The organism is Bacillus cereus group sp. MS39, from assembly GCF_040448665.1.
Classification (GTDB): Bacteria; Bacillota; Bacilli; order Bacillales; family Bacillaceae_G; genus Bacillus_A; species Bacillus_A wiedmannii.
In genome coordinates, this window is record NZ_CP123058.1 from 2989046 (window position 1) to 3450418 (window position 461373).

The following is a 461373-nucleotide window of genomic DNA, read 5'->3' on the forward strand; positions in this document are numbered from 1 at the left end:
TACGTGCAATTATTCCATTCATACTATTTTTAATTCAATTGCAGTTGTTAAATCATATAAACCCCAATTAAATGAATCGGTATTTCAAATTCAATTAAGCGCCCTTTCCGGACGCATTTTCTTTTGTTTATATATTTCTAGAAGAAAGGATGCTTACAATGAACGTGATTAGCTTAGATGCTGCTCGAAAACGAAAACAGCATAAAAAATTAATGATTACTATACCGATTATTTCACGTATTTATGAAGAAGATGGGGAAATTAAATTTGAAGTAGCAGGCGAAAAAGATGTACCTCTTGAAATGTTAGAGAAATAAAAAAAAGACGCACTTCTAAAGAAATGCGTCTTTTTTTATACAGTTACATTTAAGTGCATAAGTTTTTCAGGATTAACCATCATATAAATATTTGAGATTTTCTCATTCTCAAATGTAAATGAAAGCACATAAGTCACTTTATTATTTACTTTAACAATAACACCTGGGGCACCATTTACCATCTTATAATTAACATTGTACTCTTCCGGGAACTTCTTCCCAATTCCAAAGAATAAACGTATAATTCTATCTGCAGAATAGATTGGATGGATTGCAGTTGTAGCTTTACCACCACCATCCGCTTTTAATATCGCATCTGTTTTTAATACTTCTAATATGCCTTGCGCATCCCCACACTGCAATGATGATACAAATTTCTCCACATAGGCAGCCATCTTCTTCGTACTTAATGTTGAGTGCTTCGGCTTATCCAAAATACTTTTTCGTGCACGTTGAAAGATTTTTCGGCAGTTCGCACTACTCTTATCTACAATTGAAGCGATTTCTTCGTATTCATAACTGAAAACCTCTCTTAATATGAAAACAACTCTCTCTACCTCAGACAATTGTTGTAAAAGTAATAAATATGCCGTAGAAATTGATTCTTTCATTACAAATGACTCTGATGGATCATCAACCTCTTCCACAAATGGCTCTGGCAACCACATTCCGACATATACGTTCCGTTTATGTGCTGCCGAACGTAATTTGTCAATTGAGCGATTTGTTACCATTTTACATAAATAGGCTCTCATATTTTCTATAGATTGAACGTCCTCCATATTATTAAGTGATATAAATACGTCATGGACGATATCTTCAGCATCCATAACACTCCCAAGGATTCTATATGCTAACGAAAATAATAATGATTGATACGTTTCATATAATTGCTCCGTTTCCATGATGAATTGCCTCACTTTCGGATTGCTTTAATATGTGTAACGCTGCACGTTTTCCACTTGCCACCGCAGCATCAGCTAATATTTCATCATGCCCAGCCCAATCTCCTGCAACGTAAACACCTGGCATTCCAGGTATGTTAGGGCCTGGTTTTTCAACACGGTCAATATGAGGAAAATCATATACTACCGTTATTTTCGGTAAATATTGCTGTGCAACAACTTCTCTTTTCCAATTTGGATGTAACAATTCCATTGCATTTTCTAACTGTTCTTTATCTTCTTGAATATGATTCAGCTCTAGTACAGGGTTATGGTATTTAATTAGACTCACTACAATTGATCCATCTTCACTTAATTTAGCTGCTCTCGATTGATTCGTGAAAAATAGAGGTTGATCTAATCCCAATGCAAAATGATGCAAAGGATTCGGTAATTGTTTTAAACCAATATCTAACGCTGCCACGGTCACTTGTATAGATTGTTCACACCATTTTTGCAAACTTGTTCCTTCTGCACCTTTTATAATTTTACAAGCCTCTTTCGGTGGAGTTGTTACAATGACTACACCTGCTTCAAATACTTCATCGTCAAAACATTGTATTCTTTGTTTCCCTTCACAATGCTCTATTTTCAAAACATGCTTTTTAGCCAGAAATTGCACACCACTAGTACTTGCTATATTCCTTAAATTTGTTATTATCGTCTCCCAACCACCATCTACATAAAGTACTCCTTCTTTCATAGAAAGCTGTATTTGCTTTAGTACGGAAGATGCTAATTGTATTGTAGGAGCATACGTATATGTTGTTGTTCGGCATAATGCATAAAATATATTTCGAACCATTGGATCTTTAATTTCATTTTCTGCCCATGTAGTTAGACTCATTTTTGGAACCTTTCCTACATCTAAGTTTCCTAAATGAATCATAAGACGAGCGAACTGAACTTTTGCAGACCATGAAAGTAACGGTGTTGATAAAATAGAGCGAAAATCTGTTGGAATGGTATAAATATTCCCTTTCCATATTCCATGTGCTTTTGTAGATGGGATTCCACCTGGAAGATTTACTCCTAGCTCATTAAAAGTTATAAACGCTTCTCCACCTCTATATAAAGCATGTGCACCAAGATTCATACAAATGCCGTTTTTATTTATAGTCCTCCCTCGACCACCGAAGTGACTGGACTTTTCTAATACAATAACTTTCCTTCCAGCTTTCGCTAAATATATAGATGCTGTTAATCCAGCAAGCCCACCACCAACAATTGCTACATCAAAATGTTTCATAATAAAATCCCTCCTTATCCGTTCTACATACAAGACGAACGATTAACGAGGGATGTGACATTCAGTGATACATAATTTATTTTCTAATCTATTACATGCTGGTGCCAAATTTCACTTTCTTCTTCACTCATCCCTCCTATTACTTTTGAAAAATCTATTTTCCTATCAAATGAGTCTTTTAACATAAAAAATTGTTCAAACGATCCTGTAAATATTTCTAATGATCGAGAACAACAAATCGTTTCAAGGTTATCAATTGTTGCGCCATCTAATTCTAATTCCTTTAGTCCTTTCATTTTACCTAATGCCGATACATCTTTTACCTTTGTATCTGTCAACTTTATATTTTGAATTGACGCATTGTGTCGAAAGCAATATAAATTAGCGATGTCGCTATTTTCAAATTCAATTGTGATTAACTTATTTAAATTTTGCAAAACAAGTAAATCCAATTCACTAACATTCTCTAAACCTAAAATATATAAATGCTTTAAATTATCTACTTTCGAAATCGCGTAGAGCTGCTCATGATTTGAAATATGTACAGAAAGCGATTCTAATTTTTGAAACTGCGGTAGCAACGAAAAATCTTGAATACTAGTATGTGTAATATTTAATTTTTTTAATGATGACATTTCTACAAGTTCCGATAAATTATTTATCTCCGTATTCTTTATATTCATTTCTTGTAAGTGTTTTAGATGTATGATTGGCGTTAAATCTTGAACCGGATTATTAACTAAATATAACTTCTTTAAAGAATTCATTCGTTCTAATCCTGCTAAATCTCGAATTTCATTTCCGGATAAAATTAGTTCTCTCACTTCCGTACACATCTGTAATGGACTAATATCTACTAACCCTTTTCCACCTAAATATAATCTCTTCTCTCTAATAAACCTGTCTGCTCGTTCAGATGCACCCACTATATATCTCCAATTCTCATCTAAACTATCGTACCAATCATTAACGTTATTTTCAGATTGAAATATAAATTGGGGCTGTAAAACAGGTAATTCAATATTAAATAAAGCGTCTAAAAAATGTATATTATCATTAGCACCATAACTCCAATATAAATAATCTTCCTCTTGATGAATGGTGAAATTTTTATTTTTTAGCGTTTGTAAAATAAATAGTAACAAATCTGAAATTCTATTTGCAATTACATATTTCACTTCTTCATCTCGTCCAAAATTAATAACTTGTCCCACTTTCCCCTTTTCATCCGGATCAACATCTATTCCTAAATTGTTACCGCCATAATCTTTACTAATAGGTATCCAATTGTGATTCACATATCTTTCCTTAATATATTCTGTTGGTATTGAAAATGCATCAAAATTAAAAAACGCATCATCTTCAATACTTTTCCATACTCTCCACTCATCCAAAACTTCATCTAACGAGAGAAATGGCAAACCAAAAAACAACCCTGGTCCTGATTTATCCTCACCGTTATGTGCAAGATAAAGATTACGTAATTCATCTGGAAACGCAATTCCCATTTCACTTTCGGCATATTGAATTTCTTCTATTGTTGCAGGTGCATTCAAAAACGGTTGAAAGTAATTTTTTAATTCAACTTCCAACTCTTTTAAAATAGTATGGTTCATTTTCTGCACTCCCCTTGTACTCCAAATTAAAAAAGCGCTATCTTTTACATTAATTGTAATTAATAGCGCCTTTTTTCGCAATGAAACTCTTGTAATTATAGTGCATTCAAACGAACATTTTTATCACTTTACAAACGAAGAGCAGCAACGCTTTCACATTTCAATAACTAGACTCATATCCTAAATTCAAATTGCATGAAAATATAAGAAAGGCGGGTAATACAAATGACTTCTAATATCGACTACACTTCCCCCTCAACTAATTTCACCCATGATTTAAATAAAAGTAATTTTTTTAAGAAAGATGCCCAAAATTATATAAACGTACTTGGCATAAAACAATTAAATACTTTAGAAAATACTTCTTTATTAGATATCTATTTAAGTACAGGAAATGTTGTAGAGCCACATATTCATCAAAATGCAGCTGAACTTGTTTACTGTATTTCAGGATCTGCTGTTGTTACTTTACTTAATCCTTTTACAAACCAAATATTAAACTTACCGATAAAACCAGGGCAAGTTGCCAACATTCCACAAGCGTGGTGGCATTATGAAATTGCTACAGCAGATGGTACTCATTTATTAGCTATTTTCGATGCCCCAACCCCAGAAGTTATTTTTGGTTCTGATATTTTAAGGTTAACCCCCGCTAATATGATGGCTCATACTTACTGTCTCGATGAACAACAATGGAAACAAGCGATATCCCCTATTCAATCCACTACAGTAATTGGTCCTCCAGCAAACTGTAATCAAAATCGAGGAATGATAAACACACCAACTCAACCTCCTAATCCACAACAAAATTTATATTACCAAGATTCATATTATTTCCCTCTTTACTGGGGATATTAATTTATATCATTAAAAGACAATTATTTATCTCCTCGGAAAATACGTAGGAGATTTTTTATTGTATATCCTCCATTCCTATTTTTTATCGTAACAATTAATAGAGTACATACATATAATATTTATATATTTAATTGGAGGTGATAGTACTATGAGTAATTATAACTATCGAAAAAACTACTCTAATAATAAAAATAGTAGTTCATCAGCATCCTCTCAGTCTTCGAATTCTCAATCTTCCAATTCCCAATCGCAAAGAGACTTAGCTGAGCAAGGCTATGTAAAGAAAAAAGGATGTAACTGTAATAAAAACAAATAGTTTATTACTAATTTGAACTATAACATTTCAACGTTCACGATAAATACCTTACTTTCCTTGTATACCATTTATGTAATGGATGAATTCTATTCTTAATAGAATTCATCTTTTTTTTATTTATAGGTAATTTTTTAAACTGCATAACTTATTCCATAAATAACAAAGTATAAATCATACATTTTGATTTTTCTCATATACCAACTTAACAATAAGAAATTTCTCAATTGATTTATCACCTATTTCCCCATAAAATATAGCCCTTCCTAAAAAATTAGGAAGGGCTATATACAGAATACATTACCACAAGTTATTCGATATTAATACCTGCACTTACAAATCCAGCAACTGCAGCTATTGGACTTGCTGCTGTTAATGAAACATATAACAGTATTTTATCTCCAGCAGCTACTGGAATAGCTTCAGGTATGATTCCCGATGCTGTAGCACCAATCGCTATTACAGCAAATGCTGGTGCTAATAATAGAGGTGCTCCCTGTACCGTAAACGTATTACTTGCTGCTGGTGCAGTTAATATTTGTATCTGCACTTGCACAGGTGATAATGGAGCTAATGCAGCTGTTGCACTAAAGAAACCTGCTAACGACGTAATAGTTCCTGCTCGTGGTGCTACAAATGCATAATCACCTATACCTAACGCTAAAGTGATACTAGTTCCACCCGTTAAAGCTATGCCGGGCTGACTAAATCCAAATCCAAGAAGAGTTCCTGTATTAGCTATTAATGCGTTAACTAACGCAGATGGTGTTGTACCTGAAGCGAATGGAATAATAGCTCCGCCACCTGTTGCTCCTGTTGCTCCCGTTGCTCCTGTTGGACCTGTGTCTCCCGTTGGACCCGTTGGACCTGTTGGACCTGTTGCTCCTGTCGGGCCTGTGTCTCCTGTTGGGCCTGTCGCTCCTGTTGCTCCTGTTGCTCCCGTTGGACCTGTTGGGCCTGCTACTCCTGTGTCTCCCGTTGGACCTGTTGGGCCTGTCGCTCCTGTTGCTCCTGTTGGACCTGTTACTCCTGCTCCTGTCGGGCCTGTTGCTCCTGTTGCCCCTGTTGCTCCTGTTGCTCCGCCTCCTGGACCTGTTGGACCTGTTGGGCCTGTTGGGCCACCTCCTGGAGTAGCACCAATTAGTTGAACTAATAAGTTTAATAGAAGTTGTAAGCTTGCAGGATCAATAATTAAAGAGAAGAAGAATGGTGCAAGAGCACTGAAGAATTGTTGTAATAAAGAAAGTAATTGACCTAGGTCTGGGTTAGGAGATTGTAGTAAGTTAATAATACTTTGAATTAATTGTTTTAAGAAATTCCCTTCTGGAGAAGGTGCTAATTCATTTAGTAAGTTCAATAGTTGAGTAAACAAATTGAGTAAAGCTAATCTGTTTGCATCACTTGGATTTGCAAAAAACGCTGCAATAGCCGCAATTAAAGAGTTTAGTAAAGTGATTAATCTTCCTAATTGTTCGCTAGTAATAGGAACCGTTTGTGGATTGTTACAACAATCTGGAGTGAAAACAATCGGATTATTGCAGTTGTTATGACCAAAACAATTGTTATGTGACATTTATTTCCTCCTTACTTATTTTATATTTGAGTGTTTTCCTATTATAAGAACTATAAAATTGTGTATAGGTTTCATTCACTTAAAATAGGAAACATGAATTATAATTAAACCGAAAAAACGATATTTAATTATGTTCATGACTCACATATTAATTATATGTTTTTAATAATTGACTGCTTAGATTAAACACCTAAACTTAAGAGTTTATTTTAATTTTCCACGTTTATCTCTTAGGTCCAAAAGCACATTTTAATTTAAATATTAAAACTAAGCATTTGCATATAACCAACAAGTAACAACACCATCTTTTCAGATAAGTAACAATATCTTTACTAAAATTATGTTCTCTCAATAATTAAGAAGCCGTTTCTATTATAGAAAACTCTCATACAATATATCGGACAAGTTATTCTATACTTCGTTCAAAAAATAATTTAGGAGGTGCGAATTAATTGCCAATCATCCAACCATTTATGGCATCTAGAAGATTTACATCTACACTAGGAGCTGGAACAGGAACAGGTGCAGCTTTTGCAATTGCTGCTACAGCGTGTTTAAACGATGCTGGTACTACTGCAACTGCTTTTCCGACTTTTACGTATTACAACTTTTATGTAAACGGCATTCTTCAACCTAGTGTGAACTCCAGTATTACTACTGGACCTACTGGTGCTATTACAATTCCTGGCGGAGATGCATTAGACGGCGGAATTCCAATTACAATCGAATTTATCGTCACTTAGTTTAACTACTTTAATGTAGAACAAAAAGACAGATTCTTTTTATTTAAGAATCTGTCTTTTTTAATTAATAATGATGAATTGCAAAATAATTGAAGAACCTTGCGTTGGTGGTTGATTATCCAATAAAGTTAGCTGACCATTACTAACCTGATATAATGGTTGCGGTTGAAGTATTCCATTAATAAACAAATTAATATAGGAAACCTCATCAGGAGGTAATATGTGTGTTGTACCATATTGAGCTATCCCATCTGAATCTGTATATATAAGTTTTTCTCCATCTGAAAAAGTGTAAAATAATAAATTAGTTGTTGTTATTGGTCCAATAACTCCAGTTGGACCTGTTGTTCCCGTTGGACCTGTTACTCCCGTTGAACCTGTTGCTCCTGTTGAACCCGTTGGACCTGTTGGACCTGTTGCTCCTGTTGCTCCTGTTGCTCCTGTTGCTCCTGTTGCTCCTGTTGCTCCTGTTGCTCCTGTTGCTCCTGTTGCTCCTGTTGCTCCTGTTGTTCCCGTTGAACCTGTTACTCCCGTTGAACCTGTTGCTCCTGTTGAACCCGTTGGACCTGTTGTTCCTGTTGACCCTGTTGCTCCCGTTGAACCTGTTACTCCCGTTGAACCTGTTGAACCCGTTGACCCTGTTGCTCCTGTTGCTCCTGTTGCTCCTGTTGCTCCTGTTGTTCCTGTTGCTCCTGTTGCTCCTGTTGCTCCTGTTGTTCCCGTTGGACCTGTTGCTCCTGTTGGACCTGTTACTCCCGTTAGACCTGTTGCTCCTGTTGGACCTGTTACTCCCGTTGTTCCTGTTGCTCCCGTTGCTCCCGTTGCTCCTGTTGCTCCTGTTGCTCCCGTTGCTCCTGTTGCTCCTGTTGCTCCCGTTGCTCCTGTTGCTCCCGTTGGAATATAAATTGGGGGAAGAACTGGAAACGTAGGTCCAATGTTTTCAGGTTCTATCATAGCTTTATTTATTGATAATTTATTATCTCGCTTCACTTTAATACCTCGTTCCACATTTTTGTTTACTACTCAACAAATTAATACATCTATCATTTTAGAAGAATTCCATAACTACTTTTTTTCATTCTCAAATAATTTTTACATATAGTAAACTTTTTACCGTTGCTATAACTAGCAGTATTAATATAATAAAATGATAGTTCCATTTCAAAATACTAAATCGGTTACGTTCTAATTTAAAAATGAGGTGATTTATATTCAAGATAAGAATAAAGAAATGAAAAAAGAACTATTATCACTGGCACTTGAAATTATTCTTCCATACAGACTTACAGGTCCTACTGGGCCCACAGGCTTTACTGGACCCACAGGTATTACTGGACCTACAGGCTTTACTGGACCCACAGGTATTACTGGACCCATTATTACAACAAACTCTATGTTCGCTAATAATACATTAGGTGGTCCCATCTCAGTCATATTAGGTGGAACTAATATTCCACTTTCTAATAACCAAAGTCTCGGTAATTTTACAGTGAACGCTACAAATGATATATATACAATTCCTGTTACTGGAAGATATTATTTAACCTATCAAATTAATACAACAACTTCTCTACTTGCTGGTACAAGGCTACTATTAAACTCTTCGACTCCACTTCCCGGATCTATTTTTTCACCCACAATATCAACTTCAAATTATAATAATAATTTAATAACCAATTTAATTGCTGGTAATACAATTTCCCTTCAACTATTCGGCGTATTATCCGTAGTTAATTTAGTTGGAGGTGGTTCAACAGGTGCCTCTTTAACAATTATACGAATCGATTAATAAATGATTCATTCTTTTTTATAATAAACATTCTTAGCTGCTAAAGTAGTAATTATTACGTCATTCTTAAAGCTAATAATATTTCAATAATTTCACGACAGTGATTAAGCAATAAAAACAATTTGTACTATATTCATAGTAGTAACCATCTATACTAAATTTTTCGTATATACATTATCAATTTACACTTCTCCCTGCCAATGTTACATTGAATAAGAAGACAGTTTCCCAAAATGCGAACCATCTCAATACGTTTTTGAGAAACATACTCCAATCCTATACGCGAGAGCAATACTATGTTGACACTCAAACGAGTGTCTTTTTTTTATGAATTAATAAAATAAAACCATCTCTTATAGATGGTTTATTAACACACATTTCTTTATACTCTTAAAATAATTATAAGTTTATGCAGCTGGATAATAAATGGTCATACTTAACCGAGTTAGCGTACTTCCGGAATTATGATAAGAGTGCGGTCTATCCGCCTTAAAGCGAATTGCATCTCCGCTATTTAATGTATATTGACAATCATTTATTTCAATTATCAATTTCCCTTCAAACACCGTTATAAATTCTTCGGTCCCTTCTTTATGGCCTTCCGAACTTAATTTTCCTTCTGTTTCAATTTCAACCGTATAGATTTCAAAGTTCCTATCATCTTGAAAAGGAAAGGAAGGATACACTTTATATCTCCCATTGTCTTCTGATAATACTTGTACATCATTTCGTAAAACAACTTTCGTATCTGGTTGCGGATTATTGATTAAAGAAGTAAAAGACACTTTCAAACCATTAGCGATTTTCCATATCGTTGTTAATGTTGGACTTGACTCTCCTCGTTCAATTTGTCCAATCATCGTTTTACTCACACCTGTTAATTGAGAGACCTTTTCTAAACTCATTTTCTCTTTTTCACGTATTGTTTTTAAATTTTTTGCTAAAATAAGTTGAATTTCTTCCATAAGAAACACCCCTACACTATATACAATATAACGACCGTTATGTATAATAAAAAGCACACGTTATATTGTTCTTTTCGGTCATTATAACACACACTAAATAATTAGGGGGGATTAAAATGCCTATATTTTCTTTTTTGTTATTTGTTTTTATAAGTAGCTTCACACCCGGACCTAACAATTTTTTAGCTATGACATACGCCAATCAACACGGTTTAAAAAGGAGTATGCAATTTTGTTTTGGAGTAGCTTTCGGGTTTTTCATCCTCACTTCCTTATGTAGCTTCTTTAATATTGTACTAATTAATATCCTACCCATAATAGAATTCCCTTTAAAAATTTTAGGTGTAGCATATATGCTATATTTAGCTTTTAAAATGCTCACTAGTAAAACTAGTACCGATCCCGATGAAAAACATAATAAAAACTTATTCACAGTGGGGATTTTTCTTCAATTTGTTAATCCTAAAGGGATACTATTCGGGCTGACGGTAGTGTCAACTTTTATTCTCCCTTACTATAATTCATATTCAAGTTTTCTACTTTTCTCATTATTTCTAGGTGTAGTCGGGTTAATGAGTACATTTAGTTGGAGCTTATTTGGTTCCATGTTCCAAAAGCTTTTATTAAAGCATACGAAATCATTTAACATCATTATGGCTGTTTTATTAGTTTTCAGTGCTATTTCAATTGTAATCAATTAAATTCAAGTTCTAAATTTCTTTTCTTTTTAAAAGTATGTTTTAAAAAATATTGCTAAGATGCCCAATGAATCTCCCCCTTACATGCATTACTTATTTAATTTTAAGGCGGTAATCTTCTATATCTACTCTTATTCATACGAGATAAAATAAAAAGAGGATTACTCATTATAAGTAATCCTCTTTTTTGACTATTGATTTTTAAATATTCTGTTCCACTAAACTAAAATCGTTACTTAACTTCATACCAACAGCCTTTACGATCAAGGTAATCCGTCATTCCTTTAAGTTGCGCATCTGAAGTTGGTTCAGAGATAAAATATGTTAGACCATCAGATTGTAAGATGAAGTTAGCTGTCATTTTTAGTGACGTTAATGCCCCCATTACATCGTCTTCTGTGTTATAAACACAGATCGTTCTTTCCTTGAACTCCATCCCTAACATTCCATCATCACCTAAAAGCTTTACGTTACCCTCCATTCTTTTAACCTCACTTTCTTTTCAAAGGATTATTTTGTTCAGTTCCTTATAAAGTGTTAATATTCTTCATAAAGGAGGTCTACTAATGAAAAATTCCTGGAAGAAAGTTTCTTTAATTGCTTTCATAGTAATTGTCCTTTTAATAATTTTATATTTTGGCGGTATGTCACTTTTTTGGAATCAGCCCTGAATAAAACTCAATATTCCGTCAATACTGTAGACAACCCATTAAGTTACTTTCTCCTTGTTCCCCCTTGGAGAACCAGCCGGGCAGTTAGCTTTTGCTAGCTGCTCTTTTATTCTGTAATCCTCCAAATAATGTTCCTTCTTCAATTTGCTTGAGAAATTCATCATCAACAGCATTTTCTACATCTCTCATAAGTTTAATTAACACCTTATCATCTTCTTTACGGGCTATTTTATCTAAAGTGTCCCAATAAGCACCTTTTATTGAGCTATACATCTTGTACCATCTCCGTTTCAACTTTCCGTTTACAATTCTCAATCACTTTCTCTCTTAAATGCTCCGGTATGTCTTCAATCAACACATTCACATAACATCTCTTTTTGTGGATTTCCAAACTCTTATACAATTTCTCAATATTTTTACGCACCATATATTGTGCTTTAAGAAATGCTCTATTTGAACTAACTGGTGAATGAGAAACGATTTTACCAGTTACCATTTCAGTGATGACAAACATTCTCTTTGAAACGCTGTATCGCGAGAACAGATAAACACCTTCAATATTTCCGCAATACTCTTGTATCTCCACAAACACACCATCAACTGCCCCGAAAACAGCTTTATTAATAATCACACCAACCTCATACTTTTCACCTACATTCAATGGTCCTTGAATTGCATTAAAGTAACGATCTTCCTCATTAAACATATTTGCTACTATTCCTATGAATCTCATATCCATTCCCCTTTTCTACAAAATGAAATTTTTATACAAAAAACACTCAATTAAACAAACGTAACTTCAGATGATATATTGCATTCTTTTTAGGGTGGATAGTCGCTACAGAAGGGCGCTTTCCGAAGCGCTCTTTTTAATATCCCCTGCACTGAATAATTGTTGAATCATATATTAATTTCGAGAACACTCACAAGTCATAGGTTTACAATAGGTCTTGGTCAGAAGAGCACTTATATATGGTGCTCTTTTTGGTATGGAATGTGAAATAGAGACTTGCTCTTAAAACCTTTCATGTGATTTTTATGGTTTTTCCTTACACCCGTATGTCTGCTTGCTCATAAGTTGTTAAAGTATAAATAAAAATTGGCTAGTTATTTATAACGGAGGTGTAAAAATGAGTAAATTTAAAAAGAAATGTCACATCCCATTTCCATGCGCCTTTCCTTTGCCTCAAATCGGGTCTACTGGACCTTCGGGACCTACTGGAGCTACTGGACCTTCAGGTGGACCTCGGGGGCCTACCGGACCTTCTGGAATTCAAGGTAACCCGGGACCTACTGGTCCTCAAGGGATTTCTGGACCTCAAGGGATTCCTGGGATTTCTGGACCTCAAGGGATTCCTGGGATTTCTGGATCTATTGGTCCAACTGGACCTTCTGGAATTCAAGGTATCCAAGGCATCCAAGGCATTCCTGGCATTCAAGGTCCTATTGGACCCACTGGAATAACAGGGGTCACTGGAATTCAAGGGATTCAAGGCATTCAAGGGATTCCTGGCATTCCTGGTTCTGTAGGTCCAACTGGACCTTCTGGAGCTATTGGACCTATCGGCCCTTCCGGGGGACCGCCAGGACCAACGGGCCCGACTGGACCAACTGGGCTTCAAGGTATCCAAGGCATTCCTGGGCCTACTGGATTACCAGGAACCGCTGGAGCTACCGGACCTACTGGGCCTGCCGGTCTTACAGTATCTGGTTTATCTCAGTATGCTTATGTTTTCAATACAGCAGCTCAAGTTGTTGCCTTAGAAGCACCTATTCTTTTTAATTCACACGGTAGAATCACATCCGGTTTTACTCATACTCTTGGAACTTCTCAGATGACAGTTATTAATGCTGGAGATTATAAAATTTCTTTTTCTGTATCAGGAGTTGAACCTAATCAATTTGCCCTCTTTTTAAATGGGGCTCCCGTTACCAACTCCATTTATGGATCAGGTGCGGGTACTCAACAAAACAATGGGCAAACAATTCTCACTTTAGCAGCAGGTGATATTCTTACCCTTAATAATCATACTTCCGCTGCTGCGGTTACTTTGCAGACTTTGGCAGGTGGAACACAAACAAATGTAAATGCTTCAATTGTAATTGAAAAGTTAGATTAATTTAATCATTTGTTTCCTGAAACTCTGTCAGTAAATAACTTGGGTTGGATTCTTTTTTCAACAAACAGTTAGCATTTGCTAGCTTCTTTTTGTATGGAGTGGAAAATAAATTTTAAGTCTTATTTCTTTTCTACGTCATATATTTTTAACCTAAACATCCAGCTCAAAGTGTTACCTCCTAATTTAAAGAGCACTTATGCATGGTGCTCTTTTTTATTTTGTTTTCTTTCATTTCTCAACACTTCAGTTATGGAAATCGATTACCTTTTATGGTAATATATTGGTAATTTTACAAACTTCTATTGTTCCATTAAAAGGACCCGCACCCCTAATCAGGTCCTTTTTAATGTTTTCTACTTAAATAGCGTTTTTATATTAAATCTCGAACATTCCTAAAAAACATACAGTATCATGAGGTATTCTTTTTTATTTTTATTAAGGAGCGCTTTAAAAAGCGCTCTTTAGTTTTTAAATAAAGATTTTGTTTTACTTTTGCTAGCTACCCTTCCCTTGTATAAATGCACCTTTTTTTACATACCATATTAAAATCTAAATAATTCTCTTTTAGGACGGTACAAATATGAACAAGGCAGTAAAATACATTTTAATCTTCTTTTGTACGGTGTTTTATATTGTAATTATTGGCGGTATTGTCTATCAAAACTTTGTTCAAGAGCATTTTATTCCTCCAAGCAAGAAATCTAAGATTGAACATAAACATTCATAATTAGCTATAAGAAGCGCTCTACAAGGCGCTCTTTAACTTTAAAATAAGAATTTTGTTTAATTACTATTAACATTTTAGATTTCTTTGAATACATTAATATCAAAAGAAATTCTATATGGTGCTCTGGTCCAGTTACCTTGAATTTCTTGCAGACCTTGTGTGAAGAATCCGTTTATAACAAACGGGTTCTTTTATTTTGGGTTATAAAATAACTATTTTGTATAAATTTATCTTAATTCACATCAGATTTTCTTAACATTCGAATTAACAACTATATAATATAATTAAACTATTTGTATGAGGGGTGATTATTATGAACTGGAAACAAAAATACAATCCAAAGTATCTCTTTTACCGCATGTATAGTTATATTTATAAAGCCCTTGATGATATATCATGGTCCTTAAAATAATTTAGATTGTTATGAGTACACATTTTTTGTGTGCTCTTTTCATATTCCTATAAAATAACGCTCTCATTTTAAAGTTATATTGTTATTAAATTATCTATTCTACTCCTCTTCTCTTGTTCATATGCCAGGTTCTTTATTCATGAACTAAAAATAATTGACATTACTGAATGGAGGTTAACTATGTCTTTTGCAAATATTATTAAATACGGACGCGTTCCTCACTTTAATTCTAACTTTCCTTTGATTTTATTTTGGAGTCAGAAAAGTGGCTGTACTTCTCTTGCACATTGGTTTTTTTATCAAATAAATTTATTTAAACAAGCCATAAAATACGATTCCTTCATCCATAATTATGAAAATGAAATATACAAAAACTCCTCGGACTACTTTATTGAACTAGCTGCGGCTTTATATACAAACGGAAAAGATACCTATAAATTAGTGAGAAACCCCTATACAAGAGCTGTAAGTTCATTCTTCTCACTAATTGCCCCGCCTCACATAGAAAATCCAGCATGGAATCCTATTCGGAATTTTTATTATGGTAATGAATTTTGTAATAAGCCTATTTCATTTAAAATCTTTCTCTACTATTTAAAAGCGCAAATGAAAGATTTAGAACAAGTAGATCCACATTTAATGCAGCAATATGAACCAGCTGAGGAAGAATTTGTTACAAAGTATATCTACCTTGAAAATTTCTCTACTGAAATTGCGCACTTAGAACAAACATATCAATTAAAAACTTCTCCTTTACACATACTAACCAAATCATGGCATCATCAGAAGGACAGAGCGATTTTTAGAGGTGATTTTGCAGATGCTGATATTACCGATCCTTTATTCCCACGCCTCCCAACATACGATAGTTTTTATGACCATGAAACTATCCAATTAGTACAGGATATTTTTAATAAAGATTTTAGCACGTACAATTACCCATTAACTCCTTTAAAAAATAAGTGATTTTCTAATTGTAGTCTCATATATTATAGAGAAACTTAAATTCACCTATTTAAGTTTCCTCATAAAACTCTCGTAGTAAGTTGGGGCACTGGAAACAGTGTCTTTTTTAATAAAATTCAAATTGTATTATTTATTAAATCATTAAAACGTATAAATATAACGTGAAACACTCATTAAGGTTGTCTTCGTTCGCTCTATTTGTTCCACTGCCGTTGTATAATCAAAGTTCAATTATTTCACTATTAAATACAAAAAATTCGATTTCATAGTTTACGTCATACTCATGCAACACTTTTTTGGAACAATTTGTACATCCAAAAATTACAAGTAAAAGATTGGGTCATAAAGTTTTTTTCATAACTTTACGCATGTTTTACCTTGGATGCAAGAATACGCAGTTAAAACATTTAGTAAACAACTATTTGAATAATAATGTTTATAAATATAAAAATGCGGTTTCTCCTCCCTGGAGAAACCGCACCATATTAAAGTTTTTATTAAATTTTAAACTGACTCGTATACAGATCAAAGTAAAACCCTCTATCTTCCATAAGAGATTCATGATTCCCTCTTTCCAAAATACTTCCATCTTTTATAACAAGGATTTGATCTGCTTTTTCAATCGTTTTCAGTCGATGAGCAATTACAAAACTTGTTCGACCTTTCATTAAATTATTTAGTCCTTTTTGAATTTGCAATTCTGTTCTCGTATCAATATTTGATGTTGCTTCGTCGAGAATTAATATATCTGCATCTGCTAAAATCGCCCGCGCAATCGCAAGAAGTTGTTTTTGTCCTTGACTTAAATTCGATCCTTCTGAAGCAATTTTTGTTTCATATTGATTCGGTAAATGTTTAATAAAAGAATGCGCAGATGCTGCCTTAGCTGCATTGATTACTTCATCATCACTAGCATCTAATCGACCATAACGAATATTATCCATAATCGTCCCAGCAAATAAGTACGTATCTTGTAAAACTACTCCTATTTTACTTCGTAACGAATTAATATCATAATCTTTTATATCTTTTCCATCGATATGAATTTGCCCTTGCTGTATATCGTAAAAGCGAGTTAGCAAATTAATGATTGTTGTTTTGCCCGATCCAGTTGGACCAACTAAAGCAATTGTCTCCCCTGGCTGTGCCTTAAGACTCACTTCTTTTAAAATCGTTTTATTTTCCTCATAACCAAATGAAACATTCTCGAGTGCAACATGCCCTTGTAAATTTTGTACAATGCATGCATCTTTTTTATTTTGAATTTCTGGTACTTCATCCATAATTTCAAAGACACGTTCTCCACCAGCAACTGCCGCTTGAATTGTATTCATTAAAGTTGCGAATTGACTTAGTGGTCTTGAGAATTGACGAGAATAATTAATAAAAGCCGCAATGACACCTACTGTTGTCATTCCATTTAAAACCATAACTGAACCTGTCCCAATTACAAGCCCCATACCTAAGTTATTTATAAAGTTCATACTTGGAAAAATAAAAGCTGAAAATGTATCCGCCTTCGTAGCAGACATTCTGAGTTGTTCATTAATTTTATTAAAATTTTGTACGGTTTCTTTTTCTTTCCCGTATAACGTTGTAACATCCGCTCCAGTTATAGCTTCTTCAATAAAACCATTTAATTCTCCTAAATCTTTTTGACGCTTTGCAAAGTTTTTACCACTATAAGTAACTAGTTTTTTTGTAACGAAAAACATAATAGGTACTGTAATTAAAGTAACAATCGCTAAAATCCAATCTAATGCGAACATCGCAATCGTTACACCTATAAAGGTTAATGCTGATGAAATAATTTGTACAACACTTTGCGTCAACGCTTGATTCAAATTATCTATATCATTTGTAACACGGCTCATTAAATCCCCTTGAGAACGTACATCAAAGAACCGTAAAGAAAGCGTTTGGATTTTCTCAAAAATATCTTGTCGTATTTTTTGTATTGTTTTTAATGCAACGTTAACCATGACAAATGTTTGTAGCCAAGTTAACAATACTGTTACACCGTAAATCGCGATAAGTAACAAACACATTCTCGCCGTACCGCTTAAATCTTTCGGTACAATATATTGATCGATAATTACTCCCATTAAATAAGGACCTAATAACCCAAGTAATGTCGTAACAAATACTAAAAATATAACGAACGTAAGAGCAACCTTTTGATACCCCATATAGTTCCATACTCGCAATACAGTTCCTTTAGTGTTTCTAGCTTCACCCATTTTAGGCGCGTTACGCCCACCTTTATTAGCAAATTGCCCTTGAAAATTACGCATGTTCTTTCCCACCTTCTTTATGTAAATTGCCACCTTGGGAAAGATAGATTTCTTGATATACCTCACATCGTTCTAACAATTCTTCATGTGTACCATCACCAACTAATTCACCGTTATCTAAAACAAGAATTTTATCAGCATCTATTATAGATGAGATTTTAGAGGCAATTAATAATGTTGTTGTTCCTTTATATTCTGTTCTTAATGCCGATTGAATGTTAGATTCTGATTTCGCATCAACTGCTGATGTAGAATCATCTAATATAAGAATGGATGGCCTTCTCACAAGTGCCCTTGCAATTGATACACGTTGTTTTTGTCCACCTGATAAATTCGTCGCACCTTGTGTTAAATGATATTGATATGAATCTTCCAACTTGTTAATAAACTCAGTCGCACAAGCTGATGAAGCCGCTACTTCCAGTTCGTCATTCGTTGCATCTTCTTTACCATAACGTAAGTTCTCTTCTATGCTACCTGAAAACAATAATGCCTTTTGAGGTACAAACCCGATTGAAGCACGAAGTTTTTGTAAATCGTATGCTCTAACATTTATTCCATCAATGCATACTTCCCCTTGATCAACATCGTATAAACGCGGTAACAGTTTTGCTAAAGTAGATTTACCACTTCCTGTAGAACCGATAATTCCTACTTTTTCACCTTTACATATGTTAAATGAAATATCTTTTAAAACATATTCATTATTTTTCGTGTAACTATAACTAACATTTTTAAAGTCAATTTGTCCCTCGATTTGCTTAGGTGCAACCGCATTTGTTTCCGTCGTAATATCAACTTCAGTATTTAAAACTTGCTGTACACGATCCGCAGATGGAAATGCTCGCGCGATTTGCATAAATACCATACTTATAGACATAAGTGACATTAAAATAATATTCAAATAGTTTATAAACGCTAAAATAGCTCCTACTTGAAGCGTTCCATCAAATACTTTTTCTCCACCAATCCATAATGTTGCGACAATCCCGCCGCTTACAACTAACATAATGATTGGCATCATTATGGAAATAAGCTGCACCGCTCGAATATTTATCTTTGTTAAATTTGTATTAACATTTCCAAACTGAGTAATTTCATATTTTTGTCTTACATACGCTTTAATAACACGTACTCCAGATAAATTTTCTTGTAGCTTTGTATTCACTTTATCTAATGCTTCTTGCACTTTTTTGAACGTTCCGCTCGCTTTACTTGCAATGAATATAATCGCAAGTAATAAAATTGGAACAACTACAAGTAATATAGGAAATAACTCGCGTGCTGTTACAAAAACAATTATTATACTTCCGATAAATAACAAAGGACCACGAACAAGTACACGTAATGTCATCGTCATCGCCGATTGAATAGAAGTAATATCATTTGTCACAATCGTTAATAATTTCCCAGTTCCAAATGAATCACGATTTTCACTAGAAAATGTTTCTACTTTCGCAAATACATCTTTTCGTATGTCTGTAGCGAAATTAACAGCTGCTTTTGTAGAATACATCATACACCCAAGTCCTCCAACTAAACCGAGTGCTGCAGCTCCTATCATAAGAAGCCCCATTTTTATTACATAATTCAAATCACGATTTGCTATCCCAACATCAATAATATGTTGCATAATAGTTGGTTGAATTAAGTCCATCGCAACCTCAAGTACCATAAATAGTGGTCCAATAATCGCGAAGAACATGTATGGTTTTAAATAATGTAATAATTTGCGAAATGATTTCATACTTAATCTCCTTTTTCCTATGAAATTACCATTTAATAATTCATACCCTCCTTACTTAAGCCATATAATTTTTGATTTTCCCAGTATTTCTATTATATTATGCAAATTAATATTTAACATTATTAAATGATAAGCATTAATGACTTTCCGGTCAATAAATGTGCTTTATATTACGCAAATAGAAAAACCGTATTCTTAAGTAGAAAGAATACGGTTTTTAATCTATATCTCTTCAATTGTAAAATCTAAAAACTCAGTCTCAAATCCATTGTTTTTAGAAGGACTACACGTATAAAAACCTATTTTAACAGGCGCATTCCCTATATCCTCCATCAAATGAGCAATTCTTATTTGTTCCCATTGACAGCTATTTTTTACATATATTATATAATTGCCACGTTTACGAACAATTCGAAAATGAAGTTGTTGGGTAGCTAATTCTGTTGGAAAGTCTTGTGTTGACCAATCAGAATATCCATTATTCGTTACGACAGCTCCTAAATGAGAAGGGCCATCTGGAATATACTCTAATGAAGTTTTCAACCAACATTTTTCCGAAATCATAACAAAAAGACCTGCTTGATCGTATTTTGAATTTGGATCCATACACAATTGAACTTCAGCTTGAAAGTCTGTCATCATTTCATTATAAAATACATGACCATTCATTACTTCAAAACCATAATGTGTTTTAAGCCAGAAATCTGTTTCTGCTTTCGAACGGACAATAAACGACCGGTTGTCATTAATTTTATAATATTCAGGGACATTCATTATAGTGAGCTGCTCAACATGTTTAGGTATATACGATATATTCATAGTTCCTCCATAATAAAGCCTTTATACAAACCTTTAAAACTCCGCTAATACAGGGAATTTATAACCTTTAAAATCTAACTCTTTATTACTTCGAACCATTAAATACTTATTAGACTGTAATTCTGTAAATTGTACATCCTCAATCCCTAATTGATCTGGTGAGAAGTAAAATTCGATTTCTGTAAATCTTTCAGCGATTTCTCCGCATATTTCATCTAAAACTGGAATTACTGGTGCAAATACTCCATATAATTTCAACTTTTCATTATCTACTTCATACACAATTAGAGCATCTATTTTCTCTGAATAATACAATTTCTCATTCCATCCCGAATCATACATATTCAAATAAAACGAAGGACTGAAGTTTAATGTTGAAAAATTATTTGAAAGTCTTTGGCTACTATCAATAGTTTCATGTATTAACTTTCTATCCTCTTCCATATAATAATCTAACTTTCTAAGTAAGGAGTCATTATTATTCTTTTTATCATATAGAATAGTCATCAAATACTCCTGCACAACTTTAAACCCAAATGATGCATATAGTTCAGGTTTTTCCGTAAATAATAATGTACATTCACATTTCTTATCAATTTCTTCTATCATTTTACTTATTAATTGTGTCATGAGTCCTTGTCTACGAAAATCAGGGTGAGTCATTACCGTTTGAATGCCGGCTGCATTTATTCTTTCACCATTTACTAGCAATGGTAGCGAAAATACCGCAACATTTGCAATCGCTTTATCGTCATGTAAAAATGATAAAGCTTTGTATGTATCATCCCAATAACCTCTTTCTGAAAAATCATTCAATGTTTGAATTGTAATTCCAAACACTTCTTCAAATAAAGGAAATAACTTCTCTCTTTTCGGTTCTTCTAAAAGAAATTTTTCAAAAATTTCAACATTCCCCATGTTGTCCCTCCATACGTTAATTCCATCAAATTAGATTTAGTTATATAACCTGCTCTTAATGTAATAGGTCTTACCAATCAATATACTATCATAAAATATAAAAAAAGAGTCTAATTAATTTTATGTTTTGACTATTCGAAAATAAGTCGAATAAAACGATATTAAGATTTTTGAATATTAATAAGTTTATTATATAAAAATAGTGCTTTCTACTTCGTTTTTACTCATAGAAATGCACCATTTATAAAAAAATATTTTTTATTATTTTTTTCCTTCTAGTCTCTCCCTCGTATTAATTTCTTCTCCTCTCATTCGCTTTTCAAATGTATTTCTCCAACTTGTAGAAAGTGCATGTACTTCTAAGATCCTTTTTAGCCCTTCCATATTTTGTTTTTCCTTATGCATAATACGATTAGCAAATGCTACTGTAACACCTTTTGGATCAGACTTTATTAACTTTAACGTATCAACAGGTGATACCCATCCTTCTTTTAATACACGAAAATAAAATCCTGTATATCCTGTTTCTTGAAAATAAAGTGGTAACTTTGGAATATTGTATTTCTTAGCTAATTTAAAACAAGGTTGTCTTGGCTGTGTTACTTGTACAATTGCTTCTCCAATTTGAAATGTATCACCAATACAAACATCCTCTTCACACAGACAATTAATTGTTATATTTTCTCCGAATGCTCCATATACAAGGGCCTGATTCAACTCTTTTTCCCAGTATCTATAATGTTCTCCAGAATACACACAAACTGCTTTATCTACTCCACCATGATGAACTAAGTCCGCTTGCCCATCTCCATTAAATTTTAAAAAGGATAAAAACACCGGTTCCCTTACTTGCTTCTTATTTATACCTGTATGAATTACCTTTCCGCCGTATGTAACCTCTTTTGGTAACCCTATATTTAAAGATAGTACCTCATATACTTTATTCATCTTAATCGCTCCTCTTACTTACCCCACAATTTTTCAATAGATTAATTTATACTTTCAAACTCTCTGTCTATTTTTCATTTAAAATGACAAAAGGTCAGCAAATGTAATAACCACTCAAATATCCTTGCTCCGATACTTATCTATCCTTACTTCAAAAACTTTTCAATCCCTCTCTAATAAAGTGATTATAAGCTCAACAAAATCATTGTTCAATCCAATTATTTATATAATAATGATAGGTATAACCTATCATTAAACTTGAGGTGATTCCAATCGAATTAAGACAACTTGAATATTTTTTAGCTGTTTCAAAAGAATTGCATTTCACAAAAGCAGCTGAGAAACTAAATATTTCACAACCTTCTCTAAGTCAGCAAATACGTGCATTAGAACATGAAGTAGGAATGCCGCTTTTCGATCGCATTGGTAAAAAAATATCTTTAACTGATGCAGGAAGGATTTTATTATTACATAGTAAAACCATTTTTCATGAAGTCGAACAAGCTCGTTCTGCAATTCAAGATCTAAACGGATTACAGCAAGGTTCCTTAACAATAGGCTCTTTGTTAACCGTCGTAAATTATTTACTACCACCAGCTATATTAAATTTTAATCATTCATATCCCAATATAGAGCTTTCTGTATTAGGGCTTCGTACAGGAAATATTCGTGAAAAATTATTACAAAACGAACTAGATATTGGCATTACATTTCTCCCGGTGCAAGATAAGGAGATTATTTCTATCCCTCTATACAAAAGTGAACTTACATTAGTCGTACCAACCGATCATCCATTAGCTGAACGTAATCATGTATCTATTGCTGAATTACAGAACTACCCTTTAATTCTTTTACCTAAAAATTTCTTTTTAACCGAACTAATTACATCTCATTGTCAAAAATTTAACTTTAAACCAAAACCAATTTTAGAAATTAGTACGATGGAATCTTTAATCCAAATGGTTTCAAAAGGAATGGGAATTACAGTGTTACCAAAACCGTATATAGACTTTTTACAAAATAAAAACATTCAAGCAATTAAAATAGAAAATCCTACCCCAACAATAGAAATTGGGCTTATTTATAGAAAAGATAAATATATGTGTGCTGCAACTCGAGAATTTATTGAACAACTAAAAAGAACAGTACGTTCTTTACAAAGCTAAACGAACAAAAGAGATTATCCTATAAAACCGTTTCACAACGCTCTAGTAGAATAATCTCTTTTCAAAACAAAATACAACATAACTTTTAAACTCAAATAAATTTCAATGTACCTTTTTAGATATTGGAATATATTTCGTAAAATATGCCCCCACTAGTAATAAAACAATTGAAATTAACCAAATAAAAATACCGCCAAAGTTAAACCAATATGCAAGCAAATTTAAGATTGCTAGTGTAAAGAAACAAATTGAAGTTAACGCACTCTTCAATCCTTTTACCCCTGCTTTTTTCTTTTTTCATAAGTAATATACATTGAAACGGCAACAAATAAGATAAGAACAATCGGTAACATTACTTTTAGCAATGGCAATCCCTCTCGTATATACACCTTACTATTACCATTTTATCTCATTTATTCTTCTTGAATCAATTAATAGCATTCTTCTCTCCAAAAGTCAGTATACGTTTTATTATTAAATTTCACATTTACCTGAGAAAATGAAAGACTTCCTCCAACTTTCAATGAGTACCAGTCGTTGAATAGTGGAGATCCGAAACAAATATTCATTGTACGATTATGCAAATCAAATAAGACAGAATGCAAAGTTCCAAACCATTCTTCATAATTATGTACTGTCAGCCCAGTAGGATACTCTCTTTCTACTAATTCTTTTAAAGAATCCATGCTCACTTGTTCATTTCGATTTAAATGTTCATACAATGTGTAATATCTGTTTGTAGATTGTTCTAATCTTCTATTATTCAATTTTTGAACAGATAAACTAATCGCATGATTTGTTGATACGATAAAATTTTGGTTTTCCTCATCAATTGTGGTTATTGATTTAAAACCGTCAAATATTTCAATACGTGCTGCGTCTAAAGGATCTGCTACAATTAGATTAATATTACTTGCAATTGGCATTTCATCAACTAGTGATATCGCCTCCTGCACATTTTTACATTTCTCCAATAATACTCGAATTACCGCAAAGCATTGTAAACCACTTAACACTGGCTTTCGTAAGCCTTCAATATTTCCTACTGGTTGACCACATGCTGAAAATGTAACAGATAACCCATGCTCGTTAACTCCTTCTGTTCGACCGAAATAAAAAGTAGAAAAGCCACTATGCACATATTCACCTTCAACATGTGTTGAGCAAAAACGCATATCATCTATTTTTGGTGACAAATCATAATTTCTTAAAACATATGTGTGCTTTGAATCTGTCTTTTTAGGTAATACGACACAATGACTACATCCTGCTTTTAATAGTGTTTGATAATAATACATCAGATTTCTAGCAGGAATTTTCAACACTTCACAAAACCCTTCAATTTCTTCATTAATTCCTGGACAATATTGATTTAATATATTTCTAGATTCTGTCCAATAATTATCTGATACTAAATGTTCTTGCTGTATAAATTGTGGAATGAGATACGGATGATTTTTCACAAACTCCCCTTGTTGCTTTCCAATATCATAATGACTTCCTTTTAATGATGAAAAGTACCCCTTTACTTGGTACATCTAAATCCCCCCTTACATCTAATTTATCCATATCATACCAAATAAATTTTATTCATTCTTGATGTTTTTTACTGTCTTTCAAATCAAATTTGGCTGGAATAAAGAAAACAATTATAAAATAAAAATTAGGAAACTGTAATCATTAACAGTTTCCTAATTTACCTATACTATATTATCCCCTCTTCCACCAACGTTTCTGCAATTTGAACCGAGTTCCAAGCGGCCCCTTTTAATAAATTATCGGAAACAATCCAAAGATGGAATCCTTTTGGTGTATCGGGGTCTTTTCTAATTCTCCCGACAAATGTATCTATTTTCCCTTCTGCATATAATGGCATTGGGTACAACTGTTCACTAGGATTATCTTGCAGTACAACACCTGGTGCATCCAGCAACACTTCTCTTATTTCTGCAACAGTCGCTTCTTTTTCAAGTTCTATATAAACCGATTCTGAGTGCCCGGATACGACCGGAACACGCACACAAGTAGCTGCCATTTTCAAGTTTTGGTCCTCCAAAATTTTCTTCGTTTCTTGAATCATTTTTACTTCTTCAAATGTAAAATCATTATCTGTGAATATATCTACTTGCGGAAGTACATTAAACGCAATTGGATAATGTTTTTTATCTTTTTTCGCTGGTAATATAGTACTCTTTACTTCTTCACCTGTAAGCATAGACTCAGCCTGTTCTTTTAATTCATGAATCGCGTGAATTCCAGATCCTGATACAGCTTGATACGTTGAAACTATAATTCGTTCTATACCAAATGATTTTCGTATTGGCTGAAGAGCCGTTACCATCTGTAATGCTGAACAATTCGGAACTGCTATGATACCGTTATGCTCCTTTAAAGTGTGCGCATTTACTTCTGGAACAACGAGCGGTACATCGTGCGCCATTCGGTATTCACTTGTGTTATCAATTACGATGGCACCACTAGTGACTGCGTGATTAACAAATTGTCTAGACACTTCTCCTCCAGCGCTAAAAAAGGCAATATCAACACCTTCAAAACTAGTTATTTTTGCCTCTTGTATAATTATCTCTCGTCCTTTAAATTGTACTACCTTACCAGCGGATCGTTTTGACGAAAGCAATGTAACTTCAACTATATTAAACTTCATTTCATTTTCTAACAGTTCAATAACTTTCTGCCCTACTGCACCTGTAGCCCCAACTACAGCTATATGATAGCCCTTTTTGATCATCTTTTCTCCTCCAATATCACTTAAATGAATATTCCTACAATTTCATTTTATAAAGGATTTAATCATTTGGAAAATTGAAATACGTGATATAATCATTCACAAATCATGATAATAAAAGAGGGATTGCTTATGGAAATGAGACATGTTAAAACATTTTGTGCGATTGTTAAGTATGGTGGTTTTTCTAGAGCTGCTCATGCGTTAGGTTATGCGCAATCTACTGTGACAGCGCATATAAAAGCATTAGAAAACGATTTACGTCTCCCTCTATTCGATCGATTAGGGAAAAAAGTACTTCTTACAAAAGCAGGTCATCAATTTCATCCTTATGCCCTAGAATTACTAGCTATTTATGAAAAAGCGCAAGAAATCCCTCAAAATAGTGATGATTTAGAGGGAACATTAACGATTACATCTAACGAATCATTAGCAGTGTACCGATTACCACAATTATTACGTATGTACAAACAGGAGAATCCGAAAGTAAATATCGTACTGGAAACAACTACAAACGAACAAGCAATGAATAAGCTACGTGAAGGAGAATCAGATGTTATTTTCATAATTGGAGAAAGTATGGAACATAATGATTTTATTACGCGTACTTTTTGTAATGAAGCATTTGGATGGATTTTACCTCCCCATTACTCTACACACTCTAATCCATTTTGTTTACTAAATGATACTCAATTTATCTTTACAGAACAAAGCTGCGGCTATAGACCGATGGTAGATCGGTTTTTACGTCAAAGCGGAAATATTCCAGCTAAAACATTTGAAACTTCCAACGTTGAAGTCATTAAACAATCTGTGATGTGTGAGTTAGGAATTTCAATTCTTCCTTACATTGTTGTACAAGAAAGTTGTCAAAAAGAACAACTCTGTTTTCAGCCTATCGAAACTTCAACAGTTATTCAAAGCCATGTAATCTATCATAAATCTAGATGGATTTCACCCGTTTTACAATCGTTTCTTTCCTTACTAGAGCGGGACTAAAAGGTGCACAAAAAAAGAGTAACTGCCTAATAAGCACTTACTCTCTTCCAATAGTATCTTATTTATTAGTCTGTCCCCCATCTGCAATTAATTTACTGCCTGAATAAGTACCTTTTTGCATAAACACTTGATTAATTAACTCTTTTTGTTCCGCTTCTGACATTAATCCTTTTCCTTCGCCTAAATTCCCGCTTTGTAATTTCCAAATCTTGTTGTGATCCGCATCCATCTTTTCATATTTTCCTTGTTTCCATCTCTCTAATATATCTGCATATGTATTTCCTTGTACTAGATCATTACTCTTTACAATATCAAGTAAACTTTCAATTCGTTCTTGTGTGATAAAAATATAGCCCCACTTTTGATCAGCCTTCGTTTTTTGATGTGCCATTTCATGTAATGCTGTCTGTATGTTTTCATCTGTCCACTTAAAATTTTTATTAAAACCACTATTCGGTAATGAATGATTACCATTTTCTAAAAGCTTTGCATCTTCAGCTTTTACATTACTATCAGCTAGTACTTCTGCTGCCGGAGCAGCTGGTGATGCCTTTTTCGCAGCTGGTTTACTATTATTTAGATAATACAGCATACCATATGTTACACCTACGCCAATTACCGCCATACCAGCTAAAATACCTATTATTTTAAAAAATGTTTTCATCTTGCTTGTTTCCTCCCACATATCCCATTTCGTATTTTCTATTTCTTGAACCATATATACATTTCCTTATATTATATTTCTTTTCTTTATAAATTGAAAGATTATTCCGTCAAAATACCCGTCTTTTTCAAATGCAGATCCATCTCTAAGCATTTCGTTTTAATTTTATAAAAATATATGCTAGCCTACATATAAAGGAGATGAATAAATATGAGTTTATTGTATAGCGGTTTAACTTTTTTAAACTTTGACGATACATATTTATTACAAAATAAACTTCATTCTTATTCACATGAAGATATTGATTTTAGTCATTTAGAGCACTCAAACCTGTATTGCGAGACTCCTTCTTTAAAGCGAATAAAACGGGAGTTATATCGTAGAAAGCAAAGAGGAATCACCTTTATCGGTTCTGGAAATTATCATTATGTATCTTATTTGCTACTAAAAGAAATAGATGAACCATTTAGCCTTATTTTATTTGATCATCACACTGACATGAACTTAAAAGAAGAAAATGAACATACTCTTATTTCTTGCGGTTCATGGGTATCATTCGCACTTCAAAATAACCCGAAATTAAAGAAAGTAATTATTATCGGACCTTCTTCTTTAACCATTCATTCTAATGATTATTCATGCGTAGAAGTATTCCCGATAGATACAACTTATGAAGTATCTACACATACGATACTTTCGCATATTCATACAGATACTATATATGTAAGCATTGATAAAGATGTTTTAGATTCAAAAGTAACTATTACAAATTGGGATCAAGGACATATGAAACTTTCTACACTATTAAAATGTTTACATTCTCTTATTAGGAATAAAAATGTTTATGGTATCGACATTTGTGGTGAACTACCGGTTTATCCTTCTCAGCTCTTTCTAGCTAAATATGCAAATGCTATTAAGAAAAATGAAAAAGCGAACTTACAAATTTTAAAATCAATATATAATACATAAAAAAAACAACGAGTACCTTATAAGGCACTCGTTGTTTTTATGCACGATGCTCTTTTAACCACTTCGTAATCGCATCTAACTTCGAAACATCAAAACGTCTCTCTTCACACACATTTAAACTGTTTAAACTTTTCACAATTTCTAATTCATTCGATTTTACACTTTTCGCATCAATCATTTTGCAATACCCATCTGTAACAGCATTTAAATTTTCATAATAACGTTGAAACGATTTTGATATATGTAAATGTTTTTCAAAGTTTCTTCTTCTTTTTGTCTCGTCAAATTCTTTCCGTTTTCTAAGTTCTTCATCATTCGTATATAAATAAAAATATTGATCAGGAAAACCAATTTCCTTATTGATCAGCTTTTCTTTATAAAAGTTTTCTATTAAAGATAATGGCTGATTAAATATATCAAAATGGAAACACCAATTATAACTAAGTGGCTGATAAATATCACCATCAAGTATTACTAATTCATATTGCTCTGACTTTTGCACTGCTATTTTCCAGCGCTCTACTTGTTTTTCAAAATACCATGTTCTATGTTCGTTTTTTGGTCTTTCAAATAAAAAATTCACTTCAGGTATAATGTATGCACCATAATTTTTTTCTAATTCATGACACGTGCTGCTCTTACCAACCGCACTCGCTCCCTCAAACGCTATAATCCCCATAGTTTCTCCCACTTTCATTAACTTAAATCTCGTTGTTTCTCTTTTCTACCCCATAACTGTCTCCATAAAACAATTGAAGCGATAGAAAGCATGATTGTCGTGATAATTATACTAAGGCTCAATTCAATATAAAGCAAACAAAAAGCCCGTTGTTGCGGCCTTTTCTCTATTTCAAGTTATTTCCTTCAATAAGCCTGTGCATATTATTGATTTCAATCATAGCATCATCAGTGTGTTTTACAAGGTCAGTCAGTAGTGTTGTGATTGTCCCGTGATTACGCTGAAATTCAAAGATTAAATCCTCATGCTCTTCAATTTTCTTCATTATGTCCAAGTAAGCATTTGGCCTTTTCAATTTTTTGAATCTGTTCTGTCATCGGTTCTCGCTTTCTTTACTATTAAATCCATTGTATAATAAAAAATTGTCTATACAAATCAATATGCAGATAAAGCTTATAAAAAAGAATTGAAAGATATTCGAGTGATTTTATTTTCTGAATTAAATCCTTGAATCTAAAACTCCTTTCTATTATTGGCACCGACTATTTTTTAAATTAAATCCTAATTGATTGAGAATAACGAGAAATCGACAGAAATAAAAATAATTTCAACGTAACTTCCAAATTTCAGGGAATCCCTTTTTTTGTTTTGCTATAATAATTTCTATGGGTGTACAGCTCGCTACTTTGAAACTCCTGATAAGTTTATAGAGTAAATACTGGAACAATTTCACAATTTTTTAAGCCCTATCAAGCGGTAGGAATGGCGTTTCTTTTCGCTTTTTGAGTGGGTTAGAAAGATTAAATAACAAAGACTACATTATAAGAAAAAGCTGTGTATGAATTTATTTAACTACATAGATTATAATAATTTTAGGAAAAATCACCAACAAAAAACTCAACAAATGTAAAATATATTCTACAAAACAACATAAAAAAACCACCCTTAAGGTGGCATAATGAACTCAGCTATTAGCTCAAAAATACTTATTCAAATATTTTATTCAATGAGCATTTTGAAACATCGACAAAATTCCCCTTTGAATCTAGCAACCTAACAATAATATGCGTCGGAAAATCATCTTTATTCAAATCAAAACTTATTTGATAATCAGATTCTTTAAATTGATTCCCATCAATTTCAATTCCTTCATTCTTTAATTCTTGCACAATAGCATCATTTACTATATATCCCCAAAAATTTAGGTTTGATGTTCTCTGCATTAACAAAAATGGTACGGTTGACGGATACCATTTTTTAACATATAAACCCTTATTTGCTGTGAAAGATTCATACATTTCATTAAAAAGATTATTTACTCCACTAGTATTTGAGAAGCGGATGCCAATTAAATCAAAAAGTTCTTTTGCAATATCGACCTTGTGGGAATTTATATAGTTTTCCAGTTTTTGATTTTTTAATACTCCTTTTTCTTGAGTGAAAATCTGTTGCCAACCTCCCGCGTTTCCTGAATATCCTATACAATTTTTATAATCAGGATCGAATGGAAGACCATCCTTCAGGGAAGTATGTTTAGCGTACATAGCGCGAGTGGCATTAGAGCAAGAATTATTATTTGCTCCATTTGTAATGCTCACAACACTTCCACAAAATTCACAACAAGCATATTTGCTTCCTTTTTGGTAATAAGGAAATTCTTTATTTGTTATATTTTCAAATTCAGTTACTGAATGTGGTTTATCATTGTTCTCTTTTGATTCATTTATCTTATAGAACTTCTTCATTAATCCGTTCCCTCCAGTATTTTTAATAAGTTAGTAAAATTATACAATGAATTTCCTCATAATACTTAAAATATGGCTCTTCGTTAGTTTCTGTGGAAGAAAAATTGAATAAAGGCAGCTACACCAACTAAAATTACATTAGATATTGAAAGAATTGTAATACCTGGATTTAGCAATTGAAGAAAACCAAATAAAAAGGACGTGACAAAAATCCCAAGAAAAATGTTCTCAGTTTAGCATAAACCTAAATTTGGAATAATATATAAATAAAAGAGATGACTTTGTGCGTTTTACTATTATCACCAAGATTATTCACTGGTATTACCAGCACTTGCTATTTCCCACCATTTGTTGTAAGATAGTAATTAAGGTCAATTTAACACCATATTTCCTTTGCATATTATCAAGTATCAATCAGGATTATTTTGTACTCCTTATGGGTGTTTGATAATATGTGAACTTTTATTTTTCATTCAAATAAGGCCGATCATATTGTAATCTTTTTAAATTTTAGGAGGCATTACCATGACATTAACAGGTAAAGTAAAATGGTTTAACAGCGAAAAAGGTTTCGGTTTCATCGAAGTTGCAGACGGTAACGACGTATTCGTTCACTTCTCAGCTATCACTGGCGACGGCTTCAAATCTCTTGACGAAGGTCAAGAAGTTAGCTTCGAAGTTGAAGACGGTAACCGTGGACCTCAAGCTAAAAACGTTGTAAAGCTATAATTTAAACAATAAAAAGGTTGTTACCAGCTCGGTTAACAACCTTTTTAATATATAACTAAAATTTTTTACATAAAAGGAGTGGTTATATGTATCGCAATCGAAAGAACGATGTAGCTGAAGTACCACCAGAACAAACCCCTGTCTGGGAATGTGAATCAGAGGATTGTTTAGGATGGATGAGAAAGAATTTTTCATTTGAAGAAGAGCCTAAATGCCCTTTATGTAAAAGTAGCATGAAAAGCGGAGAACGTTTATTACCTAAAATAGGTTAATTTTCACTTAACCCCTCTTTTATAAGAGGGTTTTTTTATTATAAATTTATCCCGCTTTAATGGGCAGTAAGACCCCCACCTCAAAATTCAGCGAAAGCAAAGAATTTAGGTGGGGGATCAACTGCCCATAAAAGTCCGATTGGTTCAACTAATAATCAGTGGGGGATGAAGAAAACCCCCACTGATTAAAGTTTCACTTTATATCCTCTACATCCGTTCGAACTATAGAATACAATAGTGCATCATGTTGCTTATTTCCTTGATGAATATATCCACGTAATAACCCTTCCTTATGAAAGCCTATTTTAGATAACATTTTACAAGAAGTAACATTTTCAGGGTATGTAATAGCTCCAATTCTAAATAAGCCTAAATCTCGAAATCCATAATGAATAATTTCTCGAGCCGCTTCTGACGCATAACCATTCCCCCAATAACGAGGATGTAAGTCATATCCAATTTCAGATCGTTTACTCCATAGTTGTAAATTATTTAATCCAATTGTACCCACTAAAGTATTTGTTTCTTTTAATACAATCCCCCATCGTATTGCCTTTTTCTCAAAGTAATTTTTTGAAAAAGATTCAATCATACGTGAAGCTTGTCCAAACTCCGTAAAAGAATTCATACCGTAATAACACGTTACTTCATCCAATGAAAAGATTTCATATATTTTTTGACAATAAGATTGTTCTATTTCAACTAAACGCAAACGTTCTGTTTCTAATATAGGAAACGCCACAGGATCACTCCTTTCTTTCTACTCATTTATTATAGCAGAAAAAGTATTTATAATTAGGAAAGTCCTCAATGTCCCATTTATCAAATATTTCTAGAGAAGCTTATCCTCTTAATTCAATACGAACTAAAAATAACCCTTCTTGCTTTTGCATGATTAGAAAAAATAAAGAGGTGATCAAAATACTATGATCATCTCTTTACACTCTAGTTTTAAAATTAATTGTATTATTTTCATTTCCATCACTCCGCTCGTAATAAGATGTCTTATACTTTCGATTCCTTGCTCACTTTTCCCCGCTAAAACAACACCCTCCCCCATACATTCATGGTAAAATATAGTTAAAATATGTTTTTTATGGAGGTGTATATTTTCTATGTATATATTCATCAGTTTATCCCTCTTACTCATATTACTCATATTTTTATTTGCAAAAAAGTTCGCCCCAAATTCATTCATGATGACTAGTTTTAAAGGTAATAGCTTTATGACATTTTCAATCGGCATGTTAATCGCTTCCACTCTTTCGCTTTCATATGGAATCTATCACGCAGCAACCTATCAACCTAAACATTTAGATATCACATTACAAAATCAAAACTTTACTGTTTTCGGTAATGTCGGAGAGCTTGGATATTTCTCAGAAGTATTACTAAAGAAAGATACAGAAGTTGAACTACATTTTGCCTCTTGGGAAGTAATGCAATTAAATAATCCAGAAATAATAGTTAACTATCCTTCGGGTAAACAGGAAACATGGAAACCGAACATAACATCACTTCCAGCCAATAAATTAAAAGAGAAACATGGCATAAAAGAGCTTTATCAACTCTCATCATATTCATTTAAAGAATCTGGGAACATAGCATTAACGATTACTGAGAATAATACAACTAATAAAAAAATTTCAATTCAAGTGAAATAAATAAAACGTCCCTCCAATATACTGGAGGGACATTTTATTTATTTATACTATGTTAGTTTGACGATTCATTTAATGTTGCAATTATTTCATTTGCAGTGTTCTTCCCATTTCCAATACACGCACCAATTCCGACACCGTAATATGAAGCTCCAGCTAAGTATACATTAGGATAAAGATCCGTCATTTTTTCTTGTAATATTTGAACAGCTTGATTATGTTCTAAATGATATTTCGGCATTAAATCTTTCCAATTTGTAACTTCAACTACTTCTGGTTTCCCTTTAACCCCCAGGCTCCTTTCAATATCATATAAAGCGACTTGTACCAATTCTTCTTCACTATAATTTTTAATCGTTGCATATACTGGATTTGTACTCTTATAAAACATTCTTACTAATAGCTTTTGTTTTCCCGATGTATGCTTCCACTTCCGGCTTGTCCATGTACACGCATCACAATGTAAATCACTGTTTTCCGTTACGATAAATCCTGTGCCGTCCGCCGGTAATTGTTCATCAAGTATATCAAATCCTAAGTAAATACTTATAAGAGATGAGTTTTTAAATGTATGAAACTGCTCGTTTAACTCATTAGACTGTAATAAAGTTTCTGCGATATCATGCGGAGCTGCTAAAACAACATAATCAGCTTGGATTGATTCATGATTTGCAAAGGAGATTTCATAGCGATCACCTTGTTTCCTTACAGCAGTCGTTACAGCGCCTTTCTTAACGACTGTCTCAGTCAGCATTTCTTCTAAACGATCAATAATCGTAGATAGTCCACCTTTAAATGATACGAACTTTTTGTTTCCTGCTGATTGAAACTGTTTTTTATTCTCTTCAAAACCTTTAATAATACTTCCATATTTATTTTTATAATCCAGTAAATACGGTAATGTCGATGCCATAGTAAGTTCATTCAATTTACCGGAATATACTCCTGAAAGCACCGGAGCAATTTGTCTTTCCACTAACTCTTTCCCTAAAAAGCTTTCTAAAAATACAGCAAGTGAAGTATCTTTTGTAAACTCTTTATTTTTCGTTATAAAATCTTTTAAAGCAACAATTTTCCCTTTCGTTGATACTAGCGTACTGCTAAACAAAGACTCCACACTCATCGGTATCCCAAATATAGTGTCAGATGGAATTGGGTGTAAAGTATTATCAGAATGTATGTAAGAAATACCCGTTTCGTTATATACCATTTCTTCTTCTAAATTCAAATCTTTTACAAGCGGCATAACATGTTCATTACGAGCAACGATAGAATCCGCTCCTGATTCCATAATAAAATCCTTTTCTTCTACACTATGGATTTTACCACCTAAGTACTCTTCTTTTTCTACAAGGATTAAATTTAAATCGATATTATTATCCTTTTTTAATTTTTCTAAATAAAACATAGTAGAAAGTCCCGTTATACCTCCACCGATAACAACAACTGTTTTCATATGTGCTGCGCTCCTAACCGATACAATTAATAATTCCTTTATTATTATACCCAAAAGTCCTTATATTCGACTAGCAGCTTGTGCATTCTGTAAGAAATTAGACAATATATTCGAATATATTTCTGGTTGATCGTTATGCACTAAATGACCAGCAAACGGAATAACAGCAATATAAATATTATCGTTTAATTGTTTGAACATTGTAGTAGCTGTAACTTCATCTTCTGCATCTCCCCCAGCAATACAAAGTGTAGGTATTTGAAGATTAGCTACATCACCTGTTTCATCAAATGGGTACCAATCTTTAACTTGCCACGATTCAAGTAATGCTTTCCAGTCACTTTTCTCATGAATTTCATTCATATACGTTACAACTTCTTTATTTTCCATCAATTCCTGATGACACTTTGCTTCATACTCCTGAGACTCTTCCCAATTTTCTCTCTTAACCGGAAAAATACCTGAAAAAGTTAATGTTCTCACTTTATCTGGATATTTTTTTGCAAATAATAAAGCGACTAATCCTCCTAGTGAAACACCAGCTATATGACATCTATCAATTTGTAAATGTACTAACGTATCATGTAAATCCTTTACAGATCGTAGGAAATAATTCTCCAACGTCCCCCCTGATCTTCCATGTCCTCTTAAATCAGGACGAATGATTTGATAGTTTCTTTCTCGAAAAAATGCTACCTGCTCTTCATACTCTACTAAACCTGTCATACCACCAGAGTGTAAAAGCATAATTGGTTCCCCTTCGCCTGAAATGTGCGTATGTAATATCATATATCTCCCTCCTTCAAAACAGAATATTCTATCTATTATCAGTATATAGAATATACATCTGAATTTCCAAATAAAAAAGAACTATAACATTTTCAAATCATGCCATAGTTCTTTTTATTTTAAAAACATAAAGTAATTAATCAATTTGTCTATTTCTTGACTTAATGCCAATACTTTTTCATGTTGAATTCCGTAATCCGATACTAAATATAAAAGTTCTTCTTTCTTTATTTCAATGACTTTTTCCAATTTCACTAATTCCATGTCGTTTTACTTCTCTCTCCAATACTAAAATATATGTATTTTAGTATAGCCTATTTACATAATTAGTAAAAGTAAAATAAGCATGTAAAATCTTACAAATAAAAAAATAATATACTATCAACAAAAAAATTTAAATTTAACCCTTTATACAGATCATTAGACTTCATTATGTATTAATAACAAATCGGAATTTCTCTAATGTAATATCTTTATATTCTGGAGCTCTCTTTATATGATCAAAATAACTATATGAGAATTTAAAAACATGCCCGAAATCCCAATCAAACGCACTATAGTCTTTTAGCCAAAATTGATTTTCTGTTGGTAATACATAAGCACGTTTTGATTCGATTAAAGGTAAACGATCTATAGGTGAGTGCAAGTTAATTTCAGTATTCGGCATAAGATATTGACTAGCACGTAACACGTATACTAGTTTTAACAGTGGACGTATCCCTCGTTGGAATATATCTCTATGCCCTAAATCATACATAATATTAATTGCATGAGAAAAAGTAAGCAAATGACCAATTAAATCATGATGCGCTTCCGCTCTATAAATAATATTAAATTGCGAGAGCTCCTTTAAAATAAACTTAGATAATTGTTTCGGATTTTTGAATTCACTTTCTATCTCATCGTTTATACTTAATTGTTTTACTTCCTTCGTCGTAAAACCAATCCACGATCTACCAGGAATTGTTTTTCGAAACGATAATATAAGGTTAGTAATCCCTTCAATTGCTTGATTATTCCCCCATTTTTGTAACTCTTTTATAGCTAATAAACTTAATGCAGCATAAATGACATTATGCCCCACCCAATGAAGTTCATCAATTGTATGCTCCAATGATTTTATAATCCGTTTTTCAGCACTTTGAAAATCAATTTCTTCTTTACTATCGATGATTTCACCTAAGTTTTGATTGTTCAACATCATTTTTGATTGGGAATACATACTATGAGTGATCTCTTCTTCCATATTGTTATCTTTCATGAAAAAATAACTAGCAATTGCAGCTGCTCCGAAATGCGCATGCCAAATATCATTTGTTTGTTTTTTACACTGAGAAATAATTGAAAGACCATCTCTTAAAACAGTTTTATTTTCCATCTATTTTTCCCCCGTAATAAAAATCACTTAATACTCATCCTAAAGATGGTGTCAATACAAATAAAATATGATTGGATTCATCACTTTTATTCAAAAAGCGATGTTTCACATTTGGCGGAATACGTACAACATCGCCTTCTTCTAAAAAATATTCTTTTCCTTCTAACTCCACATACACTTCTCCTTTCATAACAACAGCAATCTCTTCTTTATCTTCATGTGAATAGTGACTTTCCGTTGTGTTTGCTTGTTTATTTAAATCCATCATTAGCATTTCAATACGTGCTTTCATAAAATCCGGTGTTAATACATCATATACAATGTGATCATTATTTTCTCGATATACTTTTTTTCGATCTTTTTTCTTAGAAATGAGTGAATCTGTATCAATCTCATTAATAAAAAGTGTAAATAGCGGTACATTTAATGCTTTCGCAATTAATTCCAATACACTTAAAGAAGGATTCGCATATCCTCGTTCAATTTGACTAATTAGTGAAGTACTAATTCCTGCATAATTAGCAAATTCACGAATTGTCATATTATTTTTCTTACGATAACTTAATACAGTTTGTCCGAGTCTATCATGTATCATAGTAAAACCTTCCTTTCGTTCATCATATTGCATATTTCGTTGTCTTTGTGCTGACATAGTAAACAAAGGCAAATAATCCTTTCCTATCGCCTTAAGGACTTATATACTTACCTTTGTACATTATATCGTATTAATTTTATTATAATAAACATTGTATCGGAGGGACAAACTGTGAAATCGCCTATTCTTTCATATTGCATCTTATTTTTCGGCGTATTCGCCCTATCAACTTCAGCAATTTTCGTAAAATTGGCAGATGCTCCTGCGGCTATCATTGCTTTTTATCGATTATTCTTTGCTGCACTGATTCTATTACCGTTATTACTATTTAATAAAAATAATCGAAACGAGCTAAAAACAGTAACAAGAAGACAATGGGGATTCGGATTCATATCCGGGCTATTTTTAGCTGCACATTATGTACTATGGTTTGAATCATTACAATATACTTCTGTAGCGAGTTCTACAGTTATCGTAACGTTACAACCTTTATTTTCAATGATTGGTGGTTACTTTCTATTTAAAGAGAGATTTACGAAAGGAGCGGTTATTGGTTGCCTCATCGCTATTTCAGGAAGTATCGTCATCGGATGGCAAGACTTCCAAATTAGCGGAGAAGCATTATACGGAGATATTTTAGCCTTTATTGCGGCCGGAATTATTACCGCTTACTTTTTCATTAGCCAACATGTTCGTAAAGATTTATCACTTATACCGTATTCGGTAATTAGTTATGGAAGTAGCGCCTGTTTTCTCGGTATATTTGCCTACATGCAGCAAGAATCTTTCATCCATTACTCTACACAAACTTGGTTGTGCTTTATCGGCTTAGCTTTCATTGCTACGATTTTAGGTCAAACAATATTCAATTGGTTATTAAAATGGATGAGTGCTACAGTTATCTCTATGAGCATTTTAGGAGAAACGATTGGAACTTGTATACTAGCGTACTTTATATTAAATGAGACTATTTCTTTACAACAAGGACTAGGCATTACAGTTATTTTTATTGGCTTAGCATTATTTTTAGTGCAACCAAAACTGCCTAACAACAACTAACAAATAAAAAGCATGACAGTATTATAATGTCATGCTTTTCACTATGCATTATGTATGATTAAACCATCAGGTCTAAAACGACTCATCATAATTTCATTAATAAACTTTCCGTGAGCCTTCAAATTCCCTACTTTTATTCCCTCTTCTACAAATCCAAATTTTTCATATAGCGATTTCGCTTTCGGATTCGTTGCTAAAACACCAAGCTCTACTCGCTCTAACATTAACCAATTATCAGCCAAATCAAGCATTTTTGTAAGAAGTGCTTTCCCAATGCCTTTATTATGATATTCACTATCTACCCCCATAAACAAATCCCCCGAATGAGATCTACGTCCTGGGCTTTGGGTTAATCCAACAAATCCGACAACTTTTCCATCATACTCTGCAACAAATTCAAATTGATTTGGCGCTAAATTACGAATTCTATTTTCCATCGCATCTACACGCATACTAGGTAAGAAAACCATATAAGGTAAAACATCATCTTGTATGCATATACGATGAATTGCTCTAGCATCTTGTATTTCTACCGCTCTTAGTTTGATCTCCATATTTTCTCCCCTCCATATTCATAACAATACATATTCATTCTAGACCCCTGGGTGAAACCCCTTCTCTTCTATATTTCTTTATGTTATTTTTACATAATCATTTCAGTATAACATCCAATTTATGAACAGCTTATCTACATTAATGCAGGTTAACTTTTTACTTTATTATATAACTCCAGCAGCTTTTCAATTGGAACACCATCTATTGTCATACCGGTTATATCACAATTTTCTATTTCCATATTTTTTAGATTACTATTACATATCGTACTACCTTCCAAATCACATCTATTAAATGAAATAGGATGTTTACCTTCTCCAAGGTTTGTATCTTTAAAATGAACTCCACCTAAAGTCACAAAAGAAAATTTACTACCGGAAAGATTTAAATCGGCATATAAAGAACTTTTAAAATTTATATTTCTAAACTTTGATTGACTCACATTACAATTACTCATATTCATATGCATTATATTACTACCAACAAATGCACTATTTTTTAAATTTACTTGATAATATTCTGTATTTGTTAGATTACAGTTTTCATATTGGTTATTTTTCATATCATTATTTTTAATCAGGTTCTCTTTAGCTGACTCTACAGTTATTCTTTTTACATAACAATACTCATCTTCAGATTTGAAAATTATTTCATAGCCCATTTTTTTATAAAAATGATGATTATTAATTTGTCTACTAGATGTTTCGAGATCCCAAATCCTTATGTTCGGATATTCCGCCTCTATTAATTTAATAACATGTGATCCAATCCCTTTTCCTTGATAATTAGGATCAACAAAAATACGATCAATTCGACCGTATGACTTACCAGAGATCGTAACTATAATACCCCCGATTATTTCTTTATCCATTATCACATTAAAAGAATCGAGTTCTTCAATCGAATATTTCATCATTTCAACTGAAGAATAACCTGGTGGTTGAATGTTATAGTCAATTACATCACCTTGATCGCTTAGCCAATGTTTTGCTTCTTCATTAAATGTTCGTGTCATTATTTCTGTTAACTTTTCAGCATCTAAAATTGTAGCTTTTTCTATACAGATTATCGTCATTTTTGTTTTCCCCTTCATTGTTACAAAATAATAAGTTTTATGAACGGTATAGTTATAAAATAAAGAAAATTAAAATCAATTATCTTATTTACTATTAAACTACAAATCAACCTATATTTTCCACTGTAACTCAATATTAATGAATAAAATAGAGAACATGCAATATAAACATGTTCTCTTCTTTTATTTATTTTTAATTGTATATTATTAAAAATTAGATATTACTTTAGCCACTCGTTGCAACTATTACTTAACTCCTGTAAATCCTCTAGGAATCGACTCGCATGATACCCATCACAAACCGAATGATGGACTTGTAATGAAACTGGTAGTATAACCTTATTCTCTTCATTAAAATATTTCCCACAAGTTATTATCGGTAATAGAAAATCACCATCATTATTAATATTTAGATTAAATCCAGTAAAACTAGCCCAAGGTATACTAGAAATAGGAAAAGTATTTGGCGGAATATTCTCTTTCGTGAAGAGACCATGAACATTAGCATAGCATCTCATATCTTCTTCATAATTTTTATAGAAAATGTAGCAATCACTAGAATAATCCGTCCATATACTTGAAAAAGACTTATCATCTTTATGGAAGATTGTATAACTTGGTGTCATTTCCTCCCAATAACCTAAAACTCCTTCATCATTAAAACATGTTCGAAATTCTTTATGATTATTTACTAATTTAGAAATTAAATATATAAAAACGGGATAAAATTTTATTCCCTTTTGATGTAATTCCTTTAATAACCTCGTAATATCAACATTCACAGTCATACTAAACGTACATTTCAACTTTAAATAATGTTCAAAATACTGCTCTCTATTCCAATTTTCTCTGTCAATTATATGAAACCTCATTTTAATAGCCTCCTAAAATTTCATTTTATTTTATTTTAGAAGGCTAACTTTCTTGTTCTCACCACAACTTTTCACTCCTTACAATTTAAATTTATCCTCAAGTTTTTATTTAATTATATAACATCTGCAAAAATCCATTCACATATTTATTGGAATCCAACCACATACTATTAATAAATCAACTGACGTTTGGAGGATTCAAACATGAATAACAAAAATGTAAATAAAAAAGAAAATGCTATCGCAAACAATACACCTATTCAAAATAATAATACTGTAAACCTTAATGTAGAAGAACAAGCAATGAATGGCTTATATGGAATGCCAGAAACTGCTATTGAAGATGCTGATCATGCTGTAACTGATGATTTGACTTCAAAAAATTAATAAACTACATAGAAGAAAGCCAAGGAAAATATCCTTGGCTTTCTTAACTATGCATCCACCTTTTGTACTTCTTCACTCTTTCTTGAAAGCTTTCCTGGCCAAAAAGCAAAGCGACCTAGAACAACTGTAATTGCTGGTACAAGTAATGGTCTAACAATAAATGTATCTAGTAATACACCAATTGCAGTTACAATACCAAATTGAACAAGAACTTGAATTGGAAGTGTACCTAATACCGCAAAAGTTCCTGCTAAAATTAAACCTGCGGATGTAATAACACTACCTGTTTGTATAACGCCATTTTTTACTGCATCCAAATGATTTTGTGTCTTTCTGTTTTTCCATATTTCTGAAACCATAAAGATATTATAATCTTCACCTAAAGCAACTAGAAATACGAATGCATACAACGGTATCGCACCTTGAATGGCCGGCGCTCCCATACCATAATGAAGTAATAGCCACCCTGCCCCTAGTGCCGAGAAGAACGATAATACAACAGTTACAATTAAATAAATCATCGCAACAATTGATCGTAAGTAAACAAGTAATAATAAAGCTATAATACTAATCATTACTGGAATGATAACTGCTTCATCACGTTCTGTAATTTGCTTTGTATCATATAATGATGCTGTTTCTCCGCCAATCCATAGTTGATTTTCTGCATTACTAACCCCAGCATCTTTTAATACTTTTTCTACACTGTTTTTCAATTTAGGGATTTGATCTAACGCTTCAATTGAGTATGGATTTTCAGCTAAAGAAACTTCATACATTTGTATTTGCTTATTTTCTGTGCCCACTTTTGGATCTTTCACAGTTTTTACGAAAGAAAACTTCTCTAGTTCTTCTTTAATAGGAAGCTCTTTTCCTTTCGTATCAACAACAACTTTTACTGGCGCTAATTCACCAGCTGAGAAATGATCACTAATTAACGTAAACCCTTCGCGGGAAGGCATATCTTTTGGAAACGATTCTAATAAGTCATATGTGTATTGAATACGTGGTACAAATGAAGCCAATCCACCTAATACAAATACAGTGAGCATAATTATTGTCCACGGTCTTTGTACTACAACATCTCCAAGTTTTTTACTAAAGGCGCCTTTTGATTTTTTAACTTTTACTACTTTCTTTTTCTTTTTTGCAAATTCTTCATTCATTGAAGTTGTTCTCGGTATAAACGGGAAGAATGCAGCTCTACCGAAAATTAATAATAACGCTGGTAAAATTGTTAAAGCAGCAATTCCCATTATGAATACAGCAACACTAAATGGTACCGCAAATCGATGAAAGGCACCGTAATGAGCGAGTAATAATGTTCCTAATCCAAGTACAACAGTTAACGCACTCATTATAATTGCTCCGCCAGAAGCTTTAATTGCAAGTTGCAATGCTTTATATTTACTTTCTTCCTCTAGCAAGTACTCTCTATATCTCGAAATTAAAAATAGACAATAGTCCGTTCCAGCACCAAACAATAATACTGTCATAATTGATATCGCTTGGGCATCTACTTTAATCCATCCGTGATCAGCTAAAAAACCGAGTGTAGGACTAATAATACCGTATGCAAAGCCAACAACAAGTAAAGGTAAAATTGCTAAAATTGGTGAACGGTACAGTAAAATTAATAAAACTAATACGAGTAGTACAGTGGCAATTAATAATTTCACATCTGCTTGACTAAATAAACTAACTGCATCTGTTTGAATGCCTACAGGTCCAGATAATCGAACATGTAAACCAGAATCACTTATTTTTTGTTTAAATGGATCTTCATCGACCTTACTATTCACTATGTTTCTTAAATCATCAAGATTTCCTTTTAATATATCTGTTCCAGCAGCCTTGTTAAAGAATACTGGTGTAACAAATGATGTACCATCTTTTGATGCACTTTTTGATAATACTTGTTCCGGAATTGTATCAAATGGTGGTAACGTTGATTGTTCCTTTAAAGGACTGGCCTTTAATTCTTTATAAACGTCTTGTATGAGTTTATAATCCTGTGACTGTAATCCACCATCTCTATACCATACTACTAACAAAGGATTTCCTGCATTATTCGGAAACTCTTTTTTCATAAGTGCTTCCGCTTGCTGCGACATAGCTGTTTCAGGTAAATTTTTCGGATTCGGTTCTTTCGTACTGTTTACTTGTGGCAATGTAAATGAAAGTAATAATGTAATAAGAATCCAAACCGATAAAGTTATCCACTGTGTATGCTTCCCTGCTACAAGCCTCCCTAACATATGTAACGGGTGCTTTTTCATAAAAACCCACCTTCCTTTTTTCCTCTAACATTAATTATATATACTGGTTGGTTAATTAATCAAGAATGAATAAAACTTTGTGTTATAATTATCTCAACAATACATGTCAGGAGCGAATGGATTTGGAACAAAAACAACGTCCTCTCGGAAGGCCTCGTCAAAATAAAAATACAAAATCTACAAAAGAAACCATTTTGGAAGTTGCAACTCGACTATTTCTTACTCAAAATTATCAAGTCGTTTCCATGGATGAAGTTGCAAAAGTTTGTGGTGTTACGAAAGCAACCGTCTACTATTACTATTCAACAAAAGCAGATTTATTTACCGCTACTATGATTCAAATGATGGTACGTATACGCGAAAATATGTCTCAAATCCTTTCTACAAATAAGACTTTAAAAGAAAGATTATTGGACTTCGCTAAAGTCTACTTACACGCAACGATGGATATTGATATGAAGAATTTTATGAAAGATGCAAAACTATCATTATCTGAAGAACAATTGAAACAATTAAAAAATGCTGAAGACAACATGTATGAAGTATTAGAAAAAGCACTTGATAATGCAATGCAAATTGGAGAAATCCCAAGAGGAAACGCTACGTTTGCGGCTCATGCATTCGTATCTTTATTATCAATTGGGAATTTTAAAGATGAAAATCACAATCCTATTCTTACAAATATAGATGAATTAGCCCAAGAAATCGTTTCTTTTTATTGGAACGGGTTAGGCCGTTAATCTTAAATAGATTTCATTTAATAAAAGAGCATGTTTGAATTTTTTTCAAACATGCTCTTTTATTATTTATTAACTATTAATTAGATTATACTTCAGCACAGTTTAACAAAAAATTCCTCTTCAACTTTTACAAATTTTGAATTTGAATCTTTATATTCTCCTTACTTAATCCCCCATGATAACAAACTACCGATTCAATATCTAGATTTGAATACCTCTTTAAAGACTGCTGTGATTCCTTAACATTTAAAGTTGTTGGGGCATGAATTCCTCCTAACTTTCCATTCACACTATACATCGAGTCTCCTGCAATAAGGGTTTTACTTTGTTTCAAATATAAACTAATATGACCTGGAGTGTGTCCTGGGGTATGTAGAATTAGTATCCCACCGCAATACGGAAGTTCTTGCCCATCTATCACCGTATTACTAACTTTTCCTTTTGGTGGATTCTCTACATTTCCATCTTTCAATAAAGGTAACTCTCCCTCAATATATGGCTTATCTAGCTCGTGCGCATAAACTTTAATATCGCTTACACCATTCTTCAACAAATCAGGAAGGCTACCTATATGATCTATATCCTGATGCGTTAAAATCAAAACATTTAGCTTATCAACGGGTATCCCTACTCTTTCCATCTCTACTTGTATGTCTTCAAATTGTCCAGGGAAACCAGTATCTATTAACACTGCCATTTCATCATCCCATAAAAGAATTGGGTGAATAATAAATTCTTGAAACTCAAGTTGTAACATTTCTACCCCTTTAGCAATCTCCATATAGTCAGTCTCCTTTATTGAAAATATGCACAAGTACACTGAAAATATAAAGCCACACTATCTTTTAATATGTTTTGTCATCCCAATAGAGAATGTCTCAAACCCAATAGATTCGTAATAAGATTGCAATTTTTCCACACACATAAGTTGGGGAATAACCTTGTTTTGTTCACAGTGCTGGATTAATCGTTCTACGATTTCTTTTCCAATACCAATGGACTGAAACTTTGGCGATACACATACACCACAAATAACGCCTGTTATTACACCATCTGATATAATACGCCCCATCCCCACTAACTCTTTATCATCAAAAGCATAAATTACATACCAACTTTGTTTACACATTTGTTCCAATTCATTCAGCGTTAAATTAAGAGAATTCCATTCTAAAGATTCATATAAGCTTAATAATCCATTGAAATCTGATGGGTGTTTAATTGTGTAATTTATTCTATTATTCATGTAAATACCCCTTATTCCTTCGTTTGTTTGTATTTTATAAAATTACCCTTATTAATATGAAATTAATTTAAATAAACTTCCATAAAAATAATAAAATTCCTACTCAACATAAAATAAAAAGAAGTTAACCTCACCTCAGTTAACTTCTTTTATAAAAATCTATTATTATATTATCAACCAAAAATCATACAGCTACAGACGATAAGAACAAACAAAACTAATAAACCATTTGAGAAATAACCCATAGAACACTACCCCTTTATTTCATTATGTAAAAGATTTTATCATAAAATTATTTACAACATAATAACTGAAAAAGACATTGCATTCATTACTTATATATATTTAGTAATATTTTATTTTTGGCCATATTCGTCTTTTCTAAAATCACTTCTCATCCTCCTCTTCTTTAGTTCACATAATCTCAAAATAACAAATTAGTAAATGTTAATTTACTATAATAAGTTTAAACATTTGATTTATAGCTAAATTAGTAATAAAATAATGACTAAATCCAAAAAGGAAGCGAAAATAATGTCCCATAAAGAATTATTAAACGAATACATGAATTTATTATTAAATATGTCAGGTACTTTCAAATTACTATCAGAAAAATCCTCTGAATTTACACATTTAGAACAACACGTAGTAGAGTATATCGCCCAGCAAAAAGTACCTGTAAATTCAAAGATGATTGCTAGTTATTTAAACATTCCTAAGCAACAATTAAGTATAACTGTACGTAACTTAGAACAAAACGGATATATTGTAAAAAAGCAAGATACGGTAGATAAAAGAGCTGTATTAATTTCTCTGACAGAAAAAGCTGAAAAGGTACATTATGAGAGATGGAAACAAATTTATAAAAATTTCACAGTAAACCTCGAACAATTATCCGAAGAAGATAGGCGGGATTTAACTTACGGACTATATAAAACAAATACAATGCTCTCAAAAATGTTAAATAACGACTAAATATATTGTTTTATTATGCAACGGAGGATGTTTCATGGTTAAAGAGTTAGATTTACAATCAGTACAAGGTACGATGCTTATTCCCCTATGGGGACGAGCATATGGCAGTGAGAAAAATAAGGATATTTTAGATGATACAGAGGCTATTCGAATAATTAAAGAATGCGATTTTGACTTCTCAACAATAGCAAATACATTTGGCGAATACGGATGTATCACATACATTACTCGTGCACGAAAAATTGATGATACGATAAAACAATTTATAGGAAAACACCCGAACGCCACTATAGTAAATATCGGTTCAGGACTAGATACTACTTTTTCAAGAATTGATAACGGTACAATACATTGGTATAACCTTGATTTACCCGATGCAATCTCTTTTCGCAAGACTTTAATTGAAGATACACCAAGGAATATTAGTATCGCTAAATCATTTTTTGATACTTCTTGGTTTGACGATATAAGATATGATCCAAACGACGGTATTCTTTTTATATCAGCAGGTGTATTTTATTACTTTAAAGAAGAAGATTTAAAAGAGATCATAGTTGCTATGTCAAAACGTTTTCCTGGAGGAGAGCTATATTTTGATGCTGAATCAAAATTCGCACTGAACCTTTCGAATGCAACTGTAAAAAAATCTGGCAATAACGGCGCGATGATGTATTTTTATGTAAACAATCCAAAATCAATAGAAAAATGGTCTTCAAACATAAAAATATTAAGCTGCTCCCCTTTCTTTAAAGGTATACCTACAAATAAAGATTGGGATGGTAGTACACGTATTATGATGCGAGTTGTAAACGTAATAAAGATGTTGAAGTTTGTTCATTTGCGGTTTAAAAAATAATAAATAAAGAAGACCTCAATACATTTATATTTAGGTTATACATGTTAAACTTAAAAAAAGGCAGGAACATATTTGATATGTTCCTACCTTTTTCTTATGGGGTACCGATACATAGTCATCTAGCTATGAAAAGCAACTACCCCAAAATGAGAAATTTGGCATCTTAACACCCCTCAAGTGGCTTCTGTATATAATACAGTTTAAATTTAATTTTTCTTGATAAATCAAAGATTTCCTGGCATACTCTTAAAATTATTTATGCACGAATAAAATCTCTTCGTAAACGTCCAATTGCACTAAAATATACAAAAATTGAGAAATATGAAAAAGACACTCTTATGAGTGCCCTTCTTAGCAACTAAGTCCGCTGTAGCTTTTACCATAACCCATATGAATTTCGCCTGTAAGAGGAAATTTTAAGTTCATATTTAATTATTAAAATAAACCGCACCAAAGTTTTCATTAAATCTTTTACACCAAACAGAAACCGAACCATATTCACTTACATCTATCCCTTCAGGAATTTCGTAGTTTTGGTCTCCTTTATTTCCCTTTAATTTTCCTAATTCAATATACTGATAGTTTTTTACGTCTTCATTATTTTTCAAACGATTTGTAGGAACTAATACAACTCGTACATCTGGCCCATTTGATGTTGCAAAATTAGAAAGTCGTAAAACACGTTTTCCATCCGCTAATTGGTGAATTTTTGCCGTTCCAGTTGTTTCATGGACACCGTTTTGAAACTGACCTTCCCTTATTACTCGATCACTTTGTTGCCTTACTTCAGTTGATTGTATCTCTGCTTGTGGCAATGATTCATTTACACGCTTATCAATAAATAATTTCTCTGGTCGGAACAATGACCATAAAATCCCCAATACAATTATTAAACCACCTATAAGCCATACATATTTTCTTTTCATAAAGTAAAAAACCTCCTGTAACATACTGTGTAGTAGTATGTTAACAAGAAGGTCTTTCATTTTTCTAACGTAAATGTTACAAAAGTCTTTCAGCATCTTATTTTTTTACTGATGTGATGGGAAGAGTGAACCAAAATTCACTTCCCTGCTTACCATCTGCGCGATTCCTTACGCCAATTTCCCCTTTGTGCATTTCAATCAATGATTTTGCAATAGCTAATCCAAGTCCGGAACCTCCAGATTGTGAACTTCTTGATCGATCTGTTCTAAAAAAACGTTCAAATACACGTAATTGATCATTTGGAGAAATTCCCATTCCTTCATCCCGCATAGTGAATTGGACCTGTTGAGTTGGTTTATTTTCCACTACAGTCAATTCAATTGTTCCAGAGATAGGAGAATATCGAATTGCATTATGTAATAAATTACCTATGACCCTTTCAATTTTACAGGGCATAATCAAAAGCCGAGGTAATGTATCAGGGACATCCAATTGCACATGGATTTGTTTGTCTCCTAATAAGACAGAATGTGACTCTAATACATCTAATAGAACTTTATCTAAATGTGTGAAACTTGGGTGAAAATCTACTTGCTCAAACTCTAACTTTGAAAGATCAAATAAGTCGTTAATTAATCCATTTAATCTTTCTATTTCTTTTAAAACCGTTGCTAAGTATTGCTTTTTCATTTCAGGATCTTCAATCAGGTTATCTTGTAATGCTTCTATCATCATTTGCATACTAGCCATAGGTGTTCGTAAGTCGTGTGAGATATTGGTAATTAGCTCCTTACGAGAGTTTTCTTGTTCCTCTAACTTAGTAAACCCTTCTTCTAATTTTTTTGCCATCTGTTGAAAGGCTGTTGCCAATTCTTTAAACTCACGTGGTTCTTGCCCAATTATATACATCGTTTCAAAGTGTCTATCACTAAATTGTTTCGTCAATTTTATTAAATTTTGTATAGATCTCATGATAGGACGTGTCATTAACCAATAAATAAACGTTGAAATAATGAATGCCACAAATGCAATTACTGTTAATAACCGCGTTTGTTCCGGTTCAAGTAACATTTTGGTCTCACTATACCATATAGCAATTACCATAATACTGGTACTTAATAGATTCATGAGTAACAATTGAATACGTAATCTCATGTTTCATTTCCTCCATTTGGCTCAAAGCGATATCCTATACCCCAAACCGTATGAATCCAACGATTCTTTATCGTATGCTTTTCGAGCTTTTCACGTAAACGACTCACTAACACGGTAACTGTGTTTGATGCCCCTTCATGTCCAAAATCCCAAATTAATTCAAGAAGCTGCGAGCGAGAAAATACTTGTTTTGGATGCTTTGCCATGAGATAAAGTACCTCAAACTCTTTCACCGTTAACTCCACTTCCTTATCACAAACAAGTACATATCTTGTCTTTGGATATATTTTTAAATCTGGAAACTCTATCACTTCCAATAGAGACTCTTTCGCTTGTATTGGTACATGGCTTCCTCTTCTTAGTATAATTTGAACCCTTAATACTAATTCACGGGGGGAAAATGGCTTTGTTAAATAATCATCAGCCCCCATTGTTAAGCCTAAAATTCGATCCCTTTCCTCTCCCTTAGCAGTTAACATAATAATAGGGACATTTGACTGTTGACGAATTTCCTCGCATAATTCCCATCCATCTTTTTTTGGCATCATCAAATCTAATATAATTAAATCTGGTTGATGTGTAAGAAATAAATCCCAACCTTCTTTACCATTTACAGCGGTATAAACTTCATATTCTTCTCTTTCTAAATACCGTTTGCATACTTCTCGAATATTTTCTTCATCTTCTACGATTAAAATTCTTTTCTTCATATACTATCCTCGCTTCTTTTTCACCAATAACACAAAATTTATTTTTTCTATTATCCAATGAAAATTCAGAAAATAAATTTTGTAATACAGATAGTAATCTTAACATTTGATTACTTATATGACTAGATAGGTATTTAAAATAGTAGTTACTAAATTATATAAATTAAAAGGAATGAGTCCGATTCAACATCGAACTCATTCCTTATTAGTAACCTAAATTATTGTATCTAACTTTTCGGATTCAATTCATTTCCGGTCCTCTTTTCAAACTTAGTAACAGAACTGTTACCTATTACTGAACTCTTGATAGATTCCATGCTATAGTATCAGTCCCATTCTCTCCATTACCATATTTCATATAATCGATTAAATATCCTACCTTTAACTTGTTACCATTAGATAGTATGTTCCATTGCTTATGGTATCCAGTGAAATTCTTTGGATATGCATGATTAAATTTAAAAGTACTTGCGTTCTGTTTTTGATCTAAATGGATATAACTATCTTGAAGTTTTAAATATGCATAATCTGAATAAATAGGATTTCGAAATTTAATTAATACCTCTTCATCCTTTTTAATTGGTTTTCCAGGTTTAGGTTGACCTACTCTTTCAATAATTACATTCACTTTTTCATCGCTAGATTTTTCAGCCCAAAGATACTCCCATTTATTCCCGGCATGATGACTTCCCCAATAAGCTGTATTTCCATATGAAGCTACGGTATAAGGAACCCCTTCTGTAACAAATTCACCTGAATTATCTACTACATAATCTTCAAATTCTTTATTAGCTTTAATTTCAGTATCAATCTTTTGTGTAGGGGTTAGATTGTGTGCGTCATTGATTTCAAATGTAACTTTTCTGTGCGCAGCAATTTCAGATTTAATAGGGTGTATATTTTCTCTAGACTCATATGTAAATCCATTCTCACGTTTAACTAGTGTTACTGTTTGTGACGGAGCATTCCATTTCTTACTATAAATAGTAGGAATCTCTTTACTCACATCAAATAAACCAGGTAAAATTGTTGCCCTAATCTTTTGCGTCACAGAATCATAACTACCTTCTACTAATGTTGGTTGCTGTAGTTTTGCAAAAGCACCGTGTACAGAGTCTTTATATAAATAACCGCGATCTCCCTGTCCCGCTTTTAAATCGTTCAATGCATCAGTTCCATTATTAGCTGAAACCACTGATACGTTATTAGTACTTTTAGCCTTGTTTACAATATGATTTACTTTTTTCGTATCTATATTTACATGTTGAAAAACTTCGTTATAGGATAAAACTGGCTTATCAGCAATGGATTTGTCTTTAGGAGTATATACCCTAAACTTTGGTATATTTCCTATATCTGTTTCTAATTGTTCAGTAGCTGCATTTACTCTAGACTCATATCTCCCTGAATCCCCCAAATGCATAATTTCTTCACCTTTTTCAATAGATAAATCCATTGTACTTGTAGGTAAAACTTCAATCGAAAGAAGTTCCCCTTGTTCAACAGCTTTCAATTCATCCAAAGATAAGACAATATTCGCATCTGCTTGTCCTTCTAAACTGTCAATTACTACTTCTGTTTTATTCCGTCCACCTTTTTCTGTACTTAAATAGTTTGCTTTATAACGATCTTGTGTTGCCTTTACAGTATTAATAATTTTGTTTCCTAAACGAATATTAAAATGAGGCGAAACATTTTCAGCGGATGCTGTTCCTACATTCTTATATTCCAAATGTACCCGTAATTTTGCTGCGTTCGCTGTATCCACAGTTGTTGCAGTAGACCAATCAAAATTATTTGTATAACTCTCCGTTTCCGTAGTTGTTTTTGAATATCCGTATCCCACATTTGCTGAAACACTTCCGGAAGGAACAGGACCGGCTGCTGAGCCTTCTACACCACCTGAACCACTTAAACCTACATTAAATGAATGTTGTGTAGATACACTTTTTTCCCATCCTCTGCTAACTGATCCGCCATTATTATCCGTAATGGTTGCAATAGGAATTACTTCAATTCGTTTGACACCAATTTGCAAATTCGGCATGTTGGCAACTATCGGATTGAAATTAGTATCAGAATCGTTGTTATAATTCTCAACCTCATACATATCAGTAAAAGGATCACCATCCGTATTTGCATTCATAGGATTCGATATAAATTTTGGTTTCCCTTTATCCTTCTCGGGATCCCATGCTTTCGCTTCATTTTTTCCAGTTTGTGAATTGAATTCAATTTTATATCCATTCATCTCTAAGTCGTTAGAAATACCATCTTTATCCCAATCGTTGTTTGCCATTTCAATGTTTTGTGTAATGAGTGAACCTATTTCCCCATCAGATCCGAGCGTGAAATTCTTATCTTCTTTTTTTACATTTGCATTCTCTTTGAATATTTCAACTGTACCTCCTGGATTCGGTTGTTTTACATCTGCTAAAGCAGGAGATGCTAAAGTCAGTGCCATCGATACACTACCTAATACACTAATTGCTGGCTTCAATTGTTTCATTGTTATTTTTCCTCCTTGGTTTCTAGGTCAATTAGAACACCTACTAGTAAGATTAATTTCATCATATATAACAAATCTTTCTTTTCTCTCTCATAACTGTTAAAAAAGTCTCTCGTAAATGTTACAAAACACTTACAGAGTTTTTAAAATCTATATATGAAACATTAAAAAGCCGTAATATGAAGAATCGATTACAATATATACAAAAAAGCAGCTAGCCAAAGCTAACTGCTTACTAATTTATAAAATTTCAGTAAAAGAATATATTAATTTTGAAGTGTGCAAATTGGAAGAGTGACTTCAACTATAGTTCCCTTATTCACTTCACTCTCAATAAATACCTTCCCCTGGTGTGTTTCAATAATTTTATAACATACCATTAATCCTAAGCCGATTCCCTCTTCCTTAATACTGTAAAAAGGTTCTCCTAAATATGGTATACGTTCTTTTGGAATCCCACATCCTTGATCGATAAAGCGAATCCTTATTTGATTATTATCAAGTTTATCAAATTGAATCAAAATTTCTCCTCCTGTTGGCATGGATTCAATTGCATTTTTTATAATATTAACAAATACTTGTTCTAATTGATTTCCTTCACATGGAATCAATGGAATACCAGGTGTAAAATCAATTCTAATTTTTATATTATTCATCATTGCTTGAGGTTGCAGTAGCATTAAAACTTGATCCATTAGCACACTAATATCATTAGGTTGTATCTTTAACACCTGTGGTTTGGCTACCGCCATAAATTCATTAGTAATACTTTCTATACGCTCAATCTCTGATGATACTATATTTATATACCCCTGATTATTCTCAGTTTCCGTTGATTTTAGTAATTGCATAAACCCTTTCATTGCGGTTAATGGATTATTAATTTCATGAGCCATTGCAGTCGCTAATTGTCCTACGACAGCAAGTTTTTCAGATTTCCGTAGTAATTCTTCTGTTTTTAGCCGTTCAGTGATATCACGAGAAATACTCAGGAAAACCTTTTTACCATTTAAGTTAAAAACACGGACACTAAACTCAGTTGTTATTATTTTTCCTGTTGGAAAAGCATATTCATCTTGCAAAGTGAAGGAAGTTTGTCCCTCTCTAATTTTTTCTAACAACCTTACAATCATTTTAGAATCTTGTGGTACTACATTTGGAAATGGTAACGAGAGCAGCTCATCTCTACTATATCCAAATCTTTTACAACCAACAGGGTTTACCTCAATGAATCGACTGGGAACATAATTTTCATTCAGCTCTACTACATATACTGCATCAGTTGCTTGTTCGATTAGTGCACGGTACTTCATTTCACTATCTTTTAATTGTTGATGTAATCGATGTCGCTCTCTTTCTGCTTGTTTTCTTTCAGAGATGTCTCTACATATTGCAGATAAAGCTATCATATTTCCTCTTACGTCTAATATAGGAGAAACTGTCAGACTGACATCAAGAAGACTTCCATCGTTACGTCGTCTAACAGTTTCTAATCTAGTAACTACGGATTCTCCTGTTAGAATTTTCTGGATATTTTTGAGTGATTCTTCCATTAAGAAATCTGGTACACAGGGTAATCTCTTACCTATGATTTCTTCTAATGACCATCCAAATATCTTTTCATAAGCTTTATTTGCTTGTAAAATATGCCCTTCTCGATCAGAAATGGTAATAGCATCTACATTATGCTTTATAAATGATTCTAGTAATTCTTTGGTAGCTCTTAATTCTGATTCTACCTTTTTTCTTTCGGTTATATCGACTGTAGAACCAACAACTTCAATAACTTGTCCATTTCGTTTAATCGGCCTAAGTGCAATAAGAATAATTGTTTTATCATCTGGCCAGGGTAATTCGAATATAATTTCTTTCCCTTCCCATGCCTGAAGATAATACTTCATCAATTGTGAAACTAAATGTGGTGGAACAATAGAGGCATCAATAGTCCGTAAGCTTTTCCCTACCACCTGTTCAGAGTAAAATCCTTTTTGATAATAAAACTGTCCATCACATAAAGTGTGTATAAAGTGCTTACCCACTTTTTTAAATTTAAAAATCCCTCCTTGAAGCTCATGTACGGTATCTGTAAGTTCTTGCTTTGATTTTTTTAATTCCCGATTCATTTTAGATAAGTCCTGTGTTAAATAATATAATCTCTGGTAGGCTTCCATAAGAAATAGCCCAATTAAAAGTCCTAACGCTATATATAATAAACCTCCAGAGTAAAGTAACGTAGTATTAAAGAATACACCAACTAACCACTTTATTCCGACAAAAACAGAAAAATATAAAGATGCACTTTTAAAAGGCTGAAGGTTTTTAGAATATGTTTTAATAGTAGAAAATAGAACACTCATACTTAAATATGCAATCACAGGTGGCTCCCAATACCCACCAATGAAAAAGATACGCATTATAATTATGCTAATTAGTGTAATCAAGCCAGCAATGCGACCAAAGTAAATAAAAGATAGAATAAGAGGAACAACTCGAAGATCGTAGGAAAATCCCATGTATGGAAAAGAACAGAGCATCAAAGTAACTGCAATAATCCCTCCATAGAATTTTTCGAAATATCGCCTGGAATGAATCAAAAACACTTGAATAAATATCGCTGCGCTAACTAATAAAGAAAAAATAGAAAGATTGATGAAATAGTCTTTAATAATCATGTAATGTCCCTCCTTGCATTAAAGATATATTCGACAAAAAAACAGAAAATCCTACAATTATTACAAACAGTTTAGGTGCAAAAAATATAATTCCCTACATGACAGTACATGTAAATAGTATCATATTGATTCAAATCGAAAACCAGGAAATCTTCCATTAGAACCTTCAAATCCCCCAAAAATAAGGTGTTTTTTTAAATGTTATGTACAAAAAACGTAGGAATATTTTATTCCTACGTTTTTTATAAATTAATCAATTCCTTCACTATTACAATTCTTCTAATTCCTCAATTTCGGCTTTTCGCTTTAAAAATATTGCAATATCCTTATTCTCCCTTTCTATTAAACCAAGAGCATGTCTATAATTTAAAGCTAATTCTTTATAACCCCATATATATTCTATTGTTGTCGCTTTACTATGTTTATGATCCGCAAAATACCATTCTAAAGGTTGTAAAGGGTTCGATACTTCAAACAATTCTGCTGGCTACCATGAAGGCAAGTTTTCATTTTCACCCAGTCGCCTTCTTTGGGCCAACGAGGATCTGTCATTGGTATTCTCGTTAGAACTATACTTTATGGATTTGAATTAACTTTTTTATTACTTGTTGCTCTTTTAATGTATTTGCAGTGCTTCCACCTGCAGAGCCTCTTCCTAATATTTCAACTTCATATTTTGTATCCTTTGTAGCCTCTTCTAGTCCTTTTCTTTCTTTTCAAGTTCGCCTATATTTCATGTCAAATTACAAGAGTGAGTCAGGCCACTCTAAATCGTAGATTAGAAAAACATGAATAATATTCTTTTTTGAATTGTAATTAAACCTCAGAGTGGCACCTCATACTCAGAACCATTTCCTTACCCAACAGAAGTTAATAAAACATAGTTAATTATTGCTTCACCGCTTTAGCTACAAGTGCTGCGTATGCTTCTGCACCTACTTTGGTTAAATGCACACCGTCAGGTGCAAAGTAGTCTTTCTTTCCAGCACTTGCTGCATACCAATCAACTAGAGTTACATTCGGATATTCAGATGCCGTTACTTTCAGTCTCTCATTCACGATTGATTCCCACGGACGTGGTACTCTCGTATTAATAAATATGATTTTACGTTCGTTTCCAATTACTTTTATTAATGAAACAAGTTGCTCAGTAGTAAAGGCTCCATTTGTACCTAATCCAATAATGACATAGTTTCCTAAATTCCCTTCATATTTTAACTGTTCAACTACCGGAATCGCTTTTGACAGCTGGCGACCAATTTGCGCATCAATCCTAATATCAGAAAAAGTATTTTTTAAATACGGAGTAATATCAATCATAACGGAATCGCCTATCGCAGTAACTGTGAGTGAACTTTTAGGTTGCGCAGAATTTACTTCTCTTGATTCCCCTTGTTTTTGAGGCGTCTCTTGATTTGGATTTTCCCAAACTGCAACTGGATGTGGCGCCGGTTGTGTTTGTGCTACTTCCACCTTATCTTGTTGAGAATTCTCCTTAGCCTTACTAGCTTTTGATAATCCTACGACTGCTATCGACGAAACGAATAATGTACAAATTAAAGCTAACTTAACACCTAAAGTGACATTTTGAATTCTTAAATTCTTAAACTGAATGTTCCGGAGCGTTCCTTCTCGGATTGGTTTTTCAATAAACTTCCATGAAATTTGCGCAATCAATATAATCAAAAGAAATTGAAGGATTGCTCTTATTAGTGAAAAATCCCCAGCATTTACCTTTGGAGTCGTCAATGTAAGAATTGGATAATGCCAGAGGTATATGCCATACGATCTTATCCCTATCCAACGTAAAGGTCTAAATCGTAAAAATTGAGCAATACGACTAGCTGGATGAGCTAGATTTGCCACTAACAATGCTGTTGCAATTGATAAGAGAACCATTCCTCCCTTGTATAGAAATGGATCATATTGATTGGTTTTCCAAAACATAACCAAAATAATAATAAGGGCAATGCCCCCCACTACATCAAGAATGAAACGCGCCTTTGGGATAATTTTATTTGCAAGCCTATTGCTTGGCCAAACTAAGGCAAGTACCGCTCCGATAAGTAAGGAAAAGGCCCTCGTATCTGTACCATAATATATTCTGCTCGGATCAGCTCCAGGTTCATACAAAATTGCCATCGCTAAAGCTGAAGCAACGGCTGCCAGACAAATTAATAAAATCATACGGGATTGTTTTTTTATGTAGTAAAGCCCTAAACTAATAATAAACGGCCAAACAACGTAGAATTGTTCCTCAACTGCTAACGACCAAAAATGATTCAATGGAGAAAGCTGGTTAAAATTATCAAAGTACGATAATTTATGATAAATATACCACCAGTTACTAACATAAAATAATGCCGCTAATGAATCTCCGCGCATTTTTTCAAGTAAAGAGCTATGAAAAACCGTAATCCATGCCAACGTTATAACGAGCATAACAAGCATTCCTGGAAGCAATCTCCTTGCCCTACTAAGCCAGAATTTTTTTAAATCAATTCTCTTATTTCTCTTCCACTCTATGGCTAGAATATCTGTAATTAAATAACCTGAAAGTACAAAAAATACAGTAACTCCTAAAAATCCTCCAGGCATCCAATTAAAATTAATATGATACAAAATAACACCTAGTATAGCTAGGCCCCTTAGACTGTCCAATCCAACCATATAACGACTATTTTTTTTAAAAGGTTTAGTCATCCTACATTCACCTCTATTTCTTGGAAATTAGGTTAATAATAACGGCATAAAATGCTATTAATCCCCTAAAATCGTATAAGCTAAACTATTACAAACATCTTTTTGTAAGGCTCTTTTTTATCTTTACATGCACAGTAATTAATACTTTAACACGTTATCTGGCTCTGTTGTGAAAATTTTTAAGCTAGATGTTCTTGTTGCTCTTCCGAAAAAGAGGAATATGATTTATAACGTATATTTGAACATTTCCCTGCAAAATAACGTTATAAAGAAGGGCTACTGGTTATGAGCAGCCCCTCTTTTACCTTACTTCACATATACATATGTTTCTTTTGAAATCACATTTTATATCTTGCCCTTACTGTCGTGTATTTTATATTGCAGCGAACCTTGCATCAGAACAATATGTGTTCTGGTGCAAGGTTTTTTTAACTAGAATAAATTCTGGGAAAGCAAATAAGGAACATGACAGATGTGATATTTTAAAGAAAAATAATAGTAGCCATTTGCTACTATTATTTTTTTCTTTAAGTTATCGTAATATGCCTGAAATTCTAAAGGGACGTGGTATGTCAATTCATCTAACAACCATTATGTGCTGAGTTCGTGAATACGGAAATTTCATTCGTGATTTTTGAAAAATAAAACAAAAAAGAAAAACTATCTTTGAAAATGGATGAAACCTACATAAATGTCAACTAATCTATGTACGAATTCCTTTGCTTTAGCTAGGTGTTCTAGGAAATAAGGAGCCATATGCCGGTCAATTTTTCAATTAACTTGGTGTCTAGTTTAGTGTACCATCTCCAATTAATGCGTTTTTGGGGGTTCAGTTCATTATATTTTCTACTTTGTCTTTATACACAACATATTCTTTTCCATCCATTACTGCTACCACCGCAAATTCATCATTTGGATTGAATGAAAGCCAGTCAGCCCACATGCTTGTATTAGCCCCTCCACTCCACATATGATGAACAGTGTTTTTAGTTAAATTCATAACTTTATAAGACGCATTTGGTGCATTTGTTCCAGTCTTTATTTCAAAAGTGTATGCGTTATGGATTTTTTTATAAAAGTAAAAAACGTTTGATGGACGAAGTAGATTCATAAAATCTTGTTCTTTCTTCTCTGCAATTTTTATGCCTTCTAGTAATGTGACAACATCTGTTCTTAATGTTTTCCAACTGTCTTTAGCTGAATTCAAGTTAGGCTTTAAAAATTTATATCTATTTTGATCAGCTTTTTCATCAGCTTTATCAATATGCCCCAGTACGCCCGAATATTGAGAGTCTAAATCATCCCATTGTGTGGACATATAAGTAAGAGCAGTAATAGCACTATCAATCGTACTATGCATATCACTAATATTATGAAATGCAACTCCGACTACACGATTTAATGTAATTTTATAATCTACAGTTTTACGTAATTCTGCTAAAGCAGGCTCTAATCGACCTAAATTATCTCTAGCAGTACCTATCATTATGCCACCAGAAATAAGCGTGGGGATAAAAGGGACTTTCACCATTATTAACCCATCAGATTCTAATTTCTTATAATAGTTTACTTGTCCTAAAACTTCATCTAAACGCTTTTGATCAGTCTCTACATCAGCTCCTTGGTTTTTTAAAATCGATTGCAAGGTCTCTTTATGGCTTCCAAATACTCTAACATCTTCTCCAATAGCGTTTTTAAATTTAGTTAATTCTTCTATTAGTGCTTTTGCAGACTTTTGGTTTCGTTGAATCCCCACCCTTAAATCTGTAATCCCCTTTTTTAAAGTATCCCCATTTCCATTATTGATCGCCTCTACTAATGTTTCATAATAATTTTCAAACTTTGTATCGTATTCAATAATGCCGGTCAATGTATCTAAAAGCTGTTTTTTTACTTTTGTATTCCATGTAACAGCATGTGCTCTTGCATTCTTTTGATCCTGTACAATTTTACTAGGTAAATCTGCATACCCATTAATAGAAATTCCTTCAAAACTCACATCCGGATTATTAATTAGCAAATAAGAATATTCATTCATAGCCTTTGCAAATAACCCAGCATCTTGCACAGTTTTTTTCATCTTTTCTTCATTTGCTGAAAGAGACATATCTCCAGTGTTTGTTTGTTCAGTTTCAATTGCAAAGGTTGCTACTGGTGCGACTGCATAGGTAGTTGTCATAATTAAAAATGCTGATACAGCCAGTATTTTATAAGGTTTTTTTTTCATCTTTTCTTATTCCTCCTGTATAGAGTATGATTTCAAGTCCTATTCTTATTAAAAGACGATGTTGTTGCATAGATTCGATATTATTAAGCAAATCTATATAACCTGTCCCCTATTGATTAATTCTGTTACAAATTTTTAAAAACAAGTAAACTACATGACTAACTTTTTATTTGGATAAAACTCATATATAAGTGAAAGGCGAAGTCTTTAATGAGACTCCGCCTTTTTAATATATAAGGATTTGTTAATTATTGCTTTACTGTTTAACAGTGTAATCATAGACTCTCTATGTTACGGGTCACTTTGCAACAGAATAAATATTTCCCTATTTTTGTGGAGTAACAGTTTCCACTTTTAATTCCTTTATCCCCTCTTTTAATGTAACCGCATCTGTTCTTAATGTTTTCCAACTGTCTTTCGCTGCATTTAAATTAGGTTTTAAGAATTTAAATTTATTTTGATCTGCTTTTTGAGCTGCATTCTCAATATGCCCTAGAACGCCCGAATATTGAGAATCTAAATCATGCCACTGCGTTGACATATAAGTAAGAGCGTTAATAGCATCATCAAGCGCCTTATGCATTTCATTAATATTACTATAAGCAACTCCAACTACACGATTTAATGTTACTTTATAATCCACGGTCTGACGTAATTCTGCTAATAAAGGCTCTAACTTACCTAAGTTGTCTCTTGCTACTCCCACTATAATACCGCCAATTATTGGTAGACCCAAAATAGCACCCTTCATTACATTAAACCCATCAGATTCTAGTTGTTTATAATAGTTTACTGATCCTAATACTTCTTCTAGACGCTTTTGATCTGCATCAACATCTGCACCTTGGTTTTTTAGAATCGACTGCAAAAGATCTTTATTGCCTCCAAATGCTCTAACATCTTGTCCAATAGAGTCTCTTAATTTAGTTAATTCTTCTATTAATTGTTGTGCGTACTTTTGGTTTTGTTGAATTTCACCTCGTAAATCTGTAATTCCTTCTTTTAAAGTTTCTCCATCCCCTGTATTAATCGCCTCAACCAATGTTTCATAATAATTGTCGAACGTTGTATCATATTCAACAATACCAGTCAATGTATCTAAAAGCTGTTTTTTTACTTTCGTGTCCCAAGTAACAGCATGTGCTCTTGCATTCTTTTGATCTTGTACGATTCTACCAGGTAAATCTACATATCCATTAATAGTAATTCCTTCAAAATTTACATCAGGATTCTTAATTAGCATATAAGAATAGGCATTCATAGATTTTGCAAATAATCCAGCCTTTTGCAAGGTCTCTTTCATTCTCGCTTCATTTGCAGAAAGAGCCGTATCTCCATTGTTCGTTTGTTCAATTTCACTTGCAAAAGTTGCTACTGGTGAGACTACAGAAGTTGCTGTCATAGTTAATAGAGCAGATGCAACGATCAGTTTGTACGGGATATTTTTCATCATTTTATATTCCTCCAATATAATTTTTCATTTTCAGTTCTATTCGTGTTTAAAAGCGATGTCTTTTGAAATGAATTCTGCATCTTTATGAATATCATTCCAACTTTCTTTAGCAGCTTTTAAATCATCCGGTATTAAAGAGAATTTGTGGTCTTGCATAGAATCGATATTATCCAGTAAATCTGTATAATTTGCGCCCATTGTATTCCATTGCTTTTGAATATTTGTTAGAGACAATATCGCTTGATCTACAGTCTGGTATAGATATGCCAATGTTTCTTTCGCGTTAGTAAGCGAAAGAACTGCTTGATTAGCACGATCTGCTTTCATACTTAATTCTCCGATTTTGTTAGAAATTTCGTTATAGGAGTCCATATGCTTAGATGCCGTGACACCAGCTGCAGTTCCTAGACCGATACCAGCTGCTCCAAGAGCTGAAAGTCCACCAACAACAGCCGGTGTTGCTGTACCACCAGTTACAACAATTACAACTGCTCCTCCAATAGCTGCAATAACTAAAATAGCTGCTCCCAATCCACCACCAATTGACCATGCTAATACATCATCAAAATGTTTTTTCTGAGTAGAACGAAGTTGCTCAATTTCAGCTTGAAGTTGTGGAATCGTTGCCTGTTGACCTGCTAATATTGCAGTTAATCCACCTTTCCCATCTGGACCACCAACATTATTTTTAAAATCTGTAGAATTTTGATATAGTTTCCCTTTGAAGTCTTGTAGCATCTTAATTACATCTGTAACCTCTTTTGAATTTGTATTAATTGTTGTAATTAAATCATTTATGCCCTCTTTTAGACCTGCCTTATCTTTCTTTTGTACAGTATCTACTAATGTGTCGTAATAATTTTGAAATTGTTCATCGTAATTTACAATATTACGAGCTGTTTTTTGAATCTGTGGCTTCGCTGTATCTAACCAATAATTCGCATTGATTCGTGACAGTTCTTGATTAAGATGAATATTTTTGAGCAACTCTCCTCCTTCTGAACCTAAATCGATATTAGATAAATTTACATTCGGTTGCTTAATCATTGTTTTTGCGTACAAATCCATTACAAGAATATGAGACCCTGTTTCAGCCAATGCTTTCTTCAGTCCCTCGGGACCTAAAGCATAATTGCCTACTTTTTGTTCTTGAGCGGTCGTTTCTTGTGCAAATGCATGAATAGTGTTACCAGTAGTAGCAGTTATAACCGTTGCCAGAGTGGCTAAAGTTAGCACTTTGAATGGGAATTTTTTCATAACTATTCTCCTTCTTTCGCTAGATTCTTATAATCTTTATAGTTTTTTCAAAAACGTAATATCAAAATTTATATACCTGTTCTTCAAGGTAACTTATTACATTTTTTAATTGTCTTAATGTATCTTTTTGAGACTGCTCGTTAGTTGCATCAACATTAGTAGATAATTTTGTAATGTTATTTTTTATTAGATCCAAATCTTCTTTATAGCGCTTTAGTAGGTCAAGTTCTACATCTACTTGATTTGCAAACGTATGCAAATCATTTTGTGAAATAAGAAGCATTGATTTTTGTAAATCTGCTATTGATAGTTTCGTTGTTAAATCATATATTTTTTGGTTTTGTTTCTCTAAGTCATCTAAATATGCTCGCTGCTCTGCTGTTAGTTTATTTACTTCTGCGAAGACACCAAATGTTTTCTTAATCTTTTCAGTATCAATGGCTTTCATCAGGTCATATTCTTGCGTTTTTGCGGCTGCAGCTGCAGCTATTTCACCTTGTTTGCTTTTCTCAATTGCTTCACGAGCTGCTTTTTTGGCCGATTCAATCTCTAGAGCAGTTTTACCTTGCTCTGTCGCTTCTTGCGCCGCTTTTTTCTCCGCTTCTAGAATAGAGTTGTTAATTTCTTTTCCTTTGTTATACGCTGCCATCCCTGCTTGAGCAGCCGGTTCAATAATTTCTTTTGAAAGACTATAAACTTCTTTGAATATAGCAAATCCCTGCTCATTTAAAGCTCCTGGTATTAATGCAATTTGTTGTAAATCATTTTGAATTGCTTTTTTGGTATTTAATATTTCATTTTTTAACTGATCTATTTTTCCTGTTCCATCTGTACCTAATATGCCTTGCGCAGTTGCCACATTAGTATCGAAATCTTTTAATTTTTTATCAAGCTGTAATTTAAGATCTGTTAATTCATTAATTTGTCGTTGCGCATTTTCTTGATTCATCATAGCCATTTCTTGAAGAACTTCAAGTCTATCCGAAAACCCTTCTCTATCTTCTTTATTGTCTACATACGATTTTAATGTCGGGTAATAGCTATTAAATTTCGTTACAAATCCTTTACTTTTTGAATTTAATAGAATTAACTGTGGATAGAGTTCCGATGACCATTCCTTCATATCTTGTTTGATTAGGAATTGATTGTTATTTAAAGCTGGGACTTCCTCTAGCTGTACATTAGGACTCATTAAAGATTGATCAATATACGTTTGGATTAATTTAGATTGCGCACCTAATTTTCGTAATGATGAAGAAATATCCATGTTTTCCTGTTGAGTTTCTGCTTGAACGATTGGTGTTGCGAGAGTATTGATAGGAATATTCGCTCCAGTTACAATGGATGTTATTAAAAATCCTGTCATTATTTTATTCTTCATTCCGTACACTCCTTTACCATTTTTTTCTATAACTTGATTCATATAACTTGTACGACCTAGCGCTAGGCTCTCTCTTTGTACACGGATGAGGAAAGAGAAGTCTTTCAGTTAGGGTGTTATCCTTATTTTTTACTTCTAATAGGATGTAAGAATTTTACTCATCTCTCATTTAGATACTCTATTTTTCAAAAATAAACAATAAAAATTCATCAGCTATATTTGAATTAGACACCCAATGGGTAGTAAAATATTAATTCTCCCATAGAGTTGCGGTTTAACTTACAGAGCCGCGAGGATAGATAAACCAACGCTTACAGTTAATCCTGTTTTGACCTTGTTTAATATCAATTACATAATATGTCTCTTAGTTTTGTCAGCAAGAGCCTTACAAGACTACAAAAGATGAACTTATACTGTACATTGCTTATACTTTTATTGCGGAATAAATTCACTTTTGTTATGCAAAAACTTAGAACACTTTTATTACAAACTTGATCCTTTTGAGATTCTAGGTCTCTCATTAATTAACTGATTATTAGGAAAATTATTTTCGATATAATGTTACTTACAACTTCGCTATACTCCTATTAGCGTAATCTTCTCCTTTCTCTCTGGTCATACCAGTTATGTTGTTCATTAAAACATTAAATTTTTAATGCGTAAATAGCAAAATTTTGTCGATTGTACTCGATAATTTAACTGTTAAGTAAAAACACGAGTCAAAAACATTATACAAATATAATTAATTAAAAATTTCACCTCTGTAATTGTAATGATTACAAATTAATATATATATGGTTAAAAAATAACTATTTTAGCTTAACCAAGAAATTATATTTTAGAAAAAATACTTATAGAATAATTTAATAGGTTTTTTTATACTTTTTTACCTTTATTTAGTTATGTATAATTGCATAAAACATAGATATATCATGTGATATATGTTACATTATTAATTTTTACGAAATATACTCTAACATTAACATTAATAAATATTTAAAATGGAGATATTAATCTATAAACTTATCCATCGTTATAACCATAGATTTTAAAATATAAAATAGCTGCAAAGCTTTCTTAAAAATCCTTTGCAGCCTTCTGTTTTTTTGTTTTCTTTAGAAAAATAGTGTTTCAAGTTAACAATATGGTATAAACATTTCCATTGTGCTTTTGCTTGGATATATGTTTCATGGACTCTTCAAAAGCTATTTGTTTGAGCTGACGTCAGACTCGTTTGTCTAATTCAGAACTATACTGATAAATCCAGCGCATAATTATTATTTAAAAAATAGATAAGCTTCGTTTCTCCATTATTTTTGCCAACTCCTGAAAATTGAAACTGTTCCGCTAACAAGATAATATCAGGTTGATTATACGTCTATTTGAATACAAGTTCCTTATCTAAACAAATCACACACTTTTTCTAGAGTAATAAGCTCAGTATTTTCAAGTTTTAGAGATTACTTACACCTATGTTTAAGTTTTTACATTGAAACCAGATAACAAGCCTATATTATTGTATATTTTTCACGGTACTGTCTAGGGGTCATGCTAGTAATTTTTTTGAAAACCCTCGTAAAATAACTTTGGTCATTAAAGTTAAGCCAAGCACAGATATCTGATAACGAATAAGTAGTTAGAGTTAATAATTTTTTTGCTTCTTCCACTCGTTCCCTTTGAATATATTCGCTTAAAGTAATTCCCATTTCTTTTTTAAATAGTTTAGACAGATAAGTAGGGGTAATTTCCAAATGATTAGCAAGTTCATTGAGAGTTATTCCATCGTAAACATTTTTATTAATATGTTTCATACATGTAGTAACCGCGTATGAATACTTTTGTGCATTAAATTCTTTCACACGATCTGCAAAGGTACGTAAAGCGTCTCCTGACAATCGCTTTGCAGATTCTACGTTATCTAATTGTTCCAGAGTTTGTATATATAAAATACTATGAGCAAAAGCAATATCTGGTGGCAGGTTTCCTTCTATCGCATATCGAGTAGCTAAGGTAATCGCAATAATTCCAAGGTTTTTTTGGTTCCTGAGCGGGTCCTCTATTAACATCAGTTCAACATCCTCTTGTGAAACTGCATACATATACTGTATTAACTTTTTTTTATTTCCTTCTTTGATAGTCAAAAAGAAATCATTTACTAATGCCATGTTGTGAGTTTTAGGTTTGTTTTGTCGGCGTTTTAAAATATATAAATCAGGTTTCACAATTTTATTAGGAACTTTCTCTAGTACTTTATTTTTTTCTAAAACAATACCCACATCTAACTTTTCATTGAAAATCATGTAATGTAATAAAATTCCCATATCAATTAATGTAGTTTTTTTAATCTCAGATAAACACTGATAATAGGCTAGTCTTTCTTGAATTTTATCATTTGATTTAAATTCTTTTTGAAGTTTTATGGTCATATCATCTGAACCTTTTGGATGTATAGTGGGACCGATAATAATAGTCCCTTTAATGTGATCATGATTTTCTATATGTATTAGAACAAAATTTTCAAGATAGCTGTTACATCTGAAAAGTGGTAAGTTAAAGGGATCGTTTTCTTGATAAATATCACTAAGATGTTCTTCTTTTGAAGAATAAAAAGGACTATAAACATCATCAGATGTAGAATGATATAAAATTTTTTTGTCTGTAGATAAAATATGTACAGGGGCATTAAATGCTTTATGTGCAAGATCACACAAGTGTTGTATATCGATAGAAGTATTCATTACATTCTCCTTTTAAGTAAATTATTTGATAAATTTCCGCATTGTTTCTTTTATAGTTTCATAAAATATATTCTGCTAGGTATAATTCACGACAAATAATACTATAAAATATCAAATTAGTACAATTAACGACAAAATATTACTATATCTTTTTTATGAAAATCATATATTATTTAATTGTAATTAGCATCTAAATATCAGAGTAGAAAAGAAAAGAAAAGAAAATGAAATGAACGAAGGTCATTTCTTAATTCTACCAGATCTAATCATTACACTTGAGAAAACAGTGAAGAACATACAAAATACAGTGGTACTCAATGCGAGGACCAAGCTGGAAAAAAGATTCAAAATACAGCGAAAGTAACAGGAGATACTGTACCACCGCAAGAACCAACAATCAAAATTTCAATTCAATTACTTGTACAAATTGAATTCCAAAAATAGATAATGCTAATTTAAATGTAAATTTGAAAACCTACTGTTTTTCAAATTTTAGACAAAGATAACAAAAAGTCGGGAAATTAACAACAGAGGACAATGATAAGACTATTTATGAACCACTATGCTTCGGAAAGTACACGTTGGAAGAAATTCAAGCACCAAATAGGTCTACGTTATTTAAAGATCTAATTGAGAGAAGAATCTTATCATCAGTACAAAAATTTAAAAAGAAAACATAAAAAACGAATGGAATATTTAAAATTCTGGCGATATAGGGAGAACTATTTTTATCTAATCCCCACAAATATTACTGGTCCCAACATTAGTTTTATTTTCCACGAATGAGGAAGAAATATATAGATTTCAAATATACTAGGAATTGCAGAGGAGATAGAACATATGAATAAACTTTATTTATATGTTGTTCATCTTTGTATTATTAATCTTTATGCTACCTAGCTTTAATACCGAACCACATAAACATATTCTTAATTTTCCACTTTATTTTTAATTAAGAATCAAAATACCTTTAAATGAAGTTGTATTATAGTTTATTAAATACTATAAATAAAAACGAAATGCTATTTAAACACCCTCTGACTTATCATATGAGGTTTGTTATCTAATGATACCCATGGTATTAACTTCACTTTAAAGGATGATTTTAAAAGAATTTGAGAAGCTATTTTTCTAGTTCACCATCAAAAATCTTGAAATTTATGTAAAAAAGAAACCGTTTTATATATAGTTTCTTTTTTCATTTCTTTAACTTAGTCTAATCTATATTGGCTAGTTAATTGTTCCTCAGCCATTCGAGCTAAGTGTAATTATTCTAATCATTAACACCTTTCCCCTTTAAATTCTTTAGACCCTATCCTTGTTTATATGAATAGCTTTCTTACTCGAAAATAGATTTTTAAAAATTCCTACCCCTACAATTAATAGACCTATCCCAACTAATTTATTTATTTGGAATGGAATGCTCTCCATTCCAAATAATCCGAATGTATCAATACATAACGCAACAACTAATTGAGTAATAAGGCTAATTAACACCGTATACGCTGGACCTAAACTCTTTATTGCACCCATTATACAAATAATTAACCCGATGCCAAACAATCCACTTACATAAAACAAATATTTACATATTAAATACAACAATACCTATAATCATTACTATTGTTCCCACAATATGATATCTCTCCATCTGTATCTTTTTTATTTGAAATAATCCCTTCATTTCAATTAGAGTTGCTGTTAATAATTGAGTAACCATGAGTGTTCCAGCTGTTAATGTAACTCCCATTGCATGTATCGCTACTGTTTCTGCACAAATAATTAACCCGCCAAGTGCACCAGCTACTAAATATATTTTTTTCACATCCTTTAAATCCGCTACTTTCTCTTCTTTCTTTAACAAAAATATTGTTGTTGCAATAATGAATCCAATTAAATGCGTTATAATACTCGTTGACCATATACGGATATGTGAACTAAGTTTTGCATTAAATGTACCTTGAAGTGTAATAAATACGCCAGCAAATACAGCAAATACAATACCTTTCAAAAAATCATCTCCTAACCTTCTATTTCTGACTTAATTAAACGCTATAATCCTATAAAAGCAAAAGGACAAATGTCACATCAGTATGAAAATAGCTACAAATGAACAATAAAAAACACAACTCAAAATATTTGAGATGTGTTTTTCACTTTATCGTTATATAATATTTTAATAATTATAACTACGCTATATTAACAGGTTTATTCTTCATAACAAACTTTCCAAATAAGAAGCGCACAAGTGGCCCCATAATAATTAATTGTAATGGATACGCCAAAATGAAATTTTTAATGAAAATTGAAAAATACATCGATACAAATGAGTTTCCTTGTAATCCACCATGTAAATACATCATAGTCATTCCGTAAAAAGACATAAAGAAAACCATTCCGATTACCATAGCTGTCGCCATCGCAACTATAATATTTATTTTCTTCGATTTATCAAACGGTAACATGAATACAAGTTTTTTCGCACAAGGTCCAACGATACATATTTCAATTAATAATGCAATAATGAATCCAATTATTAGTTCTAATGCGATCTCCTTAATATGAATTGGCCCTCCTGCTCCATTCAGTAATAAATTATAAAACGTCATTACAATAACCATCCCAAGGCACATCATCATACCAAATTGGAGGTTTTCCTTTCTTGTTGTTGGCAATTTCTATCATCCTTTCTCTTTAAGTCTTTGTCATTATATCGATTATGGAAACCTCTTCGTAAGTGAACATTTTGTGAACAAATTTAAAGCGTTATCATATATTATCTTTACTTTCTGCTCAAATTCTTACTTTCATTTATAAAGGTTTTATATATCTCAATGTTGAATTATTAAATTTAACTTTGTAATACCTGATAGTTACTACTAGGAGGATAACCATGAATAAACAAGAGTTTTTCGCATATCACATCGTAACAAAGAAAAAAATGAATATTGGACAAATCATTCATTTCGATAAAAATCAAACGAATACCCTCTTTCATTTCTTTTTTGAAAGGGAACATTTGAATTCTAGCGGTGAAGATTCCATGCAAATTTTAAAAGAACATTATACAAATGAAGAATTACATATAAATAATGAAAATGCTAAAGTAGTTATGAATTATATGGATCAAACAATTAGAGCCGTTAGAGAAACGATTGTAGAAATGGTTAGACTACAAGAATTTCCTGAATACCCTTCAAGATTATCTTGTTTATATGCTGCAAAGAGCTATGAAGATGCTTTAAAATGGAAAGCATTATTTGATTCTTACAATCGGGAAGTTTTGCAGATTGTTAAACTACGAGTAATTGGACATTGTTTTGAAGGTGACGGAAATCTTTTACCGAAAGAAGATGGTATTCCTTTCTCTCAAAAAATTGAACAAGCTAGAGGTTATTGGAAAGGAAATGTAAATAATGAACTTCCTGAGTTACTGATCAATGGAAAAATTGAAGTGGTGGAAATCATTGATGATTTTTCCACAATTCATATTTAATTCCTAACTAAATTATATAGGATGGAGATTACAATGATGAAAAAAGTGTACTTCAATCATGATGGTGGTGTAGATGATTTAATTTCACTATTTTTATTACTCCAGATGGATAATGTCAAGCTTACAGGTGTTTCAGTTATCCCTGCAGATTGCTATTTAGAACCAGCAATGTCTGCAAGTCGCAAAATTATTGATCGCTTCGGCAAAGGAAATATTGAAGTAGCTGCATCAAATTCCCGTGCGAAAAATCCATTTCCAAAAGACTGGCGGATGCATGCATTTTATGTAGATGCTTTACCCATTTTAAATGAGTCTGGAAAAGTTGTAACACCCGTAGCAGAAAAACCTGCACATCATCATTTAATTGAAACCCTACTACAAACTGAAGAGAAAACAACTTTATTATTTACAGGGCCTCTTACCGATTTAGCCCGTGCACTATATGAAGCACCTGTAATCGAGGGGAAAATTGAGCGACTTGTTTGGATGGGAGGAACATTTCGTACTGCCGGCAATGTACATGAACCAGAACATGATGGAACAGCTGAGTGGAATTCGTTTTGGGATCCTGAAGCAGTAGCTCGTGTGTGGGAATCAAAAATTAAAATCGACTTAGTGACACTAGAAAGTACAAACCAAGTTCCGTTAACTATTAACATACGTGAACAGTGGGCAAAAGAGCGTAAATATATTGGTGTTGATTTCCTTGGTCAATGCTATGCAATGGTGCCTCCCCTCGTTCATTTCTCAACGAACTCTACTTACTATTTGTGGGATGTATTAACTGCTGCCTTTATCGGGAAATCTGACCTTGCAAAATTACAAACAATTAATAGTATTGTTCATACATATGGACCTAGCCAGGGGCGTACAGTGGAAACTGTTGACGGACGACCTGTAAATGTAGTATATGATGTAAACCACAATGGATTTTTTAACTATATAACTGAATTAGCGAAGAAAGCTTCCACTTGAACCACTATCTATAAGAAAAATAAATAGAATGGCATTATTTCAGACGATAAACCCCTATTTAGAATTTGTTTGAAACTACATATTTAACTATTGAAAAGAGTATTGAATTAAATTTCAATACTCTTTTCAATACTCTTTTTGTGCAATTTAATTATATTTGATTAATGTAGTGTCTTACTGATTATTCATTTCATAACCATTTACAAAAAACGTAATTGTTTCTAATTCATCTTCATTTAATTCTCTATCTACATCTCGTTTATACGCTTCCTTTATATTCTCTTCATCGCCTTTATGAATTTCTGTATAAGTTCCTACTGTTTTTAGTAAATGTATTTCTTGTAAAAACTCATCCCGACTTATAGCTGTCCCATGAGAAAGAATATAAGTTTCAGCATCAAATGACTCCAATTCTTCAATTAATTTAAACGTTCGTTTCGTCGTATAATTCCATTTTGAAGAAAATATATCTGCATATATACAGTCTCCTAAAAATATGATTTTTTCTTCTTTCACGTAAATAACAACTGAATCATGTGCATGATCTCCGCCGACATGTTTTAACACGCATGTAACTTCACCAAGGTCTAATTCAATTTGATCCTGGAATGTTAAGGCCGGAGGAATGATTTTAATATTTCTCGCTTTTTCTTCAAACTCTTTCTTGATACAATCCGCACAAAATGCAATTTCAGTACCCTCTTTTACACGTGCGTCCAACGCTTCATCTGTCCATTCATAAGATACTAGTGACTGCATTTCTTTTTTCGTTTCAGCATGCGCAATAGTTAATGCATCTTGTAGTACAGGCAATCCAAAAATATGATCCCAGTGCCAATGCGTTAATGCTACGAAGTCAGGTCTTGATACATTCTTTTCTTGTAGCATTTCTAGAAATAATTGTGCATGTTCTTCTGAATTCCCTGCATCAATCATTAAAGTTTTTTCTTGTCCAACAACCATTCCTAATATAGGTCTATCTGTTTCCGAAACAGGTGTCATATACCAAAATGAGTTTCCTATTTTTTTTATTTGCTGCATTACAAACCCCTCCATTTATTACTATTCTCTTCAATTATTATCTGTAAAACCTTCATCCAGCACATAGCATGAAATAATATATATCGCTTTCTTTAAAACAAAGTAACTTCATCTATCCATTTAAATAAGCATCCCAATCATAGTCTTCAATCTTATAGAACCTACCTTCATCATTTCTTTCATATGCACATAAAGGTGGTTCCTCAAGAAAGTTTAAAATAGAATCATCTATATTCAAAATGACTCCAATTGAAATAATTTGAAAGTTTTTAGGATTATTGACATAGTCATCACTTTCATAGCCACTCAATATTGACCAACCAGAGTCACCTTCTTCTCTTGAACCCTCTTTAAGCATAAAGTTAAATTCTCTTTTTTCAAGTACATCATCACTAACAATTACCTTCGTATCAAAATAAAAATCCCAATCTTTTGAAGCTGGATCATTATATTCCGTATCACATATATTTTCAATTCCAAATGAAATTTTATCACCTATTTTTAAATCTAAACGATATGGTTCATTGATCAGTTCCCCTACAAACTTTTTCTCATTTCTTTCAGTGATTTCCACCCACATTCGTTCACCATGAAACCCATCTTCGTCTTCGATTTTAGTTACAAAAATTAACTTTACCAAATCTCCAACCTTTAATTTCTCCAAAACTTCTGAGCTAGGAAGATAGAATGTATAGGGCGCTTCTTTATTTATTTCATAAACATTATCTAAGTACCAAGTCATCTTTTTCTCTCCTTAAAAGCTTTTCACACTCATATTTTAAAAATAACACTATTTTTTCTTCCGGCAAACTACTACCATAGAATAGCAATCTTCCCCTAACTCATTTCCTTTCCAATCATTATATACATGTAATAGTTCAAAGCCATTCGCTACTAATAATCTTTCTAACTCCTGCGGATACGTATAGCGAAGATCAATCGTTGTTTTCAGTTCTTCTACTCGCACATCACCCTCATAAAACCTTCTTGTTGTTATGTAGTGCTGTATTTGCTGAATTGAATCATATGTCATTTCAGTATATAAATCACATTTTCTTCCCTTTTCATCACTAATAGTTGTCCAATATTCTTCTGTAGATGGTTGTATTAATTCTTCTTTTGAAGGAAAACGTGTATCGAATATGAATATACCATTATCAGCTAACACATGATGAATAGATGTTAATAATTTATTTTGATCTGTATTCGTAAGAAAGTGTTGAAATCCATGACCAACCATAAATGCTAACGGAATTATTTCTTCAATCTTTAATTGTAAACAGTCTTGTTGTAGCCATTTTACTTTTTTACAATCCATAGATTTTCTCTTCGCTTCAGCAAGCATACCTTCATGTATATCTACACCAATCATTTGATATCCGTCCTCTATAAATGGAATTGTAATCCTTCCTGTTCCGCAGGCGATATCTAGAATCCATTCATTTTGTATACTTAGTTTTTGTGCCCATGATAGTAAGAACGGAAAATCTGACAAAGTTTTATTTTCTATATCATATCGTTTTGGATTTTCATATTCAGATAGACTCCATTTTGTTTGCAACTGTATTCCCCATTTCATATTTCCATTTAAATTTAATATATAAATTATAACGAATTATTAGTTTTTTCTCTATAATCAAACATAATTAATTGGACTAATCTAACTTTCCTTTTCGTAAGCTAAAAATAAGTGGAAGAATCGGAGTGTGATACTATGGAACGATTATGGATTCCAATGATTGTTACGTTTTTTTCATTTGGTGGATTACTATTAGGCGGTGCTGTTGGCATTGCTACGAACCAGCTAATTGAAGAAAAAATGCATCGTTTATACGCATTATGTGGAGGGATTTTGCTTGGGCTTTTATCCCTTGAAATAATTCCTGAAACATTTGCAAGCTATGAAATAATTGGGCCTATACTTGGTATAGCTATCGGTATTTTAGTTATGAGCTTATTAGATAACTATTGTCACCATCCAATGATACATAAAAAAGATCAACAAGCGTGGCAAACTTTCCTTTTTCTTTCTTTTGCTATATTTATTCATAATTTGCCGAGTGGATTTGCTTTAGGTACAGCTTTTATTAATCATGCTGAATCTGCAGTTCCTTTTTTAATAGCAATTGTCGTTCACCATATTCCAGAAGGATTAGCATTAATTATCCCCTTTCTCTTTACAAAGCATAAATATATTTCCTTTTTATTAACGACTTTATTACTTTCACTTATTCTCGGTACCGGTACTGTTTTCGGAATTTTGATGGAAGGAAAAGCCCTACATTTACAAGGGCTCATTATGGGAAGTGCAATCGGTTCACTTGGCTATGTTACAATTCATGAAATGCTTTGGAAAGCAAAGAGACAGCTCTCTTTCCTGACATTTTTAACATGGGCAACTAGTGGATTTTTACTAATAACAGTATTTACACTATTCGCTGGTCATCATTAAAGATAATAATATAATCATTTGTATATTTTTCCTTTTTCTCCAAAACATAATAGTATCTACCTAATTATAAGGAGGAAAAATTATGTTTGGGAAAACAGCGGGTGAAGCTCTAGTTGACCTTTTAATTGACTGGGGAGTAGAACATATATACGGAATGCCTGGAGATTCCATCAATTCTATAATTGAAGCTTTACGAAAAAAACAAGATAAAATCAAATTTATTCAAGTGCGCCATGAAGAAGCTGGTGCACTTGCAGCAGCTGCCTATGCGAAATTAACAGGGAAACTCGGCGTTTGTATGGCAATCGCAGGGCCCGGTGCTATTCATTTATTAAATGGTTTATATGATGCTAAACTCGATAAAGCCCCTGTTCTAGCAATTTCAGGTCAAGTAGAAACAGATTTACTCGGGACGGATTTTTTCCAAGAAGTAAACTTAGAAAGATTATTCGATGATGTTGCGGTATATAACCAGCGCATTATGTCAGCAGAACAGTTGCCTGCTGTCGTGAATCAAGCGATTCGAATGGCTTATACAAAAAAAGGTGTATCTGTTCTTACGATTCCAGATGATGTTCCGAAATTCGAAGTGAAAAGTGGTGCTCGTGTTACAAATACTTCTTTTACATTACCTGAATTATTTCCGCAAGAAGAAGATTTACATGCTGCCAAACTCGCAATAAATGAAGCGAAAAAGCCTGTAATTTTAGCTGGAAAAGGTGCGAAACACGCGAGAGAATCCTTACTTTCATTCGCAGAACATATTGGTGCTCCAATCGTACTTACATTGCCAGCTAAAGGAATTATTCCTGATGAACATCCACTTTGTATCGGTGGATTAGGATTAATTGGAACGAAACCTTCTTATGAAGCAATGAAACATGCGGATACTTTAATTATGATTGGTACATCCTATCCGTTCACAGGTTTCTTGCCCGAAAAAGCAAAAACAATTCACATCGATACTGATCCTGCCCAAATCGGAAAACGTTACGTAACAGATATTGGCTTAGCTGGTGATGCTGATAAAACATTAAAATGGTTAATTGAAAATGTAGAAAAACACGAGGACCATTCCTTCTTAGAGAATCACCAAGACATGATGAAAAAGTGGGAAGAAAAATTACACAATCAAGAAGAAGATTCTTCTACTCCAATTAAACCACAACGCGTTATGCATGCACTGCAACAAGTAGCTCATGATGATGCAATATTATCAGTCGATGTCGGAAATGTAACAGTATGGACAGCAAGGCACTTTCGTATGACAAATCAGCAATTTATTATTTCTAGCTGGCTCGCAACACTCGGCTGCGGTTTACCTGGTGCACTTGCTGGAAAAATTGCTTTCCCGGATAAACAAGTATTTGCGGTTTGTGGTGACGGTGGTTTTGGAATGACAATGAACGATTTCGTAACAGCTGTTAAATATAAACTACCAATCGTTGTCGTCGTTTTAAACAATAATAAAATCGCCATGATTAAATTCGAACAAGAAGTTATGGGGAATATCGAATTTGGTACAGACTTAACAAACCCTAATTTTGCAAAATACGCAGAGGCGTGCGGAGGTATTGGATACCGTGTTGAGAATGTAGATGAACTACTTCCTGCTTTCGAAAGTGCGGTAAAACAAAATAGTCCGTGTATTATTGATGTAGTTGTAGATGTAAATGAAGCACCAATGCCAGCAAAAATCACCTTTGGTCAAGCCGCTGGTTATACGAAGCATATGATAAAAGAATTATTTGAAGAAGGTAAGATTGATTTACCACCACTTTAAACGAAAAAAGATAGCTGAAAACGATTTGTCTTCAGCTATCTTTTTTATTTTTGTACCTCTCTATAGAAAGAAAAATCATTCACATTAGTTTGTACTCGTTTCTCTTCCTTTACTTCTTTATCCTTGCTCTTAGTTTTTTTTATATTTCCTAGTTTAATCGCATCTTGCATGCTATTACTGATTAGATTGCCTGACAAGATCGTCATACTATAGAAAGCAATTGGTATAAGTACTATCCAAGTATGTGTAGTTAAGTGCCGAAAATTTTGACCAATTAGACCAGTCCATTCTTTTGTTACACTATCTGCATCTAATCCAAATAATATCGTCCCGCCAAAAAATAACTTAAGTAATCCAAGATGCAAAAGAAGTAATAACACACTTACAAATTGTTGAGCTACTAATAAAAGAAATGATGGTAACATATGCGGCCATATATGGTGCTTCAACCTATGCCACTTACTTCCGCCGAGCACAGTAGCTGCCAACATAAATTCTTCTTTCTTAATATACTTTACTTCTTGCGCTACATACAACATAACTGTTGGTACAGCAAGGCATACAAGTACTATAATTTGAAATGCCACACGCAAATATAACGGCACAACTTCTGCTCCACTATCAAACGTTAAAACTTCATTTAACATAAAATAAGAAATCATAACCATCGGTACAATACTAAAAGGATCAAAAAAGGATGCAATAACTGGAAAAGAACGTTTGCCATACATACCAAGAAGTAAACCAATTCCCCCTCCAACTATAACTCGTAAAATCGCTATAATTATACTCGCTCCAACTGTCCATTTCGCGCCTTCTATTATTAATTGAACAAGGTCGCGGCCTTTCACATCACTTCCAAACCAAAATTTACCCGATGGTGAAAATGGAGCTGCCTCTAGTTCCCCTTTTTCGTTATACATCATCGTAAGTTCGCGAATATTCCCATCAAAAAACACCGTATATCCAATACTAACAATCATTAGTACACTCAAAAAAGTAATACCTATCCAAAATCTCACATCTCTTTTTACAACTTGCCACATATTACACACGCTCCTTTATAACATTTTGTAAAAGCGTATGTAATATACGAAATAGTATAAAAAGCGGCACGTATAATATAACTAGACTCACTGTAAATATTTCTAATTTAGAATTTTCTTTTACAAAAACAAACATTCCATATGTATTGAAAATCCATTCGATAATATATAAATTTGAAAGCATAAATAAAATATTTGTTTTCGCATAATAAATGTGAGCGTATTTACTAAAATACTCCCGTATATTCCAAAAGTCCAGTACACCATCGTTGCAATTCCTACACCAAACAAAGCATATAAACTATTTACCATTTGATTCACACCTGCTGCTGCACCGTATTGGTCTGATTCAACTACTCCTTGTATCATCGACTGTTCTGATGGAGAGAAAAATTGTATACATGCATTTTCCAAAAATAAAAATATAAAGACGAGTATAATCATCCCGTAATAAAGCGAAATTAGAATTCCGATATTACAGAGCGAACAACATATGTTACTTACCGTACAAATACGCTGTCTATCAAAACGATCCACTACTGTCCCTACCAATAGAAAAAAGATTAATGCAGGTAATGCCATCATAATTTGTGTCATCGTTGCGTAAAATGGTTGTTTTCCGTACTGGTCTAACAAATAAAACATTAAAGAAATTCCAGCAATCATAGAACCGAGTCGCTCTAAAATATTCGCTAGAAAAAATCGTGCATACACTTTGTTGCGAAATAACTGTAGCATTTCTTTCATACTTCTAACCCTTTCCCTCGACAAAATTTTATTTTTTCAGTCATTTCTTGGAAGTTATATTATATTTTCCGACCATTATCCAATCTTTTCCTTCTATATAGAGAACATTATAAAAAGACTCTTGTCTTTTATACAAGAGTCTTTTTATTTAACTTCGCTTCACGTAATGATATGTAGCTAAGATCTTTTTACTTCTAGCTAACTTTATTAATTCTCTAAAGCTTGGATACATTTTATTTATTTTAGAAATGTATCGGACATCCACTCATAAAACTTTTCCTTCTCTTCAAATTGCGGATAATGAGCTGATTTCTCAAAAGTAATAAATTCTTTTTGATCTGCTTCAATTGAATCAAAATATGTTTTTGCTGCATGAAATGAGGTGTTATAGTCGTATTTTCCCATTAGAAAATAAAACGGTAGCTTCAGCTTAGTTACTTTAGTAGGCAATGGATTCTTTAAATCTTTTTCTAATAAGACAGTTTGAGAGTTTGATACTCCAATGTTATAACGAATTACATCAAGTAAGTTATATTCATTACTAAATAACATCCCCACATTATCACCATCTGGATTTTCAATAAGTCTCGAAGTTCCACCATATTTTGCAACATAATTCCTCGGAGTGTATGTATCGCCATTTTTAATTTTTTCAGTCAGCTCATTTAAATAGGCAACCTCATCTGTATTCCCAGCACTTTGTGCCTGTTCAATCACATAGTTTAAACTATCCATTTCACTTTCTACTGTATCACTCATTTGCCCTATGCCAACATATGCTTCATATTTTTCAGGGGCTTTATTGGCAGCTTGCATTCCGATATATGTACCGTAAGAATGACCAACCAATATTACTTTTTCTTTACCAAGATGTTTTGAAACATAATCTGTCATAGCTAACAAATCTTCTACAAGAAGATCTGATGTAAGATTCGAATAGTCTTCAAAGAAATGATACGACTTCCCACTCGCTCTTTGATCGTAATTAACAACTGTGAATTTCTCTTCCAATAAGTTTTGGTATTTTTGCGCATATGGTATTTCTGAAGTACCTGGTCCACCATGTACAAAAATAATAACCGGATTGTTCTTATCTTTTCCGCGTATCATAATTTCATGATCACTTCCATTTATCTCTACTTGCTCTAATGTACTTATACTGTTTTTCCCTTTTATTTGCGAGGTCCATGTAGGAAATATTAGTGCTACGATTAATAATAGTAAAATGATGACTCCAATAAGTTTTATTAATTTTTTTATCTTCTTCATAAGTAGTTTCCTTTCTTTTAAATTTATAAAAACATCAATTTAGTTCAGTAAAACTACCTCAAAAAAATATAAATATACAACAATTTCACCTTGATCTTTTGCACATTCTTAATATCCCATACACTTCTTAACTTTCCGCTATATAAACTCTTAATATTTCCTTAATTTTCAATATAAAATTCATAGAATGACTCGATCACAATGTATTAGAAATAAAGAAAAAAGCCCTTGTTTTCAAAACAAAGACTTTTTCCTTTAACTATTTCGCTACCTCTTCTTTCGGCATTACCATACCTTTATAAAGTTGGACAGTAATCCAGTAATAGATGAAATAAATGACTAAGAAAATCCCTATCGGCACCCACACCTTTACAAACGGGTCAACTAATATAAAGCTAAATAAGTTAAGCCCTACTAACACATGGGAAATTCCAATGATTGCTGGGAAGATAAATAAATATGAAATTTCTTTATATATACTTTTTGTTAACATACTACGTCTCACACCGATTTTTCGTAACATTTCATAACGGCGTACATCACGAGAAGCACCTGTTAATATTTTGAACATTAGCGAACTTGCCATCATTGCTAAAAAGGCAATCCCGAGGAAAAACCCCATAAACATTGTTCCGCTCATGAAACTGTTCATAAACTGATAAATTGTCATTTTCGTAAATAAGTCTACTTTTGCACCTGTTGTTTTTTCAATTTGTTCTTTTTGTCTCTTGTCTATTTCAATTAACAACGGTTTATATTTTTTCATATCATCTACTTTTGCTAATGTTACACTATGTTCCGTTCCTTGAACTGCTTTGTAGTGTTCTTCATCAGCAATTCTTACAGGTTTTCCGTTAAATTGATTATGTGTAATTTGTATTTCTCTTACAACCGCATCTTCCCAATCCCTTGGCATACGAGGAAGTTTATTGGCTGCTTCGGGAGCTTCCAAAGCAGAATAAACAGGTTCAGTTAAAGGTTCAGCCACACGTTTACGAGCAGGCTCTTTTAAAGTTTTTGTATCAAAGTGATCGGAAACAAGTGGTGGTTTCGCAGTTAAGTCGTTACGTAAATAATAAACCGCTTCTCCATCTACTTTATACTTATACTTGCTTTCTTCCACAATTTCCATTTCTCTTAATGCCGCTTTATCTTGATCATTTGGATCATGAATTACAACATCATATACACGTGAGAAGTCTGTCATAATACCTACATTTTTTTGAAATGCCATACCTGCCGTCATTGCCCCTGCACCTAATGCAATTAACATCGCTACTGTACCTAATACTCTCGATAAACTATTTACTCTAAAGCGTAGCTGTGCATATGTAAAACTATTTAAGCCTGTTTCATTTCGTTTTTTATTCCCTTTAATTTTCATCACAAAAAATGGAAGCAATGAACTAAAGATAAAATATGTTCCAAGTGTTGTAACAATTGTCGCTATTATAAAACCGATTTCAGCAAACATTTTTATATTTACCATAAAATAGTATCCTGTACTTACTAGTAATACACCAAGTACAGTCATTATAATAATGCGAGTTTTACTTTTCTTCACTTCATCTAGTGTTTCATCTTCACGAATTAACTCCAATTCTGTTTTACGTAATAACCGGATGCTATTCATTAAACCAGTAATAAAAAATAGTATTAAGAAGAAAATAGCTGTAACTAAGATTGCTGGTGTATATACAGATGAATAACTACCTTTCGCTGAAATTTCCATACCATTCATTAAAAAGTTTCCTGCTACACTCGCAAGCAACATCCCTACTAAGATCCCGATAATAATACTGACAATCCCCATACCGAATGTTTCAATAAATAATAACTGTGCTACTTTTTTCTTTTTCGCACCGAGCATCATGTACATACCGAGTTCTTTTCTTCTTAATGTGAGTAAGAAAGAATTGGCATATATAATATAAAATACAGTAATGAACGATAATAGTATGGCACCTACCCAGAATACGAGTCTAATACTACTAATAAGACTATTATCTTTCGTAAATTCACTATTCATAGCCATCGTTTGGAACATGTAGAAAATACTAATACTAATAACGAGACCAATAAGTAAAACCATATAATCTTTTAACATCTTTTTCATACTATGACGTGATAATTTGAATAACATAGTCTCGCCCCCTACTTAGACTCAGCAGCTGAGCCCATATGAGCGAGCACACCTAAAATGTCTTGATAGAAATTTTCTCGTGTTCCTTGACGCTTTAACTCTTTATAAAGAAGACCGTCTTGAATAAATAAAATACGCTCACAATAACTCGCACTAAATGCATCGTGTGTAACCATCAAAATACTTACATTGTGATTTTCATGTAAATCTTGCATCGCTTCTAATAAGCTTTTTGCATTTTTACTATCAAGCGCACCAGTCGGTTCATCTGCTAATACGATTGCTGGATTATGTACTAAAGCTCGTGCTGCCGCCGTTCTTTGCTTTTGTCCACCAGAAACAGCAGTTGGATATTTCGTTAAAATTTCAGTAATCCCTAATTTCTTTGCAACCTCATTTACCTTCCCCGTAATCTCACTTGAAGGTACGCCTTGCAGAGAAAGTGGTAAAGCGATATTTTCATAAATTGATAAGTTTTCAAGTAAGTTAAAATCTTGAAAAATGAATCCTAATTTTTGAGATCGAAAATCAGATAATGCATTCCCCTTCATAGAAGTAATATTTGTACCAGCTATTGTCACGCTGCCACCTGTCGCTTGATCCAGCGTACTAATCACATTAAGTAGTGTCGTTTTGCCAGATCCAGAAGGACCCATAATCCCGACGAATTCTCCTTCTTTAATACTTAATGACACACCCCTTAACGCTTTTGACTGATTCTCATTTCTTTTCCCATACGTTTTTTCTACACTTTCTACAGTAACTACATTTGTTGACATCTCTTTCACTCCATCCCTTTTGTATAAAATTAATTTCTCACATATTTCTTATCTTTTTCTCATGTAAATCCTTAATAATTTTTAAATTTTTCAATCAGAAAGGTTTACACGAGTTACGTAAACCTTTTTCCTATTCCATATTCTCACTTTTCTAAAACTCGTTCCTTCGATTTCGCTTACATTTACCTTACATTTTTGTAAGGTAAAAAATATTACAGACCATTTCATAAGGCGGATTCCTTTGTAATGAGCAAGTTTTTTATTTTTTCAAAATTAATGGGATACATAAATAACAACAATAATAAATTAAAAAACAATATAATTTTATTTTAAAACGATAAATTATATGATAAAATCATGTTGTCATTAAATAAACGAGGTGCTTTTTATGAAACAAGTTACAACACTCTTTTTAAAACTAGCTATTGTTTTTATAGGTATAGTAGTACTTGCATTGTGCATATTTTTAGTTCCTAAAATCGGGAATTTCGCTGGAGAATTGTATCCAGCTATTGCTTATATGAAATCTCTCGTTTTAATCGATATGTACGTAGCGACGATCCCTTTTTACTTCGCTCTGTATCAAGTTTTTAAAATTTTAAGTTATATTGATAAGAACAAAGCGTTCTCGGTATTATCAGTAAAGGCTTTAAAAAATATAAAATACTGTGCCCTCACGATCGGCACTATATACATACTAGGTATGCCACTTTACTATCTTATGGCAAAAAAAATTGATCCTCCAAGTTTTATACCAATTGGATTGATCATTATTTTCTCCTCTATCGTGATTGCTGTTTTTGCTGCAGTTCTCCAAAAGCTCTTACAAGAAGCCATTCATATAAAATCAGAAAATGATTTAACAGTCTGAAGTGAAGTATATGGAAATAAATGATGAAGGGATAGCTTAATCGCTATCCCTTCATCATTTATTATGGTTCTTTCATTACTTTAAATTCCGTAATACATGTTAATGGTGTATTTTATTATCAATCTCTACTTCTTATTTTTCACTTCCTCTTTTATACTTTCTACAAACTCATCTAGTTCAATTACTTCTGACTGATCTTCACCATATTTACGTACATTTACAGCTTTTCTTTCCATTTCTTTATCACCAATAACAAGAATATAAGGAACTTTTTGCATTTGTGCCTCTCTTATTTTATATCCTAACTTTTCATCTCGCATATCTCTTTCAACACGAACACTAGCTTGTGCTAATTTATCTGCAACTTCATCTGCGTATTGTACATGGACTGCATTCGAAACTGGAATGACTTTCACTTGAACTGGTGCCACCCAGGCTGGGAACGCGCCTCCAAAGTGTTCAATTAATATAGCTAAGAAGCGGTCTAAAGATCCTAATACTGCTCGGTGAATGACAACTGGTCTTCTCTTTTCATTCTTCTCATCTATATAATTTAAATCAAACTTCTCTGGCATTTGGAAATCTAGCTGGATTGTTCCGCACTGGTGACTTCTATTTAAAGCGTCTTTTATATGGAAGTCGATTTTCGGTCCGTAAAATGCACCGTCACCTTCATTTAGTCTATATTTATAATTCAATGAATGTAATACATTTTCTAGTGCCGCCTCTGCTTGCTCCCATAACTGATCATCACCCATTGAATCTTCTGGACGAGTAGAAAGCTCTACTTCATATTCGAATCCAAAAGTTTTATAAACGTAATCAATTTGCGCCATTACGGATTTAATTTCATCTTCAATTTGTTCTGGTGTTACAAATAAATGAGCATCATCTTGGCAGAAAGTACGTACTCTTAATAATCCGTTTAACGCCCCGCTAAATTCATGTCGGTGTACTTGACCGAACTCACACATACGAATTGGCAATTCACGATAAGAGTGTAATTTATTTTTGAACATTAACATATGTCCTGGGCAGTTCATTGGTTTTAATGCGAAACTTTTATTGTCTACTTCAGAGAAATACATGTTGTCTTTGTAATGTCCCCAGTGTCCTGATTTCTCCCATAATTCTTGGTTCATCATAAACGGAGTACGTACTTCTTGATACTTATACTCTTTTTGAATTTCTCTTAAAAATGCTTCTAATTCATTACGAATAATTTGTCCTTTCGGTAAATAAAATGGCATTCCCGGAGCCTCTTCAGAAAACATAAATAACTCCAGCTCACTACCTAATTTACGATGATTTCTTTTTGCTGCTTCTTCAACGAAATGTAAATACTCTTCTAATTCTTTTTGAGAAGAGAACGCAACACCATATATACGCTGAAGCACTTGATTGTTACTATCACCTCGCCAATATGCACCAGAAACGTGAGTTAATTGGAATGCTTTCAAATATCCTGTTGATGGTACATGTGGTCCTCTACATAAGTCTACAAATTCACCTTGTTTATATAGTGTTACACTTTCCCCACTAGGAATTGCTTCTAACAATTCTAATTTCAGGTGATCATTCATTTCTTGAAACAGTTTTTTTGCTTCTTCTCGTGAGACCTCAACTCGTTCTATTTTTACATTTTCATTTATAATCTTTTTCATTTCTTTTTCGATTTCCGGTAAATCTTCCACGTTTACACTATTCGGAAGATCCATATCATAATAAAACCCATTTTCAATAACAGGCCCTACACCAAGGTTTACATTACTTTGCATTCTCTTTACAGCTTGCGCTAAAATATGTGCCGCAGAATGTCTTGCAATTTCTACACCTTCATTTGAATCTATAGCAATGATTTCTACTTCCGCATTTTCTTCAATATTTCGGCGTAAATCAAATAACTGATCATTTACTTTCCCTGCGACTGCTTTCCTTTTCAAGCTACTACTAATTGATCCAGCAATTTCTTCTAAAGTAATTCCTTTTACAAATTCTTTAACACTACCATCTGGAAATTTAATTTCAATCATCTGTTCTTTCATTTTTCATCTCTCCATTTCATAATAAAAAGCACACTCATCCCTAAAATAGGGACGAGCGTGCTTTTACCCGTGGTTCCACCCAGATTCCCATTGTAAACATACAATGGCTTCTTTTACGGTAACGTCGTTTACACGGCACTAGATACTTCATTTCCCCAGTGCAGCTCTAAGGTGGTAAGTTATTTTTCTGCGTTAGGAAGTTCTCAGCTTTCCTTCCTTCTCTGTATAACCGGGTAAAATAACTCGTGTCCTTTTCTTTGCTTATTATGAAATTGAATGCAAAAAAGCATATTCATCCCTAAAATAGGGACGAATATGCTTATATCCGTGGTTCCACCCAGATTCCCATCACAATATGCAATGGCTTCTTTTGCGATAACGTCGCATACACGGCACTAGATACTTCATTTCTCCAGTGCAGCTCTAAGGTGGTAAGTTATTTTTCTGCGTTAGGAAGTTCTCAGCTTTCCTTCCTTCTCTGTATAACCGGGTAAAATAACTCGTGTCCTTTTCTTTGCTTTTATAAAACATCCATTTATTGTTATTTAATATATCTTATTCATTTTATTTTTGCAAGTGTTAAATAATATTATTTATTTAATTTAAAAAAGTGAAACCAAAAAAAATTTGGTTTCACTTCTCAATTTTACCAATCTTGTGGTTCGTAATTTAAATCTGAAAATAGACGTCTTTTCTCTTTCTTCGATAAATCTCTCCACTGCCCAACTGGTAAATTATTCAATTCTATATTCATAATTCTCGTACGTTTTAACGTATATACTTGATAACCTAAAGCTTCACACATACGGCGAATTTGACGATTCAGCCCTTGTGTCAAAATAATTTGGAACTCATATTTTGATAACTGTGTAACCTCACAAGGAAGTGTTTTTGTACCTAAAATTTTAACTCCTGCTGCCATTTTTTCTAAGAAATCAGGTGTAATTGGCTTATCTACTGAAACGATATATTCTTTCTCATGCTTGTTTTCAGCACGTAAAATCTCATTAACGATATCGCCATCATTCGTTAACAAAATTAAACCGTCTGAGTCTTTATCTAGACGCCCAATATGACTAATACGTAAAGGGTGATTCACTAAATCAATAATATTACCTTTTACTGCTTTTTCACTTGTACATGTAATACCTACTGGTTTATTTAAAGCGATATACACATGGTCTCGAGCAATACGAAGTTGCTCTCCATTCACTCGTACATCATCACCTGGATTTACTTGGTCACCAATTTTTGCAACCTTACCGTTAATAATTACTCTTCTCTCATTAATTAATTTATCTGCTCCGCGTCGAGACGCTTTTCCAGCTTCACTAATAAATTTATTGATACGCAAGTTAGGCACATCCTTTTCATAAAAAATTTCAAGCTCACACTGCTTCTACCGTACAATACAAAAGGGTAAGCCTCCTATTTTAACTTAAATATATTAACATGAAAGGGTATATGACGTCTTCTATTAATTTCTTGTTTACAAGAAATTATCTTTATTATACATTCATTTATACACTTTTTCTGCACTTAATATACAAGCCATTCTTCCTTACATACAGCTTGTTTACCTCTTATCTCTTCTATATCTTCATGAATGTTAGCTAGTTTATACAACATAGGAAAACTCTCTTCCACATAATATTGATGCGCCATTTCATCTTCCCAATAAGTTAATACTATGTAACGAGTTTCATTTTTTAAAGACTTCGCAACTACTCCACCTAACATCCCTTTTGCATTCTCCATTCCTTTATTCCAAATTGTTTCTTGCTTATGTAAAAAATGATTTTCTTTTTCTCCCTTTACATCACATATGGCAACTCTTACGAATGATCCTTCTGTAACAACGTTTTGCAAAGGCTTAGCATTTATATCATACAACGTTTGAAATAGTTCAATTTCACATGAAAGAAACGTATCTTTTTGATTACTATTTAAATAAATTGTATCGTGAGTACCATTCATAAATGATTGATATGCACTTCTATCTTCCCATAAAGTAAATACACATGCCTCATCTTCATTCCATCCACCAAATTGCCCATGAAAACCATCTAAATGTTGTAAATCACGTCATTTTTCTTGAGCAGCCGAAAACATCTCCCTTTTCTTTTCTTCCACTCTGCAAAATATTGTTTTTAGTAACATTTCTAATTCCCCCTCATAATACAATCTCTCTTACAACAATCAGTTTACATAACAAAACTATGGTAACTACAAATTTCTACTTTTGTACAACTAATCATTTTTTTACACTATATCTATCAAACCATCTATCTATTTTCATTTCAAATAATTCGGAATATAAAAAAAATGTAGCTCTATACGAATTACATCGAAATCTTTTCTCCCTTGTATATCTATTGCTCAAATAAATAATACGTAATTTCTCTCGGATAATGTTATACATTTACCTTTCGTTCCACTTTTTTAAAACTAACTATGCTGGCTCCCATCCACTTGCCTTTATAATAAGCATTACACTTATATATGTATAAACCTCTTCATTATCATCATTAATATGGATTGCTGACATTGGTACTGGAAATTTTTCAATTTTAGATTCTTTGTCTACATAAATGAGTGCAAATAAAGTGAAACTTTAATCATTTTGGGATTCTTCATCCCCCACCTAACTTCTTTGCTTTCGCTGCATTTTGAAGTGGGGGTCTTACTGCCCGTTAATGCGAGATACACCAATTAATAACATACCCGTTACAATATTTAAAACTTGTTTTCTTTTATTTACTTTCACTAAAATTCCCCTTTCTTACATATTCCTTTCATCTTTTTACTAATTTTAATTAGTTACGTATAAAAAAGATGTAATTCAAATCACTTCTAACTTTATTTTCTCTATTTAAAACAACATTATTGTTATATATTATAATTATAAGTTTTTAAATTTTGGAGGCGTTACATATTGAAGAAAATTCTTTTTACTAAATGGACAGTAGTTATTTCTATTTTCATCATTTTCGGTACGATTTTCTACGTAACTAATGGTAAAAATAAAAATGATAATGAAAAAGCAACTGTAGAAACAGTGGATACAAAAACTTTCAAAACTAAATTACAACCTAAAATTAAGGAATTGACTACTAATTATAATGACATTATCGAAAAAGATTGGTTGCCTGCCTGGGAAGAGATGAACACGAACGGAGATTCAGTGGATAGAAATAAACTATTAGTTACAATGAGTGCTGTTTCCAAACAGTATGAAACACTTATGAACGAAATAGACACGATAAAAATCGAAGAAAGCATAACGGATATACATATACAAAAACAACTAATCCAATTCACAACTCAGTTTAAATCCGCATCAAATTACATGAAAAATGCAGCAGATTTAATTATTGATAAATACAATAATTCTACTCCGGCCAATGAAATAATTGAAAATACAAAACAGGCTTTAGGGCTTGCCGATCAACATATTGTCATCGCTTTATCTACTTTAAATGAAGTTAAAGATAAATTAGGAATTTCAAAAAAATAAAACTGTTTACTATTTTAAAATAAAAAAAAGATTGCAATTCACAGTTTGTCTGTCTATAATATTTTTATTGATTTACATTCAATGTGTATATTAATTTTATAATTCGGATGAACCATTCAGGAGAAGGTCAATTGATCTACCGACGGGGCAAAAAGTTGTAATACCAACTTTGAAACTCTCAGGTCTTGGTTACAAGTAGAACTGCATGGGGACGAATCTCTGGAGAGACTCCCTCTCGCTTTTAATAGCGCGGAGGAAAAAGAGCGCCGAAGGAGCAAATCCGCTATTTTAGCGGATAATCTCTCAGGTAAAAAGGACAGAGACAAGCGAAGGAAAATGCCGATTTGTATCGGTTTATTTTTCTATTCCTTGTTTCTCCAGAGACCATTTCATTTACTTGAAGTGGTTTTTATTTTTTCTAAAAAAGGAGAATAAAGATGGAGACAGTAAGTAAAGTATTAGAACAAATGAATCATTACGTGTGGGGATTACCAACTTTGTTGCTACTCGTTGGTACTGGTATCATTCTCACAGTGCGTTTGAAAGGTTTACAGTTTAGTAAACTATTATACGCTCACAAAATAGCATTTAAAAAGTCAGAAGATACGTCATCTTCTGGAGATATTAGCCACTTCCAAGCACTCATGACAGCTATGGCCGCAACGATTGGTATGGGAAATATCGCCGGTGTTGCAACAGCTGTTACAATTGGTGGTCCTGGTGCAATTTTTTGGATGTGGATTACCGCTTTATTCGGAATGGCAACAAAGTATGCCGAAGCAATTCTAGCAGTGAAATACCGTGTTAGTAATGAAAATGGTGAATATTCAGGTGGACCAATGTATTATTTAGAGCGTGGCTTAGGTAAGAAATGGCTTGCTGTTTTATTCGCTATATTCGGTACAACTGCTTCTTTCGGGATCGGTAATATGGTGCAATCTAACTCAGTTGCAGAGGCAATGCGAATTAATTTCTCTTTCCCCCCTGCTTTAACTGGTATATTAATGTCATTTTTAATCGCTATTGTTATTTTAGGCGGTGTAAAAAAAATCGGGAAAGTAACGGGATTTATCGTTCCTATTAAAGCTTTCTTTTATATAATTGCTGGTCTTATTATTATTTTCTATCACTTTGATCAAATTCCAGAAGCATTTTCACTTATTTTTTCTGGTGCATTTCAAGGTACAGCAGCCGCAGGTGGTTTTATTGGAGCAACAGTCGCATCAGCTATTCAAATCGGAATGGCGCGCGGTGTATTTGCAAACGAAGCTGGTTTAGGTAGTGCTCCTATTGCGGCCGCTGCAGCAAAAACAGATTCACCTGCAAAACAAGCTTTAGTTTCTATGACTGGTACTTTTCTTGATACATTTATCGTCTGTACAATTACAGGACTTGTATTAATTACAACTGGAGCATGGAAATCAGGTAAAACCGGTGTTGAAGCTACAACACTTGCATTCCAATCTGTATTCGGCACCGCTGGTAGTATGATCCTTGGTATTGCCATAATTTTATTCGCCTACTCTACTATTTTAGGCTGGTCATATTACGGTGAGAAATGTGTCGCTTATTTATTTGGAGAAGGTGCTGTTCGATATTATAAAGCAATCTTTATCGTGATGATTGCGATTGGTGCCAATTTAAAACTTGGTATCGTATGGACATTTGCTGATATTGCAAATGGACTTATGGCAATTCCAAACTTAATTGGCCTAATCGGATTAAGTGGTATCGTTGTCGCTGAAACGAATCGTTTTTTACAAGCAGAGAAATTGAAAGAAAACCATAAAAAACAGGCAAGTTAATCTATGAAAAAAGGAATGACTCACACATGATGAGCGTTCCTTTTTTCATCCCCTCTTTTACTTAATTACTATCATTAAAAATATATTTATATCAATATTTACTCCTTTTTATTCCTCCAAAAGTTTTTCACATAAATGTCATAAATCGTATGGTCTAACTATATAGTTGAAAAGGAATGCGATATTAAAGTGTCGCTGAAAAACTCATCCAAGAAAAGGGAGGAAAAATCTTTTGAAAAACAAATTCATTGTTTTCCTATCTATTTTATCATTTATTATTGGTGGTTTCTTCTTTAACACGAATACTTCAAGTGCTGAAACATCATCTACTGATTACGTTCCTAACCAATTAATCGTTAAGTTCAAGCAAAATGCAGCTTTAAATAATGTGCAATCTTTTCATAAATCTGTCGGAGCTAATGTCTTATCTAAAGATGATAAGTTAGGTTTTGAAGTCGTTCAATTTTCAAAAGGTACTGTAAAAGAAAAAATAAAGAGTTATAAAAATAATCCAGATGTGGAATATGCAGAACCGAATTATTACGTTCATGCCTTTTTGACTCCAAACGACCCATATTTTAAAAATCAATATGGATTACAAAAGATTCAAGCTCCACAAGCTTGGGATAGCCAACGAAGTGATCCTGGTGTAAAAGTAGCTATTATTGATACAGGAGTTCAAGGCTCACACCCTGATTTAGCTTCTAAAGTAATTTACGGGCATGATTATGTTGATAACGACAATACATCTGATGATGGTAATGGTCATGGTACACATTGCGCTGGAATTACTGGAGCACTTACGAATAACAGCGTCGGAATTGCTGGTGTTGCCCCGCAGACTTCAATTTATGCTGTCCGCGTATTAGATAATCAAGGAAGTGGTACTCTTGATGCTGTAGCGCAAGGTATTCGAGAAGCTGCTGATTCGGGTGCAAAAGTAATTAGTTTAAGTTTAGGAGCTCCAAATGGTGGTACTGCATTACAACAAGCCGTTCAATATGCATGGAATAAAGGCTCTGTTATAGTTGCAGCTGCTGGAAATGCTGGAAATACAAAAGCTAATTACCCTGCTTATTACAGCGAAGTAATTGCAGTTGCTTCTACAGATCAATCAGATAGAAAATCTTCATTTTCTACTTATGGTAGCTGGGTAGATGTTGCAGCTCCAGGTTCAAATATATATTCAACATATAAAGGGAGCACGTATCAATCATTAAGTGGTACATCTATGGCAACACCTCATGTTGCAGGAGTCGCTGCTCTTTTAGCAAATCAAGGATATAGCAATACACAAATCCGCCAAATTATTGAGTCAACTTCTGATAAAATTAGTGGTACAGGTACGTACTGGAAAAACGGTAGAGTCAATGCATATAAGGCTGTACAATATGCTAAGCAATTACAAGAAAATAAAGCTTCATAAGAAATACAGTGAAACTTTAATTATTGGGGGCTTTGTACATCCCAAATGATTATTTTCCCACACTAATCGGTACTTTATAGGCAGTTCATGCAGGATAAAATAGAAGGAGAGACTTTTACAATTAAAGTCTCTCCTTCTTACAAACTATATTACTCTCCCTCTTTCTGAATCATATGTAAATATAGTACAAAATCCATCATTGTCGATGAATGACCAAGTTGACGGATCATTGCTGTTATATTTCCTCTATGATATGTACCATGATTTACGACGTGTTGCACTAATTCTAAAATTGAAGTATGTAGTGTCCCTGCATATGGATTCTTAATAACAAATTCAGCATGTACATCTTGTTGTGTACTTAGAAATTCTTTATACTGATTAGCCATATTTAAAAACATTTCTTCTAATTCATTTAGCGATTTTGTATCGATTTGTTTTTTTAACTTTTCACGATCTTGTATTGCTTCACTCATACTTCTGCCATGTAATATGTGTAACCACACTTGATCTGTAATATAAATATGCGCAAAAGTATCCTGAATTGACGGAAATACACTCTGTATCTGTTCATTAAAAATTGTCTCATAGTTTGGTAACTCTTTTAGTCGATTGAATAATCTTGTATTCGCCCAAACATGATAATCAAACTGTTTTAACATATAATCTTTCAATTTAAATCTCCTCCTTATTGTATAAAACGAATGTTTTGCTCCTTCATTTCTGATTCTCTATCAGCTTTTACAATCCCTTTTTCTTCAATTTCATGTTTATTTATAGTTTTATATTTTACATACGTATGAAATTCCGTTTTAAATGGATACGGTGTAATTCGAATCGTTTCTTCATCAACCCATTCAGCTTGAATAAGTTTCTCCTCCTTACTATTAAACATTTCTGTTCCTTCAAAACCATCTTTAAATAAATCAATTTCATCTTTCTTTTTGACACCAGGCTTATTCATACATACGTATAAAGAAAGTTCATCACAAAACTTTAATAATCTATAATGTTTATCGAACATCGCAAACTGTTCCTTTGTTAACGTTTTCAAAATTCTTTTTTGTCGTTCTAATTCATGTTTATAAAATGACATCATCTCTTCATCTTCCTCGTTTAGTGGAAATGATAAAAAATGTTTACTACAAAGCAATGCCCCGTATGGATTAGAATTTTCAATTTCATTCAAACCAATCGTATAAAAAACAAAACGTAATGGGCTTGGACAATCCATAAATGTATACGGAATATTTTTAGCATCATTCAAAATTGGTACTTTATCAAGTTCTATCCATCCTCTATCATGTTCATATATTGCATCAATTGTCTCTTTTAAGTATGTTGTATCTTCAAAAAAACATTCTTTTATATGCCTAGCAATCTCTCCAGCCAAAAAACCATGATCATGTTGACGAATTAATATACTCTCTTTCTCACTCTTTTCACGAAAAATCATACGTATATTCCCCCTCATCCTCATACTATTGCTTTTTGTATGCATCAATTCTTAATTAATCCCCAATTATTAGCAGGGATTCAGTCTCTTGCAACGAAATTAACATAACTATATAGTATTCTTTCCAACCATAAAACTAGCTTTATCTTTACTATCCATTATACTAAAACATTCATTCTAAAAAAATTTTTATGAGGTGAAAACATGAATAAAACAGAATTAATTAAAAATGTGGCACAAACAGCTGATATTTCTCAAAAGGATGCTTCTGCAGCTGTACAATCCGTATTTGACACAATTGCTAACGCATTACAATCTGGCGATAAAGTTCAATTAATCGGTTTTGGAACGTTTGAAGTGCGTGAAAGATCTGCTCGTACAGGGCGTAACCCACAAACTGGGGAAGAAATTCAAATTGCGGCTGGTAAAGTTCCAGCATTTAAAGCAGGTAAAGAATTAAAAGAAGCTGTTAAATAAACAAGAAACCAGCCATTTTATAGGCTGGTTTCTTGTTTATTTCTTATTTAAGCAATTCCTTTATATTTTCTGCATGATACACTTCACAAATATAAAATAAACATTTGCAGTTACTTACAATTTGATATTTTCTAGTTGGATACACATTCGCCGCAACAGAGCATCCATCAAACAATTCGATAATATTTCCAGATGGCTGATATCCTTCATATAATACGTTTCTTCTTACTTCCATTTTTTCTATCAGGTTTTCAACAGGAATAGTTCCACTTTCTAATTCACTTTTTATTGTATCCGGTAAAAAAGAAGTATCCGCAAAAATTAGATTTTCAGATAACACCTTACCTTTATAACTAACATTAGATACACGATAAAGAAATGTTCCGTTTTTATCAAAGAAATTTTTTGCTTCTTTCGGAATGTACTGTCTATCTATTACCTCTTGTTCTAGAACATCAAATTGAACTGTATCATTCAAAAGCTTTTCTAAAGCAAGAATAGATGATGTATCTCCAGAAAATAAAATATTTTTAATTGCTTGTACATTATAAGTGAATTCATTTGTTCTACTTTCCGCCACTAACATGTGGAACACCTCTTCTATAAAATATTTTATTAAACTTATTTATAATTTAATAGCGCTACCGCGTCTAACTGCGTAATTTCAGTTACTTCTTTACTAAATATTGCAATGGAAGCCATATAATCTAAACTAGGCCTTACATCTTCCATCCTTGTATTTTCTGCTAACTCTTGTCTATCCTTAAAAACCAACAATTTAGGAGGATCATTTGGAGCTGATACAGTAATTTCAACTGGTGGAATCAATAGTCCTTCACCTGTCGCTTTCAGCACAGCTTCTTTTCGAGTCCAATACGTTAAAAATCCTTCTAATCGCTGTTCATTAGGTAATTTCATAACTTGTGCTATTTCAATATCTGTTAATACGCCCTCTGCCATTTTCATCACATCTACATTTGGATTCATTTGTTCAACATCAACACCGACAGATGCAGATTTTGTAAATGCAACGACAACCCACTCACCCGAATGTGAAACTGATAATTGTGGCATACCTTCTGGTAATTGCGGCCTACCATGTTGTAACTTACATACTGGGCACAATCGATCAATCGGCACTTGAACTGGCGACATAGAAAGTATCTTTCCAAGAACTAACCTACTAATTACGCAACCTATTATAAAACGTGCACGATCTGCCGAATGATGATATGAATTTGCTTTCTCTTGCTCTACATCATTTAGTAAATTGTAATGCCATGATTGTAAATCTGAAATTCTTGCCCACCATATTTGACAATCATTCTCATTCAAAGTTGGTATAGAATCTACAACTTTACTTTCTATCATGTAAAATCTCCTTTTTCTACTAATATCAATTTCAATTAAAGTAGCATACATATATTGCTATTCATTGACGAGTTCTTTCTCTTTTTGTGATACTGATAACATTTTTTCTTTCTTCTTTGACATTACCTCTTTATCAGAAATACGTAAAGAAAATAGTAATGCTATAAGTAAAAATAGTGCTGATCCAATTAATGCCGCTTGATATGGCAAGAAATCTGATTGTGCGTTATTCTGTACGTTATTACTTCCAAAACTAGACAGTATACTAGCTAAAACAGCAACTCCTATTGCAGATCCTAATCGGTTTTGCACATTGAATATAGTAGTTGCTCTACCCATAGAATGTGGTGTGATATTGTTAAAAGCAGAAAATTGAACTGCACCGACAGACTGTCCTAAGAAAATACCTATGCCAAACAATAATGCCCGTATTTGCCATGGATTCGTATCATGATTTACAAAACTTAATAATACAAATATAACCGCGGTACTTATTAGTCCAATAGAGATTACCTTTCGAGCACCTAATTTCTTATACGTCCATGGTACAATTTGCGAAGAAATCATTAATCCAATCGCCTCTGGGAATGTCGTAAGACCTGATTCCAGCGCAGAAACTCCGATTACATTTTGATACATAAGCGGAAAAACAAATAGCATTCCAAGTAAACCAGCAGATGAAAACAAGGATATGAGACTCATTTTTCTAAAAACGGGTTCTTTTAATAAGCGTAAATCTAACATCGGTTGCTTTACTTTCAGTTCTACAATTATAAACAGTGAAATGAATACAATCCCAGCTATCCCAGTACTTATTATTTCTGGAGAAATCCATCCTTTTGACGGCCCTTGACTGAGTGCATAGATGAGCATCGCAAAACCTGGTGCTGAAAGAACAAAACCGAGAGAATCAAAACGACCAGCTGATTTTTCAATATGCTCTGCTAAAAATAGAAGTCCAAATAGCAACGCAATAATACCAAACGGCAAATTAATATAAAATGCCCAGCGCCAGGACATTTGATCTACAAAGAAACCACCAATAATTGGTCCAATCGCTGGTGCAACAGCAATTGGCAGTACAATAAATCGAGAAATTTTTGGTCTTTCCTCTGGTGAAAATGTTCGGAATAACATCGCCATCCCGACCGGTGTTAAAAGCCCGCCACCAGCACCTTGAATGATACGAAAAATATTTAATGAAGTAATATCATTCGCAATTCCACATAATGCAGATGCAATTGTAAAAACGAAAAGGGCAGTTAAAAATACTCTTTTCGTACCAAAACGATCGCCTAACCAACCAGAAATCGGAAGAAAAACAGCTAAGCTAACTAAATACCCAACATTTACTGTCCCCATTGCAGATGGGGGTACTTGCAGTTCTTTGCTTATCGTTTGCAATGCTACATTCACAATTGTTGCATCCATTGCAGCCATAAACATCGCTGTTATATATACGATACTTACAACTACTTTTGGATTTATTTTTGCCTTCATTATCGTTTTCCTACTAATATTTTTTCGCCAACTTGATTACTTTTTGGATTCAAATCTTTCCAATTATTTTCAACATATTGTAAACAATCATTCCTACTAGCCTCTTCATGTACGACATTCCAACCAATAGGTACATCAAGAAAGACAGGCCAGAGCGAATACTGGCCCTCCTCATTTTTTAGTACTTTATATGTGTAATTATCATTTTCAAATGGATTCGTCATACTGTACTTACCCCTTTCTTATTCTGCAAATATTTCGCTAACACTTGTCCAATTTCTGTAAGTGGTCCTGGTTGACATAAATCTTTATGTCTACAATCAATATTGTGTTGCACAATTTGCCCATCTAAATAATTTAGCCACGTATTTGGAGAGATAGGATCAAACCAGTCTGGTATAACAGTAGATCTAAAGAATAAAATATCTCCGTTATAAACTTTCGGTACATATTTCCCTAACAATCCTACCGAATTTACATATGTTTCTTTCAAGTTCAAAATAGTCTCTTCTTCAAGACTTGCTAATGCACTTCCATCTTTACGAAGTATTTCTACTGCACTTTCCATCGTAAGTGGTTTACCATCCATGTTATCTGGATCGTATCCGCCTAAAGCAAGTAATGCGATTAACGCTTCTTCTTCAGTAGGTGCTTCCGTATTTGGTAAGAAGTGACCTGGATAAGAATCCAGCATAACGAGTAATTCTACTTCTTCCCCTTCACTTTGTAGTTGCGCCGCCATTGCATGCACAACATTTCCTCCGAGCGACCAACCGAGTAACCGATATGGTCCGTGAGGCTGTACTTCACGAACGTGTTTTAAATAATCCGCTGCCATCTCCTCTAAACTTCTTGGAAGTTCTTCATTTTTAGCGATACCACATGCTTGGACACCGTAGATTGGATAATCTGTTCCTAAAGATTTCATAAGTCCTGCATAGCACCAACTTAATCCACCTGCTGGGTGTACACAAAATAGTGGTAATTGGTCTCCGCCTGCTCGTAATGGAAGCAACACATCAAGTGCACTTTGTCCATTTCCCACCTCAAGTCTTTCAGCAAGACCTGCAATAGTAGGCGCTGCAAATAAAGTTCCGATATTTAGTTCTACTCCAAGTGCTTCTTTAATACGACTCATAAGCTGCACTGCAAGAAGTGAATGGCCACCTAAATCAAAGAATCCGTCATCAATTCCAATTTGCGGCACACTTAAAACTTCTGTAAACAAGTCACATAACATTTCTTCTTGCGGTGTTCTTGGTCCACGACTAGAAGATGATGCGATAAATTCTGGAGCCGGCAATGCCTTTCTATCTAATTTACCGTTTGGAGTTAAAGGCAACTCATTTACTACTACAAAAGCGTATGGAACCATGTAATCTGGTAAACTACCTCCAGCATATTTACGCATTTCATTTGAATCAATCATTTCATTATTTGATGGGACGATATAAGAAACTAACCGTTTATCCCCTGGTTGATCTTCCCGTACAATAACGGCTACTTGCTCAACTTTAGGGTGTTTCATTATGACCGCTTCTATTTCCCCTAATTCAATTCGGAATCCACGAATTTTTATTTGGTGATCTGCACGCCCTATATAATCTAGCGTCCCATCTTGACGCCAACGAGCTAAGTCTCCTGTACGATACATTCTTGTACCTGGCTTACCAAATGGATCTGCGATAAAACGCTCAGCAGTTAAACCTGCTCTTCCTAAATAACCACGAGCAAGCCCTGCACCTGCAACATACATTTCTCCAACTACTCCAGGTGGCACTGGTTGTAAATAGTTGTCTAATACGTATACTTTAAGGTCAGGTATACTGCACCCAATTAAACTATTCGCTCGTAACGAAACGATATTCTCATCTAACTCAATATAACTAACATGTACTGTCGTCTCCGTTATACCGTACATATTAATAAGCTTTGGTGCGTTATGAAGATGTCGACTATACCAATCTTCTAATCGACTTAGCTCAAGTGCTTCTCCTCCAAAAACGACATATCGTAATGATAATTTTTGACCAATCTCTTCATTTTCACGATCTACTTGTATCAATTGATAGAACGCTGATGGAGTTTGATTTAAAACAGTAACCTTTTCCTTAACAAGAAGTTGTAAAAATTCTTTCGGCGATCGACTTACAGTATGTGGTACTACGACTAGACGCCCTCCATATAATAAAGGACCCCAAATTTCCCAAACCGAGAAATCAAAAGCATATGAATGGAACATCGTCCAAACATCTTCTGCGTCAAATTGGAACCAATGATCAGTTGCTCCTAAAAGTCTTACTACGTTTTGATGAGGTATCATAACGCCTTTCGGTCTACCTGTTGAGCCTGACGTATAAATAACGTAAGCAATATGTGAAGGAGATAATAGCTTCATGCGCTCCATTTCATCAATATTATCTTCACTATACTTCTCAATTTCTTTTATTGTCTTCACATCATCAACTAAAATTTTCAGTTCCTCATCACATTCAATTTCCACATCTGAATTTGTTAACACACATGATGGTTTCGCATCGTGGAGCATAAATGAAATACGATCTGACGGATAATCCGGATCTAATGGAAGATAACCTGCTCCCGCTTTCAGAACAGCTAGTAAGCTTACAACCATATTTAAAGATCTCGGCATTGCTAAAGCAACGAGTTGATCAGGACCAACTCCTTTTGCAATTAGCAATCGAGCTATTTTATTCGCTTTTTTATTCAACTCTTCATAAGTTAACTTTTCATCTTCAAAGACGACAGCAATAGAATTCGGATTTATATAAACCTGCTTTTCAAATAATTGTGATAATGTCATTTCTGGTACAATTTGAAAACCACCATTCCACTTTTCTAGCACTGTATTTCTCTCTGCTAATGTTAAAATTTCTAATGTGCCAATTGATTGATCCGGATGTTTCGCTGCATCATCCAATAACAGAATGAATCGTTCTACTAATTGTTGAACCGTTTCACGTTTATACAAATCGGTACTAAACTCTAGTAACCCCTGTAAGCCATCTGGCGTGCCATGAACTCCGTTACTCTCGCTAATTTCAAATGTTAGATCAAACTTCGCAGAGCCCACACTTTGGATTTCAAGGTCTGCTTTAATATCTGGAGCATCAAAGTTTGCTTCTGGCGTATTTTGGAAAGCTAACATAACTTGAAACAGCGGATGACTATTTCGAGTACGTACTGGGTTTAACACTTCAACGAGTCGTTCAAATGGAACATCTTGATTTTCATAAGCTGCAAGATTTGACTGCTTCACTCTATTCAATAATTCTTTAAAACTTGGATCTCCTGATGTATTTGTGCGTAACACTAATGTATTTACAAATAAACCAACTATGTCAGAGAGTGCATCATCGTTTCTTCCAGCAATCGGACTACCGATTGGTATATCAGTACCTGCACCTAATCTTGTAAATAGCGCACTAAGTCCTGCTTGCAACACCATAAACAAACTAACTCCGTTTTTCCGTGCAAGCTCTACTAACCTACTATGCATACCCGCATCTATTTGAAAATGAATTGTTTCTCCGCGATAACTCGTTTCAATTGGACGCTGGTAATCTGTAGGTAACTCCAGCTGATCTGGTAAACCTTCTAGCTCTTTCTTCCAAAACTCTAATTGTGTTGAAATAAGACTCTCTTCTGTAGTTTCATCACCAAGCAACTGTTGTTGCCAAAGTGCATAATCTGTGTATTGAACTGGAAGTGCCTCTAGCTGAACTCTGTTACCTTGACATCGTGCTTTATATGCCGCTGTAAAATCTCTCGTTAACGGTTGTAATGACCAGCCATCCCCTACAATATGGTGCAATAGAATTAGTAATACATGTTCGTTTTCATTCACTGTAAATAGTTGCAGACGGACTGCTGGTTCAACATCAAGGTTAAAACTATATTTTACCGCCTCTACAAGCACACTTTCTAATTCATCTTTACATATTTTTGTTATTATCATTTCTAGATTTAAATTTTCCATATCTAAAATTTTCTGATAGGAACTACCTAATACGTTAGGGAAAATCGTTCTAAGCGTTTCATGTTTCTCAACTACATCATAAAAGGCACCTTGCAATGCTTCCTCGTTCAACTTTCCAAAAATACGAACGACTAATGGAATATTATAAGTAGGACTTGGACCTTCTAAACAATTTAAGAACCATAACCTGCGCTGTGCAAATGAAAGTGGAACTTCATTTGGTCTACTTACTTTCTTAATAGCTGGTCTTGCAGTTTTTGCTTGATCCAATTGTTTCGCAAGTTCAGCAACAGTTGGCGATTCAAATAGTTTTCCTATTCCTAATTCCACACTTAACGTTTCACGAATTCTTGCCATTAAACGAGATGCGAGAAGTGAATGTCCACCCATTTCAAAGAAATTATCATCAATGTTAATTCGAGAAACACCAAGTACTTCTGCAAATAAATCACATAATATTTCTTCTTTCGGATTTCTAGCAACTCTCTCATTGTTCATTCCATTAAAATCAGGAGCAGGTAATTTCTTTCTGTCAACCTTACCATTTGGCGTTAATGGTAATTCTTCTAGCACAACAAATGCCGATGGTATCATATAATTCGCTAAACTTTCTGAAACATAAGAACGAATTTCTGAAAGATTAATCGGTTCCTTTTCTTCTGCAACGATATACGCAATGATGCGTTTATCATTTGGACGATCTTCTCGTACCATCACTACCGCTTGTTGAATATTTTCATGTCGTTGTAATACCGTTTCAATTTCAGCTAATTCAATTCGAAAACCACGAATTTTTATTTGATGATCTGCGCGACTCATGTACTCTAGCACACCGTCGTTACGCCATTTCACAAGATCACCTGTGCGGTACATAAGCTTCCCTGGTTCTCCATATGGATTTGCAACAAATCGTTCAGCCGTTAACGCAGGTTTTCCTAAATATCCGCTTGCGATTCCTTCTCCTGCAATATATAGTTCGCCAATTACTCCAGGTGGTACTGGTTGTAATCCTGCATCTAATACATACACATCTGTACTCCAAATCGGTTTTCCAATAGGGGGTATACCAATTTCATTTTCGTCGATGTTCTTGAAAGTAGACCAAATAGTCGTTTCAGTAGGTCCATATAAGTTTGTAATAGAGCAACCTAATTCTTTTAATATATTTGCTAAATGGGCCGGAAGCGCCTCACCACCAACGAGCACATTTAGCCCTTGTAGCCTTTCTGGATATTCAGTTACTAACGCCTGCCATAACGTCGGTGTAGCTTGCATAATTGTTACTCTTTCTTCTTGTAACAATGCCGTTAACGCAGAAGGTTCTTGGATTACCTCTTTTTGTGCGATTGTTATACTTGCACCACTAATAAGAGGTAAATAAATTTCTAGTGCAGAAATATCAAAAGCAAACGTTGTAACTGCTACTAAATGATCGTTTTCGTTTAGTGAAAACATATCGTCCATAGCCAATAAAAAGTTACTTAAAGCTTTCATAGGAACAATTACACCTTTTGGATTTCCGGTTGAGCCTGAAGTATAAATTGTATACGCAGGCTTTAAAAGTGATTCTTCATTTCTAAATGGTAGATTCCTATGAGAATATGCTTTTAATGCTAGTTCTGTTTCTTCTCGATCTAATTCGATTTTTTTTATATCATTTTCTATAACTAAAGTAGATGAAACAGATGAATGTGTGATGATATAAATTGGTTTTGCATCATTTACTATATAATTTATTCGCTCAGCTGGATATTCTGGATCTATCGGTAAATACGCTGCACCAGCCTTTAAAACTGCTAGCATACTAACTACCATTTCTATTGACCTTGGAAATACTAAAGCTACAAACTGATTTGGCCCTATTCCTTCTTCTACTAAATAGTGCGCTAGTTCATTCGCCCGTTCATTTAGCTCTTTATACGTAAGGTCTACTCCGTTACACGTAACCGCTATTTTATTTGGATTTTTTTGTACTTGTTTTTCAAATAATAAAGGTAGAGTGATTAAATCCTCAGCTTCCTTAGTTTCATTCCATTCGAATAAAACTTTATGATTTTCTTCAGGAAGAGTAATGTTTATATTTCCAATCGACACGTCTTTTTGATAATCATTTATCACTAATTCTAATACATTCATAAATCTCTCTTTATGCAATGCTAGTTCCGAATCACTATATACCTCCGGGTTCGCATCAAAATGAATCATTAACTCATTTTCATCGAAACGTTTATAAACATTTATCGATAAATCATCGACAGGTCCTGCTGATAAATTATGTGTAATACCACGATTCCCAGCAAAATTAAGCCCATAATCAAAAGGCATCACATTCACTAACGGCCCGAATAACCTTTGATTTTCACCTAGTAACTTTAAGTCTCTTCTTAATTCCTCATGACGGTATTTATGATGACGACGTACTTCTCGAATCTCTTTAGAAACTTGCTGTAATAATTCCGCAAGAGTTATATTTGGAGTTACAGTGAGACGAAGTGGTGCTAAATTCATTACCATACTCGGTGTATAAATAGATGCAGAACCTAGTCGCCCCATCATCGGTAAACCTAAAACAATATCATTTGCACCTGTTAATTTATGCATATAAATACTTGTTACAGCGACAATAAATTCCGGCCAATTTGTTAACGAAATATTAATATCTTCTAGTAAAGTTTTCGTACTCAAACTGGATAAATAAGCTGTTTCTCGTAAAAATCCATTTGATGTTCTTGGCGCTCGTTCTGCTAAACTTATGGCATCCGGTTCATCTGCAAACTTTTCTAACCAAAAAATACGATCTTCCTGAAATTGTTTAGACTCACGATACTCCATATCTTCTTGTACAATTTTTGCAAGAGAACCAAATGGCTTTTCATTCTTTCTTGTTTCTTCTATAAGTGATGTATACTCTTTCGCTACCTTTTGGCTAAGAAGTGAAAATCCATAGCCATCCATCACAATGTGATGGATGCGCTGATACCAAAAGAAACGATTATTTTCAACTTGAATAAGTGCTTCAGTAAATAATGTATCTGTTTTCAAATCGACTGGCATAGATAAATCATTTTTCATCCATATTTTAGCAGCTTCTTCAGAATCTTCTTCTTTACGAACGTCAATAAAATGCATATGAAAATTTGACGATTTCTCAATAACTTGCCACGGGCCAATTTCATCCTCTTCGAAACGAACATGTAGTGCTTCTGCTTCCATTACAACTTTACGTACTGCTAATTCGAAAATTTCTTGATTAATATTTCCGTTTATTTCAACATATTCCCCAGTATTATAAATCGGATTAAGCGGATCTAATTGTTGTGCAAACCACATACCAGTCTGCGCAGATGATAACGAATGACGAACCTTTTGACTATTAGGCATTCTTTACTACCCCTTTATTATGTAGTCTATTTGTTACAGCACCTGTGCTGTCTGTGAAGATAGTAAACTGTACCAATCGGAAACAGTTGGACGTTCTGCTAAATCTGCAAAAGTTATTTCTTTCCCTTCGCGACGCCACTTCTCTACTAAACTCATAATTCTGACCGAATCAAGTCCTCTATTTAGTAAGTCCTCATCAATATCAATACTCTCTACTGGCTCACGAAGTAGTTGTGCAACTAGTTCATGCACTTCCTGTAAAGTGATTCCTTCACTCTCATCACTTTTTACACTTTGTAAATCTTTTAACAGTAAGTTTGTTGATGTCGTTACTGCACATCTATTAGATGCATACTCCAATGCTTGTTTATGATGGTCTAATGAAAAATCAGCAACTGCATCTGCTACAAAAAATGGCTCTATACCATCCATAAATGCTTCGCAAGCTGTTAAAAGGCAGCCGATATGCGCATAAATACCGCAAATAATAAGTTGATCTCTTCCCTGTTCATTTAAAATTTCTAATAGATTTGTCTTTTTAAATGCACTATATCTCCATTTTGTTAAGAATATATCATCCTCATCAGGAGTAAGTTCACCGACAATTTTCTTTTTATCTGGTCCAGCAGGAATACCGTCCCCCCAGAAATCTTGTAATAACCCTCGTTGTTCTAACGTTTGTCCACCTGGTTGTGCTGTATAAACAACTGGTATACCAAGTTCCTTACATTTTTCTCTTATCACCTTAATATTTGAAATAAGTTCTACTTTTGGTGATTCTTTATCGCTATATGCATCAAGAAAATATTCTTGCATGTCATGGATTAGAAGAACCGCACGTTTCGGATCTGGTTTCCAGTTCACTTTATTTTTTGGTAGTTCTGATTCAACTGGCATTTTGTATACTGAAATAGATGGGATAGCCATCTAATCACTTCCTTCCAATTTTTATATTTATTATCGTTTTACCTTAATAAGTTTTTCCGCAATGACTTTACGTAACTCTTTTTTGCTTACCTTTCCAACACCTGTTTGCGGGAATGAATCAATAAATTCAATTCGATCTGGAATCTTATAAGCCGCTATACCCCGTTCTCTTAAAAACATTTTTAATTCACTTACTGTCGGAGCTTGTCCACGAGCTATTACAAATGCGCAAGTACGTTCTCCTAAATAATCATCAGGCATTGATACAATGGCTACATCATGTACTGCATCGTGTGCTAATAGATGATTTTCAACTTCTTCCGCAGCAACTTTCTCACCACCACGGTTAATTTGATCTTTATCCCTACCTTCTACAATGATGTAACCTTGTTCATTTACTTTTACAAGATCACCTGTGCGATAAAATCCATCCTTTGTAAATGATCGTGCATTATGCTCTTCTACTTTATAATAGCCACGAATTGTATATGGCCCTCTTGTTAACAAACTACCTACTTCACCAGGTTTTACATCGTTATCATTTTCATCAACGACCCTTACTTCATCGAATGTAGACATCGGTCTCCCTTGTGTATGAATGATGATTTCTTCAGGATCATTTAATCTTGTGTAATTTACTAACCCTTCTGCCATACCGAACACTTGCTGTAACGTACATCCAAATGTAGGGTGTATACGCTTTGCAACCTCAGCGCTAAACTTAGCACCACCTACTTGAATCACTTCTAAGCTCGATAAATCGTTATTACGAGAAGAAGCTGCATCAAGCCAAATCATTGCTAATGGTGGAACTAGAGCAGTAATCGTAACTTTTTCTTTTTCTATAAGAGCAAATGCCTCATCTGGGCTACCACCAGTTGCTAACACTACTTTTCCACCCGTATAGAAAGTTCCAAATGTCCCTGGAGAACTCATCGGGTAATTGTGCGCTACTGGAAGAACTGCCATATAGACGCTATCCGTATTCAAATTACAAATTTCAGCGCTAACACGTAAACTATAAATATAGTCATCATGTGTTCTAGGAATTAATTTAGAAAGCCCTGTTGTCCCTCCAGACAATTGGAGAAACGCAACATCACTTGGCTGAACTTCTGGTAATGGAACGGGATCTATATACAGATCACTTATGTTCACAAATTCTTCTTCTTCTCCCACTACAATTACATGTTGTAAAGTTGGCACTTTCACTTTTACTTCTCTTGCTAGTTTTCGATAATCAAAGCCGAGAGCCTTATCTGAAATAACGTAAGCACTCGCCTCACCAAACTCACAAAAATAACTAATTTCACTGCTTCGATGTGAAGGTAGTGCAAAAATAGGAAGTGCTCCAATTCGAAATAGCGCAAAGCATATTTCGAAAAACTCGATAATGTTGGGTAACTGTATTACAACTCGATCCTCTTGCTTTATTCCTAAATTCAGTAAACCTGAAGCTAAGCGATCTACTTTTTTATCAAGCTCACTATACGTCATATGCATATTACCACTTACAACTGCAATTTCATCTCCATACTTTTCAGCACGTTCTCTTAACAACGAACCAAATGTTTCTCCAAGCCAACATCCTTCTTCTCGATAACGATTTGCAAATTCTTCTGGCCATTCCGTGAAACCTGATAACATTATTTCTTCCCCCTATTTTTCATTCAGCGAATTATCTCTTAATCCTAAAGCCTTCAGCATTGTTTGGAACTTAGCTGATGTTTCTGCTAACTCATCTTCTGGTTTTGACTCAGCAACAACTCCTGCTCCTGCATATAAACGAAGTGTATTTTCTTGCACTTCAGCACAGCGAATTGTAACAATCCATTCACCATCTCCATTTAAATCGCTCCATCCTAGCATTCCTGTAAAGAATTCACGGTCAAATGGCTCAATTTTTTGAATCGCCTCTCTCGCTTCTTCCATCGGCGTTCCGCAAACTGCTGGCGTAGGATGAAGAGCAATTGCTAATTCCAAAGAAGTAGTATTCGGATCCTTTAGTTCACCTTTCACTTCAGTAGACAAATGCCACATCGCTTCACTATGAATAACGGATGGTTTTTCCGGAACATGTAATGTATGACAGTATGGACGAAGCGCAGCAGCAACAGCTTCAACTACTACCGCATGTTCATGTAAATCTTTGGGAGAAGAAAGTAATTCCTCTGCTCTTCTTTTATCTTCTACTGGATCATCACTACGCGGTCTTGAACCAGCTAATGGATTAGAAATAACTTGCATACCATTTCGTGAAACGAGTAATTCAGGACTTGCTCCAATTAATGTCTTATTATTCTCGTTTTCATCTTTTGGTAAATTCACAGCAAATGTATAACCATGCTTATTATGCTCTGCTAATTCTCGAAGAAGTTTTTGCTTATTAATCTTTTCGGAAGTTTTAACATCTAACGATCTGGATAGAACGATTTTCTTTAAATCTCCGTCTTGTATTTTTTCAATTCCTTGCTTTATACCATTCATATAAACTTCAGGATCTGGTACAGGCGTCATTTCAAATGCCAGTTTCTCATTTCGTTTTATCTCATTTGTTGTCTCTAACTGTAAACGCTCAGTAATTCTACTATGTTCTGGTACGATAAGTTGAACTTCTTTTCTACGATCAAAAGGCAAAGCACCAACAACGATAGGGTTCGGATTTCCAGCTTGTTTTGCATTGCTTAATACTGCCTTTACTAGTTCTGGAAAACTTTCAATTTCATGATGTTTTACTGTAGTAAACTCTCCTTCTGCCAATATCGTTCGAGTTGGTGAAGCAAAAAAGAACGAAGATTCAGTTTTATAATCTTCTAATAATTTTTCCGACAGTTCCTTTACGGCTATAAGTTCATTCATAGTATTAAAACCTCCTGAATTTTTTATTAAACTCCTAATGTAGCTCCGCCATCGACACATAAATTGTGCATTGTAATATGACTCGCTTTATCAGAGGCTAAAAACAATACTGCTTCAGCAATTTCTGAAGGTTGTGCAATTTTTTGTAACGGAATACCGAGTCTATATGTATTTTGAGAACCAGCAATTATATTTTCAGCTCCATTCTCATCAGCCCATAATAATCTTTGCATTTCAGTTTCAGTAGAACCTGGAGAAACTAAGTTACAGCGAATGTTATATGCTGCAAGTTCTAATCCTAAGCACTTCATAAACATCGTCGTTGCAGCTTTTGATGCAACATACGCAGCCATCTCCATTCTCGGAGTATTTGCCGCATTTGAGCCAACTGTAACAATTGCCCCTGACTTTCTTTGCATCATATATTTACTTACTGCTCGGCACATATAGAAAACTCCTGTAGAATTTACAGAGAATGTTTTATTCCAATCTTCATCACTTAAAGAGTGAATCGCTCCCATACGTAAAACCCCTGCAACATTTACTAATATATCTATCGGTGCTATATCATTTTCAATCCGTTCTACTACTTCTTCAACAGCGGCACTATCACTCACATCTAAACGAAACGTTTTCACACGTGTTTCATTTAATTCATTTTGATTTAAGAGTACGTTTAACCCCTCTTCAGTTTGATCAGCCCCAATAACTGTAGCTCCTCTTTCTAAAAACATGTTTGCTACAACACTACCTATACCTTGCGCTGCACCAGTTACTAAAACCGTTTTCCCATCAAATTCCCCTATGTTCATTTCCTCTATCCTTTCATATAAAAATTAATCCAGTTTAACATCATCATTGATAACGATTTTCATTATCAATGATGATGTTAAAAATAATACACTTACTAAACTAATTGGTCAAGTGTACTTTTCATCAAAATATTATTCATTGATAATGTTTTTCATTTAACATTCTTACATCGAAATGATAATCTTTCTCAATAAACTTGTCAACCTATTTTTATTTTTCAGATAAAATATCTTAGTGATTCTCAATACAATTACATCTAAAAGCATTAATAAGTACTTACATTACACATTTAATTCATACTCCTCTTTTTAAACTTGTAGAAGACTAACTGTAGATACCTTCATTTACAAAGCCTTATCAAAAACTCAAGTATATATTTTCTCAACATTTTTCTGAAAATACCGAGAAAATATATCTTGCAATTATTGATGTATGTCTTGTTTATATTTTAAGATTTAATACGTATTTCGGATATAATGTATCATTTTTCAATATTCCAATATAATCCAATTGGGTATTTCACTCGCTTTTTTGTCTCGAAAATCCCAAAGATTATATAACCTCCTTGCAATCATTCATAAAAAAAGCACCCTATTTAATAGGATGCTTTTTCGTATTTATAGTGTGATAGAAGATTTATATACTTATGCTACGCTGCGATACTCTTCTTCTTGTTCTTTTTTCTGCTTAGGTGCTTGAATTAAAATTGCGATAACAAATGATACGACACATAATACACCGATCACCATGAAGGTTGGTTTGAATCCACCTAGAAGTGCACCGATAAAGGAACCTGCAAGTGCTCCAAATCCAAATCCTTGATACACAATTCCGTAGTTCTTACTATGGTTTTTCATACCGTAGAAATCACCAACGATAGCTGGGAAAATAGTGATATTTCCACCAAAGCAAAACGCTACGCTTGCTACACATACGAAGTAGATACCATAATTTAAATCTACGAAACTTAAAACCAAGACTGAAGCTGCCATAACAACAAATGTACCAGTAACGATTTTTAAACGGCCGATTTTATCTGATAACGGTCCTAAAATAATACGACCTAATGTATTGAAGATTGCAACCATAGCCACCGCATTAGCTGCTGTCGCTGCGCTAAGCCCTACAAGTTGAACACCAATGTCTTTTACCATACCAATTAAGTATAAGCCACTCATACATGATGTAAATAACATAATAAATAATAAGTATACTTGTTTTGTGCCTAACATTTCTTTCGTTGTATATTCCTGAGTTTTTGTTTCATGAACTGCTCCTTGATCTGCAGCTTGATGGATTAAACAAGCGCCAATTACAATCATAGCTGTAACAATTAAACCCCAGTATATAAACGCTTGTGATACACCAACTGATTCAATTAACTGTGCGTTAACATATTTAAAGATTAAGCTACCTGAACCATATGCAGAGACAGAAATACCAGCAATTAAACCTTTACGCTTTGGAAACCACTTTATTAAATTGGATAGTGAAGTGATATATGCTGTACCATCTGCATAACCTACAACAACCCCTGCTAGTACATAAAGCAATATTAATGAGGAAGCTTGTGAACTAAGTATTAATCCTAGTCCTAATGCTAGTCCAGCTATCATAATAAGTTTACGAAGTCCCCATTTTTCTTGCAATTTACTCGCAAATAAAGTCGAAAACGCTAAGGAAAGACTAGTAATTGAGAAAGTTATAGCAACTGCGTTAAGACTCCAACCATATTTACTAACTAAAGGCTGATTGAATAAACTCCATGTATATATCGTCCCAAGTCCCATTTGTACTATGACTGTGCCAAGGACAACAAGCCATGGATTAACTTTTGATTTTTTCATATCATTCCGCCTCCTCTTTCTATTTTAATGCTATTCGCTAAATTTTCTTTTTTTATGTTCATATTGGCCACCTCATTTGATTTAACACCTTCATTGTATAAGATCTTTCTGTTTATGTAAGCACTTACAAGATAGAGCGTCAAAAATATGGAATCAGTTACAGAAAACGAAGGACGAAATACAAAAAACGAATTATTAAATACGTAAATAGTTATTATTATGTTTTGCATCCATACGACTTACAGCTGTTTTATCATCTTCTTTTATAAAAATTATGTCTCAAGTTATATGATGGCTAGATTACAAAAATTCGATTTTCCTATACAACAAAAAAACTATTTTTACACTATAGTGCACTTTATTTTTTATAAAATAAAAAATATTTTATTGATAAATAAAACTAAATATTCACTAATATATCTATACGTGGTTTAATATATATAATAAAAAATATTTCTGTCTTTAATGAGGAGGTACTATGAAAGCAAACGTAGGGGATACTATACTTTTTCAACGAAATAATTTAAAGATTACAGGATCTGTATTAAAACTTTATACTGAATCGGTCTTAGTTGAAATTACAAATGTAAGCGGTGGTACTTTTGAATTTGATCGAACGATTGTAAATCATAAAAACTATAAAATTTTAAATACGAATACATAAAACAACAAAAAATAGCCCCTGCTCACCAGCAGGGGCTATTTTATATGAAAATAATTCATTAGTTTATATATCCTAAAACACTTACAATCTTACTCGCTTTTAAATTATTAATATGATAATAAATTTCTAAACCTCTTCTCTCAGCTCGTAACACTTTACCTTTCATTTTTGATAAATGTTGCGAAACAGTCGATTGTGGAATATTTAGTAATTCTGTTAATTGTGTTACATTACAAGTTTTTCTCGTACTTAATTCATTTACAATTTGTAATCGGATTGGGTGCGCCATAATTTTCAAAATATCTACATCTTCTTCTGAAACTAAACTTTTTCTCATTTCACTCGTATATGTTGTCATAAGACATTCCCCTTTTATATGAATTCCTCTTATTTAGATCTATTTCCAAAATATTTAAAACTCCGATGTGAAACCTTTATATAAAAATAATAGAATTTTAAATTTTTAAAAACAGAACGAAATACAATTCACTTTATTTATTTGGTACATATACATAATACAATGTTAATATGTGCTCTATGTGAAGTTAGCATATATTTATAATGAAGATTTTTCAAACAATTCACATCTAACTATATACTCCCTCCTAACACTATCCAGTGATTTTAACATATTTTAGGCGTTTGTATATACTATCTACAAAATAAATGTTGTTTAGGGGGATTTCAAATGCCAACAATGTTACAAGAAGAAGTTGAAGAAGCTCGTGAAACATATGTCAGTCGTATCATATTAGTCAGTGGATCAGCTTTATTTTTAGTAGGTGGTGTTATATCGGCAATTTCGGCTTTTAAAGCTTATAATCGTTTGGAAAATACTCCGCCTTCTCCAGATAACTCGTAGGTGCATTGTCTAATTCTGAATAACAAACAAATGCCACCTCTATAAAGAGGCGGCATTTGTTTTATCATAATTTTTATACTAGAAACTCGCAAACAATGCTTTAAGTATGAATTACAATTGAACTTACTTCACCACAAACCGAGTCTGACTACACCCATCCTTCTGCTTCGTTACTTCTAATACAGCTGGCATTGCGTTTTTCAGCTCTTGAACGTGTGAAATGACACCGATAAATCGGCCTGACTTTTGTAAGTCGATTAAGGCGTCAACTGCTTTTGTTAATGACTCCTCATCTAATGAACCGAATCCTTCGTCGATAAACATCGTTTCGATGGAAATACCGCCTTCATATGCTTGAATGACGTCTGCCATTCCGAGCGCTAAGCAAAGCGATGCATTAAATTTCTCGCCGCCAGATAGTGTTTTTACATCACGTGTTTGGCCAGTGTATGCGTCGTATACATCTAATCCTAATCCACTTTGACGATTTCTCTTTTCAACTCGTTCACTTCGTTTTAAATAAAATTGTCCATTTGATAATTTACGTAATCGTTCGTTTGCAATTTGAACAATTTGTTCTAAATACTCAATTAAGATGTAGCGTTCAAATGATATACGGCTTTCGTTATCACCTTTCATTACTTCATATAAATCAACAAGTTCTTGGAAAGCTTTTTCTTCCTCATGAATTTGCTCATCAATACGTCTAATATTTTCATGTAAATCAAAAATATATGTTACCGCATTTTGCGCACGTTGACGCTTTTCTTTAATGATATCAAGATTTATTTCTAAATCTTTTATATGTTCACCTAACGCTGTAATATCCATATACTCTTTATCTTTTAATTCAGCATGTAACTCTTCAATTTGTTTTGCAAGTACTTCAAGAGATGAATAATAGCTTTGAATTTCTTTTTGTAACATATCCATCTCGGTATCACTTAATTTGGCCTCTTTATACGTAATTTGAGCTGTAAATCCGCTCTGTTCAAGCTCTTTCATAAAGCGCGCGAAAGTCTCTTCTTTCTTCAATTTTGCACCTTCAAATTGATTTGAAGCACCTTCTTGTTCTGCTTGAATACGTATATTTTCATTTTGCCAATGTTGATACGCTTCCTGCACTTTCCTCCATTCGTCTTCCATTAATTTGAGTTCATGCATAGCTTGGTCAAACTGAACTTTCCAAGCCTGTACTGTTTGTAAGCTTTCAGGAATATTCTTCTTATCATGTTCATATGACGTACGAAGCTGCATACACTCCATTTCTGTTCGGTGCTGCTCTGTTTCTACCTCACGCTTTTGTTTCTGAAGTGCATCTACTTTTCCTTCTACACTTTTTATATTCACAGCTGTTTGCTTACGCGTTTCTTCGCTTGCTTTTAACGTATTTACTTCAATTGCTAATTGTTTTCCTTTTTGAACAAGTGCACTGTATGTTTCAACTAATTCCTCTGAGCGATAGCCTCGCTTCTTAACCTCTTCTATTACCTGTTCATATTGTAGGTGATAGAAATTCCATTTCTCCTCTAGTTGAACATGTAATTTTTCAGCAACATTTTTCTTTTCTCTTAAATCATTTAACTCTTTTTCATCGATTACATCACTTTGCTCTGTAGCTTTTTTCGGATGGTTCGTACTACCACATACTGGACAAGATTCGCCATCATGTAGATGAAGAGCTAATATACCAGCTTGTTCACTTAACCAGCGACGTTCCATATTTTCATATGCGTTAACTGCCAATTGCATCTTATTATATGCCGCTTCTTTTTCTTTCTCGAATTTTTGCTTTTCTTGCCAAACATCATATGCTTGCTTTAAAACTTTTGCATCTTCTCGCATATTCGTTAGTTCTTCTACTTTAGCTACATATTGCTCAAGTGCTTGTTCTAGTTGTTGTAATTCACTAGACATTAACTGTTTTTGATTTGTATGCTCTTCTAATTGTCGATCTAAGTTTTGCATACTTTCTTTTAATTTTCCTATTTGAATTTCTGCATTTTGTAAATTCAACTGTTTCTCAGCTAACGATGCAATAATCGATTGTAACTCTTCTAATCTTTGAACAAGTTTTTTTGCATCTTCTCTCTCAGGTTCTTTATTCTTTACTGCTTCATATTTCCCCTGAGCAAGTTCAAAATTACTCATTATATTTTCTTTTTTGGCGATAATTTGTTTTAACAAACTTTCAGCTTTCTGCTCATTTTGCATCGCTTCTTCGTGCCATTGTTCAAATGGTAATAAGCGCTTCGCTTGTTCCCCACGTTTAAAAGATTTTTCTTTCACTTCAATAACTGTACGGTTTTCTTGTAAAGTGTTATATTTCTCATTCTTTTGTTGTAAATCTATAAACTTCTCATTTACAGACTTCGCTGCGTGAAAACGTGTTTCAGCATCCTTTAATTGCTTCGTTTGAACATCTTGTTCTACTTGTAATTGCTCAACTTCTGCCTTATACACAGCTGTTTCTTGTTCTAATGCTTCTACTACTTGATGCGTATTTACATGCTCTTGTTCCACTAATGTCTCTAATAATGCTCCATCTCGGATCGGTAATTTAAAAACATTACGAAAATGTAGCTCTCGCTCTTTTTGTTTTTCTTGTAAGACGTCTTTCCATTGTTTTCGTTTTTGATCAAGTAACTCTCGCATTAACTTATAACGATCTGTTTTAAAAATACGACGCAAAATTTCTTCTTTGTTTTCAGTCTCAGATGTTAATAGTTTTCGGAATTCCCCTTGCGGTAACATAACAATTTGGCTAAATTGATGTTTACTTAAACCGATTAAATCTTCCACTTTTTTATTTACATCCGTTACATGGAAACGATCAACAGCTGGAACCTTCTCTTCATCAATTACTTCATATAATTCTACTGCATGTCCCGTAATCGTCTTGTTCCCTTGTTTTTTATGTCCCAGTTGTCGTTTTATTTCATAACGTTTCCCTTTTAATTGAAAGGTTAGTTCTACACTTGTATACATATTATCATCAGCAAATTGACTGCGAAGCATGCTCGTATCACTACGTTCTTCTCCGCTTGCCTCACCATATAACACATAACAAATCGCATCAAAAATCGTCGTCTTTCCAGCTCCTGTATTCCCAGAAATGGCGAAAATACGATGATCTCCAAGATCGTTAAAATCGATTACTTCTTTCTGTTTATATGGCCCAAATGCTGTCATAATTAGCTGAATCGGTCTCATCCTCGTTCACCTTCCCGTTCTTGCACTGTTTGTAGTACTTCTACAAATAGACGTTCTTTCTCTTCTGATAAATCTAAGCCTTTCATTTCTTTATAAAAAGCCTTTAAAAGAGATAAATCATCCGTTTTATGTCTTGAAACAGTTACTTCATTTGACTCTGTGAACTCTCGTCTTTGAATAGATCTTTCAACATGCATTGCATTTGGATATACAGAGCGTATTTTTTCCATTGGCTGCAAGACAGGATTTTCATCTAATAATTTTACAAACACGTAATCTTCACTTACTGGATGTTGTAATAATTCATCTATTTTTGCTTCTACTGTTCGCATTTTACGGCGTGGTGCAAGTAACCTTTTTTCAATTGTTGCTTCACCTGTTTCGTTCAGTTCCACAATATAATAACCTTTTTTATGTTTTTCTTCAGAAATAGAATACGCAAGTGGCGAACCAGAATATCGAATGGTCTCATTACGTACGAAATGCGCTTGATGTAAATGTCCAAGCGCTGTGTAATGAAACTTATCAAAATAATGACTATTTACGTATTCAGCACCACCAATTGAAAGTGGTCGTTCTGCATCACTTGTATTCTCCTCCGCTTCTCCCGCAGAAGTTACAAATGCATGACCAACAAATACGTGTCTAGCTTCTTTATCCATCGTTTCAGAAAGCTCATTCATAAAAATACGCATCGCATCATCATGAGAACGTACATCTTCGTTTTTCAAAACATGTCTAACTATGCTTGGATCTGCATATGGAATGAGATGGAAGTGAACCTCGCCATATTCATCATTTAATATAATTGGCTCATATGGAAATTGAAATTGTCCCACAATAAATAATCCTTGTTTCTTCATTAAACTACTTCCAAAATGAATACGATCTGGACTATCATGGTTTCCTGCAACCGCAATAACTGGTGTTTGTAAATCAATCACTATTTTTTGTAAAACATCATTTAATAAGTCTACTGCTTCCGTAGGTGGAATTGCTCGGTCATATAAATCCCCTGCAATAATTACCGCATCTGGTTTTTCTTCTTCAACAGCTTGTACAAACTGATCTAATACAATCTTTTGATCTTCAGTCATATACACGCCATGAACGAGCTTTCCTAAATGCCAATCCGCTGTATGAAATAACTTCATAGTTTCCTGCTCCTTTTAATTTACTGATTTTAGTGATACGAGTTGATAGTTTATTGTAGTTTTTCCGTTTTCCCACTCTAACTTTTGTATCATTGCACTACCAATTCTTTCTTCATTTGATTTATATAAAGGCAATATTTCTTGAACTGTAAATAAGTGATAACCATCCAATGTTAATTGAAATATGTTTTCTTCTATATGTAATCTTACTTCTTTTTCATTTGAAATAATTTTTGTGTGCATCTCAAATTTCATGACAGATACAACCCCTTTTTCTAATCTCTACATTATTAATAGTATATTGGCTATGCAAGATTGACAAGTAAATACACGGCAAAGTACACACTTTTCTACTACTATATGTTTTTTATTTTTACATATAATACGGTATGTGAAATTTTATTTATTTTAAAAATAAAAATGTCTAATGTGACATCTTTATTTTTGTATAAAGTCTTTCATTACATAATATAAAACTGTAATGAAAACGATCGCTACAAAAAATGAAAATACTGCGATAATGTACCCATCCTTATTTAATAAAATGCAAAAAGAAATAGATATGATAAAAATCGGAAATACAAGTCGTACTTTATCCTTCACTTCCTCTGTCGTATCTGTATGATGAAAATACTGCGTTATCCCTATCATTAAAGAAGACAAAATAATCACCGACAATAGTAAAGGTACTGGCATTCCGATTTCTCCTTTCTCTATTTCTAATGAAAAGCAATTTTTCTTTCATCATAATCGCTTCAAATACTCTTTTTGAAGTCATTATATACAATTTACACATATATAATAGCGTGTTTATCATGATAATTTCAAATAATTACAATTACAGTAATGTTGTAATATTCATTTTCAACCTCAGAAATCCTGCAAATATATCTCGTCAAAATATGCGATATACAAATTAACACGTACCGTCAAGTTTAGACAAAATTTATAAAGGACATTTCAATACGTATCAAGAATTAAGAATAAGAAGATATGTAAGGGAGGATGAATTATGACTGAACACGTTTTATTTTCTGTTAGTGAAAACGGCGTTGCATCAATTACTTTAAACCGCCCAAAAGCGCTTAATTCTTTATCTTATGACATGTTGCAACCAATTGGGCAAAAACTGAAAGAGTGGGAAAATGATGAGCGAATTGCGCTTATCGTATTAAAAGGAGCTGGCACAAAAGGTTTTTGTGCAGGCGGCGACATTAAAACTCTTTATGAAGCGCGTTCAAACGAAACTGCATTGCAGCATGCGGAACGTTTTTTTGAAGAAGAGTATGAAATTGATACATATATTTATCAATATAAAAAACCGATCATCGCTTGTTTAGATGGAATTGTAATGGGCGGTGGTGTCGGTCTTACAAATGGTGCGAAATATCGAATTGTAACTGAGCGTACGAAATGGGCAATGCCAGAGATGAATATCGGCTTCTTCCCAGATGTCGGTGCTGCTTATTTCTTAAATAAAACTCCAGGGTTTGCTGGCCGCTATGTTGCTTTAACAGCATCTGTTTTAAAAGCTGCTGACGTATTATTTATAAACGCTGCTGATTACTTTATGACATCTGATTCATTACCAATTTTCCTTACTGAACTTGAAAGTGTAAATTGGCATAAAGAAGATGATGTACATACTAATTTAAAAGAAGTCATTCGTACATTTGCAACTGCTCCAAACTTAGAAAGCGAACTTGCTCCTTCATTAGAAGAAATGAATTCACATTTTGCATTCGATACAATTGAAGAGATCATCCATTCATTGGAGAAAGATCAAAGTTCCTTTGCTTTAAAAACGAAAGAAACGCTATTATCAAAATCTCCTATTTCGTTAAAAGTAACATTAAAACAGTTTATTGATGGAAAAGATAAGTCCGTTGAAGAATGTTTTGCTACCGACCTTGTACTTGCTAAAAATTTCATGAGACATGCGGATTTCTTCGAAGGAGTACGTTCTGTTGTCGTTGATAAAGATCAAAATCCGAATTATAAATATAAGCAGTTAAGTGATGTTTCAGAAGAAGATGTAAATCGATTCTTTAACTTACTTAATGCATAATAAGGTGAAACATTAATAAGTGGGGGTTCATTACCCGCTTATTATTAGCCCTCACCGATCGTCCGGTCATGCGGGATAAAATTGAGGCTATATAGTAGTGGAATTCAACTACTATATAGCCTCTTTCTCATTTAATAATTTTTAATAAAATTTAATTTTATTAAATTAAAATGTGTGCTACACTATTTTTAATCAAATATTCTAAAAATAAAAAAGGAGGAGCGACTATGATTGAAAATTATTTTCTTTTCATCATTATGTCTATTTGTCTTATTATTTTACCCGGTCCTGATACTGCAATGGCGACGAAAAATACATTGGTTGCCGGTAAGGTCGGTGGAGTGAAAACAGTGTTCGGTACATGTATTGCACTTTTAATTCATACTTTAGCAGCAGTAATCGGACTTTCCGCAATTATTGTAAAGTCAGCGCTTTTATTTTCTATTTTCAAGTACGTTGGAGCTCTATATTTAATTTATATTGGCATTAAAGCCCTTTTAGCGGTAAGAAACAAAGAAGGCTTTGATACGAACGATATATCTTTAAATAATGAAAATGAACACACTTCTTGCTTTCGCCAAGGGTTTCTTACGAATTTATTAAACCCTAAAGTTGCAGTCTTCTTTTTAACCTTTTTACCGCAATTTTTAAATCCAAATCATAATACGTTTATCCAACTTCTCGTAATGGGTCTTACTTACCTCGTTTTAACAGTTATTTGGTTCGCTTTTTATATATTTTTAATTGATAAAATTAGTGCTTTTATGAAAAAACCGAGGACGCAACGTTATATTCAAGGCTTAACAGGAATCGTCTTAATTGGTTTTGGTATTAAACTAGCTTTTGAAAAAAATAATTAACAAGACGAAAACCACCACTATTAATAGTGGTGGTTTTCATTTAACAACTGATTTGGCTGTTCACTCTATATTAAAACCAGCGCTCAGTTACAACTTTTTTACGTGTATAGAATTGAACGCCATCTGTACCATTTGTACCTAAATCACCAAAGAAGGAAGCTTTATTTCCTGCAAATGCGAAGAATGCCATTGGTGCTGGAACGTTTACGTTTACACCGATCATACCAGCATCGATATTATCACGGAACGTTTGTGCATGTTTACCATTTGACGTATAAATAACCGCGCCATTTGCAAATTTAGATTGATTTGTTAATTTAATACCTTCTTCTAAATCTTTAACTCGTACAATGCTTAATACTGGAGCAAAAATTTCATCTTGCCAAATTTTCATTTCTTGATTTACACCATCAAAGATTGTCGCACCTACAAAGTAACCTTCTCCAACTTCTTCCTTAACTTTACGGCCATCTACTAATAAAGTTGCTCCATCTGCTACACCGCTATTAATATAGCCTAATACGCGCTCTTTATGAGATTCACGAATTAATGGTCCAACATAATTATCTTCGTGGAAACCGTCACCTACTTTTAACTTCTTCGTCTCTGCTACTAGTACGTCGATGAATTCATCAGCGATTTCATCAACTACTGCTACTACTGAACATGCCATGCAGCGCTCTCCACTACTTGCGAATGCAGATCCAATTACACCTTGCACTGTTTTCTCAAGGTTGCAATCTGGCATTACAATCGCATGATTTTTTGCACCAGCTAACGCTTGTACACGTTTTCCGTGTTTCGTACCTGTTTCATACACGTAACGAGCTACCGGCTCAGAGCCAACGAACGAAACAGCTTGAATATCTTTACTTTCTAAAATGCTATTTACAACATCTTTTCCGCCTTGTACTAAATTTAATACCCCTTTTGGAAAACCAGCTTCATAGAATAACTCTACAAGTCGCTCTGCTAAAAGTGGCGTTCTTTCAGATGTTTTTAATACGAACGTATTACCGCAAGCAATTGCAAGTGGGAACATCCATAATGGAATCATCATTGGGAAGTTAAACGGTGTAATACCAGCAACAACTCCAATTGGATAGCGCCAAATCGATCCATCAATGCCGCTAGCAATATTCGGAAGAGCTTGTCCCATCATTAAATTTGGTGCTGATGTTGCAAGTTCTACCGCTTCAATCCCGCGCTGCACCTCACCAGTTGCATCCGTTAATGTTTTACCATTTTCTAGCGTAATGATTTTAGCAAGCTCTTCTTTGTTTTCTTGTAAAAGCTGTAAATATTTATATAATTGTCTTGAACGATTCGGAACTGGTACTTTAGACCATGTTTCGTATGCTACTTTTGCCGCTTCAACAGCTTTTTCAACATCTTCTTTCGGAGATAGCGGAACGTAAGCGATAATTTTTCCAGTCGCCGGATTTGGAACTGCTTCTACTTCTGTACCAGTAGATTCTACCCACTCACCATTAATATGATTTTTTACTCGTTTAATTTCAGTTGTAATCATTATATTCTCTCCTTTTTTATGATGTACATAAGTCTATTATTTTTGATTAGAAATTAACTGTTCACTAACTTTCTTATATAAAGCAGCCATATCGTTTTCACCATACCCTGCCTCACTTGCTTCTTCATATACGTTTAATAGCATTTCGCTTACTGGTAAGTGAAGTTCGCTTTCTTTCGCTAAATCTACTGCAAATCCTAAATCTTTCTTTAATAAATTCACAGTAAAGCCTGGATCGTAGTTTTCAGTTGCAATGAAACTTTTATAATTACGCTCATAAATTCTACTTTGACCGTAACTTACATTTAAAATATCAAACATTTTATCTAAATCCATATTATTCTTTTTCGCTAATGTTAAAGCTTCACTCACACCAGCTGTATAAAAACCAATTAATAGGTTATTAATTAATTTAACTGTTGTGCCACTATCAATCTGCTCACTAACATGGAAAACATTCGCGCCTAGTACGCCCATGATAGATTCCGTTTTCTCATACACTTCTTTCGATCCACCAACCATAAACGTTAATGTACGGTTTTCAGCTCCAATTACCCCACCACTAACAGGCGCTGCTAAAAAGTCTACTTTCTTTTCCTTTGCAGCTTCCTCTAACTGTTTGTTTAATTGTGGAGATACAGTACTGGTATCAATTAAAACTACATTCGAGTGGCTATTTTCAAATAATCCTTCTTCCCCAAAATACACCGCTTCAACAGCGCGAGGTGAAGGTAAACTTGTAAAAATCACATCGCATGTTTCTGCTAGTTTCGAGATTGATAAGCCAATAATTCCTCCTTCATTTTCAAAGGAAGCTTCGGCCTCTTTATTTAAATCCACACCGTATACTGTGTAACTTGATTTAACTAAATTTTTAGACATTGGAAGACCCATGTTACCTAAACCGATAAAGCCAATCTTTTTCATATCGCTTTCCTCCTATTTACACAATATACTTTCCGCGATTTATAATAGCTTTCGCAATTTCTCTCTTTTTCGTAAACACGTTCGTGTATAAAGGCACTAATAATTGACGAATTTCAGCTAAAATTACGTGTCTATCTTGTTCTTCTGTGACAGCCGCTGAAAGTATAGAAATCGCTGCTTCTTCTACTTTACGATAGCCTTCTTCACAAATAACGTCAGTTATCATTTGTTTCGTACGCTCTTTCTCTTCACCATTTTTACTAATTGCTTTCCTCGTACGTAAAAATGCTGATTCCATGACGTACACGTCCGTTAACATATTTGATAATACACGTGAATATTCTTGTTCTTGGTCAATTTTTAACCCTGAAGTTTTAGAGAGCGTTTTCAAAGATTGTTTCAACAATTTTTTCGATAATAAAATGTAACGATGGTTTCTTTCAACATTTGCTACATCAACTTCTACTACAGTATCTTCAATTTGTTCCATTTGCTTCATTAACATTTTAGCAACTGTTAATCTATTAATTTCGTTCGTTCCTTCAAAAATACGACTAATTCTAGCATCACGATATAATCGTTCTACCTCGTACTCTTGCATATAACCGTAACCACCATGAATTTGTACAGCTTCATCTACGATATGACCAAGTGTTTCAGAAGCATTTACTTTATTAAGTGCACATTCAATTGCAAATTGAGACATTTTCTTCATAAGATCTTCATCACTCTCATGAATTGCTTCATCAATGACACCTGCTGTACGGTAGGCTGCACTTTCTGCTCCATATGTAGCAATGATCATATTTGCAATTTTCTCTTGAATCATCGTAAAATCTACTAATTCCGTTTGGAACTGTTTTCGCTCTTTTCCATATTGAACCGACAAACCAATTGCTTGTTTTGCTGTTCCAATATTTCCAAAAGCCAGCTTTAGTCTAGCGAAGTTAAGAATATTAAGAGCTACGTGATGCCCTTTTCCAACTTCCCCTAAAACATTTTGAGCAGGGATGACAACATCTTCTAAAATTAGGGTAGCCGTTGAAGAACCTTTAATCCCCATTTTCTTTTCTTCTAATCCAATGGATACACCTTCACATGTTCTTTCGACAATAAACGCTGTCATTCCTTTATTTGTCTTCGCAAAAACAACGTATACATCTGCCATATGAGCATTTGTAATCCACTGCTTCTCACCATTTAACTTCCAAGCAGTACCATCTTCATTTAATACTGCACTTGTTTTTGCACTTAAAGCATCAGAACCAGCATTTGGCTCAGTTAAAGCATAGGCCCCAATCCATTCTCCAGACGCAATTTTCGGCAAATATTTTTCTTTTTGTTCTTTCGTTCCGTAATATATGTAAGGCAATGTACCTACACCAGCGTGTATATTAAAGGAAACACTAAATGCACCAGCGTATCCCATTTTTTCTGCTACAAGCCCTGAAACTGCCTTTCCTAACTCAAATCCGCCGTACTCTTCTGGGACTTCGATACTTAATAATCCAAGTTCTCCAGCTTTCTCAAATAATTGACGAGAAATTTTATAGTTATGTTGTTCTATATTCTCCATTTGTGGAACAATTTCTTGTTTAACGAATTGTTCTGTCGTTTTTGCGATTAAATCTTCATCTCCTGAAAAATCTTCTGGCGTAAAGAAAGTATAATTCACATCTTTATTAAGTGAAAAAAATTCATCCCACGGTAACTTTGTTTTCTCCATCTGAATCCCCCTATCATTTCGGCCTTACTTGCTACTACGTATGCTCGTCTACGATGAGTGGAATTTCTTATTTTTGAAAACAGAAGGCGATGAATTGTCACATCAAGCAGTTCGTTTTGCCAAAGATGTATTCTCATCGCCTTAGTTGTTTTATCTATTGATCCTCTGATAATACTGTTTTTGCAATTCCAGTATCTAGTTCTTCAAAGTCATGATATGAAATTGTTTCATATAACTCACTTCTCGTTTGCATACTTGAAAGTGCAGCTTTTTGAGAACCTGTTTCCTTAATTAAAGTAAACACATTCTCATATGCTTTCGCTGCAACACGAAGTGAAGTTACAGGATAAATAACCATTTGGAAGCCCATATTTGCAAATTCCTCTGCACTATAATACGGCGTTTTCCCGAACTCAGTCATATTCGCAAGTAAAGGCGCATTTACTTTACTATTAAATAGACGGAACTCTTCTTCTGATTGAAGCGCTTCAGGGAATATTGCATCTGCACCTGCTTTTACATAAGCGTTCGCTCTTTCGATTGCTTCATCTAAGCCTTCTACACCGCGAGCATCTGTACGTGCCACAATATATAAGCTTGGTGCAACTTCTTTAATCGCTTTAATCTTTTGAACTAACTCTTCTGTAGTAACGAGTTTCTTACCATTTAAATGTCCACATTTCTTCGGTAATTGTTGATCTTCAATTTGAACAGCTGCTACTTTCGCTTCCACCATTTCTACTGCTGTTCTCGCTACGTTTAATACACCGCCAAATCCTGTATCAATATCAACAAGAACCGGTAAATCTGTAGCTCTTACTAGATCTCTTGCTCTCTCTGCTACTTCAGTAGACGTCACGATTCCTAAATCTGGTAGCCCTTTACTTGCAGTGTAAGCAGCTCCCGATAAATATAAAGCTGAAAAACCTGTATTTTTCGCAACAAGAGCAGCCATTGCATCATGAGCACCTGGAATTTGCAAAATTTCATTTGCTTCTACTAAAGCTCGGAAGCGATTCGCAAGCTCCTCTTGTGTTGACTGTTTATTCACAACCCAAGCCATTCTAAATTCCCCCTATTATTAATTTAAGAATAGATCTACAAATTCGTTTACATTCATATTTTCTAGTTTTTCTTCATTTAGACAAACTTCATGAATTTGTTCTTGTTGCTTACTAGAATAATGACCTGCCATATTTGCAGTGAATTTTTGAACAACTTTTGGAATTGCTTCGTCTCTACGGAAACGGTGACCAAGTGGATATTCACATTCCACATTTTCTGTTACAGTGCCATCCTTGAAATGAACTTGAACAGCGTTGGCGATTGAGCGCTTGTTCGGGTCAAGGTAATCTAAACTGTACTGTTTGTTTTCAACAACAACCATCTTATTACGTAATTCATCTACACGTGGATCATTTGCTACTACATCCTCATAATCATCCGCAACAATATCTCCTTTTAATAAACCAATTGCCGTAATGTATTGTAAGCAATGATCACGATCAGCTGGGTTATTTAATGGACCTTCTTTATCGATAATACGAATTGCTGATTCATGAGTTGTAATCGTAATACGATCAATTTCATCTAATCTTTCTTTAATTTCTGGATGTAATTTCACAGCACACTCTGCAGCTGTTTGTGCATGGAACTCTGCTGGATATGAAACTTTAAATAATACATTTTCCATTACATAAGACTCTAATGGTCTTGCTAACTTTAATTCTTGTTTATTGAATAATACATCTTGGAATCCCCAGCCTGGTGCAGATAATGCTGTTGGATATCCCATTTCACCTTTTAGAGCAGTCATTGCAAGATGAACACCTCGGCTTGTTGCATCACCTGCTGCCCATGATTTACGTGAGCCTGTATTTGGTGCATGACGATATGTACGAAGACTAGAATTATCAATCCATGCATGTGATAATGCATTAAAGATTTCTTCACGTGTTCCGCCGAGCATTTTTGCAACTACAGCAGTTGTTGCTACTTTTACGTATAATACATGGTCAAGACCAACACGATTCAAACTATTTTCTAAAGCTAGTACACCTTGAATTTCATGTGCTTTAATCATCATTTCTAATACTTCACGTACTTTTAATGGTTCTTTTCCTTCTGAAATACGAACACGGCTAATATAATCTGCAACTGCTAAAATACCGCCTAAGTTATCAGATGGATGTCCCCACTCTGCTGCAAGCCAAGTATCGTTATAGTCTAACCAACGGATCATACATCCGATATTAAATGCACCTTTCACTGGATCAAGCACATATGACGTACCTGGTACACGTGTACCATTCGGCACGATCGTTCCTGGTACAACTGGTCCTAGTAATTTCGTACACTCTGGATATTGTAGTGCTAAAATTCCGCATCCAAGTGTATCAAGTAATACGTAACGAGCAGTACTGAATGCTTCTGCGCTATTTACCTCTTTATTTAATACATAATCCGCAATTTCTTCTAATAATGCATCTTTTTGTTTAATTTCATTTGTTTTAATCATACTATTCTTCCCTTTCTGTCGAAAATTCGTTATTATTAATGATGGGTGTCGGTCAAACACCCATCTAGCGGGCGGCGCTAACAACTCCCCAGTTGTTCTTATTTACTAAGTACATGTCGCTCGCCAACATAATTTACACGTGGACGGAACAATCGATTGTTCGCATGTTGCTCAATTACGTGCGCACATAGTCCTACTGTTCTAGAGCTAAAGAAGATTGGTGTGTAAAGTTGAATTGGAATACCAAGCATCCAATATACTGGAGCTGCATAATAATCAAGGTTCGGATAAATTCCTTTTTCCTTCTCCATAATCTTTTCTCCAGCTTCACACATTTCATATAGTGTATAATCACCTTTTACATCACATAACTGCTTTAAAGCTTCCTTCATCATCAGTGCTCTTGGATCCATCTTCTTCATATACACACGATGTCCAAAGCCCATAATTTTTTCTTTGTTATATAGTTTCTTCTGTAACAACTCTTCAAACTTCTCAACATTACCAGCTTCTAAAAGCATGTACATAACCGCTTCGTTTGCACCACCGTGTAAGCTACCTTTTAAAGATGCAACTGCACCTGTTAAAGCACCATATAAGTCCGATTGCGTTGATGCAATAACGCGCGCTGTAAATGTAGAGTTTGGCATTTCATGTTCACTATATAAAACAAGGGAACGATCAAAGATCTTCTCCTCAAGTTCAGTTGGTTTTTTACCTGTTAACATATAGAAGAAATTCGCGCTATATGATAATTCTTGAAGAGGCTGAATTGGCTCTTCATTATTTAAAATATGATAGCTATTCGCTACAATGTTTGGTACTTTGCTCAATAATTTGTACCCGCGGCTTTTGTTTACTTCTAACGAGCGGTTTTCGATATCATTATCGTAACCAGCTAATGCGGACACACCTGTACGCAATCCATCCATCGGGTGCGTTTCTTTCGGTAATGCCTTTAATACGTTGAATACACCTTCTGGTACCGCGTATTCTTCTTTTAATTTCTTTTCGAGTTTTGCTTTTTCATCCTCATTTGGTAGATGTTCTTCCAATAAAAGGTGCACAATGTCTAAATACTCTTTTGTTTTTGAGAGTTCGATTAAATCATACCCTTGAATTACAATTTCACCTTTCACTGTGTCAAGAAACGAAATTTTCGTCTCCGCTGCCACTATACCATCTAATCCCGGGGAAAATTTTTCTTCAGCTTTCATCATTATTTCCTCCAATCCTAATAGATCTTCGTGCACATAACTGTAAGCCTTTACAAAATCGTGAAACTACATTTCTATTTCAATGTATCAGAGTTTTTAGAAGATTTCAATTTATTTTATAATGATAAGTTTCCTATACTTTTACCGATGTAGCAATACAATTTTCTAAAAATAATTTTCACATTTTATAAAGAAAGGACTGACTTCTTTATGCGTCTTATTAAAACAAAATATAAGGATGGCTCAGAAAATCCCACAGAATATATCATTCAACCAATTTTTTTAAGAAAATAAAAAAAACGAGCTGTACACATATACAACTCGTTTCTACATGATATCTATTTCACTATCTCATCAATATAATTCTTATATAAAACTTATTTATTTTTAAAAAAGTTATTATTTCACATAATTAAATTGAATTTCTTCCGTTTCCTCATAGTAACATTTAACTAAATGATAGTTTTTAAAGTACCAAAGATTATAAACATCTCCCAAAATAGAATGACTTTTTTCTCAACTGACACGATTTCCCCATCTGATTTCTCAGAAACTATCCCTAAAGAAATAGTCCGGCTGAATTGAACTATTATTATGTTATCCTTTAACCATTGTAAATCGTTAAGTTCAATTGAAATTTTCATCTTTGTTACTCCCGTTTACGCAAATTCTTTTTTACCTAATCGCTGTTTTACAAAAATGACAAAAATAATGAAAGCGATTAGTCCTGAAATTGCACTACCTGCAAATAAAATACGGTAACCAAACATTTGCGAAACAACTCCAAGTAAAATCGCACCAAGTCCAATCCCTAAATCAAATGCAGTAAAGAATGAAGCGTTAGCAACTCCTCTCTTACTCGGGTCAACAATTGTAAGCATCGCTGCTTGTAATGCGGGCTGTGCTGAACCGAATCCAACACCGTATAATGCAGCTGCGATAACTACCCCTATTAAACTATTTGAAATCATTAATACAACTATCGCGATAACAGTAATACATAATGCCGGGAGTATGATAAATACTTCTCCATACTTATCTAATAGTTTTCCTGAAATTGGTCTTACAATCGTTAAAGCAACTGCATATACAAGAAAGAATGTCCCAGGATTCACATCGATTGAAGATGCAAATAGCGGTAAAAACGTCGTAATCCCTCCATATGCAAATGATAAAAAGAAAACTACAATTGTAATGGATAGAACCGATTTTTCAAACAACTGCATTTTCCCTTTTTCTTTTTGTGGTGTGAATGGCGTTTTCGTCATGGACGATAATAGGACTGCCATAAAGGATAAAAGGGTTGCCAACAAGAATAGGCCGTGAAATGAATAATTTTGTACAACCGATAATCCAATCATTGGGCCGATTGCCATTGCAATTGTCATAGCCATCCCGTACCAACCCATACCTTCACCACGGCGTGAATCTGGAATAATATCAGTTATCGCTGTTCCAACAGCTGTTGTAGAAACAGCCCATGTCACCCCATGAATAACCCGTAAAACAGCTAAAAGAACAATAGTCGATGCTAAATTATAAGAATACATCGTTATCCCAAAAAAGACGAGTCCGAAAATAATAAAAGATCTTCTCCCATATTGATCTAACATTCCTCCGATAATCGGTCGTATTATAACTGCTGATATAGTAAACATTCCCATCATAAGTCCAACTTGTGATTCATTGCCGCCTATCTCTTTAATAAAGAGCGGGAGCGTTGGTACAAGTAAATAAAATCCTGTAAATAAAAATAACATTGCGAAAGTCATTTGAATAAATGATTTCGTCCATAATCGTTCCATTAAAATTCCTCCATAAACACGTATATTCTTGCAATTAACACCTCCATTTTACATTTTCTTAGTCCCTTTTCCCTCCGTAAATAGACGTAACTTTTTATAATAATGGTCCACCATCAATATAAATTGGTCTTACAACTTTATAAGTATACATTAGCCTAAAGTCCTATCTATATGTACCTTTATACGCGTGAAAAGAATATACTACTTTATTATCACAACTTAGGAGTGATTATGTTATGTGGGTATCTTCAAGAGTAACAGCCGTCGTTCCTTCGACTCCTGGGATACACGTTCCAGCCGTTCATACAGCTAGTTCCGATGTAGGAATTGAACTTCCTGCAACTTGGCAACAATATCAAATTCCAGGTCAAGTTACTCCCTCATTTTGGCATCATGGCGCACATCCAAGTAGTACCACCTTTCAAAGCCAAAGTTATCCTCCATTACCTCAGGCTCAAGTTTTTTATCATTTCCCTTCCGTTTATTTCCAAAATTTCTATGGTACTTTTAACATTTAAACGAAAAAAGCACTTAAGATTTGTAATGTTTACAAATCTTAAGTGCTTTTTAATATTATTCATAAAATTTTCTTATTGCCCATTATTAGCAGGAGCCTCTCCTGTATTCCCACCAGTATCTGGTTGTGTGGTCGCTGGTGGCGTTGTATTTCCTTGACCCCCTCCATTATTTGCTGGAGGTGTCGTATTATTTCCTTGGCCTCCTCCATTATTCGCTGGAGGTGTTGTATTTCCTTGGCCTCCTCCGTTATTCGCTGGAGGTGGTGTTCCTTGGCCTCCTCCATTATTTGCTGGAGGTGTTGTATTTCCTTGGCCTCCTCCGTTATTCGCTGGAGGTGTCGTTCCTTGGCCATTTCCATTATTTTGTTCATTTTGTTTCTTTTCTTCCTCTTGTTTCTTTTGCTCTTCTAGTTTCTTTTGCTCTTCTAGTTTCTTTTGTTCTTCTTGCTTCTTAAGATCCTCTTGTTTCTTTTCTTCTTCTTGTTTCTTTAATTCTTCTTGCTTTTTCTCTTCTTCAGTTTTTTGCTGTTGATCTTGTTTTGGTTGTTCCGTTGTATCCGGTACGCTCGTATTTGGAGAAGAATCACGTTTTTCCCCTTTTATACGTAGCTCACTACCTTCTTGAATTACACTACTTGGCATTTTAAATCTTGATTTATCTGTAGCCATCTCGCTCATCATTTCTTTAAAGATCAACTGTGCAATTTTCGTATTTTTACTACTAATATACTCGTCTTTACCATCTTTCATATACCCAGTCCATACTGCCATCGTATATTGCGGCGTATAACCTGCAAACCAACTATCACGAGTTGCACTTTCTGGAATTTTATATTGAGCTAATTGTTTTGAAGCATAGTTTGTTGTACCTGTTTTTCCAGCTACATCTAAAGAACTTATATTTGCCGCTGTACCAGTACCTGATGTCACTACTGAACGAAGCATATCAGTAATCATATATGCTGTAGAGTCAGCTATAACTTGTTTTGGTTTTTGCTCAAAACTTTGTGACTTGCCGTCTGGATAAACTATTTTCTTAACAAAATGCGGTTTTGCATACTTTCCACCATTTCCAAATGTCGCATAAGCACCCGCCATTTCAGTTGGTGATACTTCGTTTGTACCAATAGCTGTAGATTCTGCCAGCGGTTTATTAAATGTAATACCTAATTTCTCAGAGAATTCCTTTGATTTATTAAGTCCTACTTCTTTTGCAGTTTTAACTGCTGGAACGTTACGTGACATTTTTAACGCTTCACGCATAGTAATTGGGCCTAAATGACTTCTGTCCGCATTTCGAAGTTCTTGTCCAGTTGAATATTTAAATGGAGAATCATCAATTTGATGATACGTAGCCCATTTTAAGTATTCAATTGCAGGACCGTAATCAAAGATTGGCTTCATCGTCGAACCAGCTGCACGATCTAATTCAATTGCCATATTATGCCCTTTAAATACTGCTTTATTTTCACCGCGTCCACTACCTATAGCACGAACCTCACCTGTTTTCGTATCCATAAATGTGAAAGCACCTTGGAATTTATCATTTGGATAATCGATAATATTTGTATTTAAAATATTATCAGCTAATTTCTGTGCTTTTGGATCCAAAGTTGTATGAATTTCTAAACCATCTGAGCCAATATTAGCATCGGGCAATTCTTTTTCTACTTCTTTCACAACTGCATCCATAAATGCAGGATATGGCATTGCTTGAAGTTCAGTTGCAGGTTTAAGACCATCCGTTACTGAAACTTTCGATGCTTCTTCCATTTCTGCTTTTGTAATATAACCATGTCGATTCATTAATCCTAGTACAACATTTCTTCTTTCTGTTGCCCTTTGAACATTTTCTGTTTTCGTTGGATCATAGTTATTCGGCGCTTTTGGTAAACCTGCAAGCATCGCAACTTCTGGTAATGTTAACTCCTTTAAATCTTTATCATAATAGTTTCGTGCTGCTGTTGCGATACCATATGAACGGTTTCCTAAATTAATTTTATTTAAATACATTTCTAAAATTTCATGTTTTGAATACTGTTGTTCTAGCTTATACGCTAAATATATTTCCTGAACTTTACGTTTTGATGTTTTTTCCATCGATAAGAAGTAGTTTTTAATAACCTGCTGCGTTATTGTACTTCCACCTTGTGAACCGTAATCTCCTTTAAGACTCACCAAAACAGCACGGGCAGTACCTTTAAAGTCTACTCCACTATGCTCATAAAAACGTGCATCTTCAGTTGCTAAAAATGCATTTTCTACTAATTTAGGAATTTGATCATACGTAACATTCGTCCGTTTTTCTTTCCCGTATTCATATACCAAATCGCCATTTTTATCATAAATTTTTGAGGATAACGGATTAACAAGTTTTGCTTTCTCAAGTTTTGGTGCATCCTTAATCATTACGAAGAAGGTAGCAACCCCCGCCACTAAACCAACAATACCAAGTAATAAACAAGTAATCAAAAACTTACGAAAGAATGATGTTTTACCTTTTGGTTTTTGTGTTTTAGACGCTGGCTGTTTTTTCTTTTTAACTTGTCGTCGCTCCTCTCGAGAACGATAATTTTCTGACATGTTACTTTCTCCTGCCTTTCAATTCTCCCGTTGATTTACTTAAAAATATTGAGGTCACTTTCTAAAATGAATTTAATTAAGAAAGTATATTGACCTGGAGCATTCAATATTTTCCTAATTCACAGATTATAAATTTTAGAATTCTTCTTATACAAACTATTTTCACTTCTATTTTCCTAATAATGCTGCCCCTTGAAGCATAGAATGTAAAAAGTGAATTTTTCATACCTCGTATAAATAATATACCTTTTTTTCAAATGGTCAATATTTTCTTATTTATAAATCAAAGGTGAAATAAAAATAGCACAATGATATGTACTTCGTGTGAACTTCCTTATCATTACGTATAACGAACATTTAATATATTGTATATAAGTATAATACCCCTTTAATTATAAGGATTTCAACACCACAACCACAACATCTACAAGAAATTATTAAAAATGAAAAGTGAGGAGTTGCATAATGATGAAGCTATCTCCCGTGAGTTCCAAAAATATTGTTGCTGTTGGCTATAATCCTTTTTCTATGATTTTACGCATTCAATTAAAGAATGGAATGTATGATTTCTTTAACGTGCCTGAAAACATTTACACCGGTTTATTAAGCGCACAGTCTAAAACTAATTATCACAATACTTATATTAAAAATTCTTACCGCTATACTAAAATTTAAACTTAGACAGAATGAAAAAAAGAAAGGAGGTAGTCCCCCTTTCTTTTTACAATCATTTCACGACTTAGCTATCTTCTATTCCTCTTATTCATTTCATCATATGCTTGAATTTGTTTTTTTAATCTCCGGTCTGCTTTTTTATCATGTACAACTAATATCGCATGTATAACTCCTGGAACCCAAAATATTAATGTTAATAGGAAGTTAATTATCGCTTGAAATGGTTTTCCGCAAAATAATACGGCTACTGGTGGTAGTAGAATTGCCAGTAAATACATCATCTCTTGAAAACTCCTTGTTTTGTATTTTTTATCTCTCTTCTTATCATACGCTCACAAAACCAATTATTTTTATATTTCATACATTCCAATTAAGCATAAAAAACTTTTCTACTCTTATATATTCTATTCCAATGCCTAAAAACCTACTACTTTAATCTTACCACGTATGTAAAATTGAAATCCCCCTTCCTTTATCAAATGTGTATTTTCATATTTTTATTTTTTCTAATCTTTCTTCTTTCTCTATTATAGTTAATCCAATCGCAGAAATAATAGTTCCTATTGCTTGTATCCAAATACCAATGAGTGCTATTCTCTTCTCATCTTTCTTATCAACCATACTGCCCTCATTTTCTATTTCATTCTTTGATACATTAATAATACCTTGATACGCTTGAAGTCCCGCACCTAAACTTTGCAAAGAATTACCTAGTATTATAATTCTCTGTATTGCTTTCATCTGAAGCAAAGCTGCTTCTACTCCTAAAAAAGCACCAATCGATTGTAAACTGTTCCCGACAATTATGAGATAATCATTCTCTTTCAATTGTTTATTTATATTAAAATATGTTCCTATTACATTTGATATATTCCCTAATGCTAATAATTCAATGCCCATTTTATCAAGCATTTCACTTTTATTCTCCAAACACATATTTTGATTTTCTCTTTCAGCTTCATCTCCGGTATCATTACTCGCTATTATTTGTAATATATAACCGAGGGCTTGTAATGAGCTTCCTACAATTACAATCTTCGATTCAACTTTCTCTTCTCCAAGAAATCCTCTTGTCGCCCCAATAGCCGCAGTAAGATTTCCTCCTACTTGAAACCATGCTCCTGTCACTTTTAAACCGCTTGGATTCATTTTTATCACCTATTTAGAAATTTTCTAGTGCTTTTTTTCGCCATACACAAACGGCATCCTTTATCTCATATTTATTTTCTATATGTAATTTTGTGCATTCTAAAACGTGTTAATCATACAAAAAAGCACCTTTAAGGTACTTTTTTTAGACAAAGCGTATATCACTGAAAATATGCTAATTAAAAGATACGTATACAATTCAAAATATATTTACATACATTCTGGGCATGTCAATGAAGCTCCATTTTTATCTATTGTTATATTTAATATATATTGAATCGCGTGATGTGACCACATTTCAGGTGTGGGTGATTCATTTACATACTCTGGTGCACATGAATACAGCATTGGGGTCCTGATACTTCCGCCCGGATCTAAAGCAACAACAGCCATACCATAGGGTAATTCAAGTGCCATAGATTTCGTGATACCTTCAATTGCAAACTTTGAGGCACAATATGGCGCCAGCTCAGCTTCTCCCTCTCGGCCCCAACTAGAACTCATATTAATAATCATTCCTTCTTTCCTAGCTACCATCGCTGGGACAAATGCCCTAATTACATTTACTACACCATTTACGTTTACATTCATTACATTTTCGAATTCTTGAGCTGTTACTTTCCACAGTGGCGCATTTTTATTAACAATCGATGCATTATTTATTAACAAATCAGGTGCTCTATATCTATGAAGTATATAATTCGCCCAATTACTTACTTGCTGGGAGTCTGAAACATCGATTATTTGAAAATCATGTATATTACCGTAATATTTTTTCAATTCTTCAATTTTATCTTTTGAACGTCCACAGCCATATATATTCCATCCCAATTCATCAAATCGATCAACCATTGCACGACCTAATCCTTGCGTCACTCCTGTAATCATTACAATTTTTCCAGTTTCGTTTCGCTGCATATACCTCTCCTCCTTTATAAAATTTTACACTCTCCCTTTTCATTCAGCCATTTACTAAAGTATCAACTCATTTCATACTTTAGTAGGAGTTTTTATGTAAGCAAAAAGAGTAACCATAACAGTTACTCTTGCTTATATATCAAAAAAGTCATTATTTATTTCGTTATTGCTTTTATATTTCAGCTTCTCTTTCCCGCATTTCTCACACCGATACATAAAAGCTACACCAAGATTACTTCTTTTCAAATCTTCATTATCCTGCATCTTAATAAAACCATTTTTATGCTTACAGTGAGATTCATCTGAAAAAATTTCAAACTAATTTTTCATCATAGAACAGTTCACCTCTATGAAAGAATCTTCATCTAGTCTGATTACCTATTTTTATTTAAATTCTCAATCTCATTTTGCAACTTTTTGAATTGTTCAAAATGCATAGTGATAGATTGACTATTTCCATAATCAACACTATGCTTCACAAATAAAACACCAGTGTCATGAAAAATTGCTTCCAGTTCTTTTCTGATGGATACTTTCATTATATGTGCTGTTTTAATAGCCGATAAAATTGCAATTTCATTAAACTTTAATTTTATTTCATTTGGACAAAATGCTTCTTCAACCAATATAACTTCATTGCTATAAATAAGTGCAACAAGATTACTTGATTTTGCATCTGTTAAATCTACTTTTTTTATAACATTATTCATTACATTTTGCCTCCTTTGATTTCGCATATATTAATTATACAATTATTTTTCATAAAAATTACTCAACCTTACATTAATTTTAACATACTTTTATTGTAGGATTAAGCTACACTTCAAACGTTTTACTATTCCACAATTTTTGTTACATGAACCATTTGGACTATAACACCATATAGTAGTATTAACAAATGATTGTAAAGCGGGTGAAAACTATGCCCTCAGTTGTAGGGAATTTAGTTGTACAAAATAGTAACGGTTCATTTAATTTAGGCGATTTCTACAATGTTTCTCCGAAAGAAAATACGAAGGCTTATAATGGATCTGGTGCTTCAAATGTTGGTTTTGTTGTTAATACTTTTAATGGTGTGAGCGCGACTAATACTTTTGATTCTGACCTTGCAGATCAAAACCAAGTAGGTACAGCTTAGTCCTATTTTTTCATCGTACTGTTTAGGAATAATAAATTTGTCTATACTATAATCAGGCTGTTACACAGCTATTATTGATTTTTGGAGTACCCTATCTTTTTCTCCCTTTCCCTGGGGCTTAGCAGCTAGTATGAAGCTAGCTGCTTTTTCTTTTCATTATTTATATCCCTCATCTAACATAACGTAAAGGAAGCTAAAATTGAAATTCCAGCTTCCTTTACGTTATTTCAATAATATCAGAAGTATTAAATACGTAAGTTTTATAAAATGCGTCAGTACATATTACAATGCACTTTAGCGGGTTTATATGCACTACTGTCATATAACTTGTAAGGATGTAACCATCTTCAAAATATGTCACCAATATTTCTTTCTCAGACAATAATGACGTTAATAATTTATCAGAAATTCTCTCTTTTGCTTCGTTTGTTAAGAACGGTTTTTGTACTTTAAACTTCTCTCCAACAATCTTTCGCATACTTAATAACTGTTCCGACATTACTGTAAATGGAACCCATTCTCTTTCTATTTTCTGCACCTTTACATCATTCATTTATTTATCTCCTTGATCATTTATCCATTTTATTTCACACATATTGTTCCTCGATTATTCGTTAATAATTGCTAGGCTCATATTTATCCCGCATTAACAGGTAGTGAAGCTCCTACCTCAAAATCCGCTATATGCGAGGAGGTAAGACGAAAATCAACTGCCCGTAAACGCTTAATTGGTGAAAGCTAATAAATAACGGACGATGAACACCCCGCTAATTAAAGTTTCACTTTATTTCTTATTCGTATACTATCTGCACACACAAGAACATCCGTTCTAATTATACACGAACCTACGTTCTTTTGGAATGATTTAAATTATATTTTTATCCATCATTTATTTTTTCTTCATCAAATGAGCTTTTCACTTCTTATATAAAAGTTTTAATTTTTCAAGTTTATTAACCAACTATAAATGAAAGCATATATTATAAAGAACGAACTCACAAAATTTCTATAGAAAAGAGAGCAATGTAAACACTCTCTTTTCGTACATACTGTTTAAGAATACATATTCTCCCCTTACTACATATATTTTGGTTGTACTATTATATGTAATTCCCTCTCCGTTACTGCTTTTTTTGGGTTACGAAAATACTCTAATTCGTATTTTAATACTTCATACTCAACCATCCCAATCTTAATCCCTTTCGTTTCCTTTAAAATAGCTAATAAGTTACTTATATCTTCATCATACGATTCAAAAACCTTCCCTCCATCTTCTCTTTGAAAAATTACTTTCATATTTTCTCCTCCTACGTAATATATTTATCTATTAAATAATTTGTTTAAAAGCATTCTTTCTTTATCCTAAAAGTTTCATACTAAAAAGAACATCCTTTTTAGTAGAATGCTCTGCTTTTCACTTCATTTCACATCAATATTTTTTCAATACTATTGTATGTTTCATTCTGCAAATTATGTTTATCCACTTCAATAAAGAAAAACTTAAATCAATTCAGGTTTTAATTAGCCCACGCCAATCAGACTACATGCAAATAGTGGGATGAAATTAATAAATCCACTTTATATTTAATAAAATTAAGCAAACGAAACATTATAATATCAACATTCTATGAAGCATTGATCATTCCAATTTAAAACAATTACATAAATTCCCATTGTAATTCTTAATATTTAAATGTAATATTATATTGTCTTACTATCTATTTATAACTCACACACTAACTAGAAAAGGGAACCTATAAAGGTTCCCTTTTCTAATTACAGTCATTATTTCTTTTCTAGAAATTCAAATGTATTTTTAAAGTCTTTATCGTTCACTTTAATATCAACATCTTTCAGTAAATCATTGACTACTTGTTGTTTCCATTTTCCAGTCGTATCTTGTAGTCTTTGCTGTTCTAAATCTTTACGAATTTGATCTTTTACTTCATCAAATGGCTTCAATTCTTTTTTATCTGTCACTTTAATAATATGGTACCCGTAAGTTGTTTTTACCGGCTCACTTACTTGTCCTGCATTTAATTTATATGCAGCTTCCTCAAATTCTTTCACCGTTTGTCCTGGAGCAAAACCAGTTATTTCTCCGCCTTGTTCTTTTGAACCAGTATCCTCTGAGTATTGCTTGGCTAAAGCTGTAAAATCTTCACCATTATTTACTTTCTCTTTCACTTCTTTAGCAGTCTTTTCATCTTTCACTAAAATATGACTTACCTTCATTTCTGGTTTATAGTTATCTTTTACATCTTTTTCTGTGACAGTCGCTTTAATCGCTTTCTCAAATGCAATTTCTGGCTTCATTTTTTCTTTTAATTCATCTTCATTCTTCAAGCCAACTTGCTCTAAAGTCGATTTGAAGTTATCACCCATCTTTTCTTTTGCTTCTTCTACTTGTTTTTTTGCTTCCTCATCTGAAACTTTATATTTATCTAACAACGCCTTACTTAACACCATTTGGTATAAAGTACTTTCCCCATATTTTTGTCTTAATTCTTTACTTAACTCTTTTTCTGTAACATTGCCTACTTTTGATGTTACTACGTTGTCTGAGGAACCACATGCCGATAATGCCAGTACTACGCATGAAATAATTGTTCCTAAAAATAGCTTTTTCTTTTTCAATTCAAAATACCTCACTTTTATTATTATATAAGAATAACTATACAATGTACTTGTGTTAACAATGTGTTTTCCACATGTAATTCATTTCATTTGAATAAACTATGTATCTTGTTCTTTTTTGTTCAAATATTAAAGGTCATCTTACTATGTATCAGTAAAATGACCCTTTACGTATTCCTATAGACTCTTAATATTTACATGTTCTTCCAGTATCCAATTATTTTGCCCGATATCTACCGCATTTTTGGCTCTGCCCCACACACGAAAAGATTTTGATCCATCAATATTTCCTTTATAATTTATACATTCAGGCTCTGCATAGTAATTAACTCCATACCCAACGGGATATTTTGAAGATGCATAAAACCATTTCACATCAAAATGTTTTACATATACCCACTGTTTATCATTGCCTAAGCAAATCATATCTTTATTTGCGCCTCCCCAATAACCATGTAAGACTAAATATGGAGTTTTTTGAGTGATTGTACCTGTAAACTGAGGATTCGCAGGATTTTCATATAGATTTATGCCATATCCATCAGAATATTTCGAAACCGCAATACCAATACCAGTTGATTGTTGTGTATCCTCTTTGCCGGATTGAACAGATTGATTTACTTGATCCGATCCTATAAACCAAGAAAGCGACTTTTTTCCTATTAATTGATTTAAATCACATTTCCCAATACCAGGAACATTTCCCGAATCAGTATATTGCCAAATATCACACGGATATGCTGGCTTATTTCCTCCATAACGAGGAATCCATACAAAATCAACTTCAATATTACGTGCTCCAAATGATACATACGTGTGATGCCCCACGTATAGCCCTACTTTTTTCGCACCTAAACGGCGTAATTCATCTATAAACGCTTGTGTCCCCCCTTGCATATCCATCATCGTTTGAATTTCTACGTCCACCACCCAAAACTTAGCAGATTTATCGCCACGACTCCAAAAATCTTGTGCCTCTTTCCTTGCATCAGCAATAGATATAAAACGACAAAATGCATAATTACCAAATGGAATACTGCGTTTCTTCATTTCATTCACATAATTTTGATACATAAAATCTACCGTATTCGAACCATCTTGAACTCTAGCAATAACTAAATCTAGCTGAGATGCTGCAATATCCCAATCAATAGTGCCATTCCATTTTGAAATATCGATAATATACCCCAATACAATTCATCCCCTTTTTAATATCATATTCAAAGCTTGTCTTATTAAAAGCCCCTTATGCCTAATACTAGCTATCTATACTATAAATAAAGAAAATCTATATTTTTTTCAAAATATACGATCTTTTAATTAAGTTTCTACTAATTTTTCATAATCTAATCACACCATTAAACTCCATATCATTATCAACTCAACTAAAAATTTCATATTATATATTAATCTAAACAAAAAACGCAGTATACAATACTGCGTCTTAGGAGCTGATTTTATGAAAAAAAAACCTATCGTGGTCAAAGTTCCACCAAACTCAAAACTAAAAATCACATTTTTCGGTCCTTTTAACGAGGTAATTACAAATGTTTCTATAATTAATCAACTTTCCACACCTAAGTGTCAAACTATTACGCAATATCCAAACTATAAGAAATACGAAACTGAAGTACGATCATTATCCAATTGTTAATCATATTTTGATTAGCTAAACGACTTCAGTAAAAGACTAAAATTACTCATTTCATGATATTCTATTGATAATCTATTGATTTTTCACACATTTTTGTTAACCGAGCATATATTATCGTATGGAGATTATCCACTCATAAAACCTATCTTTCTTTAGAGCGTACTGTTTATGTATGCTCTTTTTTTATTTATCCCTCATCCTGTATATATAAACCTGTTTACTTTTATATTTCACAGGCGATCCCCCATCCTGCTTACTTATAAACAATTTAATCAATGTGAACTCAATAATACTCCTTTATTTATTATACTTTCACTCCTCTGTTACATTATTGTATTCACTCAAACATTATATTCATCTAATATATATCCCTTCTAAATTGACCATAGATGTATTAAAATCTTTATATACTCAAGGAGGTCAAATATGTTCAAATTGCATCCAATACTTCTCATCTTAGGATTTATTTTATTTTTATATAGTGTAATCGCCTTAATGTTATTCCTTTCCATACAATAGCAATACCTACACAAACCTTTGTTAAATATGTAATTTCTATATAGTAAAGAAAAAACGTAATTATACGGACATAAATCAAGATATCTTTTCTATTACGTTAGACAGCTAGCAAATGTAATACCAAAGAACTTTTACAACCATGTTACTCGTTTCGTTGTACGCTTTTTATTACCTGCAGAATATCTAATACTCATAATAAGCTAGCACTTTCAACCTTACTTCCTAGCATGTGAAATTCTCATGAAACAAACTATATTTAACCGATTTACTTATATATTTTAGAAAAACAATAATAATCCCCCACCATTTGGTGAAGGGGATTAACTAAACCTACTGAAAAGTGTTGTATTGTCTTCGTTATTCAGTTGGTGAAGGGAATCTTGCCGCTTCAAAGTGAACCGTATTCAAACCATTAACATTTTGTACAATTACTCCAGCAACACTACTCTCAGCAAAAACTTCAACTGAATCCCCTGCTTCTAATTGAAGAATAGACGTTACTGAAACATCATTGTTAAAAAATACACCGGTCCCAAAGAAATCATTATCAATTGCTATTGCTGGATTTCCATTCACACGAATCTCAACTCTAGCTCTGTAATTTACATTAAAATCATTTGGAGAAAATGTTATATTCCCTAATACACTATATACCCCTTTAGTCTTCGGAATAAAAATAGATGTTGCTGCATTATATTCATTCGCTAAATCAAACTGTTCATTTTGAAATAATACTTTAACTGAAGTATTTTCCGGAACAGATTGATTCATTGTATTAACAGCTCTAAATGCAGACGCCCTTACAAGCTTTTCTTTCTTATCATCACAACAATTCACTTTTACATACTTTCTATCACATTGACTATTTTTTCTAAAGCAATCATGACTTTTCTTTGTGTAATCTTTACAATACTTACAGTAATAATAAGACGTAGTAAGTCCCCCTTTAAATTTATTATTACATACTATGCAATATAGATTAGAATAGTTTGGACAAACTGTTACTATTTTCAATAGAATAAAATATCCCCACCATTTCGGTGAGGATTATTCTTTCTCTTTTGTTTACTCGACTTTATTTAATTGGAGAAGGGAATCTTGCAGCTTCAAAATGTGAGCCGTCTTCTGAAGGACTTAAAACTCCGTCTATGCTACTTTGTGCATAAACCTCAACTTGATCTCCTTCATTCAATTGAATAATCGTCGAAACACTTACTACATTTCCAAAACCTATTGGACCGAAAAAGTCATTATCTATAGCTATTGCTGCGTTTCCATTTACACGAATTTCTACACGAGCTCTATAATTTAAGCTAGGATCGTTTGGAAAGAAACCAATCGTTCCAATAATAGAGTAAACTCCCCTAGTCTTCGGAATAAAAATAGACGTTACTGGATTATACTCATTTGCTAAATCAAATTGTTCATTTTGGAACAATACCTTTACAAAAGTATTGGCAGGAACCGTTTGATTCACCGTATTTCTAGCTCTAAATGCAGATGCCCTAACAAGCTTCTCCTCGTTGTCATTACACTTACTCGTGCTCTTACAACAATCATGCTGTTTCTTTTTGTACTCTTTACAATACTTACAGTAGTAATAGCAAGACATACTAGTTCCCCTTTCATGCTTATTACTACATATTATGTAAGAGGGATTCGTAATGTTTGGACGAGCTATTGTTTTAGCACTATACTTGTCGCCTATTTATATACACTTGAGAGGAAAACATATTAATAAAAACACAACCTAGATGTATCGTGCAATCCATTCAAATTTAATGGATTGCACGATACATCTATTTTACGTTCCATACAAAAAAGAGCAAATCTACATTCGCTCTTTCCCACATATTTACGGCCCAAAACTTATCATCCAACCTAACATAAATCCAAATAAAGCAAACAACAGCATAAAAACAAATAAACTACATGCCCACAATGCATATTTTCGACTTTTGCTTTTTGTGATCATGCCTATGACTGAGCACACCACTCCAATACCAACTATTTGCAAAAAACCTTTACCTATAAATGTTTCTTGAATAAGCAATATAATGTTCAAATACAATAACGCTAGTAAAGCAATAATGAATGAAATAGTCCCCATCCACGATTCCTGTTTATAAATATGATTCTTTCTTTTTTTTAAGAATGCCAATTCCATAACCTCGCTTCACCTACTTTCAATTTTCTAACTTTTTCGTGGCTCATCAATTTTTCAACTTCTACTTTAGGCCCAGTTACAACTGCCCCGTATGTTTTCACCCCATTTTTTTCAAGGAAAGAAATACGCTTTGACAACTCTAATACTTTCGCTCTAGATAGCTTCACTGCTAAATCTTCATGCTTCTGTAATGACTTTAACACATCAATAAATTGTTCCTCATGAGGTGAATCACTTTCAAAAGCACCACTTGGCCTTGAAATCATATCTGCTGGAAAGCCAATCGGGGCTACATACATACCCTCTTCATTCGTTTGCTTCTCCTCTAATCCTGTATTAACGGCATACCACACAATATCAATAGTAGGAAACATATTCGTTACCTCTTGTACACTTAATAATTCTCTAAAAGATACAAATGCTTCTACAACAGATTCTTGCGGAAGACCCTTTAATACTTGCGCTTCTTCGCTACTATTATAGGACGCATTATAATTATTAGGATGAGACAACACCTCGTTATCTATATATGGGACTTCTGGAATTTTTTCATCTGTTGTATATTCACGGCTTACTTTCGTTGCTCTACTTAATACATAATCTGTTTTCTCTTCTCCTATTCGAATATCTTTCTTTCCTACCCTTTTATACAAATCAAAATGCAATTGCAAACTAAGCGGCAGCAATGTTTGCTCCATGTCCCTATCTTTCAAAAATACATTTGGTTCTGTTACACTTAACGTTTGATTTACTACATTCCGTATCTCCATTGCGTTTGTAGGTGCCACTGTATAATATAAGAGTGTAGATATATATATAATAGGTTGAATAAGTAGTAAAAAAGTAAATACAATCAAAACATTCGTAATACGCGCTCTTTTTTTACCTATTTTCAACACTTGCTCCTGTTTTCCATCAGGAAGTGAAGCCGGTCTTTGATGAAGAGCTTCTTGTAACAATTCTTTATAATCATCTTGTTCAGAATGAGGTTTATCATTTGTCATTTTGACTCTTTTCCTCCTTTAACAATTCTTTTAATCTCTTTCTCCCGCGAAATATGTGACTTTTATACGTGTTTACCTTTAAATCTAATACAGTAGCACCCTCTTCGTACGTTAATTGATGTACGTCACATAATAAAATAGATTGTGCCTCTACCACTGGTAAAGTATGAATAATCTGAATTAATTTTTCGTAACTATTTTTTGCGACTACATACTCTTCTGTAGATTCCCCTGCTTGTATTGTCTCTAATTCTTCCGTTCCTACAAAAGTTACTTTTTTCTCTTTCCTAACAAAATCAATAAACGTATGATATGCCACTTTAAATAGCCATGATTTTACCTTTTGGTTTTCATAGTCTTCTAGATAAAGATACGCCCGATAAAAAGTCTCCTGCATCAAGTCCTCCGCTACGTGATGGCTACGAGAAAGGGAAAATAAATACCGGTACACATCGTTTATATAAACCTTATATATTTCTTCAATCTCCATCCCCCTCCTCCTTTCATATATAACACGAATAAACAAATTAAAAAGTTGCATTATTTTCCCTTTTTTCTTTTTTATTATATAAAAGAAATATCATTTATACATTTTAATAACTATTTACAATTATAAATAAAATATGTGATGTTATGGCTGTAAATATCTTTCAAGATTAGAAAAAACGGGTCAAATCTTCTTTGTAGGTTAATAGTTATAAGACAATCGTCCTATTCGATATAACCACAAATAGGACTTCATTGCTACATCTCGATCTAATCCACGTAAATAAATGTTCATGTATCCTTTCATACAGAGCCACTAACCATCATTTTTCATGATAAAATAATCCCTATTTTTTCTTTAATCGGTATCATCTCATCAAAAAACACTTGTAATATGTACGGAGATTATCTCATCGACTATTTACAAATTGTAGTTGAGAACTATTTGACGCTTACATATCCCCCTCTCCATTTGCGGGTAATAAGACTCCCAAAAAATTTCGGAACATGCAAGAAAGATAGGTAGGAGCCGGATCGTCCGTATATGTCCAATTGGTGAGGACTAATAATCGGTTTGGGATACCTGCCCCTACTGATTAAACTTTCAATTTATAGATTAAATACAGTTCCATACGGGATAGTAAGAAAAGAACTTCCATACGGTGTGATTTGATGCACTGGGTAAAAATACTCCATAGATGAATAATACGGCTGGATACCTTGTTGCTGCATTTGCATTTGTTGTTGCATTTGTAACGCTTGTTGAACAGCTTGAACTGTACTTTGTGCTCCGCTAAACGTTATTGATGTACCATACGCTGGTCGCATACCTGCTTGGGTAGTAAAATATGAATAAAACATTATTTTCATCTCACTTCCGTAAAAGTAATTACAATTTATGTTATGATTTTTTATTTCAGTGGGTGTGGAGAATTAATCTATTAGCTTTGATTAAGTTTAAAGAATTTTTATTATCTGTTACACTTGCATATTTCATTTACAAGGTTCATCTACTAATACTAATTTAATTTTTGAAGGGGCATTTCATTAACAAGTTTCTGATAACTATTTTTTAAATTCGACCACTTTCAAAATTTTAGAAATGAATGTTCAAGATTACTAAAAATAGATTACTTATCTATACAACCTTCACAAAATAAAAACACCCTAAATGGATGCTTTATTTTTCACTACTTTTATTCATTAACAATAATTCAATTGTCCTCGTATTTCACCATTAGAATGTTGTACTGTATGAACATTAATATATATGTTTCCAGATATGATTTCATTTACAAGAGTACCTAATGTTTGACCCGCTAACGGCCCGACCAAATCTTCTTGAGTAATCATTCCCGTAAGAGTTGCACACTCTATTGAAACTGGATTTGTTATAGGTCCAAATAAAAAAGCTACAACAGGACCGTTCGTTCCTTTTGACCCAAGATGCAGATGGACAGCTACTACATCCTCTATATCGAATAAATCTAACTTGAATTTTAAGCTAAGCTTGTCCGGGCTTAATTTAAAGAAAGCCTCTCCTCGAGCATCTGTTTCTACTGGTGGAACTTCATTCCTGCCGCGTAACTTTGCAAAGAACATATTTACCACTCCTACGTTTTTATATACTCCTAATATATTCTTGTCCTTCATATATGGTGTTAATAAATCAGCTATTAGTCTACTTAATTTTTTTATACTATAGGTTAAATTATCAATTCTATTAAATCCACTAATTTGACTATTTCATATTACAATTTTATTCATATACTATATTAGATTACTCGAAAGGAGGCGAAAGTATGGAAAGCTGTGTTTTGTTCGTTAATGGACAACCTCTTTTAGTGGTCTCAGTCGCTGGAATCGAAATTGCTAGATTAGAACTTTCTCTTCAAGTAGCATTGACCTTAATAGCATTAGGAATTCCAATCTGTGCATAAACGTTAGGTATCTATTCAAAAGAGAGCTTAGGCTCTCTTTTTTATTTATATCTTTCCTTCACAACAAAAAAGACACCACTAAAAGCATGGCATCGCGTAAAATAACTGCTATTTGTTTAATCATTTCTTCACTAGCAACCCTAATTCATGTAGAATTTCTGAGAACGAATAGCCATATGCAAAACCTACAATACGAATCCCTGGAATCCATCTATGTTCTAAATTTTCATTGTATGTTTTCTTATAATACTTTAATTTAGAATCTATACTATATTTGTCGTCAATAATTACTTCATCGCTATGAAATCCATCCATTTCAATCTGAACAGCTACGTACTCTGCTCCCTTAATAAAGGCTTTATTATAACACTTTTCTAATTCTTCTAATGTCACTCCCATTATTAACCTCCTTTCCAAATGGGTGTTTTGTTCAATAAAAAAGAGCATCTAGATCAGTAGATGCGAAGATATATAAAAGGTAAGCTCTTTGAGTATTTAATAGATTATAAACTGGTTGCTTGTCCTACAATATATTATATGATTTTCATATAAAAATGGTTCATCAAAAAACAAGGTGAAAATTACTCATTGTCATTTTAGAAAATAGTTACATTTTAATTTTTTAAACTAGTCTATCAATCGCTCCCTTCCAACTCCTCATTTTCTTCACGTATTTGTCCAATTAATGAAATTACAGAACCTATGGCTTGTACCCAACTTCCTGCTATTTCTATCAGCTGTCTTCCTTTATTTTTTCATTCGGTTCACTATTCACTTGAGTGTTTGAATTTTTTCCATTTATATTACTTTTCCTATAAAACAAAGTAGTTTTTGCAAATAGATGATTTCTTCACTAGAACACTTAATAAATTACTCTTTTATGTTTTAAGTTAAGAAAAATATATTTCCATTTTGTTTTCTAGCCTTACTTACACTTCCTGTTAATAACCAAGTATTGATTATACGTCCCATAAGAACGTCTCGATTTTCTAAACATGTACTTAGAAGAAAAATATTCCTGAACATTACACAAATACTCCAATCGTCATTACAAGCGTTAAATGATTTAATCATTGCAGTACAACCAAATACTCCAAATAAAAATTTAGTTATACGAACTATCACTCAATTAATCAATTCTTTGCCTACTACATCTCTTACTCAAATCTCTGCGTTATTCCAATTTCTATTCCAAAATTTATCTTCGCTCATTAGTTGTTCAAATCTATCCGACCCATTTCTGCAACAAACATTCAGCTTAATTTTACAAGGAACCTTGAACAGTTCACTCTTAAATAATACTGGACCTAAATGAAATCAAGGGCCTAAAGGAGCAACTGGAACTGTTTTTTTGCGTTCCTTAAAAACTTCATATTCATAGCCCCCCTTGTATGAAATGAAGTAACTGATTAACTTTACGAACTTGAAAAACAGTCACAAATTATCTATATCACTCTCTAATCATATTTTCTAATCTTCTAAAATTCTTTTACAAAATAAAAAAGCAGCTGTTAAGCTACTTTACATTCGTTTTATCCCCAAGTGAAATGATATATATATTCTCCCGTTACCCTTTGATTAATCCCATTAATTCTAGCAAACCTCATTAAGTCCGCCCCTTGAAGAAAATACATCGCAAGCATTACTGGCACTTGTGACCACATAAACTGATAAAGCTCCTCGACTCTCAAGTTTGTCGAAACAATTAAATCATTTACAGGTCCTTGATTCCATACAGAAGTTCTAACTGAAATAAACGGAAGATCCTTCCCATTAACCACTATTCTTGCCATGCTTTGAGTTATGTCCACATCAATTCCCTCCATCATTACAAAAATCGGACCTGTGTATTTACTCCTATGGTTATAAATATTCTCGACTTTTATAAATGACTAAGGCAAACCTCTATTTTTCACTTCTATTCAAATGAATTTATTTATTACAGTAAAAAACAAATGAAATTTTAATATTACTCTCCCTCAACTTCCATGTGTATGAACATCGGTTTTTCTAGCATCTAGTTCACCTCCTTAAAAATGCAGGATTTCCCTTTCCAATATTGAATTAGTAACATTTGGAAAGGAGGTGTAACATGGCGGAAATTAAAGTGGGACTTACACAATTTTTAGACTTCACACTGAAAAGTAGTGCAGCTAAAACAAATTTTGTAAAGAATTTAAAATCTCAACCTGAATATCACCCGGTTTTTGATTACTGGAAACAATTACGAGAAACTGTTATTAAATTTCATAAAAACGAACTACCTTTTGACTGTTTTGAAACTTTAGTACAAACTGTTGACCAGAAGAAAAAGCAAAACTACATTGATGTTATAAAGCAGTACAAAAAATTTATTAAAAACAAAGACGTCTCTTGGTTTGATCCAGGTAAATCACATTGGTTATCAGATAATTTAATCGTCCGCTCATCGCCTGAACTCGGTTTGCTCATTAATGATGAGCCGCATCTTATTAAACTATTTTTCAAAGGAAAAAAAGAGCGAATTGATAAATATAACATCAACTCAACACTGACATTATTAAATGAATCAACATTTTCAAATGAATATAACGATGTGAATTATACTGTCCTTAACATCCAAAAGAACAGAATGTATACGAATAACTCTATTAATAATGATCATTTAATAGCTCTTGAATCAGAAGCCCACCAGCTTTCTTATTTATGGAATAAGGTGTAAAAGGGTATAGGTATCTCTTTCAATACCTTGTTCATGCGTAATTTGGGCACAATTTTCACAAATCCAATTCGTTTCTTTTAATTGAAGCTCACCTTCTTGTTTCTCACAAACAATGCAAGGTGGGCGTTTTTGTTTCTTCACCCATTTCAACATCCTAATTCCCCTGACTTCTTAACCGCTAAATAATTCCTAAGATGTTCTTATGATCCCTTTCGCGTTCCACATCATGTTTTTTCTTTCACTCTATACAGTGCAGCAATTTCCCCTCTTGTTAGTCACGCTTCTTTCACTCATATTACTTTTTTGGGTTGTGATTATTGCTGAAACTCATATAACGCCGCCCTAATCTCTTCTCTCACAACTTCACGAATACGTTCTTATAACGATTCCTCTAAATTCATACATGCATCCCCTACATCTTTTTTTGAATTTCCTGCTTGTTGTTTCATTCACTCATAAAATTTATGAGTAATGATTATCCACCGTTTACCTTCTCTAAGTACCAGAAAGAGATTGCTTGTTTTATCCGACATTACATTTCAGTCGCTTCATAAACATCTCATAAAAATATGTGAGGAAAAGAACGTTATAGCAATGGCTATCATGAATACAATTTAAATTATCCTACTTATAATAGTAACCTTACAATTCAGAAGTTTGACACAACCCTAGAAAAAGCTTATAAAGAAAAGTGAGGTTCCAACCTAAAATATTAATAGTGAAAAAGGAGAAACAAAACATGAAAGAAATCAAATCTGAACAGGAATTCAAAGACATTATCGCAAGTGAGGAGCCAGTAGTTGTTAAGTTCTTTACTACATGGTGCCCAGATTGTGTGCGTATGGACAACTTTATCGGAGATGTAATGGAAGAGTTCAATAAGTTTGAATGGTATTCTATTAACAAAGATGAATTCCCAAGTATCGCTGAAGAGTATCAAGTAATGGGTATTCCAAGTTTACTTGTATATCAAAATGGTGAGAAACTAGGCCACTTACATAGTGCTAACGCAAAAACTGAAGAGCAAGTTACTGAGTTTTTAGAAGCATACTAAGATTAAAACCCTCTGAAAAATAATTTCTAGAGGGTTTTAATCTTTTTTCACAATTATCTTTCGTAGTTGTTTCGTCATTTCTTCAGAAGTGTAGTATACAGTTTCTTCATGACCAATGTACATAATTACACTCCTTTCCCCTTCATCTCCGAGGTATAAATGGATACCCTTCGTATCACTATTTTCATATGTAATTAGTATATCGTATTGTGGTGTTTCGCCTCTTTTCTTTTGTTTTTTCATGCCATTAAACATATTATTAATTCCATTGATTATTTGTTTGTCTTCCATGTTTAGAAAATAATTTTCATTTAATCCACCGTATCCATTAAAAGTAGATATGGATACTTTAGAAATATTATGTTCCTTCACATTTTCGTTATTTGATGAATTACACCCAATCATTATAAGAACAATACATAGTAAGAAAAATATTAGTTTTTTCATCCTCTTACCCTCCTACCCTTTAATTGTAAAACAATCCCAATTAATTTCACACCCTAACTTTGCACTTTACAACATATTTTTCCTTCACGAAACTTTGTTATCCCCTTCTTAAAAACCTAAAAAACGTCAACAATGTTTGTATAGACCCACACGAGTTTCGTTTGGTACTCTATTTATAGAAAGAAATTCCTTGTAGAAAGGTGAGTGATTAAAATGGATACTCTTTCTCATAAAGAAGCTGATAAAGGTGCGATTGTCAGCATTATGGCCTACATATTTTTATCCTCTATGAAAATCATCATCAGTTATATTACCCTCTCTAGCGCATTACGTGCTGACGGTTTAAATAACTTAACGGATATCGGTGCTTCTTTAGCGATATTAATTGGTCTAAAAATCTCTCGTAAACCTCGTGATCCAGATCATCCTTATGGGCATTCGCGCGCAGAACAAATTGCATCACTTGTTGCTTCTTTTATTATGGCAACGGTCGGTTTAGAAGTTGTTATTAGCGCCATTCAATCTTTTTTTAATCCGAAACAAGCAGCGCCTAATGTACTTGCTGCATGGGTAGCCTTATTTTCTGCTGTCGTTATGTACTTTGTATATTTATATACGAAAAAGATTGCAGCACGAACAAAAAGTAAATCATTAGAAGCCGCTGCAAAGGATAATTTATCAGATGCTCTCGTAAGTATCGGTACAGTAGTAGGTATTGTCGGTTCGCAATTCCAAATGCCTATTTTAGATCCTATTGCCGCTTTAATTGTCGGCCTTATTATTTGTAAAACTGCATGGGAGATTTTCGTAGAAGCTTCTCATATGTTAACGGATGGAATCGATCCAGATAAGATGGAAGAGTATGCTGGTGCTATTGAACATATTGGTGGCGTGGAAAACATCGTAGACATTCGCGCTCGTATGTACGGGAATCAAACGTACGTTGATATTACAATCGAAGTAGATGCTCGTATGGATGTTGGTGAAAGTCATTGTATTACTGATAACATCGAGGCTATGCTCCGGAAAAAGTTTGGCATTTACCATGCACACATTCATGTTGAACCAATGGAAAAAGAACCTATTATGACATAGGTTCTTTTTTAATGAACGCTTTATGAAATATAACACATAAAACGAGCCAGCTACCGCCAGCTGCCCATCCTGCTAATATGTCAGATGGATAGTGAACGCCAAGATATATTCGGCTAACTGAAATAGATAATACAACAAAGCTCGCTATAAAAATAATCAACAATTTTTTATGCAATGTAATACGTTCTTCTGTAATTGTGACGTATGCAATAAATCCTAAAAAAGCAGTAGCATTCATCGTATGACCGCTCGGAAAACTATATCCAGTTGCAGTAACAAGCTGCGTTACATCAGGTCTTGCTCGTTCGTACCATAGTTTAAGCATACTGTTTAAATAACGAGATCCATAATAATTAATTGTTAGAAGTAATGCACTAAGCAACTTTTTTCTAACGAGAAAATACATTACAAGAATGATGAGTAACGGAAAATATATTCTTTTGGAACCGATAAAAGACACCCAAGTAAAGTAGGCTGTCAAGTAATCGTTTCGAAAGCTTTGAATAAAATGCGCGACTATATTGTCAAATTTCTCAATACAAGCGGTATGATACGAAAGTGATAATACGACAAAACAAATGAGTAGCGTAAAACTTAACAAGTATAAATGTCGATATCGTTTCACATACATAACCTCACTATGCAAAAAAATGGAGCGGTTGTTTTAGTTTTCCTCTCCATCTCTTTTTTATGCATAGTTTATTAAAAAATATAATTGTTAATTTTTTCTTGCATTGTTGGAATATCTTCGTTCGTTACTGTAAAGCGAACCACTTTCTCGTCAAGATCAAGCGCTTCCGCAAATAAACCTGCTAATCCGCGAGATTTTCTGTCTACTTCCATAATAATTTCTAAGCGATCGTAAGCGCTTGGTAAGATTAATAATTCTAGTTCATCTAATTTCCCATAATACTCTCCGGAAACAGGAACAAACTCAAATTCTTGTGCAAACGGAACTTGCTTACGTAATCGATACGGTAATTCTTCACATTCTATATGGCGCGCTTTAAAACCTAATTGATTTACACTCTCTAACACACTATTTAATAGTGCATTAGGCAACACTTGAATGTAATCACGATCACTTGGATCTATACTGCGTTTAATATCAAGACCTGTATGCACCCAAACGGTTTTCATTCCAAGTGTAAGCGGCGTTTCAACTGGCATTATAAATGAAAATGGAATTTCTTTTTTTTCATTCGGCTCAACAGAAAAAGGTTCTGTTAAACGAACTCGCTCTAAATCATATGTTGCTGTTACTTTTTTATCATCCACTTCTCGTACATACGACGTCGATAACGTTAAGTAAATGCTTTCAATTTGTTGGCTAACTGAACCACCAGTTATATGAACCTTCCCTAGTATTTCTTCTCCAACAATATACTCATCTTTTTCAAGAACTGTATCTACTTTTGCATTACCAATACCAACACTTGCTAAAAACTTTTGAAACATGGAACCTCCATCCTTTCTAAAGCAAAAGCTATATCTTTTTTTAAATCTTGTACATTCTCATAGTACGGCGTTTTTATTTGTAACATTCGCATAAGCATCTCACGGTTATAATTTTCCAAAGTTAATTCGTCATACCATGGTTTTTCATGTTTTTCATTAGATTCATAGCCTGCATATAATAAAAATAACGAGAAATGACCAAGCGCATAAAAATCGCTACGAAAGTGAACTTCTCGCATCATAGCTTGTTCACCTTCATAAGTTGTAGCTCGTTCATCACCCTCACCCTTCAATTTAGCCAAACCAAAATCAATAATACTAATTCGATTTTCTTTCATTAATATATTCGGAATACGTAAATCTCGGTGAATAATACCTTTACTATGAAACACCGATACAATTTCTAATATTTCATATAAAATTTTAAAAACTTCACGTTCTGTATATGCATGCCCATCTAAGAAAATATAATCTTCGAAATTTTTACCAGGCATATATTCCATCACGAAAAAGCTTTTTTTCTCCCATACGAAATGATCATATAAACTAGGAATTGCATGATGATTTAATGTTTGTAAAATCATTTTCTCTTGTTCAAATGATTTTCTACCAGACTCATATCTTTGTTTACTCTGTCTTAATTGTTTTAAGACTTTATATCTATTTATTTGTAAGTCATTAACGACATATGTAACCCCATAACTGCCCATTCCAATTACTGATTCAATTTTATAACGTTCTGCAACGATTGTATTTTTTCGCAGTGGTCTATCAAATAAAGCTAGTATACGACGCCATTTCATCAGCTACTTGAAAAGAAGCTACGACTTTTACGTTTTCTTTTATAATGCTGATGCCCATAACCAGATGAACGTCGTTTATAATCGCTACTTGAATAAGAGCGACCTCTATGGCGATAATCACTACTAGAATACGAACGATTTTTTTTCCTACCTAATAAAGAATCAATAATTTTTTTGAACATCCCTTCACCTCTTGAGTAAAATTTTCTTTTAATTATACCAATAATTTCTGACTTTATTTGTGACAAGTTTGTAAAGAGTAAAAAACGACGAGTTAAGCCCGCCGTTACTTTCACTCATCCTCTTCATCAAAAACTTCATCAATCATACATTTCTCTAATAAATACTCGAATGTAATATCTGCGAGATCTTCAATTTCTTCTCGTTTTGGGACGTACCCTCTTTCAATTAGTTGCTCATAAAAAAACTCCGCAATCTCTTCCGTATCAATTACGACCTCAATTTCCTTCATGAGCATCACTCCTTTATTTCTGTTTTATGAAAAAATCTCAAAATTATGTATATGAGATTAGAAAAATAGTTTTTCTTTTTTTATAGGTCATATCCTTTGGACGAGATGCATACGATGGTAGTACAAGCTATCAAAAAGGGGGATTTAATTATGGAATACCAATATGAGGTAGAACAAGAAGTAGGGCAAACAAAAGAAGAGTTCATGCATGAAGATCAATGGGCAGACTCTCTTATTAAATGGCTTTTTATTTTTTTAATAATTGTAGGCATACCTTATACTGCATATGTTGTTGTTCAATTCATTCTCTCTTTCTAGTTAACTATTTTTTCTCTGTCAATTTAACTAAATAATTATGAACAACATCCATAACAATTTTGTATTCTTCATCTTTAAATGTATCGAATAACAATTGATAATCGTTATAAATATCAAGTAATCCATCAATGATCTCTTGACGATTTGTCTTAACACTCACTTTTTTTGAGTTGTTAATTGACTTTAATTTCCCTAAATCTAATTTATTCATACCAGCTTTATCTTGTTTCATTTTCTTCAAAATTGCATTTGCCGTTTGAGCATTAGCAAGTAACGTTAAATCTGATTCATCCGCTTCTAACCATTCACCATCCGTAATTCGTGACAATTCGTATATAGTATCTTCCCATGCGTCATTTTTATATCTCCATACTTCTGTACGAAAACCAACAATACGAAACACATCTTTATCATATCCTGTTACTTGCACGAGATCACCAAATGTGAAATTATAGTTTAATTCAATCCACTCAGTTTCACCTTTTTTCATATCTTGCTCTGAAACGTGCTGCAACGTTTGCTCTACGTAAAACCCATCGTGATTATTGACTTCGTAAACGTAAACTCCATCTAAAACCTTCATATTTGTGATTTTACCAACGGTTCCATATAGCGTAATCACGACTATGTCCCCTACGTTATATTTAGGTTGCTTTTTTCTCGCCATCTATATCTCTCCTTTTTTTGACGTCGTGATTTTGATAACAGTATATGCAACCTACATAAAAACGCTTATCACAGAAGCGTATATTCATAAATTTTTTCAATAAAAAATATCACCGTATAAAAAAATTATTTACAACGTAAAAAAAAGCTAGCAAATAGACTAGCTTCACGTCAAAAAATTCATATAGTTCTTATCTCTCTTGTATGTATAAATCCCAAGCTTCATCAAATATAGACATACTTTCTAGCAATCCACTTAACTCTAAGTATGAACTAATTTCATCATAATCTTCAGATTGCTTTGGAAAGCTTAAATCATCATACATTGCTTCTGCTAAATTCGATACTTCATTACTAAATAAAGCTGCACGATGCTTCATCATATAGTGGTAAAATGTCTTTTTCAAAAATATTCCCTGCCTTTCTAACTTGGATACATTATACAAGGCAAAAAAGAAAAAAACCAGCATAAAAGCTGGTTAAAAGTCGAAATAATTTCTTTTTAATAGACGTGGTCTTCCCATTAATTCTTCATATGTTAGTTGTTTTGGTAAATCTTTCGTATAAATTAGAAACAATTGATCTTCTATTTCTTTCACTGTTTGATCTGCTTGATAGTCCATACCACATGAGGAACAAGAAATGCATGGTGTCTCTTGGATTTCAATGGCTTTCGTACCATCTGGTAATTCCCAATATACAGTATTCAAGCTTTCTTTCGCTTCTGTACTGTCACACCACATACAATTCATACTGCATCACCCTCATTTTTTTTGTCGTTTTCTTCTAATTTAGCCATTTGCGATTGATACTTTTTATCTTTAAGTTGATCACGCTTATCACGTTTATCTTTTAGTGATGCATGAGTGTCATTATCTTCATAGTCTTTACGACGGCTCATACGCTGTAAGTCGTCTGGAACAAGGTTAAATTTCTTATCACTCATAAGACCTGCGATACCAACATCTGAACGTTTTTCTTCGTAGTTTGGATAGATTTCCTTAAAGTACCCTTCTGCTCTTCCTGGGATATAGCTCTCTGGCTCTGGATACGTTGTAATAACACCTTCAAAGTTACGAAGCACAACTTTATCTGCACTTTGCGAAATTAAATAGTTTGGTTGAAGCGCAATTTTTCCGCCGCCTCCTGGTGCATCTACAACGAATGTTGGAACCGCATAACCAGATGTATGACCGCGTAAACCTTCAATAATTTCAAGACCTTTAGATACTGGTGCACGGAAATGACCAATACCTTCAGATAAGTCACATTGATAAATGTAGTATGGGCGTACACGGATTTTTACTAAGTCATGCATAAGTTTTTTCATAATTGGAACGCTGTCGTTAATACCAGCTAAAATTACTGCTTGGTTTCCGATTGGAACACCAGCATTTGCTAGCATTTCACATGCTTTTTTCGATTCCTCTGTAATTTCAATAGAAGTATTGAAATGTGTATTTAACCATACTGGATGGTATTTTTTAATAATGTTACATAAGTTTTCTGTAATACGCTGCGGGAATACTACCGGCGCTCTCGTTCCGATACGAATAATCTCGACATGCGGAATCTCTCGTAAATTTTTTAATACATATTCTAAAATTTTATCGTTAATAAGAAGACCGTCACCACCAGAAATTAATACATCTCGTACTTGTGGTGTATCACGAATGTAACCAATTGCATCATCTAATTGTTTCTTCGGCACACCCATTCCAATTTGTCCACTAAAACGACGGCGCGTACAATAACGACAATACATAGAACATTGATTCGTTACTAAGAACAATACGCGGTCTGGATAACGATGTGTTAGCCCTGGAACTGGTGAATCTTCATCTTCATGAAGCGGATCTTCTAAATCATATTTTGTTTTATATAACTCTTCCGAGATCGGTACAGATTGCATCCGAATCGGACAGCGTGGGTCATCAGGATTCATTAACCAAGCATAGTACGGTGTAATATTTAACGGGATCGTTTTTGTTGAAATTTTAACGCCTTCTTCTTCTTCAGGTATTAAATTAATCACTTTCTTTAAGTCATCCAAAGTTTTGATCGTATTCGTTAATTGCCAAACCCAGTCATTCCATTGCTCTTCAGTAACATCCTTCCACAACTCGATATCCTTCCAGTGACGATTTGGTTTGTATACATCATGTAACATTGCTATTCCCCCTTTTTATACGCTCATCCTTTATATAAGCAATAGTTATGCCAACTCTACATTATTGATAAGTAAATGTACGGAGAACGCTATTACATAAACAAAAAAATATTTGTAAGCACTGTATATGAAATCCATACATACTATCATATTCATTACTTTTTATATATGTAAACACGCTTTTATTGGTGCAAACACACAAAAACCGCCAATTATTCGGCGGTTTTGTCGTACTTACTCAATTTATATTGAAGCGTTTGGCGAGGGATACCTAACATTTTTGCAGCTTGTAATATATTGCCTTCCGTTTCAAGTAACGCTTGATCTATTAATTCCTTTTCCGTTTGATGAAGTGCTTCTCTAAGTGGCAATATGCTCTTCTTCTTTGGCAGATTCTCTTTCCGAAATGTACGCGGTAAACAATTGGCTGTTAGTGTATCCCTTTCTGCAATAATGACAGCATGTTCAATTGTATGTTTTAGCTCACGAACATTGCCAGGCCATTGATAAGCTTGTAGTCTTTCTTTCGCTTCCTTATCCATTTGAAGTACACCTTTTTTATAACTTTTATTATATTCGTTCAAAAAATAAGACGCTAATAATAATACATCCTCAGTTCTTTCACGTAGCGGCGGAATATATAATGAAAAGACATTTAATCGATAATATAAATCCGTACGAATTTTATTCTCTCTTAAACATACTTCTGGTGGCTGATTCATTGCGGTAATAACGCGAACATCTACTTTTCTCGTCTTATTATCACCAATTCGACGAATTACACCATCTTCTAATACACGTAGCATTTTCGCTTGTAAATCGAGAGGCATTGAATTCAGTTCGTCTAAAAACAATGTCCCACCATCTACAAGTTCAAATAATCCCGCTCGTTCAATTGCCCCAGTATAGCTACCTTTCGTCGTTCCGAATAATAAACTTTCTAATAACGACTCTGGCAAAGCTGCGCAGTTTTGTGCAATAAATGGCTTGTTCTTCCGTTTAGAAGCTTCATGAATCGCTTGTACAAATAACTCTTTCCCTGTTCCTGTTTCCCCATATATTAAAACATTTGCATCAGTTGGCGCTACTTTTTGTGCTAATTCTTTCGTCTGTTTAAATCGAGCATCATCCGTCACGATCGTCTCAAATGCAACATGCTTTTTAATTGCTTTTTTTCTAGATGACCGCTTTATTTTTGACTGCAAATCTACAATTGTATCCGTAAGTTTTTGAACTGTAGAATAGTCCTTTGCAATTTCAACAGCTCCAGCAATATTTCCATCTATAAAAATAGGTAACGTCGTATTTACTGTACAAATGTCTTCCCCATTTAAATTTTGATAATGCTGAACTTGATGAACAATTGGTTTTTTTGTATCTAACACTTTCATTAACGTACTTGTTTCCCTAGATAAAGAAGGAAACGCTTCTAACAAATGTTTACCTAACACTTTTTCAATTTTTGATCCATCGTGTTTCGCAGCTACAGTATTATAAAAAATTGTAATACCATTTTCATCTACTGCGTGTATAGCCTCATCAATACTGCCCAAAATCGCTTCAATGACTTCTTGTGTCGAAACTGCTAGCAATGTCATCCCCCCTTTTGCCGAAAATCCAGCAATCACACGCCGAATTTCCGGCATACCTATATGCGATTATAAGCATGACGATTCCGTTCTATTTTTTATACCGTACTATTTAGACAAATCTTTCACCCATATATTCATATCTTCCAGCTTATCGAAAATGTAGCAATTGTTCGCCAATCTTCCTGTATACGTATAACCTAACTGATGAAAGGCCGCATTCATTCCGAAAGAAAGCGATCGAGCAATTGTATAGGAGCAGAAAATCGATTTTTCTTGCAGTTCTTCTTCTAACTTAATTAGTAAACTTTTCATAAACCCATGCTTACGATATTCGGGTAAAGTAGCACAATTTGTTAATTCTGCATTTCCTTCTTTTATATTCATTTCTGCAGATGCTGTACTAATTATTTTCCCCTCGAATTCGTACACATAGTATATTGTATCGTCTTCCTTCATCGTTTGTTTTACATAACTCGCTTCGTTTAAAGGCGTCGGATAAACTTCAAATACTTTTCCAAAGACAGCTGCTAATTCTTCCGCATCCACTTCTGTCGCTTTTCTTAATAAAAATTTCTCTGGGACTATTTTTTCCTTTACTTCTTTTGCTTTAACACCGCTTAAAATGGTATCTTCCTCAGCCCAATGAATACTATTTCGTCTTTCATCACTAATAAATTTCACGAAGAAATATGCATCGTGACCTTGAAAATAATGCGGTATTGTTGCTTCCAATAAAAAACCGAAAGAGAGCCATGTAGAAACATGCTCTCCCTTTCCTTTAATAATACATTTAGTGAAAGAATGCTTCTCTGCTAATTCGTCAATTGTTTGGATAATCCTCTCAATATTTCCTGTGTAGTGGTCTACTCGAATACGTTTATTAAAATAGTCTAAAACACCTTCAACTGTATAGCCATTCGTCTGTTCTCTAAAAGATTCATAGTATTTCATTTTTTCACCTCACACCAATCTAGTAATGTACATGCAATTATTTTTGCGGCAGCTATCATTTTATCAACTTCTATATATTCGTTTGGATAATGTGCTACTTTCGTCTCTCCTGGACCAAATACTATCGTTGGTACGTTAGCGATTTGTGTAAATAAACCTCCATCAGTCCCCCACGGAGATGCTTCAATAATTGGTTTATTCCCTTCGATTTCAACAAAGTTATGCTCTAGTGTCGTAATTAACTCATGATTTTCTTCTAGTTCACCAGGAACCCATCTCGCTCCAAACCACTCTACTTCTACAGGATTTTCAACAAACCAATTGTCCACATCATTTAATTCAGCGATCCAATTCTCAAACTCTTCTTTTGCTGCCTCTATAGTCTCATTCGGCGCAATACCACATCTTCCTTCTAAATTTAATGAATCAGGAACAGAACTTGGCCAGCTCCCTCCTTCAATTTTCCCAATATTAATTGGAATTGGAATCGGGATTCCTTTAAATAACGGGTCTGTAATTCGGGTATTTCTCTTCTCCTCCAATTTTCTCAAATGATCTACAACAAACATACTTTTTTCAATTGCACTTACTCCTTCATAACGTGTACCACCGTGTGCTGCTTTGCCTTTCACATGTAGACGAAACCACATGGACCCTTGTTGTTTCGGGAAAAACTTCATATTTGTCGGTTCTGGAATAATGACACCATCTGCTTTATATCCTCGTAATATAGTCGCTAATGTTCCTGCCCCGCCGCTCTCTTCTTCTATTACACTTTGAAAATAAATATCTCCTTTTAATTCGATACCAGATTCAATAATGGCTTCCATCGCAAGCATCAGTGCGACATTGCCGCCTTTCATATCCGTTGTTCCACGACCATATATACGATTCCCTATTTGCTCACCACTATAAGGGTGATGGTCCCACTGATTCACATCTCCTTCTGGTACGACATCAATATGTCCATTTAATATCATAGATTTCCCGTCGCCACTTCCTTTTAAAGTTGCCACTATGTTCGGGCTATCTGAAAAACTTGTACGCGGTGATACAAAATAAGGATGATCTTTCATTTTAGAAAATGAAGGTTCCCAAATATCAAGATCTAAACCTAGCTCACGTAATTTTTCAATCACAATCGCCTGCGCACCACTTTCATCACCAGATACGCTTTTTTCTTGAATTAATCGTTTTAAAAATTTTACACTTTCCTCTTCATGACTCTCGATATAATCACAAATTTTCTTTTTTAATTGCTCCATATATTACATCTCCCCTCATTCGATTACTAGTAAGTTAGAGCCAATTTTAAAATCAGCTTCTGTATGTTGTTTTATATCTTCCACTGTGTATGGACTCATTAATTCTTGTAAAATGAGTCCACCCTGCGTCACTTCCATAACTGCCATATCCGTAATAATTAAATCTACACATTTCTTTGAAGTTAATGGTAATGTACACTCCGAAACAATCTTTGCATTTCCGTATTTATCGACATGATTCATCACAACAACGACCCGCTTCGCTTTTTGTGCCAAATCCATCGCTCCCCCAATACCTGGAACGCGTTTTCCTGGTACAATCCAGTTCGCTAAATCACCATTCTCACTTACTTGTAATGAACCAAGAATCGTTATGTCTAATAAACCTTTTCGAATCATCCCAAACGCTGTGCAACTATCAAAATAACTCGCTCCTGTAATAAGAGAAGTCGGTAAACCTGCTGCGTTACATAAATTTTCGTCTTCATTCCCTTTTCTTGGCGTAGGTCCCATACCTACAATTCCATTTTCCGCATGAAACATAACATTTATATCGTCAGGAAGATGATTCGGTACAAGCGATGGTATACCAATACCTAAATTTACAATCATACCATTTTGTATTTCTTTCGCCGCGCGCCTAGCAATCTTATCTCTCACTTCTACGCCCATACCCATTTCCAATTCACTCCTTCCGACGGTACGATATAATTTACAAATACTCCTGGGACAACAATTTCTTCTGGATCTAAACTTCCAAGTGGAACGATTTCTTCTGCTTCTACAATCGTTATATCCCCTGCCATAGCTACGTGAGGATTCATATTACGAGCACTTTTATCAAACACAAGATTACCAAACGGATCCGCTTTTTTCGCATATACAATTGCAACCTCAGCAGTTAATGCTGTTTCAACTAAATATGTCTTGCCATTCATTTCAACTGTACGTTTTCCCTCTTCTACAATCGTATCAACACCTACATCAACTAATACCCCTCCAAGTCCTACACCACCAGCGCGAATACGCTCTGCTAATGTTCCTTGAGGAGAAAACTCGATTTGTAACCTTCCTTCGTTTAGCTGTCTTCCTGCATTTGGATTTGAACCAATATGTGAAGTAATTAATGATTTTACTCTTTCATTCGTAACAAGACGACCAATTCCTACATCAGGAAATCCCGTGTCATTTCCTATTAAATTTAAATTTGTAACTCCTTTTTCTAAAATCGCCTGTATTAAAGATGGAGGGGATCCAATCCCCCCAAATCCTCCAAACATTAATGTCATATCATCGTGGAACAAAGAAATTACTTCCTCTATCTCTTTTAATTTATCGAATGTATTCGTAATAGTTGTCATGCGATACTATGCCCTCCTTTTTGCATCATTTCTTCTACACTTTTTGCAAAAATTGAAAGTAATTCATCTAACTCGGAATATGTAGTTGTCATCGGCGGTGCTACAAGCAGTGCACTATCTTCTTTTCCTGCTTGCCCTGACACAGCTTGGTATAATAGAAGACCATTTTTAGCTGCAACCGAAATAAGTTCCGACGCTTTTGTAAACGGTTGCAATTCTACTCCAATCAGCAACCCTTTTCCGCGCACATCAGCAATGATTGTCGATTGTTGCTGAACTTTCTGTAGTCCTTTTATTAAATACTCTCCCTTTTCTGCTGTTTTTTCAGGTAGATTATGTTTCTCCATATATTCAATAACAGCTAGAGCTGTTGCTGCAGATAATGGATTTGCACTTAACGTATGCCCACTCATTACAGAACGCGATCCACGTAAAATTGGCTCCATAACACGGTCACTTACAATCGTCGCTGCCATCGGTGTATATCCAGCTCCTAAACCTTTACCAAGAGTCATAATATCCGGTTCTACACCCCAATGCTCCATCGCAAACCATGCGCCAGTACGACCAAGCCCTGTCATTACTTCATCAGCAATAAATAAAATATCGTAATGACTACAAATATCTTTAATGACTTTATAATATTCTTTCGGCGGAACGACTGCTCCTCCAGCTGCTCCGATAATTGGTTCAGCGATAAAAGCTGCGATATGTTCTGCACCAATTCTTTCAATTGATCTTTCTAGTTCAGTCGCACAAGCAAGCTGACAAGTTGGATATACCTTTTGCACCGGACATCTAAAACAATATGGAGCTGGAATAGTTGGATAATCTTCTAAAATTGACACGAAACGTTGTCTGCGCAGTGGATGCCCAGACATTGATAAGGCTCCCATCGTAATACCGTGATAACTCATCCATCGTGACAAAATTTTATGCTTCCCTTGAATACCTCGCTCTTGAAAATGCTGGATTGCAATTTTCATAGCTGTTTCATTTGCTTCCGTACCACTATTCACAAAAAAGCTCCAGTTCAAATCTCCTACACTTAAATCGCTTAATTTCTTCGCTAATTTTTCAGCTGGTTCACTCGTGAACTGTGATCTATAAACGAAAGCAATCTCCTCTGCTTGCTTTTTTATAACATCTGCAATCTCCTTTACGCCATGCCCAATACCTGCCGTAATTGCCCCTGACGAGCCATCAAAATATTTATTTCCGTTTTGATCATACAAATACACACCTTTTCCATGTGAAATCATTGGATACGGCTGACCAACAAGTGGTTTAATTAAGTAATCGCGCATAGCGCTCCCCCATTTCTCCAATTTGTATATATATATGAAGAAAATTGACGTTTCTTTCATAAAAAAGAACCCTCTGCGAAAGCAGTGATTTTATCAAAAAACTATTATAAAATATACAAATGAGTGCTAAATATTAATTTCGAAAACAGAAAATTCAGAACTTAAAATGAAGACCAACCCTTATCTATACGCTCCAATAACCCTCCTTTATATAAAATAAACGCTTCACTACATATTTTCTTAACATAATATCAGCTTCCCTCAATTGCCGACATTGTGTAAACTTCGACGAAACTCCCTTTAAACTCCTTCCTATTCTCCTACTTTATATTGCATATTTTCAAACAAATATCGACAATTAATCCTACTAAATGCATAGCAATTATTTTTATAGAAACCTATATTTCACATACATTCTCCTCCGTTTTATACAATAAAAAAAGAACCGATTAACCACATTAATCAGTTCGGCACGACGCTCTTTTATCGGTTAATACTGCCACTTGCTAACGTAAATAGAAAAAATAATGTTACAAATTCAAGATTCATCCTACATCGTAAAGCACAAAACCTTCCATAACTCCATTCACAATTCCTTTTTGGATATCCCCATCCCAATATTTTATTCCTTTCCTTATATTTAAACTACCTTTCCTTTATAATTTATGTAGGACAATTATCACTTTGTATGTGTATTTGCCCATTATTAAAAAAATCCCTAGTTTCCTAAGGATTTTTGGACATGTTTTCGATATGTTACTTCATACGCTCTTAAGGTTTTTTATTTCGAAATATACATTGTAATCGGTACATCATCATCCAACATAGATGATATATTGCTGTATACTCTAGAAAATTATAAGGCTCTTTCGCCTAAAAAACACTTATCCATAAGCAATACTCTTTATTAATTTTCAACTTTTCTCCTTCAAAAAACAATTTTTTCGCATAACCTCTTTCTTGTTAAGCATATAGTTTTAATGATGACAAAGGAGGAATATTCATGTCTCAATCTGAAATCGAAAAATATGGACAAGAAGCTGCACGTTACGAACAGCTCGCTCGTTACTATCAATTTAAAAATCCGAAAAAATATGTAGAACTATATATGAAATATTACGATGCGCTTACGAAACTGGTACAGGCGTATGAAAAAAGAGATTCACAAGAAGCTGCTTTACCGTCACACATACGTTTTTTTCACTCTGCTTCAAATACACCTGCGGTTGACATTTTAGTAAACGGGCAAAAGGTTATTAAAAATATTTCATTTAAACAATTTAGTCCCTATTTAACATTAGTGCAAGGTAAATACCGTATAGATATTGTCCCTGTTGGAAATGAAACTCCCATCTTTTCAGCTTTAGTACCAATAATGGGGAATCACACTTATACTTTTTCCGCAATAAATAGTGATAATCATCTACAATTACAACCTATGCTTGATAATACACATTTACCAGCTGGTCAAGCAAAAATACGCTTTGCACATTTTTCTCCAGATACCCCTGTTGTAAATGTAGATTTAAAAGGTGGAGATCATTTATTTGAAAATGTACTCTTTAAACAAATAACAGATTTTTTGGAAGTTAGTCCTGGTACAGCAGATATTGAAGTTTCACTCGCCGATAATCCCAGCGTCTTACTAACTATACCGAATTTCAAAGTCGAACCGAACATCATATATACAATTTCACTTTTAGGTTATTCAACTAAAGATCCTAAATTAGAAGCCGTTATACTTACGAATTAAAACAGTCTACACCATTCATTTGGTGTAGACTGTTTATTTTTGAAATACAATTTGAAATTCTGTCCATTCGTTATCTGAACGGCACATGATAGACCCATTATGTTTTTCTACAATTTGTTTACATACAAATAATCCAATACCAGTTCCTAACTTTTTAGTAGTTACAAATGGTTCGAAAATCATTTCTACACTTTCAGCTGGAATCATTGGCCCATTATTTTTTATCACAATTCGAATCGATTGATCTTCTTCAAATACATCAATGATAATTTTCCGTTCTTCTTTCATTGATTCTAGAGCGTCAATTGAGTTCATTAATATATTTAAAAATACTTGTCTCACTTCACTCCGATAGCCAACAAGTGGAATTGGATACGGTAAATTCTTTTCAATCGAAACATTTGCATTGACCAAACTCGGATATAAGAACTGTATAATATCTTGAAACAAATCATTAAGCCAAAATTGTTCTGATTCATTCCACATTTCTTTTTTCGATACGAGTAAAAATTGCGAAATACGAAAATTTAATTGGTCTAATTCATGAGAAATAATATCTAAATAAGATAAACTTGGATGGTCTGCCTTTAATAATTTAACAAATCCCATAATTGAAGTGAGTGGGTTACGGAATTCATGTACAAAACTTGCTGACATTTGCCCTAAAATCGTCAGCCTTTCTTTATGTGTTTCGTTAATATATTGCTGTTTTTCCTCTAAATTTTTTGATATAATTTCCGAGTATTTTAAAACAGTATAATAAATTAATTTATCAAAACAAGTATGTATTTGGGCCATAATCGGTTTCAATTCACGTGCGCTAACATCTAATTCACACATCGCTTCGAAAAGTTCATTTCTTCCCACATTTGCATTATAAACAAAATCTCCAATATTCGCATCTGCCCCTGCACGTTCAATAGCAATTTTCTCGCATAATGGCTGAAGATAATCTATATCTTTCTCTTCCATAGTAAGTTCGATAATTAACTCTAATAAATCCTCTCCATTTTGAACTGCTTCTAGTTTAAATGGATCTTTATCGGAAATTATCATTTTGTTTTTCCAGTTCTCAACGAATTGGTGCCTGTTGTTTTTCAAGTGCGAACAAAATACTTCTTTAATATCCTTATCGATTGGAAAAACCCCCATTCCCTCCATTTCCATGCGACGAACACCCTTTATATTTTGAATATTAACACAAAAAATGCGATTAGTTAATAGATTATTGTCACATTTTGTTAATATGTGTTGATAAAATTTTTTAATGTCTTTATTAATTGTTTAGATTGATACATTCCATTTCCCTTCCTTTCATTCAAAGTTTTTTACATTCAATGCGACTTTTTTTTGCATCCTGCTTCATTCTTTCGTACAATAGAAAATGAAAGGTGTGAAAAATATGGTAAATAAAAATGTGGAAGATTATCTCCAAGAAGGCATTTACGGCCAAAAGCAGAACAAACCAGAAGAACGTAATATGTATTTAACTACATTACGTGAGCGTGTAGAAATCGCTTTAACTATCGGTCAAGTAATGCAAAGTAATGTATATTCTGAAGTAGCTAGTAGCATGCGCTCTTCTCAATCATTACAAATATTCCTAAATGGTGGCATTGCTTACCCACATTTATCAAAATACATTAAATTAGCAAATGAAAAAAATGTTCCTTTTACAATTGTTCAAAATAAAGGCATAGAAACACCAATCGGTTTAGTATTATCTCATAGCACTGCTGTTGACAAAGAACAAATTTATGTAGAAGATGCTATTTTCAAACAAGAAATGAAGTAAAAGGTACACTTGGTTAAATTAAATCGTTCCGAGAAACGTAAAACAAACAATAAAAAAACGAGTATGGAATCGTAAACATTTCCTACTCGTTTTTTATTAGGATGTTTAAGCTCGATCTACTTTATTTTTTAATACACACTAATTTCATTTCTGTCATTTCTTCTATTGCATATTTAATTCCTTCACGCCCCGTACCACTTTCCTTAACACCACCGTAAGGCATATGGTCTACCCTAAACGTTGGAATATCATTAATCATGACACCACCAACCTCTAGCTCATCAATTGCACGCATTGCTTTAAACAAATTATTTGTAAACACACCTGCTTGTAGACCGTAACGTGAATGATTTACTTGCTCAATTGCCTCATCAAATTCTTTAAATGTATTTACTGTCATGAGTGGACCAAATACTTCTTGGCACTGAACAGATACATACTCTGGAACATTTGTTAATACAGTTGGTTCAAAAATCCTTGCATCACGTTTCTTACCACCGTATAAAACAGTTGCACCTTCCTTAATAGCTTCTTGCACCCACATTTCTATTCGCTCTACATCTTTTTTCGAAATTAAAGCCGATACGTCCGTTTCTTCCAGCAATGGATCACCTACAACAACTGTTTCCATCGCTTTCTTTAGCTTTGAAAGAAATTCATCCATTCTCTTTTCATGTACAAAAACACGTTGTACCGAAATACAAACTTGTCCATTGTTTACAAATGCTCCCCATTTTACACGTTCAATTACTTCATCTGTTAATTCTACATCTTCATCAATAATAACAGCAGCATTTGATCCCAGTTCCAACGTAACTCGCTTTAACCCAGCCTTTGCCTTAATTCCAATTCCAACTTTCGGACTTCCCGTAAAAGTAATGGAAGCAACATCATCATTTGTAACTATCGCCTCACCTACAGTTGAACCGGGACCAGAAATAATATTTAAAGCTCCTTTTGGCAATCCTGCCTCTTCAAATAATTCAACTAATGCGTAAGACGATAATGGCGTTTGATCAGCTGGTTTTAGCACAACTGTATTTCCGGCAGCAATTGCAGGGCCGACTTTATGTGCCACTAAATTTAATGGGAAATTAAATGGTGTAATAGCTCCTATAACCCCTATCGGTTTTCGTATTGTGTATGCAATACGCCCATCTGCACCAGGTGCTGCATCAAGTGGCAGTGTCTCGCCGTATATACGCTTCGCTTCTTCCGCTGCAAATTTGTATGTCTGAACGGTACGATCTACTTCTCCCCTCGCAGCACGAATTGGTTTTGCAGCCTCTTTTGCAATAATCTCTGCAAATTCTTCTCTTCTTTCATCCATTTTTTGTGCAACCTTCTCTAAAATAGTCGCACGATCATATGCAGATAATGTATTCATTTTTTTCATTGCATTTTTTGCAGCAGTAACAGCCTCTTGTACATCTTCTTCGGTTCCTTGTGCAATTTCCGCTAACGTTTCTTCAGAATATGGTGCGTATAATGGTTTATAAGTGTTTACAGACTTCCAATCTCCATTTATATATAAATGCTTTTTCATAACTCTTCCCCTTCCAAATATATGTATACAACAATATTTCACCTAGTGAAAGGTCTGACTTATGCCATTGTATCATAGCCCTTATTCTGCCAAAAACATTATGCTCAAAAAAACCCTGCCATATAGCAGAGTCTACGAACTAATTTGTTCTTGAAATGGAATTTGTTTTTCATCTTCTAAAATAACAATTGATTCTACAGTTTTTGTAACTTCTAATCTCTTTATATAGTGTCCATCTAATTCTTTTACACAAAACTTATAATTTTCAATTTCAATGAAATCCTCTTCAGCAATTTCTATATTCTTCGTTAAAATCCAACCACCGATTGTATCAACACCATTATCATCAATTGTTAAACCTAATAACGTATTCACTTCACTAACAAGCACTTTTCCCTCTAGTATTGTTTTCGTTTCACTAACTTGTTGAATTTCTGGCTGTTCATCCGTATCAAACTCATCTTGAATATCTCCCACTATTTCTTCTAAAATGTCTTCAACTGTAACAAGTCCAGACGTACCACCGTATTCATCTATCAATATAGCAATATGCGTTCTTTCTTTTTGCATTTTTAAAAATAAGTCGTGTATTGGGATAGAGTCGATAACTAAAATGATTGGCCTAATATATTGCTCTACTTTCTTATTACTTACTGCATTATGCTGCACAAAATCTGTGAAAATATCTTTAAAGTTTACAAAGCCTATTACGTGATCTTTGTCCCCATCTACAACTGGATATCTCGTATATTTTTCCCGAGACATTTTTTGCAAGGCTTCTTCAGCAGGCATTTCTTTACTTATAATATGCATCTCAGTTCGGGGTACCATTATTTCTTTCGCTATACGATCATCAAATTCAAAAATTTTATTTACATATTTATATTCAGATTGATTAATCTCTCCATTTTTGTAACTTTCTGAAACTAACAACCGTAATTCTTCTTCTGAATGAACCTCATCGTGCCCTTTCGGTGGTTTCAGCCCTAACAACTTCGTAATAATTCGGGCTGATCCATTTAGGATCCAAATAAATGGAAACGCCATACGATAAAAGAAAATTAACGGTTTAGCAACAAACAAACTCACTTGTTCAGCTTTTTGAATCGCGAATGTTTTTGGGGCCAATTCCCCTATTACAACATGTAAAAATGTAATAAACAAAAACACTAAAATTACAGCAAAAATGTCTGCTAGTTGAGTAGAAATGTTCAAATTTACAAAAAGCGTGTCAAACATTTGCTTTAACGCCGGTTTACCAAACCACCCAATCCCCAGAGCTGTAACTGTTATTCCTAGCTGACAAGCAGATAAATATTCGTCTAAGTTTGTAATGACTGTTTTGACAGATGTTGCGCGATTATTTCCTTCTGCAATTAAATAGTCAATTCGTGAACTTCGCACTTTAACAATTGCAAATTCTGCTGCGACGAAAAATGCCGTTAAGGCAATTAAAACAATCACTATACTTATACTATATATGTCCAAATACTTCTCCTTACTTACATTGTAAGCAAGGAAGCCACCTCCTACTTAATTTTATTCAAGTGAAGTAAGCATTCTAATACTCTAAAAAAATTCTACATTAGCAACCACCTTTTTATATATTATATGCATACATAAAAAAGATATTTATCATTATGATAATCTAATTCATTTCCCTTAGTCAAATAGTTCTAAATCTTAAGATAAAACATTTTATATAAACGATATATTCTTCACAGCTTCATTTCGTGAAAAAACACTTTCTTTGCCGATTCCACACTTCTTTTGTCACACTAGAAGGGAACTTCCTTCATAGATCGAAATCATTCAACAGGATATATATAGGAGGGATTATTTTGGAATATAAAACACCATTTATCGCAAAAAAATTAGGTGTTAGCCCAAAGGCTGTTGTCCGGATTGCACAACAATTAAATCTTACGATAGAAAAAAATAAATATGGTCACTTTATTTTCACACAAGAAGATTTAGATCAAATGTTAGAATTCCATCTTTCACAAATAGAGCAGTCTCAAAACTCTCACCCTACTCAAAAAACATCATCAAATGATGTTGAAGAATTAAAAACTCAAGTAAATACAATTGTTCAAGACAAATCATCACATGAATTTGAGCAATTAGCAGCTCAATTAAACACTATTACGAGAAGGCTAGATCGAATGGAAGAACAAATGCAAGATAAGGCAAATGATGTTGTTACGTACCAACTTTTACAACATCGCCGTGAAATGGAGGAAATGTTAGAGCGAATTCAAAAGCTAGAAGCTTCCCTGAAGAAAGAAGAACCAATATATATTACTCCCGATTCAAAACCAACATATGAACGAGAAAAGAAGCCGAAGCGCCGCAAAATGATTTTTAGTATATTTGGATTATAATTTTTAGACCCTTATTAAAATAATAAGGGTCTTTTTTCATGAAGAATGACTTCATATTAAAATAGCATTCTCTTTATTATATATATTCATTTCGCTTTATTTTGTTAACATAATATTTTTACTGTATTCTGCGATTAATGCCTGTGCATGAGCATTCCCTTGAATCACATCTCGAAATTCTTTTAAAGAATACAAATGCGTAGCCCCTTTTCGGGCATGAATTCGCACTGGTACACCTTGTAAAGTATCATGAAACTGAAATGGCTTATCTACCGGTTCAATTGGGAAACCGAGTGTTAATAAATACATATACATTCTTTTTGTCACTGCTGCAATATACCATTCCGCTTTCGTTTCTAATGCATGCATAAATAAAATAGCTGTTAGTCTTTTGAAGTGTCCTCTCCCACGAGACGTTTTCGCAATACTCAACTTGCCTATTTCATACACATTTTTCAAATCTTTCACTAAATCATTTTTAGAAAACGGATAGAAAAACTCAGAATTCGATTGCTCTGGTTCCGTATACTTAATACATTCTACTGTACCAATATGATGTTCATCTTCTATTAATAAAAATCGTGATGGATTTAAATTACGTTCTACGAACATTAAGTTTCTTTCTTCACAAAAATCTCCCCATAGTTGCTCGAACCAAAAATGTTCTTCTTTTGTTTGAACACGCTGGAACATATTTACCCGCCTTTCCCATCGCCGCTCTGTTTTTGATAACGCTTTCACTATCTATCATATAAGAACAAATCTTCGTATGCAACTAAAAATATTTATGACTTATTATATTCTGTAAAACGAATTAAATTCCATCTTAATCGTCTTTTATCCCTCATGTACCGTTCTTCTAACAACATACTTATATTACTTTCAAATTCAAATCGTATAAAGTTGTCTTCCATACAGCATATATTTCTTCTTAATCTAAAAAAATCCTTTATAAAAAAGGATTTTTTTACTTCTTCATGCTTTTTAACCACTTCTCAAAAATTTGTACCATTCCATGTTTTCCGGCTAATTTCTCTTCCCCTTGTTTCGTTTTATATGGATATAATTGCAAAAACACACCACATCCAGACTCAATTTTTTTACTATGCATATGACTTCCTGGATATACACAAATAACTTCATAAATGGCCCTTCGATAATAGACTCTCTTTCCATCCTGTTCTTCTACATATTTTATAGACCAGTACTTATACATTTGCTCAGTTGCCTTCGTATTTCCAACGTGCTGAAAAATGTTGTACATTGGGCTATACTTCACTTCAATAATAATAGAAGATTGATATACGTATTTCCCTTCTTCCTTTACATAACAGTCTAAGCGAATGTCTGGCTTCTTCGTATCTTCTCCATTATAAAAATTACTCCCTTTACTTAATGCAATAAGGGGATGAGTTTCAATTAAATCATTAAATGCGACATGTACTCTAATATCATCTCGGTGTAAAACTACTGTCGTTCCATCCTGTAATCCATCTACATAAAAATGTTCTTGAATTTGTTCACGAATGGAATTTCTAGCCTCAAAACCAATTTGCTCTAACATGGAAATAACGATAAAAAAAGCGTAATATTCATACACTAAAAATGTTGGTTTATAAACAAATAATAAAGATGGAGATTGTTCTGTATATTGTGGAAGTACATCTAAATGCTGCAGTAGTTGTTGATGTGGTATCGGTAAATTATGTGAGTACATGTTACCTGTTTCGGAAACTTCTCTCCAAAATGGAGAATGCATTAAAGTTTGAAAGTATTGTACACTTTCATGTACAAAGTGCGCTAATATTTTATATTCTTGTATCTTCATAGAGCTTTTTCGCAAATCCGCCTCTTTTAGTAAATGAATATTTTTATACTTTTGTTTCTCTCTATCGGTCACTGATCCATTACGCTCAATTGTTTGTATAATCGTTTTTACAGCTTGAAATTCTTCTGATTTCTTTCTTTTTGCTCTTTCTAATATTTCAATTGTTTGGCTCAAAAAACTTTCAGCTTCAAGTAAATAGAAATAAAATTGCATCGCTTTAAATTTAAGAAATGCATTTTCCTTACTATTTTTTTGTTCTATAAACTTACGATTATAATATTTTGCATACGGTTTTCTTTCCGTCACTATGGCTCCTTTTCTCGTTGCTTTCCGCTCTTTTTCTTCCCATTTATATTCATGTATAAATTTTGAACTCGATTCTATTTTCTTAAAAATTTGCTTTATCTTTTTCATTTTTTGCGGCAACTTTCTAAGTAACACTAAATAAGAAGAATCTTCAATATCACTAAGTGCAGAGAAAGTCTTTTTATAATAACCTCTATCTAAAATCAACTCATTCAAAATTGACTTTACATAGTTTTGAATCATTTCAAATTGATCATCAAAAAAATTTTTGGGAACGATTTGAAATGCGCCATAATACGTTCTATTTTCTATATTCACTTCAAAATGATATAATCCACAACGCCACGGATAAAAGAATTCCGTTTTTCCATGTTCATATATTAATACTTTTTGTTTTTTTTCATTTATTTCATATTTTGATTCTTTTATATTTTTCTGTCCCTCATATACTTTATTCCATATAAAAGTAATATTCATTGGACTTTCATAATGGTAATGCAATCTAATTGGTTTTAATTCTTGTACTTTATAAATACATTGAACTAATGCTGTAGTAGATGTACAAAGACGATTTAATAAAATATATTCCCCCTTTGCCTCAGTTCCAATGATTAACTTTAATACAAAAGGGAGTGTTTCTTTCGTATCAACGATTTCTGTTTCATATCGCCCTTCATTTTGCATAGCCATACAGCTCCAGTTCTCTACGCTTTTCTCTTATATATGCTAAAGAGTGTTCAAATGTAGATACTCTGTTTGCAAGTGGCGATTGCAAAAGAGGTAGTAATGTCGCCCCCCTTTTTACGTCTTCAGAAAGTAAAGACCCAACCATCATTTCAGTACCTCTTATTTTCGTCAATACACGTTGCTTGATTTGTAAATCAAATCCCTCTTCTCTACTGATCATATAGGAATGATTATTTTGGAACGGTATATTTTGCAAGTAAGTAGCGATTGCGTTTGCACATCGAAATGAAATTCCCTTTGACATATCATGTGATGACAATACAACATGTAACTTATCTAATAGTTCTAACTCTTCTTCAGAAAACACCTCAATCATCGCTTTATTCCTGACCCAGCTTATACGAAATTCTCCTGCAGTTACTTTCAGAGGTGGTTGTAATACAATTTTCTCTTGTTCCATACACATCTCACAAAACGGAATCTTTTGTAACGTTATTAAATTCGTCCGATCTAATAATCGATCTGAGAGTTCTTTCGTTGTTTCATCAAAATTTACTGTACCTACAAATATAATATTTTCACCAATTTCAATTGTTGATGGAATTGGATTTTCTTTTTCTTGTACACCTTCATACAAATTTAGAATACGGTTTTGCTTTTCAAGTTGAAGAACAGATAGAAATGGAGTAAACCAATGCTCAATATGTGACATATTCATTTCATCAAAAACGATTATATATAGTTGATTTTGATTTTCTTTTGCCTTCATTAACGCCCTAACTAATTTTGTTTCACTTTCAATAAAAGTACCATTTGGGTGAAGGTAACCAAGTAAATCATGTGGTTCTTGATACGATGGTGAAATCGGAATCCAAACCAATTCTTCCCCATACTGTAATCCAAGTGCTTCTGCATAAGCTTGCACAAATCGAGATTTCCCAGCGCCTGGTATACCACCTAGAATCGTCAACATATTTGTTTTCGCACTTATATGGAAATTATAAATGTCCGTTTCATCCAAATATAGCCCTTTGTTACGTACAAAACTTTTTACATACTGTAAAAAGACGGATTCACGCTCATCCCATTCCCATTCATCCTTGTGCACTTTTATTTCCTCTACTTCTACATGCTTACCTTCTTCAGTCATTCGTTTTTTTAATTGCTCATACATGTGATTGCTTACAAAATACAATTGATCTTCTACCGCTATTTCCACATACTTCATCCAGTCATTTAAGTCTATATACTTACATTCCCGCTGCTGTTCAAAATATGCGATTGAACTAATTGATGATGACTTTAAAGATATATTTCCATATAACCTTCCATCGTGCCACAATAATTCGGGAGGCTCAAAGTCTTTCGGATATTTTGGCATTAGAAATGACAAATAGCCATTTCCAAGTTTTCTTTCTAAAGACTCTCCTTTTTTATATTCGGAAACTTTAGGTACTGGAATCATTTTATAGCCATTGGCCATTTCTCGTGGTTCTTCTGCACAAATTAACTCCACGTATATATGTCCTCTTTCATAATAGAGACGAAACATAACCAATTGCTTTTCTAATTTTCTTTTCTTTAATTCCGAAAAGACTTTTTCATTCTTTTTATTGCTACATAAACCTTCAAATACGTATGGTTCATTTTTCAATTGCTCTTGTAACGTGAATGGTATTGGCGATAGGCATTGTACAAAGAAGTTCTCTCCATTCTTCTCTCTCTCTGCTTTTGTAAACTTTCCGATAAACCTCATATAGTACATTCTTTTTATAAAACTTGGCTGAAGAGCTTTATGTAATCTCACCTTCGTCACCTTCTTTTTTTCATACTATTCTTAGTGTATGAAAGAAACGAAAAACTAGAAACAAAAAACCTGACGTTATCCGCCAGGTTCAAAATTAAAACGTATATTAATGAGATGGAAATGTTTTTTTCTCTTGTAAAATGGCATTATGAGCAATTTTCATTTTAGCAAGTACATATCGTAATCGATCTTCAGCGTTTTCATCTGTATTTTGCTGTAATTCCGCCAAATTCTCTACAGCACTCGCTAAATTTTCAATCACTCCTCGTAGTTCAGGATGATGATTAAAAAAGGATTCTTGCACTAATACTTTCCTTACTTCACTCGCTAAATCAACAATTCTGGTTAACTGTTCTTTTTCTTCCATTTTCATCCCTCCTGAATATCTTATGTATTAAATATTCTCTAGACAAAGAAAAAAGCCCTTTATTTAAAAGGACTTTTACATTTTTATATTTCCAGTTAATAACATATAAAGTGATGTGATAGCTGCGATAACAATTGCCCACATTACATATCTCTCAATACCTTTAAAACAACGATTTCCTTTTTCTTTTCTTGCATACATGTAAACAATAATCCCAATTCCATACACGATTGAAACAAGTAATAAATTTTTCAAACCTGCTGCATATAGAAGCCATACAGAATAAGTAGAAGCAATTAAAGCTAACGAACCGTTTTTTACTTTTGCATCTTTTAGTTCGTTTGTAATAACTAATTTAAATTGGAATAACGCTGATAATAAATATGGTACTAAAATTGATGTTGAAGCAATAAAATACATAATTTGATATGTTGATTCTGAAAACAGAACGATTATAAATATAATTTGGGCAACGCCATTTGAGATCCATAATGCCATATGTGGCGTTTGTTTTTTATTTGTTTTCGTAAACACTTTCGGAAACACGCCATCTTTTCCTGCTACGTGGGAAATTTCAGAAACAAGTAAAAACCAGCCTATTAATGTACCTACAAGTGAAGCAACTAACCCGATGTTAATCGCAACGGCGCCCCATGTCCCAACAACATGTTCTAATACATGTCCCATTGACGGGGTTTCTAACACGGAAAGCTCTCCTCTTGTCATCGCTCCCATAGACAAGACAGAAATTAAAATATAAATAGACATTACTAAAATAAGTCCAAGTACTGTCGCTTTACCAACATCTCGGCTATTTTTCGCTCTACCAGATAATACAACCGCTCCTTCAACCCCAATGAAAACCCAAAGAGTTACAAGCATTGTATTTTTCACCTGACCAAGTATAGAGGAAACTGATATAGTTCCTTCTCCCCAAAAATCATGTGTAAATGTATCCCAGCGAAACGCTGTTACCATTACAACAATAAATAATACGATTGGAACTAATTTCCCTATCGTTGCAATAACATTCATAATAGATGCTTCGCGAATTCCAAATAAAATTAGAAAATGAAGCGTCCATAATAAAAGTGATGCACCAACGATAGACGCAACATTATTTCCACCTTTAAAAATGGGGAAGAAATAACCTAATGTACTAAACAGTAACATGATTGTTGCAACGTTTCCTAAAATTCCTGCTAGCCAATATCCCCAAGCACTGTTAAATCCGATATACTCTCCGAAACCAGCACGTGCATAACTATAAATTCCGCCCTCAAGCTCCGGTTTTTGTCTTGCTAACGTTTGATATACGAGCGCGAGTGGAATCATTCCCATCGCTGTAATACACCAACCAATTATTATAGAGCCGCTATTTGCTCCTACTGCTAAATCATGCGGTAAACTAAAAACACCGCCACCAACCATCGTTCCGACTACTAATGCAATTAATGGAAAAAAACCTAACTTCTTTTCTATTTGTACCACCCCATCTGTCATTCTAGGTGTTATGTTCGTTCAACTATTAAAGTCACCTTTTTCTCTAATAGACGTTTCTCTTATATTTTTTCAGGAAAACATTACTTATTCTAAAAGAAAATGAAGAAAAATGGAATACTTTTTTGAAAAAATGTATAAGTATGCACAAAAAAACCGTTCATTTTGTAATGAACGGTCATTTCATACATATAAATTTGTATATTTCTTGTAAAATTAACGAAGTAAATTCTCTTTTTGTAAAAATTGTTTCGCTACTTCTTCACTACTTTTTCCATTCACATTTACTTCATAATTCATTTTTCGCATTTCTTCATCTGTAATCTTCCCAGATAATGTATTTAATACTTTTTCAAGTTCAGGATATTTCTGTAACGTCTCTTTTCTTAATAATGGTGCACCTTGGTACGGTGGGAATAACCCTTTATCATCTTTTAGCACTTTCAGTCCATACTGCTCAAGTTCACTATCAGTTGAATATGCATCGATTACGTTAACATCCCCTGATTGAATTGCACTATAACGTAGTTTCGGTTCCATCGTTTTCACATTTAAAAACTTATAGTTATATAATTTTTGCATTCCTTTATAACCGTCTTCACGATCAGCAAATTCTAATGTGAATCCTACTTTAGCATCCTGTGCCATTTTTCCTAAATCAGAAATTGTATTTATATTATTTTGATCTGCTATTTTTTTCGGCATAGCTAGTGCATATGTATTGTTATACTCCATCGGCTTCAACATAACCATATTATATTTCTTTTCCATTCCAATGCGAGCCTGCTCATATACTTCATCCCGATTTGTGCTTTTTGGCTCTTCTTTCACAAAAGTAGATAAAGCCGTTCCCGAAAACTCAGGGTATATATCTACTTCTCCTGATTTCAATGCTTCAAATACAAATGCTGTTTTTCCAAGACCTGGTTTTAATTCTACGTGTAAATCGGTATCCTGTTCAATAAGCTGCTTATACATTTGAATTAAAATTTCAGGTTCTGATCCAAGTTTTCCGGCAATAACAATATCTTTCTTTTGTGTGTTCCAAAGAAAGGGAGAAGCAATCATTATACAAGTAATACATATCGTCAATATAATACGCTTAGAAGAGCGTTTTGGACTCTCAAGCACTCGAAGTACTACATCAAAGAATAAAGCGAGTAACGCGGCTGGTACGGCCCCTAAAATGATAAGCGCATGATCATTTCGATCGATACCAAGTAATATGAGTTTTCCGAGCCCACCAGCACCTATAAGAGCTGCTAATGTAGCTGTTCCAACAATTAATACCATCGCCGTACGAATACCGGCCATAATAATTGGTAATGCAAGAGGAAGCTCTACCTTCCACAGTCTTCTCCAGCTATTCATCCCCATAGCTCTCGCTGCTTCGATTAAAGATTCATCTAACTCCCTTATTCCTGTATATGTGTTTCGTAAAATAGGTAATAGTGCATACACAACTAATGCAATAATGGCTGGGAGTTTTCCAATTCCTACTAACGGAATTAAAAGTCCGAGTAATGCAAGTGATGGCACTGTCTGCATAACCGCAGAAGTTCCTATTATAAATTCAGCCATTCGTTGTTTTCTCGTTAATAAAATGCCAAGTGGCACCGCAATAATTACTGCAAAAAATAGTGAAATAAGCGATATTTGTAAATGCTCACTTAATGCAGTTAGTAATTCTATTTTTCGCTCTTGGAACGTTTGTATAAAATCAGTCACTGTTTAGCCTCTTTCCTTCATTTGTTCAACAATGTAATTAACAATATGACGACTTGTTAAAACTCCAACATATTGACCATTTTCTTCAACTGGAACGACTTCGTCAGCTCGTACACGAACTAATGCTTCTTGTAAAGAAGAATGCAATGATAATGCATCCCCTTCTACCCGTATACTTTCATCAAGTGGCAATACATCTTCTATACTTTTCCCCTCATACCAAGGTTGTCCACGATTTCCAATGAACTCTTCTACAAACTCATTTTTCGGATTATGTATAATACCTTCTGGTGTATCTAATTGAACTACTTTTCCTTCTTTCATAATACAAATACGATCTCCAAGTGATAATGCTTCTTGCATATCATGTGTTACGAATACAATTGTTTTTTGAATCTTCTTTTGCAATTGTACAATATCCTTCTGAAGCTGTTCCCTACTTAATGGATCTAACGCACTAAACGGTTCATCCATAAGAACGATTTTCGGGTTTGCGGCTAATGCCCTTACGACACCAACGCGCTGCTTTTGCCCTCCTGACAATTCATCAGGCATGCGATCGCGATATACGTCTGGATCTAGCCCGACCATCTGTAGCAACTCATCGACACGAGCTTTTATTTTTTCTTTGCTCCATTTTCTCATTTCAGGAACCACTGCAATATTTTCTGCAATTGTCATATGCGGGAACAAAGCAATTTGTTGCAACACATAGCCTATATCCCAGCGTAATTCGTTTATATTATATTGTTGAATATCTTTTCCATCGATTAAAATAGATCCTTCAGTCGTTTCAATTAAACGGTTAATCATTTTCATTGTCGTTGTTTTCCCGCAACCACTCGGACCAATGAGAACAAAAAATTCTCCCTTTTTAATTTCTAAATGCAATGAATCCACTGCTTTCATGCCATCTTCATACGCTTTTGACACATGATTAAATTGAATCACAAATACAACTCCTTTAATGTTGTTTCCTTTATTTTGATGGAATACGGCATTCATTTCAAATGATACGCTTTATAATTAAAAAAGAGCTCAAATTTGAGCTCTAACGGTCGAACAATATCGTTTTCATTATTGCAGCATATTCACGTACATACATTTTTTTCTTAGAACGCATTGGTGTTTCAGCAGCTAGTGCCTCCATCTTCATGCCTAAACGCTTTGCAATTATTTTAGTTCTATATAAATGATACGTATTACTTACAACTACCGCATGCTTCACATCATATAAATCCATACTAAACTTGACATTCTCATACGTATTTGTAGATTGATCTTCTATTAAAATACGACTCTCATCTATACCATGTACCATTAAATAGTTTCTCATACTATGAGCTTCCGGTATATCTTCATCTTCCCCTTGACCACCTGAAACAATTACTTTCGCTTCAGGGTGGGAATATAAATATTCCAACGCTACATCCAAACGGTTTTGAAGTGATAAAGACGGTCTATCTCCAAATAACTTTGCGCCTAATATAAGAACGTACGGAGAGTGATTACTCAATTTTTCACGAGCAACATTTTTCATTCGAAACGTCATATAAAGAATGTATAGTGGTGGTAATAATAAGATTATAAGCAAGATCCATTTGTTCATAAATAAGTTTGCACTCCCTTTCTTTTTATTATATAGAAAAAGATAGGAAGGCAGAAGTACTTTTTATACGATTGATTTATCACTCCACTCCTAGTTGTTTTTTCACCTCTTTATATACGCTCATATATGCTTTTAATTCTTTAACTAAATCATGAATTAATGGTTTTGCATCTTCTCCCAGTTCACCGTCTTGTACATGAAGTCCATCAAGCACAACTTGTTTTGGGATGGCATTTGCGTATACCCCTCTAGCAACAGTACGCATACTGTTTAATGCGTTAATTCCACCTTTACCGCCTCCTGCAACTGCAAGTAATGCGACAGGTTTATGAACAAATTCACTACTACTTAAGTAATCTAACGAATTTTTCAACGCACCACTCATTGCATTATGATATTCAGGTGTACATAGTACTACACCGTCTGCAGTTTTCACTAACGCCTTTAATTTTTTTACCGCTTCTAATTCACGTTGTGATTCTTCCCCATTATATAAAGGCAGTTCCTCTGCTGCTAAATCGTATAGCTCCCCTTCAAATTGATCGGCAATATATTTTGCCACCACACGCGTTCTACCGAATTTTCTTGGTGTACCATTAATAACGACTAGTTTCATAATTATTTCTCCCCTTTGTTTTCAAGTTATACTTATATATTATCAGAAATTTCTATACAAAACACAATATAAAGAGGGAACTAGCTTGATAAAATAGTATGATAGGCAAAAAAAAGAACTCATACGCAAGTATGAGTTCTTCACAATTACGATTCTCCACCATTATGACTCAGTATACCTCTGCTTCCATTCGCTTCAAAATGGGTATACGCTTGTTCTGCTAATTTATTACGTTCTTCTGGTAAAGATATATATTTCAAAATATTTTCTATTATTTTTTCGTACGAAATAAACACAATTCCTGGCCACTCCATCTCGTCCTCTGGATTACTATTTTCCGAAATAATAAACTTTTTATTTGCCACTGCATAAGATACCCGAGGTGTTTCAAGAATACCTGACAAGTAAAAATGAATATTTAATATAATTTTAGACCTAGCAATCAATTCATTTCTAGCAATTCCCCACGCATTATTTTTAAAAACTATATTTAAATTTGGAGCAACTGCTTTTAATTGATCTAAAATAGCTTGCCGCCTCGAATTAAGAGCACCTATAAACAGTATATCAATGTCTTCAGTGATCTCATCATCAAATGCATCTTTTTTTATTTCCAAAGTTGGAGCATAGTTCATTCCTACATGTTTTATTTCTTTTCCTATCCCTTTTTGTTTTAACCATTCTATATTTTGTTTACTATAATCCCAAATCTCCTTATCTTTTAATAATATTAAATAAAATGGATGTGCATAAGGGCTTCCTTCATATAGCTGTTCTAAATTATAAATAATTGCATTTTTCGGTAGTAGATTCGGGTTATGCGCATACGTATGTGCTCCAAACACAATTGTATTTTTCACATTTTCTAGTATTGTTTCTGATATAATTGCTGTATTTCCCTCTTGCTCCAATCGCCATTTCAAAGCTCGCGCGACATCTATAAAACTACCATACGTCTTTGGGCATATAAAAAGACAATAATCATATTCTTTATTCAAATATGCTTCCATTAGTCTTAAATTATTTTTATATAAATCCACATCCGGATATTTCAGTAAAAGCTCATTTGCATGTTTTTTTGCTACTTTATACATTCCAGCATAATAAGCAGCAATGCACCTTCTTAATTCGATTTTTTCCCGATGCTCTTCTGCTACGTCCATGTCTATAAGAAGATTTGCGATACAATACGCTTTTAAATGATCGCGATCATAATAATAATCTAGTAGTGGCATCAATTCTTCATACGTATTTCCATGCACAGATTCCCCTAATTCTAGCGCCCATCGTATTAATTCCATGATTACTCCACTACTCCTTTAACCGAAAATGTATTTAATAAAATTTCGCATTACTTTCTACCATATTTGCTATATGCAACGGTAACTCTTCTTTTTTCGATTCCAAATATTTTTGTGATACTGCACCTAAATGTTTTTTATGCGGTATATAAAAAGCACTTATAGAAATCTCATAGTCAAATAAGTAATCATACACATGATAATCTACAAATAGAAGATCATTTTTCGGAAAAGGAATTTCCTTCCCTTGCAGGGCATACATCAAAGCAATATTATTTTGAGATTTTAATCGATACATTCTTGCAAGTTGGTATAATGGTTCAGCCCGAGTTGGTCTATATTCCCACGCTCTTTGAAAATAAAGAATAGCTAATGCTGTATTTTGCTCTTCTTGATTCTTTGCATTTTCTATTTCATCAGCTTCTGTTACTTCATATTGTTTATTTGCTGAACGGTTTGCTAATTGTTCATAACAAAATCCTATTCGCAATAACGAATAGAACACCTCTTCAACCCATCCACCTGCTTCCACCCGTTTTTTATACCATTTAATCGAATCTTCAAATTGACTTAAATGAAAATAAGTTTGGGCTAAATAAAATAAATATCTTATATGCAAATCTGGCGTTGTTTCTGGATCATTTAATCCTTGTAACAACAACCTCTCATCTCTCTCAAATTTATCAGCTTTACTCCCACCATCTCCTGGATCGTTAACGACAAGCGTCTCTAACCTAGCTACCCTCGTATTGTAATCCGCACCAACTTTGGAACGATCTATATCCCAATACTCATGAGTAACACCAACAGATTTCCATGGTAAAGAAGCTTTAAGAAGGCGTGTAAGCCAATACTTAATATGAATATCATATTGCAATGTAAGATAATGGTCTTCCGTTAAACTAGTCTTATCAAAATCAGGATCAACTTCTAATATCATATCCGCATCTAATATTAATAAATAATCTGCTTCTGGATATGTTTTTTGTGCCAATGACACTGCTAAACTTCTGTTATAACCAAAGTTTTTAAATGGTTCATGATGAACTGTTCCAGGGATTTCATTTTCTTTACACCAATTTTCAATAATTTCAGGTGTATGATCTGTTGATCCCGTATCACAAATAGAAACAAAATCTACAATTGATTTTGTAGCATTTAAACATCTTTCCATAATTCTAGACTCGTTTTTAACAATCATACAAAGACATAACTTTTTTTCTTCCCCTGCATTCTTCACTTGCTCATTTCCCATTTAACCACCTCATATTTTATTAACACGCTCTTTTCATATGTAACACCATTTCATAGCTACATTGATGACATAATCATCCTTTTACTATTTATGAAAACTTCATTTTATTTATTCTTACTTTTATGTTAGGACATCTTTCATGCTTCACTATATATTTGATACAATCAGTACAAATAAACAGTGATTGACGGTGTTTTTAAAGTAGAGATGTCTTACACTATAAAAAAGAAACTTGCGCCTTTGCACAAGTTTCTTTTCGAAAATCATTTCCTATTTTTTCACAACTTCATGTCCACCGAACTGATTACGAAGAGCTGAAACTACTTTTCCGTGGAATGTATCATCTTCTTGAGAACGGTAGCGCATAAATAATGACATTGCGATTACTGGTGCTGCCGCTTGAAGTTCAAGTGCTGTTTCCACAGTCCATTTCCCTTCTCCTGAAGAGTTCATCACACCTTTAATACCATCTAGTTTTGGATCATCTGCAAATGCCTTTTCAGTTAAGTCCATTAACCAACCACGGATAACCGATCCGTTTGCCCATACTTTTGCAACATCTTCATAATTGAAATCAAAATCACTTTTATCTAACACTTCAAATCCTTCAGCAATTGCCTGCATCATTCCGTATTCAATACCGTTATGAACCATCTTTAAGAAATGACCACTTCCGACGCGGCCTGCATAAGAATACCCATTCTCTACTGCTAAATCTTTAAATAAAGGTTCTAATTGATCATAAATTTCTTTTTCTCCACCAACCATTAAGCAAGCGCCGTATCTAGCTCCTTCTACACCACCTGATGTACCGATATCAACGTAATGTAAACCAAAGCTTTTCGCTTCTTCAGCACGGCGTAACGTATCTTTATAGAATGAATTTCCGCCTTCAATAACGATATCGCCTTCTTCTAATAATGGATATACATCTTTTAATACTGACTCAACAACTTCTCCCGCAGGTACCATTACCCAAATTGTACGAGGGGCTTCTAATTCAGCAATCATTTCTTTTAATGTATGACGAGCAGTAATTCCTAAAGCCCCAGCCTTTTCAACAAGCTCTTTATTTACGTCATATACAACAACTTCATGTTTGTCTTCATATAAATGTTCCGCTAATGGGAATCCCATTTTTCCTAATCCAATTAAACCTAGTTTCATATTAATCAATCTCCCATTCTATACAAATATATTTAATAACGAAATGAGTCCAAGTGCTACAACAGATAATATTGTCTCCATTGCAGTCCATGTTAATAATGTTTCCTTCACAGTCATTCCGAAATACTCTTTAATCATCCAAAATCCAGAATCATTTACATGTGATAAAATTAATGATCCTGCACCTGTTGCAAGTGCTAATAGTTCAACGTTTACACCTGGTGTACTTGCTGCAATCGGTGCTACAATTCCAGCTGCTGTCATCATAGAAACCGTTGCCGATCCAGTTGCGATTCGGATAAGTGCCGCAATTCCCCAACCTAATAATATCGGTGAAATATGAGATTCTTTCGCCATTTCTGCGATTGTCGTTCCAATTCCAGAATCTAATAATACTTTATTAAACGCGCCGCCTGCACCGATAACTAACAGTATGTTCGCAATAGGCCCTAAGCAATCATTTGTAAATTGTAATACTTTATCTTTTGAGAAACCTTTTGCATAACCAAGACTAAAGAAAGAATATATCGTTGCAATTAATAATGCAACGATTGGATCTCCAATAAAGTGCAATACTTGTGCAAGTTGACTTGTTTTGTTTAGCGCGACTTCCGCAATCGATGCACCTAGCATTAGAAATACTGGAAGTAAAATTGTAAACAATGTATTTCCGAAACTAGGAAGCTCCTTCTTCTTATCTCTTTCAATAAATTGCTCCGCTATATCTAATGGTACTTCTTTATGTATACGAGCACCAATCCATTTCCCGTAAAGCGGACCTGAAATGATTGCAGTTGGAAGTCCGACGATTAAAGCATATAAAATTGTCTTCCCTACATCTGCTTTAAAAATACCTACTGCTGCCATCGCTGCTGGATGTGGCGGAACGAGTCCGTGTACAACAGATAAACCTGCTACTAGTGGTATACCGATTGTAATAAGTGATACCCCTGTTTCTACCGCAATTGTAAATACTAATGGAATTAACAGTACAAATCCAACTTGGAAAAACACTGGAATCCCTACTAAAAATGCAACGAACATCATTGCCCAGTGAACACGTTTCTTCCCAAAACGATCAATTAATGTGTTAGCAATTCGTTCAGCACCGCCAGATTCGGCCATCATTTTTCCAAGCATCGTTCCTAATGCTAATACTATCGCTAAAAACCCTAACGTATTACCAAGCCCTAGTTTAATAGAATCGATAATCCCTGGATCTTTTGGTGAAGTTCCAATCAATGGCATTCCCATTGCTAGCCCTACACCAATTGCTGTTAAAATTAACGCGACAAATGGATGCCATTTTACTACCGTAATAAGTAAAAGTAGTATGACAACTGCCGCTAGTACGATCCCAACTACCATTTCTCCCAATCCCCCTATTGTTTACGTTGGAAAGCAGCTATACAATCAAATTCTTCTTTCAAGCGATTGTAAAGTCGTTCATACATATAAAACATTTCTAAATATATAGCCGTATTTTCTTTATTCGGTACATGGTGATGTACAATATCAATCCAATCCTTTACCTCTTCAAGAGAATCAATTTTTCCTACAGCATATAAAGCAACTGCCGCTGCCCCAAGCGCAGATGCTTCATGACTTTCAGGAACAAGCAATTCTTTTCCCATCATATCGGATAGCATTTGTCTCCAAAATGCAGATTTCGCAAACCCTCCTGAAACGCGTATTTCAGTAAGTGGACCTGTACAATCTCTAATTGCGAGTGCCACAGAATATACGCTCATACACACACCTTCCATGACTGCTCGTATAAAATGTTCTCGTTTATGCTGAAGGTTTATTCCAAAGAATGTACCACGCGCATTTGCATTCCAGTAAGGTGCACGTTCTCCAGATAGAAACGGTAAAAATAGCAATCCACCTGCTCCAGCTGGTACACTTTCCGCATATTTAATTAATAAATCATATGGATCAATGCCAAGCTTCCTTGCAACTTCTTGTTCTGGGCTACCAAATTCATCACGTAACCATCTCAGTAATATTCCGCCGTTATTCGTTGGTCCGCCTATCACCCAGTGCTCGTCTGTTAATGCATAACAAAACGTTCTTCCTTTTTCATCTGTATTAACACTTGATGAAATTGTTCGAACCGCACCACTTGTTCCAATCGTAATTGCAGCTGATCCAGGCGATATTGCCCCAACGCCTACATTCGCAAGAACACCATCACTTGCACCAATAACAACTGGAGTATCTTCACGAATGCCCATCTTTTGTGCTAATTCAGGTTTCATACCCGATAAAATATATGTAGTTGGCACAGGTGTTGATAATTGTTCTGATGACATATGTAACATCGTTAAAACATCTTCATCCCAGTTTAATGTTTCTAAATTAAATAACCCAGTAGCAGATGCTATTGAATAATCCACTACGTAACGTGAAAACAATTGATAAATAACATACTCTTTTATGGAAATAAATTTAGAAGCGCTCGCATATAATTCTGGCTCTTCCTCTTTCATCCACAATAATTTAGAAAGCGGCGACATCGGATGAATTGGTGTGCCTGTTCGTCTATAAATGTCATGCCCATTCATATGTTGTAATAATTTTTCCGATTGTTTCGTACTTCTATTATCTGCCCAAATGATAGAACGCGTTAATGGTGCACCGTTTTTATCTACTGCAATTAATGCGTGCATTGCTGTACTAATACCGATTGAAGAAATATCCTCTGGTAACACGTTACCCTTTCCGATGGCAACGCTTACAGTTTTATATACAGCAGCACATATTACATCAGGATCTTGCTCAGCCCATCCGACCTTTGGTTGAATAATTGGATAATCAACTGCATGTGACGCAACGACTTTTCCTTTTTCTGTAAACACAACCGTTTTTGTACTTGTGGTACCGATATCAATCCCGATTACTCTCCCCCTTGTTTCCATGCGAATCTTCCCTTCGTTTCTAGCAAAATATGATCTAGTAAACCGTTTACATGAATTAGTATATAAAATATTTTTTCATTAATCAAGTTTTAAAAAGAAAATTTTTTTCACGATAAAAAATTTATCCCCCTCATTCCATTTCACTTACATACTAAATTTAGATTTTCCCCGCGGTAAAGTTGCGATATATTCGTTACGCAACACACTCTCTTTTTCTTTCATTAACAACACATACATAGTCCTTCCTTACGTTCTACTCATTTGCATGAAAAAGGAGTTGTACAGCAACTACCTCCGCAATGGAAATTTTGTGCACTTTGCTCGTTTTTATTGTATTAAGTTCACTCGTCCTTTTATCTTAATAGTCTTAGAGTGCGGATCCTACTATCACTTTATTAACTTGTAAATATATGTTCCATACTATAAAACCTAATAACATTTATATTTTTCAGAAAAATAAAACAATATTTTAGACTTTATTGTATAATGTTGTAAAAAGATGTCGGAGGGATTTAATGTTACATAAAATATCTCAATTCACAATTAAGTTTTCATCAATTCTTTTATCACTGTTACTATTATTAAATTTACCTTATTTATTTATCACTCAACAAGGATTCACCTTTCAACCAATTTATTTTTTTAACCAGATCGTTACTATGTTAAAACAGGTTTTCTCACCTGAATCATTGTTGGTTATAGGATCAGACCCAAAGTTTGGTCATTTAAAAACAACACCATTATTTCCAACTGTTTTAGAACCTTACCTATATTCGTTTATTGTATTATTTGTGGCCTTTTTGCTTGCGCTCTTTATCTCATCTAGCATGGCATTTTTTTATTTTTTAGCAAAAGATTATATAAAAAAATGGATAAACCGAATTGTGTTCATATTAGAAGCTGTCCCTGATATGATGATGATGATTTGTTTGCAAATATTTTTCATTTGGGTACTTAAGAAATTTGGGGAAGCTCCTTTCACCATTATTTCTTTTAATGAAAATCGCGCTTATTTACTCCCTATTTTATCTTTAGCGGTCTTACCTACATTACAAATGTTTCGGATGATGGTGTTATACATACAAGAAGAACATGGAAAACATTACGTAGAGGTTGCATATGGAAAAGGTCTTTCATCCAGTTATATACTACGCATTCATTTATTCAAAAATATATCTATCCACTTCTTCTACCATTTAAAAACGATTTTTGTTTTCTTACTTTCTAACTTATTCATTTTAGAATTTGTTTTTAATATGCAAGGTATTATTCAATTTTTATTTAAGAAGGCGTTTATTTCACCTCCCGCTGCATTTATTATACTTGTCATGATTATTTTACCGTTTTATGCCATTTTTCAAATAATCTCTCTCATGATGAATAGATGGCAAAAACAATTGAAAGGAGTAGCTTTATGAAATCTATTTGGAAATCAAAACGCTTTTTAATCGGCTTTACTTATTTATTCATACTTGTTTCAGCTAGTTTTATTTATAGTTGGTTCTTTAAAGATAACATCCCAAAACCTCCTCAGTTACTTTACAATGACAATAACGAATTACTTGGAAAGGCTCCCTTTCCACCATCGTTAATACCACCTTTTGGATCTGATCGTTTTGGAGAGTCTGTTTTCTTACAAATTATAGAAGGAGCAAAATTCACTATCTTATTAGCTGTGGCAATTAGCTTCTTTCGAATTTTATTCGGAACATGTATAGGAATCCTCTTAAGTTTATATGCTCCAAAATTCAAGAGATTTTTCCAGGCATGCTCAGAAGTTTTTTACTATATTCCTACTTTATTTATCGCATTTATACTCATCACGCCCGTTAATATTGTAATCATATCAAATGCTGATAGATTAGATCCAAATATTTCATTTGCGTTTTATCAAGTACTCGTACTTATTTTCGTCGCTCTGCCTACACTTTCTTTATATATATCCTCAGAGGTTGATGAATTTATGAAACAAGATTATATTTTAAGTTCACAATTATTGGGTGCTAGCCGTTTTCATATTATCAAAAAACACTTACGAGTCTTATTACTTGACCGCTTATTTGTGTTATTTATGGAACATATCGTCCAAACTCTCATACTCGTTATCCATTTAGCGTTGCTTGATATTGTAATTGGTGGGATACAAATGCGTGAACTCTATGACGGAGTACTCAAACCTGTTTCTCTATCGAATGATTGGGCAGGCCTTATTGGATTAAATCGTAATGAAATGAATCTTTCATGGTGGATTATTTTTTATACTCTCGTTTCATTCTTTATTACGATTCTATTTATTAAGCTTATGACAATCGGGATTCAAGATGCACTGAAAGCAAGAGATTCGCAAGTTGTAGCAATTCAAACCGTTCCAAATCATAAAAAATTTGTTAAAAGTAAAGATTCTTTTTCGTTTGTAGATAAAGTGAACCTTTAATCCTTTCTCGTTAGTCGACATTGATAGTAGTGGAATGCAAAGAAGATGATTCCTGTTGAATGCAGGGATCATCTTCTTTCTGCTGTCTAACTTTTTTACATGTCTTTAGCTAGACTCATGCTTTTTATATTTAAAATGAATTATTTGCAATCACAATTATGCTGTTTAAAATCGATTACCATACGTCCTTGAATTCTACCTTGTTCCATTTCTTCGAATACATTTTGTACTTTATCTAGAGAACAAGTTTGAACAACCGGCACTACTTTTCCTTCTGCACCGAACATGAATGCCTCTTCTAAGTCTTTACGAGTACCGACTAGAGAACCAACTACTTCAATTCCATCTAGTACAAGTCGCGGAATGTTTAAATCCATAGTTTCTACTGGTAAACCTACTGCAACGACTTTACCACAAGCACGTACTGCATCAACTGCTGAGTTGAATGCTACTTTAGAAACGGCTGTTACTACAGCAGCATAAGCACCACCAAACTCATCTTGAACAATCTTATCAGCAGGGCCTTGAGAAATTGGATTGATAGTCATATCCGCACCAACCTCTTTTGCTAACGCTAATTTATCGTCATTAATATCTACTGCAATTACCTTTGCACCAAATACGTTTTTAGCATATTGGATAGCTAGGTTACCTAATCCACCACAACCATAGATGACGATAGGTTGACCAGGTTTAATGTCTGATACTTTTATTGCTTTATATGTAGTTACGCCCGCACATGTGATTGATGATGCTTGAGCAGGATCTAATCCTTCTGGTACTTTCACCGCATAATCAGCTGTAACAATACATTGTTCTGCCATACCACCATCTACTGAATAACCAGCGTTCTTAACTTCACGGCAAAATGTTTCTCTACCTGTTACGCAATATTCACAACGTCCACAAGATTGGAACATCCATGCAATACTTACACGGTCACCTACCTTTAGTGAAGTTACATCATCAGCAATTTTCGTAACAATACCTACACCCTCATGACCAAGAATACGGCCATCTGTGTTTCCAAAATCATGATTTGCAACGTGTAAATCAGTATGACAAACCCCACAATACTCTACATCTACTAGCGCTTCACCTGAGTGTAACGGACGTAATTTCTTTTCAATAACTTCAATGTTTGCTTTACTATTTTTATTTACCACTACTGCTTTCATATGTGATCTCCCCTTTAGTGTTTTAGAATTTTAATGAGTTCATCTCACAACTTCTGTCTTCACTGGTTTGGCTAATTATTATGCCAAATTTAAATGTTCAATCATCATTACACGTTCATCATAACATGTAATTTTAAAAGCCTATTGTTAAATATTGAACAATATTTGAATTATTAACCAAATGTTTATTTGAAGGGAAAACCGAAATTGCATCTATGTATAGTTTATTAGAACTCTACGCGGGAGTAAAAAACTCAATTAATAAAGATTTTTTAAAACAGGAAATTATAATCATCAAATTTTCACAAAAAACTATTGGCCAATATAAAAAGCCCTTCAATTGAAGGACTTTTTATATTCGTTTCATCGAAATTGTTTCACGTATACTTTGTAAATTTTGCAACGTCTCTTCTTGGCGTTGTAACGATAACCCAACGTACAAAGTATCTAATAAACTTAACTGTGCTAATCTTGATGAACTTGCTTCTGTGCGGAATTCCGTCTCACGTGTTGAAGTATACAAAGTAATATCAGCAAGTTGACTTAATGCTGATTTCTGATAGCTCGTAATTGCAATAATGTGAGCTCCTCTTGCTTTTGCTACTTCTAACGCTTCCAGTAACCCTTTATTGCTACCAGAATGAGAAATTGCAATTACCACTGCTTCTTTAGTAAGTAAACCCGCACCCATAATTTGAAAATGTGAATCTGTATGAGCAATACAAGAAATACCCGTTCTCATAAATTTATGATATGCATCCATCGCAATAATACCAGAACCACCATTTCCATAAAACTCAATACGACTTGCATCTTGCAATACCTTTACGGCTTGCTCTAGCGCTGTATCATTTAACAAATGCAATGTATCTTGCAGTCCTGTAATATGCGAATGAAAAACTTTTTTAGCAACAGTGACCATACTATCTTCTGCCGATACTTCTTCATGAATATTTTGCATAGGAGTATGTACAATTTCACGAGCTAATGTAATCTTTAAATCTTGAAACCCTTGAAAACCGAGATGCTTACATAAGCGGAATATCGTAGCTTCAGAACTATTCGTAACTTCAGCTAATTCTGTAATAGATTTATGTACAACATCTTGTGGATGTTTCAATATATGTTCGGCAATACTTCGCAATTTCGGTGATAAACCGTTTAACGAAGCTTGAATTTTTCCAATCCCACTTCTTGTACCTGGCATAGCATATCTTCCCCTTCCATCGTAGTTTTATTGTACCTAATTATAGAAAGAAGAAAAACCTTTATTTAGCACTACTATAAATTGAAACTTTAATCAGTGAGAGTATTGTACATCTACCACTAATTATAAGCCCGCAAATAGCGGGATAAATTTTAAATACTCATATGTATTCTGTCGTAACAAGGGACATAATTATTCATACTTATTATTTCCCCCGTGCTTCACCGCATATAATGCAGCTTGCGTACGATCATCTACTTCCAATTTAGCTAAAACATTTGAAACGTGTGTTTTCACAGTCTGTTCTGTAATATGAAGCTCTGCTGCAATTTCTTTATTACTTCGCCCTTTCGCAATTTCACGAAGTACTTCTTGCTCTCTTTTCGTTAACATGGAAAAAGGGTTTTCTTTTTCTTTTTCTTTTTCTTTCTTGACTGCTGACCGTCCGAATAGTGCTGGTGTTACTTTCGGATGAAAATTCGCATTTCCTTCATGTACTGCAATGATAGAAGCAACAAGTTGCTCTGGTTGTACTTCTTTTAATTGATAACCATCTGCTCCAGCTTCCAGTGCTGGTAAAACATAATCTTGCTCTGAAAAACTGCTTAATATAAGTATCTTTATTGTTTCATCATATTGTTTTATCCGTTTTGTTGCTTCTATACCATCCATCTTCGGCATTGATAGATCCATCAATACTACATCTGGTCTTTCCGTTTGAATGAATGTTAATGCCTCTTCACCATTTTCTGCTTCCCCAACTATTTCAAATTCTTCTCTCGTTTTTAAAAAGAATACAAGTCCTCTTCGAACGATATGATGATCCTCAACTAGTAGTAATTTAATCTTCAATCTTCTTCTCCCCTTTAAACCGGCAATTGAATTTCAATTTTTGTACCCTTTTTCAGCTCAGTTTTTATTTGAAATGATCCCCTCATTAACTGAATACGTTCCTTCATACTTTTTAAACCGAGCGCTGACTCTCTTACGTGATCTTGTATAAATCCTATTCCGTTATCCTCTATGTAAAAATACAACTGGTTATTTTCTATTTTTAAAAGAACATTTACCTTTTCACATGAAGCATGTTTTTTACAATTATGTATTGCTTCTTGACTAATACGCCATAAAACTTCTTCTATTTCATCTCCAATTGAAACCATACCATCAATTCGAACTTCCACCTGAATCCCTAACAACTTTCCGTAATTTTTAATTGCTTCTGCTAAACCTTTCTCTAATCCTTCCGGTCTTAATTGCCAAATTAAAAGTGTCATTTCTTGTAATGCTTCCTGTGATAATTCTCCAATATAGCTCAACATCTCTTGCAAGTCTCTATCTTGCGTCATATTTAAAGTACCTTTTGCTGTTAGCATAATAGAAAATAACAATTGTTTTACTGAATCATGTAAATCACGTGCAAGTCGATTTCTTTCAGCTACCACTACGTATTTACGTTCTTTCTCTACTAACTGAATACGTTGTATTGTCGTTCCTATTTGAAATGCAATTGATTCTAGTAATGCTAATTCTTCCTCTGAAAAATGTGTTTTTTGAGGTGAGGCCACATTTAATAGACCAAACTTCTCCGATCCAGACCTAAGGGGAATTGTCGCATGATGCGTAACATCTTCGGTCTCTCCCCAATTACATTCAATCGCATCCTCTATCCGCTTACATTCAATAATATTTGTTGCTTTTTCTAATCTCCCATTCACAAAACGCTCTACACACCAGCAATCTCCTTCACACATCGGCTTCTTCTCTTTCCATGTAAGAGCCGGTGGTAAGTTTTCATCTACAAGCATACGGTGCTTTCCACTTTCATCGATAAAGAATATCCACCCTGTTTGTAAATTCATAACTTGTAACAATGTATGTAACACTTTTTCTAACATGTCCTGTAAGTCTGTTGCTTCATTTAATAATTCAGCAATTGCTTTTAATGCTTCTAAACGATGCATCTCTTTTTCTTCAAAGTTCATTTTCATCACCAACTACCATTATAACATTAAGAAATTTCTAAATTCTACAAATAAAGAAAGAACCGAATTCCTTCAGTTCTTTCTTTAAATTAATCATTTTATTATTGTTTTTCTATCCAATATTAAAAACAGAATTTTGTTAACAAACTGTTCTTGTTCTTCTTTAGCTGTCCGATAAAGATTGTCCACCATGGTTATGCTGTAAACTTTCAGTAGTAACGACCATATTTGCTGCTGGCATTTGCACTTGATTCTTATGGAACATAGACATTAATTCAAACCTTACTTGTCTAGAAGTTTCAAAATAATCTTCTGGCTTTATTAAACCTGTAATACAAAATTCATATCCAACATATTTAAGATTCGGGTTTAAATCTGTGACACCAACATATTTAAACGGTTCAACAGCTTCATCCTCTACTTTATAAAGACTCGAAGCCAATTTTTCATTACAATTAACACAAACTTCTTCTAACAATTCCTTAACTCTTATAGGATCTTCCTGATAACTTACCGTAATCCGTTCAATTACGCGCATCCATCCTTTATTAAAATTTTGTATCGTCCTAATCTCTCCGTGTGGTATCGTAAGAAGTTTTCCTGACCATTCACGAATTTGCATAAAACGAATACTAATTTCCTCAATCGTTCCTGAATTTGTTCCGTTAAAAGTAACAAAATCGCCAACACGAAACTCTTTGTCCGCTAATCTCGCAAAGCCTAATATAACATCTTTTAACATCTGTTGTGCAGCAAAACCGATAACAACACCCGCTATCCCTGCACCTGCAATGATACTTTTTATATCTACAAATTGGCTAATTAAATATATGATTAGACTGATGATGATGATATATCTAAAAATAGATCGAATCACACTTTGAATTGTTTGCTCTACCTCTTCATCAAAAAAGCTTGATTTCCTAAAAAACCAATCAATAATGCGGTTAATTACAAAAGAGATAATGATTAGTACTAAAGCAAATAGTAAAAATCTTAAAAGTAAAAACTCTCTTACATAATTAAAAAATTCTTCAGTATACGTTAATAAACTCATCCATACACACCCTTAACTAATGAAAATTTTATGAAAAACTAATTTATTGTCATACCTTTTGATTTCCTTAAAACTTGTTACACTTTCTTCTATAAATATACCCTTTTTTATTATCTAAAGGGAGATAACAATAGAATTTTTTATAAATGACTTTATGTTAAGACCTCAATACTTACCTAAACAAAAAGGGGAATATTAACACAACGCCGAATAGTTCATTTGAAAATATTTTGACTCGCGGAGGTTAACTAACAATGGGCTATATCGAAGAACTAAGAGAAGTTATTGGATCAAGACCACTCAATCTAGCTGGCGTTGCTGTAGCTGTTTTCAATGAACAAGGACAAATATTACTACAACAAAGGCGAAATGGTGTTTGGGGTGTTCCCGGTGGATTTGTTGAACTTGGCGAATCAACAGAAGAAGCCGGAAGACGTGAAGTTCTTGAAGAAACAGGGATTGAAATAGGAACTTTGCAGTTAATACATGTATTTTCCGGAAAAGAATTTTTTGTGAAATTACCGAACGGAGATGAATTTTACCCTATAACAATCGCATACCTTTGCAAAAACATTACAGGTGGTACGTTAAAAGCTGATGGGTTTGAATCATTGCATGTACAATTTTTTGATTTAAATGGATTACCAGAAAAAATTAGTCCATTTATAAAAAAACTAATCAAGCAAAACGTCGTCACAATTCAAACGAAAAAAGAGACCTTTTTTAAAGGCCTCTTTTTTCACTTCACTTCTGCATGTAAGCATGACTTAAAATGTCCAAGTGCAAATTCATGTCCTTGCGCATTAAAAGATGCAACCGCCTTTTCATAAACTACAATTTTAAATCCTTTATTATAAGCATCTACTGCTGTGTGAAGAACACAAATATCAGTACAAACACCTACAAGATGTACTTCTTCTATTCCTCTTTCTCGTAACTTCATCTCTAAACCTGTTCCTGCAAATGCACTATATCGTGTTTTATCCATATAATATACATTCTCTGCATTTTTATATGTTTCGTATACCTCTTGTAATTCACCAAACAAATCTCTTCCATTTGTGCCAGCTATATTATGAGGCGGGAATAACTTTGATTCTGGATGATATACATCATTTTTTTCATGTTTATCAATCGCAAAGACAACGTAATCTCCATTTTCAATATATTGCGTCGTTATATGTACAATTTCCTTCTCAATTTCTTGACCTGGTTTTCCGCAAGTTAAAGCACCTTTTTCCGCTACAAAATCATATGTATAATCAATATTAATAAGAGCTCGTTTCATAACTACTATCTCTCCTTCTTCTGTTTCACAGTAAACAATAGAAAATTTGTTATTACGACATCGTATATACTATTCGACATTTCAAATGAAATACCTACATTTTTCTTGTAAAACTTACCTTAATCTGAGTTTATCATATGATAGATAAACAATGGTAAAACAAATAGCTCCTATTAACAAATCATGAATTTGTTAATTGAGCGTAATTTGAATTACTTCTTGTATCGTAAACCAAATTACTGCCATCATTATACTAATCAAGACGATACGAATACACCGATTCACATCTTCAACCTCTTTCTCTGTCATAGTAGTAACAAGTGATTTCTTCCTATTTAATCGTATTAGAAAACGAAACAAGTTATTCACTCTTGCACACTCTAGTCCAAATAAAAAAGCACACTACTTTTTTGAGTAATGTACTTTTTATTCTTCTTAAGACGCAGGCTTTGTCTCAAATGTTGCTTGATTAAAACTAATAACCTTTCCTTTCGGGTCATTGTTTTCATACTGAACTGCAGTAACCGTATGATTACCTGTCTCAAGCGTCTTTTCTTTTAATTGTACTGTTGTCTGTGTTGTACTAGTGACTTGATGTTTATCTGCATATACTTGATCTACAAATATAAATGTTTCTTTATCGTTTTGAAAATTAGAAAGCTCTAATTCAACTTGCTGAATTAAAGTATCCTTTTTGATGAATACAGCCGGTATATTACCATTTTCAGAAGTACCGTCTGGTGTAATGACTTTTACTTTTCCTTCTCCAACTGGCACTGCTCCTTCAGGAAATACAACTATATTCTCATTACTTGCATTTACAACTTTTTCTTCCTGCTTTGATTGCGCATCCTCTTTTTCCTGCGGAGCACCGCAACCGGCTAATAACAATACAGACAATCCAGTGATTATGAATTTTTTCAAAATTCATCCCCCCTGTCATTTCATTATAATTTATTATACAAAAATAACTTTTAAATTTTAAAACTAATTTTAAAACTTTCATGAACAAATAGAATCTTGCTCACGATTAATGTATCATATTTTCCTTAATAGAACATTAATTTTTTTTATGAAATAAATAGTAATTCCCTCTTCTCTATCATTTTAGCCCAACAGATGAATTACATACCTGTCCAAAATAAAAAGACATTGTTCATTCAATGTCTTTTTATTTTAGGCTTTAAAAAACAAATGTTGTAATCTCATCTACTTCTTTTCTTGGAAGTTTCTTAGGCTTATCTTTTGGAAAACCGAGTGAAATAACCATATTTATTTGTTTTTCAGGCTCAATTTGTAAATATTGTCGTAGTTCATCTTGAGCTAACAATACCGGCCCTGTCATCGGGCAAGTACCAAGCCCCTTCGCATGTGCAGCCAACATTAAGTTTTGTGCCGCTAAACAGCTACTCTTAATTCCTTCTTCTTCCCAAACTGAATCTGGAACAAAAGCAATTGGATCAAAAATCTTTTCACGAAACTTTGATTCATATGGTGTGGCCAAACATACGATTAATACTGGCGCCTCCGAGAAAGCTGTTGCATATGGTCCGAAAGAACGTGTAAGTAATTTCCCTGCTTTCTCTTCTCCGTTTTCTGCCGCTTTTGCCGCAAGTTTATGTAATGCATCCCATGTCATTTGTTCAATTTCTTTAATTTTCTCTCGGTTCATAATAACCAAGAATTCCCACGTTTGTGAGTTCGTATCACTCGGTGCATAACGAGCACAATCAATAATTTCTTTTATATCACTAGTGGATACTTCTTGTTCTGTAAACTTTCTAACACTTCTTCTACCGTGAATTACTTCTTTAAAATCTTCATAATTCATACATTAAATCCCCTTTTTACAGCGTTTTCAAAACTTGTCCTATGCTTGAATTATATCATGAAAAAAAGCTGGGGGAGTACCAGCTTTTTTCCTCAATATTAATTCGTAACTTTAAACAAACTAATACTTTCTTCATACGCAACTTGGAGTTTTTTTGTAATTGGTCCTCTTTCGCCGGTTCCAAACTGTTCATCACCAATTTGAACGACTGGGAATATTTCAAGTGGTGTCGCTGTAAAGAAACACTCCTCAGCCTCATATACTTCTTGTAGCGAAAATTCTCGTTCTTCTACTTCAATATGTAACTCTTTCGCTAATGTAATAACGTAGTGACGTGTAATGCCGTGTAGAATGAAATTATCAGTAGGATGTGTAATCAATCTATTATTTTTCACCATAAAGAAATTCGAATGACACCCTTCAGTTACAATTCCATCTCGTACTAATATCGCTTCTTGATAGCCTTGTTCGTTTATTTTATTTTTAATCATAATATTAGGGAGCAGATTTAAAGATTTTATATGACAGAACTTCCACCGTATATCCTCTTCTACAGTAACTTTTATTCCTCGTTCCATAGCAGCAATTGGTCTTGGAAATGAAACAATATTTGCAAAATATGTTGGTTGCATATTTGACTCATATACATGATTACGTGCTTGAGCACCTCTTGATATTTGCAAATATACATTCCCGTCTTCTTGAAATCGATTTTTTTCAATCATTTGATGCAACTCTTCCACTAACTCTTCCTTAGTAAACGGTGGAATTAGTTTTATTTCTTCCATAGAATTAAAGAATCGTTCTAAATGTAAATCTAATAAATGTGGCTTCCCATCATATAGTCTAAATACCTCGTATATACCATCACCAAATTGAAAGCCTCTCTCCTCTAATGAAATCATCGGCTGTTCTTCCTTCGTATTTACAATTCTTCCGTTAAACAAAATCCAATCTTTATGAGTAGCTTTCATTCATTCCCACTCCTTTATTCCATAATTGGTTTAATTGTACAACTTATCCACACTCAAAAGAAGGAATTTTCTGTATTTTCACAAATAAAAAAGTACATCACCCATTTAAAGTGATGTACTCGACCATTCATTTACTTTAGAAAATATTTTTCAATATCATCTAACATAAGGTTTGCAGCTACAATACCACCTGCTGTATTCCAAATCACTTCATCTACTTCGAATACTTTATTATCTTTAGAAGCCTGTAACTGCTTAAAGAGCGGATCTTCTGTCCATTCTTTCGCTAACGTGTTTCCTTCATTATTCTTATCCGCATCTTTATCAGATGTGAAATAGAATAAGTAGTCCCCGTCCATATTTGGAATTTGTTCTTTTGTAATTCCTTTTATCGCAAATTCATCTTTATCTTGTAGTGGTGGTCGTTTAAATCCAATATCATTTAATACAACGCCTGAGAATGAATTTTTTTGATAAATACGAACATCACCTGGGACGAAGCGAATAATTGAAACTTTAGAGTTAATTTTATCACCTAATTGTTCTTTTATTCCTGCAATACGCTTTTTATAATCATTAAGAGCATTTTGCCCTTCTTTTTCTTTATTTACAGCTTTTGTATAAAGCGTAAAGTTTTCTTTCCAATCACCGCGCAATGTTTCAGCATATACTGTTGGCGCGATTTCTTTTAACTGCTCGTATATTTTTTCGTGACGCATTTTATTACCAATAATTAAATCCGGCTGAAGCTTCATTACTGCCTCTAAATTAATGTCACGCTCAGTTCCTACTACTTTCGTATCTTTTAACTCATTCGCTAAATGAGGATACCATTCATCCCCAGTTCGTGGTTTTGTCGTTCCAACTGGCGTTACTCCAACAGTTAAAAGTGCCTCAGCACCCTCATTCGTTAAAACAACAACTCTTTTTGGTGTACCATTTACTGTCGTTTCGCCCATTGCATGCTTTACCGTATATGAATCTTTTGCTTTCGCTGATATATCATTTTCCTTTTTCTCTTCTTTACTACATCCTGCAATTACAACCATGAGTATCATAATGCAGAACATAATTAGTTTTTTAGTATGTATCATATGTCCTCCCTAGATGAAATCGATTATCATTAACAATTAAAGATTAATGTATCCTACATATATTGTCAATGTATATCAGAAAACTTTTTTAATATATACTATTTAGATTCTATCCGCTTTTCTAATGTTTCTTTTTAAAACATAGTGCATAAGTATGAAAATAAATGTTGTTATTAAAATGCGTACCCTTGTTATACATAACAAAGATACGCATCCATATTGCATTATCATTTTAATTCCTAATATTGAGTATATTTAATATACGATGGATCATTATATACCCACTGATTTCCACCAAGGTTTAACCAACCATTTTCATTTATATATACTAAATAAGATTCTGGAGAATTTAATTGGCGGATAACTGCAGATGTAGTTGATGGACCACTTCTTAAATTTACATTCATCCCTTGTATATATGCAACCCCAATCGGACTTCCATCACTATTACTTGTCTTTACAAAATTAATGTAAGAAGGATCATTATACACCCATTGTCCATTCCCCAAATCTAACCATCCGTTACTTTCCTGATATACAACGTAAGATTCTGGAGAATTTAATTGACGAATAACTGAGGAAGAAGTTGATGGACCATTTCTTAAATTTACATTTTTCCCAAGGATATAAGCGATTCCCTTCGTTTGAGGTGTCGGTTGTGGGTTAGGAGGTTGTGGATTTGGAGCTACTCCAAAAATAGCCGCTATTCCATTCGCATACGCTTGACTTAGATCTTCAATAAATTGTGGATTTTTTAATAAATTTGCATCAAACGTTGTATCAATAAAGGCAGTCTCAGTTAAAATTGCATCCATTGCGGTTTCTCTTAATACCGCATAATTTTCTTTTTTTGCTCCTCGATCACGAAGACCGTATTTTGTTAATACAGGATTTACTGCTGTATGCATCTTTTGTTGCTTTGCATATGCAGTGCTGCTGTTGGATAACGCATTATAAATATAGCTTTCAAAACCTGTACCCCCGCCGCTATTAATATGAAATGAAATAAAATAATCCGCACCAAAAGCATTGGCAATATTAGCACGTTCCGATAAAGAAATAAACACATCACTATCACGTGTCATTTTAATTGTAATTGGGTAATTTACCGTTAAAATGTCTCGAACGCGTCTAGCAATTTGAAGTGTTAAGTTTTTTTCTACTAAACCATTACCAACAGCACCAGAATCATATCCACCGTGCCCTGCGTCTATAACAAGTTTCATTTTATTGCCCGCCCCTTTCTTGTAATATGTTTGCATTGCTACTCGTCCTATTTTATGTGAAATGTACAAGTTCTGTTACAATTACAAATAAAAAAACCGCCTTATGTAAGGCGGTTTCTATCATCTTGCTTTAACCAATTTAAAATAAATATATACGATTGATAGTGAACATAACGTATGCAAAATAAAATAAATAAAAGTGTTATTCCAGCACCACTATAAAGTAAACCGAACTTTAAAAAAACATTCACAAGTGGTGGAAAGTTCATTAGATTTTGTAATGTACTTAGCATACAAAACATAATGAAAAAGACAGGGACGTATTGTAATTCATACGGCTTTTTTTTCTTACTCATTCTTTTCCGAATGAGTATATGACATAATTCTGCTACTATAAAGCACCCTCCAATTAATACAAGACCAGAAGTCATCGTCATACATCCACCTGCCTTATATTTATTTTATCGCATAAGTAATCATCGTTATATTTTCTTTACATACTCTTCATCTTCTGAAGTAAAACCAAAACTCTCTATGAAAGACTTCGCCTTTTCTGTTAATTCCTCTTGTAGCACTTTTATTTCTTTCACATTTCTTTGTTTCATCATTTCTTCAAATGTAAAATACGTATTTGCACCATAACCGTAACCTTGGTAATCAAAATGAATAATTAGCTGTGATAAAACAGCTCGTTCCTCTTGAACACTATAATCTATTACACCAATATATGTATCATCAACTTTCACACAGTACTTTACCTTTTTCTCACCTAAACTATGCGATTTAAACATTTCTTTAACAACGCTTTCATTTTCTACAGTAACTTTCTCAAACGTAATCATATGTTGTCCATCCTTTTACTATTATTGTATCAATAATACTTCCTATTTATGAAAAAAACCTTAAGACCGTATGCGATCTTAAGGTTTTTCTAATTAAACTAAGCTATACGCACGTTTTGTTTCTTCATGGAACTTATTCGTATCGTATTTATGCTCAACATAAATTTGGTGCCATACCATAAACGCAAGTACAGTCCAAATTTTACGGCTATAATCGCCTTTATCTGCACAATGTGCTTCCAGTAAGTTTAATACATACTGTTTGTCGATTAAATGCTCTGTTTTACTCTCGTTTATAATATTGATAGCCCAATCATGCATTTCGTCTTTTAACCAGTGACGAATTGGTACTGGGAATCCAAGTTTTTTACGATCTAATACGTGATCTGGAACGATTCCGCGTGCCGCTTCACGTAAAATAGCTTTCGTAGTTCCGTTAGCAATCTTAAATTCAGTTGGAATTTTAGATGCAACATCAAATACTTCTTTATCTAAGAACGGTACACGAAGTTCTAATGAGTTTGCCATTGTCATTTTATCAGCTTTTAATAAAATGTCACCGCGTAACCATGTGAACATGTCAATGTACTGCATTTTGCTTACATCATCATAATCTTTAATCTCGTTATACAATGGTTTCGTGATATCCATATAGTTAACACTTTCATTGTAATACTTCATTAATTCAACTTTCTCTTCTTCACGGAAGATTTTCGCGTTTCCATAGTAACGCTCTTCAATTGGCGTACATCCACGCTCTAGGAAGCTCTTTCCTTTAAATCCTTCTTTAAGAGCACCACTTAATGCTTTTAGAACGCTCTTACCTGGGCTAGGAATGTAAGAGAACATTTTTAGTGAGTTTGGCTCACGATAAATGTTATAACCACCAAATAGCTCGTCTGCACCTTCACCTGAAAGAACAACTGTTACATGCTTACGTGCTTCTTTTGCAACGAAGTACAATGGTACAGCTGCTGGATCTGCTAAAGGATCATCCATATGCCAAATGATTTTTGGGAACTCATCCATAAACTCTTTCGCTGAAATGAATACGTTATGGTTTTTAACGCCTAATTTCTCAGCAGTTTCTTTTGCAACATCAACTTCACTGAAACCACGTTGTTCAAAACCAATAGAGAATGTTAAAAGATTTGGATTCATTTCTCTTGCGATAGAAGCGATAATAGATGAATCAATACCACCAGATAAGAATGAACCTACTGGTACATCACTGCGCATATGCACTTTTACTGAATCATATAACACATCACGAATTGCTTGGATATGCTCCTCTTTCGTTGCGCTTGAAGCATTGAAATAAGGTTTCCAGTAGCGATGGATTTCCATCTCTTTACCGATTTCTTTTACGAAATAATGACCAGGCTCGATTTTATTAACATCAATTGTTAATGTTTCTGGCTCTGGACCATATTGGTACGTAAAGTAATGTTGTAGTGACGTTGGATTAACGCCTTTATCTTCCATCACATGCATAATACTTTTCTTCTCAGATGCGAAGAATGTAGTATCACCTTGTTGTGCGACGTATAAAGGTTTAATACCGAAGTGGTCACGTGCACCGAAAAGTTTCTTCTCTTCACGATCCCAAATCATAAATGCAAACATACCACGAAGATAGTCTACACATTTTTCTTTCATATGTGCATACAATGCAATGATAACTTCTGTATCAGATTGTGTTGCAAACGTTGCACCTTTTTCAAGTAACATTTCACGTAATTCTACATAGTTGTAAATTTCACCATTAAAAATAATTACATATCGATCATTTTCATAAGTTAGCGGCTGATGTCCTGCCTCTAAGTCAATGATGCTTAAACGGCGGAAGCCAAATTGTACATGTTCATCACGAAAATATCCTTCGTCATCTGGACCGCGGTGGAAAATCATCGTGTTCATATTTTCAAATTGATGTTTTTCTGTTTCTGAAAACTCTCTAGGGTTTTCACATAAACATCCTACAAAACCACACATACTTCTTACCCTCTTTCAGTTTTCATTCTGTCTATATACTACTATATCAACCCTATTTATACTAGCATAATCAATTGAATATGGCGACCAAAAACTATAAAAAAATCACTCCATTTCACATTTTTAACAATTTTTTATGAAAACATGAAAACTAGGCAATCACCTTTCTCCGCTTTTGTCATATGATATTGCAAATTGATTTCTAGGAGGGAATACCATGAGTGAAGAAAAAAAAGACTCTTCTCGCCCACCGGTTCGCAATTATTTAAAGCAAATTGATGATTTCTTCGAGCAAACACCACTTCGCAATGTAATCGCTGATTTAAATCATTTTTTCCAAAAAGGAAACCGTTTATTAACATTCCCTGTAGATTTATATGAAGTTGGTGAAGAGCTTGTAGTTACAGCTGAACTGCCGGGTATCCAAAAAGAACAAATTCAAATTGAAATACAAACTGAATACTTAAAGGTCTCTGTAAAAGAAGAGATACTAGAAGAAGCAGATGAAGAAACATCTCATAACTATTATCGCCGAGAACGTTCCATTTCAGAAGCATCAAGATTGATTAAATTACCGTACTCAATTAATAAAAAAGCAGCGAAAGCTTCGTATCAAAACGGCGTGTTAGAAATTCGGGCACCAAAACTTCCACAACAACATGACATTTTATCCATAGACTAATGCAAAAAAATAAGGGTGCTATGCACCCTTATTTTCAATCCACTAATCGCTTCATATCACGTATAATGTCTTCGTATGGCGTATTACTAATGCCACTATACTTTTTCATTACTTTTCCGTTTTGATCAATTAAATAAAATGATGTACCATGCATGACCTGACCATTCTCCGGCTTATCTACAAGTGATTGGAAATTATCTTTTGAAAACTTCGTAATATCTTCTAACGAATATCCCGTTAATAAATTCCAGTTACTAGTATCCTCTGTAAACTTTTGAATAAAAGCTTTCAGATTTTCCGGCTTATCAAGGTCTGGATCTACACTAAATGAAACAAACTGAACGTCTATCTTCTCTTCTTTTGCCATCTTTTGCAGCTTGGCCATATTTGCAGTCATTGGTGGACAAACTGTTTGACAATTTGTGAACATAAAATCTGCAACCCAAACTTTCCCTTTTAAATCTTTTGTACCAAATGACTTTCCATCTTGATTTGTAAATTGGAAAGTTTCTAAATCCCAATTCAATGGTTTACGAAGCTTTGAACCCGATCCACTACATCCAGCAAGTACAAAGAGACAAAATACAACCATAAGACCAATTATTTTTTGATAACGCTTCATTTATAAACCTCTTTTCTCTATCCTAAATTTAAATAGGTTATGTTTATCATAACAAAAGTTAACACTACGAGAAAATTGTTTACTACATTTGTTCACGAAATCGTACGAATTTACGTATGTTACTTCTTTATTTCAAGCCAATTACTAGACAAAATTTATTTTTTTACTATTATTTCTCTAAATAGAAGTTGCAAAACTAATTTTATTGTTACTTTTGTAAACGCATCCCCCTATTTTTTAACAATTCCTTAAACATTCATCCATGTTATACACTGTATTCCTTAACAACATTTCGGTACAATACAATTACAACGATTTTAAATGAGGTGATGTTCATGACAAAACGTTATGAAAACATGGATAATGTGAGTACAAAAAAATCAATTCGTTCCTTTATACGTTGGCGAAAAGAACGAAAACAAAATAAAAAGGATTTTTCTTTTTTAGTAGAACAATCACCTGTTAAACAAAGTAAATTCCTACAAAACAACTTTGAAAAGACGTCTGTAACTTGGATTGGTCATTCCACATTCCTTATCCAAACGAATGGGCTGAATATATTAACAGATCCAGTATGGGCTACTAAATTAAAATTAGTTCCAAGACTTACTGAACCTGGTCTTTCTATACAAGAACTACCTAAAATTGATATTGTCCTCATTTCACACGGTCATTATGATCATTTAGATTTTTCATCGCTTCGCCAGCTAAATGATGATGTTTTATACCTTGTACCTATTGGACTGAAAAAACTATTTACTCGCAAAAAATTTACTCGTGTAGAAGAGTATAATTGGTGGGAAAATACAATCATTAATGATGTTTCCTTTCACTTCGTACCTGCTCAGCACTGGACGAGAAGATCCTTATTTGATATGAATACATCACATTGGGGTGGATGGATTATTAATAATGAACCAACGAAAGAAACCGTTTATTTTTGTGGTGACAGTGGCTATTTCCAAGGTTTCAAAGAAATTGGCAGACGCTTTTCAATTGATATTGCCCTTATGCCAATTGGCGCTTATGAACCAGAGTGGTTTATGAAAGCATCTCATGTTTCACCTGAAGAGGCAGTGCAAGCTTATTTAGATTTAAACGCTACACACTTTATACCGATGCATTACGGAGCTTTTGCCCTCGCCGATGAAACACCCCGCGAGGCAGTAACAAGGCTTCGAAATAATTGGAATTTACGTATGTTACCGTGGGAACAACTGCATGTACTCTTTTTAGGCCAAACCTTTACTTATAATAACGCAACAAACGGTAAGCAAGTAAATGAAAAAATTGAAACATTACACGTATAACGTAACTACTTATTTTCTATATCCAACATATACTATAGAAAATCATAAAGTAAAACTTTAATCAGTGGGTGTTTTCTATGAATGAATATTTACAGACTCGCTATATCATTAGCGGGAGTGCCTGTATAACCCTTCTTATTTCTTACTTTCTATTCACATAAAAAAAAGCTACTTGAAAATTCATTTCAAGTAGCTTTTTATTACTCTGCTAAATACATAAATCCAATTGCACCTGGACCTGTATGAGTACTAATAATAGGCGTTGTAAAGAAAATTTCTGATTGAGCAAATCCACTCACTTTTTCAACAGCCGCTTTTACATTTTCAGCTAAAGGAATTGCTTTCGCATGCGGAATTGCAACAGCTTTTACAACTTTTCCAGCTGTATCTTCCTCAAATAACTTAGCTAACGTTTTTACAATTTGACCTTGGCTACGCACTTTCGTTACAGGGTTATAAACACCATCTTCAAGGCTAGCAATTGGCTTTATATTAAGTAGCGAACCGATAAACGCTTTTCCTTTACCGATACGCCCACCCTTCACTAAATTTTCTAATGTATCTACTACTACATATAAACGAGTATTCTTTCTCACTTCATCTACACGTTTTAAAATTTCTTCTAGTGAGCGTCCTTCATTTGCCATTTTTGCAGCTTCTATTACTTGATATGCTAAAGCATGTGTAATAAATTGAGAATCAACAACTGTTACTTTTGTGTCGGTCATTGATGCAGCACTATTGGCAGTTGCCACAGTACCACTCATTCCACTTGTCATATGAATGGAAAGTACTTCACTTCCATCTTCACCTAACTTGTCATACATTTCTACAAATGTACCCATTGCCGGTTGTGATGTTTTTGGTAATTCCTCTGATTTGATCATTTCTTCAATAAATTCATCAGGTTGTAAATCAACGCGATCTAAATACGTTTGTCCATTTACAGAGATTGATAATGGTAGCACATGAATGCCATACTTTTCGATTACATCCTGCGTTAAATCTGCAGTTGAATCTGTTACAATTTTAATTTTTTGCATATTATATTCTTCCCTTTCCAATACGCTCTCCTTGTTATTATACTAGCATTCCCTGTGCTTTCAACAATTTCGAACAAATTTCACCAAATTAATTATATTTTTATATCTAAAATGAAAAAGACAGAGTTTACTAACCCTGTCCATACTCTGTATCATGCATTTTTTTCAAGGGTATTTGTTTTATATACATTTAAATAATCATTCCACTTCAAACAATTTTGCAAATATTCACGGAAAGAATACGAAAATCTTGGGTGCTTTTGTTTTTGAATTTTTGCAATAAATAATTGAAGACGAGACTGAATTAGAAACGATAATGGATGCTGTGCCTGTAGGACAGGGATTTCGAATATTTTAATACAATCCCCTGTTGAATGAGTGAAATAAAAACTTTTCGTAATCACAATATCAATCCTCTTTTTCATTGGATTTTTGAACTTCCTCTACTTTACGCTATAACACGTTGTTTAAAGTGGAGACTTCTATGAATACAAAAGTATCCTTAGTCAATCCCTGTAGTCCTTTTGGTTAGAAGATTTACACTCTATTTATCCTCCGTCCTAAATATCGATCAGACAGGAATCCCGTTATCCGTATATTGCTTAATAATTTTAGTATAAACTTAGCAAAGCGCAAAGTTTGTCTAAATTTTGGAGATTCTATAATTTTTTTCTTCTATATATTGTATACGTTTATGTCTAAAGTATAACAAATAAATAAAAAAAGTGCCTTTATAACGAGGCACTTTTCGACTGTATTTCTTCTTCTCTTTTCTTTTTCCGCTTACTGACAATCTTTGATAAAGCGATACTAATTTCATAAATACAAATAAGTGGTACCGCTACTAAACTATGTGATAAAAAATCCGGCGGTGATATACACGATGCAATGATAATCAATGCTACGTAAGCATACCTTCTTATTTTTATTAGCAATTCCGCCGTTAACAGTCCAATACTCGTTAAAAACATGACAACTACAGGTAATTCAAAAATTACAGCAAATGGAACTGTTAAATTAAGAACAAAATGAAAATACTTTTCTGTCGTAAACATCGTATTAAACATTTCATTACCTATCGTAGTTAAAAAATGAAATAAAAACGGCATTACAACGAAATATCCAAAACATAAACCTGCAATAAATAATATAGACAATACCGGTATATACATTACTGTCATTTTTTGTTCATTTGGATGTAAACCCGGTTTTACAAATAACCAAATTTGTATAGCAGCAAAAGGAATTGTACAAACGATAGCAAATACTGTAGCAATCGAGAAAAAAATCCATAATACATCACTTGGACCGAGAACAGTTAATTTCATTGGTAAATCTTTTACTAGCCAAAAATAAATATCCTTCGTAAAAGTAAATCCGATAATTAAAAATAGGACAAAGGATAGTACTGTATATATTACTCGTTTGCGAAGCTCAACAATATGTTCTACTACGCTCATTTCCCGATCTTCCATCTCGTTCACCACACTTTATTTATCCATTTCGAGGAAAATTCATTACATTTTTTCTTTCTTTTCCTTCTCTTGAAATGCATCATCAGTCAATTCTTTCGTTGATTTTTTGAATTCTTTTAACGTTTCCCCTAAAGCCTTTCCGATTTCTGGCAATTTTTTCGGCCCAAACAAAATGAGTACAGCTACTAAAATTAAAATTAATCCTGGAAAGCCAATATTTGAAAACATTTCTCCATCCCCTTTATTAGTAGATTCCTTGTCCTACTATTGCATAATTTTATTTTGTCAAAAAAGTTTGAAAACGTCAACAAATCCATTGCCTTTTGTCAAAAAAATTCAAAAATATAATCAATTATACAAATTTCATTTTCTATTGCCCTTGTGTATGATATGGTAAGGGAAATGACATATTATTTTATGATAGTAGAAAGGATTTGCATTATGACTGAAAAAATGACACGAATGACGCATTTTGTGAAAGAAGAAATTGCAAATGCAATTACACATGGTATCGGTGCCATTTTAAGCATCCCTGCCTTAATTATATTAATTATTCATGCCTCTAAGCATGGTACCGCATCTGCTGTAGTTGCATTTACGGTTTATGGTGTAAGCATGTTTTTACTGTACTTGTTTTCGACCTTGTTACATAGCATTCATCATCCAAAAGTAGAAAAATTATTTACTATACTAGATCACTCAGCCATTTATTTATTAATCGCTGGCACATATACTCCTTTTTTACTTATTACGCTTCGCGGACCATTAGGCTGGACGTTACTCGCTATTATATGGACACTAGCACTCGGAGGTATCATCTTCAAAATTTTCTTTGTACGTCGCTTTATTAAGGCATCAACATTATGCTATATCATAATGGGATGGCTCATAATCGTTGCTATTAAACCACTTTATGAAAATCTAACTGGACATGGTTTTTCACTACTTTTAGCAGGTGGAATTTTATATTCTGTAGGGGCTATATTCTTCCTTTGGGAAAAGTTACCTTTCAATCATGCCATTTGGCATCTTTTCGTTTTAGGTGGTAGTGCGATGATGTTCTTCTGCGTACTCTTTTATGTCTTACCTACAGCATAAAAAAGGTTTCAGCTTATATTAAGCTGAAACCTTTTTTATTACTTATGTAATTGTGATGCGATAACATCCTGTGTATGCTTCGTTAATTCTTTAATATCCATATTCGCATACTCTTCAGGTGTAATCGGCTTAGAAATTGTTACTGTTGCATGAGCTGGTTTCATACGGTTTCCATTCGCTTCAAACATTTTATATGTCCCATCTAACGTTACAGGTAAGATTGCTACACCTGACTTTACTGCAAGGTGAAAACTCCCAGCCTTAAACTCTCCAATTTCGCCACCCTTACTTCTCGTCCCTTCTGGGAAGATTACGATAGAATGCCCGTTCTTTAACAGCTCAATTCCATCTTTAATCGCTTGAAGAGATTGACGACGATCATTACGAACCATAAATACACAATTCATAAGTTCCATCCAAGTTGGTACAACTGGAAACTTCTTAATCTCTGCTTTTGAAACAAATCCAATTGGTTTATTTAAGTAACCTAGTAAAACAGGAATATCCATATTACTCTGATGATTACTTACAACTAGTACCGGCTTATCTTTTGGAACATTTTCCAGACCATTTACTTCAATTGCCCCACCAGCTACACGTACCATTTTCTTACCAAACCAATTTGTCGTTTTATACACAACATTATCTTTTTCTTGTGGCGACATCGTATTTACTTGTCTTTTCAGACGCCACATTCTCGGTGTAATCGCAATTACGATTAAAATTAAATAAAAGATTTTAAAAAACGTTTGAATCATACAGAACCCCCACCTATTATCATTCCGACCTTCATTATACTAGACAAACGAAGGAAAAAGAAGAAAAAATGTCCAAACAGCAAGTGCTTGGACATTTTTAAGTATTCTATATTAGAAACGTTTTGCTAATTCACGAGCATTAGCAATTGCTGCTTCTTTAATTTCTGGTGCTTTTTCAGGGTTTGCATTCATACCTTCAACTGCAATGTATTCAGTTTCATTTACACCGATGAATCCTAATACTGTTTTTAAGTGATTGCGGCCGAAGTCTACAGCTGCGTATGCTCCTTCAGAATAAACGCCACCTGTTGCTTGAATATGAAGTGCTTTTTTGCCTTCTAATAAGCCAACTGGACCATTTTCAGTATACTTGAATGTTTTACCTGCGATTGCTAAGTTATCTAAGTATGCTTTTACTACTGGTGGATAGCTAAAGTTCCACATTGGAGTTACGAATACATAACGATCTGCATGCATAAATGTTTCTAAGTTTGTGTTCATTGCTGCAACTTTTTGTTGTTGAACTTCAGTTAAAGTTTCAAAACCTTCACCTGCTGCAAATTTACCCCAAGCAGCGAATACATCTGCATCGATTACTGGGACTGTAGTGTTGAATAAATCAATTGTTACAACTTCGTCTTGTGGATGTTCGTTTTTATAAGCCTCGATGAAAGCTTCCCCTACTGCCACTCCGAAAGAACCTTCTGCTGAATTTGGATTTGCTGTAATAAATAGTACTTTTGTCATTGTATTCTCTCCCTTTTACACATTTTATCTTTAATTTGAGATTTATATTTCGAAAGTAAATAACTTACCTTATGTAAGTATAATACAAAAAGTCATGTTCAATGTCAATAAAAAATAGCTACTTTTTTTTCGTAAGTTAATAAACACTATCTTTTCAATACGTTTTGGTGAAACAAAAAACTACCTCCACATTCCATGGAGGTAGTCTTCATCATTTTCTATTTTTGAAACACATGTTTCACTTTTTCAGCTGGAATATTACTTCCGCCTCTACCTTTTACATCTTCAATCATCATTGTAATGACCATATCTGGTGAATTCAAATCAAATGCAGCGAACCAGCCTAGTTCTTTTCCTTCGGCCTCTTTCGATACTTTTAATTCCGCTGTCCCTGTTTTTCCAGCAAGAGTCATTCCATCAATTTTAGCAATTTTCCCTGTACCGTCTGGATCATTAATTACTTTCGTCATAGCAGTTTTTAATATATCCTGATTTCCTTTAGAAATTACATTTTCTTTCCAAGCTTTTGGTTGTTTATCTGTTTTAATAATATACGGTGATGGAATCGTTCCATCATTTACAATTGGCGCATACGTTAAAGCTAAATGAAGAGGAGTCATTAATACTTGTCCTTGTCCATATCCTGTATCTGCCATTTGAATATCATTTTTAATACCATCATTTGCGATTTTAGAAGCTGGGAATCCATATTCAATTGGTAATTTCTCATCGAATCCGAATTTTTTCGCTTCACTCATAAACTTGTCTTTTCCGATTTTCAAAGCTTCTTGTGCGAAATAAATATTATCCGAGTATTTCATCGCCTTATCCAAATCAATCGGATTTGCATCTTTCACACGTGTTACATAATAATTACCCCAAGAAGAATCTTTTGTCCATTTTAATCCTTCAATTTTCAACTCTTCTTTTGGATCAATCGTTTTCGTTTCAAGACCAATTGCAGCTGTAATAGGCTTAAATACAGATCCTGGAACTGATAATTGTGTAAATCGATTCGTCATCGGTTTTTTCGGATCATTATTCCATGCTTCGCGTTGTGCCTTCGATGTCCCTCGTGCAATTATATTAGGATCATATGCTGGACTACTTACTAGTGCAATTGTTTCTCCACTTTTCGGATTAATTGCTGCACTTGAACCAGCTTCGCCCTTCATTTCATTATACGTTTTTTCTTGAACAGCACTATCAATAGTTAAAGTTACATTTTCTCCATCAACGGCATCTGTTTTTGCTAAATTTTTAATTTCTTTTCCTTGCGCATCTTCTACAAAGACACGGCCACCTTTTTTACCGCGTAGCTTTTCCTCTAATACTTGCTCTAAACCGGCTTTACCAACTGGATCATCAGCTTGATAGCCTTTCTTTTGTAGCGTTTTTAAATCTTCAGCATTTACCTTTCCAATATAACCAGTCAGATGAGCTGCCGCTTCCCCTAACGGATATGTACGAACATTTACAGGTTTTGTTGAAACACCTGGTAAATCAATGTACGTATTTTGCGTTGCCCCCTCAGGCAAAATTCCAATTGGTACGAGATACCCTGGTTTTACCCATTTAGCAGCTAGTTTTTGATCAATTTCTTCTACAGACATATTTAATAACTTCGCTACTGTCTCTTTCGTTTGCGGAGCAGTATCGTCTAATTTTTCTGGAACTATTCCAATTTCAGAAGCTTTCCCATTCGTTGCAAGACCTTTTCCATTACGATCGTATATTTCACCACGTTTTGGCTCTGTCGTTTGCATACGCACTTTACTATCTTTTGTCATACCTGGGAATATAAAATCAGGAGTCCAATCTATTTTCCAAGATTCTTTATCTCCATCTTTTTCTTTCACCATTTTTGCTTCATGGGCAAAATTGATTTTACCACCGACTGTATCCATACTTACTTTAAAAGGAACAGGACCTTCATCTTTTTTATCTTCTTTTACTTCTCCTGCTTCTACTTTTAAGTTTTTCACTTCAATGCCAGAATAAATTTTTTCATATTTCTCAGTGAACTCTTTCTTCGAAATATCTTTTTTTGCCTTTTCTGATAATTGATCATACATTTCTGCAAATTTTTGTTTATTCCATGCTTTTGTATATGTATCAAACGCTTCTTGTGGTTTTTCTTCTTTACCGCATCCAACTAACATGAACGTTAAGCAAAGAAAAAGAATCCCCCATATCTTTCTCAATCAATTCTCCTCCTCTTTCTATATGAATACTTTTGAAAATTTTAGCATTTTTACATGCTAGATTTCATTATAGCACTATTGAATATCATCTATAAACTTATATTAACGAATACAAATAAAAAGATTGATGTGAATTTCACATCAATCCTTATTATTATTGTTGTTTCTCATATACATGATAATAGTACGTATACGGATTCTTTTCATCCGTTAAACCTTTTTCAACAAAAACTTCTTTCCAATTTGTCATATCCATTTCTGGAAAGAATGTATCACCTTCAAATGCGTAGTGGATTTTTGTTATATATAACTTGTCTACGTAAGGTAAAAAGAGATCATAAATTTGCGCTCCACCAAAAATAAAAATCTCCTCTTCATTTTTGCATAGTTCAAACACTTCTTCTACAGAATGTGCTACTTCACAACCTTCAACATGATACCCTTCATTACGAGTTACAATAATATTACGTCTTCCAGGCAGTGGTCTACCAATCGCTTCGTAGTTCTTTCTGCCCATAATAAGTGAATGGCCCATCGTTGTTTTCTTTACATACTGCAATTCACTTGGTAAACGCCAAGGTAAATTATTATCTTTGCCAATTACTCTATTCTCGTCCATTGCGACCATAAATGAAACAATCATTTTTTCATCTCCTCTACAATTATACTGCAACCGGTGCTTTAATTGCTGGGTGTGGATCATATCCTTCAATTGTTAAATCTTCCATTTCAAAATCGAATACAGATTTCACATCTGGATTTAATGTAAGTTTCGGGAATGGACGTGGTTCACGTGCCAATTGCTTTTCTACTTGTTCAAAATGATTCGTATAAATGTGTGCATCTCCAATTGTATGAACAAATTCTCCCACTTCAAGATCACATTCATGTGCAATTAAATGTGTTAGCAGTGAATAACTTGCAATGTTAAATGGAATTCCAAGGAATATGTCACCACTTCTTTGATATAGCTGACAAGAAAGTTTGCCATCTGCTACATAAAATTGGAATAACGTATGACAAGGTGGTAATGCCATACTTGGTACATCTTCAGGATTCCAAGCAGAAACAATTAAACGACGTGAGTCCGGCGTTTTTTTGATCATTTCAATTACATCTTTTAATTGATCAAGTGTCTCACCAGCTGTCGTTTTCCAAGCACGCCACTGCTTACCGTATACGTCTCCTAAATAACCAAATTTATTTGAGAAATCATCATCTTCTAAAACGTTCTTTTTAAACAATTCCATTTGCTCATCGTATTGCACTTTAAATTCTTCATCTTGTTGTGAGCGAAGACCGAAATCAGTCATATCAGGACCAGTATACTCATCGCTTTCTACCCAGCTCTTAAATGCCCATTCATTCCAAATATTATTATTATGCTGCAATAAATAACGAATATTTGTATCACCTTTCATAAACCAAAGCAGTTCACTTGCTACAAGGCGAAATGGCACTCTCTTTGTCGTTAATAAAGGAAAACCTTTACTTAGATCAAAACGCATTTGATATCCAAATACAGATACAGTGCCTGTCCCTGTACGATCTTCTTTCTTCGTACCATGCTCCATTACATGGCGGCATAAATTTAAGTATTCATATTCAGCATGTTTCATATGTAGTAAAACCTTCTTTCAATCTTATATGAAATTTATCATAACATGAAAAACAGTGAATTTAATAATCTTGATTAATAAAATTTCATTTCAATAATTCTTACAAAATTATTAACTTTCCATAATTAAAAAGGTTTTCATTTTCTATTACCGAAAGTATAGTGCGGTAGGATAAAATTTATATTTGGAGGTTAGAAGTATGTCTAAAATTGAAACTCCTGTTATGACTTCTTTACAAACAACGGTTGAAAAAATGATGAAGGATTTAAACGTTCCTGGAGCTGCTGTGGCTGTTATAAAAGACGGTGAAGTTATTATTTCAGAAGGATTTGGCTATCGAAATCTAGAGACAAAAGACACTGTTACACCGAGTACTCGGTTCGCAATCGGTTCCTCAACGAAAGCTTTTGGCACACTTTCATTAAGCTTATTAGCACAACAAAAAAAGTTTAATTGGGATACTCCTATCCAGTCTTATATACCTAACTTCTCTTTATCTGAACTACTTGCTAGCTCACAAGTTACCGGACGAGATTTAGCTTCTCATCGAACTGGTGTAAGCCGTCATGAGGCTCTTTGGTATAGCTCTTCCTTATCTCGAAAAGATCTCGTTGAAAAAATAAAACATTTACCACTTGATGCTCCGTTTCGTACAGCATTTCTTTATAACAACTTAATGTATGCGACAATTAGTTATATTGTAGAAAACATTACGAATCAAACATGGGAACAATATGTTGCAGAACATATTTTAGAGCCTTTAAATATGGATCAAACAAACTTCTCTGTTACAGACTCACAAAATACAGATGATTATGCATTACCTTACGTTGAAAATGACGGTAAAATAAAAGAAGTTCCATTCCATAACATCGATACGGTCGGCGCTGCCGGGTGTATTAATTCTACAATTGAAGATATGGCAAATTGGGTCCTTCTTCACTTAAACGAAGGGAAATTTGGAGATCATGAATTAATCTCCTCTGAATTATTACAACAAATGTATACACCACATAATTCCATTCCAGATCAACCAGTTTTATCACTTCCGGAATCTCCATTAAATAGTTATGGTCTTGGTTGGTTTATTAGCGCTTACCGTGGTAATAAGGTAATTCATCATGGCGGTAATATTGATGGGTTTTCAGCACTTGTTTCATTCATACCAACAGAAAACATAGGCCTTGTTATTTTAACGAATGCTGGAGACACATTACTACCTACTTATCTCGCTAATCAAATTTATGACGAACTACTTGAATTAGAATTCATTGATTGGCATAAACGTGCTGTAGAAGATACTGAAAAAATGAAGGAAATGATGAAAGAAGCAACTGAATCCATTCCTGAACAAATTAAAGGGACTACACCTTCTCACAAGTTAGAAGATTATACCGGTATTTTCGATCATCCTGCATACGGAACATTACGAGTATACAAACGAGATGATTCGTTATTTGTACAATTTATGGGGATGGATATTCAATTAGCTCATCATCATTACGACATCTTCTCTGCAAAAGTTGATTTATTCCAAATGAAAATGAGTTTATTATTCGCTTATGAAATGAATGTAAGTGGTGAATTCCCATCCCTTCAGTTACATGTACCAGCTATGTTAAGTACGCAGCCGCTTGTATTTAAGAAAATCAAATAAATATTTTAATAGAGGGAAGATAACACTTCCCTCTATTCCCCTTTTCTCTATGCAAAAAAAAGGATAATACGTAAAGGATACAGAATTCTATTATTCAACTAATTAAATTATTAGGAGGAAAAGCTGTGTACACAGAAATTTTCAAAGAAATTGTTTCGATTACTCATCACGATTATTCAGGTTGTATAGATAAGAAAGGATGGGACGATCCTACTACATATTTACAGACAGTCGAGAAACTAGAGAAACAAGGAGAACTAACACCAGTACAATTTACTGAAATTGTACGTGATTACTTACTAGATTTTAAAGATAATCATATGTTTTTTAAAGTGCACTCTAACAATCAACCTCTTAACAGTATTGGCTTCCAGGTGAAAAGATACGAAGACCGCCTATATATTACATCCACTTCACATGAAGTAAGAGTGAAAAAAGGACAGTCAATTTTAGCATTAGATAATATGAAAATTCCTGAGCTATTAATAAAATATAAGAAATATTTAAATGAGAATACATATGAACGCGAAAAATGGGATTATGTTTTATTACAATCATCAACTTGTACACTTATAAATGAAGATGGCGTAATCGAAACCATTACTTTACAAAAGTATAAACAAAATGAATACACGCCTATTTATTCATTTAAACAGCATAATAAAGACACACTCTTAATTACTTTGACTGATTTCGCAAATACTGAAGCGATTAATAAATTATTAGACTCACACAAAAATGAGCTTAATTCTTTTCCGAACTTAATTATTGATGTGCGTTTGAATCGTGGTGGAAGTGATGATGCATTTTTTAAATTACTTCCTTACTTATTCGAAGACAAAGAGATCTCCCTTTTAGATTCTTCAGATACAATGCAATTAAATCATACAGAACGAAACTATCAATTACGTATGAAAGACATCGAAATGGAAGATTATGATTCTTTAGACGAACTTTCCAAATTATTCACAGATATATTTATTCAAGATTTAAAAAGGAATTATAAAAAAGGATTCGTTACATTTGATACTTCTGAGTTACCAAAAGAACTTCAATCATTAAAAATACACGGACGAAAATCACCTTGTAGAGTAGTTATATTAACAGATGTTACATGTGGAAGTTCTGGTGATTCTTTTGTAAAAGTTGCAAAAAAATCATTGAAAGTAAAAGTAATAGGTCGTCCTACTGCTGGTTTAAATGATTATTCTAATTTAGCGGTAATGGAATGGGCTGATACATTCGCACTTTACTACCCTACTTCACGGCTCTCTATTATAGATAAAGGCGAAGGAATGTCCGGAATTGGTATACAACCGCATATACATATCCCCTGGACTCCGGAACATATACAGGAAGATGTAGATTTAAAGTTAGCATTACAACTGCTTCAAAATGAAGAATGGTAAAAAAATAAAGGTAGATGTGAATCACACCTACCTTTCCTATTTCATAGCAATCTTTTCTGGCTGAAACCAGATTGGCTTTAATAACTCAAAGTTTTTATGATCCTCTAAAACGATAGTAAGGCGTTCTAACGTATCCTCTAACATATGCGGTGCTGCTCGTAAGGACCACACAACTGATGAGAAAACTGTCATGCCAACGTACACCGCATATAAGTTCCAGAACTCCTCTGGTATTCCCCCATTAAAGTAGCCTTCTATTTGTCCGATTGAATACGGAATACTAATGTCTCTTGCAAATAGTGCAATTTTTACGAAATCATGAAGTGGGTCACCCCAATCATAGCCATTAAAATCAACAACACCTACATATTTCGCATCACGTACAATTATATTTTCTAAATGAAAATCATCGTGTTGAAATCGATTTGGGCGGTTCTTTAAATATATTTCATTTTCATCTATAAACTTTATGATTTTATCATCATTTTTTATTTTTATTCCACATGTTTTATATGCCTCTACATATTTTCGATGTTTTTCCATTGCTCTTTCATACCATGGAAGGATATCCTTAGGAGCTTCATATGTATGCATTTTTGCTAAATCTTTTCCTGCTTCTATACCAATATCATATTGTTCTTTTTGTTTATATGTAGGCAATAGCTTCTTCGCATCTTCCCCTTCTAAATATGAAAAAATGCCATAGCATACACCTTCTTCTGCCAACAAACCCATTTCAATTGGTTTTTGTGCTTGCACACTACGGTTTTGCATTTCATTTAAAATTTGAAACTCTATTTTCTTTCTTTCATACTCTTTTATATCGCCTGTCCGTAATAAATATTTTTCGTTATTCGCACTCGTAATTATATATTTCTTATCCGGTGAGAAACCTTTGGAGATTTCTTCAATATTAACTGCATCTTTTACTATTTGTATATTGTTTTGCCACGCTGTAATTGTTTTCATTTTTATTCCCCTTGCATTTCTACATTTGATGTATACGCTACTTCTACAATAAACCCATTCGGATCGTAAAAAGAAATGGATTCCTCCAAATTTGCTACCCAAAATTCAATATGATGAATACCTGCTCAAAGTGTATTCATATTAAGAATACGCCCCTTGTACTACTTGTACAATTTCCATTGGTGTATTGACCATATAATCTGGTGCATCTTTTTTCACTGTTTCAATAACATCATACCCCCAAGATACCCATATTACATTCACCCCAGCCTTTTTACACGCTGCTACGTCTCGCTGTTCGTCACCGACGTATAACATATCTTTCTCTGTTATTTTTTTCGATTTTAAAAATCTTTTTATCATTTTATCTTTACCGAACAAATTTTTAGAACAATATACCTCTTGTATATTTTCTATATCATTATTGTGTAAAAATGCCCGAATATGCTCTTCTGAGTTAGAAGATATAACGGCAATTCCGTATCCTTTTTTATGCAGTTCATCTAATACATCCTTCATCCCATGAAACAAAATAAGATCTTTTATAGCGGGTTGATACAATTTATAAAACTCCAGCGCTAATATCGGTAGTTTATACAATGGTACATCAAGTTGTTTACATCTCTCTGGCATCGTTAATTTACGCAAATACTCAATTTCTTCTTCCCTTACCGTTTTATATCCGTGCTTTTCAGCAATTTGATTATAAATTGGTACAAATATATTTTGTGAATCTACTAATGTGCCATCAAAGTCAAAAACAATATATTTTTGCATTCCCATACTCCCTTACTTCTTTTTTCCTAAACCTATTTTATTCAACAATATAGTTGCCTTACCCTTCTATAAGCATAAAAAAGAACAAGATTTTCTCTTGTTCTTTTTAAGAAAGCCACTTTGGCGGTACATTCGTATTCCAATAAATATTCCCTAATTCATGGTGTCCTGAGTACCCATCATCAAAACGGTGATAGTGGAAATTAAAATAATAACCATCTTGCGGTGGATGATCTCTTCTTACATGAAATCGCAATAAGTCATTTCCTGATTTCGTGTCATACACATGAAAAATCTTTTCATTATTTCCGCCAGCTGGTCTTTGAGAAATTGCTAATGATTGCAATGACTCCTCTGGCACATCACTTGCAAGCTCGGCAATTGCCTCTTCAATTTTCGGTAATATTACATCTTTAAACTCATCTTCAATTACTGGACCAATTTTAGTGCCAAACTTTTGCATCGACTGCTTCTCTGCTTCTTGCATTGCGTACGTAATAAAAGTATCAGTGGTTAACCTGTCATTCGTTTCTTCATATGTATAGGACGTACTCTCCAAATTTTGTTGCCCAGCTGTGCTCGTAGGCTTGTCCGCAGCTTTGGCATTATCAAGCAATATGGAAGGAGGCGTCACTAAACCAAATGTAAATACGGTAATTAATGCGACTAAGGTTTTTCTAAACCAATTTGGCATGTATGTTCCCTCCCCTTTCACTCATTATGTTTTATATAACGGTTGTACCTTCTATTATACAAAATGATTGTAATTTTTGCACTTTACAATTTTGTTAACGTTCACATATTTTTCACTTGAATATGAAATTGTAAGATTTCATACAATATAAATACAACAACAATGAGGAGGCAATCAGATGACTTTAGATGTCATGTATTCCGCCGCAAGCATACTCGTTTTAGTATATTTCCTTTATCAATGTGTAACAGATTAAAAAAAGAGCCATTTTCCGGCTCTTTTTCTATGGTAAAAATACAATCCAACCAATCCATACTATAAAAATAATCCCGGCAATTACAGCTGGTAATAAATAAAAATGAGAAAGTATAACTATTCCATACAAAAGCAGTACTGGAAGTAATAAATAGCGATCTGCCTTCCATCTTAACAGTAGTAATTTTCCTTCATCACAATATAAATGAAGAAACATTTTTTTCGTAAATTCATTCCAATAATCGCGCGCATAACGAGAAATTGCAACTAAAGAAAATACAAGAATAATAGCTACAATCCACCTCGGACTCATGATAATACTTACAGTACTTATACATACAATTTGAATATAAAATATTCGTGCACTACTTGTACGGAAAAATTCTTTTAAAAAGGATTCAACAATACGAGAATCTTTTTTCTTCCCTAAAAACTTTTTAGAACGTGGAAACATCCACGGCTTTTTATTCGAACTACTCGGTTTAGCCGCATGACCACCAACTTGCATAATCCCACTCGTCCAGCGCATACTTTCTTCTTTCTCTTTCTCAACTTCTTTAAAAAAGCAATTTTTATAATTTAGTTTTTCTTTTATTAATACGATGATTAATAAAACTGCTAGACCGATACATAGTATAGAATAAAAGGAATTTTTATAAATAAGAAACAGACTCAATCCAAAAAAGGATAGACTTATAGAAAATATCACATTTTTTACAATCCATATTAGCCATCGTTTCCCCACACGTATATGAATAAATCTCGTTAACAACGATAACATAAATCGAAATGCAGTAAAGAATAGCCAAAATAATATGATTTGTACCTGCGCCACTCCAATACTTTTCATCAACACGGGTAACATAGCAACTACTACCACTACATTCGTTATCGCTATTCGAATGAACGTATATGTCATGCCATACTGGATTAACTTTTGCATGTGAGTGGGATAAGAAATTAAAAATAAACTATCCGCTTGTTCAAAAAATGAGCGAACTCCTCTAGAATATGTAATCACATAAAATGCGAGTAGACCTAATCCGAAATAAACTGTCTCTCCCATCGATAATTCTTCCATCCATAGTGAACGATAATAAATCCCTATAAATATAAGTGCAGGAATAATAATATATAGTGCAACCGTCCAATCAGTTATAGAACGTATGGACTTCCATTTACGCCCCAGTTCATGGCGCAATCTTTTATAAAATTGTTGTTTAATCATGCTGTTCACGCCTTACGATTACATCAAAACAGTCTAATAATGAACTCCCTGGCATTTCCGCTAACGTTTGGATAGATTCTAAATGTCCATCTGCGACTAATGTACCTTGTGAAATGAGTAAAAATCTCTCACAAATTCTTTCAGCTGTATCTAATACGTGCGTACAAAGTAAAATTCCTGCGCCACGTTCTTTTTCTTTATATAAATAACTTAAAAACTCTTTCGTAGCTACTGGATCTAAACCGATAAAAGGTTCATCAATGATATAAAAATCTGGTTCAGTTAAAAATGCCAAAATGAGCATCGATTTTTGTTTCATACCTTTTGAAAACTTTGATAAATACTCATGTTTATGTTTATCCATTCGAAACATATGTAATAACTCTTCTGCTTTTCTTTCCCAGCTTCCTACCTCATTCTCGCGAGCAGCCATTAATAGTTCGATATGTTCCCAAAGCGTCAAATAATCATAATATGTCGGGTGTTCCGGCACGTATGCATAAGGATTTTTCTTTTCACCAAATGATATTTCACCATTCATATTTACAAGTAAACCGAGCATCGTTTTAATCGTCGTACTCTTCCCAGCACCATTCGCACCAATAAGTGCAACTAATTCACCTTTTTCAATTGAAAAGGCAATATCATGAATTGTCTTTTCTCCTATATCATATCCGGCAGAGCGGATATTCACTTCTAACATACATTCCCCTTCTTTCCATTTCCAATACAATCAAGGAAAAGAATAACATATAACTATCTATATATCATTATAAAATATTTATTTTCGTTGCAGGAATACATACTTTTTAACAGAATATTTAATGTTTGATTACATTTTATTGGAGTGGATTATATGTCTTTTCAAATTCGTGAAGCTACGATAGGCGATATAGATGCACTTTGTTCTTTAACAACAGAATTAAAGGGTTCCTCTATTTCCTATGAAGATATGAACAACCGATTGCAATTCGTACAAATGAGTCCGTTTGATTTTTTATATGTTTATGAGGAAGAAGAAACCATATGTGGATTACTTGGGTTTCGTATACGTGAAAATCTAGAAGATGTAACTCGTTATGGAGAGATTTCAATTATTAGTGTTGATTCTACAATACGACGGAAAGGCATTGGACAAATATTAATGGATTATGCGGAGCAATTAGCAAAGACACATAATTGTATCGGCACATGGCTAGTCAGTGGAACAAAAAGAGTAGAGGCACATCCTTTTTACAAAAAATTAGGATATGAAGTAAATGGATATCGATTTGTAAAACATTTTTAAACTACTTTTTAATTGAAAGGACTATAACTATGACAAACATCGAAGCAATTTTTATTGATCGTGACGGTACAATTGGTGGTGACACTACAATACATTACCCCGGATCTTTTACATTATTTCCTTTTACAAAAGCAGCTCTGCAAAAACTAAAATCTCAAAATATAAAAATTTTCTCTTTCACAAATCAGCCAGGTATCGCGGATGGGATAGCAACTGTAGCTGATTTTGCACAAGAATTAATAGGTTTCGGCTTTGATGATATTTACGTATGTCCTCACAAACACGGTGATGGTTGTGAATGCCGTAAACCAAGTACAGGTATGCTGCTGCAAGCAGCTGAAAAACATGGGCTTGATTTAAAAAAATGCGCTGTAATTGGTGATCGCTGGACTGATATCGTTGCAGGCGCAACAGTACATGCGACAACGATATTAGTTCGAACAGGCGCTGGATATGATGCTTTACATACGTACCGAGACAAATGGGCACATATTGAACCAAACTACATTGCAGAAAACTTTGAAGATGCTACAAATTGGATTTTAAATCAACTATAATACAAATTAAAAGAGACGTTTTCACAATGAAAACGTCTCTTTTAATCTTATATTTTTTTAAAACGTTAATTCATAATGAAAATAACGATTATCTCTCAAATAACCATTTTCAGCATATAATCGCTGTGCTGATAAATTATCAATCTCCGTTTGTAATTTTACACCTTTTGCACCATTTTCTAATGCAAATTCTTTAGCAGCTTCTAATAATTTTTTACCTGTTCCTGCCCCGCGCTTAGTTGCTTGTACAAATAAATCATTTAAAATCCATAATTCTTTCATCGAAATGGAAGAAAATGATGGATATAATTGTGTGAAGCCAATATATTTGCCGTCTTCAACTGCAACAAAAATAACGGATTCTTTTCTCTCGATTCGACTTCGCAAAAATACTTTTGCTCCTTCTAAATCGGAATCTTGTCTATAAAACATACGATAGTTATTAAAAACTGATGCTAGTCCATCTAAATCTGCAATTGTTGCCTCATATATTCTCATTTTACTCCATTCCCCTTCCAATACTGTCTCATTATATCCGTTGCCCATTTAGGCTGTACAATTTCTTCTTTCGGCATAAACTCTTTCATTATCGGCTTTATATCCAATATAGGTGTGCCATCAATAGCATCTAACCCCTCAACAATAATTGATTTACCTTCTCTTTTGATCACCTTTACAATTGTTGCTCCTATGCGATTCGGACGATTTTTCCCGCGCTGTGCAAAAATGCCTACTTTAGGATAATCATTATTATTTCTAGGATGTCTAGCAAAATATTGAATTTGTTCATCAGTTACTTTATGAAAATAAAAAACAACTTCAATATGAGAAAAATCTTCAATCCCTTGTATACTTTCCTCTGTATACATTTCAGTTACAGTAATACAGGATCTTACTTCTCCCCACTCATCATCTTTTATTTCCTTTCTTTCATTATGTACAAATGCGATTGGTTGAACTGAAAACATACGCATTCCCCCTCAATTGTAACCACTTACATTATAAAATATTTTCTGAATGTTTTCCACAAACTTGAACTAGGTTACATAATATAATTATAATCTATTTTGTAAAGCGAAATTAACTGCTTCAACTGCATGTATATAAGTTGTGTCAAATACCGGAATGGATATGTCTTCCTGTTTTATTAATAACCCTATTTCTGTACAACCTAATATGATTCCTTGTGCCCCTTCTTTTACTAACTCTTCTATAACTCTTTTATAATACTCTCTAGATTTGGATGTTATCTTTCCTAAACACAATTCTTTATATATTACTTCATTTATTTTATCTCTATCCTTTTCTGATGGAACCATTACTTTTATATGATTCTCTTCTATGCGTAACTTATAAAAATCTTGCTCCATTGTATATTTAGTTCCAAGCAAACCAACCCTTTGAATATCTTTCCTTTTAATTTCTTTCGCAGTTGCATCAGCGATATGTAAGACTGGAATATGAATATTCTCCTTTATTTTCTCAACTACTTTATGCATTGTATTTGTGCAAATAATTATAAAATCTGCTCCTCCCCTCTGTAACGAATATGCTGCATTCCCTAATACTTCTCCCGCTCCATTCCAATTTCCGTTAGACTGGAATCGCTCAATCTCTTCAAAGTCCACACTATTAATCATACATTTTGCTGAATGTAACCCTCCTAATCTCTCTTTTATTTCTTCATTTATGATTCGATAATATTCAGAAGTTGATTCCCAACTCATACCACCAATTAAACCTATTGTTTTCATTACACAAACACCCACCTTATACTGTTTTTCAAAAATAATCACAACATTTTATTATGTATATTATACATAATAAAACAAGACTTTACGTTTATAATATAAAGTCTTGTTTTAACTATTTCCAAGGAAATTTTATAAGAATATTCTGAAATTAATTACCGGATGTTTTTATAGAATCTTCATATTGATAATGAAAACATTCTCGATACAACTGTTTAATTTCATCATATGATGGCACACGTGGATTATTTGCTGGACTTCCACTTTCAATTGCATCTGATGCCATTTTAGAAATAGCTTTTTCAAATTCAACCTCACCAATTCCGTATTCTTTTAAATTTGGAATACGAAGATCAAAACAAAGTTTTTTTATTTCTCCCAGCGTGTAGTCGGCTACTTCTTCATCACAATAGGAATACAAATCTTTATTTAAACAACGACCAATATCCGCTAGTCTTTTTACTGCACTAACTTTTGTATATTCTAAAACTGTAGGTAATAGTATTGCATTCGATATACCATGTGGTACATGAAATAACGCTCCTACCGGCCTTGACATTCCATGAACTAACGTAACAGATGCATTTGAAAATGCGATTCCAGCTTGTAAAGAAGCAATCATCATCGCTTCTCTTGCCTCCATATTCTCTCTATCTTCATATGCACTACGTAAATATTTCATAATACTTTCAATAGCGGAAAGTGCAAGTACATCGGTAAGCGATTGTGAAACTTTAGAAATATATGCTTCGACTGCATGACATAATGCATCTATCCCTGTTGCTGCTGTAATATGAGGTGGTACCGAACGCGTTAAAATTGGGTCAATAATCGCTACTTGCGGTGTGAAATTTGGATGCTTCATCATCATTTTTACATCTGTTCGTTTATTCGTAATTACTGCTACACTTGTTACTTCCGATCCAGTACCAGAAGTTGTTGGGATTGCAATTAGTGGTAGCGGATCTTTGTCTATTTCCATATCTTTTTGGACATAATCTTCCACTTCTCCACCATTTGTATATAACACCGCAACTGCTTTCGCCGCATCAATACAACTTCCACCACCAATACCAATAATAAAATCACACTTTCCTTCTTTACAAATAGTTAACGCTTCTAACACGTGTATATTGGTAGGCTCAGCATTTACTTTATTATATGTAATAACAGTAATACCTTTCGTATTTAATTGTTGCATACACCTCTCAACATATCCTAAATTCTCCATAATTGTATCCGTAACTATAAACGCTCTTTTCCCCAACTTCTTAGATTGTTCCCCCAGCTTTTCTAGCGAATTTCTTCCATATAATACGGACTTCGGCATACGAAACTCAGCAACTTCTTGCAAGTACCCCACCCCTTCTTACCCTAATTAATGTTTTAGTTTATAAAATATCGACTTAATAAATTCCTGTTGCAGTATAGAATGCAATTACTAAAAATACAGCAACCGTTTTCAAAATTGTAATAGCAAATATATCTTTATATGACTGTTTATGTGTTAAACCTGTTACTGTAAGAATAGTAATAATAGCTCCGTTATGTGGTAATGTATCCATTCCTCCCGATGCCATTGACACGATACGGTGCATTACTTCTAATGGAATATCAAATTGATTAGCCGCTGCAATAAACTTATCTCCCATCGCACTTAAAACAATTCCCATTCCTCCTGATGCAGAGCCTGTAATACCGGCTAAAATATTTGTCGTTACTGCTCCATTCACTAGAGGATTTGTGAATGTGGCAGAAATACCATCTCTCATAATCGCGAATCCTGGAAGTGCTGCAATGACACCACCGAATCCAAACTCAGCTCCTGTATTCATCGTTGCAAGTAACGCTCCACCAATACTTGTATTCAATCCAGCTTGAAATCCTGTTACTACTCGTTTCCAATATAATAATAACGTTGTTACAATACCTATAATAAGTGCTAATTCTACTGACCAAATTCCAACTACTGCACTTAATTCTACTTTTCCAAATGCTTTCATGCCAATTGCAGAAAAATCAAAACCATTCGGATACCACTTCGGTATCATAATAGTAAAAGCTTTATTCATTACACCTACTAAAATAAGTGGTATAAAAGCAATCACTTGCTGAACTCTTGTAATTTCAATGCTTTTCAGTAATGGCATATCTTTTTGTTCTACTTGCACTTGCAAAGAAGCTGCCATTTCAGTATCCCCATCGTTAAAACCAAAATACCCTTCTCCTGCTGCCTTCGCCTTCTTACGTCTACTCTCTAAATATAGTAATCCTAACGTCAGTACAAAAATTGCCCCTACAATACCCAGTATCGGCGCAGCATAAATGTCCGTTTTAAAAAATGTTGTAGGTATTACGTTTTGAATTTGTGGTGATCCAGGTAGCGCATCCATTGTAAATGTGACCGCTCCAAGTACAATCGTTCCAGGGATTAAACGCTTCGGAATATTCGCTTGTCGAAACAGCTTAGCTGCGAACGGATATACAGCAAACACTACTACGTACACACTAACGCCACTATACGTTAAAATAGCACCCATTAATACAATCGCTAAAATCGTACGTTTTTCACCAACTAACTCTATAATTGTCTTTGCAATCGAGTCTGCAATTCCTGACATTTCTACTACTTTTCCAAATATTGCCCCAAGTAAAAATACAGGGAAATATAGTTTAATAAAACCTACCATTTTCTCCATAAAGATATTCGAAAAGAAAGGTAATACAAAACTAGGCTCTGTTAAAAATACCGCAAATAATGCAAATATCGGTGCAAATAAAATAACAGAAAACCCTCTATATGCTACAAACATAAGTAAACTAAGTGCTAATAATATAATAACTAGCTCCAATCATACCCCTCCTTTAAACTGAAAATTCAAACTTTTATTGATAAACTTCTACTAATCTTTTATTTCTGACATCCCTCCTCTTATTCATACAAATTTTTCATGCTAAAAATGTCTAATTATAAGTATTCGATTACATATGAAAAATCCCTTTAAACATAAAGTGAAACTTTAATCAGTGGGGGTTTTGTTCATCCCCCACTGATTATTAGTTGAACCAATCGGACGTTAACGGACAGTTGATCTCCCACCTAACTTCTTTGCTCCAACTGAATTTTGAGGTGGGAGTTTTACTGTCCGTTAACGCGGGATAAACGAATTCATCGTCATACGTTATAAAGGGATTGCTAGTCTCTATATTTACTGCTTTATCAAACTATTGTCTACACAAAAATGATGTAGTTCTTTTACATCATTTACTATATGAGTTGCACCAACTTCAGTCAATTCTGTTTTACTACCATAACCGTATAAAACACCAATTGAAGCAATCTTATTATGATTCGCACCGATTATATCGTGCTTTCTATCTCCAATCATAACAATGTCTTCTTTATTAAATTCTTCATTTGTTTGTAAAATATGAGCAATGATTTCTTCTTTCGTTATTCTTGTACCATCTAAATTACTTCCAATGATACTTTCGAAATAATTCGTTAGTTGAAAATGATCTAGTACTTGTTTTGCAAATACAGTAGGTTTTGAAGTTGCTATAAATAAATGATTTCCGGTATCTTTTAATTGTTTTAAGAGATTTGGAATACCCTCGTAAACATTATTTTCTAACAATCCACGCTGCTTTACATACTCTCTGAAATAAAAAACAGCTCGTTCAACTTCTCCTTCGTTCATATTGTATCTCTCTACGAATGATTGCTGGATGGGTGGACCAATAAATGAATCTAACTCGCTTACATGTAATTCTTCAATTCCAACCTTTTTTAATGCATATAATACTGAATTTATAATTCCTTCTTTCGGATCCGTCAAGGTTCCATCTAAGTCAAATAGAAATGTTGTGTACAAATTTAATCCCCCGCTCCTATTTACTTTGCATATTATATAGAAGGCTTTTTCATGCCTACCTTTTTACTATCATTATTTATCTTTTCGGAAATTTCTTATTCTATGTCACATACGTTCAGTTACAAAATGGAATACATATGATAAAGTAAAAAGGTTATAATTATTTTAATAGAAACTGGTGAATCTAATGTCAATAACCTTAATTGTTATAATGGTTTTCACAATTGTTATTCACGCGGTTGAAACAAGCTCTTATAGTATTCGATTAGCTGGAGTGCGTTTAAAGAGAATTGCTGTTGCTTTGTCTGTCGTAGGCATGGTGTTACTTATATCAAGAACATCTAACATGCTACAAGCCTTTTTAATCGGCGGGATTGTCGATGAGGCAAAACGAGACGCTTCCATTAATTTAGAACATACTATACGGCTCGTTCTATTATCCGCTTCTGTCGGTACTTTACTTGCAATTATACTGTATCCAACTTTGACCAAATTATTTGGATACGTCATTCAAAACTTTGAAACAGATGGTTCTTTCATTCGAATGATGAAAACAAATAACATTCAAAAATTAAAGTACACAAGAAAATACGTACGCTTTCCAAAATTAGAAATGATTCATAGACTGCGTATCGGTGGTATTCCAAAACGTATTATGCTTATTAACATGTTTGCTACTGCAATTTATACAGCTGGTGTTCTTTCAGCCCTATACGCTTCTTTTTTACTTCCAGCTTACGCAACAAAAGCTACTACAGCTTCTGGCCTTATTAATGGCTTTGCTACTATTTTATTAACAGTGCTGCTCGATCCACGTATCGCTCTTTTAACAGAGCGAGCTCTTCAATCAGAAGAAGGTGCAGAAGCAATGAGTAAAATGTATGGTTGGCTAATGATTTCTAGACTTTTTGGTACGTTATTAGCACAACTGTTATTCATACCAGGTGCTTACTGGATCACATGGATTATTAAACTGATGAATTAGTCCTCTATAAAAATAGTAGGTGGGATAACAAATGACTATACAAACAGAGCAAGATATAATTCGCTTAATCGAAAACGACGAATGGATGATGGATATATTACAAATGGCAAAATCACTAGAGCTACCAGATTGGTGGATTTGCGCCGGATTTGTTCGCTCTAAAGTTTGGGATACTTTACATGACTACGAAATACGAACGGCTACACCAGATATTGATGTCATTTATTTTGATCAATTACATACAGATGAGGTATATGAGCAATCACTAGAGAAAGCACTGGTAAATATGGATGCTTCTATACCTTGGTCGGTAAAAAATCAAGCTCGTATGCATGTAGTGAATAATATGCCACCGTACTCTTCTTCCGTTGATGCTATTTCTAGGTTTCCTGAAACAGCGACCGCTTTAGGAGTTACGCTTGACGAACTAAACAACGTCATATTAACAGCCCCATGTGGTATTGAAGATGTTCTTTCCTTACAAGTGAGGCCAACAACTCATTTTCTTGAAACAAAAGAACGTATACATATGTACAAAAACAGAGTTATTAAAAAGAATTGGCAAAGTAAATGGCCAAACATAACAATCACATATCCAGAAATTTAGAAAGGGTGCTTCTCATTTATAGAAGCACCCTTTTCTTCATTTCAAAAAATGCATGACTGTTTCTGCAAATCTATCTGCTTCCTCATAATGCGGTGTATGACCACTCTCTTCGAATACAATACAATCCCCATTTTGAGCATCTTTATTAAATATTTCAATTTGTTTTTCACACGTTACTGCATCGTGTTTTCCTACAATTAATAACATTGGATTTTGTATATCTTTTATTTTTTGTAATAATGAAGTATGAACTGCTCCTTCTACTTTTAATCTATCAAAATGAATTTTGGAGCGATTTGAAAATACTTCCCACTCTTCATCACTATACAAACTCTCGTCTGTCACATCTTCCTTATAATTGTAAATCCCCATTCTATTTTCTTCTAATTCATTGCTTAGTCTTATATAAGCATCTAGCAACTCTTCTGAAGTAGCATTGCTAGATGAATAAGCGATGGACTCTTCTGCTACTTTTTCTTTTCCATACTTTTTTAATAAATGCCCTGTCTTTTGTAACAAAGCTCTACTTGTTAATGCAAAATCGAAAGTTGGCGCTTCAAATATGATTTTCTCTATTGAACTTGGATATATCGAAGCATATAACAATGCTACATATCCACCGAAAGAATGTCCAATGACAGACCATTTCTCAATTTGTAATACTTTTTTTAGTTCCTCACAGTCTTCAATCAAATCATTTAATCCAAAAGCTTCGTCCTCAGTAATTTCTTCTGAGCGACAAACACCTCTTTGATCTATCATTATTACATATAAAGAATCTTTTAAACGTTCCGCTTGATGAAATGAAAAATTATAGCAACTTTCTCCTGGTCCACCATGCAAGTATAGGACTGGTTTATTTTTAAGATTTCCATACGTTTCAACGTATAGCTTTTTCCCTCTAATGTTCATGTATTTCCCTGTTCCCATCAAATTCGCCTTTATAATCATCACCTTCTTTTTTACTGAATATTATAACATCCTAGATTAAATAATCCCTATTACATTTAAAAAGACGATGATTATTGCAAGTGGCGCTACAAATCGAAGTAAAAACGCCCAACAAGTAAATACTTTCTTTCCATAATTTCCACCTACAAAAAACTCTGCTTCTAGCACCTTCTTTTCCATTTTGAATGAAACGAAAATACTAATAAATAGTGCTCCAAGTGGCATTAATATATTACTAGATAAGAAGTCTACTGCATCAAAAATATTCTTTCCGAAAATCGTAATATCACTCCATATTCCAAATGATAACGCGGATGGTATACCTACTAAGAAAATGCCGAAACCGATTATCCATGATAATTTCGTTCTCTTTTCTTGTTCACCATTTGCTAATGCTGAAACAACTGTCTCTAGTAGAGAAAATGCCGATGTTAATGTTGCAAATGTAAATAGTGCAAGAAATACTGTTAAGAACAACCCACCGAATGGAATTTGACTAAACACAGATGGTAATACGATAAATAGTAATCCAGGCCCTTCTGTCGGCTCCATTCCTAATGAAAATACGGCCGGAAAGATAGCAAGACCTGCAAATAATGAAACAAATAAATTCAATCCAACAATTGTAACTGCTGATTTTGGTAAACTTTCTTTTTTATTTAAATACGAGCTATAGGTAACCATAATCGAAATCCCGATACTAATCGCAAAAAATGATTGTCCCATCGCGAATAAAATACTTTCTGAAGTAATCTTTGAGAAGTCTGGTTGTAAGAAAAACTTCACACCTTGTATTGCATTATCAAGTGTTAATGAACGAATAATAAGAGCAACAAATAAAACGAACAATGCTGGCAACATATATTTACTTGCTTTTTCAATTCCATTTTGTACACCCTTTGATACAACCCAAATCGTAATGAACATAAAAGCGAAATGTCCCATAATCGCCCAAGCGGGATTTCCAATTGTTTCAGTAAATAATGCTCCATAATTTTGTCCCGGAGTAATAAGTTGTCCTGTTACTCCTCTGAATAAATAAATTAACACCCATCCACCTACAACACTATAAAACGAAAGTAGTATAAAACATGTTCCAACGCCAAGGCGTCCAATCCAGTGCCATCCTGTATTAGGTGCGATACTTTTAAATGCTCCAACTGCTTGTTTCTGCGTACTGCGTCCAATCATAAATTCAGCTATAAGTAATGGTAGTCCAATTAATATAGTAAATAATATAAAGATTAAAAAGAATGCTCCTCCCCCACTCTTCCCAGCGATATAAGGAAACTTCCATATTGCGCCAAGTCCAATTGCTGATCCTGCTGCAGCCATTATAAAACCTAATTTCGAAGTCCATTGCTCCGTCTGTTTCATCTTATTTCCTCCTAATTAAATTACTCTATATAGATAATTAAATTTTATAAACCAATCCGAATAAACCCTCCATTTCTATTTCCATAAAATAAAAAAATGGCTCAACGTCTCTATATAAAGAGACGCTAAGCCATTTACTTAACGCGGTACCACCCTTATTGATTCCATTATGAATCCACCTTAGTAGTAATCGTTTGATTACAAACCTAATATCGAAGGTTAACCGTTAAGATTTACTAAGAATGTGATTCCGTTCCACCTTACTGCTCCTAGGCGAGTTCAGGATGTCATTTGACTATGTCACACCAACCCATAGCTCTCTGTACAAATATACGACCTTACTACTCCTATTCAACACATTTAAATATTTAGAATATATTTTCTTTTGAAATTAATATGAAGTATATCGGTTATATTTGTAACTGTCAAGGGATATATTAAAATTTGGTGAGAAAACTCTTTTATTTTTCATTATCCTTCGTCATCATCATCACCGTGATCATCAGTACCTTCTTCTTGATCATCGTCATCTTGTTGTTGAGATGACTCCTTTTGCTGAATAGCATTATTTACCGCTGTAGTAGACATGACTTCACCTGTTATTGTATGTACTCTTACATCAACTGTTTCTGTTTGTTTTTTTATTATAATTTGGTAGGTAGACGTACCATTTATATTGACTACACTTACATTCTCGATTAATCCGCCTGGTACTTTTTGTAACGCAACTTCTTTCGCCTGCTCTTCTGTAACGACTTTTTGTATTTGTGAAGTACCAATAAAAGCACCCGTCGCTTCTTCAATTTCTACCATTACATTCTCATTTGCACTTTTCTCTATCTCTATTACATATACATTTTTTTCGTTCTTTTTCTCTAGTCTTATCCCTTTCACATTCCCTTGTACTTGCTGCACTGCAATCTCTTTTGCTTGCTGCTCTGTAACTTTTGTCGTTTGTTTCTGTAACAATTGAATTTTGCCAGTTGTTTTTTCAATCTCAACTATTGTACTTTGAGTAGCATTTGTTTCTATCGTTATAACAAACACTTCTATCCCATTTCTTTTTTCTAATATAATTTGTTTAATGATCCCCTGTACTTTCTGAAGTGCCATTTCTTCCGCTTTTTCTTTCGTTATTGTATTACTTTTTAATGATATTTCTTTTGCACGTTTTATGTTACCACTTTGAGCATCTACTATTATTTCATATGAGCCTTTTTCATTTAAAAGGTTTACCTTATATACATCTTGTTCCCCTTTGTTTACTAATTTCATATTTTTTATTTTTCCAGGATACTGTTCAGACACAATATTCTGAATTTGTTTTTCGGATAATATTTTTTCTCCTTGCTTAGAAACAATACGTTGTGATACAAAAGCTACACTTACAAGCACAAAACAAAGTAACAATGCAACCTTCCATTTCTTTTTCATTTTCAAGCTCCTATCTCTTTATAAAAAACGAGGCAAATATACGGTAACTTTCGTCCATTTTCCCTCTTCACTTTCCAGTTGTATATTCCCTTCATGAGCATCAATAATTTGTTTCGCAATCGACAATCCTAGACCTGTTCCTCCTGTTTCCCTACTCCTCGCTTTATCAACTCGAAAAAAGCGATCAAACACTTTCTGTATATCCTCCTTAGGAATTCCCATACCGTAATCTTGAATAGAAAAAAAGACTCTTTCCTTTTGTATTCCTACTATCAAATCGATTGAATCTTTACTGTATTTCATTGCGTTATCCAATAATACTACTAATACTTGTTTTATTTTTTGTTCATCAATATTTACAACAATCTTTTCTTCCTCTGTAATAACACGAAAATCCCGATTATATGTTTTTTCTAGTTGTTCCGCAGTCAACTTGCATAAACGAACTACATCTGATTCTTTCGTTTCCAACTTCCACTCTGCACTACTGTTGGCAAGCAGTAACATTTGATTTGTCATGCCTTTCATTCTTACTGCCTCTGAGTATATCGCTTCTACAGATTCTTCTAAAACATCTTGTTTTTTCATTCCCCATCTTTTTAATAATTTTGCATAACTTTCAATAACTGTTAACGGTGTTCTCAATTCATGTGAAGCATCTGAAACGAACTGCTGTTGTTTTTCAAAGTTTTGATGTAATAAATCTATCATTTTATTAAATGTCGTTCCCATTTTGTACAATTCATCTTTTGATTTTTTCTCTAGCGATATCTTTTTGAATATCCCTCTATCTTGTATATGCTCCATTGTTTGTATTAAAGAGTTTACAGGTTTTAAAATTAGTTTACTTAACATTCTGCCCGCAAAAAAAGACGGAATTAAAACGAAAAGTGAAGCAATAACTAATACATTTTTTAACATATTCAAATTCTCTTGCAAACTATCTAAACGTTCTGTCATTTCTAACGAAACGATTTTCCCATCATTCCAAATAATTGGCATTTTTATATAAGCGAATTTCCCACCATTCTTCTCATAAATTCCCGCCGATTCTTTTCTTTCAAATTTCGTATTTACTGCTGGGATTGGTTTTGTACTATCCACTTCTTGTCTAATCATTACATTTGAATTTTCATTAATAACTCTAATCATACCGTTTGAAGGTAAGTATGGTTGTAGTAGATTTACTGCGTCTATTTCTTTTGCTGATTCCGCATTCATTCCTTCTATAATATGTACTGCCTCACGTTTTAATCGTTCTAACTCTCCGTTCGTTGTAACTTTATAAAACAAAAAGTATATAGAACTATTAATAAGTAACAAAATAAGTAGTAACCATACTGTAGAGAATAAATATATTTTATTTTTAATTTTCATATACTACACCTTTAAGACATACCCAACACCTCTAACAGTGTGAATAAGTGGTACGTCCACATTACAATCTACTTTTTTACGTAAATATCGAATATACACATCGACAACATTTGTATCACCATAATAATCAAATCCCCAAACATTCGTTACGATCTGTTCTCGATTTAACACTTGATTTTCATGCTTCATTAAAAATAGTAATAAATCAAACTCACGTGGTGTTAATTCCACTAAATGATTCTCTCTTTTCACTTCTCGTGTTTTCTCATCTAAATATAAATCTGCAATTTGATAACTACTATTTTCCTCTTCTTTTCTTACGTTTGAAATTCTTAAACATGCACGAATTCTCGCTAAAAGTTCTTCTATTTGAAATGGCTTTGTAATATAATCACTTGCTCCTTGATCTAAGCCACTTACTTTATCAACAACTGAGTCACGAGCGGTTAATAAAATAATAGGTATTACAGCATTTTTCAAACGTATCCTTCGAAGTACTTCTAACCCACTTATATTTGGAAGCATTACATCAAGTAAAATTAAATCCCATTTACTAGCTTGAAACTTTTCCATTGCCTCTGTTCCTGTTTTAGCAATCTCACTTTCATATCCTTCAAACTCTAATTCTAACTGCACGACACGCGCAATCTTTTCTTCATCCTCAACAATTAAAATCCTTTCTCCCATAAAAGCCTCCCGCATTATATAATCTTTTCATACCATTTCAGTATAACAAGTAATACTTTCCTCCAAAAGAAATAATACCCAATATTCTTTTCGACTTAATAAAAAAATCAGGAATGAATTATATTCCTGATTTTTAGAGAGACAATCCAACCCACTGCCAATATGCATAGTAAAATACAACCATTACAAACATATACATAACACTTAAATAGCTACTTAACTTTAATAAATCTTGCGGCTGAAAAGTTTCTCTATCACTTTCTTGAAATAAAAGTAATGCTTTAGAACTGACTGGAAAGGTTAAACAATAATTCATGCCAACAATGCCTAAAAATAGTACAGCGACTTCGTTTAGCTGTAGACTACTTGCAAAGTATAATAATGGCGGAATAAAAATTACCGCTCTCGTTGTGTGAGATGTAATATATAAATGTGATGTGACTGAAAGAATAACAATTACGAGTAACACGATGAAAATGGATTGCTTATTAATTAGTTCTGTTACTAAAAATAACTTCTGCATAATCCATTGCGCTGCACCACTCTCCATTAAAGATTTCCCTAATGCAATTGCTGCTCCAACAAATAAAATTAAGTTCCATGAGACACCTTTTAAACTTTCTTTCCACTGCATCACGCCCAGTTTTGGCAAAGTTAATAAAAACACTCCGATTATCGTTACAGTTGCAATTTCCAAACCGTGAAACGACTCTGTTAACCAAAAAGCTACCATTGCTATTAAAGTACTGATTGTATACTTTTCATTTCGCGATAATTCAAACTTAACTTTTTTCTGTTTCAGTTTTGTTTTTACTTCCTCTTTGTCTAAAAATAAAAATAATATTACACGACAACTTATAAAGCTCATTATGAATCCAAATGGAAATCCCCATATTAACCACTCCACAAATGTAATATCCTTATTATTAAATTCCTTTAACATATCTAGGGCAATTAAATGGGAACCTGCACCAATAATTGTAGAACTTGTTGAAACTAAAATAACAGTAGGCATTAAAATTGCTAATGCTTTCGTAATTCTTCTACTCCCAATTTCTTTTGATATAGCTTGAAAAACAGGTAATACAACCGCTGCGCGTCCAGATGTTGATGGAATAAAGAAAGCGAGTATTTGAATAATCATTGTCAAAATCCCGCACAAGCCCAAAATATTCCGAGCACGATTTACAACAAAGCACGTCATTTTCTCAGCTAAACCGGTAACTTGAAGTGCCCTTCCTAAAATAAAGGAACCGATCATAAGCCAAATGACATCTGAAGCTAACGAATCAAATAAAAGATCTTGCTTTGCTGTTCCTGAAATAATTAGAAATAGGACAGATCCAAGTGCGATATAGGCCGAATTTATCGTTGTTGTTGTCCATAATATAATTGCACAGCAAAATCCAAACAAACTCCATTTCGCTTCCATCGTTAATGACGATGGAAGCAAAAGAACTATTTCTACTATTAATATAAGTGCTATGGGCAGAATCCAAGATGGCTTAGTTTTCGGATGATCAGTACTGTTCACATGTAATTCCACTACATTTTTTTCAATCATGATACGTACCCACTTTTATTCAACCGAGAAGCGATTTGATAACCAACTAAAACTGTACGCATCGTACTCTCTGTACAATCACGAAGCCATTTCTCCGCATTAGAAAATGCATTTTCTAATGAAGATGGCATTGGTAATATACTTGTATATGCATCAATTCCATAATCGTAATTAATACGTGCACCTTTACCGACTGTCCCAACTAATGCGATTACTGGTAATCCATATTTTTTTGCGCATTTAGCCACCTCAGCTGGAATTTTTCCACGTGGTGTTTGAAAATCTATACTTCCTTCCGCAGTAAATACAAGATCACACGCTAGCAATAGTTTATTTAAATCCATATACTTCATAATAATATCGTATCTCGGATGAAGCGTTGCACCAATTAAAGCTTGCAGTCCAGCACCAAGTCCGCCAGATGCACCACTACCTGGCGTATGATGTACATCTATACTTATATCTTTTTTTATAACAGAAGCATAGCGCTCCAGTGCTTTTTCTAGTTCTATTACTTGGGCTTCGTTAGCACCTTTTTGCGGACCGAATACTCGCGCTACTCCCTGCTCGCCGCATAATTGATTAAACCAATTACAGGCAACATCGATTTGAACATGCCTTAATCTAGGATCTACTTGTGATGTATCTATGTTTGAAACTTGTAATAAAGAGGTTCCACCTTGAATTTGTATTTCCTTTCCATCTTCATTTAAAAACTTTACACCTAACGCTTCAGCCATACCAGCTCCGCCATCAGATGTTCCTGAATCACCACACCCTATTAATATACGATCTACCCCTTTATTTAAAGCTAATTCTATTAACTGCCCAACACCATGAGTAGTCGTTTTTCTAGGATCACGTAAATTTCTCGGTACAAGGCGTAATCCTGCTGCAGCAGCCATTTCAATAACAGCTGTACGCTCACCATTTCTCGTTTCAAAAACACCAAAATAAGATTGTATCTGTTCTCCTACAGGTCCCGTTACTTCTACTTCATACATTTTTCCACCAGTAATATTTATAATTGCCTCTGTAAAACCTTCCCCACCATCCACCATTGGTAAAGTCTCTACAGTAGCTAACGGCATGACTTTTAAAATCCCTTCTTTCATTACATCAGCAGCTTCCTTCGCCCCTAAACTTTCTTTAAATCCTGATGGTACAACTAAAATACGCATGTAATATTTCTCCCTTCACCTTGTATATCTCTTTCGTTTCTAAGGCTTATACTAAAGGTGAAAAAAGAGAGAACAATTAAGCTTACATTAAAATTTGGTGAGAAAGTGCTGAGTTTTATGAACTAAAAAATCCGTTGTACTATAAAATAGCACAACGGATACATTTCCTTCCCTTATTATTAAGGGATAAGTCTTGTACAGTCCCTTGGAAAAGCACTCGCCTCTCGTACATTTGTTAATTCTAATAGTTTGTATACAACTCTCTCTAATCCAATTCCAAAACCACCATGCGGGGGACAACCGTATCGGAATGTATTTAAATAAGATTGAAATGTATCTGGATGTAATCCCTTTTCATTAAAAGAAGCAAGTAACTTTTCATAATCATGAATTCGTTGTGCCCCTGATGTTATTTCTAATCCTTTATATAGTAAGTCGAACGAATCAGTAATAGACGGATTCTCATTATTCGGCATCGTATACATCGGCCTAGCTTCTTTCGGATAATGTGTAATGAAAACTAACTCACTCTTATATGTTTCCTTCACATATTTCCCTAGTAGTTTTTCACCTTCTGTATCTAAATCCCCACTTGGCGACTCTTTCCGGTATTTATTTTTCAAAATTTCTTGCGCTTCTAACAATGTAATTTTCGGTATTTCTATAATAACAGGTACTTCTATTTGTAATAGTTGTAGTTCTTTTTCACAGTTTTTTGCTACTTGTTGAAACATATATCGTAAAACATCCGTTTCTAATTGCATCACTTCATAAAAATCATGAATAAATCCAAGTTCTACGTCTAACGATATATATTCATTCAAATGACGGGAAGAATTATGATGTTCCGCTCTGTAAACAGGTGCAACTTCAAAAACACGTTCTAGCCCTCCAGCTACCATCATCTGTTTATAAAACTGTGGTGATTGTGCTAAATAAGCTTCTTTTTGAAAGTATGGAAGTTTAAAAACATTCGCTCCTCCTTCTGCCCCTTGTGAAACAATTTTCGGAGTAAATATACGTGTGAAATCGTTCTCTATAAGAAATTCACTAAAGCTCTGAACGAGTGTAGATTTCACTTTAAATATCGCCGCGGTTCGCTCATGTCTTAATGATAATACCCGCTCATTCAGTAGTTGATCTAAACCAATTTGTAACTTCTTTTTATTTATTTCAAACGGAAGTGGTTCTGCGCCATTTAATATTTTCACTTCGTGAGCAAGCACTTCAACCCCTAACTCTGTTTTCGAAGTCTCTACAATTTCACCAACGACTTGAACGACACTTTCCACATCTACCTTATATCCAGCTAATTCATTTTCTAATACACATTGCATAACTCCCGATCGATCCCTTATTAATAAAAAACTAACATTACCTAGATGACGAATCTTTTTTACCCATCCTTGAAGTAATACAACCTTTCCACCTTGCTCCGTACATTCTTTTGTGAGTGAACGCTTCATTATTGACCCCATTATTTTTCCCTCCATTAATTTTATATTTATTTACATTATTGTTGTCATCGTCATCATCCACGGTCACTCACCTCCTTTCAAAGAATACAAAAATCCGCCCCTATAAATAGGGACGGATTGTTCCGCGGTACCACCCAAATTGTCATAATGACCATCTTAGCCCTGATAACGGTAGGTACCGTTTGCTTTTACTAATTATCACGTTCAAAGCAACACTCACAGGTGTCTTTCCATCATGCGGTATCGCAATCTTCTCAGCAACCGATTGCTCTCTGTAGACCTTTGCATCATGTACTTTTCCTGATCCTCACTTTTTATATTTACAGAGTATTCTATCTCTTCACTTTATAAAACGCAAGCCTTTTTTAATATATTTTGATTTTTCATATCCAATTTTGTACAATCTCCTCTAAAGCCATTCCACGTGAGCCTTTTAGTAATACAACATCCTTTTTCGTTATAACTTTTAATACTTCCTCTGCTATCTTGGCTTTACTATTAAATGACTGTACTTTTCCTGTATCATATTTCTTTCTCGCTTCTTCCGCTACAATTTCAGCTAACTCTCCATAAGTGAATACATATTGAATGCTCTCTTCATTTAACATTTTACCAATTTCTCTATGATATGTTTCAGCATTCTCCCCTAACTCCAGCATATCCCCAATTACTATCATTTTTTTCTTATAGGCATTTAATATCTGTAACGTTTCAATTGCAGCCTTCATTGAAGAGGGACTGGCATTCCATGCATCGTTAATAATTGTAAACCCTGTTTTAGCAGTTAAAAATTGAAAGCGCATATGAGTAATATTTACTTGTCGCAATGCTTTCTGTATTTTTTCTGTAGTGACATTATAAAATTGACCTACGGCGATTCCGACAATCGTATTTAAAATATTATGTTTTCCATGTAAGGGAACATCGTACTGTATTTTTGAATCATTTAATTTAAAATGAACACCATATTCATCTAATTGCACGTTTGTTGGAATCAAATCATTTGTATACTTTTCACCAAATGCCTTACAATTTATACTCGATAGATTCTTATTTTTCAAAAGCAATGGTTCATCTCCATTATACAAACATAATCCTTCACCTTTTAATCCATCAATAATTTCTAATTTAGCCTTCGCAATTTCTTCTTTTGATCCAAGCGTCTCTAAGTGAGAATGGCCAATCATTGTAATGATTACTACATCTGGCTGTGCTATTATTGATAAGTTTCGAATTTGTCCTTTTTCACTCATCCCCATTTCAAGAATTAAAAACTCTGTATCTCGTTTCATCTCTAAAATTGTTAATGGTAAACCGATTTGACTATTAAAATTCCCCTTTGTTTTATGCACACGATGAGTTGTACTTAAAATCGTGCTTATTATATCTTTTACCGTTGTCTTACCATTACTACCTGTAATTCCAATTACTTTTACATTTAGCTCTTTTCGATAAAATTGTGCCAATTGTTGCAAAGCAAATAAAGTGTCATCTACAAATATAATTGGCATCCCTTTTGGCGGAGTGCCGTAAGACTTTTTCCATAAGGAAGCGACAGCTCCATTATCGAATGCCTCTTTCACATAATCATGTCCATCTTTCACCCTAATGATTGGAACAAATAAATTTCCTTCTTTAATGCTTTTGGAATCTATGCAGACACCATGTATCTCTATGTGATGAAACGATTCTTGTAACCCTTCACCACCTACTACTTCTTCAAGTTTTTTCAAATTCATTTGAATCAAATTATCACCTATTTCCATTTTATTACATAATTTCTATTTCATTTACGCATATTAATAAAAATTTTATAGCGAGGTGTTTATATGAAAAAAGCGATTAGTTTCTTTCTTCTTTTGTTATGCCTAATTGCAGTGAATGAAACATACGCCTATTCACCAAAATCTTTACCAATCTCCCAAAACTCTGATCAATGGAAAGTGAATATTGATGAACCGAAGAACATAGATAAAAATATGCTTCAAGCTAAAGAAGATGAATTTAAAACATATCAATTTTCAGTAAAAAATGTTGGTAACAGTGAAGTATATAACGTACAAGTCGAAGTATTCCGCAACGAGCCAAAAACGAAAACGAAATATGAACTTTTCTCACGAAAGGAAAGTCGCTTAGCAAGTGGAAAAACTGGATTTGAACATACTAATTTTCCAGTTGCCACAAAAGCAGATGAAGTTGATGTAATCATTACTTGGCAAGAACACCCTTTCCGCTCTATGAGAAACGGTCAAAAAGTTGAGTCTAGAAAATTTAAAGAGCATTTTGTTTTTAAAGACGAAAAAAACAACTAGAATGCGGATGAATTTACATTAGCATTCATATAGCTTACTTTACTAGTACCAGTTCTTAAGCAAATTAAAAAGTCGTGGCTTATAAACGCCACGACTTTTTATATTAATTCGTACTAATTCCTCTTGCTGCCCAAATACGATCGATATCAGCAGCATGTTGTCCGCCATATAAAAGAGCATCCGCTTGCTTAATCGCTTTTGCTCCATCACTGAATTTAGAGTTTGGTGTTAATGACCAGTGTGATTGTAAAATAATTTTCGTTGCTACATCACGTCCAAAAGCTTGTGCCATCTCATATTGACCTTGTGCCCAAATTTCCCCATCATCATGTACCTCATTTGTAACATCTTTCGGATACACTTTATTCGTATCTAATCGGCGCAAGCACGTCGGATCTGAACTAGAATAAGCAGCCGCATCCCATTCTCCAACACATGCTTTTCCGTAGCCTGTTGTCGATACTGCATCTTCATACGTAGCACCTAAGAAGTCACCAAATCCTTCTCCCATCGCTCCGCCTTCTGCTGAACTACCAAAGCCAGGAACTTGGTTATCTTGAATTGAATGTCCGTATTCATGTGCGATAATACCAGCATCTTCTGCATCATCTACTCCACCAGTACCAAAAGTTAAAGCTTTCGTTGTCGGAGAATAAAATGAGTTATCCGCCGTCGTTCCATTCACATTCACTTTAATAGAGCGATTATTAATATTTTTAAAACCTAACCCTTGAATGTAACGCTGTAATGTATCGATATGATAATACGACATAACATCTTCAAAGCTATCATTTGCACGTGTATAGTTAAATTGTAAATTTGTAGATTTTGTTTTTGCTTTTGAAGAAATTGTTACATACTCTCCAATTAAAAATCCTGTCCCATCTAAACCTTTTAACGTAACAGTCTTCAATTGATTCGTTAACGCTGTTGAATCCGCATCGTTATTATCTTTTAAGCCTACTTTACTACCACTAGATACGACTGGGTTAGGTAAAAATACTTTTCCTGTCCCTTCAGCTTTTCGGTTTATATCAACCTTTTTAATTAACTTCCCATTTTCTGCATCAATAAATGTTTCCCATGCACCAAACGGGTTATTAGAATGGACTACAACTTTATATACTGGACGAGCAATTCCCTCTTCAACAATATATCCGAATTCTTTCTCTGTAGGAGCCCATAAGTTTTGCTCACTTGCTTCTCCAACATACGCCATTGATTTTTGTATTGCATCTTTTTCACTAATTTTTGTCGTTACTTCCTTCACACCTTTGACGGATTGATAATCAGAAACAGCAAGTACGCCCTTTCCCTCTCCGTTAAGTGTAACTGTAATTTGTTTTGAAAATACAGGCGCACCATTAACAACTTGTTGGAATCTAACATATGAAGCTACTGACGTTTCTGTTGTAGAAATATATTGCAAGTCTGAAAGGTCTGTTTTCAATCCATACTGTGCAGCATTTTCTTTTAAATATTCAGTTGCTTTTTTCTGCGGCGAATAAGCTTCTAGCTTTACTTGCTGTTGTTTTTCCAACGCCGAAACCGTAGAAATCGTCCCCATTACTAATGGCACAGTCATTGCCATTGCCACCATTTTTTTATTAAACATAGAACCACTCCCCCTAATAAAGTAGCTCAACCTTATCCCATTACCACTAGGCAATCATTCCCCACAACATGGGGGGATAAAAATTGAATCTACGAGTAATTCTCTATAAACAATTCTATTACCTTTCCATTTAGGGTCAGTGAAATTTTCTCAATATTTATGCGTAAAGTGAAAACAATACTTTAGAAAGAAATTTCTAAAGTCATTCCTTATCCCTGAAACTTTTCATATTACTGTTTAAAAAAATAGACTTTTTACCTAACGGTAGGTTGAAAAAATTATTAATGAATGATACGATTTAAATAACCTTTTTTAGGAGGATCTATTATGAGTAAAAGTGAAGAAACACTCTCTTCAATAATGGAAGCAAGTTATCGCCTTTTTGCTACGTACGGTATTGCTAAAACAACTTATACGATGATTGGTGAGAAGGTTGGTATCGCAAAACCATCTATATATTACTACTTTAAGTCTAAAGATGCCTTGATTGAATGTATTTTTACTGAATTATGTAAAGCTATGCAGTTCTCTTCGTATTTTCATACAGAAGAATTTACGAAAACAAATTTTATTGAAAAATGTATTGCAATTGGCCTTAAAATAATTGATGAACAGCGAAACGACCCTTATTTTAATCTTGTGTTACAAGAATATGTTTTACTATCTTCAAGAAACAATATGTACAAAGATCGATTACTAACTGTGCAAACAGAATATTTACATGGATTTGAGGTACTCCTTACAAAAGCAAATAAACTTCAATTAATTGAAAATAAAAATCTAGTTTCAAAAGCTCATATGTTAGCATTAGTGCTTGATAATATCGGGAATTTTATGATGATTGATGCAAAGATAGATTATAAACAAATTTGGATTGAAGCTGTAAATAGCATTTTTGAAAGAAGGGATTGAAGCTGTAAATAGCATTTTTGAAAGAAGGGATTGAAGTGAATACAAAAAAGCGCATTATCGGCTTAGATTTCGCTAGAGCTTTGGCGATGTTTGGTATGCTACTTGTTAATTTCATGGTGATAACAGGTGCAGAAGGAAATGGTCCCCCTTTTTTAATAACCCTCATGTCACTATTTGAAGGTAGAGCTTCTGCTTTGTTTGTTATACTTGCAGGCATCGGTATCACTTTAATGACTAGGTCAGCCGTTGCTAGCAATGAAAAAATAAAAATTTCTAATAGCCGAAAGACCATATGGAAACGATCACTATTCTTATTTATTTTAGGATTACTACTATATGGACTAGAGTGGACTGGGGATATAATACACTACTACGGTGTTTACCTTTTCGTCGCTGCATTACTCATTACAGTACGCAAAAAACTATTACTTTTTCTTTCTATCATTATTTTATTAATCGCACAAGCTCTTCAGCTTACTTTCAATACTTTCGAAGGTTGGGGAGGACCTACTCCATTCATAAACTATGTAGACTTCTGGACAATACAAGGTTTTCTTCGCAATTTATTCTTTAATGGCTATCACCCTATTTTCCCTTGGTTCTCGTTCTTCTTAATCGGTATGATAATTGGCAGGTTAGATCTTCATAATAAGAAAATTAGAGAAAGATTACTCTTACTGGGTATTACAATTACAATATTGTCAGAACTTTTATCAAAAGGGCTTACTCACTTTTTTATTCCATATATCGGCAAAGAGGCTGCCACATTTTTATTTAATACAGGACCCATCTTACCAAATGTATTATATATTTTATCTGCTACAGGATCCGCTATTGCTATATTAATCATTTGCCTCAACATCGCTGAAAAATATAGAAATAATTGGTTTGTCACTTCCATTGTACAAACAGGACAATTAACATTAACTCATTATGTCAGCCATGTATTTATCGGTATTGGGACGTTAATTCTATTAAATAAAATGGAACAACAATCACTACTATTCGTTTTATTATTTGCTAGTGGATTTTTCATTTTTAGCATTTTAATTAGTGTGTTATGGGGAAAGAAATTTTCTAGAGGACCTATCGAATGGATTATGAGGAAATTAGCCGGATAAATTTCCATCATACAAAAAGGAAGTTGGAATCATTCCAACTTCCTTTTTTCTTTAATGAGCCGCGCTTAATTTAATTCGAACTTTCGCTTCACCTAAAGATAGTTCATCGTCTTCATTCGTTAAGTGATCAAATGTAAATTGCTTAACGAGTAAATTTTCTTCCAATAAATCTTTATGGTTCGTTAATGTTCGTTGTAGTTCTTCCTCTGTATCAAGAATAACATCTACTCGTAAATTAACCGGTAAATTTAACTGCTTACGATATTCTTGAACCGCTCGAATGAATTCACGAGCTACTCCTTCTTGTAACAATTCTTCCGTTACATTCGTATCTAACATAACTGTATATTGTCCGTTAGTCGTATTAGAAAATCCTGATTTTGCGACTTTCTCTACCAGTACATCTTCAGCTGTTACAACTACTTCTTCTCCTGGTGCTGCTTCGTAAACTGCTCTTTCTGTAGATACAAAATGTTGCACTTCTTCTTTTGGTAATTGTTTTAGCCATGTATTTACTGCATTCACATTTTTACCAAGCTTCGGCCCAGCTGTTTTAAAATTCAGCTTTAATTGATAGGACGTATATTTCGTTTCATCGAGTTCAACATGAAACGCTTTGACATTTAGCTCATCCATGACGATATCACGATAAGATTCCCAATCCATATCATTTTCATTATGCGCTAGTAATACAAGTTCTGCTAACGGCTGTTTTACTTTTAAAGAATGCTGATTACGATTACTTCTTCCAAGTTCAACAACCTGTAAAACTGCATCCATTTCCTCTTCTAATTTCGGCTGAAGTAGTGATTCATTTACAACTGGATAATCCTCTAAATGAACGCTACTTGCAGTTAAATTCAAATGAATATCTTCAGCGACAAACGGTGTAAATGGTGCAATTAATTTACTAATTGTTACAAGTACTTCATGAAGTGTCTCATACGCAGCTGCTTTTTCAGCATTCATACCAGACTCCCAGAAACGATTACGTGATCGTCTTACATACCAGTTACTTACTTCATCTACAAGTGCCGCGATTTCACGAGCTGCATTCGTAAATTGATAATCATCAAGTGCTGTTCTCACTTTTTTCGTAGTGCTATGCAATCTTGATAATACCCATTCATCCAATTTCGTCCGCTTTACATCATACGTTTCTTTCGGATTATACCCATCTAAATTTGCATATAAAACATAGAAGCTATACACATTGACTAATGTATCTACAAACTTAGATTTTGCTTCCAGTACTGTTCTTTCAGAAAAACGTTTCGCATTCCACGGTGCACTGTCAACGAGTAGCGCCCATCTTAAAGCATCTGCACCAAACTGATTTACTAAATCAACTGGATCTAGTGCATTCCCTTTACTTTTAGACATTTTCTGTCCTTCTTCGTCTAATACATGTCCTAGTGATAACACTCGTTTATAAGGTACTTTTCCTGTATATAGTGCTGATACTGCTAATAAACTATAAAACCATCCGCGTGTTTGATCAATGCCTTCTGCAATAACATCCGCTGGAAACTGTTCTTCAAATAACTCTTTATTTTCAAATGGATAATGATATTGCGCAAATGGCATGGAACCACTATCAAACCAAACATCAATTACTTCTGGTGTACGATTCATTGTACTTCCGCATTTTTCACAGCAAACTTGCACTTCATCTACATATGGCTTATGCAATTCCAAATCTTCCGGTGTTTCTTTTGTACTATGCTTTCTTAAATCAGCAATGCTTTTCGGTGCGAATTGATGATCGCAACTTTCACATTCCCATACGTTTAATGGTGTTCCCCAATATCTATTTCGGCTAATATTCCAGTCCACCATATTTTCTAAAAACTTACCAAAGCGTCCATGTTTCATATGGTCTGGATACCAAGTAACAGAATCGTTATTTTGCAAAAATGTATCTTTAATTGCAGTTGTTCGGATTAACCAACTCTCTCCTGCATAATAAAGAAGTGGTGAATCACAACGCCAGCAATGTGGGTAGCTATGTTCATACTTTTCTTTATGATACAGTAAACCTTCCTTCGCTAAATGACGAACGATATCCACGTCACAATCTTTAACAAATTTCCCTTTCAAAAATGGTACTGCTTCTGTATATTCACCTTTCTCATCTACAACATGCAAGAATGACAATCCTTCACTTTGAACGACTCTATAATCGTCCTCCCCATATGCTGGAGCGATATGAACGAGTCCTGTACCACTATCTGCCGTGACAAAATCTGCTGCGATAACGTGATAGCCATTTGTAACTTCTTTCATTGGAAATGGCGGCATATAAGATGTGTTTACTAATTCTTCACCTTTATGAACAGATAATACTTCATAGTCTTCTTTTAATACATCTTGTACACGTTCTTTCGCAACAATGTATACATGACCTTCTTGTTTCGCTTTCACGTATTCCATATTTGGATGTACAGCGAGCGCAACATTTGCTGGAAGTGTCCAAGGTGTCGTTGTCCACCCTAGGAAATATTCATTTTCACTATCTTTTACTTGAAACTTAACTGTTGCACTTAAGTCTTTTACTGTTTTATACCCTTGTGCAACCTCATGTGAACTTAGTGAAGTTTGACAACTTGGGCAGTATGGTGAGACTCTATGCCCTTTGTACAATAATCCTTTTTCATGAATCGTCCCTAAAATATGCCATACACTTTCGATATATGGATTCTCTAGCGTAACGTATGGATCATCCATATCTACCCAATAACCGATGCTTTCAGTGAATTCACGCCACTGCTTCTCATATGTGAATACACTCTCTTTACACTTCTGAATAAATGGCTCAATTCCATACTCTTCAATTTCATGTTTACCAGAAATACCGAGTTGCTTCTCAACACCTAATTCTACAGGTAAACCGTGTGTATCCCATCCCGCTTTTCGTAGCACTTTATAACCAGCCATCGTTTTATATCTTGCTACTACATCTTTAATTGTCCGTCCAAGCGCATGACCTACATGCGGTAATCCATTCGCCGTTGGTGGTCCTTCATAAAACACAAAAGACTGTGCGCCTTCTCGATTCTGAATTGATTGCTCGAAAATACTTTGCTCGTTCCACTGCTTACGAATACGTGTTTCTCTCCCTACAGCTGACTCTTTTACATCTACTTTCTTCATCTACAATCACTCCTTTTGAATATTTTAAAGCACACAAAAAAACCGTCCCCATGAAGTAGGGACGGGTTTAACCGCGTTACCACCCTAATTCTATTAGCTCTTCGCTAATAGCACTTAGCAACGTACTATCATACGTGTTCTTTGTAACGGTAGACATCCGTCCGGGCTTACTTATTTTCAGCCTCGGCTCCTCGGAGATGATTTTCAAATAACGTCTGCACACCGGCTTTCAGCTATACACCGGCTCTCTGGGGAACAATTCATTATTTTACTCGTTCTCGTCTTCAGATTTGTATACTTTATTAAAAGCTATTTTATGCCATTGGGCAATAAATTGTCAACTAATTCGAAATATATATTTAATTATACCATTTTTTCACAATTCCTATACAATTATTTCTTAAATTCTTGTATTCCAGCTAAATCTTCATCTTCTTCAATAAGCTCAGCAAAGAATCTTGATTCATCCTCACGAAGAACAATTTCAAGCTCTTGCTTCGCCTCTTCAATTCTATTTAACTGTGCTAAATAACAAGCGCGATCATATCTTGCTAACAAATCACTCGCATCTATTGTTAATACATCATTTGTTATTTTTTCTGCCTTTAGTGTTTGTCCGGCACCATGATACGAAGATGCTAAAGAAAGAAGAATTGCTGCTTCATTTGGATGATGTATAGAAGCATTTTCTAATACATGAATTGCCTCTTCAAACCTTTCTTGACTTTGATACATTTCTCCTAAAGCAAGAAACGCTCTACTTACAAACGGTGTTTGCTCCATTAATTGTAAGGTAATCTTTTCTGCTTTTCTTTCTTCTCCTATTTTAAAGAATACTTGTGCTTGTAAAAGAAGCGTATCATAATCATCTGGTAACTCTCGAACCATTTGCTTCGTTAATTCTGAAGCATCCCGTAACATATCTTCTTCCTCACACGCCATGAAAAGATTTACAAGTTGCTTCGCTACATCGTAATCCCATTTATTTTCTAACGATGTTTGCAATACATCTATCGCCTCTTTATACATCGCCACATTCTCGTAAAATAGTGAAAATCGCTGCGCTGCCATACTATTTTTTTGATTTAACTTTAACGAGATTTCATACAAATCAATGATTGTAGTAATAATCGAAATTTCTTTCGCACGGTTTTTCATACGATAAAAAGCTCTCGTAATTATGGATTTTTTCGGCTGTTCATTTTGTTGCCGTTCAATCCATCTTTCCGTCACCGCAGATGCAGCATACATAAATGCCATACTTCTTTCTGCCTTCTTCACCTTTAATGTATGAAGAAAATCTCGTATGTTAGACAATTTCTTATGTTGTTCTATCGTTTTTACATACACATCAAATATTTGTTCATTATTTGCATCTTTTTGTATAACTTTCATTGCAATTTCAATTGCTTTTGCATTCCTTTTTTTCACTAACACTTTGGCATAATGATATAGAACTTCTATATGCTCACTATCTAATTGAAGTGCCTCTTCAATCTGTGCTTGTTCTTTATCTATTTCATCCATCGCTCCATACACATATGCAATCGCATCTAATCGCCATATTTCAGGTGCTTCGTCCGCTAATTGTTCTAGTTCTGTCAGTAACTCTTCCTGAAGACTCATTTCTACTGAAAGCTGTGCCAAATATTCCATATTAATATGCATCGGCTCTTCTTTCATAGCCTGAACCATATGACTTTGTTCTTTAGAACGGTTTTCTTCTTTTTCGTATATTTCCGCAAGCTGTAAATGTACACCGACGAAATTCCCATCAAGCTCTAAACAAGTTTCATACGCTTGCTTTGCTTCTGTCAATTGCCCTAATGCCATAAGTGTTTCACCAATTCGGTAATACGGTAATGCCGTTTCCTTTTGTTCTATCGCCTTATTATACCTTTTCATCGCTTGGCCGTACTGCCCAATAGATTCATATAAAATACCTGTATAACAACCGTATTCGCTTATTTCATTTCTTTCTTTGTGTAACGTTCTTAAGAATGCTATACCTCTTTGTACAAATACCGTTCCTTTAATTCGATTCACATATTCATCTAACGCACTTGCCACATTATATTCGCTCTGCTTTATACCACTCTCTAACTTAGACAAAGCTACTTTAAACCCTTCTTCATTTCCACCAAGTTCAATCTCAGCATCCCATAAAACCATTCCCGCATTCATAAGAAAATCTTGGCTCTTTTCAATTTGTTTTTCAATACCGAGAATATATTGTTTCGCTTCCTTGTATTGTTCTTTCGCCATATAAACTTGCGTAAGTCCAAAGTGAGAATAAACATCATCATGATTTTCTTCTAAAGCACGATTATACAATGTTTCTGCTTCTTCCAGACTATCATTTTGAAAATGATAGTCACCGAGTTTTACGTATAGAGGTGCCTTATCGTCACAATTCTCAATACCTTTTAATAAAATTTCTTTCGTACTTTCCTCATCCTTCAAATCAGACTCGTATATTTCCGAAAGTTTCGTATAGATGTAAGGTGCATTACTATCCAAATAAATCGCTACTTTAAGCCCTTTTATCGCTAAATGTAATTTCCCTAAATGATGCGCACATCTCGCGCGCTCATACCATACATGTGCCTCATTTTTATTCTCTCTTAATAGGTCATTAAAAATTTCATACGCTTCTTCATATCTTTCTAAATCTATTAATATTAATCCGTGATTCGTTAAAGTGAATCTTTCTGGAGTACGTTCTAAAGCAACTTGAGAAAACTGCAACGCCTTTTCAGATCGATCGATATACATGTATGATAAAGCGAGAAAACTCCAAGCAATCGGCTGATCTGCGTCTAATTGTAATGATGAACGAAAACTTGAAATCGCTTCTATATAACTTTCCTGTTCAAAAGCATATCTTCCGTTTATTAAATGATATAAAGCACGATTATTTTTCTTCTCAACACTTGTCAGCATTTGCCCGGCTTTTTCTAATTCTTGAAGGCGAATAAAGCACTGCGCACCATGCAATTTAACAAAATCTGAGTTCGGAAACTTCTCCATTAACTTTTCAATACAACATATAATAAACTCATTATCTACTTCAACATCTAAATGCTTAACCGTATATAACCACGTATTCGGATTATCACTCGTCTCTTTTAAAAATTGTACTAAGTTATAAATCCCCTCTTTATCATGTTCATCTAAATGATCCGTAAGAGAAAAAATAGATTTAAAATAATGATTTTCTTCTTCATTTAAAAATGCTAATTGCTCCTTCTTTTCTTTCGGAACAAACGTAATCGCTAAACAACCTGTGTAACGATATTTTTCTTGTAACTTACTATATTCCACAATAACTGGTTCTATAAAGTTCGGATCTTGAACATAAAAAACTTGTAACGTATCATCATATCCAGATAATACTTGCACATGTGAAGCATGCTCAATATCTATACTTAATAAAACCGGAATCCCTTCATCCAGCAGTCTCTTATAATTTTCCTCATTACCTTTAAAATAACGATATTCATAACCTAATTCTTCTAAATAAGAAACAGTATCCGAAAACTTTGAGCCTGTCATATCAAAAATAAAATCTGCTATTTCATCTTGTGTACGTTTTTCTCCCCATAACTGCAACATCATTTCTAAACTTGTCGGAACACAATAATTATCCTTTTGTACAATAGGAACTATCGGTAAATGCACCTTTTTTCCATCTGGATTTTTTTCTAAATTATGATATAAAGACTCTTTTAAACTTTTTTCTTCTTTTAATAACTGTTGTAAATCTACAAGTTTATTCATTTTGTAAAGCGCTTCTGCACGTAAATGTACAAAGTAAGCTTTATACGCATGATAAGGAAGCTGATTATTTATGTTATCTATTACCACTAACATTTCTTCATACTTCCTTAAATCTAATAAATATTTTACCTTTTCAAAATGAAAATATGGTACTTGTGGGAACTTTACAATCGCATCATCAATTAGCTGTAATGCACGTTTTTGTTCTCCTTGATTCGCATATAATTGTGATAATAAATAGGTAGATAGCTCTTCACAATCTTTATGCTGCATGCCGGCTATAAATTGTTCTTCTGCTTTCTCCCATTCACCTGTATGCATATAGACGTAGCCCCATTTATCAAATACGGCACGTGAACTGTACTCCTCTGCCTTTTGCATATAGATTAGGGCTTCTTCATTTCGTTTCATTTCCAACAAACATCGTACTAACGTAAAATATGTTTTCGCTAAAAGATCAGCTTCTATTTCTTCTTTACTTACCTCTTCTAATGAGTCTTTTAACAACTGTTCTACTTCAAGTATTTTCCGCTCATCAATTAACTCATCACAATATAAAGAGAGCGTTCTCATATTTGGGAATTTTTTGTAGGCGTAGCGAATGAGGAATGAACTGTATTGGTGCATAAGCCCTTCATCAGTAAGACGTATTAATATGTCAAACTCCTTATGTGAAGGAACACTAGCAAGCCAACTCTTCAAATAAGATAAAGTATTCTTTTCTTTTATATATGAAATTTCATTATTTATTTCCTGTAATCCATCTATAAATCTCTTGTCTTTCAAACAAGCATCTAACTGCTTAAAATCTAGCATGTATTCACCTCGAATATTTATTTGTACTGCTACTTGCTTAGATTTTACACATCATATTGTAGGTATTCAACTAAAATCTCTTATAATAGATGGTATTAATTAATATTATTCAAATTTATAACAAAATATAGTAAAAATGATTGTTTTCCCCCATATTTTGTTTAATTAAATGGAATAACGTAACATGAGGAGCTTATCTTTTGGAAGCTGAAATCCGTACATGAAATTATATCGGCGATTTTCAAAATATATCAGCGATTATACAGTGGATATCGACTTACCGACAAAAAATGACAATCCTCAATATACCTCTACCTTTTAACATTCTATGTCACCAAATGTAATTTTCATATTCGGAGCATATACTAAAGACGAATGCATTTGAAATGCTTTAAAAAATCGGAGTTCAGCTTCATATTGTGCTAGCGCATCATCATATATTAACCCTCTAGACATTAAACGTTCTATAAATTGCTGTTTATCACCCGGATCACCTGCAATTCCCTCTTCTTTTAACGAATGATACAACCTTTGTTTATCATCATGATGCATATTAGAATCTAAAAAGTTCACTTTATCACTTACTCTACATTGAATATTTTTTACGCCTAGTTCACTTAAAAATATCGGTATTTTCATACCAATATTTCCATCTTTTCCGCTTCTCTGCATGTCACTTTCAAATAACTTCTGCAAAGCACCTAGCCTAATAATTTCCGATTGATTCTCTCCATTTAAAGAGTATGAAGACATATTTGATATCCAATGTGGTTCAAAACAGATTATTTTTCCGTTCCTTTTAACTGAATGCATCATTTTTTGTACCATCATTTTTGGCGAACTCATATGTAATAAGAAAGCATGACAAATTGCTATATCGTATGTATCTTTCAATTCAATTTCTGTAGCATCTCCCTCAAGAAATTCTGTCTCATACGGAAGTAAACGAAACAACTCTCTCGCTTCAGATAATAATGTTTCTCCACTATCAATGCCTGTATACTTTGATCCTTCTGGAAGTAAAGGCATTAATACTAATCCTAAATAACCATATCCACAACCATAATCAACAATATGTACTGGCTTAGTAATCTTCCAAACCATATTTACTAAAAAGCTTACATAATCGTCGTTGTAATATAAATCTCTCGTGTTTTTTAAATATGTTATTTTACTGTTCCAATCGTATGTTTCCAAGTTTAACGCCTCCTTTTTATATATGACATTACAATTCTCCATTTAATATGGACATTCCTACACTTGAAACAATTCTAGAAAAGTTTAGATTTAATAAAATTAAACTTCTGCTTTCACATTTTCTATAAAAATAAATAGGCATACATATCTACTATGATACGTATACCTATTTATTTTACATCTCCTCAGGAGCCTCTACCCCTAGTAAACGTAATCCCTCTTTTAATACAACTGTCACAGCATAAACTAATGCCAGTCTACTGTCTTTCTCTTCGCTCTCTTCCAATATACGAACATTGCCGTAGTATTTATTAAACGATTGTGCTACATCTAATACGTATTTCGAAATGATTGATGGCTCATTTTTGTTGAAGGCTGCTTCAATTACTTGTGGAAACTTATTAAGTAATTTTACGACGCTCCAGCTATGATCATCTTTTAATGCAAACATACACGTTTCAAATTCTACACTTTCTTTTCTTAAAATAGAGCAAGCACGTGCATGTGTGTACTGTACGTACGGCCCTGTTTCACCTTCAAATTTCAGCATATTTTCTAATGAGAATTCAATATTATGCATACGCTCATTTTTTAAATCATGGAAGATAACTGCGCCAGCGCCGACTTGCTTTGCTACTTCTTCTTTCTGTTTTAAGTTTGGATTTTTCTCTTCAATATTTTGTTTTGCAAGGTCGATTGCTTCTTCAAGTACTTCTTCAAGTAAAATAACTCTTCCTTTACGTGTCGACATTTTCTTACCATCTTTTAAAATGAAGCCAAACGGTACGTGTTCCATACCATCAACCCAAGTATAGCCAAGCTTTTTTAATACAGTGAAAAATTGATTGAAGTGTAAACTTTGTTCTGGGCCAACTACATATAACGCTTTATCAAACCCAAATGTATTTTGACGATATAACGCTGCCGTTAAGTCACGCGTTGCGTAAATCGTCGCACCATCTGATTTTCTAATTAAGCAAGGCGGCATTCCCTCTTCTTCTAAATTAACGACTAACGCGCCTTCAGACTCTTCAAGCAAATCATGTTCTTCTAAAATTCCAATAAAATCTTCCATTAAGTTATTATAAAAAGCTTCTCCTTGAAAATTAGTAAATTCAACACCGAGAAGTTCATAAATACGAGAAAATTCTTTTAAGGATTCGTGACGGAACCAATTCCAAAGCTCAACCGCTTCTTCATCACCTTCTTCTAATTTCTTAAACCAAGCGCGTCCATCTTCTTCTAGTTCTTCGTCGTCTTTTACCTCTTCATGGAATTGAACATATAACTTAAATAGTTCACGGATTGGATCCTCTTTAACTACTGCTTCATTTCCCCATTTTTTATAAGCAGTAATTAACTTTCCAAACTGTGTTCCCCAATCCCCAATATAATTAATTCCTACAACTTCATAGCCGCATTTTTCAGCGATATGTTTCAGTGAATTTCCAATCATTGTAGAACGTAAATGCCCCATTGAAAAAGGCTTCGCGATATTAGGAGAGGAATAATCGATAACTACAGTCTTTTCACATCCTAAGTGATTTTGACCGTACTCTTCTTTCTCCGCTAAAATCGTTTTTAATACTGCATCACTTACAGTTTCACGATTAAAAAATACATTTACGTAAGGACCAACAGCCTCTACTTTCGTAAAAAATGGATCACTTAATTTCTCCGCAACTTCCTTTGCGATAATAGCTGGTGATTTTTTATATTGCTTCGCAAGTGAAAAACATGGAAACGCTGCATCTCCGAATTCATCTTGTTTCGGTGTTTCAATTAAATCTAAAATTTGTTTTTGCGTTAATCCATTCGTGAAAATATTGAATAAACTTTCCGCAAACTGCGTTTTGTAATCCATACTACAACCTCCTTAATTTTTAAAACACAAAAAACTCGTCTCTAAAAAAGAGACGAGTTTTAACCCGTGGTACCACCCTTGTTGTTCATTACGAACCACTTTCCCGTTTATAACGAGGACAGGGGGCCTCGGTTTACTCTACTATTCGTTCAAGAAGCATCTCCGAAGTGCGCTTCATCTTTTTCTTCCGCACTAGGCTCACACCATCCCTAGCTCGCTTTCCTTCCAAAAAAAGACTACTCTCTTCATCACAGACAGTATATTTAATTAATTATTGCTTATTATACATCTTTTCAAACAATTAGCAAGGGTCAATTACACCAAAGTGAAACTTAGCACTTTTTCTTTTGTATACGTGAAAATTATGTTTTTCAAATCTAGAACTACGGAAATGATCTTTCAGAACGACACGCTTTCTCGCCACACGCCTGGCTTCCGCAATTGTTTCGTCAGTAATATCATGATACAAAGCGAAGTGTTTTAATCCTTTTATTCCATCTGATTCTATAACAGTTTCTTCAAACATCGGATCAAGGTACACGACATCATAACTATCGTCTTCACATTGTGTTAAAAATGCGTAATGCTCCGTTTGCTTCACATCGATTCGTTGCATTGCCTCATCAATTTCAGAAACAGTTGAAGACCATGTTTTCAAACCATTTTCCATAATATAAGCCATATACTCATTGCCTTCAAGTCCCGTTACTTTTCCGCTTTTACCAACAATATAACTAGCTACAATACTATCTGATGCCATACCGAGCGTACAATCTAATACTGTCATCCCGCTCTCTAATTGCGTGGCTTGTACAAACGGATCGTGTTCTCCGCGCATTAACCTTTTTACACGAAACATCGCTGAGTTTGGATGAAAGAAAAATGACTCTTCCGTTCCTCTCGGATAAATAGCTAATCGATTTTTCCCTACAACAAGTACATCTTGTTCATACTGCTCATGTAGTTTATGTACTGGTATGTCATTACGTTTAACGAAAGAACGATTTAATTCTGCTGCTACCTTATTTGCATAATCTGTCATTTCTTTGTTTGTTCTTCCTGCTGTTGTTACAATCATTTTTTCACCTCTATATAAAGAAAAGAGGGAGATTTACTCTCCCCCTTCTTTAGCAATTCTTTTCGAAAGCTTGTTCTAAGTTCGTAATAATTTCGTCCATAGTTGCACCTTCAATTTCATGACGGTGAATGAAGTGAACAACTTCTTTTCCTTTTAATAATGCCATAGATGGTGAAGATGGAGGAATTTCTCCGAAGTATTCACGCATTTTTGCAGTAGCATCTTTATCTTGGCCTGCGAATACAGTTACAAGATGATCAGGTTGTTTTTCAGCACGAACAACTGCTTGACCTGCTGATGGACGTGCTAAACCAGCTGCACAACCACAAACTGAGTTTACAACTACTAAAGTTGTACCTGCCGTGTTTTCCATAAATTCTGTTACAGCTTCTTCTGTAGTTAACTCTTCAAACCCAGAACGCACTAATTCTTGACGCATTGGGATTACCATTTGGCGCATGTATTCTTCATAAGCATTTGACATCGTGTAATCTCTCCTTCAACTTTCATTCCAAATTCATCATATCACGCTCTATTACTAGGTGCAAAAGAAAGATAACGATGATTTCATTTTTTTGTAGGGATTTCACAAACCCCACCGCGGCAATGTCCAACTGGGACAAGTTTTCTATTGTTAGCGATATAATCGTATACTTTACTTCCAAATCCAAGTACGATAGACAGTTTTATAAATGGAACGGCAAACCAATAAGATGGAACGGACTTTGCTAATACATGTATGCTATGAATCCCGTCATACCACTTATTATTTTTTAAAATATACAATCTTTGTTCCATCTTGCTTTGTAGTTCTTGAGAAAGTTCATACTTCTCAACTACATCTTCATCTCGAAATGAAACAAATTGCATCTTACCCTTTTTATCTAGTTTTTTCGTACGTTCTGCAACCGCCGTACACATCGGGCACCAACTATCATAGAAAACAATCATACATTATTCCCCTTTACGAGACTCCGTCATTTGTTTCCATACAGAACCTTTTGCTTCTTCTCCGCCTTCAATACGCTCTAATGCTAGACGCGCTTGCATCGCTACTTCAAACTCCGGATCATCTTGCGCTGCTTTTAATGCAGGAATCGCACTTTCATCTCCAAGTTCAAATAAGAACATTGCTGCACGCCAGCGTACTAATTTACTTGAATCTTTCAGAGATTTAATCATAACGAACATCGCTGCTGGATCACCTACGTCTGATAAGCAATCGCCCGCTGTACGGCGAACACTTACTGAACGATCTAATAACGCTTTATATAATAACGGCAATACCCCATCACCTTTTACCATACCTAAATACGCTGTTGCTAAACGGCGGATTGAAACTTTTTCATCATCTAACGCCATCTTCAACACTGGCATATCTTCTTCAGTAGGATCCATTTGCTCTAATGCTGCAAAACGATTTTTCCAGTCAGCATCTTTCATCATCTCTACTGTTACTTTATACGGCTCACGCTTTTGAATCGTTACTTCAACAGCACCTGCCTGGTTTAATAATTCTTTAACTGTTTCATTTACACGTTCTTCTGAATAAGCAGCAACAATCTCTTCCACTACTTCTTTCCCGATTTCTTCAAAATTACCGTAACGTGTACTTTGTTCCACCCATTTACGTTCTTTTACAACGTTTGGTGCAGACATTTGAACTTTCATAATTGATTCTTTAAAACGATCTGGTAAACCAACACGTTCTTCTGTTGTTCCATCTGTTAACTTTACTTGCATTGGAATTGTAAAGAACATTTGAACAAACACTTTCACTTCTCCAAAATGAGCAAGTTGTTGTTCTTCACTCTCTTCTACTACCTCTTCGCCGAAAACAGCACGAACTTGTTGTAATAAAACTTTCCAGTCATACTTTGCATTTCGCTCCACCGCTAAAAAGTCGGCTACATGATATACACCTTTAATGCCTTCAATTTTCAAAATTTCTTGCACTTGCATTGGTGCTTGCTCTTTATTTTCATTTGTATAATTATTACGCGCTCCTGATGGTAATACTTCATTCAAAATAACTTTCATTGTATTTGGACTTGGCGTCGGTTCAATTGCTTTAATCTTCACGTAAAAAACTCTCCTTTATTGCATGTTCTTAGGTGTATTGTAACATGTTCCACCTTTCTAAACCTACTCGGATGCTTTATTTTGCTGATTTCTTTCCATCATCACACTTTATCTTTCAACCTAATTGCCCCAAACCCATTGTTTAAAGTCCCCTCTTATTGCGATGCGCCCTCCCGCCTTCTCTCCAAAAATGTAATGCTCTCAATTACAACTTCCGTTTTATATATTCTCTTACCTTGATCATCCTCGTAATTACTCGTATGAATACGCCCGGTAATTCCAACAAGAGACCCCTTCGTACAATATTCAGTTACATTCTCAGCCGCTCTTCGCCAAACGACACAATTAATAAAATCTACTTGTTGCTCACCTAAACTATTTCGAAAACCTCTATTCACCGCAACACATACTCGTGCATAAGCGACGCCTTGCTTTGTGTAGTATAATTCTGGCTCCTTTGTCAATCTACCGATTAATACAACTCGATTCATCATAAGTTATACCACCTCACATATTTTTCTTCATTGTAAAGAAAAATGTTTGAAGGGTAAAAAGCGTAAAATAATATATTTTAAAGTGAAAAATATTATTTTATATCTAATAAAAACAAAAAAGAAACCTTACATATTTTAAACATGTAAGGTTTCAAAATTTATACTTCACTACATGATATGTAATATCCACCGCGAGCCATCTTTATTTCAACGCGGTACATTACATTTTCTAAGTAAAAAGTAATCGGTTTAACTTTACTCTCAAATTTTAGTTTTTTATTACATTCAGCCGCATATCCTTCTATTGCTGAAGTAATAACTTCTGCTGACGGATATGTTAAAGCTTCATCTAGTTCTATGAAAAAACTTTTAGAAAATAGTTTTTTCATAATCCCTTTCTTCTCTTTCATCATATGCCATCCCCTTCAATTCAAACTATCACCATCCATATTATACCATACCTTCAATTTATCCCGCATTAACGGGCAGTAACAGCCCCACTGATTAAAATCTTTGAAAATAAAAAAATCCTGCATTTTTCATGCAGGATTTTTTTATTAGTCATTTTTCGTAAAGTAAGAAACGAAACGAAGAATTTCTAAGTATAACCAAACTAATGTAAGCATTAGTCCCATCGCAGTGTACCACTCCATATATTTCGGAGCTTGACTACGTACACCATTTTCGATTAAATCGAAATCTAGTAATAAGTTTAATGCAGCAACTACAATAACAACTGCACTAATAATAATACCGATTGTACCGCCTTGGTGAATGTATGGAACAGTTACACCAAACATGTTTAATAGAAATACGACTAAATACATAACCATAATTCCAAGTGTTGCTGCCATCACGCCTGTACGGAATTTATCCGTTACCTTTACTACGCGTGTTGCATATAACACTAACATTGCAAATAGAATTGAGATTGTTAGTAATACAGCATTTAAAACGATAGAATCGCCAAATTTCATTGTATAAACCGCTGAAATACTACCTAATACAACCCCTTCTACCGCTGCATAGATTGGTGCACCAAAAGGTGAAATACGCGGGAAGAACATAGACGCAAATGCGATGATTGCCGCAACGATTAAAGCACCAATTAATACAGGCATCTTCATCGTCCCCTGCATCATTTGTATGTATGAATAGACAGACGTTGCAAGTAGCAAGATAAGCATAATAAACGTTTTGCCTACTGTTCCGCCAATCGTCATCGCAGAAGCGCTTGCTCCCTCTTTACGGAATGCCTCTTTTTTCAACATTGGATTAGATGTTCTCATTTTTTCCCTCCTAAAATAGGTTCTACCAATAGTGTAAAGTTTTTCTCTTTACTTTTCAATATATGCAGCTTGTTTTTATTTTAATCCTTCAACGATGTCTGATAGTTCACTCCATCTTTCCATCGTTTTTTCTAGCTCTTCTTCTGTTTTCTGCTGTGCTTCAGATAATTCTTGTGCCTTTGTGAAGTCAGATCCAACTTTCGCAAGTTCTTCTCCAATTGACTCAATTTTCTCTTCTAGTTCGGCAATTGTATCTTCAATTGTTTCCCATTCACGCTGCTCATTGTATGAAAGTTTACGTTTACGTTGTTGTTTCGGAGCTTCTTCTACCACTTTTTTCTCTTTCTGCACTTCCGCTTTCTCAATAAGTTCTCTCGTTTTTTCCATTTCTAAATAATCCGTATAACTCCCTAGAAATTCGCGCACTTCTCCTTCTCCCGCAAAGATGAACAACTCATCTACTACTTTATCTAAGAAATAACGATCATGCGATACAGTTAAAACGACACCTGGAAAATCTTCTAAATAATCTTCTAACACTGTTAATGTTTGTGTATCTAAATCATTCGTAGGCTCATCCAGTAATAGTACGTTCGGTTCCCCCATTAATATACGTAATAAGTATAAACGTCTTCTCTCGCCACCAGATAGTTTACCAAGCGGTGTGCCATGTGAATGCGTCGGGAATAAGAAACGTTCTAGCATTTGAGATGCACCAATTACTTTTCCGTCTGTCGTATGAATAACTTCTGCAATCTCTTTAATGTATTCAATCATACGCTGATTTAAATTCATCTCTTCATTTTCTTGCGTATAATAAGCAACTTTTACAGTTTGCCCTACTTCAACTTCACCACTATCAGGAGATAGCTTACCTGCAAGCATATTTAAAAGAGAAGATTTCCCACTTCCATTCGCTCCAATGATTCCGATACGATCTCCTGGTTTCACAATATGATTAAAGTTGTGTAATACCGTTTTATCACCGAATTTTTTCGTTACATCTTTTAACTCAAGTACTTTTTTCCCAAGGCGGCTACCGCTAAGTGCAATATCAACTGACTGTTTTGCAGCTGGTCCTTCTTGACCCTTTAGCTCATCAAATCGTTGAATACGTGCTTTTTGCTTTGTCGAACGGGCTTTTGCACCACGGCGGATCCACGCTAGTTCACGACGATATAAGTTTTGACGTTTTGATTCTTGCGCAATTTCTTGCTCCTCACGCAAAGCTTTCGCTTCTAAAAACGTGCTATAGTTTCCTTCATAACTATATAGCTTTCCATTATCTAATTCGAAAATACGATTCGTTACACGATCTAAGAAATAACGATCATGGGTTACAAGTAATACAGCACCTGTATATCTTGCTAAATATTCTTCTAACCATTCCACTGTCTCATGGTCCAGATGGTTCGTAGGCTCGTCTAAAATTAATAGATCAGGTGTTTCAATAAAACATTGTGCCATTGCGATACGTTTTTTCTGTCCACCAGATAAATTCCCAACAATTGCAGTGAAATCTGTAATTCCTAATTTCGTTAATAACGATTTTGCATTCGCATTTGCTTCCCATGCACTCATCGCATCCATACGTTGCTGCACTGCAAATAATTGTTCCTGTACTTTTTCATTACTTGGATCTTTTTCGATATTTAATAACGATTGTTCATAATCACGAAGAAGACGAATTAAAGGTGTATCACCATGGAACACTTGCTCTAATACAGTAAGCTTTTCATCAAACTCTGGTTGCTGTGATAAATAACTAATTGTATACCCACGTGAATGCGTCATATCACCTATATCAGGAATTTCTAACCCTGCAATAATTTTTAATAATGTCGATTTACCAGTACCGTTTACACCAATAATTCCGACACGTTGTCCTTCTGTAATACTACATGATAATCCATCAAATAACGGTTTTTCTCCGTATGATTTCGATAAGTTTTCCACAGTTAACATTTTCATATTTGTGCATTCCACTCTTTCATAAATTGTTCAATAAACTGTTCCATATAACGATGACGAACTTCAGCCTCTTGTTTTGCTGCGTTCGTGTTCATTAAGTCTTTTAGTTTCAAAAGTTTTTCATAAAAATGATTTAAAGATGGATCGTTATTTTTTCTATATTCATCTTTCGTCATCACTTCACGCGGAGGAATAGTTGGATCATACATTAATCTCCCTTTTGCTCCACCATACGCAAATGTGCGAGCTATTCCAATTGCTCCAAGAGCATCTAAGCGATCCGCATCTTGAACAATCTCCCCTTCAAGTGACTTCACTTTGCCACCATGACCACCCTTATAAGACATGTTGGCGATGATATGAAGAACATGTTTGCTTTCCTCTTCTTCCACATGTAACTCTTCTAACCAATCAGAAACTTTTTTCATTCCTGCTTCTTCACTCTCATTTAGCTTCTCATCTGCCACATCGTGAAGTAATGCTGCCATTTCAATTATAAAACGATTTCCCCCTTCTTGCTCGGATAAAGAAATCGCCAGTTTATGTACGCGCTCAATATGATACCAATCATGCCCACTCGCATCTTTTTCTAAAATATGTTTTACAAAAGTAATTGTTTTTTGAATCTTTTCTTGTTTTGTCATTTTATCTTCACCCAGTTACTTATTGTAACACGCCCGCATTTTTTCATCACATATTTTCTTGTCCGCCCATACACTAGGTGGTAGGCATCATCATGAAGGAGGAATAAGTATGTTCTATAATAATCAACCACCCTACCCACAACAACCATTTTATCCTCAGCAACAAGAACAAAGGTATACAGAACAATATGAAGAACAAGAGCAACAATATGAACAAAATCCATACGCAACACCGCAATATCAAGAAGGTGATTATCCACAAAATCCATATGCAGCGCCGCAAAATCAGGGACAACAATATCAACAAAATCCATATGTAGCACCACAAAATCAAGAACAACAATATCAGCAAAATCCATATGTAGCACCACAAAATCAAGAACAACAATATCAGCAAAATCCATATGACACACGTCCAAGTTACGAATATCCACAAAATGAAGAACAACAATACCAACAAAACCCATACCCAACTCAGCCACAACAACCGCAATACCAACAACAAATGTATCAACCAAACTACGACGCACGTGTCTCACCACCTAAACCACCAACAATTGATCCAACGCAACCTCAAATTTTACCTCCTGGACCAACATTCGATATTACACAGCCACAAATCTTACCACCTGGACCAATTACAGAACCGACACAACAACAAATTCAACAATTTGTCGGTACACAGTTTTTACCTTTAAAGAAACCTGTACTAGATTTCGTAAAACCTTGGGTAGATTACGGTTTAAATGAGGCAAAACACACATCACACAAACACGCTTTAACAGAAGTTGCTGCAATTATGTTTTTAGTTGGGAAAGGATTCAACCCGACGATTGCACATTATATTGTAGAATCTTGGGAGAAGAATGAACAGTTTTAGGGTTGTTCGTTTTATATTATATAAAACTATAAAAGTGCCACAAATGCCTGTTATACAAGCATTTGTGACACTTTTTATTTGTTATATTATATTCTATTCCAAAGAGGTATTTCATATTTTTTCGCGTTTTTTTATATTATTTGCGAGCAAAATGTGAGCAAATAATATCCTTTTAATTAAACTGTACTAGGGCGATTTTCATTTTAAAAACCATTCATTCAACATAAATTCCCACAATAAATTTTGTATTACAATCACCTTGATAAATAGGTATTATCGTGGATTACCTATTGAGAGCTATAACAAACACATATGTTGTAAAATACATTTTTTGAGGGAAATTTAACCATTTATTGTTATAATTATATCCGCGATATTTTTCCAGGAGGGTTCCTATAAAGAACAATAGGATAATGGACATACATACTAGGCACTCCCCTTCTTTAATACGTTCATAGAAATATAGAAAGGGTTTATACGATGGGACAATTCCAAAGTAATTTACAAACAGCAACACAAATTGCTACGAAAATGGGATCAGCTGCTGACAGGATTCAAAGTGCAACAAGTCGTTCTATAACAAAGGCGACGCGTACAACACTATCTGTTAACTCCAAAGCACAAGAAGCGAGCCAACAAGTTTTAGATTTGACGAAACAATTTTCTGTAGCCTTTCAACAAGCGGTTGATAATATTCATTCGGTAGCTAACGAGTTTGAGAGAATGGATAAAGAACTTCAAAATATTTTTCGCTAATGTGATAACCTACGTAAAGTAAAACGGTAGGAGGAAAAAGATGAGTCAAGATATTGAAAAACAAATGAATCAATTAAATCAAAAATTACGAAGTGTATTTGAAGAACAGAATCGGAATCAATCTGCGATTCAAACACAGGAACAAGTAGAAGAGGATTTTCATGTATGGAAAAATCAAAACCATCGTTTGTTTGACCGTATTTTAGGAACTTGGCATAGAGATAGAGAAATGTCATTGTTTTTTATGAATATGAGTCAAGATGCACAATATATTGAGCGAAAACTTACTTTCGAATTGGAAAATCAAAAAGAAACATTACTTAAGGAAAAACGAAATCTTAGTGACTTAGAAAATGACCTTTACTATCAAAAACAGAATCTAGCAAAGGAGGTCAATTCATGAGTTTGAATATGTATCTAGGGGAAGTACATACGCAAACACAAAGCATGAACGCTGTATGTACCGCTACCATTCAAGGTATGGAACAAGCTATTCAGTCGATTGATGCTTTTGCAATTGATACTGTTCTACAAGGACAAACATATAGCAGTGCAAAAGCATTCTTTGCACAAACCTTTCGTCCATTAGCACAAGGAATCATTTACTTGTGTGAAGAACTAATTCGTCAGAATGATGCCTTTCCAAGTCAATTTCAATCACAGGTAGCTTCAACTGATGTAATTGAACATGAAATATTAGAACAAATTCGAGAAATTGACCGAATGAAGGCAAGTATGGAAGCCATCAGTCAAGCTTTGCCAATCCCGGGTATGGACGCTATGACGAATCTTTTTATTGCCATGAGGCGCAAGCTTCAAGAAAAGTTAGATCATTTGTATCAGTTCAACCAAACATCTAGTAATAACTATAATACAGCAATTCAATTAGCCGCTATCATTGCGACGGGTCTTGCTGAAGTCCAAAGTGGGAAAGGTTTTAGTCCTGCTAGTGGTACATTTAGTACACAAGGGTTGAATATGAAATGGGCGGCTTCTATTCAAGCGATTGCAGAAGATAGGAATCGTCAGGCTGATAATTCAATTGAAGATGGAGAAATGTGCGGTAGGATAGAAAAGAAATCTCCGTTTAGAAAGGCTTGGGACGATAAGATAGACGATGTAGTTACAATGTTCGAAACAGTAAAAAAGATGTGGAATGGCACTGTAATCGGAACAGGGAAAGCTGTTGAAGATGAAATCAAGTCCATGGAAACTTTAAGCAATATGGATATAGGAACTTTTATTAATGTTACATATGCGATTTTACATTTGGATGAAACGACAAAAAATATGTGGCATGCATTTTCAAGTACTGTGAAACGAGATATAATAGATGGAGATGCAGAGAGCATTACACAATGGACTACTTATGGATTAACACAAATAGGCATTGGTCTAATTCTCGATAAGGGACTAGGTAGAGCAGGCCTCGTCACAAAAGGAGCAGGTGGAGCAAGTACATTAGCTAAAGGCGTAACGCTAGTAAAAGAATTGAAGCAAGCATCCGAAATTTTACAATCTTTTAAAAAAGATGTTTCTTATGCTTTCTCTGGTGGAAATGGTATACGATCCAGATTTAATATGTCTGATTTTAGACAATCCCATGAAAAGCTATCAAGCTATCAATTAGCTAGAGGTGAAAGTAGTTCTGGTGGGGGTAATCATGTTGGAGAAAATCATACTCCATCACTTTCTAATAGAGAAATTATATCTAATTTACAACATACAGAAAAATTCAGAGGAAATGTACCCAAACATATCCTAGAGGGTGAAATAAATTGGCGTGGTGACGCAATGGGTTATCATAGTGAAGTATTGGAGAATACACCTGGAAAAATAATTAGCGGAACAAAAGAGGTAGTAAATGATCAAGGAGTCTATAAAGCTAGGGTAGAAGTAAATGGAATCCCTAAAAGCGGAAATAGGGGATTCTCCACATTTTTCCCTAAAGATTGGAGCCCACAAAAGATTGTAGATAATATAAATGAAGCATATAATAATAGAACTTATGAATTTGGTAACACATATTCAGGAATAGGTTCAGATGGTATAAGGATTAGCATGTATATTGATGGAAATGGGAAAATCATCTCTGCTTTCCCATCGGAATAAATTTTATTTTTAGTATAAAGGAAAAGGAGTACAATAGTAATGAAATATCCATATAGCTTTGAAGTACTTACCAACGGAAAATTAGTTATGAGGCTTCCTCAAGAAATTAAACTTATTGAAACTTTTTTAGGCGTTGAAGTTTCTGCATTTGGAGATTGGATTTTAGAAGAAATACATAGTGTTTTAAATGGGAAAGAAGATTACGTAGTAGTAAATGGCAACATTTGCGGTTTAGAAATTCGGAAAGATACAACTACTGTCCTAGACAATTTTGCCGAAGATGGTAAGGGTGAATTTTGTGAGATAGAAACGGTTGAATTAGTAGACTTAATTCATATTTGGCTAGATAAACAAAAGGAGTTTAAAAAAGGGAAAAATAAAGAATTGTAATAATTTAAGTAGCTGGCTTCTATATGAAGTCGGCTTTATTTATTATTTCATATGCCTCTCATTATCTATATCCCTTTCGTAATTGCTAATTAGCACCGTCCATATTTTTCCAGATGACTGGAGTCGAACACAAGTCTTAAAAACTATTGAAGAAACTTATGAAAATGCTAGATTTCAAACTGGCTCAAGTAATGCATATATTGGGGTAACTTCAAATGGGATGAAAATCAGAATTTTTCTTACTCCAAATAGAAAAATTATATCGGTATTTCCAATTTATAAAAGATAGGAGCAAGAAAAATGAAATATAATTATGAATTTATTGTTGGCCCATATGATACATTATTAATAAAATTACCTTCAGAAATATCTATAGTTGCAGATTTTTTAGCTTCTGATATACAAGGCGGGACCGCGGAACCATGGATTACAGAAATCGATCAAGTGTTAAACGGTAAGGAGGAATCCTCCAAATTCGGGGGGAATGCCTGTGACTTAGAAATAAAACCAGATTTCACACATATCTCAAATCGTTATGTTGAAGATGAAGATTATTCATGTACAATTGAAACTTCTGAGTTAAGAGAATTAATTTTAATATGGGAAGCAAAGAATCTAAAGTATGAAAAATAAGCCAATTCTTATGAATTGGCTTATTTTAGCTTCGTTTACTGTTACATAGTATGTTTTTCAACGTCAAGAAGCATTAGAAAAAGCAGGACAATAATATTAAATTGGCTGCTATTCGCAGGAATTTAAGCCTTGCACTTATGACTATTTGGGTGAGTAATCAATATGTTGTGCTGAAACATCAATATATCTTAAAAAGAATATTGAAATTGTCGAAAATAGAACAATTGCTTCCGAGTGCTGTATCTAATTGAGTTGCCACTCCAACCAAAAGAAAAAGCACCACCTTTTTGGCGATGCCTTTGAATCCAACTTTACTTTTCAACTCTCCGTTATATCCTGCTGCAATCATTCCTGTAAGATAGTCAATGATTGCCATCGTAACTAAGATTTTCAATGTTGTATCCCATCCTCCCAAAAAGTACCCGCAGAAGGCACCAAAAGTTGCAATAAAAGCTTTTAATAATACATCGATTCGATCCATTATTTTACCTCCTTATTTAAATTAAATAGAGGACCACATTTTGTGACCCTCTTAATCTATAAAAGCCGTATTTTGTGCAAAATAAAAAACAGCTTATGGCTGCTCTGTTTGTGTTATATTTTTAGTTGTTGTTTCATTTATCAATTTCCCTACTAATTCTTCTAAAGTCATTATTCGTTTTTCTTGTTCCACCTCCTTAAGTCTTTGTCCTTCAAGTTTTTGCTTTAACATTCCAATATCAAACTGCATATTGTCTGCTTTCCAGTCTAATTCTTAAACCGCTTGCATTGTAATAGAAACAGAGTCATAGAGTGTGACTGCATCTTTTTCTTTTGTTGTGAATACTTCATCAGTATCTTCTGCAATCATACCGTAATTTACAGGTAAAACATCAATTTCACCTGCATTGTATTTTTCAACATCAGAGATTAAATTATATTGTTTAATTCTTAAGTTATTAACTTTTTTTAGTGCTGAGAAAGGTAAATCTTCGATGTTCGTTTTAACTTTCCGTGTAGACGTATTAATGAAATTCTTTGCATACACATCTGCATTACAGCCAATGTTCCCTATTGTTCGTAATATGCCTAGTTTCATGTTTCCCCAAGAAGTTCCTGTTCCATTTTTAATCTGCAATCCGTCCCCCACATAATCAGGATGCCTTGCCACTCTAAGCGTAAGCTGATTTGCAAAGTTGAAATCTACATCACCTTGATTTGTTGAAGCTAAATCTTTAATTACCATTGCTGGGAATGACTTATTCTCACTTGTGTAGAAATTAAAATAGCCACGTTTAGAAGTAAAGTTAATATCCTTAGAAGCGCTTAAATTTATAAAACCAGTTGTTGATCCTGTAGCATTAGCATGTAAGTTCACGTTTCCGTTATCATTCGTAATCTTGAATTCACCTTGAGACTTGAGCTCCATTCCTCCATCGTAACGATAGAAATTAATGTAACTTGATTTCAAGATGTCATTCCCACTTCTACCAGTAACAATTCCAATAGAAGCAACTGAGTTAGTCCATTGAGTACCTGCAATTGTAGTTTGATCAAGTACTAAAGAACCATTGAGGGTTCCTGAACTTGCATAATCATTACCTAAGATTAGAGCAGACTGAATATTACTATCTGTACGGTTAATAAAACCAAAGTAACCACGAGCCTGATTGCTGCCGTATAAAGTCATGTTCTGAGCATTCAAGCGGATTTGATTAGCTCCTGATCCTTGAGGTGCTGTTTGAATAGTTACCCCTTGTGAAGAAAACAGAATACTATCAATAGCATTGTTAAAAGAAATAGCTAAAACTATTAAATTTCCAGTTAATCAAGGGAGACTCTTTTTCTCTAAGGGTGGTAAATTTGAAGCAGTTAAACTGAACATTGCTGAAGTATTTGAGAATTTAGAAGCGTTATCAACCATATCAAGATTTCTAACTGGATATGCAGATTTTGTATTAGTTGGGGACGATTTAGAATTCGGGATTGTTATTGAGCGCACTGAATACCACTACGAATTCAGTATATGGGGCGTATCCACAATATGAAATACGAAAATACAAAAGACCACTTCAAAAATGAGAGTGGTCTTTTTATTACTTTATCTATCAACCTTTCCAAATTATTCATATCAACACTTTCTTTTAAGACCTTCTCTTCCTAGGACCTACAATTAATTTAATCGCCGTTCTTTCTTGATCATTAATAGTAACCTCTTGAAATGCTGGAACAAAGGCCAAATCAATACCACTTGGAGCAACAAATCCTCTTGCGATTGCAATTGCTTTAATCGCTTGATTTATAGAACCCGCCCCAATCGCTTGAATTTCCACATTGCCACTTGTTCTTAGTACACCAGCTATTGCACCTGCTACTGAATTTGGTTTTGATTTTGAAGATACCTTTAATATATTTTCCATGTAAGTTGCTCCCTCTATTATTTAATCGCTCTTTTGTTACGGTTTAAAATATTTCAACGTATCTTTTATTACTATTCACACCAAAAGCAAACAATGCTACATATGTACATTCATTCGATACTTTTCGTCTTCTTCCTGCCCCACTACGTAAATAAAAGATAATAACCATAAACTCTAATATACAAACGCTTCAAAATAGACATTCACTTAAACGATCACATCATTGCAACTGAGGATAATGGTTTTACTTTCACATGTAAAATATGAGTGCCCGCTTTACTTCAATCTTTCAAGATATTCCACTGATATTTCCACCAAAACATCAACCTTGTCTTCTTCAAAATCGTTACAGCTACTATTCTATTACTACATTTCATCGTATTAGCACTTTATACTCCAAATCTATCACCTTTTATATAAGACAAGCATAAAATACTATGAGTATACACTTCATTCATAATAGGAGGTAATATATTGGGTTCATACTATCATTCTTCAAATTCAAATAAAAAATGTTCATGTAACTCTTCTTCCAGTTCATATAAAAAATGTTCATGCAACTCCTCTTCTAGCTCCTATAAAAAATGTTCATGCGACCATTCTCATAAAAGAAGCTGTCCAGCATACGGCACTTTTTGGCAAACTGAGTTTATAACTGTCCCTTTTGACGATCCTTTTCCATTTAATCACGTTGGCCCTATAGCAGGAGGAGTTTCCTTACTAAATCCTACTACTATACAATTTAGTCAAGCTGGTGATTATAGAGTTTCTTTCATTTCAACGATTAACACTACTTCAAATCCTGTATTTCCACATATTCCAGTCATGACTATATTTTTAAATAATAATCCACTTGCTAATAGTCAAGGTGATTTCGCTTTCCAAATGAATACTTCATCAAATAACGAATGTCTTCAACTAGCAGGCGAAACGATTGTTACAGTGACAGCTAATTCCACTCTTCAACTGAAAAATAATAGTGGTTTTAATCGTCAAAGTATTGCAACTTGTGATAATGGTATTAATTCAGTTGAATTAACAGTTATAAAACTAAGTTAATAATCCTCTTCACATTCAGATGCTATTTCAGCATCTTTTTTTATTGAATAATGCTCTTTTGATTCCTATAATCAAACATAAATTCCATTGTACGTTTTTGTTAATCTAATAAACATGAAAAAAGTACCGAACTCTTCTACTACAAAAGTTCGGTACTTTTTATATTAAAAACTTCTCATTCTTTCTTACTTCTCCACATAAACCGACTTAACAATTGTACGATTATACGGTTGTCCTTCTTTATTCGTCCCTTTTATATCCATCGTAACGTTATATACTCCTGGTTGCTTTATGTCCTTCAAAGCACCAGTAAACGTATTGTTATTACCCTTTTGTAATTCATTGTATTCAGAGACTAGTTTCCCTTCTTTATTAACTACTCTTACTGTTATAGAAAGATCCCCTTTCATTTCAGGTGCCACAGGTGATTTTTTCAGTTTATACTCAGATTTATTCACTTTAACTTTTGTAGGCATTTGGAGAACAAATGGTGCACCACTATTGTAATCGCTTACGATTAAAAATGCATCTTTCGACTGCTTCGCCATCATTTTAACTTTCCATTCTCCTACATCCATTTTATCAAATTTAAATGTTCTAATTGTCGCACCACCAAAGAAAGATTCACCTTCACCAGTAGTAATAACGCTATCCTTATTTGTATACATTTTTCCTTTTGGAGACATCATTTGTACTTCTACATCCGAAGACGCTGTTAAGATAGAAACTATTCCTTCAGCTTTTTTATCAACCGTAACAGTTTGCTCTATCCACTGATTTTGTGGCAATTCTCCTCCTAATATGTTTTGATTTGAAGTTGTATTTAATTGTTCTATATTTTCATTTGAACTAGTGCTGGATGCTACTAAAGCCGGTACGGCTACACTTGCTGTACGTAAATATGGTTCAATTCGAGAGAAAACAGAAGATCCTTTTCGTATATTATCATGATCAAATCTGGAATCTGTAAATAAATGCGTTCCATATGGCAGCTTAGCACTCCACTCATTTACTAGTCCATCATTTGAACCGTATGATGACAAATATAACCCGCCCATAGATAGCGCAGAAAATACTGGTCCCCAGCTAGTCCCAGTAGCCGTATAGTAACGGTTTAATTTAGCTGCTGGATTATTATCAATCGTTGAACGAAATTTTGCCATTTCGCCCATTTGTAATGAGTACGTACCATCATCTTTTTGACCTAAAATAGAAGCCAGCCATCCTGCCCACCAACTATATGATAAGTCCGCTAAATTTGAGCCATGATGTGGCGTCGCAAGCGTAATAACATTTCCTACAAATCGATTTGCACCATATCCTACTAATGCAGCCTGTGTATCGATACCGCCTTTACTATGTGCTACAATATTAACTTTTTTACCGAAGTGATTATATATTTCTTCTAATTTTTGTGCTAACAATTTTCCGTTGTCCCACTGACTAGCTGACCCTTTCCCAGCAGCATCATATAATTGTATAAATACTGTTTGATAGCCTGCTTTTAAAGCATAGTCATACATATCATTTATATCGTGATACACTGTCTTTCCATACCAACTATCAGCATTCCCATTCCTTCCTTGTACAAAAAGAATTGGAGGCTTATTCTCATCGTAATTAGCAGGTTTTTGACCTAAAAACCATTCTCCAGGTGTAAATACTTCTTTATCTGGAAATCCCGTTTTAATTTCTTTTACTTCCTCCGCCTCTACCTTCGTACTAACAGCCATCGGAGTTATAATAAAAAATGCGAGAAATAATAACATACACCTTTTCAAAATCCTCATTAACATTCCCCCTTTTTTGAAAGGAAGCACTATTTTACTCTAGTTATTTTTGCAGGTGAAATAAATAGTAACTGTCCTTTCTTATGAAACGTTATTCTCTCAACATGTATTCATTCCTTTTCCTATTAAGCTCATTAAAAATTTCTCAACATATTTCTAGCTAAAAAAGCTGCGTATAAAAGGTCTATTTCATAACCTTTTATACGCAGCTTCTTTCTTATAAATCAATGATATACTCATCATCATATTTATCGTATTGGAGCCCTGATCCTATTTTTGATTCCGTAACTTGATCTCTTAAAAACGGTGCAGCTTCCATTTTGCTAGTTGCAATTTCAATTCCATATTTTTTCGTTAAATGGGCTAATTCTATTAAAAACCACTCTCTTCGCAATGTAACTGGAATATCCAATGTTCTTCTTTTCATATATAATAGCACCTCTTTAATTTCATAACTTAATGAACATCACTACATGCACGTGTGAAAACTACCTTTCATCACTAACATCCAATGAAACATTATAGTATATGCATGTCCATTTTAAACGTGCTATTACAAAACATATTTTAGTTTACATAATCATATTATGTAAGAGTAGAAGAGAAAGGTATATCCCTTCCCTTCTACTCTAGAAACTTAAATTAAGAACATCTTGGTACACCTAAAGCTAAGAATAAACCTGCTACTCCCGCAGTAATCGGTACTTTTAACGTAATAACATCGTCTACTTTCGTTACTAAAAAGAAAGCATTACCTTCTTGTAATATACAAGTTACCAATAATTGAAATTTCATTTAACCCCCCCTCCTTTCAATCGATATATTATACTTTATGAATTCTCTTTAAAAATGTAATAGGAAATATATCTATTTTTCCTTATATACGAAATAAATGTTTGTAAGTCTATTAAAAATACTAATTTTCTAAATTTATATAAATCGTGTAATATCCAATAAGTTCCTATATAATCAATAGTGAAAATCTTACAAATGGAGGTATAAAAATGGCGATTTTGAGTAATATTGGTGCAGCTTTATTTTTTATTGCTTTTATTCTTTTAATACTATGTATCATTTCATTCTTTAAGAAAAATGGAAAAGCAAAACAATATGGTCGTCCTACTGTTATTCTTTTTATGATTTCAATTCTCTTAATAGGAATGGGCACTACAAAATCTGAACACCCAGTCATCGATTTTTTTGCTACTTTAAGTTTAATTTTATTTATTTTTTTCCTTGTTCTAGCAATCTTATCCGTAATTAAAAAGACAGGTGTAGCAAAAAAACAATTTATTATCACTGCTATTTTATTTGTCATTTTTGTTGCATTATCAAGTATTTCAGCTCCTTCTTCTGAAAAGACGACAGCAACAAATAAACAAGTCGCTTCTAATAAGGCAGAGAAAAAAGATGATAAAAAGAAAGAAGCGGACGAGAAAACTCAAAAGCAAGAGGATGAAAAACGCCAAGCCGAAGAGCAAGCTCGTAAGCAAGAGGATGAAAAACGTCTAGCCGATGAACAAGCTCGCAAACAACAAGAAGAGCAAAAACGTCTAGCTGATGAACAAGCTCGTAAACAACAAGAAGAGCAAAAACGCCAAGCTGATGAACAAGCTCGTAAACAACAAGAAGAGCAAAAACGCCAAACTGATGAACAAGCTCGTAAGCAACAAGAAGAGCAAAAACGCCAAGCTGATGAACAAGCTCGTAAACAACAAGAGGAACAGAAAAAAGCACAGCAAGCTCAAACACAACCTGCTGCAAGTAACAATAGTAATGTAACTTACAAAAATTGTACTGAAGTTAAAAATGCTGGAAAAGCTCCATTATATAGAGACCAACCAGGTTATAGCTCTAAACTTGATCGTGATGGCGATGGAGTTGCATGTGAAAAATAGTAGTAAAAAAGAAGCTTCTAGTAAGCTTCTTTTTTTATTATCAGAAACGATTGCAACGAATTCTCTTCCTTTTATAAAACTCATTTTATTATTCTCAAAACTGACACATAATAAGTGATTTCAATCACCACATAGTTTTTCATTTATCGCTATTCTTAATTTAGATATTACATTTAAACTTTATGGAGGCATTCATATGAAACATACATTTACTGAAACTTCTATTGTTGGTGAGATTGTTACACAATTTCCGAAAGCTAGTGATCTTTTTAAATCATATAGAATAGATTTTTGTTGTGGTGGTAATAAGCCGCTTATTGATGCAATTCATGAAAGAAATTTACCGGCTTCTGAAGTAATTACAAAGTTAAATACACTTTATCATAATACGAAACGATTAAATGAATCTGAAATTGATTGGAAAAATGCTTCTTATCGTGAATTGATTGATTATGTAATTCATAAGCATCATCGTTATTTAAATGAAGAGTTACCTCAGTTAAGTCCATATGTGACGAAAGTATTACGCGTTCATGGAGCGAATCAGCCTCATTTAGCTAAAATTCATAAGTTATTTCATGAACTTAAAATGGAATTAGAACAACATTTAATTAAAGAAGAAACGGAAGACTTCCCATTAATTTTAGAATTCGAACAAAATCCAACTGATGAAAATTATGCAAAGTTACGTAAAGTAGTAGATGAACTAGAAAATGAGCACAATCATGCCGGAAATATTATAAAAGAACTTCGTAAAGTAACAAATGACTTTACTCCTCCAGAAGGAGCTTGCGGCACTTACCGACTTGTTTATCAACGTCTTGAAGCGTTAGAGTCTGATTTATTTGAGCACATTCATTTAGAAAATAATATTTTATTTCCACGTGCAATTACGAGAGCATAAATAAAGTGCAGGACATGAGTATACATACTTATGTCCTGCTTTTTCATTACGTGAATAACATCCACACTTCTCCCCTTCACATTAACCCGAATTTTAATAATTTGTGAATCATTATAGAAGTGTGATAAATATCACATCTCCCGCTTTTTTGATTTTCTATAATAGAAATATAATCCTTTGTTCAATATTTCACATAAAAAGGGGAAACGAAAATGAAAAAACGTTTAGTGATGATCGGAAATGGTATGGCTGGCATACGCTGTATGGAAGAAATATTAAAACATGATAGTGATTCATATGAGATTACTATTTTTGGAGATGAACCGCATCCAAACTACAACCGTATTATGCTCTCTCATGTTTTACAAGGCAAAACAAATATGCAAGATATCATTATGAATGAATATAGTTGGTACGATGAAAACGAAATAACTTTGTATACAAACGAAAGAGTTCAAAGTATTAATCGAGAAGAAAAAATTATTACTACAGAAAAAAATCGTACTCTTACATATGACAAGCTCATTATAGCAACAGGTTCTAGTTCTTTTATTTTACCTGTTGAAGGCTCCACACTTCCTGGTGTAACAGGATTTCGAACTATTGAAGATACACAATTTATGATAGATACCGCTAAAGAAAAGAAAAAGGCCGTTGTCATTGGTGGCGGGTTACTCGGTTTAGAAGCCGCAAGAGGTCTAATTGACTTAGGAATGGACGTACATGTTGTTCATTTAATGCCTAGCTTAATGGAGCAACAACTAGATACGAAAGCAGCTTCTCTTCTGCGTGAAGATTTAGAAGCACAAGGCATGAAGTTTTTAATGGAAAAGAAAACTGTAAAAATTCTTGGCACAGAACATGTTGAGGGCATTCAATTTGAAGATGGTGAAGTTGTAGATTGTGATTTAATCGTAATGGCTGTCGGAATACGGCCAAATACGAAAATAGCAAGAGATGCTGGTCTCATTGTCAATCGAGGCATTGTAGTCAATGACTATATGCTTACAAATGATGAATCCATTTATGCAGTTGGCGAATGTGCAGAACATGATGGTATCGCATATGGACTTGTTGCCCCTCTTTATGAACAAGGCGCAATATTAGCGAAACATATAACGAATTTACAAACTGATGGATATACGGGCAGTATCGTCGGTACGCAATTAAAAGTTGCTGGTTGTGATTTATTCTCTGCTGGCCAAATTTATGAAGATGATCAGACGAAAGCAATTTCAATATTTGATGAATGTAAACGTTCCTATAAAAAAGTATTAATTCGTGATAATAAAGTCGTCGGTATCGTTTTATATGGTGACACAGCTGATGGCACACGCCTCTTTAGCATGTTAAAGAAAGAAGAAGATATACAAGAATATACAGCCGCTTCCCTTCTTCACAAAGCTGGTGAAGAAAGTGAACTTGACGTTGCTACAATGAGTGCAGATGACACGATTTGTGGATGTAATGGTGTTACGAAAGGTACAATCGTTCATGCCATTTTAGAGCAAGAGTTAACTACTTTTGAAGAAGTAAAAGGCTGCACGAAAGCCGCAGGATCTTGTGGTAAATGTCGTCCGCTTGTGGAACAAGTTTTATCTCATACACTCGGAGATGCTTTTGATGCTTCTGCGCAGTCTGCTGGTATGTGCGGATGTACAACTTTATCACGTGATGAAGTCGTAGCCGCCATTCACGAGAAAGGCTTAAAATCTCCAAAAGAAGTACGCAATGTTCTTGGTTTTGCACATGAAGACGGCTGTTCAAAATGTCGCCCTGCTTTAAATTACTACTTACGGATGGCGATTCCAGAAGAATATGAAGATGATAAATCATCTCGTTTCGTTAATGAAAGAATGAATGGTAACATTCAACACGATGGTACATTTTCTGTTATTCCACGTATGTACGGAGGCGTTACAACAGCTGATGATTTAATGAAAATTGCTGAAGTTGCGAAAAAATATGACGTCCCTCTTGTGAAAATTACAGGTGCGAGCCGAATTGGCTTATACGGTGTAAAAAAACAAGATTTACCTAACGTATGGGCTGACTTACATATGACTTCGGGATATGCGTATTCAAAATCTCTTCGTAATGTAAAATCATGTGTTGGTTCTCGCTTCTGCCGTTTCGGTACGAAAGATTCATTAGGACTTGGTATGCTACTTGAACAATCATTAGAAATGGTAGATACACCACATAAAATGAAGATGGGTGTAACGGGCTGTCCTCGTAACTGTTCGGAAGTACTAACGAAAGATTTTGGCGTTGTTTGTGTCGAAAATGGATACCAACTTTATATTGGCGGAAATGGTGGTACAGAAGTACGCGAAGCTGATTTTGTAATGATTGTCCCAACTGAAGATGATGTCCTTCGCATCGCTACAGCTTACATGCAATATTATCGTGAAACTGGTATTTATGGAGAGCGTACTGCCTACTGGACAGAACGTTTAGGCTTCGATCACATAAAAGAAATACTACAAGATGCAAGTATGGTGACTACGCTAAATGAACGCTTCCAAACAGCTCGTAGCACATATACGGAAGCGTGGGGACAAGCACTAGAAACGAAGTCATTAAAAGCGATGTATGAAGTAGAAACTGTGAAATAAGGAGCTGTGATCTATATGATACAAACGAAAGAAAAAATAAAAGTTATGCGTGCGGAAGACCTTCCTATTCAAATCGGTAAAGAAGTGCAAATGAAAGGTATGTCTATCGCCCTATTCCGCCTTTCAAATGGAGATATTCGAGCTGTAGAAAATCGTTGTCCTCATAAAAACGGACCGTTAGCAGAAGGAATTGTATCTGGAGAATTCGTCTTTTGTCCACTGCATGATTGGAAAATCTCATTAATAACAGGTGAAGTTCAAAAACCTGATGACGGCTGTATCCAAACATACGAAGTAGAAGTTATTGATGGTGACATTTATATAAACATGTAATTTACGAAAGGAAGCCTCCTCTGGCTTCCTTTTAAATAAAAATAGAAGAGGTGCGATTATGAACGGATATGTATATTTAGTTGGTGCAGGACCAGGTGATGAAGGGCTTATTACAAAGAAAGCGATAGATTGTTTAAAGCGTGCAGATATCGTTTTATATGACCGTTTATTAAACCCTTTCTTTCTTAGTTATACAAAAGAAACATGTGAACTTATTTATTGCGGCAAAATGCCAAAGAATCATATTATGCGACAAGAAATGATTAACGCCCACCTCCTTCAATTCGCACAAGAAGGAAAAATCGTTGTCCGATTAAAGGGCGGAGATCCATCTATTTTTGGCCGCGTTGGTGAAGAAGCAGAAACTTTAGCAGCAGCGAACGTTCCATATGAAATCGTACCAGGTATTACATCTAGCATCGCCGCTAGTAGCTATGCAGGTATCCCCCTCACCCACCGTAACTACAGTAATAGCGTCACTTTATTAACTGGGCATGCAAAAGGCCCTTTAACCGATCATGGAAAATATAATTCATCCCACAATAGCGACACAATTGCCTACTACATGGGTATAAAAAACTTACCTACAATTTGTGAAAACTTACTACAAGCAGGAAAGAAAAAAGATACGCCAGTAGCCGTCATTGAATGGGGTACAACCGGAAAGCAGCGCGTTGTCACAGGAACACTTTCAACCATTGTTCCTATCGTCAAAAACGAGAATATTTCAAATCCAGCCATGACAATTGTTGGTGATGTCGTTTCCTTACGTAATCAAATCGCTTGGAAAGAATGTAAACCATTACACGGTAAAAAAGTTTTATTTGCATCCGCAACAAATAAAACAAGTTCAATGGTGCAAAAGTTACAAGAAGCCGGTGCAGAAATATATCAAATTCCAACTTTCAAAAAGGAAGAATACACATTAACATTTGAACAAATCAATGAAATTTTTAACGTTGATCGCCTTGTTTTTTGTTCAGCTGAAAGTGTAGAAATATTGATGCGATCATGTAGTAAACATCAGAAAGATGTTCGTTCCTTACAGGCGAAACTGCAATATTTGAACGTTGCCACTCAAGAAAAACTGATGCAATATGGGCTACTAAGTAAACAAGCAGAGTTCTCTTCCGATACTACTGTTTATTTAGGCAGAAATATTAATCGGATTGCTTTTATTCAAGAGAAAATTGGTGCCGGGTCATATATGATGACTCATGCGTATACAATTGATCATCGTTTCGATGAAGTCCATTCTCGTATGCTTTCTGAATTCTCATGGGATAGTATTGTATTTGAAGGGCGTGCCTCAATTGATACATTTCTATCAGAAATAAAACGCCTTGGCTTTATCGATATTCTTACTCTTCCCTTCTCATATACCGATATTCCAACTTTACACTATGCGAAGAAAGTCGGGTTTCATAACGTAGATCAACAATTACAAGACATGATTATGAAGAAAGACATGGTGGGACAATGAAAGGAATTGTATATGTTGGACACGGTAGTCGCCTGCAAGAAGGTAATGAACAATTCATTCACTTTATTCAATCTGTTATGAAAGAACGTAACGAACAGATTCAAAAAATAGCTTTCCTAGAACTAACGACACCTACCATTCAAGATGCAGTTACAGAAACGATACTAGAGGGCGCAACTGAAATAATGATTGTACCTGTTTTATTATTTGCAGCAGCTCACTATAAACGTGATATTCCTTTTGAAATAGAGCAACTACAAAAGAAATATCCTCAAATAACATTTTCAGTTGTACCACCTTTTAGTACGCATCCACATATGGTTGAACTTGTAGTAAAAAGAATACGTGAAGCTATGCCAAAGCAAGATAGTAGTATTTTACTCGTAGGACGAGGCAGTAGTGATCCACAGCCGATACATGAGTTACAACAAATCGGAGCTGCTGTCGAACGAAAACTCGGTATGCAAGTATCGTGCTCCTTTTTAACGAAAGGAACACCCTCTTTTACTGCTGAGCTCAAGACTATAACATCTACGGCATCCCATGTATATGTCATGCCGTATCTTCTCTTTACCGGACTGTTGCTTCAAAAAATTAAGTTGCATACAAAAAAATATGCTCACATCACGACTTGTAACTGTCTTCAGTTTGATACATATATGAAATTGACATTATTAGAACGAATGGAGGAATGTGTGTATGTATGACATGTACCCTCTTATGCTTAACCTAAATAAAAAAGTAGTTGTTATAGTTGGTGGAGGTAAAATTGCATATCGAAAAGCGTCTGGATTAAAAGATACAGGCGCTTTTGTGACCGTTGTCAGCCCAGAAATTTGCGAGGAAATGAAGGAACTACCTTTTATTACTTGGAAGCAAAAAACTTTTAGTAATGATGATATTAAAGATGCTCACCTTATTTACGCAGCTACAAATCAACATGATGTAAATATGATGGTCAAACAAGCTGCCCATGATTTTCAATGGGTTAACGTTGTAAGTGATGGTACAGAATCATCGTTTCACACACCGGGTGTCATACGAAATGGTGAATATGTTGTAACGATTTCAACTTCAGGTAAAGATCCATCGTTTACAAAGCGTTTGAAGCAGGAACTAACATCTATATTTCCTAAACTTATAAAAAAGCTTTCTCGTACTCACAAATAATAATCTATTTCTTAGCTAAAATAGTAATTCCCTTTGGACAAACGTTTTTTAGAAGCGTTTGTTCTTTTTGTATTGGTTCCTTTTTTGAATTAAGCCGCTTGATTATCAGGCATGGTACAATTGTAAACGACACCTAATATATCAAAGACTGTTTTCCTCTCATATCGATGGGATTTCCGTCCATCATTTACCGCCTCAAATCTATTCGGTTTTAAACGTATATTCAAAACAAAATATATGACAAATAAATAACGACAGTTACTGTAATTATGCTGAAAAGTGTTGAAAATAAAACGATTTGTGCATGTAGTTCAGGCTCTATTTGATACTCCATAGCAATGGTTGATGTATTTCTTGAAGTAGGAAAAGAACTTGCAATAAATAATGATTGTGCAACAATACCATCAATGTTTAGTAGGTAGATCATGGCAAGTGCTAATAATGGTCCCATCAGTAGCCTTCCAATTAAAGCCCATGTTATGACTCGATGGAAAAAATTAAGCTTAATGTTGGATAATTGTGCTCCTAGCAATATGAGTGCTATTGCAACAAAACTATTCCCAAGCTGATTAAGAGGTAGAAAGATAGAATTAGGTATTTGAATTGTAAAAGATTGAAAGAGAACCCCTAATATGAGTGCATAAAACACAGGCAGTCTTAGAAATGATCGAATAATACTTCCGATTGTTTTTGTTGCTGATAGTAAGTTATATATCCCATACGAATAAGTTAAAATATTCTGAAAAATAACAATAAAAATTTGAATGGAAACCCCCACTGGATTGTGACTAAAAATCAATTGACTTACTGGTAATCCATAATTACCGGAATTCATTAACGAAATGCTATTTTTTAGAGCTGCACTTTCTCCTTTTTCTAACTTTAATGTTTTTGAAATGAAATGACTTACTATCATCACACTCAGACTGTAAAGCATTAAATAGTATATTATCTGGAGCAACAAACCTGTTTCTATACTAATATCATATATATTCACAAATACAGCTGCTGGCATCAAGCAATAAGTAATAAGTGTAGATAGCTGCTTTAAGTTAAATTGGAACTTTCTTTGTAAGATTGCACCAATTAGCATCAATATTAATATTGGTAATATTACGTCTAATATAATAAAAACAAACATTTAAAACCTCATTCTAAATATATTTTATTTGGATTAAACACTTTAAAAAATATGGACACATTTAATTCAAATGTAGACCCTGACGCTACCTAAAATACCATTTAAAAGCATTCGTATACAGGATGTTATCGGTAGCTTGTTCATCAAATAGCTGTTGAATCAATTTGATATCTGCATACTCAAAAGGTCTTTTCGCTCTGGTAGATGGTAAATCTGTTCCAAACATAAGTGCATCTGGGTTAACTTCATAAATCGACTTTAAGGCATTCTCAACATCTAATTCGACACGACCAAAACCAGTAGCTTTCACATGTACCCCTTTATCAACTAGTTTTAATAAATGTGGTAAACCTTCTTCTGATAACCCTAAATGATCAATTGATATAGCTGGTAACTTTTCTATAGTGGATGCAATTTCGGGCAACTCTTTTGCATCCATATAAAGCTCACTATGCCATCCTACTAATTCATGAACTCTTCTAGCAAAGTAATCCAACTTCGATAAATCTTCTGAACCACCTCTTTTAATATTAAAACGTAATGCTTTTATCCCATTTTCATTTAAATTTAGTATTTCTTCATCCGTCACTGTAGAAGGTAATTGTGTTACGCCACAAAATGTTGAACCCAACTGTTTTAGTGCCTTTAATAAATATTCTTGATCAAACCCTTGGAAAGAACCAGATACGATCGCTCCACCAATTACATTCAAATTAGGAGTTTCATTCTGATAGTCTTCTACAATAAAGTTGGGCGGAAAATATCCTTGGTTCTCAATAACCGGAAAATTAAAATCAATAATATGAAAATGTGCATCAAAAATTCTCATTTCATTTCCCTCCCCTCTCTTTTCTTTAACATATCAAATATGACTCATAAAGAAAATTATGGATTATTTATACAAATTCATAATCTTATCTTATCGACCTAAACTTTATTCTTTATTTTAAGTGTACTTTTTCACAATATCCATTAGCCTTACCAAAAAATCTGGCCCTAAAAAATATGAAGTTTTTTCTTGTTATAAATACCGTAATATATTTTTATATATAAATATATATTTTTTTAGAAAGGAGCGACTATTTATCGATTCGTTAGCGATCAATAGTCATCGTTTCATTCAAAAGTTATTACTTTCGTTCTCGTTATATTCCGAATGTTTTATGAGGATTTTTCGGTTGTTCATTTCAGTCTTATAACAATCGTACTGTTGCTTTTACTTTGGAAACTTTCAATAGACAATAAACTGAGTTCTCGATTGTTGAATTAGATTTAAGTTCATACATTTATCTCTTAATATCTTTATCTGTAGGCAAAACAATTGCAGCTATTATATAAAGTAACACTGTAAATCCGCTAGAAAAAAAGGCTGATAATGCAGTTACTATACGAAGGATACTAACATCAATTCCATACTTATCACTTAAACCACCTAATACACCTGATACTTGTTTATCTTGAGTAGACTTATATAATTTTTTCATCTAAACACCCCGATTCAATTAAATATTTGTATGTTAAAAATTAGTTCGATCTTTGGAAGAAATTTAAACTTTCTTTAACTAACCTGCCCTTTAATTGAATAACACCTGACATCTATATTTTAACATAAAATCCCATAAGCCTTCTTTTTTTCATTTTAAAACCACATTATTTTAGAAAACAAGCGTTTGTTGAGATATCAATAAAAAACATGTTGGAGCCTATTACTAAAAGAACCATACCAAAATACTTTGGGACGGTTCTTTTTCCTGATTAATGATTCTTTAACATCACTAACAGTTTCTCTTGGCTATACATCCATACTGTAATGATTAAACAAGCAAGTGCGACTTCTGATAATGCCATAAATCCAATTGCATAATGGCCTGTTAGTTGGAATAGTAAAGTTAAAATTAGCGGCGGGAAGAACCCTCCTAGTCCGCCTAAGGCTGAAACAAGTCCGTTTACAATCCCTGCTTGCTCTGAGAAGTACATTGGAACGAGTTTGAAAATTGTACCATTACCAATCCCTGCACAAAATGCGACTAGTAAGCAACCAAATGTATACACGTTCATACTAGGCATAAATGATAAAATAATACCTGAAAGTGTTAAACCGATAAATACGAAGATTAATATTTTAAATGGGTTAAATTTATCACCTAGCCAACCGCCAATTGGACGCATCATTGTTGCTAATACGATGAATCCAGCTGTCCGCATACCTGCATCCACTTTCTCTAATCCGAAGTGAGATACTAAAAAGTTTGGTAAGTATACTGTAAATGCGACAAATGATCCGAATGTTAAAAAGTAAAAGATACATAGAAACCAAAGTTTTTCATTTTTATATACACCTTGAATTTGTTCCATTAATGGTGTATTCACCTTTTTCTCCTTACGATCGCCTAATAAAAAGTTCATAAGTGCAAATGCTGCAAGTAAAACTAAATAACACTGTACTGTCGTTCTCCAGCCAACTGAAGTTGCAATGACAGGTGCTAAAAACGAAGTAATTGCTGTTCCGGCGTTACCGACACCGTAAATACCATTTACAAAACCGTGACTCTCTTTCGGAAAGTATTTCGGTAAAGATGTTACGCCTACAGAGAATACTGCGCCACCGATTCCGACAAATAATCCACCAATAATTAAATCCATCATTGAATTGGCAACACTAATATAAAAGACAGGAAATAATAATAGAATAAAACTAATAAAGAATAATTTTCTTGCTCCGAAACGATTTGTCCAATAACCAATTGGAATGCGAAGAACAGAACCTAAAATAACCGGTACTGCTGTTACCATAGAAATTTGTCCCGCAGTTAATGGAATATCCGCTTTAATATAAGGCATTAACGATGATAAAATGACCCATACCATAAAACCGATAACTAGATTAGAAGTTTGTAAACTTAATTGAAAATTAGGACTTTTCATCCTGTTCCCTCCTATGTATGCATAGTTATATTCATTCCCTCCAGCCTAATCACGTCCTAACATGATTAGGCTGAAAAGAATCAACCACCACTTACTGGCGGAATCATTGCTATAACATCGCCAGTTTGAATGATGTCATCCTCTAGTGCATACTCTTCATTGATAGCGACCATGATCTCACTTGAAATCGCTACATTGTATTTCTTAATGAGCACTTCCTTTAGTTCAGCAACCGTAATATTTTCACAATCTATGTGTAATGCTGGCTTACTTACTTCTTCTTGTAAATGTGCAAATAATAGTACTTCAATCATATTCTCATCTCCTTTCCAGGCTCACCATTTGCATATGCTACCTTCTCTAACTGATCACCAATCCATGATTCACCATCTTCCCAGAACTCTTTCTTCCAAATGGGAACAATTTGTTTTATACGCTCCATAATATATTCGTTTGCCTCATAGGCAGCTTCCCGGTGTGGTGTAGAAACAGCGACGACAACAGCAAAATCAGAAATTTGTAATGTACCAATGCGATGTGTAATGGCGACATATGTCTCAGGCCACTTCTCTCCTACTTCGGTGCCAATTTTCTCAAGCTGTTTTTCTGCCATTGTTTTATATGCTACATACTCTAAATATAGTGTACGACGGCCTTTCGTAAATTCTCTAACAGTACCAATGAAAGTAGTAACTGCGCCGCATTCACGACGAATTACTTTGTTTGTAACTTCTTCAATTGAAATAGGTGTATCAATTACTTCATAATACGTATGTGTCATCTTGCACCTCTTATCTTTGTATAAGTTAGTAATCTATTTTTCTATTATTTGTATGATCGAAGTGGTTCTTCCCAAGGCCACTCACTTCCGGCGTTTGATTCTAATAAAAGTACCGAAACAGTAATTCCTGCTTCAAATCCTCTCGTTCCTCCCGGCAGGACGATACATGCGTTCGCCTCTGCAAGTGAAGAAATGGCACTAGATTTGTCTAAACCAACTGGTGTCACTTGCAATTTTCCATCTACAATTTCCACTTTCCCTCTTACAAAACGAGTAAATGGGTTTGCTTTCGGAAAATCTTTCTGTAAAATTGCTTCCGCTCGATATACATGCGGATCTTTCTTATGCAAGTATGTTCTAATGACTGGCCTAACATATAATTCACAACCGACATAACAAGCAGAAGGGTTACCAGATAGACCAAATAGTAGTTTTCCTTCTAACTCAGCTACAGTTGTCACACTTCCTGGTCGCATCGCTATTTTGTTAAAAAGTACATTAGCTTGTAACCTTTCATAAATAGCAGGTAAATAGTCATAGTCTCCTACTGAAACACCACCAGTTGTAATTAAAATATCGACTTCTTTTATCGCTTTTTTTACAGTGTTATAACACGTCTCAAAATCGTCAGCGAATTGTCCATAATACTGTACAACTCCGCCCGCTCGTTCAATTTGAGCAGCAATCATATAAGAGTTACTATTTCGTATCTTCCCTGACTTTAATTGTTCATGTACTTCAAGTAATTCACTCCCTGTCGTCACAATCCCAACAACTGGGTGTTTTACAACATGTACTACACTATAACCAAACGTAGCAAGAAGCGCTGCTACTCCAGGGTTAATAACAGTCCCTTTTCTCACAAGAATGCTATTTTGTTTTACATCCTCTCCTTTAAAAGAAATGTTATCCCCAGAAGAGAAAGAACGTTTTAATTTCATATATGTCTTTTCGTTTTCTTCAAATCCTTCCGTTAGCTCAAACATAACAACAGCATTACACCCGGCTGGAATTGCCGCACCTGTCATTATACGGACAGCTTGAAATGGTTTCACTTCTTCTGTAAAAACAAAACCTGCTCCAATTTCGCCAATCACTTCAAACTGAATGGGGTTACTGCTACTTGCTTCTATTGTATCTTCCGCTCGAATTGCAAACCCATCGTACGGAGAGCGATCAAAATGCGGAACATCATGGTCTGCATTAACATCTTCTCCTAGCGTTCTACCGTAGCTTTCTATAAGAGAAACCTTTTCTATTTCACCCTGGTAGGCATATTCCATTACACGTGCAACTGCTTCTGCCACTGGAATTGGTATACGTTTTTCTAACATTTTTTCACCTCGTTTTAATAAATTGAAACCCTCTTACTCTTTATCCCATATATTTTGCGTATAATCGTTTTGCTATTTTCACATCATTTGTCCCATGAATAAATGCCCTACCGTCTGTAAATAAAACGAAACGATATTGATCAATTAGAAATGATAGTAAGTACGGTGTTTTTTGGACATGTACACTTTTTTGTAATCGTTTTTGAATTTCGGTTAAATTAAGATCTCTCTTTATTCCTGAACGGATTTGAACTGTATTCCGTCCGCATAACACTTCCGTTTTCATTTGCGCTTCAAATGCTAGACTTGGATACGTTCGTGATTTCCCGCAAGATGGACATGTACTTTTTCTCTGTCTATTTACTTTTAATGAGAGATATTGAATGTTCCAAATATCAAATGATAACATTGTTCCTCGCAGCGCCTCAAAATCATCCACCAATATTTTTATCGCCTCTGTTACTTGGTGAGCAACAACCATTTGTACAGCTGGCTGAATAATTCCGGCTGTATCGCATGTTGCACCGCCCATAGGATGATCCATCAGACAGCGAAAACATGGTGTTTTCCCAGGAAGAATTGTATACGTTACACCGTAACTTCCAATGCAGCCACCATATATCCAAGGTATATTTTCTTTTTGTGAAATGTCATTTATAAGTAGGCGCGTATCGAAATTGTCAGTCGCATCTATTATAAGATCCACTTCTTTTGTTAACTCTGCTATTTCTTGCATTGTGACATCCGTTACAACTGGTATAATTTTCACTTCAGAATTAATCTTTCTTACATGTTCTGCCGCTGCAATTGCTTTCGGTTTACACTGGTGTACATCTTCTTCTGTATATAACTGTTGCCGCTGTAAATTACTCCATTCGACGTAATCACGGTCGGCAATTGTCAATTTCCCAATTCCCATCCTTACGAGTGCTTCTGCATTTGCAGCTCCTAGTGCACCCGCACCGATTAAGAGCACATGCTTTTCTCTTATTTTTCTTTGACCCATTTCACCAATTCCAGAAAACAATACTTGCCTTGAATATCGCCCTTGCATAGGGAATCCTCCTTTCGCTATCCCCCAATGTATGACATTTCAACTTTTGGACGTTTATTTGTACTTTCCGCCGTTCTTTCATCTGAATATCGATCTGTTCTATATCGCCACGTATGTTGTAAAATTTTTAATAGTGATGCATCAGGAATATTTTCTCGAAGAAGCGTTCGTAAATCCGTTCCTTTCGTTCCAAATAGGCACGTAAAAAACTTACCGTCTGCCGAAATACGAGCTCTCGTACAAGAGGAACAAAATGACTCAGATACTGAAGTAATAAATCCAACTTCTGCATCGCTCCCTACATATCGATACAATTTCGCAACTTCTCCAAAATAACGAGGTGTAACAGGTTCAATCGGATATACGCGATTAATCTTCTCTATTAATTGTTCCTTCGTAATAACTTGTTCAAAATTCCATCCGTTCGTACTGCCCACATCCATAAACTCAATGAAACGTAACTGTATTTCTTGTTCTTTAAAATAACGAGCCATATGAAGAATTTGACTATCATTCATCCCTTTTTTTACGACCATATTTACCTTTACTTCTAATCCAGCAGTCTTTGCTGCTTCAATTCCTTTCAGTACAGGTTTTGTACTTACATTTCTTCCGTTAATTTTTTGGAAGACATGGTCCTCTATCGCATCTAAACTAATATTTACACGTTTTAATCCCGCCTCTTTTAGCGCCTTAGCTTGTTTTGCTAAATGTATACCGTTTGTTGTGAGCCCAATATCTTTTAAACCTTCTAGCTTTGTAAGACTTGCAATTAACTGCGGTAAGTCTTTACGCAATAAAGGTTCGCCGCCAGTAAGCCTAATTTTATTGACTCCCATACTTATAAACAATCTTGCTAATCTTTCTATTTCATCGAACGTTAATAAAAACTCTTCTTGTAAAAAAGCGTAATGAGGCCCGAACACTTCAGCAGGCATACAATATGTGCACCTAAAATTACAACGATCAATAACTGAAATACGTAAATCTTGAAGTGGTCGTTCTAAAGAATCTTTCATTTTCTCGTGCATCTATATCCCTTCTTTTCTGCTGCAATCCTTAGTAAGCTTTCAATTTTTTTATTTGCCTTCATTATAAAAAAGAAGCGACATATTCAATGTGACTTTTCTCACATTACTTTCCCCATTCAAAAATTCTTCACAAATCTGTTCGAATTTTGTTCACATCTCCATCCCCTTACTACTTACGGTCATTGAAATTTTACATTATTTTTAAAATAGCTCTTGCATTTTCAGCATATTTACACTCAAAATAGGAAATGTATTGCTTATAAGAAGAAAGGTGATTGCTGTGACAAACAGTATGACATTATCTCAAGATTTAAAGGAATTACTTGCATCTGTTGAATATAAAATGCAGATTAAAAAAGGAAGTTTTATTTTTCAAGAAGGTATGGACGCGACAGAACTCTATATCGTCCACTCAGGAAAAGTACAAATTAGTAAACTAAGTGCTGACGGGCAAGAATTAACACTTCGGATTTGTTCGGAATATGACATTATCGGAGAATTAACATTGTTCACGGACAATGCGAAGTATTTATTAAATTCAAAATGCCTTGAAGATGTTGAAGTAGGCGTTATAAAGCGTGAAGCGTTAGAAAAAGCATTACTCCAAAAGCCCGCACTTGTATTTGAATTTATGAAATGGATTAGTGAACATTTAAGAAGAATGCAGACGAAGTTTCGAGATTTAGTATTACACGGCAAAAAAGGTGCCCTATATTCTACTCTCATACGAATGACAAATAGTTATGGTGTGTTAAAAGAAAATGGAATTCTCATCGATTTACCATTAACGAATCAAGAACTTGCTAATTTCTGTGCAACTTCGCGTGAAAGTGTAAATCGAATGTTAAATGATTTGAAAAAAAAGGGTACAATTTCTATTCATAAAGGAAAGATTACAATTCATGATTTACAATTTTTAAAATGTGAAATTGCTTGTGAAGATTGCTCTGCTTCTGTTTGTAGCATTGATTAGCATCTTATTTAGATGCTAATCTTTTTTCATATTAAGCTACTTGTTAATTTTCACGTATACGTTTCTCTCCCTATCACCATCAAGCTAAGTAAAGGAAATGCCCCAAAACGAAAAACAAACCGTTTCCTATCAAAAACACACGAATTTTCAGCCTGTGGGTGTTATAAACTTCTTAAGTTGATGGGTATAGCATAGCGTCAGAAAAATGCAGATTTACAACATTAAGGAATTTCCAGTATTAAAAAGCCTAATTTCTTAACATCAACCTAAATTCTTCGTTATATAAATCTCATTTAAACAACTTTATATGAATATAAAATATTGTTAAAATCGTAAATTTTCTGCATCACTCACTTATTCCAGATGTGTTTTTTCCTTTCTTGAAGGCATGAATTTAGTTACCATGTCCTGATAGGTTGCCTGTTCGTTTCCGATTTTGACATCAGTAATAAAAATCTTTCGTTCTTTTACAGGACCAGGTTTCGTTTGGCCGTACTTCGGTTTCCACTGTGGGTGGTAAATCCCTGTCTTTAAGTAAGGTGTACGCGCTCGTGTAGCATAGGCATTTGGACCTTGCACTTCCCATACAATTTTTCCATCTTTCCATATTTGTAACAATCCGTTATTCCCTGATGACCACTTTGCATGGATTATCCAAGAAGACCAGATTCCTTTTTGCACAACTTCATCCAATGTCTTAAAATCGCGTTGTATATTCGTAGTAGGACCAAATGCGCGTTGTATACTCCATCTATCGCCTTTCACTGCGATAGCCAATTCCGGAAAATCCCTATTCACTCGCTCACTGCCGAGTACAGCGTGCCATTGCATGACGATATCGACCCCACTGTCAGTGTCAAACATCCAATCCTGCGGGATATAAATCTGTGCCGTATACCAACGTTCGTGAAACCCTTCTTCGTATGGCTGTGCAATTTCTGAACGTAACTGTCCTTGTGAATGCGCAACAACGAACTGAACTGCTTTGTGATTACTCATCATGTCGGGCGCATCTACTACACGTACACGTTGTGTGATCGTATTATTATCTAGGTTGACGCGGTCTTCCGGGTTGTTAATAGCTATTTTCCATTTTTGTAGTCCAGATTGAAAGCTGTCTTTGAACATGATAGCATCGTTTGTTTCCTTAAACTTCTTTTCATTTTTGGAGATTTCTGATTGAGCCATTGTCTCTCTTTGATTAGTTAATACCATACTGACTACAAACAAGACACATATACTAAGAATTTTTTTCATTTTTCATCACATTCCACTTCATAATGTAGTGTATACTTCGCATCCGATTTGTTCTGGTCCTTTAACGGAATAAGGAACAAATATATTTTCCCCTTCGAAAGCTTTTTATATAATAAGGTACTAAATAAACTTGATTTACAGTCATATCTCCTTCTTTGTAATACACATTTTTTTCTGACTAGTGGTATTTTATTAAATTCTTAAGTTTATGGGCATGGTTTATCTCCCCTATATAAAAAACGAGGCCTTCCATATTAGACCTCGTTTCGTTATAGCCATTAGCTCCTATCCGTTTACAGCAGTATTATTTTTTCAATTCATTAGGAATACGTCTTCTGTAAATCACATAACTACGGCTTACATATTTAATTGGGGCACTAAATACATGTACTAGTCTTGTAAATGGCCATACTGCGAAAAGCCCTAAGCCTGCCAGAATATGAATTTTAAACCATACAGGTACTTCCGTCATATATTCAACTTTCGGTTGGAAAATAAAGAGACTTCGGAACCAAGGACCTATCGTTGTACGATAATCAAATCCTTTTGAGTCGATGTTTAAAAATGTTGAAGAAAGCCCTGCCATCATAACGATAAGTAATAAAATAAGCGCAATATAATCTCCCTTTGTACTCGTTGCAATGATGCGTTTTACCGTTACACGGCGGTATGTTAATATAATTAAACCGATGATAGAAGCAACACCTGCCGGAAGCCCGAAACTAATTGCTACTACATGATACATATGCTCAGAAATACCTATTGAGCGATATACAGCTTCTGGAATTAAAATCCCCATAACATGACCGCCAATTACGAACATGATCCCAAAGTGGAATAATATACTTCCGATTCGGAGCATTTTCTTTTCTAATAGTTCACTAGATTTTGATGTCCATCCAAATTGATCATAGTTGTATCTGAAAATATGTCCACCGATAAAGATTGCAAAAATGATATAGGGAAACAATACCCATAGAAATTGATCCATCATTTTAACAACTCTCCTTTCTAATTTGTCTGTACACCCCATGCATCGATAGCGAGTAGAACAGCCGCAAGAATTGGTTCATACATACTATCTGCTTCTTTTAACTGAACGTGTAATGCTTGTATGTTCCCCTTGTATTTACTCATAATTGGTTCACTGTCTTGCTCATTTGCATTTGCAAAAAACTCGAGTAATAGCGGTAAATAATCAGGGAGTTCTTTATCTGTTACTTCAAAACCAGATTTTTTATAATGTTGTTTTAACTCTAGTAATTCAATACCTCTTTCTCTTTGTTCACCAGTGTTCATATAAGTAAGATACATATTTGTTTTCTTACCAAAATCGAATGTATATACGTAACTGTCAATGAGTTGATCATTCGTTTTATCTAGCACCTGTTTTACAAATGCTGTAAGTGATACTTTAACGTCTTCCTGTTCAATTGCTGCAATCTCTTCTTGTAATTCAGTTACATCTTCTCTCCACCCTAGTTCCGGGTAGGAGAGAAGGAATGAAGAACAGGAAAAAGCAGTTTGTAAACTTTGTTTCATATTTTTCTGCCTCCTTTATTTAAGAAATTGTCATACAAGAGCCTGGGCCACCTGCGAATGATAAACCACAGCTTCCTTGTTCGTTATATAAATCTGCAACTTGTTCGCGGTGAGTGGCCGGAATGACGAAGCGATCTTTATATTTTGCGATAGCAAGAAGACGATACATATCTTCTACATCCTGTTTCGTTAAACCAAGTTCTTTTAATACAGCTTCATTTGGTTCTTTATTAATTTGCAGTGCTCTCATATGCGTTCGCATGACAGCCATTTTTTTTAATGTAAGACGAATGTGTGATTCATCTCCTGCAGTGAGTAAGTTCGCTAAATATTGAATTGGAATACGCATATTATCGATAGCAGGGAAAATCTCTTCTGCTTGCCAGTTACTACCTTTCCCCTCCACCATATTCATAATTGGGCTAAGCGGTGGTATATACCAAACCATTGGCATTGTACGATACTCTGGATGAAGAGGTAGAGCAATTTTCCAATCGATAATCATTTTATAAATTGGCGACTGTTGTGCCGCTTTAATCCATTCTTCAGGAATGCCTTGTTTTTTCGCTTCAGCTGCTACTTCTGGATCATTTGGATCTAGGAAAACAGTAAGCTGAGATTCATATAAATCTTTTTCATTTTCAACAGAAGCCGCTTCTTTTACTTTGTCAGCGTTATATAGCATTACCCCAATATATCGAATACGTCCTACACATGTTTCTGAACAAATTGTTGGCATACCAGCTTCAATACGTGGGAAACACATTGTACATTTTTCAGCTTTATTCGTTTGCCAGTTAAAGTACACTTTTTTATATGGACAAGATGATACGCAGAATCTCCATGCACGACATGCGTTTTGATCTACAAGAACAATCCCATCTTCTTCACGTTTATACATCGCACCAGATGGACAAGATGATACGCAAGATGGATTCATACAGTGTTCGCATATGCGTGGTAAATACATCATAAAGACATTTTCAAAATCTGTTTTAATTTCTTCTTCCATTTTCTTTACGTTCGGATCTTGCAATCCTGTTATATGTCCACCAGCTAAATCATCTTCCCAGTTTGGACCCCATTCAATTTTGTCGATAAATTCGCCTGTAATTGCTGATTTCGGACGTGCAACTGGCTGATGCTTACGCTGCGGACTATTTGTTAACGTTTCATAATCATAGTTCCAAGGTTCAAAGTAATCATCGATTGTTGGTTGATCTGGATTGTGGAAAATATTCATAAGGCGTTTCATTTTCGAACCGGATTTCAGCTGAATTTCACCATTTTTTAATTCCCAGCCGCCTTTATATTTCTCTTGATCTTCCCATTGCTTCGGATAACCAATACCAGGTTTCGTTTCTACGTTATTGAAGTACATATATTCAGCACCTGGACGGTTCGTCCAGGTGTTTTTGCATGTTACGCTACAAGTATGGCATCCGATGCATTTATCTAGGTTCATTACCATTCCGACTTGTGCTTTAATCTTCAAGCCAATCTACCTCCTTCAATTTGCGAATTACAACGTTTAAGTCGCGCTGATTCCCAGTCGGACCATAATAGTTAAATCCATAACTTAATTGACCATATCCACCAATCATATGTGTCGGTTTCACGTGAATTCGAGTTGGACTATTATGCGTTCCCCCGCGGTTACTTGTTAATTTCGTACCAGGTACGTTAATGTGGCGATCTTGTGCATGATGCATAAATGCCATTCCTCTCGGTATACGGTGCGTTACAACAGCACGCGCTACAACAACACCGTTACGGTTAAAGCACTCAATCCAATCATTATCTGCTACGCCAGCTTCTGCAGCGTCCTCTTTATTCATCCAAACAGTTGGACCACCTCTAAACAGCGTTAACATCGGTAATGAATCGAAGTACATACTATGAATCGACCACTTATTATGCGGCGTTAAATAGTTTAATGTAATTTCTTTCCCTTCTACTTCAGGTCGTGATTTACGGAACGGTTTATGTTGCAGAATTGGTTTAAATGTTGCCATCGTTTCACCAAATTCTTTCATCATGTCATGATCTAAGTAGAAAGATTGTCGACCAGTTATCGTTCTCCAAGGAATAAGACGTTCCACATTTGTTGTAAATGGTGAATAACGTCGTCCACCTTTTTCAGAACCTGTGAAGGCTGGAGAAGTGATTACTGTTTTCGGTTGTGCTGTAATTTGTTCAAAAGTGAAGCATTCTTCTTCACGTTCTTCTGCTAAATCACGTAGTTTTAAATCGGTTTGTTTTTCAAGTGCTTCCCATGCTTTTACTGCCATATGACCGTTTGTTGTAGAAGAAAGCGTTAATACCGCTTCAGCAGCATTGATTGCTTCTTTTATGTCTGGGCAACCTTTCGCAATAGAATCTGTTCGAACAACTCCTAATCGACTCTTTAGTTGCTCATATTCTTTTTCTGCAGACCAAGAAATCCCTTTTGTACCAATCGGTTGTTTCCCTGCATTCGGTCCTAGCGCAGTCATTTTGTCATAAATCGTTTTATAATCCCTTTCGACAACATGAATTTGTGGCATTGTTTTACCTGGTATTGGTTCACACTCACCTTTGCTCCAGTCTTTAATCTTGCCGAGTGGTTGCGCTAGTTCTTGCGGTGTATCGTGAAGAAGTGGTGTTGCAACAACTTCTTTCATTGGTTCAAGATCGATTTTCTTCGCTAAATCAGACACAGCTTTAGAAAGAGAAGTGAAAATATCCCAGTCAGAACGTGCTTCCCATGGTGAACCGATTGCCGGATTAAACGGATGTACAAATGGATGCATATCTGTACTGCTTAAATCGTGTTTTTCATACCAAGTTGAAGCTGGTAAGACGATATCAGAATAAAGTGCTGTTCCAGCCATGCGGAAATCTAAATTAATGAGTAAATCAAGCTTCCCTTCTGGTGCGTCCTCATGCCACTTAATTTCTTCTGGTCGTAACGAATCACTATCGTCATTCATCAATCCGTTTGTTGTACCTAATAAATGTTTTAAGAAATATTCGTGTCCTTTACCAGAACTTGAAATTAAGTTTGCACGCCATACGAATAAATTACGCGGGAAGTTGTTTTTGTTATCTGGATCTTCAATCGCAAATTTTAGTTCTTTTTCTTTTAATTTTTGTGCAACGTATTTACCGATTTCTTCTTGCGTTGTTGCACCAGCAGCAACAGCTTCTTTATATAATTCAATTCCATTTTTCTCGAATGTCGGATACGAAGGTAACCAGCCCAGTCGTGCTGCTAATACGTTGTAATCACCGTGATGTTGATAACGTGAGTTACCTTCAATTGGTGATGCTAAATGGCCAACAGGTGTATCTTCATAACGCCATTGGTCTGTTACGAAATAGAAGAAAGATGTACCGTTTTGTAATTTCGGTGGCCCTTGCCAATCTTTTGCCATTGCAATTGTTTGCCATCCTTCTGCTGGTCGCAATTTTTCTTGCCCAACATAGTGCGCCCAACCACCGCCGTTTACACCTTGCGCTCCGACGAGAAGAACAAGATTTAAAACTGCGCGATAAATCGTATCAGAATTAAACCAATGGTTAATACCAGCTCCCATAATAATCATCGAGCGGCCATTCGTATCAACAGCATTTTGTGCGAACTCACGAGCGATTTGAATAATAAGCTCTCGTTTCACTCCTGTCATTTTCTCTTGCCATGCAGGCGTAAACGGTACATCATCATTGAAATCTTTCGGCTCTTGTCCGCCAAGCCCTCGATTCACGCCGTAATTTGCTAATGTTAAGTCATATACAGTTGTAACGCACACTTCGCCTTCTTCTGTCATAACTTTTTTCACTGGAATTGTACGTTCTAATATTGTATTTCCATCATCAGAGAAGTATGGAATTTGTACAGTTTCAATCGCTTCTTCCATTCCAAGTAAAGAAAGACGTGGATCAATCGTTTCACCTGTCTGTTCATCTTCTAAACGTAAGTTCCATTTCTTTTCGTTATCCCAACGTGATCCCATTGTGCCGTGAGGTGTTGCAAAATCATTCGTATTTTCGTTCCAAATTACAGGTTTCCATTCCCCTAACTTCGTTTCGCGTCCAATATCAGAAGCATTTAAGAAACGATCAGCAACGAATTGATCTCCTTTTTGTTTCAATGTGACAAAGAAAGGAAAATCAGTATATTGCTTCGCATACTTTGTGAAGTATTCCACTTGATTATCTACGTAAAATTCTTGTAAGATCACATGCCCCATTGCCATCGCAAGTGCACCATCTGTACCTTGTTTCACACTAATCCAATCATCTGCAAACTTTGTAGACTCGGCAAAGTCAGGACTTACAGAAACGACTTTCGTTCCTTTATATCGAACCTCCGCTAAAAAGTGTGCGTCTGGTGTTCTTGTCATCGGTACATTTGAACCCCATGTCATAATGTAACCAGAGTTATACCAGTCACTACTTTCTGGTACATCTGTTTGATCACCCCAAATTTGCGGAGAAGCTGGTGGTAAATCAGCGTACCAATCATAGAAGCTAAGCATCGGCCCGCCCATAAGTTGCATAAAGCGGCTACCTGCAGCATGACTTAACATCGACATAGCTGGAATTGGTGAAAAACCAACATTTCGGTCTGGACCGTATTTTATTACTGTATAAAGTAAAGAAGCTGAAACAAGTTGTAATACTTCATCCCAATTCGCTCGGATGAATCCGCCTTTACCACGCGCCTGCTTATACTTACGTGCCTTTTCAGGGTTTTCCACAATGCTTTTCCAAGCATCTAATGGTGACTCGTTATTTTGTAGTTCTTCTTGCCACATTTCCCAAAGCACACCACGTACATATGGATATTTCACACGAAGTGGACTATAAATGTACCAAGAAAAGCTCGCTCCACGCGGACATCCTCGTGGTTCAAAATCAGGCATATCAGGACCTGTTGTTGGATAGTTAAGCTCTTGACCCTCCCATGTTACAATTCCATCTTTCACATAAATGTTCCAGCTACAAGAACCAGTACAGTTCACACCGTGTGTAGAACGGATTACTTTATCATGCTGCCAACGCTTTCTGTACACATTTTCCCATTCACGATCTTCATATGTTTCTTGTGTATGATTATCGTTATAACGATCTATTGGTGAAAAATATTTTAAACGTCTCATTAGTGCTGAAGGTTTCTTCTTCATACTGTTCACTCCTTTAATACGTCTCTCTTACATACCCTTACTATAAGAGAGGTTGTAAAATACAGATGTGATATTTCGCACAGTTCAAGAGATTGTCAAAAATTCCGAAAAAATATAAAAAAGTGAATATCTAATCATTGTGGAGGGATCACATCCTTCACTGACTGTTAAATTACTTCCTTGCTTCTAGAAAAGTTTAAGATGAAGTACTGATAATAATGAGCGTGCAAAAAATTTCTTATATAATAGAGGAAGTAATTTGGGAGTAGTTAAATTTGATATGCCTAAATCGTTATATCGGTTTATAAATAAAATGTAATAATTTAATTCCACCCTACCAAGGGCAACTATCCTGAAAATAGTTGAACAAAAAACGCTAGGGAATCCATATGAATTATCAGCAAGTTGAATTGAATGAATAGAAAAATACACCCAGAATGGCAGGATTATAAGATAATAATAAAAGGAGGATATTATGATATTAGAACCGCTTTATGCAGAAAACATTATAGTAGCCGTTATATATAAAAATGAGTTTAGATGGTATGTAACAGATAAAGAACTATGGTTTTTAGATTATGATAAATTAGATCATGCATATAAAAATTTAGGTGTAAGCATTGAAGATAATGAGGAAACGGAAGAAAGAAATGGAATACAAGTATTAAATAATGAAAATGTAGAAGTATTTTTACTAAGGATTAATCAATATAAAACAACTAAAGAGGAAATAAATTATTTACTACTTGAAAATATTACAAGGAAAAATGCAGGAGAAGATCTATTAGATTTTAGTCCAGTCTTATTAATTAACTTTGATAATAAAATACTATATTCAATGTTTCCAGAACCGGCATCATACGAAAACTATGTACCAAAAGATTGGAGTGGTACATATGAAGATTTCACTGAATTCATACCTACATCAGAAAAATATTGGATAGATAAGTTTAATAATAATCTACTTTTACTATAATTCAAGTAGGACAAGAGTGATGATAGTATAAGAACTTCTTACCTTAATAGAGCTTGTGAGATTAATGGAGAAGTAAATAGAGTCCCTAAATCCAGAAATAAAGGAGTAAAATAGTCATGAAATATCCATATAGTTTTGAAGTACTTAACAGTAGAAATTTAGTTATGAGACTTCCTCAAGAAATTAAACTTGTTGAAACTTTTTTAGGAATTGAAGTTTCAGCTTTTGGAGATTGGATTTTAGAAGAAATAAAAAGTGTTTTAAACGGAGAAAAAAATTATGTAGTAGTAAATGGCAACATTTGCGGTTTAGAAATTCGGAACGATACAACTACTGTGTTAGACAATTTAGCCGAAGATGGTAAAGGCGAATATTGTGAAATTGAAACAATGGACTTGGTAGAATTAATTCATATTTGGTTAGATAAACAAAAAGAATATAAGAAAGATAAAAATAAAGGATTGTAATAATTTACATAGTTGGCCTCTTAAGGAAGTCGGCTTTATTTATTACTCATATAAATTTTAATCACAAGGCGTATGATATAGGTTTCCAACTTTACGCGTAGGGTTCCCTATGCTATTTATTTTGCTCATCGAAGTCACTCTTTCCTTCCCCTCCTCTATGTTTTACCGATAATACTAGTTTATATCAAGACATATTGCACATAAAACTACAAATCATTATTTACCATATTGCCCTAAGTTACGGAAACAATTATACTAGATATAATCGAGATAAATAATCTGAATATTCTCAGAATTAGAGATAAGATTTTTACTTCCCGCAAATAGAGGCGTAAATTCTATTTTCCACTAAATAGATTAGAAAACGTTAATAAAATGAGGAGGGTTACGATGCCCCAGCTTGATTCATTACATCCTATTGTAGAAAAAATAATAAACAATATTGAAAAATTAATGGTCGGAAAACGAAAAGAAACGATCTTATCCTTGACAGCTCTCTTAGCTGAAGGTCATGTACTATTAGAAGATGTTCCTGGTGTCGGGAAAACAATGTTAGTACGTGCTCTTTCTAAATCCATTGATGCTGATTACAAGCGAATTCAATTCACACCTGATTTACTGCCGTCAGATGTAACAGGTGTTTCTATTTACAATCCAAAAGAGCTCCAATTTGAGTTCAAGCCTGGACCAATCATGGGGAATTTTATACTTGCTGATGAAATTAATCGTACATCTCCCAAAACACAATCTGCCTTACTTGAAAGTATGGAAGAAGGCAATATTACAATAGATGGCATGACAAGACCGTTACCAAAACCGTTCTTTGTAATGGCTACACAAAATCCGGTCGAATATGAGGGAACATACCCTTTACCAGAAGCCCAGCTCGATCGATTCTTATTGAAACTAAAAATGGGATATCCTACACCAGAAGAAGAATTTGAAATTTTAAACCGGATGGAAAAAACAAATCCACTCTCCCATCTACAAGCTATTACTACAATAAAAGAGTTACTTTATTTACAACAAAGCGTACGAGAAGTAAGCATGGACAAAGCAATCAAGCATTACATTGTAAAGCTTGTTAGTCAGACTCGTTCTTATAGTTCTATACAGCTAGGTGCAAGTCCACGTGGCTCAATTGCTTTAATGAAAGCTTCACAAGCTTATGCATTCATCCATGGTAGAAATTATGTTATTCCAGACGATGTTAAATTTTTAGCTCCTTACGTGTTAGCTCACAGACTCATTCTAAAAATGGAAGCAAAATTTGAAGGAGTAACAGGGGAACAAGTTATTTCAAAAATCGTTGCACGAACTGCCGTGCCGACTCAAAGGACGATGAACCTTTGATGAAACGCATGCTACGAGCACTATATCATGTTACTAAGTTATCACTCATTCCTTTATGCCTAGTCTTAACCTTTGTATACGCTATGCTTCAAGGAGGATTTGTAAGTTGGTTTTTGTTTTACAGTGCGATTCCTATTGGCCTTTATTCACTATTGCTTCCCTTCTTTGCTTTACGGAACGCTGAGGTAAAACGAAGAACAAATCAAGACGAATATGTAGCAGGAGAACCATTTTTAAGCACGATTACAATAAAAAGAAGTTTTCCATTTCCCTTACTTTATTTAATTATAGAAGATGAACTGCCATTACAATTCACAAATTGTAAACAAACGAAAGTAAATAAGGCAATACTCTTTCCAGGATTGAAACGAAATATTTCGTTTCAATATGCAATTGACACAATACCTAGAGGAGAGCACACTTTTTCAAGCGTACGTGTCAAAACTGGTGATCTATTCGGTATGATGGAGAAAGAAGTAACTTTTTCAGTTCCAGATACATTTTTAGTCTACCCTCAGTATGTAGATATAACATATCGACAATTGGAAAATCATTTCGAACAAGGAGCGCTTTCAGCAAATATAAATTTAGCAAAAGACTCTACAATTTCTGTCGGTGTCAGAGAATATAAACCTGGCGACCGCTTTTCATGGATTGATTGGAAAGCAACTGCACGAACAAACAATATTATGACGAAAGAGTTTGAACAACAGCGCAGCCATAATATTATGATATTCATGGACAGAACCCCATCCCCTCTATTCGAATCAGTCGTCACATTTACTGCCTCTATTGTCAGGTCTGTCTTGAAGCAAAATTCACTGGCGTCATTCGTGTCTGTCGGAAAAGAACGTACTTTTTTTCCTTTAGACAATGGAGATAGCCAGTTGCAGCAAATCTTTTGTCATTTAGCGAAAGTACACGCAGATAGTGTATTCCCGCTCTCCCGGAGTGTAGAAATGGAATTAAGAAAAATTTATGAGCCCGTCACGATTATACTCGTGACAAGCGATCTTTCTCCCGATATTCAAAAGGCGGCTGACTTTGCTGCTATAAAAAATAGAAAATTAATGGTGTTTGTCGTAAAAGAAAAAGCAAATCAACTCTCACACCGAGAACTCAGTATTCTAGAAACTCTACAAAAACGACAAATATTTGTAAATGTGGTTTATGGAAACCAGTATACAAACGTGTTTTTTGAGGTGAGCAAATGATAACATTACAGGAAAAAAAACAATTGGATATGACTAGATTTTTCATGCATGCATGCGCATTTCTACTTTTACTAGAATGGCTAAGGCCCCTCGTAGGTATTACAAACGTAGGTAGATTAGATATTTTTATAATCTTTATAGGAATTTGCTTCACACTCTCTTTTTTTCAAACAAGTTGGCAGATTCCAATAAAGATCGTCACGATTTTATTCATCATTCATTTCCTATATTATAAAAATGCTTTTATAAATCCATCTTGGCTAACGACATTTTTTACTGATATTTCTCGAAATTCCTCCTTGTTATTTCAGGGGAATTTGCTAGATATTTCTCCAGTTTTCCCAACACTTTTATTGCTTTTATCATTTTGGTTTTTAAGTGCTTTCATCTCTTTTTGGATGATTCATAAAAAACGTGGGTTGTTATTTCTTATATTGACTATTATTTATATCACAATTTTTCACGACTTACATTTATACAATGCAAACTACGCTATTATTCGTACTGTTGTCATCGGTTTTTTTATGCTTAGTCATCTCCACATAGAACGAATAAAAGAGATGGAACACTTACAAAATTATGCTAGAGAAATCTCAAAATTACTTAGACCACTTACACTATTTATTGTATTTTCAGTAACCATCGCATACTTTGCTCCAAAATTTGGACCTCAATGGCCAAACCCAATGGATTTTTTAAAATTCAATACATCCGAAGCAAGTAAAAAGCAAGAAGTTTCTAAAATTGGGTATGGTTTAGATGACTCGAGATTAGGCGGTCCTTTTAAGGCGGATCCTACAATTGTTTTCACAGCACAAACGCAAAACAAACAATATTGGAGAGTCGAAACGAAAGATTTTTATACAGGAAAAGGCTGGGAAGTTTCTGAAAATCAAAAAAAGATTTCTTTTAAAAATAAAAACGACGTCGTGAGCTGGTACGAACAAAATACAAAAATGGAGACAACAAAGGCAACAATCAACATGCAAAAAAGTTATCCTCACCTTACCTATCCAGCAGGGTTAATATCAGTTGAGGCTTCTTCAGATGTATCATACAGCGTTGACCCATTTTCTGAAAAAATCTATACGATGGATGGAGATTCTTCTACTACTTTAAATTCCTATAAAGTAACATATGATGTCCCGGAGTTTTCCATAGAAAAATTGAAAGCTGTTAAAATGAATGAAGGCCAAGAAACAAATCCTTATTTCATGAAAAAGTACACGCAACTTCCCGAATCATTACCGCAGCGAGTAAGAGACTTAGCTGTTAATCTAACAAATGATAAAGACAACCGATATGATAAAGTATTAGCTATTGAAAACTACTTTACCGACCATTCTTTTGTATATGAAACAATGAATGTCTCGTTCCCTGCCAAAAACCAAGATTATGTAGATCAATTCCTTTTCGATACAAAAAGCGGCTACTGTAATAATTTCTCGACATCTATGATCGTGTTACTTCGTTCCGCCGGGATTCCTGCTCGCTGGGTAAAAGGTTATACGGAAGGAACTCTTGATAATACACTTGCCTCTGCAGAAGGTGACGATGTATATAAAATCGCGAATGATAACGCACACTCTTGGGTCGAAGTATATTTCCCAGGATACGGATGGATTCCATTCGAACCAACAAAAGGATTTACGAATCCCTATAATTTCACAAATAATACTCCTGCTCCTACTATACAAAATAGCGAAGAAACTAATTCTCAAAACGAGCAAATACGCCAGCGGAACAATGAAGCCAAGCTCAAAAATTTAATAGACGATACAGAAGAAACTACTACTAAAAAGAGTACAAATTCTAAAAATGAATTTTCCTGGTGGTACGTATTTCTCTCTACGATATCGACTAGTATTGTAGGATATATTCTCTTCACCACTAGAATAAAATGGATTACATTTTTTATCATTCTTTTCTATAAATACCGAAAAGGTGATGCTGTTTATAGCAAAGCTTATGGCGCACTTTTAAAACAATTTGCGCGAATCGGTATACCACGTGGGGAAAGTCAAACATTCCGAGAATATGCTCTCCACATTGATACACTTTACAACTCGGCTCATATGCAACAACTTACTTTCAGTTATGAGAACGCTATGTATCAAAAGGGACAATCCGCAACAGAATGGCAGAAATCCGTACACTTATGGGAAATCCTTATGAAAAAAGCAGCCTCTCCGCCAAAATCAAATGACTTCCATTCAGCGATTTAATCTTGATAATGTGAGTTGAAAGAAAACGCCTCAAAGAACTACATTGTTCTTTGAGGCGTTTTTTAATAAAGTGAAATTCCTAGTTATTCCCCAAGTACCTTCTCAATCTCAACCTCTAAATCCACCGGCTTCGTTTGCGGCGCAAAACGCCCTACTACTTTCCCGTCTTTTCCGATTAGAAACTTAGTAAAGTTCCATTTCACTGCTTTCATACCGAGTAAACCTGGTGCTTGTTCTGTCATGTATGTATACAGAGGATGAGCCTTGTCACCTTTTACATCAACCTTTGAAAACATCGGGAAATTTACACCGTAGTTTAACTCACAAAAACTAGTAATATCTGCTTCTGTACCTGGTTCTTGTCCTCCGAATTGGTTACAAGGGAAACCGAGTATTTCTAGTCCTTTGTCTTTATATTTATCATATACTTCTTGTAACCCTTTATATTGCGGTGTAAAACCACACTTGCTAGCTACATTTACAATAAGAAGTGCTTTTCCTTCGTAATCTTTTAACGATTTATCTTCTCCTGTTATCGTTTTAGCTGAAAAATCATAAACTGTCATTTTCCTTACCCCTCTCTTCACTATCATTCTATGTTTATACTATACTACATTCATGAATATACAGCTCTTATTACGTACTTACACCCCAATATGATAGCGCTTTATTTCTGTTCAAAAATTCGACACAGACTACTAGACTTTTATGATGGAAAGTTTTACAATTGAATTGTGAACAAAATGTGACAGTTTGTATTCCATTATAAAAGAAAAGGATGGTGTTCATTATGAAAACTGCACAACATGAAACGATTTCAAATCGCGAGTTTTATTTCGTAATATATATGATGTTATTGTATGTTACTGGCTGGGTAATCGATGTAAATGGTTTATTTTTAAGCTCCTACTTTAATTTAGCAGGAGAGATTATGCTTCCAATCGTTGGTGGCATAGTTGGACTGTTCGTTATGTCTATCAATAAAGAACAAACGAAATAACAACACTTTAAAAAGGCAGAAGACGAGCTTTCGTTTTCTGCCTTTTTCTATTTTAGCGTATAATAGAAACATACAGTAACTAAGGAGTGGTAACGATGAAAAAAGTAGAGCAATTATCTTCACACCTATATCTTATTGATGATTTTGATTTACAACACAATGAACGAACTGGTACGTACGTTTTATTAGGTGACGATATTACTTTAATTGAAACTTGTGCAGCCCCTTCTCTTCCGTATATTTTAGATGGCTTACAACAATTACATATTGATTTATACGATGTAAAAAACATTATCGTTACACATGTTCATTTAGATCACGCCGGGGCTGCTGGTTTAATGATGGAAAAGTGTCCAAACGCTACTTTATATGTGCATTCTCGCGGTGCTCGTCATATGATTGACCCAACAAAACTCATTCTAGGCGCAAAAGCTGTATACAAAGAAGATTTCGATAAACTATTTGATCCAATTCTTCCTATAGAAGAAGAACGTGTTCGTATTGTACAAAATGGTGATACGTTAAAAATTGCCGCAGACCGTACACTTACATTTTACGATACACCGGGACATGCAAAGCACCATATTAGCATTCACGATTCATTAACAAACGGCATTTTTACTGGCGATACAATTGGCATTTATTATAGAGAACTCGCAGACCTTGGTGTTGAACTATATTTACCATCAACGTCCCCTTCACAATTCCAGCCAGATGCGATGATTGCTTCTAAAAATCATATTCAAAGTATGAATGTAGATACTATTTATTTCGGCCATTACGGTGCATCCTCCAATGTTACAGAAGTATATAACCAACTGGAACATTGGCTACCTATTTTCGTTCATACTGGTAAAGAGGTCTTTGAACAGTATAATGATTTCGACGAAGCGACTAAAGCATTACAAACTGTGTTAATGGAAAAAATCTCTTCTCATCTTACAATGTTAAACGTTCCATCAGATCATTCCGTTTATAACATTTTACATCTAGATATAGAAATTAGCGCGATGGGCATTATTGATTATTTCACAAAGTTAGAAAAAACAAATTCCACTATTAGCTAACAGTAAAAGAAGAGATATACAACAGTAGTTATTGTATATCTCTTTTTTCTTTGAATATATTTTGAGTAAAGGATGGTGGAATGCAATGCAAAAAGTGATGCTATACCTCTGCTTTACCTTATTTATCGTCTTATTATTATTTGTCGGGGTAAAAATTCAATTTTATTTAGATACAGATGCGCAGGTGAATTTTAACGTTTATCCAAGATTATTCTACTTTACACTCTTCCCTCTTATAGTTGGCATTTTATTACGATTCCTTCAATCCATTAATCGCGAAACAAGTAAACAAAACTGGCGCTTTCAACCGGATAAATTTATCGCTATTACTGTGCCTACGCTATTCATTTCCTTTTCTCCAGCTCTACTCTTTTCACCAGTTGGTGCATACCTACCTTATTTAACTAATATTATTCTTATAAATACTACTTTTGTTACGATAATAAGTTTAATAGCTGGCTATTCTCTTTTAGATTGTTTTATACAAAAAGATACTGCAAATATGAAAAAATATAATTGATAACCATTTTTTAAGTGTTGCTAATTAGGTCAGTTTGTTTATAAATCTAATATTACTTGTAAAAGCCGATATAAACAAAAAGGGGAATTATGTTAAAATTAAATTGGTTGTATTTAGATCACAATGCATTTTATCCAGGGGAGACTTATTATGTATAAATTAGGTGCTTTCTCGTTTCTAACGTTTCTCGCAAGTATATGTTCCTTTTTTATTTTAAGAGGACCTAATGCAAATTTAACTTTAATTATTGCGATTTTAGGCATACTTTCATTACTTGGAATTTTTTTTGCAATCGCATCAAAAAATTGGTTATTCGGAATAGTTGGTACAGCATTAAATGGAGCAATACTAGTATTTGTATATTTCTTATCGCTAGCAAAAGGAATAGGTGGTTAATAATTTTACGTTTCAATAAAAAAGCTCAGAGCTTAGGCTTTGAGCTTTTTACTTATCTCACCTTTTCATCTACATACTCCATAAACTGCTCCGCATTAATAAATCTTTCTTTATACGCCTCAGGTACTTCTTCTACTTTCATCCCACCAGTTGATTTTGTCTTTACTTGTACGATTTCATATGTCATTAAAGCTTCCACATAACGGTCAAACTCTTCTTGTGTTAATACTTCTTTACTAGATTTATGACCATTTAATCTATCAAAGTATGGTTGAAGGCTCATACTTAAATTTTTCATTTCTTCTCTTTTTCCTGGTGATAATTGATCATAATTAATATTACCGTTCGAATCCCCGTACGCAAGCTTTGCATTTGTTAATTTCTTTAGTTCTTTTGTAAACTCTTCATATTCCTTCGCACCCATTTCGTCTTTCGCTTCTGATAACTTTGCATTAAAACGCATATACGCTTCTAATGTCATCGCTCCGGCATGTTTTTTTAAGTTCTCAAACGACCCGTATATACCATCCGCCATAATAGATTGGTAAGCAAAACCAGTCGTTGGGATTAAAAATGCTGCTGCAAGCACTCCTGCAATAAGGCGTCTCTTCATCTTACTCCCGCCGTGATTCATTTTTATTTGAACGATTACTTTTTCTTTTAACTCCGGCGGGGCAACAATCCCATTCGCTTCCTCTTGTATAGATTCTCTAATTCTGCAATCTAAACTCATTTCACATTCCCTACCTCTCCTAAAAAGATTTCTTCCACTTGCTCTATTTGACGTAGTTTTTTTAATGCTGCGTGAATTCTAGATTTCACAGTACCGATTGGGATATGTAATATTTGTGCTACTTCTTCTTGTGAATAATCGTGTAAGTATCTTAAGATAATAACTTGTTTCAATTTATACGGTAATTTATGAATGAGTTCGATTAGTTTTTTGTTTGATATTTTACTTACAACATCGTTAGAAAAATCAATTTGTTCCGGTTTTCTTTGCTCTTCTGCTTTTTTTATAATTCGTAATCGCATCCACCTCTTTCTTCTATAAGAGTGAATTTGTTTAATCGCAAGTCCAATTAGCCAAGGGCGAAATGGTTTCTTGCTATCATACTTACAAAGCGATTCATATAACTGTATGTATATTTCTTGAACGACATCATCTACATCCGTTTTATCTTCAATTAAAAAATGTGCTGTTTTATATACTTCTTGAATCGTTTTATCATACAACTTGCTATATGCTTCTTTATTGCCTGATAAAGTTAATTGGATCAAATCTGTATACACTGCTTCAACCTTCATATACCATCCCTCCTTTGTCTTACACTATATATTGGCAAGTAATTGACATTTCGTTCGATTTTTTCAAAATTTTTTTTATATAGATTAATATAATGATTCAATATGTTCATAAGCTTCACTTATAATCACACATAACTATTATATAATTTTCCAATTTCTAATGAACATTTAAAATGATTTATATAGTCAAATTTAGGAGGATATATAATGAAAGCTATCATTGTAACGTCGTTCGGTGGTCCTGAAGTGATGAAATATACAGATGTGGATATGCCGGATATTTCAGAAGATCAAGTTTTGATTCGCGTTGTTGCTACTAGTATAAATTTCGCCGATATTAAATCCCGTTATGGTAAAAAAGGAAATAAAGCACTACCTTTTATACCAGGGATAGATGCCGCTGGTGTTGTAGAACGAGTCGGTTCTCATGTGAAAAATATTTATCCTGGACAACGTGTCATTGCTTTTCCTCAAGATGGCTCTTACGCAGAATACGTTGTCGCAAACGAAAACCTTACTTTTGCTTTACCCCATGAAGTCGATTTTCAAACTGCAGCTGCGTGTCCTATCGTATCTTTCACAAGCTATAATTTACTCGCAAATGTTGCAAGGCTTCAACAAGGTGAGTCTGTACTCATTCACGCTGCGGCTGGTGGAATTGGTACGACAGCAATTCAAATCGCTAAACTATTAGGAGCTGGAACTGTTATCGGTACTGTCGGAAATGAATCGAAAATTAAAATCGCTTTAGACGCTGGAGCTGATTATGTTATATGTCGTCAAGATGTAGATTTTGTAGAGAAAGTCAATGAACTGACCAACGGTGAAGGGGTTGATGTAATTTTAGATTCTATTTCTGGAACGGTTTCGGAAAGAAGTTTAAAATGTCTTGCTTATTATGGTCGCCTCGTTCATTTCGGAAATGCAAGCGGTGAAATTGGTAACTTTCAAACGAAAGATTTACACGCAAGTTGCCGTTCTATACTCGGTTTTAGTTTTGGTACTACACGAAAAAAACGTCCTGAACTACTCCAAAAAACTGCAAATGAAGTTTTCCGTTATTTACGTGATGGCCGTCTGAAAATGAAAGCTGCGAAATCTTTTCCACTTCAAGATGCAGGGAAAGCACATGAATGGGTCGAAAGTAGAAAAAGTACAGGGAAAGTAATACTAACTGTCCAGTCCTCTTCCTGAAATGAATACTTGAAACCGAGGTGCCATTCATGGGATCACGAATTATGCATGCTATTATCGCCAACAAGATTGCCGAAAAACTATGTATTCAAGATAAAACTTCTTTCATACTTGGAGGAGTAGCCCCCGATGCGGTTCATTCAGCAAAAGAAAAAGGAGCTTCACACTTTTACGCTGGCACAACGAAAAACTATACGAGAAGGATAGATTTCAATTCTTTTTTTCAAAAATATAAAGTTCATATGGATTCCCCTTTTCTTTTAGGCTATTACACTCATCTCATTGCCGATGATAATTGGCTAAGCGGCTTTTTTCTACCTTGGCTAAAAAATAGAATAGAAAATGACGCAACGATCGCACCTATGTACTATAACGATTTTAAATTGTTAAATGCAAAGTTGCTTCATCATTACGATAACGAACAACGGCTCTTCTCTCTTCTCAACGAAGAGGCTCACATTATGGATATTGAAGAGGTTTCTAAAGAAAACGTATTAGCTTTTCGAAAGTATCTTTTTGAAGATATGTTGTATCCAGAGCAACATTTGCATGAAGACTTACAAGTATTTACGTTTAATCAAATCGTTGGTTATATTGAGACAGCTATTGAAAAAGGCGTATTTTATATTAATCAACTCTCTAATGAAAAATCCACTTCAAATATGTAATCCCCCTCAACATATTTGAGGGGGATTTTCACAAAGCAATATTATTATTTGTTCTTTTCCATAACCGCAAAATAATTGCCTTCACTATCAGCAAAGTTAAACACTTTACCAGAAGGCATAGTTACCATTTCCCCAACAGTAACATTTTTATTTTTTAAATCTGTATATAATTGATCAAGATTTTCTGAGAAGAACATTAAAGATGGTGTACCAAGATTTAATTCTGGGCTCATTTTAGAAATCACTTCTTTATTATGTAATATAATGCTCGTTTCTGCACCGCTTTTCGGAGCGATTTCAATCCATCTCATTCCTTGCTTGTTATCTTCTTCTGCTACTACATGAAACCCTACTTTTTCTGTCCAAAAATTGACCGCCTCATCTTGATTGTTTACATATAACATAATTTGTCCGACTTTATGAATCATTTGTATTCCTCCTATTGTTTTTTTACATTCTATGTAGCTTTCTACAGCTGCTATCGTTATTCCTTTTGAGTTGGTATGTACTTCTTTGCAAAATTTATCGACTGACTCATCCCATCCAGTTCGTCAAAATAATCATTTCTTTCAATCATGTTATATCCGTCGAATCCAATTTCATCTAATACTTTGAAGAATATATCGAAATCCACTTCACCATTTCCTACTGCTACTTCTATATACTTACTTGAACAATCACTTTTCACTTCTTTACAATCTTTAATATGAGTTTGTACTATATAATCTTTTAATAGTAATAAACCCTCTTCCGGATTTTCATTTACATCACTTATTAAATTTGCTGGGTCAAAGTTAACAGCTAGTCCTTTCGAGTTTGCAGTTTCTAAAAACCGTTTTAATACTATTGCTTTTTCAGATCCCGTCTCAATAGCAAAGACTCCCCCAAATTTGAACGCTAATTCCCCTATCTCATAACAAACCCGTACCATTTTATCATAGTACTCACTTTTTTCATCATCTGGAACTTTCCCAATATGAGCTGTTATTATCTTTGCTCCCAGCTCCAAACCTCTGCCAGTAATATATTTAAACTGATCTATTGCACTGCCAGCTTCTGTTCCTATAATTCCATTTTCTCCAAAACTAATTGCTAATGATGGAATCTTTATTCCATTAAAAAATAAGCTTTTCTTTAAAGCATTCCACTCTACCATTGGAATATTAGCTAAGTTGAAGTTTTTATTCATAGCATATAATTGAATATATTCTAAATCCCATTCCCTTGCTTTTTGTATTCCTTCGTTTACTTCAATATGTTTCGTATTCAAAAACATTCCTAATTTCCTATCCATATATGTACCTTCTTTTTATTATTTCGCATCAATTTAATATTCGACTTTCTTTATATTACTTCCTTGTACATATGTTGATTTAAAAAGTGATAATCGATACATTTTAATAACCATTAATAAAACTCCTTGTATTATTCAATTGCAAATAAAAAAGACGTAACTACAAATAGTTACGTCTTCCTAATTATTTATCTAGGCTTTTTCTTCCCAGTAAATGCTGGTTTCTTTTTCTTTGGTACTTTCGGTTTCGTTTCTACAAACGAACCGTTGAACATTTCTTGCTTCGTAAATACGATGCCTAGTTTTTTTGCAAATTGAAGTAATTTACGCTCTTCTTGTTGTGTTACAAGAGAAACGACAGTTCCTTCTTTACCCATACGTCCTGTACGTCCTGAGCGGTGAATATATTGGTCTACTGTGTCTGGTAACTCCAAGTGGATTACATGTGTTAAATCATCGATATCTATTCCACGTGCTGCAATATCAGTAGCAAGTAGAATTTCTAATTTCCCGCCGCGGAAAGCACGCATCGTTGCTTCACGCTCTTGCTTACTTGCTTCTGCATGAAGAGCTGCTGCTTTCATTTTACGGAATTGCAATTTCTGAGTAATTTCATCTAAACGGAATGGGTCATTTAAGAAAGCAACTGCTTTTACATCGCCCATATGCATAATTCTTCTTACGTAATCATTTTTTTCGCGTCGCTCACAAATGATATACGTATGCTCAACTAAGCTTTTTGTCTCTGCACGTGTTATACGTACTAATTGTGGTTCAACTGCTAAATCACGTGCAGCATCTTCTGCCGCTTTTGTAATTGTCGCCGAGAAGAATACTAATTGACGATCTCGCATTGTAGACTTGATTACATCTTGTACTGCGCCCATCATCTTTTGTTTTACAATTTGATCAAACTCATCAAATACAATCGTTTTCACTTCATGCATCTTTAGCTTTTTCATTCGAATTAATTCTAAAATACGTCCTGGTGAACCGACAATTACTCTCGGATGTTTCTTTAATTTTTCAACTTGGCGCTTAATATCTGCACCACCAATTAAAGATGCCCCTGAAATTTCAGTCCCTGCTGTAAACTTTTGAACCTCTTCGTGAATTTGCATTACAAGCTCACGTGTTGGTGCTAAAACAACAACTTGTGGTTGTTTTACTTCAGGATTAATTTTATGTAAAAGGGGTAATAAGTACGCTAATGTTTTTCCTGTTCCAGTTGGAGATTCAGCTATAACGTCTTGTCCTTCTAAAATAGTTGGAATCGCTTGTTTTTGAATTTCAGTTAATTCTTTAAAACCAGCCTTCTCCCAAGCTTGTTGTAAAAATGGTTGCATATCTTTTATCATTTGTTTTTCTCCTTTATCTCTATTTTTGAAGAAAATGTTGTATTGTTCGCACCGTTTCTATCATGTGTGAGATAACAGCTATTAAATCATCAACATGGTCTTCTGTAATCGCTTTTTGAAATAGAACCTCTACCTTATTATGATATGAAATCGCTTGCTTATTATATTCATATGAAATTTTCTGCGTAATCATTCTTTCTTTTCCCCATATAGAATGCATGAAAGTTTCAATTTCTTCACACACTACCTCTGGCTTTTCTATCGGGAATGAAAATGCTAACTTCATTTCACAACCTGGTGTAAATTGTGGTACTTCCAATATTTCACCAGACAAGTTCTTTGCATCTACAGATAGTGAAAATGTTGCTTTTACTACCGGTTCGAACGGTTCTGTTAATTGAAATGAAATATGGTATATACGACTTAATGAGGCAAGGTCCATCATGTCTTTTCGATCTGTTACAAGAATATCTCCATGTAAATCAAAATCATAAACAGCACCTTCTACGATTACTTTTAAATTATCAAAAGCAGTTGGATCAAACATAATTTCCTCCAAAAAACAGGCGCCTTTCGATGGAAAGGCGCCACTTGATGTATATATAGTTTACAGATAAACGAGATGAATTACAACCTTTTAGAATAAACCTACTGCTTTTCCATCTTCATTTACATCCATTTGTAGTGCTGCTGGCTGTTTTGGAAGGCCTGGCATTGTTAACATTGTTCCTGTTAACGCAACGATAAACCCTGCACCAATTGATGGTTTTAGCTCACGAATTGTAACGATAAAGTCAGATGGACGACCTAATTTTGTTGCATCGTCAGAAAGAGAGTATTGTGTTTTAGCCATACAAATTGGTAGGTTACTCCATCCTTCTCCTTCATATTGAGCTAATTGCTTACGTGCTTTCGGAGCAAACTCAATATCTTTTGCACCATACACTTTTTGAGCAATTGTACGAATTTTTTCTTCTAATGGTAATTCTAATTCATAAAGTGGTGCGTAGTTGTTCTCACCTTTTTCGATTTCTTTTAATACTTTTTCAGCAAGGTCAACTCCGCCTTGGCCACCCTTTTCCCAAACTTCCGTTAAGGATACTGCATAGCCACGCTCATTGCACCACTCTTGTAAGTATGCAACTTCTGCATCTGTATCTGTAATAAATTTATTAATTGCAATTACGAAAGGTACACCGAAGCTTTGAATTGTTTCAACATGCTTCTGTAAGTTTTCCATACCTTTTGCTAATGCGTCTACATTTTCTTCTTTTAATTGATCTTTTGCTACGCCACCATGCATTTTAAGCGCACGAATAGTCGCAACAATAACAACTGCTTCTGGTTTAATGCCAGCTGCTCGAGCTTTAATATCTAAAAACTTCTCTGCACCTAAATCAGCACCGAATCCAGCTTCTGTAATAACATAATCACCTAATTTTGCTGCCATTGTTGTAGCGATAACACTGTTACAACCGTGAGCGATATTCGCAAATGGTCCGCCGTGAATGATAGCTGGTGTATTTTCTAACGTTTGTACTAAGTTTGGTTTTAATGCGTCTTTTAATAATAATGTTAACGCACCTTCTACACCTAAATCTTTAACCGTTACAGGTTGATTTGCAAAGTTATAAGCAACTACGATGCGAGATAGACGTGCTTTTAAATCTTGAATATCTGTTGCAAGGCAGAATACGGCCATAATTTCAGATGCCACTGTAATATCGAAACCATCTTCACGTGGTACACCTTGAACTGGTCCACCAAGACCAATTACTACGTTACGTAGGGCACGATCATTTAAGTCAACACAGCGTTTCCAAACGATTTTACGCGTATCAATCCCAAGTGTGTTTCCTTGTTGGATATGATTATCAATAAACGCCGCTAACGCGTTATTAGCAGTTGTGATCGCATGAATATCTCCAGTAAAGTGAAGGTTAATGTCTTCCATAGGTACAACCTGTGAAAAACCACCACCTGCTGCTCCACCTTTTAGCCCCATCGTTGGTCCAAGAGATGGTTCGCGAAGTGCAATTACTGTTTTCTTACCAATTTTATTAAAAGCTTGACCTAAACCAACTGTTACTGTTGATTTACCTTCTCCAGCTGGAGTTGGGTTAATCGCTGTTACTAAAACAACTTTACCGTCTTTCTCGTTCTGTAAGCGCTTAAAAATATCAAGAGATAACTTACCTTTATAATGTCCGTATGGCTCTAATTCATCTTCTAAAATATTTAATTCAGCTGCAATTTCTTGAATCTTCTTCATACTCGCTTCTTGTGCGATTTCAATGTCGGATTTAACTGTTGTAGTAGTTGTCATATACCCTAGTCCCCCTTTAATTGGTTCTGATGATATTGTATCAGTTTTTTGTATTTTCTGCACTTATTTACCTCCTAAAAATTCTTTCATTTCTTTATACGTTTTTTAACATAAATACCCATAAGAATGTTAACGATTGTTGTAACTCGATAGGTAGTTGACCTAGCATCTTCTCATTTACTCCGCGCTTATATACACCGATGCCATCTACAACTTCAAAACCTTGTTCTTTCGCTAACTGTTCAAATTCCCAAGGCATCATCGTATTACAAACAACGTCTTTGCCGTATAAACGAGGATAGCTGTTCTCTCGAGGTTTTGCTGTCGGTCCTAAAATTGCAATACATGCATACCCATCGCTTTTTAAAATGCGCTTTATCTCATTTAATGCTCGTAATGGTTCCTCGGTCCATTCTAAAGAATTAATTGCCATAATTGATTCAAATTGCTCATTTTCAAATGGTAAGGAAGAAAGATCCCCTTTTATAAAAGATAAATTCGGTCCTTCTCCGCGCTCCTTCCCTTTTTGAATCATCACTTCTGATAAGTCTACTCCAACTGCTTTATAGCCCGCTCGACTTAATTTATATGTACCGTATCCATCCCCACAACCAACATCGAGCACCTGAGCTTCTTTCTTCACATACTGTTCAAAAAATGGAATAATTGTACTCCTACTCCCGCTATCCCACATCTCCTGACTATTTTGAGTCCAAAATTCTGCACTACTATCCCATTTTTTCTCTACTGATTCATGCCAATTAAATTTCGTCATACATTCCCCCGCCTTCACGTTTTATCACTCATTTCATTCTACATCATTTTCCAAAATTCCTGTTTATCTTCACTAGGAGATGTACAAGCTAATAATGGAATCTTTATTCTCCAATTTTTGCTTTACTTGGGTTTAACTCATACTCATGTTCTTCTCTTTATGTAAGATACTATAGGTACACCCAATTGAAAGAGAGGGATGTACATGCGAAGAAAGAGAAATCATCATTTTAAAAGTGGTGAAAAAAACGAAGAGTATGCAGCTGAAATATCACCAACTGGCATACCAATTAGACATAAGCGTAAAGAAATTGCAAATGAAATAGAAGGTACAAATACCGGTGCAATGGTAGGCTATGTCGCTTTATTTCTTTCGCTTTTCTCAATTGCATTTTATCCGGTTACACTCGGCTCTCTTGCGATTTTAGTCGGCTTATTAGCTGTCAATTTCGGCGCAAGAACACTTGGATATACAGCAATTGGTTTTGGTAGTTTTTCTGTTTTATTTACTTTACTCTATCCGCTTGCTTTGTCAGCGTTTTAAAAAAAACACACCAAGTTATACTTGGTGTGTTCATTCGTGGTACAACATAATATGACCGCATCCACAGCAATGTTTCGCTGTAATTTCTTGAAACACTGGATAATTTTCTTCATCCCGATGCTCAATAAACACCTTTTCAAATCGATACATATTTTGTGCATATGCCCAATCTTGTTTCGTACGGGCATACAAAGTTGAGGAAAAAAACTCCTCACCACCGCAAACGATACATGTATTCTTCATTACTACCCCTCCTATGCTTGTCTTACTTCATCTATATGAACATAAGCATAAGAAAAAGACCTTCTATTACTAGAAAGTCTTCTCTGAAACAAAAAGAAATGTACCAAACATTCCTACTCCGCTATATTCTTTCGTAACACCAGCTTCTGTTTTAAATGTTTGCTTTACAGTCATAAAAAATACACCATTTCGTGCATCTGCACTTTCAAATTGTAATCTTTCTTTTTTACCATCTACATTTTGTGTGCATTCAAAACTACTCTCATTACATTTCAATGCATACTTATCTTCTAGATACAATTTAAAATCTGATTCTTTCGGACAAGTTATAAGTAATATCGCCACGAGAATAATACTTACAATACCCACAATTGTATAATATTTCTTCATTTGTACTCCTTTCAAATGACAAGAAAACTTGACTGCATGCGCCAAGTTTTCTTAGTCCACAACCCATTGCCACTCTTGTTCTTTCTTATCAAAAATGAGCCAACCTGTCTCTGTTGCTTCTTCTTTCAATTCGTCAATATTATCTAGTACCTCATCCGTACTTTCATACGAACCAACTACATATACCGGAATTTCAAGACCTCTTCTTGACTCAATTTTCCCTGCTAGATCAATATAAAGACCATCTTCCATTAATGGAAGAAGCCCCATGATCACTTCTTTCGAAATTGCTGGGAAAATTTTTGATTTTTGGAACAAAGAAAAACGTTTCTTACCGAAAGCACCGAGTTTATAAGGAATGACTTTACTTAACATTCCTACAAAGTCAGCAATTCTACGATAATACACTTTGTTGTACCATCCGTCATCATGTGAAAAATAAACAAATCTATTTTTCAATAGCGGAAAGAATGTTCTTGCAAGTGGTTCTTTTTTGTGAGCCAAATATAAAAGCTCTGCAATTTCTTTTGGCTCTAATTCATCTAAATCGCTTGCATCATCAAAATCTACCCAACAAAATTCATCAAATTCATCAATCTCTGCTTGAATTAGCTTATGTATATTTTCTTCCTCAACATATTCAAATAAAGTATGATAATGAAAATCTGTCCATTCAAAGTTATGCTTCAAAAGCAACACTTGATGAAGCGGTGAAGGGATGTTACTTGCAAACTCTTTAAACGTAATTCCTGATGTAATAAAACAATGACCCCGACGATTACCATTAATATATATCATATTCTTTACTTGGTCAGATCCTCCAGACAAAGCACCTAGCCACCTTCGTTTTATATGTTTCAATTCTATAGCATATTTTAACATGAAAAATTTTAGAAACATAGAAAAAAATTCAAAAACTATTTACAATTTCATGTGTTTTATTACATAGTGATTACAAGAAAAAACACCTGCTCGTGAGCAGGCGTTTTTAAAGGATTTCATCTGGGTTTTGAGGATGATGATTTCCCTCTTTCTTTTCATCTTTTTGGAACATCGATTGAATTTTATCAATTGTTTGTGGAGCTAACTCAATCATTTTTTCTGCTAAATGTGTCGCATTTTGTAGATGCAGAATATTTACTCCATCTTTATTCACTACAAGAAATGCTACTGGTGTAATAGAAACACCACCCGCGCTACCGCCACCAAATGCAGGGTTACCGTTCGCTCTTTGTCCATCATTCGTTTGGAAATCAGAACCTCCTGCTCCAAACCCGAACGCTACTTTAGAAACCGTTAACACCACACCACCGTCAGCCGTTTGAACAGGCTCTCCAACAATCGTATTTACATCGACCATTTCTTTTAAATTTTCCATTGCCGCTTTCATTAACCCTTGAATTGGATGATCCACCGTTCATAACCTCCTTTGTCATATCTTTCCTAGTTTTTCCGAAAGTTTGTGAACTAAACATAAAATTTTATATTGATTTCAAAAAACTTAAGTTGTAATATTTAGAAAAATAAAAAAAGAGGTCAATTCGTTATGATGCGAAAATTAACAAAGAAAGATCATGAACAAGTATTCGCTTACCTAAAAGAAGAAGCAGCCATTAACTTGTTTATTATTGGAGATGTTGAAGCTTTCGGTTATGACACAGATTTTCAAGAATTATGGGGCATATTTAAAGAGAATGGAACATTAAAATCAATTTTACTCCGCTTCCACGATTCATTTATCCCCTATAGTAAAGAAGACTTTGTTACCATTGATTATGAGACACTTCTTTCCGCATATAAGCCGCTTAAACTCTCTGGCAAGTCAACTATTGTAGAAAGATTTGAAACTGCTCCAAGTCTACAATTAGGCGCCAAAAATGAAATGTATTTTTGCGAATGTCTAAATGACAACAACTTACCTAGCACACCAATTTATGAAACAATTAAACTTGACTCACTCGATGATATAGAACGAATTATGCAATTAAGAAGTGACATCGCTGAATTTCCGACTACTAATGAATCAGAGAAAATATTAAGGCAGGCTATTGAAACAAATACAGGACGTACGTATTATATTGAAAAAGACGGTGCAATCATCGCATCCGCCTCTACTTCCGCTGAAAATTCATTATCCGCTATGGTAGTACAGGCGAGTTAATTCACCCGAGGCAGGACAAGCCTCACAAGGTGTTGCTGAATGGTTATCTATGACAGAAACAATATTCTCACAAGAGACCACTTTCTAGTTTACTCACAAGTAGCCTATGGAGGTGGTCTTTTTTGTGTGTACTCAAGGGGGAAAGTAAATGGCACTGCTTAGATTTATGATTAAGGATTACCTAGAAGATAAAGAACTCAGTGGGCTAGCTCCTAGGACAATACAGAGCTATGGAGATACACTCAATGAGTTTTCTCACTGGCTCACTACCGAGAAGGAAATCATTAACATCGAGGATATTACTCCACAGGTTATAAAGAGCTACCTCCTCTACTGTTCCAAGGAGAGAGGAAACGCTGTAGTTACTCGTAATGGTAAGCTCCAGCACTTGAAGACATTCTTTAGGTACCTAGAGGATGAGGACGTTATAGATATCCGTAGCAACCCCACTAACAAGATTAAGCCTGCTAAGACGGACAAGACAATCAAGGTGTACTCCGACGAACAGATAAAGCAGATGCTTAGATACTACAGGAGGATGCGCTCTCGGGAAAACACGTTGTATAGCTACCGAGGTCATACCGTGATAGTCGTCCTCGCGGGTACAGGCATAAGACTAGGCGAGCTGGTATCCATGAGGTGGGATTCCGTGGATCTACTCAATAAGACTATCACTATCTTTGGGAAGAATCGCAAGAGTCTGTCTACTCCGTTAACGGATAAGGTGGCTCGGGAGTTGTACGAGTGGAGATTATTCTGTGAGAAGTACTACATTAAGTTGCCTGCTCATGTGTTTAATGACCACAAAGGTAACCCACTCACAGTGAACGCTGTCAAGTTAATGTTCACCAGGCTTTCAGTTCGTATGGGATTCAAAACTACAGCTCACATGTTTAGACATACCTATGCGAGTAACTGCTTGAGAGCTGGAATGGACATATACACCTTGAGTAAGCTGATGCATCACTCCCAGATAAGAACTACTGAGGTTTACCTACATGCTTTCGGTAACTCGTTAGCTGAATCCAACGATAAGTATAACCCTCTCAATAGGTTCGACCTATAAGTAAACACAAAAGAGCCCTGCTCTAGTTTGGCGGCCAGACAGGACTCTTTCACAAAATAACTATGGAGCTATTTGCTTATATTGTACTACCCTAAGATACACTCTGCAAGTAGCTCCTATTAAGGAGAATATACAATATGAAGGAACTACGAAAATATCAATCTTTTAATTCAATTAATGAGATGGACAATTCTATTAGTGAATACCTGTCAGTGTACAAACTTAAAGAGTCAGAATACACAGTACTATGGAAGCTTGCTTGTTACTCATGCAAATTCATAGGAGTCAGCTACCTTAAAGTAGACTCTTTAGCTGACCTCACAGGATACTCTAAACGCACTATACAGCGTGCTCTTAAGGGTTTATCTGAGCTAGGAATCATTACTCGCATCAACCAATTTAAGCCTATTAAAGGTGGCTATAGTGCTTCAATAACAGTAATCAATCCCTATGAGAGTCACCTCGCTAAGTCACCTTGCGAGGAAGCTGTAGGGCCTACTCCTGAGTGTGTTGAGGAGCATCTTTCTCATACAGATACAATTACTTACAAAACTAAAAGCTCTAAAGATAATACATACGTAGACGAGCTAGGTATAGATCACTTAGTTGCTGTTGGTGTTCCTTCTGAGTTCGCTAGCTCGGCTATCTCCTACTTTGATGCAACTGAGGTGTACAAGCTATGGAGTCGTGTTCAGTTGGCTGCTCAAAAGTACGCACCCGATTTAGTTGATATTGTAGAGGTAGCTGTCTCAGGGTTACGCGCTAGTGTACTTATTAGCAAGATGAAACGTGTACGTGATTTCACTGGATATTTCTATGGCGTTCTGGCTCAGAAGCTATCTACTGCTCAGCGATCTCTTAAGTGCAAACTTTTCAACTTCCTTCAGTAGCATTACTGTAGGTAATAATCCCTCCTATCTGGTTGCTGTCCTATAGCTCTTTAACACAGGAGGTATCTCTATTTAGCTATGCCCGATTGGTTACCAGGGTGGCATTGCATCTGGTTCTTGTACGATTATCCAATTTAGGATAGTCCTCAGTGGGTTGTGTCTAAGGGTCTGGCAACTGATTAGGTATATGCTCGATTGAATGCCATATGATGTAAAATAACATCTCCATTTTCGAGCCACCTCATAAAACGAAGCTCCAGTTTCCCTTGTATGAGCTTTTATCATCCGCCTTATTACATTTATACCTAAACCAGTTATACAACGTGTAATAAGCTTGTACGAACCCTAAAGAATTTTACACTTATTCGAGCTTTCTTTGGTAACCAAAAGAGGTAGCTAACATAATTGGTTGTAAGGATAAACTGTGAGGCAAAGAAAGGGATTTAAAAAAGTTTCCAAAAAAGTATTGACGGTTCTAGAACTTTTAATTAATATGTAATTAAGCCACTCAGGGAATGAGGTGAACATGGCAATTGGAAAGTAAGCAACAAAAGTTTTACGGTAAAGTCAAAGACTTCTACGAGCTGGAGTCCATCGAGGATGCTAAGAGGTTTTATACAGCTTTTAATCAACTCAATAAGATCAACACTGTAGATAAAGCTAATAAGATCGATAAAATGTTAACTCGTATGTATGCTGGTAAGAAGTTAACTGACTAACCTAAAACTACACAAAACAAAATAGCCCTACTCGGTAGTTATACTTTGGCGAGTATACCGAACAAGGCTACGCAATTCAGTCGAACCTATAAGGCTCTTTGCTCCCTATAGTATCACGAGCAGGAATAGCTGTAAAGGTTCGACTTCACAGGAGGCGAATAAGTTGAAACTCAAAGAATGAGTTAAGTCAACCTTGGTAGCTGGCGGCAGCATAAACTTTCTTTACGCAGTCGGTTACATCGTTTCACTCATGATTGTACACCTGTAAGCATTACCTATCTCGTGTAAACAAATAAAAACTAAAGGGAGAGATTTTTTATGACAACAAATACTATTCAACCAACTAATTTAGATATCGCTATGGAGGAGATCGATACTCTAGTATCCAACTTCCAAGACTCACTAACTCGCATTACTAATAAAGTTTGCACAGTAGATACATTCCAACTAGGCCTTACGTATGTAGTTATCTTACGAGCTGGCAAAATCTCTAAAACTCTTAGTTTTAATTTAAACGAAATAACTGAGGAGGAATGTCAATGAAAAAGCGAATAGTTGTTTTCCTGTTCAGCATTATCCTGCTGAGTGCCTGCAACAGTTCTACGATCTCCGAAGAAGAATACAACTCCCTAGAGGAAGGGATGACACTCTCAGAGGTTGCAGACCTTGTAGGAGGAAAAGGAGAACGCACCAGCTCTAACGGCTACATAGACGTAACCTACGATGGTGACGGAGAGGAAACTGGTGAGATTGACTTTGCGGTAATGATATTCGAGAAGGGTAAACTACTGGGGTGGGATCGACAAGATAATAATTAAGGGGGCAGAAACTAAAATCTCTAGGCCACTCCCCCTCGGGCTGACTCTCATTGAGTCGGCTCTTTTGTTTTCTTCCTCAGAGTTACCATTACGGTAATTGAAATTATAGTTTGCGCTCATGTGAATACCCTATGCGAGATTGGTCTACCGGGGCAATACCCTGATGTTACAAATATGCGTTTTCTGCGCAAGAACACACCCCGCAGAAACCCCTCCCCTATGGACATAAAAAAATGAGACAACCTAAGGTGGCTATCTCATTAGTATTCCTATCGTGAATAGTATCGGAAACAATAATGCTAGACTCTGTAGACCAAACCATATAGATCCAGCTAACACTAGGTACATTAGAGCTATAAACAAGTATAATCTCCACCTATGAGACCGACTCTCTAGATCTAATCTTCTTAGCGCTGACTTCCTCTGCGGTGCACTCATTAGCTTCTGTCTTCCTTTCTGTTTATTATTATGACTATCTAGATGACCTTTAAGGCAGCCACCTCACGGATACAGATCTATCCTCGGACTTCATATAAGGAACTCAGCAGCACTATGCATGCCAGCTTCTCGCTCCTTCGAATATCTGTAAGTGTTTATTAGCTTCATAGTATTCCTTTGTTACTCTCTTAGTCTTAACCTCTTCGAGTTCGCCACCTACCGAGGTGATTGCCTCCTCAGTGTATTTCTTGATTAGCCGCTTGAACCTCATTTGCGCTATGATGGGTTTCCCCTCCATAGGTAAACACTGTTGCGTAGTAAATTCTTGTCCGTTATCTAGGTAGGTTATATTTACTTGGTAATAGTTCATATTAGTTTCTCCCTCTCTTCTGCATGTTTAACTCTCTTTTACCTTCCTCTGTGAGAGCGTGTCTTTTGTATTCGAACTCACTAACCTCTCCGGAAGTCACGCTGATTAGTTCTCCTTTAGTAATTGCCATTGCTTTTTCGTAAGCCTTTCTAGTTGCTTCTGTGTATACTACCATCGCTTTTTGTACATCACCCTCAACGTCAAACCAATAGTTAACCTCGAATAGCTCACTGTTTTGTTTGTAACATGATACTACTACAAAGTAATTTCTCACCTGTCATCTCTCCCCTTTATTTATGCCACTAGGCAACCTAGAGGTAGAACAAGCTACCTCATTAGTTATCCTGTAGGGTGTACCTTAAAGCTTTCTGATTGACTGTTGAAGGCCCCCATAGTCGAATCTTGATCCAGTCTGTGCAGAATCAACTACCTCGCGAGATACTTGGTTGATACTAGCTTTCAAGTCCTCTCCATTGATATCTACCTCGCCTTTGTGAATATGCTCTACTACTATTTTGCTACGTCCTCCAGTGAAAGCCTCCAAGCCTGTGCCTGCTAGGGCTACGTCTGCTGAGTTAGCAACTCCTGAGAATGCTCTGCCTACAGATCGCTCCATAGCACCTACTTGAGTTAGCGCTGCCTCGTACCAAGTAGGGAAGAATGCTTTGCCTGACTTGTCTAGGTCTGATAGAGCACCTTTCTTGGCAGGAGAGAACGGTAAGTAAGCTCGGATGTTAGACATACCTCTAGAGACTGCCGAGACAGCGTCTCCGAAGCCTGATGTGATACCATTAACGAATGAGCCTAGCAGTCCTTTACCAGAGTTGTAGAACGTTCTAAAGAATCCAGTGAACTGGCTCACCATACTATTGATTCCGCTACTAACTTTGTATACCGCATCGTTAAACCCGTTAGCTATTCCTTCTTTGAATCCGTTCATCATATCGGTAGCTGCTCTTCCCATCGAGCTAACTTTATCCTCCGCAGCCCTAACCATATCGTTAAACTTCTGTTTAGTGTCATTTACCATCTGGTTAAGCTTGTTAACTGCATCAGTTTTCATCTGCTCGTATTTCTGGATAGCTTTATTCTTCATTTCTTCAGCCTTATTAGAAGCATCCGTCTTCATTTGCTCCCACTTCTGAGCTGCGTCAATTACTAAACTCACAATTTTCTGTACAGCTTCCCTCTTAAGTTCCTCGTATTTTTGAGTTACTTTGTCTTTCATCTCCTGAGCTTTAGCTTTGGCGTCCTCAACTGTTTGGTTCCAGCTCTTCTTAGTATCAGACCACCATTGCTTAGCTCCTGCGACCATCTCGTCGTAGGCTTTGATGACCTTCTTTTTACCTTCTTCCCACTGTTTTTTCATCACATCCCACATCTGCTTGCAGAACTTAACAACCTCATCCCAGTTTTTATAGAGCAGGACACCTGCAGCGATTAACCCTACAATGAGAGCAACTATCCAAGTTATTGGGTTAGCCCACAGAGCAGCATTGAATAGTAACATTGCAGTTCTACATAAAGTTAAGACTGCTTGAGAGTTCTTAAGGAACGTAATTAAGTTTTTCAGTGAACCTACCACACTACTGATTATCCCTACGAGAGCAGAAATCCCCATGAACGCTTTAAAGCCTACCCACACTGCTGCTATTATAGGTATTAACCAATTAGCGTTATCTGCTACGAACTTAATAGCTGCTGATACTAGACCTAAAACGGTATCTAAAGCACCCGACTCTCTCGCCCACTGTAAGAAGTCTGCTGTTAATTGTAAGACTTGCAACGATACAGGATATAACGCTTGGACAATATCCCACAGAGTTAACACTAATTGTCCGATTAGATTCATAATGACAGGTGTACTTTCTTGTACTTGCTTAACGAAGTTCTGAAAAGCTGGATTACTCTGTAGACCAGCAGCCCACTTGGCGAACTTATCAGTCAAACTAACCATTCCATCCCCTAGCTGCATCCCTAGTGGAGTGAAGGCTATCATGATATCCCCTAATCCTTTAAGGATGTTACCTGCTGATATCATTACCTTTTCAAACATAGGTACTGCAAATGTGTTCATATGCTCGAAGAACTTATCAGCTTTACCTTGAGTAATTCCTTCATTCATTTTGCCAATCATATTAGAGAAGGACTGTCCGACTCCTTGGAAGGCAGGGAACAATTTATTCATAGTCAAACGGAGGAAATCTGTGGAGTTAGCCACGAGGCTTAACGTAGTAGGAGCCATCTTGTTTTCCATATCTCGCCAAGCATCACTAAGTTGGTTGATAGCTACTACAGCTTTCTTTTCCTCCTCAGTTAGGTCTTCCATGATAGCCTGCACGAGGGCCATCTGCTTAGCGTATCCTTTAGTGTCCCCAGCAATCAAAGCTGCATTAGCCTTGAGCTGGGCTTCTTCCAGTTGTTTGGCGGTCTCCACAGTCTTCCCTATCGTGGTATATGCCAGTGCTCCGAACCCTGCGGCAGCTACCCCAGCAGTACCGAACAAGGAAGCAATTGCACCGAGTCCGCCTAGCAGAGCTGGAGTCATTGCAGAAGCGCCTATCGTGATACCCCCTATGATAGCTTGCATCTTTCTAGCCTCTGTTGAGGTGTTCCTGAAAGTATTACTAGCTCTGTCTTGAGCTTGTATCATAATATCTATGACTGAAGCCATTTAGTTTCACATCCTTTTAGTTATGAGAACGCACCAAATAGCCTACCTGCAAAGTAGGCTAGAGAGTTGTCGTCCTCACTAGTTATTAATTATCAAACAACTGATTGTAGATATTTACGTTAGATGGATTACCAGCATTCTCCTTAGACTTACGGAACTTACGAGATAACCCTAAATCGTCTAACAGTTTGACAGCCCTATTCTCAAAGTCAACCATACTAACTTTCTCGTTAACCGCATACTTCATAGATGTACCATTCTTTCTCCAGCTCTTAATGAAGTTAATGAGAGCTAGATCTAACTTAGTAATGTCTAGTGGGTCTAAGTCATAATTCTCCTGGTACCACTCTAGGTTGTCGCTATACCAGTTCTTTTCGTCCTCGGTTAAGTTGGCTAGGAAATCCTTTTGGTACAATCCATGAATAGGTGCTCGTCCTTTTTCTAGGTTTTCTTTCATCTTCTTTTTTCCCTCCTCAGTTTTAGCTCCTGTAGATTTCCCTCCGTGCCAGTTACAGCGGAGGTTGATCTCATTAGATGGCTTAGTAGTACATACCTTGTTCTTCATGATTGCTCCACAGATACTCGTTTCCTTCTGTAGCTTCTCCTTGATAGCTGCCATCTCCTCAGATTCTCTGTTGAGGTCACCACTCATGAGCCTGTCTCTTATCTCATTGGTATACTCCCTCAATCCTTCTGGAAGAGGTTTAAGTTGTGAAGGTAATCTCCCCATACTACTACCCCCTCTGCCCTAACCCTAGGCTAGCCATGTAGTTATCATAGTAGGCTTGGTCTTCCTTGCTCATCTCGATAGGTTTTTCTTTCTTGCCAATGCTGATTAGGTACTCATCGTATTCCTTTTGGAACTTAGCCTGCTCGTTAGCTTTCTTCTGTTCAACAAATGCTCGCTTGCCTTCCTCAAGTTGTTTATTCATTCGATCAATCTTCTCGTTAAACTCTTTGAATCGTCTCTCTAGTTTCATTTGTGCTACTCGTTGATCTGGGTTCATGTTTGTTTCCTCCTCGTCTGTTTGTTTATATTAGAAAGCCACCTTCTGAGCTATGGCTGTTCGTCTGTTGTGTAGCTTTCTAGTGGAGCCGATCTACCAAGTTAGCAACCTCCACCTATGTAGTCTGGTTTCAGCGATTACTAACTCAGCATCCAACTCTAGGGTAATGCTATATGATATCCTGGCTCACTTAGATACGAGATAGGTTAATCAATGTTTGGTGATGTAACTCAATACCATTATTTTTGAATACATTCTTGATAGCTTCTTCAATCTCTCGAGCGATAGCCTCAGCTTGTTCGCTTGCTTGTTTGTGGTCTTCATTGTTCATTTGTACTATTGTCTTAAAGTCTTCATTTTGGTCTTCCTCCCTAGAACTAACAGGCTGAAGGCTTTGTGTATCTACGAAGCCATATTCTGTAGCTAAGTCTTTAGACTCTACCGGTACTGATTTAAACTTAAAGACATCTTCCTCTATTCCTAATGCTTTGTTGATGCGAGCTGGAGCGATCACTGATAGGTGAGCCTTTACGTTTTGCTTACGAGCTAAGTCCCCACGAGAACGGAACACTTCTCTTGTAGCTTCTCGCTTCTTCTCAGCTACCTCCACTAACTTCTCTTGTGTAGACTCAATCTCCTTAGCTAACTCCTCTAACTTGCCTTGAGCTTTCTTTTGTTGAGCTAGAGCTTGTTTGTCGTTCTCATCAATTACTAAGCTAGCCTCTACTACAGTTAATGCTTGTTGGATTTTAGACTGATTAGATTGTGCTTTAGATAATTGACTTTGTAGATCCGACTCTTGAGCTAATACTTTGTCTAACTCCTTTTGTGCTGTCTCCTGTTGTTTAACTTTACCGCCTGCAATAATTCCTTTTAGTCTGTTCATCATTTGTCATCTTCTCCTTTTGGTTTGGGTTTAGTTTGTATTGAGTCGGCTAAGGGGTAGCCTGTGAAGCAATAAGGTTAGGGGGTTATTCAGTAATACCAATTAATCTAGCTATCTCTTGTGTACCTTTCTGGCTAACTAACATCTGTAACTTACCTTTCTCTAGAGGCTTGTAACCGATGTAGCCTTCATCCTTCAAATATGAATAGTTAGCTGTATGAACCCATGAGCCTTTCTTCGTGTAGTAGATTACCTTGAGCTGTCTCAGTAGGTTGTTCAATTGTTGAGCACTTCTGAGACCAAGCTGTTTAGCTGTACTCTCCATAGTCGTAAACCCTTCGATGTCTAACACCTTCTCGTGGTAAGCTATGACAGGCGCTTGCTCATCCAACTGAGCTTGTAACCTCTCCCTAGCCTCCACCTGTTCGACCAACTGCAGTAGCGCTTCTTTGTAGGTATTCGGTAGAGCTGGCTGTTCAATAGCCTTTTCCATCTCGTGGAAGCGATCAATGTAGGCTACTGTAAAGAGGATGCCCTTCTCGCCTGTCATCTTGTTAGCTACTAATTCACAACCCTTACGTGTAAGAAGATACTTTCTTCTCGGTTCACCTTTGAGATCTAAGTAAGTTGCTTTCTGGAAATAATCTAACGCCCCCAAATTTGGGTTGGTTAAAAATATATCCATGTAATTATCGATATCTCTTAATAGGTGATCGTGTCTTTTCCTTGTCATGCTCGCAATCTCTAAGCTATCAATGAAGTTTACCTCTTGGTTATTTGCCTGTAAGTTATTTGTCATTCTCTCCATCTCTCCCTTTTAGTTGTTTACTAGCTTACCTTTTTCACATTTTGACCGTGTTGATAAGGACAGCCTACCTCTCTCATAAACTGAGAAATTCTCTCCAGCATCTCCTCAATGTTATACATCGTTACGCGGATCTCACCAATACCACCCTTGATAGTAACTTCTTCAGTAACTTCCTCAATCCCGTTAGCCCACTCAAATGTCTCTACAAAATGAATACTCTTCTTAGGCTTGTTAGTCGCTCTCATATCGTTACCGATGTAGTACGAGTTAGCATGCACTCCTCGTTTGATATGAAGGTAACCCTTTGAGACTAACTCCTCTACGTGGCGTTTTACTGTTCTCAAGTTGTACCCTGTTAGGTTTGCCATGTCAGTATAAGTAATCTCTCCGCCTACAGTAGCAATCATCTTAATAACGTCAAACGTAACTTGTACGCTCTCCTTTACAGTTACACCCTCGAACAGTTCTTCCAGTTCCTTAGCTTCGATTCTAGATGACTCCTCATTCTCTGCGGGCTCTCCTGCCACAGCTAAGAACTCATTGTATTGCTCCTCAGCGGAAAGTCCTGTATGACCGTTCTCTGTACGCCAAACTAAGTAGTCGTTCCATTGCTTGTCCATTAGATCACCTCCATGTGTTTTTGTTTGAGTAGAGTGTACTCTCCTTCGCTTACTTCCATACAGTCGATACTAATCAGGTAAGTAATACCTGAGTCATATACTTGTCTGTAAGTATCCTTTATGAGCCGGATATGCTCATCTTGTTTGCCAACTCCGCAAGCTGCAATGTGATGGCCTATGAGAATGCTGTCAGTATTCTTGAAGCGCCACCTCACAGTGTAATGCAAATAAGTTTTATCCATTAGCTTTTCACCTCCATAGTCTTCATTGCTTGTAAGTGTTGCTCCACTTTCATACCTCTTAGCTTTGACTCGTAGTCCAACTTCATCAGTTCTAACTCGTTATCAATCTCTCTCTTTAGTAATCTCATTTGATATTGCTTTCTCATTATCATCCTCTCCCTATTTACCTTATTTGTACTGGCTCCTTTGTTACCCTTTCATAACCTTGATTAACTTCTCCGGATGTTCAATCTTTAGTGCCGTGGCGATCTTACTCAGCGTTACCATGTTGATCGACCCCGTAGCCTTAACCCGAGATAGTGTCGCTCTTGTGACTCCTGCCTCCTCAGCTAACAATGTAAGCGTCCTGTTGTGTTGCTTACATAGTCCATCTAAATCAATGTAGAACATGATTGTCATATTGGCTTCCTCCTTATTAGCTTTAATCTATAAGTAATGTCAAAGTGTTTAAACAGTTATGCAGCCCCTCCAAAAAGGAGCCAGCCAAGATAAACTCAGCTGGAATATCAATCATCTGGAGAGATGATAATGAACTTGTCACTATGATTTGGAGAATCTGTATAGGAGGTACAAGTGTTACTCCTTCTAGCTCACTCAAGGGGGAGAATGAACTAAAAGCAACAACCCTTGTTTATTTCCTATACTATTAAGTAGCAGCATACCCCTCATTAATTGCTTCATATATAAAGTAGTATTACTATGGGGTAGTATCTCGTCTCAAAAGGTTAACTCCTCCTATTGAATTACGTTTCAAAATAAGACACAAGATATATCTGTAAAGAACGAACAAAAGAGCTACCCTCCTCGGGTAACTCAACTTCCTTTTTCCACTGTTTAGCAATCGGCTTCCGGGATGTCATTAGTACTTCGTAGATTCCGTCTTCAGTGATGAAAGTTGATATCTGTTCTCCTCCAAGGGTCGAAACATTGTTTAGTACCTTGTCTTCTTCTTCAACCATTCTCATCATAACAGTCAAATTTGTGTGTCCAATCCACTCAGCAACATCCTTCGCTAGGAAAAGCGGCTCCTCCACAGTTCCATAAACTTTAAAGCCTTGCCCTAGAACTTCCTGTTGGTGTCCTACTGTTAAGTTACTCGTTAATATCAACACCTCATTGATTGCTTCATATATATAGTAGTAACCACCAGACAAGATTCTGTCTCAAAAGGCTAACTTACTGTGATGCAATACCGTATTTCGTATAAATTAGTACTAGTGTGAGCTATGTCTGTTTTTCTCCTCCACTAATAAAGTAGAGTTATACCCCTTATTAATTCCTATACTCTGTAGTAGCCCATCCGTTACCTTTGTTACTCCCTCATATATATAGTACGATTTGAGCAACTACCTCTTTTTTTTACCTTCTCGTATATACATGTTTTACTTCCTCTATAGATATAGTAGTTGTAGGTGGACTACCTCTTTTGCTCCCTATATATACTGTACTTCTTGTGTGACAGTATCTGTTTTTTCTTCTACAATATAGTAGCGATAAGGTAGTCCCCTTTTCCCTATATATAGTAGTTAAAAAGTAATACGCTCTTTTAGGTGGTTCACTAATAAAGTAGCAATCTGGAGGGTATCCCTCATTAGCCCTACACTGTTGTTTGAGAATGGTAAACTATCAGTGTAGGGAAAAGAAGGCAAGTCTGAGTAATCTATTCCTTTTTGTATAAGATCTAACAAGCCGCCAACTCGGGGAATAATGTGGTGTTAATTTGTAGAACACTAGTCCAAACAGAGGTAAGAAAAAACTGAGGAGCTATACTTCGATAGCTGAGAAATCATGAAGATGACCGTGTAAAATGACAATAAAGTTATTTAATTTTAAAATCTAAAACACGTATAACCCCGCCTTAAAATCAGAACGGGGTTAAAATATATCTGTTTGATTTTTGATGTGAAATACTTCACCTCACTTAAAAATAAAATTAGACCCTTCTATATTCGTTTACCTTCTCGTATAAAAAAACATTTGGCACAACATTTTTTTAGAACGGTAAATCATCAAGGTCTATCTCTACTTTTACCTTAGACAATCTCATATCTATGTTATCTAACACTATTTTTTGTTTATAAGACTCCAATCGTTGTAACAATTGATAAAAATTAACAACGATTGAAAGTGGGATATCAACTGCAGTTCTATACCTATAAGCATTATCGACAAAACAACTAATTAATTTACTATTGTCTTGAATATACGTTTCCAGAGAGCTATTTCGAATAAGAGTAGATAAGTAATTCATTATTATATTAGGGTCACTTACTGGCTCGTATCTATCTGTATGGCTTAATACATGTTTCGAAAGTATTTCTGCAAAATCCCTATATAGGCCCTTTTCCTCCTCTGTAAAGTTTATTGCCAATATACCTTGGGAAATATCAAATGAAATGTCCCGAAACGACATATATCTTTCAAGAGGATCTAACCGAATCATTTTATCAATAATATAGTTAAATTTAAAATTAGCAAGACCCTCACCAATAATATTACTGAACAATTTTCCAACAAAATAGATCTCACTTTGATGGTTATATATCCCTTCCTCAGCCGTTTCCTTTGGTAATTGCGTTACCGGCCAGTTCAAGAGAACACTTCTCCCCTCCCGATCTTGTCCTACTAATTTTTTACCAAAACCAAAATCAATAACCTTAACATTTTCATGTTTATCTATCAAAATATTCGCTGCACGAATATCCCTATGTAATATATTCTTAGACTCTAGATACACAAATGCTGATATAGTCTCAGTAAAAATCTCCCCCCAACCTTTCCCAAATAAAGGTTGAAAATCAGCAATTGAAACCCCATCAATATATTCCATTTGAAGATAGCCTAGTTTACTTTCAGGATACAAATAATAGTTATAAACCCTTACAATATTAGGGTGGGATATTGTAAATAAAATTTTAATTTCATCAACAAACCGTTCATAATACTCATTAATATAGTTAGTGTCTTTAGGTGCATACTTTTTAAATGCAAAAAACATATCAGTAGTTTCATCTTTAAAGAGATGTGTATCTCCAGTACCCCCTTGACCAAGTGACTCAATATGTATAAATTGCTTTACTCTATCAAATTTAGCTACAGTACCTGGTTTGACCATTTATCTACACTCCCATTTTAACTATTTTTGTATTATTTTAACATAAATACCTCCTTCTATATAAATAAAACAAGTAAAAATAGTATTTTAATTTAGTTAATCGCATTCTCCCTCCTATTTGATATCGACCTCTACTTTCAATCTTGTACAATAGTACCACCTGTTTAGCTATTAACTTACAATACTGCATTAGTACTTCATAGATCCCGTCCTCAGTAGGTCTTTCTAAAAGTGCTCATTTTTGGCACTCTGTACCTTTTTAGCCACCTCAAAAACACCTGTAATCCTTGGTATCACTAGCTTTTGCTAGGGGTCGGCACTATTCGGCTAGCTCTACGTACATACACTAAGTAGTTAAACCTATGGAGAATAAACCTAGTAGTTAACCCTAATTAGTCCATCTCAGTTTTAAAATATATATAAAGGTCTACTGAGGAAGGACTCTAGGAGTAATACTTTAAAGATTTACCTATCTCGATAACGAGAAGAAAAGACTTTAAAGTATTACCTCTAGAGAATAATCTATTAAGCTATCTCACTATAGATCTTTGTTTTAAATATTTTAAATACCTATAACCTAGAGAAAGATAAACTAAAAGAGGTATACCTATAGAGAAATACTTTAAAGATTTACCTTCTCTGTACAGAGATAGACAAGTCTTTAAAGATTTTAACTCTATAGGTATAGCTCTTTTGGCTTTCTCATATAGTTATTGTTTTAAGTTCATTTAAAATTCAATACTGAGGAAGGAGATCTATATAGGTATTCTCTTAAGTTCTTTTATCTTTTCTTAAGAGGTTATTCTATATAGGTATCCCTAATTAGGTTATTCTCTAGAGTTCTTTTATTTCTTCCTCTAGGAATTATTCTAATTGGTTAGCTATCAGATATATCTTTAAAGCTAAACTCATTAGTTTAGTTGCAATAGTGTATCCATGAGACGGCAAACTAACAGAGAATACTGTACGAGTAATCTGTTAGAGCTGGTACCTGTAAGGAACTTATAGAATACGTCCAATAAGTGATATTGATAGGACAACTATGAGAACGAATAGAATAAACCAAGGGGGATGTTATATGGTTAAACACATTGGATTAGGAGCCTTACTTATAAGTATCGGTTTATTAGCTGCCTGCTCACAGGAAGAAGAAGTTACCACGAAGGCACCATTTGAGGACTATAAGCCATCTCAGGGATACATAAACGAGGGAGAGTTCGAAGCTCTTGAAGATGATATGACTCATGAGGAAGTAGCTCAGTTGATTGGCGGTGTAGGTGAACTCTACAAAAAGGAGGGCTATATAGAAACCATAATCTACAAAGGTGAAGGCAATATAGATTTTGCTATGCTGAGATTCGAAGATGGCAAGTTGGACATGTGGAACAAACACGATAAAGAATAATTACTTTATAGGGATTTACACATAAGGAGTTAGGCTAAGGAGGTCTACTCCTTTATTACTACGTTCTCATAAGAGTCTGCTCAGAAGGTCTGTATGTTTTAGACAGTTGAGAGTTGGATCTATTTAGTTTCCTTAGAGCGCTGTTTCTATCGAGGCGGAAAACTATAGAAGGATAACTACCGGAAGCGAATGTTGAGTATGACTTTTAGTAAAACTGAGGAGGCAACACGACCAGTAGTTATAATGGAGCTAAACCTAACTTTTTATTTAGAGCTAATAACTGGTAGCTTTATCAGTAGTAAACTAAACGATAGCCCACACAATACTAATCCATTTATATATGACTTGGTAATTGAGCTATAGAAATTTCCTTCTAAGGTATGAGATCTATCTGGTTTACTTTCAAACTCAGATTTATCAAATGTATCACCTAGAGCTGGTAGATTTATAGCAACTGACCTGTTCACTTCTGTTAGGATACATCCTTGCTCAATAGCCCACTTCCTCATAGTATTGAATTGTTCTTTACTAGAGTTCGTCCTATCAAAGAATTGCCTTAACCCTTCCGAGGTTAACACTATGAGTTTGTACCCACCAGATGACTGAATAGTTTCCTTCTCTTCCTTGTCTACTCTGCTTAGTAAGTCTGTCATGTTTCTATATCCGATAGCACCCATCAAGATATCCTTAGCAACAAACCATCTTACTCCATTATCCTCGTAAGTTCTAATGCTACCAAGTTGCGACTTAACGATTGAGAACATATCTATCCCTCCTCCTTAGTTTCAATTATATGTCATCTCCTATTAGGAACCAATAGTATTCGTATATTCTGAATATAGGTAATACCTAGGTAATACTGGTGAGATAGCCTCGATGTCCCGACTCTAAATTTTATTTTTCTGGTGGGGTGGTTGTCTCAATAAGTAAATACTTGGGGGCAATTTTCCTATATGATTTCTCCTACATAAGTTTAGGTGCGTACGAGCGTACCTACCCCTGCCTTATAAAATGTGGGGGCACCTACCGAGGTGGTAGCTAAGAAGGCTGGTTACTACTGGCCATACCCGAGGAGGCAGGACTATACAGTTTACACCGTAGCCAACTCATTGGCACACACATTAAGGCAAACTAACGAGCAGGACACATAGCATACACTAATGCAATGATCACTAAGGTATACACAGCGAGAACGGATACCATATGCCCTACTCGATAGACACAGCACAGTAGGTACTAACCAATGTGATTCCAAGCATAGCAGGTATACATGTAGAGCTAGGCCATAGCACTAGTCATATAGCTACCTACTCATACAGGGCAATATAAAGCCTACGAGAGGCTAATCTATATAGAGCTATCTCTGCGAGTACAGTATCTTAAGCAAGAATAAACGAAGGACTTACGAGGCAGGACTAACCTAGTATCCCCTCTCTATGTGTAGCTCAGAGGAAGGTTCAAGAGTTCAGCTCTGTGTTTGCTGCCTTATCGTTGTAACTAAAACGATTACTTCCTATAGCATTAATTATGTAAACTAATTGATAGTAAGTAGAGGGTATCTAATGAGCCAGGATACATTGGTACAACTACATTGTCTATCTCACAAGTAGCTGCTGCATAAAATACTGTATAGTTGTTACTGTATAGAACAGTGTATAAAGGCTAATATTCGAGCAAGCAATATACAGATTATAATCTTGTAAGCACTTCTATTAAGCTATTTCTATTCAGTGATACTTATGCAATCACTGTTGGGTATAGGTTTGATAAGGTAGCACAATTAGAGTAGTACCTATCAGGGTATGATCAAAGGAGGTTTCACCTTCTCAGGTTGATCTGAACAGTTATGTTTTTATAACTTTAAAGTTCCTATGTTGATGTACTGAAAAGTGACTCCATCGAGGTGAGGGTTTTCCTCACTAGGTAATTAAAAACTTGAGGAGAAAATCAGGCAATAAACAACTCACAAATAAAAATCCAATTAGAATATCTTTAGATTACCTATAAAGTGACCTAGGAGTTATTCTAATTGGATTTTCTTATTTAATAAGACATGAATCTGATTAGATTATACTCTAAAGTGAATCGTTAAGTAGTACTCACTTGCTACCTTTGGAACTTCCTATTAGCTATTTCTATCGGATTTGTTCCTTTTGGAAAATCAACAGGGAATCCACTAATCTCTAAGATATTACTTCCCAGCTCAACTCGGATATTTTGAACTCTATCAATTTCTATTTTAGAAAACTTGAACATATCAGCTATGTCCCCAACATATTTTCGTGCTTCTAATTGTAACTCCGCATCTGACTTTACATTGTCACCCGCATTAAGTAACGGTGTTATAGCTGATAGTAAATAATTGATTATACCAATACCTTCATCAATTTCTTTGTGAGAAGCTGCATATTTAAGACCCCTAACCAAATCAGCATATGCTATTTCTATATTTTCTCTTGGCTGTGATATGATGTATTGAATCTCCTCAACAGCTGCAGTTGGTTTCCCCTCAGTTACCTGTGATGCTAACAGGTAGTAGTTTTCAATAGTACCTTTTCTTAAAACGAAACAACCTGACAGTTCTAATACATCAAATAAAGAAGTTAACATTTGCTTTACGCCATATAAAACCTCTCCATTATTGAAGCTTTTAAGCTCTTCAGCATCAATCTCAAGTAGCGTCGCCATCCCCGCTCGTCTCTTGGCAATCATTTCATCTTTTTCAGTGTCACGATTAATCCAATAAGAATGCCGCTCTGCCAATAGATGTATATCCTCCCAATGTTCATCAATTGTTTTTGTAAACATGCTATATACACTCCTTGAGAATGATGTAAAATCAGCATGTGCCATTCCTCGAACTTTTTCTATTATCTTCTCATCATCAGCAAATATATTAACAGATGCAATATTATCAGCTACAGTATCCAAATCAGTTATTACAACTGGCGTTTTTCCTATTAATCTCATTAACTTCACTACAACCGGAATTTCACCCTTTCCAATAACAGGAACTAACTGTGCGCCTCCCGCTTCTAAAAATATTTGTAGATGTTGATTTAACGCATTACAAATAAGTACATCACTTGGCCCTTCTACTAATAATGGCTTTGAACTAAAGAGTGCAGACTTATGTGCTTGCCCTAGTCTGGTAAGTAATTCTTTTACTTTTCTATTATTAAGTTCTCCTGCCTGTGGATCAATTTGCACTGGTGGCTTCATTGTATTCTCAAAAAAGACGATTTTAGTTAAATCTTCTGGAACTAATAAGCTAACAAACTCTGTAGAGTGGGTTGCCAAGATAATCATTTTTTTTGATTTATCCTCTGGGTCTCCAGCAACCTTCTTTATCTCCTGAAATAAAAAAGCTTGTAATTGTGGATGCAATGAAATTTCTGGTTCGTCTATTAGAAGCACACTAACTTCGTCATCATAAAGCGCAGAAAGAAGTGTTACCAAATGCAATAGGCCACTCGCTTCTCTTGTAGCAGAATAAGGTTCTCCCTCTAATCCACTAAACTTTATTTTTAACTCACCTGCATCCCATTCAATAAATATATTTCTTTTAAAAAGTGTACTTAATCTCTCACTTACTTTTATCCTTATATCATGTCTCACACTCAATGTATGGACATCACCAGAAATACCTTCAGCCTGATGTCTATACTCCCTATAACTCACTCCACCAAATGTCATACTGTCATGATTTGGATAAGTTATACCATCGTGATTTGAGCGAAGGGTTTCAATCTTCGAAAGCCGACCAGCTGTCACTAACCTTGTTTTTCTATTTAAATATTCATAACCAAATATTTCTTTTAGTTTTCTTAAAACTTGAGATTTACCAGATCCATTTGGCCCTAAAAATGTAGTTATTCCACCATAAAAATTTATATTGAACACTTCTGAAGAAAATTGGTTATATATTTGTATTTCTTTATGGAATGGATAAGTTATTGTCTCCACCTTCTTTTCTAATAATTCTAACTCTAAAGTTTATTTTATCAGATTACTAATCCATTTTATACAATATACAAAACTAAATATTAAGCTTCTGAAAAACTACCAAACTCCCCCTCAGACAAACCTTACGGTCTTCCTCTCTCTCGTACTACCTGTGAGCCATACCTTCTCAAGATAAAGGCAAAAGAGATCAACTATCTAGTCCTCTTCCTAAGTCTAACTCCATAGAAAAACACTGCTTAGATTCAAACAGTGTTTAGGTGATACCTATTTATTTTCTTCCCCCTGAGCTGGAGCTTTTGGAGAAATACCATTAATCTTTAAAGCTAGCTCAACAAGTGCATCTTCTCTCTTGTCCTCATTCTGAATCTTAGAGAGTAAGAAATTGCCAAAATAGAAATGGTGAGTGTTTACAAAACGATTGTGAAACTCTGTTAATGATTTTACAGTCTCAGAATGCATCTTTAAGTAAATTACAGCAATAAAATTAGATAGAATAGCTCCTATCGCACCTACTGAAGCTACAATTACCTTATTTTCTAGCTCATTGGAACTGTTAGCGATTAGAAAATATAAAGTTATCCCAATTATTGCAAAACCAATTACTATGCATACTATACCAACAAAAAATATCCATGAACTTTGTTTAAGATTCTCATCATAATATCTTTTTAATTCGAAATGATGATGTTTAAAAAGTGTCTCCGACCGCTCTTCTAATGATGAGTACGAAATACTTAATAGATTTAATTCGTTCTCTATCTCCTGAAATTCAGTTATATACTCATTTGATGGTTTCATTAAGGGGTGTAAAAAACAAAACATTACTAGGAGTGTAAACATTATTATTGTAATGAGTAAAAAAGGACTTGTAAATGTCCCAAAACTATTTTCTTTAAGAAAGGCTTCTGCAACATAGAACAAATATGCAAGTGCACAGATACATACAATACCTAAAATTAAGTAAAGTCTGTTTCTATTCTTCCTCTCAATAATCAATTGATTCAATTCTATTTTTCTCTCTTTTAGTATAGTTCTACGTGAAGTTGGTAGTGGATTAGTATTCATCTTAAATTCCTCCTTTAATCAATATATCTTTCTATTATATTATAACGTACCATGATTTAACAGACGATATTTACATCTCTTATAACGATTAGCCAAGACACCCAACCTAAATCACTAATTAATACTAAACTTGAGAACCCTGACTCTGGGTTATACCTTCTCAGGATAAAACAAAAGAGATCGACTACATAGTTATCCTCCTCAGGTTAACTACATAATCCATCTCTCTAGTTACCAGTTCATACACGAGCTAGGTAAATCCCTTAGTTCAGCTTTCTTTCCTATCTCACAAGTGTCCCCTGAATAATTTACCTCTGATAGTTATTGACTCACAAGTCTGTAACCTCTATAATTTTCCTAAATGAATAACTAAAAGAGTGGTCACTCATAGATAAAACCTCATCAGGCTTAACCTCCGCCTCTACTTCCGCTGAAAATTCATTATCCGCTATGGTAGTTGGTGTATGTACACACCCGAATTATCGTGGAAATGGCTACGCTTCACTCATACTACAAAAAATGATTCAGGACTTTACGAAAGAAGGCCGAACACTTTGTTTATTTTATAACAATCCAGCTGCTGGACGAATTTATAAACGACTAGGATTTAAAGATATCGGGATGTGGACGATGTATCGATAATAAGCAATCGTGTTCGCTTAATTACGATACTTTAGAGGTTGGAGACGTACAATGAGGAATGTTTTTGTGCAATACGGTTGTTGATACCGTTCACTCTTAACGATGTTTATCGTTATCCACATTTTACCCTACATCTTACTATTTGTACAAGCGGTAATATGTGAATTCCGTTAAATAAATACCGCAATAAATTCCGTATTCCGACGAATTTATCCACAAAAAAGACCGCCCTCTAAGGCGGTTTTCTTGTTGTATTCATTTTTCTTCCATCGCATCCAATACATGCGTCTTCAAATATAAATACGCCGATATCTCCTCTTTCGTCATCCCTCTATCAGCACACACTCCGTCTAACAGAACCCATTCAGAATCTCCTACGAAATTCAAAAAGCGCTTCTTATCTTCAGCTACTACCAACATCATGGCTAACTCTTCAGTACTTGTTATCTCACGTTTCCGTCCTAGCTCATCGATATAGAATACGGATATTTCATTATCTGAGCGATACACCTCAAATTGAAACGTCTGCTTCCCTCGCTTCACTTCAATAGGATACCACTTTAGTTCTTCGTAACCTGGCATTGATGTTTCGTATTAGGGTGCGTGTCATATTTCGACTCCTTTTTCGTTATGTAATAACTACACAACTAAGTTTACCAAAGTTCCATTAAGTAAACGTTAAGCTAGCTTAACGATTTTAATATACATTTACTCTATATCTATCATATTGTTAAATTTAAAAGTAAGTTTGTTATGGAATAAATAAAAAATTCCACACATATACAATTCCATTTTGTTGTTGATTTCACAAATTATCCCTATAAATATCAATATATCTATTTACTTTTAAAAGCCAATATTATAATATACTAAAAGTAATACACACATAGGGAAGGAATGGAAAATATGTTAAAAAAACTAAAAAAGGTTATGTTTGTTGTAATTGCTGCTATTACGTTATCTACAGGGTTAGCAACAATCGCCCCAAAAGAAGCTTCAGCACATTGGGCAGATCCTCAAATGGATTGGGCTATTAGAAACTATGTCATTAAATTTGATATGAGAGATAGTCCGGCGTATCGAAAAGACTTTTGGATTATGATTGCTAATTATTCTCAAAGACGGTACAACTCTTACGATGAAGCGCGCCAGTATGTAATAAATCGAGGTATTTCTGACGGATCACGTGGAGCTGATCGGATCACTCGTCATGAAGCGGTAGCCATGCTCTATCAAAAGCGTTTCAATAGCCCTGCATGGTCTCCTAAAGGTGGTTTCAGTAATTCAATTGCATGGGGAACAGGTCAAGGTATTTATGACGGTAGTCGTGGAAACGACTTTGCAACCAGAGCCGAAGTTATTACTATGTTATACAAATACACTGATAAGGGTAAGTGGGGCTAATCGTATATCGACTATGTCTCTAAGCCAGCATACATAGATATATAGATAAAAAGAATGCTGTGTTTAAACTTGATGAACCGAACAAAAATAAAAGCCGCCCAACAGGACGGCTCTTATTTTTGTTAATCAAACTATTCTTTTATTTAAATGAACCCCAACTACTAACACGTTTTCCGTTTGAAGTTTCACCAGTTGCAATGTAACCATATCCGTTTGAACGTGGTTGACGTATCCATACATAACCGTCTTTTTCATAACCGAATGCATCATACTTTACTTCATCGCCTGCATTAAGTGTAGCGATAATTGGAGCATCAGTTAATGGTGCGGTACGAAGTTTAATAGATGTATTTAACTTAAATACACCGTCTTGTTTTGTAAACCAACTAGAATCATATTGACTATTTGCAATTGTTTCATCTACTCCAGTAAACCATGAAAGAGGTTTATCTCCTATAAGTGAGTTAAGATCACACTTACCAATGCCAGGTACATTTCCAGTTTCAGTGTACTGCCAAATATCACAAGGATACGCTGGCTTATTATCACCATATCGCGGAATCCATACAAAATCAGCTTGTATATTACGCGCTCCAAACGAATCATACGTATGATGCCCTACATATAACCCTATCTTTTTAGCTCCTAGTCGGCGTAGTTCATCGATAAACGCCTGTGTCCCACCTTGCATATCACTCATTGTTTGCACTTCAACATCAGCTACCCAAAACTTAGCTGATTTGTCACCACGAGCCCAAAAGTCTTGCGCTTCTTTCTTGGCATCGTTGATAGATACAAAACGACAAAATGCATAATTTCCAAAAGGAATATTCCTTGATTTCATCGCTTGTACATATCCATTATACAAAGGGTCTACATAATTCGAACCATCTTGCACACGTGCAATTACTAAATCTAATTGCGGTCCTGCTACATCCCAATTAATGTCTCCATTCCACTTAGAAATATCTGCAATATAACCCATTATTCAACATCTCCTTTTTTATTATCATATTCAGAGCTTGTTTTTTTGCTCTTACCACCTAAAACTTCTACTGCGTTTGTTAACGCTGAAGGTAACGGGATTCCCATACGCCCTGCATTTTCTAAAAGTGAAAGCAACTCATTTCCGATAAAGAAAAAGATTGTCGCTTCACGAATAGCACTATTACTTCCAAGTGCTGTATCTAACTGAGTCGCGACTCCAACCAAAAGAAAAAGCACCACCTTTTTGGCGATGCCTTTAAAACCAACTTTACTTTTTAGTTCTCCGTTGTATCCTGCTGCTATCATGCCAGTTAAATAATCAATAACTGCCATCGTCACTAAGATTTTCAATGTTGCATCCCATCCTCCCAAAAAATACCCGCAGAATCCACCAAATGTAGCTATAAATGTTTTCAATAATACATCAATACGATCCACTTATTTACCTCCTTTTTTAAAAATAAAAAAAGCCCACTCTATTGCGCGCTTGTAATTAAGTCTTCTCTTCCATTTTCAGTTAAGTATTTATCAATTCTTTCTTTATATGCTTTCATCTTTGTGACGATAAATGTATACGTAAAAACTTCATCAATTACTCGTTGAGCCATGTACTCAGCCATGTTGCGTCAGCTCCTTTTTATTAGATACTAGAAATAATTAATTCATCTAAAGCTTGCTGCATTAATTCTTGTTGCTTTTTAAGCTTATCAAGTTCACTTGGTTGTGGTATTTGTGGCTTGTTCAACTCATCCAGTTCTTCTTGTGTGATTGTTTCAATCCACTTGCCATCTTTAAAAACAGGTTTCCAGTTTGGTTGTGGGAGGGGAATCTCTGTTGCATTATCAGGAATATCATAGACGTCTTTATACCCAATCACATCTTCCTCTTCATACCGCACTTCTTCATTCCCGTATATAGGGTACTTATAACCATCGGCTAACCATCGGCTTCTTCTGTTCCGATAACCACCGTTTCGATTCTCGTTTTAGTAACCATACCTCTTATTTCTTCTTGTCTTGGAAAAATAACATCATCACCTATATAAGCTCCTGTGTCTTTGTTGTACAAATAAATATGTTTCATTGTTCAGCCTCCTTAAATGAGATACGTAAGTGTGAATGACCAGAATTTCAAAGGGGTACTTCCTTCGGATATCCACTCGCAATGGACCGAACCATCCGCACGAATGGTAATAATACCTTCAGCGGAATTTAGATCACTTTTTATATATGAACTTGAAAATCCCATATCACTTAACGGACGGAAAGTTGTTGGAAGTGTAGTAATGATTTGGTTATTTTTTACGCCTATAACATTAACAGTTAGGCAAACGGTATTTCCTGTTCTTTTTACCTTAGATGTTTTACCTGTTTGATTTGTTACTCCGTTTAGTAGAGTTAGGTTTGTCCAATCGGTGTCGTTCTTTGTTTTGAAATCAGCTAGTATACTGAAAGTTTTAGTTGCTGTATCGTGTTCGAAAACAGTGAGAGCATTTACGTTATCGTACAATCTAAGCTTATTGGCGCTATTCATACCTAAATTAGTTTGGACTGCTCCATCTTTCGACCATAATATATCCCTAGCCGCCGTTCCAGTTCTGTCCAACGTCAAGTTTCCACTCATAGTATCTCCAGCTTTTTTAAGTACGTTTGTACCTGAAGCTAATATGTTAAACGCGTCAGTGTCATGGTTGTAAGCCCACGCTGTTTTAGTTCCTCCAGTGGAAGGAAAACCTTGAAGAGATGCGCCTGTTGCACTCATAGTCATTTGCCCTTTTTTAACTCCCCCAGCTGTCCACTGTAAGGTTTTGAAACCTCCAGTGATGTCCATGTCAAGATTACCTGTCATAGTGTCGCCACTACGTTTAACAACGTCTGCCTTATCGACCGCTACTTGCAAAGCATCTATCTGTTTCTTGAGCTTATCAAAGTCTGAAATATAATCTTCTATTTGGATAGACCCTTGCTTCACATCACTTCCTAACGAAATACGTATATCTTGCGTTGTAAAACGTTCAGTCCCTTTTTCAAAAGCAAAGTAACCAATCCATACTCTGGCACTTGATACAGCTTCTTTTGAAACGGTATATTCAAACACTCCATCTTTTGCATTCGTAATAACTGCATCGTCACGAACGAAATTACCGTAGGGGCTAATTGCTTCATACTTTACTACATAGCCCGTTAAATCCACTGGTTTCCCTCGTTCTTTCAGGTTAACAATAACCTTAAATCCTTTTCGATCATTCTCCCTTGAACTTATCGTTCTCGTCATGATCATGTTCGCTAGATCGATTAGCATCGCTTCCTAACTGTCCTAAAAGCGAGAAAATACCTTTGATTAGTGCTTCGATTAATTTAACTCCTGCTTCTAAAAGCTTCGGTAGGTTTTTAATTATTTCGCCAACGAGAGTTATGATTAACTTAACTGCCGCTACTATTAATTGTGGAATCACTTGAAAAATACCAGCGATCAACGCTAGTAGAATGTTAACCCCTGCGCTTATAATCTGCGGTAAATTAGCGATAAGCGTCTCGACAATTTTAGCGATTAACGTTAAAGCTGCGTTAATTAACTGCGGTAATATCTGAACAATCCCATCTATCAACGCCATGAGTATCTTTACCCCTGCATCAATAATTGCGGGTAGATTCGCTAGAATTGTATCAGCAACTTTCGTTATTAAATTGACTGCTAAATCAATTAGCTGAGGTAACATTTGTACGATACCGTCTATTAACGTAGTCAATATCGAAATACCTGCCGAAATGATTGCCGGTAAATTCGCTGTAATCGCATCGATTAAAGTAGTAATAACCGTGATAATCGCAAGTACTATTAACGTAAGCGCTTGTGTAATACCTGTAATTAGCGTAGTCAATAAGTTAATACCTATCTCGATTAACTGAGGTAAGAACGATATCAATCCGTTGATAATCGTTACAGCTACGGGAATTAACGTAGGTATCATTTGCATGATTCCTTGGATTAGCGTAAGAATCAGCTGTAATCCCGTTTGGATAATCGTAGGTAGGACTTGTACAATTCCAGTGATTAGCGCCTGTAAAATTTGCATACCTACTTCAATTATCATAGGTAGATACGTAGCAATTGACTGTATAATCGTATTGATCACTTCAACCATCGCTTCTAGTATCGAAGGTGCCGCTTGGACCAATCCGTTTACTAGACTCATAATCATTTGCGAGCCAACTTCGATTAATTGCGGTAGTGTTCCCAATAGGAAAGCTGCTACTGAATTAAAGACATTCGTAATTACATCTAAAATAACGCCTTTGTTAGTATCGAGATAGTTGGCAATTGGGGCTACATATTTATATTCAAATTCTTTCCACTACAAATAGAGATATTTATGAAACATTCACCACACTTATGTCGCTATTATCTTTACATGCAAATCCCCTTCTTAATATTACTGCTTCTTATTATACTGCGCTTTCAAATCAATATATTCCTGTCTCGCATCCTGATTATTACCTTGGTTACTATCAAAAGATGTATGTATTTGTGATATATATTTTACTAACTTGCCCTCATCATTTCTCTTCTTATAATCCAATACAATACTTACTTCCAATATCTGCTTGAACCATTTTTAGAATCAATATGCAATGCGATTGATCCACCACCATATTCATCATATTGTATTTTCAACTTATCATTAATAATACTCTGAAACTCTAATTCAGTTAGTTTGTATCCAACAGTACTAGGCTGATCAAACTTTTTTATATCACCTCCGGGCTTCATCTTTAGTTTCCCTATTCCTTTTAAACGATCTACAATTAAGTTCACATATGAAACATCCAGGTTTGAATCCGGACTTTGTACCTGTCCATTTTGATACATAATATTGGTACTATAATTAACTTCTTCTTTATAATTTTTATTATCTACTTCCGAGGTAATTTCTTGTGTTGTATTTCCATATAAACTTTTATCTTTTATATTATATACACCTGTCGAAGTTTGGTAGATTGTTTTACTATGCTCTCCATCTTCTTTTTGTTCATATGTACTATATATACCTCTTTGTTTCACATACGCATATCCATCATCACTAGCGGACATAACCTTTTTCATGTCACCTTCATCCAATGCCTTAACAAATGGCTCATACTCTATCTTTTCTTCAAAAAAACTACATGCTTGTAGTAGGCTGATTGCTATTATGATAGGAATCATTTTAGAAACCTTTTTTGTGTTCATTTCATCATCACACTACACTCTCTATATTTTCGATCAGATTATCTTCTAATCACTTTAATCACCTTACATAAGTAAATTTTCTTTTTGTAGTTCAAATACTCTCCTATAAATTATTACTTTTTCACCATCAAAACTTACAATACACACTTTCTTTATGCCTTACGTTTCGATTTACCTTTTTTATTTTTCTTTCGATATCTTGGAGTCTCTCTTTTATGTTGCTCCCATGAAATGTTAAATGACGGAAATTTAAACCTGCAATATGCTAATAGCTGAAATTCAGCTGCTCCGATTGCTATCGTATACATTAAAAAGGTCCCTACTACATACATAAATAAATCATCAAACCCATAATCGTTATGAAAATATAGCAAAATAAGAATAGTTACTGCGTATAGTATAGCCCACTTCATCATCTTTCCTTTTGTTTTACTAAAGAAAGAAGCAGACCTCTCATCCATACTAAACGCACCTTCACTCGCTTGTTTAAACGTATCAATTGTTGTCACGATATGAAAAATCACTGCTCCTAAAAGCAATAAACCCGCATACAGTATTGTAATCCAGTCAATTGAATTATTAGCCATTTTAGTAACAGTCAACGCAGTAGGAGCTATTGTTGCCATTTGGAATGCATATAATAATACGACAAGGGTTTGTAGTTTTTGAAATTTAAATTGAGCTATCGGAAATGAATAAATAATGAAAAGAATTATTTGTAGGCTGTACAATAACACTTCTAACTTAACAATTCCTATATTAAAGAGAAGCATACAGTAATCCCACCCAGCTGATAAAACAATAGAAAAAATAGTTATTGAACTAAATAGTATTCCTCCAAACATAAATCCTGTAGCACCTTCTGGACTTAAACGATCTTGACATGTCATCCGAAACTTATCTAAATCTTCTTCTTTTATATTCCACATCCTGACTCTTCACCCTCTATACAGTTTAAATAATTTTCATTCACTTCAATTCTATTTCACTCTTATTTACTTTTCGATTGGGATTTTGTATTTTGCCTTCAAAATCTCCCACGCATTCTATCATTCTCTTCCCACGTTATATTAAATGGCGGACATTTAAATTTATTCTGCCATTTCCCTTTATGCCTTACGTTTCGATTTACTATTTTTATTTTTCTTTTGATATCTTGGAGTTTCTCTTTTATGTTACTCCCACGTTTTATTAAATGACGGAAATTTAAATCTGCAATACGCTAATAGCTGAAATTCAGCTGCACCTATGGCTATCGTATACATTAAAAAGGTCCCTACTACATACATACCTAAAGTATCAAATCCATAATCGTTATGAAAATATAGCAAAATGAGAATAGTTACTGCGTATAATGTAGCCCACTTCATCATCTTTCCTTTTGCTTTACTAAAAAAGGAAGCGGATCTTTCATCCATACTAAATGCACCTTCACTTGCCTGTTTAAACGTATCAATTGTTGTCAAAATATGAAAAATTACTGCTCCTAAAAATAATAATCCTGCATACAGTAATGTAATCTGATCAATTGAATTATTAGCCATTTTAGTACCAATCAAAACTACGAGTAATATTATTGCCATTTGAAATGCATATAATAATATAACGAGCTTTTGGGAATAAATATAGAATCAAAAACATTACTTGCAAACCATATAACACTAATTCAATCCTAACAATTACCTTATCAAACAAGGTAGTATAATAATCCATTCCTCCCACAAAAATAATAACCATAAATAATGAAGTATAAAATATCGTTCCAAGCATAAATCTCGTCGCACCTTCAGGACTTAAACAATCTTGACATGTCATTCGAAACTTGCCTAAATCTTCTTCTTTTATATTCCACACCCTAACTTTTCACCTTCTATACAGTTTAAATAATTTTCATTCACTTCAATTCTATTTCACTCTTATTTACTTTTCGATTTGGATTTTGTATTTCGCTTTCGAATTCTCCCACGCATTCTCTCATTCTCTTCCCACGTCATATTAAATGACTTGAATTTGAATCTACAGTACACCAATAGTTGAAATTCTGCTGCTCCAATGGCTACTGTATACAGTAAAACAATACCTACCGCATAAAGAACTAAAACATCAATTCCATAACCATTATGAAAATATATCAAAATAAACAGGATTAGCGCATATATTGTAGCCCACTTCATCACATCTCCTTTTCTTTTACTAAAAAATGAGATGGATCTTTCATCCTTACTAAACGCACCTTCACTCGCTTGTTTAAATGTATCAATTGTTGTCACAATATGAACGATAACTGCTCCTATAAATAATAACCCTACACAAATTAAAGTCATTCGATCAATTGAATAATCAGATATTCCAGGAAGAACTAACGCTGTAAATGTTATTGTACCTAATTGAAATGCATATAATAATACAACGAGCGTTTGTAACTTTTGAAATTTATAACGTGCTTTTGGAAATGAATATAGAATTAAAAAGATGAATTGTAAGCTATATAAAACAATTTCAGTTTTAACAATTGTTTTATCAAAATAAGTATGATAATAATCCAATCCCCCCATAAAAATAAAAAACATAAATACTGAAGTATAAACTATCCCTCCAATAAAGAAAACCATAGCACCCTCAGGACTTAAACGATCATTACATGTCATCCTAAACTTATATAAATCTTCTTCTTTTATATCCCACATCCTGGCTCTTCACCTTCTATACAGTTTAAATAATTTTCATTCACTTCAATTCTATTTCCCTCTTATTTACTTTTCGATTTGGATTTTGTATTTCGCTTTCGAATTCTCCCACGCATTCTCTCATTCTCTTCCCATGACATATTAAATGACTTGAATTTAAATCTACAGTACGCCAATAATTGGAATTCTGCCGCTCCGATTGCAACCGCATACATTAAAACAGTTCCTACTCCATACATAACAAAAAAATCAATTGAATAATCATTTTGAAAATACATCAGAAGAAGTAGTATTGATATATATATTATAGCCCCCTTTATCACAGCTCCTTTTGTCTTACTAAAAAACGAGGTGGATCTTTCATCACTACTAAATGCACCTTCACTTGCTTGTTTAAATGTATCTAGCGTTGCTGCAATATGGATAATAACTGCTCCTACAACTAGTAGCCCGGTATACATCCTACCAATTGAATTATCAGCCATTTCAGAAACAATCGAAACTACAAATAATATCGTTCCAAGTTGAAACGCATATAGTAATACGATTAGCGTTTGTAACTTTTGAAATGTAAAACATGCTTTCGGAAATAGATATATAATTAAAAATATAATTTGAATACTAAATAACACAATTTCAGTTTTAACAATTGTTCTATCAAAAAAATTGTTGTAGTAATTCAAATCACCTACAAAAATAATAAACATAAATATTGAAATATAAAATATTGTTCCAAGCATAAAACCCGTAGCACCTTCAGGACTTAAACGTCCTTGACATGTTATTCGAAATTTATCTAAATCTTCTTCTTTTATATTCCACACCTTGACATTTCACCTTCTATACAGTTTAAATAATTTTCATCCACTAAAATTCTATTCCATTCTTAATATTTTTAAGTACATAAATTTTTGTACAACTAAATTCAGATAATCTTTTAGGTATATCATTACCACATTAATTACCATAATCATATACTCAGAATGCTTTTTGATAGTTCAAATAGTATCCTTTCTCCTCAAAAGTTCCAAATATTCTTCTTTCAATTAAGTATAACCGTCTTCTTGTCACCTTCATCCAATGCCTTTATTAGACTCTCATACTCTATTTTGATTTACCAAAACTATACGCGCTCAGTAAAACATAACTGTTATCACAATAACTATTTTTTACTACCCCTTTACTCATATCCTCACAACATTTATCGTTCTCAAAATTCAATCAAAATATATTATTTTTAATTTATATACTCTTTTTCATAATTTACATATTCTTTTTTGGCACTTTGATTATTATCTTCTCTGGTATGATAATATGTTGAAATTTCTTGATTGCGTTTTATAAGCTTATCTTCTTTTCTTTCTTCATAATTTACCGATATTGTTATTTGTATTATTCTCATTTGATTTTCTTTTGTATCATTAGGCGTATTAAATTCAATCATCAATATTGCAGAATCAAATTTATCATATTTTAAATTTAACTTGTCATTTATTATGCTTTTAAACTGTAATTCAGTTAAATTATAGCTTATTATGCTCGGTTCACTACATCTTTTTGTATCTTCACTCGGTTTCAATTTACTAAGTTCATTTAATCCTCTAAACATTATTTTTACATATGAAACATCTATGCCTTGATTCTGGGCTATTGAACGAGATTTTTCATTTTTCAAATTTGTACTATAGACAGTTTCTTTTTTGTAATTTTGATTACTACCAACGTTTTTATCATTTTTTATATCAGTAGCAATCTTTTGAGTTGTTTTCCCATATAAGTCGTCTTCTTTCACATTATATACTCCATGGGTTGTTTGATATATTATCCTGCTATGTTCACCATCTTCTTTTTCTTCATAAGTACTTTCGCTAGTCTCTTCTTTCACATATGCATATCCATCATCACTCGCAGACATAACCGTTTTCATATCCCCTTCATCCAATGCCTTTACTAATCTCTCATACTCTATCTTCGTCTCCCCAAAACCACATCCACTTAATAAACTTGATACTATTGACAGAACTATCATCATCTTAGATTTCTTCTTTAACTTCATACTGACACCCCGTTGATTTCTCTAGGCATTTTTAAGTTCATTATGTTCCCTTTTGGAAAGTAATACACTTCACCTGTACTTATTGGTATTTATTTACTCATACAGATTATATTGAAGATACTTTAATTTTTATTAGCATCGATTTTTATACAATTCTTAATTGCTTATATACTCTGTTCGAATTTTCAGAAACCAAAACTTATTTTATTTCTTTCGCTTTCTTTTCCTCTCTCTCTTTATAACGCTTTAAGAATTCCTGACGCTCCCTTTCATGCTCCTCCCACGAAATATAAAATGACGGAAACTTAAATCTACAATAGGCTAATAATTGGAACTCTGCTGCACCTATGGCTACTGCGTACATTACAAGGGTTCCTGCCATATACCCCACTAAAACCCCTGTTTCATAATTATTATGAAAATAAATTAAAATAAGAAGGGTTAGTACATATATTGTAATACCAATCATTGTATTGTTTTTTATTTTACTAAAAAATGAAGTTGCTCTTTCATCGGTACTAAAGGCTCCACTCTCTGCTTGTTTAAAGGTATCAATTGTTGTCACCAGATGAACAAAAACTGCTCCTAGAAACAATAAACCCACATATAATAATGTAATTTGATCAATAGAATAATTCGAAATTGCTGGAAGTATAAATAATGTGAATCCTATAGTTCCTAGCTGGAATGCAAATAATAATATCACAAGTGCTTGCAACTTTTGATATTTGAAACGAGCTTTTGGAATTAGATATAGAATGAAAAAGATTACTTGCAAACCATATAACACTAATTCAATACTAACAATTATTTTGTCAAAGAGAGTTGGATAGTAACCCCAGCCAATCTTAATTAATGCTACCAAAATAAAAAGCATGAATAATGAACTATAAACTATTCCTCCAAACATAAACACCATAGAATCTTCTGGGCTTAAGCGATTTCTACATGTTATTTTAAATTCATCTAAATCTTTTTCTTTTATGTTCCACATTTGTTAACTCCACCTTTCCCCGAACTATAGTATATTACCAAAATATAGATGCAATTTTCTTAGTCACTGATTTTATATCTTTTTATTTTCATCGCCACTCTTAACCATCTCTTTTGTTGTACTGCGCCTTGTATTTTAAATATTCCTGTCTCGCATCTTGGTTATTATCCTGTTTTCTATTAAAATACGTTATTATTTGGAACATATTTTCTACTAATTTTCCATCCTCATTCTTTTCTTTAAAGTCTATATCTATCCTCATTTGCAAAATTTGTTTTGGATTTTTTGGGGCATCCAGGTGCAATACGATTGTTGCTCCATCAAATTCATCGTATTGTATCTTTAATTTATTATTAATAATATTTTTAAATTCAGATTCAGTTAGTCGATATCCCACTGAATTAGGCTGATCAAACTTTTTTATATCATCTTCAGGCTTCATCTTTAGTTTCCCTATCCCATTTAAACGATCTACAATTAAGTTCACGTATGAAACATCTAGATTTGAATCCGGACTTTTCACCTGTCCATTTTCATACTTAACATGAGTACTATAAATCGTTTCTTTTTTATAATTTTCATTTGTCCTTTTTCCCTTGTCTTTTTCTATATCAGTCGCAACTGTTTGTATCGCCTCTCCGTATAAACTTTTATCTTTTGTATTATATACACCTTCCGTAGTCTGACGAATTGTTTTACTGTGCTCTCCATCTTCTTTTTGCTCAAACGTACTATAAATACCTCTTTGGATCACATAAGCATACCCATCATCACTCGCAGACATAACCGTCTTCATATCACCTTCATCCAATGCCTTAATAAATGGCTCATACTCTACCTTTTCTTCAAAAAAACTACATGCTTGTAGTAGGCTGATTGTTATTATGATAGTAATCATTTTAGAAACCTTTTTTGTGTTCATTTCATCATCACACTACACTCTCTACATTTTCGATCAGATTATCTTCTAATCACTTTAATCACCTTACATAAGTAAATTTTCTTTTTGTAGTTCAAATACTCTCCTATAAATTATTACTTTTTCACCACCAAAACTTACAATACACACTTTCTTTATGCCTTACGTTTCGATTTACCTTTTTTATTTTTCTTTCGATATCTTGGAGTCTCTCTTTTATGTTGCTCCCATGAAATGTTAAATGACGGAAATTTAAACCTGCAATATACTAATAGCTGAAATTCAGCTGCACCGATGGCTATCGTATACATTAAAACAGTTCCTATTACATATCCAATAAAAGTATCAAATGCATAATCATTATGAAAATAAATCAAAATAAGAAGGATTAATGCGTATATTGAAGCAACTTTCATCATAGTTCCTTTTGTTTTACTAAAAAAGGACACGGATCTTTCATCCATACTAAACGCACCTTCACTTGCCTGTTTAAACGTATCAATCGTTGTCACAATATGAACAATCACTGCTCCAAAAAATAAGAAACCTACATATACTAATGTAATTCGATCAATTGTATAATCAGACATTCCAGGAAGAATTAGAGCCGTGAATAATATCGTACCTAATTGAAATGCATATAATAATACAACAAATGTTTGTAACTTTTGAAATTTAAATCGAGCTTTTGGAAATGAATATAGAATTAAAAAAATTATTTGTAAGCTATATAGCACAAGTTCCATTCTAACGATTGTTTTCTCAAAGAAAGTAGTATAATAGTCCCAACCAAACGTTACTAAAGTACCAATAAGAAAAAACATCATAACTGAAACGTACACTATTGTTCCTATCATAAAACCTAAAGCACCCTCAGGACTTAAACGGCTGCTACATGTTACTCGAAATCCATCTAAATCTTCTTCTTTTATGTTCCACATTCAGTTTTTCACCTTCTATACAGTTTAAATAATTTTCATTCAATAAAATCCCATTACATTCCTAACTTTTTAAGTACATTCATCTTTGTGTAACTATATTCAGATAATATTATCTCTATATTAATTACCGTACATAATCAGAATGCTTTTGATAGTTCAAATAGCCTTCTTTCTCCTCAAAAGCTCTAAATATTCTTCTCTCTTTCACTTAAGCATATCCCTCATACTCTATTTTTGTTTCCCCCGAAACTGCACTCACTTAGTAAAAACGTTACTGTCATCACAATTGTATCGAGATAATATAGCTCTTTAATTTTATCTTCAGAAAGGTGATAACCTCCCATCAACAATATGCTAGGAGGTTATTACAGTTATTTAAAATTTGTTTTTTATTTTAATGGATTCGATTTTTGCAAATAATAATGTTATTTAATTTGAGCAGCGAATATTAAAAACATACTGCTTAATAACTCGTAATTAAGTCTTCCCCCTCATATCTAGGATCTTTCTCAACTTTACCATCTTTTGTTTTGATGACTTTTAGTCTACCTAACCACTCTGCTCCGTTATATGTCTCTTCACTTACCCATACATTATGCTTTTTACCGTCTACCTCAACTACTAATGTGGGGTGTGTAAACATGAATTCCTTCTCTACATGCCTACCTACAATTTCTGCATGTAATGATGTACCTTCTTTAACTAGTTTACTATTCTGATACCCTTCGATAATAGGTAATCCAATAAATACAAAGAATATCAGTCCAAATACGATTACTTTCTTCTTTGTACTCCATTTATTCTTTTCTTTCAATTCCTTCTGTCTCGCTTCTCTTTCTTCGCGTTCCTCCAAACTCTCATTTAAAGCGTCTTCCCATGCCTTAATTTCCTCTTCGATTTCTGCTTCAGCTCTTGCTAGTTTTTCTAATTGTTCATCGGTTGCTACCATCTCATATGACTTATCTCTAACCAAACGAATTTCAGCACCATTTTCTTTTACTTTTCGCAAGTCTTTTTCTGTACAATTAAACTCTCGAATGATTTCCCCTTGTGTGTTTACCAGTCTAACGTAAATGTTTTTTTTCTCCTTCTTCTTAAACATATGAACTCCCCCTTATTTGTTTCCTATCATAGATAACCCTATTGCAATTAAGAGAAAGAAAACGATAATAAGGAACGTCTTCCCTTTGCTTACCTGTGTTGTAGAACCTTCCAAGACAGCCCATATAAAAATTTGGAAAAGAAGAATACCTAGGAGAATATCAACTAACTTGTTGCTACTCTTCTTTAGTGGTTTTTCTTCTACTATCGGTTTTATCTGAACAGCTTCCTTTCTTATTTGTTTCGGTGTCTTTTTCTTGCGTCTATGATTCCCCAACTTACTCCTTTTAGAATAACTTTTTCCTAACTATAAAAATACCGAAATATCCCATTTTCATCGTATAGGATAAAATGATTTATTTCTTCACAAATAGATTTCCACCATAAAAAACAGTCTATGACTATTATTTACAAATGTTATTTCAACTTTTATTTTATTCTTTTTCTATTCGCTATAAATTCTTGACGTTCTTTTTCATGTTGTTCCCACGTAATACTAGATATTTAGATTCTTATTCAATCAAAAATAGACTTTCCTCTTTCCATGTTGGAAGAGGAAAGTCTATTTATTTCTAAATATATTATAGCCCTTGTTTTATTAATAATTGTTACTTATTATTTTCAGCCTTGTTCTTTATCGTTTTTACAAATTCATTTCGCCATATTTTAAAATTATGAGCAAATTTTCCTTCAATAGAATTTTTATACCCTTCAAATTTTACTTCTAAAATATCAAAGTCATTGAATAATTTATATGTCTCTGCCGTCAATCCTACTGGGTGTAATACCCCACCATAATCATAGAAAGTGTCTTCATCGAGAAGTATTCCTCTTGTAGTAATTACATACTCTACATCTTTTTCTTCCTCAGTACTCAACCTCACTACACTTCCTAAAGGCAAAACTTTCTCCATATAATCTTTCATATTAATTCACCGATCCTTTTAATACGATAATTTTCTCTTCTATTTTTTGTCGCCTTTTTTCTAATTGGCGGATACGATCAATAAAAGCATCACGTGTTTTACCTTGCAAACTATTATCAATACTACTTTCTAATCTTCTAATATCTCCTGTCAAGGATACAGCTGCTTTTTCAAGTTGCATAACAACGTTAATAATTTGATCTCGCCCACCACTGTCCGGAAATGTACTATGAACCCTCGACATTATCATATGTAAATCCATCCTCATACCCCCTTCCTTAACATTTATCAATAATAGGAAACCGAAGCTAACTCTTCATCTTTTGCTATCATAGAAATTACCGCATCTGTTACATCTTGACTTAACTCTTTTAAATCATTTGAAAGTTCGTTCACATCTCTGGAAATCTCTACTAATAATGAACGATTTAATCCTCTACTACCATCATTCATAAAATAGTTTAATAATGATTGGCGATGGCTTCTTACATAATCTCCAGCAATTGAAGCAATATTTGTATCAATTTCAAAGTCACCTTTAAATACATCTAAAATATCTTGAACAAGAGAAGATGCTACTTCTTTTGCAATTGCTATAATTTCATCACGGGATAAATAAAGAATGATGCATCCTACTAAAAAATCTACAGCTGCGTTAAATACTGATTCTAACACTTCAAGTACCTTTTCCTTACATTTTGCTAATTTATTCTCTATCCAATCCACAGCCGCATTCACCTGATTTCTAACTTCTTGTATAACTTCCTTACTAAATTTCAAAGCTTTTTTTCCTGTTTCTACACCTATACTTGCTATTTTTGTTGCTAGAGCACTAGTATCTCCCACTACTGTTATTGCAACTAGAATTGCACTGACTGGGGTTCCATTTACCACTAAATCCACTACAACTTCTTCTGTTGTACTTAATGTTTTTTTTCCAGTGATTCCTTTATATAGGTCCCCAGCAGATTCTGATATTTCTAAAAAACCAAATTTCCAATCAAATCCTGTTTCGCTAACCTTTTTCAATTTATCTATTGCTACATTCCCATTCCCAGAATAAAATTTTGGATCATATAAAAAAGAATGCCCTTCCCCATTTTCCATTTTATAAACCTGTCCAGGTATTACAAAATCTGCGGCTTTAATGGCGCCATACAAAGGATCATATTCATTTATAAGACTGCGGCAATTTTTCATATTGGTCCCGTATCCGTACTTAACCACATCTTTATTTAAAACAGGCGCAGGATTTAAAGCTAATACGTTTATATTATCTTCTTGATGTCTTAATGCAACTGTATTCGCTGCTCCGCCACCTAAAGAGTGCCCTAGTAAAGTTATCTTCTTTCCTTTATTATCCGCTTTGACTTTTTCATAAAATCTTTCCGCTTGACTATACTGAAACTCCGCTAATGACCCAAATATAGGTGAATTAGTTAAATTATGCAGTCCAATTGCTCCATCGGTTGCTAAATCGCCTATTTGACTCGGTTGCGTTCCAACGTAAACTATAAAAATTTCACCTGTATGGTTGTCTTTTAGAGCGTATGCCCCAAAACCAGTCTGAGGATGTTGATCATCCTCTGCTATTAGTTCGGCATCAAAGTTATCTTCTAGTCTTTTCTTATTTTTTCCTGAGTCTGGATTACTATAATCATCTTCTTTTTCATTAAAAGCATAAATATCAGCTGCTGCTAATCTTAATTTTCCTACATCACTGTTTATTTTAAATCTTTGGAGATCATTTGTACTATTCCCCACACTTATTCCCTCCTATTTTATACATTACCTATTATTCATATATTGTCTTTCATACTCCTCATATTTGTTTTTAGAATTTTCATTATTATCTTCTTTAGTATTTAAATAGATTGCTATTTTTTGATCATGTCTTATTAATTGACCTTCTTTATTCTTTTTTTCATACCCCATCGTTATGCTTATCGTAGTGAATTCCATAGGATTTTCTTTTGTATCTTTTGCCGAATTAAATTCCAATAATAATATTGCTTCATCAAATTTATCATAGTCCACCTTTAACTTATCATTAATTATTTCTTGAAATTCCGATTCAGTTAAGTAATATGTTACCTTGGATGGTTCACTAAATCTTTTTTTATCTTTTTTGGGTTTTAAACTATCTATTCCCTTCAATCTATCAAATATAAAATGAACATTCGAAACATCCAAACTTTGATCTGGACTTTTCAATTGATTATCTTCATATTTAATACTAGTTCTATATATAGTTTCTTCTTTTTTTTGCTCATTATTTAATGAACTAGCAATTTCTTGTAAAGTTGTCCCATAGAACCTTTTTTCTTTGATATTGTATACCGCTCCTGTCGTTTGATATACGACGTTAATGCGTTTATCATTTTCCGCCCAAAACGTACTATCCCTAACCTCTTCTTTCACATAAGCATACCCATCATCACTTGCAGACATAACAGTCTTCATGTCCCCTTCATCCAATGCCTTTACTAATCTCTCATACTCTATCTTTGTCTCCCCAAAACCACATCCACTTAATAAACTTGCCACTATTGACACGACTATCATCACCTTAGCTTTCTTCTTTAATTTCATACTGTCACCTCGTTAGTTACTCTAGGCATTTTTAGTTTCATTATGTTCCCTTTTTGATAGTAATACACTTCATCTTTACCTAATGGCGCTTCGTTGCTTATATATTTTATGTTGAAGATACTTTGATCATTTAATGGCATTGCGATAATTGCTGCTGTTAGCTTACTTCTCATTTTCATAGGTAGAGCTTCACGATTTCGGTCCATGTAGTCGTGGTGACCTGCTAATACAAAGTAAATGCCTACTGTACGAGATAGATCAATTAAAGTTGCTGCATCCTCCATTTCTAAATAAACAAATTTACTAAACTCTTCAACATTTGTCATGATAATGAGTTGTTTTGTGAATGCAGGAATTTCTCTACCTTCTTGTCTTGCTTGCGCTAATTCAAGAGCTCGTTCGCGAATTACTTCCATCCAATACTTCGCATGCATATTGATTTCATTTTCGTCTACAATGTAGTGCGTCACATTATCTTTATATTGAACGAAACTATACTCTGCTGTATCCACTAACGTCACACTTTCAAAATAATCTTTATTCAATTGAGATAGGATGCTAGATACAATTTGTTTTCTCATACTATCATCTACACTATAAATCATTAAATGATCATTCACTGCAATATCATGAGCTACAACTTCTACGTTTGCAAAATCAAGTCCCATTGGAATTCTTGCTGCTTGTAGAGCTTTTGTAACGTCTTTATTTTTACGATAAGTAGCAATATCAATAATTTCTGGCATCATTGGAATTGCCTTCGGACGTTCTCCATCCCATTCTCGGTCCATATCATTTGCTTCTTGTTGTAATAATTGAATTTGTTGTAGTTCATCTTCTGCTTTCGTAGGCAATGCAGCCTGGAATAATGTAGGAGATTCTAGTTTTATTAACGCTCTTCCTGCTGTTTCTTCCACTTTTATATCAGATCTCCCTACAATACTAGCTACTTCACTTTGATCAATCATATATAGGCAAGTTTGGATTTTAATATTATTGTACAATTGAATTCTAAGTGCATTTTGTCGCCCTGCACTAATTAAGGTATGAATTCCTAAACTTGCACCATCTCGGACAATTTGCATAATTAGCATTTCAAAGCTTTCATAGAACTTCGCTTCTTTTACTGCATCATAATTATCAATTGCAATAATAATATGTGGTATTTCTTTCCCGCTTGCCTTTTCATACATTTCAATATTTGCAACGTCATATTCACTTAATAATCGTTTGCGATTTTTCATTTCTTGAGTTAATCTTTCAACAAACTTTAAACATTTTTCTGATTCGTCAATTGTAATCGTATCCGCTACATGAGGTAATCCTTTTAAAGGTAGAAGACCATTTGTTCCAAGGTCCACTAAATACACATGCAAATGCTCCGGACTATGCTGACGAGCTACATCCATAATGACTGATTGTAAGAATGTTGATTTTCCGTAGCCTGGGCTTGAGAAGACCGCTACGTGTCCGTCTTTACTAATATCTAGTGTTAATGGTGTTTGTGATTGTAATTCAGGCTGATCTAGTAGACCAACTGTTGCTTTTAATGGTTTCTTTTCTTTCGTCCATGCTTCTTTGAACTGAATAGCGTGTAAGTCTTGTAAATATACGCTTTCTGGAAGTGGCGGTAACCACGGTCTAGCTAACGCTTCAATTTCATTTATTTCTGCGTAATCGTGAATGTAGTCAATAACAGCATCCAGTTCAGATGGTACGCTTATTACTTCTTTACTGCTACCAAGTCCACTTAAGTCTTCACTTAATATTTCATATTGTCCTAGATCATTTATTGCATAGATTGTTGCGTCTAAATGTTCTTTATCCTCTTTGTTTTCTACATAGTCTGCTCCGCTCCAAGCTGATTGGAATAGTTCATAAATTTCATTATTCCCAACTTGTAAGTAAGCACGTCCTGGTAATGTAATTTCAGCAGCATCTGGTGTTTTTAAAATTTCATTACTATCTGACGTATTTTGAACTTTTAATGCTAGTTTGAATTTCGAGTTACTCCAAATTTGATCGTCTACAACACCACTCGGTTTTTGCGTAGCTAATATTAAATGGATTCCGAGTGAACGACCGATACGTGCTGTTGAAACTAACTCTTTCATGAATTCTGGTTGTTCTGACTTCAGTTCCGCGAATTCATCACTAATTAAAAATAGATGTGGCATCGGTTCACTTACTAAACCTTCTTTATACAGTTTTTGATACTGGTTAATATGGTTTACATCATTTTCCCCAAATAATCGTTGTCTTTTTTGTAATTCAGCTTTAATTGATGCGAGCGCTCTCATACTTTGTGCTCCATCTAAGTTCGTAATTGTTCCTAATAAATGCGGTAAGTTTTTGAATAAATTCGCCATACCGCCGCCTTTATAATCAATTAGTAGAAAGGCTACTTCGTAAGGATGGAAATTGACTGCTAGAGATAATATATACGATTGTATAATTTCCGATTTACCTGAACCTGTTGTACCTGCTATTAACCCGTGTGGTCCGTGTGCTTTTTCGTGTAAGTTTAAGTTTACGATATCTTCTTTACCACGTAATCCAAGTGGTACAGCTAAAGATTTATGTGCAGCATTTTTCTCCCAGCGACTTGTGATATTCAGTTCTTTTACTTTCTCAACACCGTACATTTCTAAAAATGTTACACTTTCTGGGATACTATTTTTCAAGTTTTGCAAATGATTTAACGGTGCTAATGCTCGTGAAACATCTTCTAAATTGAACCCTTTCGGTACGTGATTTAGTTTAAATTGACGGTTTACAAGCTCTCCTTGTTCTAAGATGATGTTCCCTTGTTTTGCATCTCTTATGTCTATTACCGTTTTCACATGCTCCGGTAAACTTTGCATAACATCTTGTACAAATACAAGTGATACACCTAATTGACTCGGATCATCATTAAAGAATTCCATAACAACATGGTCTAGTATTAGTTTTTCATCTGTAATGAGAACGACATAGTGCGGTGCAAAGTACATTTTTTCATTCGTTGAACTTTTTTCATCTAGTTTTAATTTTCGTTCTTTCAATATTTGATACAAACTATTTAACACTTGATCACGGCTACGATCATGGTACACAAATCCACGTACATTTATATCGCGAACACTTCCATGTGGTAACCAGCGCATCCAATCCCATTTTTCTTTTTCTTCTTCAGGAAAAATAGTAATAAACTGCAAGTCATAATAACTATGGAATAACGCGGTTTGTACAACTAATAATTGTAATTGTTCTAACACTAAAGAGCGTTGTCCAATATAGCCAACCGGTCCATTTATCAAATCTGTTACAACAGGTACATCTTCCAATGATAGATAACGCTGTCTTAGTTCACGTGCTATATCAATTAATTCATCTTTCGTTTGACTAAATTCTTCTTCATTAAATTGGATTTCAAAACTTGTATTAGCTTGTCCTGTCCCAACGCTAAATGTTAAGAAATCATGATGTAGCATTGTTTTTTCATATATACGTGGATTTACTTGCATAGCCATATTACGTATCACTTCAACATTTGGATTATGATATTGTAATGCATGACGTTGCTTTTCACTTTCTGCATGTAAATCTTTCGTTTTTTGTTTGATATACTCTCTATAACTTTTATCACGTTCCACAATGTCAATTTTATATTGCTTTAAATTTTTTATATAAGATGTGACAGAAACAATAATCGTTACTAATGTCATCGCAATCGATGCAATAATAAACATTCCATATTTCATAAAGATAGCAAGTAATACTGTTACGACAATCATGACAAGAGATGGTGCAATGATTCTTGCCAAATGCTCAGTCGGTTTTGACGGCATACTTGAAGGTTTTGCAATTGTCATTTTCTCTTCTGGTTCACGGTAAATAATACGTGGTGAACGATGATAGTCTGGATAACCACTTTGATAATTCGTTTCTGATTCTACTAAAATAGGTAACGTAGATTTAACGTTCTCTTCTGAAGACAATACTTGAATATCTTCACTGCCTATCTCTACTAAAACACCATCAAAATATAATACGTCTCCTGCTTCTAACATAACGCTACCTTTTAACTTCGTATAATTATGAAATACATCCCCGTCATATACGTTCACTTTAAAAGAATCGTACAACGTTTCACGAGATAACATTAAATCCACATTCGTTCCGGTAATAGAAATATCATCATAACTGTTTTGACTCAATGTAAGAGAATGTTTCGTTCCGATATCAAACACTTTATTTGTACCAATAATAGATATAAAGATTTTCAAGCTCACATCTTTAGTTTTTCCAATCTCAAATTCCTTATTGAACTCTATTAATTGATTTTGTACCATCCAAGCATTTACTTCATTATTCCACTTTAACTCTACTTCTTGTTCTAAACTTGGATTCGTAATATCATTTGTCCACTCTTTTCCAATCGACACTATTGATTGCTCATTTGGATGTAATGTGCACTTATATATTTTGTCTCCATAAGTCAATACTAATAGTTGCTCCATCCGTGTTCACTGCTCCTTTTCAACTGTCTCATCAAGTGCTTACTCTTTTTTCTCTGTGTTCGACGAGTCTTTATCGTTTGATGCATCGCCATATTTCTTTTTATACTCATTTAATTGTTGCTCATATGTTTTTAATTTTTGATCACGCTCTTCTCCTGATAAATCCGGATTATTTTTCAGTGATTCAATTTGTTTAACAAGGCCGTACATAATAAGCTGAGGATCATCAAGTATCTTAGCTAAATCTAATGATTTATCAAAATCACCTTTTCCGTTATACATCCAATACAACAAATACTTTTCATCACTTTTCAAACTAATATTTTTCATAATTGACTTCTTTTGATCTTCGCCTAGTTTTTCAGCTGTAATGTATGCAAATGCTAACTCATATTTAGATGCAATCGGTAATGATTCAAATTCCTCTTCATTTAATTGCGTAATTACTTTGTCATAATCAGTTGCTATGAAACTCACATTTGCTTCTAATAATTTATTTTGATAAGGAAATTTTATAAAAGTGAAATATATTAAAGGAGCAGCTAAAATAACTGTCGCCGCTATGAAGGAAAAAGCTAAGTATTTAAATGATTTATAGCTCTTTTTAGGTACTAACTGCATATTTTTTTCTGTTTTTGTTTGTTCCTTCTCAAAGCTGTCATCAAGAAACTGCAGTAATGCATCTAAACTTTCCATTTGAGCAACTGTCTGTTCAAATGTTGTTTCTTTTGCATCTTTTAGTAACCCAGCATATAAATCATCAAAATTGTGCTTTTCGGAGAATAAAGCAATAATTAGACACTTGTATTGCGTTAAAAATTGCTCTTCTAACAACGGGGTTGGTGGAACAATATCTCGAATTCCTCTATGTATAATACTTGGCATTAAATTCGCATTAAAAACTATATTGTCTGGATGTAAAAAGAACGTAATTCGTTTATTTAAATATTTACGAAATTGCGCAACATTTCGAAGCAGTCTTAATTTCTCATTTCTTCCAAAACGGCCAAGGTCGTCCCACTTATATAATTTTTTGTCGACTTGAAATAGAAACGTAAACATATCATCCATTTCTTCTATCGTTAATGGTACAAAGTCAGATGATGCGCCCGTAATTATATCGAATTGACGGAAGTCTTTTATACGTGTTTGAGATTTTGTCATCTCCAATTTCCAATTTTCTTTTTCTATTTGAAATTGATAGTTCATTGCATCAATTTGAATTGTTTTTTCCGTCATGTTTATCCTCTTCTCCTTTTCTTTATAACCAGTAATAACTTATTTTCAAAAAACTACAAGCAAGAAATATTCTTTATAAAACTTGTAAAATATCTCCGTCTGTTATTTGGTGATCAATTAAACGATCATTATCTGTTAAAACAATTGACTTATTTTTCACTTTCATTACAAAATGTGAACCTTCATGATTATCAATCTTTAACGTATCTAATAAGTTTTTCAATAAATATTTAATAGATTGATGATTCGGAATACGCAAATCATATGTATTTCCATTCCATTTACTAAAATCTACCGTTACATTAATATGCGTTTGTATTGCCATTACTTTACCTCCAACTTTTCCGAAGAACCGTATAAATACCGATGCAAATAAGTAAAACACTGCCGCCTAACAATATGATTATTGTTGTACTGATTGGCTTTTCATTCATTGTTTGATTACTCGCTACTTCATCAGCGCTTTTTCTTACAACGTATTCACTGCTAAATAAACTATTTTTCGTATCTTTAACACGAGTATTTTCTTTTTGTTTTATAAAAAGAGAATCTCTTAAGGATTCCATCTCTTTTTGTTCTTTCTTTTTCTTTTTTTGAATTTCTTCTTCTATATCTTTATTAAATAACTCAATTGATGCTTTATCTAATTCTGTTTCCTTATGTTCCTTTTTATTTTTTTCTTGGTCTTTATCTTCAAAGCGGTCTACTTTAAACTGAATCTTTCCATCATCACCAAGATAACTGTCCGCCGCGCTCCTAATCGGTAGCGCGACAAACAGTAAAAGGAAACAAATAAATGATAACTTAACCACTATGCTCCATTGTTTGATCATTTACTTCTTTTTCCTCCCATTTCTTGTGCCATACAAATAGATTACTAACTAATCCTATAATGGCAATTACAAACAATACGATAAAAATAACTTTTCCTGTATCTTTACCGCTAATAAAATCATTTAGAAAACCTTCTATATATTGAAGCGGTGAAAATTGACGCAATTTACCTACAGAAGACATTTGGTCTACTTTACTTCCAACTGCTTCAGTTAAAAATAGATACATACTTAAAAATACTAATAAGATAAACATCCCTACCATTTTTATTTGTCGTAGTAAGTATGTTGAAACTAATACGAACGCCATCATAATGATTGTGATAAATGCAATCCATAGTAAACTTTGATCCTGACCGAATTTTAAAAGACGGCCTGAAATGATTCCTATACTGATTCCTTCCACAATCGATATTCCAAATGCTACTACTGTAGTTGGTACATTCATATCAATTAAAGAGAATCTCTCTTCAAAATGATCTGATTGCGTTCGTTTCTTTTCTTGATTCGCAATTGCATATGCTGTAAATAACGCAACAATGAAACAAGTTAATACGATTAAGTATGGTGTAAAAGCATTACCAGCTACAATTACCCCATCATTTTGTTTCTGAACTGGACTAGATAAAAACTCATATAGCATCTCATTTTGACGATCTCCAATACGACTATTCGCCAAAATCTTCGTAAAGTTTTTCGAGAATGCTTTATCATCTTCCATTTTCTTCGTAAAATCATTTAATAAGGAATCTGCTTTCGAAACAATTGTCGTTCCGCTGTCTTGAATTTCTTTTGCTTGTCCATTAATTTGGTCAAATGTTTTATACACATCATCTGATGTCGCTAAACTATGCTTTGAACTCTCTACTAATGACTGAGTTTGCATCGTTAAAGATTTAATACCAGAGTCTAACGATAGTACAGCTGTTTGCTCACCTGCATTATTAGTCGTTAATACTTGTTGTTCTTCAGCTAACTTTAAGCTACTCTCACGCCATTTCGCTAAACCTTTTACATACTCTCCTAAATTTTGATTCATACTAGTTGCTTGCTGCATCGTTTCATTTAATTTCTCCGCTAGTAGCATTGAATTTTGATCTGCACTAGTAATGAGCTGTTGGTAAGAGTCTATTTTTTGTTTTAAACCTGTCATATCTTGCTTTACTTCACTCGTAATACTAGCTGAAACAAGATTTGAAATTAAGTCAATTAAGCTTTGTTTATTTAATACGTAATACAAAGATTGTTCAGTTGCAATTGTATCTAAACTTCCCTCTTCTAGCTTAGGACCTACATCTTTCGTTCTTAAATCAATCCCATAATACATTTCGTAAAGGCTCATTAAACCTTGATAACTTTCAACTGTATCTACTGCTTCTTTTATTAATACATTAGATATATTTTTTGTTAATACTTCTGTTTTTTGATGTACAACTTGATTCGTTGTACTTTCAATAGTTTTTGAGTTACCACCATTATCCGTTCCTGTTCCGCCTCCTGGATTTCCTCCTGGATCTGTTCCCGTTCCGCCTCCTGGGTTTCCTCCTGGATCTGTTCCCGTTCCGCCTCCTGGGTTTCCTCCTGGATCTGTTCCCGTTCCGCCTCCTGGGTTTCCTCCTGGATCTGTTCCCGTTCCGCCTCCTGGGTTTCCTCCTGGATCTGTTCCCGTTCCGCCTCCTGGGTTTCCTCCTGGATCTGTTCCCGTTCCGCCTCCTGGGTTTCCTCCTGGATCTGTTCCTGTTCCGCCTCCTGGGTTTCCTCCTGGATCTGTTCCCGTTCCGCCTCCTGGGTTTCCTCCTGGATCTGTTCCCGTTCCGCCTCCTAGGTTTCCTCCTGGATCTGTTCCCGTTCCGCCTTCAGAGGTTCCTCCATTATCATTGTTACCTTGTTCTGTTTTTTTAATAATAGGCGTTTTAGCATTGTGTACTAACGGCATTATGCCATACTGTGATTTATGAACCACATTTTCCACCTTGCTATTTTCCGTTTGTGTTCCTTTATCCTCTTTATTAGGTTCTTCTTTTTCAGAACTAGTTTCTTTTTTATGAGTCCCGCTCAATTCCCACTGCCACGTTACAGGAGAGAAAACATCTATATTGATGTTTGGATCTTTTAACTTTACATGCAAGCTAATCTTTATATCCCCTTCATTACGAGGAGCTATTGTAATTTCTCCTGCTTCGCTTTGAAGAAAGTCACTTGTACGATCCACACCATCAATATGTAACGCTTCTGTACTTCCATCTAGTTTAAATTCTTCTGGAATATTTATCTTCAAAGTTTGTGAAGATTCCATTTTAATTACTTTCGCAGTATCACTAAATGTAATTCCCTCTGTATAAAGTTTATCCTTTACTTCTTTAATAGCGCTTCCTAAAGATATTTTATTTACAGGATCATAATAAAAATTATTTTCTTTATTATATTTTTTTGTAAATTGAATTACATTTTGCAGTTGTAATTTCGTTGTATCTGGCAAATCACTTTGACCGATTTCTTCCATGTTTAAACTCGGTAATTTCGCAATTAAATTTTCGATTTGTTTCTTTATTCGAACATCTGGTTGCTTCATTAATGTATTTATAAAGATTTCTTGCTTTCCATCATTCGACATAGATTGCTTTAACTTTTTAATTACCGTCTCTTGAATATCACTTTCTAACTTTCCTGCAAGTTCTGTATCATATTCTGACACTTGTTTTTTTACATCTGTTAAATACTTTTGAATTGTTGAAGCATCAGCTAAAATATTAGGATCTTTCTCTGAAAGCGTAAACTGATTTGCGATAATTTTATTCGCAGATTCTAATGCACTTAACTGTTTTAAAACATCGCCTGAATTCATATCACTCATATACTGATTAAATTGATTTGTAAAATTATTCGCTAACAGATTATTATCCGTTTGTATTTTTTGAAAGTTATTAAATCCTTCTAAATACGTATTATTAGATTTATTCCCTTCATCTAAAGCTTGTCCAAACCCTTTTAAAACATCTTGGAATCCTTTAAAACTATTAACAGAAATACCAGTGTAATCTTGTACCGTTTTAAATTGGTTTGTGTAATTTGCCAACGGGCTATGTACATCTTTTTTATACATAGTCGTTTGATTGGTCCCTTTTTCAATTATTTTACCTATATTATCTTGTGCACCTTGCAACTTACCGATAACACTTGCAAAATAAACATCGATGATTTGCTTATTAAAATCTTCTAGAATAGCAGAAGCTGTATTTTCTGCCTCAGCTTTCAAATCTTTATTCCCAGTTGCATTTACTTTATAATTTAAAGTTAATTTCTCTGGAAGTTCTGAATCAATTGCAACAGCCTTTCTAGAAAAATCGTTAGGTATTACAATCATCATATTGTAATTATTATTTTTCAAACCACTTTCTGCTACACCACGACTTACTACGTACCATTCTTGTTTCGTATTTTTATTTACATTTTTAACAAATTGATCTCCAAACGCTATTTTATTACCTTCAAATACAGTACCTTGATCTTCATTTACCAATGCAACTGTCATTTTTTGCGTAGCATTCTCATTTGCTTTCTTAACATTTTGATTTAACGCTAAATAGGAGACCCCTGTTGATAACACAAGAGCTAAAATAATAAACAACAAGATGCTCCACTTGAACTTTTTCACTACTTATCACTCCTGCGACTGCGAGTCTATTAAGTTAAAGACTTCGTATCTTACTCTAGTTTTAAAGTAATTTAGCCATACAACGTATGGTTGCATGGCTAAATTATATAGTTCTTTTTATCTGTCTTATTGTAGACCGAAATTACGAGAAAGATCTTCGTCATGTCTTGCAACAGCTTCTGCAGTTTTATTAAGCTGCATATTAATTTCTTGTAATAACTCTGCGAAGTTTTGTACTTTTGGCTTTAATTGATTGAACTGTTGATCAAAACCTTCGAAAGCACGACCTTCCCATTCTCCTCTTAATTCATTTTGTAAGTTTTGTAGTTGACGTAAAATGTCCTCAATTTGATTTGCACCTTGTCCATATCGAGTCGCTTTCGATTTAAGCTCCTCTGGTGACATGCGAATTTGTCCTGCCATGAGTAAATCCCCCTTAAAATTTAAAAAATAGTAAAATTAACCAATAATCAATTCTACAAATTGATTATATCAATAATTTAAAAATTTCTAAACAAAAAAATGATATTTTTCCAAATTTTATCTTTTACTATAATAACATTATATTATATAATACTAATTTATTTGTTTTTAAGCATACTCTATAAATTTAAAGAAAATCTTTTATTTTATGTATCTTTAAGAACTTATCCATTTTTAATTTCAGCAATAAAGTGTTCACTAAATCATTATTTTGTCCTATCTCATTTATGTAAGTTGATTCTATTTGTAATGCCGGATACACCATTTGCAAATACGCAACATATTCTCTTTCTCTTTTTATTTTTCTCACTTCAAAGTCATAATTACCTGTCTTTCAACAAAACCAAACTCTTCATACATCTCTTTCGCAAAATTCCCAGCAAATACATTCAAACGAATTTCTGAATAATTCTTTTGTAATTCCTTAATACCAGCCCACATTAACTTTCTTGACAACCCTTTTCCGCGGTACTCTGGAAAAACATACAATTCGTATATAAACCCTAGTTTTTCATGAGAAAAATAGTCCGTATTTTCCCCTATTAATATCCATCCCATTACATTGTTTTCTTCTTTAACGACTAAATAATATGCTCCCCTTTCTACAATCGGCCTTGTAATTTCAATCGCTTTCTCTGTACTTAAGTGACAATTTCCCCTCGTGCCTTCAAAAAGTGATTGAGCTGCATATTGTATTATTTCGTCCGTTTCTTCCCGATTTGCCTTTTCTATCATTTTTCACAACTCTCCTCTTTAATAGGCATTACTATCGCTCGTTCAAGTTCCTCCGACTCAATTACAATTGCCATCAATCCCTTTTCCGTACTCGTTTCATGAGATTCGTCCTTCTCCCAAAACACAGCTTGTCCCGCTTCCACCTTCACTTTTTCTTTATCTGCTCCGCATACATATCCTTCTCCGTCCACAATAAGAAGCAGCTGTGATACAACTGCTTCATGATATCCAATTATTCCATTCTCTCGTAAATGCATAGCACCGATATGTACATTTCCTTTATAGTTTAATATTTTTGACATTATGAAATTAGATTGAAATGCTGAGATTTTCTTTCCCACTTTTTCACTAAAATCAAAAATTTTCATTACTAATCCTCCCTATACGTATAAAACCATCCTTACTGTCTGCATCATATGTCCTTCAAAATCTTCTTCAAATTCCTCTAATTGTGCAAAACCTTTCGCTTCATAAAAACGTTTTCCTTTTTCATTCGCTGCTTCTACATGAATGTATAGTTTCCGAATTCCTTTTAATTCCGTTAACCCTTTTTGTAATAAAGCACTTCCTACCCCTTTCCCTTGCTGATCTGGTAACAAATAAATCGCTCCTAATTCTGCTTCGTTTTGCAATCTAACAGGTGAAAAATTCGCAAAGCCAATTACTTCTCCCTCTTCTTCCGCAACAAATAAATGTGTATTTTCAAGACGATATTTCATTTTTTCATCAGAATAGGCCTCGTCTAAAAATCTGTCTTGAATCTCTCTCGGAATAATGCTTTCGTATGTATCATGCCAAGCAACTTTCGCTACTGATTGTACCGCATGGATATCTTCTTGCTTCATTTCTCTAATTACATATGTCATCTCGTTGTCTCCATTCTCTTAAAATTATATTCTGCTAATATACTAGAAGAAATGGCAGAACCATTTTCATAATTCACCTTAATTAATTTTAATTTCTCAATTGAAGCTGTTGCATAATCAAATTTTTCATAAATATATTCCATTGCAATTAAAAACTGATCTGCATGTAACTTATTTGCAATCGTACAATGCGGAACCCATTTTCCTGTCACATAATATGAATTTAAATTATCATGAAAAGTTTTAAAATTATCATGATAAGAATGATGCAGTTTTAACAATTCATCTGTAATGGTCGGTGCTAAAAAGATCGTTCCATTAGTAGGAAAAGTTCCAACAGAAGGAAAATTTATTGCAGCCATATTTTCTTGAACAGCTACAAACTCCTCTAGTTTCTTAGTATATAAGTTAACATCTACCTCATTGTAATCAGCTAATGTAATATGAGGTTCTACTCCTGCTAATTGATTTGTGCCAATGATATTTGTTATTTCATTTTGCAATTCTATAATTTTATTAGTAAACACACGATCAAATGTAGCAATAATAGCGTACATACTTCCTCACCCCTTCGTTACATATAACGCTTCCCATTCTTCACGAATCATTCCCATTCGAATAGAATCATAGTACGTTCCGTTATAATAACGGCATTTGCGCATTCTACCTTCTAAACTCATTCCTATTTTCTCAGCTACTTTCATCATTCGTTCATTACCAGACCAAGTCGTGATTCCTACTCTACCAATCTCCATCTCTTCAAATAGTAAATCTCGATATAATGTTAACGCCTCTGTACCATAACCACCATTCCAGTAATTTGGATTATAAATAACAAGCCCCATCTCTAACCAACGCGTCGGTTTATATTCCCAATAAAACCCGATTGTCCCTATAATTTGACCGTTATTTTCTATAATTAAATTGGATAGAGGTTCCTCTTTTAAACGAGTTTTCATCTTCTCTTTATAAGACGAGTATTCTTGCATTGAAAACGGAAAATACGGTGCATCCCATTTTTTCCATTCTGGATTTTCTTCTTTAAATACGAGATCCCATAATGTTTTTATATCTGATTCTTCAATTGTACGAATTGTAACTTTATCCCCTTTTAATATTACGCTTTTCATAATTTCCTCCTACAATCCTCTTTATTTCATATATAATTATAATGTTTTTTCAGAAAAATCAAAACAAATATCGTTTATTATATTGTATAATTTTGTTATAAGATACCAATTATTCATGTGGAAAGCTGGTGATTCAATGAATAATCGATTTAGTATTACTTTATTTCTCACTATTATTACAACAAATATTATTCTCTATTTCTTCTTACCATTACGTATTGTTACGAAATGGGACTTCAATGGAACGCCTACATCAACAATGGATAAAAGCACTTTTGTTATCGTAAATATAATTATATGTACCTTCTTATTCTTTTTATTTTTAGCTTTATCTAAAGCAGCGAGTAACCAGAAATTTCTCCTTTGGATTGGCAACACAATTTTACTATTTTTATTTTTTGTCGATATTGTCATTGCTCTCATCGCTCTTGGCTTCACTCTTCCTCTTGATCATTTAATATTTTTAGCATTAGGGCTTTTGTTTATAGTAATAGGCTATTTCAGTTCCAAAATTGATACGAGTAAATCAACGGTTTCATTGGAATGGAATGATAAACACCTTGAAAAAAGAGCTTCAAATATTTGTAGTATTTCAATGGTAATAGCAGGTATTTTCCTAGCCGGGCTTCCATTGATCGTTCCTGTTCCGTATAGAGGTTATGCTATACTCACAATTTTTTTAGGAATGACGCTTGCCATTTTACCGAGTACGATTTACTTACTTATGAAAGACAGCAAGCAATCTACTCATTTAAAAAGGTAATAAAAAAATAGGAGGCTCCATACCTCCTATTTCATCTTTTCTATCTCAACTAAAATACCTTTCTCTATCCAGCCTTCTACTCCATCTCTTTTAACTAAATCATATCCCGAGCAGCTGTTATCAATGAGAGAAACAATGTCCCCTATGCTTACGCTTATTTGTGCACAAGAAATATCAGTTTTCACTGTGTATTCACCTGAATCAAGTTGCCTAATATATTCATTTTTCACAGAGAGTAATGTATTCGTTTCCTTTTGCTTACACATTGTGTAATCTTGCATCTTCTCCAGCGGCTCTATGTAATAGTACGGATATGTTACCCCGCCCTGCATTGTTGCATCAGTATGAAAATCTGCTATTACTTCATACTCTGGAAAATAGTCTACATATGTATAAGAAAACGTATCACCTGTTAGCTTCCTCTGAATGATAAATGCGTTTAATTGCCCTGCCTCTTTAATCGCATTTCCCCCATCAATTGCAATAATCTTTTTCTCCTGATCAATAACTGGATTGTTAGATGGGGCCTCATCAGAATAGTTCACAACAGGCCAATGACCGACAACTACATACTTATTTGATCTATGTGATTTATTGAAAAACTCCGGCATTGCTATCGCATTTTTTCGTTCTGTTTCTTTCCAATCCTCTCTATCTTCAAGGCCAGCATGTACAAAGATATAATCTTCTGTTTCAATCGCTGTTGGCAATTCTGTTAGCCACTTTATTTCTTTTGAAAAATGGCCCATCAATATGTTTTTCACTTCACGAATATCACTTTCTTCATTAACGGTAACGTTCAATTGCCCTAGCCACTCATTAAAAATTGTATTCTTTCGCGTACACAAATAATGTATTAGCGCAGGGTTTTCATTTACAAGTGCTTCAACTACAACTTCACAATTCCCTTCTATTACATAAACATTTGGCTTACTAACTACTAGATCCATCACATAGTTTACGACGCCAATACTATTTCTTCCTTTCTCACAAAGATCACCATTAATAATTAAATAATCCTCATCTTTAAAATTAACTTTATGTAATAGTTCTTTAAAAAGATCTAATTCCCCATGAATATCAGAAATAATGATGACTCTTACATCATTTGGTATCGATAATTTCTTTATTTTTTCCAAATATAAACGCCCCTAACATTCTCCAAATTCAACATTTCCTTGTTAAATTCTAATATTCGACAAATTATATTACTAGACCTGTTCCTAGCTCAAATCTGGAAAAGAAAATAGGTTCCATATATTTTCACACACGGAACCTACTTAGTATTATAACTCTTTATAAAAAGAATAGCTTACTTTATCATAGCCCTCTCTTTCATAAAAACGATGTGCATCCATTCTCGGAAACGCAGATGTAAGAACGATAGAGCTGCACCCTTTTTCTTTCCCCCATTTTTCTACATATGACAGCAGAACTTTACCATATCCTTTTGATCTGTGAGCTTCTGCCGTTACAAGGTCATACACGAAAACATGTTTCTCATTATAAAAGTTCGTACAAATCGCTACACCGGCTAGACTCACAACTTCTTCATCTTCATCCCGTAACGAGAGTAGTTTATAATTTTCTTCTTTCATTTTTTGAAATAAAGAACTCGCTTCTTCTCTTGAAAGTTTCGTTCGTAATTGCTGTAATACGGGCAATACATCATGTAAATCCTCTTCTGTTACTACTGCTTTAATATTCATTATGATTCTCCCCTTACTATTTATAAAATTTTCTAAATGTTATATCATCATTATAGAAAGCAACTGTCCTTAGCTTAAGTGACAGTTTTATTCTTTTTTATAAGGCCAGTATGAAAAGGAGCGTCTACGAATGGATCTGACTATCCCATTAGTATTACAAAGTAAAACACCCCTTTACTTACAAATTTATGAATATATGAAACGTGAAATCTCTCATGGATCACTACGTGCCGGTACACGCCTTCCTTCTCACAGAAATTTAGCTATGCAACTTAATGTGAGCCGTATTACAGTGGAATCTGCTTATCAACAATTACTAGCTGAAGGGTATGTAGAAAGCAAACCGAAACGTGGGATTTTTGTTGCAGAAGTTAATATTGATGTCATTCAAAAGAAACAGCAAATTGCGTCAAACAGTGCTAACAATAAAGAAAACGAACAATATGATTATGATTGTAGTCAAGGACTTATTGATCAAAAAGCTTTTCCGATAACAAACTGGAAAAGAGCAATCCACGAAACTTTATTTCAGTATGAAAATGAATTATTTGCTAAGGAAGATCCACAAGGTGAGCTCATTCTACGAGAACATATTTCAAAGTATTTATATCATGCTCGCGGGGTACATTCTTCACCTGATCAAATTATTATCGGAGCAGGTACGCAGCCTCTTCTTTGGCTACTACTTCAGCTGCTTGGTTCAAAAAAGGAATTCGGAATCGAAAACCCTGGATTTCACCGTATTCCTGCTATGATTCAAAGTTCTGGTCTTACCGTTCACCCCATCCCTTTAGATGATAAAGGAATTCATATTTCCGCTTTACGTGAATCGGGTTGCAATGTAGCGTATGTCACTCCATCTCACCAATTTCCACTTGGAATCATTATGCCATTATCTAGAAGACTCGAGTTATTACAATGGGCGAATGATTGTAAGGGCTATATTATTGAAGATGATTATGACGGGGAATTCCGTTATATAGGAAAACCTATTCCTTCTTTACAAGGACTAGATGCAAATGAACGTGTTATTTATATGGGAACTTTCTCGAAATCTTTTTTACCTTCTTTACGAATGGGATATATTGTTTTACCACCTCATCTGTTAAGAGCCTATGAAGAGCTTGGTGGTATGTTTAAACAAACTGTTTCTACGTTGCAGCAACTTACCTTTGCCACGTTTATTCAAAATGGTGATTGGGAACGTCATATTAACCGAAGTCGGACGTTATATAAAAGAAAACATATTTCTTTAATTAAATCTATTACAAACGAGATGGGAAATAACGTTCATATACTCGGTGAACAATCCGGACTTCATATTGTACTTCACGTTCATAACGGGATGAATGAACAAGAACTTATTCATGCAGCCGCAAAAGAACGTATTAAGTTATACCCTCTCTCCACATACGATTCTGTTCATAATGTAATGGATGAGTCGTATGTATTGCTCGGTTTTGGCAGTATTCCAGAGGATCGTATCGAAACCGTTGTCCAATTACTGAAAAAGGCCTGGTTCGCTAAATAAAAATAGCTCCACGCAAGTTATACTTACGTGGAGCTATTTTTATTCACTATTTTTCTGATCTCGCAGTCCTTCCCGGACGCTTAACACCAGTTGTTTCTGTTGAATAGGAAGCTTCAATGATAGCAGTTGGATCTACAGAGAGAACGAGATCTTTCATTTTCGGATAAATGAAACGGTTTGTAATACAATAAATGATTCTCTTATGTTCTCCTAAAAAACCACCTTCTCCATGTAGATACGTAACGGATAATTGCAACTCTTTCATAAGTAGATCGCCTATTTCTTTATTTTTACCAGAAATAATCATAACGCTCTTTCCTTGATTAATACCATCTAATATGAAATCAATCATCTTCGTAACAATATAGAAAATTGCTAATGAGAACATCGCTTGTTCAATTGAAAATAAAATGGCAACAAAAATGAAAATAACCGCATTTACAGCAAGTAAAAATGTACTAATCGGCACTTTAAAATGTTTATTCATCCAAACAGCTAACATTTCTGATCCATCAATTGCTCCGCCCATTTTTACTACAATCCCTACACCCACACCAAATAGAACTCCTCCATAAAGAACAATTAACAATTCAGAAGTTGTAATTGCTGGAAATGGTTTTAAATAAATCAATCCGAGTGTTGTAACAACATTTGCATAGGATGTACGGATGAAGAACTTCTTGCCCATTACTTTTGCAGTAAATAATAAAATCGGGATATTAATTCCTAAGAACACTCCATAAAGCGGCAATCCTGCAACTTTATTCGCCATAATAGCAATGGCCGTTACTCCGCCATCTACTAATCCATTAGGTGCTAAAATAAGTTCTAATGAACCCGCTACAATAATTGAGCCAATTGTTAATAATACGTATTCAAATACTTTCTTCATTCATTACCCCCAAAACTTATATATTTTCTTAGTATTATTTTAACGTAATTTTACTACTAATTCAAAGATATGAGTTTATATACACAAAAGTTTCACCTTTACAGTGATTTTTTATGTAATTTATTTATAGAAACACACTTACATATTACAGTAAGTGTGCTCCAAACATTTATTTAAGTTTTAAGTATGAATTCATCTTCATTTTAAATATTTCATCAACTGCCCTATTATACCCACCAGCATTTCGAAGTGACTCTCCAACTTTACGACTATTTTCCTTAAACGTCACATCATCTATAACTTTTTCTACAGTCTCACGTAACAATTCAGAAGTTAATTCTTTACGATTAAGCCTTATTCCAGCCCCTACTTCGGTCACTCGTTTCGCAACTAAAGGCTGATCTCCTGTTACCGGAATTACAACTAACGGGACACCGTAATATAATGCTTCACTCGAACTATTCATACCACCATGTGTCACGAATACATCAGCATACTGTAATACTTCTAATTGCGGCACATAATTATACAACTTAAAATTATTCGGAATGTTTTCAAATTGATTTATATTTATTTTCTTACCAACAACTAATACGACTGTCGCTTCTACATCTTTAAACGCTTCAAAACATTTTTCATATAGTTCAGGTTGTTCATTAAAAACTGTTCCCATAGAAATGAAAATCAATTTTTCATCTTTTAAATCTTCCATAGAAAAGCTGTCTACTTCTTTTCGAGTAGCAATTGATGGGCCGACAAACTTATACGATTCATCGAATACATCTGAACGCGGCTGGTATTCTTTTGAAGTATATACAATAGTAATATCACCAGGATGATTCATAATGTCATACATACTATTACATTTCATTCCATACTGCCTATTCCATTTTTCCATTCCCGCTAAACAAGATTGATATAATGGATTCGTTTCATCTACTTGTCTTGATTCTTGTTCATCGTTAAAAGTAATGTACTGATTAAAAGCAAATGTTGTACAAGAAGAAACGCTAGGTAATTTTAAAACATTGGCTATAATACGTCCTACGGGAAAATGATTATCGTATATCAAGTAATCGTACTTTTCCCCTTTTGTTTCTTCTACAATTTGAGTCACAATACGCTCTGATGCCTCAATCATATGAGATAGCATCGTCAAAGGACTCCCACCTTCATTTACTCGTTCCATAATATTAATTTGAGAGAGGAAATTCTCAAACACTCGGAATTCTGCACCTGTTGCTTCAATCTTCTTTCTATAATCTTCAATACAATACGAAACAACTGTCTCCCCTCGCCGAATTAACTCACTTACAATAGCTAAAGTCGGATTTATATGACCTTCTCCAGGAAAATTTATTACGAGTACATTTGCCATCATATTCTCTCCTATCTAACAATATTAATAGTTAATTATATTAATTAATTAAAAACTATTATAAAGGAATCTATTCTACTTCTTCATATTTTTCACTTCATTTTATTATTGAGAAATATTTTTCATAACCTACATTATAACTCTTATAAAAGTATGCTTAACCTTTCATTTATTGAAAAATACGGGATTTACATTCAGGCATTTTTACAGATTTATCATCAGAAACATTATTTTGATAATTCATACAAAACTAGAAAAATATAATTTCCACACTGATTTCTCACTATAAATTTATTTAAGTTCTATGTTGTCCTTATCTTTATCCATTTGGAACATATTCTGTTATATAATAAATTTATAGAATTTACAGAAAAAAGGAGCAACTTCATGCTACAACAACTATTCACTTCACCTATTTTATCTATTCAAGCTTTACACCCAGGTTATGAAGACCATGCAAGCGATGTGTTCCTCGTCCGAACAGAAGATGCAGAAGTCATCGTTCGTTCTTCTAAAATGAATGAAGAGCCAAATAATGATTTTTGGTGGGGATGTAAAAACCTATTTGGAATTAATCCAAGGAACGTACACCATTTAAAAGCTGTACATACATTGCTGCAAGAACATACTAATCTTCCTATCCCAGCAATATTAGAAAAACATATTTTAAATGGCCGTGAATTCGTTGTAGCCGAAAAGTTAGTAGGTAACACAGTTCAATCTTTTATCGGGCAACCAGATTCTATTTTATTCAGTCTAGGAAAAGGGCTTGCAGAAATACATACATTTAAAGCCGATTACATAGGAAATGTGTCAGGTTCCTTCCAAATTACACTAGATGAATTCCAATCACACATTTTAAATGTGAGTAAAGAGCTTGTGAATATGTTTTATTCCGATAATGAAAGCATACAAAATGCATTTCCTACTTTTGAATCACAACTTTCTTCCTTACCAGCACCAAAGGAATCAACGCTCGTTTTAATTGATATGGACCCTACTCAGTTTTTATCAGATGGTACAACTATTACGGGATTAGTAGATACAGAAGCCTATGCCGTTGCTCCCCGGGAGTTTGATTTTATCGGCTTAGAATATGTGTTTACAGAAAAAGAGGCACATGCTTTTAAACAAGGTTACGAAACCATTATGCCCCTTCCTCATCTTGCAGAATGTAGACCTCCCTATCGATATTTGTACCGGTTATTATCTGTTCAGGGCAGCGTGGAGTTAAAAAAGTGGCTTAGTCATCCATCCTATTTTTAAATACGAATGAGAGGGGTTATGAAATGAATATTGAACAAAAGAAATCTTTAATAACAAACGAAATTCAGCGCATGAAAGATTTAGCTCATATTTGTGGGCAACACGATCAAATTGATTACTCATCAGATTTACATATAAACTTTTTAACTGCTCGTACTAATGAAGAGATAAATGATTTCCTATTTTATGATAATACTCAATTAATCGGTGCATTAAGTATGTATGATTTTGAAAGACCGACAAAACTGGAGTTAATAGGGTTTGTTCATCCGAACTATAGGAAACAACATATAGGCACTACTCTTTTACAAACTGCAATGAAAGAAATACGAATCCGAAAGGCAGATGAAGCTCTTCTTATTATGAATGGGGATTCTGATTCTGGGAAAGAATTTGCAAGACATATGAAGTTACCTTATTTATATAGTGAATATAGTATGGAGTTCAAAGCAAAAGAAGTGCAAAAATCAACAAAGAATACTATACAGCTCACTCTTGCATCTTCAGGGTCACTTCTTGATCTTATTGAAATTTCCAGTAAAGCTTTTGGAGATTCAGCAAGAAATACCGCTACATGGTTACAAAAAATGATGAATTCCCCTTCCTATCAAGTTTACTGTGCTCTTATCGACGAAAAAGTGATAGGAACGATTACAGTTTCTGAGCAAGAACAATCTACTACACTATCAGGGTTCGCTGTTCATCCTTCTTATCAAGGTAAAGGATACGGAAAAGATATTCTTAGTTATATGGTACATACCCTTATTACAAAAGGAATTTCAACAATTGAATTAGACGTCGAAACGAAAAATAACCACGCTTTAAAACTATATACACAATGTGGTTTTGAAATGAAAAAGAAGCATAACTATTATAATGTAATGAATCTTGAGGTGAATACATATGTGTAAAAAACTAATTTATTCTGATTATGATATTTTTGCAGACATCTATAATAAACATTGGGGACATTTTGCTGAACACTCCTATCTACTTTTGGAAAAATTCGTTTTACAATATGCACCACCACATTCTCATATTTTAGATCTTTGCTGCGGGACTGGTCACCTTACTAAGAAATTAATTGATAATAATTTTGTAGTAACTGGTATAGATGGTTCTGCTCAAATGATTGAATACGCACGTCAAAACGCGCCAGACGCAACCTTTATCGTCGATGATGCTCGTTATTTCAATATAAATGAGCAATTTCACTATGTTATCTCTACTGGCGATAGCTTAAACCATATTTTAAAATTAGATGAATTAAAAAATGTTTTTCATAATGTTTACTCCGTATTACATAGCGAAGGTACATTCGTATTTGATATGAATATGGAGAAAGGTTTTCTTGAAAATTGGATTGCTTCATTTCATATTTCAGCGGAAGAATATGTATGTACAATTGATTCTACATATGATAACGAAAATAAAAAAGCAGAAATGAACTTTATACTATTTCAACATGACATAGATAATAATTGGACAAGAAGTGACTTTTCTTTTGAGGAAGCTTGTTATTCCAATGAAGAAATAATTTCTTCATTGGAATCTGTAGGTTTTAAGAACATTCAATTACACGGTACAAACAGAACATTTTTCATTTGTCAAAAATAAAAAAACTGAATCACAACGATTCAGTTTTTTCTTAGTATATTTACGACAGCAGCCGTTTCATTATTTTCTTTATAAACTCGTGGAATTCTTCTGTCTAACATACATGTAACTTCATAGTTAATTGTACCTAACATATCCGCTACTTCTTCTACCGCAATTTCTTCTTCACCTTGTTTACCGTAGAATACTACTTCATCCCCAACTTGTACTGGCATTGCTTTTGAAACGTCTAACATAAGTTGATCCATACAAACACGGCCAATAACAGGTACTCGAACTCCATTTATTAATGCATGCCCTTTATTAGATAACTGACGATTATATCCATCAGCATAGCCAATCGGTACAGTTGCAATCCATTCTTCACCAGTCGTTACATACGTATTCCCATAACTTACACCGCGATTCTTCTTCGCATGTTTAATATGAGCTACTTTTGATTTTAACGACAACGCAGGCTGTAAAGAAACGACTGCATGATCTACCTCTTTTGAAGGATACATTCCATATATTCCAATACCTACACGAACCATATTTTGAAATGTATTGCTAAGCTCCATTGAACCTGCACTATTTGAACTATGAATATATGGAATATGAATTCCTAATTCTTTTGCCGCATTGACAGCTTTCTCAAATAAACTTGTTTGCATATTCGTATATGATTTATCAATTTCATCTGCCGTAGAGTAATGTGTAAACATTCCTACTACCTCTACATACTCCATACGGTTCAATTCTTCTAAAAATGGCATAACCTCTTCTTCTTGTAAACCGATACGACTCATTCCTGTATCAATTTTCACTTGAATTTGCGCTTTCTTTTGAATACGGTTTGCGATTTCATTTATACCTTGTAAATCTTCACTTCTATAAACAGTCATCATAACGTCATATTGAATTGCCTCTTCAGCAGCCGCTACGGATGTATAGCCTAAAATTAAAATCGGCACGTTTATTCCTGCTTCTCTTAACTCTATCGCTTCATCTACAAATGCAACTGCAAGCTGATTTATTCCTGCTTCAATAGCAGCTTTCGCAACTTCAACTGCCCCGTGGCCATACCCATTTGCTTTTACAGCAGCCATCATTGCAATATTTTCATCATTCACACGTTTTTTAAATTCTTTTACATTATGTTTTACTGCATTTAAGTCAACTTCAATAATCGTATCTCTTCCATATTTCAAACTCATTGGTCTAACTCCTAACTCAATAATTGCATTCCATTCTATTTCACGTTTCATATGACCTTTTACAATATAATACTTTTCAATATGCTAGTCAAACTACTAGAATTTTCGGAATTTTGAGTATGATATAATACTCTTAAGAAACTATTATATACGGAGATGAGGAGAATTACAATGTTTGTTCAACCTGCCTTGCATCAACTACAAGTTGCTGTTGATACTTCTATTCAAATGCTTAACCAATACAATGAAGAAGATTTAAAAATATACCCCATTCACTCGAAGCGATCAGTATTTGAAATGTGTGCACATCTTTCTCTTATTTGCCATGCAGATTTACTCATTTTAAATGGTATTACGGAAAAAGAGTTACATACCTTTTATTTCGAACATACACCGGAAACAATTGCGTACATGCAACAAATAATGATTGAAGGATACAATCTTCTCTCTAAAACATTTCTTTCCTATTCCCCAGAAGAATTAGCAGAAGTTATGACTGCCTATTGGGGTGTTTCTTATTCTCGATTTGAATGGTTACTTGAAATTCTTTCGCATTTTTATCATCATCGTGGGCAAGTTCATATTTTATTATGTGAGCATACGAAAGATCCTCGCATTCCTTTATTTGAGTGATTTTCCACTCATTTATTATCCAATCTACATATCATCAAATACACGTTCATTACTAATAAATAGAGAAGCAATAAATCCAATAAAAAGTAACATTCCTAATAAAATAAATGTTTGAGTATAACTTCCTATTTTCATAAGATAAATAGAAACGAAGGGGCCTATACTAGTACCTAAAAATAAAACAAAGGTATAGATAGAAACTGCTATTCCCCTTGCTTTCCCTCCCAATTGGCCGACAAGAGCAACTAAAGACGGAACGGATATAGCAATACCTATTACAAAACAGACACTCATTATGACAAGTAGAGGCAGGTATGAAACAAAACCCATTGCACTTAGACTAATAATAGCGACCAACAATCCCCCCTGAAGAACTTTCCTTACTTCGAACCTCTTTGTTAAACGACCCGCAATCGGTGACAGCAACATACCAAACAGCCCCGCTAAGCGAAAATAAAGGATTTGTTCTGCAGTTAAAGTGTAAATAGGAGAGCTCAAATAATTCCCTAAAACAATATACATATTAACAAAAGCCATTAATAAAACAAATGCAATCATATAGCTCATTACTAAGCTTTTATGTGTAAAAACTTTACCCATTTGTTTAATTGGTCCCAAAATATCAGTATAGGATTGAGACGTCTCTCCTTTCGGAAGAGAATAATGAACCCATACAGCAGTAATCATATAGACAATGCTAAGAAGAAAGAACACCATATGCCATCCAAAATGCTGACTAACAACCGTACTGATTACCTGCCCTACAATTCCAGCTACTAAAAAACCGGTACTAACAAATCCTATTGTTGTAACCTTTTTTTCTACTGGAAACATTTCTACAACGTAGGCTAACGCTACCGGAGAAAATGTAGCTGCTGCAATACCCTGTAAGCCCCTAAAAATAACAAGCCACATTATACTATCCACAAACCCTAAGGAAAACGAAATAATCGACAGAGCAAGTAATCCAATGAAGATCACTTTTTTTCGCCCATATTTATCAGAGATTGCCCCAAATAACAAGCAACCTATAGCAAAGCCAACAGAAAATATACTGCCTGTAGCTGCAGATTGTGCTAGTGAAACATTAAAAAGGTCTGAAAATAGTGCAATTAAAGGGATTGTTACATATAAGCTAGACATAACTACCATACCCGACCAACATAATACAACGGTCATTATTGTATAATTCTTTTCACTATTTATTTTCTTTCCTATTTCCATCATAATATCTCTCCCTTATTACGATTTTTTTCTATTTAAAACATCTAAAGTACGCTTACTTATTTTAATTACATCGTAAAAAGTATGACTCCCTCTAAAGTTAGCTAAACATATAATAAGGTAGACTAATTATATTTCCAAATAAATAAGTTGACCCTTATAATCAACTTATTTACCTACCCTCTCCTAATTTCACCTGCATATTTACTTGCATTTTATTTAACAGCTTCTCTAAAACTTGACGCTCTTCTTGATTAAAGTCGTCAACTAACGAAGCGCAAGATAACCAAAAAGTTGGTAAAGAGTGTGTAACTAATTCTTTTCCTTTCGACGTAATTTTCACTTTTAACCTTCTTCGATCTTCAGAATGATGGAATCTTACGATTAACTCTCGTTTCTCCATCCAATCTAACAAGCCAGTGACAGAAGCACGTGTTATCCCTAATCGACTCGCAATATCAGAAGGACTCATATTCACTTCTTCCCCATTTGATTCCATTTCACGTAAAATAAACAACAGTAAAAAATCTAATTTACTTTCCGATATACCAAGCGGAGCTAAATCTAGGTCAACAGCATCAAGAACATTATCAGACGTCCATAACATTAACAAACCAAGTTTTGCTGCGATTGGATCCGTATCCGCTGATGCTGTCTTTTTTATTAACTCTGTATACGGCCCAATCCCTAAAGGAAGAGAATCATTTTTTGAACCCATTTATCTTCACTCTCCTTTCTCTTAAATTAATTAGCTTACCTAACTACTTTTTCATTATACTCACATTTTTACTTTTATTGCAAGAATATTGTTAAACAAAACATCCTGTCATGAAAACAGGATGTTTCAAACTGACTAGCTATTATCTTTAAATAATACGAAACTCCTTTAAGGCAAAGGAAATACCACCTTCACTCGCCTTCTTTGTAACGAAATCAGCTTTTGTTTTTAGTACTTCTCCGCCATTCCCCATCGCAATTCCTAATCCTACATATTGCAACATCTCAATATCGTTTCCACCATCGCCAAAAGCAATTGCTTCTGATTTACTAATGTTTAAATGCTCCAATACTTTTTGAATTGCAGTTAGCTTCGATACTTTATTATCTTCCAATACATTTATGACATAACCATGAAAACGGTCAAATGTAAGCATTGGGTATTTTTCAATAAACTTCTGAGATTCTATTTCATCCGCATACAGACATAAACAATAGACCTCTTCTGACAAATCCCTACTTTTTTCAGGATACTTCTCTAAATTCAACGTCTCGCTAAGCGCTTGCATTACACGCTCATTATCCGAGGCTATTCCGTTCATTGCAAAATCCTCGTTAAAATAAGAAATACCGTGACCATGTAATTCAGCAAACCCCGAGATATCATGAACAATTTCACTGGAAAGTACTGATTTATGTATAACTGATTCCTCACACTTAATATGTGCACCATTTGCAGAAATAAACGTATTTATGCCTAGTTCCTTAAATTGCGAACATAAGCTATATGGTCTCCCTGTTGTAACAACTACGTGAATTCCTTTATCTATTAATCTTTGTATCGCTTCTTTTGTACTTTCGTGCATACTTCTATCAATCTCACTTAAAAGCGTACCGTCAGCATCAAAAAACACTACTTTGTACACGGGTCTTTATATCCCGTCCAAATGATTCGTATCATTAATGAAATGCACCGTTTTTTGTTCCCCATCAATTTCAATTAAGCTTATTCCCGTATCGCCCATTTTAAAATAATAATCCATTGAAATTGGCATTTTGAAAAACGCACGTAATAGACTATTTATTACACCACCGTGTGCAACGATTGCAATTCGGTCATATGTATTCTCTGTCACGATTTTAGAAAAGATTCCTTCTATTCTCATTCTAAATTCAATAAATGATTCCCCATTTTCAAAACGGTCATGAAGAAACTTTGGCTCTGGATATTTCTTTGCTTCTTCAAAAGATAAGCCTGCTTGCACTCCGTTATTAAACTCCATTAATTCCTCTTCTAGTTGAATTGGGCATCCAATTCCTTCAGCTAACGTTTCACCAGTTTCACGAGCACGCTTTAATGTACTTGCCCAAATGAAATCTGGCGGAAAATCTGCTTTCACTTTCTGTACAAGCCTTTGCACTTGCCGTCTTCCTTTTTCTGTCAATTCAAAGTCAGCTCGTCCTTCATGTACATGTAAAATGTCCGCTTCGGATTCACCGTGACGTATTAGTAGTATTTGCATGTTTGTTCCCCACTCCCTTATTTAATATCCATAAAATCCCATTATATCATATTTAAAATTTTCTTTAACAAAAATATATTACTTTGACAGTTTTTTAACCCGTCTAGTAAACGTGTTACTCCAATTAGCAATTCCAAGCACCCTAAACTTATTATTCTTTCAAAAGTGACAAACAAAAAGTCCTATTCATAATGGCAAAGGACTAATATTTTTTATCCTACTCAAAAATAAAAAGAGAAATGGCACCCATTTCTCTTTCACACCCTTATTGTTCTTTGTTTGTATCAATCGAAGGCAATTTCTTCGCTTGTTTTTCTTTAAAGATTTCTCCAATTGCTCCGAGAGTACCAAGTGTTTCAATTGCATTAGACGGAATAAAGACTTTATTTGCTGGACCTTTTGCAACCTCAATCAATGATTCAAATGATTTATAAGCAAGTACGCGTTCATCTAAATCTGCTGCACGAAGTAATTCAATTCGATTTTGTTCTGCTTTTGCAATTTCCTCAATCGCTCTTGCTTCCCCTTGCGCTTCTAGTTCTTTTGCTTCCTTTATACCTTCAGCTTCTCGAATGCGTGCTTCTTTATCACCTTCAGCCATTAAGATTTTACTTTGCTTTTCACCTTCAGCACGAAGGACTTTATCTTGTTTTGCAGCTTCAGCTTCTAAAATGATCGCACGTTTATTACGTTCTGCTTTCATTTGTTTTTCCATCGATGCTTGCACATCTTTTGGCGGATTAATATCAACAACTTCAACACGCTCAATGCGAACGCCCCATTTTTCTGTTGCTTCATCAAGTGCTAAGCGAATTTCTGTTGAAATTTTTTCACGACCAGATAACGTTTCATCCAGTTCCATTTTACCGATAATTTGGCGCATCGTTGCAGAAGTAATATTACGAACACCATATTCATAGTTCGAAATACCATATGTCGCAAGTTCTGGTTCCACAATTTGATAGAAAATAATTGTATCAATCTCTACTTGTACATTATCTTTCGTAATTACCTTCTGTGGTGGTACATTCGTTTGCTGAATACGTAAGTCATGATATACGCGAACACGGTCTACAATTGGGATTAAAATATTTAATCCTGGCTCCATAATACGCTGAAACTTACCAAATCTTTCAATTACTCCAACTTTTTGCTGTGGAATTATTTTAATTGTTAATGCGATAAATGTAACAACAATTAGTGCGAAAATAATCGTTAATGTTAATGCTACTGCCATATTTATTCACTCTCCTTTTTTACTTGTAATATAGTACTATGCCTCTTTATAACAATAACTTTTTCTCCAACATCAATTGGATCATCTGCAATAGCTGTCCAAATATCTCCATCCACCTTCACAATACCATTCGCTTCATTTGTAATCGTTTGCATAACAATGCCTTTTTTACCAACAAGCAAATCTACTGTATCAGTAAAACCTTTTGCTTCTCGAAAGTTTTTTGAAATTCTTTTCGTAAAGAAAGTCAATGTTAAACTTACAATCGCACCAGCAACAACTTGTAACAGTAGTGCTTCAGGGGCAAATAAAGCAATTAGACCTCCGACAACAGCTCCAATTCCAAGCCAAAGCATGTAAAACGTAATCGACAACATTTCCGCAATAAATAAAATACCAGCTATTATAAACCAAATTACCCAAGCAGCCATATGCAACCCTCACTTTCTTTCTCATTTTCTATATGTATATGAAGAAAAGAATGGTTTATCCGCCCTTTCTTATACCGGGGCATTTACTACAAGCTATTGTACATATTCACTGTTATAAAAAGTATTAATAAAATACTATATTAATATATTCTTCATTATACATGACATTTCCTTTCAAAAAATGACAAAAAATTAAATTCTTTCACAATTCCAACTTTCAAATTATAATTATTCTAACTATTGGAATGTTTTTCCTCAGGAAGGTTGTGTACTTATTGCAAAATCGTTCACTAATTTACTATTTAGGCTCTAAAATATGCATTACTCTCGCTGACATCGTATACATCATGATTATTACAACTCATATGTATATCACAACGAAATCAGCTACATTAACCGCTCTTTTTCCATTACTCCAAGTGATAACTAATCTTATAGCAAATACATCTGCACCACTTATAATGAATCGCTTTTCATCTTATTCCTTACTTTTCACACTACAATGGACAAAAACTGCTCTATTATTTTTATTAATGATATTATTCCCAGCCCTGTCCACAAACATTGTAGCACTATTCATTTTCATTTTTTTCATTTCTTTATGTAGCGGCTGGAGCGCACCGTTATTATACGGTATCCTTCCTCGCCTTACACGAAAAGAACAATTAGTAAAAGTAAATAGTATTTTTTCCTTTTCCATACAAATTGTGCAAGCCGCTGCTTATTCATTTACAAGTGTTATTGTTCTTCTTATCGGCGCTACTTCTACACTCATGATGAATAACATTTTGATGATTTTTGGGTGCGTTGCACTACACGTTTCATTACGTTCCATACATACTGAACGAGTAATTGAACCTTCTTCTTCAAAAGGCGCTGCTTTACTGGAAGGTTGGAAACTCTTATTTCAGAACCCTTCTCTCCGTACCGTTACATGTATGGACTTAATTGAAACTTTCGCGGGGACAATATGGATCGGTGCTATTACGATGGCTTATGTAACAACTGTCCTTCATAAAGGAGAAGAATGGTGGGGATATATTAATACAAGTTATTATGTTGGGACGTTAATTGGCGGGATATTAGCATGGAAAATGAGTACATACATTCAAAACAATTTAATACGCTCCATGGCGATAGGCTCTCTTATGTTTAGTATTCTTACATTTTTATATGGTATGACAAGTAGCGGGTTTATTGCGCTTTTTCTATGCGTTCTAATGGGTCCATGTTATCAAATTAGAGATATTTCTCAAACGACAGTGCTACAATCAAGTGTCGCCCCTACTTTACTATCAAAAATGTATACAGCTCATGGTGCACTCCTCTCGACAGCTTCTGGTCTCTCTATGCTTAGCGTTGGAATTATTACCGATTTGTTCGGTGTTCGTACGATTTATATTCTCGCTTCTATCCTTATATTGTGCTCTGCTTGTTTATCATTTAACTTATTAAAATATGATAAAACAGAGCAAAAAGATATTTCACTTTAATGAACAAAATAAATAGGACAGGAATTCCTATCCTATTTATTTTATTCATGATAAGTTAGGGATTTTCCGATGCTTTGTCGCTTGTTCAAAAGCGTAAGCTAGTTTAATCAAGGTCCCCTCAGAAAAAGCAGTGCTTGCAAGAGTAATTCCAAACGGTCTCCCGTTATCCATATATCCCGCAGGTATTGCTATAGACGGATAACCTGCTTTCGCACATATAGTGGAGCCTATATAAGAAGGGAACAGAATCGCATCAAGATTATATTTATCCAGTGCAAAATCAATGCCTTGTTCTTGAGAAAAATATATATCTTCTAATCTTGCATTTAAATATTCTGGATTTCTTAACGTATTAGGAACATCTTTTCTTCTCTCCAACTTAGTTTGTCCATATTTCAAAGCTCTTTCTGCTATATTTTCATTAAACTCCATTAACTCTGAAATAGAATGCACTGGAATAGTAGAAGGTAATTTTGAAAGATAGTTATCTAAACTATGCTTTAATTCATAGAGCGATACACCCCAGCTCCATTCTCTATGAAAAGACGGAATATTAATATCCTCTACTACTGTCGCACCCCCACTACGCAACACTTCAATCGTCTCCTTAAACAACTTTTCATCATACTCACCAGTTTCATAATAATCTTTTGGTGCATTGCTAAATACACCAATCTTCGCTCCATGTAAGCCAGTAACATCAAGATACTTTGTATAATCATGTTCTGCTATACCTTCACTTTTATGAGTAGCTACATCCTTCTCGTCTACCCCAGTTAAACTCCCTAGCAAAACAGCAGCATCTGTAACCGTTCTAGCAAATGGTCCCGCTGTATCCTGTGAATAAGTAAGCGGAATAATTCCCCTACGACTAATTAGACCAACAGTCGGTTTAATACCTACTACAGAGTTTTGAACAGCTGGACTCAATATAGAACCATCTGTTTCTGTTCCAACAGATACTACTGTAAAATTAGCGGCAACTGCTATCGCAGATCCTGTACTTGAGCCTCCAACAAACATATCATCCTCACCTGTACCATAAGGGTTTATTGTTTGCCCACCTCTTGCACTATATCCAGCCCACATGTCAAAAGACATTCCATTTGCTAATTCTGTCATATTTGTTTTTCCTATTATCACTACTCCTGCTTCTCGCAGCTTTGTTACGAGAAATGCATCTTCAATACTTATATTTTGTTCTAGAGCAATCGTACCTGCACTTGTATGCATAGAGTCGTTCGTTTCAATATTGTCTTTAAGTAAAACAGGTATACCGTGTAGTGGACCTCTTACACCTTTTGTTTTTCTTTCATGATCTAGCGCTTCTGCAATAAAGATAGCGTCCGGGTTGATTTCTAAAATAGAATTGATTTTTGGTCCGTCTTGATCATACTTTGCGATTCTATGAAGGTAATACATAACTAATTCTTTTGAAGTTAATTGCCCAGCTGCCATTGCTTTTTGTATATCATGAATTGTTAATTCTTTTTGTAACAGTGTATTGAACTGAACCTCCATCATCATTCTCCTTCTATAAAGCCTTTTATTGATTACATGTACCTATTAGTTTTTCATTTTCTCCGCTCCTCGCATATACAACTACAATCCTTTAAAAGAATTCAACTTACCAATATAAAAACCTTTTATTTCCTGAAAAATAAAAAAAGTCTGAAACGAATGAACTTCCGCTTCAGACCCTTTTATTACTTTACATATACTTCATCTAACAAATGTAAAAACTCACCTTGTTTCCCCGCTAATGCAGGGCATTTTGCAATATCAATCCATTCGTAGCAAAATACTAAACCTTCATCTTCCTCACCGGCACTTACAGTATGTTCCCAATTATCCTTTACATCTGTTGGTAACGTTACGTGGAAAAAATGACGTTTTTGATATTCCTTTTTCTCCTTTACATGTATGATGTAGTCGGCTAGGAATCGTTCTATGCATAAATGACGTAATCCAGACTCTTCTTGTACTTCACGTAACACTGCTGTTTCTAACGTTTCCCCTTCGTCAACTGTTCCCCCTGGTACTTGTATACCAGCTTCAGGTATATCACGATGTTTAAAAACAAGCAGTTGCATAACTCCCTCTTTTTCTCTTGTTACATACACGTGTACCTTTTTCTTATATAACACCGTCATAATCCTTCTCTCCCCTCAATTGATCACTCTGTTACTTCTTCAAGTGTCAGTTGATTTTCATATAAATATGTAGCTTGTGGATTTCCCACATACCTCACGTGCCATGGTTCAAATCGATAGCCCGTAAGCGATTCTTTCTCTTTTGTATATCGAATGACAAAACCAAATTTATGGGCATTTTCAGAAAGCCACTGCCCTTCTTTCGTTTCACCAAAAATTGTCTCTAACTGAAACTTAGCAGATTGCGATGTAATATCCATAGCTAGTCCAGTTTGATGTTCACTCGTTCCAGGAACTGCACTCGACATTGCTGTTTTTGCTTCTCCATCTTGTTTTTTATACATCGTATTTAATGCTTTTTGTCGATCAAAAGATCTAAATCCAGAGACTGCAAAAAGGAAAATACGCTCCTTATCAGCTTGCTGAAACATTTCCTCAAGTGCCCCTGCTGCCTCTTTCCTCATTTTTTTCTTTTCTTGATCACCTTCACTTGAGTAACGTACTTTCGGAATAACTAAATCTGGCGGTCTATACCCATCTGGCAAACGCCTACTTTTATTCACAAGCACAAGCATCGAATTCGGATTACTAATGACCGCAATATCACCATCCATATTCGCAATCGTTTCTTTCGCTTTCGGAAATATGTTATTTACATTTACCTCGCGCGCCTGCTTATCCTTATACATTTTATAATTGATTCCTGCTACTCCAACAATGAGTATCATCGCTACGATACCAAGTAGTATCCATCTTTTTTTCATATAACGACCTCTTATTTTAATAATTTGGCCATTTCATACTCATCGATGTTCTCTCCATCGATAATAAGAGCAGCTCTTTTGACACCTTCTTTCTCAAATCCAGCTTTTTTATATAGTGCCTGAGCTCTTGTATTGTGGGCCATTACCGTTAATTCTAAACGCCATACATCATGTAATCTTGCCCACTTCTCAACCTCTTTAAACAATCTCGTCCCAATACCTCGCCCGCTATACTCTTGCAAAATACCAATTACAATACCTGCTACATGTCTCTTTCTTTGAATATGATTTCCATTCACTAAAATAAACCCTACTATTCTCTCTTCTTCAACTGCTACAAATATTGTTGCATATTCATTTTCTATAAAGCGATGAATCATTTGTTCTTGTTGCTCGGCTGTAAATTTTCTTTCTCCTGGTTCGTATAACATAAATTTCGTTTCTTCGTCTAGTTGCTTACTTAATTGCAAAAATGGTGCTGCATCTTCTATTTTGATCTCCCTAATCACTTCAATCACCCTACCAATTTCATAATAAAAAGCTTTCCTTATAAAAAGATTTTCTCTACTTTCTCGAAAATCCCTTTGTAAATCTCGCAGTATAATTTGACAAATTTCGATATTACTATAACAACGACAAAATATGTCTATTCTGTGAAGTCTCATCATTACAAAAAAAACGCAAGCATTACACTCACGCTTTTTCAAAATGAATGTGAACTCATACTCATCAGCAGACTCCCCACTCATTTAAGTTTCACTTTATCCATTCACCTTTTCCGCCTGCCAGAAATATTCACCAAACGCTTTAGCAAGTGCATCAATCGATCGATTTAGTTCTTCCTCTGTATTATCTACGCCACCAACTTCAATTAATATCGCTTGTCCTGATAAGTCTTGATTGTAGACACCATTTCCTGTTTGGAATCCTTTTTGAATGACACCACGACTCACTCCTGGGTACTTCTTACTAATCGTCTCATGTAAAGCCGTTGCTAATTGTAAGTTCTTTTCATAATTTTTATTGCCTTTCCCTACTACAAACGCAAGCTTCGCATATGCTTTATCACCAATTGCTTTTGTCGTGACATTTTTCCGAGCACTATCACGATGTAAATCAAAAAAGTATTGTAGTTCTTTATTGCCGGCCATTGCTTCTTGTACAATTTCCCGTGACATTTTGTAAGAACTATTACTATTTAACCCTTTACTAATCAACTTTTGACCGACATCAGTCTTGTCGTTAGTAGCTCCGATCCCTTCACTTGCTAATTGTTCACGAAATCGGTCGCCGACTATTGAAATATTCGTGACGGAACTTGTCGCTTTATTCGGATTTGGATCGTTTGTTAAATTGAGTAACGGCAAATAAGATTCCCAGCTATGCGAATGATAAATAAACGCAACTTGTCGTTTTCCTGTCGTTTGATCTGGTTGCTTTTTCTCTTTGTTCGTATCCGGCTTTGGAGCCTGTCCACCTTCTCCAGTCCGTTCTTTTACTACTTCTTCAAGCGGAACGCTCGACTCAATCGGTAAGTTAGAATAATTGGTCCCTTCACCCGCAATAACAATTTCTGTATCGTACTTACCAAAACCAGGTAGCTCTTTGCCGACAAAACTGCGTACATCATTAAAACGAATATTCGTAGCCATCGAAAAGAGAAACGAAGAAATCGAAAAATCCTGATTTAAATTTCGATACTCTTGTGTAAAATAATGATTCTCTTTCCCAAGAACATACATGTAACCATTCATTGATAACTCATTTAACCAATTATATAAATACGTGGACTTTGTCTCTTTCATAGAAGTTACCATCATACTAATAAGAAAAAAAGTCGCAAGTACTGTAGCAATAATAAATAAAACTAACTTACGTACACTTGTGAACTTCACATAAAAAAAGCCTCGATTCATACTATCACCCTCTCTATTTCAAGTTATGTACAAGCTCTAGAGAATAGACCGTCTAAATTTCGGCTATATTGTTAATGAGGTGAAATGAATTGAAGCTACTAATAGGAACATTACCCATTGTACTATCATTTATTTTTTATTGGCTTGCTAAGTATCCTACAATCCGTGTTGCATTACATATTTCAGCGTACTTAGCACTTTATGTACTCGGTACAATTATTTCTATTAATATATATGATGTTTTAATACAAGATTTAGTTTTCATGACAAGCATTCATGGAATTTTACTAAATCCATTTTTTCTTATATCAGGAGCGTATATAGGAATATACACTTTGTACCTAATCATGTCTTACATTATTACAAAAATGAAAAATGGAGTGTAATGAAATGCAACCACCGTTTATCTGTCATATATGTAAAAAAAGAATTGCACGAAAGAAAGATCTTATTACTGCCACATGGTACTTCCGCTTTTATTTATTTCACAGTGATTGTTTTAAAAGGCAGCAAGTGTTCATCTCACGATTTATCCCTGTGAATACACTTTTTAATTTCTTTCTTATTATATATGGACTTATTTTTGGCGGCATTCTTATGATTACAGAACCATCTATCATTTGGTTTATTTTTTTATTCCCCATCTTATATCGGTTTCTTTCCTATTATTATGTTGAACGTTTTTTCTCTACATAACGTGCAGAATGTCCTCTAGGAATACTTAAACATTCCCACTCATTTTCTTTTAACATCTTCCCAATGTAAATAATCTGTCCAATATGCAAAGCATAATGAGAAATTTGTCTTTCAATTGCTTGCATGACAGTATGTGCTTCACCGCGAATATATACCGTCTTTAATAAATCTTCTGGCGTTAGCACATGCATCGTTTTCAAAACATATTCCCATCCTTCATTCCATGCTGCGAGAACCTCTTCCTTAGAATGATAACCATCTTCAAATTCAGCGTCTCGGTTACGATCTATTTTTTCACCATCAGATGTTAAAAAATCCGTCCATCTAGAACGCATATTACCTTGCAGATGCTTTATAATAACCGCTATACTATTTGTTGCTTCATGAGAAGACCATTCAATCTGTTCATATGATAATTGAGAAAGCACCCGTTCCCCTTGTTTCTTTGTTGCTTCAAAATTCGAAATGGCACATTGTAAATATTCTCGTCCAATATCCATGTTCCCCCGCCTTTACACTAACTAATTTTCGTTCCATTTGGTAATTCCATATTGGGCTGAAGTAATACGACATCACCGGCTTCAGGTACTCCCCCTAAAACAAGCACTTCTGATTTAAATCCAGCTACACGTTTTGGCGGAAAATTTACAACAGCAACGATTTGCTGACCGATTAAATCTTCTGGGGTATATCTCTTCGTAATTTGAGCACTTGACTGCTTAATTCCAAGCTCTCCAAAATCAATTTCTAGTTTAATCGCTGGAACTCTTGCTTCTTTAAATTCCTCTGCATGTGTTACAGTTCCAATTCTTACATCCAACGTTAAAAAATCTTCAAAATTAGCCATTTTATCATTCCTCCCATTTATTACTTAGACAAAACAATAAAATCCCCTTTAAAAAAAGAAAGGCGCCTAAGCACCTTTCTTTTGTAGTTCACTTGATTCATTTGATTTATAGAAGAAGAAACCGAGGATCCCGCCAATACATGATGGAATTAACCATCCTATTCCTTCATTATATAATGGTAACATTTGTAGTACATTAGAAATCGCGTCAATTTTAATGTTCGCACTTTCTAAACCGTTAAAGAAACTAATTAACAATGCGCCTAAAATTGCTCCAATATAAATGGTATTACGCTTCCCAATCCATTTATGGAAGTAAGAAAGTACGATTAATACGATTGCAACTGGATAAATGATCATTAACACTGGTAAAGTAACTGTGATTAATTGTGTTAAACCTAGGTTAGATACAATTAAACTAAACACACATACCATCGTTACAATCGCTTTATGCGAAAGTTTAGGGAATAAGTTTGTAAAGAAGCCAGCACAAGCTGATGTTAATCCAACAGAAGTTGTTAAACAAGCAAGTATAATAACGAGCCCTAATAAAATTTTACCACTTGTTCCATATAACTCATTTACAACATTCGTTAAAATAAGTCCACCATTCTCTGATACACCAAGTGATGTACTTGTTGAACCAAGATAAGCAAGTGATAAATAAATTAACGTTAAACCAAGTACTGCAATAATACCTGAAACTACTGTTATTTTTGCAACTTGACTACTTTCTTTTATTCCTTTAGAACGGATAACTTGTACAACGACAATTCCAAATACAAGCGCACTAATTGCATCCATCGTTAAATATCCTTGTATAAATCCACCAAAGAAAGCATTTTCTTTGTATGCTGCTAGCGGCGCAGCTGGTTCTCCAATTGGATCAATAATTGCCTTTCCAACAATAACAGCAACAATCAATACTAACAATGGTGTAAGAAATTTTCCGAACCAATCCACTAATTTAGATGGATTTAATGATAAATACCAAGTTATTCCGAAGAAAACTATCGTGAAAAGAAATAACATGTACCATTCGGAAACCAATGCCTCTGATAAAAATGGCTTCATACCCATTTCAAATGAAACGGCTCCAGTACGCGGAATCGCGAAAAATGGTCCAATTGCTAAATAACTAATCAATGGGAAAATAAACGCGAATATTGGGTGAACTCTAGAAGATAGCGCTTTCAAGTCCCCCTCTACAAACGCGACAGCTGTTACAGCTAATAGGGGTAATCCGACTCCCGTTACAAGGAATCCAATTGTAGCAATCCAAACATTCTCTCCAGCTTGTTGCCCTAAAACTGGTGGGAAAATTAAATTTCCTGCTCCTAAAAATAGTGCAAATAACATTAAACCGATTGCTACCGTATCACCTGGCCTTAAACGTCCCTTCATACTTTTCATTTGCATAGCACTTTTTCATTGTTTATCTCTATTTTCACAATATGCTATGCATCCTCCTCTCTGCTCAAGCTGATAAAATATGCCCCTTACAAAGCAGTGTCTTTCTCCATAATTTCTCCATTCCCCTTATTTTTACTCTAATTATTAATTTTAATTTTTGATTTTTTTGAATATTTAACTCATTAGAGTGGTATTGCGTGGAGTATAGTTGTCAGACCTCTTTGTTTTTATCACACATATAGTAACATATTTAGTTAAAAATAAAAACATATTTTCAAATTGATTTTTTTGAAAATCAAAATTATCTACATTTTTTATTCTTTTACACAAATATTGTTACAATCTCGACTTTTATCCTATCATTATTTTTAAATAACTTTATTCACGTAACATAACAAAAACCATCCAACATAATTAGATGGCTTTTGCATGTTACTCTATCGTTTCAACTTCGCGTGGATTTTTCATCTCTTCCACATACACAACTCTAAATCCGTGATCTTCTAAATCTTTCAGTAACGTCTCTAATTCTCCGTCGTTAAACTCTTCTCCTAATGTAAACATAATTCTCCGAACTAATAATGCATCATTATCAAAAGTCATTAAACTTTGGATACCTGTATATTTCTTTAATACTGTCGATAATTTTTGAATGGCCCCATTATAATCTTGTGTCCCAATCATGACAGAATATTTACTAGAATGAACGCCCCAAGCATCTTCTAATAACTCGAAAACCTTTTTATGCGTTAAAATTCCAAGAAAGACTCCATTTTCATCAACTACTGATAAATAAGGTAATTTTTTTATTGTAAAAAATACTTTAAAGAACGAAGAATCTTCTCTAACATAACCTTCTTTATCGTTTAATAATTGTACTACACTCTCTTCCAGCGAACCTTTATATTCTAAAATATCTACTTTGTATACATTCCCTAAATATTTCTCTTTTTTTTCATCTAAAACTGGTACACAACGATACCCAGTTTTATTTAAATGCTCCAGTGCTTCCCCTACCGTAATTGAACTTGAGCAAAATAAAACTTCCCTTTTCGGCACATAATTCCCTTTAATCCTCATAAACAGCCTCCTTATGTTAAAATACTTTCTGTGCCATAACTATATTATATTTTCAGAAAAAAATAAATAATTTATTTTACTTTTCTGAAAATTATTCATTTTCTTGTCATAATTTATTCACGTTTCATTCACTTATATCCCCTACAATACTAAATTTCTTTAAGAAAAATATATTGTAACTTACTCCGAAAAAAGCTAAAATAAGAATAAGAATTTTCTGAATATTCTAAGAGTAGGTGATTACATGTCTTTATTGCGCTCACATATATGTAAATTTATTGTTGGTGTTCTCATTATATTTATCATTAGTCCTATTCCTGCATTATTCATTACACATAAATACTCATACATAACTGGCTTTATAAGCATTTTTCATAACTTCGTACACCTTTCTTCTATGACAATTCCAAAGATCGATTGGATGCACGAATCTATCTTTTTCTCAGCAAATCCAATGGTTCATACTTCTAATCATTCAACACCGTTATTCCCTTACATATGGGAAATATATTTTTTATCGATTGTTCGTTTTACCTTTACTCTTGCGATTGGATTCTTTATCAGCTTAGGAATCGGCCATTTATTTTTTAAAGCACCTCAATCGGTTAAGAAGTTCACTTCTTTATTAAAATGGATACCTTACTCTTTTTGTACTGTATTATTACAATGTTCAGTCTTATTACTACTCCTATACATCGCAAAATTGATAAAGCTTCCTTACTACTCATCTTTTATCATCGTTTGTAGTACTTCCATGATTATCGTTATGCAAGCAATAAAAAAGTGGGTTCCTTTCTTAAGTAACACCAATGAGTATGAAATAAAACAATCTTCTTTTCTTGTAGATACATTGTTTTTAGCACTTACTTCGAATCATAAATCTATTCTAGGTTCCATTATTCTTTCATTCGTTATTATGGAATGCGTTTTCCATGCAAGCGGACTATTGCAATTTATCGTTCAATTCGGCGGAAATGCACCTGTTATTGTTACACTTAGCTTATTACTTTTGTATATCCCGTATTGCATACTCTCTTTCCTTCAAACACTATGGACGACAAATCACGTTAAACAACAATCATACGCTTTAACGAGAAGTATTCCAAAACCTTAATTTGAAATAACCCTCTATAATCTGAAAGTAGGGGGTTATTCCTTTTGTATAGCGGACAAAATAACAGCAAATTCAAAAACAATTGCAGAAACATACCAATATTTACCCTTTTTCTTTGACTATTCTTTTCGTTTGGATTTATTATAAAAGTATAACATAATCGCAGGAGGTGACATCTTTATTCCAAACTACGGAATAGAGAACACACTTGGACATATTAAATATTTTTCTCATCTTTGTACTCATCCTTATTTCCGGCTTTTTCGTTGCATCAGAATTCGCTGTTGTAAAAGTACGAAAAAGTCGCATTGACCAACTTGCAAATGAAGGCAATAAACAAGCTTTAGCTGCAAGAAGTGTCCTATCTAATTTAGATGTTTATTTATCAGCTTGTCAGCTCGGGATTACGATTACTTCTTTAGGGCTTGGTTGGCTCGGTGAACCGACTGTGGAACATTTACTACGACCGCTCTTTGAAAAGATTAATATTACTGGAACAATGGCGAATACTTTATCCTTTATTATTGCTTTTAGTGTTATTACATTTTTCCATGTTGTATTAGGTGAATTAGTTCCAAAGTCTTTCGCCATTCAAAAAGCAGAAGCAATCACACTTAAGTTTGCACGACCACTTATTTTATTTGATAAAATTATGTATCCATTCATTTGGCTACTTAATAGTACGGCAATCTTTTTCACAAAACTACTCGGTTTAGAGCCTGCGAAAGAAAATGAACTTGCCCATTCTGAAGAGGAACTACGACTCATTTTAGGTGAAAGTTTCAAAAGCGGCGAAATAAACCAAACCGAATATAAATATGTAAATAATATTTTTGAATTTGACGACCGGGTCGCGAAAGAAATTATGGTCCCTCGTACAGAAATGATTTGCTTATCTACTGAAAATACGTTAGAAGAGAATATGGATATCGTCGCAACTGAAAAGTATACACGCTATCCGATCATCGAAAAAGATAAAGATGATATTATCGGTATGATCAATACGAAAGAAATATTTCACGATCAAACGAAAAACATTCATAAACCACTTGAATCTTACATACATCCAGTACTAACTGTATTTGAAACTGTTCCAATTCGCAAAACATTAGTACATCTACAAAAGAATCGCGTTCAGATGGCAATCGTTATGGATGAATATGGTGGTACTGCTGGACTTTTAACAATGGAAGATATTCTTGAAGAAATCATTGGAGAAATTCAAGATGAGTTTGATGCGGATGAATCACCTATGATTGAAAAACGTACGCCGAAGCTCACTGTTTTAGATGGGAAGGTGCTCATTTCTGAAGTAAATGATATGTTTGGCCTGCATATTGATGATAGCGATTTAGATACAATTGGAGGCTGGCTCCTCTCTCAAGCAGTTGATTTAAATATTGAAGCTGGTTATTCCATTGAATTTGCCGGTTTTCAATTTAAAGCACTAGAACTTGATGGACATCAAGTGAAAAAAATTGCGGTACATAAATTAGACACGAAGAAGGAGTTATAAAGTGACAGTATTATTAACAATCTGTATCATTGCCTGTTTCATTGTTTCATTTCTCGCCTTTATTTATCCTATCATTCCAGGCATCCTTGCTGTCTGGGCTGGATATTTAATTTACCATTTTGGTATAAATGGCGGAGAACTAACAACTTCCTTTTGGATTATTCAAGTCATTTTCACACTATTTATTTTCATTGCTGATTTTATTGCAAATGGATATTTCTTAAAGAAATACGGGAGTTCTAAATGGGGAGAGCGTGTCGGTATGATTTCTATCATTGTCGGATCTTTCTTCTTCCCACCATTCGGTTTAATTATCATACCGTTCTTATCGGTATTTATTACAGAACTAATGCATAAAAAAGCGCCAAAAGACGCCTTTCTAGTAGGAGTTGCTACTGTAGTTGGTTTTTTAAGCAGTACAGTAGCGAAAGCTATTCTCCAAATCATTATGATTCTCATATTTGTATGTTATATCATCTTTTAACCATCCCAATTTCGGGATGGTTTTTTAATATGAAATACCTACTCGACTATTCTCATATTTGTTTTCACTACACAGATTCCACGTAAATTGCGCTGTATCACCAACTGTTATTTTCGCTCCCCCTTCTGGTAATACATCTTTTTCAGTTCGATACACTCCTGTCACATCACCGTCTATTAAATGCGTCGGGCAAACGACCGTCCAACATAAATTACTACTACTAAGTATCTTATATGCAGCTAAATGATCTTCTGCTGCTGTTGTCATTTTCCTTTTTGATTCAGCTGATTGAAAACGATATAAATTTAGATTTGTTCTTGCTTGTAAAATACCTGCTGTTCCTATTGTAATGATTTTATGAACCCCTACTTCTTCCATTTTCTTTATAATATGTGGCATACTCTTCGCCAATGTCCCATTTTGATCTGTTCCAAGTGCACTAATTACTATATCGCTTCCTTCTATCACTTTCTTTATATCATTTTCATTCCATACATTACCTTCTATCACTCGTAACCTTTCATGATTTATTTCTATTCTATTTAAATCACGCGCTAGTGCAGTCACTTCAGCTGCATCCTTTAATGCTAATTTTATTATATTTGAACCTACTCGCCCAGTTGCTCCCAATATACATACTTTCATTTGTTTTCCCCCTTTTTCATTCTTTCTCTATTTTTTAATAATTTTAATCAATTTTCAACAAAAAAGCTTCCTCATATATAAGAGGAAGCTCTATTATTATTTTCCCCCGCTTTAACGGGCAGTAAGACCCCACCTCAAAATTCAGTAAAAACAAAGAAGTTAGATGGGGATCAACTGCCCGTAAAAGCCCGATTGGTTCAACTAATAATCAGTGGGGGATGCCCCACTGATTAAAGTTTCACTTTATTTCTTTTCTTTAGAATCTGTAGACTTCTCAGTTCCACTTGTTTCTTTATCCTTTTTGTCCTCTTGTTGTGTTGTTGTATCGTCTTCTTTCTTCTTGTCCTCACCTTTACTACAACCTACCATTAATAAAGAACTTGCAAGTGCCATAGCAGTTAATGATTTAACCCATTTGTTCATTTGCGTTTCCTCCTTTAGATAGAATATGTACAATCCCATATTACTCTCTATTTTTAAAGGAAAGATTGAAAAATAGTAAATAAACGGTAAATATTTGTAAATTTTCTAATAATAAATATGGACACCTAGTCTTTTTTTCTCCATGAAAAGTAAAAAACTAAGGCGCCTATCTTTCCGCCTTAGTTTCTTATGCAAACTTCTCATTTTCATATACATGTTTAATCTTATACTCTTTCTTCACAACATATTGCCATACACTATAGGCATAACGATTCATTTTCAGGAAGCAATTTTCTAAAAACGAGCGGAATTCTGGATTCGCAACTTCAACTGCCACTTGAGCGAACTTTAGTGCTAACCGTTTTAAATGCGAAATATAACAAGTTGCAATATGGATATCCCCTGTATATTTACTATCAGTTTCCTTTTCCATTTCATGAAAATGAGATGAAATTGGTTCACAAGTTATATGCTGTACATTCTCTCCTTCTTGAAAATTCACTTGTTCATTATACGCTTGCAACATATATGGTAAATGATGCTGTAATAGCTCTTTTAATTCTTCGTCTCTTACCTCTCCTGTATACTCCCCAACCTTATAAATAAGCATATAACTATACCTCATTAATTCTTTCATACAATCCATGAAAATACCTCCCTTCTCTTTTGTCTATATGTTATAAATATGATGCTATAACATTTGCTATTCTTGCTAAAAACCAATCCCACTTACTAATTTTCTCAAAGTCTTCTTCTGAAAATCTTTTTGATTTATGAAAGTCTTCTTTTAATCGGTTCCATACGTCAGCAACAACTGTTGTATCATATATGATACAGTTAGATTCACAATTTAAATAAAAACTTCTATTATCAAAATTCGCTGTACCTATATCAACAATTTCTCCATCAATGATTGTTACTTTCCCGTGAAAAAAACCATTCCGATATTGATAAATCTCCGCTCCAGCATGGTTCATCTCTCTCAAATACGGATAGGCAGCTTGTTTTAACAATACTGCGTCGCTTTTAAATGGTACGAGAATTTTCACATTGACACCTCGGTTTAATGCACCTTTTAACTCTTTCATCATTTCTTTACTTGGTACAAAATATGGCGTAGCAATAATTAAAGACTTTTTAGCCTGCTTTAAAAGCGCTCCATATTTTTCCCATAACCCTTTTCCATCTGAAAATAAATATTGATATTTTACATGCCCAATTGCAGGTAGACTTTTATGTACAGGCATTTTTTCTCCCGTATCTTCTTTCCAGTCAGCAGCAAACTTTCTTTCCATATCCGTGGCGCCATTCCCCTTAACTCGTACATGATAATCACGCCACGGGCCAAATTTCGGATCTTGTCCAAGGTACTCCTTTCCAATGTTAAAGCCGCCGATATATGATACTTTTCCGTCAATCGTAACAATGCGTCTATGGTTTCGTTGATGCAACGAATAGAATAAATGTTTCAATTTAGGTTTTTTACTAAACGTAAACTGGACACCATTGCTTTTTAGTTGACGAATTATCTTTTTCTTCAGCTTATATCCACCTATTCGATCAACTGACAATTTTACTTCTACTCCACTCGATGCCTTTTTCTCAAGCAACTGCAAAAATTCTTTGCTTATTTCATCTTTACCTACAATATAAAAATGGATATATATGTACTTTTCTGCATTGCGTATATCCTCAAACAATTTCGTATATAACTCTTCACCGTTCGTATATAGTTGAAATTCACCTAATTGAACTTGTCCTAATTCATATTCACTAGCCATTTTTTTCCCCATTTCCACATCGATGTTCATCCAAATGAATACACCTATTAGACAAAGGATTACAACGAAAAAGTGTTTCATGGATATTTTCCTTCCTCCACTTACTGTTATTTCTATATCTTCCCTTTTTTAATACAATATCATTCAAGAAAATATGTCATTACATGATATATGTCCATATCAAACGATAGCTCATTTGCATATTGTATGTTGTATCTTAAAATAAAAGGAGGAAATAACAATGGGCTTCGCACATGGTAATGGATTCGCGCTATTAGTCGTATTATTTATCCTCTTAATCATCGTCGGTGCTGCTTGCTTCTGCTAAGTAGTTATCGTCATATGATATGTGGATGAAAAAACTATAAAAGCGGACACCTATTTTTAGGTGTCCGCTTTTCATATGAAAAACATTTCCGTTTGTTATTGTACCTTTAACGACTACATATTCAACTCAAAAAGTTAATAATGTAGCTACTTTCTTACTCTCCGCCTTACGTATATGGCGTTGTTCTGCACGTAACACTGCAATGCGATGTAATTCTTTCTCTTCTTCTGTTTCAGGGATAACTCGCGGCACAGGAACCGGATTATTTTCCTTACTAAGTGCAACAAAAGTAACAAATGACGTTGCTGCTATACGTTTCTCACCTGAAATTAAATCTTCTGCTACTACCTTCACAAATACTTCCATAGAAGTTCTACCCGTCCAAATTACAAAAGATTCATAACTAACACAATCTGAAGAGCGAACAGGATGTAAGAAATCTACCCAATCCATAGATGCTGTGACACATTCTTTTCTTGCGTGCCTTGTTGCCGAAATAGAAGCAACCATATCCATCTCGGCTAATATCTTCCCACCAAATAGCGTATTATGATCGTTTAAATCTGTTGGAAATACTCGGCTCGTTTTAAACACTCTAGACTCATTAGCTGTTTTCCCTTTTACTTCAGTCATTGTTATCACCTCTTTGATTATTTAACCCGCTATTTGCAGACATTAAGACTCCCACCACAAAATTCGGCTGGAGCAAAGAAGTTCGGTAAGAGTTCCATTTCCCATTAACACTAGAACGGTATGGGCTTACTATCACTACACGTTTAATATTAACAACATTCAGAACTCTTAGTCCATAAAAAAGAACCGATGTGATCAATCGGCTCCTCTAAATACATATTGTTCTTTTGGCGGTTCAACCTTATTCCATTTCGTTACTTCTAATACAGGGATATTCGCATGGAATGGCTGATAAAATTCCGTTGATATTTCTCCTTCAACTTGAATCCAATCATCATTTTTCCATTCTACCCCTTCTGGTTTTTTCACTAACATACCATATACACCAGAATCCGCTACACAATGTATAATACCAAAACGGAATAAGAAATATTGTTCTTTTTGAGAAGAGTCATCTTTGAAAACAAACCCTTTAAAAGATAATTTTTTCCCAGTAAACTCGCCAGGATAATTATAAATTGTTTCCATTCCTTTAAGAAAATTTTCATCGTTTAAAGTAATATTATCTTTCGTAACAAACTCTTTCTTCCCTTTTTCCATTACACCACGGTATCCTTCTTTTCCGTAATAAATACTTGTGTCTGGTCTTAGGAATTGCCTTGTCATAAACGGATCTTTACTTTCTGCTTGCGCAACTGGAAAGTGAAATCCTTTCGCTTTAACGATATCTGAATCTAACGTTGCAATTGGGAAAAATAATCCTGAGACTATCGGAAAACAAAACAATAAGTACGAAAATGCTTTTTTCCACCATGTATTCTCATCTTTTGAATGATCATGCCCGCAATGGCTATGATCACAACTACAATCTTGTTTTTCTTGTTCTTTCTGATGTTCTTTTTGGAATACGATAATAATTTGAACGACCGTTAAAAACCCTAAAATAATAGCTGCTGTTGTTGATAAATAAGCATACTTCATATTGATATACTTCGTAATATTACCGGAAATATGAAGCTGCGCGATTAAGATTGTAAAACCTAATAATATATATGCTCGAAACATAACCTACCACCCCATCGCATAAATGAGTAGTGAGCTTGCATAAACAACAAGTGTAACTGTAACAGTAACGACAATTACAAATTTCGTTTTAAACGTCGCAAGCATCATAAACATATTTTTAATATCCACCATCGGTCCATATACGAGGAACGCGACAAGTGATGCTGTTGAAAATGTACTTTGGAATGACGAAGCAATAAACGCATCCGCTTCTGAACAAAGTGATAAAATGTAAGCTAGTCCCATCATAACAGCTGGTGAAGAGAACGGCCCTTGTCCTATAGCAAGAAGTGTTGAAGTTTGTACGAACGTTTGAACTGCCGCTGCAATTAACGCACCTAATACTAAATATTTTCCCATCGAGAAAAATTCCTCAACAGCGTGTGTACATACATCCCACATTTTTTTACGTAATGGACGCTTATGATTCACTTCTGGGAAGTGATCATCTCGTAATTGATGTTCTTTAAACATAAATGATAATATAATTCCAACGATAATTGCTACGATAATCGCTACGATAGAACGATACCATACCATGTGCATACTACTTCCAAAGGCAACGTATGTTGCAAATAATACGACCGGATTAATAATTGGCCCAGTTAGCATAAATGCAATCCCGGCATATGGTGGAACCCCTTTTCCGATTAACCGTCTTACAATCGGAACGATTCCACATTCACAACCTGGAAACATCATACCTAAAAAAGTAGCCATTAAAACAGACAGAAAACGGTTTTTCGGCATCCATTTCGCTACCATATCCTCTGTCACAAACATTTGAATGAATCCTGAAATAAATACACCAATGAGCACAAAAGGAAGTGCTTCGATCAATATGGAGATAAAGATTGTATTCATTTGCAGGAATGCTTTCGGTAATTGAAACAATTCCATGATGTATTTCCTCCAACTTTTCATTAACAATATGTAATTTTAACCCCATTTTATGAATTGGACAAGGCTTATACGGAATTCATTTCCTTCATATACATTACATTTTATAAGTTATATTCTATTCAAAACTTTCGATTTCATAGCAAAAAAGCTGCTCTAGCGCAGTTATATAACTATGCTAGAGCAGCTTTCTTCTCGTTAAAAGTAACGTTTCTTCCAAAAAACAAACGCTAATGTGAAAGATAGTGTTACACATATTATGAGTACAATTACAAAACCATGTGCTTCCCCTTCAAACGGAACCTTTACGTTCATTCCAAAGAAACTAGAAACCATCGTTGGTAATGATAAAATGATTGTAATAGACGTTAACAGTTTCATAACACTATTTAAATTATTTGATATAACGGAGCTAAAAGTATTCATCATTCCACTTAAAATGTGACTATATATTTCCGCCATTTCAATAGCCTGTTTATTTTCAATTAATACATCTTCTAATAAATCTTGATCGTCTTCATACATTTTTAAAAATGTACTGTTACGCATTAATTTTTGAATTACAATTTTATTCGCCTTTAATGATGTTGTAAAGTAAACTAAACTTTTTTCAAGGCCTAGCAATGTGAAAATCTCTTTATTTTTCATCGACTTATTTAATTGATGCTCTAAATCGATTGTTTTTCTGTTAATTTGCTTTAAGTATCTTAAATAATAAGTAGAAATCGTATATAAGAGCTGAAGTGCAAAGCGTGTCTTTTTAAACGTATAAAATTCTTTAATACGTTGATTAATAAAGCGTTCGAAAATTGGGTTTTCTTCTAAACAAATTGTCACAAAGCAATCTGGCATTACAATCATACCTATTGGAATCGTGTCATAAATCGAATTTCCTTCTTCATCATGTCTAACTGTTGGAATATCCACGATTATTAAAGTATTATTGTCTTCCTTTTCAATACGAGAGCGTTCTTCATCATCTAAAGGGTCTTTAATGAAATCTAAGTCTACATTTAAAGTTTGTACTAGATATTGAATTTCTTCTTCCGTTGGATGAAGTACATTAATCCAGCAACCCTTTTGCATTTCCTCAACCTCTTGTAGTTTTCCGTTTCGGTCTGTTAAATAAATATTTAACATACTATCACCCCGATTCTTTTTACATGTAGGAATCTACCTCTCTTACATAACAGTTTTTGAACCGCCATTCTCAGCATATGAAACATACGTTTAAATTTCAATAGAAAAATTATTTTGAAAACGTTTTTATAAGAAAAATATTCTAAACAAAGAAAAAGACAGAGTGCTCTCTGCCTTAAAAAGCTTATGTTGCCTTTATAACATATTTAGAAAGCATCCACAAGTTAAAGCCAACTGAAATCGTATAACCAGCGTATGTTGAAATAATAAAACTTACATAATCGAAATACGGAAGCAATACGATATTTAAAACTATCTTTACTATAATGCCAATACCTAATCCTAGCACTGTTTTCTGTTGCTGATTAATTCCTTGTAACATCGCAGCTGTTACTGTAAAAAGCGAAAATAGTATACAGGCAGGAGCATAATACTGTAAAATAACTCTCCCCATCTCCGGATCATTTCCGGCACCAAATAAAAGAGTATATACTGGTTTTGCTAACAACATCATTCCAATCGCCGCTGGTACCGTAATACCTACTACTAATACATTCGTTCTCGTAAAATGTTTGTACAGTAACTTCACATTCCCTGCTGTATAGGCTTTTGTCATCTCAGGTACGAGAGACATACTAAAAGCAGTCGCAACGGAAACTGGGATGAGTACAACCATCTGAACAAGACCAATTATTGCATTTATCTTCTCCGCTTCTCCTTGCATATACCCTATTTGTATAAGTAGTTTATTAATTGTAAATGTATCAATCGTCTGATACAACGGAATTGCTAAACCAACCACAACAAACGGTATTGAATATGTAAAGAGCTCCTTATACAGTGAGAAGAAAGATTTCGTTGTTTGCGGTATACTTGCCATCTCTTTTTTCTTTAAGTGCTTTCTCCTCCTTATGTAATACGCACTTAGAACTGTTAATCCACCTATCGCTCCCATAAAAGCACCGAACGTTGAAATACCAACAGCTAGCGAGACAGAAGCTTTTAAAATATATAAAACGACAAAGCTTCCTATTAAAATGGTTAAGACCCGAAAAAACTGCTCAACAACTACACTTAAAGCAGAAGGCCCCATCGATTGAAACCCTTGAAAGAATCCCCTTAATAAACTCATTACCGGTACAAGTATTAACGCAAAACTTACAATTTGGATATTAGTAGTGACCGCTGCTACACTATTCCCTGTTTGATCATTTCCATCGATTACAAGTTTAGCTAAATGTGGAGCTAATATATATAGCGTAAAACATGAGATTACTCCCATTATTAACATAAAAAAGATACCGCTCTTTAGCACTCTCTTAACCGTATGATAATCATTCAGTTGATCATATTTTGATACCATTTTTGAAACGGCAAGTGGTAGTCCCATCGTCGCAATGCTGAGCATAATCGTATATGGGCGATAAGCATACGTGTATAAAACGTACCCACTCGTACCGACCATTGCTGTAAACGGTATAACATATATAAATCCTAACATTTTAGATATCATCGTTGCCATCGTTAAAAATATCGTTCCACGTATAAACGGTGACCCTTTCATCACATTCCTCCGCTACGCTTTATTATTACACATTATGGACAACTCCTTTTTTTTAGAACCGAAACAAATAAAAAAGCCAATGAAAAATCATTGACTTTAACGCGCTGCTTTTTTCTTTTTTAAATACTTTAAACCGAAGTATAGAGCAACAAAGAGAACAGCTCCTATAATTATGTAATGTGTGTAATCAGATGCATACTCTTTAATGTGTCGCCAATTTCCACCAAGCTTTTCACCTAAGTATATAAATAGTATTGACCATGGAATAATCGCAACTACTGTATATAGTGTAAATAGTTTTAACGGCATTTTAGCTAATCCTGCTGGAATAGAGATTGCATGACGTACGACTGGGATAAAGCGTGCAGAAAAGATTACTCCTGCTCCGTAACGCTTAAACCAACCTTCTGCTATGTCTAAATGGTGTTTATTAATAAGTAGATATTTCCCATATTTCTCTACAACCGGACGCCCTCCGTAATATCCAAGCCAGTATAAAAAGATTTGGGCTAAAGTACCACCAATAGTTCCGGCGATAACTGCACCAACAAAACTAATTTTACCATCCGCTACTAAAAATCCAGCATACGAAAGTACAATTTCACTCGGGATAATTTCAATCATTAAAGCTAGCGCTACTCCAAAGTAACCTAAGCTTGCAAAAAATTGCAATAACTGATCTATTATGCTTGCTAACATTTTATTTTCTATCTCCTTTTTTCTTCACATACCATACCATCCCATTATTACATAAAGGTCGCATTCTGCCAATATCTTCATTTCAACAATATTATCGGCATAAGCATAATTAATCTATTAATGTTTCTTTTTGAGGTTCTTTCATGTAGGCAAACATTTCTTTAATTTGCTCTTCTGTATTTCTAGCAATCGATAAATTAGGCAATTCATTCTCACCAAAAAACTCCACATCTTCTGTTTCAATACTAGTTTTCTTTTCGCCACCAATAATCTTACAGCTAATAAAAATTTTATATACGTGTGTTGCTGAAGGCGATGGTTGATGTTTTTCTTTATCAAATATAGCGAGTAGATTAAAATCATCTACTTCATAACCCGTCTCCTCTAAAACTTCTTTTGCCGCTACTTCTGTTGGCGTATAACCGATATCGGCCCATCCACCTGGTAATGCCCATTTCCCATCACTTTTTTCTTTCACAAATAATAACTTTTCATTTTGAAAAACGACTGCTCTTATATCAACTTTAGGTGTTTGATAGCCTGTCTCACTTGCAAATAACTTCTCTACTATTTCCCAATCTGTCTTTGTGTAATGTGACATCATGGAAATGGAAATATCTCGTAATTGTTGGAAACGCTCTATATCATACACATCTTTAGAATACGTTAAACCCGCTTGGGCTATAGCTTGTATTTGTTTTACCCAATCAATCCATTTTACCGTCATGTTTCCACATCCCCCATACTCTTTTAAGTGAATAGTAAGTCAGTTTTGTTGATACATCTTTATTATACAAAAAAAGAGATTGATAATGTTCCAATCTCTTTCAAAATTAATCCAATTCATGTAAGTGGTCTTGTATATACTTTCTTCTTTTATTTATATATTCATCGATCATATCAGCTTCTTGATCAAATGTTTCTAATTTTTCTTTCATATATGGATCTTGTAGTAAATATGGACGAATCGATTCACACAAACTTTCAACTTTCGGCATCATAAATGAAACGGTAAATTGTTCTTCTAATATTTCTTCCAAAATACTTCGGTATTGCTTTCTAAATACAGGTATATCTAACAATCTTGCACTTAACGTGTTATAACCTTGAATACGAATATATTCATGATTAAGTGGTCTCCCTTGGACATCTCGCCCCCAAGTCGCATCATAATCCCACGGTATCACTTCAAATAAATTCGTTTCATCGTTATGATATAGTGCATAGTTATGAACGAAACCATCAAAGTTTTGTGTAAAAATAATGCCAGCTAACCATCGTAAATATTTATCAACATGCAAAAACTTCCCAATTTCTTTTTCATAAGATTCCCTCGACAAAGTATTCGCTTGGAATACAAATTCACTCAATTGTTCTTCACTATTTTTATTCGAATATTTAAATTCATAACCCGCAAATAGCTCGGTCTTAACATCTTTATCTCTCTCACTCATTAAAGAAAAATTCGCATCATCATCTATCGCATAATAAATAGAACCACTTGGTAATCCTCTATTTTTCAAAAAGTTTTCATCAACTGATTCTAACTGTAAATATACACCTTGAATTTGACCATTAATTTTTATAAACACATGTTGTGATTTTGGTGAAAGTACACCAATATCATGAAAAAAATCTAACGATAATTTATTTCGTATAAGAGACGGATCCATAAACTCAGAATTTAAATGAATCTCTTTCGCACCTTGAAATTTTTTCGGTTTATAAAACATAACATGATAAGACTTTTTCTCAAATTCACGAATATGAGCACCCCGGTATACGATATCAATATCATACTTCTTTTTTCCATAAGTTAATTTTGCTGGCACTGGACTATCTGACCAAATGTCTTTTTTCAATTCCACTAAGTACATTGGATGAATAAAAAAATCATATGAAGGCAGCATGTTTTCTCATCCCTTCTCAGTTCTCTTCATTCAATGTATGCGCCTTGTCTTGTCCATACATCCGCTATCAACTATTTATATAAAATTACACTCTTGTCCTGTTCAGAAAGACTTCATATCTCATATCATGTTAAGGAAAAAGAATACCTTTTCAACTTAATACATGATAAGGAGGATTTCTATGAAACGTGATATTAGAAAAGCGGTTGAAGAAATCAAAAGTGCTGGGATGGAGGATTTCTTACACCAAGATCCAAGTACTTTTGAGTGCGATGATGATAAATTCTCTCATCATCGATGTACAACAGGATGTAAATGTACAACTGGGGGTAAATGTACAACTGGGGGTAAATGTCCAAGAACAAGATGTACTCGCGTGAAACATTGTACGTTCGTTACAAAATGTACGCATGTAAAAAAATGGACATTCGTTACGAAATGTACTCGTGTACGCGTTCAAAAATGGACGTTCGTTACGAAAGTAACGCGTAGAAAAGAATGCGTTTTAGTTACAAAACGTACTCGCAGAAAGCATTGTACTTTCGTTACAAAATGCATACGCTTTGAAAAGAAATTTTTCTGGACAAAACGCAGTTTCTGTAAAAAATGCGAATTCTTCCCTCACGGACACGGTAGATCTTGCGATGATGATTGTGATCATGGTAAAGACTGTCACGATGACGGGCATAAGTGGAATGATTGCAAAGGCGGACATAAATTCCCATCTTGCAAAAACAAGAAATTCGATCACTTCTGGTATAAAAAACGTAATTGCTAGTTTTTATGCCTACAAAAAAAGGCCGTTTTGCGGCCTTTTTTACGTTTATTGAAAATGACTTATATCTGCAAATTGCTTCACTGCACCTTTTCCTTCTTCAAATTCTATTATACTAAGACTAGCACTATGCATAAATGGATCATCCCATACATTTTCTATTTCAATACCCGCAAAATGTCCTACAAGTAATTTTGCCGCTGCCGCATGGGAGACAATTAATATACTTTCTCCTTTATGCTTTTCTAAAAGGAACTGTATCCCCTCCATTACCCTATTTTGAACAGCCTCAAAATTTTCTCCTGATGTGGATTGAAAAAGATGTGGCTCATACCAAAATAACTGTATTTCGTCTGGGTATTGGCTTTCTATATCATCAATTGTCTGTCCTTCCCATTCACCCATGTTAATTTCATAGAAATGCTCATCCGCGATTATCGGTATATCACGATCGCCCTTTATTAACTCTGCAGTATGTAGGGTTCTTTCACTTGGACTACTATAGATCGCATGGATAGATAAATCTTTCATTCGGTCTCCTAATTGCTTTGCTTGTAACATACCATTTTCAGTTAAAGCAGAATTTTTCCGCCCTTGCATTCGTTTCGCTACATTCCATTCCGTCTCACCGTGCCTTGTTACATATACAGTTGTTTTCATTTCACATTCCCCCTTACCATGTTGGCCGCAATTCCCACGGTTCTACTCGTCCTACAATCCATTCATCACATTTACTCTCAATTCCTTTTATTACCCCATCCGATATTTCTTCATAGGTAAGCCATCTCCCGTATGTATCTTCTAATATAAAACCTAATATTATTCTATGGTAGCTACATCGCGTACCACCTATTTTTTGTGCGGGTATACGCGACGCTTTACTACCTAAAATATGAAAAACGTTGTATGTTTCAGACGACAAGTCTAATTCTTTACAAATGAGTGATAACGCATCCTTTGCGCTTGCGTGTATCCATGCGACAACTAATGTTATTGGGCCATTCCTCTCAATTGTACGTTTAATAGCTAACTTTACATCTTCATCATTATGATAATCTAACGGAAGGCATGTGATACTTTCTGGTGTAGCACTCTCTCGCTTAACATTTTCTAATTTCCCTTCATCTCTTCCAATAATGGAAACATGAAACCCTTGCTCACAAAGCCACATAGAAACTCTCTTTAGCATTCCTGTTCCACCAATTACTAGCACATGCAACTTCTTCTCCCCTTAGTAAAATGTCATATGAGGTTTATCTTCCCTATAATAATTAAGTCGGTCTTGCAATGTCCCTGAATGAAATTCAAACTTATGGCCGTCTGGATCAACAAAATATATAGACTCACAATCCCTTACATCTCGTTCTCTTCCTTGTAAAATATGAACATCGTTTTCTTCTAATCTCTGCAGTAGACGTTCAAAGTCTTTCTGTTCAACTGAAAACGCAATATGCGTATAAGATTGATGAATCTCATTTCTCGGAATATGTGTTTCTTCATTAAGTGCTACCCATACCCCACATATATTAAAATATGCAAGTTTTCTCCCTTTAACTAATAATTCTCCTTCTAGTACTTTTTCGTAAAATGTAATAGATTTTTCTAAATTAGACACTGAAAAACAAAGATGATTGATTCCCTTTACCAACTCTAATTCCTCCTATACAAATAAAAGATAAGTGAAAATTCACTTATCTTTTATTATACTATTTCTTTGTAACATATGCCCATTTATAACTGAAGTCCCCACCAAACGTATGATTCGCAATACCTTTTACGTATGGTTTCTCTAAGTAAGCCGTACTTTGTTGGTACGTAGGAGAAATGGCAGCATCTTGACCAATTAAGATTTTTTCAGCTTCTGCAAGTGCATTCCAGCGTGCTTTATCATCTTTTAATAGCTCTCCTTTTGATTTCGCTACTAAATCATCATACTTCGGGTTAGAATAATCCATTTCATTAAATGAACTTCCAGTAACAAACATATCAATATAAGTCATTGGATCTGGATAGTCCGGACTCCATGCTGATAATGAGAATTCATATTCAAATTTCTTTTCTAACTCTAGCTTCTGCTTATATGGTTGTTGTTTCAAATTCACTTTAATACCAGGTAAATTCTTCTCTAACTCTTCTTTAATAAAGTCGCCCACTTTTTTACGGCTACCGTTATCATCATTTAGAAATTCTACTGTAATTGTATCTTGGCCAAGTTCTTTCTTCGCCTCTTCCCATAATTTTTTTGCTTTTTCTGCATTGTCTTTACTATCACGGAAATTTTTATTTACAGAACGGAAATCTTTCCCATCTGGTCCTGTCGTAAATTTTTCAGGTACTAAGAAATATGCTGGTAATGATCCGTCATTTAAAATAACATTTGCAATTCCTTTTTTATCATATGCCAGATCAATCGCTTCACGAACTTTTTGGTTTTTGAACGTTGCATTTTTTTGGTTAAAGCGCAAGAAATACATACGTGGATCTAACTTCGTTTTAAATTCATCTGGCTTATTCTTTTTATATTTATCAACAAATTCAGAACTTAAAATAACACGGTCCGCTTGATCACTATCATATAAATTTACTCCCGTGCTCGTTTCCTTCACAATATTTACATTAATTTCTTCTAACTTCACAGTATCTTTATCCCAATAATTAGGGTTTTTCTTTAACTGATAACTTCTTTCATGTTTCCATTCACTCATCGTAAATGGTCCATTGTATAATAGTTTATCTGCTTCTAATGCATATTTATCCCCTTGTTCTTTCACATATTTTTCATTTAAAGGGAAAAATGTAGGGAATGAAGTAAGCTCAAGGAAATATGGTGCTGGCTGTTCTAATTCTACTACTAACGTTTTATCATCCTTCGCTTTCACTCCTAATTGATCTAGCGGTAATTCTCCTTTATTTACTTTCTGTGCATTTTTCACATCAAATAAAATAAATGCATACTCTGCAGCCGTTGCTTTATCTAATGCGCGTTGCCATGCATAAACAAAGTCTTGCGCTCGAACTGGATCACCATTAGACCACTTTGCGTCTCGTAATTCAAATGTATATGTCTTTTTATCCTCACTAACCTTCACATCTTTTGCCATACCTGGAGTTGGTTTATTATCCTTATCTAAACGATATAACCCTTCCATTGCATTTACAAAAGCACGGAATGATACAGAGTCTGTTGATTTTGACGTATCCATTGAAGGAATTTCTGCTGTTTCTAGTAAGTTTAATACTTGCTTCTCTGCTGCTCCCTTACCTGCTTCTTTCTTCGTTGTAGATGCCTTCTCCCCATTTCCGCAACCTGCAACTAATACACTAGTCGATAATGCAACTGCAGCAATCATTGTTACTTTTCTTTTCATTCTTCCTTCCCCCAATCTATATGTATAAATGAAAGCCAGTATAATATATATTATTATACAAAAGATTCAGATTATTTCAAATATTATTTTTGTACAGTAAAAAAAGAAGCTGATAGAACACTCTTCTATCCACTTCTTTTTCTATTTCTTTTACTTGTAATCCATCCTCTATATCAAATGGGTTTTGAACTTTAAATATTTCGTCCATTATCTTCAAAAATTCTTCCTCATTTTTAGATTCGCCGTTAATCGTAAGTGAGTACGGCTCAATCTCACCCAATTTATAATCAACAACAAATTGGATTTTCACCTTCTTCCTTGGCATATCAGGACTAACCCCTTGGAATTCTACTAATTCTAATCCTTCCGTTCCACGATAATATATCCAACCTGGATTTCTAAAGTAACTTTCAAACGATTCACCAATGGAAAAGAACGGATATTCATAAAGCGAGCTTGTACGAACTTTTTGAATAATATCTCGATCTGTCGGGAAAAAGAAATGGCTGAAAAAGATACTAGCAACCGCTAAAATCGTAACGATTGTCGCTCCTACATTACTCGTTCCACCACTATCACGAATGAGATAGTTTTCAACCGATGCATCTTGAATTCCCCGTGCTTTTATTCGATATATACGTCTTTCTGCAAATTGATAATATAATCCATTTGCAAAAATCCCCATCCCAAACAGAATAAAAATGAGTAACAGAAACGTAAGAGGCACCATATTAATGATTGGTAATGCTACGTTGAAGCCCATATAATAAGAAAACGCATCACATGCTACTAATAACAGTAAAAATAATGCTGCAGGTACATAATACTTACGATATCCAAGCCAACCCACATTGAAAATAGCAGCCCAACCATTCCAGCTCCACCTAGCAATCCGCTTATCCTCAAGTTCCCATTTCCTTTTGTAATACCGATATTGTCTACCTACATATACTTCTAATTCCTTGTCTATTAGCGAGCATCCTTCACCTTGTTCAGTATGCAAAGTCCGCTGGCAACTTTCACAATTCAACCGATCTCCCTCGCAAATTTGCCCACAATTTATACATTTCAAAACAATCCCTCTTCCCATCCATACGTCATTTCAAAATACCTTCGTGATTTAATAACCACTCTTTCCTCCATAAACCGCCCGCATACCCAACAAGCTTCCCGCTCTTTCCTATTACACGATGACACGGAACGATAATTGAAATTGGATTACGACTATTTGCTCCTCCTATCGCTCGTACAGCTTTCGTATTTCCGACCTTCTCTGCAATATCTAAATATGAAGCACTTACGCCATAAGGGATAGTATAGAGCACATCCCATACATTTTTTTGAAATGCTGTTCCCTCAGCAGACAGTGGGACCGTAAACTCTCTTCTTTTCCCCTTAAAATATTCATCTAGCTCATTTATACATTGATCTATCATTTCATTTTTATGTTCTTCTTGTCTCTCATCAACAAATATAACAGACGTAATTCCTTTATCGTTCGCTGTAATTTCCAGCAAGCCTAATTCACTTTCATAATAAGCCTGGTACATATGTCATCCTCCAATTCAATTCATATTAATTATTGTAACACGAATAGAAAAAATTTTTCGTATAAGCGTTTTATTAGGGAAACAAAAACAAGAATGATAAAATGTAAGAAAATTAAATCTAGGAGGCTATTGGATGAATTCTGAACTTTTTTCACCTTATACAATTAAGGACGTTACATTAAAAAACCGTATCGTTATGTCACCTATGTGCATGTATTCATCAGAAAACGAGGATGGCCAAGTAACTAATTTCCATCACGTTCATTACGGAACAAGAGCTGCTGGTCAAGTTGGTTTAGTTATGATCGAAGCAACAGCCGTGTTACCTGAAGGAAGAATTTCTAATAAAGACCTAGGTATATGGGATGATAGCCTAATTGAAGGCTTACATAAAACGACAACTTTTATACATGATAACGGCGCAAAAGCCGCCATTCAACTTGCTCACGCCGGAAGAAAAGCTGAATTAAAAACGGATGCTCTCGCTCCATCCGCAATTCCGTTTAATGAAACTATGAAAATCCCAGTAGAAATGAGTATACAGCAAATAAAAAAGACCATATTAGCTTTTCAAGAGGCTGCAATGCGATCCAAACAAGCTGGATTTGACGTTATTGAAATACACGGCGCTCACGGTTATCTTATTAATGAATTTCTTTCTCCACTTTCTAATAAACGGACTGATGAATATGGAGGTTCACCTGAAAATCGCTATCGTTTCTTACGTGAAATCATTGACTCAATAAATGAAGTTTGGAACGGACCGTTATTTGTTCGTATTTCAGCAAACGATTATCATCCTGACGGTTTAACGGTTCAAGATTACGTTCCATATACAAACTGGATGAAAGAACAAGGAGTAGATTTAATTGATTGTAGTTCTGGAGCTGTTGTTCCGGCACACATCGATGTATATCCCGGGTATCAAGTGCAATATGCTAAACATATTAAAGAACATGCTAACATTGCAACTGGGGCTGTTGGTTTGATTACGACTGGAGTACAGGCAGAACAAATTTTAAATAATAACGAAGCAGATTTAATTTTTATCGGACGTGAGTTACTTCGCAATCCTTACTTTCCAAGAATAGCCGCCAATGAACTTAGCTTTGAGTTAGAAGAACCGTATCAATACAAACGAGCACCGGGGAAAATCATTACAAATAAATAAAACCGAGAAGTCATTCTTCTCGGTTTTATTTATTCTATCGTTGTAATTTCATTTGAATTATAAATATGGATACCCGATTCTTCTCGCAATGCAGTTATATACATTCCTTTCGCCACATCTTTAGCTGAAATAGGTTTATACTTTTTGAAAGCCCCTTTAAATATAAAAGGAATGATACGAGATAACTTTTCAGCCATTCGTTCACCGAAACGAAATTCTTGTCGATTTCCTACTAATAAAGATGGCCTAAAAATGTGAATACCACCAATGACTAACTTTTGTAATTCCTCTTCCATTCTCCCTTTAACTTGCGAATAAAAGAAAAACGATTTAGGTTTTGCTCCCATTGAAGACACAACAAGGAAATTTTGTACCCCTTGTTTTTCAGCTAAACAAGCAGCTCGTAACGTATATTCATAATCTACCTTTTTGAAATTTGCCTTTGTTTTTGCTTTTTTGATTGTTGTTCCTAGACAACTAAATACGTCATCTACAGCAAAAAACTCTTTATATTCCTCTAACATCGAAAAATCTATTTGCTTTTGCTGTAACTTTTCATGTTGCCATTGCATTGGTTCCCTTACAAAAATAGTAACCGAATCGTAGTAATCTGATTCAAGTAATAGACGCGTTATCTCTTGTCCAACTAAACCACTTGCACCAAGTACTAACGCTGTTCGCTTATTCATATATGCATATACCTCTTATTTTACTTTTCTCTCCTTCAGTAAAATACAACTTTTAGGAGTTTCCTGCTCTCATTTTACCACAAGTAAAGCACTATGCGTACGCATAGTGCTTTACTCACTCTTTTTTCTCATCTTTCTCTCGCAATTTTGTTACTGTTGATGCATCTCCTAAATTACTTATTAATCTTCTTAAAAAAATTAAGACTAATGCTAATGGTAATACTACCGCTAATATCAATAAAATAGCTTCCATTAAGTAACCCAAACACTCATCCCCCTCTACACCCTCCTTTCAAATATATGAACGTAGCGTTGTCACATATGCATGCATTCCTAAAAATAATACATCCAAATTTGACAACTTTATAACAAAAACAAATCGGAATGATTATTATTTATTGCAACTTTATAAAAGATGTATTATACTAAGTTCGCAAACTAAAACGTAATTATTCCGTTTTGCATTAAAATGATATTTTTCTTCTATAATTGGGGAAAATATATCCGTAAAAAAAGAAAAGAGGAGAACTTCATGCCTAAAAGATTGACTATATTTTCATTCTTACTTATTTTCACTTTAATTTTTACTGGCTGCTCAAATAAAAAAGAAGGTAATGCCAAGAAAGACGGAAAGCTAACTGTTTATACTACTATTTTTCCTCTTGCAGATTTTGCAAAAAAAATTGGTGGCGACTATGTAACTGTTGAAGCGATTTACCCACCTGGTGCAGATTCACATACATTTGAACCAAGTCAAAAACAAACAGTACAAGTTGCAAAAGCAGATTTATTCGTTTATAACGGTGCTGAATTAGAACCATTTGCTGAAAAAATGGAAAAAGCATTACAAAAAGAAAATGTTAAAATTGTAAATGCATCAAAAGGTATTGAACTGCGTACTTCTACTGAAGAAGAGCATCATGATCACGGAGACGGTCATAAAGAGGATGAACATCATCACGATAAAGACCCACACATTTGGTTAGATCCTACTTTAGCAATGAAACAGGCAGAAAAAATTAAAAATGCACTTGTAGAATTACAACCTGATCATAAACAAGAGTTCGAAAAAAACTTCGCAGCACTTCAAACAAAATTTACTGATTTAGACGATCAATTTAAAGCAGCAGTTGCGAATGCAAAAACGAAAGATATTTTAGTTTCTCACGCAGCTTATGGATACTGGGAACAACGCTATGGCCTGAAACAAATTGCTATCGCTGGTATTTCAGCTTCTGATGAACCATCTCAAAAACAGCTTGCTGACATTACAAAAACAGTAAAAGAACATAATCTACAATATATTTTATTTGAAACATTCTCTACACCAAAGGTAGCGTCCGTAATTCAAAAAGAGACGGGTACAAAAATTTTACGCTTAAATCACTTAGCTACTATTTCTGAAGACGATGCGAAAAATAATAAAGATTACTTCACTTTAATGGAAGAAAACGTAAATACATTAAAAGAAGCTACTAACTAATCAAATTTTTAAAAGAAGCTGAATATGTCATTCAGCTTCTTTTTTATTTGTTCTTACTTGACTTGACCAAAATAACAAGTAAAATTATCCATATTAGCTTTTAAGCTATATTAATTTAGAAGGTGAGTTGGAATTATGACTCTTCACATTTGTGAAGTTACAGCAAAAAATTGGCGTTCGGTAGCTGCTTTAAACGTCGCAAAAGACCAGCAGCAATTTATTGAAAGCAATGCGTTTTCTCTAGCAGAAGCATTATATGAGGGAAACGGAACGTCAGTAGGTTTATATGATGGAGAAACACTAGTAGGATACGCAATGTATGGATGGTATTGGGAAAAACGTAAAAGTGTGTGGTTAGATCGCTTTATGATTGACGAGCAATATCAAGGAAAAGGATACGCAAAACGTTTCCTTCGCATACTCATTCAATTCTTACAAGATAAATTTGAATGTAAAATAATTTATTTAAGTTTACATCCAGACAACAAACTCGCAATGGGATTATACGAGTCATTTGGTTTCCGTTTAAATGGTGATATTGATGACGAAGGTCCAGTTGTAGGTGTTGTAATGGAGTTACTATTAGATGAACATACAAGCCTGTGAAAACGGGCTTTTTATTATCCTTCGTCTTTTGCAATCTAGCATTTTTCCATAGGGTACTTAGTTAATTCCAAAAAATAAGCCTGCAATATATGCAGACTTATTTCACACACTCCTCAAAATGTTCTTGGAACCATTCTTTATTAATATCTTTTCCGATAAACACGACTTCACTTACTCGTTCTTCGCCCTCTTGCCACTCTCTATCGTATGATGCAGCAAACAATGTATGCACACCTTGGAAAACGATACGTTTATCTACTCCATCAATCGATAAAATTCCTTTGTAGCGATATAAATATTCACCTAGTTCTTGAACGACAGCTGACATCCATTCATTTAGTTTTTGTAAATCTAACGGACGTTCTTCACGCAGTACAAACGATTTTACACCTTCTAGATGATTATGCTCTGTATGGGGATAAATTTGTAACGTATCTTTCGTTTTAAACGTCTGAATTTGTAGTAACGATTGAATATCCACATCACAGTTAGTCGCCTCGATTAACTTTGCAGTTGGGTTAATACCTTGCAGTTCCTGCAAGAGATTTTCCTTTTCACTTTCACCCACTAAATCTAATTTATTTACTAAAACGACATCAGCAAATGCAATTTGTTCCTTTGCTTCTAGTCCTTTTTCAAAATGTTTATGTATATGATAACTATCTACTACTGTTACAACGCCGTTAATTTGGTATGCAGATTGAATAACAGGATCTAGAAAGAATGTTTGAATAATCGGACCTGGATTTGCAAGACCAGTCGTTTCAATTACTAATCCATCAAAATCCATTTTCCCTTCTGCTTTTACGTCCAGTAATTGTTTTAAAGCGACGAGTAAATCTTCACGTACAGTACAACATAAACATCCATTCGTCATCTCCATAATCTCTTCTTCTACATTCATAATCAACTGATTATCAATACCAATTTGCCCTATTTCATTTACGATCACTGCTAATTTCTGACCGTGATTCTCTGATAAAATACGATTTAATAATGTCGTTTTTCCTGACCCTAGAAAACCCGTTAATATTGTTACTGGAATCATCCATTACATCTCCTTATAGCTATATGTTTCTACATTATAGCATATAGAGAAAATCGTTTTTGTAGCAAAACATATTTGTTGTATGTACGATACTGTAACTATATAATAATATGTAGCAAGAAAGCCTTTTCAAAAAATGATTCATTCATCAAGGAGGTACTTATAATGGAACGAGTTCAAATGGCCGAAACACTAGAATTTTCTCGTATTATTCAAGGTTTTTGGCGTTTAGCAGAATGGAATATGACAAAGCATGAGTTACTTTCTTTTACGGAAGCTTGTATGGATATGGGAATTACTACTTTCGATCATGCTGATATTTATGGCGGCTATACGTGTGAAGGATTATTTGGAGAAGCGTTACAACTCAAGCCTTCCTTACGCGAAGACATGCAAATTATCACAAAATGTGGAATCGCTCCCCCATCACCAAAATTTCCAGAGCGATATGTTGCGCACTACAATACTAGTGCTGAACATATAATAAAAAGCGCGGAAGACTCATTACAAAACTTACATACAGATTATATTGATGTACTGCTCATTCATCGCCCTGATCCATTTATGGATCCAAATGAAGTAGCAGAAGCGTTCTCACGCTTAAAGCAAGAAGGAAAAGTCCGTCACTTCGGTGTATCTAACTTTTTACCTTCACAGTTTAATATGTTAAGTTCTTATTTAGATTTCCCGCTCATTACAAATCAAATTGAAGTATCTGCGATGCAGCTTGAACATTTCGAAAAAGGGACAATTGATTTATGCCAAGAAAAGCGAATCAATCCTATGATTTGGTCGCCTCTTGCTGGCGGAGAAATCTTTACTGGTCAATCAGAACGTGCCATACGTGTACGTGAAACGTTACAAAAGGTTGCCACTGAACTAAATGTTACTAGCATCGATACAGTTATGTATGCATGGCTGCTTGCTCATCCAGCTAACATGATGCCAATCGTTGGATCTGGTAAACTAGATCGTGTTAAAACAGCCGCTCTTGCTACAAAAGTTAATTTAGATCGTCAACAATGGTTTACAATTTTCGAAAGCTCTAATGGACATCCTGTACCATAATACACAAAAAGAAGAGCTGTTTCTTTACAGCTCTTCTTTTTCATATGTATTTCTAGTCATGGCAAATACACACATATCCCTTAACCCATTTCCATCTACCGCTACACTCGCACTTTCCAATGTACCTTCTAACTTAAATCCTAATTTCTCAGGTATCGCTCTACTCTTCTTATTTAAAGAATCACATCGAATTTCTACGCGGTTTGCTTTCAGCTCAGAAAAAGCATAATCCGTTATACCCTTTGCAGCCTCTACCATATAACCCTTTCCACTAAACCTTGAATCAATCCAATACCCAATTTCAAATTGAGGTATATCCCAATTAATACGATGCAATCCAGCTGATGCAATAAATTCACCTGTTTCTTTCGAAAAAACTAGTAATCTTAAATCCTCACGCTGCAAAAATTGAATATGCGATTTTCTAATGCTCACTTCTACTTCTTCCTCTGTTTGCTCTTTTTGTGCAAAAACCATCCAAGGTTTTAATTCTTTCATAGAAGCTTGAATTGCATCGTATACAGCTTTACCGTCACCCGGTTTCGGCATTCGAATAAATAGCCTATCAGTATAAAATTCAGAAGGAAAATCGAATAATAACGGATTCACTTTCAACACTCCTTTTAATTCTTTTATATATAATAATATCCATCTCAAACCATACAGTAAAGAAATTTCTGAATTTTACACGTTTTAATCATTTACCTCTACCGCTACACGAACTCCAGATTCAATTGCACCTTGTATCCATCCGTGATATAACGTTGTATGATCACCTGCAAAGTATAATCTCCCCTCTGGTTTTATAATCGCTGGTTGTAGCTCAGATTCTTGCCCTGCCTGAAATAGCGCAAACCCTCCAAGTGCATATGGATCCAATGTCCAACTTTTTGATATGCCAGACATGAACTCATCATATACTTGACCGCCTAGTATTGTCGCTAAATTTTGTAGTGTGTAATAAATACGATCACCTTTTGATAACCCATCCCATAACAACGCATCATAAGACCATGTATAGCTTCCTAACATCATAGCAGGGCCTTTCTCTCCAATTCCGTGACTTGGATAATAAGCGTAACGAATTGGCAAATCCGTTATAATTCTGCCACCTAATTGTCCTTGCTTTTCCCAAAATCGACTTTTAAATTGAATTCCTATTTTCGTTGCTGGCATATAATGCAATTCACGAATTGCTTTCCATTTTTCATGAGATATAGAATCAAATGGATCTACTTCCACAAAGCGCATTGTCGAAAATGGAATTGTAATAATAACTAAATCCCCTGTAATACTACTATATTCAAAAGTTTCCTCGTTTCGATAAAAAGCTGTTACACCATTATCGTGTTGTTGTAGCTTCATTAGTTTTTGATTATATATAATATTTTCTTCTAATTGTGGTAAAAATGACTTTGGTAATCTATCATTCCCTCCTACTATTTCACAAAAGCCACTCTCCTCTTGCATAATATATAAAAAGCGTAACGTCTCAACAAATGACCTTTCCAAAAAACCTTCTAAATCTAATAAAACACCGATCATCTCGATTGTTACTGGTGAAAAGTAAGTATTATATTGATAAGGATGATACTTTAAAAATTGTCCTGTAGAGTATCTCCCAAAATCCTTTACTACTATATCCCAATTTTTCTCTGGGTTCTTTTTTATAAAATTTATAATAGGCTGCACTGCTAGTAATAATAGCTCCTCTGACGTTTTCCCGACTTCATTCATTTCCACAGGATACTTTAATATACTTGGATCTTTTTCATATTGTTTTAATGTCGTTTTTCGGCCATTTACATAAACGATATCTGTCTCATTTCTATTAATAAAAGGGCTTACCTGTAGCCCAAATTTTCTTATATATGCCATCGTTAATGTGTGCGAATACGGAATCCTCATTGCTCCAACATCCAAATATAATCCGGTATCTTCCATTCTAATCGTTTCTATACGACCACCTACCCGGTTGTTTGCTTCAAAAATCTTCACTTCATGTCCTGCAGTTTTTAACAAAGACGCCGAAACCAACCCAGCCATACCGGCTCCTACTACTATAATTTGCTTCGGACGAGTCGTCTTCTTTAACCCTTTATTTATAACTTTCAACACTTCATCCATCTCAGTGTTATACATTATATCTTTCTGCACAATTCCACCCCTTACTTCATAAAGTGAAACTATAATTAGCGGGAGATTCTTCCTCCACTGATTATTAGTTGAACCAATCGGGCATTTATGGGGAGTTTTACTCCCCGTTAATGCGGGATAAAATGGGAATTAGTGGTTTAGTGCATTTTATTCATAAATTCCTATAAACATAACAACATAGCAAGTGAAATATTCACTAAAAGTACATAAGAGTTAGCTTTCACACCTCATCACGCTTCGTATAATATAGCAACGGCAAAGAAGGAGTGGTTGAAAATGAAACAAACTTACGACTACAACGCTACAAAGAAGTATTTAGAAGGAAAGAAACACCAACTATGCAACAAACTTAGTAGTAAACAACTATCTAAAAAAGAGCGTGAACAACTAAAACTTGAGATTGATAACTACGAATATATATTAAATTTAGTCGAAATGAATCATTATGAACGAGGCTTTCCTCGTTAAAAGTGGATAAGTGGTTTATCCATTTTTTATTTTGAGCATTTTATTACGCATTTTTCGTAAGTAAATATATAATAGGATGTACATTAAGATTGCGAGGTATATTCTATGATCAAATTAAGTGTGTTAGACCAATCCCCTATTTCAGATGGTAGTACAGCAGCCCAAGCTTTTTCACATACAGTTACACTTGCACAAGAAGTTGAAAAATTAGGATTCACACGTTTTTGGGTATCTGAGCATCACAATTCTGTCAGCCTTGCTGGTTCAAGTCCTGAAATACTTATTTCACATATTGCAGCAAAAACAGATCGTATGAGAGTGGGTTCAGGTGGTGTTATGTTGCCACACTATAGCCCATATAAAGTGGCTGAGAATTTCCGTGTTTTAGAAGCGCTTTATCCAAATCGTATTGATCTTGGTGTCGGCAGAGCACCTGGTGGTATGCCAATTGCAACTCGCGCACTTCAAGAAGGCAAAATGGTCTCACTTGATCAATACCCAGAACAAATTGCAGATGTTGCAATGTACTTACATGATCAAGTACCAGAAAACCATCATTATGCAAATTTAAAGGCTACTCCTGTCATTCCAACATCTCCCGAGATGTGGATGCTTGGTTCTAGCGGAGAGAGTGCAATGATTGCCGCAAAACAAGGTGCTTCTTTTGCATTCGCACAGTTCATTAACGGATACGGTGGCCCTGAAGTAATGAATGCTTATCAAGAACAGTTCCAACCTTCTTATTTAGGAGATAAACCAAAATCAATCGTCTCTATTTTTGTTATTTGCGGAGAAACGAATGAAGAGGCGGAAAAAATTGCTTCTAGTTTAGATTTATCAATCTTATTACTAGAACAAGGAAAGCGTACAACTGGTACTCCTTCTATCGAAACTGCACAAAATTATTCATACAGCGCTTATGATTTATTCCGTATAAAAGAAAATCGTCAACGTATGATCGTCGGTGATCCATCTTCTGTGAAAGAACAAATCGTAAACTTAAGCAAAGCGTACAATACTGATGAATTTATGATTGTCACAATTACTCATCGATTTGAAGATAAATTGAATTCTTATCGCTTACTAGCAAATGCTTTTCATTTATAATGACAAAAGGGAGATACATCAATTATGATGCATCTCCCTTTTTTACTACTTATTATTTTTGTCGTCTATATATTCAATAGCTTCTTTTAATAGTTCATCAAAACCCTTAGGATAATCATGATTTAAATTGGGTACAACTTTAAACTCATGTTCTATATTCTTATCTCTTAATAATTGTACAAATTGCTGCGTACATTCGAAACAATCTTCATCTTGATCCCCGCACACTATATATCCCTTTATATTTTTATTCTGTAGCACTCCCAACAACTCATTCCATTCTTCAATCTCTGGAAGCCACGGCGCCACAAAAATAAAACCATCTACATCTATATCTTTTTGTAAAATTGTATACAAAGCTACTCTTGCGCCAGCAGAAAAACCACCAATTATTACACTTTCTACTGTATGATTTTCTATAAACGTAACGTAATGCTCTTTTAATTCTTCTTTCCCTCTATGTATATCGTCCCAAACAAATCCATCTGAAAACTGAATTTGCGAAGATTGTGGTAAAGCTAACGTATAATCTTGTGTCAAAACAGATTTCCAATATGGTTCTATTATTTCTATATTTTCTTGATCCCCGTGCATTGCAATAAATAGTTTTCCTTCTTTATTGCTGTCTAAATATTTCACGTCTGCTCGTTCTGTTTTCTTTGCTAATTCTTCTCTTTCTTTACATAATTGAACCATTTTATGAAACTCTTCAAATTTATGTAGTGGTGTTAAATCATCGTCCGAAATTAAATACTCATTTCCGTACCAAAATCCATTGTCCATAATAGCTTCCTTCATTATCTGTAACGCTTCTTCTTCAAGCCCCGCTGCACTCGCTAGCGCATATTTAAAATTATATATTTGCGCTTTATTCCCCACTACACCTTTAGCATGCTCCATTATATAAGTGTACGCTTCCAAACTCCCTTTATTTGTGTAACAATGTAACGTTTCATTTAATAATTGAATGTAAGTCATACTATTTTCCATACACCCATTCCCCCGTAATCTTTTATAATATTTATTTCTCAAACCTTTATACCATTCTGTAATCACTGTATATAACTCACGCTAACAATACTTAATCATTACTTCTCTTCGTCCAATAAGTTTAGTATAAAGTTTAATAAACAGAAAAATCAATATTTTTAAAAACAAAAAAAGACAACAATATATTTATTGTTGTTCTCAATACATCTACCCACTCTTTTGTTTTTTTCTGTCCGGTTTACTTGAAACTAAATAATGTTTTTCTGAAATATATAGGTCTCTTTTTAATATACGCTTCAAATATGGTCCTAATTTTATCCCGCATATAAGACGCTCTTCACTACCTTCAACAAGTGGAAACATTTCTTTTTCTGTTACGTACTGATCTACTGCTTTTTGTACGATATCAATTTCTTTAACTAGGTTTAGATTTTCTTCTGTATGTTCAAATACCTCAAGCGTTTCCTTCGTAATAAGAAAACTATTTGTTGGAAATGCAAGTAAATACGGCTTTAACAAATCATAATTTACTGTATAATCATCATTTACTAATACTGTATAAACGATATTAGCATTCGTTTCTAGAAACTTAGCCATCGCTTGTTCTAATTCATCTTTCGTAATTTCACGCTCTTCTTTTCCAGTTCTGAAAAAGCGAAACATTGCATCGCCTCCTTTTTACTATATTATAGCATAAAAGAAAACTGAAAAATGACAAAAAAAGCCATTGAACGAATTTTTCAACGACTTTTTTCTTAATATACTTATATTTATTTTAAGAACGCACTTAGCATCCATACATGTTGTTCTAATGTTGTATGAATCGCTAACAACATGTCTGCTGATGTTTCATCGCCAGCTTCGCCAGCAACTTCCATACCTTCTTTTAATTCTTGAATAAGTGCAGAGTAATCATTCACTAATGTTTGCACCATTTCTTCTGCAGATTCCTTGCTTGTCCCTTCACTCACACTAGATGTTGCAAGATATTCTTTCATTGTCGCTAGCGGTTTACCTTCCAACGCTAAAATACGTTCTGCTAATTCATCAATATTTGTTCCAGCTTCATTGTAAAACTCTTCAAATTTCTCATGTAACGTAAAGAAGTGTGGTCCTGTCACATACCAGTGATAATTATGTAGTTTTACATATAACACATTCCAGTTTGCTACCTGCTTGTTTAATACTTCAACAACATTTGTTTTCGTACTCATACAATCCACTCCTCTTATCATTTCATAATGTTTATCTTTTCATAACCTAGTTACATGTTACCATACATTTCCTATCCTTTCGAACGATTGGCTCATATGTAACAAAGTTTTAACACCTTTAATACTTCCCTAATATCTTTTAATTCATGTATGTTTTCAAACACTTCATACGTCTAATTGTCCAAGCTCATACATATGCATAATAGTAAATCAAGCTCATCGTAGTAGAAAGAGGGATAACATGGACAATCAACAATGGCAAGTAGCAAAGAAGGTCGCTGCTACTTATATTGGAACAGTCGTTGGAGCTGGATTTGCTACTGGACGAGAAATCGTTGAATTTTTTACAGTGAACGGATTATATGGAACAATTGGCATATGTGTAAGTGGATTTTTTTTTATTTGGCTTGGCACAAAGATGATGTTACTTTCATCACAAATCGGTGCATTTTCAGCACAAGAATTTAACAAATATTTATTTGGGGATGTATTTGGCAATGTTGTAAACACACTATTATTACTCGTATTATTTGGTGTAACGAGCGTTATGTTATCAGGAGCTGGGGCGGTATTTGAAGAGCAACTTCGTTTACCAAGACAACTTGGTATTTTCATTATATTGATCGCCTGTCTGATTATAGGTAGTCGCGGATTACAAGGGGTTTTTGAAGTTAATACACTTGTCGTACCTATTATGATGATTTTTATTATCGGACTTGCTATTACAACTTTTTTTCACGGTACAACTCCTATTAGTGACACTATTCCTGCAGAAAGCTGGAATATGAAGTGGATTACTAGTCCTATTACATATGTCGCCTTAAATCTTTCTCTCGCCCAAAGCGTTCTCGTCCCGTTAGCCAGTGAAGTAAAGGATCGAAAGGCCATTTTATGGGGCGGTATTTTAGGCGGTGCAGGACTTTCTTTAATTTTATTATGTAGCCATTTAGCTATTTTATCAGTCGATCAATTTTATCAATATAATATCCCAATGGCTGAAGTCATAAGAAAATTCAATGCAACTTTTCACTTTTTCTTTGTTCTTATCATTTTCGGTGAAGTGTTCACAACTTTAGTTGGTAATGTGTTCGGAATGACAAAACAAATGCAATCCATCACCGGATGGAAAAGTAACAATATTATTTTCTTCATTTTACTAATTAGTTATTGCTTTAGTTACATTGGTTACAGTGAATTACTCCACATTCTATATCCTATAATTGGATGGGTCAGCATCATTTTACTGCCAATTATTGCTTTTAAACAACTTCAAAAAACATAAAAGAAGCATCCATGTTATCGGATGCTTCTTTTATGTTCATTCACAATCATCGCATACTTCCCAGTACGGCCCCATTTCGAGTGCTAAATATGGCTTTAATTGCAACCGAATCATCCGACTAGGCATACGCTCTAAAACGAATTGAATTCCTTCTTCCTCTTCGTCTAATTCAACTTTTGAAATCGCAATTCTTTGCATAGTAGAAATAGGCATTCCATCTTTATATAAAGTGATTTTCACCTCATCATATTCATTAAAATACAATTCAACACTCATTTGATTTTTCAACAGTTCATCAACAATTTCATATTTATCATTTCGTTCCTGGATTATATATTTCCAGCCGCCTCTACCTTCTTCTTTCGGAGCTGCTTGAAATAATGTCATCAAATCCTCGTATAGCATAAGATAACCCCTCTCTTACTAAAAAACGATGAGTATTTTATATACCCTTTATCTCTATCACTATCCATATGTATTGTACCATATATCGTCGTTTTTACCGTATTCATTTGCTTCATAATTGCATGTAAAACACCTGATTCTCTTCATTATTATATGAATTGTCTCTCATTATATTTCTTAATATGCTTCTAACGCTTTCCAATCATATCAAACATAAGTAAATGCACTCTTTGTCCATCCTCCGCTTAGTATTTCCTTACAATAACAAAAAAGAAGAGTGACTTTTATCACTCCCCTTAAAAGAATTTCCCCGTAGCTACTAACGCTAATACTAGTATTAAAATTGTAAATAATAATGATACAATGAAACTAAAAATAGGTAATGCTTTCTTTTCATTCTTCTTAAAGAGTAACTTTAAACTAAGAAAGATGTTTACTGGTACAAGTATAAAATAAAAATATTTAACAATTTGCACCGAACTATTCGAAAGTGTTTTTAAAATAAACACTTCAATTAAAAAGACAATAAAAAATGAAATACTTAACCAAAATGAGACATAACTAAGCCAAGAATGTCTTTTGGTACCCCAATAAACTCCCATAGTAATCTCCTTTATTTGCATTTTATACGATTATAATTATACACAAAGCAAACAAATACCTCTATTTTTCGACAAATATTATACATGATATACCTTTAAACATCATAAAAATACTCTCTATCCCATTTCATGTTACATAATAAAAACAGACTACTCCAAAATCGCATACTGCTATTTTGGAGTAGTCTGTCCTCTGTTACACTTTAAATCTTTCAATTAACCCTTGTAACTCTTCAGCCATTTGAGATAATGTACCAGCCGCCGAACTAATCTCCTCAATGGACGCTAGTTGTTCTTCTGCTGATGCTGCAACGTTTTGAGTACTCGTCGCATTGTTCTGTGCTGTCATTGCAATTTGACCTACTGAAATAGACACTTCATTTGCACCTCTTGACATCCCATTAGCCGTTTCAACCATCGTTTTAATTTGATCTGCAATTTCATTTGTAGATAGTAAAATCTCAGTAAAGTTTTGCTTCGTTTCATTCGCAATAACAAGTCCAGATTGAACTTCTTCATTTACATGCCCCATAGATTTTACCGTCTTACTCATGTCATCTTGTATTTCACATATTAATTTACTAATTTCACTAGAAGATACACTAGACTTCTCCGCCAATTTACGTACTTCATCTGCAACAATTGCAAATCCTCTTCCGTGCTCTCCTGCTCTTGCAGCTTCAATTGCCGCATTCAAAGCTAGAAGATTCGTTTGATCTGCAATATTTTGAATGACTTCTAGTATGTCACCAATTTGTTTTGATTTATTATTTAGCAACTGTATAACTTCATCTGATTGTGAAACAGATTCTGCAATAGACTGCATTTGATTTACTGTTTTTCCGACTAGTTTCCCGCCATCTTCTGCTTTTTCACGAGTATGAGCAGAAGCGGTACTAATTGATGATGAACTATTTGCTACATGCTGAATTCCTTCTGTTACATCAAATAATAACATTGCACCATTTTCTACGCTCGTTGTTTGCGTTGTTGCCCCGCTCGATATTTCATCCATTGCCATTGTAATTTGCTCAGTCGCTTCACTCGCTTGTCTTACACTTGCCGTTAGCTCTTCTGATGCTGCTGCAACATGTCCAGCCGAAGTATTAATTCTTCCAATTAACGTTCGCAATGCATCTGTCATCTCATTGAATCCTTTTGCAAGTTGGCCAATTTCATCATTAGAATGAATCTCGATTGTTTGCGTTAAATCTCCCTCACTTATTTCTTTAGAAGTGGCAACTAATCTTTTTAATGGCTTCGTTATAGAAAGTGTCACAAAATAAATAAGTGCTCCGCCTATAACTAATGAAATGAACATAACAATTAACATATTATAAAATACAGGCTGCGCAGCTTCAATTATTTCATTTGAGTACATCGTTCCACCGATTTTCCAACCTGTTTTTACATTTGTAGCAAATACCATTTGTTTTTCGCTGCCATCATACATATATGAAAAAGCACCATGGTTATCCTCATAAATTTTCTTCGCCCAAGAATCAGCTGCTTTTTCCCCAGATTTTTCTTGAGGATGTGCAATTATTTTTTGTTTTCCATCTAAAATGAAAGCATATCCCTTTTTACCGATATTGATTAACTTTGTTGTTTTTAATAAATTATCTAAACTTAAATCTATTGCTACAACACCGTTTTTATCTTCTGCTTGTTTTGCAATTGTTACGACAATATGTCCATTTCCTTGCGCCTTATACGGCTCAGTAACGACAATACCCCCTTGTTTTGCCACTGCATCTTTATACCAAGAACGTTCTGTTGGATCATAGTCTGCTGCCATTTGTATATTTGGTTCTTGCACAAATTTCTTATCATTCCCACCAACGTATACTTGTTCAACATCTTTATTCAAATTAATATATTGAGATAACATTTTTCTTAATTCATCTTGATTATCCCCTTGATACATATTCCCTTGAATCACTCGTGCAAAATTATTTACATCGTTAAATTTCGCCTCAATCATTTGATTGATTAAATTATCTAATATTTTTATATTGTCGTGAGCACTGCTCGTAATTTGTGATTCAAAATTCTTTTTAGCTGTTTGATAAGACATGCCTCCAATAATAGAGACAGCCGCAATTAAAATGACAAAAAACGAAATTAGCAGTTTTTTTGCTACTTTCATATCACGAAACCAATTTAATAGTCTACCCATTACAAACCTCCTGCTTTTCAATTTCAATAGTTAAATCTAGCGAGTTGTAAACATTCCCCATCCCTAAATTATTATTTTCATAATCTATTACGATGAATACCTTGTAAAGTTTAAACAATTAAATTCCCTTTGTCTATATATATGAATAATATTATTATAAAATTTACAAATGCAAAAAAAGCCAAAGGGAACCACCCTTTGGCTTTTCATATTTTTTTATGCTGTTTAGAAATCTTTTTCCACTTATCACGCTCTGCTCTCGCAAGAATAGCATCTTGTTTTCTCATAAAATACGCCAGTTCTCTTTGTAATTTTTTATAGCTTTGCAAACGATTTATCGTAATAATTCCGTTATCAATTGCATTATGCACTGCGCACCCTGGCTCATTTTCATGTTTACAATCCCTAAAACGGCACGTTTTTGCTAATTCTTCAATATCAGAAAATGTTGTTTGAATTGCATCGCTTCCTTCCCAAAGCTGTAGCTCCCTCATACCCGGAGTATCAATAACTAAACCACCACTCGGTAATCGGAACAATTCACGATGAGTTGTCGTATGCCTTCCTTTACTATCTTCCTCACGAATATCTCCCGTTTTTGCTACTTCAAGTCCTATGAGTGCATTTAACAAAGTGGATTTTCCAACCCCCGATGACCCGACTAAAGCAATTGTTTTTCCTGAAGAAACAAATTGCTGCAACGATTCAATACCAGTATGCTTTAAACTATCAACGACGAAGATCGGAACACCAATTGCCACAGCTTCCGTTTCAACAATTTTCTGTTCCACGTCTTCACATAAGCTACTCTTTGTTAAAACAATAACAGGCATTGCACCACTTTCATACGCTAATAGTAAATAACGTTCTATTCTTCTTACGTTAAAATCATGGTTAAGCGCATTTACTAAAAATAGATAATCTACATTTGCTGCTATTACTTGTTCTTCCGTTCGATTACCAGCCTCTTGTCTAGAAAAAGAGCTTCTTCTTTGAAAAATACGATGAATAATTGCTTTCTTTTCATTCTCTATTTTCTTTATATACACCCAATCACCAACCGCTGGATAATCTCCCTTCGTTACTGCTTCATGCCGAAACTTTCCAGACAGCTCTGCCATATATTCACCATCATTACAAATAATTCGATATATATGTTTATGCTCTAGTAAAATACGCCCTACTTCAAAGTTCTCTACAGCTTGTTCTTCAAAAAAAGAATCCCAGCCGAATGATTCTAAAATATTTTGATTCAAATTGATATCCTCCCTAGTTTAAGCTAAGCGGAAGGATCGTGCGCTCACTTATACAGTCTCGCCCTTTCCATCCACCTTTGTATTTGGTTTATGATTCATATACGTTATTTTCGCCATAAAACATCACTCCGTTCTCATTTTAATTACTCTCATTATATGGAATATTCATTTAAAAAGCTACCTTATTTAACGCAATTTTCAAATATTTTATTTTTCATCATTCTAATTTGTCCACGGTGACTAACCTCATCTTCTAGCACATGAAACCACAGATAGTGTTGGTTATGCACTACACCGTTAGGCCACTTTCTTTCTGACATAAGCCATTCATCATCTTGTTCACTCAAATACTTCAGAGATTCTTCTCGAACACTTTGTAGAAGTTGTACATAATACTGTATTTCATTACCACGGATTGTTCTCCCCGCTTCCCCTAAATACAGTCCGTCTTCCCATATTTCTAATTCTTCTTTTGTAAAGTCGCGCTCTTGAAATGAAATAAGTTGATGGGCTTTTTCTATAGCTGCTATATGCTTTAGTAACGCTCCGATGGAATTCCCTCCACTCGTCATAATGAAATCTAATTGCTCAACAGATAGATCGTTTATTTCCTGTAATGTTACAGCCCTCGTATGCTCCAGCATGCTTACTAATTCCCCTATATTTTTTGTATAACCATCTACACTTCTTATTCGATAATCTATATTCATATCACGCACCTCTTTCTACATTCATATTAAGGAATAACCGCTTCATATAATAGACTGAAATATATCAGATTTTTCTGTTATAATTAAATTGAATACGTAATAAACCCAAACAAACTTTCTCAATATGCTTCTATGAAATATTAAAAGGAATCAATATAAAAGAATCGAATCTTATTCACTAAAAGGAGTGGATTCGATGGAAATGTATCAATGGCTAACTGCTGTTCTCGTTGGTGGCATTACCGGTTTCGTTTCCCATCTTATCAATAACCAAGGCAAGTTATTGCTTCCACGCCGTTTGAAAACTTTTTTCCACTTTGGGTTTTTGACTGATATTTTCACTGGTAGCTTAGCTGCACTTCTTGGACTCGTTTTATTCGATGTCACCTTAATAAAAGAAATTATAAAAGTATCCATTGTGACTGCTATTTCCGGTCAGACTTTCTTACTGCACCAAGCGCTTGGTGGTGAGCAGGCTAAAAATTCACAAATTGGGAAAGCTGATGAGAAGATTCAAGAAATTGACAAATTATTACGACGTTAGTCTATACTTTCTTTAAAAATTATTGCTATAATAAACAATAAATATTTTCTATTGCGTCGTTTGTCAGAAGAAAGGGTGTTTCGTATGACAAAAAAGAAAATAGAAGATTTCTTAACAAACACTGAAAAAGAGGAACTGCTAGAAAACTATAAATGTTTACGAGAAGCCCGCACAAAAAGCGAAGCTAATTATTTTGGTGAAGCAGTAGACCATCTATTAAATAAAGCAAAACAACGAATTATTAAAGATGCAGGCATACATGATGAAAATGCAGCAACAGTTCAATCAAAGAGAAAAGCACTGTTTTAGTTACATTAGCTAAAACAGTGCTTTTTATTTAGAATTTTTTCTTCTTGCCATGCTATATTCTCTCTGCCTTTATTCTTCCCATTTTTACAGTTTCAAAAGTCATATAGGCCTAGAGATCCACTTAATAATATTAGCCCGTGCAAACCATTTTAATAATAGGTTTATTAAATCGCTTCTTTTAAATCTGAATGCGGATTTGGTCCGTATTGATTGTCACTTTCTTCACTTTCAATGATAAAAAATACAAGTAAAACAACGCTACCAAACGGTACGAAATTTAATAGTTGCCACCATCCTGTTTTCCCAATATCATGCAATCGTCGTGCACCAACCGAAAAACTTGGTATAATCATTACTAACATAAATAGCAACGCAATAATAGCAACTAACACCTCTGAAAATGATGATAAAAATAACAGTAACCAAAAAATTACGATATTCGATAAACTAAAAGTCCAGTACTCTTTTCGCGTAGCTCTACCACTAAAATTCCCATAATTCTTTAGAGCTTTCAAATACCATTGCATTTAAACCTCTCCCTTTTATCCCCAATAAAATTAAAACATGTAATTATTAACAGATAAGTAGAAATATAACACAGCATTTATGTAAAATCCATATCCTAATCTAAATTATCCTCTATTAAAATAGTTTTTTCTTTCAGCATTTTTCACATTACTTTCACATCTATTTCACAAATATAAGTAGTCCTATATGTTAAACTACATATATCCTTTTCCAAGGAACTATATGCCGATATATAAATCCCTATCTTTGTAGGGATTTTTATTTTTGGATTCTCCATAACTTTGTTACAATGCCTATACACTATTTCTCTACTTTCTGTAGCTTCTGCACTTAAAAACTACTTCGTGTATTATTACTCTTCTAATATTGATTTAATATATTTCATATTTGGTTTTCAACTGACATTTTCATTGCTACACTAACTGCACTTCTTGTACTCGTTTTATTTGATGTCACCTCAACCGAAGAAATACAGCTATTTTTTATTTGAACAGGCTTTATGACGCAATTCCTGTTTCATGATTTTCAGTAAGTTTTTCACTTTTTCTAAACAATAATAAAGCAACTACATATAGGAAAGCAGTAAAACTACCTACAAATATAAAATTGTGAGATGCAGCAAATAGCAGTCCTGCTATTGCCGCTCCTATCATTTGACCAATATACATCGAAGCATTAGCAAGAGCTGCTCCTGTTCCTCTTGCTACACTGGACATGTTTTGTAAGTGCCTCATCATCAATACAAACAAAATTCCTGTCACAAAAAATAAAACAAAGAATAATAACTCCACAAATATAATGTTCTTTACATGAGGAAGTAATACATATAGCACTGCTGTAAATAGAATGCCGCCATAGAAAGAAAGGTTATAACCAATTTTATTTACGATTCTAGGACCAAAAATATTCCCAGTTAAATTCCCTAATCCTAATATGAGCATAGCTGTTCCTATTTCATGAATTTGTAAGCCAAATTGAATGGAAAGCCATACGCCAAAGAATGAAAATGCAGCAAAATTACCAGTTTGAAAAACAAAATATGCAAAATAAGAAAGTGAAACCTTTGAATCTGTAAGTAATTGTTTATAGCGTTTTAAGATATTTGTTTTATTTCCACCTATATGAACCGGTTGTATTTCTGGTAATACTACATAAATAAGAATGACAAGTAGTGCTGATAATATACCAATGACGAAGAATGGTGTAGTATAGTGTATCATTGCTACATACGACCCTACTGGTAGACCTAAAATTTGAGAGATTGATAACCCTGCTGTTGCAATCCCAATCGCCTTTACAATTTGCTCCTTCTCTATAAGGAGCGGAATAGATGCCCACACTTGTGGAGATACAAAGGCTGCACTTACACCTGCTAAAAATCTAAATGCTAGCATCCATAGAAAACCCGGTGCCATTCCACATAAAAACGTACTTAACGCAAAAAAACTCATTCCTATTACCATCACTTTTTTTCTGTTTAAGCCATCTGATATAGGACCAGCAATAAGTGCAAATCCAGCGTATCCTAAAGCATATGAACTTACCATCCACCCTGACAACTCAGTTGAAACATGATATACCTGTTGTAATGTCGGTAAAAGTGGTGAAATTAAGAAAGTATCTGTACCAATCATAAACATTATCGTAAAGAATACAGCTAGTACTCTTTTCATTTAAATCTTCTCCTTTTATATAAAAAGAGGGAACTACCCCTCTTTTTAACTAAGCTTCTAAAATAGATTCAATCTCTTTCATAACCTTTTCATTCAATGAAACTTCCACCGCTCTTACACTTTCTCTTATTTGCTCCGCTCGTTTCCCACCAGGAATAACAGTATCAATTCCTTTTTTGTTTAGAAGCCACGCTAAAGCTAAATGCGATACTTCAAGATTCATTTCTTTAGCTAAGCCTTTTAACATTTCTACTTTCTTAAAGTTACTTTTGTATGTATTTTCTTCAAAGAGATTTACACTTTGACGCCAATCCCCTTCGTTCAATTTAAAATCTTCTGTATATTTCCCACCTAGTATCCCAAAGGCAAGAGGCCCATACGGAATAAATGAAATACTTGTTTCTATACAATACGGCAAAAGTTCTTCCCCAGCATTACGATCTAACATATTATATGGTGATTGTACAACATCTATATGTCCGTGCTGATTCGCTTCTTTTAATCGCTCTACATTAACGTTAGATATTCCAATTGAACGAATTTTCCCTTCTTCTTTTAGGCGATTAAGCTCTCCAATTGAATCTATGTAACTTGTTTCAGGATTTGTAAAATGTAAATAATATAAATCAATATAATCAGTCTGTAATCTTCTTAAGCTATTTTCCACAGCATTTCTTAAATAGCTTGGTTCATTATTAATATAAACTTCTCCATTTAATAACGGCTGTATTCCACCTTTTGTAGCAAGTACAACTTCGTGGCGTTTTCCTTTCAATACTTCCCCTACCAATTCCTCTGATCTACCGAATCCGTATGAATCTGCTGTATCAAAAAATGTAATCCCTTGCTGAATAGCTTCTTCAATTAATTGTTTTCCTTCTCCCTCATTCACATCAGCATATAAATTATGTCCCCCTACAGCGTTTGTTCCTAGCCCCAACTTTGAAATATTAAGTCCTGCCTTTTGCAATTTTATATACTTCATTTTTTCTCCCCCTATATTTCTATTGTTCGAATATATTCGAACAATAGAAATATAGCACTTTGTATGTTATAGTGCAAATATATGAACTTATACAAGCAGGTGAAAAAATGCGTACTCTCTATCATCCAAATCGAGAAGAAATTCAATTCTCTTCTGTCTTATACGCACTTAGCGATCAAATTCGTTTACAAATTGTAACTATGCTACTAGAGAAAAATGAACAATCTTGTGGTGCGTTAAACATTCCAATTGCGAAATCAACTTTATCTCACCATTTCAAGGTTTTACGTGAATCCGGTGTTATGTATACACGCCTTGAAGGCACACAACGTTTCATTTCAATTCGTGAAGATGACTTAAATGCTAGATTCCCCGGTTTATTAGATGTCGTAATACATGCGACAGAACCATACTAAAAAAACATCCCACATGAATATGGGATGTTTTTTTAGTTTTTCTATTCTTTTCATACAGTAAAACTTTAATCAATGAGGACTTTGTTCATCACACACTAGAAATACATGCGTTTAATTCTTTTTTACTTTAATAATTTGATTACATTTTATACACACCATTAATATAGGGCCACCTACCTGTTTCAATTCCTGTAGTTGCTTATGCTCACACTCCTCCATATTATTACCTCCCTTATCATATAATTAGGTCATTTTGTAATTACTATAACTACTAAGTCCATTCCTAATTTAAGGTCTGAATAAAACGTTTAAATGCCGATATCCCTTCGTCATCTCGTTTAAAAACACCAGCATCTTCAAGCGCCTGTATAAATTTCCGTCCCACTTCTTCTCTTATAATCTCCTGTACATTGTGTTCATGTATCCGATTGTCATATTTGATTTTTAATTGTTCTGCCCATCGTATATGAGGCGTTGGAATATCACTTGGAATGTTAAGTAAGAATTTTTCCACTTCCTGAAGTTCTGTTTTTAAACGCGCCGGAAGTACAGCTAACCCCATTACTTCAATCAGTCCGATATTTTCCTTTTTAATATGTTGTATTTCCGCATGAGGGTGGAAAATACCTAGCGGATGTTCTTCACTTATACGATTATTCCGCAAAACAAGATCCAATTCGTACATACTATTCCGGTAACGAGCAATCGGAGTTATCGTATTATGTGGAACATCATTCGTAAATGCAAATATATTAACAGATGGATAACTATATCCCTTCCACCTCTCTAATATGTACTCCCCTGCATTTACTATTTGTTCTATGTCTTTACTTCTTAAGCGAATAACTGACATAGGCCATTTAATAATAGAACATTGCATTTCTCGAAAGTTAGTTCAAAAATTAGGTCGTTTGATGCATTTGCCATAGCAAATTCATAGTTTCCACCTTGATAGTGGTCATGTGTTAGAATGGACCCTCCTACAATTGGCAAATCTGCATTGGAACCAAGGAAATAATGTGGGAATTTTTCTACGAATTTTAACAAACGTAAAAATGTTTGACGGTCAATTTTCATATCCCGGTGTTCTGAGGACAATACAATACAGTGTTCATTAAAGTATATATACGGAGAATACTGTAGAAACCAGCTTTCATCTGTAAGGTTCATACGAATCATACGATGATTCGATCGTGCAGGGTGTCCAATTCTGCCCCTATATCCTTCATTCTCTATACAGAGTAAACATTTTGGATAATTTGTACTTTCCAACACTCTTTCTCTAGCAATTTGTTTCGGGTCTTTTTCCGGTTTTGATAAGTTAATCGTTATATCAATGGCACCATATTCCGTATTTACTTTATAATTTATATTTTTGGCAATTTGCTTCATTTGGATATAGTTGCTGTTTTTACTTAACTCATAGAAGTAATTTGTCGCAGCCTTCGGATTTTGTTCGTATTTTTCATAAAATAGAGAATTGATAACGGACGGTTTGGACATAAAAACATCCATAATTGCACTTGCTAAAATCTCCTTCTCGTCCATTACTGCCTCAATGACTTTATGCATACAAGCATATTCAATTAACTCTTCCAATAACTCCGAAATTGCTTTCTTTGCGGGTGCGGGTGCGGGCGCTGACGCTTCCACTACAAAGTCATCTAAACGAAGTAAGGAAAGGATTTGATTCCTTGTATATATTTCATCTTCTTTTTCAATTAATTGAACTTCAATAGCACGATCAATTAACTGCTGGATAGCTTGATATATCATCAGTATATACCTCCTCTAACCTTATAGCGGTTTTCGTTGTTACGATGCCAGTTCTATGTACCTTTTATAATTTTATGAACAGACGTACGGCATAACCACCAGCCTAATATACATTTCGTAAAAAAAAATTAAATACTAGATTCCCCAGTACATGCAACAAAACCATACTAAAAAAACATCTCCTATGAATAGGAGATGTTTTTTTAGTATTTGCTATTCTTTTAATAAATCTATTAATCCATTACCTTCAGATGTACGTTCATACCCTAAAGGTACAGTTCTTTTAATAAGTTGTGCATATATTTCTGGCTCTGATAACTTTCTACCATATTCTCTCTCACACTGCTTAATGAGTAAGGCCAGCGCTCCAGCAACATGCGGTGTCGCCATAGAAGTACCACTTAATACAGCATATTTCCCTTCAGGATACGTAGATAATATTCCATCGCCTGGCGCCACTAAATCGATTTCTTGATTTGAATTACTAAAACATGCGATTTTCCGTTCTAAATTAACAGCACCAACTTCAATTACCTCAGAATAAGCACCTGGGAAGTCTAGCTCCTCCGTGTTATCATCGCAATCTCCATTATTTCCAGCAGCACATACAACGAGAACATCATGTCTTACCGCATTTTGAATTGCTTCATGTAATTCCGGAACGTCTTGCGGGCCACCAAGTGACATGGAAATGACTCTAACTCTTTCTTTATTAGGCCCTCTCCAATTTACAGCATAATGAATCGCCTCAATAATTTGCTCATAACTCCCAGAACCATCTCCCGCTAAAACCTTTAACACTAGCATTTTAGCAAGTGGTGCCACTCCTAAAACACCGACACCATTTTCAGTCGCTGCAATTGTCCCCGCTACATGAGTACCATGTCCGTTGTTATCAAGATAAACATTTGGATCCCCTTCGTAATCTTTCGTGAAATTTCTTCCGCCGATAATGCGATCCTTTAAATCTATATGATTCATATCACACCCTGTATCTAATACGGCAACGACAATATCTTTTCCTTTCGCACTCTTCTCCCATACTTGTGGAGCATGGATGAGTTGTACACCTGGTGGAATTTCATTTACTTGTTCAATCACCTTGTCTACTGTAAAAGGAATCAATTGTATACCTTTTTGTTTATTCGCTGTACTACTGTTCCTCATCGTAATCCCTCCTGAAAATATATTATTTTCATTTCAGACCACTTTTGAAAACGTTTAAATGTAACATTCGTTTTATTTGCTTCTTTTTCCTTCCTTAAAAATATTTCTCAATATAGCTTACTAATTTTATACTACTCTTTGATTTATCTCGTAATTTTTAAGCACCAAAAATCCGATTGGTACAACTAATAACCAAAATAAAAGGACCAATTTAATGGTCCTTTTATAGTTTTTAAAGAATGATATGAAATTTAAAAAATAATATAAATTAAGACTAAACCTCACTCTTGTTTAAAAACTTCTCTATTTCTTTTATTAAATGTTTCGCTCCATCTATACTAACAGTAATGTTTCCATTTGCTAATGATATGTTTTGATCTGAAACATCACCTGTTATTTGACAAGCATTGTAAGGTTGATATTTTTGTAAAATGACTTTATCTGCTTCTACGAAAATTTCAAGTGGTGATTTGATTTGGATCCCTAATACTTCTCGTAACTCTTTAGGAATAACAATTCGTCCTAATTCGTCTACTTTTCGAATAATTCCTGTTGCTTTCATATTACTCCCCCCTTACTTTCTATTATTTTTTTCCACCTCGCTCTTTCCATTTTATCACTTTTTGGTAATACCTGCCTCTTTTTAGAAATTTTTGTACTCAAGTTAAAAAAACACATTTAACGAATACGTAATCTCTCTTTCAATTGTTTTAAATAACGAGATTGTATCAGTAAGAAATATACAACTTGAATTCCTACGAAAATACTTAATACAATCATATTTTCTTTAAATAATGAGTACTCAAACATCTGTCCCAGTGCAGTTAACGCTACTGCCCCATGTAATGTTGCAACACCTATTGGAACGAAGAATAAAAGTGCCAATCGAATTGTAACTACTTTCGATAATTCTCCACTCGTTAAGCCTACTTTTCGAATCATTTCAAACAAACGAGTGTCATCCTCCAAATCAGAAAACAAACGGAAGTAAAGGAAGCTTCCTGCACATACGAAAAATACAATACCAATAAAGAAACCTACAAATAAAATTGGTCCTGCGATTTGTAAACTTTGGTTTTGTTCGTACTCTTCTGCACTAAACGTTGCATGTTCTTCATAAGGCTTCATCTGATGAGTAAGTTCTTTACCAACCTCAATTTCATCTTTCATTCCTTCTGTTTTGTACACATAATCTTTTTCCTCTTTAAATCCATCTTGTAATGCATCATATTGATTTTTAGAGATTACATAAACGTTACCTCTTAGTATTTTACTTAATGAAGAAGTATTAACTTTTTTCACTTTTAAAGGATCGTTCAAATGTGGTAAAGTAATTTCTTTTCTTTCTTTCATTGGTGGTCCTGGTATATCGACAAACAAAAATAAAACTTCTTTATTTGCTACAGTTTGAAATGGTTCTCCTGTTAATTTCGCATATTCCTCATAATCTGATTCTTTTATGAAAATGGCGCTTCTTAACGACTGCTCCTCCGCCTTTTTCGTTGAAATAGTAGTTTTAGAAGCTGCTATACTATGTTTCTTTAATCCTTCATCAATCATCTTCAAATGCTGTAATTCATTACTATTTCCTTGCTTAGAGTGGTATTGAAACGCAATTGGTCTCTCCATAATTCCTTTCATCATTGATGCGAAACCAACTAATGTACCTATTGCTGAAAACGCTACAGTTGAAATAATGGTTACAATAAAGAACATTCTTGCGTTATCTCTCATACGGTAAGCTAAATCTGACAACGTAATAATATTTGTCTGTGTCCAATAGAAACGTTTACTTTTTTTACATAGTCTAATAATAAAGACACTCAACTGCTTGTACAGCAAGTACGTACCAATAATGACTACCGTTGTAACTGGAATCATCATGATAAATACCATTGCGCCGTGTGACATAAGCGCTCCTGCATATCCGGCACTAAGCAATATGACCGCTAATATAGAAGAAATAATAGATGCTTTCGGTTCCGGCTTCGCTTCTGCTGACCCTCTAAACAATTTCATAATTTTATTTTTTTGAATCATTCCTGCACTAAACAATGAAATAATTATAAATAATATGAAAAACATAATACTCGTTACAATAATTGCTTTCATTGGTATGTAATAGGCTAAGGAAATATCTAATTTTAATATCATCGGAGCTACAAATATTAATATTCCAGAAAATAACATTCCTGCAAGAATTCCAAAAACAATTGCCCCTATCCCAATCATAATATTTTCAAAGAAGATAAGACGCTTTAATTGATATTTCGTCATACCTAACATCATTAAAATTCCTAATTCACGCTTTCTCGTTTTTAAAAACATTCCCATCGAATATAAAATAAAGAAAAATGTAAATAAGTAAATAATGGACTGTGCAAAAGACATACTTACGAACACGTACTGGCCCAATTCTCCAGCACTTAATGCTGGATGAAACGCAAAAAATGAATACACAAAAAAGGCCATAATAGCAAATGCACTACTTAAAAAATACGCTGAATATGTTCGTCTATTTCGCGTCACATTCCGATATGCGAGTTCTCTAATATTCATATTACTTCTCCGCCCTTCTACTAACTATGTTCTTATATTAGTAAAGTACGGAAATACCTTCCATCGATTCAAATGACAAAAACCTTACATTATTGAAAGGTTTCAAAAAAATTGCTTAAACGAAGCAGTTTCATTATAATGACTACATTCATATTCATACACGCATCCTATTGTATATTCGTTAGTTTTGCGAAATAATAAAGGATAGAAGTATGTACCAATATACATATAAACTTATTTACCGCTTTAATACGAATAGGAGGAAACATAATGACATTACAAGAACAGATTATGACAGCATTACATGTTCAGCCTGTAATTGATCCGAAAGCAGAAATCCGTAAACGTGTTGATTTCTTAAAAGATTATGTAAAAAAAACGGGTGCGAAAGGATTTGTACTTGGAATTAGTGGCGGACAAGACTCTACATTAGCTGGACGTTTAGCTCAGCTTGCAGTGGAGGAAATTCGTAATGAAGGTGGTAACGCAACGTTTATCGCTGTGCGCCTACCTTATAAAGTGCAAAAAGATGAAGATGATGCGCAATTAGCATTACAATTTATTCAAGCGGATCAATCTGTTGCATTTGATATCGCTTCAACAGTTGATGCTTTCTCAAATCAATACGAAAACTTATTGGGTGAATCATTAACTGATTTCAATAAAGGTAACGTGAAAGCACGTATTCGTATGGTTACGCAGTACGCAATCGGCGGTCAACAAGGATTACTTGTGATTGGAACAGATCACGCTGCAGAGGCTGTAACGGGCTTCTTCACAAAATTCGGAGATGGTGGTGCAGACCTATTACCATTAACTGGATTAACAAAACGTCAAGGACGCGCTCTATTACAAGAATTAGGTGCGGACGAGCGACTTTACTTAAAGATGCCAACAGCTGATTTATTAGATGAAAAACCAGGTCAAGCTGATGAAACAGAGTTAGGTATTACGTATGATCAATTAGATGACTATTTAGAAGGTAAAGCAGTTCCAGCTGATGTTGCTGAGAAGATTGAGAAGCGTTACAAAGTAAGTGAACATAAGAGACAAGTTCCAGCATCAATGTTTGATGATTGGTGGAAATAAATACAATATAAAAAAAGAAGCTAATCCCATTAGCTTCTTTTTTTATATTAACGATACATCCCTACTCTTTTCTCTAGTAAGTCCTGCAAACAATCCTCATGTTGTTGATTAAACAATGGTGGCATTTTGTTTAGCGGGAAAAACTTCAAATCCAACGTTTCATCACCGTCTACTTTTTTCTCTCCTCCGATAATTGAGAATGAAAAGAATATTAAAATGGACTGGGCTCTGTCTCCATTTGGATATGTTTGAAAATATTTTGTATACACTCCGATAAGCTCATTTATTTCTACATCATAACCTGTTTCTTCCTTTATTTCTCGAACCGCAGTTTCTGCGGCAGATTCCCCGATTTCCATTGCACCGCCAGGAAATCCCCAAGCGTTAAAATCACCTCTTTTTTGCAGTAATACTTCTCCATGTTCATTCAACACACAACCACCCGCAAAGTTTATGAGAACACAGTCGTGCCCTACTTTTTCACGTAATTTTTTTATATAATTAGCCATCCGCTTCTCCTTTTCATACATCTTCTATCGCTATTTCTTATCTTTTTCAAGCAATTCAATCATTCGATCTAGCTTCTGATTCATATGCATCACTTGTTGTTTTTTTGCAGCGCTGCTTTGCAATAATCTTCTAAGGAACAAAGTAAATGATAGGAAAAACAAAACGATAAGTCCGATTACTAAACAAGTATATATCAATGTAAAAATATTACTTTCGAACAAATTCATTCAAATCCCACATCCTTCCTTTTTATATTTTATCACACAATTCTGTTTTTTGGAGTGATACATAATAAAAAGAGCACCTTTCCAAGATGCTCTTCTTAATTAATAAGTAAATGTAATTGTCGCTAATGAATAATCTGCCATTGCACTATATGGTGCTACTTGATAAGATACACGCTTGGCACCTTTTGGCCAATTTATTTCATTTAACACTTTTTTTATATCTTGCATTGTTCCATCCATAGACTGCTTATATCGTACTTCTACTTTTTCTGGCTTAGAAGCGAATTGTTGCTGCAACTTTTGCTTAAATTCATTATAATTTTCAGCCCCATATTGTGCTGATAAATATTTTAAATTAGTATCTTTTAACATTTGCTCGTATACGGGGGTTTTCGAACTACCAGCTTTTATTTTGTTTGTTAATTCATTAAAGTAACTTGTAGTTGCTGCTGGATATTTACTACGATCCCATTCATGATCTTTACTTAATTGCTCATCAGACATATTAAAATATGAATATGTTACGCGCCCAGCTTTATCTGGCACTGGATCGTCAAATGTCGTATCAAGATGATACCACTTGTTTTCAATGTTTACTAAATTCCATGCGTGAGCTTGTCCATTTCCTGTACCTGTTACAATATGATTTTGGATACCCGCTTCTTTTAGCAATTCATACGTTAATAACGTATATCCTTGGCAAACGGCAGAACGGTTCGCTAACGCTTCATATGCTGTATACGCTTGATAAGACGTATCATAAGATACGTGTTTTACAACGTAATCATGAATAGCTTTTACTTTCTCATTCTCATCCATCCCTGGTTTTACAATTGAACCGATAATTGCTTTTGCCTGAGATTTTACATATTGTGTTTGCTCTTTTGATTCACGGTATTTCACTTGCAGTGTAAACGTATAGTTTCCTGGTAACCCTTTAATAGAATATCTAGTAGACGCTACATTATATTTTACATACTCATCTGCATCTACAATTTTATTAAATTCGCCATACAATTGGTCCATAATATTTCTAGCATTTCTATCTTTTGTTTTATATGTGATTGTAATATTTTCTTCTCGATTATCAATCTGTTTTTTTAATTCTTTTCTGAAATCATTTAACAACTTTACATCTGATTGTGATGTCGCTACAGTTGGATTCGTAGCTGCATAAGATACAGATGACGCGTGTAAGCCCCCCATTACTATAGTTGAACAAAGTGCGGCAGCTGTCACATACTTACTTGTCTTTCCCATCTCGTCACTCCTTACATTCTATAACTATACGAAAAAGTATCGTATAGTTTCAGAGTATACAATACTTTTTCGTATAGGTCATATGAGATTATGCATATTTAACATTGTAAAAAGGTTGTTCTTTTTACAAGAACAACCTTTTTCATTAACAAGTTTGTAATACACAACACGTATTTTCAAAACGTCGATTTTTTAAGTCTTCATTTCCAATACAGAAATAAAGCATTCCTAAATCTCCCCACATCATATTACAATTTTTAGTATCTGAATCGATTTGGAATAAAAGCGTCATTTGCTGCGGGTCTATCCCCATATATTCTCCTGTCTCATATAATACTTCCTCTTGTACAGAGAATGGCTCACCAAACATTTGATGGTTATCGTAGTTGTCTGGGATTAGTTCTTCAAGTAATTGTAAGAAACGGTCTGAATCAGCCTCATCTTCAATGAAAAGCTCTGGCAATTTATATATCAGTTCAAAAGTAGTTGCACACTGGTTATAATTTGTTTGCAATTCATCTGCCCTTCGTAATTGCTCTACAGGAACTTCATAATAAAGTACACGCCCCGCTTCAGTTGGATTCACATCTTCTTCAAAGTAATTTTCAATGCTGAAAAAATATAACATCCCTGTCTTAGGAAGATTGTGATCCATACCAACATTTTGTAAATCATTTAAATTAAATTGAGCGATAAACTGTAATGGATTTCCTTTGTGCATCGGGTATTCAAATGTAGCTGGCAAGTCAGGAACTCCTCCCATTTTCGAACTACCTACCGCAACTGTTTCCTCCTGCTTTGGCACAACTTTTACACAAGGAAATACAGTATGAATAAGTTCCTCTTTTAAATGTGTCAGCCCATATTTATCAATTAATACTTCAATTTGTTTATTCATAAATTCTCCTTATATTTACATACTTATTTGTATCATCGCACAAAAATTATACTCCATTCTTTGTAAAAACAACAAGCCTCCAAAAAAACGGGCTCTTCCTCCATACGCGAACAAGTTAAAAAAAGCATAGTATACATTGTTCCTACAAACACGATAGTTCATTATTTCTTCCAGTACATTTTCCCCTCGTTCATTTTTATTTTTAATTTAAGGAGGAATTCCACATGGGTTACGGATATAGTTGCAGCGGTTACGGTTACGGCGGTAGTTGTGGTGGATGTGGTTATGGAGGTTTCGCTTTATTAATCGTTTTATTTATCCTTCTAATCATCATCGGAGCTAGCTGTTGGGGCGGCTTTGTAGGCTGCTAGTAAATTTAAAAACTATTGTAAAGAAGCACGTACAATACGTGCTTTTTTGCCATTTTCAAATCTTTTATTCGAAAGGAAGTATGATTGATGAAGATTGATGGTGTTTTTGAAGGAGGCGGTGTACGCGGGATTGCACATGTAGGGGCAATTTGCGCGTTAGCTGAAAAAGGCTATGAATGGGAACGTGTAGCTGGAACATCAGCTGGTTCCATTATCGCTGCGCTCCTAGCAGCAGGATATTCTTGTTCAGAGTTAAAAACGATTATAACTGATATCGATTATAATAAATTTACGAAGAGAACCTTTATTGACAGAATCCCCTTAATCGGAAAAGGATTAAGCGCATGGACTACTCTTGGTATTTACTCTAATATATTTATAGAAGAATGGATTGAAGAATTACTTCGCAAAAAAGGAGTTCACTTATTTACAGATTTACCTGATTTAAATAAGCTTAAAATTATCGCTTCTGATATAAGTAATGGTAAAATGGTTATCTTTCCTGATGACTTACCAAACTACGGATTTTTAAATTATCGCTTCTCTATTGCTAAAGCTGTAAGAATGAGTAGTACAATCCCCTTCTTCTTTGAACCGGTAAAATGGAGAACCCCTAAATGGAAGCAACCTTGTTATATGGTTGATGGAGGGATTTTAAGCAATTACCCTATTTGGATTTTCGACTCACCTTCCTCTCCTCGCTGGCCAACATTTGGATTTCATTTCGTAAAAGATGAGATTCAAGCTGACCCTGCCCATTATAACGAGCCTATCTCCATGTTCAAAGGACTTTTTAAAACGATGATGCAAGCCCATGATTTACGTCATTTAGATAAGGAATCAAAAGCAAGAACGATTACAATTCCAACAGGATCCATTACAAGTACAAACTTTGAGTTAACAAAGGAAGAAAAAGAGTGGCTTTACAATTCTGGTTATAACGCCGCAAATAAGTTTTTACAATCTTGGAACTTCAGACAATATATTGATGACTATAGAAACGGAAATCAGGACCGAAAAACAAATCGGTATTTCCGTCAACTTGACTCATAATACTATTATTTTTCATACGAGAACACGTAACGCTTTCAAAAAAAATAAGCCTAGTAATATCATAGATTACTAGGCTTATTTACTTCCTGCTGCATCATTATTATTCGTTGCTTAAGGATACGTTAACCCTTCAGCTTCTTCCGCAGTAATAACTGTGTATCGATTTCCCGTTCGTAATCCTAACAATTCTGCTTTTTCAATTGCATCCTGCTTCGACTCCGCATAAGCAGCTAAATATTTTTCTCCATTGATAATTTGGCAAATTACGTATTGTTTCATTATTTTCTCCTCTTACTTTTTCATTAGTTGTGCAAGTTTTTTGATACCTATTTCAATTTCTTCTAACGTTGCGTATGAATATGATAGACGCAAAAATTGGTTTGCACTTCTATCATACAAAGTACCTGGATTTAATAAAATCTTTTCTTTCAAAGCTTTGTCGAATAAGCTACGGTTCGAAACGGGTACATTCATATGTAACCAAATATAAAAACCACCTGTCGGTTCATACCATGTTGCTATATCACGACAATATTTCTCTAACATTTGCAACATAAAATCTCTACGTTTTTTCAACTTAGTTCTTACAAACTGTAAATGTTCATCATACAATCCATCTGCAAACCATTCCGCTACAATTTGCTGGGATATAGAACTTGAACCATAATCTGTTTGCATTTTTATGTCTGCCAATCTTTGAATGACTGGCTCAGATCCAACAATCCATCCAATTCTTAACCCTGGACTAATAACTTTAGACATACTCCCAATATGTAGTACAATTCCGTTTTTATCATATGCTTTTAAAGGCTTTGAAACAGGCTCATCAAACCATAAGTCTTGGTACACCGCGTCTTCTATAATTGGCAAACCAATTTCGTTACATATTTCCATCACTTCTATTCGTTTCTTCGCATTCATACTAAAGTTCGTCGGATTATGAAAAGACGGGATTGTATATAAAATAGATGCATTAAATTGCTTCTTATATTTCGTAATATATGATGAATGTAAACCGTTCTCATCCATTGGTATACCAATTAAACGCATTCCTGCTGATTGAAAAACATTAAGAGAATATAAATAAGATGGTTTTTCTAATAAGATGGATGCCCCTTTTGGAAGAAGCCCCATAGAAATAAGTTGCAACGCTTGAATTGCTCCTGAAACAATTAATATAGAATCAGGAGTTACATCTATACCATGTCCTTTTAAATAGTCCGCAATTTTCTTCCTTAAATAGAAATTCCCTTTCGGTTCTTCATACCCAAGTATCATGCTCGACTTTAAAAGCTTATTCATAATATCTTTCATCTTTTTTTCAGGTAAAAGACTTGGCGCGAGCTCACCTGTTCCTAAACGAATTACATGCGGATAAAATTCAGCTTGATTAATCTCTTGAATAGCAGGCAGATTCGGATAATGAAGTCCCGTTTCTACATAAGACTGCCAATTAGGCGGGGGCGCGTACGTTGAAG

450 protein-coding genes, 23 pseudogenes, 1 riboswitch and 6 other annotated features (1 of these 480 running past the window's edge) are annotated in these 461373 nt (G+C 34.3%); of the genes and pseudogenes, 127 read left to right on the top strand and 346 right to left on the bottom strand.

Going from position 1 to position 461373, the window contains the following annotated elements:
* The first annotated feature begins 158 nt into the window (after positions 1-158).
* Positions 159-317: a hypothetical protein gene (locus QEP67_RS15720; RefSeq protein ID WP_001100983.1), complete on the top strand. Its 159-nt coding sequence runs from the start codon at positions 159-161 to the stop codon at positions 315-317.
* Between the two features lie 35 nt (positions 318-352).
* Here QEP67_RS15720 and QEP67_RS15725 read toward each other — a convergent pair whose 3' ends face one another.
* The 3 genes from QEP67_RS15725 to QEP67_RS15735 all read right to left on the bottom strand — a co-directional run bounded on the left by QEP67_RS15725 (position 353) and on the right by QEP67_RS15735 (position 4126).
* A complete protein-coding gene (locus QEP67_RS15725) occupies positions 353-1222 on the bottom strand; it encodes a sigma-70 family RNA polymerase sigma factor (protein ID WP_000447167.1) in 870 nt (289 codons plus the stop codon).
* Positions 1200-2510: an FAD-dependent oxidoreductase gene (locus QEP67_RS15730; protein ID WP_000680074.1), complete on the bottom strand. Its 1311-nt coding sequence runs from the start codon at positions 2508-2510 to the stop codon at positions 1200-1202. The genes QEP67_RS15725 and QEP67_RS15730 overlap by 23 nt, the downstream gene beginning before the upstream one ends.
* A gap of 83 nt (positions 2511-2593) precedes the next feature.
* The gene (locus QEP67_RS15735) at positions 2594-4126 is read right to left on the bottom strand and encodes an SMI1/KNR4 family protein (RefSeq protein ID WP_001016922.1); all 1533 of its coding nucleotides are present in this window, start codon (positions 4124-4126) and stop codon (positions 2594-2596) included.
* 225 nt (positions 4127-4351) lie between these two features.
* Between QEP67_RS15735 and QEP67_RS15740 the strand changes: the two genes are divergently transcribed.
* A complete protein-coding gene (locus QEP67_RS15740) occupies positions 4352-4984 on the top strand; it encodes a cupin domain-containing protein (protein WP_000203234.1) in 633 nt (210 codons plus the stop codon).
* Between the two features lie 623 nt (positions 4985-5607).
* Here the strand turns inward: QEP67_RS15740 and QEP67_RS15745 are convergent.
* Entirely contained in the window at positions 5608-6870 is a 1263-nt protein-coding gene (locus QEP67_RS15745; RefSeq protein WP_353706310.1) for an exosporium glycoprotein BclB-related protein, read from the bottom strand.
* A gap of 452 nt (positions 6871-7322) precedes the next feature.
* Between QEP67_RS15745 and QEP67_RS15750 the strand changes: the two genes are divergently transcribed.
* On the top strand, positions 7323-7613 hold the full coding sequence (locus tag QEP67_RS15750; protein WP_001121646.1) for a DUF4183 domain-containing protein: 291 nt from the start codon (positions 7323-7325) through the stop codon (positions 7611-7613).
* A 60-nt stretch (positions 7614-7673) separates the two neighbouring features.
* Here the strand turns inward: QEP67_RS15750 and QEP67_RS15755 are convergent, their stop codons facing one another.
* Positions 7674-8603, bottom strand: coding sequence for a DUF4183 domain-containing protein (locus tag QEP67_RS15755; protein WP_353706311.1), 930 nt, complete (start codon positions 8601-8603; stop codon positions 7674-7676).
* A gap of 211 nt (positions 8604-8814) precedes the next feature.
* Between QEP67_RS15755 and QEP67_RS15760 the strand changes: the two genes are divergently transcribed.
* On the top strand, positions 8815-9402 hold the full coding sequence (locus QEP67_RS15760) for a collagen-like protein (protein WP_071742585.1): 588 nt from the start codon (positions 8815-8817) through the stop codon (positions 9400-9402).
* A gap of 407 nt (positions 9403-9809) precedes the next feature.
* Here the strand turns inward: QEP67_RS15760 and QEP67_RS15765 are convergent, their stop codons facing one another.
* The gene (locus QEP67_RS15765; RefSeq protein WP_074651067.1) at positions 9810-10424 is read right to left on the bottom strand and encodes an XRE family transcriptional regulator; all 615 of its coding nucleotides are present in this window, start codon (positions 10422-10424) and stop codon (positions 9810-9812) included.
* A 59-nt stretch (positions 10425-10483) separates the two neighbouring features.
* Between QEP67_RS15765 and QEP67_RS15770 the strand changes: the two genes are divergently transcribed.
* Positions 10484-11068 carry a LysE family transporter gene (locus tag QEP67_RS15770; RefSeq protein ID WP_353706312.1) on the top strand — a complete coding sequence of 195 codons (585 nt, stop codon included), beginning with the start codon at positions 10484-10486 and terminating at the stop codon, positions 11066-11068.
* 229 nt (positions 11069-11297) lie between these two features.
* Here the strand turns inward: QEP67_RS15770 and QEP67_RS15775 are convergent.
* The 3 genes and pseudogenes from QEP67_RS15775 to QEP67_RS15785 form a co-directional block, all read right to left on the bottom strand.
* A pseudogene (locus tag QEP67_RS15775) lies at positions 11298-11456 on the bottom strand (N-acetylmuramoyl-L-alanine amidase C-terminal domain-containing protein); the annotation flags it as partial.
* Positions 11457-11820: 364 nt separating this feature from the next.
* Positions 11821-12009: a hypothetical protein gene (locus tag QEP67_RS15780; RefSeq protein WP_000287392.1), complete on the bottom strand. Its 189-nt coding sequence runs from the start codon at positions 12007-12009 to the stop codon at positions 11821-11823.
* Positions 12002-12469 (bottom strand): hypothetical protein, encoded by a 468-nt coding sequence (locus tag QEP67_RS15785; protein WP_001210994.1) that lies wholly within the window; start codon positions 12467-12469, stop codon positions 12002-12004. The genes QEP67_RS15780 and QEP67_RS15785 overlap by 8 nt, the downstream gene beginning before the upstream one ends.
* A 397-nt stretch (positions 12470-12866) precedes the next feature.
* Between QEP67_RS15785 and QEP67_RS15790 the strand changes: the two genes are divergently transcribed.
* The 3 genes from QEP67_RS15790 to QEP67_RS15800 all read left to right on the top strand — a co-directional run bounded on the left by QEP67_RS15790 (position 12867) and on the right by QEP67_RS15800 (position 15961).
* Positions 12867-13856: a collagen-like protein gene (locus QEP67_RS15790; protein ID WP_353706313.1), complete on the top strand. Its 990-nt coding sequence runs from the start codon at positions 12867-12869 to the stop codon at positions 13854-13856.
* Between the two features lie 580 nt (positions 13857-14436).
* Positions 14437-14583, top strand: a complete 147-nt coding sequence (locus tag QEP67_RS15795; protein ID WP_001030513.1) for a hypothetical protein — start codon at positions 14437-14439, stop codon at positions 14581-14583.
* A gap of 592 nt (positions 14584-15175) precedes the next feature.
* The gene (locus tag QEP67_RS15800; RefSeq protein WP_000006504.1) at positions 15176-15961 is read left to right on the top strand and encodes a sulfotransferase family 2 domain-containing protein; all 786 of its coding nucleotides are present in this window, start codon (positions 15176-15178) and stop codon (positions 15959-15961) included.
* A 497-nt stretch (positions 15962-16458) separates the two neighbouring features.
* Here QEP67_RS15800 and QEP67_RS15805 read toward each other — a convergent pair whose 3' ends face one another.
* The 5 genes from QEP67_RS15805 to QEP67_RS15825 form a co-directional block, all read right to left on the bottom strand.
* Entirely contained in the window at positions 16459-18255 is a 1797-nt protein-coding gene (locus QEP67_RS15805; protein WP_071742591.1) for an ABC transporter ATP-binding protein, read from the bottom strand.
* A complete protein-coding gene (locus QEP67_RS15810) occupies positions 18248-20002 on the bottom strand; it encodes an ABC transporter ATP-binding protein (RefSeq protein WP_353706314.1) in 1755 nt (584 codons plus the stop codon). Before QEP67_RS15810 ends, QEP67_RS15805 begins: the two co-directional genes overlap by 8 nt.
* Positions 20003-20224: 222 nt before the next feature.
* A complete protein-coding gene (locus QEP67_RS15815) occupies positions 20225-20821 on the bottom strand; it encodes a DUF1349 domain-containing protein (RefSeq protein ID WP_061672982.1) in 597 nt (198 codons plus the stop codon).
* A 33-nt stretch (positions 20822-20854) separates the two neighbouring features.
* On the bottom strand, positions 20855-21739 hold the full coding sequence (locus QEP67_RS15820) for a GNAT family N-acetyltransferase (RefSeq protein ID WP_353706315.1): 885 nt from the start codon (positions 21737-21739) through the stop codon (positions 20855-20857).
* Between the two features lie 261 nt (positions 21740-22000).
* Positions 22001-22687 (bottom strand): MOSC domain-containing protein, encoded by a 687-nt coding sequence (locus tag QEP67_RS15825; RefSeq protein ID WP_001045580.1) that lies wholly within the window; start codon positions 22685-22687, stop codon positions 22001-22003.
* 263 nt (positions 22688-22950) lie between these two features.
* On the opposite strand from QEP67_RS15825, the gene QEP67_RS15830 reads away from it, so the two are divergent.
* Positions 22951-23853 carry a LysR substrate-binding domain-containing protein gene (locus tag QEP67_RS15830; RefSeq protein WP_000612230.1) on the top strand — a complete coding sequence of 301 codons (903 nt, stop codon included), beginning with the start codon at positions 22951-22953 and terminating at the stop codon, positions 23851-23853.
* Positions 23854-23955: 102 nt separating this feature from the next.
* Here QEP67_RS15830 and QEP67_RS15835 read toward each other — a convergent pair.
* The 3 genes and pseudogenes from QEP67_RS15835 to QEP67_RS15845 all read right to left on the bottom strand — a co-directional run bounded on the left by QEP67_RS15835 (position 23956) and on the right by QEP67_RS15845 (position 26602).
* Positions 23956-24218 (bottom strand): annotated as a pseudogene (locus QEP67_RS15835) (hypothetical protein).
* A gap of 66 nt (positions 24219-24284) precedes the next feature.
* Positions 24285-25391: a C45 family peptidase gene (locus tag QEP67_RS15840; RefSeq protein ID WP_000285205.1), complete on the bottom strand. Its 1107-nt coding sequence runs from the start codon at positions 25389-25391 to the stop codon at positions 24285-24287.
* 167 nt (positions 25392-25558) lie between these two features.
* A complete protein-coding gene (locus QEP67_RS15845) occupies positions 25559-26602 on the bottom strand; it encodes an aspartate-semialdehyde dehydrogenase (RefSeq protein WP_000591693.1) in 1044 nt (347 codons plus the stop codon).
* A gap of 129 nt (positions 26603-26731) precedes the next feature.
* Between QEP67_RS15845 and QEP67_RS15850 the strand changes: the two genes are divergently transcribed.
* Positions 26732-27598, top strand: a complete 867-nt coding sequence (locus QEP67_RS15850) for a LysR family transcriptional regulator (RefSeq protein ID WP_061672981.1) — start codon at positions 26732-26734, stop codon at positions 27596-27598.
* Positions 27599-27656: 58 nt separating this feature from the next.
* Here the strand turns inward: QEP67_RS15850 and QEP67_RS15855 are convergent, their stop codons facing one another.
* Positions 27657-28283: a PRK06770 family protein gene (locus tag QEP67_RS15855; protein ID WP_074651069.1), complete on the bottom strand. Its 627-nt coding sequence runs from the start codon at positions 28281-28283 to the stop codon at positions 27657-27659.
* A 189-nt stretch (positions 28284-28472) separates the two neighbouring features.
* Between QEP67_RS15855 and QEP67_RS15860 the strand changes: the two genes are divergently transcribed.
* Complete coding sequence (locus QEP67_RS15860) at positions 28473-29234, top strand: arginase family protein (protein ID WP_000055488.1); 762 nt, start codon at positions 28473-28475, stop codon at positions 29232-29234.
* Between the two features lie 37 nt (positions 29235-29271).
* Here QEP67_RS15860 and QEP67_RS15865 read toward each other — a convergent pair whose 3' ends face one another.
* The 3 genes and pseudogenes from QEP67_RS15865 to QEP67_RS15875 form a co-directional block, all read right to left on the bottom strand.
* Positions 29272-29913: a hypothetical protein gene (locus QEP67_RS15865; protein WP_000511260.1), complete on the bottom strand. Its 642-nt coding sequence runs from the start codon at positions 29911-29913 to the stop codon at positions 29272-29274.
* 986 nt (positions 29914-30899) lie between these two features.
* Positions 30900-31658, bottom strand: coding sequence for a hypothetical protein (locus QEP67_RS15870; protein ID WP_048566430.1), 759 nt, complete (start codon positions 31656-31658; stop codon positions 30900-30902).
* A 113-nt stretch (positions 31659-31771) separates the two neighbouring features.
* Positions 31772-31882, bottom strand: a pseudogene (locus QEP67_RS15875) (CPBP family intramembrane glutamate endopeptidase); the annotation flags it as partial.
* A gap of 301 nt (positions 31883-32183) precedes the next feature.
* Here QEP67_RS15875 and cspD point away from each other — a divergent pair.
* Entirely contained in the window at positions 32184-32387 is a 204-nt protein-coding gene (cspD, locus tag QEP67_RS15880) for a cold-shock protein CspD (protein ID WP_000176365.1), read from the top strand.
* Between the two features lie 86 nt (positions 32388-32473).
* Positions 32474-32659 carry a cold-shock protein gene (locus QEP67_RS15885; protein WP_000286202.1) on the top strand — a complete coding sequence of 62 codons (186 nt, stop codon included), beginning with the start codon at positions 32474-32476 and terminating at the stop codon, positions 32657-32659.
* Between the two features lie 193 nt (positions 32660-32852).
* Here the strand turns inward: QEP67_RS15885 and QEP67_RS15890 are convergent, their stop codons facing one another.
* A complete protein-coding gene (locus tag QEP67_RS15890; RefSeq protein ID WP_000885384.1) occupies positions 32853-33401 on the bottom strand; it encodes a GNAT family N-acetyltransferase in 549 nt (182 codons plus the stop codon).
* Positions 33402-33774: 373 nt separating this feature from the next.
* Between QEP67_RS15890 and QEP67_RS15895 the strand changes: the two genes are divergently transcribed.
* Positions 33775-34323, top strand: a complete 549-nt coding sequence (locus tag QEP67_RS15895) for a hypothetical protein (protein WP_002108316.1) — start codon at positions 33775-33777, stop codon at positions 34321-34323.
* A gap of 52 nt (positions 34324-34375) precedes the next feature.
* Here QEP67_RS15895 and QEP67_RS15900 read toward each other — a convergent pair whose 3' ends face one another.
* The 5 genes from QEP67_RS15900 to QEP67_RS15920 all read right to left on the bottom strand — a co-directional run bounded on the left by QEP67_RS15900 (position 34376) and on the right by QEP67_RS15920 (position 38538).
* Positions 34376-35776, bottom strand: coding sequence for a protoporphyrinogen oxidase (locus QEP67_RS15900; protein ID WP_353706316.1), 1401 nt, complete (start codon positions 35774-35776; stop codon positions 34376-34378).
* A 60-nt stretch (positions 35777-35836) separates the two neighbouring features.
* Complete coding sequence (locus QEP67_RS15905; RefSeq protein WP_000600638.1) at positions 35837-36565, bottom strand: alpha/beta hydrolase; 729 nt, start codon at positions 36563-36565, stop codon at positions 35837-35839.
* A gap of 114 nt (positions 36566-36679) precedes the next feature.
* The gene (locus QEP67_RS15910) at positions 36680-36829 is read right to left on the bottom strand and encodes an aspartyl-phosphate phosphatase Spo0E family protein (RefSeq protein WP_000424361.1); all 150 of its coding nucleotides are present in this window, start codon (positions 36827-36829) and stop codon (positions 36680-36682) included.
* A 166-nt stretch (positions 36830-36995) separates the two neighbouring features.
* Positions 36996-37943, bottom strand: coding sequence for a hypothetical protein (locus QEP67_RS15915; RefSeq protein ID WP_000428951.1), 948 nt, complete (start codon positions 37941-37943; stop codon positions 36996-36998).
* Positions 37944-37977: 34 nt separating this feature from the next.
* Entirely contained in the window at positions 37978-38538 is a 561-nt protein-coding gene (locus tag QEP67_RS15920; RefSeq protein ID WP_000581042.1) for an XRE family transcriptional regulator, read from the bottom strand.
* Between the two features lie 171 nt (positions 38539-38709).
* Between QEP67_RS15920 and QEP67_RS15925 the strand changes: the two genes are divergently transcribed.
* Positions 38710-39597 (top strand): DMT family transporter, encoded by an 888-nt coding sequence (locus QEP67_RS15925; protein WP_064470559.1) that lies wholly within the window; start codon positions 38710-38712, stop codon positions 39595-39597.
* A gap of 41 nt (positions 39598-39638) precedes the next feature.
* Here the strand turns inward: QEP67_RS15925 and QEP67_RS15930 are convergent, their stop codons facing one another.
* From QEP67_RS15930 to catA, 3 genes are all read right to left on the bottom strand, one after another.
* Complete coding sequence (locus tag QEP67_RS15930) at positions 39639-40151, bottom strand: GNAT family N-acetyltransferase (protein ID WP_353706317.1); 513 nt, start codon at positions 40149-40151, stop codon at positions 39639-39641.
* Positions 40152-40300: 149 nt separating this feature from the next.
* Entirely contained in the window at positions 40301-41245 is a 945-nt protein-coding gene (locus QEP67_RS15935; protein WP_116891179.1) for a GNAT family N-acetyltransferase, read from the bottom strand.
* Between the two features lie 203 nt (positions 41246-41448).
* Positions 41449-42099 carry a type A chloramphenicol O-acetyltransferase gene (gene catA, locus QEP67_RS15940; protein ID WP_064470560.1) on the bottom strand — a complete coding sequence of 217 codons (651 nt, stop codon included), beginning with the start codon at positions 42097-42099 and terminating at the stop codon, positions 41449-41451.
* Positions 42100-42303: 204 nt separating this feature from the next.
* Between catA and QEP67_RS15945 the strand changes: the two genes are divergently transcribed.
* Complete coding sequence (locus tag QEP67_RS15945; protein ID WP_048563040.1) at positions 42304-42486, top strand: DUF4021 domain-containing protein; 183 nt, start codon at positions 42304-42306, stop codon at positions 42484-42486.
* Between the two features lie 47 nt (positions 42487-42533).
* Here the strand turns inward: QEP67_RS15945 and QEP67_RS15950 are convergent, their stop codons facing one another.
* Positions 42534-44765: an MMPL family transporter gene (locus QEP67_RS15950; RefSeq protein ID WP_353706318.1), complete on the bottom strand. Its 2232-nt coding sequence runs from the start codon at positions 44763-44765 to the stop codon at positions 42534-42536.
* A 116-nt stretch (positions 44766-44881) separates the two neighbouring features.
* Here QEP67_RS15950 and QEP67_RS15955 point away from each other — a divergent pair, with 116 nt between their 5' ends.
* Positions 44882-45505, top strand: coding sequence for a TetR/AcrR family transcriptional regulator (locus tag QEP67_RS15955; RefSeq protein ID WP_074651059.1), 624 nt, complete (start codon positions 44882-44884; stop codon positions 45503-45505).
* 127 nt (positions 45506-45632) lie between these two features.
* Here the strand turns inward: QEP67_RS15955 and QEP67_RS15960 are convergent, their stop codons facing one another.
* Both QEP67_RS15960 and QEP67_RS15965 read right to left on the bottom strand, forming a co-directional pair.
* Complete coding sequence (locus QEP67_RS15960) at positions 45633-46286, bottom strand: MBL fold metallo-hydrolase (RefSeq protein WP_353706319.1); 654 nt, start codon at positions 46284-46286, stop codon at positions 45633-45635.
* 57 nt (positions 46287-46343) lie between these two features.
* Positions 46344-46751, bottom strand: a complete 408-nt coding sequence (locus QEP67_RS15965; RefSeq protein ID WP_001065227.1) for a GNAT family N-acetyltransferase — start codon at positions 46749-46751, stop codon at positions 46344-46346.
* A gap of 534 nt (positions 46752-47285) precedes the next feature.
* Between QEP67_RS15965 and QEP67_RS15970 the strand changes: the two genes are divergently transcribed.
* Complete coding sequence (locus QEP67_RS15970; protein WP_000018440.1) at positions 47286-47726, top strand: winged helix DNA-binding protein; 441 nt, start codon at positions 47286-47288, stop codon at positions 47724-47726.
* 34 nt (positions 47727-47760) lie between these two features.
* Positions 47761-48582 (top strand): class I SAM-dependent methyltransferase, encoded by an 822-nt coding sequence (locus tag QEP67_RS15975; protein ID WP_048566438.1) that lies wholly within the window; start codon positions 47761-47763, stop codon positions 48580-48582.
* 428 nt (positions 48583-49010) lie between these two features.
* Here the strand turns inward: QEP67_RS15975 and QEP67_RS15980 are convergent, their stop codons facing one another.
* The 7 genes and pseudogenes from QEP67_RS15980 to QEP67_RS16010 all read right to left on the bottom strand — a co-directional run bounded on the left by QEP67_RS15980 (position 49011) and on the right by QEP67_RS16010 (position 59258).
* Complete coding sequence (locus QEP67_RS15980; RefSeq protein WP_000824738.1) at positions 49011-49508, bottom strand: DM13 domain-containing protein; 498 nt, start codon at positions 49506-49508, stop codon at positions 49011-49013.
* A 97-nt stretch (positions 49509-49605) separates the two neighbouring features.
* Entirely contained in the window at positions 49606-50664 is a 1059-nt protein-coding gene (locus tag QEP67_RS15985; RefSeq protein ID WP_001239402.1) for a HAMP domain-containing sensor histidine kinase, read from the bottom strand.
* A complete protein-coding gene (locus QEP67_RS15990; RefSeq protein WP_000746049.1) occupies positions 50661-51374 on the bottom strand; it encodes a response regulator transcription factor in 714 nt (237 codons plus the stop codon). Before QEP67_RS15990 ends, QEP67_RS15985 begins: the two co-directional genes overlap by 4 nt.
* A 292-nt stretch (positions 51375-51666) precedes the next feature.
* Positions 51667-53883 (bottom strand): binary toxin-like calcium binding domain-containing protein, encoded by a 2217-nt coding sequence (locus QEP67_RS15995; protein WP_000811544.1) that lies wholly within the window; start codon positions 53881-53883, stop codon positions 51667-51669.
* Between the two features lie 266 nt (positions 53884-54149).
* On the bottom strand, positions 54150-56555 hold the full coding sequence (locus tag QEP67_RS16000; RefSeq protein ID WP_353706320.1) for a PAS domain S-box protein: 2406 nt from the start codon (positions 56553-56555) through the stop codon (positions 54150-54152).
* A 268-nt stretch (positions 56556-56823) separates the two neighbouring features.
* A pseudogene (locus tag QEP67_RS16005) lies at positions 56824-57075 on the bottom strand (hypothetical protein); the annotation flags it as partial.
* A 368-nt stretch (positions 57076-57443) separates the two neighbouring features.
* Positions 57444-59258 (bottom strand): acyltransferase family protein, encoded by a 1815-nt coding sequence (locus QEP67_RS16010; protein ID WP_048566440.1) that lies wholly within the window; start codon positions 59256-59258, stop codon positions 57444-57446.
* 492 nt (positions 59259-59750) lie between these two features.
* On the opposite strand from QEP67_RS16010, the pseudogene QEP67_RS16015 reads away from it, so the two are divergent.
* A pseudogene (locus tag QEP67_RS16015) lies at positions 59751-59900 on the top strand (IS6 family transposase); the annotation flags it as partial.
* Between the two features lie 187 nt (positions 59901-60087).
* Here QEP67_RS16015 and QEP67_RS16020 read toward each other — a convergent pair.
* The 5 genes from QEP67_RS16020 to QEP67_RS16040 form a co-directional block, all read right to left on the bottom strand.
* Complete coding sequence (locus QEP67_RS16020; RefSeq protein ID WP_000730118.1) at positions 60088-61485, bottom strand: alpha-helical pore-forming toxin family protein; 1398 nt, start codon at positions 61483-61485, stop codon at positions 60088-60090.
* A gap of 325 nt (positions 61486-61810) precedes the next feature.
* Positions 61811-62938: a hemolytic enterotoxin HBL binding subunit HblB gene (gene hblB / locus QEP67_RS16025; RefSeq protein ID WP_000977258.1), complete on the bottom strand. Its 1128-nt coding sequence runs from the start codon at positions 62936-62938 to the stop codon at positions 61811-61813.
* Positions 62939-62974: 36 nt separating this feature from the next.
* Positions 62975-64195 (bottom strand): hemolytic enterotoxin HBL lytic component L1, encoded by a 1221-nt coding sequence (hblD, locus tag QEP67_RS16030; RefSeq protein ID WP_064469567.1) that lies wholly within the window; start codon positions 64193-64195, stop codon positions 62975-62977.
* A 61-nt stretch (positions 64196-64256) separates the two neighbouring features.
* Complete coding sequence (hblC, locus tag QEP67_RS16035; protein ID WP_048566590.1) at positions 64257-65576, bottom strand: hemolytic enterotoxin HBL lytic component L2; 1320 nt, start codon at positions 65574-65576, stop codon at positions 64257-64259.
* Between the two features lie 1508 nt (positions 65577-67084).
* A complete protein-coding gene (locus QEP67_RS16040; protein ID WP_001097926.1) occupies positions 67085-68314 on the bottom strand; it encodes a helix-turn-helix domain-containing protein in 1230 nt (409 codons plus the stop codon).
* 548 nt (positions 68315-68862) lie between these two features.
* Here QEP67_RS16040 and QEP67_RS16045 point away from each other — a divergent pair.
* Positions 68863-68994 (top strand): hypothetical protein, encoded by a 132-nt coding sequence (locus tag QEP67_RS16045; RefSeq protein WP_220389183.1) that lies wholly within the window; start codon positions 68863-68865, stop codon positions 68992-68994.
* Positions 68995-69619: 625 nt separating this feature from the next.
* Here QEP67_RS16045 and QEP67_RS16050 read toward each other — a convergent pair.
* From QEP67_RS16050 to QEP67_RS16060, 3 genes and pseudogenes are all read right to left on the bottom strand, one after another.
* Positions 69620-69898 (bottom strand): annotated as a pseudogene (locus tag QEP67_RS16050) (DMT family transporter); the annotation flags it as partial.
* A 1-nt stretch (position 69899) separates the two neighbouring features.
* A complete protein-coding gene (locus QEP67_RS16055; protein WP_353706321.1) occupies positions 69900-70325 on the bottom strand; it encodes a DMT family transporter in 426 nt (141 codons plus the stop codon).
* A gap of 178 nt (positions 70326-70503) precedes the next feature.
* Complete coding sequence (locus tag QEP67_RS16060) at positions 70504-70989, bottom strand: hypothetical protein (RefSeq protein WP_048566443.1); 486 nt, start codon at positions 70987-70989, stop codon at positions 70504-70506.
* Between the two features lie 218 nt (positions 70990-71207).
* On the opposite strand from QEP67_RS16060, the gene QEP67_RS16065 reads away from it, so the two are divergent.
* Both QEP67_RS16065 and QEP67_RS16070 read left to right on the top strand, forming a co-directional pair.
* Complete coding sequence (locus QEP67_RS16065; RefSeq protein WP_064472933.1) at positions 71208-71810, top strand: DUF2441 domain-containing protein; 603 nt, start codon at positions 71208-71210, stop codon at positions 71808-71810.
* A 33-nt stretch (positions 71811-71843) separates the two neighbouring features.
* On the top strand, positions 71844-72785 hold the full coding sequence (locus tag QEP67_RS16070) for a nucleoside hydrolase (protein WP_033658766.1): 942 nt from the start codon (positions 71844-71846) through the stop codon (positions 72783-72785).
* Positions 72786-72959: 174 nt separating this feature from the next.
* Here QEP67_RS16070 and QEP67_RS16075 read toward each other — a convergent pair whose 3' ends face one another.
* The 3 genes from QEP67_RS16075 to QEP67_RS16085 form a co-directional block, all read right to left on the bottom strand.
* Complete coding sequence (locus tag QEP67_RS16075; RefSeq protein WP_064460044.1) at positions 72960-73826, bottom strand: MBL fold metallo-hydrolase; 867 nt, start codon at positions 73824-73826, stop codon at positions 72960-72962.
* Between the two features lie 112 nt (positions 73827-73938).
* Complete coding sequence (locus QEP67_RS16080) at positions 73939-74568, bottom strand: DUF2185 domain-containing protein (protein ID WP_088609704.1); 630 nt, start codon at positions 74566-74568, stop codon at positions 73939-73941.
* Positions 74569-74616: 48 nt separating this feature from the next.
* Positions 74617-75405, bottom strand: coding sequence for a class I SAM-dependent methyltransferase (locus QEP67_RS16085; protein ID WP_048566446.1), 789 nt, complete (start codon positions 75403-75405; stop codon positions 74617-74619).
* Positions 75406-75540: 135 nt separating this feature from the next.
* Between QEP67_RS16085 and QEP67_RS16090 the strand changes: the two genes are divergently transcribed.
* Together QEP67_RS16090 and QEP67_RS16095 are read left to right on the top strand one after the other, a co-directional pair.
* Positions 75541-76278, top strand: a complete 738-nt coding sequence (locus QEP67_RS16090) for a ZIP family metal transporter (RefSeq protein ID WP_048566447.1) — start codon at positions 75541-75543, stop codon at positions 76276-76278.
* A gap of 82 nt (positions 76279-76360) precedes the next feature.
* On the top strand, positions 76361-78061 hold the full coding sequence (locus QEP67_RS16095) for a pyruvate oxidase (RefSeq protein WP_048566448.1): 1701 nt from the start codon (positions 76361-76363) through the stop codon (positions 78059-78061).
* Between the two features lie 44 nt (positions 78062-78105).
* Here the strand turns inward: QEP67_RS16095 and QEP67_RS16100 are convergent, their stop codons facing one another.
* From QEP67_RS16100 to QEP67_RS16125, 6 genes and pseudogenes are all read right to left on the bottom strand, one after another.
* Positions 78106-79107 carry an ABC transporter permease subunit gene (locus tag QEP67_RS16100; protein ID WP_064472931.1) on the bottom strand — a complete coding sequence of 334 codons (1002 nt, stop codon included), beginning with the start codon at positions 79105-79107 and terminating at the stop codon, positions 78106-78108.
* Position 79108: 1 nt separating this feature from the next.
* Positions 79109-79344, bottom strand: a pseudogene (locus tag QEP67_RS16105) (peptide ABC transporter permease); the annotation flags it as partial.
* Positions 79345-79371: 27 nt separating this feature from the next.
* Positions 79372-79854 (bottom strand): annotated as a pseudogene (locus QEP67_RS16110) (MFS transporter); the annotation flags it as partial.
* A 237-nt stretch (positions 79855-80091) separates the two neighbouring features.
* A complete protein-coding gene (locus QEP67_RS16115) occupies positions 80092-81123 on the bottom strand; it encodes an alpha/beta hydrolase (RefSeq protein ID WP_000721360.1) in 1032 nt (343 codons plus the stop codon).
* 259 nt (positions 81124-81382) lie between these two features.
* Positions 81383-83266 carry an ABC transporter permease gene (locus QEP67_RS16120; protein ID WP_000897886.1) on the bottom strand — a complete coding sequence of 628 codons (1884 nt, stop codon included), beginning with the start codon at positions 83264-83266 and terminating at the stop codon, positions 81383-81385.
* Positions 83267-83277: 11 nt separating this feature from the next.
* Positions 83278-84045, bottom strand: a complete 768-nt coding sequence (locus QEP67_RS16125; RefSeq protein WP_000106429.1) for an ABC transporter ATP-binding protein — start codon at positions 84043-84045, stop codon at positions 83278-83280.
* A gap of 388 nt (positions 84046-84433) precedes the next feature.
* On the opposite strand from QEP67_RS16125, the gene QEP67_RS16130 reads away from it, so the two are divergent.
* Entirely contained in the window at positions 84434-84916 is a 483-nt protein-coding gene (locus QEP67_RS16130; protein ID WP_000815893.1) for a DUF2975 domain-containing protein, read from the top strand.
* Between the two features lie 125 nt (positions 84917-85041).
* Here the strand turns inward: QEP67_RS16130 and thrS are convergent, their stop codons facing one another.
* The 3 genes and pseudogenes from thrS to QEP67_RS16145 form a co-directional block, all read right to left on the bottom strand.
* Entirely contained in the window at positions 85042-86961 is a 1920-nt protein-coding gene (gene thrS / locus QEP67_RS16135) for a threonine--tRNA ligase (RefSeq protein ID WP_064460045.1), read from the bottom strand.
* Positions 86962-87005: 44 nt separating this feature from the next.
* Positions 87006-87228 (bottom strand) — a binding site (T-box leader).
* A 35-nt stretch (positions 87229-87263) separates the two neighbouring features.
* Positions 87264-87485 (bottom strand) — a binding site (T-box leader).
* Between the two features lie 122 nt (positions 87486-87607).
* Positions 87608-88315 carry a 23S rRNA pseudouridine(2604) synthase RluF gene (gene rluF, locus QEP67_RS16140; RefSeq protein WP_001222161.1) on the bottom strand — a complete coding sequence of 236 codons (708 nt, stop codon included), beginning with the start codon at positions 88313-88315 and terminating at the stop codon, positions 87608-87610.
* Between the two features lie 185 nt (positions 88316-88500).
* A pseudogene (locus QEP67_RS16145) lies at positions 88501-89121 on the bottom strand (DUF4937 domain-containing protein).
* A 775-nt stretch (positions 89122-89896) separates the two neighbouring features.
* Here QEP67_RS16145 and QEP67_RS16150 point away from each other — a divergent pair.
* From QEP67_RS16150 to QEP67_RS16160, 3 genes are all read left to right on the top strand, one after another.
* Positions 89897-90478 carry a hypothetical protein gene (locus QEP67_RS16150; RefSeq protein ID WP_000721820.1) on the top strand — a complete coding sequence of 194 codons (582 nt, stop codon included), beginning with the start codon at positions 89897-89899 and terminating at the stop codon, positions 90476-90478.
* 209 nt (positions 90479-90687) lie between these two features.
* Positions 90688-90808: riboswitch (glycine riboswitch) on the top strand.
* A 107-nt stretch (positions 90809-90915) separates the two neighbouring features.
* Complete coding sequence (locus tag QEP67_RS16155; protein ID WP_000451042.1) at positions 90916-92283, top strand: sodium:alanine symporter family protein; 1368 nt, start codon at positions 90916-90918, stop codon at positions 92281-92283.
* A gap of 232 nt (positions 92284-92515) precedes the next feature.
* Positions 92516-93709 (top strand): S8 family peptidase, encoded by a 1194-nt coding sequence (locus tag QEP67_RS16160; RefSeq protein WP_000790783.1) that lies wholly within the window; start codon positions 92516-92518, stop codon positions 93707-93709.
* Between the two features lie 149 nt (positions 93710-93858).
* On the opposite strand, the gene QEP67_RS16165 is transcribed toward QEP67_RS16160, so the two are convergent.
* On the bottom strand, positions 93859-94383 hold the full coding sequence (locus QEP67_RS16165; RefSeq protein ID WP_000656396.1) for a DinB family protein: 525 nt from the start codon (positions 94381-94383) through the stop codon (positions 93859-93861).
* Between the two features lie 14 nt (positions 94384-94397).
* Positions 94398-95165, bottom strand: a complete 768-nt coding sequence (locus QEP67_RS16170; protein ID WP_000577311.1) for a DUF3891 family protein — start codon at positions 95163-95165, stop codon at positions 94398-94400.
* 204 nt (positions 95166-95369) lie between these two features.
* Here QEP67_RS16170 and QEP67_RS16175 point away from each other — a divergent pair, with 204 nt between their 5' ends.
* A complete protein-coding gene (locus QEP67_RS16175) occupies positions 95370-95642 on the top strand; it encodes an HU family DNA-binding protein (protein WP_001043908.1) in 273 nt (90 codons plus the stop codon).
* Positions 95643-95685: 43 nt separating this feature from the next.
* Here QEP67_RS16175 and QEP67_RS16180 read toward each other — a convergent pair whose 3' ends face one another.
* From QEP67_RS16180 to QEP67_RS16225, 10 genes are all read right to left on the bottom strand, one after another.
* Positions 95686-96228: a hypothetical protein gene (locus QEP67_RS16180; protein WP_064460041.1), complete on the bottom strand. Its 543-nt coding sequence runs from the start codon at positions 96226-96228 to the stop codon at positions 95686-95688.
* Between the two features lie 35 nt (positions 96229-96263).
* Positions 96264-97013, bottom strand: a complete 750-nt coding sequence (gene sfp, locus QEP67_RS16185) for a 4'-phosphopantetheinyl transferase Sfp (protein ID WP_000573007.1) — start codon at positions 97011-97013, stop codon at positions 96264-96266.
* Positions 97014-97070: 57 nt separating this feature from the next.
* Complete coding sequence (locus tag QEP67_RS16190) at positions 97071-98513, bottom strand: MDR family MFS transporter (protein WP_353706322.1); 1443 nt, start codon at positions 98511-98513, stop codon at positions 97071-97073.
* Positions 98513-98737: an MbtH family protein gene (locus QEP67_RS16195; protein WP_000184070.1), complete on the bottom strand. Its 225-nt coding sequence runs from the start codon at positions 98735-98737 to the stop codon at positions 98513-98515. The genes QEP67_RS16190 and QEP67_RS16195 overlap by 1 nt, the downstream gene beginning before the upstream one ends.
* The gene (locus QEP67_RS16200; protein ID WP_353706323.1) at positions 98734-105894 is read right to left on the bottom strand and encodes an amino acid adenylation domain-containing protein; all 7161 of its coding nucleotides are present in this window, start codon (positions 105892-105894) and stop codon (positions 98734-98736) included. The genes QEP67_RS16195 and QEP67_RS16200 overlap by 4 nt, the downstream gene beginning before the upstream one ends.
* A gap of 33 nt (positions 105895-105927) precedes the next feature.
* Positions 105928-106821 carry an isochorismatase family protein gene (locus QEP67_RS16205; protein ID WP_001007289.1) on the bottom strand — a complete coding sequence of 298 codons (894 nt, stop codon included), beginning with the start codon at positions 106819-106821 and terminating at the stop codon, positions 105928-105930.
* 30 nt (positions 106822-106851) lie between these two features.
* Positions 106852-108468: a (2,3-dihydroxybenzoyl)adenylate synthase gene (locus tag QEP67_RS16210; RefSeq protein ID WP_000948425.1), complete on the bottom strand. Its 1617-nt coding sequence runs from the start codon at positions 108466-108468 to the stop codon at positions 106852-106854.
* A gap of 12 nt (positions 108469-108480) precedes the next feature.
* Entirely contained in the window at positions 108481-109680 is a 1200-nt protein-coding gene (gene dhbC / locus QEP67_RS16215; RefSeq protein ID WP_001003904.1) for an isochorismate synthase DhbC, read from the bottom strand.
* A 26-nt stretch (positions 109681-109706) separates the two neighbouring features.
* Complete coding sequence (gene dhbA / locus QEP67_RS16220; protein ID WP_001020440.1) at positions 109707-110492, bottom strand: 2,3-dihydro-2,3-dihydroxybenzoate dehydrogenase; 786 nt, start codon at positions 110490-110492, stop codon at positions 109707-109709.
* A 645-nt stretch (positions 110493-111137) separates the two neighbouring features.
* A complete protein-coding gene (locus QEP67_RS16225) occupies positions 111138-112340 on the bottom strand; it encodes an OFA family MFS transporter (RefSeq protein WP_000748914.1) in 1203 nt (400 codons plus the stop codon).
* Positions 112341-112818: 478 nt separating this feature from the next.
* Here QEP67_RS16225 and QEP67_RS16230 point away from each other — a divergent pair, with 478 nt between their 5' ends.
* Positions 112819-113004: a YkvS family protein gene (locus QEP67_RS16230; RefSeq protein WP_000646791.1), complete on the top strand. Its 186-nt coding sequence runs from the start codon at positions 112819-112821 to the stop codon at positions 113002-113004.
* 58 nt (positions 113005-113062) lie between these two features.
* Here QEP67_RS16230 and QEP67_RS16235 read toward each other — a convergent pair whose 3' ends face one another.
* Complete coding sequence (locus QEP67_RS16235) at positions 113063-113362, bottom strand: metalloregulator ArsR/SmtB family transcription factor (protein ID WP_000214798.1); 300 nt, start codon at positions 113360-113362, stop codon at positions 113063-113065.
* Positions 113363-113692: 330 nt separating this feature from the next.
* On the opposite strand from QEP67_RS16235, the gene QEP67_RS16240 reads away from it, so the two are divergent.
* Positions 113693-113866, top strand: coding sequence for a hypothetical protein (locus tag QEP67_RS16240; protein ID WP_001142749.1), 174 nt, complete (start codon positions 113693-113695; stop codon positions 113864-113866).
* A 123-nt stretch (positions 113867-113989) separates the two neighbouring features.
* Here the strand turns inward: QEP67_RS16240 and QEP67_RS16245 are convergent, their stop codons facing one another.
* The 4 genes from QEP67_RS16245 to QEP67_RS16260 form a co-directional block, all read right to left on the bottom strand.
* The gene (locus QEP67_RS16245) at positions 113990-117079 is read right to left on the bottom strand and encodes an SMC family ATPase (protein WP_001247469.1); all 3090 of its coding nucleotides are present in this window, start codon (positions 117077-117079) and stop codon (positions 113990-113992) included.
* A complete protein-coding gene (locus QEP67_RS16250; RefSeq protein WP_000765140.1) occupies positions 117076-118233 on the bottom strand; it encodes an exonuclease SbcCD subunit D in 1158 nt (385 codons plus the stop codon). Before QEP67_RS16250 ends, QEP67_RS16245 begins: the two co-directional genes overlap by 4 nt.
* 15 nt (positions 118234-118248) lie before the next feature.
* Positions 118249-118488: a DUF2584 family protein gene (locus QEP67_RS16255; protein WP_000667351.1), complete on the bottom strand. Its 240-nt coding sequence runs from the start codon at positions 118486-118488 to the stop codon at positions 118249-118251.
* A 183-nt stretch (positions 118489-118671) separates the two neighbouring features.
* Positions 118672-118929, bottom strand: coding sequence for a hypothetical protein (locus tag QEP67_RS16260; protein ID WP_001145039.1), 258 nt, complete (start codon positions 118927-118929; stop codon positions 118672-118674).
* A gap of 316 nt (positions 118930-119245) precedes the next feature.
* On the opposite strand from QEP67_RS16260, the gene QEP67_RS16265 reads away from it, so the two are divergent.
* Together QEP67_RS16265 and QEP67_RS16270 are read left to right on the top strand one after the other, a co-directional pair.
* A complete protein-coding gene (locus QEP67_RS16265; RefSeq protein WP_000134919.1) occupies positions 119246-120301 on the top strand; it encodes an enoyl-CoA hydratase/isomerase family protein in 1056 nt (351 codons plus the stop codon).
* 227 nt (positions 120302-120528) lie between these two features.
* Complete coding sequence (locus QEP67_RS16270) at positions 120529-121161, top strand: LysE family translocator (RefSeq protein ID WP_000572322.1); 633 nt, start codon at positions 120529-120531, stop codon at positions 121159-121161.
* Positions 121162-121231: 70 nt separating this feature from the next.
* On the opposite strand, the gene QEP67_RS16275 is transcribed toward QEP67_RS16270, so the two are convergent.
* The 8 genes and pseudogenes from QEP67_RS16275 to QEP67_RS16310 form a co-directional block, all read right to left on the bottom strand.
* Complete coding sequence (locus tag QEP67_RS16275) at positions 121232-122692, bottom strand: CoA-acylating methylmalonate-semialdehyde dehydrogenase (RefSeq protein ID WP_000633366.1); 1461 nt, start codon at positions 122690-122692, stop codon at positions 121232-121234.
* A gap of 36 nt (positions 122693-122728) precedes the next feature.
* On the bottom strand, positions 122729-123619 hold the full coding sequence (locus QEP67_RS16280) for an NAD(P)-dependent oxidoreductase (protein WP_000719430.1): 891 nt from the start codon (positions 123617-123619) through the stop codon (positions 122729-122731).
* A 16-nt stretch (positions 123620-123635) separates the two neighbouring features.
* Positions 123636-125345 carry an acyl-CoA dehydrogenase family protein gene (locus QEP67_RS16285; RefSeq protein WP_048566463.1) on the bottom strand — a complete coding sequence of 570 codons (1710 nt, stop codon included), beginning with the start codon at positions 125343-125345 and terminating at the stop codon, positions 123636-123638.
* A 154-nt stretch (positions 125346-125499) separates the two neighbouring features.
* Positions 125500-126408, bottom strand: a complete 909-nt coding sequence (gene prpB, locus QEP67_RS16290; RefSeq protein ID WP_000312649.1) for a methylisocitrate lyase — start codon at positions 126406-126408, stop codon at positions 125500-125502.
* A gap of 18 nt (positions 126409-126426) precedes the next feature.
* Entirely contained in the window at positions 126427-127863 is a 1437-nt protein-coding gene (gene prpD / locus QEP67_RS16295) for a 2-methylcitrate dehydratase (RefSeq protein WP_000598116.1), read from the bottom strand.
* Positions 127864-127961: 98 nt separating this feature from the next.
* A complete protein-coding gene (mmgD, locus tag QEP67_RS16300) occupies positions 127962-129083 on the bottom strand; it encodes a citrate synthase (protein WP_002108333.1) in 1122 nt (373 codons plus the stop codon).
* A gap of 396 nt (positions 129084-129479) precedes the next feature.
* Positions 129480-129724 (bottom strand): annotated as a pseudogene (locus tag QEP67_RS16305) (cytoplasmic protein).
* A gap of 15 nt (positions 129725-129739) precedes the next feature.
* Positions 129740-130885, bottom strand: a complete 1146-nt coding sequence (locus QEP67_RS16310; protein WP_353706324.1) for an MFS transporter — start codon at positions 130883-130885, stop codon at positions 129740-129742.
* A 236-nt stretch (positions 130886-131121) separates the two neighbouring features.
* Here QEP67_RS16310 and QEP67_RS16315 point away from each other — a divergent pair, with 236 nt between their 5' ends.
* Positions 131122-131403 carry a hypothetical protein gene (locus tag QEP67_RS16315; RefSeq protein ID WP_000270181.1) on the top strand — a complete coding sequence of 94 codons (282 nt, stop codon included), beginning with the start codon at positions 131122-131124 and terminating at the stop codon, positions 131401-131403.
* Positions 131404-131475: 72 nt separating this feature from the next.
* Here the strand turns inward: QEP67_RS16315 and QEP67_RS16320 are convergent, their stop codons facing one another.
* Positions 131476-133986 (bottom strand): PBP1A family penicillin-binding protein, encoded by a 2511-nt coding sequence (locus tag QEP67_RS16320; RefSeq protein WP_064056129.1) that lies wholly within the window; start codon positions 133984-133986, stop codon positions 131476-131478.
* A 465-nt stretch (positions 133987-134451) separates the two neighbouring features.
* Between QEP67_RS16320 and QEP67_RS16325 the strand changes: the two genes are divergently transcribed.
* The gene (locus QEP67_RS16325) at positions 134452-134661 is read left to right on the top strand and encodes a KTSC domain-containing protein (protein ID WP_000977083.1); all 210 of its coding nucleotides are present in this window, start codon (positions 134452-134454) and stop codon (positions 134659-134661) included.
* A 68-nt stretch (positions 134662-134729) separates the two neighbouring features.
* Here QEP67_RS16325 and QEP67_RS16330 read toward each other — a convergent pair whose 3' ends face one another.
* The 5 genes from QEP67_RS16330 to QEP67_RS16350 form a co-directional block, all read right to left on the bottom strand.
* Complete coding sequence (locus tag QEP67_RS16330) at positions 134730-134942, bottom strand: YqaE/Pmp3 family membrane protein (protein WP_000990230.1); 213 nt, start codon at positions 134940-134942, stop codon at positions 134730-134732.
* A 208-nt stretch (positions 134943-135150) separates the two neighbouring features.
* On the bottom strand, positions 135151-135810 hold the full coding sequence (locus QEP67_RS16335; protein ID WP_001069866.1) for a hypothetical protein: 660 nt from the start codon (positions 135808-135810) through the stop codon (positions 135151-135153).
* A gap of 210 nt (positions 135811-136020) precedes the next feature.
* Positions 136021-136728: an SDR family NAD(P)-dependent oxidoreductase gene (locus tag QEP67_RS16340; RefSeq protein ID WP_353706325.1), complete on the bottom strand. Its 708-nt coding sequence runs from the start codon at positions 136726-136728 to the stop codon at positions 136021-136023.
* Positions 136729-136860: 132 nt separating this feature from the next.
* The gene (locus QEP67_RS16345; RefSeq protein WP_239661032.1) at positions 136861-137040 is read right to left on the bottom strand and encodes a hypothetical protein; all 180 of its coding nucleotides are present in this window, start codon (positions 137038-137040) and stop codon (positions 136861-136863) included.
* A 62-nt stretch (positions 137041-137102) separates the two neighbouring features.
* Positions 137103-137438 (bottom strand): hypothetical protein, encoded by a 336-nt coding sequence (locus QEP67_RS16350; protein WP_001066867.1) that lies wholly within the window; start codon positions 137436-137438, stop codon positions 137103-137105.
* Positions 137439-137650: 212 nt separating this feature from the next.
* Here QEP67_RS16350 and gerPF point away from each other — a divergent pair, with 212 nt between their 5' ends.
* On the top strand, positions 137651-137866 hold the full coding sequence (gene gerPF / locus QEP67_RS16355) for a spore germination protein GerPF (RefSeq protein WP_001141565.1): 216 nt from the start codon (positions 137651-137653) through the stop codon (positions 137864-137866).
* Positions 137867-138083: 217 nt separating this feature from the next.
* Here the strand turns inward: gerPF and QEP67_RS16360 are convergent, their stop codons facing one another.
* From QEP67_RS16360 to QEP67_RS16375, 4 genes are all read right to left on the bottom strand, one after another.
* On the bottom strand, positions 138084-138419 hold the full coding sequence (locus QEP67_RS16360; protein WP_048566466.1) for a YolD-like family protein: 336 nt from the start codon (positions 138417-138419) through the stop codon (positions 138084-138086).
* A 524-nt stretch (positions 138420-138943) separates the two neighbouring features.
* Entirely contained in the window at positions 138944-139162 is a 219-nt protein-coding gene (locus tag QEP67_RS16365) for a hypothetical protein (RefSeq protein ID WP_000864290.1), read from the bottom strand.
* Positions 139163-139651: 489 nt separating this feature from the next.
* Complete coding sequence (locus tag QEP67_RS16370; protein ID WP_353706326.1) at positions 139652-140503, bottom strand: peptidylprolyl isomerase PrsA; 852 nt, start codon at positions 140501-140503, stop codon at positions 139652-139654.
* A gap of 177 nt (positions 140504-140680) precedes the next feature.
* On the bottom strand, positions 140681-141694 hold the full coding sequence (locus QEP67_RS16375) for a glycoside hydrolase family 25 protein (protein WP_000540545.1): 1014 nt from the start codon (positions 141692-141694) through the stop codon (positions 140681-140683).
* Positions 141695-141962: 268 nt separating this feature from the next.
* On the opposite strand from QEP67_RS16375, the gene QEP67_RS16380 reads away from it, so the two are divergent.
* On the top strand, positions 141963-142157 hold the full coding sequence (locus QEP67_RS16380; RefSeq protein ID WP_000729007.1) for a hypothetical protein: 195 nt from the start codon (positions 141963-141965) through the stop codon (positions 142155-142157).
* A gap of 876 nt (positions 142158-143033) precedes the next feature.
* Here QEP67_RS16380 and QEP67_RS16385 read toward each other — a convergent pair.
* The 7 genes from QEP67_RS16385 to QEP67_RS16415 all read right to left on the bottom strand — a co-directional run bounded on the left by QEP67_RS16385 (position 143034) and on the right by QEP67_RS16415 (position 147935).
* Complete coding sequence (locus QEP67_RS16385) at positions 143034-143645, bottom strand: hypothetical protein (protein WP_061672177.1); 612 nt, start codon at positions 143643-143645, stop codon at positions 143034-143036.
* Positions 143646-143751: 106 nt separating this feature from the next.
* Positions 143752-144288: a hypothetical protein gene (locus tag QEP67_RS16390; protein ID WP_001278094.1), complete on the bottom strand. Its 537-nt coding sequence runs from the start codon at positions 144286-144288 to the stop codon at positions 143752-143754.
* A 243-nt stretch (positions 144289-144531) separates the two neighbouring features.
* The gene (locus QEP67_RS16395) at positions 144532-144843 is read right to left on the bottom strand and encodes a hypothetical protein (RefSeq protein ID WP_000417667.1); all 312 of its coding nucleotides are present in this window, start codon (positions 144841-144843) and stop codon (positions 144532-144534) included.
* Positions 144825-145847, bottom strand: a complete 1023-nt coding sequence (locus QEP67_RS16400; RefSeq protein WP_048566468.1) for an anti-sigma factor — start codon at positions 145845-145847, stop codon at positions 144825-144827. The genes QEP67_RS16395 and QEP67_RS16400 overlap by 19 nt, the downstream gene beginning before the upstream one ends.
* The gene (locus tag QEP67_RS16405) at positions 145837-146337 is read right to left on the bottom strand and encodes a sigma-70 family RNA polymerase sigma factor (protein WP_033714735.1); all 501 of its coding nucleotides are present in this window, start codon (positions 146335-146337) and stop codon (positions 145837-145839) included. Before QEP67_RS16405 ends, QEP67_RS16400 begins: the two co-directional genes overlap by 11 nt.
* 605 nt (positions 146338-146942) lie before the next feature.
* Complete coding sequence (locus QEP67_RS16410; protein ID WP_000500107.1) at positions 146943-147194, bottom strand: DUF3947 family protein; 252 nt, start codon at positions 147192-147194, stop codon at positions 146943-146945.
* Between the two features lie 342 nt (positions 147195-147536).
* A complete protein-coding gene (locus QEP67_RS16415) occupies positions 147537-147935 on the bottom strand; it encodes a CHRD domain-containing protein (protein WP_000464533.1) in 399 nt (132 codons plus the stop codon).
* Between the two features lie 200 nt (positions 147936-148135).
* Here QEP67_RS16415 and QEP67_RS16420 point away from each other — a divergent pair, with 200 nt between their 5' ends.
* Positions 148136-148273 (top strand): DUF3956 family protein, encoded by a 138-nt coding sequence (locus QEP67_RS16420; RefSeq protein ID WP_000443219.1) that lies wholly within the window; start codon positions 148136-148138, stop codon positions 148271-148273.
* 120 nt (positions 148274-148393) lie between these two features.
* On the opposite strand, the gene QEP67_RS16425 is transcribed toward QEP67_RS16420, so the two are convergent.
* Positions 148394-148672, bottom strand: coding sequence for a hypothetical protein (locus QEP67_RS16425; RefSeq protein WP_000539239.1), 279 nt, complete (start codon positions 148670-148672; stop codon positions 148394-148396).
* Positions 148673-149303: 631 nt separating this feature from the next.
* Here QEP67_RS16425 and QEP67_RS16430 point away from each other — a divergent pair.
* A pseudogene (locus QEP67_RS16430) lies at positions 149304-149579 on the top strand (collagen-like repeat preface domain-containing protein); the annotation flags it as partial.
* A gap of 226 nt (positions 149580-149805) precedes the next feature.
* Here QEP67_RS16430 and QEP67_RS16435 read toward each other — a convergent pair.
* Entirely contained in the window at positions 149806-150159 is a 354-nt protein-coding gene (locus QEP67_RS16435; protein WP_046955713.1) for a hypothetical protein, read from the bottom strand.
* A gap of 206 nt (positions 150160-150365) precedes the next feature.
* Here QEP67_RS16435 and QEP67_RS16440 point away from each other — a divergent pair, with 206 nt between their 5' ends.
* Positions 150366-150974, top strand: a complete 609-nt coding sequence (locus QEP67_RS16440; RefSeq protein ID WP_000807970.1) for a hypothetical protein — start codon at positions 150366-150368, stop codon at positions 150972-150974.
* Here the strand turns inward: QEP67_RS16440 and QEP67_RS16445 are convergent.
* Positions 150957-151127 (bottom strand): hypothetical protein, encoded by a 171-nt coding sequence (locus tag QEP67_RS16445; RefSeq protein WP_000922286.1) that lies wholly within the window; start codon positions 151125-151127, stop codon positions 150957-150959. The two genes, QEP67_RS16440 and QEP67_RS16445, sit on opposite strands and share 18 nt — an antisense overlap.
* Before the next feature lie 586 nt (positions 151128-151713).
* On the opposite strand from QEP67_RS16445, the gene QEP67_RS16450 reads away from it, so the two are divergent.
* Positions 151714-152028, top strand: a complete 315-nt coding sequence (locus QEP67_RS16450; RefSeq protein WP_000658777.1) for a thioredoxin family protein — start codon at positions 151714-151716, stop codon at positions 152026-152028.
* Positions 152029-152064: 36 nt separating this feature from the next.
* Here the strand turns inward: QEP67_RS16450 and QEP67_RS16455 are convergent, their stop codons facing one another.
* Entirely contained in the window at positions 152065-152475 is a 411-nt protein-coding gene (locus QEP67_RS16455) for a hypothetical protein (protein ID WP_000733264.1), read from the bottom strand.
* A 213-nt stretch (positions 152476-152688) separates the two neighbouring features.
* Between QEP67_RS16455 and QEP67_RS16460 the strand changes: the two genes are divergently transcribed.
* Positions 152689-153570 (top strand): cation diffusion facilitator family transporter, encoded by an 882-nt coding sequence (locus tag QEP67_RS16460; protein ID WP_000380378.1) that lies wholly within the window; start codon positions 152689-152691, stop codon positions 153568-153570.
* On the opposite strand, the gene QEP67_RS16465 is transcribed toward QEP67_RS16460, so the two are convergent.
* From QEP67_RS16465 to QEP67_RS16485, 5 genes are all read right to left on the bottom strand, one after another.
* Complete coding sequence (locus QEP67_RS16465) at positions 153560-154195, bottom strand: phosphatase PAP2 family protein (RefSeq protein WP_000833364.1); 636 nt, start codon at positions 154193-154195, stop codon at positions 153560-153562. The two genes, QEP67_RS16460 and QEP67_RS16465, sit on opposite strands and share 11 nt — an antisense overlap.
* A gap of 77 nt (positions 154196-154272) precedes the next feature.
* Positions 154273-155028, bottom strand: coding sequence for a sporulation protein (locus QEP67_RS16470; RefSeq protein WP_048563103.1), 756 nt, complete (start codon positions 155026-155028; stop codon positions 154273-154275).
* Positions 155010-155831, bottom strand: coding sequence for a serine/threonine-protein kinase (locus QEP67_RS16475; RefSeq protein WP_000872030.1), 822 nt, complete (start codon positions 155829-155831; stop codon positions 155010-155012). Before QEP67_RS16475 ends, QEP67_RS16470 begins: the two co-directional genes overlap by 19 nt.
* Positions 155831-156013 (bottom strand): hypothetical protein, encoded by a 183-nt coding sequence (locus tag QEP67_RS16480; protein WP_000473373.1) that lies wholly within the window; start codon positions 156011-156013, stop codon positions 155831-155833. The genes QEP67_RS16475 and QEP67_RS16480 overlap by 1 nt, the downstream gene beginning before the upstream one ends.
* A gap of 110 nt (positions 156014-156123) precedes the next feature.
* Positions 156124-156303: a YozD family protein gene (locus QEP67_RS16485; RefSeq protein ID WP_000658451.1), complete on the bottom strand. Its 180-nt coding sequence runs from the start codon at positions 156301-156303 to the stop codon at positions 156124-156126.
* 150 nt (positions 156304-156453) lie between these two features.
* Here QEP67_RS16485 and QEP67_RS16490 point away from each other — a divergent pair, with 150 nt between their 5' ends.
* Positions 156454-156621 carry a DUF3930 family protein gene (locus QEP67_RS16490; protein ID WP_000456535.1) on the top strand — a complete coding sequence of 56 codons (168 nt, stop codon included), beginning with the start codon at positions 156454-156456 and terminating at the stop codon, positions 156619-156621.
* Positions 156622-156625: 4 nt separating this feature from the next.
* Here the strand turns inward: QEP67_RS16490 and QEP67_RS16495 are convergent, their stop codons facing one another.
* The 10 genes from QEP67_RS16495 to QEP67_RS16540 form a co-directional block, all read right to left on the bottom strand.
* Entirely contained in the window at positions 156626-157288 is a 663-nt protein-coding gene (locus QEP67_RS16495; protein ID WP_000101496.1) for a hypothetical protein, read from the bottom strand.
* A 190-nt stretch (positions 157289-157478) separates the two neighbouring features.
* A complete protein-coding gene (locus QEP67_RS16500; RefSeq protein WP_000750728.1) occupies positions 157479-157694 on the bottom strand; it encodes a YozE family protein in 216 nt (71 codons plus the stop codon).
* 72 nt (positions 157695-157766) lie between these two features.
* The gene (locus QEP67_RS16505) at positions 157767-158039 is read right to left on the bottom strand and encodes a YokU family protein (protein WP_000995761.1); all 273 of its coding nucleotides are present in this window, start codon (positions 158037-158039) and stop codon (positions 157767-157769) included.
* Positions 158036-159457 (bottom strand): lysine 2,3-aminomutase, encoded by a 1422-nt coding sequence (gene ablA / locus QEP67_RS16510; RefSeq protein ID WP_000902132.1) that lies wholly within the window; start codon positions 159455-159457, stop codon positions 158036-158038. Before ablA ends, QEP67_RS16505 begins: the two co-directional genes overlap by 4 nt.
* A gap of 212 nt (positions 159458-159669) precedes the next feature.
* Positions 159670-161055 (bottom strand): arginine utilization transcriptional regulator RocR, encoded by a 1386-nt coding sequence (gene rocR, locus QEP67_RS16515; RefSeq protein ID WP_080349946.1) that lies wholly within the window; start codon positions 161053-161055, stop codon positions 159670-159672.
* A 99-nt stretch (positions 161056-161154) separates the two neighbouring features.
* Positions 161155-162000, bottom strand: a complete 846-nt coding sequence (gene ablB, locus QEP67_RS16520; protein ID WP_000878612.1) for a putative beta-lysine N-acetyltransferase — start codon at positions 161998-162000, stop codon at positions 161155-161157.
* Positions 161997-163265 (bottom strand): peptidase, encoded by a 1269-nt coding sequence (locus tag QEP67_RS16525; protein ID WP_048563106.1) that lies wholly within the window; start codon positions 163263-163265, stop codon positions 161997-161999. The genes ablB and QEP67_RS16525 overlap by 4 nt, the downstream gene beginning before the upstream one ends.
* Before the next feature lie 15 nt (positions 163266-163280).
* On the bottom strand, positions 163281-163943 hold the full coding sequence (locus QEP67_RS16530; protein WP_000525266.1) for a CoA transferase subunit B: 663 nt from the start codon (positions 163941-163943) through the stop codon (positions 163281-163283).
* Positions 163928-164626 (bottom strand): acetate CoA-transferase subunit alpha, encoded by a 699-nt coding sequence (gene atoD, locus QEP67_RS16535; RefSeq protein WP_000208097.1) that lies wholly within the window; start codon positions 164624-164626, stop codon positions 163928-163930. Before atoD ends, QEP67_RS16530 begins: the two co-directional genes overlap by 16 nt.
* A complete protein-coding gene (locus tag QEP67_RS16540; RefSeq protein WP_001205889.1) occupies positions 164623-165933 on the bottom strand; it encodes an aspartate aminotransferase family protein in 1311 nt (436 codons plus the stop codon). The genes atoD and QEP67_RS16540 overlap by 4 nt, the downstream gene beginning before the upstream one ends.
* A gap of 1003 nt (positions 165934-166936) precedes the next feature.
* Between QEP67_RS16540 and QEP67_RS16545 the strand changes: the two genes are divergently transcribed.
* A complete protein-coding gene (locus QEP67_RS16545) occupies positions 166937-167686 on the top strand; it encodes a DUF4397 domain-containing protein (protein ID WP_000083267.1) in 750 nt (249 codons plus the stop codon).
* A gap of 33 nt (positions 167687-167719) precedes the next feature.
* On the opposite strand, the gene QEP67_RS16550 is transcribed toward QEP67_RS16545, so the two are convergent.
* Entirely contained in the window at positions 167720-168853 is a 1134-nt protein-coding gene (locus QEP67_RS16550; protein ID WP_000425100.1) for a BA2291 family sporulation histidine kinase, read from the bottom strand.
* A 235-nt stretch (positions 168854-169088) separates the two neighbouring features.
* Between QEP67_RS16550 and QEP67_RS16555 the strand changes: the two genes are divergently transcribed.
* Entirely contained in the window at positions 169089-169481 is a 393-nt protein-coding gene (locus tag QEP67_RS16555; RefSeq protein WP_000247570.1) for a YueI family protein, read from the top strand.
* A gap of 121 nt (positions 169482-169602) precedes the next feature.
* On the opposite strand, the gene QEP67_RS16560 is transcribed toward QEP67_RS16555, so the two are convergent.
* Both QEP67_RS16560 and QEP67_RS16565 read right to left on the bottom strand, forming a co-directional pair.
* A complete protein-coding gene (locus tag QEP67_RS16560) occupies positions 169603-171027 on the bottom strand; it encodes an aldehyde dehydrogenase family protein (protein ID WP_000716467.1) in 1425 nt (474 codons plus the stop codon).
* 132 nt (positions 171028-171159) lie between these two features.
* On the bottom strand, positions 171160-172515 hold the full coding sequence (locus tag QEP67_RS16565) for a hemolysin family protein (protein WP_002108356.1): 1356 nt from the start codon (positions 172513-172515) through the stop codon (positions 171160-171162).
* Between the two features lie 353 nt (positions 172516-172868).
* On the opposite strand from QEP67_RS16565, the gene racA reads away from it, so the two are divergent.
* Positions 172869-173411 (top strand): chromosome-anchoring protein RacA, encoded by a 543-nt coding sequence (racA, locus tag QEP67_RS16570; protein ID WP_000456016.1) that lies wholly within the window; start codon positions 172869-172871, stop codon positions 173409-173411.
* A gap of 96 nt (positions 173412-173507) precedes the next feature.
* Here the strand turns inward: racA and QEP67_RS16575 are convergent, their stop codons facing one another.
* The 14 genes from QEP67_RS16575 to gntK form a co-directional block, all read right to left on the bottom strand.
* The gene (locus tag QEP67_RS16575) at positions 173508-174104 is read right to left on the bottom strand and encodes a hypothetical protein (protein ID WP_000487799.1); all 597 of its coding nucleotides are present in this window, start codon (positions 174102-174104) and stop codon (positions 173508-173510) included.
* A 274-nt stretch (positions 174105-174378) separates the two neighbouring features.
* Complete coding sequence (locus QEP67_RS16580; RefSeq protein WP_064460260.1) at positions 174379-176229, bottom strand: hypothetical protein; 1851 nt, start codon at positions 176227-176229, stop codon at positions 174379-174381.
* Positions 176219-178039, bottom strand: coding sequence for an AAA family ATPase (locus QEP67_RS16585; RefSeq protein ID WP_001236571.1), 1821 nt, complete (start codon positions 178037-178039; stop codon positions 176219-176221). The genes QEP67_RS16580 and QEP67_RS16585 overlap by 11 nt, the downstream gene beginning before the upstream one ends.
* Positions 178040-178145: 106 nt before the next feature.
* Positions 178146-178406 (bottom strand): hypothetical protein, encoded by a 261-nt coding sequence (locus QEP67_RS16590; RefSeq protein WP_000391453.1) that lies wholly within the window; start codon positions 178404-178406, stop codon positions 178146-178148.
* 75 nt (positions 178407-178481) lie between these two features.
* Complete coding sequence (locus QEP67_RS16595; protein ID WP_000129474.1) at positions 178482-179909, bottom strand: basic amino acid/polyamine antiporter; 1428 nt, start codon at positions 179907-179909, stop codon at positions 178482-178484.
* A 213-nt stretch (positions 179910-180122) separates the two neighbouring features.
* The gene (locus QEP67_RS16600; RefSeq protein ID WP_000129146.1) at positions 180123-181634 is read right to left on the bottom strand and encodes an ABC transporter permease/substrate-binding protein; all 1512 of its coding nucleotides are present in this window, start codon (positions 181632-181634) and stop codon (positions 180123-180125) included.
* 3 nt (positions 181635-181637) lie between these two features.
* Entirely contained in the window at positions 181638-182585 is a 948-nt protein-coding gene (locus QEP67_RS16605) for an ABC transporter ATP-binding protein (RefSeq protein WP_048566474.1), read from the bottom strand.
* Positions 182586-182685: 100 nt separating this feature from the next.
* On the bottom strand, positions 182686-183243 hold the full coding sequence (locus QEP67_RS16610) for a YdcF family protein (protein WP_001045797.1): 558 nt from the start codon (positions 183241-183243) through the stop codon (positions 182686-182688).
* A gap of 79 nt (positions 183244-183322) precedes the next feature.
* Positions 183323-183859: an NADPH-dependent FMN reductase gene (locus QEP67_RS16615; RefSeq protein WP_000780351.1), complete on the bottom strand. Its 537-nt coding sequence runs from the start codon at positions 183857-183859 to the stop codon at positions 183323-183325.
* 146 nt (positions 183860-184005) lie between these two features.
* Positions 184006-185160, bottom strand: coding sequence for a hypothetical protein (locus QEP67_RS16620; RefSeq protein WP_048566475.1), 1155 nt, complete (start codon positions 185158-185160; stop codon positions 184006-184008).
* 34 nt (positions 185161-185194) lie between these two features.
* Positions 185195-186415, bottom strand: coding sequence for a glycosyltransferase (locus QEP67_RS16625; protein ID WP_048566476.1), 1221 nt, complete (start codon positions 186413-186415; stop codon positions 185195-185197).
* Positions 186416-186685: 270 nt separating this feature from the next.
* Positions 186686-187582 (bottom strand): phosphogluconate dehydrogenase (NAD(+)-dependent, decarboxylating), encoded by an 897-nt coding sequence (gene gnd / locus QEP67_RS16630; RefSeq protein WP_000765992.1) that lies wholly within the window; start codon positions 187580-187582, stop codon positions 186686-186688.
* A gap of 18 nt (positions 187583-187600) precedes the next feature.
* Positions 187601-188950 carry a GntP family permease gene (locus QEP67_RS16635; protein ID WP_000260198.1) on the bottom strand — a complete coding sequence of 450 codons (1350 nt, stop codon included), beginning with the start codon at positions 188948-188950 and terminating at the stop codon, positions 187601-187603.
* 14 nt (positions 188951-188964) lie between these two features.
* Positions 188965-190503 carry a gluconokinase gene (gntK, locus tag QEP67_RS16640; protein ID WP_000450015.1) on the bottom strand — a complete coding sequence of 513 codons (1539 nt, stop codon included), beginning with the start codon at positions 190501-190503 and terminating at the stop codon, positions 188965-188967.
* 515 nt (positions 190504-191018) lie between these two features.
* Here gntK and QEP67_RS16645 point away from each other — a divergent pair.
* On the top strand, positions 191019-191921 hold the full coding sequence (locus QEP67_RS16645; RefSeq protein ID WP_048566477.1) for an ABC transporter permease subunit: 903 nt from the start codon (positions 191019-191021) through the stop codon (positions 191919-191921).
* Complete coding sequence (locus tag QEP67_RS16650; RefSeq protein ID WP_000836587.1) at positions 191918-192937, top strand: ABC transporter permease subunit; 1020 nt, start codon at positions 191918-191920, stop codon at positions 192935-192937. Before QEP67_RS16645 ends, QEP67_RS16650 begins: the two co-directional genes overlap by 4 nt.
* A gap of 140 nt (positions 192938-193077) precedes the next feature.
* On the opposite strand, the gene adhP is transcribed toward QEP67_RS16650, so the two are convergent.
* From adhP to QEP67_RS16675, 5 genes are all read right to left on the bottom strand, one after another.
* Entirely contained in the window at positions 193078-194115 is a 1038-nt protein-coding gene (gene adhP / locus QEP67_RS16655) for an alcohol dehydrogenase AdhP (protein WP_000649133.1), read from the bottom strand.
* Between the two features lie 352 nt (positions 194116-194467).
* A complete protein-coding gene (locus QEP67_RS16660) occupies positions 194468-195322 on the bottom strand; it encodes a MurR/RpiR family transcriptional regulator (protein ID WP_001119633.1) in 855 nt (284 codons plus the stop codon).
* Between the two features lie 192 nt (positions 195323-195514).
* Positions 195515-196174 (bottom strand): response regulator transcription factor, encoded by a 660-nt coding sequence (locus tag QEP67_RS16665; RefSeq protein WP_000694650.1) that lies wholly within the window; start codon positions 196172-196174, stop codon positions 195515-195517.
* 14 nt (positions 196175-196188) lie between these two features.
* On the bottom strand, positions 196189-197286 hold the full coding sequence (locus QEP67_RS16670) for a sensor histidine kinase (protein WP_170771190.1): 1098 nt from the start codon (positions 197284-197286) through the stop codon (positions 196189-196191).
* Between the two features lie 184 nt (positions 197287-197470).
* On the bottom strand, positions 197471-198364 hold the full coding sequence (locus QEP67_RS16675) for a mechanosensitive ion channel family protein (RefSeq protein WP_000055425.1): 894 nt from the start codon (positions 198362-198364) through the stop codon (positions 197471-197473).
* A 254-nt stretch (positions 198365-198618) separates the two neighbouring features.
* On the opposite strand from QEP67_RS16675, the pseudogene QEP67_RS16680 reads away from it, so the two are divergent.
* Positions 198619-199065: pseudogene (locus QEP67_RS16680) on the top strand (NUDIX hydrolase); the annotation flags it as partial.
* A 38-nt stretch (positions 199066-199103) separates the two neighbouring features.
* Here QEP67_RS16680 and QEP67_RS16685 read toward each other — a convergent pair.
* The 10 genes and pseudogenes from QEP67_RS16685 to asnB all read right to left on the bottom strand — a co-directional run bounded on the left by QEP67_RS16685 (position 199104) and on the right by asnB (position 207614).
* On the bottom strand, positions 199104-199652 hold the full coding sequence (locus QEP67_RS16685; RefSeq protein ID WP_000816769.1) for an isochorismatase family protein: 549 nt from the start codon (positions 199650-199652) through the stop codon (positions 199104-199106).
* 114 nt (positions 199653-199766) lie between these two features.
* Positions 199767-200021, bottom strand: a pseudogene (locus tag QEP67_RS16690) (hypothetical protein).
* A gap of 66 nt (positions 200022-200087) precedes the next feature.
* On the bottom strand, positions 200088-200576 hold the full coding sequence (locus QEP67_RS16695) for a hypothetical protein (protein ID WP_000713484.1): 489 nt from the start codon (positions 200574-200576) through the stop codon (positions 200088-200090).
* A gap of 259 nt (positions 200577-200835) precedes the next feature.
* Positions 200836-201483, bottom strand: a complete 648-nt coding sequence (locus QEP67_RS16700) for a nitroreductase family protein (RefSeq protein ID WP_001105300.1) — start codon at positions 201481-201483, stop codon at positions 200836-200838.
* Between the two features lie 98 nt (positions 201484-201581).
* The gene (gene dat, locus QEP67_RS16705; RefSeq protein ID WP_000648374.1) at positions 201582-202457 is read right to left on the bottom strand and encodes a D-amino-acid transaminase; all 876 of its coding nucleotides are present in this window, start codon (positions 202455-202457) and stop codon (positions 201582-201584) included.
* 131 nt (positions 202458-202588) lie between these two features.
* Entirely contained in the window at positions 202589-203551 is a 963-nt protein-coding gene (locus QEP67_RS16710) for an iron-siderophore ABC transporter substrate-binding protein (protein WP_000581987.1), read from the bottom strand.
* Between the two features lie 239 nt (positions 203552-203790).
* Positions 203791-204777 (bottom strand): N-acetylmuramoyl-L-alanine amidase, encoded by a 987-nt coding sequence (locus QEP67_RS16715; RefSeq protein WP_000779885.1) that lies wholly within the window; start codon positions 204775-204777, stop codon positions 203791-203793.
* A 101-nt stretch (positions 204778-204878) separates the two neighbouring features.
* The gene (locus tag QEP67_RS16720) at positions 204879-205208 is read right to left on the bottom strand and encodes a hypothetical protein (protein WP_000200466.1); all 330 of its coding nucleotides are present in this window, start codon (positions 205206-205208) and stop codon (positions 204879-204881) included.
* A 51-nt stretch (positions 205209-205259) separates the two neighbouring features.
* Complete coding sequence (locus QEP67_RS16725) at positions 205260-205619, bottom strand: GNAT family N-acetyltransferase (protein ID WP_000627516.1); 360 nt, start codon at positions 205617-205619, stop codon at positions 205260-205262.
* A gap of 93 nt (positions 205620-205712) precedes the next feature.
* Positions 205713-207614 carry an asparagine synthase (glutamine-hydrolyzing) gene (gene asnB, locus QEP67_RS16730; RefSeq protein ID WP_000333826.1) on the bottom strand — a complete coding sequence of 634 codons (1902 nt, stop codon included), beginning with the start codon at positions 207612-207614 and terminating at the stop codon, positions 205713-205715.
* Between the two features lie 217 nt (positions 207615-207831).
* On the opposite strand from asnB, the gene QEP67_RS16735 reads away from it, so the two are divergent.
* Entirely contained in the window at positions 207832-208296 is a 465-nt protein-coding gene (locus QEP67_RS16735) for an Hsp20/alpha crystallin family protein (protein ID WP_001288089.1), read from the top strand.
* Positions 208297-208330: 34 nt separating this feature from the next.
* Here the strand turns inward: QEP67_RS16735 and QEP67_RS16740 are convergent, their stop codons facing one another.
* Entirely contained in the window at positions 208331-208918 is a 588-nt protein-coding gene (locus QEP67_RS16740; protein WP_000833345.1) for an SCO family protein, read from the bottom strand.
* Between the two features lie 335 nt (positions 208919-209253).
* Here QEP67_RS16740 and QEP67_RS16745 point away from each other — a divergent pair, with 335 nt between their 5' ends.
* Positions 209254-210228, top strand: a complete 975-nt coding sequence (locus QEP67_RS16745) for an MBL fold metallo-hydrolase (protein ID WP_000167208.1) — start codon at positions 209254-209256, stop codon at positions 210226-210228.
* 200 nt (positions 210229-210428) lie between these two features.
* On the opposite strand, the gene QEP67_RS16750 is transcribed toward QEP67_RS16745, so the two are convergent.
* The 4 genes from QEP67_RS16750 to QEP67_RS16765 all read right to left on the bottom strand — a co-directional run bounded on the left by QEP67_RS16750 (position 210429) and on the right by QEP67_RS16765 (position 212974).
* Complete coding sequence (locus QEP67_RS16750; RefSeq protein ID WP_033657798.1) at positions 210429-211271, bottom strand: DegV family protein; 843 nt, start codon at positions 211269-211271, stop codon at positions 210429-210431.
* A gap of 152 nt (positions 211272-211423) precedes the next feature.
* Entirely contained in the window at positions 211424-211675 is a 252-nt protein-coding gene (locus QEP67_RS16755; protein ID WP_000629012.1) for a DUF2535 family protein, read from the bottom strand.
* 327 nt (positions 211676-212002) lie between these two features.
* Positions 212003-212746, bottom strand: a complete 744-nt coding sequence (gene tatC, locus QEP67_RS16760; protein ID WP_000390128.1) for a twin-arginine translocase subunit TatC — start codon at positions 212744-212746, stop codon at positions 212003-212005.
* A gap of 42 nt (positions 212747-212788) precedes the next feature.
* Entirely contained in the window at positions 212789-212974 is a 186-nt protein-coding gene (locus QEP67_RS16765; protein WP_000492443.1) for a twin-arginine translocase TatA/TatE family subunit, read from the bottom strand.
* 213 nt (positions 212975-213187) lie between these two features.
* On the opposite strand from QEP67_RS16765, the gene QEP67_RS16770 reads away from it, so the two are divergent.
* Positions 213188-213844: a hemolysin III family protein gene (locus tag QEP67_RS16770; RefSeq protein ID WP_000136880.1), complete on the top strand. Its 657-nt coding sequence runs from the start codon at positions 213188-213190 to the stop codon at positions 213842-213844.
* A gap of 38 nt (positions 213845-213882) precedes the next feature.
* Here QEP67_RS16770 and QEP67_RS16775 read toward each other — a convergent pair whose 3' ends face one another.
* The 5 genes from QEP67_RS16775 to QEP67_RS16795 all read right to left on the bottom strand — a co-directional run bounded on the left by QEP67_RS16775 (position 213883) and on the right by QEP67_RS16795 (position 219172).
* The gene (locus QEP67_RS16775) at positions 213883-214602 is read right to left on the bottom strand and encodes a lysophospholipid acyltransferase family protein (protein WP_000616595.1); all 720 of its coding nucleotides are present in this window, start codon (positions 214600-214602) and stop codon (positions 213883-213885) included.
* A 111-nt stretch (positions 214603-214713) separates the two neighbouring features.
* Positions 214714-215349, bottom strand: coding sequence for an FMN-dependent NADH-azoreductase (locus tag QEP67_RS16780; RefSeq protein ID WP_000170044.1), 636 nt, complete (start codon positions 215347-215349; stop codon positions 214714-214716).
* A gap of 218 nt (positions 215350-215567) precedes the next feature.
* Complete coding sequence (pbpC, locus tag QEP67_RS16785; protein WP_001227226.1) at positions 215568-217553, bottom strand: penicillin-binding protein 3; 1986 nt, start codon at positions 217551-217553, stop codon at positions 215568-215570.
* Positions 217554-217707: 154 nt separating this feature from the next.
* Positions 217708-218196 carry a dihydrofolate reductase gene (locus QEP67_RS16790; RefSeq protein WP_000637215.1) on the bottom strand — a complete coding sequence of 163 codons (489 nt, stop codon included), beginning with the start codon at positions 218194-218196 and terminating at the stop codon, positions 217708-217710.
* Positions 218197-218215: 19 nt separating this feature from the next.
* Entirely contained in the window at positions 218216-219172 is a 957-nt protein-coding gene (locus QEP67_RS16795; protein WP_000679623.1) for a thymidylate synthase, read from the bottom strand.
* A 199-nt stretch (positions 219173-219371) separates the two neighbouring features.
* Between QEP67_RS16795 and QEP67_RS16800 the strand changes: the two genes are divergently transcribed.
* Positions 219372-220829, top strand: a complete 1458-nt coding sequence (locus QEP67_RS16800) for a serine hydrolase (protein WP_000034346.1) — start codon at positions 219372-219374, stop codon at positions 220827-220829.
* Between the two features lie 125 nt (positions 220830-220954).
* Positions 220955-222238: a S41 family peptidase gene (locus QEP67_RS16805; protein WP_000287825.1), complete on the top strand. Its 1284-nt coding sequence runs from the start codon at positions 220955-220957 to the stop codon at positions 222236-222238.
* 36 nt (positions 222239-222274) lie between these two features.
* Here the strand turns inward: QEP67_RS16805 and QEP67_RS16810 are convergent, their stop codons facing one another.
* The 6 genes and pseudogenes from QEP67_RS16810 to QEP67_RS16835 form a co-directional block, all read right to left on the bottom strand.
* Complete coding sequence (locus QEP67_RS16810; protein ID WP_000849650.1) at positions 222275-223207, bottom strand: phosphotransferase; 933 nt, start codon at positions 223205-223207, stop codon at positions 222275-222277.
* A gap of 62 nt (positions 223208-223269) precedes the next feature.
* Positions 223270-223347 (bottom strand): annotated as a pseudogene (locus tag QEP67_RS16815) (aminoglycoside phosphotransferase); the annotation flags it as partial.
* Position 223348: 1 nt separating this feature from the next.
* On the bottom strand, positions 223349-223984 hold the full coding sequence (locus QEP67_RS16820; protein WP_046955676.1) for an HAD family hydrolase: 636 nt from the start codon (positions 223982-223984) through the stop codon (positions 223349-223351).
* A 106-nt stretch (positions 223985-224090) separates the two neighbouring features.
* Positions 224091-224678, bottom strand: a complete 588-nt coding sequence (locus QEP67_RS16825; RefSeq protein WP_001134419.1) for a YpjP family protein — start codon at positions 224676-224678, stop codon at positions 224091-224093.
* A 283-nt stretch (positions 224679-224961) separates the two neighbouring features.
* Complete coding sequence (locus QEP67_RS16830) at positions 224962-226161, bottom strand: ABC transporter permease (protein WP_000595453.1); 1200 nt, start codon at positions 226159-226161, stop codon at positions 224962-224964.
* Positions 226154-226864: an ABC transporter ATP-binding protein gene (locus QEP67_RS16835; RefSeq protein WP_000895230.1), complete on the bottom strand. Its 711-nt coding sequence runs from the start codon at positions 226862-226864 to the stop codon at positions 226154-226156. Before QEP67_RS16835 ends, QEP67_RS16830 begins: the two co-directional genes overlap by 8 nt.
* 153 nt (positions 226865-227017) lie before the next feature.
* Here QEP67_RS16835 and QEP67_RS16840 point away from each other — a divergent pair, with 153 nt between their 5' ends.
* Together QEP67_RS16840 and QEP67_RS16845 are read left to right on the top strand one after the other, a co-directional pair.
* The gene (locus QEP67_RS16840; protein WP_000009790.1) at positions 227018-227449 is read left to right on the top strand and encodes a GNAT family N-acetyltransferase; all 432 of its coding nucleotides are present in this window, start codon (positions 227018-227020) and stop codon (positions 227447-227449) included.
* A 29-nt stretch (positions 227450-227478) separates the two neighbouring features.
* Positions 227479-228006, top strand: a complete 528-nt coding sequence (locus QEP67_RS16845; RefSeq protein WP_000181713.1) for an HAD-IIIA family hydrolase — start codon at positions 227479-227481, stop codon at positions 228004-228006.
* Between the two features lie 57 nt (positions 228007-228063).
* Here the strand turns inward: QEP67_RS16845 and QEP67_RS16850 are convergent, their stop codons facing one another.
* The 6 genes from QEP67_RS16850 to QEP67_RS16875 all read right to left on the bottom strand — a co-directional run bounded on the left by QEP67_RS16850 (position 228064) and on the right by QEP67_RS16875 (position 233632).
* On the bottom strand, positions 228064-228504 hold the full coding sequence (locus tag QEP67_RS16850) for a GNAT family N-acetyltransferase (RefSeq protein ID WP_001223876.1): 441 nt from the start codon (positions 228502-228504) through the stop codon (positions 228064-228066).
* Entirely contained in the window at positions 228501-228974 is a 474-nt protein-coding gene (locus tag QEP67_RS16855) for an SAM-dependent methyltransferase (RefSeq protein WP_000493248.1), read from the bottom strand. The genes QEP67_RS16850 and QEP67_RS16855 overlap by 4 nt, the downstream gene beginning before the upstream one ends.
* A gap of 87 nt (positions 228975-229061) precedes the next feature.
* A complete protein-coding gene (locus QEP67_RS16860; RefSeq protein ID WP_000848582.1) occupies positions 229062-229760 on the bottom strand; it encodes an aspartate/glutamate racemase family protein in 699 nt (232 codons plus the stop codon).
* A 148-nt stretch (positions 229761-229908) separates the two neighbouring features.
* Positions 229909-231111 (bottom strand): alcohol dehydrogenase EutG, encoded by a 1203-nt coding sequence (eutG, locus tag QEP67_RS16865; RefSeq protein ID WP_353706327.1) that lies wholly within the window; start codon positions 231109-231111, stop codon positions 229909-229911.
* 52 nt (positions 231112-231163) lie between these two features.
* Positions 231164-232609, bottom strand: a complete 1446-nt coding sequence (locus QEP67_RS16870; protein ID WP_064460254.1) for a GntP family permease — start codon at positions 232607-232609, stop codon at positions 231164-231166.
* A 357-nt stretch (positions 232610-232966) separates the two neighbouring features.
* Positions 232967-233632, bottom strand: coding sequence for an HAD family hydrolase (locus QEP67_RS16875; RefSeq protein WP_000288762.1), 666 nt, complete (start codon positions 233630-233632; stop codon positions 232967-232969).
* Positions 233633-233819: 187 nt separating this feature from the next.
* Between QEP67_RS16875 and QEP67_RS16880 the strand changes: the two genes are divergently transcribed.
* Positions 233820-234617 carry a lipid II flippase Amj family protein gene (locus QEP67_RS16880; protein WP_000028923.1) on the top strand — a complete coding sequence of 266 codons (798 nt, stop codon included), beginning with the start codon at positions 233820-233822 and terminating at the stop codon, positions 234615-234617.
* Between the two features lie 31 nt (positions 234618-234648).
* A complete protein-coding gene (locus QEP67_RS16885; RefSeq protein WP_000155283.1) occupies positions 234649-235224 on the top strand; it encodes a nucleotidyltransferase family protein in 576 nt (191 codons plus the stop codon).
* 36 nt (positions 235225-235260) lie between these two features.
* Here QEP67_RS16885 and QEP67_RS16890 read toward each other — a convergent pair whose 3' ends face one another.
* The 9 genes from QEP67_RS16890 to murF form a co-directional block, all read right to left on the bottom strand.
* Positions 235261-236175: an alpha/beta hydrolase gene (locus tag QEP67_RS16890; protein WP_082179937.1), complete on the bottom strand. Its 915-nt coding sequence runs from the start codon at positions 236173-236175 to the stop codon at positions 235261-235263.
* A 36-nt stretch (positions 236176-236211) separates the two neighbouring features.
* Positions 236212-237552 carry a sodium-dependent transporter gene (locus tag QEP67_RS16895; RefSeq protein ID WP_000814514.1) on the bottom strand — a complete coding sequence of 447 codons (1341 nt, stop codon included), beginning with the start codon at positions 237550-237552 and terminating at the stop codon, positions 236212-236214.
* A gap of 115 nt (positions 237553-237667) precedes the next feature.
* Positions 237668-237916 (bottom strand) — a binding site (T-box leader).
* A gap of 107 nt (positions 237917-238023) precedes the next feature.
* On the bottom strand, positions 238024-238986 hold the full coding sequence (locus QEP67_RS16900) for a PepSY domain-containing protein (RefSeq protein WP_048566486.1): 963 nt from the start codon (positions 238984-238986) through the stop codon (positions 238024-238026).
* Positions 238987-239004: 18 nt separating this feature from the next.
* Positions 239005-240363, bottom strand: a complete 1359-nt coding sequence (locus QEP67_RS16905) for a HAMP domain-containing histidine kinase (RefSeq protein ID WP_061672896.1) — start codon at positions 240361-240363, stop codon at positions 239005-239007.
* A gap of 3 nt (positions 240364-240366) precedes the next feature.
* A complete protein-coding gene (locus QEP67_RS16910; protein WP_048566487.1) occupies positions 240367-241050 on the bottom strand; it encodes a response regulator transcription factor in 684 nt (227 codons plus the stop codon).
* 133 nt (positions 241051-241183) lie between these two features.
* On the bottom strand, positions 241184-242614 hold the full coding sequence (locus tag QEP67_RS16915; RefSeq protein ID WP_000570751.1) for an SLC13 family permease: 1431 nt from the start codon (positions 242612-242614) through the stop codon (positions 241184-241186).
* On the bottom strand, positions 242611-243795 hold the full coding sequence (locus QEP67_RS16920) for a glycerate kinase (RefSeq protein ID WP_064056139.1): 1185 nt from the start codon (positions 243793-243795) through the stop codon (positions 242611-242613). Before QEP67_RS16920 ends, QEP67_RS16915 begins: the two co-directional genes overlap by 4 nt.
* 179 nt (positions 243796-243974) lie before the next feature.
* The gene (aspS, locus tag QEP67_RS16925) at positions 243975-245273 is read right to left on the bottom strand and encodes an aspartate--tRNA(Asn) ligase (RefSeq protein ID WP_000534851.1); all 1299 of its coding nucleotides are present in this window, start codon (positions 245271-245273) and stop codon (positions 243975-243977) included.
* Between the two features lie 105 nt (positions 245274-245378).
* Positions 245379-245590: a binding site (T-box leader), on the bottom strand.
* 66 nt (positions 245591-245656) lie between these two features.
* Entirely contained in the window at positions 245657-247039 is a 1383-nt protein-coding gene (murF, locus tag QEP67_RS16930; RefSeq protein ID WP_064449688.1) for a UDP-N-acetylmuramoyl-tripeptide--D-alanyl-D-alanine ligase, read from the bottom strand.
* A gap of 63 nt (positions 247040-247102) precedes the next feature.
* Here murF and QEP67_RS16935 point away from each other — a divergent pair, with 63 nt between their 5' ends.
* The gene (locus QEP67_RS16935) at positions 247103-247585 is read left to right on the top strand and encodes a hypothetical protein (protein WP_000709311.1); all 483 of its coding nucleotides are present in this window, start codon (positions 247103-247105) and stop codon (positions 247583-247585) included.
* Positions 247586-247688: 103 nt separating this feature from the next.
* On the opposite strand, the gene QEP67_RS16940 is transcribed toward QEP67_RS16935, so the two are convergent.
* A complete protein-coding gene (locus tag QEP67_RS16940; protein ID WP_064460252.1) occupies positions 247689-249200 on the bottom strand; it encodes a M36 family metallopeptidase in 1512 nt (503 codons plus the stop codon).
* 327 nt (positions 249201-249527) lie between these two features.
* Between QEP67_RS16940 and QEP67_RS16945 the strand changes: the two genes are divergently transcribed.
* Together QEP67_RS16945 and QEP67_RS16950 are read left to right on the top strand one after the other, a co-directional pair.
* Positions 249528-250112 carry a TetR/AcrR family transcriptional regulator gene (locus tag QEP67_RS16945; protein ID WP_000045221.1) on the top strand — a complete coding sequence of 195 codons (585 nt, stop codon included), beginning with the start codon at positions 249528-249530 and terminating at the stop codon, positions 250110-250112.
* A gap of 35 nt (positions 250113-250147) precedes the next feature.
* Complete coding sequence (locus tag QEP67_RS16950; RefSeq protein ID WP_001093117.1) at positions 250148-251233, top strand: heparan-alpha-glucosaminide N-acetyltransferase domain-containing protein; 1086 nt, start codon at positions 250148-250150, stop codon at positions 251231-251233.
* Between the two features lie 51 nt (positions 251234-251284).
* On the opposite strand, the gene ileS is transcribed toward QEP67_RS16950, so the two are convergent.
* The 13 genes from ileS to QEP67_RS17015 form a co-directional block, all read right to left on the bottom strand.
* Positions 251285-254386, bottom strand: coding sequence for an isoleucine--tRNA ligase (ileS, locus tag QEP67_RS16955; RefSeq protein ID WP_000754925.1), 3102 nt, complete (start codon positions 254384-254386; stop codon positions 251285-251287).
* A gap of 54 nt (positions 254387-254440) precedes the next feature.
* Positions 254441-254680: a binding site (T-box leader), on the bottom strand.
* Positions 254681-254779: 99 nt separating this feature from the next.
* Positions 254780-258982 (bottom strand): bacteriocin-processing peptidase family protein, encoded by a 4203-nt coding sequence (locus tag QEP67_RS16960; RefSeq protein WP_000883791.1) that lies wholly within the window; start codon positions 258980-258982, stop codon positions 254780-254782.
* A gap of 318 nt (positions 258983-259300) precedes the next feature.
* The gene (locus QEP67_RS16965; protein ID WP_080482983.1) at positions 259301-260221 is read right to left on the bottom strand and encodes a class I SAM-dependent methyltransferase; all 921 of its coding nucleotides are present in this window, start codon (positions 260219-260221) and stop codon (positions 259301-259303) included.
* 133 nt (positions 260222-260354) lie between these two features.
* The gene (gene argS / locus QEP67_RS16970; protein ID WP_000385001.1) at positions 260355-262043 is read right to left on the bottom strand and encodes an arginine--tRNA ligase; all 1689 of its coding nucleotides are present in this window, start codon (positions 262041-262043) and stop codon (positions 260355-260357) included.
* Between the two features lie 45 nt (positions 262044-262088).
* Positions 262089-262304 (bottom strand) — a binding site (T-box leader).
* A 40-nt stretch (positions 262305-262344) separates the two neighbouring features.
* Positions 262345-263121 carry a class I SAM-dependent methyltransferase gene (locus QEP67_RS16975; RefSeq protein WP_000637462.1) on the bottom strand — a complete coding sequence of 259 codons (777 nt, stop codon included), beginning with the start codon at positions 263119-263121 and terminating at the stop codon, positions 262345-262347.
* Positions 263122-263170: 49 nt separating this feature from the next.
* The gene (locus QEP67_RS16980; protein WP_000063705.1) at positions 263171-263605 is read right to left on the bottom strand and encodes a BrxA/BrxB family bacilliredoxin; all 435 of its coding nucleotides are present in this window, start codon (positions 263603-263605) and stop codon (positions 263171-263173) included.
* Between the two features lie 83 nt (positions 263606-263688).
* Positions 263689-264072 (bottom strand): DUF393 domain-containing protein, encoded by a 384-nt coding sequence (locus QEP67_RS16985; protein WP_000634892.1) that lies wholly within the window; start codon positions 264070-264072, stop codon positions 263689-263691.
* Between the two features lie 3 nt (positions 264073-264075).
* Positions 264076-265203, bottom strand: a complete 1128-nt coding sequence (locus QEP67_RS16990) for a conserved virulence factor C family protein (protein ID WP_000692585.1) — start codon at positions 265201-265203, stop codon at positions 264076-264078.
* Positions 265204-265358: 155 nt separating this feature from the next.
* Positions 265359-265697 carry a single-stranded DNA-binding protein gene (locus QEP67_RS16995; protein WP_000982032.1) on the bottom strand — a complete coding sequence of 113 codons (339 nt, stop codon included), beginning with the start codon at positions 265695-265697 and terminating at the stop codon, positions 265359-265361.
* A 158-nt stretch (positions 265698-265855) separates the two neighbouring features.
* Positions 265856-266110, bottom strand: a complete 255-nt coding sequence (locus tag QEP67_RS17000; protein ID WP_000975132.1) for a DUF4318 domain-containing protein — start codon at positions 266108-266110, stop codon at positions 265856-265858.
* Positions 266111-266254: 144 nt separating this feature from the next.
* Complete coding sequence (locus QEP67_RS17005; RefSeq protein WP_001260655.1) at positions 266255-266986, bottom strand: Bax inhibitor-1/YccA family protein; 732 nt, start codon at positions 266984-266986, stop codon at positions 266255-266257.
* A gap of 75 nt (positions 266987-267061) precedes the next feature.
* On the bottom strand, positions 267062-268957 hold the full coding sequence (locus QEP67_RS17010) for an ABC-F family ATP-binding cassette domain-containing protein (RefSeq protein ID WP_000783162.1): 1896 nt from the start codon (positions 268955-268957) through the stop codon (positions 267062-267064).
* Positions 268954-269601 (bottom strand): HD domain-containing protein, encoded by a 648-nt coding sequence (locus QEP67_RS17015; RefSeq protein ID WP_000165959.1) that lies wholly within the window; start codon positions 269599-269601, stop codon positions 268954-268956. Before QEP67_RS17015 ends, QEP67_RS17010 begins: the two co-directional genes overlap by 4 nt.
* A gap of 109 nt (positions 269602-269710) precedes the next feature.
* Here QEP67_RS17015 and QEP67_RS17020 point away from each other — a divergent pair, with 109 nt between their 5' ends.
* From QEP67_RS17020 to QEP67_RS17050, 7 genes are all read left to right on the top strand, one after another.
* A complete protein-coding gene (locus QEP67_RS17020) occupies positions 269711-270481 on the top strand; it encodes a hypothetical protein (protein WP_048566494.1) in 771 nt (256 codons plus the stop codon).
* 480 nt (positions 270482-270961) lie between these two features.
* Positions 270962-271237, top strand: coding sequence for a TIGR04197 family type VII secretion effector (locus QEP67_RS17025; protein ID WP_000529662.1), 276 nt, complete (start codon positions 270962-270964; stop codon positions 271235-271237).
* Between the two features lie 40 nt (positions 271238-271277).
* Positions 271278-271640, top strand: a complete 363-nt coding sequence (locus tag QEP67_RS17030; RefSeq protein ID WP_000076133.1) for a DUF3958 family protein — start codon at positions 271278-271280, stop codon at positions 271638-271640.
* Entirely contained in the window at positions 271637-273349 is a 1713-nt protein-coding gene (locus QEP67_RS17035) for an EndoU domain-containing protein (RefSeq protein ID WP_048566495.1), read from the top strand. The genes QEP67_RS17030 and QEP67_RS17035 overlap by 4 nt, the downstream gene beginning before the upstream one ends.
* Before the next feature lie 39 nt (positions 273350-273388).
* On the top strand, positions 273389-273739 hold the full coding sequence (locus QEP67_RS17040; RefSeq protein ID WP_000877043.1) for a type II toxin-antitoxin system toxin: 351 nt from the start codon (positions 273389-273391) through the stop codon (positions 273737-273739).
* 82 nt (positions 273740-273821) lie between these two features.
* Positions 273822-274028, top strand: a complete 207-nt coding sequence (locus QEP67_RS17045) for an EndoU domain-containing protein (RefSeq protein WP_074651027.1) — start codon at positions 273822-273824, stop codon at positions 274026-274028.
* Between the two features lie 11 nt (positions 274029-274039).
* Positions 274040-274372, top strand: a complete 333-nt coding sequence (locus tag QEP67_RS17050) for a hypothetical protein (RefSeq protein ID WP_002192697.1) — start codon at positions 274040-274042, stop codon at positions 274370-274372.
* Positions 274373-274586: 214 nt separating this feature from the next.
* Here the strand turns inward: QEP67_RS17050 and QEP67_RS17055 are convergent.
* From QEP67_RS17055 to QEP67_RS17065, 3 genes and pseudogenes are all read right to left on the bottom strand, one after another.
* Positions 274587-274853, bottom strand: a pseudogene (locus QEP67_RS17055) (phage holin family protein); the annotation flags it as partial.
* Between the two features lie 93 nt (positions 274854-274946).
* Positions 274947-275102, bottom strand: a complete 156-nt coding sequence (locus tag QEP67_RS17060) for a hypothetical protein (protein WP_353706328.1) — start codon at positions 275100-275102, stop codon at positions 274947-274949.
* Between the two features lie 24 nt (positions 275103-275126).
* A complete protein-coding gene (locus QEP67_RS17065; protein WP_353706329.1) occupies positions 275127-276056 on the bottom strand; it encodes a tail fiber domain-containing protein in 930 nt (309 codons plus the stop codon).
* Between the two features lie 55 nt (positions 276057-276111).
* On the opposite strand from QEP67_RS17065, the pseudogene QEP67_RS17070 reads away from it, so the two are divergent.
* Positions 276112-276399 (top strand): annotated as a pseudogene (locus tag QEP67_RS17070) (hypothetical protein); the annotation flags it as partial.
* A gap of 96 nt (positions 276400-276495) precedes the next feature.
* Here the strand turns inward: QEP67_RS17070 and spoVS are convergent.
* Positions 276496-276771, bottom strand: a complete 276-nt coding sequence (gene spoVS, locus QEP67_RS17075) for a stage V sporulation protein SpoVS (RefSeq protein ID WP_000427789.1) — start codon at positions 276769-276771, stop codon at positions 276496-276498.
* A gap of 474 nt (positions 276772-277245) precedes the next feature.
* On the opposite strand from spoVS, the gene QEP67_RS17080 reads away from it, so the two are divergent.
* On the top strand, positions 277246-277830 hold the full coding sequence (locus QEP67_RS17080; RefSeq protein ID WP_000536146.1) for a hypothetical protein: 585 nt from the start codon (positions 277246-277248) through the stop codon (positions 277828-277830).
* Positions 277831-278015: 185 nt separating this feature from the next.
* Here the strand turns inward: QEP67_RS17080 and QEP67_RS17085 are convergent, their stop codons facing one another.
* The 3 genes from QEP67_RS17085 to exsG all read right to left on the bottom strand — a co-directional run bounded on the left by QEP67_RS17085 (position 278016) and on the right by exsG (position 280415).
* On the bottom strand, positions 278016-279620 hold the full coding sequence (locus QEP67_RS17085) for a hypothetical protein (RefSeq protein ID WP_001221420.1): 1605 nt from the start codon (positions 279618-279620) through the stop codon (positions 278016-278018).
* Between the two features lie 217 nt (positions 279621-279837).
* Positions 279838-280047 (bottom strand): hypothetical protein, encoded by a 210-nt coding sequence (locus QEP67_RS17090; protein WP_000830260.1) that lies wholly within the window; start codon positions 280045-280047, stop codon positions 279838-279840.
* 215 nt (positions 280048-280262) lie between these two features.
* On the bottom strand, positions 280263-280415 hold the full coding sequence (gene exsG, locus QEP67_RS17095; protein WP_000671900.1) for an exosporium protein ExsG: 153 nt from the start codon (positions 280413-280415) through the stop codon (positions 280263-280265).
* Positions 280416-280624: 209 nt separating this feature from the next.
* Between exsG and QEP67_RS17100 the strand changes: the two genes are divergently transcribed.
* The 7 genes from QEP67_RS17100 (at position 280625) to QEP67_RS17130 (ending at position 288026) form a co-directional block, all read left to right on the top strand.
* A complete protein-coding gene (locus QEP67_RS17100) occupies positions 280625-281518 on the top strand; it encodes an excalibur calcium-binding domain-containing protein (RefSeq protein WP_048566496.1) in 894 nt (297 codons plus the stop codon).
* Positions 281519-281714: 196 nt separating this feature from the next.
* Complete coding sequence (gene ric / locus QEP67_RS17105) at positions 281715-282422, top strand: iron-sulfur cluster repair di-iron protein (protein ID WP_000683166.1); 708 nt, start codon at positions 281715-281717, stop codon at positions 282420-282422.
* A gap of 212 nt (positions 282423-282634) precedes the next feature.
* Entirely contained in the window at positions 282635-285040 is a 2406-nt protein-coding gene (gene nirB, locus QEP67_RS17110; protein WP_000746929.1) for an NADPH-nitrite reductase large subunit, read from the top strand.
* A 15-nt stretch (positions 285041-285055) separates the two neighbouring features.
* Positions 285056-285373, top strand: coding sequence for a nitrite reductase small subunit NirD (gene nirD, locus QEP67_RS17115; RefSeq protein ID WP_000616689.1), 318 nt, complete (start codon positions 285056-285058; stop codon positions 285371-285373).
* A gap of 58 nt (positions 285374-285431) precedes the next feature.
* Positions 285432-286856, top strand: coding sequence for a uroporphyrin-III C-methyltransferase (locus QEP67_RS17120; RefSeq protein ID WP_001014922.1), 1425 nt, complete (start codon positions 285432-285434; stop codon positions 286854-286856).
* The gene (locus QEP67_RS17125) at positions 286853-287563 is read left to right on the top strand and encodes a sirohydrochlorin chelatase (RefSeq protein ID WP_000676445.1); all 711 of its coding nucleotides are present in this window, start codon (positions 286853-286855) and stop codon (positions 287561-287563) included. The genes QEP67_RS17120 and QEP67_RS17125 overlap by 4 nt, the downstream gene beginning before the upstream one ends.
* Positions 287556-288026 (top strand): precorrin-2 dehydrogenase, encoded by a 471-nt coding sequence (locus QEP67_RS17130; protein ID WP_000272176.1) that lies wholly within the window; start codon positions 287556-287558, stop codon positions 288024-288026. Before QEP67_RS17125 ends, QEP67_RS17130 begins: the two co-directional genes overlap by 8 nt.
* A gap of 223 nt (positions 288027-288249) precedes the next feature.
* Here the strand turns inward: QEP67_RS17130 and QEP67_RS17135 are convergent, their stop codons facing one another.
* The 9 genes from QEP67_RS17135 to moaA all read right to left on the bottom strand — a co-directional run bounded on the left by QEP67_RS17135 (position 288250) and on the right by moaA (position 296292).
* Positions 288250-289167 (bottom strand): AEC family transporter, encoded by a 918-nt coding sequence (locus QEP67_RS17135; RefSeq protein ID WP_000497511.1) that lies wholly within the window; start codon positions 289165-289167, stop codon positions 288250-288252.
* 85 nt (positions 289168-289252) lie between these two features.
* Positions 289253-289996, bottom strand: coding sequence for an amidohydrolase family protein (locus QEP67_RS17140; RefSeq protein WP_001217843.1), 744 nt, complete (start codon positions 289994-289996; stop codon positions 289253-289255).
* Positions 289997-290453: 457 nt separating this feature from the next.
* Positions 290454-290651 (bottom strand): PspC domain-containing protein, encoded by a 198-nt coding sequence (locus QEP67_RS17145; RefSeq protein WP_000737851.1) that lies wholly within the window; start codon positions 290649-290651, stop codon positions 290454-290456.
* A 271-nt stretch (positions 290652-290922) separates the two neighbouring features.
* Positions 290923-292092: a nitrate transporter NarK gene (narK, locus tag QEP67_RS17150; RefSeq protein ID WP_000841868.1), complete on the bottom strand. Its 1170-nt coding sequence runs from the start codon at positions 292090-292092 to the stop codon at positions 290923-290925.
* Positions 292093-292172: 80 nt separating this feature from the next.
* Positions 292173-292406 (bottom strand): molybdopterin converting factor subunit 1, encoded by a 234-nt coding sequence (gene moaD / locus QEP67_RS17155; protein ID WP_000573670.1) that lies wholly within the window; start codon positions 292404-292406, stop codon positions 292173-292175.
* On the bottom strand, positions 292403-292873 hold the full coding sequence (locus tag QEP67_RS17160; protein ID WP_000149968.1) for a molybdenum cofactor biosynthesis protein MoaE: 471 nt from the start codon (positions 292871-292873) through the stop codon (positions 292403-292405). The genes moaD and QEP67_RS17160 overlap by 4 nt, the downstream gene beginning before the upstream one ends.
* Before the next feature lie 44 nt (positions 292874-292917).
* On the bottom strand, positions 292918-294207 hold the full coding sequence (gene glp, locus QEP67_RS17165; protein ID WP_000890790.1) for a gephyrin-like molybdotransferase Glp: 1290 nt from the start codon (positions 294205-294207) through the stop codon (positions 292918-292920).
* A gap of 40 nt (positions 294208-294247) precedes the next feature.
* Positions 294248-295261, bottom strand: a complete 1014-nt coding sequence (locus QEP67_RS17170; protein WP_001162046.1) for a molybdopterin-synthase adenylyltransferase MoeB — start codon at positions 295259-295261, stop codon at positions 294248-294250.
* A gap of 17 nt (positions 295262-295278) precedes the next feature.
* Complete coding sequence (gene moaA, locus QEP67_RS17175; RefSeq protein ID WP_064460244.1) at positions 295279-296292, bottom strand: GTP 3',8-cyclase MoaA; 1014 nt, start codon at positions 296290-296292, stop codon at positions 295279-295281.
* A 280-nt stretch (positions 296293-296572) separates the two neighbouring features.
* Here moaA and QEP67_RS17180 point away from each other — a divergent pair, with 280 nt between their 5' ends.
* Entirely contained in the window at positions 296573-297265 is a 693-nt protein-coding gene (locus tag QEP67_RS17180) for a Crp/Fnr family transcriptional regulator (protein ID WP_000185192.1), read from the top strand.
* A gap of 354 nt (positions 297266-297619) precedes the next feature.
* Here QEP67_RS17180 and QEP67_RS17185 read toward each other — a convergent pair whose 3' ends face one another.
* From QEP67_RS17185 to QEP67_RS17205, 5 genes are all read right to left on the bottom strand, one after another.
* A complete protein-coding gene (locus tag QEP67_RS17185; RefSeq protein ID WP_241033902.1) occupies positions 297620-298495 on the bottom strand; it encodes a polysaccharide lyase in 876 nt (291 codons plus the stop codon).
* A 331-nt stretch (positions 298496-298826) separates the two neighbouring features.
* Positions 298827-299516: a respiratory nitrate reductase subunit gamma gene (gene narI / locus QEP67_RS17190; protein ID WP_000969202.1), complete on the bottom strand. Its 690-nt coding sequence runs from the start codon at positions 299514-299516 to the stop codon at positions 298827-298829.
* Between the two features lie 17 nt (positions 299517-299533).
* The gene (narJ, locus tag QEP67_RS17195) at positions 299534-300064 is read right to left on the bottom strand and encodes a nitrate reductase molybdenum cofactor assembly chaperone (RefSeq protein ID WP_000814228.1); all 531 of its coding nucleotides are present in this window, start codon (positions 300062-300064) and stop codon (positions 299534-299536) included.
* 19 nt (positions 300065-300083) lie between these two features.
* Positions 300084-301559: a nitrate reductase subunit beta gene (gene narH, locus QEP67_RS17200; RefSeq protein ID WP_000692693.1), complete on the bottom strand. Its 1476-nt coding sequence runs from the start codon at positions 301557-301559 to the stop codon at positions 300084-300086.
* Complete coding sequence (locus QEP67_RS17205) at positions 301549-305232, bottom strand: nitrate reductase subunit alpha (RefSeq protein ID WP_064449665.1); 3684 nt, start codon at positions 305230-305232, stop codon at positions 301549-301551. The genes narH and QEP67_RS17205 overlap by 11 nt, the downstream gene beginning before the upstream one ends.
* Before the next feature lie 475 nt (positions 305233-305707).
* Between QEP67_RS17205 and QEP67_RS17210 the strand changes: the two genes are divergently transcribed.
* From QEP67_RS17210 to QEP67_RS17230, 5 genes are all read left to right on the top strand, one after another.
* A complete protein-coding gene (locus QEP67_RS17210; protein WP_064460243.1) occupies positions 305708-306208 on the top strand; it encodes a hypothetical protein in 501 nt (166 codons plus the stop codon).
* A gap of 116 nt (positions 306209-306324) precedes the next feature.
* Positions 306325-306675 carry a hypothetical protein gene (locus QEP67_RS17215; RefSeq protein ID WP_061672509.1) on the top strand — a complete coding sequence of 117 codons (351 nt, stop codon included), beginning with the start codon at positions 306325-306327 and terminating at the stop codon, positions 306673-306675.
* Positions 306676-307065: 390 nt separating this feature from the next.
* Entirely contained in the window at positions 307066-308028 is a 963-nt protein-coding gene (locus tag QEP67_RS17220; RefSeq protein ID WP_001135794.1) for a MoxR family ATPase, read from the top strand.
* A complete protein-coding gene (locus QEP67_RS17225) occupies positions 308028-309242 on the top strand; it encodes a DUF58 domain-containing protein (protein ID WP_353706631.1) in 1215 nt (404 codons plus the stop codon). The genes QEP67_RS17220 and QEP67_RS17225 overlap by 1 nt, the downstream gene beginning before the upstream one ends.
* Positions 309239-311467: a transglutaminaseTgpA domain-containing protein gene (locus QEP67_RS17230; protein WP_064460242.1), complete on the top strand. Its 2229-nt coding sequence runs from the start codon at positions 309239-309241 to the stop codon at positions 311465-311467. Before QEP67_RS17225 ends, QEP67_RS17230 begins: the two co-directional genes overlap by 4 nt.
* Before the next feature lie 83 nt (positions 311468-311550).
* On the opposite strand, the gene bsaA is transcribed toward QEP67_RS17230, so the two are convergent.
* Positions 311551-312033, bottom strand: coding sequence for a glutathione peroxidase (gene bsaA / locus QEP67_RS17235; RefSeq protein ID WP_000219419.1), 483 nt, complete (start codon positions 312031-312033; stop codon positions 311551-311553).
* A 224-nt stretch (positions 312034-312257) separates the two neighbouring features.
* On the opposite strand from bsaA, the gene QEP67_RS17240 reads away from it, so the two are divergent.
* The 4 genes from QEP67_RS17240 (at position 312258) to QEP67_RS17255 (ending at position 314450) form a co-directional block, all read left to right on the top strand.
* Entirely contained in the window at positions 312258-312467 is a 210-nt protein-coding gene (locus QEP67_RS17240; protein ID WP_000844971.1) for a DUF3925 domain-containing protein, read from the top strand.
* Between the two features lie 95 nt (positions 312468-312562).
* Positions 312563-313534 carry an MBL fold metallo-hydrolase gene (locus tag QEP67_RS17245; RefSeq protein WP_064470612.1) on the top strand — a complete coding sequence of 324 codons (972 nt, stop codon included), beginning with the start codon at positions 312563-312565 and terminating at the stop codon, positions 313532-313534.
* Between the two features lie 85 nt (positions 313535-313619).
* Complete coding sequence (locus QEP67_RS17250) at positions 313620-314054, top strand: hypothetical protein (RefSeq protein WP_064460240.1); 435 nt, start codon at positions 313620-313622, stop codon at positions 314052-314054.
* A 150-nt stretch (positions 314055-314204) separates the two neighbouring features.
* Positions 314205-314450 (top strand): hypothetical protein, encoded by a 246-nt coding sequence (locus QEP67_RS17255; protein ID WP_000277244.1) that lies wholly within the window; start codon positions 314205-314207, stop codon positions 314448-314450.
* 52 nt (positions 314451-314502) lie between these two features.
* Here the strand turns inward: QEP67_RS17255 and QEP67_RS17260 are convergent, their stop codons facing one another.
* A complete protein-coding gene (locus tag QEP67_RS17260; RefSeq protein WP_000050663.1) occupies positions 314503-315183 on the bottom strand; it encodes a DUF3600 domain-containing protein in 681 nt (226 codons plus the stop codon).
* Entirely contained in the window at positions 315180-315758 is a 579-nt protein-coding gene (locus QEP67_RS17265; RefSeq protein ID WP_048566506.1) for a sigma-70 family RNA polymerase sigma factor, read from the bottom strand. The genes QEP67_RS17260 and QEP67_RS17265 overlap by 4 nt, the downstream gene beginning before the upstream one ends.
* 207 nt (positions 315759-315965) lie before the next feature.
* Between QEP67_RS17265 and QEP67_RS17270 the strand changes: the two genes are divergently transcribed.
* Both QEP67_RS17270 and QEP67_RS17275 read left to right on the top strand, forming a co-directional pair.
* Positions 315966-316952, top strand: coding sequence for a quinone oxidoreductase (locus QEP67_RS17270; protein WP_000644139.1), 987 nt, complete (start codon positions 315966-315968; stop codon positions 316950-316952).
* 29 nt (positions 316953-316981) lie between these two features.
* Positions 316982-317620 (top strand): zinc dependent phospholipase C family protein, encoded by a 639-nt coding sequence (locus QEP67_RS17275; protein WP_000535601.1) that lies wholly within the window; start codon positions 316982-316984, stop codon positions 317618-317620.
* 44 nt (positions 317621-317664) lie between these two features.
* Here the strand turns inward: QEP67_RS17275 and QEP67_RS17280 are convergent, their stop codons facing one another.
* From QEP67_RS17280 to QEP67_RS17305, 6 genes are all read right to left on the bottom strand, one after another.
* Positions 317665-318048 (bottom strand): VOC family protein, encoded by a 384-nt coding sequence (locus QEP67_RS17280; RefSeq protein WP_000581463.1) that lies wholly within the window; start codon positions 318046-318048, stop codon positions 317665-317667.
* A gap of 56 nt (positions 318049-318104) precedes the next feature.
* Positions 318105-318914 (bottom strand): sugar phosphate isomerase/epimerase family protein, encoded by an 810-nt coding sequence (locus tag QEP67_RS17285; RefSeq protein WP_000375199.1) that lies wholly within the window; start codon positions 318912-318914, stop codon positions 318105-318107.
* Between the two features lie 188 nt (positions 318915-319102).
* A complete protein-coding gene (locus tag QEP67_RS17290; protein WP_000588610.1) occupies positions 319103-320272 on the bottom strand; it encodes a DEAD/DEAH box helicase in 1170 nt (389 codons plus the stop codon).
* A gap of 19 nt (positions 320273-320291) precedes the next feature.
* Complete coding sequence (locus QEP67_RS17295) at positions 320292-320819, bottom strand: hypothetical protein (RefSeq protein WP_000460226.1); 528 nt, start codon at positions 320817-320819, stop codon at positions 320292-320294.
* Positions 320820-320909: 90 nt separating this feature from the next.
* The gene (locus QEP67_RS17300; protein ID WP_012644371.1) at positions 320910-322598 is read right to left on the bottom strand and encodes a formate--tetrahydrofolate ligase; all 1689 of its coding nucleotides are present in this window, start codon (positions 322596-322598) and stop codon (positions 320910-320912) included.
* Positions 322599-322692: 94 nt separating this feature from the next.
* Complete coding sequence (locus QEP67_RS17305; RefSeq protein ID WP_353706330.1) at positions 322693-323373, bottom strand: class I SAM-dependent methyltransferase; 681 nt, start codon at positions 323371-323373, stop codon at positions 322693-322695.
* Positions 323374-323577: 204 nt separating this feature from the next.
* Between QEP67_RS17305 and QEP67_RS17310 the strand changes: the two genes are divergently transcribed.
* Entirely contained in the window at positions 323578-323916 is a 339-nt protein-coding gene (locus tag QEP67_RS17310) for a hypothetical protein (protein WP_001253209.1), read from the top strand.
* 30 nt (positions 323917-323946) lie between these two features.
* Here the strand turns inward: QEP67_RS17310 and QEP67_RS17315 are convergent, their stop codons facing one another.
* The 4 genes from QEP67_RS17315 to ytfJ all read right to left on the bottom strand — a co-directional run bounded on the left by QEP67_RS17315 (position 323947) and on the right by ytfJ (position 325963).
* Positions 323947-324159, bottom strand: coding sequence for a hypothetical protein (locus QEP67_RS17315; RefSeq protein ID WP_000798748.1), 213 nt, complete (start codon positions 324157-324159; stop codon positions 323947-323949).
* A gap of 69 nt (positions 324160-324228) precedes the next feature.
* Complete coding sequence (locus tag QEP67_RS17320; RefSeq protein WP_000761183.1) at positions 324229-324549, bottom strand: hypothetical protein; 321 nt, start codon at positions 324547-324549, stop codon at positions 324229-324231.
* Between the two features lie 51 nt (positions 324550-324600).
* On the bottom strand, positions 324601-325377 hold the full coding sequence (locus tag QEP67_RS17325) for an oxalate:formate antiporter (RefSeq protein ID WP_000014094.1): 777 nt from the start codon (positions 325375-325377) through the stop codon (positions 324601-324603).
* 160 nt (positions 325378-325537) lie between these two features.
* Positions 325538-325963: a GerW family sporulation protein gene (ytfJ, locus tag QEP67_RS17330; protein ID WP_000349987.1), complete on the bottom strand. Its 426-nt coding sequence runs from the start codon at positions 325961-325963 to the stop codon at positions 325538-325540.
* A gap of 132 nt (positions 325964-326095) precedes the next feature.
* Here ytfJ and QEP67_RS17335 point away from each other — a divergent pair.
* The 6 genes and pseudogenes from QEP67_RS17335 to QEP67_RS17360 form a co-directional block, all read left to right on the top strand.
* Positions 326096-326698: pseudogene (locus QEP67_RS17335) on the top strand (GNAT family N-acetyltransferase); the annotation flags it as partial.
* Positions 326699-326858: 160 nt separating this feature from the next.
* Complete coding sequence (locus QEP67_RS17340) at positions 326859-327776, top strand: tyrosine-type recombinase/integrase (RefSeq protein WP_088093158.1); 918 nt, start codon at positions 326859-326861, stop codon at positions 327774-327776.
* A gap of 137 nt (positions 327777-327913) precedes the next feature.
* Positions 327914-328666, top strand: a complete 753-nt coding sequence (locus tag QEP67_RS17345) for a helix-turn-helix domain-containing protein (protein ID WP_353706331.1) — start codon at positions 327914-327916, stop codon at positions 328664-328666.
* A 533-nt stretch (positions 328667-329199) separates the two neighbouring features.
* Positions 329200-329385: a hypothetical protein gene (locus QEP67_RS17350; RefSeq protein WP_000444252.1), complete on the top strand. Its 186-nt coding sequence runs from the start codon at positions 329200-329202 to the stop codon at positions 329383-329385.
* Between the two features lie 318 nt (positions 329386-329703).
* Positions 329704-329928, top strand: coding sequence for a hypothetical protein (locus QEP67_RS17355; RefSeq protein WP_088093157.1), 225 nt, complete (start codon positions 329704-329706; stop codon positions 329926-329928).
* A complete protein-coding gene (locus tag QEP67_RS17360; RefSeq protein ID WP_353706332.1) occupies positions 329925-330203 on the top strand; it encodes a hypothetical protein in 279 nt (92 codons plus the stop codon). Before QEP67_RS17355 ends, QEP67_RS17360 begins: the two co-directional genes overlap by 4 nt.
* A gap of 809 nt (positions 330204-331012) precedes the next feature.
* On the opposite strand, the gene QEP67_RS17365 is transcribed toward QEP67_RS17360, so the two are convergent.
* From QEP67_RS17365 to QEP67_RS17415, 11 genes are all read right to left on the bottom strand, one after another.
* The gene (locus tag QEP67_RS17365) at positions 331013-331285 is read right to left on the bottom strand and encodes a hypothetical protein (protein ID WP_353706333.1); all 273 of its coding nucleotides are present in this window, start codon (positions 331283-331285) and stop codon (positions 331013-331015) included.
* Between the two features lie 84 nt (positions 331286-331369).
* Positions 331370-333685: a hypothetical protein gene (locus tag QEP67_RS17370; RefSeq protein ID WP_353706334.1), complete on the bottom strand. Its 2316-nt coding sequence runs from the start codon at positions 333683-333685 to the stop codon at positions 331370-331372.
* Positions 333686-333770: 85 nt separating this feature from the next.
* Positions 333771-334415 carry an HGGxSTG domain-containing protein gene (locus tag QEP67_RS17375; RefSeq protein WP_097879366.1) on the bottom strand — a complete coding sequence of 215 codons (645 nt, stop codon included), beginning with the start codon at positions 334413-334415 and terminating at the stop codon, positions 333771-333773.
* A gap of 4 nt (positions 334416-334419) precedes the next feature.
* A complete protein-coding gene (locus QEP67_RS17380) occupies positions 334420-334692 on the bottom strand; it encodes a hypothetical protein (protein ID WP_353706335.1) in 273 nt (90 codons plus the stop codon).
* Positions 334693-334882: 190 nt separating this feature from the next.
* Positions 334883-335581: a hypothetical protein gene (locus QEP67_RS17385; protein WP_353706336.1), complete on the bottom strand. Its 699-nt coding sequence runs from the start codon at positions 335579-335581 to the stop codon at positions 334883-334885.
* 82 nt (positions 335582-335663) lie between these two features.
* Positions 335664-336377 carry a Rha family transcriptional regulator gene (locus QEP67_RS17390; RefSeq protein WP_353706337.1) on the bottom strand — a complete coding sequence of 238 codons (714 nt, stop codon included), beginning with the start codon at positions 336375-336377 and terminating at the stop codon, positions 335664-335666.
* 29 nt (positions 336378-336406) lie between these two features.
* The gene (locus tag QEP67_RS17395) at positions 336407-337006 is read right to left on the bottom strand and encodes a winged helix-turn-helix domain-containing protein (protein WP_353706338.1); all 600 of its coding nucleotides are present in this window, start codon (positions 337004-337006) and stop codon (positions 336407-336409) included.
* A 241-nt stretch (positions 337007-337247) separates the two neighbouring features.
* On the bottom strand, positions 337248-337394 hold the full coding sequence (locus QEP67_RS17400; RefSeq protein ID WP_353706339.1) for a hypothetical protein: 147 nt from the start codon (positions 337392-337394) through the stop codon (positions 337248-337250).
* A gap of 43 nt (positions 337395-337437) precedes the next feature.
* The gene (locus QEP67_RS17405) at positions 337438-337647 is read right to left on the bottom strand and encodes a helix-turn-helix transcriptional regulator (protein ID WP_353706340.1); all 210 of its coding nucleotides are present in this window, start codon (positions 337645-337647) and stop codon (positions 337438-337440) included.
* Positions 337648-337991: 344 nt separating this feature from the next.
* Positions 337992-338402 carry a Bro-N domain-containing protein gene (locus QEP67_RS17410; RefSeq protein ID WP_353706341.1) on the bottom strand — a complete coding sequence of 137 codons (411 nt, stop codon included), beginning with the start codon at positions 338400-338402 and terminating at the stop codon, positions 337992-337994.
* Between the two features lie 839 nt (positions 338403-339241).
* Positions 339242-340363 (bottom strand): protein kinase family protein, encoded by a 1122-nt coding sequence (locus QEP67_RS17415; protein ID WP_353706342.1) that lies wholly within the window; start codon positions 340361-340363, stop codon positions 339242-339244.
* A gap of 1078 nt (positions 340364-341441) precedes the next feature.
* On the opposite strand from QEP67_RS17415, the gene QEP67_RS17420 reads away from it, so the two are divergent.
* Positions 341442-341768 carry a hypothetical protein gene (locus tag QEP67_RS17420; RefSeq protein ID WP_353706343.1) on the top strand — a complete coding sequence of 109 codons (327 nt, stop codon included), beginning with the start codon at positions 341442-341444 and terminating at the stop codon, positions 341766-341768.
* Between the two features lie 263 nt (positions 341769-342031).
* Here QEP67_RS17420 and QEP67_RS17425 read toward each other — a convergent pair whose 3' ends face one another.
* From QEP67_RS17425 to QEP67_RS17435, 3 genes are all read right to left on the bottom strand, one after another.
* Positions 342032-342532: a BRO family protein gene (locus QEP67_RS17425; RefSeq protein WP_353706344.1), complete on the bottom strand. Its 501-nt coding sequence runs from the start codon at positions 342530-342532 to the stop codon at positions 342032-342034.
* 1342 nt (positions 342533-343874) lie between these two features.
* Positions 343875-345734, bottom strand: a complete 1860-nt coding sequence (locus QEP67_RS17430) for an AAA family ATPase (RefSeq protein WP_353706345.1) — start codon at positions 345732-345734, stop codon at positions 343875-343877.
* A 264-nt stretch (positions 345735-345998) separates the two neighbouring features.
* Positions 345999-346799: a hypothetical protein gene (locus QEP67_RS17435; protein WP_353706346.1), complete on the bottom strand. Its 801-nt coding sequence runs from the start codon at positions 346797-346799 to the stop codon at positions 345999-346001.
* Positions 346800-347219: 420 nt separating this feature from the next.
* Between QEP67_RS17435 and QEP67_RS17440 the strand changes: the two are divergent.
* Positions 347220-347441: pseudogene (locus QEP67_RS17440) on the top strand (GNAT family N-acetyltransferase); the annotation flags it as partial.
* Between the two features lie 255 nt (positions 347442-347696).
* Here the strand turns inward: QEP67_RS17440 and QEP67_RS17445 are convergent.
* Positions 347697-348023: a hypothetical protein gene (locus QEP67_RS17445; RefSeq protein WP_064056643.1), complete on the bottom strand. Its 327-nt coding sequence runs from the start codon at positions 348021-348023 to the stop codon at positions 347697-347699.
* 324 nt (positions 348024-348347) lie between these two features.
* Here QEP67_RS17445 and QEP67_RS17450 point away from each other — a divergent pair, with 324 nt between their 5' ends.
* A complete protein-coding gene (locus tag QEP67_RS17450; protein ID WP_064449651.1) occupies positions 348348-348845 on the top strand; it encodes a hypothetical protein in 498 nt (165 codons plus the stop codon).
* Between the two features lie 139 nt (positions 348846-348984).
* Here the strand turns inward: QEP67_RS17450 and QEP67_RS17455 are convergent, their stop codons facing one another.
* The 35 genes and pseudogenes from QEP67_RS17455 to QEP67_RS17625 all read right to left on the bottom strand — a co-directional run bounded on the left by QEP67_RS17455 (position 348985) and on the right by QEP67_RS17625 (position 379721).
* Entirely contained in the window at positions 348985-349257 is a 273-nt protein-coding gene (locus QEP67_RS17455) for an SH3 domain-containing protein (protein WP_239661033.1), read from the bottom strand.
* Positions 349258-349830: pseudogene (locus tag QEP67_RS17460) on the bottom strand (glycoside hydrolase family 25 protein); the annotation flags it as partial.
* The gene (locus QEP67_RS17465; protein ID WP_048566513.1) at positions 349830-350270 is read right to left on the bottom strand and encodes a phage holin family protein; all 441 of its coding nucleotides are present in this window, start codon (positions 350268-350270) and stop codon (positions 349830-349832) included. The gene QEP67_RS17465 and the pseudogene QEP67_RS17460, both read right to left, overlap by 1 nt.
* 38 nt (positions 350271-350308) lie before the next feature.
* Positions 350309-350452: a hypothetical protein gene (locus tag QEP67_RS17470; RefSeq protein ID WP_000852846.1), complete on the bottom strand. Its 144-nt coding sequence runs from the start codon at positions 350450-350452 to the stop codon at positions 350309-350311.
* A 20-nt stretch (positions 350453-350472) separates the two neighbouring features.
* Entirely contained in the window at positions 350473-350730 is a 258-nt protein-coding gene (locus QEP67_RS17475) for a hypothetical protein (RefSeq protein WP_139056561.1), read from the bottom strand.
* A 38-nt stretch (positions 350731-350768) separates the two neighbouring features.
* Positions 350769-350915 (bottom strand): hypothetical protein, encoded by a 147-nt coding sequence (locus QEP67_RS17480; protein WP_175365394.1) that lies wholly within the window; start codon positions 350913-350915, stop codon positions 350769-350771.
* A 12-nt stretch (positions 350916-350927) separates the two neighbouring features.
* On the bottom strand, positions 350928-352133 hold the full coding sequence (locus QEP67_RS17485; RefSeq protein ID WP_353706347.1) for a BppU family phage baseplate upper protein: 1206 nt from the start codon (positions 352131-352133) through the stop codon (positions 350928-350930).
* 1 nt (position 352134) lies between these two features.
* Positions 352135-353169 (bottom strand): annotated as a pseudogene (locus QEP67_RS17490) (phage tail tape measure protein); the annotation flags it as partial.
* A gap of 96 nt (positions 353170-353265) precedes the next feature.
* Positions 353266-354038, bottom strand: a pseudogene (locus QEP67_RS17495) (DUF3952 domain-containing protein).
* A 176-nt stretch (positions 354039-354214) separates the two neighbouring features.
* Complete coding sequence (locus QEP67_RS17500; protein ID WP_353706348.1) at positions 354215-354991, bottom strand: hypothetical protein; 777 nt, start codon at positions 354989-354991, stop codon at positions 354215-354217.
* Between the two features lie 180 nt (positions 354992-355171).
* Positions 355172-355916: pseudogene (locus QEP67_RS17505) on the bottom strand (hypothetical protein).
* 62 nt (positions 355917-355978) lie between these two features.
* Entirely contained in the window at positions 355979-356749 is a 771-nt protein-coding gene (locus QEP67_RS17510; protein WP_061672526.1) for a hypothetical protein, read from the bottom strand.
* 62 nt (positions 356750-356811) lie between these two features.
* Positions 356812-357573, bottom strand: a complete 762-nt coding sequence (locus QEP67_RS17515) for a hypothetical protein (protein ID WP_061672527.1) — start codon at positions 357571-357573, stop codon at positions 356812-356814.
* A gap of 218 nt (positions 357574-357791) precedes the next feature.
* Positions 357792-357863: a DUF3952 domain-containing protein gene (locus QEP67_RS17520; protein WP_117616460.1), complete on the bottom strand. Its 72-nt coding sequence runs from the start codon at positions 357861-357863 to the stop codon at positions 357792-357794.
* 123 nt (positions 357864-357986) lie between these two features.
* Positions 357987-358805 (bottom strand): DUF3952 domain-containing protein, encoded by an 819-nt coding sequence (locus QEP67_RS17525; RefSeq protein ID WP_064056641.1) that lies wholly within the window; start codon positions 358803-358805, stop codon positions 357987-357989.
* 199 nt (positions 358806-359004) lie between these two features.
* Complete coding sequence (locus QEP67_RS17530; protein WP_000267174.1) at positions 359005-359799, bottom strand: hypothetical protein; 795 nt, start codon at positions 359797-359799, stop codon at positions 359005-359007.
* 100 nt (positions 359800-359899) lie between these two features.
* Positions 359900-360721 carry a DUF3952 domain-containing protein gene (locus QEP67_RS17535; RefSeq protein WP_064056640.1) on the bottom strand — a complete coding sequence of 274 codons (822 nt, stop codon included), beginning with the start codon at positions 360719-360721 and terminating at the stop codon, positions 359900-359902.
* A gap of 152 nt (positions 360722-360873) precedes the next feature.
* Positions 360874-361659 (bottom strand): hypothetical protein, encoded by a 786-nt coding sequence (locus QEP67_RS17540; protein ID WP_064056639.1) that lies wholly within the window; start codon positions 361657-361659, stop codon positions 360874-360876.
* A gap of 463 nt (positions 361660-362122) precedes the next feature.
* Positions 362123-362761, bottom strand: coding sequence for a hypothetical protein (locus QEP67_RS17545; protein WP_151035411.1), 639 nt, complete (start codon positions 362759-362761; stop codon positions 362123-362125).
* Between the two features lie 12 nt (positions 362762-362773).
* Positions 362774-363037, bottom strand: coding sequence for a hypothetical protein (locus QEP67_RS17550; protein WP_061673124.1), 264 nt, complete (start codon positions 363035-363037; stop codon positions 362774-362776).
* Positions 363038-363368: 331 nt separating this feature from the next.
* Positions 363369-363686, bottom strand: coding sequence for a DUF4176 domain-containing protein (locus tag QEP67_RS17555; RefSeq protein ID WP_000656387.1), 318 nt, complete (start codon positions 363684-363686; stop codon positions 363369-363371).
* A 1-nt stretch (position 363687) separates the two neighbouring features.
* Positions 363688-363948 (bottom strand): hypothetical protein, encoded by a 261-nt coding sequence (locus QEP67_RS17560; RefSeq protein ID WP_000363091.1) that lies wholly within the window; start codon positions 363946-363948, stop codon positions 363688-363690.
* Between the two features lie 26 nt (positions 363949-363974).
* Positions 363975-365450, bottom strand: a complete 1476-nt coding sequence (locus QEP67_RS17565; protein WP_061673125.1) for a lipase — start codon at positions 365448-365450, stop codon at positions 363975-363977.
* A 24-nt stretch (positions 365451-365474) separates the two neighbouring features.
* The gene (locus QEP67_RS17570) at positions 365475-366278 is read right to left on the bottom strand and encodes a DUF3952 domain-containing protein (protein WP_061673126.1); all 804 of its coding nucleotides are present in this window, start codon (positions 366276-366278) and stop codon (positions 365475-365477) included.
* Entirely contained in the window at positions 366275-370780 is a 4506-nt protein-coding gene (essC, locus tag QEP67_RS17575; RefSeq protein WP_353706349.1) for a type VII secretion protein EssC, read from the bottom strand. Before essC ends, QEP67_RS17570 begins: the two co-directional genes overlap by 4 nt.
* Before the next feature lie 39 nt (positions 370781-370819).
* The gene (gene essB, locus QEP67_RS17580) at positions 370820-372019 is read right to left on the bottom strand and encodes a type VII secretion protein EssB (protein WP_000137022.1); all 1200 of its coding nucleotides are present in this window, start codon (positions 372017-372019) and stop codon (positions 370820-370822) included.
* A gap of 73 nt (positions 372020-372092) precedes the next feature.
* The gene (locus QEP67_RS17585; RefSeq protein ID WP_001007572.1) at positions 372093-372344 is read right to left on the bottom strand and encodes an EsaB/YukD family protein; all 252 of its coding nucleotides are present in this window, start codon (positions 372342-372344) and stop codon (positions 372093-372095) included.
* Between the two features lie 4 nt (positions 372345-372348).
* Positions 372349-372852, bottom strand: coding sequence for a type VII secretion protein EssA (gene essA, locus QEP67_RS17590; RefSeq protein WP_000595665.1), 504 nt, complete (start codon positions 372850-372852; stop codon positions 372349-372351).
* Positions 372824-376507: a type VII secretion protein EsaA gene (gene esaA / locus QEP67_RS17595; RefSeq protein WP_353706350.1), complete on the bottom strand. Its 3684-nt coding sequence runs from the start codon at positions 376505-376507 to the stop codon at positions 372824-372826. The genes essA and esaA overlap by 29 nt, the downstream gene beginning before the upstream one ends.
* Before the next feature lie 126 nt (positions 376508-376633).
* On the bottom strand, positions 376634-376930 hold the full coding sequence (locus QEP67_RS17600; protein WP_000918598.1) for a WXG100 family type VII secretion target: 297 nt from the start codon (positions 376928-376930) through the stop codon (positions 376634-376636).
* Between the two features lie 366 nt (positions 376931-377296).
* Positions 377297-377725, bottom strand: a complete 429-nt coding sequence (locus QEP67_RS17605; protein ID WP_064056306.1) for a GNAT family N-acetyltransferase — start codon at positions 377723-377725, stop codon at positions 377297-377299.
* On the bottom strand, positions 377722-378093 hold the full coding sequence (locus QEP67_RS17610) for a cupin (protein ID WP_000688085.1): 372 nt from the start codon (positions 378091-378093) through the stop codon (positions 377722-377724). The genes QEP67_RS17605 and QEP67_RS17610 overlap by 4 nt, the downstream gene beginning before the upstream one ends.
* Before the next feature lie 12 nt (positions 378094-378105).
* Positions 378106-378591, bottom strand: coding sequence for a GNAT family N-acetyltransferase (locus tag QEP67_RS17615; protein WP_000222830.1), 486 nt, complete (start codon positions 378589-378591; stop codon positions 378106-378108).
* Positions 378588-379148 carry a 2'-5' RNA ligase family protein gene (locus tag QEP67_RS17620; protein ID WP_064459792.1) on the bottom strand — a complete coding sequence of 187 codons (561 nt, stop codon included), beginning with the start codon at positions 379146-379148 and terminating at the stop codon, positions 378588-378590. Before QEP67_RS17620 ends, QEP67_RS17615 begins: the two co-directional genes overlap by 4 nt.
* 6 nt (positions 379149-379154) lie before the next feature.
* Complete coding sequence (locus QEP67_RS17625; RefSeq protein ID WP_000843682.1) at positions 379155-379721, bottom strand: GNAT family protein; 567 nt, start codon at positions 379719-379721, stop codon at positions 379155-379157.
* 136 nt (positions 379722-379857) lie between these two features.
* Between QEP67_RS17625 and QEP67_RS17630 the strand changes: the two genes are divergently transcribed.
* Entirely contained in the window at positions 379858-380484 is a 627-nt protein-coding gene (locus QEP67_RS17630; protein ID WP_061671857.1) for a DUF1648 domain-containing protein, read from the top strand.
* A gap of 26 nt (positions 380485-380510) precedes the next feature.
* Here the strand turns inward: QEP67_RS17630 and QEP67_RS17635 are convergent, their stop codons facing one another.
* Positions 380511-381623, bottom strand: coding sequence for a metallophosphoesterase (locus QEP67_RS17635; protein WP_000411320.1), 1113 nt, complete (start codon positions 381621-381623; stop codon positions 380511-380513).
* 147 nt (positions 381624-381770) lie between these two features.
* Positions 381771-382193: a GNAT family N-acetyltransferase gene (locus QEP67_RS17640; protein ID WP_001021803.1), complete on the bottom strand. Its 423-nt coding sequence runs from the start codon at positions 382191-382193 to the stop codon at positions 381771-381773.
* Between the two features lie 130 nt (positions 382194-382323).
* Here QEP67_RS17640 and QEP67_RS17645 point away from each other — a divergent pair, with 130 nt between their 5' ends.
* Positions 382324-383724, top strand: coding sequence for a PLP-dependent aminotransferase family protein (locus tag QEP67_RS17645; protein WP_000366308.1), 1401 nt, complete (start codon positions 382324-382326; stop codon positions 383722-383724).
* A 46-nt stretch (positions 383725-383770) separates the two neighbouring features.
* Here the strand turns inward: QEP67_RS17645 and QEP67_RS17650 are convergent, their stop codons facing one another.
* Entirely contained in the window at positions 383771-384616 is an 846-nt protein-coding gene (locus QEP67_RS17650) for a YitT family protein (RefSeq protein ID WP_000755133.1), read from the bottom strand.
* Between the two features lie 169 nt (positions 384617-384785).
* The gene (locus QEP67_RS17655) at positions 384786-385994 is read right to left on the bottom strand and encodes a macrolide family glycosyltransferase (protein ID WP_000024481.1); all 1209 of its coding nucleotides are present in this window, start codon (positions 385992-385994) and stop codon (positions 384786-384788) included.
* Between the two features lie 387 nt (positions 385995-386381).
* Here QEP67_RS17655 and QEP67_RS17660 point away from each other — a divergent pair, with 387 nt between their 5' ends.
* The 3 genes from QEP67_RS17660 to QEP67_RS17670 are packed head-to-tail and all read left to right on the top strand — an operon-like array spanning position 386382 to position 388877.
* Positions 386382-387260: a hypothetical protein gene (locus tag QEP67_RS17660; protein WP_000941380.1), complete on the top strand. Its 879-nt coding sequence runs from the start codon at positions 386382-386384 to the stop codon at positions 387258-387260.
* A gap of 23 nt (positions 387261-387283) precedes the next feature.
* On the top strand, positions 387284-388171 hold the full coding sequence (locus tag QEP67_RS17665; protein ID WP_353706351.1) for a GNAT family N-acetyltransferase: 888 nt from the start codon (positions 387284-387286) through the stop codon (positions 388169-388171).
* Positions 388164-388877, top strand: coding sequence for a class I SAM-dependent methyltransferase (locus QEP67_RS17670; RefSeq protein WP_000335144.1), 714 nt, complete (start codon positions 388164-388166; stop codon positions 388875-388877). Before QEP67_RS17665 ends, QEP67_RS17670 begins: the two co-directional genes overlap by 8 nt.
* 20 nt (positions 388878-388897) lie before the next feature.
* Here the strand turns inward: QEP67_RS17670 and alr are convergent, their stop codons facing one another.
* Entirely contained in the window at positions 388898-390073 is a 1176-nt protein-coding gene (gene alr / locus QEP67_RS17675) for an alanine racemase (RefSeq protein WP_033658872.1), read from the bottom strand.
* A 171-nt stretch (positions 390074-390244) separates the two neighbouring features.
* On the opposite strand from alr, the gene QEP67_RS17680 reads away from it, so the two are divergent.
* Positions 390245-390706, top strand: coding sequence for a DinB family protein (locus QEP67_RS17680; protein ID WP_048566531.1), 462 nt, complete (start codon positions 390245-390247; stop codon positions 390704-390706).
* Between the two features lie 24 nt (positions 390707-390730).
* Here the strand turns inward: QEP67_RS17680 and QEP67_RS17685 are convergent, their stop codons facing one another.
* From QEP67_RS17685 to QEP67_RS17710, 6 genes are all read right to left on the bottom strand, one after another.
* Positions 390731-391930 (bottom strand): MFS transporter, encoded by a 1200-nt coding sequence (locus tag QEP67_RS17685; RefSeq protein WP_151035671.1) that lies wholly within the window; start codon positions 391928-391930, stop codon positions 390731-390733.
* A gap of 172 nt (positions 391931-392102) precedes the next feature.
* Positions 392103-392648: a MarR family transcriptional regulator gene (locus QEP67_RS17690; RefSeq protein WP_000534966.1), complete on the bottom strand. Its 546-nt coding sequence runs from the start codon at positions 392646-392648 to the stop codon at positions 392103-392105.
* A 148-nt stretch (positions 392649-392796) separates the two neighbouring features.
* Complete coding sequence (locus QEP67_RS17695) at positions 392797-393573, bottom strand: Cof-type HAD-IIB family hydrolase (RefSeq protein ID WP_353706352.1); 777 nt, start codon at positions 393571-393573, stop codon at positions 392797-392799.
* A 6-nt stretch (positions 393574-393579) separates the two neighbouring features.
* On the bottom strand, positions 393580-394170 hold the full coding sequence (locus tag QEP67_RS17700; RefSeq protein WP_151035409.1) for a histidine phosphatase family protein: 591 nt from the start codon (positions 394168-394170) through the stop codon (positions 393580-393582).
* A gap of 265 nt (positions 394171-394435) precedes the next feature.
* Positions 394436-395407 carry an SPFH domain-containing protein gene (locus QEP67_RS17705; protein ID WP_000257389.1) on the bottom strand — a complete coding sequence of 324 codons (972 nt, stop codon included), beginning with the start codon at positions 395405-395407 and terminating at the stop codon, positions 394436-394438.
* A gap of 2 nt (positions 395408-395409) precedes the next feature.
* Entirely contained in the window at positions 395410-395838 is a 429-nt protein-coding gene (locus QEP67_RS17710; protein ID WP_000741979.1) for an NfeD family protein, read from the bottom strand.
* Positions 395839-396113: 275 nt separating this feature from the next.
* Here QEP67_RS17710 and QEP67_RS17715 point away from each other — a divergent pair, with 275 nt between their 5' ends.
* Positions 396114-397331 (top strand): MFS transporter, encoded by a 1218-nt coding sequence (locus QEP67_RS17715; protein WP_151035408.1) that lies wholly within the window; start codon positions 396114-396116, stop codon positions 397329-397331.
* Positions 397332-397376: 45 nt separating this feature from the next.
* On the opposite strand, the gene QEP67_RS17720 is transcribed toward QEP67_RS17715, so the two are convergent.
* The 5 genes from QEP67_RS17720 to spoIIP form a co-directional block, all read right to left on the bottom strand.
* Complete coding sequence (locus QEP67_RS17720) at positions 397377-398852, bottom strand: amidase family protein (protein WP_000453673.1); 1476 nt, start codon at positions 398850-398852, stop codon at positions 397377-397379.
* A 185-nt stretch (positions 398853-399037) separates the two neighbouring features.
* Positions 399038-399484, bottom strand: coding sequence for an NUDIX domain-containing protein (locus tag QEP67_RS17725; protein WP_000217590.1), 447 nt, complete (start codon positions 399482-399484; stop codon positions 399038-399040).
* Positions 399485-399507: 23 nt separating this feature from the next.
* A complete protein-coding gene (locus tag QEP67_RS17730) occupies positions 399508-400248 on the bottom strand; it encodes a M15 family metallopeptidase (protein ID WP_000747667.1) in 741 nt (246 codons plus the stop codon).
* Positions 400249-400259: 11 nt separating this feature from the next.
* On the bottom strand, positions 400260-400757 hold the full coding sequence (locus tag QEP67_RS17735) for a GNAT family N-acetyltransferase (RefSeq protein WP_033658874.1): 498 nt from the start codon (positions 400755-400757) through the stop codon (positions 400260-400262).
* A 252-nt stretch (positions 400758-401009) separates the two neighbouring features.
* Complete coding sequence (spoIIP, locus tag QEP67_RS17740; protein WP_001079293.1) at positions 401010-402164, bottom strand: stage II sporulation protein SpoIIP; 1155 nt, start codon at positions 402162-402164, stop codon at positions 401010-401012.
* A gap of 89 nt (positions 402165-402253) precedes the next feature.
* Between spoIIP and QEP67_RS17745 the strand changes: the two genes are divergently transcribed.
* Complete coding sequence (locus tag QEP67_RS17745) at positions 402254-402550, top strand: hypothetical protein (RefSeq protein WP_000770749.1); 297 nt, start codon at positions 402254-402256, stop codon at positions 402548-402550.
* Positions 402551-402554: 4 nt separating this feature from the next.
* Positions 402555-402860, top strand: coding sequence for a hypothetical protein (locus QEP67_RS17750; protein ID WP_002108476.1), 306 nt, complete (start codon positions 402555-402557; stop codon positions 402858-402860).
* Here the strand turns inward: QEP67_RS17750 and QEP67_RS17755 are convergent.
* From QEP67_RS17755 to cbpA, 4 genes are all read right to left on the bottom strand, one after another.
* The gene (locus QEP67_RS17755) at positions 402833-403360 is read right to left on the bottom strand and encodes a DUF1572 domain-containing protein (protein WP_000351091.1); all 528 of its coding nucleotides are present in this window, start codon (positions 403358-403360) and stop codon (positions 402833-402835) included. The genes QEP67_RS17750 and QEP67_RS17755 overlap by 28 nt on opposite strands.
* A gap of 17 nt (positions 403361-403377) precedes the next feature.
* On the bottom strand, positions 403378-403707 hold the full coding sequence (csaA, locus tag QEP67_RS17760; RefSeq protein WP_001263039.1) for a chaperone CsaA: 330 nt from the start codon (positions 403705-403707) through the stop codon (positions 403378-403380).
* Positions 403708-403773: 66 nt separating this feature from the next.
* On the bottom strand, positions 403774-405126 hold the full coding sequence (brnQ, locus tag QEP67_RS17765; protein ID WP_170771065.1) for a branched-chain amino acid transport system II carrier protein: 1353 nt from the start codon (positions 405124-405126) through the stop codon (positions 403774-403776).
* A 426-nt stretch (positions 405127-405552) separates the two neighbouring features.
* Positions 405553-406200, bottom strand: a complete 648-nt coding sequence (gene cbpA / locus QEP67_RS17770; protein ID WP_001220516.1) for a cyclic di-AMP binding protein CbpA — start codon at positions 406198-406200, stop codon at positions 405553-405555.
* Between the two features lie 244 nt (positions 406201-406444).
* Here cbpA and QEP67_RS17775 point away from each other — a divergent pair, with 244 nt between their 5' ends.
* The 3 genes from QEP67_RS17775 (at position 406445) to QEP67_RS17785 (ending at position 409314) form a co-directional block, all read left to right on the top strand.
* Positions 406445-407314 carry a hypothetical protein gene (locus QEP67_RS17775; RefSeq protein ID WP_000055295.1) on the top strand — a complete coding sequence of 290 codons (870 nt, stop codon included), beginning with the start codon at positions 406445-406447 and terminating at the stop codon, positions 407312-407314.
* A 208-nt stretch (positions 407315-407522) separates the two neighbouring features.
* Positions 407523-408830 (top strand): hemolysin family protein, encoded by a 1308-nt coding sequence (locus tag QEP67_RS17780; RefSeq protein ID WP_000353741.1) that lies wholly within the window; start codon positions 407523-407525, stop codon positions 408828-408830.
* 1 nt (position 408831) lies between these two features.
* Positions 408832-409314, top strand: coding sequence for a DUF456 domain-containing protein (locus QEP67_RS17785; protein ID WP_000217333.1), 483 nt, complete (start codon positions 408832-408834; stop codon positions 409312-409314).
* 24 nt (positions 409315-409338) lie between these two features.
* Here the strand turns inward: QEP67_RS17785 and QEP67_RS17790 are convergent, their stop codons facing one another.
* The 4 genes from QEP67_RS17790 to cls form a co-directional block, all read right to left on the bottom strand.
* Positions 409339-409959: an SDR family oxidoreductase gene (locus QEP67_RS17790; RefSeq protein WP_000861614.1), complete on the bottom strand. Its 621-nt coding sequence runs from the start codon at positions 409957-409959 to the stop codon at positions 409339-409341.
* A gap of 243 nt (positions 409960-410202) precedes the next feature.
* Complete coding sequence (locus QEP67_RS17795; protein ID WP_001045960.1) at positions 410203-410382, bottom strand: hypothetical protein; 180 nt, start codon at positions 410380-410382, stop codon at positions 410203-410205.
* Between the two features lie 187 nt (positions 410383-410569).
* Complete coding sequence (locus QEP67_RS17800) at positions 410570-411028, bottom strand: spore coat protein (protein WP_000340548.1); 459 nt, start codon at positions 411026-411028, stop codon at positions 410570-410572.
* Positions 411029-411059: 31 nt separating this feature from the next.
* A complete protein-coding gene (gene cls / locus QEP67_RS17805) occupies positions 411060-412244 on the bottom strand; it encodes a cardiolipin synthase (protein WP_000680123.1) in 1185 nt (394 codons plus the stop codon).
* Between the two features lie 160 nt (positions 412245-412404).
* Between cls and QEP67_RS17810 the strand changes: the two genes are divergently transcribed.
* On the top strand, positions 412405-412491 hold the full coding sequence (locus tag QEP67_RS17810; protein ID WP_000505094.1) for a YjcZ family sporulation protein: 87 nt from the start codon (positions 412405-412407) through the stop codon (positions 412489-412491).
* Between the two features lie 126 nt (positions 412492-412617).
* Here the strand turns inward: QEP67_RS17810 and QEP67_RS17815 are convergent, their stop codons facing one another.
* The 8 genes from QEP67_RS17815 to cotH all read right to left on the bottom strand — a co-directional run bounded on the left by QEP67_RS17815 (position 412618) and on the right by cotH (position 420402).
* Positions 412618-413124 carry an acyl-CoA thioesterase gene (locus tag QEP67_RS17815; protein ID WP_000141167.1) on the bottom strand — a complete coding sequence of 169 codons (507 nt, stop codon included), beginning with the start codon at positions 413122-413124 and terminating at the stop codon, positions 412618-412620.
* A 195-nt stretch (positions 413125-413319) separates the two neighbouring features.
* Entirely contained in the window at positions 413320-414189 is an 870-nt protein-coding gene (locus QEP67_RS17820; protein ID WP_000488061.1) for a TIGR03943 family protein, read from the bottom strand.
* Positions 414190-414192: 3 nt separating this feature from the next.
* A complete protein-coding gene (locus QEP67_RS17825; protein ID WP_000418724.1) occupies positions 414193-415089 on the bottom strand; it encodes a permease in 897 nt (298 codons plus the stop codon).
* A gap of 198 nt (positions 415090-415287) precedes the next feature.
* Entirely contained in the window at positions 415288-416229 is a 942-nt protein-coding gene (locus QEP67_RS17830) for a magnesium transporter CorA family protein (protein WP_000932392.1), read from the bottom strand.
* Between the two features lie 184 nt (positions 416230-416413).
* Complete coding sequence (locus QEP67_RS17835; RefSeq protein WP_002108481.1) at positions 416414-417793, bottom strand: polysaccharide biosynthesis protein; 1380 nt, start codon at positions 417791-417793, stop codon at positions 416414-416416.
* Positions 417794-417889: 96 nt separating this feature from the next.
* Positions 417890-418492, bottom strand: coding sequence for a DedA family protein (locus tag QEP67_RS17840; protein WP_000881203.1), 603 nt, complete (start codon positions 418490-418492; stop codon positions 417890-417892).
* A 109-nt stretch (positions 418493-418601) separates the two neighbouring features.
* Positions 418602-419219 carry an NUDIX hydrolase gene (locus QEP67_RS17845; protein ID WP_000216908.1) on the bottom strand — a complete coding sequence of 206 codons (618 nt, stop codon included), beginning with the start codon at positions 419217-419219 and terminating at the stop codon, positions 418602-418604.
* Positions 419220-419325: 106 nt separating this feature from the next.
* Positions 419326-420402, bottom strand: a complete 1077-nt coding sequence (gene cotH / locus QEP67_RS17850; RefSeq protein ID WP_000937988.1) for a spore coat protein CotH — start codon at positions 420400-420402, stop codon at positions 419326-419328.
* A gap of 181 nt (positions 420403-420583) precedes the next feature.
* On the opposite strand from cotH, the gene exsB reads away from it, so the two are divergent.
* Entirely contained in the window at positions 420584-421180 is a 597-nt protein-coding gene (gene exsB / locus QEP67_RS17855; protein ID WP_064459799.1) for an exosporium protein ExsB, read from the top strand.
* A gap of 45 nt (positions 421181-421225) precedes the next feature.
* Here the strand turns inward: exsB and QEP67_RS17860 are convergent, their stop codons facing one another.
* The 6 genes from QEP67_RS17860 to QEP67_RS17885 form a co-directional block, all read right to left on the bottom strand.
* Positions 421226-421837 carry a phosphoserine phosphatase 1 gene (locus QEP67_RS17860; protein ID WP_000859187.1) on the bottom strand — a complete coding sequence of 204 codons (612 nt, stop codon included), beginning with the start codon at positions 421835-421837 and terminating at the stop codon, positions 421226-421228.
* Positions 421838-421850: 13 nt separating this feature from the next.
* Positions 421851-422396 carry a short-chain dehydrogenase gene (locus QEP67_RS17865; protein WP_000558346.1) on the bottom strand — a complete coding sequence of 182 codons (546 nt, stop codon included), beginning with the start codon at positions 422394-422396 and terminating at the stop codon, positions 421851-421853.
* 12 nt (positions 422397-422408) lie between these two features.
* Entirely contained in the window at positions 422409-422825 is a 417-nt protein-coding gene (gene fosB / locus QEP67_RS17870; protein ID WP_000238418.1) for a FosBx1 family fosfomycin resistance bacillithiol transferase, read from the bottom strand.
* Between the two features lie 58 nt (positions 422826-422883).
* Positions 422884-424545, bottom strand: coding sequence for a peptide ABC transporter substrate-binding protein (locus tag QEP67_RS17875; protein WP_000824537.1), 1662 nt, complete (start codon positions 424543-424545; stop codon positions 422884-422886).
* Between the two features lie 76 nt (positions 424546-424621).
* Positions 424622-425635 carry a DUF2628 domain-containing protein gene (locus tag QEP67_RS17880; RefSeq protein ID WP_081113510.1) on the bottom strand — a complete coding sequence of 338 codons (1014 nt, stop codon included), beginning with the start codon at positions 425633-425635 and terminating at the stop codon, positions 424622-424624.
* 7 nt (positions 425636-425642) lie between these two features.
* Positions 425643-426095, bottom strand: a complete 453-nt coding sequence (locus QEP67_RS17885) for a methylated-DNA--[protein]-cysteine S-methyltransferase (RefSeq protein ID WP_000283889.1) — start codon at positions 426093-426095, stop codon at positions 425643-425645.
* Between the two features lie 133 nt (positions 426096-426228).
* Here QEP67_RS17885 and namA point away from each other — a divergent pair, with 133 nt between their 5' ends.
* On the top strand, positions 426229-427266 hold the full coding sequence (namA, locus tag QEP67_RS17890; protein ID WP_001083630.1) for an NADPH dehydrogenase NamA: 1038 nt from the start codon (positions 426229-426231) through the stop codon (positions 427264-427266).
* A 29-nt stretch (positions 427267-427295) separates the two neighbouring features.
* Here the strand turns inward: namA and QEP67_RS17895 are convergent, their stop codons facing one another.
* Positions 427296-427955: an oxidoreductase gene (locus QEP67_RS17895; RefSeq protein WP_001042748.1), complete on the bottom strand. Its 660-nt coding sequence runs from the start codon at positions 427953-427955 to the stop codon at positions 427296-427298.
* A gap of 115 nt (positions 427956-428070) precedes the next feature.
* On the bottom strand, positions 428071-428220 hold the full coding sequence (locus tag QEP67_RS17900; protein WP_000540925.1) for a hypothetical protein: 150 nt from the start codon (positions 428218-428220) through the stop codon (positions 428071-428073).
* A 267-nt stretch (positions 428221-428487) separates the two neighbouring features.
* Here QEP67_RS17900 and QEP67_RS17905 point away from each other — a divergent pair, with 267 nt between their 5' ends.
* Positions 428488-429438 carry a metal ABC transporter substrate-binding protein gene (locus QEP67_RS17905; RefSeq protein WP_001126160.1) on the top strand — a complete coding sequence of 317 codons (951 nt, stop codon included), beginning with the start codon at positions 428488-428490 and terminating at the stop codon, positions 429436-429438.
* A 135-nt stretch (positions 429439-429573) separates the two neighbouring features.
* Positions 429574-430044 carry a GNAT family N-acetyltransferase gene (locus tag QEP67_RS17910; protein WP_000172415.1) on the top strand — a complete coding sequence of 157 codons (471 nt, stop codon included), beginning with the start codon at positions 429574-429576 and terminating at the stop codon, positions 430042-430044.
* Between the two features lie 97 nt (positions 430045-430141).
* Here QEP67_RS17910 and QEP67_RS17915 read toward each other — a convergent pair whose 3' ends face one another.
* Positions 430142-431092, bottom strand: a complete 951-nt coding sequence (locus QEP67_RS17915; RefSeq protein WP_000613442.1) for a GTP-binding protein — start codon at positions 431090-431092, stop codon at positions 430142-430144.
* A gap of 165 nt (positions 431093-431257) precedes the next feature.
* On the opposite strand from QEP67_RS17915, the gene QEP67_RS17920 reads away from it, so the two are divergent.
* Positions 431258-432160, top strand: coding sequence for an aldo/keto reductase (locus QEP67_RS17920; protein WP_000442780.1), 903 nt, complete (start codon positions 431258-431260; stop codon positions 432158-432160).
* Between the two features lie 24 nt (positions 432161-432184).
* On the opposite strand, the gene QEP67_RS17925 is transcribed toward QEP67_RS17920, so the two are convergent.
* Together QEP67_RS17925 and QEP67_RS17930 are read right to left on the bottom strand one after the other, a co-directional pair.
* Entirely contained in the window at positions 432185-432769 is a 585-nt protein-coding gene (locus tag QEP67_RS17925; protein WP_001068733.1) for a GNAT family N-acetyltransferase, read from the bottom strand.
* 84 nt (positions 432770-432853) lie between these two features.
* Positions 432854-434317, bottom strand: a complete 1464-nt coding sequence (locus QEP67_RS17930; RefSeq protein ID WP_001168150.1) for a flavin monoamine oxidase family protein — start codon at positions 434315-434317, stop codon at positions 432854-432856.
* Between the two features lie 276 nt (positions 434318-434593).
* On the opposite strand from QEP67_RS17930, the gene QEP67_RS17935 reads away from it, so the two are divergent.
* Entirely contained in the window at positions 434594-434785 is a 192-nt protein-coding gene (locus QEP67_RS17935; RefSeq protein WP_000815501.1) for a DUF3896 family protein, read from the top strand.
* A 105-nt stretch (positions 434786-434890) separates the two neighbouring features.
* The gene (locus QEP67_RS17940; protein ID WP_000594048.1) at positions 434891-435892 is read left to right on the top strand and encodes an LLM class flavin-dependent oxidoreductase; all 1002 of its coding nucleotides are present in this window, start codon (positions 434891-434893) and stop codon (positions 435890-435892) included.
* Between the two features lie 45 nt (positions 435893-435937).
* Here QEP67_RS17940 and QEP67_RS17945 read toward each other — a convergent pair whose 3' ends face one another.
* The 3 genes from QEP67_RS17945 to QEP67_RS17955 all read right to left on the bottom strand — a co-directional run bounded on the left by QEP67_RS17945 (position 435938) and on the right by QEP67_RS17955 (position 438096).
* Positions 435938-436882, bottom strand: a complete 945-nt coding sequence (locus QEP67_RS17945) for a hypothetical protein (RefSeq protein WP_000431769.1) — start codon at positions 436880-436882, stop codon at positions 435938-435940.
* 207 nt (positions 436883-437089) lie between these two features.
* On the bottom strand, positions 437090-437545 hold the full coding sequence (locus QEP67_RS17950; protein WP_000488201.1) for a DUF3939 domain-containing protein: 456 nt from the start codon (positions 437543-437545) through the stop codon (positions 437090-437092).
* A 107-nt stretch (positions 437546-437652) separates the two neighbouring features.
* A complete protein-coding gene (locus tag QEP67_RS17955) occupies positions 437653-438096 on the bottom strand; it encodes a Dps family protein (protein ID WP_000105195.1) in 444 nt (147 codons plus the stop codon).
* Between the two features lie 241 nt (positions 438097-438337).
* Here QEP67_RS17955 and QEP67_RS17960 point away from each other — a divergent pair, with 241 nt between their 5' ends.
* Positions 438338-439378 (top strand): membrane protein, encoded by a 1041-nt coding sequence (locus tag QEP67_RS17960; protein WP_000370199.1) that lies wholly within the window; start codon positions 438338-438340, stop codon positions 439376-439378.
* Positions 439379-439414: 36 nt separating this feature from the next.
* Here the strand turns inward: QEP67_RS17960 and QEP67_RS17965 are convergent, their stop codons facing one another.
* The 5 genes from QEP67_RS17965 to QEP67_RS17985 form a co-directional block, all read right to left on the bottom strand.
* The gene (locus QEP67_RS17965; RefSeq protein ID WP_000965083.1) at positions 439415-439783 is read right to left on the bottom strand and encodes a DUF3979 family protein; all 369 of its coding nucleotides are present in this window, start codon (positions 439781-439783) and stop codon (positions 439415-439417) included.
* A gap of 296 nt (positions 439784-440079) precedes the next feature.
* On the bottom strand, positions 440080-440385 hold the full coding sequence (locus tag QEP67_RS17970; RefSeq protein ID WP_000539573.1) for a hypothetical protein: 306 nt from the start codon (positions 440383-440385) through the stop codon (positions 440080-440082).
* Between the two features lie 196 nt (positions 440386-440581).
* Entirely contained in the window at positions 440582-442564 is a 1983-nt protein-coding gene (locus QEP67_RS17975) for a methyl-accepting chemotaxis protein (RefSeq protein ID WP_064056297.1), read from the bottom strand.
* A gap of 206 nt (positions 442565-442770) precedes the next feature.
* A complete protein-coding gene (gene rsgA, locus QEP67_RS17980) occupies positions 442771-443820 on the bottom strand; it encodes a ribosome small subunit-dependent GTPase A (protein ID WP_001073065.1) in 1050 nt (349 codons plus the stop codon).
* A 182-nt stretch (positions 443821-444002) separates the two neighbouring features.
* On the bottom strand, positions 444003-444530 hold the full coding sequence (locus QEP67_RS17985; protein WP_001018111.1) for a DinB family protein: 528 nt from the start codon (positions 444528-444530) through the stop codon (positions 444003-444005).
* 196 nt (positions 444531-444726) lie between these two features.
* On the opposite strand from QEP67_RS17985, the gene QEP67_RS17990 reads away from it, so the two are divergent.
* The gene (locus QEP67_RS17990) at positions 444727-445074 is read left to right on the top strand and encodes a DUF4257 domain-containing protein (RefSeq protein WP_000426319.1); all 348 of its coding nucleotides are present in this window, start codon (positions 444727-444729) and stop codon (positions 445072-445074) included.
* Positions 445075-445158: 84 nt separating this feature from the next.
* The gene (locus tag QEP67_RS17995; protein ID WP_000162604.1) at positions 445159-445383 is read left to right on the top strand and encodes a hypothetical protein; all 225 of its coding nucleotides are present in this window, start codon (positions 445159-445161) and stop codon (positions 445381-445383) included.
* A gap of 164 nt (positions 445384-445547) precedes the next feature.
* On the opposite strand, the gene QEP67_RS18000 is transcribed toward QEP67_RS17995, so the two are convergent.
* From QEP67_RS18000 to QEP67_RS18010, 3 genes are all read right to left on the bottom strand, one after another.
* Positions 445548-445910, bottom strand: coding sequence for a DUF805 domain-containing protein (locus tag QEP67_RS18000; RefSeq protein WP_061671837.1), 363 nt, complete (start codon positions 445908-445910; stop codon positions 445548-445550).
* 498 nt (positions 445911-446408) lie between these two features.
* Positions 446409-447584: an MFS transporter gene (locus tag QEP67_RS18005; RefSeq protein ID WP_075311021.1), complete on the bottom strand. Its 1176-nt coding sequence runs from the start codon at positions 447582-447584 to the stop codon at positions 446409-446411.
* A gap of 49 nt (positions 447585-447633) precedes the next feature.
* The gene (locus tag QEP67_RS18010) at positions 447634-448569 is read right to left on the bottom strand and encodes an aldo/keto reductase (RefSeq protein WP_048566543.1); all 936 of its coding nucleotides are present in this window, start codon (positions 448567-448569) and stop codon (positions 447634-447636) included.
* Positions 448570-448676: 107 nt separating this feature from the next.
* Here QEP67_RS18010 and QEP67_RS18015 point away from each other — a divergent pair, with 107 nt between their 5' ends.
* Entirely contained in the window at positions 448677-448985 is a 309-nt protein-coding gene (locus QEP67_RS18015) for a helix-turn-helix transcriptional regulator (protein ID WP_001259916.1), read from the top strand.
* A 283-nt stretch (positions 448986-449268) separates the two neighbouring features.
* Here the strand turns inward: QEP67_RS18015 and galT are convergent.
* The 4 genes and pseudogenes from galT to QEP67_RS18035 all read right to left on the bottom strand — a co-directional run bounded on the left by galT (position 449269) and on the right by QEP67_RS18035 (position 454487).
* A pseudogene (galT, locus tag QEP67_RS18020) lies at positions 449269-450761 on the bottom strand (UDP-glucose--hexose-1-phosphate uridylyltransferase).
* A 213-nt stretch (positions 450762-450974) separates the two neighbouring features.
* Entirely contained in the window at positions 450975-451928 is a 954-nt protein-coding gene (locus tag QEP67_RS18025) for a serine protease (protein WP_001246218.1), read from the bottom strand.
* Between the two features lie 274 nt (positions 451929-452202).
* Positions 452203-452490 carry an AbrB/MazE/SpoVT family DNA-binding domain-containing protein gene (locus tag QEP67_RS18030; protein WP_000648283.1) on the bottom strand — a complete coding sequence of 96 codons (288 nt, stop codon included), beginning with the start codon at positions 452488-452490 and terminating at the stop codon, positions 452203-452205.
* A 116-nt stretch (positions 452491-452606) separates the two neighbouring features.
* Positions 452607-454487 (bottom strand): ABC transporter permease, encoded by a 1881-nt coding sequence (locus QEP67_RS18035; RefSeq protein ID WP_048566545.1) that lies wholly within the window; start codon positions 454485-454487, stop codon positions 452607-452609.
* Between the two features lie 270 nt (positions 454488-454757).
* Here QEP67_RS18035 and nadE point away from each other — a divergent pair, with 270 nt between their 5' ends.
* The gene (gene nadE / locus QEP67_RS18040) at positions 454758-455576 is read left to right on the top strand and encodes an ammonia-dependent NAD(+) synthetase (protein WP_000174908.1); all 819 of its coding nucleotides are present in this window, start codon (positions 454758-454760) and stop codon (positions 455574-455576) included.
* A 47-nt stretch (positions 455577-455623) separates the two neighbouring features.
* Here the strand turns inward: nadE and QEP67_RS18045 are convergent, their stop codons facing one another.
* The 4 genes from QEP67_RS18045 to QEP67_RS18060 all read right to left on the bottom strand — a co-directional run bounded on the left by QEP67_RS18045 (position 455624) and on the right by QEP67_RS18060 (position 458471).
* Complete coding sequence (locus QEP67_RS18045) at positions 455624-456085, bottom strand: NUDIX hydrolase (RefSeq protein ID WP_000035010.1); 462 nt, start codon at positions 456083-456085, stop codon at positions 455624-455626.
* Between the two features lie 30 nt (positions 456086-456115).
* Positions 456116-456313, bottom strand: a complete 198-nt coding sequence (locus tag QEP67_RS18050; RefSeq protein WP_001048106.1) for a DUF4083 domain-containing protein — start codon at positions 456311-456313, stop codon at positions 456116-456118.
* Positions 456314-456412: 99 nt separating this feature from the next.
* Positions 456413-457519: a transglutaminase domain-containing protein gene (locus QEP67_RS18055; RefSeq protein WP_353706353.1), complete on the bottom strand. Its 1107-nt coding sequence runs from the start codon at positions 457517-457519 to the stop codon at positions 456413-456415.
* Between the two features lie 199 nt (positions 457520-457718).
* Positions 457719-458471, bottom strand: coding sequence for a YwqG family protein (locus QEP67_RS18060; protein ID WP_001041247.1), 753 nt, complete (start codon positions 458469-458471; stop codon positions 457719-457721).
* A 224-nt stretch (positions 458472-458695) separates the two neighbouring features.
* Here QEP67_RS18060 and QEP67_RS18065 point away from each other — a divergent pair, with 224 nt between their 5' ends.
* Complete coding sequence (locus QEP67_RS18065; RefSeq protein ID WP_000540427.1) at positions 458696-458842, top strand: YjcZ family sporulation protein; 147 nt, start codon at positions 458696-458698, stop codon at positions 458840-458842.
* Positions 458843-458929: 87 nt separating this feature from the next.
* On the top strand, positions 458930-459895 hold the full coding sequence (locus QEP67_RS18070; protein WP_000686811.1) for a patatin-like phospholipase family protein: 966 nt from the start codon (positions 458930-458932) through the stop codon (positions 459893-459895).
* A 111-nt stretch (positions 459896-460006) separates the two neighbouring features.
* On the opposite strand, the gene QEP67_RS18075 is transcribed toward QEP67_RS18070, so the two are convergent.
* Both QEP67_RS18075 and QEP67_RS18080 read right to left on the bottom strand, forming a co-directional pair.
* Positions 460007-460174, bottom strand: coding sequence for a DUF3933 family protein (locus tag QEP67_RS18075; protein ID WP_000816376.1), 168 nt, complete (start codon positions 460172-460174; stop codon positions 460007-460009).
* Between the two features lie 12 nt (positions 460175-460186).
* A protein-coding gene (locus QEP67_RS18080; protein WP_064459803.1) for a PLP-dependent aminotransferase family protein crosses the window boundary here: on the bottom strand, positions 460187-461373 show its 3' portion. 256 nt of this gene lie beyond the right edge of the window; the window shows 1187 of its 1443 coding nt (coding positions 257-1443); its start codon lies beyond the right edge, outside the window — the gene reads right to left on this strand; the stop codon is at positions 460187-460189.

Coding starts and splice junctions, on each gene's coding strand:
- QEP67_RS16765 (WP_000492443.1), bottom strand. CDS start 212,974: ATGTTTTCAAATATTGGCTTTCCAGGATTAATTTTAATTTTAGTAGCT.
- QEP67_RS16895 (WP_000814514.1), bottom strand. CDS start 237,552: ATGAAACAGACGGAGCAATGGACTTCGAAATTAGGTTTTATAATGGCT.
- QEP67_RS16330 (WP_000990230.1), bottom strand. CDS start 134,942: ATGATGTATTTACTGGCAATTCTACTACCACCAGTAGCCGTATTATTT.
- QEP67_RS16410 (WP_000500107.1), bottom strand. CDS start 147,194: ATGTTTTATTCATATTTTACTACCCAAGCAGGTATGCGACCAGCGTAT.
- QEP67_RS17265 (WP_048566506.1), bottom strand. CDS start 315,758: ATGAAGGTTGAAGCAGTGTATACAGATTTGATCCAATTAACTTTATCA.
- QEP67_RS17810 (WP_000505094.1), top strand. CDS start 412,405: ATGGGCTTCGCACATGGTAATGGATTCGCGCTATTAGTCGTATTATTT.
- QEP67_RS17910 (WP_000172415.1), top strand. CDS start 429,574: ATGACTCTTCACATTTGTGAAGTTACAGCAAAAAATTGGCGTTCGGTA.
- asnB (WP_000333826.1), bottom strand. CDS start 207,614: ATGTGTGGTTTTGTAGGATGTTTATGTGAAAACCCTAGAGAGTTTTCA.
- QEP67_RS17250 (WP_064460240.1), top strand. CDS start 313,620: ATGCAAAAAGTGATGCTATACCTCTGCTTTACCTTATTTATCGTCTTA.
- QEP67_RS17720 (WP_000453673.1), bottom strand. CDS start 398,852: ATGGAGGTTCAGTTCAATACACTGTTACAAAAAGAATTAACAATTCAT.
- QEP67_RS15945 (WP_048563040.1), top strand. CDS start 42,304: ATGAATAACAAAAATGTAAATAAAAAAGAAAATGCTATCGCAAACAAT.
- spoVS (WP_000427789.1), bottom strand. CDS start 276,771: ATGGAAAATATATTAAAGGTATCTTCAAAATCAAAACCAAATTCAGTA.
- QEP67_RS16125 (WP_000106429.1), bottom strand. CDS start 84,045: ATGTCAACAAATGTAGTTACTGTAGAAAGTGTAGAAAAAACGTATGGG.
- QEP67_RS17665 (WP_353706351.1), top strand. CDS start 387,284: ATGAATATTGAACAAAAGAAATCTTTAATAACAAACGAAATTCAGCGC.
- moaA (WP_064460244.1), bottom strand. CDS start 296,292: ATGCACGAGAAAATGAAAGATTCTTTAGAACGACCACTTCAAGATTTA.
- QEP67_RS17690 (WP_000534966.1), bottom strand. CDS start 392,648: ATGGGTTCAAAAAATGATTCTCTTCCTTTAGGGATTGGGCCGTATACA.
- QEP67_RS17500 (WP_353706348.1), bottom strand. CDS start 354,991: ATGTGGAATATAAAAGAAGAAGATTTAGATAAGTTTCGGATGACATGT.
- QEP67_RS17120 (WP_001014922.1), top strand. CDS start 285,432: ATGAACGGATATGTATATTTAGTTGGTGCAGGACCAGGTGATGAAGGG.
- prpD (WP_000598116.1), bottom strand. CDS start 127,863: ATGATTAAAACAAATGAAATTAAACAAAAAGATGCATTATTAGAAGAA.
- nirD (WP_000616689.1), top strand. CDS start 285,056: ATGATACAAACGAAAGAAAAAATAAAAGTTATGCGTGCGGAAGACCTT.
- QEP67_RS15785 (WP_001210994.1), bottom strand. CDS start 12,469: ATGAGATTCATAGGAATAGTAGCAAATATGTTTAATGAGGAAGATCGT.
- QEP67_RS16505 (WP_000995761.1), bottom strand. CDS start 158,039: ATGAATTGTATGTGGTGTGACAGTACAGAAGCGAAAGAAAGCTTGAAT.
- QEP67_RS16550 (WP_000425100.1), bottom strand. CDS start 168,853: ATGGAAATGGAGGGAATGGGGGTTTTTCCAATCGATAAGGATATTAAA.
- QEP67_RS17985 (WP_001018111.1), bottom strand. CDS start 444,530: ATGAATATAGATTATCGAATAAGAAGTGTAGATGGTTATACAAAAAAT.
- QEP67_RS17820 (WP_000488061.1), bottom strand. CDS start 414,189: ATGTTTCGAGCATATATATTATTAGGTTTTACAATCTTAATCGCGCAG.
- QEP67_RS17710 (WP_000741979.1), bottom strand. CDS start 395,838: ATGGCTGCTTGGGTAATTTGGTTTATAATAGCTGGTATTTTATTTATT.
- QEP67_RS15735 (WP_001016922.1), bottom strand. CDS start 4,126: ATGAACCATACTATTTTAAAAGAGTTGGAAGTTGAATTAAAAAATTAC.
- QEP67_RS18075 (WP_000816376.1), bottom strand. CDS start 460,174: ATGAAACAATACGTAATTTGCCAAATTATCAATGGAGAAAAATATTTA.
- QEP67_RS16590 (WP_000391453.1), bottom strand. CDS start 178,406: ATGGAAGAAAAAGAACAGTTAACCAGAATTGTTGATTTAGCGAGTGAA.
- prpB (WP_000312649.1), bottom strand. CDS start 126,408: ATGGCTTGGGTTGTGAATAAACAGTCAACACAAGAGGAGCTTGCGAAT.
- QEP67_RS16560 (WP_000716467.1), bottom strand. CDS start 171,027: ATGAAAAAGCATTTATATATAAATGGAGATTGGAAGTCTGTAAACACT.
- spoIIP (WP_001079293.1), bottom strand. CDS start 402,164: ATGAATCGAGGCTTTTTTTATGTGAAGTTCACAAGTGTACGTAAGTTA.
- ablA (WP_000902132.1), bottom strand. CDS start 159,457: ATGTTACATGATGTATACAAACCAAATCGTCACTGGAAGGATATCGAG.
- QEP67_RS17255 (WP_000277244.1), top strand. CDS start 314,205: ATGTATAAATTAGGTGCTTTCTCGTTTCTAACGTTTCTCGCAAGTATA.
- QEP67_RS17990 (WP_000426319.1), top strand. CDS start 444,727: ATGGAAATGTATCAATGGCTAACTGCTGTTCTCGTTGGTGGCATTACC.
- QEP67_RS17160 (WP_000149968.1), bottom strand. CDS start 292,873: ATGACACATACGTATTATGAAGTAATTGATACACCTATTTCAATTGAA.
- QEP67_RS17685 (WP_151035671.1), bottom strand. CDS start 391,930: ATGGAAATAGGAAAGAAAATAAATAGTGAAAAGAATTATACAATAATG.
- dat (WP_000648374.1), bottom strand. CDS start 202,457: ATGAAAGCTACTCATAAAGATTGGATTTTGTTTAACGGAAGAATTGTA.
- QEP67_RS16320 (WP_064056129.1), bottom strand. CDS start 133,986: ATGTCAGAAAATTATCGTTCTCGAGAGGAGCGACGACAAGTTAAAAAG.
- QEP67_RS17005 (WP_001260655.1), bottom strand. CDS start 266,986: ATGAGAACATCTAATCCAATGTTGAAAAAAGAGGCATTCCGTAAAGAG.
- QEP67_RS17775 (WP_000055295.1), top strand. CDS start 406,445: ATGTCTTTATTGCGCTCACATATATGTAAATTTATTGTTGGTGTTCTC.
- QEP67_RS18070 (WP_000686811.1), top strand. CDS start 458,930: ATGAAGATTGATGGTGTTTTTGAAGGAGGCGGTGTACGCGGGATTGCA.
- QEP67_RS16395 (WP_000417667.1), bottom strand. CDS start 144,843: ATGGAATTGGCATTCTTAAAAAAAAGAAAGAATCATATTTATAAACAG.
- QEP67_RS17950 (WP_000488201.1), bottom strand. CDS start 437,545: ATGTTTCGCTTTTTCAGAACTGGAAAAGAAGAGCGTGAAATTACGAAA.
- QEP67_RS18065 (WP_000540427.1), top strand. CDS start 458,696: ATGGGTTACGGATATAGTTGCAGCGGTTACGGTTACGGCGGTAGTTGT.
- QEP67_RS17630 (WP_061671857.1), top strand. CDS start 379,858: ATGAATAATCGATTTAGTATTACTTTATTTCTCACTATTATTACAACA.
- QEP67_RS17275 (WP_000535601.1), top strand. CDS start 316,982: ATGGGATCACGAATTATGCATGCTATTATCGCCAACAAGATTGCCGAA.
- exsG (WP_000671900.1), bottom strand. CDS start 280,415: ATGAAATTTCAATTATTGGTAACTTGTATATTACAAGAAGGTAATGCT.
- QEP67_RS16660 (WP_001119633.1), bottom strand. CDS start 195,322: ATGCCAGGTACAAGAAGTGGGATTGGAAAAATTCAAGCTTCGTTAAAC.
- atoD (WP_000208097.1), bottom strand. CDS start 164,626: ATGACAACTATTACGAATACATTCGATAAATTAAAAGAGATAGAGGAA.
- QEP67_RS15870 (WP_048566430.1), bottom strand. CDS start 31,658: ATGAAGAAGTTCTATAAGATAAATGAATCAAAAGAGAACAATGATAAA.
- QEP67_RS17975 (WP_064056297.1), bottom strand. CDS start 442,564: ATGGGTAGACTATTAAATTGGTTTCGTGATATGAAAGTAGCAAAAAAA.
- QEP67_RS16420 (WP_000443219.1), top strand. CDS start 148,136: ATGGAAAGCTGTGTTTTGTTCGTTAATGGACAACCTCTTTTAGTGGTC.
- QEP67_RS17170 (WP_001162046.1), bottom strand. CDS start 295,261: ATGCAAGGGCGATATTCAAGGCAAGTATTGTTTTCTGGAATTGGTGAA.
- QEP67_RS16935 (WP_000709311.1), top strand. CDS start 247,103: ATGAAAAAAGCGATTAGTTTCTTTCTTCTTTTGTTATGCCTAATTGCA.
- QEP67_RS17000 (WP_000975132.1), bottom strand. CDS start 266,110: ATGATGAAAGAGAAGAAAGGGATTATGAAAAAACTATTTTCTAAAAGT.
- QEP67_RS17755 (WP_000351091.1), bottom strand. CDS start 403,360: ATGGATATTGGACGAGAATATTTACAATGTGCCATTTCGAATTTTGAA.
- QEP67_RS17875 (WP_000824537.1), bottom strand. CDS start 424,545: ATGAAAAGAAAAGTAACAATGATTGCTGCAGTTGCATTATCGACTAGT.
- QEP67_RS16115 (WP_000721360.1), bottom strand. CDS start 81,123: ATGAAGAAGATAAAAAAATTAATAAAACTTATTGGAGTCATCATTTTA.
- gerPF (WP_001141565.1), top strand. CDS start 137,651: ATGCCCTCAGTTGTAGGGAATTTAGTTGTACAAAATAGTAACGGTTCA.
- QEP67_RS16745 (WP_000167208.1), top strand. CDS start 209,254: ATGACAAAACGTTATGAAAACATGGATAATGTGAGTACAAAAAAATCA.
- nadE (WP_000174908.1), top strand. CDS start 454,758: ATGACATTACAAGAACAGATTATGACAGCATTACATGTTCAGCCTGTA.
- QEP67_RS16360 (WP_048566466.1), bottom strand. CDS start 138,419: ATGAATGATGTAAAGGTGCAGAAAATAGAAAGAGAATGGGTTCCATTT.
- QEP67_RS15980 (WP_000824738.1), bottom strand. CDS start 49,508: ATGAAAAGAAAATATGTATGGCTTATAGGTGGTTTAATAATTGTATTG.
- QEP67_RS16245 (WP_001247469.1), bottom strand. CDS start 117,079: ATGAGACCGATTCAGCTAATTATGACAGCATTTGGGCCATATAAACAG.
- QEP67_RS15955 (WP_074651059.1), top strand. CDS start 44,882: ATGGATTTGGAACAAAAACAACGTCCTCTCGGAAGGCCTCGTCAAAAT.
- QEP67_RS15915 (WP_000428951.1), bottom strand. CDS start 37,943: ATGGAAAATAAAACTGTTTTAAGAGATGGTCTTTCAATTATTTCTCAG.
- QEP67_RS17625 (WP_000843682.1), bottom strand. CDS start 379,721: ATGAAAAGCGTAATATTAAAAGGGGATAAAGTTACAATTCGTACAATT.
- QEP67_RS17585 (WP_001007572.1), bottom strand. CDS start 372,344: ATGGCAATACAAACGCATATTAATGTAACGGTAGATTTTAGTAAATGG.
- QEP67_RS17285 (WP_000375199.1), bottom strand. CDS start 318,914: ATGGATAGGAAATTAGGAATGTTTTTGAATACGAAACATATTGAAGTA.
- QEP67_RS17815 (WP_000141167.1), bottom strand. CDS start 413,124: ATGACTGAAGTAAAAGGGAAAACAGCTAATGAGTCTAGAGTGTTTAAA.
- QEP67_RS16675 (WP_000055425.1), bottom strand. CDS start 198,364: ATGAGTTTATTAACGTATACTGAAGAATTTTTTAATTATGTAAGAGAG.
- essB (WP_000137022.1), bottom strand. CDS start 372,019: ATGACGGAAAAAACAATTCAAATTGATGCAATGAACTATCAATTTCAA.
- QEP67_RS17230 (WP_064460242.1), top strand. CDS start 309,239: ATGATAACATTACAGGAAAAAAAACAATTGGATATGACTAGATTTTTC.
- QEP67_RS16890 (WP_082179937.1), bottom strand. CDS start 236,175: ATGATTATAAAGGCGAATTTGATGGGAACAGGGAAATACATGAACATT.
- QEP67_RS16780 (WP_000170044.1), bottom strand. CDS start 215,349: ATGACAAAAGTACTATTTATTACAGCAAATCCAAATTCAGCAGAAGGT.
- QEP67_RS16310 (WP_353706324.1), bottom strand. CDS start 130,885: ATGGAACGATTATGGACGAAATCATTTATTCAAATGACTTTCGCAATG.
- QEP67_RS16540 (WP_001205889.1), bottom strand. CDS start 165,933: ATGCGCGATTACTTAATTAAACCACTTGTTGGTCAGCCGTATCCAATG.
- QEP67_RS16615 (WP_000780351.1), bottom strand. CDS start 183,859: ATGAAACTAGTCGTTATTAATGGTACACCAAGAAAATTCGGTAGAACG.
- QEP67_RS18000 (WP_061671837.1), bottom strand. CDS start 445,910: ATGCAATGGTATTTGAAAGCTCTAAAGAATTATGGGAATTTTAGTGGT.
- QEP67_RS16905 (WP_061672896.1), bottom strand. CDS start 240,363: ATGAAAATTAAAAATAAAATATATTTATTCTCTACAGTATGGTTACTA.
- QEP67_RS15950 (WP_353706318.1), bottom strand. CDS start 44,765: ATGAAAAAGCACCCGTTACATATGTTAGGGAGGCTTGTAGCAGGGAAG.
- QEP67_RS17880 (WP_081113510.1), bottom strand. CDS start 425,635: ATGGGAAGAGGGATTGTTTTGAAATGTATAAATTGTGGGCAAATTTGC.
- QEP67_RS16800 (WP_000034346.1), top strand. CDS start 219,372: ATGTCTAAAATTGAAACTCCTGTTATGACTTCTTTACAAACAACGGTT.
- QEP67_RS17470 (WP_000852846.1), bottom strand. CDS start 350,452: ATGGCTGAGTACATGGCTCAACGAGTAATTGATGAAGTTTTTACGTAT.
- QEP67_RS17940 (WP_000594048.1), top strand. CDS start 434,891: ATGATCAAATTAAGTGTGTTAGACCAATCCCCTATTTCAGATGGTAGT.
- QEP67_RS16700 (WP_001105300.1), bottom strand. CDS start 201,483: ATGAATTATGAAGATTTTAAAGAAGTAATTCACGGTAGAAGAAGTGTT.
- QEP67_RS16415 (WP_000464533.1), bottom strand. CDS start 147,935: ATGTTCTTTGCAAAGTTACGCGGCAGGAATGAAGTTCCACCAGTAGAA.
- QEP67_RS16460 (WP_000380378.1), top strand. CDS start 152,689: ATGGATACTCTTTCTCATAAAGAAGCTGATAAAGGTGCGATTGTCAGC.
- QEP67_RS16445 (WP_000922286.1), bottom strand. CDS start 151,127: ATGTTGAAATGGGTGAAGAAACAAAAACGCCCACCTTGCATTGTTTGT.
- QEP67_RS17220 (WP_001135794.1), top strand. CDS start 307,066: ATGCCCCAGCTTGATTCATTACATCCTATTGTAGAAAAAATAATAAAC.
- QEP67_RS16205 (WP_001007289.1), bottom strand. CDS start 106,821: ATGGCTATCCCATCTATTTCAGTATACAAAATGCCAGTTGAATCAGAA.
- QEP67_RS16975 (WP_000637462.1), bottom strand. CDS start 263,121: ATGATTGTAACAACAGCAGGAAGAACAAACAAAGAAATGACAGATTAT.
- QEP67_RS15905 (WP_000600638.1), bottom strand. CDS start 36,565: ATGATATTACATACGCACATTTCAGGCGAAGGGGAACCAATTATGCTT.
- QEP67_RS17450 (WP_064449651.1), top strand. CDS start 348,348: ATGTTAAAAAAACTAAAAAAGGTTATGTTTGTTGTAATTGCTGCTATT.
- QEP67_RS15935 (WP_116891179.1), bottom strand. CDS start 41,245: ATGAAGGGGAAAACAAAAATGACGATAATCTGTATAGAAAAAGCTACA.
- QEP67_RS16960 (WP_000883791.1), bottom strand. CDS start 258,982: ATGCTAGATTTTAAGCAGTTAGATGCTTGTTTGAAAGACAAGAGATTT.
- QEP67_RS17210 (WP_064460243.1), top strand. CDS start 305,708: ATGATATTAGAACCGCTTTATGCAGAAAACATTATAGTAGCCGTTATA.
- QEP67_RS17435 (WP_353706346.1), bottom strand. CDS start 346,799: ATGAATACTAATCCACTACCAACTTCACGTAGAACTATACTAAAAGAG.
- QEP67_RS16480 (WP_000473373.1), bottom strand. CDS start 156,013: ATGTTCAAAAAAATTATTGATTCTTTATTAGGTAGGAAAAAAAATCGT.
- QEP67_RS17905 (WP_001126160.1), top strand. CDS start 428,488: ATGCCTAAAAGATTGACTATATTTTCATTCTTACTTATTTTCACTTTA.
- QEP67_RS15975 (WP_048566438.1), top strand. CDS start 47,761: ATGGTTAAAGAGTTAGATTTACAATCAGTACAAGGTACGATGCTTATT.
- QEP67_RS16235 (WP_000214798.1), bottom strand. CDS start 113,362: ATGACAACATATACGAGTGAAATGAGAAAAAGTTTAGTTTCAGAAGAA.
- QEP67_RS16810 (WP_000849650.1), bottom strand. CDS start 223,207: ATGAAAACAATTACAGCGTGGCAAAACAATATACAAATAGTAAAAGAT.
- QEP67_RS15885 (WP_000286202.1), top strand. CDS start 32,474: ATGTATCGCAATCGAAAGAACGATGTAGCTGAAGTACCACCAGAACAA.
- QEP67_RS15990 (WP_000746049.1), bottom strand. CDS start 51,374: ATGAAGAAAAGAATTTTAATCGTAGAAGATGAAGAAAATATTCGAGAA.
- bsaA (WP_000219419.1), bottom strand. CDS start 312,033: ATGACAGTTTATGATTTTTCAGCTAAAACGATAACAGGAGAAGATAAA.
- thrS (WP_064460045.1), bottom strand. CDS start 86,961: ATGAAAGAACAGATGATTGAAATTAAATTTCCAGATGGTAGTGTTAAA.
- QEP67_RS16685 (WP_000816769.1), bottom strand. CDS start 199,652: ATGAAACGAGCTCTTATTAATATTGATTATACATATGATTTTGTAGCG.
- QEP67_RS16910 (WP_048566487.1), bottom strand. CDS start 241,050: ATGGGAGAAAGGATTTTAATTGTTGAGGATGAAGAAAAGATTGCGCGT.
- QEP67_RS15805 (WP_071742591.1), bottom strand. CDS start 18,255: ATGCGTAATTTTCAAGGGCAATTTGCTAATAAAGGTGGGCGTAACGCG.
- QEP67_RS17830 (WP_000932392.1), bottom strand. CDS start 416,229: ATGTTAAATATTTATTTAACAGACCGAAACGGAAAACTACAAGAGGTT.
- sfp (WP_000573007.1), bottom strand. CDS start 97,013: ATGATAGAAAGTAAAGTTGTAGATTCTATACCAACTTTGAATGAGAAT.
- murF (WP_064449688.1), bottom strand. CDS start 247,039: ATGGAAATAGGTGATAATTTGATTCAAATGAATTTGAAAAAACTTGAA.
- QEP67_RS16260 (WP_001145039.1), bottom strand. CDS start 118,929: ATGCCAGTACCTTTACTATTGTCGGTGATTATTTTGTCTTCTTTAATG.
- QEP67_RS17425 (WP_353706344.1), bottom strand. CDS start 342,532: ATGTTCTCAATCGTTAAGTCGCAACTTGGTAGCATTAGAACTTACGAG.
- QEP67_RS17915 (WP_000613442.1), bottom strand. CDS start 431,092: ATGATTCCAGTAACAATATTAACGGGTTTTCTAGGGTCAGGAAAAACG.
- QEP67_RS16020 (WP_000730118.1), bottom strand. CDS start 61,485: ATGAAAAAAAAACCTTATAAAATACTGGCTGTATCAGCATTTTTAATT.
- QEP67_RS17935 (WP_000815501.1), top strand. CDS start 434,594: ATGAAACAAACTTACGACTACAACGCTACAAAGAAGTATTTAGAAGGA.
- QEP67_RS17225 (WP_353706631.1), top strand. CDS start 308,028: ATGAAACGCATGCTACGAGCACTATATCATGTTACTAAGTTATCACTC.
- QEP67_RS17125 (WP_000676445.1), top strand. CDS start 286,853: ATGAAAGGAATTGTATATGTTGGACACGGTAGTCGCCTGCAAGAAGGT.
- QEP67_RS15825 (WP_001045580.1), bottom strand. CDS start 22,687: ATGAATAAAGTATATGAGGTACTATCTTTAAATATAGGGTTACCAAAA.
- QEP67_RS17655 (WP_000024481.1), bottom strand. CDS start 385,994: ATGGCAAATGTACTCGTAATAAATTTTCCTGGAGAAGGTCATATAAAT.
- QEP67_RS16885 (WP_000155283.1), top strand. CDS start 234,649: ATGACTATACAAACAGAGCAAGATATAATTCGCTTAATCGAAAACGAC.
- tatC (WP_000390128.1), bottom strand. CDS start 212,746: ATGGAAGATCGGGAAATGAGCGTAGTAGAACATATTGTTGAGCTTCGC.
- QEP67_RS15730 (WP_000680074.1), bottom strand. CDS start 2,510: ATGAAACATTTTGATGTAGCAATTGTTGGTGGTGGGCTTGCTGGATTA.
- essA (WP_000595665.1), bottom strand. CDS start 372,852: ATGATCAAACAATGGAGCATAGTGGTTAAGTTATCATTTATTTGTTTC.
- QEP67_RS17560 (WP_000363091.1), bottom strand. CDS start 363,948: ATGGATTTACATATGATAATGTCGAGGGTTCATAGTACATTTCCGGAC.
- QEP67_RS15960 (WP_353706319.1), bottom strand. CDS start 46,286: ATGGAGATTGCTAAAGGGGTAGAAATGTTACAACTTGAGTTTCAAGAA.
- QEP67_RS15720 (WP_001100983.1), top strand. CDS start 159: ATGAACGTGATTAGCTTAGATGCTGCTCGAAAACGAAAACAGCATAAA.
- QEP67_RS16085 (WP_048566446.1), bottom strand. CDS start 75,405: ATGAAATGGGGAATACAGTTGCAAACAAAATGGAGTCTATCTGAATAT.
- QEP67_RS15770 (WP_353706312.1), top strand. CDS start 10,484: ATGCCTATATTTTCTTTTTTGTTATTTGTTTTTATAAGTAGCTTCACA.
- QEP67_RS17895 (WP_001042748.1), bottom strand. CDS start 427,955: ATGAATAAGCGAACAGCGTTAGTACTTGGTGCAAGTGGTTTAGTTGGA.
- QEP67_RS18010 (WP_048566543.1), bottom strand. CDS start 448,569: ATGAAGTATATAAAATTGCAAAAGGCAGGACTTAATATTTCAAAGTTG.
- QEP67_RS15725 (WP_000447167.1), bottom strand. CDS start 1,222: ATGGAAACGGAGCAATTATATGAAACGTATCAATCATTATTATTTTCG.
- QEP67_RS16840 (WP_000009790.1), top strand. CDS start 227,018: ATGTCTTTTCAAATTCGTGAAGCTACGATAGGCGATATAGATGCACTT.
- QEP67_RS15970 (WP_000018440.1), top strand. CDS start 47,286: ATGTCCCATAAAGAATTATTAAACGAATACATGAATTTATTATTAAAT.
- QEP67_RS15795 (WP_001030513.1), top strand. CDS start 14,437: ATGAACAAGGCAGTAAAATACATTTTAATCTTCTTTTGTACGGTGTTT.
- QEP67_RS17395 (WP_353706338.1), bottom strand. CDS start 337,006: ATGGACAAGCAATGGAACGACTACTTAGTTTGGCGTACAGAGAACGGT.
- QEP67_RS17885 (WP_000283889.1), bottom strand. CDS start 426,095: ATGTACCAGGCTTATTATGAAAGTGAATTAGGCTTGCTGGAAATTACA.
- QEP67_RS18005 (WP_075311021.1), bottom strand. CDS start 447,584: ATGAAAAGAGTACTAGCTGTATTCTTTACGATAATGTTTATGATTGGT.
- QEP67_RS17415 (WP_353706342.1), bottom strand. CDS start 340,363: ATGGTCAAACCAGGTACTGTAGCTAAATTTGATAGAGTAAAGCAATTT.
- QEP67_RS17530 (WP_000267174.1), bottom strand. CDS start 359,799: ATGTGGAACATAAAAGAAAAAGATTTAGATGAATTTAAAATAACATGT.
- QEP67_RS17485 (WP_353706347.1), bottom strand. CDS start 352,133: ATGCTAATCGATCTAGCGAACATGATCATGACGAGAACGATAAGTTCA.
- QEP67_RS17955 (WP_000105195.1), bottom strand. CDS start 438,096: ATGAGTACGAAAACAAATGTTGTTGAAGTATTAAACAAGCAGGTAGCA.
- QEP67_RS16440 (WP_000807970.1), top strand. CDS start 150,366: ATGGCGGAAATTAAAGTGGGACTTACACAATTTTTAGACTTCACACTG.
- QEP67_RS16365 (WP_000864290.1), bottom strand. CDS start 139,162: ATGAAAGTAATTTTTCAAAGAGAAGATGGAGGGAAGGTTTTTGAATCG.
- QEP67_RS16580 (WP_064460260.1), bottom strand. CDS start 176,229: ATGCAAAATGAAGGGCGATATGAAACAGAAATCGTTGATACGAAAGAA.
- QEP67_RS17380 (WP_353706335.1), bottom strand. CDS start 334,692: ATGAACCCAGATCAACGAGTAGCACAAATGAAACTAGAGAGACGATTC.
- QEP67_RS16380 (WP_000729007.1), top strand. CDS start 141,963: ATGAAAAAAAAACCTATCGTGGTCAAAGTTCCACCAAACTCAAAACTA.
- QEP67_RS17390 (WP_353706337.1), bottom strand. CDS start 336,377: ATGACAAATAACTTACAGGCAAATAACCAAGAGGTAAACTTCATTGAT.
- QEP67_RS16965 (WP_080482983.1), bottom strand. CDS start 260,221: ATGGAGAATTGTAATGTCATATATAAAAAGGAGGCGTTAAACTTGGAA.
- QEP67_RS16095 (WP_048566448.1), top strand. CDS start 76,361: ATGTTTGGGAAAACAGCGGGTGAAGCTCTAGTTGACCTTTTAATTGAC.
- QEP67_RS15800 (WP_000006504.1), top strand. CDS start 15,176: ATGTCTTTTGCAAATATTATTAAATACGGACGCGTTCCTCACTTTAAT.
- rocR (WP_080349946.1), bottom strand. CDS start 161,055: ATGACATTGCTAGCAGTTTCGACACAAGAAGTCATTGAAGCGATTTTG.
- QEP67_RS17040 (WP_000877043.1), top strand. CDS start 273,389: ATGAAATATCCATATAGCTTTGAAGTACTTACCAACGGAAAATTAGTT.
- QEP67_RS16860 (WP_000848582.1), bottom strand. CDS start 229,760: ATGAAAACAATAGGTTTAATTGGTGGTATGAGTTGGGAATCAACTTCT.
- QEP67_RS17130 (WP_000272176.1), top strand. CDS start 287,556: ATGTATGACATGTACCCTCTTATGCTTAACCTAAATAAAAAAGTAGTT.
- QEP67_RS16790 (WP_000637215.1), bottom strand. CDS start 218,196: ATGATTGTTTCATTTATGGTCGCAATGGACGAGAATAGAGTAATTGGC.
- narJ (WP_000814228.1), bottom strand. CDS start 300,064: ATGAAACAAAGTTTACAAACTGCTTTTTCCTGTTCTTCATTCCTTCTC.
- QEP67_RS16120 (WP_000897886.1), bottom strand. CDS start 83,266: ATGTTATTCAAATTATCACGTCATAGTATGAAAAAGATGTTAAAAGAT.
- QEP67_RS16040 (WP_001097926.1), bottom strand. CDS start 68,314: ATGAATACTTCTATCGATATACAACACTTGTGTGATCTTGCACATAAA.
- QEP67_RS15850 (WP_061672981.1), top strand. CDS start 26,732: ATGGAAATGAGACATGTTAAAACATTTTGTGCGATTGTTAAGTATGGT.
- QEP67_RS16495 (WP_000101496.1), bottom strand. CDS start 157,288: ATGGCGAGAAAAAAGCAACCTAAATATAACGTAGGGGACATAGTCGTG.
- QEP67_RS16525 (WP_048563106.1), bottom strand. CDS start 163,265: ATGGAGCAATTAAAAAAGAAAATTTGTGATTATATCGAGAGTCATGAA.
- QEP67_RS17540 (WP_064056639.1), bottom strand. CDS start 361,659: ATGTGGAACATAAAAGAAGAAGATTTAGATGGATTTCGAGTAACATGT.
- QEP67_RS16735 (WP_001288089.1), top strand. CDS start 207,832: ATGAGTGAAGAAAAAAAAGACTCTTCTCGCCCACCGGTTCGCAATTAT.
- QEP67_RS16625 (WP_048566476.1), bottom strand. CDS start 186,415: ATGGGAAATGAGCAAGTGAAGAATGCAGGGGAAGAAAAAAAGTTATGT.
- csaA (WP_001263039.1), bottom strand. CDS start 403,707: ATGGCTAATTTTGAAGATTTTTTAACGTTGGATGTAAGAATTGGAACT.
- ric (WP_000683166.1), top strand. CDS start 281,715: ATGAAACATACATTTACTGAAACTTCTATTGTTGGTGAGATTGTTACA.
- QEP67_RS16425 (WP_000539239.1), bottom strand. CDS start 148,672: ATGGGAGTGACATTAGAAGAATTAGAAAAGTGTTATAATAAAGCCTTT.
- QEP67_RS17650 (WP_000755133.1), bottom strand. CDS start 384,616: ATGAAGAAAGTATTTGAATACGTATTATTAACAATTGGCTCAATTATT.
- QEP67_RS15860 (WP_000055488.1), top strand. CDS start 28,473: ATGAGTTTATTGTATAGCGGTTTAACTTTTTTAAACTTTGACGATACA.
- QEP67_RS17970 (WP_000539573.1), bottom strand. CDS start 440,385: ATGGGAGTTTATTGGGGTACCAAAAGACATTCTTGGCTTAGTTATGTC.
- QEP67_RS15745 (WP_353706310.1), bottom strand. CDS start 6,870: ATGTCACATAACAATTGTTTTGGTCATAACAACTGCAATAATCCGATT.
- QEP67_RS16610 (WP_001045797.1), bottom strand. CDS start 183,243: ATGAACAAATGGATCTTGCTTATAATCTTATTATTACCACCACTATAC.
- QEP67_RS16920 (WP_064056139.1), bottom strand. CDS start 243,795: ATGCGTATTTTAGTTGTACCATCAGGATTTAAAGAAAGTTTAGGGGCG.
- QEP67_RS18025 (WP_001246218.1), bottom strand. CDS start 451,928: ATGAGGAACAGTAGTACAGCGAATAAACAAAAAGGTATACAATTGATT.
- QEP67_RS17800 (WP_000340548.1), bottom strand. CDS start 411,028: ATGGATTGTATGAAAGAATTAATGAGGTATAGTTATATGCTTATTTAT.
- QEP67_RS16775 (WP_000616595.1), bottom strand. CDS start 214,602: ATGATTCAAACGTTTTTTAAAATCTTTTATTTAATTTTAATCGTAATT.
- glp (WP_000890790.1), bottom strand. CDS start 294,207: ATGTTAGAAAAACGTATACCAATTCCAGTGGCAGAAGCAGTTGCACGT.
- essC (WP_353706349.1), bottom strand. CDS start 370,780: ATGGAGCAACTATTAGTATTGACTTATGGAGACAAAATATATAAGTGC.
- QEP67_RS17345 (WP_353706331.1), top strand. CDS start 327,914: ATGAAGGAACTACGAAAATATCAATCTTTTAATTCAATTAATGAGATG.
- QEP67_RS17260 (WP_000050663.1), bottom strand. CDS start 315,183: ATGAGTTTAGATTGCAGAATTAGAGAATCTATACAAGAGGAAGCGAAT.
- QEP67_RS16155 (WP_000451042.1), top strand. CDS start 90,916: ATGGAGACAGTAAGTAAAGTATTAGAACAAATGAATCATTACGTGTGG.
- QEP67_RS17140 (WP_001217843.1), bottom strand. CDS start 289,996: ATGAGAATTTTTGATGCACATTTTCATATTATTGATTTTAATTTTCCG.
- QEP67_RS15995 (WP_000811544.1), bottom strand. CDS start 53,883: ATGAAACAATTGAAGCCAGCAATTAGTGTATTAGGTAGTGTATCGATG.
- QEP67_RS17320 (WP_000761183.1), bottom strand. CDS start 324,549: ATGAAGAAATATTATACAATTGTGGGTATTGTAAGTATTATTCTCGTG.
- QEP67_RS17640 (WP_001021803.1), bottom strand. CDS start 382,193: ATGAATATTAAAGCAGTAGTAACAGAAGAGGATTTACATGATGTATTG.
- QEP67_RS17370 (WP_353706334.1), bottom strand. CDS start 333,685: ATGGCTTCAGTCATAGATATTATGATACAAGCTCAAGACAGAGCTAGT.
- QEP67_RS16715 (WP_000779885.1), bottom strand. CDS start 204,777: ATGAAACTTGTTATAGACGCAGGGCACGGTGGATATGATTCTGGTGCT.
- QEP67_RS16195 (WP_000184070.1), bottom strand. CDS start 98,737: ATGACGAATCCATTTGAAAATGATAATTACACATATAAAGTACTAAAA.
- namA (WP_001083630.1), top strand. CDS start 426,229: ATGAATTCTGAACTTTTTTCACCTTATACAATTAAGGACGTTACATTA.
- QEP67_RS16455 (WP_000733264.1), bottom strand. CDS start 152,475: ATGAAAAAACTAATATTTTTCTTACTATGTATTGTTCTTATAATGATT.
- QEP67_RS16845 (WP_000181713.1), top strand. CDS start 227,479: ATGACAAACATCGAAGCAATTTTTATTGATCGTGACGGTACAATTGGT.
- QEP67_RS17825 (WP_000418724.1), bottom strand. CDS start 415,089: ATGGAATTGTTTCAATTACCGAAAGCATTCCTGCAAATGAATACAATC.
- QEP67_RS15900 (WP_353706316.1), bottom strand. CDS start 35,776: ATGAAAACAGTTGTTGTTATCGGTGGAGGTATAACGGGACTTTCTACT.
- QEP67_RS17610 (WP_000688085.1), bottom strand. CDS start 378,093: ATGAAAATTTTTGATTTTAGTGAAAAAGTGGGAAAGAAAATCTCAGCA.
- QEP67_RS16255 (WP_000667351.1), bottom strand. CDS start 118,488: ATGAAATTTGAGATGCACACAAAAATTATTTCAAATGAAAAAGAAGTA.
- QEP67_RS17240 (WP_000844971.1), top strand. CDS start 312,258: ATGAAAACTGCACAACATGAAACGATTTCAAATCGCGAGTTTTATTTC.
- QEP67_RS16210 (WP_000948425.1), bottom strand. CDS start 108,468: ATGTTATCAGGTTTCACGGAATGGCCAGAAGAATTTGCAAATCGTTAT.
- QEP67_RS16645 (WP_048566477.1), top strand. CDS start 191,019: ATGTTACATAAAATATCTCAATTCACAATTAAGTTTTCATCAATTCTT.
- QEP67_RS16265 (WP_000134919.1), top strand. CDS start 119,246: ATGACTGAACACGTTTTATTTTCTGTTAGTGAAAACGGCGTTGCATCA.
- QEP67_RS16880 (WP_000028923.1), top strand. CDS start 233,820: ATGTCAATAACCTTAATTGTTATAATGGTTTTCACAATTGTTATTCAC.
- QEP67_RS16080 (WP_088609704.1), bottom strand. CDS start 74,568: ATGACTTGGTACTTAGATAATGTTTATGAAATAAATAAAGAAGCGCCC.
- hblC (WP_048566590.1), bottom strand. CDS start 65,576: ATGAAGAATAAAATAATGACAGGATTTTTAATAACATCCATTGTAACT.
- QEP67_RS16315 (WP_000270181.1), top strand. CDS start 131,122: ATGTGGGTATCTTCAAGAGTAACAGCCGTCGTTCCTTCGACTCCTGGG.
- QEP67_RS16280 (WP_000719430.1), bottom strand. CDS start 123,619: ATGAAAAAGATTGGCTTTATCGGTTTAGGTAACATGGGTCTTCCAATG.
- QEP67_RS16335 (WP_001069866.1), bottom strand. CDS start 135,810: ATGAATCCAAGCGGTTTAAAAGTGACAGGAGCATGGTTTCAAGTAGGA.
- QEP67_RS17670 (WP_000335144.1), top strand. CDS start 388,164: ATGTGTAAAAAACTAATTTATTCTGATTATGATATTTTTGCAGACATC.
- QEP67_RS16945 (WP_000045221.1), top strand. CDS start 249,528: ATGAGTAAAAGTGAAGAAACACTCTCTTCAATAATGGAAGCAAGTTAT.
- QEP67_RS17535 (WP_064056640.1), bottom strand. CDS start 360,721: ATGAACACAAAAAAGGTTTCTAAAATGATTACTATCATAATAACAATC.
- cspD (WP_000176365.1), top strand. CDS start 32,184: ATGACATTAACAGGTAAAGTAAAATGGTTTAACAGCGAAAAAGGTTTC.
- QEP67_RS16190 (WP_353706322.1), bottom strand. CDS start 98,513: ATGAAGGCAAAAATAAATCCAAAAGTAGTTGTAAGTATCGTATATATA.
- QEP67_RS17215 (WP_061672509.1), top strand. CDS start 306,325: ATGAAATATCCATATAGTTTTGAAGTACTTAACAGTAGAAATTTAGTT.
- QEP67_RS16340 (WP_353706325.1), bottom strand. CDS start 136,728: ATGCAGCGAAACGAAACTGGAAAAATTGTAATGATTACAGGAGTGACG.
- QEP67_RS17405 (WP_353706340.1), bottom strand. CDS start 337,647: ATGACAATCATGTTCTACATTGATTTAGATGGACTATGTAAGCAACAC.
- QEP67_RS17295 (WP_000460226.1), bottom strand. CDS start 320,819: ATGTTTGATCCAACTGCTTTTGATAATTTAAAAGTAATCGTAGAAGGT.
- QEP67_RS17245 (WP_064470612.1), top strand. CDS start 312,563: ATGAAAAAAGTAGAGCAATTATCTTCACACCTATATCTTATTGATGAT.
- QEP67_RS17060 (WP_353706328.1), bottom strand. CDS start 275,102: ATGCAGTTTGATATTGGAATGTTAAAGCAAAAACTTGAAGGACAAAGA.
- QEP67_RS15920 (WP_000581042.1), bottom strand. CDS start 38,538: ATGATACATGATAGACTCGGACAAACTGTATTAAGTTATCGTAAGAAA.
- QEP67_RS16475 (WP_000872030.1), bottom strand. CDS start 155,831: ATGAAATGGCGTCGTATACTAGCTTTATTTGATAGACCACTGCGAAAA.
- QEP67_RS16555 (WP_000247570.1), top strand. CDS start 169,089: ATGGTAAATAAAAATGTGGAAGATTATCTCCAAGAAGGCATTTACGGC.
- QEP67_RS17135 (WP_000497511.1), bottom strand. CDS start 289,167: ATGTTTGTTTTTATTATATTAGACGTAATATTACCAATATTAATATTG.
- hblD (WP_064469567.1), bottom strand. CDS start 64,195: ATGAAAAAATTCCCATTCAAAGTGCTAACTTTAGCCACTCTGGCAACG.
- QEP67_RS16575 (WP_000487799.1), bottom strand. CDS start 174,104: ATGTTCCAGCGTGTTCAAACAAAAGAAGAACATTTTTGGTTCGAGCAA.
- QEP67_RS15930 (WP_353706317.1), bottom strand. CDS start 40,151: ATGGAGATCAAACTAAGAGCGGTAGAAATACAAGATGCTAGAGCAATT.
- QEP67_RS15895 (WP_002108316.1), top strand. CDS start 33,775: ATGTATATATTCATCAGTTTATCCCTCTTACTCATATTACTCATATTT.
- QEP67_RS17570 (WP_061673126.1), bottom strand. CDS start 366,278: ATGAAATTAAAGAAGAAAGCTAAGGTGATGATAGTCGTGTCAATAGTG.
- QEP67_RS16225 (WP_000748914.1), bottom strand. CDS start 112,340: ATGAAAAAATCAAAAGTTAATCCATGGCTTGTTGTCCTTGGCACAGTC.
- QEP67_RS15740 (WP_000203234.1), top strand. CDS start 4,352: ATGACTTCTAATATCGACTACACTTCCCCCTCAACTAATTTCACCCAT.
- QEP67_RS17660 (WP_000941380.1), top strand. CDS start 386,382: ATGCTACAACAACTATTCACTTCACCTATTTTATCTATTCAAGCTTTA.
- QEP67_RS17945 (WP_000431769.1), bottom strand. CDS start 436,882: ATGGAAAATAGTATGACTTACATTCAATTATTAAATGAAACGTTACAT.
- QEP67_RS15855 (WP_074651069.1), bottom strand. CDS start 28,283: ATGTGGGAGGAAACAAGCAAGATGAAAACATTTTTTAAAATAATAGGT.
- QEP67_RS18055 (WP_353706353.1), bottom strand. CDS start 457,519: ATGGGGGGCTTACACGCGTCATCTGTATCTTATGCAGCTACGAATCCA.
- QEP67_RS17700 (WP_151035409.1), bottom strand. CDS start 394,170: ATGCAAATACTACTAATACGTCACGGTGAATCCGAAGCGGACATTTTA.
- QEP67_RS17845 (WP_000216908.1), bottom strand. CDS start 419,219: ATGACGGTAAAATGGATTGATTGGGTAAAACAAATACAAGCTATAGCC.
- QEP67_RS17555 (WP_000656387.1), bottom strand. CDS start 363,686: ATGAAAGATTATATGGAGAAAGTTTTGCCTTTAGGAAGTGTAGTGAGG.
- QEP67_RS18030 (WP_000648283.1), bottom strand. CDS start 452,490: ATGAAAGCAACAGGAATTATTCGAAAAGTAGACGAATTAGGACGAATT.
- QEP67_RS17310 (WP_001253209.1), top strand. CDS start 323,578: ATGCGAAGAAAGAGAAATCATCATTTTAAAAGTGGTGAAAAAAACGAA.
- moaD (WP_000573670.1), bottom strand. CDS start 292,406: ATGATTGAAGTACTATTATTTGCACATTTACAAGAAGAAGTAAGTAAG.
- QEP67_RS17355 (WP_088093157.1), top strand. CDS start 329,704: ATGACAACAAATACTATTCAACCAACTAATTTAGATATCGCTATGGAG.
- QEP67_RS16130 (WP_000815893.1), top strand. CDS start 84,434: ATGAAACAAGTTACAACACTCTTTTTAAAACTAGCTATTGTTTTTATA.
- QEP67_RS16325 (WP_000977083.1), top strand. CDS start 134,452: ATGATGAAGCTATCTCCCGTGAGTTCCAAAAATATTGTTGCTGTTGGC.
- QEP67_RS16850 (WP_001223876.1), bottom strand. CDS start 228,504: ATGAGAATATATGAGGCAACAATTGCAGATTTAGATGGACTAGCATCA.
- QEP67_RS17205 (WP_064449665.1), bottom strand. CDS start 305,232: ATGAAGAAGAAACCTTCAGCACTAATGAGACGTTTAAAATATTTTTCA.
- adhP (WP_000649133.1), bottom strand. CDS start 194,115: ATGAAAGCAGTAGTGGTAAATAAAAATAGTAAAGCAAACATTGAAGTT.
- QEP67_RS16725 (WP_000627516.1), bottom strand. CDS start 205,619: ATGATTACGTTTGAGAAAGTTACTGTAGAAAATGAAAGCGTTGTTAAA.
- QEP67_RS16090 (WP_048566447.1), top strand. CDS start 75,541: ATGGAACGATTATGGATTCCAATGATTGTTACGTTTTTTTCATTTGGT.
- dhbC (WP_001003904.1), bottom strand. CDS start 109,680: ATGAATGAACTTATAGCCGTAAAGGAACTGTCGGAAAAATTATTAGAA.
- QEP67_RS16635 (WP_000260198.1), bottom strand. CDS start 188,950: ATGGTAGTTGGGATCGTACTAGCGGCAGTTGTCATACTACTTTTACTT.
- cotH (WP_000937988.1), bottom strand. CDS start 420,402: ATGCTGCCTTCATATGATTTTTTTATTCATCCAATGTACTTAGTGGAA.
- nirB (WP_000746929.1), top strand. CDS start 282,635: ATGAAAAAACGTTTAGTGATGATCGGAAATGGTATGGCTGGCATACGC.
- QEP67_RS15910 (WP_000424361.1), bottom strand. CDS start 36,829: ATGGAATTAGTGAAATTGGAAAAAGTCATTGAAATAAAGAAAGAAGAA.
- QEP67_RS17545 (WP_151035411.1), bottom strand. CDS start 362,761: ATGTTTAAGAAGAAGGAGAAAAAAAACATTTACGTTAGACTGGTAAAC.
- QEP67_RS16275 (WP_000633366.1), bottom strand. CDS start 122,692: ATGATTACAACTGAAATTAAACGAGTAAAAAATCATATTAATGGTGAG.
- dhbA (WP_001020440.1), bottom strand. CDS start 110,492: ATGAACATAGGGGAATTTGATGGGAAAACGGTTTTAGTAACTGGTGCA.
- QEP67_RS17860 (WP_000859187.1), bottom strand. CDS start 421,837: ATGAAAACAACTGTATATGTAACAAGGCACGGTGAGACGGAATGGAAT.
- QEP67_RS17795 (WP_001045960.1), bottom strand. CDS start 410,382: ATGAACAAATGGGTTAAATCATTAACTGCTATGGCACTTGCAAGTTCT.
- QEP67_RS16175 (WP_001043908.1), top strand. CDS start 95,370: ATGAATAAAACAGAATTAATTAAAAATGTGGCACAAACAGCTGATATT.
- QEP67_RS15790 (WP_353706313.1), top strand. CDS start 12,867: ATGAGTAAATTTAAAAAGAAATGTCACATCCCATTTCCATGCGCCTTT.
- QEP67_RS16400 (WP_048566468.1), bottom strand. CDS start 145,847: ATGACAAATGATAAACCTCATTCTGAACAAGATGATTATAAAGAATTG.
- QEP67_RS17680 (WP_048566531.1), top strand. CDS start 390,245: ATGTTTGTTCAACCTGCCTTGCATCAACTACAAGTTGCTGTTGATACT.
- QEP67_RS16830 (WP_000595453.1), bottom strand. CDS start 226,161: ATGATTAAACAACAATTTTATAAAAGATTGCGCCATGAACTGGGGCGT.
- QEP67_RS17920 (WP_000442780.1), top strand. CDS start 431,258: ATGGAACGAGTTCAAATGGCCGAAACACTAGAATTTTCTCGTATTATT.
- QEP67_RS16070 (WP_033658766.1), top strand. CDS start 71,844: ATGATGAAAAAAGTGTACTTCAATCATGATGGTGGTGTAGATGATTTA.
- QEP67_RS17100 (WP_048566496.1), top strand. CDS start 280,625: ATGGCGATTTTGAGTAATATTGGTGCAGCTTTATTTTTTATTGCTTTT.
- QEP67_RS17960 (WP_000370199.1), top strand. CDS start 438,338: ATGGACAATCAACAATGGCAAGTAGCAAAGAAGGTCGCTGCTACTTAT.
- QEP67_RS16595 (WP_000129474.1), bottom strand. CDS start 179,909: ATGACAGATGGGGTGGTACAAATAGAAAAGAAGTTAGGTTTTTTTCCA.
- QEP67_RS16530 (WP_000525266.1), bottom strand. CDS start 163,943: ATGGGTATGGGCGTAGAAGTGAGAGATAAGATTGCTAGGCGCGCGGCG.
- QEP67_RS15780 (WP_000287392.1), bottom strand. CDS start 12,009: ATGTATAGCTCAATAAAAGGTGCTTATTGGGACACTTTAGATAAAATA.
- QEP67_RS16170 (WP_000577311.1), bottom strand. CDS start 95,165: ATGATTTTTCGTGAAAAGAGTGAGAAAGAGAGTATATTAATTCGTCAA.
- QEP67_RS17010 (WP_000783162.1), bottom strand. CDS start 268,957: ATGAAAATGTTAACTGTGGAAAACTTATCGAAATCATACGGAGAAAAA.
- QEP67_RS17050 (WP_002192697.1), top strand. CDS start 274,040: ATGAAATATAATTATGAATTTATTGTTGGCCCATATGATACATTATTA.
- QEP67_RS16075 (WP_064460044.1), bottom strand. CDS start 73,826: ATGCAGCAAATAAAAAAAATAGGAAACTCATTTTGGTATATGACACCT.
- QEP67_RS17035 (WP_048566495.1), top strand. CDS start 271,637: ATGAGTTTGAATATGTATCTAGGGGAAGTACATACGCAAACACAAAGC.
- QEP67_RS16250 (WP_000765140.1), bottom strand. CDS start 118,233: ATGAAGTTATTTCATACAGCGGATTGGCATTTAGGAAAGCTCGTTCAT.
- QEP67_RS15845 (WP_000591693.1), bottom strand. CDS start 26,602: ATGATCAAAAAGGGCTATCATATAGCTGTAGTTGGGGCTACAGGTGCA.
- QEP67_RS16390 (WP_001278094.1), bottom strand. CDS start 144,288: ATGTCTTGCTATTACTACTGTAAGTATTGTAAAGAGTACAAAAAGAAA.
- QEP67_RS17300 (WP_012644371.1), bottom strand. CDS start 322,598: ATGACAACTACTACAACAGTTAAATCCGACATTGAAATCGCACAAGAA.
- ablB (WP_000878612.1), bottom strand. CDS start 162,000: ATGAAATACTATGAATCTTTTAGAGAACAGACGAATGGCTATACAGTT.
- QEP67_RS16230 (WP_000646791.1), top strand. CDS start 112,819: ATGAAAGCAAACGTAGGGGATACTATACTTTTTCAACGAAATAATTTA.
- QEP67_RS16450 (WP_000658777.1), top strand. CDS start 151,714: ATGAAAGAAATCAAATCTGAACAGGAATTCAAAGACATTATCGCAAGT.
- QEP67_RS17605 (WP_064056306.1), bottom strand. CDS start 377,725: ATGATAGAAAAGGCAAATCGGGAAGAAACGGACGAAATAATACAATAT.
- QEP67_RS17305 (WP_353706330.1), bottom strand. CDS start 323,373: ATGACGAAATTTAATTGGCATGAATCAGTAGAGAAAAAATGGGATAGT.
- QEP67_RS16915 (WP_000570751.1), bottom strand. CDS start 242,614: ATGATTGAAAAAAATGTAGTGGAATTACATGTGAACAGTACTGATCAT.
- QEP67_RS16720 (WP_000200466.1), bottom strand. CDS start 205,208: ATGACTTCTGGTCTTGTATTAATTGGAGGGTGCTTTATAGTAGCAGAA.
- QEP67_RS17790 (WP_000861614.1), bottom strand. CDS start 409,959: ATGAAAGTATGTATATTGGGAGCAACTGGGCGAGTAGGTTCAAATATA.
- QEP67_RS17965 (WP_000965083.1), bottom strand. CDS start 439,783: ATGCTATACGAGGATTTGATGACATTATTTCAAGCAGCTCCGAAAGAA.
- QEP67_RS18060 (WP_001041247.1), bottom strand. CDS start 458,471: ATGAATAAACAAATTGAAGTATTAATTGATAAATATGGGCTGACACAT.
- QEP67_RS18045 (WP_000035010.1), bottom strand. CDS start 456,085: ATGGCTAATTATATAAAAAAATTACGTGAAAAAGTAGGGCACGACTGT.
- cbpA (WP_001220516.1), bottom strand. CDS start 406,200: ATGAGGATTAAAGGGAATTATGTGCCGAAAAGGGAAGTTTTATTTTGC.
- QEP67_RS16650 (WP_000836587.1), top strand. CDS start 191,918: ATGAAATCTATTTGGAAATCAAAACGCTTTTTAATCGGCTTTACTTAT.
- QEP67_RS17360 (WP_353706332.1), top strand. CDS start 329,925: ATGAAAAAGCGAATAGTTGTTTTCCTGTTCAGCATTATCCTGCTGAGT.
- exsB (WP_064459799.1), top strand. CDS start 420,584: ATGAAACGTGATATTAGAAAAGCGGTTGAAGAAATCAAAAGTGCTGGG.
- QEP67_RS16485 (WP_000658451.1), bottom strand. CDS start 156,303: ATGAAGGAAATTGAGGTCGTAATTGATACGGAAGAGATTGCGGAGTTT.
- QEP67_RS17145 (WP_000737851.1), bottom strand. CDS start 290,651: ATGAAAAAATTATATAAGTCTACTCAAGATAAACAAGTATCAGGTGTA.
- QEP67_RS16820 (WP_046955676.1), bottom strand. CDS start 223,984: ATGCAAAAATATATTGTTTTTGACTTTGATGGCACATTAGTAGATTCA.
- QEP67_RS16350 (WP_001066867.1), bottom strand. CDS start 137,438: ATGAATAATGTTATAAAAAAAGTAGATTTAACAGATGCAAAATCAAGT.
- brnQ (WP_170771065.1), bottom strand. CDS start 405,126: ATGCAAATGAAAAGTATGAAGGGACGTTTAAGGCCAGGTGATACGGTA.
- aspS (WP_000534851.1), bottom strand. CDS start 245,273: ATGGGGTCAATAATGAAGCGTTCACTCACAAAAGAATGTACGGAGCAA.
- cls (WP_000680123.1), bottom strand. CDS start 412,244: ATGAAACACTTTTTCGTTGTAATCCTTTGTCTAATAGGTGTATTCATT.
- QEP67_RS17340 (WP_088093158.1), top strand. CDS start 326,859: ATGGCACTGCTTAGATTTATGATTAAGGATTACCTAGAAGATAAAGAA.
- QEP67_RS17525 (WP_064056641.1), bottom strand. CDS start 358,805: ATGAAGTTAAAGAAGAAATCTAAGATGATGATAGTTCTGTCAATAGTA.
- gntK (WP_000450015.1), bottom strand. CDS start 190,503: ATGGAAACAAGGGGGAGAGTAATCGGGATTGATATCGGTACCACAAGT.
- QEP67_RS17400 (WP_353706339.1), bottom strand. CDS start 337,394: ATGAGAAAGCAATATCAAATGAGATTACTAAAGAGAGAGATTGATAAC.
- QEP67_RS17280 (WP_000581463.1), bottom strand. CDS start 318,048: ATGATTCATAAAGTCGGACAAATTATGTTATATGTAAACAATCAAGAT.
- QEP67_RS16900 (WP_048566486.1), bottom strand. CDS start 238,986: ATGAAAAAGAAATGGAAGGTTGCATTGTTACTTTGTTTTGTGCTTGTA.
- QEP67_RS17705 (WP_000257389.1), bottom strand. CDS start 395,407: ATGGCAGTAGCATTAACATTAACGATTATTTTCGCACTAATTGTTGTT.
- QEP67_RS15985 (WP_001239402.1), bottom strand. CDS start 50,664: ATGAGATTACGTATTCAATTGTTACTCATGAATCTATTAAGTACCAGT.
- QEP67_RS17840 (WP_000881203.1), bottom strand. CDS start 418,492: ATGTTAGCAAGCATAATAGATCAGTTATTGCAATTTTTTGCAAGCTTA.
- QEP67_RS17025 (WP_000529662.1), top strand. CDS start 270,962: ATGGGACAATTCCAAAGTAATTTACAAACAGCAACACAAATTGCTACG.
- mmgD (WP_002108333.1), bottom strand. CDS start 129,083: ATGATGAAAGCTGAAGAAAAATTTTCCCCGGGATTAGATGGTATAGTG.
- QEP67_RS16000 (WP_353706320.1), bottom strand. CDS start 56,555: ATGATTATTAAAGACTATTTCATCAATCTTTCTATTTTTTCTTTATTA.
- QEP67_RS16995 (WP_000982032.1), bottom strand. CDS start 265,697: ATGATGAATCGAGTTGTATTAATCGGTAGATTGACAAAGGAGCCAGAA.
- QEP67_RS16200 (WP_353706323.1), bottom strand. CDS start 105,894: ATGCCTAATAGTCAAAAGGTTCGTCATTCGTTATCATCTGCGCAGACT.
- QEP67_RS15815 (WP_061672982.1), bottom strand. CDS start 20,821: ATGAATATATCGTATATACCTAAACATGTTGAGCAGCTCACTATAATG.
- QEP67_RS17020 (WP_048566494.1), top strand. CDS start 269,711: ATGTTCTATAATAATCAACCACCCTACCCACAACAACCATTTTATCCT.
- QEP67_RS17645 (WP_000366308.1), top strand. CDS start 382,324: ATGGATCTGACTATCCCATTAGTATTACAAAGTAAAACACCCCTTTAC.
- QEP67_RS17290 (WP_000588610.1), bottom strand. CDS start 320,272: ATGATAAAAGATATGCAACCATTTTTACAACAAGCTTGGGAGAAGGCT.
- QEP67_RS16740 (WP_000833345.1), bottom strand. CDS start 208,918: ATGAAGCGTTATCAAAAAATAATTGGTCTTATGGTTGTATTTTGTCTC.
- QEP67_RS17445 (WP_064056643.1), bottom strand. CDS start 348,023: ATGCCAGGTTACGAAGAACTAAAGTGGTATCCTATTGAAGTGAAGCGA.
- QEP67_RS15865 (WP_000511260.1), bottom strand. CDS start 29,913: ATGGGGATTATAGCGTTTGAGGGAGCGAGTGCGGTTGGTAAGAGCAGC.
- QEP67_RS16940 (WP_064460252.1), bottom strand. CDS start 249,200: ATGTTTAATAAAAAAATGGTGGCAATGGCAATGACTGTGCCATTAGTA.
- QEP67_RS16405 (WP_033714735.1), bottom strand. CDS start 146,337: ATGGAGATTGAAGAAATATATAAGGTTTATATAAACGATGTGTACCGG.
- QEP67_RS17730 (WP_000747667.1), bottom strand. CDS start 400,248: ATGAAAAAAAGATGGATACTACTTGGTATCGTAGCGATGATACTCATT.
- alr (WP_033658872.1), bottom strand. CDS start 390,073: ATGAGTTTGAAATATGGAAGAGATACGATTATTGAAGTTGACTTAAAT.
- QEP67_RS17315 (WP_000798748.1), bottom strand. CDS start 324,159: ATGAAGAATACATGTATCGTTTGCGGTGGTGAGGAGTTTTTTTCCTCA.
- QEP67_RS16180 (WP_064460041.1), bottom strand. CDS start 96,228: ATGTTAGTGGCGGAAAGTAGAACAAATGAATTCACTTATAATGTACAA.
- catA (WP_064470560.1), bottom strand. CDS start 42,099: ATGAGGTTTCATATAATTGACAGAGAAAATTGGAATAGAGAGCAGTAT.
- QEP67_RS16270 (WP_000572322.1), top strand. CDS start 120,529: ATGATTGAAAATTATTTTCTTTTCATCATTATGTCTATTTGTCTTATT.
- QEP67_RS17615 (WP_000222830.1), bottom strand. CDS start 378,591: ATGACATATGTAATTAGAGAAATGAAGCAAGAAGATATCCATGCGGTA.
- QEP67_RS16980 (WP_000063705.1), bottom strand. CDS start 263,605: ATGTCAAATGCTTATGAAGAATACATGCGCCAAATGGTAATCCCAATG.
- QEP67_RS16750 (WP_033657798.1), bottom strand. CDS start 211,271: ATGCAAAAAATTAAAATTGTAACAGATTCAACTGCAGATTTAACGCAG.
- QEP67_RS17600 (WP_000918598.1), bottom strand. CDS start 376,930: ATGGCAGGACAAATTCGCATGTCACCAGAGGAGCTTAAATCGAAAGCG.
- QEP67_RS16710 (WP_000581987.1), bottom strand. CDS start 203,551: ATGATACATACTAAAAAACTAATTATGTTCTGCATTATGATACTCATG.
- QEP67_RS16010 (WP_048566440.1), bottom strand. CDS start 59,258: ATGACTAAACCTTTTAAAAAAAATAGTCGTTATATGGTTGGATTGGAC.
- QEP67_RS17620 (WP_064459792.1), bottom strand. CDS start 379,148: ATGTACGCTATTATTGCTACATTTGATCGTGTGTTTACTAATAAAATT.
- QEP67_RS17480 (WP_175365394.1), bottom strand. CDS start 350,915: ATGAAACATATTTATTTGTACAACAAAGACACAGGAGCTTATATAGGT.
- narI (WP_000969202.1), bottom strand. CDS start 299,516: ATGATGGATCAATTTCTATGGGTATTGTTTCCCTATATCATTTTTGCA.
- QEP67_RS17085 (WP_001221420.1), bottom strand. CDS start 279,620: ATGAGGATTTTGAAAAGGTGTATGTTATTATTTCTCGCATTTTTTATT.
- QEP67_RS16670 (WP_170771190.1), bottom strand. CDS start 197,286: ATGCATCGTTTAGAAGCATTAAAAGCAATTGCTGAATTATTAAATGAA.
- QEP67_RS16545 (WP_000083267.1), top strand. CDS start 166,937: ATGTCTCAATCTGAAATCGAAAAATATGGACAAGAAGCTGCACGTTAC.
- QEP67_RS17270 (WP_000644139.1), top strand. CDS start 315,966: ATGAAAGCTATCATTGTAACGTCGTTCGGTGGTCCTGAAGTGATGAAA.
- QEP67_RS17015 (WP_000165959.1), bottom strand. CDS start 269,601: ATGACAAAACAAGAAAAGATTCAAAAAACAATTACTTTTGTAAAACAT.
- QEP67_RS17375 (WP_097879366.1), bottom strand. CDS start 334,415: ATGGGGAGATTACCTTCACAACTTAAACCTCTTCCAGAAGGATTGAGG.
- QEP67_RS17725 (WP_000217590.1), bottom strand. CDS start 399,484: ATGACGGTGTTATATAAGAAAAAGGTACACGTGTATGTAACAAGAGAA.
- QEP67_RS17510 (WP_061672526.1), bottom strand. CDS start 356,749: ATGTGGGATATAAAAGAAGAAGATTTATATAAGTTTAGGATGACATGT.
- QEP67_RS16100 (WP_064472931.1), bottom strand. CDS start 79,107: ATGTGGCAAGTTGTAAAAAGAGATGTGAGATTTTGGATAGGTATTACT.
- QEP67_RS17835 (WP_002108481.1), bottom strand. CDS start 417,793: ATGAAAGGGTCACCGTTTATACGTGGAACGATATTTTTAACGATGGCA.
- QEP67_RS16770 (WP_000136880.1), top strand. CDS start 213,188: ATGACTGAAAAAATGACACGAATGACGCATTTTGTGAAAGAAGAAATT.
- QEP67_RS16825 (WP_001134419.1), bottom strand. CDS start 224,678: ATGCCAAATTGGTTTAGAAAAACCTTAGTCGCATTAATTACCGTATTT.
- argS (WP_000385001.1), bottom strand. CDS start 262,043: ATGGATTACAAAACGCAGTTTGCGGAAAGTTTATTCAATATTTTCACG.
- QEP67_RS17995 (WP_000162604.1), top strand. CDS start 445,159: ATGACAAAAAAGAAAATAGAAGATTTCTTAACAAACACTGAAAAAGAG.
- QEP67_RS15810 (WP_353706314.1), bottom strand. CDS start 20,002: ATGAAATCATTTCGCAAATTATTACATTATTTAAAACCATACATGTTC.
- QEP67_RS17030 (WP_000076133.1), top strand. CDS start 271,278: ATGAGTCAAGATATTGAAAAACAAATGAATCAATTAAATCAAAAATTA.
- ileS (WP_000754925.1), bottom strand. CDS start 254,386: ATGAAGAAAGTAGATGTAAAAGAGTCAGCTGTAGGGAGAGAAACACGT.
- QEP67_RS16855 (WP_000493248.1), bottom strand. CDS start 228,974: ATGTTTTCAGTTCAACCAATCGCATTTGTACATAATGAAAGAAAGGAA.
- QEP67_RS16795 (WP_000679623.1), bottom strand. CDS start 219,172: ATGAAACATGCTGAATATGAATACTTAAATTTATGCCGCCATGTAATG.
- QEP67_RS17385 (WP_353706336.1), bottom strand. CDS start 335,581: ATGATGAACAGACTAAAAGGAATTATTGCAGGCGGTAAAGTTAAACAA.
- QEP67_RS15820 (WP_353706315.1), bottom strand. CDS start 21,739: ATGGGGAATGTTGAAATTTTTGAAAAATTTCTTTTAGAAGAACCGAAA.
- QEP67_RS16835 (WP_000895230.1), bottom strand. CDS start 226,864: ATGTTAGAAGTGAATATCCGCTCTGCCGGATATGATATAGGAGAAAAG.
- QEP67_RS16065 (WP_064472933.1), top strand. CDS start 71,208: ATGAATAAACAAGAGTTTTTCGCATATCACATCGTAACAAAGAAAAAA.
- QEP67_RS16240 (WP_001142749.1), top strand. CDS start 113,693: ATGCCAACAATGTTACAAGAAGAAGTTGAAGAAGCTCGTGAAACATAT.
- QEP67_RS16985 (WP_000634892.1), bottom strand. CDS start 264,072: ATGATTGTTTTCTATGATAGTTGGTGCCCGATGTGTACGGCGGTTGCA.
- QEP67_RS16470 (WP_048563103.1), bottom strand. CDS start 155,028: ATGTTTCAAAAGTTTTTAGCAAGTGTTGGTATTGGTAATGCAAAAGTA.
- QEP67_RS16620 (WP_048566475.1), bottom strand. CDS start 185,160: ATGGAATTAATACGATGGGCGCTAGAATTAGGGGAATCTGTGCATGGA.
- QEP67_RS18015 (WP_001259916.1), top strand. CDS start 448,677: ATGCGTACTCTCTATCATCCAAATCGAGAAGAAATTCAATTCTCTTCT.
- QEP67_RS18050 (WP_001048106.1), bottom strand. CDS start 456,313: ATGAATTTGTTCGAAAGTAATATTTTTACATTGATATATACTTGTTTA.
- QEP67_RS15840 (WP_000285205.1), bottom strand. CDS start 25,391: ATGTACCAAGTAAAGGGGTACTTTTCATCATTAAAAGGAAGTCATTAT.
- gnd (WP_000765992.1), bottom strand. CDS start 187,582: ATGAAACTAGGTTTAATTGGATTAGGAAAAATGGGATTCCCATTAGCG.
- QEP67_RS17090 (WP_000830260.1), bottom strand. CDS start 280,047: ATGAAAAGAAGAACATTGGATATTCCAGTTACATTGCGAAGAGAGTGG.
- hblB (WP_000977258.1), bottom strand. CDS start 62,938: ATGATGAAAAATATCCCGTACAAACTGATCGTTGCATCTGCTCTATTA.
- QEP67_RS15965 (WP_001065227.1), bottom strand. CDS start 46,751: ATGAATAATAGAATAAATTACACAATTAAACACCCATCAGATTTCAAT.
- narK (WP_000841868.1), bottom strand. CDS start 292,092: ATGAAAAGTCCTAATTTTCAATTAAGTTTACAAACTTCTAATCTAGTT.
- QEP67_RS17420 (WP_353706343.1), top strand. CDS start 341,442: ATGGTTAAACACATTGGATTAGGAGCCTTACTTATAAGTATCGGTTTA.
- QEP67_RS16490 (WP_000456535.1), top strand. CDS start 156,454: ATGGAATACCAATATGAGGTAGAACAAGAAGTAGGGCAAACAAAAGAA.
- QEP67_RS17750 (WP_002108476.1), top strand. CDS start 402,555: ATGCAACCACCGTTTATCTGTCATATATGTAAAAAAAGAATTGCACGA.
- QEP67_RS16285 (WP_048566463.1), bottom strand. CDS start 125,345: ATGGAGAAAACAAAGTTACCGTGGGATGAATTTTTTTCACTTAATAAA.
- QEP67_RS18035 (WP_048566545.1), bottom strand. CDS start 454,487: ATGAATATTAGAGAACTCGCATATCGGAATGTGACGCGAAATAGACGA.